The organism is Tolumonas lignilytica (assembly GCF_000527035.1).
Lineage (GTDB): Bacteria > Pseudomonadota > Gammaproteobacteria > Enterobacterales > Aeromonadaceae > Tolumonas > Tolumonas lignilytica.
The window spans coordinates 922,742-1,384,114 of sequence record NZ_AZUK01000001.1; the positions used below are offsets into that span (position 1 = coordinate 922,742).

Annotated in this window: 394 protein-coding genes, 27 tRNA genes, 6 rRNA genes, 1 pseudogene and 2 riboswitches (1 of these 430 running past the window's edge); of the genes and pseudogenes, 163 read left to right on the plus strand and 265 right to left on the minus strand. The window is 47.8% G+C overall.

Features of this window, described 5'->3' with window-relative positions; genetic code table 11:
* Window positions 1-50: 50 nt before the first annotated feature.
* The 6 genes from nusB to nrdR form a co-directional block, all read right to left on the minus strand.
* Entirely contained in the window at window positions 51-467 is a 417-nt protein-coding gene (gene nusB, locus H027_RS0104350) for a transcription antitermination factor NusB (RefSeq protein ID WP_024871305.1), read from the minus strand.
* A 13-nt stretch (window positions 468-480) separates the two neighbouring features.
* Entirely contained in the window at window positions 481-951 is a 471-nt protein-coding gene (gene ribH, locus H027_RS0104355) for a 6,7-dimethyl-8-ribityllumazine synthase (RefSeq protein WP_015879565.1), read from the minus strand.
* Window positions 952-1,042: 91 nt separating this feature from the next.
* Window positions 1,043-2,149: a bifunctional 3,4-dihydroxy-2-butanone-4-phosphate synthase/GTP cyclohydrolase II gene (gene ribBA, locus H027_RS0104360; RefSeq protein WP_024871306.1), complete on the minus strand. Its 1,107-nt coding sequence runs from the start codon at window positions 2,147-2,149 to the stop codon at window positions 1,043-1,045.
* Between the two features lie 17 nt (window positions 2,150-2,166).
* Window positions 2,167-2,826, minus strand: coding sequence for a riboflavin synthase (locus H027_RS0104365; RefSeq protein ID WP_024871307.1), 660 nt, complete (start codon window positions 2,824-2,826; stop codon window positions 2,167-2,169).
* Window positions 2,827-2,828: 2 nt separating this feature from the next.
* Window positions 2,829-3,947, minus strand: coding sequence for a bifunctional diaminohydroxyphosphoribosylaminopyrimidine deaminase/5-amino-6-(5-phosphoribosylamino)uracil reductase RibD (ribD, locus tag H027_RS0104370; protein ID WP_024871308.1), 1,119 nt, complete (start codon window positions 3,945-3,947; stop codon window positions 2,829-2,831).
* The gene (nrdR, locus tag H027_RS0104375) at window positions 3,948-4,397 is read right to left on the minus strand and encodes a transcriptional regulator NrdR (protein WP_015879569.1); all 450 of its coding nucleotides are present in this window, start codon (window positions 4,395-4,397) and stop codon (window positions 3,948-3,950) included.
* A gap of 166 nt (window positions 4,398-4,563) precedes the next feature.
* Here nrdR and H027_RS0104380 point away from each other — a divergent pair, with 166 nt between their 5' ends.
* Entirely contained in the window at window positions 4,564-5,157 is a 594-nt protein-coding gene (locus tag H027_RS0104380) for a PilZ domain-containing protein (protein ID WP_024871309.1), read from the plus strand.
* Between the two features lie 56 nt (window positions 5,158-5,213).
* Here H027_RS0104380 and glyA read toward each other — a convergent pair whose 3' ends face one another.
* Entirely contained in the window at window positions 5,214-6,467 is a 1,254-nt protein-coding gene (glyA, locus tag H027_RS0104385) for a serine hydroxymethyltransferase (protein WP_024871310.1), read from the minus strand.
* Window positions 6,468-6,780: 313 nt separating this feature from the next.
* Between glyA and aroQ the strand changes: the two genes are divergently transcribed.
* From aroQ to H027_RS0104425, 8 genes are all read left to right on the plus strand, one after another.
* Entirely contained in the window at window positions 6,781-7,239 is a 459-nt protein-coding gene (gene aroQ / locus H027_RS0104390; protein ID WP_024871311.1) for a type II 3-dehydroquinate dehydratase, read from the plus strand.
* A 31-nt stretch (window positions 7,240-7,270) separates the two neighbouring features.
* Window positions 7,271-7,732 carry an acetyl-CoA carboxylase biotin carboxyl carrier protein gene (gene accB, locus H027_RS0104395; protein WP_024871312.1) on the plus strand — a complete coding sequence of 154 codons (462 nt, stop codon included), beginning with the start codon at window positions 7,271-7,273 and terminating at the stop codon, window positions 7,730-7,732.
* Between the two features lie 11 nt (window positions 7,733-7,743).
* Window positions 7,744-9,084: an acetyl-CoA carboxylase biotin carboxylase subunit gene (gene accC / locus H027_RS0104400; protein WP_024871313.1), complete on the plus strand. Its 1,341-nt coding sequence runs from the start codon at window positions 7,744-7,746 to the stop codon at window positions 9,082-9,084.
* 125 nt (window positions 9,085-9,209) lie between these two features.
* Entirely contained in the window at window positions 9,210-10,526 is a 1,317-nt protein-coding gene (locus H027_RS0104405) for a PTS sugar transporter subunit IIB (protein ID WP_024871314.1), read from the plus strand.
* Window positions 10,527-10,611: 85 nt separating this feature from the next.
* The gene (prmA, locus tag H027_RS0104410; protein ID WP_024871315.1) at window positions 10,612-11,490 is read left to right on the plus strand and encodes a 50S ribosomal protein L11 methyltransferase; all 879 of its coding nucleotides are present in this window, start codon (window positions 10,612-10,614) and stop codon (window positions 11,488-11,490) included.
* Between the two features lie 169 nt (window positions 11,491-11,659).
* Entirely contained in the window at window positions 11,660-12,628 is a 969-nt protein-coding gene (gene dusB / locus H027_RS0104415) for a tRNA dihydrouridine synthase DusB (RefSeq protein WP_024871316.1), read from the plus strand.
* An 18-nt stretch (window positions 12,629-12,646) separates the two neighbouring features.
* A complete protein-coding gene (gene fis, locus H027_RS0104420; RefSeq protein ID WP_024871317.1) occupies window positions 12,647-12,946 on the plus strand; it encodes a DNA-binding transcriptional regulator Fis in 300 nt (99 codons plus the stop codon).
* Window positions 12,947-13,192: 246 nt separating this feature from the next.
* Window positions 13,193-14,119 (plus strand): GGDEF domain-containing protein, encoded by a 927-nt coding sequence (locus tag H027_RS0104425; protein ID WP_024871318.1) that lies wholly within the window; start codon window positions 13,193-13,195, stop codon window positions 14,117-14,119.
* A gap of 5 nt (window positions 14,120-14,124) precedes the next feature.
* Here H027_RS0104425 and H027_RS0104430 read toward each other — a convergent pair whose 3' ends face one another.
* From H027_RS0104430 to H027_RS0104440, 3 genes are all read right to left on the minus strand, one after another.
* Window positions 14,125-14,736, minus strand: coding sequence for a TetR/AcrR family transcriptional regulator (locus tag H027_RS0104430; RefSeq protein WP_024871319.1), 612 nt, complete (start codon window positions 14,734-14,736; stop codon window positions 14,125-14,127).
* 192 nt (window positions 14,737-14,928) lie between these two features.
* Window positions 14,929-15,375: a hypothetical protein gene (locus H027_RS17455; protein ID WP_024871320.1), complete on the minus strand. Its 447-nt coding sequence runs from the start codon at window positions 15,373-15,375 to the stop codon at window positions 14,929-14,931.
* 158 nt (window positions 15,376-15,533) lie between these two features.
* On the minus strand, window positions 15,534-16,151 hold the full coding sequence (locus H027_RS0104440; RefSeq protein WP_024871321.1) for a TetR/AcrR family transcriptional regulator: 618 nt from the start codon (window positions 16,149-16,151) through the stop codon (window positions 15,534-15,536).
* A gap of 105 nt (window positions 16,152-16,256) precedes the next feature.
* Here H027_RS0104440 and H027_RS0104445 point away from each other — a divergent pair, with 105 nt between their 5' ends.
* The 6 genes from H027_RS0104445 to H027_RS0104470 all read left to right on the plus strand — a co-directional run bounded on the left by H027_RS0104445 (window position 16,257) and on the right by H027_RS0104470 (window position 23,976).
* On the plus strand, window positions 16,257-17,738 hold the full coding sequence (locus tag H027_RS0104445) for an efflux transporter outer membrane subunit (protein WP_024871322.1): 1,482 nt from the start codon (window positions 16,257-16,259) through the stop codon (window positions 17,736-17,738).
* 25 nt (window positions 17,739-17,763) lie between these two features.
* Window positions 17,764-18,921 (plus strand): HlyD/EmrA/EmrK family protein, encoded by a 1,158-nt coding sequence (locus tag H027_RS0104450; RefSeq protein ID WP_202593433.1) that lies wholly within the window; start codon window positions 17,764-17,766, stop codon window positions 18,919-18,921.
* A 15-nt stretch (window positions 18,922-18,936) separates the two neighbouring features.
* Window positions 18,937-20,484 carry a DHA2 family efflux MFS transporter permease subunit gene (locus tag H027_RS0104455; RefSeq protein ID WP_024871324.1) on the plus strand — a complete coding sequence of 516 codons (1,548 nt, stop codon included), beginning with the start codon at window positions 18,937-18,939 and terminating at the stop codon, window positions 20,482-20,484.
* A gap of 194 nt (window positions 20,485-20,678) precedes the next feature.
* The gene (locus H027_RS17460; protein ID WP_237657923.1) at window positions 20,679-21,503 is read left to right on the plus strand and encodes an HD-GYP domain-containing protein; all 825 of its coding nucleotides are present in this window, start codon (window positions 20,679-20,681) and stop codon (window positions 21,501-21,503) included.
* Between the two features lie 57 nt (window positions 21,504-21,560).
* Window positions 21,561-23,252 carry a methyl-accepting chemotaxis protein gene (locus H027_RS18260; protein ID WP_024871326.1) on the plus strand — a complete coding sequence of 564 codons (1,692 nt, stop codon included), beginning with the start codon at window positions 21,561-21,563 and terminating at the stop codon, window positions 23,250-23,252.
* A 160-nt stretch (window positions 23,253-23,412) separates the two neighbouring features.
* Window positions 23,413-23,976, plus strand: a complete 564-nt coding sequence (locus tag H027_RS0104470) for a TetR/AcrR family transcriptional regulator (RefSeq protein WP_024871327.1) — start codon at window positions 23,413-23,415, stop codon at window positions 23,974-23,976.
* A gap of 132 nt (window positions 23,977-24,108) precedes the next feature.
* Here the strand turns inward: H027_RS0104470 and H027_RS0104475 are convergent, their stop codons facing one another.
* Both H027_RS0104475 and H027_RS18640 read right to left on the minus strand, forming a co-directional pair.
* Window positions 24,109-24,777 (minus strand): NAD(P)H-dependent oxidoreductase, encoded by a 669-nt coding sequence (locus H027_RS0104475; protein ID WP_024871328.1) that lies wholly within the window; start codon window positions 24,775-24,777, stop codon window positions 24,109-24,111.
* Window positions 24,778-24,796: 19 nt separating this feature from the next.
* The gene (locus H027_RS18640) at window positions 24,797-24,934 is read right to left on the minus strand and encodes an SDR family NAD(P)-dependent oxidoreductase (protein ID WP_081741380.1); all 138 of its coding nucleotides are present in this window, start codon (window positions 24,932-24,934) and stop codon (window positions 24,797-24,799) included.
* 121 nt (window positions 24,935-25,055) lie between these two features.
* Between H027_RS18640 and H027_RS0104485 the strand changes: the two genes are divergently transcribed.
* Window positions 25,056-25,961 (plus strand): LysR family transcriptional regulator, encoded by a 906-nt coding sequence (locus H027_RS0104485; RefSeq protein ID WP_024871329.1) that lies wholly within the window; start codon window positions 25,056-25,058, stop codon window positions 25,959-25,961.
* 92 nt (window positions 25,962-26,053) lie between these two features.
* Here H027_RS0104485 and H027_RS0104490 read toward each other — a convergent pair whose 3' ends face one another.
* The 3 genes from H027_RS0104490 to H027_RS18265 form a co-directional block, all read right to left on the minus strand.
* The gene (locus H027_RS0104490; RefSeq protein WP_024871330.1) at window positions 26,054-27,778 is read right to left on the minus strand and encodes a GGDEF domain-containing protein; all 1,725 of its coding nucleotides are present in this window, start codon (window positions 27,776-27,778) and stop codon (window positions 26,054-26,056) included.
* Complete coding sequence (locus tag H027_RS0104495) at window positions 27,775-28,809, minus strand: extracellular solute-binding protein (RefSeq protein ID WP_051448951.1); 1,035 nt, start codon at window positions 28,807-28,809, stop codon at window positions 27,775-27,777. Before H027_RS0104495 ends, H027_RS0104490 begins: the two co-directional genes overlap by 4 nt.
* A gap of 309 nt (window positions 28,810-29,118) precedes the next feature.
* Window positions 29,119-32,922 (minus strand): response regulator, encoded by a 3,804-nt coding sequence (locus H027_RS18265; protein WP_161632443.1) that lies wholly within the window; start codon window positions 32,920-32,922, stop codon window positions 29,119-29,121.
* A 116-nt stretch (window positions 32,923-33,038) separates the two neighbouring features.
* On the opposite strand from H027_RS18265, the gene modF reads away from it, so the two are divergent.
* A complete protein-coding gene (modF, locus tag H027_RS0104505; protein ID WP_024871333.1) occupies window positions 33,039-34,490 on the plus strand; it encodes a molybdate ABC transporter ATP-binding protein ModF in 1,452 nt (483 codons plus the stop codon).
* 1 nt (window position 34,491) lies between these two features.
* Here the strand turns inward: modF and H027_RS0104510 are convergent, their stop codons facing one another.
* Complete coding sequence (locus tag H027_RS0104510; protein WP_038149162.1) at window positions 34,492-34,974, minus strand: GNAT family N-acetyltransferase; 483 nt, start codon at window positions 34,972-34,974, stop codon at window positions 34,492-34,494.
* 136 nt (window positions 34,975-35,110) lie between these two features.
* Between H027_RS0104510 and H027_RS0104515 the strand changes: the two genes are divergently transcribed.
* A complete protein-coding gene (locus tag H027_RS0104515; protein ID WP_024871335.1) occupies window positions 35,111-35,605 on the plus strand; it encodes a hypothetical protein in 495 nt (164 codons plus the stop codon).
* A 17-nt stretch (window positions 35,606-35,622) separates the two neighbouring features.
* Here the strand turns inward: H027_RS0104515 and H027_RS0104520 are convergent, their stop codons facing one another.
* From H027_RS0104520 to mpl, 3 genes are all read right to left on the minus strand, one after another.
* Entirely contained in the window at window positions 35,623-37,257 is a 1,635-nt protein-coding gene (locus tag H027_RS0104520; RefSeq protein ID WP_024871336.1) for a methyl-accepting chemotaxis protein, read from the minus strand.
* Between the two features lie 82 nt (window positions 37,258-37,339).
* Window positions 37,340-37,939: a flavin prenyltransferase UbiX gene (locus H027_RS0104525; RefSeq protein WP_024871337.1), complete on the minus strand. Its 600-nt coding sequence runs from the start codon at window positions 37,937-37,939 to the stop codon at window positions 37,340-37,342.
* A 6-nt stretch (window positions 37,940-37,945) separates the two neighbouring features.
* Window positions 37,946-39,316: a UDP-N-acetylmuramate:L-alanyl-gamma-D-glutamyl-meso-diaminopimelate ligase gene (gene mpl, locus H027_RS0104530; RefSeq protein ID WP_024871338.1), complete on the minus strand. Its 1,371-nt coding sequence runs from the start codon at window positions 39,314-39,316 to the stop codon at window positions 37,946-37,948.
* Window positions 39,317-39,472: 156 nt separating this feature from the next.
* Between mpl and ppa the strand changes: the two genes are divergently transcribed.
* Window positions 39,473-40,006 (plus strand): inorganic diphosphatase, encoded by a 534-nt coding sequence (ppa, locus tag H027_RS0104535; protein WP_024871339.1) that lies wholly within the window; start codon window positions 39,473-39,475, stop codon window positions 40,004-40,006.
* 331 nt (window positions 40,007-40,337) lie between these two features.
* Here ppa and cysC read toward each other — a convergent pair whose 3' ends face one another.
* The 5 genes from cysC to H027_RS0104565 form a co-directional block, all read right to left on the minus strand.
* Window positions 40,338-40,934, minus strand: coding sequence for an adenylyl-sulfate kinase (gene cysC, locus H027_RS0104545; protein ID WP_024871340.1), 597 nt, complete (start codon window positions 40,932-40,934; stop codon window positions 40,338-40,340).
* Between the two features lie 57 nt (window positions 40,935-40,991).
* Window positions 40,992-42,407: a sulfate adenylyltransferase subunit CysN gene (gene cysN, locus H027_RS0104550; RefSeq protein WP_024871341.1), complete on the minus strand. Its 1,416-nt coding sequence runs from the start codon at window positions 42,405-42,407 to the stop codon at window positions 40,992-40,994.
* Window positions 42,408-42,445: 38 nt separating this feature from the next.
* The gene (gene cysD / locus H027_RS0104555; RefSeq protein WP_024871342.1) at window positions 42,446-43,354 is read right to left on the minus strand and encodes a sulfate adenylyltransferase subunit CysD; all 909 of its coding nucleotides are present in this window, start codon (window positions 43,352-43,354) and stop codon (window positions 42,446-42,448) included.
* A gap of 54 nt (window positions 43,355-43,408) precedes the next feature.
* Complete coding sequence (gene cysG, locus H027_RS0104560) at window positions 43,409-44,815, minus strand: siroheme synthase CysG (protein WP_024871343.1); 1,407 nt, start codon at window positions 44,813-44,815, stop codon at window positions 43,409-43,411.
* Window positions 44,816-44,965: 150 nt separating this feature from the next.
* Window positions 44,966-45,301 carry a DUF1289 domain-containing protein gene (locus H027_RS0104565; protein WP_024871344.1) on the minus strand — a complete coding sequence of 112 codons (336 nt, stop codon included), beginning with the start codon at window positions 45,299-45,301 and terminating at the stop codon, window positions 44,966-44,968.
* 106 nt (window positions 45,302-45,407) lie between these two features.
* On the opposite strand from H027_RS0104565, the gene H027_RS0104570 reads away from it, so the two are divergent.
* Window positions 45,408-46,331, plus strand: a complete 924-nt coding sequence (locus H027_RS0104570; RefSeq protein WP_024871345.1) for an SPFH domain-containing protein — start codon at window positions 45,408-45,410, stop codon at window positions 46,329-46,331.
* A 2-nt stretch (window positions 46,332-46,333) separates the two neighbouring features.
* Window positions 46,334-46,807, plus strand: coding sequence for an NfeD family protein (locus tag H027_RS0104575; protein WP_024871346.1), 474 nt, complete (start codon window positions 46,334-46,336; stop codon window positions 46,805-46,807).
* Window positions 46,808-46,877: 70 nt separating this feature from the next.
* Here the strand turns inward: H027_RS0104575 and mdh are convergent, their stop codons facing one another.
* Window positions 46,878-47,858, minus strand: a complete 981-nt coding sequence (gene mdh, locus H027_RS0104580; protein WP_024871347.1) for a malate dehydrogenase — start codon at window positions 47,856-47,858, stop codon at window positions 46,878-46,880.
* Window positions 47,859-48,153: 295 nt separating this feature from the next.
* Here mdh and argR point away from each other — a divergent pair, with 295 nt between their 5' ends.
* Complete coding sequence (gene argR, locus H027_RS0104590; protein WP_024871348.1) at window positions 48,154-48,624, plus strand: transcriptional regulator ArgR; 471 nt, start codon at window positions 48,154-48,156, stop codon at window positions 48,622-48,624.
* A gap of 67 nt (window positions 48,625-48,691) precedes the next feature.
* On the opposite strand, the gene glnK is transcribed toward argR, so the two are convergent.
* The 4 genes from glnK to H027_RS0104610 form a co-directional block, all read right to left on the minus strand.
* Window positions 48,692-49,030, minus strand: a complete 339-nt coding sequence (glnK, locus tag H027_RS0104595) for a P-II family nitrogen regulator (protein ID WP_015879603.1) — start codon at window positions 49,028-49,030, stop codon at window positions 48,692-48,694.
* Between the two features lie 202 nt (window positions 49,031-49,232).
* Window positions 49,233-49,601 (minus strand): YacL family protein, encoded by a 369-nt coding sequence (locus H027_RS0104600; RefSeq protein WP_024871349.1) that lies wholly within the window; start codon window positions 49,599-49,601, stop codon window positions 49,233-49,235.
* A 174-nt stretch (window positions 49,602-49,775) separates the two neighbouring features.
* Window positions 49,776-52,373 carry a bifunctional aconitate hydratase 2/2-methylisocitrate dehydratase gene (gene acnB / locus H027_RS0104605; protein WP_024871350.1) on the minus strand — a complete coding sequence of 866 codons (2,598 nt, stop codon included), beginning with the start codon at window positions 52,371-52,373 and terminating at the stop codon, window positions 49,776-49,778.
* Between the two features lie 133 nt (window positions 52,374-52,506).
* A complete protein-coding gene (locus tag H027_RS0104610; protein ID WP_237657924.1) occupies window positions 52,507-52,704 on the minus strand; it encodes a hypothetical protein in 198 nt (65 codons plus the stop codon).
* Window positions 52,705-52,960: 256 nt separating this feature from the next.
* On the opposite strand from H027_RS0104610, the gene crcB reads away from it, so the two are divergent.
* Together crcB and H027_RS0104620 are read left to right on the plus strand one after the other, a co-directional pair.
* On the plus strand, window positions 52,961-53,344 hold the full coding sequence (gene crcB / locus H027_RS0104615; protein ID WP_024871352.1) for a fluoride efflux transporter CrcB: 384 nt from the start codon (window positions 52,961-52,963) through the stop codon (window positions 53,342-53,344).
* A 36-nt stretch (window positions 53,345-53,380) separates the two neighbouring features.
* The gene (locus H027_RS0104620; protein ID WP_024871353.1) at window positions 53,381-53,698 is read left to right on the plus strand and encodes a DUF190 domain-containing protein; all 318 of its coding nucleotides are present in this window, start codon (window positions 53,381-53,383) and stop codon (window positions 53,696-53,698) included.
* Window positions 53,699-53,735: 37 nt separating this feature from the next.
* Here the strand turns inward: H027_RS0104620 and H027_RS0104625 are convergent, their stop codons facing one another.
* Window positions 53,736-53,921 carry a YgaP family membrane protein gene (locus tag H027_RS0104625; protein ID WP_024871354.1) on the minus strand — a complete coding sequence of 62 codons (186 nt, stop codon included), beginning with the start codon at window positions 53,919-53,921 and terminating at the stop codon, window positions 53,736-53,738.
* A gap of 196 nt (window positions 53,922-54,117) precedes the next feature.
* Between H027_RS0104625 and H027_RS0104630 the strand changes: the two genes are divergently transcribed.
* The 3 genes from H027_RS0104630 to H027_RS17475 all read left to right on the plus strand — a co-directional run bounded on the left by H027_RS0104630 (window position 54,118) and on the right by H027_RS17475 (window position 58,817).
* Window positions 54,118-55,146 (plus strand): efflux RND transporter periplasmic adaptor subunit, encoded by a 1,029-nt coding sequence (locus H027_RS0104630; RefSeq protein ID WP_024871355.1) that lies wholly within the window; start codon window positions 54,118-54,120, stop codon window positions 55,144-55,146.
* Window positions 55,136-58,294, plus strand: coding sequence for an efflux RND transporter permease subunit (locus H027_RS0104635; protein WP_038149164.1), 3,159 nt, complete (start codon window positions 55,136-55,138; stop codon window positions 58,292-58,294). Before H027_RS0104630 ends, H027_RS0104635 begins: the two co-directional genes overlap by 11 nt.
* Window positions 58,295-58,421: 127 nt before the next feature.
* On the plus strand, window positions 58,422-58,817 hold the full coding sequence (locus H027_RS17475) for a hypothetical protein (RefSeq protein WP_051448952.1): 396 nt from the start codon (window positions 58,422-58,424) through the stop codon (window positions 58,815-58,817).
* Between the two features lie 10 nt (window positions 58,818-58,827).
* Here the strand turns inward: H027_RS17475 and H027_RS0104645 are convergent, their stop codons facing one another.
* The gene (locus tag H027_RS0104645; protein WP_024871358.1) at window positions 58,828-60,183 is read right to left on the minus strand and encodes an aminotransferase-like domain-containing protein; all 1,356 of its coding nucleotides are present in this window, start codon (window positions 60,181-60,183) and stop codon (window positions 58,828-58,830) included.
* 182 nt (window positions 60,184-60,365) lie between these two features.
* Here H027_RS0104645 and H027_RS0104650 point away from each other — a divergent pair, with 182 nt between their 5' ends.
* Complete coding sequence (locus H027_RS0104650; RefSeq protein ID WP_024871359.1) at window positions 60,366-61,244, plus strand: NAD(P)-dependent oxidoreductase; 879 nt, start codon at window positions 60,366-60,368, stop codon at window positions 61,242-61,244.
* A gap of 39 nt (window positions 61,245-61,283) precedes the next feature.
* Here the strand turns inward: H027_RS0104650 and H027_RS0104655 are convergent, their stop codons facing one another.
* The 7 genes from H027_RS0104655 to ampD all read right to left on the minus strand — a co-directional run bounded on the left by H027_RS0104655 (window position 61,284) and on the right by ampD (window position 71,438).
* Complete coding sequence (locus H027_RS0104655) at window positions 61,284-62,246, minus strand: pseudouridine synthase (RefSeq protein ID WP_024871360.1); 963 nt, start codon at window positions 62,244-62,246, stop codon at window positions 61,284-61,286.
* Between the two features lie 163 nt (window positions 62,247-62,409).
* Window positions 62,410-63,837, minus strand: a complete 1,428-nt coding sequence (lpdA, locus tag H027_RS0104660; protein ID WP_038149166.1) for a dihydrolipoyl dehydrogenase — start codon at window positions 63,835-63,837, stop codon at window positions 62,410-62,412.
* 76 nt (window positions 63,838-63,913) lie between these two features.
* A complete protein-coding gene (aceF, locus tag H027_RS0104665) occupies window positions 63,914-65,791 on the minus strand; it encodes a pyruvate dehydrogenase complex dihydrolipoyllysine-residue acetyltransferase (protein ID WP_024871362.1) in 1,878 nt (625 codons plus the stop codon).
* An 11-nt stretch (window positions 65,792-65,802) separates the two neighbouring features.
* On the minus strand, window positions 65,803-68,475 hold the full coding sequence (aceE, locus tag H027_RS0104670; protein WP_024871363.1) for a pyruvate dehydrogenase (acetyl-transferring), homodimeric type: 2,673 nt from the start codon (window positions 68,473-68,475) through the stop codon (window positions 65,803-65,805).
* 42 nt (window positions 68,476-68,517) lie between these two features.
* A complete protein-coding gene (gene pdhR, locus H027_RS0104675; protein ID WP_024871364.1) occupies window positions 68,518-69,276 on the minus strand; it encodes a pyruvate dehydrogenase complex transcriptional repressor PdhR in 759 nt (252 codons plus the stop codon).
* A gap of 388 nt (window positions 69,277-69,664) precedes the next feature.
* Window positions 69,665-70,798, minus strand: coding sequence for a glycerate kinase (locus H027_RS0104680; RefSeq protein WP_024871365.1), 1,134 nt, complete (start codon window positions 70,796-70,798; stop codon window positions 69,665-69,667).
* Between the two features lie 79 nt (window positions 70,799-70,877).
* On the minus strand, window positions 70,878-71,438 hold the full coding sequence (gene ampD / locus H027_RS0104685; RefSeq protein WP_038149168.1) for a 1,6-anhydro-N-acetylmuramyl-L-alanine amidase AmpD: 561 nt from the start codon (window positions 71,436-71,438) through the stop codon (window positions 70,878-70,880).
* 108 nt (window positions 71,439-71,546) lie between these two features.
* On the opposite strand from ampD, the gene nadC reads away from it, so the two are divergent.
* A complete protein-coding gene (gene nadC / locus H027_RS0104690) occupies window positions 71,547-72,386 on the plus strand; it encodes a carboxylating nicotinate-nucleotide diphosphorylase (RefSeq protein ID WP_024871367.1) in 840 nt (279 codons plus the stop codon).
* A gap of 95 nt (window positions 72,387-72,481) precedes the next feature.
* On the opposite strand, the gene yidA is transcribed toward nadC, so the two are convergent.
* Window positions 72,482-73,288: a sugar-phosphatase gene (yidA, locus tag H027_RS0104695; protein ID WP_024871368.1), complete on the minus strand. Its 807-nt coding sequence runs from the start codon at window positions 73,286-73,288 to the stop codon at window positions 72,482-72,484.
* Between the two features lie 371 nt (window positions 73,289-73,659).
* Window positions 73,660-73,751, plus strand: a riboswitch (glycine riboswitch).
* Window positions 73,752-73,841: 90 nt separating this feature from the next.
* Here yidA and H027_RS0104700 point away from each other — a divergent pair.
* Window positions 73,842-75,212 carry an alanine/glycine:cation symporter family protein gene (locus tag H027_RS0104700; protein WP_024871369.1) on the plus strand — a complete coding sequence of 457 codons (1,371 nt, stop codon included), beginning with the start codon at window positions 73,842-73,844 and terminating at the stop codon, window positions 75,210-75,212.
* 96 nt (window positions 75,213-75,308) lie between these two features.
* Here H027_RS0104700 and H027_RS0104705 read toward each other — a convergent pair whose 3' ends face one another.
* Both H027_RS0104705 and H027_RS0104710 read right to left on the minus strand, forming a co-directional pair.
* A complete protein-coding gene (locus H027_RS0104705; protein ID WP_024871370.1) occupies window positions 75,309-75,584 on the minus strand; it encodes an HU family DNA-binding protein in 276 nt (91 codons plus the stop codon).
* Window positions 75,585-75,779: 195 nt separating this feature from the next.
* Window positions 75,780-76,358, minus strand: a complete 579-nt coding sequence (locus H027_RS0104710) for a YjaG family protein (RefSeq protein ID WP_024871371.1) — start codon at window positions 76,356-76,358, stop codon at window positions 75,780-75,782.
* Between the two features lie 273 nt (window positions 76,359-76,631).
* Between H027_RS0104710 and H027_RS0104715 the strand changes: the two genes are divergently transcribed.
* Window positions 76,632-78,197, plus strand: coding sequence for a peptidoglycan DD-metalloendopeptidase family protein (locus H027_RS0104715; protein ID WP_024871372.1), 1,566 nt, complete (start codon window positions 76,632-76,634; stop codon window positions 78,195-78,197).
* Between the two features lie 70 nt (window positions 78,198-78,267).
* On the opposite strand, the gene hemE is transcribed toward H027_RS0104715, so the two are convergent.
* Window positions 78,268-79,332: a uroporphyrinogen decarboxylase gene (gene hemE / locus H027_RS0104720; RefSeq protein WP_024871373.1), complete on the minus strand. Its 1,065-nt coding sequence runs from the start codon at window positions 79,330-79,332 to the stop codon at window positions 78,268-78,270.
* 216 nt (window positions 79,333-79,548) lie between these two features.
* On the opposite strand from hemE, the gene H027_RS0104725 reads away from it, so the two are divergent.
* Both H027_RS0104725 and H027_RS0104730 read left to right on the plus strand, forming a co-directional pair.
* Window positions 79,549-80,049, plus strand: coding sequence for an Rsd/AlgQ family anti-sigma factor (locus tag H027_RS0104725; RefSeq protein ID WP_024871374.1), 501 nt, complete (start codon window positions 79,549-79,551; stop codon window positions 80,047-80,049).
* Between the two features lie 64 nt (window positions 80,050-80,113).
* Entirely contained in the window at window positions 80,114-80,506 is a 393-nt protein-coding gene (locus H027_RS0104730; protein ID WP_024871375.1) for a PilZ domain-containing protein, read from the plus strand.
* On the opposite strand, the gene radA is transcribed toward H027_RS0104730, so the two are convergent.
* Window positions 80,503-81,870: a DNA repair protein RadA gene (radA, locus tag H027_RS0104735; protein ID WP_024871376.1), complete on the minus strand. Its 1,368-nt coding sequence runs from the start codon at window positions 81,868-81,870 to the stop codon at window positions 80,503-80,505. The two genes, H027_RS0104730 and radA, sit on opposite strands and share 4 nt — an antisense overlap.
* A gap of 83 nt (window positions 81,871-81,953) precedes the next feature.
* On the opposite strand from radA, the gene H027_RS0104740 reads away from it, so the two are divergent.
* A complete protein-coding gene (locus tag H027_RS0104740) occupies window positions 81,954-84,305 on the plus strand; it encodes a PilZ domain-containing protein (protein WP_024871377.1) in 2,352 nt (783 codons plus the stop codon).
* A gap of 41 nt (window positions 84,306-84,346) precedes the next feature.
* Here H027_RS0104740 and serB read toward each other — a convergent pair whose 3' ends face one another.
* From serB to rnr, 12 genes are all read right to left on the minus strand, one after another.
* A complete protein-coding gene (gene serB, locus H027_RS0104745) occupies window positions 84,347-85,345 on the minus strand; it encodes a phosphoserine phosphatase SerB (RefSeq protein WP_024871378.1) in 999 nt (332 codons plus the stop codon).
* Window positions 85,346-85,428: 83 nt separating this feature from the next.
* On the minus strand, window positions 85,429-86,142 hold the full coding sequence (gene deoD, locus H027_RS0104755; RefSeq protein ID WP_024871379.1) for a purine-nucleoside phosphorylase: 714 nt from the start codon (window positions 86,140-86,142) through the stop codon (window positions 85,429-85,431).
* Window positions 86,143-86,156: 14 nt separating this feature from the next.
* Window positions 86,157-87,383: a phosphopentomutase gene (locus H027_RS0104760; RefSeq protein WP_024871380.1), complete on the minus strand. Its 1,227-nt coding sequence runs from the start codon at window positions 87,381-87,383 to the stop codon at window positions 86,157-86,159.
* 7 nt (window positions 87,384-87,390) lie between these two features.
* Window positions 87,391-88,722, minus strand: a complete 1,332-nt coding sequence (deoA, locus tag H027_RS0104765) for a thymidine phosphorylase (RefSeq protein WP_024871381.1) — start codon at window positions 88,720-88,722, stop codon at window positions 87,391-87,393.
* A gap of 24 nt (window positions 88,723-88,746) precedes the next feature.
* Window positions 88,747-89,517, minus strand: a complete 771-nt coding sequence (gene deoC / locus H027_RS0104770) for a deoxyribose-phosphate aldolase (protein WP_024871382.1) — start codon at window positions 89,515-89,517, stop codon at window positions 88,747-88,749.
* Window positions 89,518-89,768: 251 nt separating this feature from the next.
* Window positions 89,769-90,533, minus strand: a complete 765-nt coding sequence (locus H027_RS0104775; RefSeq protein ID WP_024871383.1) for a TatD family hydrolase — start codon at window positions 90,531-90,533, stop codon at window positions 89,769-89,771.
* Between the two features lie 28 nt (window positions 90,534-90,561).
* On the minus strand, window positions 90,562-91,356 hold the full coding sequence (locus H027_RS0104780) for a hypothetical protein (RefSeq protein WP_024871384.1): 795 nt from the start codon (window positions 91,354-91,356) through the stop codon (window positions 90,562-90,564).
* 152 nt (window positions 91,357-91,508) lie between these two features.
* Window positions 91,509-93,101 carry a peptide chain release factor 3 gene (gene prfC, locus H027_RS0104785; protein ID WP_024871385.1) on the minus strand — a complete coding sequence of 531 codons (1,593 nt, stop codon included), beginning with the start codon at window positions 93,099-93,101 and terminating at the stop codon, window positions 91,509-91,511.
* Between the two features lie 161 nt (window positions 93,102-93,262).
* Entirely contained in the window at window positions 93,263-95,590 is a 2,328-nt protein-coding gene (locus H027_RS0104790; protein WP_024871386.1) for a methyl-accepting chemotaxis protein, read from the minus strand.
* 184 nt (window positions 95,591-95,774) lie between these two features.
* Window positions 95,775-96,377: a YitT family protein gene (locus tag H027_RS0104795; RefSeq protein WP_024871387.1), complete on the minus strand. Its 603-nt coding sequence runs from the start codon at window positions 96,375-96,377 to the stop codon at window positions 95,775-95,777.
* Between the two features lie 304 nt (window positions 96,378-96,681).
* Entirely contained in the window at window positions 96,682-97,419 is a 738-nt protein-coding gene (gene rlmB / locus H027_RS0104800) for a 23S rRNA (guanosine(2251)-2'-O)-methyltransferase RlmB (protein WP_024871388.1), read from the minus strand.
* Entirely contained in the window at window positions 97,416-99,836 is a 2,421-nt protein-coding gene (gene rnr / locus H027_RS0104805) for a ribonuclease R (protein WP_024871389.1), read from the minus strand. Before rnr ends, rlmB begins: the two co-directional genes overlap by 4 nt.
* 133 nt (window positions 99,837-99,969) lie before the next feature.
* On the opposite strand from rnr, the gene H027_RS0104810 reads away from it, so the two are divergent.
* The gene (locus H027_RS0104810) at window positions 99,970-100,992 is read left to right on the plus strand and encodes a GGDEF domain-containing protein (RefSeq protein ID WP_024871390.1); all 1,023 of its coding nucleotides are present in this window, start codon (window positions 99,970-99,972) and stop codon (window positions 100,990-100,992) included.
* Here the strand turns inward: H027_RS0104810 and oxyR are convergent.
* On the minus strand, window positions 100,987-101,898 hold the full coding sequence (oxyR, locus tag H027_RS0104815) for a DNA-binding transcriptional regulator OxyR (protein ID WP_024871391.1): 912 nt from the start codon (window positions 101,896-101,898) through the stop codon (window positions 100,987-100,989). The two genes, H027_RS0104810 and oxyR, sit on opposite strands and share 6 nt — an antisense overlap.
* Window positions 101,899-102,079: 181 nt before the next feature.
* Between oxyR and H027_RS0104820 the strand changes: the two genes are divergently transcribed.
* Window positions 102,080-102,478: a cytochrome b562 gene (locus tag H027_RS0104820; RefSeq protein ID WP_024871392.1), complete on the plus strand. Its 399-nt coding sequence runs from the start codon at window positions 102,080-102,082 to the stop codon at window positions 102,476-102,478.
* Window positions 102,479-102,551: 73 nt separating this feature from the next.
* On the opposite strand, the gene H027_RS0104825 is transcribed toward H027_RS0104820, so the two are convergent.
* From H027_RS0104825 to aroK, 9 genes are all read right to left on the minus strand, one after another.
* Window positions 102,552-103,052, minus strand: a complete 501-nt coding sequence (locus tag H027_RS0104825) for a hypothetical protein (protein ID WP_024871393.1) — start codon at window positions 103,050-103,052, stop codon at window positions 102,552-102,554.
* A 99-nt stretch (window positions 103,053-103,151) separates the two neighbouring features.
* Window positions 103,152-103,379, minus strand: a complete 228-nt coding sequence (locus H027_RS0104830) for a hypothetical protein (RefSeq protein ID WP_024871394.1) — start codon at window positions 103,377-103,379, stop codon at window positions 103,152-103,154.
* A gap of 72 nt (window positions 103,380-103,451) precedes the next feature.
* The gene (gene trpS / locus H027_RS0104835) at window positions 103,452-104,456 is read right to left on the minus strand and encodes a tryptophan--tRNA ligase (protein ID WP_024871395.1); all 1,005 of its coding nucleotides are present in this window, start codon (window positions 104,454-104,456) and stop codon (window positions 103,452-103,454) included.
* A gap of 1 nt (window position 104,457) precedes the next feature.
* Window positions 104,458-105,150, minus strand: a complete 693-nt coding sequence (locus tag H027_RS0104840) for a phosphoglycolate phosphatase (RefSeq protein WP_024871396.1) — start codon at window positions 105,148-105,150, stop codon at window positions 104,458-104,460.
* Entirely contained in the window at window positions 105,143-105,817 is a 675-nt protein-coding gene (gene rpe, locus H027_RS0104845; protein WP_024871397.1) for a ribulose-phosphate 3-epimerase, read from the minus strand. Before rpe ends, H027_RS0104840 begins: the two co-directional genes overlap by 8 nt.
* A gap of 17 nt (window positions 105,818-105,834) precedes the next feature.
* Window positions 105,835-106,674 (minus strand): Dam family site-specific DNA-(adenine-N6)-methyltransferase, encoded by an 840-nt coding sequence (locus H027_RS0104850; protein ID WP_024871398.1) that lies wholly within the window; start codon window positions 106,672-106,674, stop codon window positions 105,835-105,837.
* 96 nt (window positions 106,675-106,770) lie between these two features.
* The gene (locus tag H027_RS0104855) at window positions 106,771-108,345 is read right to left on the minus strand and encodes an SPOR domain-containing protein (RefSeq protein ID WP_024871399.1); all 1,575 of its coding nucleotides are present in this window, start codon (window positions 108,343-108,345) and stop codon (window positions 106,771-106,773) included.
* Between the two features lie 2 nt (window positions 108,346-108,347).
* Window positions 108,348-109,424 carry a 3-dehydroquinate synthase gene (gene aroB / locus H027_RS0104860; protein WP_024871400.1) on the minus strand — a complete coding sequence of 359 codons (1,077 nt, stop codon included), beginning with the start codon at window positions 109,422-109,424 and terminating at the stop codon, window positions 108,348-108,350.
* 25 nt (window positions 109,425-109,449) lie between these two features.
* Entirely contained in the window at window positions 109,450-109,968 is a 519-nt protein-coding gene (gene aroK, locus H027_RS0104865; protein ID WP_024871401.1) for a shikimate kinase AroK, read from the minus strand.
* Between the two features lie 526 nt (window positions 109,969-110,494).
* On the opposite strand from aroK, the gene dapA reads away from it, so the two are divergent.
* Both dapA and H027_RS0104875 read left to right on the plus strand, forming a co-directional pair.
* Entirely contained in the window at window positions 110,495-111,367 is an 873-nt protein-coding gene (gene dapA / locus H027_RS0104870) for a 4-hydroxy-tetrahydrodipicolinate synthase (protein WP_024871402.1), read from the plus strand.
* Between the two features lie 22 nt (window positions 111,368-111,389).
* Window positions 111,390-112,037, plus strand: a complete 648-nt coding sequence (locus H027_RS0104875) for an HAD family hydrolase (RefSeq protein ID WP_024871403.1) — start codon at window positions 111,390-111,392, stop codon at window positions 112,035-112,037.
* Between the two features lie 65 nt (window positions 112,038-112,102).
* On the opposite strand, the gene hfq is transcribed toward H027_RS0104875, so the two are convergent.
* The 3 genes from hfq to H027_RS0104890 all read right to left on the minus strand — a co-directional run bounded on the left by hfq (window position 112,103) and on the right by H027_RS0104890 (window position 117,533).
* Window positions 112,103-112,450 (minus strand): RNA chaperone Hfq, encoded by a 348-nt coding sequence (gene hfq / locus H027_RS0104880; RefSeq protein WP_024871404.1) that lies wholly within the window; start codon window positions 112,448-112,450, stop codon window positions 112,103-112,105.
* A gap of 109 nt (window positions 112,451-112,559) precedes the next feature.
* Window positions 112,560-114,836, minus strand: a complete 2,277-nt coding sequence (locus tag H027_RS0104885) for an Ig-like domain-containing protein (RefSeq protein ID WP_024871405.1) — start codon at window positions 114,834-114,836, stop codon at window positions 112,560-112,562.
* A gap of 132 nt (window positions 114,837-114,968) precedes the next feature.
* Window positions 114,969-117,533 (minus strand): penicillin-binding protein 1A, encoded by a 2,565-nt coding sequence (locus tag H027_RS0104890; protein WP_024871406.1) that lies wholly within the window; start codon window positions 117,531-117,533, stop codon window positions 114,969-114,971.
* A gap of 211 nt (window positions 117,534-117,744) precedes the next feature.
* On the opposite strand from H027_RS0104890, the gene pilM reads away from it, so the two are divergent.
* The 12 genes from pilM (at window position 117,745) to H027_RS0104955 (ending at window position 127,598) form a co-directional block, all read left to right on the plus strand.
* On the plus strand, window positions 117,745-118,776 hold the full coding sequence (gene pilM, locus H027_RS0104895) for a type IV pilus assembly protein PilM (protein WP_051449017.1): 1,032 nt from the start codon (window positions 117,745-117,747) through the stop codon (window positions 118,774-118,776).
* Window positions 118,764-119,333 carry a PilN domain-containing protein gene (locus tag H027_RS0104900; RefSeq protein ID WP_024871408.1) on the plus strand — a complete coding sequence of 190 codons (570 nt, stop codon included), beginning with the start codon at window positions 118,764-118,766 and terminating at the stop codon, window positions 119,331-119,333. The genes pilM and H027_RS0104900 overlap by 13 nt, the downstream gene beginning before the upstream one ends.
* A 16-nt stretch (window positions 119,334-119,349) precedes the next feature.
* Window positions 119,350-119,973, plus strand: coding sequence for a type IV pilus inner membrane component PilO (locus H027_RS0104905; RefSeq protein ID WP_024871409.1), 624 nt, complete (start codon window positions 119,350-119,352; stop codon window positions 119,971-119,973).
* Window positions 119,970-120,515, plus strand: a complete 546-nt coding sequence (locus tag H027_RS0104910; RefSeq protein WP_024871410.1) for a pilus assembly protein PilP — start codon at window positions 119,970-119,972, stop codon at window positions 120,513-120,515. The genes H027_RS0104905 and H027_RS0104910 overlap by 4 nt, the downstream gene beginning before the upstream one ends.
* Window positions 120,516-120,518: 3 nt before the next feature.
* Window positions 120,519-122,627 (plus strand): type IV pilus secretin PilQ, encoded by a 2,109-nt coding sequence (locus H027_RS0104915; RefSeq protein WP_024871411.1) that lies wholly within the window; start codon window positions 120,519-120,521, stop codon window positions 122,625-122,627.
* Between the two features lie 95 nt (window positions 122,628-122,722).
* Window positions 122,723-123,763 carry a 16S rRNA (guanine(1207)-N(2))-methyltransferase RsmC gene (gene rsmC, locus H027_RS0104920; RefSeq protein ID WP_024871412.1) on the plus strand — a complete coding sequence of 347 codons (1,041 nt, stop codon included), beginning with the start codon at window positions 122,723-122,725 and terminating at the stop codon, window positions 123,761-123,763.
* 350 nt (window positions 123,764-124,113) lie between these two features.
* Window positions 124,114-125,328: a glucose-1-phosphate adenylyltransferase gene (glgC, locus tag H027_RS0104930; RefSeq protein ID WP_024871413.1), complete on the plus strand. Its 1,215-nt coding sequence runs from the start codon at window positions 124,114-124,116 to the stop codon at window positions 125,326-125,328.
* 3 nt (window positions 125,329-125,331) lie between these two features.
* Window positions 125,332-126,780: a glycogen synthase GlgA gene (glgA, locus tag H027_RS0104935; RefSeq protein WP_024871414.1), complete on the plus strand. Its 1,449-nt coding sequence runs from the start codon at window positions 125,332-125,334 to the stop codon at window positions 126,778-126,780.
* A 98-nt stretch (window positions 126,781-126,878) separates the two neighbouring features.
* Window positions 126,879-126,963, plus strand: a tRNA-Leu gene (locus H027_RS0104940).
* Between the two features lie 40 nt (window positions 126,964-127,003).
* Window positions 127,004-127,088, plus strand: a tRNA-Leu gene (locus H027_RS0104945).
* Between the two features lie 46 nt (window positions 127,089-127,134).
* Window positions 127,135-127,219: transfer RNA gene (locus H027_RS0104950), tRNA-Leu, on the plus strand.
* 88 nt (window positions 127,220-127,307) lie between these two features.
* Complete coding sequence (locus H027_RS0104955) at window positions 127,308-127,598, plus strand: late competence development ComFB family protein (RefSeq protein WP_024871415.1); 291 nt, start codon at window positions 127,308-127,310, stop codon at window positions 127,596-127,598.
* A gap of 41 nt (window positions 127,599-127,639) precedes the next feature.
* Here H027_RS0104955 and rlmD (H027_RS0104960) read toward each other — a convergent pair whose 3' ends face one another.
* The 5 genes from rlmD (H027_RS0104960) to galE all read right to left on the minus strand — a co-directional run bounded on the left by rlmD (H027_RS0104960) (window position 127,640) and on the right by galE (window position 133,305).
* A complete protein-coding gene (gene rlmD / locus H027_RS0104960; RefSeq protein WP_024871416.1) occupies window positions 127,640-128,983 on the minus strand; it encodes a 23S rRNA (uracil(1939)-C(5))-methyltransferase RlmD in 1,344 nt (447 codons plus the stop codon).
* A 106-nt stretch (window positions 128,984-129,089) separates the two neighbouring features.
* Window positions 129,090-130,091, minus strand: a complete 1,002-nt coding sequence (locus H027_RS0104965; RefSeq protein WP_272912561.1) for a galactose-1-epimerase — start codon at window positions 130,089-130,091, stop codon at window positions 129,090-129,092.
* The gene (gene galK, locus H027_RS0104970; protein WP_024871418.1) at window positions 130,085-131,239 is read right to left on the minus strand and encodes a galactokinase; all 1,155 of its coding nucleotides are present in this window, start codon (window positions 131,237-131,239) and stop codon (window positions 130,085-130,087) included. Before galK ends, H027_RS0104965 begins: the two co-directional genes overlap by 7 nt.
* Window positions 131,240-131,249: 10 nt before the next feature.
* Window positions 131,250-132,287, minus strand: coding sequence for a galactose-1-phosphate uridylyltransferase (galT, locus tag H027_RS0104975; RefSeq protein WP_024871419.1), 1,038 nt, complete (start codon window positions 132,285-132,287; stop codon window positions 131,250-131,252).
* Window positions 132,280-133,305, minus strand: coding sequence for a UDP-glucose 4-epimerase GalE (galE, locus tag H027_RS0104980; protein WP_024871420.1), 1,026 nt, complete (start codon window positions 133,303-133,305; stop codon window positions 132,280-132,282). Before galE ends, galT begins: the two co-directional genes overlap by 8 nt.
* Before the next feature lie 236 nt (window positions 133,306-133,541).
* On the opposite strand from galE, the gene H027_RS0104985 reads away from it, so the two are divergent.
* Window positions 133,542-134,558: a substrate-binding domain-containing protein gene (locus tag H027_RS0104985; protein WP_024871421.1), complete on the plus strand. Its 1,017-nt coding sequence runs from the start codon at window positions 133,542-133,544 to the stop codon at window positions 134,556-134,558.
* Between the two features lie 137 nt (window positions 134,559-134,695).
* Here the strand turns inward: H027_RS0104985 and mglC are convergent, their stop codons facing one another.
* The 3 genes from mglC to mglB all read right to left on the minus strand — a co-directional run bounded on the left by mglC (window position 134,696) and on the right by mglB (window position 138,305).
* Window positions 134,696-135,697 carry a galactose/methyl galactoside ABC transporter permease MglC gene (gene mglC / locus H027_RS0104990; protein WP_038149173.1) on the minus strand — a complete coding sequence of 334 codons (1,002 nt, stop codon included), beginning with the start codon at window positions 135,695-135,697 and terminating at the stop codon, window positions 134,696-134,698.
* A 17-nt stretch (window positions 135,698-135,714) separates the two neighbouring features.
* Complete coding sequence (gene mglA, locus H027_RS0104995) at window positions 135,715-137,235, minus strand: galactose/methyl galactoside ABC transporter ATP-binding protein MglA (protein ID WP_024871423.1); 1,521 nt, start codon at window positions 137,233-137,235, stop codon at window positions 135,715-135,717.
* A 77-nt stretch (window positions 137,236-137,312) separates the two neighbouring features.
* Window positions 137,313-138,305, minus strand: coding sequence for a galactose/glucose ABC transporter substrate-binding protein MglB (gene mglB, locus H027_RS0105000; RefSeq protein WP_024871424.1), 993 nt, complete (start codon window positions 138,303-138,305; stop codon window positions 137,313-137,315).
* Between the two features lie 831 nt (window positions 138,306-139,136).
* Between mglB and H027_RS0105010 the strand changes: the two genes are divergently transcribed.
* From H027_RS0105010 to H027_RS0105080, 15 genes are all read left to right on the plus strand, one after another.
* Window positions 139,137-139,544: an NADH-quinone oxidoreductase subunit A gene (locus H027_RS0105010; RefSeq protein ID WP_024871426.1), complete on the plus strand. Its 408-nt coding sequence runs from the start codon at window positions 139,137-139,139 to the stop codon at window positions 139,542-139,544.
* Between the two features lie 14 nt (window positions 139,545-139,558).
* Entirely contained in the window at window positions 139,559-140,230 is a 672-nt protein-coding gene (locus tag H027_RS0105015; RefSeq protein WP_024871427.1) for a NuoB/complex I 20 kDa subunit family protein, read from the plus strand.
* A 13-nt stretch (window positions 140,231-140,243) separates the two neighbouring features.
* Window positions 140,244-142,049 carry an NADH-quinone oxidoreductase subunit C/D gene (gene nuoC, locus H027_RS0105020; protein WP_152536748.1) on the plus strand — a complete coding sequence of 602 codons (1,806 nt, stop codon included), beginning with the start codon at window positions 140,244-140,246 and terminating at the stop codon, window positions 142,047-142,049.
* A 2-nt stretch (window positions 142,050-142,051) separates the two neighbouring features.
* Window positions 142,052-142,552 carry an NADH-quinone oxidoreductase subunit NuoE gene (nuoE, locus tag H027_RS0105025; RefSeq protein ID WP_024871429.1) on the plus strand — a complete coding sequence of 167 codons (501 nt, stop codon included), beginning with the start codon at window positions 142,052-142,054 and terminating at the stop codon, window positions 142,550-142,552.
* Window positions 142,549-143,883 (plus strand): NADH-quinone oxidoreductase subunit NuoF, encoded by a 1,335-nt coding sequence (nuoF, locus tag H027_RS0105030; RefSeq protein ID WP_024871430.1) that lies wholly within the window; start codon window positions 142,549-142,551, stop codon window positions 143,881-143,883. Before nuoE ends, nuoF begins: the two co-directional genes overlap by 4 nt.
* Window positions 143,884-143,937: 54 nt before the next feature.
* Window positions 143,938-146,664, plus strand: coding sequence for an NADH-quinone oxidoreductase subunit NuoG (gene nuoG, locus H027_RS0105035; protein ID WP_024871431.1), 2,727 nt, complete (start codon window positions 143,938-143,940; stop codon window positions 146,662-146,664).
* Window positions 146,665-146,666: 2 nt separating this feature from the next.
* Complete coding sequence (nuoH, locus tag H027_RS0105040; protein ID WP_024871432.1) at window positions 146,667-147,632, plus strand: NADH-quinone oxidoreductase subunit NuoH; 966 nt, start codon at window positions 146,667-146,669, stop codon at window positions 147,630-147,632.
* A gap of 10 nt (window positions 147,633-147,642) precedes the next feature.
* Window positions 147,643-148,185 (plus strand): NADH-quinone oxidoreductase subunit NuoI, encoded by a 543-nt coding sequence (gene nuoI, locus H027_RS0105045; RefSeq protein ID WP_024871433.1) that lies wholly within the window; start codon window positions 147,643-147,645, stop codon window positions 148,183-148,185.
* Between the two features lie 13 nt (window positions 148,186-148,198).
* The gene (nuoJ, locus tag H027_RS0105050; RefSeq protein ID WP_024871434.1) at window positions 148,199-148,726 is read left to right on the plus strand and encodes an NADH-quinone oxidoreductase subunit J; all 528 of its coding nucleotides are present in this window, start codon (window positions 148,199-148,201) and stop codon (window positions 148,724-148,726) included.
* Window positions 148,723-149,031, plus strand: a complete 309-nt coding sequence (nuoK, locus tag H027_RS0105055) for an NADH-quinone oxidoreductase subunit NuoK (protein WP_024871435.1) — start codon at window positions 148,723-148,725, stop codon at window positions 149,029-149,031. The genes nuoJ and nuoK overlap by 4 nt, the downstream gene beginning before the upstream one ends.
* The gene (nuoL, locus tag H027_RS0105060; protein WP_024871436.1) at window positions 149,028-150,866 is read left to right on the plus strand and encodes an NADH-quinone oxidoreductase subunit L; all 1,839 of its coding nucleotides are present in this window, start codon (window positions 149,028-149,030) and stop codon (window positions 150,864-150,866) included. The genes nuoK and nuoL overlap by 4 nt, the downstream gene beginning before the upstream one ends.
* Before the next feature lie 10 nt (window positions 150,867-150,876).
* Entirely contained in the window at window positions 150,877-152,397 is a 1,521-nt protein-coding gene (nuoM, locus tag H027_RS0105065) for an NADH-quinone oxidoreductase subunit M (protein WP_024871437.1), read from the plus strand.
* 9 nt (window positions 152,398-152,406) lie between these two features.
* Window positions 152,407-153,876, plus strand: a complete 1,470-nt coding sequence (gene nuoN / locus H027_RS0105070; RefSeq protein ID WP_024871438.1) for an NADH-quinone oxidoreductase subunit NuoN — start codon at window positions 152,407-152,409, stop codon at window positions 153,874-153,876.
* 145 nt (window positions 153,877-154,021) lie between these two features.
* Window positions 154,022-154,756 carry a GntR family transcriptional regulator gene (locus H027_RS0105075; protein ID WP_024871439.1) on the plus strand — a complete coding sequence of 245 codons (735 nt, stop codon included), beginning with the start codon at window positions 154,022-154,024 and terminating at the stop codon, window positions 154,754-154,756.
* A 12-nt stretch (window positions 154,757-154,768) separates the two neighbouring features.
* Window positions 154,769-155,926 carry an iron-containing alcohol dehydrogenase gene (locus H027_RS0105080; protein WP_024871440.1) on the plus strand — a complete coding sequence of 386 codons (1,158 nt, stop codon included), beginning with the start codon at window positions 154,769-154,771 and terminating at the stop codon, window positions 155,924-155,926.
* 101 nt (window positions 155,927-156,027) lie between these two features.
* Here H027_RS0105080 and H027_RS0105085 read toward each other — a convergent pair whose 3' ends face one another.
* The gene (locus tag H027_RS0105085; RefSeq protein ID WP_024871441.1) at window positions 156,028-157,356 is read right to left on the minus strand and encodes a 6-phospho-alpha-glucosidase; all 1,329 of its coding nucleotides are present in this window, start codon (window positions 157,354-157,356) and stop codon (window positions 156,028-156,030) included.
* A gap of 53 nt (window positions 157,357-157,409) precedes the next feature.
* Window positions 157,410-158,993 (minus strand): alpha-glucoside-specific PTS transporter subunit IIBC, encoded by a 1,584-nt coding sequence (locus tag H027_RS0105090; protein ID WP_024871442.1) that lies wholly within the window; start codon window positions 158,991-158,993, stop codon window positions 157,410-157,412.
* A 456-nt stretch (window positions 158,994-159,449) separates the two neighbouring features.
* On the opposite strand from H027_RS0105090, the gene H027_RS17480 reads away from it, so the two are divergent.
* A complete protein-coding gene (locus H027_RS17480) occupies window positions 159,450-161,054 on the plus strand; it encodes a methyl-accepting chemotaxis protein (protein WP_024871443.1) in 1,605 nt (534 codons plus the stop codon).
* Between the two features lie 45 nt (window positions 161,055-161,099).
* On the opposite strand, the gene gppA is transcribed toward H027_RS17480, so the two are convergent.
* Complete coding sequence (gene gppA / locus H027_RS0105100) at window positions 161,100-162,596, minus strand: guanosine-5'-triphosphate,3'-diphosphate diphosphatase (protein WP_024871444.1); 1,497 nt, start codon at window positions 162,594-162,596, stop codon at window positions 161,100-161,102.
* Between the two features lie 16 nt (window positions 162,597-162,612).
* On the minus strand, window positions 162,613-163,890 hold the full coding sequence (gene rhlB, locus H027_RS0105105; RefSeq protein WP_024871445.1) for an ATP-dependent RNA helicase RhlB: 1,278 nt from the start codon (window positions 163,888-163,890) through the stop codon (window positions 162,613-162,615).
* A 150-nt stretch (window positions 163,891-164,040) separates the two neighbouring features.
* Here rhlB and trxA point away from each other — a divergent pair, with 150 nt between their 5' ends.
* A complete protein-coding gene (trxA, locus tag H027_RS0105110) occupies window positions 164,041-164,367 on the plus strand; it encodes a thioredoxin TrxA (protein ID WP_024871446.1) in 327 nt (108 codons plus the stop codon).
* Between the two features lie 217 nt (window positions 164,368-164,584).
* A complete protein-coding gene (gene rho, locus H027_RS0105115; RefSeq protein WP_024871447.1) occupies window positions 164,585-165,850 on the plus strand; it encodes a transcription termination factor Rho in 1,266 nt (421 codons plus the stop codon).
* A gap of 62 nt (window positions 165,851-165,912) precedes the next feature.
* Here the strand turns inward: rho and H027_RS0105120 are convergent, their stop codons facing one another.
* The 3 genes from H027_RS0105120 to H027_RS0105130 all read right to left on the minus strand — a co-directional run bounded on the left by H027_RS0105120 (window position 165,913) and on the right by H027_RS0105130 (window position 169,863).
* Window positions 165,913-167,412, minus strand: coding sequence for a CYTH and CHAD domain-containing protein (locus tag H027_RS0105120; protein WP_024871448.1), 1,500 nt, complete (start codon window positions 167,410-167,412; stop codon window positions 165,913-165,915).
* A gap of 94 nt (window positions 167,413-167,506) precedes the next feature.
* Entirely contained in the window at window positions 167,507-168,235 is a 729-nt protein-coding gene (locus tag H027_RS0105125; RefSeq protein ID WP_024871449.1) for a general secretion pathway protein GspB, read from the minus strand.
* Window positions 168,235-169,863, minus strand: coding sequence for an ExeA family protein (locus tag H027_RS0105130; RefSeq protein ID WP_024871450.1), 1,629 nt, complete (start codon window positions 169,861-169,863; stop codon window positions 168,235-168,237). The genes H027_RS0105125 and H027_RS0105130 overlap by 1 nt, the downstream gene beginning before the upstream one ends.
* 100 nt (window positions 169,864-169,963) lie before the next feature.
* On the opposite strand from H027_RS0105130, the gene H027_RS0105135 reads away from it, so the two are divergent.
* Window positions 169,964-171,196 (plus strand): multifunctional CCA addition/repair protein, encoded by a 1,233-nt coding sequence (locus H027_RS0105135; RefSeq protein ID WP_024871451.1) that lies wholly within the window; start codon window positions 169,964-169,966, stop codon window positions 171,194-171,196.
* Window positions 171,197-171,199: 3 nt separating this feature from the next.
* On the opposite strand, the gene folK is transcribed toward H027_RS0105135, so the two are convergent.
* Together folK and folB are read right to left on the minus strand one after the other, a co-directional pair.
* Window positions 171,200-171,688 (minus strand): 2-amino-4-hydroxy-6-hydroxymethyldihydropteridine diphosphokinase, encoded by a 489-nt coding sequence (gene folK, locus H027_RS0105140; RefSeq protein ID WP_024871452.1) that lies wholly within the window; start codon window positions 171,686-171,688, stop codon window positions 171,200-171,202.
* Window positions 171,688-172,038 (minus strand): dihydroneopterin aldolase, encoded by a 351-nt coding sequence (folB, locus tag H027_RS0105145; protein ID WP_024871453.1) that lies wholly within the window; start codon window positions 172,036-172,038, stop codon window positions 171,688-171,690. Before folB ends, folK begins: the two co-directional genes overlap by 1 nt.
* A gap of 104 nt (window positions 172,039-172,142) precedes the next feature.
* On the opposite strand from folB, the gene plsY reads away from it, so the two are divergent.
* Complete coding sequence (plsY, locus tag H027_RS0105150) at window positions 172,143-172,754, plus strand: glycerol-3-phosphate 1-O-acyltransferase PlsY (protein WP_024871454.1); 612 nt, start codon at window positions 172,143-172,145, stop codon at window positions 172,752-172,754.
* Here the strand turns inward: plsY and tsaD are convergent.
* Window positions 172,734-173,753, minus strand: a complete 1,020-nt coding sequence (gene tsaD / locus H027_RS0105155; RefSeq protein WP_024871455.1) for a tRNA (adenosine(37)-N6)-threonylcarbamoyltransferase complex transferase subunit TsaD — start codon at window positions 173,751-173,753, stop codon at window positions 172,734-172,736. The genes plsY and tsaD overlap by 21 nt on opposite strands.
* 185 nt (window positions 173,754-173,938) lie before the next feature.
* On the opposite strand from tsaD, the gene rpsU reads away from it, so the two are divergent.
* The 4 genes from rpsU (at window position 173,939) to H027_RS0105180 (ending at window position 178,259) form a co-directional block, all read left to right on the plus strand.
* Window positions 173,939-174,154, plus strand: a complete 216-nt coding sequence (rpsU, locus tag H027_RS0105160; RefSeq protein WP_015879712.1) for a 30S ribosomal protein S21 — start codon at window positions 173,939-173,941, stop codon at window positions 174,152-174,154.
* Window positions 174,155-174,235: 81 nt separating this feature from the next.
* Entirely contained in the window at window positions 174,236-175,987 is a 1,752-nt protein-coding gene (gene dnaG / locus H027_RS0105165) for a DNA primase (protein ID WP_024871456.1), read from the plus strand.
* Window positions 175,988-176,179: 192 nt separating this feature from the next.
* Window positions 176,180-178,090, plus strand: coding sequence for an RNA polymerase sigma factor RpoD (gene rpoD, locus H027_RS0105175; protein ID WP_272912562.1), 1,911 nt, complete (start codon window positions 176,180-176,182; stop codon window positions 178,088-178,090).
* Window positions 178,091-178,183: 93 nt separating this feature from the next.
* Window positions 178,184-178,259: transfer RNA gene (locus tag H027_RS0105180), tRNA-Ile, on the plus strand.
* 115 nt (window positions 178,260-178,374) lie between these two features.
* Here H027_RS0105180 and H027_RS0105185 read toward each other — a convergent pair.
* Both H027_RS0105185 and fabV read right to left on the minus strand, forming a co-directional pair.
* On the minus strand, window positions 178,375-178,995 hold the full coding sequence (locus tag H027_RS0105185) for a hypothetical protein (protein WP_024871458.1): 621 nt from the start codon (window positions 178,993-178,995) through the stop codon (window positions 178,375-178,377).
* A 158-nt stretch (window positions 178,996-179,153) separates the two neighbouring features.
* Window positions 179,154-180,347 carry an enoyl-ACP reductase FabV gene (gene fabV / locus H027_RS0105195; protein ID WP_024871459.1) on the minus strand — a complete coding sequence of 398 codons (1,194 nt, stop codon included), beginning with the start codon at window positions 180,345-180,347 and terminating at the stop codon, window positions 179,154-179,156.
* Window positions 180,348-180,522: 175 nt separating this feature from the next.
* On the opposite strand from fabV, the gene dacB reads away from it, so the two are divergent.
* From dacB to yfbR, 3 genes are all read left to right on the plus strand, one after another.
* Window positions 180,523-181,980, plus strand: a complete 1,458-nt coding sequence (dacB, locus tag H027_RS0105200; RefSeq protein ID WP_051448954.1) for a D-alanyl-D-alanine carboxypeptidase/D-alanyl-D-alanine endopeptidase — start codon at window positions 180,523-180,525, stop codon at window positions 181,978-181,980.
* A gap of 172 nt (window positions 181,981-182,152) precedes the next feature.
* Window positions 182,153-183,367 (plus strand): pyridoxal phosphate-dependent aminotransferase, encoded by a 1,215-nt coding sequence (locus tag H027_RS0105205; protein WP_024871461.1) that lies wholly within the window; start codon window positions 182,153-182,155, stop codon window positions 183,365-183,367.
* A gap of 102 nt (window positions 183,368-183,469) precedes the next feature.
* Window positions 183,470-184,063: a 5'-deoxynucleotidase gene (yfbR, locus tag H027_RS0105210; protein WP_024871462.1), complete on the plus strand. Its 594-nt coding sequence runs from the start codon at window positions 183,470-183,472 to the stop codon at window positions 184,061-184,063.
* A gap of 1 nt (window position 184,064) precedes the next feature.
* On the opposite strand, the gene H027_RS0105215 is transcribed toward yfbR, so the two are convergent.
* On the minus strand, window positions 184,065-184,619 hold the full coding sequence (locus H027_RS0105215) for an NAD(P)H nitroreductase (protein WP_024871463.1): 555 nt from the start codon (window positions 184,617-184,619) through the stop codon (window positions 184,065-184,067).
* A gap of 155 nt (window positions 184,620-184,774) precedes the next feature.
* Between H027_RS0105215 and sppA the strand changes: the two genes are divergently transcribed.
* Window positions 184,775-186,625, plus strand: coding sequence for a signal peptide peptidase SppA (gene sppA / locus H027_RS0105220; RefSeq protein ID WP_024871464.1), 1,851 nt, complete (start codon window positions 184,775-184,777; stop codon window positions 186,623-186,625).
* A 38-nt stretch (window positions 186,626-186,663) separates the two neighbouring features.
* Window positions 186,664-187,671, plus strand: a complete 1,008-nt coding sequence (gene ansA / locus H027_RS0105225; RefSeq protein WP_024871465.1) for an asparaginase — start codon at window positions 186,664-186,666, stop codon at window positions 187,669-187,671.
* A 35-nt stretch (window positions 187,672-187,706) separates the two neighbouring features.
* Here ansA and msrB read toward each other — a convergent pair whose 3' ends face one another.
* From msrB to malQ, 4 genes are all read right to left on the minus strand, one after another.
* The gene (gene msrB, locus H027_RS0105230; protein WP_237657925.1) at window positions 187,707-188,087 is read right to left on the minus strand and encodes a peptide-methionine (R)-S-oxide reductase MsrB; all 381 of its coding nucleotides are present in this window, start codon (window positions 188,085-188,087) and stop codon (window positions 187,707-187,709) included.
* 99 nt (window positions 188,088-188,186) lie between these two features.
* Window positions 188,187-190,268 (minus strand): glycogen debranching protein GlgX, encoded by a 2,082-nt coding sequence (gene glgX / locus H027_RS0105235; RefSeq protein WP_024871467.1) that lies wholly within the window; start codon window positions 190,266-190,268, stop codon window positions 188,187-188,189.
* A gap of 54 nt (window positions 190,269-190,322) precedes the next feature.
* A complete protein-coding gene (glgB, locus tag H027_RS0105240) occupies window positions 190,323-192,506 on the minus strand; it encodes a 1,4-alpha-glucan branching protein GlgB (protein WP_024871468.1) in 2,184 nt (727 codons plus the stop codon).
* A gap of 58 nt (window positions 192,507-192,564) precedes the next feature.
* Window positions 192,565-194,757 carry a 4-alpha-glucanotransferase gene (gene malQ, locus H027_RS0105245; protein WP_024871469.1) on the minus strand — a complete coding sequence of 731 codons (2,193 nt, stop codon included), beginning with the start codon at window positions 194,755-194,757 and terminating at the stop codon, window positions 192,565-192,567.
* Between the two features lie 318 nt (window positions 194,758-195,075).
* On the opposite strand from malQ, the gene gapA reads away from it, so the two are divergent.
* Complete coding sequence (gapA, locus tag H027_RS0105250; protein ID WP_024871470.1) at window positions 195,076-196,071, plus strand: glyceraldehyde-3-phosphate dehydrogenase; 996 nt, start codon at window positions 195,076-195,078, stop codon at window positions 196,069-196,071.
* Window positions 196,072-196,147: 76 nt separating this feature from the next.
* The gene (locus tag H027_RS0105255; protein WP_038149176.1) at window positions 196,148-197,038 is read left to right on the plus strand and encodes a D-hexose-6-phosphate mutarotase; all 891 of its coding nucleotides are present in this window, start codon (window positions 196,148-196,150) and stop codon (window positions 197,036-197,038) included.
* 52 nt (window positions 197,039-197,090) lie between these two features.
* Here H027_RS0105255 and nadA read toward each other — a convergent pair whose 3' ends face one another.
* From nadA to H027_RS0105385, 25 genes are all read right to left on the minus strand, one after another.
* A complete protein-coding gene (nadA, locus tag H027_RS0105260) occupies window positions 197,091-198,152 on the minus strand; it encodes a quinolinate synthase NadA (protein WP_024871472.1) in 1,062 nt (353 codons plus the stop codon).
* A 135-nt stretch (window positions 198,153-198,287) separates the two neighbouring features.
* A tRNA-Lys gene (locus H027_RS0105270) sits at window positions 198,288-198,363 on the minus strand.
* A 12-nt stretch (window positions 198,364-198,375) separates the two neighbouring features.
* Window positions 198,376-198,451: transfer RNA gene (locus tag H027_RS0105275), tRNA-Val, on the minus strand.
* A 7-nt stretch (window positions 198,452-198,458) separates the two neighbouring features.
* Window positions 198,459-198,534, minus strand: a tRNA-Lys gene (locus H027_RS0105280).
* Window positions 198,535-198,556: 22 nt separating this feature from the next.
* Window positions 198,557-198,632, minus strand: a tRNA-Val gene (locus tag H027_RS0105285).
* Window positions 198,633-198,674: 42 nt separating this feature from the next.
* A tRNA-Val gene (locus H027_RS0105290) sits at window positions 198,675-198,750 on the minus strand.
* A gap of 10 nt (window positions 198,751-198,760) precedes the next feature.
* Window positions 198,761-198,836 (minus strand) — tRNA-Lys (locus H027_RS0105295).
* A 17-nt stretch (window positions 198,837-198,853) separates the two neighbouring features.
* A tRNA-Val gene (locus H027_RS0105300) sits at window positions 198,854-198,929 on the minus strand.
* A 10-nt stretch (window positions 198,930-198,939) separates the two neighbouring features.
* Window positions 198,940-199,015: transfer RNA gene (locus H027_RS0105305), tRNA-Lys, on the minus strand.
* Between the two features lie 147 nt (window positions 199,016-199,162).
* Window positions 199,163-199,987 carry a tol-pal system protein YbgF gene (gene ybgF, locus H027_RS0105310; RefSeq protein WP_024871473.1) on the minus strand — a complete coding sequence of 275 codons (825 nt, stop codon included), beginning with the start codon at window positions 199,985-199,987 and terminating at the stop codon, window positions 199,163-199,165.
* A 12-nt stretch (window positions 199,988-199,999) separates the two neighbouring features.
* Window positions 200,000-200,518 (minus strand): peptidoglycan-associated lipoprotein Pal, encoded by a 519-nt coding sequence (pal, locus tag H027_RS0105315; RefSeq protein ID WP_024871474.1) that lies wholly within the window; start codon window positions 200,516-200,518, stop codon window positions 200,000-200,002.
* 28 nt (window positions 200,519-200,546) lie between these two features.
* Window positions 200,547-201,842, minus strand: coding sequence for a Tol-Pal system beta propeller repeat protein TolB (tolB, locus tag H027_RS0105320; RefSeq protein WP_024871475.1), 1,296 nt, complete (start codon window positions 201,840-201,842; stop codon window positions 200,547-200,549).
* Window positions 201,843-201,886: 44 nt separating this feature from the next.
* Window positions 201,887-202,954, minus strand: a complete 1,068-nt coding sequence (gene tolA, locus H027_RS18270) for a cell envelope integrity protein TolA (RefSeq protein WP_024871476.1) — start codon at window positions 202,952-202,954, stop codon at window positions 201,887-201,889.
* A 33-nt stretch (window positions 202,955-202,987) separates the two neighbouring features.
* On the minus strand, window positions 202,988-203,425 hold the full coding sequence (gene tolR / locus H027_RS0105330; RefSeq protein ID WP_038149177.1) for a protein TolR: 438 nt from the start codon (window positions 203,423-203,425) through the stop codon (window positions 202,988-202,990).
* A gap of 2 nt (window positions 203,426-203,427) precedes the next feature.
* Entirely contained in the window at window positions 203,428-204,099 is a 672-nt protein-coding gene (gene tolQ / locus H027_RS0105335; protein ID WP_038149178.1) for a protein TolQ, read from the minus strand.
* Between the two features lies 1 nt (window position 204,100).
* On the minus strand, window positions 204,101-204,514 hold the full coding sequence (gene ybgC, locus H027_RS0105340; RefSeq protein WP_024871479.1) for a tol-pal system-associated acyl-CoA thioesterase: 414 nt from the start codon (window positions 204,512-204,514) through the stop codon (window positions 204,101-204,103).
* Between the two features lie 135 nt (window positions 204,515-204,649).
* A complete protein-coding gene (gene cydX, locus H027_RS18645) occupies window positions 204,650-204,760 on the minus strand; it encodes a cytochrome bd-I oxidase subunit CydX (protein ID WP_024871480.1) in 111 nt (36 codons plus the stop codon).
* A 10-nt stretch (window positions 204,761-204,770) separates the two neighbouring features.
* Window positions 204,771-205,910 carry a cytochrome d ubiquinol oxidase subunit II gene (gene cydB, locus H027_RS0105350; RefSeq protein ID WP_024871481.1) on the minus strand — a complete coding sequence of 380 codons (1,140 nt, stop codon included), beginning with the start codon at window positions 205,908-205,910 and terminating at the stop codon, window positions 204,771-204,773.
* Between the two features lie 12 nt (window positions 205,911-205,922).
* Window positions 205,923-207,479 (minus strand): cytochrome ubiquinol oxidase subunit I, encoded by a 1,557-nt coding sequence (locus tag H027_RS0105355; protein ID WP_024871482.1) that lies wholly within the window; start codon window positions 207,477-207,479, stop codon window positions 205,923-205,925.
* 449 nt (window positions 207,480-207,928) lie between these two features.
* Window positions 207,929-208,945: a Holliday junction branch migration DNA helicase RuvB gene (ruvB, locus tag H027_RS0105360; protein ID WP_024871483.1), complete on the minus strand. Its 1,017-nt coding sequence runs from the start codon at window positions 208,943-208,945 to the stop codon at window positions 207,929-207,931.
* 13 nt (window positions 208,946-208,958) lie between these two features.
* Window positions 208,959-209,579, minus strand: a complete 621-nt coding sequence (gene ruvA / locus H027_RS0105365; RefSeq protein ID WP_024871484.1) for a Holliday junction branch migration protein RuvA — start codon at window positions 209,577-209,579, stop codon at window positions 208,959-208,961.
* Between the two features lie 73 nt (window positions 209,580-209,652).
* Window positions 209,653-210,174: a crossover junction endodeoxyribonuclease RuvC gene (gene ruvC / locus H027_RS0105370; RefSeq protein ID WP_024871485.1), complete on the minus strand. Its 522-nt coding sequence runs from the start codon at window positions 210,172-210,174 to the stop codon at window positions 209,653-209,655.
* Between the two features lie 122 nt (window positions 210,175-210,296).
* Complete coding sequence (locus H027_RS0105375; protein WP_024871486.1) at window positions 210,297-211,040, minus strand: YebC/PmpR family DNA-binding transcriptional regulator; 744 nt, start codon at window positions 211,038-211,040, stop codon at window positions 210,297-210,299.
* Between the two features lie 108 nt (window positions 211,041-211,148).
* Window positions 211,149-212,927, minus strand: a complete 1,779-nt coding sequence (aspS, locus tag H027_RS0105380) for an aspartate--tRNA ligase (protein ID WP_024871487.1) — start codon at window positions 212,925-212,927, stop codon at window positions 211,149-211,151.
* A gap of 54 nt (window positions 212,928-212,981) precedes the next feature.
* On the minus strand, window positions 212,982-213,236 hold the full coding sequence (locus H027_RS0105385) for an FmdB family zinc ribbon protein (RefSeq protein ID WP_024871488.1): 255 nt from the start codon (window positions 213,234-213,236) through the stop codon (window positions 212,982-212,984).
* A gap of 206 nt (window positions 213,237-213,442) precedes the next feature.
* Here H027_RS0105385 and miaB point away from each other — a divergent pair, with 206 nt between their 5' ends.
* From miaB to lnt, 5 genes are read left to right on the plus strand one after another with little or no spacing between them, the layout of a single operon-like run.
* A complete protein-coding gene (gene miaB, locus H027_RS0105390) occupies window positions 213,443-214,873 on the plus strand; it encodes a tRNA (N6-isopentenyl adenosine(37)-C2)-methylthiotransferase MiaB (RefSeq protein WP_024871489.1) in 1,431 nt (476 codons plus the stop codon).
* A 51-nt stretch (window positions 214,874-214,924) separates the two neighbouring features.
* Window positions 214,925-215,974: a PhoH family protein gene (locus H027_RS0105395; RefSeq protein WP_024871490.1), complete on the plus strand. Its 1,050-nt coding sequence runs from the start codon at window positions 214,925-214,927 to the stop codon at window positions 215,972-215,974.
* Window positions 215,971-216,438: an rRNA maturation RNase YbeY gene (gene ybeY, locus H027_RS0105400; protein WP_024871491.1), complete on the plus strand. Its 468-nt coding sequence runs from the start codon at window positions 215,971-215,973 to the stop codon at window positions 216,436-216,438. The genes H027_RS0105395 and ybeY overlap by 4 nt, the downstream gene beginning before the upstream one ends.
* Before the next feature lie 14 nt (window positions 216,439-216,452).
* The gene (gene corC / locus H027_RS0105405; RefSeq protein ID WP_024871492.1) at window positions 216,453-217,331 is read left to right on the plus strand and encodes a CNNM family magnesium/cobalt transport protein CorC; all 879 of its coding nucleotides are present in this window, start codon (window positions 216,453-216,455) and stop codon (window positions 217,329-217,331) included.
* Complete coding sequence (lnt, locus tag H027_RS0105410; RefSeq protein ID WP_038149179.1) at window positions 217,318-218,871, plus strand: apolipoprotein N-acyltransferase; 1,554 nt, start codon at window positions 217,318-217,320, stop codon at window positions 218,869-218,871. The genes corC and lnt overlap by 14 nt, the downstream gene beginning before the upstream one ends.
* A gap of 44 nt (window positions 218,872-218,915) precedes the next feature.
* On the opposite strand, the gene H027_RS0105415 is transcribed toward lnt, so the two are convergent.
* The 3 genes from H027_RS0105415 to dusA all read right to left on the minus strand — a co-directional run bounded on the left by H027_RS0105415 (window position 218,916) and on the right by dusA (window position 220,989).
* Complete coding sequence (locus H027_RS0105415) at window positions 218,916-219,593, minus strand: HAD family hydrolase (RefSeq protein WP_024871494.1); 678 nt, start codon at window positions 219,591-219,593, stop codon at window positions 218,916-218,918.
* Between the two features lie 103 nt (window positions 219,594-219,696).
* Entirely contained in the window at window positions 219,697-219,921 is a 225-nt protein-coding gene (locus tag H027_RS0105420; protein WP_024871495.1) for an HP1242/YdcH family protein, read from the minus strand.
* Between the two features lie 51 nt (window positions 219,922-219,972).
* Window positions 219,973-220,989 carry a tRNA dihydrouridine(20/20a) synthase DusA gene (gene dusA, locus H027_RS0105425; protein WP_024871496.1) on the minus strand — a complete coding sequence of 339 codons (1,017 nt, stop codon included), beginning with the start codon at window positions 220,987-220,989 and terminating at the stop codon, window positions 219,973-219,975.
* Between the two features lie 196 nt (window positions 220,990-221,185).
* Here dusA and H027_RS0105430 point away from each other — a divergent pair, with 196 nt between their 5' ends.
* Together H027_RS0105430 and H027_RS17490 are read left to right on the plus strand one after the other, a co-directional pair.
* Window positions 221,186-221,647, plus strand: a complete 462-nt coding sequence (locus H027_RS0105430; RefSeq protein WP_024871497.1) for a chemotaxis protein CheX — start codon at window positions 221,186-221,188, stop codon at window positions 221,645-221,647.
* 29 nt (window positions 221,648-221,676) lie between these two features.
* Entirely contained in the window at window positions 221,677-221,907 is a 231-nt protein-coding gene (locus tag H027_RS17490) for a hypothetical protein (protein WP_024871498.1), read from the plus strand.
* Between the two features lie 46 nt (window positions 221,908-221,953).
* Here H027_RS17490 and alr read toward each other — a convergent pair whose 3' ends face one another.
* The 12 genes from alr to pncC form a co-directional block, all read right to left on the minus strand.
* Window positions 221,954-223,030: an alanine racemase gene (gene alr / locus H027_RS17495; protein WP_038149181.1), complete on the minus strand. Its 1,077-nt coding sequence runs from the start codon at window positions 223,028-223,030 to the stop codon at window positions 221,954-221,956.
* 9 nt (window positions 223,031-223,039) lie between these two features.
* Entirely contained in the window at window positions 223,040-224,437 is a 1,398-nt protein-coding gene (gene dnaB / locus H027_RS0105445) for a replicative DNA helicase (protein WP_024871499.1), read from the minus strand.
* A 94-nt stretch (window positions 224,438-224,531) separates the two neighbouring features.
* A tRNA-Arg gene (locus H027_RS0105450) sits at window positions 224,532-224,608 on the minus strand.
* A 28-nt stretch (window positions 224,609-224,636) separates the two neighbouring features.
* Window positions 224,637-224,713 (minus strand) — tRNA-Arg (locus H027_RS0105455).
* 29 nt (window positions 224,714-224,742) lie between these two features.
* Window positions 224,743-224,819 (minus strand) — tRNA-Arg (locus H027_RS0105460).
* A 29-nt stretch (window positions 224,820-224,848) separates the two neighbouring features.
* Window positions 224,849-224,925, minus strand: a tRNA-Arg gene (locus H027_RS0105465).
* A gap of 11 nt (window positions 224,926-224,936) precedes the next feature.
* Window positions 224,937-225,029 (minus strand) — tRNA-Ser (locus H027_RS0105470).
* A 164-nt stretch (window positions 225,030-225,193) separates the two neighbouring features.
* A complete protein-coding gene (gene csrA / locus H027_RS0105475; RefSeq protein WP_024871500.1) occupies window positions 225,194-225,388 on the minus strand; it encodes a carbon storage regulator CsrA in 195 nt (64 codons plus the stop codon).
* 199 nt (window positions 225,389-225,587) lie between these two features.
* Window positions 225,588-228,212, minus strand: a complete 2,625-nt coding sequence (alaS, locus tag H027_RS0105480; protein ID WP_024871501.1) for an alanine--tRNA ligase — start codon at window positions 228,210-228,212, stop codon at window positions 225,588-225,590.
* A gap of 154 nt (window positions 228,213-228,366) precedes the next feature.
* The gene (locus tag H027_RS0105485; protein WP_051448955.1) at window positions 228,367-228,822 is read right to left on the minus strand and encodes a regulatory protein RecX; all 456 of its coding nucleotides are present in this window, start codon (window positions 228,820-228,822) and stop codon (window positions 228,367-228,369) included.
* A 47-nt stretch (window positions 228,823-228,869) separates the two neighbouring features.
* Window positions 228,870-229,949, minus strand: a complete 1,080-nt coding sequence (gene recA / locus H027_RS0105490; RefSeq protein ID WP_024871503.1) for a recombinase RecA — start codon at window positions 229,947-229,949, stop codon at window positions 228,870-228,872.
* Between the two features lie 72 nt (window positions 229,950-230,021).
* Window positions 230,022-230,507, minus strand: a complete 486-nt coding sequence (gene pncC, locus H027_RS0105495) for a nicotinamide-nucleotide amidase (protein ID WP_024871504.1) — start codon at window positions 230,505-230,507, stop codon at window positions 230,022-230,024.
* 31 nt (window positions 230,508-230,538) lie between these two features.
* On the opposite strand from pncC, the gene mutS reads away from it, so the two are divergent.
* Window positions 230,539-233,136 carry a DNA mismatch repair protein MutS gene (mutS, locus tag H027_RS0105500; RefSeq protein WP_038149184.1) on the plus strand — a complete coding sequence of 866 codons (2,598 nt, stop codon included), beginning with the start codon at window positions 230,539-230,541 and terminating at the stop codon, window positions 233,134-233,136.
* A gap of 52 nt (window positions 233,137-233,188) precedes the next feature.
* Here the strand turns inward: mutS and rpoS are convergent, their stop codons facing one another.
* From rpoS to rlmD (H027_RS0105565), 13 genes are all read right to left on the minus strand, one after another.
* Window positions 233,189-234,166: an RNA polymerase sigma factor RpoS gene (gene rpoS, locus H027_RS0105505; RefSeq protein WP_024871506.1), complete on the minus strand. Its 978-nt coding sequence runs from the start codon at window positions 234,164-234,166 to the stop codon at window positions 233,189-233,191.
* A 53-nt stretch (window positions 234,167-234,219) separates the two neighbouring features.
* Window positions 234,220-235,344 carry a peptidoglycan DD-metalloendopeptidase family protein gene (locus H027_RS0105510; RefSeq protein ID WP_024871507.1) on the minus strand — a complete coding sequence of 375 codons (1,125 nt, stop codon included), beginning with the start codon at window positions 235,342-235,344 and terminating at the stop codon, window positions 234,220-234,222.
* Window positions 235,341-235,967: a protein-L-isoaspartate(D-aspartate) O-methyltransferase gene (locus H027_RS0105515; protein ID WP_024871508.1), complete on the minus strand. Its 627-nt coding sequence runs from the start codon at window positions 235,965-235,967 to the stop codon at window positions 235,341-235,343. The genes H027_RS0105510 and H027_RS0105515 overlap by 4 nt, the downstream gene beginning before the upstream one ends.
* A 1-nt stretch (window position 235,968) precedes the next feature.
* Window positions 235,969-236,715 carry a 5'/3'-nucleotidase SurE gene (gene surE / locus H027_RS0105520; protein WP_024871509.1) on the minus strand — a complete coding sequence of 249 codons (747 nt, stop codon included), beginning with the start codon at window positions 236,713-236,715 and terminating at the stop codon, window positions 235,969-235,971.
* Window positions 236,693-237,754 carry a tRNA pseudouridine(13) synthase TruD gene (gene truD / locus H027_RS0105525; RefSeq protein WP_024871510.1) on the minus strand — a complete coding sequence of 354 codons (1,062 nt, stop codon included), beginning with the start codon at window positions 237,752-237,754 and terminating at the stop codon, window positions 236,693-236,695. Before truD ends, surE begins: the two co-directional genes overlap by 23 nt.
* On the minus strand, window positions 237,747-238,229 hold the full coding sequence (gene ispF / locus H027_RS0105530; RefSeq protein WP_024871511.1) for a 2-C-methyl-D-erythritol 2,4-cyclodiphosphate synthase: 483 nt from the start codon (window positions 238,227-238,229) through the stop codon (window positions 237,747-237,749). Before ispF ends, truD begins: the two co-directional genes overlap by 8 nt.
* On the minus strand, window positions 238,226-238,909 hold the full coding sequence (gene ispD / locus H027_RS0105535) for a 2-C-methyl-D-erythritol 4-phosphate cytidylyltransferase (RefSeq protein WP_024871512.1): 684 nt from the start codon (window positions 238,907-238,909) through the stop codon (window positions 238,226-238,228). Before ispD ends, ispF begins: the two co-directional genes overlap by 4 nt.
* Window positions 238,910-238,912: 3 nt before the next feature.
* A complete protein-coding gene (gene ftsB, locus H027_RS0105540) occupies window positions 238,913-239,230 on the minus strand; it encodes a cell division protein FtsB (protein ID WP_024871513.1) in 318 nt (105 codons plus the stop codon).
* Window positions 239,231-239,328: 98 nt separating this feature from the next.
* The gene (eno, locus tag H027_RS0105545) at window positions 239,329-240,630 is read right to left on the minus strand and encodes a phosphopyruvate hydratase (protein ID WP_024871514.1); all 1,302 of its coding nucleotides are present in this window, start codon (window positions 240,628-240,630) and stop codon (window positions 239,329-239,331) included.
* Between the two features lie 91 nt (window positions 240,631-240,721).
* Window positions 240,722-242,359 carry a CTP synthase gene (locus H027_RS0105550; protein ID WP_024871515.1) on the minus strand — a complete coding sequence of 546 codons (1,638 nt, stop codon included), beginning with the start codon at window positions 242,357-242,359 and terminating at the stop codon, window positions 240,722-240,724.
* Between the two features lie 142 nt (window positions 242,360-242,501).
* Complete coding sequence (mazG, locus tag H027_RS17500; protein WP_038149186.1) at window positions 242,502-243,299, minus strand: nucleoside triphosphate pyrophosphohydrolase; 798 nt, start codon at window positions 243,297-243,299, stop codon at window positions 242,502-242,504.
* A gap of 64 nt (window positions 243,300-243,363) precedes the next feature.
* The gene (relA, locus tag H027_RS0105560) at window positions 243,364-245,595 is read right to left on the minus strand and encodes a GTP diphosphokinase (protein ID WP_024871516.1); all 2,232 of its coding nucleotides are present in this window, start codon (window positions 245,593-245,595) and stop codon (window positions 243,364-243,366) included.
* Window positions 245,596-245,611: 16 nt separating this feature from the next.
* Window positions 245,612-246,934, minus strand: coding sequence for a 23S rRNA (uracil(1939)-C(5))-methyltransferase RlmD (gene rlmD / locus H027_RS0105565; RefSeq protein WP_024871517.1), 1,323 nt, complete (start codon window positions 246,932-246,934; stop codon window positions 245,612-245,614).
* Between the two features lie 96 nt (window positions 246,935-247,030).
* Here rlmD (H027_RS0105565) and barA point away from each other — a divergent pair, with 96 nt between their 5' ends.
* Window positions 247,031-249,763: a two-component sensor histidine kinase BarA gene (barA, locus tag H027_RS0105570; RefSeq protein WP_024871518.1), complete on the plus strand. Its 2,733-nt coding sequence runs from the start codon at window positions 247,031-247,033 to the stop codon at window positions 249,761-249,763.
* A gap of 18 nt (window positions 249,764-249,781) precedes the next feature.
* Here barA and H027_RS0105575 read toward each other — a convergent pair whose 3' ends face one another.
* From H027_RS0105575 to H027_RS0105585, 3 genes are all read right to left on the minus strand, one after another.
* On the minus strand, window positions 249,782-250,900 hold the full coding sequence (locus H027_RS0105575; RefSeq protein WP_024871519.1) for a 1-acyl-sn-glycerol-3-phosphate acyltransferase: 1,119 nt from the start codon (window positions 250,898-250,900) through the stop codon (window positions 249,782-249,784).
* Window positions 250,901-250,988: 88 nt separating this feature from the next.
* Window positions 250,989-251,687, minus strand: coding sequence for an aspartate/glutamate racemase family protein (locus H027_RS0105580; RefSeq protein WP_024871520.1), 699 nt, complete (start codon window positions 251,685-251,687; stop codon window positions 250,989-250,991).
* 24 nt (window positions 251,688-251,711) lie between these two features.
* A complete protein-coding gene (locus H027_RS0105585; RefSeq protein WP_024871521.1) occupies window positions 251,712-252,323 on the minus strand; it encodes a LysE family translocator in 612 nt (203 codons plus the stop codon).
* 123 nt (window positions 252,324-252,446) lie between these two features.
* Between H027_RS0105585 and H027_RS0105590 the strand changes: the two genes are divergently transcribed.
* The 3 genes from H027_RS0105590 (at window position 252,447) to crp (ending at window position 254,980) form a co-directional block, all read left to right on the plus strand.
* Window positions 252,447-253,835 (plus strand): aminotransferase-like domain-containing protein, encoded by a 1,389-nt coding sequence (locus H027_RS0105590; RefSeq protein ID WP_024871522.1) that lies wholly within the window; start codon window positions 252,447-252,449, stop codon window positions 253,833-253,835.
* Between the two features lie 7 nt (window positions 253,836-253,842).
* Window positions 253,843-254,082: a YheU family protein gene (locus H027_RS0105595; protein WP_024871523.1), complete on the plus strand. Its 240-nt coding sequence runs from the start codon at window positions 253,843-253,845 to the stop codon at window positions 254,080-254,082.
* A 259-nt stretch (window positions 254,083-254,341) separates the two neighbouring features.
* Window positions 254,342-254,980, plus strand: coding sequence for a cAMP-activated global transcriptional regulator CRP (crp, locus tag H027_RS0105600; RefSeq protein WP_024871524.1), 639 nt, complete (start codon window positions 254,342-254,344; stop codon window positions 254,978-254,980).
* Window positions 254,981-255,043: 63 nt separating this feature from the next.
* Here crp and H027_RS0105605 read toward each other — a convergent pair whose 3' ends face one another.
* Both H027_RS0105605 and H027_RS0105610 read right to left on the minus strand, forming a co-directional pair.
* Window positions 255,044-256,261: an aspartate aminotransferase family protein gene (locus H027_RS0105605; RefSeq protein WP_024871525.1), complete on the minus strand. Its 1,218-nt coding sequence runs from the start codon at window positions 256,259-256,261 to the stop codon at window positions 255,044-255,046.
* Window positions 256,262-256,358: 97 nt separating this feature from the next.
* Entirely contained in the window at window positions 256,359-256,937 is a 579-nt protein-coding gene (locus H027_RS0105610) for an anthranilate synthase component II (protein WP_024871526.1), read from the minus strand.
* Window positions 256,938-257,040: 103 nt separating this feature from the next.
* Between H027_RS0105610 and H027_RS0105615 the strand changes: the two genes are divergently transcribed.
* Window positions 257,041-257,607, plus strand: coding sequence for a flavin reductase family protein (locus H027_RS0105615; protein ID WP_024871527.1), 567 nt, complete (start codon window positions 257,041-257,043; stop codon window positions 257,605-257,607).
* Here the strand turns inward: H027_RS0105615 and H027_RS0105620 are convergent, their stop codons facing one another.
* Window positions 257,608-258,087, minus strand: a complete 480-nt coding sequence (locus H027_RS0105620) for a YchJ family protein (protein WP_024871528.1) — start codon at window positions 258,085-258,087, stop codon at window positions 257,608-257,610. It abuts the gene before it with no gap.
* A 150-nt stretch (window positions 258,088-258,237) separates the two neighbouring features.
* On the opposite strand from H027_RS0105620, the gene H027_RS0105625 reads away from it, so the two are divergent.
* Window positions 258,238-258,978: a metallophosphoesterase gene (locus H027_RS0105625; RefSeq protein ID WP_024871529.1), complete on the plus strand. Its 741-nt coding sequence runs from the start codon at window positions 258,238-258,240 to the stop codon at window positions 258,976-258,978.
* Between the two features lie 19 nt (window positions 258,979-258,997).
* Here the strand turns inward: H027_RS0105625 and H027_RS0105630 are convergent, their stop codons facing one another.
* Entirely contained in the window at window positions 258,998-260,323 is a 1,326-nt protein-coding gene (locus H027_RS0105630; protein WP_038149189.1) for an MFS transporter, read from the minus strand.
* A gap of 276 nt (window positions 260,324-260,599) precedes the next feature.
* Between H027_RS0105630 and rraA the strand changes: the two genes are divergently transcribed.
* Entirely contained in the window at window positions 260,600-261,085 is a 486-nt protein-coding gene (gene rraA, locus H027_RS0105635) for a ribonuclease E activity regulator RraA (RefSeq protein ID WP_024871531.1), read from the plus strand.
* A 43-nt stretch (window positions 261,086-261,128) separates the two neighbouring features.
* Here rraA and H027_RS0105640 read toward each other — a convergent pair whose 3' ends face one another.
* The 9 genes from H027_RS0105640 to H027_RS0105680 form a co-directional block, all read right to left on the minus strand.
* Window positions 261,129-261,338 carry a cell division protein ZapB gene (locus tag H027_RS0105640; protein ID WP_024871532.1) on the minus strand — a complete coding sequence of 70 codons (210 nt, stop codon included), beginning with the start codon at window positions 261,336-261,338 and terminating at the stop codon, window positions 261,129-261,131.
* A gap of 111 nt (window positions 261,339-261,449) precedes the next feature.
* The gene (locus tag H027_RS0105645) at window positions 261,450-262,727 is read right to left on the minus strand and encodes a hypothetical protein (RefSeq protein WP_024871533.1); all 1,278 of its coding nucleotides are present in this window, start codon (window positions 262,725-262,727) and stop codon (window positions 261,450-261,452) included.
* Between the two features lie 37 nt (window positions 262,728-262,764).
* Entirely contained in the window at window positions 262,765-263,556 is a 792-nt protein-coding gene (cysE, locus tag H027_RS0105650; RefSeq protein WP_024871534.1) for a serine O-acetyltransferase, read from the minus strand.
* A gap of 28 nt (window positions 263,557-263,584) precedes the next feature.
* The gene (fieF, locus tag H027_RS0105655) at window positions 263,585-264,487 is read right to left on the minus strand and encodes a cation efflux pump FieF (RefSeq protein WP_024871535.1); all 903 of its coding nucleotides are present in this window, start codon (window positions 264,485-264,487) and stop codon (window positions 263,585-263,587) included.
* A gap of 98 nt (window positions 264,488-264,585) precedes the next feature.
* Window positions 264,586-264,662, minus strand: a tRNA-Pro gene (locus tag H027_RS0105660).
* Window positions 264,663-264,759: 97 nt separating this feature from the next.
* Window positions 264,760-265,608 carry an ABC transporter permease subunit gene (locus H027_RS0105665; protein WP_024871536.1) on the minus strand — a complete coding sequence of 283 codons (849 nt, stop codon included), beginning with the start codon at window positions 265,606-265,608 and terminating at the stop codon, window positions 264,760-264,762.
* A complete protein-coding gene (gene potH / locus H027_RS0105670) occupies window positions 265,605-266,525 on the minus strand; it encodes a putrescine ABC transporter permease PotH (RefSeq protein ID WP_024871537.1) in 921 nt (306 codons plus the stop codon). Before potH ends, H027_RS0105665 begins: the two co-directional genes overlap by 4 nt.
* 2 nt (window positions 266,526-266,527) lie before the next feature.
* On the minus strand, window positions 266,528-267,661 hold the full coding sequence (gene potG, locus H027_RS0105675; RefSeq protein WP_024871538.1) for a putrescine ABC transporter ATP-binding subunit PotG: 1,134 nt from the start codon (window positions 267,659-267,661) through the stop codon (window positions 266,528-266,530).
* A 62-nt stretch (window positions 267,662-267,723) separates the two neighbouring features.
* On the minus strand, window positions 267,724-268,824 hold the full coding sequence (locus tag H027_RS0105680; protein WP_038149192.1) for an extracellular solute-binding protein: 1,101 nt from the start codon (window positions 268,822-268,824) through the stop codon (window positions 267,724-267,726).
* Between the two features lie 378 nt (window positions 268,825-269,202).
* Here H027_RS0105680 and H027_RS0105685 point away from each other — a divergent pair, with 378 nt between their 5' ends.
* A complete protein-coding gene (locus H027_RS0105685) occupies window positions 269,203-270,033 on the plus strand; it encodes an HDOD domain-containing protein (RefSeq protein ID WP_024871540.1) in 831 nt (276 codons plus the stop codon).
* Between the two features lie 119 nt (window positions 270,034-270,152).
* The gene (locus H027_RS0105695; RefSeq protein ID WP_081741388.1) at window positions 270,153-270,683 is read left to right on the plus strand and encodes a DUF2799 domain-containing protein; all 531 of its coding nucleotides are present in this window, start codon (window positions 270,153-270,155) and stop codon (window positions 270,681-270,683) included.
* Window positions 270,684-270,807: 124 nt separating this feature from the next.
* Here the strand turns inward: H027_RS0105695 and H027_RS0105700 are convergent.
* From H027_RS0105700 to rluD, 8 genes are all read right to left on the minus strand, one after another.
* Window positions 270,808-270,883 (minus strand) — tRNA-Thr (locus tag H027_RS0105700).
* Window positions 270,884-270,917: 34 nt separating this feature from the next.
* Window positions 270,918-271,032 (minus strand): 5S ribosomal RNA (gene rrf / locus H027_RS0105705).
* 75 nt (window positions 271,033-271,107) lie between these two features.
* Window positions 271,108-273,994: ribosomal RNA gene (locus H027_RS0105710) — 23S ribosomal RNA — on the minus strand.
* A gap of 131 nt (window positions 273,995-274,125) precedes the next feature.
* Window positions 274,126-274,201: transfer RNA gene (locus H027_RS0105715), tRNA-Glu, on the minus strand.
* A 45-nt stretch (window positions 274,202-274,246) separates the two neighbouring features.
* Window positions 274,247-275,790: ribosomal RNA gene (locus H027_RS0105720) — 16S ribosomal RNA — on the minus strand.
* The 16S, 23S and 5S rRNA genes sit together here with 2 tRNA genes alongside, the layout of an rRNA operon.
* 384 nt (window positions 275,791-276,174) lie before the next feature.
* Window positions 276,175-278,751 (minus strand): ATP-dependent chaperone ClpB, encoded by a 2,577-nt coding sequence (gene clpB / locus H027_RS0105725; RefSeq protein ID WP_024871542.1) that lies wholly within the window; start codon window positions 278,749-278,751, stop codon window positions 276,175-276,177.
* A 94-nt stretch (window positions 278,752-278,845) separates the two neighbouring features.
* A complete protein-coding gene (gene pgeF / locus H027_RS0105730; protein ID WP_024871543.1) occupies window positions 278,846-279,583 on the minus strand; it encodes a peptidoglycan editing factor PgeF in 738 nt (245 codons plus the stop codon).
* Complete coding sequence (gene rluD / locus H027_RS0105735; RefSeq protein WP_024871544.1) at window positions 279,574-280,554, minus strand: 23S rRNA pseudouridine(1911/1915/1917) synthase RluD; 981 nt, start codon at window positions 280,552-280,554, stop codon at window positions 279,574-279,576. The genes pgeF and rluD overlap by 10 nt, the downstream gene beginning before the upstream one ends.
* Window positions 280,555-280,669: 115 nt before the next feature.
* Here rluD and H027_RS0105740 point away from each other — a divergent pair, with 115 nt between their 5' ends.
* The 3 genes from H027_RS0105740 to H027_RS0105750 all read left to right on the plus strand — a co-directional run bounded on the left by H027_RS0105740 (window position 280,670) and on the right by H027_RS0105750 (window position 284,154).
* Window positions 280,670-281,431 (plus strand): outer membrane protein assembly factor BamD, encoded by a 762-nt coding sequence (locus H027_RS0105740; RefSeq protein WP_024871545.1) that lies wholly within the window; start codon window positions 280,670-280,672, stop codon window positions 281,429-281,431.
* Between the two features lie 453 nt (window positions 281,432-281,884).
* A complete protein-coding gene (locus tag H027_RS0105745; protein WP_024871546.1) occupies window positions 281,885-283,453 on the plus strand; it encodes a methyl-accepting chemotaxis protein in 1,569 nt (522 codons plus the stop codon).
* 122 nt (window positions 283,454-283,575) lie between these two features.
* The gene (locus H027_RS0105750; protein ID WP_024871547.1) at window positions 283,576-284,154 is read left to right on the plus strand and encodes a superinfection exclusion B family protein; all 579 of its coding nucleotides are present in this window, start codon (window positions 283,576-283,578) and stop codon (window positions 284,152-284,154) included.
* A 67-nt stretch (window positions 284,155-284,221) separates the two neighbouring features.
* Here H027_RS0105750 and H027_RS0105755 read toward each other — a convergent pair whose 3' ends face one another.
* The 21 genes from H027_RS0105755 to H027_RS0105855 form a co-directional block, all read right to left on the minus strand.
* Window positions 284,222-284,683 carry a methylglyoxal synthase gene (locus tag H027_RS0105755; protein ID WP_024871548.1) on the minus strand — a complete coding sequence of 154 codons (462 nt, stop codon included), beginning with the start codon at window positions 284,681-284,683 and terminating at the stop codon, window positions 284,222-284,224.
* A gap of 121 nt (window positions 284,684-284,804) precedes the next feature.
* Window positions 284,805-285,989, minus strand: coding sequence for an elongation factor Tu (gene tuf / locus H027_RS0105760; protein ID WP_024871549.1), 1,185 nt, complete (start codon window positions 285,987-285,989; stop codon window positions 284,805-284,807).
* 64 nt (window positions 285,990-286,053) lie between these two features.
* On the minus strand, window positions 286,054-288,156 hold the full coding sequence (gene fusA, locus H027_RS0105765; protein WP_024871550.1) for an elongation factor G: 2,103 nt from the start codon (window positions 288,154-288,156) through the stop codon (window positions 286,054-286,056).
* A gap of 81 nt (window positions 288,157-288,237) precedes the next feature.
* A complete protein-coding gene (rpsG, locus tag H027_RS0105770) occupies window positions 288,238-288,708 on the minus strand; it encodes a 30S ribosomal protein S7 (RefSeq protein ID WP_024871551.1) in 471 nt (156 codons plus the stop codon).
* Window positions 288,709-288,791: 83 nt separating this feature from the next.
* Window positions 288,792-289,166, minus strand: coding sequence for a 30S ribosomal protein S12 (gene rpsL, locus H027_RS0105775; RefSeq protein WP_015879819.1), 375 nt, complete (start codon window positions 289,164-289,166; stop codon window positions 288,792-288,794).
* A gap of 180 nt (window positions 289,167-289,346) precedes the next feature.
* A complete protein-coding gene (gene tusB / locus H027_RS0105780) occupies window positions 289,347-289,619 on the minus strand; it encodes a sulfurtransferase complex subunit TusB (RefSeq protein WP_024871552.1) in 273 nt (90 codons plus the stop codon).
* Between the two features lie 7 nt (window positions 289,620-289,626).
* A complete protein-coding gene (gene tusC, locus H027_RS0105785; RefSeq protein ID WP_024871553.1) occupies window positions 289,627-289,983 on the minus strand; it encodes a sulfurtransferase complex subunit TusC in 357 nt (118 codons plus the stop codon).
* Window positions 289,984-289,990: 7 nt separating this feature from the next.
* Window positions 289,991-290,383: a sulfurtransferase complex subunit TusD gene (gene tusD, locus H027_RS0105790; RefSeq protein ID WP_202593465.1), complete on the minus strand. Its 393-nt coding sequence runs from the start codon at window positions 290,381-290,383 to the stop codon at window positions 289,991-289,993.
* Window positions 290,384-290,770 (minus strand): RidA family protein, encoded by a 387-nt coding sequence (locus H027_RS0105795; protein WP_024871555.1) that lies wholly within the window; start codon window positions 290,768-290,770, stop codon window positions 290,384-290,386.
* Between the two features lie 124 nt (window positions 290,771-290,894).
* The gene (gene rpoC / locus H027_RS0105800; RefSeq protein WP_024871556.1) at window positions 290,895-295,202 is read right to left on the minus strand and encodes a DNA-directed RNA polymerase subunit beta'; all 4,308 of its coding nucleotides are present in this window, start codon (window positions 295,200-295,202) and stop codon (window positions 290,895-290,897) included.
* An 88-nt stretch (window positions 295,203-295,290) separates the two neighbouring features.
* Window positions 295,291-299,319 carry a DNA-directed RNA polymerase subunit beta gene (rpoB, locus tag H027_RS0105805; RefSeq protein WP_024871557.1) on the minus strand — a complete coding sequence of 1,343 codons (4,029 nt, stop codon included), beginning with the start codon at window positions 299,317-299,319 and terminating at the stop codon, window positions 295,291-295,293.
* Window positions 299,320-299,526: 207 nt separating this feature from the next.
* Window positions 299,527-299,892 (minus strand): 50S ribosomal protein L7/L12, encoded by a 366-nt coding sequence (rplL, locus tag H027_RS0105810; protein WP_024871558.1) that lies wholly within the window; start codon window positions 299,890-299,892, stop codon window positions 299,527-299,529.
* Window positions 299,893-299,952: 60 nt separating this feature from the next.
* Entirely contained in the window at window positions 299,953-300,456 is a 504-nt protein-coding gene (gene rplJ, locus H027_RS0105815; RefSeq protein WP_015879827.1) for a 50S ribosomal protein L10, read from the minus strand.
* Between the two features lie 231 nt (window positions 300,457-300,687).
* A complete protein-coding gene (gene rplA, locus H027_RS0105820) occupies window positions 300,688-301,392 on the minus strand; it encodes a 50S ribosomal protein L1 (RefSeq protein WP_024871559.1) in 705 nt (234 codons plus the stop codon).
* Window positions 301,393-301,396: 4 nt separating this feature from the next.
* Window positions 301,397-301,825, minus strand: coding sequence for a 50S ribosomal protein L11 (rplK, locus tag H027_RS0105825; RefSeq protein WP_024871560.1), 429 nt, complete (start codon window positions 301,823-301,825; stop codon window positions 301,397-301,399).
* A 118-nt stretch (window positions 301,826-301,943) separates the two neighbouring features.
* Entirely contained in the window at window positions 301,944-302,486 is a 543-nt protein-coding gene (gene nusG / locus H027_RS0105830; protein ID WP_024871561.1) for a transcription termination/antitermination protein NusG, read from the minus strand.
* A gap of 3 nt (window positions 302,487-302,489) precedes the next feature.
* A complete protein-coding gene (gene secE / locus H027_RS0105835; protein ID WP_024871562.1) occupies window positions 302,490-302,867 on the minus strand; it encodes a preprotein translocase subunit SecE in 378 nt (125 codons plus the stop codon).
* A 61-nt stretch (window positions 302,868-302,928) separates the two neighbouring features.
* Window positions 302,929-303,005: transfer RNA gene (locus H027_RS0105840), tRNA-Trp, on the minus strand.
* Between the two features lie 54 nt (window positions 303,006-303,059).
* Window positions 303,060-304,244, minus strand: coding sequence for an elongation factor Tu (gene tuf / locus H027_RS0105845; RefSeq protein WP_024871549.1), 1,185 nt, complete (start codon window positions 304,242-304,244; stop codon window positions 303,060-303,062).
* Window positions 304,245-304,339: 95 nt separating this feature from the next.
* Window positions 304,340-304,414: transfer RNA gene (locus H027_RS0105850), tRNA-Gly, on the minus strand.
* Between the two features lie 24 nt (window positions 304,415-304,438).
* A tRNA-Tyr gene (locus H027_RS0105855) sits at window positions 304,439-304,523 on the minus strand.
* 222 nt (window positions 304,524-304,745) lie between these two features.
* Here H027_RS0105855 and coaA point away from each other — a divergent pair.
* Window positions 304,746-305,693: a type I pantothenate kinase gene (gene coaA, locus H027_RS0105860; RefSeq protein WP_024871563.1), complete on the plus strand. Its 948-nt coding sequence runs from the start codon at window positions 304,746-304,748 to the stop codon at window positions 305,691-305,693.
* Between the two features lie 6 nt (window positions 305,694-305,699).
* Here the strand turns inward: coaA and birA are convergent, their stop codons facing one another.
* From birA to ffh, 3 genes are all read right to left on the minus strand, one after another.
* Complete coding sequence (gene birA, locus H027_RS0105865; protein WP_024871564.1) at window positions 305,700-306,665, minus strand: bifunctional biotin--[acetyl-CoA-carboxylase] ligase/biotin operon repressor BirA; 966 nt, start codon at window positions 306,663-306,665, stop codon at window positions 305,700-305,702.
* On the minus strand, window positions 306,662-307,702 hold the full coding sequence (gene murB / locus H027_RS0105870) for a UDP-N-acetylmuramate dehydrogenase (RefSeq protein ID WP_024871565.1): 1,041 nt from the start codon (window positions 307,700-307,702) through the stop codon (window positions 306,662-306,664). The genes birA and murB overlap by 4 nt, the downstream gene beginning before the upstream one ends.
* A gap of 74 nt (window positions 307,703-307,776) precedes the next feature.
* The gene (gene ffh / locus H027_RS0105875; protein ID WP_024871566.1) at window positions 307,777-309,150 is read right to left on the minus strand and encodes a signal recognition particle protein; all 1,374 of its coding nucleotides are present in this window, start codon (window positions 309,148-309,150) and stop codon (window positions 307,777-307,779) included.
* Between the two features lie 201 nt (window positions 309,151-309,351).
* On the opposite strand from ffh, the gene H027_RS0105880 reads away from it, so the two are divergent.
* The gene (locus H027_RS0105880) at window positions 309,352-310,143 is read left to right on the plus strand and encodes a cytochrome C assembly family protein (protein WP_051448956.1); all 792 of its coding nucleotides are present in this window, start codon (window positions 309,352-309,354) and stop codon (window positions 310,141-310,143) included.
* Between the two features lie 4 nt (window positions 310,144-310,147).
* Here the strand turns inward: H027_RS0105880 and H027_RS19110 are convergent, their stop codons facing one another.
* The 6 genes from H027_RS19110 to H027_RS18795 form a co-directional block, all read right to left on the minus strand.
* The gene (locus H027_RS19110) at window positions 310,148-311,143 is read right to left on the minus strand and encodes a tetratricopeptide repeat protein (RefSeq protein WP_024871568.1); all 996 of its coding nucleotides are present in this window, start codon (window positions 311,141-311,143) and stop codon (window positions 310,148-310,150) included.
* 125 nt (window positions 311,144-311,268) lie between these two features.
* Window positions 311,269-312,765, minus strand: coding sequence for a Re/Si-specific NAD(P)(+) transhydrogenase subunit beta (gene pntB / locus H027_RS0105890; protein ID WP_024871210.1), 1,497 nt, complete (start codon window positions 312,763-312,765; stop codon window positions 311,269-311,271).
* A 13-nt stretch (window positions 312,766-312,778) separates the two neighbouring features.
* Window positions 312,779-314,311, minus strand: a complete 1,533-nt coding sequence (locus tag H027_RS0105895) for a Re/Si-specific NAD(P)(+) transhydrogenase subunit alpha (RefSeq protein ID WP_024871569.1) — start codon at window positions 314,309-314,311, stop codon at window positions 312,779-312,781.
* 339 nt (window positions 314,312-314,650) lie between these two features.
* Window positions 314,651-315,556, minus strand: coding sequence for a peptidoglycan DD-metalloendopeptidase family protein (locus H027_RS0105900; protein ID WP_024871570.1), 906 nt, complete (start codon window positions 315,554-315,556; stop codon window positions 314,651-314,653).
* A 19-nt stretch (window positions 315,557-315,575) separates the two neighbouring features.
* Complete coding sequence (rimI, locus tag H027_RS0105905; RefSeq protein ID WP_024871571.1) at window positions 315,576-316,022, minus strand: ribosomal protein S18-alanine N-acetyltransferase; 447 nt, start codon at window positions 316,020-316,022, stop codon at window positions 315,576-315,578.
* On the minus strand, window positions 316,012-316,368 hold the full coding sequence (locus tag H027_RS18795; protein ID WP_024871572.1) for a hypothetical protein: 357 nt from the start codon (window positions 316,366-316,368) through the stop codon (window positions 316,012-316,014). Before H027_RS18795 ends, rimI begins: the two co-directional genes overlap by 11 nt.
* Window positions 316,369-316,601: 233 nt before the next feature.
* On the opposite strand from H027_RS18795, the gene H027_RS0105915 reads away from it, so the two are divergent.
* Window positions 316,602-318,242 (plus strand): ATPase RavA domain-containing protein, encoded by a 1,641-nt coding sequence (locus tag H027_RS0105915; protein WP_024871573.1) that lies wholly within the window; start codon window positions 316,602-316,604, stop codon window positions 318,240-318,242.
* Window positions 318,243-318,245: 3 nt separating this feature from the next.
* Window positions 318,246-319,685: an ATPase RavA stimulator ViaA gene (gene viaA / locus H027_RS0105920; RefSeq protein WP_024871574.1), complete on the plus strand. Its 1,440-nt coding sequence runs from the start codon at window positions 318,246-318,248 to the stop codon at window positions 319,683-319,685.
* A gap of 52 nt (window positions 319,686-319,737) precedes the next feature.
* Here viaA and H027_RS0105925 read toward each other — a convergent pair.
* Window positions 319,738-319,814, minus strand: a tRNA-Trp gene (locus H027_RS0105925).
* Between the two features lie 218 nt (window positions 319,815-320,032).
* Between H027_RS0105925 and H027_RS18905 the strand changes: the two genes are divergently transcribed.
* The 4 genes from H027_RS18905 (at window position 320,033) to H027_RS0105945 (ending at window position 322,897) form a co-directional block, all read left to right on the plus strand.
* Window positions 320,033-320,197: a hypothetical protein gene (locus tag H027_RS18905; protein WP_161632444.1), complete on the plus strand. Its 165-nt coding sequence runs from the start codon at window positions 320,033-320,035 to the stop codon at window positions 320,195-320,197.
* Window positions 320,198-320,210: 13 nt separating this feature from the next.
* The gene (gene pyrB, locus H027_RS0105935) at window positions 320,211-321,134 is read left to right on the plus strand and encodes an aspartate carbamoyltransferase (RefSeq protein WP_024871575.1); all 924 of its coding nucleotides are present in this window, start codon (window positions 320,211-320,213) and stop codon (window positions 321,132-321,134) included.
* A 10-nt stretch (window positions 321,135-321,144) separates the two neighbouring features.
* Window positions 321,145-321,609 carry an aspartate carbamoyltransferase regulatory subunit gene (gene pyrI / locus H027_RS0105940; protein ID WP_024871576.1) on the plus strand — a complete coding sequence of 155 codons (465 nt, stop codon included), beginning with the start codon at window positions 321,145-321,147 and terminating at the stop codon, window positions 321,607-321,609.
* Between the two features lie 145 nt (window positions 321,610-321,754).
* The gene (locus H027_RS0105945; protein WP_024871577.1) at window positions 321,755-322,897 is read left to right on the plus strand and encodes a multidrug effflux MFS transporter; all 1,143 of its coding nucleotides are present in this window, start codon (window positions 321,755-321,757) and stop codon (window positions 322,895-322,897) included.
* A gap of 63 nt (window positions 322,898-322,960) precedes the next feature.
* Here H027_RS0105945 and H027_RS0105950 read toward each other — a convergent pair whose 3' ends face one another.
* From H027_RS0105950 to H027_RS0105960, 3 genes are all read right to left on the minus strand, one after another.
* Entirely contained in the window at window positions 322,961-323,419 is a 459-nt protein-coding gene (locus H027_RS0105950; protein WP_024871578.1) for a YaiI/YqxD family protein, read from the minus strand.
* 83 nt (window positions 323,420-323,502) lie between these two features.
* Complete coding sequence (locus tag H027_RS0105955; RefSeq protein ID WP_024871579.1) at window positions 323,503-325,359, minus strand: peptidase U32 family protein; 1,857 nt, start codon at window positions 325,357-325,359, stop codon at window positions 323,503-323,505.
* A gap of 69 nt (window positions 325,360-325,428) precedes the next feature.
* On the minus strand, window positions 325,429-328,020 hold the full coding sequence (locus tag H027_RS0105960; RefSeq protein WP_024871580.1) for a diguanylate cyclase: 2,592 nt from the start codon (window positions 328,018-328,020) through the stop codon (window positions 325,429-325,431).
* 303 nt (window positions 328,021-328,323) lie between these two features.
* On the opposite strand from H027_RS0105960, the gene H027_RS0105965 reads away from it, so the two are divergent.
* Window positions 328,324-328,515: a CCE_0567 family metalloprotein gene (locus H027_RS0105965; protein ID WP_024871581.1), complete on the plus strand. Its 192-nt coding sequence runs from the start codon at window positions 328,324-328,326 to the stop codon at window positions 328,513-328,515.
* Here H027_RS0105965 and H027_RS0105970 read toward each other — a convergent pair.
* From H027_RS0105970 to H027_RS0105985, 4 genes are all read right to left on the minus strand, one after another.
* Window positions 328,512-329,024: a DNA-deoxyinosine glycosylase gene (locus tag H027_RS0105970; protein ID WP_024871582.1), complete on the minus strand. Its 513-nt coding sequence runs from the start codon at window positions 329,022-329,024 to the stop codon at window positions 328,512-328,514. The two genes, H027_RS0105965 and H027_RS0105970, sit on opposite strands and share 4 nt — an antisense overlap.
* Before the next feature lie 85 nt (window positions 329,025-329,109).
* Window positions 329,110-330,747: a chaperonin GroEL gene (gene groL, locus H027_RS0105975; RefSeq protein ID WP_024871583.1), complete on the minus strand. Its 1,638-nt coding sequence runs from the start codon at window positions 330,745-330,747 to the stop codon at window positions 329,110-329,112.
* A gap of 43 nt (window positions 330,748-330,790) precedes the next feature.
* Entirely contained in the window at window positions 330,791-331,084 is a 294-nt protein-coding gene (locus H027_RS0105980; protein ID WP_024871584.1) for a co-chaperone GroES, read from the minus strand.
* A 144-nt stretch (window positions 331,085-331,228) separates the two neighbouring features.
* Window positions 331,229-331,738, minus strand: coding sequence for an FxsA family protein (locus H027_RS0105985; RefSeq protein ID WP_024871585.1), 510 nt, complete (start codon window positions 331,736-331,738; stop codon window positions 331,229-331,231).
* 174 nt (window positions 331,739-331,912) lie between these two features.
* Between H027_RS0105985 and cutA the strand changes: the two genes are divergently transcribed.
* From cutA to H027_RS0106015, 6 genes are all read left to right on the plus strand, one after another.
* Window positions 331,913-332,233: a divalent-cation tolerance protein CutA gene (cutA, locus tag H027_RS0105990; protein ID WP_024871586.1), complete on the plus strand. Its 321-nt coding sequence runs from the start codon at window positions 331,913-331,915 to the stop codon at window positions 332,231-332,233.
* Window positions 332,230-333,939, plus strand: coding sequence for a protein-disulfide reductase DsbD (dsbD, locus tag H027_RS0105995; protein ID WP_024871587.1), 1,710 nt, complete (start codon window positions 332,230-332,232; stop codon window positions 333,937-333,939). The genes cutA and dsbD overlap by 4 nt, the downstream gene beginning before the upstream one ends.
* A complete protein-coding gene (locus tag H027_RS0106000; protein WP_024871588.1) occupies window positions 333,933-334,214 on the plus strand; it encodes a GIY-YIG nuclease family protein in 282 nt (93 codons plus the stop codon). The genes dsbD and H027_RS0106000 overlap by 7 nt, the downstream gene beginning before the upstream one ends.
* A gap of 99 nt (window positions 334,215-334,313) precedes the next feature.
* Window positions 334,314-335,663, plus strand: a complete 1,350-nt coding sequence (locus tag H027_RS0106005) for a sodium-dependent transporter (RefSeq protein WP_024871589.1) — start codon at window positions 334,314-334,316, stop codon at window positions 335,661-335,663.
* 200 nt (window positions 335,664-335,863) lie between these two features.
* A complete protein-coding gene (locus tag H027_RS0106010) occupies window positions 335,864-336,247 on the plus strand; it encodes a hypothetical protein (RefSeq protein WP_024871590.1) in 384 nt (127 codons plus the stop codon).
* 103 nt (window positions 336,248-336,350) lie between these two features.
* Window positions 336,351-337,556, plus strand: a complete 1,206-nt coding sequence (locus H027_RS0106015) for a serine hydrolase (protein WP_237657927.1) — start codon at window positions 336,351-336,353, stop codon at window positions 337,554-337,556.
* 54 nt (window positions 337,557-337,610) lie between these two features.
* On the opposite strand, the gene H027_RS0106020 is transcribed toward H027_RS0106015, so the two are convergent.
* A complete protein-coding gene (locus tag H027_RS0106020; RefSeq protein WP_024871592.1) occupies window positions 337,611-338,111 on the minus strand; it encodes a zinc ribbon-containing protein in 501 nt (166 codons plus the stop codon).
* Between the two features lie 156 nt (window positions 338,112-338,267).
* Between H027_RS0106020 and leuS the strand changes: the two genes are divergently transcribed.
* From leuS to H027_RS0106105, 17 genes are all read left to right on the plus strand, one after another.
* Complete coding sequence (leuS, locus tag H027_RS0106025; RefSeq protein ID WP_024871593.1) at window positions 338,268-340,853, plus strand: leucine--tRNA ligase; 2,586 nt, start codon at window positions 338,268-338,270, stop codon at window positions 340,851-340,853.
* Between the two features lie 3 nt (window positions 340,854-340,856).
* A complete protein-coding gene (locus tag H027_RS0106030) occupies window positions 340,857-341,354 on the plus strand; it encodes an LPS-assembly lipoprotein LptE (RefSeq protein ID WP_024871594.1) in 498 nt (165 codons plus the stop codon).
* Complete coding sequence (gene holA / locus H027_RS0106035; protein ID WP_024871595.1) at window positions 341,354-342,391, plus strand: DNA polymerase III subunit delta; 1,038 nt, start codon at window positions 341,354-341,356, stop codon at window positions 342,389-342,391. Before H027_RS0106030 ends, holA begins: the two co-directional genes overlap by 1 nt.
* Before the next feature lie 69 nt (window positions 342,392-342,460).
* The gene (gene rsfS / locus H027_RS0106040; protein WP_024871596.1) at window positions 342,461-342,796 is read left to right on the plus strand and encodes a ribosome silencing factor; all 336 of its coding nucleotides are present in this window, start codon (window positions 342,461-342,463) and stop codon (window positions 342,794-342,796) included.
* Between the two features lie 3 nt (window positions 342,797-342,799).
* Window positions 342,800-343,270: a 23S rRNA (pseudouridine(1915)-N(3))-methyltransferase RlmH gene (rlmH, locus tag H027_RS0106045; RefSeq protein WP_024871597.1), complete on the plus strand. Its 471-nt coding sequence runs from the start codon at window positions 342,800-342,802 to the stop codon at window positions 343,268-343,270.
* A 3-nt stretch (window positions 343,271-343,273) separates the two neighbouring features.
* The gene (mrdA, locus tag H027_RS0106050) at window positions 343,274-345,163 is read left to right on the plus strand and encodes a penicillin-binding protein 2 (protein ID WP_024871598.1); all 1,890 of its coding nucleotides are present in this window, start codon (window positions 343,274-343,276) and stop codon (window positions 345,161-345,163) included.
* On the plus strand, window positions 345,160-346,263 hold the full coding sequence (gene rodA / locus H027_RS0106055; RefSeq protein WP_024871599.1) for a rod shape-determining protein RodA: 1,104 nt from the start codon (window positions 345,160-345,162) through the stop codon (window positions 346,261-346,263). Before mrdA ends, rodA begins: the two co-directional genes overlap by 4 nt.
* Before the next feature lie 13 nt (window positions 346,264-346,276).
* Window positions 346,277-347,248 carry a lytic murein transglycosylase B gene (gene mltB, locus H027_RS0106060; protein WP_051448957.1) on the plus strand — a complete coding sequence of 324 codons (972 nt, stop codon included), beginning with the start codon at window positions 346,277-346,279 and terminating at the stop codon, window positions 347,246-347,248.
* On the plus strand, window positions 347,238-348,008 hold the full coding sequence (locus H027_RS0106065) for a septal ring lytic transglycosylase RlpA family protein (protein ID WP_024871601.1): 771 nt from the start codon (window positions 347,238-347,240) through the stop codon (window positions 348,006-348,008). Before mltB ends, H027_RS0106065 begins: the two co-directional genes overlap by 11 nt.
* A 27-nt stretch (window positions 348,009-348,035) precedes the next feature.
* A complete protein-coding gene (locus tag H027_RS18275; protein ID WP_051448958.1) occupies window positions 348,036-348,692 on the plus strand; it encodes a septal ring lytic transglycosylase RlpA family protein in 657 nt (218 codons plus the stop codon).
* Window positions 348,693-348,851: 159 nt separating this feature from the next.
* Window positions 348,852-350,087 carry a serine hydrolase gene (locus tag H027_RS0106075; protein WP_024871602.1) on the plus strand — a complete coding sequence of 412 codons (1,236 nt, stop codon included), beginning with the start codon at window positions 348,852-348,854 and terminating at the stop codon, window positions 350,085-350,087.
* A gap of 85 nt (window positions 350,088-350,172) precedes the next feature.
* Window positions 350,173-350,436: a DUF493 family protein YbeD gene (gene ybeD, locus H027_RS0106080; protein WP_024871603.1), complete on the plus strand. Its 264-nt coding sequence runs from the start codon at window positions 350,173-350,175 to the stop codon at window positions 350,434-350,436.
* 96 nt (window positions 350,437-350,532) lie between these two features.
* Window positions 350,533-351,210, plus strand: coding sequence for a lipoyl(octanoyl) transferase LipB (lipB, locus tag H027_RS0106085; RefSeq protein ID WP_024871604.1), 678 nt, complete (start codon window positions 350,533-350,535; stop codon window positions 351,208-351,210).
* Window positions 351,203-352,168 (plus strand): lipoyl synthase, encoded by a 966-nt coding sequence (gene lipA / locus H027_RS0106090; protein ID WP_024871605.1) that lies wholly within the window; start codon window positions 351,203-351,205, stop codon window positions 352,166-352,168. Before lipB ends, lipA begins: the two co-directional genes overlap by 8 nt.
* Window positions 352,169-352,285: 117 nt before the next feature.
* Window positions 352,286-352,969 (plus strand): ElyC/SanA/YdcF family protein, encoded by a 684-nt coding sequence (locus H027_RS0106095; protein ID WP_024871606.1) that lies wholly within the window; start codon window positions 352,286-352,288, stop codon window positions 352,967-352,969.
* A gap of 58 nt (window positions 352,970-353,027) precedes the next feature.
* The gene (norR, locus tag H027_RS0106100) at window positions 353,028-354,596 is read left to right on the plus strand and encodes a nitric oxide reductase transcriptional regulator NorR (protein WP_024871607.1); all 1,569 of its coding nucleotides are present in this window, start codon (window positions 353,028-353,030) and stop codon (window positions 354,594-354,596) included.
* Window positions 354,597-354,681: 85 nt separating this feature from the next.
* Window positions 354,682-354,774, plus strand: a riboswitch (cyclic di-GMP riboswitch).
* A gap of 110 nt (window positions 354,775-354,884) precedes the next feature.
* Window positions 354,885-357,671 carry a bifunctional diguanylate cyclase/phosphodiesterase gene (locus H027_RS0106105; protein WP_152536696.1) on the plus strand — a complete coding sequence of 929 codons (2,787 nt, stop codon included), beginning with the start codon at window positions 354,885-354,887 and terminating at the stop codon, window positions 357,669-357,671.
* A 58-nt stretch (window positions 357,672-357,729) separates the two neighbouring features.
* On the opposite strand, the gene H027_RS0106110 is transcribed toward H027_RS0106105, so the two are convergent.
* The 4 genes from H027_RS0106110 to H027_RS0106125 all read right to left on the minus strand — a co-directional run bounded on the left by H027_RS0106110 (window position 357,730) and on the right by H027_RS0106125 (window position 362,470).
* On the minus strand, window positions 357,730-358,755 hold the full coding sequence (locus H027_RS0106110) for a LacI family DNA-binding transcriptional regulator (RefSeq protein ID WP_024871609.1): 1,026 nt from the start codon (window positions 358,753-358,755) through the stop codon (window positions 357,730-357,732).
* A gap of 137 nt (window positions 358,756-358,892) precedes the next feature.
* Window positions 358,893-359,774: a MalM family protein gene (locus tag H027_RS0106115; RefSeq protein ID WP_024871610.1), complete on the minus strand. Its 882-nt coding sequence runs from the start codon at window positions 359,772-359,774 to the stop codon at window positions 358,893-358,895.
* Window positions 359,775-359,843: 69 nt separating this feature from the next.
* Window positions 359,844-361,139, minus strand: a complete 1,296-nt coding sequence (locus H027_RS0106120; RefSeq protein WP_024871611.1) for a carbohydrate porin — start codon at window positions 361,137-361,139, stop codon at window positions 359,844-359,846.
* Window positions 361,140-361,204: 65 nt separating this feature from the next.
* A complete protein-coding gene (locus H027_RS0106125; protein WP_024871612.1) occupies window positions 361,205-362,470 on the minus strand; it encodes a putative glycoside hydrolase in 1,266 nt (421 codons plus the stop codon).
* Window positions 362,471-363,109: 639 nt separating this feature from the next.
* On the opposite strand from H027_RS0106125, the gene H027_RS0106130 reads away from it, so the two are divergent.
* Genes H027_RS0106130 through H027_RS0106140 form a run of 3 tightly spaced genes read left to right on the plus strand, consistent with a single transcriptional unit; the run spans window position 363,110 to window position 366,128 of the window.
* Window positions 363,110-364,351, plus strand: coding sequence for an ABC transporter substrate-binding protein (locus tag H027_RS0106130; protein ID WP_024871613.1), 1,242 nt, complete (start codon window positions 363,110-363,112; stop codon window positions 364,349-364,351).
* Window positions 364,351-365,307, plus strand: coding sequence for a carbohydrate ABC transporter permease (locus tag H027_RS0106135; protein ID WP_024871614.1), 957 nt, complete (start codon window positions 364,351-364,353; stop codon window positions 365,305-365,307). The genes H027_RS0106130 and H027_RS0106135 overlap by 1 nt, the downstream gene beginning before the upstream one ends.
* Window positions 365,304-366,128, plus strand: coding sequence for a carbohydrate ABC transporter permease (locus H027_RS0106140; protein ID WP_024871615.1), 825 nt, complete (start codon window positions 365,304-365,306; stop codon window positions 366,126-366,128). Before H027_RS0106135 ends, H027_RS0106140 begins: the two co-directional genes overlap by 4 nt.
* Before the next feature lie 59 nt (window positions 366,129-366,187).
* Here the strand turns inward: H027_RS0106140 and H027_RS18280 are convergent, their stop codons facing one another.
* From H027_RS18280 to H027_RS0106170, 6 genes are all read right to left on the minus strand, one after another.
* Window positions 366,188-366,886 (minus strand): family 16 glycosylhydrolase, encoded by a 699-nt coding sequence (locus tag H027_RS18280; RefSeq protein WP_024871616.1) that lies wholly within the window; start codon window positions 366,884-366,886, stop codon window positions 366,188-366,190.
* Window positions 366,887-367,228: 342 nt separating this feature from the next.
* Window positions 367,229-367,540, minus strand: a complete 312-nt coding sequence (locus H027_RS0106150) for a PTS lactose/cellobiose transporter subunit IIA (protein WP_024871617.1) — start codon at window positions 367,538-367,540, stop codon at window positions 367,229-367,231.
* Window positions 367,541-367,550: 10 nt separating this feature from the next.
* Window positions 367,551-368,930 (minus strand): glycoside hydrolase family 1 protein, encoded by a 1,380-nt coding sequence (locus tag H027_RS0106155; RefSeq protein WP_024871618.1) that lies wholly within the window; start codon window positions 368,928-368,930, stop codon window positions 367,551-367,553.
* A 57-nt stretch (window positions 368,931-368,987) separates the two neighbouring features.
* Window positions 368,988-370,319, minus strand: a complete 1,332-nt coding sequence (locus H027_RS0106160; protein ID WP_024871619.1) for a PTS sugar transporter subunit IIC — start codon at window positions 370,317-370,319, stop codon at window positions 368,988-368,990.
* 27 nt (window positions 370,320-370,346) lie between these two features.
* On the minus strand, window positions 370,347-370,652 hold the full coding sequence (locus H027_RS0106165) for a PTS sugar transporter subunit IIB (protein ID WP_024871620.1): 306 nt from the start codon (window positions 370,650-370,652) through the stop codon (window positions 370,347-370,349).
* Between the two features lie 413 nt (window positions 370,653-371,065).
* On the minus strand, window positions 371,066-373,828 hold the full coding sequence (locus H027_RS0106170; RefSeq protein ID WP_024871621.1) for a glycoside hydrolase family 3 protein: 2,763 nt from the start codon (window positions 373,826-373,828) through the stop codon (window positions 371,066-371,068).
* A 593-nt stretch (window positions 373,829-374,421) separates the two neighbouring features.
* Here H027_RS0106170 and H027_RS0106175 point away from each other — a divergent pair.
* The 4 genes from H027_RS0106175 to H027_RS0106190 all read left to right on the plus strand — a co-directional run bounded on the left by H027_RS0106175 (window position 374,422) and on the right by H027_RS0106190 (window position 378,892).
* Window positions 374,422-376,776 (plus strand): glycoside hydrolase family 9 protein, encoded by a 2,355-nt coding sequence (locus tag H027_RS0106175; RefSeq protein WP_024871622.1) that lies wholly within the window; start codon window positions 374,422-374,424, stop codon window positions 376,774-376,776.
* Window positions 376,777-376,851: 75 nt separating this feature from the next.
* Window positions 376,852-377,949: an endo-1,4-beta-xylanase gene (locus H027_RS17520; RefSeq protein WP_161632445.1), complete on the plus strand. Its 1,098-nt coding sequence runs from the start codon at window positions 376,852-376,854 to the stop codon at window positions 377,947-377,949.
* A gap of 70 nt (window positions 377,950-378,019) precedes the next feature.
* The gene (gspG, locus tag H027_RS0106185) at window positions 378,020-378,454 is read left to right on the plus strand and encodes a type II secretion system major pseudopilin GspG (protein WP_024871624.1); all 435 of its coding nucleotides are present in this window, start codon (window positions 378,020-378,022) and stop codon (window positions 378,452-378,454) included.
* Window positions 378,455-378,643: 189 nt separating this feature from the next.
* Window positions 378,644-378,892: a hypothetical protein gene (locus H027_RS0106190; RefSeq protein WP_024871625.1), complete on the plus strand. Its 249-nt coding sequence runs from the start codon at window positions 378,644-378,646 to the stop codon at window positions 378,890-378,892.
* A 133-nt stretch (window positions 378,893-379,025) separates the two neighbouring features.
* On the opposite strand, the pseudogene H027_RS19115 reads toward H027_RS0106190, so the two are convergent.
* The 8 genes and pseudogenes from H027_RS19115 to H027_RS0106230 form a co-directional block, all read right to left on the minus strand.
* Window positions 379,026-379,442, minus strand: a pseudogene (locus H027_RS19115) (DDE-type integrase/transposase/recombinase); the annotation flags it as partial.
* Between the two features lie 448 nt (window positions 379,443-379,890).
* Window positions 379,891-379,967, minus strand: a tRNA-Asp gene (locus H027_RS0106200).
* A gap of 63 nt (window positions 379,968-380,030) precedes the next feature.
* A 5S ribosomal RNA gene (rrf, locus tag H027_RS0106205) occupies window positions 380,031-380,145 on the minus strand.
* 75 nt (window positions 380,146-380,220) lie between these two features.
* A 23S ribosomal RNA gene (locus H027_RS0106210) occupies window positions 380,221-383,107 on the minus strand.
* Between the two features lie 201 nt (window positions 383,108-383,308).
* Window positions 383,309-383,384 (minus strand) — tRNA-Ala (locus H027_RS0106215).
* An 11-nt stretch (window positions 383,385-383,395) separates the two neighbouring features.
* Window positions 383,396-383,472: transfer RNA gene (locus H027_RS0106220), tRNA-Ile, on the minus strand.
* Between the two features lie 65 nt (window positions 383,473-383,537).
* A 16S ribosomal RNA gene (locus tag H027_RS0106225) occupies window positions 383,538-385,081 on the minus strand.
* A 383-nt stretch (window positions 385,082-385,464) separates the two neighbouring features.
* Window positions 385,465-386,274: an undecaprenyl-diphosphate phosphatase gene (locus tag H027_RS0106230; protein ID WP_024871626.1), complete on the minus strand. Its 810-nt coding sequence runs from the start codon at window positions 386,272-386,274 to the stop codon at window positions 385,465-385,467.
* 211 nt (window positions 386,275-386,485) lie between these two features.
* Between H027_RS0106230 and H027_RS0106235 the strand changes: the two genes are divergently transcribed.
* Complete coding sequence (locus H027_RS0106235; protein WP_024871627.1) at window positions 386,486-387,313, plus strand: Cof-type HAD-IIB family hydrolase; 828 nt, start codon at window positions 386,486-386,488, stop codon at window positions 387,311-387,313.
* Window positions 387,314-387,321: 8 nt separating this feature from the next.
* Here H027_RS0106235 and H027_RS0106240 read toward each other — a convergent pair whose 3' ends face one another.
* The gene (locus H027_RS0106240; protein ID WP_024871628.1) at window positions 387,322-389,067 is read right to left on the minus strand and encodes a putative bifunctional diguanylate cyclase/phosphodiesterase; all 1,746 of its coding nucleotides are present in this window, start codon (window positions 389,065-389,067) and stop codon (window positions 387,322-387,324) included.
* Window positions 389,068-389,564: 497 nt separating this feature from the next.
* Here H027_RS0106240 and H027_RS0106245 point away from each other — a divergent pair, with 497 nt between their 5' ends.
* Complete coding sequence (locus tag H027_RS0106245; protein ID WP_024871629.1) at window positions 389,565-391,934, plus strand: TOTE conflict system archaeo-eukaryotic primase domain-containing protein; 2,370 nt, start codon at window positions 389,565-389,567, stop codon at window positions 391,932-391,934.
* A 154-nt stretch (window positions 391,935-392,088) separates the two neighbouring features.
* On the opposite strand, the gene H027_RS0106250 is transcribed toward H027_RS0106245, so the two are convergent.
* The 18 genes from H027_RS0106250 to glmU all read right to left on the minus strand — a co-directional run bounded on the left by H027_RS0106250 (window position 392,089) and on the right by glmU (window position 416,857).
* A complete protein-coding gene (locus tag H027_RS0106250; protein ID WP_024871630.1) occupies window positions 392,089-392,781 on the minus strand; it encodes a hypothetical protein in 693 nt (230 codons plus the stop codon).
* Window positions 392,782-393,972 (minus strand): nucleotidyltransferase domain-containing protein, encoded by a 1,191-nt coding sequence (locus H027_RS0106255; RefSeq protein WP_024871631.1) that lies wholly within the window; start codon window positions 393,970-393,972, stop codon window positions 392,782-392,784. It abuts the gene before it with no gap.
* Entirely contained in the window at window positions 393,965-395,119 is a 1,155-nt protein-coding gene (locus H027_RS0106260) for an HNH endonuclease (RefSeq protein ID WP_024871632.1), read from the minus strand. The genes H027_RS0106255 and H027_RS0106260 overlap by 8 nt, the downstream gene beginning before the upstream one ends.
* 9 nt (window positions 395,120-395,128) lie before the next feature.
* The gene (locus H027_RS0106265) at window positions 395,129-395,476 is read right to left on the minus strand and encodes a metal-dependent hydrolase (protein WP_024871633.1); all 348 of its coding nucleotides are present in this window, start codon (window positions 395,474-395,476) and stop codon (window positions 395,129-395,131) included.
* Window positions 395,477-395,799: 323 nt separating this feature from the next.
* Window positions 395,800-396,351, minus strand: coding sequence for a MarR family transcriptional regulator (locus H027_RS0106275; protein WP_024871634.1), 552 nt, complete (start codon window positions 396,349-396,351; stop codon window positions 395,800-395,802).
* A gap of 22 nt (window positions 396,352-396,373) precedes the next feature.
* Entirely contained in the window at window positions 396,374-397,486 is a 1,113-nt protein-coding gene (locus H027_RS0106280; protein ID WP_237657929.1) for an ATP-binding protein, read from the minus strand.
* Window positions 397,487-397,495: 9 nt separating this feature from the next.
* Window positions 397,496-400,609 (minus strand): HsdR family type I site-specific deoxyribonuclease, encoded by a 3,114-nt coding sequence (locus H027_RS0106285; RefSeq protein ID WP_024871636.1) that lies wholly within the window; start codon window positions 400,607-400,609, stop codon window positions 397,496-397,498.
* Complete coding sequence (locus H027_RS0106290) at window positions 400,606-401,901, minus strand: AAA family ATPase (protein WP_024871637.1); 1,296 nt, start codon at window positions 401,899-401,901, stop codon at window positions 400,606-400,608. Before H027_RS0106290 ends, H027_RS0106285 begins: the two co-directional genes overlap by 4 nt.
* A gap of 1 nt (window position 401,902) precedes the next feature.
* On the minus strand, window positions 401,903-403,102 hold the full coding sequence (locus H027_RS0106295) for a restriction endonuclease subunit S (RefSeq protein WP_024871638.1): 1,200 nt from the start codon (window positions 403,100-403,102) through the stop codon (window positions 401,903-401,905).
* Window positions 403,099-404,658 (minus strand): type I restriction-modification system subunit M, encoded by a 1,560-nt coding sequence (locus H027_RS0106300; RefSeq protein WP_024871639.1) that lies wholly within the window; start codon window positions 404,656-404,658, stop codon window positions 403,099-403,101. The genes H027_RS0106295 and H027_RS0106300 overlap by 4 nt, the downstream gene beginning before the upstream one ends.
* A gap of 139 nt (window positions 404,659-404,797) precedes the next feature.
* Window positions 404,798-406,438: a hypothetical protein gene (locus H027_RS0106305; protein ID WP_024871640.1), complete on the minus strand. Its 1,641-nt coding sequence runs from the start codon at window positions 406,436-406,438 to the stop codon at window positions 404,798-404,800.
* A 17-nt stretch (window positions 406,439-406,455) separates the two neighbouring features.
* Window positions 406,456-407,988 (minus strand): TnsD family Tn7-like transposition protein, encoded by a 1,533-nt coding sequence (locus H027_RS0106310; protein WP_024871641.1) that lies wholly within the window; start codon window positions 407,986-407,988, stop codon window positions 406,456-406,458.
* 2 nt (window positions 407,989-407,990) lie between these two features.
* On the minus strand, window positions 407,991-409,640 hold the full coding sequence (locus H027_RS0106315; RefSeq protein ID WP_024871642.1) for an ATP-binding protein: 1,650 nt from the start codon (window positions 409,638-409,640) through the stop codon (window positions 407,991-407,993).
* Window positions 409,633-411,741 (minus strand): Mu transposase C-terminal domain-containing protein, encoded by a 2,109-nt coding sequence (locus tag H027_RS0106320; RefSeq protein ID WP_024871643.1) that lies wholly within the window; start codon window positions 411,739-411,741, stop codon window positions 409,633-409,635. Before H027_RS0106320 ends, H027_RS0106315 begins: the two co-directional genes overlap by 8 nt.
* Window positions 411,728-412,594, minus strand: a complete 867-nt coding sequence (locus H027_RS0106325) for a TnsA endonuclease N-terminal domain-containing protein (protein WP_024871644.1) — start codon at window positions 412,592-412,594, stop codon at window positions 411,728-411,730. The genes H027_RS0106320 and H027_RS0106325 overlap by 14 nt, the downstream gene beginning before the upstream one ends.
* Window positions 412,595-412,736: 142 nt before the next feature.
* Window positions 412,737-414,572, minus strand: a complete 1,836-nt coding sequence (glmS, locus tag H027_RS0106330; RefSeq protein WP_024871645.1) for a glutamine--fructose-6-phosphate transaminase (isomerizing) — start codon at window positions 414,570-414,572, stop codon at window positions 412,737-412,739.
* Window positions 414,573-414,590: 18 nt separating this feature from the next.
* A complete protein-coding gene (locus tag H027_RS0106335) occupies window positions 414,591-415,364 on the minus strand; it encodes a DeoR/GlpR family DNA-binding transcription regulator (RefSeq protein WP_024871646.1) in 774 nt (257 codons plus the stop codon).
* Between the two features lie 128 nt (window positions 415,365-415,492).
* Window positions 415,493-416,857 (minus strand): bifunctional UDP-N-acetylglucosamine diphosphorylase/glucosamine-1-phosphate N-acetyltransferase GlmU, encoded by a 1,365-nt coding sequence (gene glmU, locus H027_RS0106340; RefSeq protein ID WP_024871647.1) that lies wholly within the window; start codon window positions 416,855-416,857, stop codon window positions 415,493-415,495.
* 263 nt (window positions 416,858-417,120) lie between these two features.
* Between glmU and H027_RS17525 the strand changes: the two genes are divergently transcribed.
* From H027_RS17525 to H027_RS0106380, 8 genes are all read left to right on the plus strand, one after another.
* The gene (locus tag H027_RS17525) at window positions 417,121-417,885 is read left to right on the plus strand and encodes a helix-turn-helix transcriptional regulator (RefSeq protein ID WP_024871648.1); all 765 of its coding nucleotides are present in this window, start codon (window positions 417,121-417,123) and stop codon (window positions 417,883-417,885) included.
* Window positions 417,886-418,100: 215 nt separating this feature from the next.
* The gene (locus H027_RS0106350; RefSeq protein WP_024871649.1) at window positions 418,101-418,952 is read left to right on the plus strand and encodes a TOBE domain-containing protein; all 852 of its coding nucleotides are present in this window, start codon (window positions 418,101-418,103) and stop codon (window positions 418,950-418,952) included.
* A 12-nt stretch (window positions 418,953-418,964) separates the two neighbouring features.
* Entirely contained in the window at window positions 418,965-419,642 is a 678-nt protein-coding gene (gene modB / locus H027_RS0106355; protein ID WP_152536751.1) for a molybdate ABC transporter permease subunit, read from the plus strand.
* A complete protein-coding gene (gene modC, locus H027_RS0106360) occupies window positions 419,635-420,714 on the plus strand; it encodes a molybdenum ABC transporter ATP-binding protein (RefSeq protein ID WP_024871651.1) in 1,080 nt (359 codons plus the stop codon). The genes modB and modC overlap by 8 nt, the downstream gene beginning before the upstream one ends.
* A gap of 96 nt (window positions 420,715-420,810) precedes the next feature.
* A complete protein-coding gene (locus tag H027_RS0106365; RefSeq protein WP_024871652.1) occupies window positions 420,811-421,743 on the plus strand; it encodes an EamA family transporter in 933 nt (310 codons plus the stop codon).
* Window positions 421,744-421,812: 69 nt separating this feature from the next.
* A complete protein-coding gene (locus H027_RS0106370) occupies window positions 421,813-423,021 on the plus strand; it encodes an efflux RND transporter periplasmic adaptor subunit (protein WP_024871653.1) in 1,209 nt (402 codons plus the stop codon).
* A gap of 2 nt (window positions 423,022-423,023) precedes the next feature.
* A complete protein-coding gene (locus H027_RS0106375; RefSeq protein WP_024871654.1) occupies window positions 423,024-424,997 on the plus strand; it encodes a MacB family efflux pump subunit in 1,974 nt (657 codons plus the stop codon).
* Window positions 424,990-426,423 carry an efflux transporter outer membrane subunit gene (locus tag H027_RS0106380; RefSeq protein WP_024871655.1) on the plus strand — a complete coding sequence of 478 codons (1,434 nt, stop codon included), beginning with the start codon at window positions 424,990-424,992 and terminating at the stop codon, window positions 426,421-426,423. Before H027_RS0106375 ends, H027_RS0106380 begins: the two co-directional genes overlap by 8 nt.
* Before the next feature lie 25 nt (window positions 426,424-426,448).
* On the opposite strand, the gene H027_RS0106385 is transcribed toward H027_RS0106380, so the two are convergent.
* From H027_RS0106385 to cra, 3 genes are all read right to left on the minus strand, one after another.
* Window positions 426,449-427,819, minus strand: a complete 1,371-nt coding sequence (locus H027_RS0106385) for an MATE family efflux transporter (protein WP_024871656.1) — start codon at window positions 427,817-427,819, stop codon at window positions 426,449-426,451.
* A gap of 144 nt (window positions 427,820-427,963) precedes the next feature.
* The gene (locus tag H027_RS0106390; protein WP_024871657.1) at window positions 427,964-428,431 is read right to left on the minus strand and encodes an RpiB/LacA/LacB family sugar-phosphate isomerase; all 468 of its coding nucleotides are present in this window, start codon (window positions 428,429-428,431) and stop codon (window positions 427,964-427,966) included.
* Window positions 428,432-428,502: 71 nt separating this feature from the next.
* Window positions 428,503-429,498: a catabolite repressor/activator gene (cra, locus tag H027_RS0106395; protein ID WP_024871658.1), complete on the minus strand. Its 996-nt coding sequence runs from the start codon at window positions 429,496-429,498 to the stop codon at window positions 428,503-428,505.
* A 266-nt stretch (window positions 429,499-429,764) separates the two neighbouring features.
* Here cra and fruB point away from each other — a divergent pair, with 266 nt between their 5' ends.
* From fruB to H027_RS0106410, 3 genes are read left to right on the plus strand one after another with little or no spacing between them, the layout of a single operon-like run.
* A complete protein-coding gene (gene fruB, locus H027_RS0106400; RefSeq protein ID WP_024871659.1) occupies window positions 429,765-430,895 on the plus strand; it encodes a fused PTS fructose transporter subunit IIA/HPr protein in 1,131 nt (376 codons plus the stop codon).
* The gene (gene pfkB, locus H027_RS0106405) at window positions 430,888-431,826 is read left to right on the plus strand and encodes a 1-phosphofructokinase (RefSeq protein ID WP_024871660.1); all 939 of its coding nucleotides are present in this window, start codon (window positions 430,888-430,890) and stop codon (window positions 431,824-431,826) included. The genes fruB and pfkB overlap by 8 nt, the downstream gene beginning before the upstream one ends.
* An 11-nt stretch (window positions 431,827-431,837) precedes the next feature.
* A complete protein-coding gene (locus H027_RS0106410; RefSeq protein ID WP_024871661.1) occupies window positions 431,838-433,583 on the plus strand; it encodes a PTS fructose-like transporter subunit IIB in 1,746 nt (581 codons plus the stop codon).
* Window positions 433,584-434,182: 599 nt separating this feature from the next.
* On the opposite strand, the gene H027_RS0106415 is transcribed toward H027_RS0106410, so the two are convergent.
* The 3 genes from H027_RS0106415 to H027_RS0106425 all read right to left on the minus strand — a co-directional run bounded on the left by H027_RS0106415 (window position 434,183) and on the right by H027_RS0106425 (window position 437,977).
* Window positions 434,183-434,719 carry an MltR family transcriptional regulator gene (locus tag H027_RS0106415; RefSeq protein ID WP_152536697.1) on the minus strand — a complete coding sequence of 179 codons (537 nt, stop codon included), beginning with the start codon at window positions 434,717-434,719 and terminating at the stop codon, window positions 434,183-434,185.
* A gap of 128 nt (window positions 434,720-434,847) precedes the next feature.
* Window positions 434,848-435,999 carry a mannitol-1-phosphate 5-dehydrogenase gene (locus H027_RS0106420; RefSeq protein ID WP_024871663.1) on the minus strand — a complete coding sequence of 384 codons (1,152 nt, stop codon included), beginning with the start codon at window positions 435,997-435,999 and terminating at the stop codon, window positions 434,848-434,850.
* A 61-nt stretch (window positions 436,000-436,060) separates the two neighbouring features.
* The gene (locus tag H027_RS0106425; RefSeq protein WP_024871664.1) at window positions 436,061-437,977 is read right to left on the minus strand and encodes a PTS mannitol transporter subunit IICBA; all 1,917 of its coding nucleotides are present in this window, start codon (window positions 437,975-437,977) and stop codon (window positions 436,061-436,063) included.
* A gap of 478 nt (window positions 437,978-438,455) precedes the next feature.
* Here H027_RS0106425 and H027_RS0106435 point away from each other — a divergent pair, with 478 nt between their 5' ends.
* Window positions 438,456-440,105: a GGDEF domain-containing protein gene (locus H027_RS0106435; RefSeq protein WP_024871665.1), complete on the plus strand. Its 1,650-nt coding sequence runs from the start codon at window positions 438,456-438,458 to the stop codon at window positions 440,103-440,105.
* 83 nt (window positions 440,106-440,188) lie between these two features.
* On the opposite strand, the gene pgi is transcribed toward H027_RS0106435, so the two are convergent.
* A complete protein-coding gene (gene pgi / locus H027_RS0106440; protein WP_024871666.1) occupies window positions 440,189-441,838 on the minus strand; it encodes a glucose-6-phosphate isomerase in 1,650 nt (549 codons plus the stop codon).
* 145 nt (window positions 441,839-441,983) lie between these two features.
* The gene (gene ilvY, locus H027_RS0106445) at window positions 441,984-442,862 is read right to left on the minus strand and encodes an HTH-type transcriptional activator IlvY (RefSeq protein WP_024871667.1); all 879 of its coding nucleotides are present in this window, start codon (window positions 442,860-442,862) and stop codon (window positions 441,984-441,986) included.
* A 151-nt stretch (window positions 442,863-443,013) separates the two neighbouring features.
* On the opposite strand from ilvY, the gene ilvC reads away from it, so the two are divergent.
* On the plus strand, window positions 443,014-444,498 hold the full coding sequence (gene ilvC / locus H027_RS0106450) for a ketol-acid reductoisomerase (RefSeq protein WP_024871668.1): 1,485 nt from the start codon (window positions 443,014-443,016) through the stop codon (window positions 444,496-444,498).
* Window positions 444,499-444,560: 62 nt separating this feature from the next.
* Here the strand turns inward: ilvC and H027_RS0106455 are convergent, their stop codons facing one another.
* On the minus strand, window positions 444,561-445,013 hold the full coding sequence (locus H027_RS0106455) for a GyrI-like domain-containing protein (RefSeq protein WP_024871669.1): 453 nt from the start codon (window positions 445,011-445,013) through the stop codon (window positions 444,561-444,563).
* Between the two features lie 194 nt (window positions 445,014-445,207).
* On the opposite strand from H027_RS0106455, the gene H027_RS0106460 reads away from it, so the two are divergent.
* Genes H027_RS0106460 through H027_RS0106470 form a run of 3 tightly spaced genes read left to right on the plus strand, consistent with a single transcriptional unit; the run spans window position 445,208 to window position 448,735 of the window.
* Window positions 445,208-446,518, plus strand: coding sequence for a PqiA/YebS family transporter subunit (locus H027_RS0106460; protein ID WP_081741398.1), 1,311 nt, complete (start codon window positions 445,208-445,210; stop codon window positions 446,516-446,518).
* Entirely contained in the window at window positions 446,508-448,145 is a 1,638-nt protein-coding gene (gene pqiB / locus H027_RS0106465; protein WP_051448961.1) for an intermembrane transport protein PqiB, read from the plus strand. Before H027_RS0106460 ends, pqiB begins: the two co-directional genes overlap by 11 nt.
* Window positions 448,142-448,735, plus strand: a complete 594-nt coding sequence (locus H027_RS0106470) for a PqiC family protein (protein WP_024871672.1) — start codon at window positions 448,142-448,144, stop codon at window positions 448,733-448,735. The genes pqiB and H027_RS0106470 overlap by 4 nt, the downstream gene beginning before the upstream one ends.
* Here the strand turns inward: H027_RS0106470 and H027_RS0106475 are convergent.
* The 4 genes from H027_RS0106475 to H027_RS0106490 are packed head-to-tail and all read right to left on the minus strand — an operon-like array spanning window position 448,723 to window position 452,580.
* Entirely contained in the window at window positions 448,723-449,730 is a 1,008-nt protein-coding gene (locus tag H027_RS0106475; RefSeq protein ID WP_024871673.1) for an NAD-dependent epimerase, read from the minus strand. The two genes, H027_RS0106470 and H027_RS0106475, sit on opposite strands and share 13 nt — an antisense overlap.
* Window positions 449,731-449,732: 2 nt before the next feature.
* A complete protein-coding gene (locus tag H027_RS0106480; RefSeq protein WP_024871674.1) occupies window positions 449,733-451,448 on the minus strand; it encodes an ArnT family glycosyltransferase in 1,716 nt (571 codons plus the stop codon).
* Window positions 451,449-451,475: 27 nt separating this feature from the next.
* Window positions 451,476-451,817, minus strand: coding sequence for a lipid-A-disaccharide synthase N-terminal domain-containing protein (locus H027_RS0106485; RefSeq protein WP_024871675.1), 342 nt, complete (start codon window positions 451,815-451,817; stop codon window positions 451,476-451,478).
* Window positions 451,807-452,580 (minus strand): glycosyltransferase family 2 protein, encoded by a 774-nt coding sequence (locus H027_RS0106490; RefSeq protein ID WP_024871676.1) that lies wholly within the window; start codon window positions 452,578-452,580, stop codon window positions 451,807-451,809. The genes H027_RS0106485 and H027_RS0106490 overlap by 11 nt, the downstream gene beginning before the upstream one ends.
* A gap of 204 nt (window positions 452,581-452,784) precedes the next feature.
* Here H027_RS0106490 and tcdA point away from each other — a divergent pair, with 204 nt between their 5' ends.
* Window positions 452,785-453,564 carry a tRNA cyclic N6-threonylcarbamoyladenosine(37) synthase TcdA gene (gene tcdA / locus H027_RS0106495; RefSeq protein WP_024871677.1) on the plus strand — a complete coding sequence of 260 codons (780 nt, stop codon included), beginning with the start codon at window positions 452,785-452,787 and terminating at the stop codon, window positions 453,562-453,564.
* A 68-nt stretch (window positions 453,565-453,632) separates the two neighbouring features.
* Here the strand turns inward: tcdA and H027_RS0106500 are convergent, their stop codons facing one another.
* The 5 genes from H027_RS0106500 to H027_RS0106520 all read right to left on the minus strand — a co-directional run bounded on the left by H027_RS0106500 (window position 453,633) and on the right by H027_RS0106520 (window position 457,847).
* Window positions 453,633-454,304 carry an EAL domain-containing protein gene (locus H027_RS0106500; protein WP_024871678.1) on the minus strand — a complete coding sequence of 224 codons (672 nt, stop codon included), beginning with the start codon at window positions 454,302-454,304 and terminating at the stop codon, window positions 453,633-453,635.
* Window positions 454,305-454,382: 78 nt separating this feature from the next.
* The gene (locus H027_RS17530; protein WP_024871679.1) at window positions 454,383-454,841 is read right to left on the minus strand and encodes a SufE family protein; all 459 of its coding nucleotides are present in this window, start codon (window positions 454,839-454,841) and stop codon (window positions 454,383-454,385) included.
* A complete protein-coding gene (locus H027_RS0106510) occupies window positions 454,834-456,060 on the minus strand; it encodes an aminotransferase class V-fold PLP-dependent enzyme (protein ID WP_024871680.1) in 1,227 nt (408 codons plus the stop codon). The genes H027_RS17530 and H027_RS0106510 overlap by 8 nt, the downstream gene beginning before the upstream one ends.
* A gap of 154 nt (window positions 456,061-456,214) precedes the next feature.
* A complete protein-coding gene (locus H027_RS0106515; RefSeq protein WP_024871681.1) occupies window positions 456,215-457,333 on the minus strand; it encodes a TAXI family TRAP transporter solute-binding subunit in 1,119 nt (372 codons plus the stop codon).
* Window positions 457,334-457,373: 40 nt separating this feature from the next.
* A complete protein-coding gene (locus tag H027_RS0106520) occupies window positions 457,374-457,847 on the minus strand; it encodes a hypothetical protein (protein WP_024871682.1) in 474 nt (157 codons plus the stop codon).
* Window positions 457,848-457,928: 81 nt separating this feature from the next.
* Here H027_RS0106520 and rep point away from each other — a divergent pair, with 81 nt between their 5' ends.
* From rep to H027_RS0106535, 3 genes are all read left to right on the plus strand, one after another.
* A complete protein-coding gene (gene rep / locus H027_RS0106525) occupies window positions 457,929-459,953 on the plus strand; it encodes a DNA helicase Rep (protein ID WP_024871683.1) in 2,025 nt (674 codons plus the stop codon).
* Window positions 459,954-459,955: 2 nt separating this feature from the next.
* A complete protein-coding gene (locus H027_RS0106530; RefSeq protein WP_024871684.1) occupies window positions 459,956-460,258 on the plus strand; it encodes a hypothetical protein in 303 nt (100 codons plus the stop codon).
* A 107-nt stretch (window positions 460,259-460,365) separates the two neighbouring features.
* The gene (locus H027_RS0106535) at window positions 460,366-460,695 is read left to right on the plus strand and encodes a DUF496 family protein (protein WP_202593434.1); all 330 of its coding nucleotides are present in this window, start codon (window positions 460,366-460,368) and stop codon (window positions 460,693-460,695) included.
* Window positions 460,696-460,736: 41 nt separating this feature from the next.
* Here the strand turns inward: H027_RS0106535 and pmbA are convergent, their stop codons facing one another.
* On the minus strand, window positions 460,737-461,373 hold the end of the coding sequence (pmbA, locus tag H027_RS0106540) for a metalloprotease PmbA (protein WP_024871686.1). It continues 707 nt past the right edge of the window; the window shows 637 of its 1,344 coding nt (coding positions 708-1,344); the start codon falls outside the window, past its right edge; it ends in the stop codon at window positions 460,737-460,739.

Consider the following 461,373-nt stretch of genomic DNA (forward strand, 5'->3'; position numbering starts at 1 on the left):
ATTCAGAAAAAACGGGGATCCTTTACGTGTTCTTGGCTGAACAAACCAGACTACTGACGTAAGCCCATTTGTCTGACCACTTTATCCAGCACACCGTTAACAAACTTGTGGCTGTCATCGGCTGCAAACGATTTTGCCAGTTCAATCGCTTCGTTGATCACGACTTTATACGGCACATCTTTGCAATAAGTCAGTTCATAACACGCTAAACGCAATACGCCCTTATCTATCTGGTCCAGATCTTCCAGCTTACGTGATAAGAACTGGGAAAAACTGGCATCCAGGTTAGAAACGTTACCAGCGACACCGGTCAGCAACAGTTCAAAATAGGGTAAGTCAACGCCTTTGGTTGGCTGTTCCAGTTTAAATTGTTCAGCAATATCTGCCACGTTATCCTGAGTTAACTGCCACTGATAAATAGCTTGCAGTGCTAACTGGCGCGCCTTACGGCGTTCAGCAGGTTTCAATCTTTCTCTCCTATCATGCGCCCAAGGCGTTCATGACGTTAATCATTTCCAAAGTACTGAGTGCAGCTTCTACGCCTTTATTGCCAGCTTTTGTGCCAGCACGCTCAATGGCCTGTTCGATATTTTCTGTCGTCAGAACACCGAATGCCACCGGAATTTCTGCTTCCAGAGCAACCTGAGCCAAACCTTTGGCACACTCACCTGATACATATTCAAAATGGGCGGTTCCACCACGGATAACGCAACCCAGTGCAACGATGCCATCAAACTGTTTACTCTTGGCCAGACGTTTTGCAGCCAAAGGTAATTCAACGGCACCCGGCACTTTCACCAAAGTGATGTTTTCGTCAGCAATTTGTCCCTGACGTTTCAACGTATCCAGAGCACCTTCAACCAGACGGTCGTTGATGAAACTGTTAAAGCGAGACACTACGATCGCAATTTTGGCCTGTGGAGCCGGGATGACGCCTTCAATCACTTTCATGGAAAATCCTATAATTTGTTATGTCAGATAAACAAAACTCAATAATGCTACCACATTTGGCGCATGACCAAAACAGGCGCCGTCAGATCTGTTATTCGCTGATGTATTCCACCACTTCCAGACCAAACCCGGAAAGCACGTATCGTTTCGGCGAACTCAGCAAACGCATTTGTGTCACGCCCATCGCCTTGAGGATCTGCGAACCGACGCCCACCCGACGGGAAGCCGCTTTGGGTTTGCACGATTCCGTGGTCTGACCAGCATCCACCGCAGAATAGTGCTCAAGACGAGCCAACAATTCTTCCTGGGTATTTTCGTGACCAATAATCACAATGATACCGCCCTCGTCATTGATACGGCTCATGGCCTTATCAAGCGGCCAGCTACGTAAGTTACCCCGTTGGCAGTTGAGTACATCATTCAGGTAATCATGCAGATGTACGCGCACTAAAACCGGCTGAGAAGGATCTTTAGCGGGTTTACTCAAAGCAAAATGCAGTTGATTATCAATAGTATCACGGAATGTGGTCAGTTCGAATTCACCATATTCCGTTGGCATCTGACACTGAGAAATCTTCTGAACGGTGGTTTCATGCTGATTGCGGTATTCGATCAAATCTGCAATCGTACCGAGTTTTAAGCCATGTTCCGCCGCAAACTTCTCGAGATCCGGACGGCGCGCCATAGTGCCATCTTCATTCAAAATCTCAACGATCACGGCAGCAGGTTCCAGCCCGGCCAGACGCGCCAAATCACATCCGGCTTCGGTGTGGCCGTTACGAGTAAGTACGCCGCCATCCTGCGCCATCAGCGGAAAAATGTGGCCCGGCTGTACCACATCAGTTGGTTTCGCATCAGGAGCCACTGCCGCCTGTACGGTACGCGCGCGATCGGCTGCGGAAATACCGGTGGTGACCCCCTCAGCCGCTTCAATAGACACGGTAAAGTTAGTCGAGAACTGCGCTTCGTTTTTATCCACCATCAGCGGCAAGTTCAGTTGCTGACAACGGGCTTTCGATAACGTCAGACAGATCAAGCCTCGCCCATAACGTGCCATAAAGTTAATATCTTCCGGGCGCACCATCGAGGCCGCCATCAGAATATCGCCTTCATTTTCCCGATCTTCGTCATCCATCAGGATGACCATTTTCCCCTGACGAAAATCTTCAATAATTTCTTCAATCTTACTGATAGCCATGACTTCCCCTTAGTCTGTTATCGCAGAAAACCGTTTTGTGCCAGCATATCCATCGTGATGTTGCTCTGTGTGGATTGTGCTGCCTTATCACCGAGCAACAAACGTTCCAGATAGCGAGCGATAACATCCACTTCGAGATTGACTTTCACTCCTGGCTGCCAGCCGCTTACGGTTGTCTCTGCCGTGGTATGCGGCACGATCGTCAGTTTGAAACGAGCCCCGTCGATCGCATTCACGGTCAGGCTGATACCATCTACCGTAATAGAACCTTTTTCTGCAATATATTTCGCCAGCTCATCCGGCGCTTTGATCCAATATTCCTTAGCCCGGCCCAATGAAATGACCGAGGTGATTTCACCCACACCGTCCACGTGGCCAGACACCAGATGCCCACCCAAACGGGTATCAGGGGTCAAGGCACGTTCCAAGTTCACTTTTTGTCCGGCCTGATAATGGGCAAAACTACTACGTTGTAAGGTTTCCAACGATAGATCTGCCACATAACCATCACCGGTCAGTTCCACCACCGTCAGACAAACGCCGTTCGTCGCAATAGAATCGCCCAGTTTCACATCAGACAGATCCAGTTTGCCACTTTTGACCCGGACAGAAATATCTTCGCCCTTGGGCTGGAGCGCAGCCAGCGTACCGACTGCTTCAATAATTCCGGTAAACATCGTTACTCCTTATGCGGATGTAAGATCAAGCGTAGATCATTGCCGATCTTACGCACGTCCTGCCACTGCCACTCTGCTACTTCAGCCATATGCTGAAACTCTGGCAGATTCACTAAACCTCGCGCAGGATTTCCCATTAATTTCGGAGCCAGATAAAGGATCAGTTCATCGACCAAGCCGGCATCAACCAATGCGCCTGCCAGAGAAGCACCAGCTTCAACCCAAATATCATTGATATTGCGTTGTGCCAGTTGTTGCATCAACAGACGTAGATCCAACTTACCGCTTTCCGCCAGCGGAATTATTAATTGATGAACCTGTTCAGGCCATTGGTTTTGTTCTTTATGCCGCGCTAACCAAATCTCGCCGGGAAGAGAAAACAGATGAGCAGATGCCTGAATACGCTGTTGCGAATCGATAACGATCCGGATCGGTTGTCTGACATTGGCTGCGGGATATGTTGATTGCGCTGAAGCAGGGAGTTGCTCCCAACGGACATTCATTGACGGATCATCCGTCAGCACCGTATCAGCCCCCGTCAGAATGGCACTGCTCAATGCCCGCCAACGCTGGACATCCGCACGGGCTTCGGGGGATGTGATCCACTGGCTTGCGCCATTCGCTAACGCCGTCCGACCATCCAGACTGGCAGCCAATTTCAAACGCACATAGGGTAATCCGTGGCGCATTCGCTTAATAAATCCCGGATTCAGCGCTTCGGCTTGTTTTTGCAGTAATCCCGCCTGAATTTCAATGCCAGCAGCGGCTAAACGACGCATTCCCCTGCCCGACACCTGCGGATTGGGATCTTCCATCGCAGCGACGACACGGGCAACACCGGCATTGACCAGTGCATCGGCACAAGGTGGCGTGCGGCCAAAATGCGAACAGGGTTCCAGCGTGACATAGGCTGTCGCGCCCTGTGCGTTATGGCCAGCCATGCGTAATGCATGCACTTCGGCGTGCGGTTCACCTGCTTTATAATGAAATCCTTCACCTACAATCTGGCCGTTTTTGACAATAACACAACCCACATTCGGATTGGGTGACGTCGTAAAACGCCCCTGCGCCGCCAATTGCAACGCACGGCTCATATAAAAATGATCTTCGGCAGAAAACACTTATTTCTCCAGACGCGCAATCTCTTCGCCAAATTCACGGATATCTTCAAAACTGCGATAGACCGAAGCGAATCGGATATAGGCCACTTTATCCAATAATTTAAGCTCTTCCATCACCAGATTGCCGATGATTTTTGACATAATTTCCCGTTCACCAGTGGCACGTAAATTGGATTTGATCCGGTTGATACTCTGCTCGATCAGTTCAGTACTGACCGGCCGTTTTTCTAATGCCCGTTGAATGCCATTACGCAGCTTGTCTTCATTAAACGGTTCCCGCACCCCATTACTTTTTATAACACGAGGCATGACCAATTCGGCCATTTCAAAGGTAGTAAAACGTTCATGACAAACCAGACATTCCCGGCGACGACGAACCTGATGCCCGTCCGCTACCAGGCGCGAATCAATAACTTTCGTGTCATCGGCATTACAAAATGGACAATGCATCTGTGCTCAATCCTAAAATCTTTCGAGATCCTCAGTCTATCAGAGTTCCCACAAAGACCAATGTTTTCAGTAATAAACAACTGTCTATTCTAACGCGCGACAAATCAGTTAAATTGATTATTATTTAAACAAGAATTTCATATGACAGTGGTAAGAGGAATTAAAAATGAAAAGAAACAACCCTCTTTCTGAAGAAGAATTACAAATGTTACTGGAACTCTCTGAGCCGACAAACGAGACCAATTCCACCATTTCGTATCAAATCAATTTCAGTGATGAACGTTTGGTCACCTTATTTGGTAGAGCCGATAACTTATTTATTGAAGCGACGTTTAATCAATACAATCTTCGCGTTCCTATCAGCTTGCTACATCAGGACACAGATATGCTCATCTCCTGTGTGGGTACGCCAGAAATATTTGAACATGCGCTATCTGCACCACGTTCATGGCGTTTAGATTCTCCAGAAAATCTAGTTTTACGACACCTTGATGGCACGCTGCTTCCATTTGAAATCATCAATATATCTACCAGTGGTTTATTGATTCAGGATCATCAGACGATGTTAAAACTGGGGGAGCATTTTGACGCAGTGCTTTCAGGTATGGATGTTGCCATCCCGCTTATTGGCGTGGTGATCCGCAAGAAAAAGGGGAAAAACAAAAATCAGGAATGGGCGATTCATTTAACGCTAGATGCCAATACCCATGCCACGTTGCAAGAATATATTTATCAACAGCATCAGAAAAAATATCCGTGAGCGGATAAAAAAACAGCCGGCACATAGCCAGCTGTTTTTATACAGCATAAATCGAATTATGCGTACACAGGGAAACGTTTGCAGATATCCAGCACTTTCGCACGGGTAGCCGCAATCACAGCTTCGTCTGTGGTGTTATCCAGTACGTCACACATCCAGCCTGCCAGCTCTTTCGCTTCAGCTTCTTTGAAACCACGACGAGTGATAGATGGAGAACCGATACGGATACCTGAAGTTACAAATGGTGAACGTGGGTCGTTAGGCACTGCGTTTTTGTTTACAGTGATATTCGCCAGACCCAGTGCAGCATCGGCTTCTTTACCAGTCAGTTCACGGTCGGTGAAATCAACCAAGAACAGGTGGTTTTCTGTACCGCCAGACACGATCTTGTAACCGCGAGACAGGAATACTTCAACCATCGCTTTAGAGTTTTTCACAACCTGCTGCTGGTATGCCTTGAATTCTGGCTCCATCGCTTCTTTGAACGCAACCGCTTTACCAGCAATAACGTGCATCAGCGGGCCACCCTGAGAACCAGGGAATACGGCTGAGTTCAGTTTCTTATGCAGCTCTTCGTCGTTCACAGCAGACAGGATCAGACCACCACGTGGGCCGGCCAGCGTCTTGTGCGTGGTAGAAGTCACAACGTGAGCGTGCGGAACAGGGTTTGGATAAACACCTGCAGCCACCAGACCAGCAACATGCGCCATATCAACAAACAGGTAAGCACCCACTTTGTCAGCGATTTCACGCATTTTGGCCCAGTCAACCACACCTGAGTAGGCAGAGAAGCCGCCCAGAACCATTTTCGGTTTGTGTTCCAGAGCCAGACGTTCCAGTTCGGCATAGTTAATCTTGCCGTTAGCATCGATACCGTAAGGAATGATGTTATACAGCTTACCGGAGAAGTTAACTGGTGAACCGTGAGTCAAGTGACCACCGTGGGCCAAATTCATACCCAGCACGGTATCACCCGGTTTCAGCAGGGCCATATAAACCGCAGCGTTAGCCTGAGAGCCTGAATGTGGCTGCACGTTGGCATAAACCGCACCAAACAGGGCCTTAGCACGTTCGATCGCCAGTGTTTCAGTTTTATCAACGAACTCACAACCGCCGTAATAACGTTTGCCAGGATAACCTTCGGCATATTTATTAGTTAATTGTGATCCCTGAGCTTGCATTACACGCGGGCTAGTGTAGTTTTCAGAAGCAATCAGTTCGATATGCTCTTCCTGACGCTGTGTTTCCTCCACAATTGAAGCCCACAGCTCCGGATCATAATCGGCGATGTTCATATCACGCTTCAGCATTATTAAGTGTCTCCTGACTCATGGCGTCATGTTAGGGTATTGTTATATTCTACCCTGACTGGCTTGATGACGCATCAATAAAGCGATGCTTTTTACAAACTGACAATGAATCCCCCTGATATCCGCTTCAACCCCTCTTTGAATTCATTTTTTGCAGTTTTTCCAACGAAAATGCTGACAACGTACGAGAATCTACGGTAATCTTGCCAATTAATATGAAAAACGCCTCTGCGGTGATATTTTCCAACTCCAAAATAGGCAACGCAGAGAGAAAGCAACATATCGCTGCATGTTTGCTGAGGATAACGACTCAATGACTGCAAAGTTCCGCATTTTAGTGTTAAACGGCCCCAACCTGAATTTACTGGGTAAACGCGAGCCGGGAATCTATGGTGCTGCTACACTGGATGATATTGTTACTCACTTGCAGCAGCTTGCAGGCAACATGAATGTTGAACTGACACATAAGCAATCCAATGCGGAATATGAATTAGTTGATACTATTCATCAAGCGATGGGCCATGTTGATTTCATCCTGATCAATCCAGCCGCCTTCACCCATACCAGCGTTGCTCTCCGCGATGCCTTGTTGGGGGTTGCTATTCCTTTTATTGAAATTCACTTATCGAATGTTCATGCCCGCGAACCTTTCCGTCATCACTCCTATTTGTCTGATGTAGCCAAAGGGGTGATTTGCGGTTTGGGTGCTGATGGGTATGAATTCGCACTAACAGCGGCCGTCCGTTATCTGGAACGGTCATCTCGTAATTAAACAAGCAGAAGAAGTTGAACTGAGAATGCAAATGGATATCCGTAAAATCAAAAAACTGATCGAGCTGGTTGAAGAATCCGGCATTGCAGAACTGGAAATCTCCGAAGGGGAAGAATCCGTTCGCATCAGTCGCGCAATCAGCGGTCAGGTTGCACCTATGGTCAATTTCGCAGCACCTCAGATGGTAGCTGCCGCAGCACCAGCACCAATTGCTGCAACGGCAGCTCCGGCTGGCAATGCTGCACCCGAAGCAGTTAGCGGCTACACACTGCGTTCTCCAATGGTGGGAACTTTCTATCGCTCTTCCAGCCCTGATGCAAAATCATTTGTTGAAGTGGGCCAATCGGTGAAAGTGGGTGATCCGCTGTGTATTGTTGAAGCCATGAAAATGATGAACCAGATCCAGTCTGATAAAGCGGGTGTGGTGAAAAGCATTCTGGTTGAGAACGGTGACACCGTTGAATTTGATCAGCCTCTGTTTATCATCGAATAAGAGAGCTTGTTATGTTGGATAAAATTGTCATCGCTAACCGTGGTGAGATAGCTCTGCGCATCCTGCGGGCATGCAAAGAACTGGGCATCAAAACGGTAGCTGTGCATTCCACTGCTGACCGTGATTTAAAACACGTTAAGCTGGCCGACGAGACTATCTGTATTGGTAAAGCATCGGCTAAAGAATCCTATTTGAACGTACCGTCAATTATTGCGGCGGCAGAAGTCACGGGGGCGGTAGCCATTCACCCCGGTTATGGCTTTCTGTCTGAAAATGCAGATTTCGCCGAGCAGGTGGAAAAATCAGGTTTTATCTTCATCGGCCCACGCGCTGACACTATCCGCCTGATGGGCGACAAAGTTTCAGCGATTGAAGCGATGAAAAAAGCGGGTGTTCCTTGTGTACCTGGTTCTGGTGGCCCGATTGGCGATGATGCCAAACAGAATGCAGCGATTGCCAAACGTATCGGCTATCCGGTGATCATCAAAGCGGCTGGCGGTGGTGGTGGTCGTGGGATGCGCGTCGTTCGCCACGAAGAAGAGTTGCAAAACTCGATTGCACTGACCAAATCAGAAGCTGGCCAGTTCTTTGGCAATGACATGGTCTACATGGAAAAATATCTGGAAAATCCTCGTCATATCGAGATCCAGGTATTAGCTGATGGTCAAGGTAGTGCAATTTATCTCGGTGAACGTGACTGCTCAATGCAGCGCCGTCACCAGAAAGTGGTCGAAGAAGCACCTGCACCGGGTATTACTGAAGAAATGCGTCGCTACATCGGTGAGCGCTGCGTTCAGGCATGTATTGAAATCAACTATCGTGGTGCCGGTACTTTTGAGTTCCTGTATGAAAATGGCGAGTTCTATTTCATTGAAATGAACACTCGTATTCAGGTGGAACATCCGGTTACCGAGATGATCACCGGTGTGGATCTGATCAAAGAACAGCTGAAAATTGCTGCTGGTCAGCCGCTGTCGATCAAACAGGATGAAATCCGCATCCGTGGCCATGCCATTGAATGTCGTATCAACGCGGAAGATCCACAAACGTTCTTACCTGCACCGGGCAAGATCCAGTGGTTCCATGCACCAGGCGGTCTGGGCGTGCGCTGGGATTCCCATATTTATTCCGGCTATACCGTTCCGCCTCATTATGATTCGATGATTGGCAAACTGATCTGCTACGGTGAAAACCGTGACGTCGCTATTGCGCGTATGCGTCAGGCATTGGATGAACTTATTGTAGAGGGAATAAAAACCAATATTCCTCTGCATAAAGAAATTTTGCGTGATGAAAACTTCCATAATGGTGGCACTAATATCCACTATTTACACAAGAAGTTAGGTTTATAAATCGTCAATAAAATCAAGGCCGCTCTCATTTGCGGCCTTTTTTTTCTCTAAACCCTATAAATTACCCTGCCATTTTTTAAATCATGCGCTAAAATGTTACAACGCTCACAGATTTTTTAGATGTTATGGTGTCCATACAGTCAGATGACAATCAGCAACGCCTGCTGATTTTACCGATCCTGCTGCTTACCTTCGCGCATATGCCACAGGTAATGATTGCCAGTATCGACTATACCGGTCATCTCTGGCTGACCATCTTCAAAGGGTTACAACAATCTGCGCCATTATTACTGGCCATGTCTATCGCGATTAGCCGCAGTCGCTATCGGTATGACATGCAGCCATTAAACGCGTGTCTGAGTTATGTGCTGATCGCTAAATTATTGCATAACCTCGGTCCGGAGCACATTCCAACGGAAATCATCGCAGCATTGCTCAGTGGTTATGCGGTTGTCTTTTTTACACCCTATACACAAAAGATCCGTTTACCCGCCTGGCTGCGTGCGTTCCAGGGAGATGCCGTTGTACTGTTGTGTAATGGTTTTTTCTGCATGCTGCTGGCATTACCCGCCGCCGCGTTATTACATCTATTCAATCAATACCTATTACATAACCAAACTGTCGAATTCTTGCTCTGGCTAGAACCTTGGTTACTGCTGGCCGGCGGAACCATGTCACCGCTGCAGATAACACCCAGCGCATGGCACTCCTTTCTGGCTTCGCCTTATGTATGGCTGATCGTGTTATGTATTTCCTGGATTTTCCAGCGGGCATTACTGCACATTGCCGGGACTAAGACCCAAAAGCGGGTTCTTAATGCCGTATTGAGCATATTAATGATTGCTACCGGTCAACCTCAGCCAATGTTGTTGTTATTGTTACTCTGGGCGCCCCGGCACTGTATTTATACCATGATCGTACTCGGCTTTATCAATCATGGCTGCCATTGGTTACAACAAGAACAGATTACCTATGCAAAGATACCAAGCGTCTGGTTTGCCATTCCGATGTCGTTATTTGGCATCCTGCTGTATGAGTTTAGCCGACATATCATCCAGCATCCGATTCATTTTCCCAATGCAGAGGCTGTTGCAACGGCAGAAACACAATCCGCAACACACGAGTCTGAATTGCTATTGGATGTGGATTTCCTGACCATTAGTTATCTGAAAGCGATGGGTGGTTTAGGCAATATTACCGCCTTACGGGCAGATCTCACTCGGCTGATCGTGGACGTTGAGACCGTAGCTGATATGGATAAGAGCCGCCTGCATCACCTTGGCGTTATGTCGATCAAGGTCATTTCTACCCAACGGGCAGAGTTGGTTACAGGGCCGATAGCACTCACTTTGGAAAGTCGCATCCAGAATCTGGCACGACGCCAATCGTTGGATCTGACTCCACGGGAAATTCATCCGTTAATGCCATTTCGTCTGGACTGACACCGCGTCAATGGAAAAGATGATTCAATCCGTTCGCTCGTGAGTGTTACAATAACCCTCTTTTTTCGCAACCCGATGTATTGCCATGCCCTGGATCCAAATCAAAATCAATGCCACCGCTAAAACCGCCAACAAGGTCAGCAATATGCTGATGGGACTTGGTGCACAGGCTGTTACCTATATGGATGCACAAGATACGCCTGTGTATGAACCCCTACCGGGAGAGACCAAGTTATGGGGAGATACCCGCTGTATTGGACTGTTTGATGCGGAAGTGGATCCGGCCCCTATCGTCTCTTTTTTCCAACAGCATTTTGGTGAAGATGTACCTTATCAGGTTGAGCTGTTGGAAGATAAGGACTGGGTTCGCGAATGGATGGAACATTTCCAGCCAATGCAGTTTGGTGAGCGGTTGTGGATTTGCCCTAGCTGGCGTGATGTGCCCGACCCGACTGCTGTCAACGTATTGTTAGACCCCGGTCTGGCCTTTGGGACCGGCACACACCCCACCACCGCCCTGTGCTTGCAATGGCTGGACAGCTTAGATCTGACCGGCAAAACGCTGGTCGATTTTGGTTGTGGCTCCGGCATTCTGGCCATCGCGGCCTTGAAGTTGGGCGCCGCCCGTGTGATCGGTATTGATATTGATCCTCAAGCGATTGAAGCCAGCCGTGACAATGCTCAGCGCAATGGGGTCAGCGATCAGCTGGAACTCTACCTGCCGGAAGATCAACCGCAAAATCTGCAGGCAGATATCGTGGTAGCCAATATTCTGGCCGGGCCGCTGCGTGAACTCTCCGGGCTCATCAGTGGCTTAGTTAAACCGCATGGCCGCATGGCGATTTCCGGTATCCTGGAAAGCCAAGCGCCAGAGTTACTGGAGGTTTACAGCCAGTGGTTTGCGATGAATCCAGCAACAGAACGCGAAGAATGGTGCCGTCTCGACGGGATTAAAAAAGAATAAACAGGCGCGATGATGTTGGTATTTGCCTGATCTTGTTAACGAAACGATTTGGCAAGGATTTTCATCAGAAAATACAAGCATTTTTTTCACTCTACGCTCAATTTCTAACCTTTTCAGCGTGGTGAAAAAGCCGTAAGATACGCGCCCTCAAGCTTAGGGTGCGAACGTCATGCAAATTGGACCTTATTCGTTACCAGCCCCGGTAATTGTTGCACCGATGGCCGGTGTTTCAGACCAGCCCTTCCGGCAATTGTGTCTGCGAATGGGGGCCGGTATGGCGGTCTCTGAGATGATGTCGGCCAATCCGGATACCTGGGATACCGATAAATCACTTAAGCGAATGTATTTGGCTGATGAGCCGGGCATACGTGCTGTGCAAATTGTAGGAGCTGAACCGGATTGGATGGCTGAAGCCGCCCGCCATTCGGTAACTGCAGGTGCACAGATTGTTGATATCAATATGGGTTGTCCTGCCAAAAAGATTAACCGTCGTTTGGCTGGTTCAGCTCTGTTGCAAGACCCTGCGCTGGTGCGTGAGATCCTGCAAACTGTCGTTGCTGCAGTCGATGTTCCGGTTACCCTGAAAATCAGAACCGGATGGGATACGGAACATCGTAACGGAATAGAAATAGCAGAAATAGCCGAAGCGTGCGGTATTCAGGCACTGACTGTTCACGGGCGTACCCGTGCGTGTTTATTCAACGGTCAGGCTGAATATGAAACGATTAAAGCCATTAAACGGCATATATCTATACCTGTCGTTGCCAACGGCGATATTGATACTCCTCAGAAGGCGCAGGCTGTATTGGAATACACCGGTGCCGATGCCATCATGATTGGACGAGCCGCGCAAGGACAACCCTGGTTGTTTAATCGCATTCGTCATTTCCTGACGCACGGTTCAGATCTGGCATCGCCAACATGGGATGAGGTCCGATCCATAGTGCTAGAACATGTTGCTGCTTTGCATCAGTTCTATGGCGAATACAAGGGAGTTCGTTTTGCCAGAAAACATGTTGCCTGGTATTTGGAGAGATACGAGTCAGCAAAGAATTTCCGAAGAGGTTTCAATGCGCTAACAAGTGCTGAAGAGCAACTTGGCGCACTGGAGCTGTTTTTTAGTAACGCAATTGCATAATGAAGAGCAGAAAAAATTATGTTGGATCAAACCCTGACTTCTGAGGCACTGGTAACTACCGTCACTCACGCACAAACTCACCAACCTGTTCAGCGCCCACTGCGTGACTCCGTTCAGCAGGCTTTACGTAACTATCTGGCTCAATTAAACGGTCAAGATGTCACTGAACTGTATGACATGGTTCTGAGTGAAGTTGAAGCGCCAATGCTCGACATTATCATGCAGTACACCCGCGGTAATCAGACCCGAGCTGCAATCATGATGGGTATCAATCGCGGTACACTGCGCAAGAAACTGAAAAAATACGGCATGAACTAATCATTCATTGCTAATTCATTGAAATAAAAGGCGTTTACATTATTTGTTTACGCCTTTTTATTTTTTAGACCCACAAATGAACCCACTATCACACCGTTCGATCCAGCCATAAATTAACTATCTCAGCAGTATCATGTTTGATTGATGCAAGAGTTTATCCAACCACTACAATTAAGTGAGACATAACACTCTGATCAGATGCTTAGTCACTAATATCGCCAGCGCCTCCTAAGGAGGATGTCAGATATGAATATCGAAATTACAGAACAGCTACAACGTATATTAGTTGAGCATATAGAAACCAGCGGCAATGGTATTGCAGTGTTGGATGCAGAAGATCGATTCATATTTTTCAATAAGGCTTTTATCTCCTTGCTCGGTATTGAAGATCATCCAGTGCTAAATCACTCTTATGATGAATTATTAATCTGGATGCATACCAGAGGAGTAGGTACTGCTACTCATTCATCAACACTAGACGAATGGCTTGAGTTTGTGCACGAACAACATCGGTCGGTAGCATTTCGTCACTATGAGGTCGATCTCGTTGATGGGCGGTGGCTTTTGGTAACAGAACAGGTAAACGTGGGTGGTGAGGTTGTTCTTGTATGTAATGACATCTCTCATTCGAAAAAAACTGAACATGCGCTTCTGGATGCCCATAAGGAATTGGAAAGACTTTCGTTGACAGACGAGTTAACCGGGCTATCGAATCGTCGCCATTTCATGCAACAGCTAACAAATGAACATCAACGGGCATTACGTTATAGACATCCAAGCAGTTTAGCTATCTTAGACCTCGACCATTTTAAAAAAATAAATGATCAATTTGGCCATACTGCCGGCGACGACGTACTGCGCCATTTTTCCAGTGTCTTGCGGCAGAGCCTGCGTAAACAAGATGTCATTGGGCGGCTTGGTGGTGAGGAGTTCGCATTATTTCTACCTGAAACCACGCAACAGGAAGCCATGGTTCTTTTACAACGAATACGTCACATTTTATCATCTGCAACACTAGAAGAGATCGCCCCTGGATTTCTATACACATTTTCTGCCGGTTTAACCGAACTTAACCATGACACCCCTCTTAACTGTAAAGAGTGGATTCATGTCACAGATCAGGCTCTTTACCGGGCTAAACGGACAGGTAGAAATCAAGTGTGCACAGGATAATTACTTTAGGGCGCATAAGCTCTCAAAAATGCAGACACGGCTCGGTTTGCGACCATAGTAACTTCATGTTCATCGGGATAATCGGTTCTTACCTGCAGCAACAGTGGTTCAAGTAGTTCAGCTTGCAATAAACCACGGAGATGTTCGGCTGCAAGTTGGGGATCTTCTTGACGAAGAATTCCCGATTCCATCAGGTGAGATAACAAAGCGATGACATATCCCCGTAAACCTGCCAGTTTGGTATAAAACAACTTACCAATACCCAAACGGTGTGCTTCTGCAATCATTAGTCGTTGTACATCAACCATTTCAGGGGAACATACGAACCGCAAAAAACGAATACAATAATCTCGTAAAACAGATTCAGGGCTCTCTTCTGATGAATTCATTTGTGACGATGCCTGCGCTGTCACAGCTACAAAGAAATTTTCCGCAGTGGCCACCATGCATGCAACAAACAACTCTTCTTTAGAAGGAAAGTGGCTGTAAATGGTTGATTTGGAGCCTCCCACCTCAGCATTTATTTCAGAAATTGATGTTGCATCAAAGCCTTTAGACCGAAACAAGCGATAGGCAACCTCCAAAATAGCTTGCCGCTTTTCATCTCTCTTACTCATAGTTATCTCCCCCATAAAATCAATGCGTTGCAGTATACCCTTCCTTCCTATAAATGCGGTCAGCGCCGATGAAATTTATCAACAATTTGTTGGTCTCGTATCTGATTACGTTTTACACATTCCGCAGCATTATTACCTTCATTCCTGTTATGGCTGCTTCCCTAAAAATTAATAATATCCTCACTCTTTTACCTACAGTGGATATTGTAAATTTTTTAGCTCTTTCCTGCAGGCCTCACTAAATTCCCGGAGAAGATCTATTTGTTCAAATTCAAATTCAGCTCTTAATTGCTCAATAGTTATTTTGGGTTTGAAAGACTGTGAAATGATTTTTTTGATTGTGGTTTCTGTTGTTAGAACAACTTCTCGCGATGATGTGAGCCTTATTCTATTTTGTAGAGCATAAACCTGCATTAATGTCGTGGGGCTATCCAGAGAATGACTTAATGCATCAACCGAAAGTTTGGAGCATTCGACGATGAATTCGGTATAAATCTGTTCCCGACGCCGAAAATCTGAATTAAGCATTTCGAGTCTGCTATGTGCTCGATGAGTAAACCATGCAGTACAAATAGACGATGCCCCGCCGACTAAAGAACCCATTACAGCGGAAAGCGCTGTCACTATGGATTGTTCCATTTCCCCTCCAAATATTTTATTGATTCCTAATCACATGAATTTTTTTTACAAACATATAAAAAATAATGCGTTACGATATTTTTATATGTTTGGTTAGAATAAATTTGATTTATAAATAAATTTATAGACTTCGGAGCTTATAATTTTTTCTGCGTACATCATGCCTGTTTATCGGGAGAATAAGCTCTCAAAAAAACAGTGATGGCTCGCTCCGCTGCAATCAAAATTTCTTTTTCTTCTGGCAAATCGTCTCGTGCCTGAAATAACAAGGGCTCTACTATTTCGGCCTCTAACAATGCGCGGAGATGAATAGCCGCTAGTTGAGGATCATCACTGCGAATCATTCCTGAGGTCATAAGTTGAGACAAAAAGGCTTCTACATGCACACGTAACGCTTTGAGTTTGATAAAAAACAATTTACCAATATTGGAGCGACAGGCTTCGGCTATTAATAAACGTTGTACAGCCACATGATGCGAGGATGTCACAAAGCTCAAAAAGCTGGCGCCAAAATTTCGTAACATGGCATATTGATCAACATCAGGGCTATCTAACAAATTAATTATGCTAGTGATATGTCCCTCTGCTGCAGCCATCATACATTCGATAAAAAGCGTTTCTTTTGAACGAAAATGGTTGTAAAGCGTCGCTTTGGAACCTCCAACCATTCTTGCTATCGCTGACATTGATGTTGCATCAAACCCCTGTTCACGGAATAACTGATAAGCCGTATCCAGGATAGTTTGTCGTTTGTCATCTCGCAGTTGTCTGCTCATATTTCACTCTTTAAATCGTACTGTACGTTACGGTACGATTTTACTTGACAGAATATTTGAGTCAAGGCTATAAATCGTACTGTAACGTACATTACGGAGTGCGCCATGAATCAGCCCCACATTTTACCGGCTCGCAGAAGTCGAGTTTCTATTTGTATCGTGTTAGCCGCGAGCATGATCGGCGCGAGCGGTTGTGCCTATATGCCTAATTTAGGCACTGCACCTTCGGTGAAACCAGTCGAGCAATTAAGCAGTACAAAAACCTTTGCAGACTCATCTATCGCTTGGCCAGGAGATCACTGGTGGGAAAACTACGGCGATCCACAATTAAATTCACTGGTGGAAGAAGCACTGCGCGATTCGCCGGATCTGGAACTGGCGCGAGCTAGATTGCATCTGGCCGGTGCTGCCGTGCAAGGTGCCAACGCGGCAATGATGCCAGAAGTGAGCGGTAATGCCTCTTTCACCAAGGCCAAACAAAGTTACAACTATCTCATGCCGCAGGGCGCTGTACCGCAAAATTGGAATGACTACGGGCAGGCCACATTGAATCTGTCCTGGGAACTGGATTTCTGGGGCAAAAACCGTGCGGCGTTGGCATCAGCAATGTCAAATCAAAAGGCTGCTCAAGCCGAGGTCGCGGAAACCCGTTTGATCCTTTCTGCTTCCGTGGCGTCAGCCTATGCCGAGTTACTCCATCTGTTCACTGTACGTGATACAGCCGAAGAAACTTTCAAACTGCGCACTAAAACCACGGAACTGTTCCGTCAGCGGCATCAGTTTGGTCTTGAAAATGAAGCGAGTGTGAATCAAGTCGAAGCTCGACAGGCGGCTGCACAAACAGAACTTCGTTCAGTCGATGAACGTATTTCATTACAACGAAATGCAATAGCCGCGCTGTTGGGGGAAGGACCTGATCGCGGACTAGTCATATCCCGTCCGACGGTTCGTTCATTCGGTTCTATGGGATTACCAGCCAACCTAGCCTTAAATCTCATTGGACGGCGTCCAGATCTCGTCGCAGCACGTTTACGAGCTGAAGCTGCAGCAAAACGTATCGATCAACAAAAAGCGGCGTTTTATCCCAGTGTTAATCTTTTAGCATTCACCGGTTACCAATCTCTAGGTATCGATAATCTGACTAAATCGGGCTCTGACATTGGTAGTGTCGGTCCGGCGATCTCCTTGCCGATATTCAACACTGAACGGTTGCAGGGTCAGTTACGAGGGGCCCGGGCCGATTATGATGCCGCCGTTGCCAGCTATAACGGCACCCTCGCCAATGCGCTGCATGAAGTCGCCGATGCGGTTGTGAGTCGTAAAGCCTTAGTTGGAGAACTTGCATCCTCTCGCGCTTCCGTTAATGCCGCAGATAAAGCTTACAGCATTATGAAAAAGCGTTATGAAGGCCAGCTTGCCGGTTATCTCGATGTCTTGTCAGCAGAAGATGAACTCGTCGCCGCAAAGCGTTCCTTAGCCGATATTGAAACCCGCGCATTAGTGCTTGATGTCGCGTTGGTTCGTGCACTTGGCGGTGGTTTTCAGTCTACCGACCAGTTAATCACCAATTCAAAAACCTCCAAGTAAACAAGCCAGAAATTTAGGAGCAGAAATGAACATGCCTATTGAAACAACCACCTTAAATTCATCTCAGATAATGGAACCAACAAGAAATAAGCTTCTGCAACGGAAACGCTTATTTACATTACTCTCTATCTCCATCGCACTAGCTGGAGCGGGAGCAGGATCTTATTGGGAGTTAGTGGCTTCCAAATATGTTGAAACCGACAACGCGTATACCGCAGTAGAGTCTGCTCAGGTGATGTCATCCATCAGCGGAACGGTTGCCGAAGTAAAAGTGAAAGATTCTCAATTGGTTAAAAAAGGTGACATTTTAGTCATTATTGATCCTTCAGATGCCAAGTTAGCACTGGATCAAGCGGAAGCTGCGCTTGGCAGCGCAATTCGTCGTGTGAAGAGTTATCAAGGGAGTGACGTCGGTTTACGCGCTCAGATTATGGCTAGTGATGAAGCAGAAAAACGACTTCAAGCTCAATTAGCATCAGCAAAAGCTGATTTTGAAAGAGCCAGCATCGATCTTAAGCGCCGCAAGGCATTGCTCCCTTCAGGGGCGATTTCCGGTGATGAACTGACGCGGACCCAGAACATTTATGCTTCTGCTGAGGCCAATTTGAATGCTGCGAATGCCGCCGTAGCACAAGCACATGCAGCCAAGGAAGCCGCCAAGGGATCGAGACAAGCCAATGCTGCATTGATTGAAGGTGTTTCTTTAAATGACAACCCTGAAGTGATGTTGGCCAAAGCAAAACGAGATCAGGCACAGCTGGATCTGGAACGAACCATCATTCGTTCGCCAGTTGACGGTATTGTGGCTCGCCGACAAGTGGCATTAGGTCAACGAGTACAACCCTCAGCACCATTGCTGACCGTAGTTCCGGTTCAGGACATGTATGTCAACGCCAACTTCAAAGAAGTTCAACTCAAGGATGTACGTTCCGGACAAAAAGTAGAACTGACCAGCGACCTGTATGGGAAAGATGTTGTTTATCACGGTGTTGTTGAAGGATTCGATGGCGGTACAGGCGCAGCTTTCTCCTTGATCCCTGCACAAAACGCCACTGGCAACTGGATCAAAGTTGTACAACGTCTGCCCGTGCGCGTGAAACTCGATCCGACTGAGTTGAAAGCGCACCCGTTACGCGTTGGGCTATCCATGAACGCCACTGTTGATCTGAGCGACAAGTCCTGACATTAGGAGTGCATCATGTCAAACACCGCTATCACTCACAATGACACACCTGCGCTTCAGGGAAGTATGCTCTGGATTGCAGCTGTCGTTCTGGCGATGTCTAACTTTATCGCCGTGCTCAACATGACGATTGCCAACGTTACCCAACCGAATATGGCGGGAGCACTCGGTGCCAGCACCAGCCAGGGCACTTGGATCATCACCGCGTATGCGGTGGCTGAGGCCATCACAGTTCCTATGACCGGCTGGCTCACTTCACGCTTCGGTGGAGTGAAGGTGTTCACGGTTGCGGTGTTTATGTTCGGTGTCTCTTCTTTGCTGTGCGGCATGTCGAACTCATTGAATATGTTGCTGTTGATGCGCGTACTACAGGGTATGGCTGGCGGGCCGATCCTGGCACTCTCACAAACCCTGCTGCTGCGCATATTCCCCAAGGAAAAAGCCATGCTGGCAACTGGCATGTGGGCAATGACCAGCTTGTTGGCACCCGTCTGTGGCCCTGTTCTGGGTGGCTGGATCTGTGACAACTATAGCTGGCCGTGGGTTTACGCCGTCAATGTGCCAATGGCGATCCTTTTCAGTCTGATCGGTTGGAACCTGCTCAAACGGTATGAAGATCCGTTGGTCAAAAATCGGATGGATGTGATCGGCTTCCTCTTGCTGGTAGTCTGGGTCGGAGCTTTGCAGATCATGCTCGACGAAGGCAAAGATCTCGATTGGTTTTCATCTGACGAAATCATTATTCTAGCTATTGTTGCTGTGATCGGTTTCTTGAGTTTCATCATCTGGGAACTCACCGAAGAACATCCGATCGTCGACATCCGTGTTTTCCGTTATCGTGGTTTCAGTGCCAGTATGCTCGTGCTCGCACTCGCTTTCGGCTGTTTCTTTGGCCTCAATGTACTCACGCCGATGTGGTTACAATCCAATATGGGCTACACCACCACTTGGTCTGGCATCGTTGTAGCTTGGGGCGGGGTTCTTTCGGTTATTTTCTCACCAATTGCGGCTAACTTATCAAACCGGGTCGATCCACGCTGGCTGATCTTTATTGGTTGTGCCTGGCTGGGGGCCGACACATTCTGGCGAGCCTTTGCCACGTCAGATATGGATTTCTGGTCCATCTGTATCCCACTGTTTTTCATGGGTGTTGGTATGCCGATGTACTACGTACCGATCACAGGTTTGGCTATGGGCTCTGTCGAAGAACACGAGATGGCCTCGGCGGCCGGTCTGATGAACTTCGTGCGAACAATCGCCGGTGCTTTCGCCACGTCGTTGGTCACCACCTTCTGGCAGGATGGTCGCTACATTGTTCACGATCAACTCTCCAGCATTGTTGACCCCACAGGCCAATTAAATACTGTGATCAGTTCTGCACCTGCGCTGGCTGGACAATTCACTCGCGAGCTCTTCGACAGAATGGTGACGGGTCAAAGTCTGATGCTGTCCACCAATAACTTGATGATCACGATTGCAATTCTCTTTTTTATCTCAGCTTTTGCCATTGGGTTGGCCCCCAAAGCGACACGCAAAGTTGATGCAGCTTCGGTTGGTCACTGAGAAGCGGAGGAAACATGCTTGAGTTCTCGAATCAACAGTCGATATCACTGTTTACTCGGACGAAATCAAAGATCCGGCACTTAAGTCGATGGTTTCGTTTAACAGAAATATCTCGTATTCAATCAACAAATCAACGATCTAGGTTTGATCTTGTTTTTGTCACACTGATACTGATGTTGTTTTCTGGTCTCAGCATGTTTTTGTTTACATCACAGATGAAACCTTTGGGATTAATTGCCAACCAGAATAACGGTGAAGCGGTGGTTCTGCTCTCCCTCATATTAGGAAATGTTGTTATTTGGGTTTATTTGGTAAATAAACAACTGAATCATCTGCATTTCAATAAAAAGATAGCCATACAAAATAATGTTGAAATGTTTTCGTTGTTAGGAACACTAATTGAATTACGCGATCCTGACACGAACGGGCATAACCTGAGAGTCACCTTGTTGACTATGATGTTTTGTGAAGCATTAAACTTGCCTGCAAATATTTTGGTCCGGGCAGCAAAGGGAGCACTTTTGCATGATATCGGAAAAGTCGTCGTTCCTGATAATATTTTGAGTAAACCCGGGCCACTAACAAACAATGAACGGTTGATCATGCAACAGCATGTCAAACATGGCATCAGACTCATTGCAGAATCTGAAATCACCCGGGAGGCATTGCCTGTCGTTTCAGGACATCATGAATATTATGATGGTAATGGTTATCCAAACGGAATTAAAGGAAAAGATATTCCTATTGAGGCTCGGATATTTGCCATTATTGATGTATTCGACGCACTGACGTCTAAACGAGTTTATAAACCAGCTTATACTTGTCTCGATGCACTAACTATTATGCTGGAAAAACGTGGGTCGCATTTTGATCCCGAATTATTGGATAGCTTTATTGAACTAATCCCTAATTTTTTAAATCAAATACCGAATAGCTCTAACGAACTTAAAATTAAGATAAAAGAACATCTGATATTATATTTTAATGATTTTTGTTCTGTTTCAACATCTGTTTTTTGATAGACCATCTAAAAACAGATACACAGATACTTAAGGAATCAAGGAGCAATATCGCCAATGAACAGCAATGCAAATACTGATGTGCTGGATTATATATCTCCACCACCTAATAGTTTCAAACCGAATAAATTTGCTATATGGACAACTAATTTTAGTTTTAATGGAAAAATGCGGATATTGTTGGTTTGCATCGCATTATTAGCATTATTGGGTAATGTCCTGTCCGCCAAATTAGTTTATAAGGAAATCCGAACTGTTATTGAGAATGACCTGATCGTACATGTGGAAAGTGAGGCTCATCTCCTCGAAAGTTACTCACAACAAGATCCGAGAGCTTTCGTTAAACTGGCCACCGAACGACTTGAAAAAGTCCGTTGGGGAAAGGGACTTTCAGGCTATTTTTTCCTTACCGATAGACAGGCTACTTTGCTGGTCTATCCACCTGATCATAGCCGTCTTGGTACAGTTCTGGATCCGGTTCAAATAAACGACAGTAATGAAAACGTCAATCAGGCGCTGATCCGTATTGCTAAATCTGAACACCCAGCATTGATCTCCTATACCTATACAAAACCGAATAGTCAGAAGAAGGTGCTAAAAGTCGCTTACGCTTACCCGGTCGGTAACTATTTACTGGTCTCAGGAGTCTATTTAGATGCCGCAGATCAGGTATTTAGCAACTACTTGCAACATAGCAGCTTGATTTTATTTACAATTATTATTCTTTTGTTCGGACTGATCACTCTCTTTTCCCGGAACCTTTCAGTCCAGGTCAATAGTGCGTTACGAAGCTTGCAAGAGATAGCACAACGCACACTGATCAATCCTGTCGCTGTGTATGGCAGTGACGAACTGGCTTCCATTAATCGGGCTATCGAATCAAGTCGAGTACAACTTGCCAGTCTGCTGCATACCCAAAGGGACAATGCGCTCTCACTCTCTGCATCTTCGTCTCAGATCAACAATGGTGTGACTCAAGTCAGTAACGCAATCATAGAACAACGGCAACGGCTGGATAATTTAGCCACTGCGATGGAAGAAATGGTCTGCACTATCCGGGATGTGGCACAGAATGTTCAAAACTCTGCTGATAATGCCAAACAAACCGACCAACTGGCCAACGGAGGGGCCAGCAAGATCAACGACGCAATTAACGCTATTAACAGTTTGGTTAGTAATCTAAATGCCAGCTCTGATTCAGTGAATGAAGTCAAAGACAAGGTTTTGGTTATCGGTTCTGTGGTTGACACCATCAACAGCATTTCAGATCAAACTAACCTGTTAGCCCTGAATGCTGCTATTGAGGCAGCCCGGGCCGGTGAACAAGGGCGGGGTTTTGCAGTGGTCGCCGATGAAGTACGTACTTTGGCTAAACGCACTCAAGACGCCACCAGAGAAATCGCTGAAATGATTGCCGTTTTGCAACAAGGGACGTGCAGTGCCGTCGAACTCATGCAAGCCAGTGTGTTGGCAGCAGATCAGGCCCAGCAAGAGGCAACCGCTGCAACCGAATGTTTCATGGCTATTGTTAGCCACACAGGGGAACTATCCTTGCACAGTGAAATGATAGCCTCCGCATCAGAGGAACAAACTCTGGTTGCAAATGAAGTCTCTGAATCGTTGATCGTGATCAGAGATGCCGTGGAGGAGACTGAACATGTGGCAAAAGAGCTGGGGCAGACCAGTCAGAGCCTGCATCAGGCAGCTGAAGATATGGAAGCGACGGTAATGAGTTATCGTTTACCCTGATTTCAAAGCTGATGTCGATAAAGATACGAATATTTCGTGAATGCTATTTCATCGCTGTTTTCCTTAAAGTAGTACCTTTCGGCTTCAAGGATGAAGCTATTTTTTATCAATCTTAATTTAAATTGCCATACGTGATTTATATATTTTTTAGGGAGTTGATATGACGAACAATAAAGCTGAACGGATCCAAAAATGTGCTGAGAAACTGTATATTTCTTATGGTTTCCATGGGACATCGATGCAAATGATAGCGAAGGAAGCAGGAATCTCGGTCGCAACGATTTATACCCACTTTGAAAATAAAGAAGCACTTATTCGTACCATTTATCGTCAGATATTTACCGATATACTCAGTTGCACTTTAGACGGGTTTAACACAACCCTTATTCCCTTCGAGCAATTCCGTAAATTATGGCTAGGTACTTATCATGCTTTTAAAATGAGACCATCCAGGATCTATTTTAAAAACCTCTATGAAAATTCGCCATTTTATACCCAAGAAGACTGTTTATGGACGGCAGAACAATGCCTTCAGATTGATGAATATTATCAACGTGGCATCAACACCGGTTTATTCAGGAATATTCCGCCATATTTGTTATTGCAATTAAGCTTGGGTTTTCTTTTTAATATTTCTCAGACTCAGCAAATAATTAAGTTTGAAATGACCGAGGAATTAGAGAATGAGCTTATCCAGGCGAGTTGGCAAGCCATCTTGGCTTAACACACCAAGATTTAATTATTATAAAACAGCGTACGCCGTAAATAAAAGAACGCCAATAACAATATCAGCATTCTTATTTATAGCATCATTTAATATGAATTGGGTAATCAACCACACCACATAGACTGCGATTTAATAGCACCCCACCAAAATAGGCGTTTCTTGCTCTATCTGCTGTAAACGTTCCTGCCACGACTGCAGCCAAATTTCCCGCTGTTCGGTCGTCACCCGCACTGGCGCGTAATGGATCTGAGGTTCCAAGACAGAAAAACCAGTGAACTCCAATATTCCCCGCTGTATTGGCCGCAAGATCGCTGTCAGGTCACCGTTAAAACCTTCCGGCGTATAAGCCTCTTGCGGGCCACCGGTTGTCAGTGACAGGAGGGCGCGTTTGCCCTTGAATACACCGGTTTCATAGATGTGTCCGCCGCCATAAGTACGCCCCATAGCAAACACCCGATCCACCCAGCCTTTGAGAATGGCCGGCATACCGAACCACCACAGAGGGAATTGCCAGATCATCAAGTCTGCAGCTTCTATTTTGCGGATTTCAGTCTCAATATCCGAAGCAAAACCACCCATTTCGGTTGCATGCATTTCTTCAAGCTGGAGTTTCAGGAAATCAGGATCTTTCACTGTGGTGAAGTTATAGCGATCCGAAACCGGGTTGAACCCCATACGATAGAGATCACTGGTCTGGACCGTATGGCCTGCTGCCTGGAGGGTTTTTATGGTCAGGTCGAATAATGCGCCATTGAAACTTTTGGGTTCCGGGTGAGCAAGAACAATCAATATATTCATTTTCTGATTCCTTACAGTCTCATTCAGGCGCCGCAGTCAGTCGCTCTCTGTTCCGGCCAACAATAATGACTTCCGTGCCGTTTGCAGCCAACAGCTGAGCTGTTGCCAGTCCAATACCACTACTACCGCCAATGATGATCACTCTTTGCATTTGCATATCCACTCCGTTAATTCACTTCCCGGGTTTAACCCCGGTGGTATGGAACAACTATAAAGAGTAGATAAGTATCTAACTAATGGATTATAGTTATTTCTAGTATCAGTATTTTGGATAGCTCGTGGATTTTTCTCGTCTCGATCTCAATCTGTTACGCACACTTGATGTGTTGCTTGCTGAATTGAATGTCACCCGGGCAGCACAACGTTTATCCCTTTCGCAACCCGCGGTCTCAGCCCAGCTAAAACAACTCCGCGAGTGGTTTGGTGACCCGCTGTTGTTACCTGCGGCCCGCGGTATGACACCCACTGCGCTGGCACTGAGTCTGCAACAACCACTGCGTGATGTTTTGGCCTCGCTGGGTTCACTGGTCAGCAGTAGTCAAAGTTTTGAGCCAACAACCAGTCAGCAAACTTTCCATATCGTCGCCACGGACGCCGTGCATGCCACGATCAGTGCACCTTTAGCCGCTTACTTGCAGCATCAGGCACCGGGAGTGCGTCTTGCGCTATACACACCGCAAGCCGAACATCTGGTTGAACAGTTGGCCAGCGGCGAACGGGATCTGGCGCTTATCACACCACAAGCGATGCCACCCCTGCTGCGTGCTCAGACGCTGTATACCGAAACCTTTTTGTGTGTGATGCGACGCGATCATCCTGCTGCATTAAATGCCCTGACACTGAGTCAATATTGCCAACTGGAACATGCCATGGTGTCGCCTAGTGGAGGTGGATTTCAGGGGATTGTCGATGAAGCCTTAACAAGGCTCGGCTATCAGCGTCAGGTAAAAATATCTTTACCGAGTTTCATGGTCGTCCCAACATTGCTGGAACAAAGCGATTATGTCGCGACCGTTCCTGCTCGTCTGGCTCTCACCTGGCAACATACGCTGGCGGTATTACCACCACCCTGCGAATTGACCAGTTTCGAAATACAACTTGGTTGGCATCCCCGCCAACATGCCGATCCGGCCCAGCGGTGGTTACGAGACCAAATAAAACGGATAGCTCAACACAGCACATGACTGATTAAATGTCACACAACTCATATCACCGTCAGATAATGCAACAAGTTTGTGTCCGGTATTAGTTGACCGCTACATATGTAGACATTTTATTAATATGCATGGACTCTGGACCCACCACCAGATTTAGCCTGATACATTCGGGTATCAGCACAAGAGGCCAGCTTGTCAATATTGTCACCATCGGTGGGCGCACAGGCAATACCAATACTGGTACCAATCACCAATTCGACATCCCCCCAGTGAATGGGGCTCGATATGATATTAATCAGCTTGTTACTGATCATTTGCAAATAAACTTTATCGCTGAGATCTTCCAGCAAGATAATGAATTCGTCTCCCCCCATGCGTACCACGGTGTCTTCTTGGCGAACAGTTTCCCGCAGCCGTTTGGCCGTTTCTTTAAGCACAGTATCTCCGGCATCATGTCCATATCGATCATTGATCATCTTGAACTTGTCCAGATCGACGAAAAATACCGCCACAATCGACCCATGACGACAGGAACGAGACAACATTTGTTTAAATCGCTCTTCCAGCAATAAACGATTCGGTAATCCGGTCAGTGAGTCATGATGAGCCTGATGATGTAACGCTGCTCGCTGGCGATCCAGTTCACCGAGTTTTTGCTTGATATCCAACTGCATCGCAGCCAACCCTCTCGCCAGAACGCCCACCTCATCCGTACGCCCGACCGGCAAGCGAATATGGGCATGTGATTGTTCAGGAAATTGCCTGACTTCAGCAGCGATTTGCCTTAAGGGCCGAGTGAACATTCTGGCCAACCAAATGGCCAGCACCACCGCGATACAACCGAACCCTAGAATAACCGGAATGGTCGAGGTTGTGAGCGTTCGCGTGCTGGCTAAGACAAGATCGAGCGATTGAGCCAATCCAAGGACAAAAAAACGTGATGGATCAATATCAGCGCTGCTGACACGAACAAACGCGGCGGCAACGGGTCGTTCCTTGCCTGCAATAGAGCTTTGCGTAGCAAATACGGAGTTTTTCTTGTTGCCATTGAATAAGACGGCAGTTTCAGGAAACTGATCCTGCACGCGCGCACTACGACCTCGGTCGAACGCAAATGCCATGGCAGGGTTAGGATGTACGATGAATTCTCCTTCCTGGTTTGCTATATAGAGTTCATGATCTTTGGGCAGATCTTCTCCAAGTAAGGCAAAGATACCGTTCATGCTCACATTCACAACAATAACACCCACTGGTTGCTCGATATAATCAGCAAAGATAGGAACCGAAATACGTAGCGTGGGCATCTCGGTTCCAGCATGGGCACCAAGTTCATGGTTAATCAGCATAGGGGAACAATACACACCTCCTCGATGAAGTTTTAACGCTTCAAATACATAGGGGTAATGCCCTTTCTCCTGTAAATCTAGACCTTCGATACGGATAAACTGATTGGCGCTTTCTCTGTCAACCCGAACACGTTCCAAACCATGTGCAGAGGTGCTGATTAGCCGGATCTGGTAATACTCCGGGTTAAAACGCATCTGAGACGTAAACTGTGTGGCGAGCTCGTCCGCCATCGGCTTGGTTGCGGGAGAATCAGGCGCCAGCAGGAGGCCAATTGCATCAGGTGAATCAGCCAAGCGGCGTGCATCCTGCTCGACAGCACTAATCACATTGATGATGCGCCGTCCAAGCACCTGCGTCGTCGTTAGCAGGCGTTCCTGTGCCGCGTTTCTAAGTAACTCTCTGCTGGCATGATAAACATGTAATGCAGTCACGCCACTGATCAACAAGGCAAATACAGCCAACAATATGGCTAGTTTAGCTGCAATATTAAGCCTCAATTAGACATCACCTTTTCCAAGCGATCCTCCGAGATGATGTGATGCCACAACAGCGTGCGTTTATTGACATCTTCAGGAGGTTGCAGCCAATACAAAATATCTTTATTTCGGTCGGGGTTATCAACGAGCGTACTGGAGAGCCCTTGCCGCTCCACCAGATAATTGCTGACCACTGGATCAAGCATATGATTGATCCACGCTTCCGCAAGCCGTTTATGCGAAGAACGAGCCGTTATGGCCCAACAGTCTAACCATGCCAATGCGCCTTCCTTAGGAATGGTATAGCCCACATCAAGCCCCGCCGATTTAAATGTCTGCAGTTGTTGCGAACCATAGTTGGCAAACAGCACAACAACATGGTTGTCACGATATAAGCGCAATGCCTCTTCAGGTTGTGAGTAAAAGGCAAGTACATTACGCCTCAAATCAATTAAATCTGCAGCGAGCTTTTCCCATTCGTCACTGGCAATCTGAAATGGATTGTGACTACCGCGTCGGAGTGCGGCCAGAGAGAAATTATGGACACCACCATCGTAAGCCAACACCCGGCCACTGAAGCGGGGATCCCACATGACAGAAATGGATTCGGGCGGTTTGGGAAAGGTTTTCTTATCGTAAATCAGCCCCATATCAGCATAGGTGTAGGGGATCGCGTAGAGCTTATTATTCTTGACGATGCCTGGCACAGAATTGACATCTCGAAACCGGGAAACCTGTCGTTGCGTATTGGGCAAATGCGACCGATCCAGCGGCATGACCAGTCTGGCTGCGATATAACGCGATAATTCGGCGGTATTGACCGCAAACACATCGAAACCGGGATCTTTATTTGCGCTGATCTTATTCCAGAGTACATCATCGGAATCAATCTGTGTCACTTCCACCCGGGCACCAGTTTGTAACTCAAATTGCTTCACAGCATCAGGATCGGCATAGCCTGGCCAGGCCAGTACGCGTAATACCTCCGCAGCCAATGCAGACTGAGCACTGACTATCAGCAACAACAGAAACATTACGCATCCATTCTTCATTGCCATCTCCGAACTGCCTGCAGCAAGCACCTTTATCAGGAAAAGCCATTAAGCATAACTCATGAAGAATCGTTCACATTATCATTTTGCTGTACATGTGGAAAAATGAATAGCAACGCGATGAGCACTATGATTATAGAATAGTTCAACTGATGTATATTCAGTAATGCCAGTATTGGAACCGCCAACTTCGGGATCTGTCGTATTCATCCCGATAATTGTTTTCTTGCTTGATGAAATCCAGATTCAATGGCTATTGCGTTGAATCCTCAATTTCTACCAGATATCCTCATGCACGTTGACTGTTTATTATATTTTTGACTGCCAGCAAACCTGATTCCGGCCATTCTGTTTTGCCTGATACAGTAGTTGATCCGCTGATTCCATCGCGTCAGTCAGAGATGTATTTCCTTTCGGCACTAATGTCACCCCACCAATACTGACGGTAATTTTACCCACCGGAAGATCAATCCGTTCCATGGCTTGTCGGATTTGATCAGCCATCACGGCACTGGTGGAGGCATCTACCCCACTAAATACCAGCACAAATTCTTCCCCCCCTAACCGCGCAGTAAAATCGCCTGTGCGGCGTAACATGTTACGAATAGCACCCGCAACCGCTTGTAGCACATCATCACCTCTGGCATGACCATAGGTATCATTGAAACGTTTAAAGTGGTCGACATCCAGAATGGCCAATGATAGAGGTTGTTCGGTTTGTTCATGCCGCATCCATTCATTTTCAATGACTTGTTCAAATTTACGGCGATTGGGTATCCCCGTCAGGCCATCAAGGTGCGCGAGCTGATCTAAAAGACGACGCTGGTGAATCATTCGTAATACATTGCGAATACGCGCCTGTACGATCGTCGGATGAAATGGTTTCGATATGTAATCGGTGGCTCCCAGCAGGAAGCCTGTTTCTTCATCTTCCACATCATTGTGAGAACTGATGATGACAATATCGATCTCTCTGGTGAGAACATGACTACGCAACGCGCGCATGATTTCGTCTCCCCTCATATCCGGCATTACCATATCCAGCAAAATCAAATCAACAGCCTGTTTTGATACCAGCTCAAGCGCAGCAGAACCGCTGGACACCGTTATGATGTCACCATCGTGCTCAAGTAATGAACTCAACATTTGCCGGTGGATCAGTTCATCATCAATCACCAGGATCTTGGGGAGATGTTGTTTGTCTTGTATCTTTGTTTCTAATTCCGCAGGGTGTGATTCGTGATTGTTAATGGCTATCACCGGAATCGATTTTATGATGTCAAAAACGGCCATCAATAAAACATGAATATTGGCCACCAGTTTCTTGGCCAAAATAGCCCGTGAGGCCCTGGCTTCCTGTCGTCGGAATAACAGCTCCAACTCCTGGGCGGCGAGAGATAAGGCATCAGCACCGATATAGCGGGAAACAGATTTCAGATTGTGCGCGACCCGTTCTAATTCAGCCCATTTTTCCTGTTCGACCATGATGAGGAGCTGCCGCCCTTGATCGCTGTATTCATCACGGAATGAGCTTAAAATTTGCTGGTAAAGATAGGGATTATTGCCAACCCGTGAAAAACCCAGGATCACATCGAGCGCAATTTCTGACGGAGCATCATGTATTGTCAGACTCTCATGTTCGGCTAGGGGTTGTTTAAATGCCTCCCTTGATTCCGAATCGCCAATACTCCAGCGGTAGATCAGTGAATACAGGGTATCAGGCTCAAATGGCTTGATCATGAAATCGTTCATGCCCGCTTTCAGGCATCGTTCACGCTCTTTCGGATCATCGAAGGCCGTCATGGCGATAATCGGTATGACATAGCCCTTATCCCGCAACCAGTAAGTCGCGGTAATGCCGTCCACTTCAGGCAGATCCACATCCATCAGAACCAGATCAAATTTGCCCCGAGATGCCTGTTCAATACCGTCTTTACCATTTTCAGCGATTTGAACACTCACACCAACCCGCTGTAGGGTTTCCAGCGCCACCTGACGATTAATTACGTTGTCTTCCACCAGCAAGACTTTCAGATCATGTAGCATGTTGCGCCAGTCGTTTGCTGGTAATCGCGAGATCGAAGTGCGAGCACCTAAACCGATAACCGACATGATGGCATTACTCAGTAATGAACCATAGAACGGCAATGGCAGTAATTCTGTATTCGAGTCACCACCCAGCGATGCCCGGTATTTTTCTTCCTCCGATTGAGGATAGAGAAATAATACCGGTATCGTTTTCCATGCAGGCAGTGAGCGTAACTTACGTAATAACGTAATACCGTCAATTGCGCCAATGTGATGTGTGATTAACAACATATCTGGCGAGAGGATCTCGTCGCTCAATTGCCCACTGAGCCATTGCTGAATCAGAAGCTCATGACCCAACGCCTGAACAGACCCACCCAGCCGTAGCAAATGGTCGGATAGTATCGCTGCCACTTCAGGTTGATTATGTAAAATCAGCCATTGTTTATTACAAACAAAACCGAGCGTGCCCGATACACTGTCGGGGCGATAGCCAACGAGCAAAGAGAAGATAAGTTGAGTTCCGCCGCCCACAGCACTGGATACCTTCATCTCCCCGCCCATCAGACCTATCAATTGCTGACTGATGGCCATTCCCAAACTGTTGCGTCCGGTATGTTGAACACCGTTCTGATTAGCCCTTTGAAAAGGCTTAAACAGTAAAGGGATCTGTTCAGCAGAAACGCCCGCCCCGGTGTCGGTGATTTCAAACAGCAAGCAAAACTGAGACTCGGTAGGCTGACCGGCCTTGATCCGCAATAACACGTGGCCCTTATCGGTTGATTGGATTGCATGACTTAACAAGTTCATCAATATCTGTTCAATTCGTACCGGGTCACCCAGCAAAAAACGAGGAATATCAGGCGACAAATCAATAATCAGGGAGAGATGTTTTTCACTGCAACGCGGGCTTAATATGCTGCTCAGGCGATGAACCAATTCCTCTAACGCAAATGCGGTGAAGGTCAGTTCCAATTGATTGGCCTCAATCTTCAAATAATCCAGTAACTCATTTACCTGCGTATTCAGAAGCGCTGCGGATGCTCTGATCTTATTCATCTGTTCTCGCTGGGTTGATGTCAGGGAAGAGCCCAGCACCAGCCGGATCAACCCCGTCATAGCCTGTAACGGTGCACAAAATTCGTCGGTTACCAGCGATAAGATCTGAGATTTTGTTTCATGGCCTTGCGTGGCCTCTTGTGCACGGCGTAGCAAAACACCTGATTTAAATCGAAACAGAGCATAACTGATGCCAATCAGAGACATCATCATGAATACGGTGGCGAATAAAGAGTGCAACAAGGTATCAGACATGAATGTGAGCTTATTTTCGTCTGCAAGACCCACCCTGCCAATTTGCGTTAAAGCCAGCGAATGCGACAGTGACAAGTGCAACACCATGCCGGATATCAGCAACAGACTCGACAAAATAACCTGCCGTCGTGAATAAACGATCTCTTTCTGTTTAAGTAGTATGGGTTGCCGCCATTTTTGTATTGATACTGAACCAAATAGCAATGCAGGAATTAACATCCAACTCGTCATCCAATTGGATAACCACCACTGTTGCCATATCAGTGTAGACCCAACCGACAGCGTATTACTCAGCAGCAGTTCAGCCCCAGCACCAACCGAACAACCGATCAATGTCACAAACAAAAAAGGCAACCAGGCGTAAAGATTTCTTAAATTGAGCGAGAGAGGCAGGGAACGATATGTTTGAACTATCAGAAAAAAACAGAGGAGATGGCTGACGGTATAGGTTAGTACGGAAGCAATATCGCTGGATAAATCAAGCCGCAGCAGAATGCAGACAAAAAAGGGAATCAGCCCCCAGCGAACGCCGAACCATAACACACTCAACAAACTGACAGCGATAGCTGGATCAGCAGACAACGTTAAGCCATGATAATGCACAGAAAGCCAGTGCTGATATCCATGAAAAACAGAGGTAGCACTCGTCAGCACACCGGCAAGCAGCAGTGTCACCAGCCAGACAAACTTGCCACTTGGTTCCGTCTCAACGGTAAGCAGTGTGCGGTATGATAAATCCTGATAGAGAAAGTCTTTTGATGAATTTTCCATAGCATTCATTGCGCCTTCAATTTTTCAGACGAATCGCTTACATTGACTGCGTCTTTTGATTTTTGTCATTTCAAGCTTTCAACCGGGTGTCATCCGCTTTCCCGAGGAATTTCTTCATGCTCACCATCAAGGCCGCCACATTTCCTGTCAGCTCCCACAAAAAATTAGCTGTTTCATCTTTCGCTTTGAACGTTGGCGAATGTTGTACCGTGATCGGTAACAATGGAAGTGGTAAGACTTTAATGGCACGTATGCTCAATAAAGAGTTAGTGAATGACTCTGGAGAGTTTATACATAAATTAGACTCTGAAATGGTCTCTTTTGAGAAACAGATTAAACTCTATGATGAAGAATGGCAACGAACGAATACCGATATGCTGGGCGCGGAAGAGGAAATTGCCACCCGGGTTGAAAACATCATCCAGCGTGAACGACAGGACGCTGCCTATTGCCTGAAACTGGCACAACAGTTTGGTATTGCACATCTGCTCCAACAGCCTTTTACGGCATTATCCAGTGGCGAAGGACGCAAGGTTTTGCTGGCGCAGGCGCTGATGAATCAACCCCAATTATTGATATTGGATGAACCATTTGACGGGTTGGATGTTCATGCACGCAGCCAGCTGATGTCGATACTTGAGCAATTATTACAAACGGGCATGACGCTGGTTCTGATCGTCAATCGTTTAGATGAAATTCCTACTTTTGCACAACAGTTAGGCTGGATCCTGGACTGCCAGTTTTCTCAACTATACGACCGAGGCACCTTCTTTGCAGATCCCCTGACCACACAGCTCTTGTGCTGTACCGCCCACGATGCCATTTTACCACCGCCTCCCTTGAGTGCAGCCAAAGCGGAATGTATTTCAGAGACACTGGTGGAGCTGGAGCGGATAAAAGTCAGCTATGAAGAGCGAGTCATTCTGGATGAACTCAACTGGAAGCTAAATCGAGGAGAACACTGGCACATTGCTGGCCCCAACGGATGTGGTAAAACCACATTGTTGCATCTGATCACGGGGGATCACCCCCAGTGCTATAGCAATAAAATTACCCTGTTTGGACGCCGTCGGGGAACCGGTGAAAGTATCTGGGAAATAAAACAGCACATGGGAATTGTCAGCCCGGCGCTGCATTTGGCTTACCGCGTAGCCGGAACCCCACTGACCGTGATCTTGTCTGGCTTTTACGACTCCATCGGGCTTTATCAACAGCCAGGCGATCAGGAACTGACTCTCGCCCGACAATGGCTGAAATTACTGGGGATGGCATCGCTCGAGCAAGCCTCTTTTTTACAGTTATCTTACGGACAGCAACGTTTGCTGCTGATTGCGCGAGCCTTAGTCAAACACCCAGCCCTGCTGATTCTAGATGAACCGCTGCAAGGGCTGGACAGCTTGAACCGCCATCTGGTGCTGCAATTCATCGATCATCTGATCGTCAACAGCACCAGCCAGTTGCTCTATGTTTCGCATCATGCGGAAGATGTACCTCGCTGTATCACCCACCGATTACAGTTCATGCCTGAATCAAGCGGTGGCTATAGCTATCAGTTCAGCAAGCTGTAAATCAGTCGAGTTTTTTCTGCCAGAACAGGGCTTGCCCTTGTGCCGGATCAAGCTCATAAGCTGCAAAACCACTGCGCAGATAGGTATGCTGCGCGGTTTGATTCCCCGATAACACCTCCAGCGTTAACTTGCAGCAATCCTGTTCCCGGGCAATCTGCTCGATTTGCTGTAACAGAGCCCGAGCAATCCCCTGCCCACGAAAGGCTGGAGCAACGGCGAGATCATGGATGTTGATCAACGGCCGCCCGGCAAAGGTAGATACGGTTTTGAACGCATTCAGGAGTCCGACCGGTTTGCTGTTCTGATAAGCGATCAATGAAAGGGCTGCCGGACACTGCTGTAACGCAGCGGGTAATTGTAAACGACATGATTCAGAGAGTGGCTCTGCCCCGCCCTGAGGATCTTGTGCATACAGATCCAGCAGAAGCAGCAGATCCGCCATCTGCAGCGGGTTTTGATAATCCACCGTAATAATTTTCAGCATAATTTTTCCTTTATATTTTTTATCTCAAACAATCTATAGACTTACGACGCTGACACAATTTGCTACACATTTCACATAAATTTGTGACCAGTAATATTTAGGTTGAATCTGCCAGAAGGCGATTTGGAGAGTTTTTATGAAATACCGTCGGATCATATCGTTATTGATGGCCACTGCATTGTTACCTCTGGCGCAGGCACAAGCCAGACCCCATTTTGATGGCCCCGGCTGGGGTGGTGACCATTGGGAACATGAAGAGCATCACCACGACCATGATCGTGGTTTCTACCCAGGCCCGGTTCGGGTGTATGGCCCGAGATATTATGAAGCGCCTCGTTATACCATCATGCCGCCCGGTTATAAAACCGTGATTGCTGCAGGAGTAACCTATTTTGTCTTGAATGAACTGTGGTATCAGATGCATGGCGGAGTTTATGAACAAGTGCCAGCCCCAGCATCCAGCAATGTCACCATTATTAATAACGGCGCAACCACCACGACCATCGCCAATACCGGATCTGTCATGAATGTGGTTGATGTGAATGGTAGCCGCTATTACGTGCAGAATGGCCGTTATTACCGTCGAACCCCGGATGGCCAATATCTGGAAGTATCACCACCGAATTACTAAACCACAAAGCAGTTTCATCAGGTCTGAAACTGCATGGTCACGTGGCGCAATTGAGCCGTCAATTGCGCCAATGATTGACTGGACTCTGCGGTTTGATTCGCCCCTTGAGCAATTACGCTGACAGAGGCATGGATAGTATCGATGTTCCTGTTCAAATCTTCTGCCACACTGTTTTGTTGTTCGGTCGCACTGGCGATTTGATTCGTCATATCCGCAATTGCTTGCACGGCTTGGGCAATTACCGCAATCCGATCCCCGGCTCGATGAGCTTCCTCCACACTGGTTTGAACGCGATGACCACTGCGCTGCATAGCCTGCACCGCCTCTTCACTGCGGTTTTGTAAATTACCGATGATGTTGTGAATTTCCTGCGTGGATTGCTGTGTTCTTTGAGCCAGTGAACGTACCTCATCGGCCACTACCGCAAACCCGCGTCCTTGTTCACCGGCTCGTGCCGCTTCAATAGCCGCATTCAACGCGAGCAGGTTGGTCTGTTCTGCTATGCCGCGAATGACATCTAAGACCATGCTGATTTTGCTGCTATCTTCTGCCAGCGAGGTGATCAGTTGGGTGGTTTGCGCCACATCATCGGCGACCGACTGAATCGCGCTAATGGTACGCGTCACCACCTGCCCACCATCGAATGCTTCGGCTGCCGCATGTTGCGCCTCTTGCGCGGCATGCCCCGTACTGCGGGCCACTTCAGTGACCGTAGTGGTCATTTCATTCATGGCCGCCGCTAACGAGGTTAATTCCTGCTCCTGAGTGCCGATGCTGGACGCAGAAGTTCTAGCAACCTGTTTCCCCGTCTCAACCTGATCGCTCATGTGGTTCACCGTTTGGGCAACCTGAACAATCAACCGTTGCAAGTTGTTTTGCATATCGGCAAACGCTTGCGCGAGGGTCCCAATTTCATCCCGATTGAAATGAGACAGGGACATGGGATTAGACAGATCGCCCGAAGCAATACGTTTCGCTTGCTGTAACAGAGAATGCAGCGGTTTACGGATCTGCGCACCCACACCGAGCGCACTGAGCAGAACTAAAAATAAAGCCAGCGCAATCAGCACCGCAATTTGCCAGATCGAATGCTGAAATAGTGAAGTAGCAGCCTGCGAAGTCTCTACCGATTTCTGGTTGAGTGTTTGTTCCAGTACCGCTAAGGTCGCCTTTAGCTGCTGATACTGTGGTAACCCTTCTTCTGTGATCAAATCTTTGGCATCAGAGGTATTACCTTCATCCAGCATGGTCTGAAATTGCTGTTGCAATGCTTCATATTGGTGCCATTGGGCAAGGAGTTTCTGCTGCAATGCCTTTTCCTGAGGCAGCGTCAGCCATTGCGATGTCTCTTGGAATATCGCCGCAATTTGTGTTTTGTATTGTTTTAACGCAGCCAGAAACTGTTGCTTTTCTTCACTGGTGCTGAATCCAGCCTGACGTAGCTGAATTTGACGAAAATCAGAAACCGTGACGTCCATCCGCAGAATGCTGATAAGGCCCGGTTCGACATTGCCCGTAACGTATTCGATTTGCGTATTTAAACGCTGCAATAAATAGGTGCTGAAACTGCCAAGCCCCACCACCAGCAAACCAATGATGCCAAAGCTGACGCCCAACTTACGCCCAATCGATAAATGTCGAAATCCCCACATACTGACCCCATACTCCCTTTTGCGTTCTGAATGAATACGCAAAAAAAGTGCCAAACTGAGGTCAAGTTAGAAGATCCTGCTGTTATTGTGCCCAGCGAGGGGCGATTGTTTGCTGAATTTGTAAGTGATCCAGAATTCTGGCGACCATAAAATTCACCAGCTCATCGATCGTCGTCGGTTTATGATAAAACCCCGGCGAGGCCGGTAAGAGCGTTGCCCCCAGCTGCGTCAGTTTCAGCATATTTTCCAAATGGATGGCGGAATAAGGCGTTTCTCGCGGAACCAGAAGCAAATGTCCGCGCTCTTTCAATACCACATCGGCTGCCCGTTCAATCAGGTTGTCTGACATGCCATGAGCAATGGCTGCCAGAGTGCCCATGGAACAGGGGCAAATCACCATCTGTTTCGGCGCGGCTGACCCGGAAGCTACCGGAGAAAACCAATCTTCCTTCCCATACACCCGCAACTGCTGTTCATCGCAGCCATAATGTTGGATCAGGAACTGCTGACAAGCCTGCGGCTCTGCAGGCCACGTCAGCTCAAGTTCGGTTGCCAACACTACATTGGCCGCGGAAGAAAGCAGCAAATGCACCTGACAGCCAGCCTGAAGTAATTGTTCCAGCAGACGAACACCGTAAATGGCACCTGACGCACCCGTGATCGCCAATGTGATCGCCCGCATGGTGGATTACTCCTGTGTATGTTGTTGCGTTAGTTTAGCCAATAATTTGCCATGTATGCCTTCAAAGCCACCGTTACTCATCACCAGAATGTGATCGCCTGGTTTGGCCTCGGCGACCAACATGTCGACCAGATGATTGATATCATGCTGTACTGTTGTCGGGATCGGCGACTTCGTGGCCAGTTGGTGAATATCCCAACCCAGCCCGGTTGGGGCAAACAGATAGGCTTTATCTGCCTGCACCAGACTCTTGATCAGTTCGCTTTGATGCACGCCCATTTTCATGGTGTTGGATCGTGGCTCCAGCACGGCCAGAATGCGAGCCGTACCCACTTTGGCACGCAGACCTGCGATGGTCGTTGCAATCGCTGTCGGATGGTGCGCAAAGTCATCATAGACCTTGATATTGGCGATATCGCCACGCAGTTCCATACGACGTTTCGGCATCACAAACGCATTCAGGGCAGCAATACCATCCTGCACACGGACACCCGCATGCCGTGCGGCTGCGATTGCCATCAGACCATTGTGCACATTGTGACGACCGAGTCCGCTCCAGTGCACCTCACCCAGGCTCTCGCCATTGAGGATGACGTCAAATGCCGAACCATCTTCTTTCAGTAACTTCGCCTTCCAGTTCGCGCCGTCACCTTCCACCAGTTCGACTTCCGTCCAGCATCCCATGGTACGCACTTCAGCCAGCGCCGGATCATGTGCCGGCATCAGGATGCGACCATTACCCGGCACGGTACGTACCAGATGATGGAACTGGCGTTGAATCGCTGCCAGATCGGGGAAGATATCCGCATGATCGTATTCGAGGTTGTTCATGATCAACGTGCGCGGGCGGTAATGAACAAACTTGGAGCGTTTATCAAAAAAGGCACAGTCATATTCATCGGCTTCGATGACAAAGAACGGCGCCTTGCCGAGACGCGCAGAGAACGGGAAATTACCCGGAACCCCTCCGATCAGGAACCCCGGCTCCAGCCCGGCATGTTCCAGAATCCACGCCACCATGCTCGAAGTTGTGGTTTTACCATGTGTACCGGCCACACCGATAACCCAGCGCTGCTGCAATACATTATCGCGCAGCCATTCCGGACCCGAGGTATAAGGTAGGTTGCGGTCCAGCACATATTCCACACAAGGATTACCACGGCTCATGGCATTACCAATGATCACCATATCCGGTGCCGGATCGAGTTGTGCGGGATCATAGCCCTGAACCAGAGAGATCCCCTGCTCTTCCAATTGTGTACTCATCGGCGGATAAACATTGAGATCAGAGCCTGTTACTTCATGGCCCATCTGTTTTGCCAGCACTGCAATGCCACCCATAAAAGTGCCGCAGATGCCCAGAATGTGAATATGCATATCGGTTTACCCGAATTAATGAAAACTAAAACGCTGATTCTAATGAAGCAATGCACTTTGTGCCATCACTCTGCAGTGCTGGTTGGTAGCGATTTATTGCCGCATCGCTATAATAAGGGCTCTGCAACCTACTATTACTTTTAAAAGGGAAACGCCATGAGCTTGAATTTGGTTCCTGCTGGAAAAGAGCTGCCGGAAGATATTTATGTAGTTATTGAAATTCCGCAGAATGCTGATCCAATCAAATATGAAATCGACAAAGCATCAGGTGCTGTATTTGTAGACCGTTTCATGGCGACTCCAATGTTCTACCCATGCAACTACGGTTACATCAACAACACCCTGTCTCTGGATGGTGATCCAGTTGACGTGTTGGTTCCAACACCCTATCCGCTGGTTCCTGGTTCTGTGATCCGCTGCCGTCCGGTTGGCGTGCTGAAAATGAGCGACGAAGCCGGTCAGGATGCCAAACTGGTTGCGGTGCCACACACCAAACTGACTAAACTGTATGATCACATCACTGACGTGCATGAACTGCCTGAACTGCTGAAAGGCCAGATCAAACACTTCTTCGAGCGTTATAAAGAACTGGAACACGGTAAATGGGTTAAAGTGGAAGGCTGGGGCGACAAAGCTGAAGCTATCGCTGAAATCGAAGCGTCTCTTGTTCGTTACGAAGAAAGCAAATAATTGTTACAACAAAAAAGCCATGCAATGCATGGCTTTTTTGTCTCAGGATCTGCAGACCCTTTGTGATTATCGTGTGTTGTTACGAATACAGATAAACTGCCAACCCAATTACCAGTGCAATGTACACCAACAGTAAAACGAATAACTTGGTTCTCGGCATCTTATTGTCATTTTTCATTATGCTACATCCTCGCAGACCTCGCGTCTGGTCTACCGCTTAACAATAGCATAACAATTTTGTTAACTCTATCTGTACAACTAATAGACTATGGTTAATTCCTGATCTGATTCACAGCTTACTCACGTCGTTTCAGCAAGACATCGGCACTTGTTAATACAACAGGCTGCGTGATTGCAATTGTGCTAACAATTCAGCAACGACCTCATCCACTGTGCGACCATGATTATGAATATGTACTTCAGGGTTTTCCGGTGCTTCATACGGATCAGAGATCCCGGTGAAATTTTTGATTTCTCCGGCGCGGGCTTTTTTATACAAGCCTTTCGGATCGCGTTGTTCACACTCGGCCAGTGGTGTATCGACAAAGACTTCGACGAATTCACCCTGCGGGAATAATCCGCGGATCGCATCACGATCGGCCCGGTACGGCGAAACAAAGGCTGCCAGCACGACCAGACCTGCATCAACCATCAGCTTGGCAGCTTCACCGACACGACGCAGATTTTCCTGACGATCTTCCGTTGAAAAACCCAAACCTTTGCACAGCCCATGACGCACGTTGTCACCATCCAGCAGATAGGTATGCACCCCCCGACGGAAAAGTTCCTGCTCTAACGCCCCCGCAACGGTCGATTTACCGGAACCCGATAAGCCGGTAAACCACAGCAGAAAGGCCTTATGCCCTTTTTGTTCAGCCCGAGCGGCTTTATCAATGGCATGCTCATGCCAGACGATGTCTTTACTCATTTAAAATAGATCCTGAAAAGCAAAGAGGTAACCCGCCGGTTACCTCTGATAAACCAATTACAGTTTGCTGATATCCAGCGCCTGCCAGTGTGGAAAATGTTTACGCACCAGCGCATTCAATTCCACTTCAAATTCACTGAATTGCGTCTTGGTGGTCTTATCTGCCAGCGCTTCCACCACCATACCAGCCCCGATGGTCACGTTACTCAGACGGTCAATCACGATGAAACTGCCGGTGTCCCGCACTTTATCGTAAGGATCAACGCCGACCTGATTAGTCAGAGACAATTCCAGCAGACCAATTTCATTCAGTTTCAGCTCGGTCGCTTCATGCTGCTCCAGTGTATTCACATCAATCCGGTGACGAATGGCATCAACATGCCCACGCGTCTTGCGGGTCGCCAGTTTGATATCGTACTGACGATGTGGCTGTAACGGTTCTTCCGTCATCCACACCACATGAGCCAGCACACGCTGCGTGATCTGGGTATCCGCATCCGGTGCCACCAGCAGATCGCCGCGGCTGATATCAATTTCATCTTCCAGTGTCAGCGTTACCGCTTCGCCCGGCAGTGCATAATCAAGATCGCCATCAAAGGTCACAATGCGTTTGACCTTGCTCTCTTTACCTGACGGCAATACTTTGACCACATCACCGGGTTTGATCACGCCGGCTGCAACTGTGCCCATGTAACCACGGAAATCCAGATTTGGACGCGACACCAATTGAACTGGCATGCGGAACGGCAGATCGACGTTGCGGGTCCCGACTTCGGCATTTTCCAGCAAAGTCAGCAGCGGCTCGCCGTCATACCACGGTGTTTGCTCGCTCTTGCTGACCAGATTGTCACCGTCCAGCGCAGAAATCGGTACGACTTTGATGTCGATCTTCGGCAAACCGGCCGCAAATTCCAGATACTCTTTTTTGATATCGTTGAAGACCTTTTCATCGAAATTCAGCAGATCCATCTTGTTCACCGCAACGATGAACTGGCGGATCCCCAGCAGGCTGGCAATGAAGCTGTGACGACGGGTCTGTTCCAGCACGCCACGACGCGCATCGATCAGGATGATCGCCAGATCACAGGTAGACGCTCCGGTTGCCATATTGCGGGTGTACTGCTCATGGCCCGGTGTATCGGCGATGATGAACTTACGTTTGGCCGTCGAGAAATAGCGGTAAGCCACATCAATGGTGATGCCCTGTTCACGTTCGGCCTGCAGACCATCGACCAGCAGCGCGAAATCCAGTTTTTCACCGGTGGTGCCGATCTTCTGGCTTTCTGATTTCAGTGTGTTCAGGTGATCTTCATACACCTGACGAGAATCATGCAGCAGACGACCAATCAGCGTACTTTTACCATCGTCCACACTACCGCAAGTCAGAAAACGCAGCAGGCTCTTGTGTTGCTGCTTTTTCAGGTAGGCTTCGATACCTTCTTCTTTGATTTCGTCGGCAATCGTTGTATTCATTGTTCTGTTCCTTAATCCGTTTCTGTAACCCGCAAACCTTAGAAATAACCCTGACGCTTTTTCAGCTCCATCGAGCCGGCCTGATCGCTGTCAATCAAGCGTCCTTGCCGTTCACTGGTGGTCGACACCAGCATCTCTTCGATGATTTCCGGCAGGGTTGAGGCTTCTGAATCGATAGCCCCGGTCAGTGGGTAACAACCCAACGTGCGGAAACGCACGGATTCCAGTTGCGGCTCTTCACCCGGATTAAGCGGCATACGCTCATCATCCACCATGATCTTCACGCCATCACGCTCAACCACCGGCCGCTTGGCTGCGAAGTACAGTGGAACGATTTCAATGTTTTCCAGATAGATGTATTGCCAGATATCCAGTTCGGTCCAGTTAGACAGCGGGAACACGCGAATGCTTTCGCCTTTGTTCACCTGACCGTTATACAGACGCCACAGTTCCGGACGCTGGTTTTTCGGATCCCACGCATGGTTCTTGTCACGGAAGGAATAGACACGTTCTTTGGCACGCGATTTCTCTTCGTCGCGACGCGCACCACCGAAAGCCGCATCAAAACCGTATTGGTTCAGTGCCTGTTTCAGCCCTTCGGTTTTCCAGATGTCCGTGTGCTTGGAGCTACCATGTTCAAATGGGTTGATGTTCATCGCCAAGCCGTCTGGATTCTGATGTACCAGCAGTTCCAGACCGTATTTCTTCACGGTCTCATCACGAAACTTGATCATTTCGCGGAATTTCCAAGTGGTATCAACATGCAGCAACGGGAATGGCAGTGTGCCCGGATAGAAGGCTTTACGCGCCAGATGCAACATGACTGAAGAATCTTTACCAATGGAGTAGAGCATGACCGGATTCTGAAACTCGGCCGCCACTTCACGGATGATATGGATGCTTTCCGCTTCCAACTGCTTCAAATGGGTTAATCGTGCGGTGTCCAGTTGCATATGCTTACTACTCCTGTTTACGCCCTTGCCTGACTATGCAGACAGTGATCAGGCAAGATTGATCAAATGTTCTTTGCCGGAGGCGATATCACCACCAAACCAGCTTAATGTATCGGCCAGTGCAGCCACTTCGCCGATCACGATCAGTGACGGGCTTTGTGCGCCTTTAGCCAGCTCAGGTAATTCTTGTAACGTGCCGCGTAACACCCGTTGTTTCACGGTAGTACCACGCTCAATCAGTGCCACCGGTGTTTCCGGCCGACGGCCATGCGCAATCAGGCGTTCCGTGATAGTTGGTGATCCAATCAGCCCCATATAAATCACCAGCGTTTGGTTACTGGCGGCCAGTGCTGCCCAATCCGGCTCTTCACCATCTTGTTTGCAATGCCCGGTGATAAAGACCGCACTCTGCGCACTGTCACGGTGTGTTAGCGGAATACCGGCATACGCCGTTGCCCCTGCTGCCGCAGTGATGCCCGGTACCACTGAATACGGGATACCTTCGGCACGCGCTGCCTGCAGCTCTTCGGCACCACGCCCGAACATAAACGGATCGCCACCTTTGAGACGCACGACACGTTTGCCCGCACGGGCATGGCTTAATAACAATTCATTGATTTCATGCTGTGGAACACTGTGTGCGCCGGCTTTCTTACCGACACTGATGCGCTCGGCATCACGGCGTACCAGATTCATCACTTCCGGCGAAACCAGTTGGTCATACAGCACCACTTCCGCCTGCTGGATCTGCTGTAACCCCTTCAGCGTCAGCAAACCGGCATCACCGGGGCCGGCACCGACCAGTACAATTTCACCACCGGCATAATCTTCGGCATCCAGTTGCTGTGCCATCCACTGTTCCGCCGCTTCGTGCTGCTCAGTTTCCAGCAGGGTGGCCAGTTGTGGTGAGGCGAAGGCCTTTTCCCAGAAACGACGACGTGAGGTGATGTCGTTCAGTTTCTGTTTGATCTTGTTCCGCCATTCACCGGAAAGCTCAGCCAGGGCGCCCAAATGTTTTGGTAATAACGCCTCTAACCGCTCACGCAGCATACGCACCAGCACCGGCGCCTTACCGCCACTGGATACCGCCACCATGATTGGCGAGCGATCAATAATCGATGGGAAGATGAAGCTGGAACGCGCCGGATCATCCACCACATTAACCCAGATGTTGGCCGCATCCGCTGCTGCCGCAACTTCCGCATTGACCTCTTCATCATCGGTTGCCGCCACTACCAGCATCTGGTTATGCAAATACTCAGGATTGAATCGAGCCGGAACATAAGTGTGTCCGACCAGTAATTCGGTCAGTTCTTCGTGTAAAGAAGGTGCCACCACCGTCAGTCTCGCACCGGCATCCAGCAGCAAACGCGCTTTCCGCAGTGCAATATCACCACCACCGACCAGTAATACGGCGCGATGATTTAATCTGGCAAACAGCGGTAGATAATCCATGATGGCTCCTTCTATTTCTGGAATACGAATATAGAGATGTAATTGATAGATGTAAAATACTAAAAATGCACTTTCTATAGCTAAAAAGTAATATGCTTATCCGGTTTTTAGATAAAGAGTGCGAGGTGATATTTTGAATGATGATTTTGCTTACTCAACCTTCTTCGCCAGCGCGTTGGCAAGGCATTCAGGGCACATGCAATCCCCGGAATCAAACGTCAATGGCATCAGATTGGGCAGATCCTGACACCAGCAACCACCCTGCTGACCGCCGCTGCCACACTCAAATGTCGTGCCGCATGCGGAACAGCATTTATCTTTAACCAACGGAGACAGGCTCAGTAGCCGCGTCCAGACCTGCTTTTTATCGGTGTCACTGAATGTCCGCCACCCGGCAATCTCCTCTAGGGTTCGCTTGCATCCGGTACAATATTGCTTGCTTTCATCCAGACGACAAACACCCCGACAGGGTGAACTGATGGTCATTTATAACTCCCTACATGGATATCCATACGACTCAAGACGCTTATGTTCTATACTGTTGATTGTAAGCGAAAAAATATAATCAGAAAGTCACTTTAAGGAGATCGTTATGGATTTAAGCTTACCGCTGCTTTTCATCATCGTGGTATTGGTTTTGGTGACACTCAGTTCAGTGATCAAAGTGGTGCCACAAGGCTATAACTGGACGGTAGAACGGTTTGGTCGTTACACCGGCACATTATCACCCGGCCTGAACCTGATCATGCCCTTTGTTGATCGCATCGGCCGCAAAATCAACATGATGGAACAGGTCATGGACATTCCGCCGCAGGAAATCATCTCCCGCGACAATGCCAACGTCACCATCGATGCCGTGACCTTTATTCAAGTGGTGGAAGCCCATAAAGCCGCTTATGAAGTGAATGATCTGATGTCGGCGATCCGTAATCTGACCATGACTAACATCCGTACCGTGTTAGGTGCCATGGAATTGGACCACATGCTGTCACAACGCGACACCATCAACGAGAAGCTGCTGATCACCGTGGATGCGGCCACCAGCCCTTGGGGTGTCAAAGTAACCCGTATTGAAATCAAGGACGTGCGTCCACCGCAGGATCTGATCGAATCAATGAACGCCCAGATGAAAGCCGAGCGGCAAAAACGGGCAGAAATTCTGGAAGCTGAGGGCGTTCGGCAGTCGAAAATTTTGAAAGCGGAAGGTGAAAAGCAGTCGCAGATCCTTAAAGCAGAAGGTGAACGTCAGGCGGCCTTTCTGGCCTCAGAAGCGCGTGAACGTCAGGCCGAAGCGGAAGCCAAAGCCACAAAATTGGTTTCTGATGCGATTGCCAATGGTAATACTCAGGCCATCAACTATTTCGTGGCTCAGAAATATACCGAAGCACTGGCCAAAATTGGAGACGGCCAGAACAGCAAACTGGTATTGATGCCGCTTGAATCATCTCAGTTGATCGGTTCCATCGCTGGGATCAGTCAGTTATTGAACGATGTTTCCACGACGAAGAAAGGTTGATTATGCAAATCGCAGCATGGTTGTCTGATTGGAATTACTGGCACTGGATGATTCTTGGCACAGCATTACTGTTACTTGAACTATTCGGCACGGCCGGTTTATTGCTCTGGACGGGTATTGCCGCATGGCTCACCGCCATGTGCGTTTTTGTGCTTATCCCCAGTGTATATACGCAATGGAACCTGTTTGCTGTTTTTAGCATTATCACGACTTGGTGTTGGTTTCGATTCACTAAAGGAAAGAAAAAGACCACTGAAGGCGCATCTTTAAATCAACGCACACAACGTTGTATCGGTGCGCAAACCACGTTGTTGGAAGACGTTAGGCTCGGTAAGAGTCGTGTCAGACTGGATGATACATTCTGGGTCGTGCTATCGACTGAACCACTAAAAGCGGGTGATAGCGTCAAGATCATTGCCGTAGATGGCACCCATCTGATTGTGAAGTCGCTGCAACCTCCCGCCTCCCAAAAATAAAAATGGGCAGAAATAATCAAGGGGGCCTAAAGCCCCCTTGTCACCCAGATAAAAGCCATACCTATTCAGGTTATTTCTCTGCTTTTTTCTCTGATGCGGTCTGGAATTGCTCCGGTTTCAGCACAAAATCTTCCCCCAGACGAATTTCATCACGCAACGTTGGCAGCATCGCTTCCAGCGTATCGCGTTCCGCCTGAGTTAATGGCCCGTAGGGTAAGACCTTATACCAGCCCTCTTTACCCAAACGCATCGGCTGCGAGAAGAAGCGGCTATGCTGGCTACCACCTTCCACATAGGCACACTCCACCACGTTATCCTCACCCATCAAACCGCGCACCACCGCATTGACGAAACGATAGGCGGCGGCCGCCATCGCCAAGGTGGCAGAACCGTTACCCGCTTTTGCTTCCACCACTTCCGTACCGGCATCTTGAATATGACGCACCAACTGCGCAGCCTCTTCATCGGTAAATTCAAAACCACCGACCTGAGACATCACCGGTAAAATGGTCTTGCCACTGTGACCACCAATCACATTGACACGAATAGTGCCGGCGGCACGGCCCTGAGAATTGGCGACAAACGTTTCCGCCCGGATCACATCGAGCATAGTGACACCAAACAATTTTTGCGGATTATAAACACCCGCCTTTTTCAGCACTTCAGCGGCTACCGGCACCATGCTATTAACCGGATTGGTAATAATGCAGAAACAAGCATTCGGGCAAATAGCGGCACCAGCAGAAACCAGATTCTGGATCACAGTAGCGTTGAATTTAAACAGATCACTGCGATCCATGCCTGGCTTACGCGCAATACCGGCACAGATGACGACCACGTTACTCCCATCCAATGCTTTCGGCAGATCATCACCTGCATAGCCTTTTACGACGACATCGGTAGGAATATGACTCAAATCAACCGCAATACCCGGTGTGACTGGCGCAACATCGTATAAAGCCAGTTTAAAGCCTGCAGGTAATTTCATTTTCAATAAGAGAGACAGTGCTTGCCCTATACCACCAGCAGCACCGAGAACAGTTATTTTCATAGCAAGCTCCAAATTTTGTTGTTGTGATGGCCATTGTCAGATATCGCTCATCTGAAAATAGTAGAAAGTTACGCACCCACCAAACGCTCACGTATGAAGTGTGAGCTGCGTTTCACTCTTTCTTTTTTCCGATTGAATCGTTTAACCGATTTCTTATTTCATTTATGCAAGTCGGCGAATGCAAACTGCCGCACAGATCCTGGAGTTGAATATCAGTTTTTATGCAGCAATCGTTGAAATATATGCAGCCAGACTGCAAAATTGTTGTTTATGAACGATTCATAGCGGATTTTACATGAAACCCGGCGAAAAACAGGAACAACTTGTTAAGGCTTTCAAAGCTTTATTGCGAGAAGAGCGATTCGGATCACAAGCCGAAATCGTTACTGCACTCAATGAAATTGGTTTTGAAAACATCAATCAATCCAAAGTCTCCCGCATGCTGAGCCGGTTCGGCGCCGTGCGCACCCGCAATGCCAAGATGGAGATGGTCTACTGCCTGCCAGTAGAACTGGGGATCCCAACCATCAACAGCCCCCTGAAAAATCTGGTGCTGGATGTCGACCATAACGGCATTATTCTGGTCATTCATACCACACCGGGTGCGGCACAACTGATCGCGCGCATGCTCGATTCGTTGGGTAAAGCAGAGGGCATTCTCGGCACCATTGCTGGCGATGACACGATCTTCATTACACCAACGGCGGAATCAGATATCGATGAATTGTATGATTCGGTATTGGAGCTGTTTGAACAGACGGGTTAGTCAAACCCGTGAATAAAAAAGGGACCGTGATGGTCCCAACATGTCTGGATAAACGATCAGACCTCAGTTAGATAGCTTCGCCATCCACTTCACCGGTACGAATACGCACAACGTGTGCCAGGTCATACACGAAAATTTTACCGTCACCAATTTTACCGGTGTAAGCCGCTTTGCTGATCGCTTCAATGATGCTTTCAACGTTATCGTCGGAAGTTGCGATATCCAGTTTTACTTTCGGTAGAAAGTCGACTTGATATTCCGCACCACGATACAGTTCGGTGTGACCTTTTTGACGACCAAAACCTTTCACTTCGGATACGGTCATACCGTCAACACCTAGTGCAGCAACAGCTTCACGTACGTCATCCAGTTTGAACGGTTTAATGATTGCACTGATAAGTTTCATAGTTAAACTCCCACTCCCTGGTTAATTGGGCTTAACTGAAACAATTCAATGTCTGTGCCATTTATTAAATATCTTTAATATTCAACATGTTAAAATAAAGCACTTAAGTTCATCCAAAATTGGCATACTTAATTATGCACTTAGCCTCAGCATGCAAACCAAAAAGCACCAAAACGGGGCATCATTGTAGAGCGTTTGCCTGTTATTTCTCAGTGATGAAGTCGCGCCAGGCTAACAGTAATTGTTCGAAATCGTCCAAGCCACAGGCAGCAAACAATTCATCGTCGTAATAGCTTAATCCCAGTTCGTTATCTTCGATTTCAGTTTCAAATTGCAACTCAAGCGCACTCACGGTGGCCGAATCCTGATCCAGATAAAGACAGAATGTTTTGCCGGATAATTTGAAATCATCACCACCATGTAGCAGACGGGCGGTGGTTTTCAGCAATTCATTACACTGAGAGATGTCTACCCCTAATTCATCCGTTAACCAGAAACCAAACGCTTCATGTCCCATAGACAGGCGCGCCAGACAGCGTCCCTCTATATCACGGACAAACTCATGATCCATATTTCGTGCTCCTGAATAGCGGCAATACGGGCTATTCCTTTTACCATTCAGTCTCTCTACCGACTGCGTTTGCCTGATTATTCTTACTTACTAACAATAGTTGAAACTTATGCTAAATAACCAAAAAAAGAAGGGCAAGTCCGTGACTTGCCCTCCATAACAACTAAATGCTGTTTAGGCTGGAACTTGCAGGATCACCTTGTCAGCCTTTTCGGTGTAGCTGGCGATCTGATCAAAATTCAGATAGCGGTACACATCGGCTGCCATGGCATCCAGTTCTTTCGCATACGCCAGATATTCAGCCACTGTCGGAATGCGACCGAGGATCGCGGCAACAGAAGCCAGTTCTGCCGAAGCCAGATACACGTTAGCGCCCTGACCCAGACGGTTCGGGAAGTTACGGGTCGAGGTAGATACCACGGTGGTGCCGTCACCAACACGCGCCTGGTTACCCATACACAGTGAACAGCCCGGAATTTCGATACGTGCACCGACACGACCGAAAATGCCGTAGTAGCCTTCTTCCGTCAGTTGATCGCGATCCATCTTAGTCGGTGGCGCAATCCACAGGCGTGTATGCAACTGGCCTTTGAACTGATTCAGCAGTTTACCGGCTGCACGGAAGTGACCAATATTGGTCATACAAGAACCGATAAACACTTCGTCAATCTTGTCACCGGCAACGGTAGACAGCAGACGTGCATCATCAGGATCATTCGGCGCGCACAGGATTGGCTCTTTGATCGCGTTCAGATCGATTTCGATCACAGCCGCATATTCTGCGTCAGCATCCGCTTCCATCAGTTTTGGATCTGCCAGCCATTCCTGCATACCCGCGATACGACGCTCGATGGTACGTTTGTCGCCGTAACCTTCCGCCAGCATCCATTTCAGCATCACGATGTTGGAATTCAGGTATTCAGCAATTGGCTCTTTGTCCAACTTGATGGTACAGCCGGCAGCAGAACGCTCAGCACTGGCATCAGCCAGTTCAAATGCCTGTTCCACTTTCAGTTGTGGCAGACCTTCGATTTCCAGAATACGACCGGAGAAGATGTTTTTCTTACCGGCTTTCTCAACAGTCAGCAGGCCCATCTGAATGGCTTGGTAAGGGATCGCATGTACCAGATCACGCAAGGTGATACCTGGCTGTAATTCGCCTTTAAAGCGCACCAGCACTGACTCTGGCATATCCAATGGCATCACACCGGTAGCAGCAGCAAACGCCACCAGACCAGAGCCCGCAGGGAAAGAAACGCCGATTGGGAAACGGGTGTGTGAGTCACCACCAGTACCGACAGTATCCGGCAGCAGCATACGGTTCAGCCAGCTGTGGATAACCCCGTCGCCCGGACGCAGTGAGACACCGCCACGGTTCATGATGAAATCTGGCAGCGTGTGGTGCGTCTGCACGTCGACTGGTTTTGGATAAGCTGCGGTGTGACAGAAAGACTGCATCACCAGATCCGCCGAGAAGCCTAAGCATGCTAAGTCTTTCAGCTCGTCACGGGTCATCGGGCCGGTGGTATCTTGTGAGCCCACGGTGGTCATCTTCGGCTCGCAGTAAGTGCCAGGACGAATGCCGGCAACACCGCACGCTTTACCCACCATTTTCTGCGCCAGCGTGTAACCTTTGCCGGTATCAGCCACTGGTTTCGGACGGTTGAATACGTCGGAATGACCCAGACCCAGCGCTTCACGTGCTTTGTCAGTCAGACCACGACCCACAATCAGTGGAATACGGCCACCGGCACGCACTTCGTCGAGCAGCACTTCGGTTTTCAGCTCGAAGGTGGCAATGACCTCATCACTGTCATGACGAGTTACTTTGCCGGCATAAGGGTAGATATCAATGATATCGCCAGTTTCCATCTTGCTGACATCCAGCTCGATTGGCAACGCGCCCGCATCTTCCATGGTGTTGAAGAAAATCGGTGCAATTTTGCCTCCCAGCACGAAACCACCTGCGCGTTTGTTCGGTACGTGCGGAATATCGTCGCCCATGAACCACAGCACGGAGTTGGTTGCGGATTTACGGGAAGAACCGGTACCCACGACGTCACCGACATACACCAGTGGGAAACCTTTCTGTTTCAGCGCTTCCAGAGCTTTGATCGGGCCAACCACGCCTTCCTGATCGGCGGTAATGCCAGGACGGCTGTTTTTCAGCATCGCCAGCGCATGCAATGGGATGTCAGGACGTGACCAGGCATCTTGTGCCGGAGACAGATCATCGGTGTTGGTTTCACCGGTGACTTTAAATACGGTCAGGGTCACTTTGTCAGCCAGTTTCGGACGGTTCAGGTACCACTCGGCATTCGCCCAAGATTCCATCACCTGCTTCGCATATGCGTTGCCCGCTTTGGCTTTTTCCTGCACATCATGGAATGAATCGAACAGCAGCAGAGTGTGAGACAGTGCTTTCGCCGCAATCGGTGCCAGTTTGGCATCATCCAGCAGATCAATCAGTGGCTGAATATTGTAGCCACCTTGCATGGTGCCTAGCAGTTCAGTCGCTTTTTCAGCACTTACCACAGGTGAAACAACTTCACCTTTGGCGACCGCAGCCAGAAAACCGGCTTTCACATAAGCGGCTTCATCGACTCCTGGCGGTACACGATCCGCCAGCAGTTCCAACAGGAATGCTTCTTCACCTGCCGGTGGGTTTTTCAGTAATTCAACCAGTGCAGCAACCTGTTCGGCTGATAATGGTTTTGGCGCAACACCCTGCGCAGCACGTTCAGCGACGTGTTGACGATAGTTTTCCAGCACAATGCACTCCTCTTTCGAAAATCAGCCCCGTCGCTCTTCCCTGAACTGACGTCAGTCGCTCAACTTGGCCATTAATAAGCAAACGGGGGACAATATAGTGAATTTATATGCAAATTAGAAACATATCTGCTAATCAGCAGCGACCTTTTTTCGCCTGACCCGGTGGGCAGAAACCACCGTTCCCGGCAGGATACTGATCACCCTGATTCAGAATCACGCGGGTGCCGCCCACGTCTACATCTGCACGACGTACCCGGACAGGCCCCGGCTCCACGCAGCCAACAAGCACCGTTACCGCAACTGCCAACACCAAATACGACACGTTTTTCACTGTGCGTTCCTCTGTAGTTTTTATAATGACATCCTGGCTAAGCATAATCGTTAGCGACACAAAAAACATCCGCGAGCAATTAGCGAAGAAAAAATTTCGTATATTTCATATCTATTTTTTATCCCGAAAGATCATTCCGGCAACCAGGTGGTTAGCAATTGACGCTAAAGCTATAATTCATACAGACATAGAAATAGTTGGGCAGTCAGGCGATAGCTGATAATCTTTGCCCGGATTTCAGAGAAAGGACCGTGTCATGTTGTATTCGATCTTAGCGATCAGTCTTGGAGCCTCTTTTGGTGCCCTCAGCCGATGGCTATTGGGGCTCGGCTTCAACGCGTTATTTCCGACCATTCCGCCCGGTACGCTGCTGGCTAATCTGATCGGGGGTTATCTGATCGGTATTGCCGTCACTTTTTTTGCAGCAAATCCACAATTACCACCGGAATGGCGTTTACTGGTGATCACCGGTTTTCTGGGCGGCTTAACCACGTTTTCGACTTTTTCCGCTGAAGTTACCACCTTATTACAACAAGGCCGGTTACTGTGGGCCGGCGGTGCAATTGCGGTGCATGTGTTGGGATCGTTGATGATGACATTATTGGGTATGGCAACAATGAATCTGCTACAACGCAGCTGAACATGAGCCGACTCCAAGGTGTCGCAGGAGGTATTTATGCAAGGTTTCAAACTCACCTTTTTTACCCAGCAAGACCGTTCCGTTCATGGTCAATCACTGGCGTTATGGTTGATTCAGCAAGCCAAAGAAATAGGTATTCGCGGTGCCACGCTGACCGCTGCGACCGAAGGTTTCGGGCATGATAAAAAACTGCACTCTACCCATTTTTTTGAGTTAACCGAACAACCGTTGCAGATCACCATGGCCGTGACGGCGGAAGAAGCCGAACAGATGTTTGCCCTGTTGAACAAGGAAAACATCAACATTTTTTATACTCAGGCGGCCATTGAATTTGGTATGTCAGGCGAGCGCTGATACCGTCTGGTATCAGCTTCCCGATGAGATTAGTCGATTACTTCAACCCCATTTTTCTGAAAAACATTTCCGCCGGACAGAAACCGGTAAAGGCACTTTGTAGAAGATTGGCGCCCACAAACAAGGTCAGCAAGACAAACCACGGGCTAACCCAGTATGTCAATGCCACCGACAGCAACACCATCAGCCCTGCAAACGCCCGTACAGCTTTATCAGCAGTCATAACCTCTCCCAAATTAATTAGAAATATCTAATTTAATATTAATCTCTTTTTTCAAAAGTGCTAGCAGACTCAATTTGTTCTATCTCGGTTGACACATTTACCTGCTGTAACGCTCGAATGGAACTAGACTTTTATTAGTTGCAGGATGTGTGTAAAAGATTATATTAGATATATCTAATTTAAAGGAAGCCAGACCATGCGATATCTTTGGGGTCTTATCATTTTCTGTACCGGGCTGGTCAATGCCGCAGAGACATCAATGACAAACCAAACGATAACCATTCAGCCAAGTAATATCCCTGACTGGTTTATCATGGACGGCAGGCTGGAGCCTATCGATCAGGGAACTGTCTCCGCACAAACCAGCGGCCGGATCAGCGCCATTACAGTCGATGTCAACGATGTGGTTCCCGCCGGACAATTACTGATTGAAATCACCAATACTTCTCAATCTGCCGGACAGGATCAGGCCAAGGCGGCAGTCAAAGCCGCAGAAGCACGTTATACCGATGCCGAACGACAACGCCTGCGTCTGGTGGAACTGGTAAAAAAAGGTTCTATTTCCAAACGGGAATATGATGCTGCGGCCACAGAAGCCGAAGCTGCTGCCAGTGTCTTAAAACAGGCAAAGGCAGAATTAGTCCAAGCCAGTGAGAATCTGGGTTATACCCGCATTGTTGCACCTTATGCAGGGGTGGTTTCTGCCCGTCATGTCTCGCTGGGGGAGACCGTAAGCCCCGGCCAACCACTACTCAGTGGATATGCATTTGAGAATATGCGTGTCGTCGCGTCATTACCGGCCCGCTATGTCTCACAACTGAAAGAAGATACCCCCTTGCAACTGACCTTCCCCGATGGCCAGGAATTGACGTTAAAACAGCATCAGTTATTTCAATTTGCAGATCCAGCCAGTCACAGTTTTACCCTGAGAGCCAACTTGCCGAAACAAAATACCCCCGTCTGGCGAAATGGTATTTGGGTCAAACTGGCCATGCCATTGGCAACCAAGCCCAAACTGCTGATCCCAGAAAGTGCCGTGTTGCGTCAGAACGAATTATCAGCCGTGTATCTGGTTACGAAGAATGGATATGTCTTGCAACAAGTACGCCTAGGCCGTAATTACGATGGTCAGGTCGAAATCCTCTCCGGCCTGCAAAGCGGAGAAACCGTCGCCAAAGATGCCTATGCAGTGATTGCGACACAGGGAGGTCATTATGCGCCCTGAACTCGGCCTTTCCGGTCGGATTGCCCGCAAGTTCCTGCATTCCCCGATCACGCCATTGCTGGCATTACTGGGGTTATTGCTCGGCATCGCGGCTATTCTGATCACACCGAAGGAAGAAGAACCGCAGATCGAAGTGACTTTTGCCGATATCTATATTCCATTCCCCGGCGCCAGCCCCAAGGAGGTGGAACAACTGGTGACGCTGCCTGCCGAGCAGGTACTGTCTGAAATGAAAGATATCGACACCATGTACTCTTTTTCACAGCCCGGCGGCGCCATGCTCATTGTGGCGTTCAAAGTGGGCAAACCCCGTCAGCAGGCGCTGGTCGATCTGTATAACCAGCTTGCATCCAACCGAGACTGGCTCCCGGCTGGGTTAGGTGTTGGTGAGCCGTTAGTCAAACCCCGCGCCATTGATGATGTTCCGATCCTCAATCTGACGCTATGGAGTAAACGCGCTGATATCACCGCAGAGCAATTAACTCAGGTAGCTCATGGGCTGGAAACCGAACTAAAACGCCTCCCCGGCACCCGGCAAATCCAAACGGTGGGACGTCATGATCGTGTCGTACAAGTGACGGTTGATCCGGTCAAAATGAATGCGTTTGGCTTAAACTGGCCCCAAGTCACACAGGTGTTGCAGACAGCCAATCAGCAACAAACCAATCTCTCGCTGACGCAGGATAATCATCAGGTCAGCTTGCAGGTTGGCTCATTTTTGACCTCGGCAGACGAAGTGCGTCAACTCATCATCAGCACACAAAACAACCATCCAATTTATCTGGCGGATATCGCCGATGTCAAAGATGGGGCGGATGTCCCGACCGCGAATGTCTGGATGAATCAGGCCGGGCAAATTTATCCGGCCGTCACACTGGCCATCGCCAAACAACCGGGCGTCAATGCGGTCGATCTCAGCCGGGCGATCACGGATCGCTTGGCGCAAGTGCATCACATTCTGATACCGGATGGGGTAGAAGTGAATGTGACCCGCGATTACGGTCAGACCGCCAATGAAAAAGCCAATAAACTGATCAGCAAGTTGATTTTTGCCACCACGGCTGTGGTGCTCTTGGTCTGGTTAAGCATGGGCTGGCGCGAATCGGTCGTGGTAGGCGGTGCCATTCTGCTGACTCTGTCCATCACGTTATTTGCCTCTTGGGCCTGGGGATTTACGTTAAACCGCATTTCGTTGTTCGCTCTCATCTTCTCTATCGGGATCCTGGTCGATGATGCCATTGTGGTGGTAGAGAACATCCATCGACATCAGAAAGATGGGGGTAACTGGAAAGAGGCGATCCCACAAGCCGTCGATGAAGTGGGTGGCCCGACGATTCTGGCAACCCTTACCGTGATTGCGGCCTTGCTGCCTATGGCTTTCGTCAGCGGCATGATGGGCCCCTACATGAGCCCCATTCCCATCAATGCCAGTACTGGCATGCTTATTTCGCTGGCGGTTGCCTTTATTGTAACCCCATGGTTAGCGTTGCATTTGCTGCGTCCCCATGTTGGCAATCATGTCGAGCACGAGGAACACAAAGCTATTCAGGCATTCCGTGGATTCCTGAGCCGGTTTCTCGGTGGCGAGAAAGCAAAATCGGCCCGGCGCAAGTTAACCTTAGTCGTCGGTTTATTGCTGGTCTGTTCACTGGCCTTACCTGTCTTGCAACTGGTGGTATTGAAAATGCTGCCTTTTGATAACAAATCTGAATTTCAGGTCATGGTTGATATGCCAGAGGGGACTTCGCTGGAACAAACCCAAACGGTATTACGGCAGTTGGCCAGTGACGCCGAAACCATACCGGAGGTGACCTCTGTCCAGATCTATGCCGGTACATCAGCGCCCATCAATTTTAATGGATTGGTACGTCATTACTTCATGCGCCAATCGGCAGAATTGGGCGATTTACAAATCAACCTGAAAGGGAAACATGAACGTGACCGGGCCAGCCATCAGATCGCCCGTGAAGCTCGGGAACGTCTGACCCCTATCGCCAACAAAGCTGGCGCCACGATTAAGGTCGTTGAAATTCCACCAGGGCCGCCGGTATGGTCCCCTATCCTGGCTGAGGTTTATGGCCCGACACAGGCCATGCGTGAACAGGCCGCACAACAAGTCATGAATACCTTCAAAAGCACGCCGGATATTGTCGATATTGATGTCGATATTCCCGCCGCACAGCAACACTGGCAACTGAGCATTAACCGGGCTCGCGCCTCTCGGCTGGGTATATCCGAAGCCTTGATTCGACAGACATTGGTCGGCGCGTTGGGCGGGCAAGATGTCAGCTACTTACATTCCCCGGATCAAAAATATGCCAAACCCATCCGCTTGCGTCTGGCCGAAGGTGAAAAAGCCGATCTGCTGGGCGTATTAAGTCTGACCTTGCCTTCCGCTGCCGGGAAAGCCATTGCCCTGAGCGAACTCGTGGATGTCCTCCAAAATGAGAAACCGCACAGCATCATGCATAAAAATATGCAGCCGATGGTCATGGTGACCGCCGATATGGCCGGTAAACTCGACAGCCCCTTATATGGCATGGCGGAAATTGCCAGTAAACTCAGCACGCAACATCCACAATGGAAACAGTCGTTGATCGGACAACCGGACGGTCTGTCCGGTGTTGCCATCAAATGGGATGGGGAATGGAAAATAACCTATGAAACCTTCCGGGATATGGGTATTGCCTACTCCGTCGGCATACTACTGATTTATTTTCTGGTGGTGGCTCATTTTAATTCCTACAGCGTCCCCCTGATCATCATGGCCCCTATCCCATTGACACTGGTGGGCGTAATGCCAGGACATGCCCTGCTGGGAGCGCCGTTCACCGCCACATCGATGATAGGCATGATCGCACTGGCGGGGATCATCGTCAGAAATTCAATTCTGCTGGTCGACTTTGTCAATCAACAACGCGCCGCAGGCGTTGAATTAGCCGAAGCGGTCATTAATAGTGGTGCGGTACGAGCAAAACCCATTATTTTAACCGCGCTGGCGGCGATGATTGGTGCTACCTTTATCTTAGATGATCCTATTTTTAATGGATTAGCCATCAGCTTGGTATTTGGCCTGTTTGCCTCAACCATGTTGACGTTGGTGGTGATCCCTGTGCTCTATTTTCTCTATCTGAAACATAAAGGGTAAAAAGCCTCTTTGCTGCCAGTTTTCACTGGCGGCTTTTTTGCCTGCCCCAAATTAATGCGGTGTCATACGAAGTTCAAAAAATAGACTATTGTTAATAGATAAACTTTTAATAACTGAGTACGGCAGCATGTTTATATTACCAAGCATGATCTATGAATCATTACCCCGCCTATATACCCTCGGCGGCATCGCCATGATCTTTAGCAGTGACCGCCTGCTCATCATTATTTCCGGCATTTTGTTCTATTGTGCCGGCGCCAGCGTCTGGGTCATGCGTTCCCGAAATCGTCGCACCGATGAGCCTGCCGACTTATCACACAAGCGGCTGGTTTTACCGGAACCGATATATGAATTTCTGCCTTTTGCCTATTTCCTGCTCGGTGTGCTGCTGTTACGAAGTTCAGGTGAAATGATCCTGCTGGCGGCAGGTTTTCTGTTGGTGTCATGGGCGCTGATCCGCGAATATCAGCGCTTACATCATCGCCATCACAGACAGCCAAGGTTCAGAAGTAGCAGTTTCTAATGTCCATGATTCAAAAATAGGTGTAGTCAAAGCGAATGTCTCGTTTGAGCAGTTCAGCAAGCTGCCTGAGTGCAACAATCAGGCTCGATTCATCATTGATCGCCATCAGCGATAAACGGATCGCATTGGGTGTCGGTGCTCGCGGATCGGCCTTAAAATAGGAAGCACTGCTGACCAGAATGCCTCGGTTTTTCGCAGCCAGCGTAAAGGCATCCGCCTGCCACTCTTCCGGCAGAATCAGCCACAAATGATAACTGTCAGGCTGACTGAGCAGTTGATAGTCGGCTAACCATTCTCGGGCTAGACACTGGCGGCGGATTGCGATTTCACGTTGTTGTTCTGCTATCCGAAATGCCTCGCCCGATTGAATCAGCGTTGCCGCTACCGCAAATGGCAAGGGGGATGGCAACCAGATCGTCGCACGAATAAAGGCCGATAACCGTTCACTTTCCTGCACCGGAGTTTTGATGAAGGCACAGCGCATCCCTGGGCTGATGGCTTTCGACAAACTGGTGATATGAAAACCAAAATCGGGAGCCAGATTTGTGATGGCCGGAATCGGCTGCGGATTCAGAAAGCCGTAGATATCATCTTCAACCAGCCAGAGCTGATGCTCATTCACAACGGCCGCAATTTGCTGTCGTCGTTCCATCGGCATCGTCGCAGCCGTTGGATTTTGATACGACGGCACGATGATGACCATAGCAATGCGCATAGATTGACATAGTTCATTTAACGATTGTGGTAGCATCCCCTGCTGATCCATCGGGATACCGACCACATTGCGGCCTAGCATATTCGCAATAGACAAAATCCCTGGGTAGGTCAGATCTTCAACGGCAATGGTGTCACCTGGCTGGGTATAACACTGAATCAGCACAGAAAGTGCGTGCTGGGCACCACAGGCCAGAACGATCTGTTCATGCCCCGAGACATCCAGACCATAATGATGCGCCCAGACCGCTCCCAGAGCGCGATGTCGGGTTAGCCCGGTATGTTCCACATAGCCATAAAGCGCATCATTGCCGCGATTTAATATTTGTGAAAAAGCCTGATTCAACTGCTCCGTATGTTGATAAATGCAAGGCTGCAAAATTGAGAGATTGTATTCCTGCTCAAGGCTTTCTGCCCTGATCACATCAGAAAGCTGGCTATGATTGCAGACAAAACTACCCCGTCCGACAAATGATTCGATGAGTTTTTTTTCGGCCAAGGCTTTATAGGCTTTCGCCACTGTGATGGCAGTCGTTCCCATCTGCTGCGCCAGTTCCCGATGAGTTGGCAATTGGCTGCCTTCTGCAAACTGGCCGGATCGGATGAATTCTTCTATCTTTTTTACAATGGCTAAATATTTAGGCGCACTCATTTTATCAGACCGGGAGCATGTTGATTGACCAAGGATAACATATATCAATAAGGAGATAAATTAAGCCATAAAGTACGCCTGACCGTCTATTTACGGGATTTTTGAGAAAACAAAGATGATTAATTGACATATGTCATTTGTCGATCAATTATCTTCTCAGACATCAATCAGGAGAATTCATCATGCGCATTCAGAACATCGCATTCATTGGTCTCGGTGTCATGGGTTTCCCCATGGCCGGACATTTACAACAGAAAGGCTTTAATACTACTGTTTATAATCGCACTCACAGCAAAGCTGAAGCATGGCAAGCCAAATACCACGGTCATATAGCGGAAACACCGCGTGAAGCCGCGGAAACCGCCGATATCGTCTTTATCTGCATCGGTAATGATAACGATGTCCGCAGCGTCTGTTATGGCGAAAATGGGATCCTGGCTGGATTAAAACCGGGGGCGATCCTCATCGATCATACGACAGCCTCTGCCGTGCTGGCCCATGAGCTCGAAAATGCCTGTCATAAACAAGGTGTCCATTTCATGGACTGTCCCGTCTCCGGCGGGCAGAGCGGTGCGGAAAAAGGCTGCCTAACCATCATGTGTGGTGGTGATGAACAGACCTTTGCCAGCGTGAAACCAGTTATGGAATCCTATGCCCGCCAGATCCAACTGGTCGGTCGCTGTGGTGCCGGACAACGTTGCAAGATGGTCAATCAAATCTGTATCGCCGGTGTATTACAAGGTTTGAGCGAAGGCCTGTTGCTGGCAGAAACCGTGGGGCTGGACATTCATCAAGTGGTCGAAACCCTGAAATTCGGCGCTGCGGGTTCGTGGCAGATGGAAAACCGAGCCGAAACCATGGCACAAAACAAATTCAGTTTTGGTTTTGCCATCGACTGGATGCGCAAAGATTTAGGCATCTGTCTGGAGGAAGCTGCACGCCAGCACATTGAACTGCCACTAACCAAGCAGGTGGATGAACGCTATGCCCAATTACAGGAAGAAGGTTGTGGCAAACTAGACACCTCCGCGCTGATCCTGTCACTGAAAAAAGAGGCGTGAGCGTGAGCATGATGAGCCTCTGACCGGGAGGCTCATGTTTTATGCAACATGCCAGCTTAACCGCTGTTGACTTTCAAAATGTCGCACGATGCCAGTCAGCGGATCTTCAAAGCTCAGCTCTTTTGCCAGCAGTTGTAACGGTCTTGCATAATCTTTCGCCAGTTCATCATTGACCTGCGGATAAAATGGATCATGACGGATGGGTGCGCCCAAGCCGGCCATATGCAACCGAAGCTGATGTTTCTTGCCCGTCACCGGATTAAGCCGGTAGCGACACCAATCGCCCTGTTGTTCCAGCACTTCGATAATGGTGTGTGAATTTGGTTCACCCAAGGTTTCCTGTGACAGGAAAAACGGCTCACCACGCACAATTCGGCTCTGACGCTGATGCGGAAACTGCAAATGCGGTAACGCGGGAGCAATGGCTTCATAGTATTTATCAATTTTGCGGTCACGAAACAGTGCCTGATAGATTGCACGCGTTTGCTTCTGTACCGAAAACAACACCAGACCCGCCGTATGCCGATCCAGCCGATGCAGTGGCTGCAATTCAGCATTATTGAGGCGCCCCATCAGACGGGCCAACAGCGTCTGTTCCACGTAATCCCCACCCGGGATCACCGGCAGAAAATGCGGTTTATCGGCCACCAGAATATGTTCATCCAGATATAAAATCGATTCCTCAAACGGGATGATTTTTTCATCGGTGATTTCGCGATAGTAATAGATCCGCACACCGGCCCGATAAGGTAAATCATGCGTAATCGGTGCGTGATGACTATCCAGCACCCGTTGTCGTTCAAAACGGCTGAGCCAATTCGTGCGGCTGATAGCAGGAAAACTGTCGCATAAACAGTCGAGCACCGTTTGCCATTCCCCCTGATACGGCAGCACAAATGTACTGGGCGTAATCAGCGGCTTCACCGTTAGCGGATGGGAAAAGCCTGCTTCTGACGGCTGGAAGGGGTCAACGTGTGCTGGGGTTTGCGCTTTGATGTACATAATCTCAAATCGGACAGTGAAGCCTAAGCCAGTTTCCGCTCTGCGGGTGGCCTGATCCGAGATATTTTACAATGAACCAAGGAATAGCAGAAAAAAATTAGCCCCTGAATTTCTAGGGGCCTAGAGTTCAGGGGCTAAAAATTACCTCAGGAAAAGAGATAACTCAGCGTTTTTTCGCCTTCGCATTCGGCAGGTCAGTAATAGAACCTTCATACACTTCCGCAGCCAGACCAACTGATTCGTGCAGCGTTGGGTGAGCATGAATGGTCAATGCGATATCTTCCGCATCAGCACCCATCTCAATCGCCAGACCGATTTCGCCCAACAGTTCACCGCCGTTGGTACCAACAATCGCACCACCGATCACACGGTGAGTTGCCTTGTCGAAAATCAGTTTAGTCATACCATCCGCGCAGTCAGATGCAATCGCACGACCTGATGCCGCCCATGGGAACACCGCTGTTTCGTAGTTGATGCCCTTGGCTTTCGCTTCTTTCTCGGTCAAACCAACCCATGCAATTTCAGGTTCGGTATAGGCGATAGAAGGAATAACTTTCGGATCGAAGTAATGTTTCTTGCCGGCAATAACTTCGGCAGCCACATGACCTTCGTGCACACCTTTGTGTGCCAGCATTGGCTGACCCACGATGTCACCGATCGCGAAAATGTGCGGCACATTAGTGCGCAGCTGTTTATCAACTTCAATGAAGCCACGATCAGTCACTGTGATACCGGCTTTTTCGGCATCCAGGTTTTTACCATTCGGTACACGACCGACGGCCACGAGCACGTTGTCATAACGAACTGGTTCAACCGGTGCTTGTTTGCCTTCAAAAGAGACATACAGACCGTCTTTTTTCGCTTCAACCGCAGTTACTTTGGTTTCCAGCATCAGGTTGAATTTCTGCTCAACGCGTTTGGTGTAAACCTTCACCACATCTTTGTCAGCGGCAGGAACCAGCTGATCAGCAAATTCAACCACGTCGATTTCAGCACCCAGAGCAGAGTACACAGTACCCATTTCCAGACCGATAATACCGCCACCCAATACCAGCAATTTGCCCGGTACTTCTTTCAGTTCCAGCGCATCGGTAGAGTCCCAAACACGTGGATCGTTGTGTGGAATAAATGGCAGTTTAACTGGGCGAGAACCCGCCGCGATGATCGCGTTATCAAATTTGATGGTAGTTACAGAGCCATCTGCTGCCGTTACGTCGATGCTGTTCGGGCCAGTAAATTTAGCCAGACCGTTCACCACCGGCACTTTACGCTGTTTGGCCATACCAGCCAGACCGCCAGTCAGTTTGGTAACAACTTTTTCTTTCCACAGACGGATCTTGTTAATGTCAGTTTGTGGTTCACCGAAAACGATACCGTGCTCAGCCAGTGCTTTTGCTTCTTCGATCACTTTTGCTACGTGCAGCAGTGCTTTTGATGGGATACAACCCACGTTCAAACACACGCCACCCAGGGTACCGAAACGTTCAATCAGAACAGTGTCTAATCCCAGATCAGAAGAACGGAATGCAGCAGAATAACCAGCTGGGCCCGCACCAATCACCACAACCTGAGTTTTGATTTCATTACTCATTATGACCTCGATTTTCTATCTCAGTTGCTACCGGAAACCCACTAAAGCTAGCACGTTTCCGGTGAGGCAGACAAAATTACAGCACTAAACGACGAATGTCGGACAGCACACCAGTCAGCGTCGTAATGAAACGCGCACCATCAGCACCGTCAATGACACGGTGGTCATAAGACAACGCCAGCGGCAACGTCAGTTGTGGTACGAATTCTTTACCGTTCCATTTTGGTTTCATATCTGACTTAGAGACACCCAGGATCGCCACTTCTGGCGCGTTCACGATTGGCGTGAACTGCGTGCCACCGATACCACCCAAGCTGGAGATGGTGAAGCAGCCGCCCTGCATGTCAGCGCCAGTCAGTTTACCGGCACGAGCTTTCTTCGAGATTTCAGCCAGATCTTTCGACAGTTCATAGATGCCTTTCTTGTTAACATCACGAACTACCGGTACAACCAGACCGTTTGGCGTATCAACCGCCACACCGATGTGGATGTATTTTTTCATGATCAGTGTAGAACCGTCTTCTGACAGTGAGCTGCAGAAACGTGGGTGTGCTTCCAGTGCTTTGGCAGCCGCTTTCAGGATAAACACCAGCGGAGTGATCTTGAAGCCCAGTTGCTGTTTGTCAGCAATGATATTTTGTTCTTTACGGAACGCTTCCAGCTCACCGATATCGGCTTCGTCGAACTGAGTAACATGCGGGATCATCACCCAGTTACGGTGCAGGTTCGGGCCAGAGATCTTCTGGATACGCGTCAATGGCACTTCTTCGACATCGCCAAATTTCGCGAAGTCCACTTTCGGCCATGGCAGCACGCCCAGACCCGCACCTGAACCACCAGCTGCAGGAGCAGAAGCCGCACGTTTCAGCGCTTCTTTCACATAGTTCTGCACGTCTTCTTTCTGGATACGACCTTTACGGCCAGATCCTTTAACGTTTGCCAGATTCACACCAAATTCACGCGCCAGACGACGGATCGCCGGCGTCGCATGCACATAGGCTTCGCTGGCAACAAACTCGCCTTTTTCTTCCGCTTTCGCCGCCGCAACAGGTGCAGCAGGAGCCGCTTTTGCAGGAGCTGGAGCGGCGGCAGGTGCAGCGGCAACCGGAGCTGCAGGGGCAGCGCCTGCCACTTCAAATTCCATGATCAGTGAACCGGTTTTCACCTTGTCACCGACAGCAATTTTCAGTGCTTTAACAACACCCGCAAACGGTGCTGGTACTTCCATAGAGGCCTTGTCGCCTTCCACGGTGATCAGTGATTGATCAGCATCAACGCTGTCACCCACTTTGACCAGAATTTCGGTTACAGCAACTTCGTCACCGCCGATGTCTGGTACGTTCACTTCTTTCACCGAAGCAACTGCTGGTGCCGCCGCAACAGGCGCTGGAGCCGCGGCAACTGGCGCAGCAGGTGCTGCACCCGCGACTTCAAACACCATGATCAGTGAGCCGGTAGACACTTTGTCACCCAGCGCCACTTTGATCTCTTTCACCACACCCGCAAACGGGGCCGGTACTTCCATAGAGGCTTTGTCGCCTTCTACAGTCAGCAGCGATTGGTCAGCGTCAACGGTGTCGCCAACTTTAACCAAAATCTCAGTCACAGCCACTTCGTCACCGCCGATATCCGGCACGTTGACTTCCAGCTGTGCGGCTGCCGCAGGGGCTGCTGCAACAGGCGCTGCAGCGACCGGAGCTGGTGCAGCAGCAACTGCTGCACCTTCCGCTTCGAATACCATGATCAGGGAACCAGTAGAAACCTTGTCACCTAATGCAATTTTGATCTCTTTAACAATACCCGCTTCTGGTGCAGGTACTTCCATAGAGGCTTTATCGCCTTCTACCGTCAGCAGGGATTGGTCAGCTTCAACCTTGTCACCTACTTTGACCAGAATTTCGGTCACGGCAACTTCATCACCACCGATATCCGGCACAAAAATGTCTTTAGACATGAAATTTCCCCTTACGCGTACAGCGGATTCATCTTGTCAGCATCGATACCGAATTTCGCAATGGCTTCTGCCACTACTTTCTTCTCAACGGTACCTTGCTTAGCCAATTCAGTCAGTGCAGCTACAACGATGTAGGCTTCGTTCACTTCGAAGTGACGACGCAGGTTTTCGCGGCTGTCTGAACGACCGAAACCATCTGTACCCAGAACACGATAGCTGCTGGCAGGAACAAAACTACGCACCTGATCAGCGTAAGACTTCATGTAGTCGGTAGCAGCGATAGCTGGCGCAGAGCCCATAACCTGAGCAATGTAAGGCACTTGCTGTTCGCCTTCAGGGTGCAGCATGTTGTAACGATCAGCATTCTGACCATCACGCGCCAGTTCGTTGAAGCTGGTTACGCTGTACACATCAGAACCGATACCGTATTCGTCAGCCAAAATCTTACCGGCACGACGCACGTAGTTCAGAATTGAACCACAACCCATCAGCTGAACCTGACCTTTCGCACCGGCGTTAGATTCCAGTTTGTAGATACCTTTACGGATACCTTCTTCAGCGCCAGCAGGCATAGCCGGGTGCTGATAGTTTTCGTTCAGGGTAGTGATGTAGTAGTAGATATTCTCTGGTTTATCGCCGTACATACGACGCATACCGTCTTGAATGATCACCGCCACTTCATACACGAATGATGGGTCATAGCTGACGCAATTCGGGATGGTGCCAGCCAGAATATGGCTATGGCCGTCTTCGTGCTGCAGACCTTCACCGTTCAGTGTGGTACGGCCAGAGGTCGCACCCAACAGGAAGCCACGTGCTTGCTGGTCGCCAGCAGCCCATGCCATATCGCCGATACGTTGGAAACCGAACATCGAATAGTAGATGTAGAACGGAATCATCGGGCAATCGTTCGTGCTGTAAGAAGTCGCCGCCGCTAACCAAGACGACATTGCACCCAGCTCGTTGATACCGTCTTGCAGGATCTGACCTTTCTGGTCTTCCTTGTAATAAGAGACGATCTCTTTGTCTTGCGGGGTGTATTGCTGACCGTGCGGGCTGTAGATACCGATTTGACGGAACAGACCTTCCATACCGAAAGTACGCGCTTCGTCAGCCAGAATTGGCACGATACGTTGACCGACAGATTTGTCTTTCAGCAGCACGTTCAAGCTACGTACAAATGCCATAGTGGTTGACACTTCACGCGCCTGTTCGCCAAGCAATGCATCAAATGCTGACAGCTCAGGAATATCGAGTTTCACTGTTGTCTGTGGCAAACGAGTTGGCACATAACCTTTCAATGCCTGACGACGTTCGTGCAGGTATTTGTACTCTTCAGAGCCTTCTTCCAAAGTCAGATAAGGCAGCTCGTCGATTTGATCATCGGAAACCGGAACAAAGAAACGATCACGCATATGACGAACTGAATCCAGTTCCATCTTCTTAACTTGGTGCGCAATGTTTTTACCTTCCGCAGCTTCACCCATGCCATAACCTTTTACGGTTTTCGCCAGGATCACAGTCGGCTTGCCGGTAGTCTGAGTCGCTTTCTGGAACGCAGCGAACAGTTTGACCGGATCATGACCACCACGTTTCAGTGAGAAGATCTGCTCATCAGTCCAGTCAGCCACCAGCGCAGCGGTTTCTGGGTATTTGCCAAAGAAGTGTTTACGGACATAAGCGCCATCTTTGGATTTGAAAGTCTGGTAATCACCATCCAGTGTTTCGTTCATCAGCTGGATCAGCTTGCCAGAGGTATCCTTCTGCAGCAGCTCATCCCACTTAGAACCCCACAGGGTTTTGATCACGTTCCAGCCAGCACCGCCGAAGATACCTTCCAGCTCGTTGATCACTTTACCGTTACCGACAACTGGGCCATCCAGACGCTGCAGGTTGCAGTTGATTACGAAGATCAGGTTGTCCAGTTTCTCACGTACAGCAACGGTGATAGCGCCTTTAGATTCAGGCTCATCCATCTCACCATCGCCCAGGAAAGCGTACACTTTCTGCTCAGAGCAATCTTTGATGCCACGGTTGGTCAGATATTTCAGGAAACGCGCCTGATAGATCGCACCGATTGGGCCTAAACCCATAGATACGGTCGGGAACTGCCAGAATTCAGGCATCAGTTTTGGATGCGGATAAGAAGGAATACCTTTGCCATCCACTTCCTGACGGAAGTTGTCCAGCTGATCAGCAGTCAGACGGCCTTCAACAAATGCACGGGCATACACGCCAGGAGAGATATGGCCTTGGAAGTAAACTAAATCGCCACCGTCTTTCTCGTTACGCGCACGGAAGAAATGGTTGAAGCACACATCGTAAATTGTGGCAGAAGAGGCAAAAGAGGACATATGTCCGCCCAGATCCAAGCCTTTCTTCGATGCACGCAAAACGATCATCACTGCGTTCCAGCGAATAATCGCACGGATACGCTGTTCCAGATCCAGTTTACCCGGATACGCCGGTTGATCGCTGGTCGCGATGGTATTGATATAATCAGTCAGCAGCTTACCACCAGTACCAGTGCCTGCAGCTAAACCTGCTTTGCTGGCGGCTGATGATAATTGATCCAGAATGTATTGAGCTCGTTCCGGACCTTCTTCCCGAAGCAGTGATTCCAGAGCGTTTAACCACTCTTGAGTTTCTACTGGGTCCACATCATGTTTAAGGAGTTCAGACATGGCTGTTTCCTGTGTTTGTTGACGGCAATGTTGGTTGTAAGGTTATCCCTGATGGATCTGCCGCGAGGGGCGCTGTGCACGCTCATCTTCTCGCTGTATATCCAGCAGGGTATCCTCGATAAAAGCCAGATGCTCATGGCAAGCATCTCTGGCCTGTTCTGGGTGGCCCGCCAGGATCGCCGCGATCAAATCTGATCGGTGACGGCGGATCCGGTTAACCACCCCCGGACGCTGATTCAGTACTTCCAGATTTCCGAGAATGTTACGTTCCAGTAACTCCCGGATGGCACGCATCAGATGCAGCAGCACCACGTTGTGCGATGCTTCGGTCATGGCGAGATAAAAAGCAGAAACGGCTTTGGCTTCTGCAGCGACATTACCGCTGGTCTGTGCGGCCTCGATATCACTTTGTATCTCGCGCATTTGCGCAAAATCATTTTCATCACCACGAAGTGCCGCGTAATAAGCCGCGACCCCTTCGAGAACATGACGGAATTCCAGCAGATCGAATTGTGAACCTGGGTGATTAGCTAATAACTCGAAGAAAGGGTCAGACAACCCACGGTTCAATTCGCTTTTAACGTAGGTACCACCACCCTGACGGCGATAGAGCAAACCACGCGCTTCCAGACGTTGGATTGCTTCGCGCAGAGAAGGGCGGGAAACACCGAACTGCACCGCCAATTCACGTTCTGGCAGCAGTTTCTGTCCTGGCTGCAACGTGCCGTCGACAATCATCTGTTCCAATTCGGCAACGATGCTGTCGGAGAGTTTTGGTGTAGTTGGTTTGTATTCTGTCATGTGAAATTTGTTAATTTGGTATTACCAATACATGAATTGTTAAACAAATTAGCAAAATCATTAACAACTGTCCACGAATTATCTGATTAAAATCAAAAAATGTGGGAATTTTTACGCATTCCGCCTTACAGCAATTACAACGCATTAACAAATGAAACAGAGATGGGATGGTTTTAGATTTTCATGAGGAATTACAGTCTACTTAGCGAGAATGCGGGTGCGATAAAACCGATGGGAACGAGGTTTAAGATAGTTCATTAAAAACAATGAATTAACTTTGAAGATAACCGCAGTAAGGCTGTAGACGTTCTTCAGCCTCACGGGCCGATAAATGTAACTGGTTTGTAAAATCAGTTTAAAAAACGAACCGGTCTGACCATTAATACCGTTAGCGGCAATGGATATGCAATGTGGCAGCCACATTCCGGGCGGTGATACGGATGTTTTCAGCCGCCTGCGTCAGTGCCTCTTCCAGCGTACAGACATGATTTAACACACTGAATACGCTATCGATGCCCTGCGCATAGACCAGTGAAAAATCCGCCCCCAGACTCCCGGCAATCGCAATGACGGGTTTGTTATAGCGTTTTGCGATCCGGGCAATACCAACCGGGACTTTCCCGTTCACACTCTGACTGTCTAACCGCCCTTCGCCGGTGATCACGAGATCCGCTTCTGCAATCGCCTGCTCCAGCCCCACCGCCGACGTGACCATATCAATCCCAGAGCGTAATTCCGCTTTCATAAAAGCCAGTAGTGCAGCGCCCGTTCCGCCGGCCGCTCCCGCCCCTGGCGCAAACTCCACATCCACTCCTGATTCTTGCGCCACGATACGGGCGTAATGTTTCAGGTTGTCATCCAATAACGCGACCATCGCCGGATCCGCCCCCTTCTGTGGGCCAAACACATGAGACGCGCCCGACGGCCCGGTGAGTGGATTGGTCACATCGCAGGCCACAATAAACTGGCAATGCGATAACCGAGCATCCACCTGCGCACAATCAATGCTGGCTAACGCCGCAAGCCCCACCCCGCCACGAGGAATATCAACGCCATACTGATCCAGCAACCGATAGCCCAGTGCCTGCAACATCCCCGCACCACCGTCATTGGTTGCACTGCCGCCCAGCCCGAGAATAATCTGAGTCACGCCCCGATCCAGTGCCGCCCGAATCAATTCACCCGTACCATAGGTGCTCGTGACTAACGGATTGCGGACAGATACAGGAATTCGCTCCAGTCCACTCGCCGCCGCCATTTCAACCACTGCACAATGCGGATTGATCAGGCCCAGTTCCGCATCAATCGGATTTCCTAGCGGATCACTGACCGTAACGCTGATCTTCGTCCCTCCGGTCGCCGTCACCATGGCATCCACGGTGCCTTCTCCGCCGTCCGCCATCGGGAAAAGCCGATACTCCGCATCAGGAAAAACAGCACGAAAGCCGGCCTCGATGGCAGTTGCAACACCCAGCGCACTCAGGCTTTCTTTATAGGAATCGGGGGCAATGACAATTTTCATCAATGACAACTCGCGTTATGACTGAAAACTTATGACTGAAGACGAGCACCTTCGCACGAATACGCACGACCATCTCAGTTTACTTGATTAAAGTGCGATACTGCTCCCAGTCAAATGACGCGCCGGGGTCAGTTTTTCTGCCAGGGGCAACGTCGGCATGTCCGGTGATCCGGGCAGGCGTGATGGCCGGAAAAGCGTCTTGGATCGCGGTCGTGAGCATCGCCAGCTGTTGATATTGCGCCTCGGTATAACCGCTGTCATCGGTGCCTTCCAGCTCAATACCAATCGAAAAGTCATTGCAGTTTTCACGGCCTTCAAACTGCGAACGCCCGGCATGCCAGGCGCGATCAAGAAAACTGACGTATTGCACCACTTCTCCATCTCGGCGGATCAGACAATGTGCCGAAACCTCCAAATGTGCGATCGCTGCAAAATAAGGATGAAAATCAGGATCGAGGTGGCCCGTAAACAAGGCATCAATATAGGGGCCGCCAAATTGCCCCGGCGGTAAACTAATACCATGCACCACCAACAAAGAGATCGGCTCATTTTCTGGCCGCTGATTATAAAACGGAGAAGGACAATGCCGAGCCTCGGTGAGCCATCCCTGTTCATTTATCAACCATTTTTTTTGCAACATGGTAGTTTACCTCTCTGTTTTTAGCGCCCAAGCATGCTACATGGTATGCTTATCTCCAGCATCTTTTTGTTTCGACCGGGAAAACCGGCTAATTCAACAGGACTTGTCATGTTGCAAACTGATATTCAGCGCACAGTACGTGCCGCTCTGGAAGAAGATTTAGGTGGCGTACTCGATGCGCATGCCGATATTACCGCACAATTGATCCCCGCAGACAGACAGGCCGAAGCCTATGTTATCACGCGCGAACAAGGGGTATTTTGTGGCAAAGCCTGGGCCGAAGAAGTGTTCACCCAACTCGGCGGCAATGTCCGCATCGAATGGAAAGTGAAAGATGGCGACCCAGTACAACCGAATCAGGAACTGCTTCGTATGTATGGTCCGGCACGCATTCTGTTAACCGGTGAACGTTCCGTACTGAACTTTATCCAGACGCTGTCCGGGGTCGCCAGCAATGTTGCACTCTACGTTCAGCAACTCGCCGGCACTCACTGCAAATTGCTGGATACCCGCAAAACAATTCCAGGCCTGCGCACGGCGCTGAAATATGCGGTCACCTGTGGCGGCGGCGCAAATCATCGCATGGGGTTGTTCGATGCTTACCTCATCAAGGAAAACCACATCATGGCCTGTGGTGGCATTGCACAAGCAATTGAAACCGCACGTGCGTTGAACCCGGGTAAAAAGGTCGAAGTTGAAGTCGAAAATCTGGATGAGCTACAGCAAGCGCTGGACGCAAATGCCGATATCATCATGCTGGATAATTTTGAAGTTCCGATGATGTATGAAGCCGTCAAGATCAATGCAGGAAAGGCCAAACTGGAAGTTTCCGGCAACGTCACACTGCAAACCATCGCTACTTATGCCCAAACGGGTGTTGATTATATTTCCGTTGGTGCGCTGACCAAACATACACATGCCATGGATCTCTCCATGCGTTTTGTATAAACCACTGTAAATCCGCTTCGGTTGCCGAAGCGGATTTATCCTTGCTGACGCAGGCCGGTCATTCCAAAAACCTGACAACCCATTGCACAGGGGAATCAGGTCAGGATGAATTTCTCAATGACGTGCGCCACACCATCTTCTTCGTTGGAATGTGTCACGTAATCAGCGATCGCTTTGATATCGTCAAACGCATTGCCCATCGCAACCGATAATCCGGCATACTCCAGCATATGCACATCGTTGCCCGCATCACCGACACAAATGACCTCTTCAGGTTTGATCCCCAGGTAATCAGCCAGCATCGCGACACCATTGCCTTTATTACTGTTTTTATTCAGAATTTCTAAAAAGAATGGCGCACTTCTGACTACCGTAAACCGCTCGTAATAATCTGCTGGAATTTGCTCAACTCCCGGAGACAAAATCTCCGGTTCATCCACCAACATCACTTTGATAATAGGGTGATCTTCGGATAATTCATTGAAATCAATCAGTGTCAGCGCAATGCCGTTCATATCACGCTCATGGGCGGTGTAATGGCTGAGTTTTGGCGAAATCAGCCCCAGCTCAGTAGAGAACGCGTGTGTATTTACGCCGATTTTCTGGCTGATAGAATAGACATCATGAACATCTTTGCCACTGATCAACTGGCTACAGATGGTTTCCCGTGTTCCCACATTTTTGATCAGCGCACCGTTATAACTCAGCGCATAATCATCATTGCTAGTCAGTTCCAATTCGGTCAGGTAACGTTCTAACCCCTCAATCGGACGCCCTGATGCCAACACCACCTTCACCCCTTTCTGCCGGGCTTGTTGAATAGCACTTTTCGTTCGCTGAGAAATCGTACCGTCACCACGCAACAGCGTGCCATCCATATCAAGAGCAATCAGCTTATACATCGTCATCACCGGAATAGAAAACCTGCCACCATTTTATCGGATAAACCGGTTTCATTCAGCGGATTTAGCGCTTCCTTTCATCAGGAATGAATTAACGGAATTAATGCACCGTTTTTAATTTTCCTCAAATTCCATCGAATCAATAACACCCACCACACCGTATTGCACTTAATAATAGGCATAAACACAGTATAAAAAACCAACATTTTTATTTGTTGTAAATTTTTAAACCACAATAAAGACAAACGCCAAAATTTTATTTAGGATCTACAGCCACCTTCCAATGTTCGGATGAAGGTAGCAGGAGAGGATGGTTCTACATCCACCGAAGAAGTGAATCTTTCAGGTGCCGCAAGGCGAGGACTGCTACTGGACGAGACTCTGAAGAGACCCGTTAAATCGGGCGCCGAAGGAGCAAAACCGCACGGTTGAAACTCTCAGGCAAAAGGACAGAGGGGATGGAACGATATATCTGGTGATCCTCACCGGGTAGGTGTTCCCGTCTCCTCCTTTCACGAATGAACAACTTCGTTTCAGGAGGATCTAAACAACTATGCTTCATTCATTTCTCACCGCCGTTGATGACTTTATCTGGGGGCCGCCACTACTGGCATTATTGATGGGAACAGGCTTGTACCTCACCATCCGCCTGGGTCTGCTTCAGGTGATCCGTCTGCCATTAGCGTTAAAATTGGTCTTTTTCCCGCCGAAACACGATGACAAAGAAGGCGATGTCTCCAGCTTCGCGGCATTGTGTACTGCCTTATCAGCCACGATCGGTACAGGGAATATCGTCGGGGTCGCCACTGCCGTCAAACTGGGTGGTCCGGGTGCTATATTCTGGATGTGGATTGCCGCTTTTCTGGGGATGGCCACCAAATATTCCGAAGGCTTGCTTGCCGTGCGTTACCGCCAGAAAGATGCCAATGGTCAGATGAGCGGTGGCCCGATGTACTATCTGGAGAAAGGTCTGGGCAGTAAATTTCTGGCCTGCGCCTTTGCCTTATTTGGTATCGGCGTCGCATTGTTCGGTATTGGTACTTTTCCTCAGGTAAATGCCATTGCAGATGCGGCACAGTTTGCTTTCGAAGTGCCGAAATGGATCACAGGGCTGACGCTGGCCGTTCTGGTTGCACTCATTACCGTGGGTGGCATTGAGTCTATCTCTCGTGTCTCCACCAAAGTCGTGCCCTTTATGGCCGCGCTGTATGTCATAAGCTGTTTGGCGGTCATATATCTCCATGTTGACCAAATGCCTGCAGTCATTGATCAGATTTTGAGTGCAGCCTTCACGACAACTGCTGCCACGGGTGGTTTTGCCGGTGCCACTATGATGCTTGCATTGCAGGCTGGGGTTGCGCGCGGTGTATTTTCTAATGAATCAGGATTAGGATCAGCACCTATTGCAGCCGCCGCCGCAAAAACAGACTCTTGTGTTGAACAAGGGTTAGTCTGTATGACCGGAACCTTCTTCGACACCATTATCATCTGCACCATGACCGGGATCACCTTGGTTTTAACCGGTGCTTGGCAGTCTGAGGTCGCAGGCACTGCGATGACGAATATGGCCTTTACGCAAGGCATAGGTAGTCAATTAGGCTTTTATCTGGTCAATATTGGTTTATTGTTCTTTGCCTTCACCACCATCATTGGCTGGAACTACTATGGTGAACGCTGTACAGAATATTTGTTAGGTGTTAAGGCCATTAAACCTTATCGTTGGCTCTTCGTCATTCTGGTTGCCGTAGGTGCCTTACTGCATCTGGATTTGATTTGGGTCATTGCGGATATAGTGAACGGGCTGATGGCGATTCCTAACCTGATCGGGTTGATTGGTTTACGTCATATCATCACAACAGAAACGTTTGCTTACTTTGGTGCGCCAAATACAGCAACAACTGAAGCTGATACAGAAATCGGCTGATAACGCATACCATTCTGTCTATCGCATTGATATTCAGATACACATAAAAAAACCGGCTTCAAGCCGGTTTTTTTGTAAATCGAGTAAACAGTTAACTTAGTTGTTTACTGTATCTTTCAATGCCTTCCCTGCAACAAACGTAGGCACGTTAGAAGCGGCAATGGTGATTTCCTGACCTGTCTGTGGGTTACGACCAGTACGACTTGCACGGTGATTTACTTTGAAAGTACCGAATCCAACCAACTGAACAGGATCACCTTCTTTCAGGCTTTGAGTAATGGTATCGAGAATCTGCTCCAGTGCCGCTTTAGCCTGGGCTTTGCTCATGTCAGCCTTGGCTGCAATCGCATCAACAAGCTCAGTTTTGTTCATACGCAATCCTTATTATGTAAGCCGATCAAAAAAGCTGCCTCAATCTAGTCAAAATTAATCTGACTGGCAAAAACTTTCTGCCATGACGCCATGAAAAACAGCACATTTTCACTGAGAACTACATTGCTGTCACAAAATATCCTGTCCATTGATTCAACTTTATACTGACTGATGATATTTCATGCAGCCTGGCTGCTAGTCCAACGCGATCCCCAGATTTGAAATACCATTCCCGGTAGCCAGCGTTTTTATATTCCAAATGACTTCAGCATCTCGGGGCCGTGAGACCTGCGCCAGTAATTCGACCTGAAACGCCATTTCGTCTTCAATTAATGGCTCAGCGTAAAGTTCTTCGGCGGAAAGTTCCTTTTCTTGCTGCATTTCAATGAAACCAACAACGCTGCCTAACGATGTCTGACTCACATCATAGGCTTCATCGCCCAGACGAAACACCACCGAATTATAGGCTGTCGCCAACGCCACACAGGCATCTAACGCAGGCCATGCACCATAGCATTCTTCACTTTGCGGTTCCGGCATGTTGGATTCTATTTGTTCCAATATCGCGGATAAATCGATCCGCATGCTTTTTTCGGTCAGATACTGCCACATGGTATCGAGCGCATGACGGATCAGTTTGGTGTCACCACGCCCCGTGCTTTCAGCATACAGACAATAATTGGGATACATTCTTTCACTTAAAGCCAATGCAAAGACGGTTTGCTGCCATGGCATCAGCTTATGCAGTTTCTTATAGAATTTGTCACCAAACACAGGATTCTCCTTTATACAAGAGCTGAATTGTATGCCACTCAACCGAGAATGAAAAACGAACTCACACCAAAAACATGAACAAACCCCATCCGACATCGCACAAAAAACAAACAATTGCACTGCGTAACCAGATTTCCGGGCTCATTTTATTGTCATAGCCCTACTCTACGTGATACAAATCTAACTTTGTGCCATCTAGGGAAAAACTAATTTTTACCCTGCATTTAGTGATGGTATAACAGTCTAATTTTTCAACAGAGCGAAGACAAAACAATGAAACGGATTTTGACACCGTTTACAGGTTTGGCGAATCGTGAATTACCCATTCCCCGACAGCACCTGTACGCTATCATTATGCTGGCATGTTTCTCTGTAGCCAGTATTACTCTGTTGCCCCCACCCGGGGAATTATTGACCAATAAACCGATCCCTGTTGCCAGCGATGATGTTTCTGTCGATGCTGAATTAAGTAAACAAGCAGCAGACACTGAATTTGTAAACGTACCAAGTGATTCGCTACTTGACGATGACGGCATTACCGATGACATGACTGCGTCAACCGGTGAACTCCAGTTAATGGACTATGTGGTCAAAGATGATGACAATTTGTCGTACATTTTTAACACGTTAAACTTGTCGCCAGCCACCTTGCAAAAATTACTGGAAGTCGACATCCAGAATTCTTTAGTCCGCTTGAAGCCTGGGCAAAAAATCTCTTTTTACCTTGATGACGCAAACGTTGTTCAAAAGTTATATATCCCTTTAGATCTTGATAAGCATGTTGTCTTTGAACGTAAAGGCGATGGTTATCAGTCTCACGTTGAAAAAAATGGCGATGTAACTGACAACACCACACAAGACAGTGTCGCGACAACCGATGAAGATACCCAATCTGCTGCTGATACACAGACTGTTTCGACTGAAAACACGAAAGTCAGTAAGAAAGAAGCTGCGCGTATCGCTGCCGATGAAAAAGCCAACAAAAAAGCAGCAGAAAAATCAAAAGCAGCCGAGAAAAAAGAAACAGTTCGCCCAGCTGTTCGCCCAACACGGGTTTTACGCGGTACAATTTCAGGCTCTTTTGGTAACAGCGCTCGTAACGCAGGTTTAAGCGCCGGACATATTCACCAAGTTGCACGTCTGTTTCAGGGGCGAATTGATTTTCGTCGCGACTTGAAAAGTGGTGACAAATTCAAAGTCTTGTTTGATCGCAATACTGTGGCTGGGAAAGCTGAAAGTGATGCTCGTGTTTTAGCTGTCATACTCACCGCCAAAGGCAAAACCTATTCAGCCTTCCGTAGTGCCAGCGACAACCAGTTTTATGATGATGATGGCAGCAGCCTCAGCATGACCAAAAGTGGTAAGTTCATGCGTTATCCCATCCCATCGTCTACTAAAGTCAGCTCTGGATTTAACCCTCATCGTCTTAACCCTGTTACAGGCCGTGTCATGGCCCATAACGGCACCGACTTCTCCGTACATGTCGGAACTCCTATTGAAGCCACTGGTGATGGCGTAGTGGTTAAGGCTACACGTCATCCAGACATGGGGATCTACATAGTTCTTCGTCATACTGGTCGCTACAGTACTGTTTATATGCATCTCAGTAAATCACTGGTAAAACCAGGACAGAAGATTAAGATGGGACAAGTGATTGCTCTTTCAGGCAATACCGGTCGTTCAACCGGGCCACACTTACACTACGAATTCCATGTCAACAATCGTCCTGTAGATGCAATGCGTGTCGATTTGCCAATGAATGAACCGATGCAAAATACCGCGAAGAAATCGTTGTTGGCGAAAATTAATGAATATAAACGTATGATGAATGCCGGATAATCGTTTTTCATCCATACTTAGCAATAAAAAAACGGCCTAAAGCCGTTTTTTTATTGCCTGTAATCCGCTGTTATTGGTGATATGGCGCAGAAAAATGGTGCACCGCATCAACAAAGGTTTTCACGCGTTCAGGTTCAATATCTGGAGTAATACCGTGCCCCAGATTAAACACATGACCGGAACCATGACCATATGCCTGTAAAATTTGCTGAACCTTGTGAGTTACCAGCGCATCATCACCAAGCAATACCGCAGGATCCATATTCCCTTGTAAAGCAACTCTATTTCCAACTTGCTGTCTGGCCATCGAAATATTCGTCGTCCAGTCTAAACCAATGGCATCACATCCCGATGCAGCAATTGCGTCGAGCCACTGGCCGCCACCTTTGGTAAATAAGGTGATAGGGATGGTTCTGCCTTCATGCTGACGCTGAATGCCCTGAACAATTTGAGTCATATATTGCAGTGAAAAGGTCTGATAATCGTCATGAGACAGCACCCCACCCCATGTATCAAAAATCATCACAGCATCAGCACCAGCAGCAATCTGAGCATTCAAATACTGGATCACACTCTCAGCCAATTTAGCCAGTAAACCATGTAACAACTGCGGTTCGCGATACAACATTTGTTTAATGCGGCTAAATTGTTTACTGCTGCCACCTTCCACCATGTAGGTTGCTAATGTCCAAGGACTACCGGAAAAACCAATTAATGGAACTTTTTGTTTTAGTTCCTTTTTTATAGTGCGTACTGCATCCATGACATAACGCAATTCACTTTCCGGATCAGGAATTGGCAATGTATCCACATCACGTTGGTGCTGAATGACCTTGGCAAATCTAGGGCCTTCACCCGCCCCAAAACTGAGCCCTAATCCCATTGCATCAGGAATCGTCAGGATATCGGAAAATAAAATGGCCGCGTCCAGCTCAAAACGACGCAGTGGTTGTAATGTCACTTCACATGCCAATTCAGGTGACTGACACAACGTCATAAAATCACCGACTTCGGCACGTAGTTGTCGGTACTCAGGAAGATAACGCCCTGCCTGACGCATTAACCAAACGGGCGTTCTATCAACAGGCTGACGCAATAAAGCGCGTAAATAACGATCATTTTCTATTTGTGTCATTTTATTGTTCTGATTGCTTCATATTGGTTAATTCTAACATTCTGCCACTTAACATGCTGCTAACAATCTGCAAACTGACTAAAGCATAATCGAGATAGCGACCGAAAAGAGACTTGCTTAACAGTTGTAATATTCAATGGTGTGTCATTTTTACCAAAAGCCGCACAATGTGTTCAAAAGGAATTAAATTTCCGACTCGCGAACAAAGGAGGCAACATGCTGGTTAATCTTGATAAAATACGCCAACAAGTCGCAGGTAAACATCCCGCAATTGATGCCTGGTTGAATGTTCGCCGAAATTTGTTAGTTGAATATATGCAATTGGCCGGATTGATGCCGCCTTATCGCAAAACTTTACCCGATAACGAAGCGCTCTCTGATTTCTGTGGTCGTTTGGTTGACTATGTTTCAGCCGGACATTTTGAAATTTATGAGATCCTGATCGATGCTTATGAAAAGATAGACGGTCGCCATTTATCTTTAACTAATCGTTTGATTGATCGCATTCAGGATACCACGGAGGCGATTCTGGACTTTAATGAAAGATACAGCGACATTAAAGACGATGAGTTACCAGAACTGGAAACCGACCTCAGTCAGTTGGGGCTGACACTGGAAGAACGCTTTAAACTTGAAGATAAATTAGTGCTGGTTTTGGATGTACTGAATAATGGTGAGCTGTTAGAACAAACCCCAAAATCAGCAACCACAGCCTGATTTCTGGTTTCTGAGTGTGTTACATTCACTCAAAACCAGTTGGCATAAGGGAGAACGACAGATCATGATTGAACGACGACGCTTTTTTCGAGCGGTATATCGCACACCAGCTCAACTGCAGCAAGGAGATCAGCACTGGTCAACTACGTTGTTAGATCTGTCATTACAAGGCGCTTTACTCAAGCGCCCGGAAAACTGGGACGAAAAACTATCCGGTCGCTTTACACTTACATTTACATTGGCGGACTCGAATATTCAGATCACGATGGAAGTTGAGCCGACCCATTTAGATATGCAGCGACTCGGTGTGTATTGTCATAATATTGATATTGATAGTGCCTCGCATCTACGTCGACTCATCGAATTAAACGCCGGAGACACTGAACTCTTGCTGCGCGAGCTGGCTCATTTGATCGAAGATCATGTAGAGCACGAACAACAACCACCCCAGGTTTAACAAAGCAACTCGATAGCTTCTTGCAAGCTGATCACGGGGGTTATCTTTATGCCGGCAATTTCATGTTTCGGCATATTGGCTTTCGGGATAATGGCTTGGCGAAAGCCGTGTTTCGCCGCTTCTTGCAATCGTTCCTGACCTGAAGGAACAGGTCGGATCTCACCGGATAAACCCACCTCACCAAAAATAATCAGATCTTTAGGGATCGGTTTATCGCGAAAGCTGGAGACCATCGCGGCAATTAGCGCCAGATCAGCACTGGTTTCTTCCACTTTGACACCACCCACCACATTGATAAACACATCCTGATCCGCCATCTGTATCCCGCCATGTCGATGCATAACAGCCAGCAGCATGGCCAGTCGGTTATGTTCGGCTCCCACGGCCAATCGTCGGGGATTTGCCAATTGCGAGTAGTCCACCAAGGCCTGGAGCTCCACCAGCAAAGGACGAGTTCCTTCCCAAGTCACCATTACTACTGAACCAGCACTTTCTGCCTCTCCCCGGTTCAGGAAAATAGCAGAAGGATTGCTGACTTCCTTCATCCCCTGCGAAGTCATTGCAAATACACCTAATTCATTAATGGCGCCAAAGCGATTTTTTTGGCAACGCAGGGTGCGATACCGTGAATCTGCATCACCTTCCAACAGGACGGAACAATCAACGCAGTGCTCCAGCACTTTCGGGCCGGCTAAAGTACCGTCTTTGGTAACATGACCCACCATAAAGATGGCAACCTGATGTTGTTTGGCGAAACGCGTGAGTTGTGCGGCACTTTCTCTGACCTGAGAAACAGAGCCTGGTGCAGAACTGACATCGGCAACATGCATCACCTGTATCGAGTCGATCACCATAACAGCCGGTTTCTCCTGCAGTGCCAAATGACAGATTTGTTCGACACTGGTTTCAGCCAGCATCCGTAATTTATCGTTGGGCAACCCCAGCCGATGTGCCCGCATGGCCACTTGCTGTAAGGATTCCTCCCCGGTCACGTAAAGCACTGGCATGCGTTCTGCTAATGAACACATGGTTTGCAGCAACAGTGTACTTTTCCCGGCGCCTGGGTGCCCACCGATCAACATGGCTGAACCCGGCACAATGCCGCCGCCCAGCACACGATCCAATTCTTTGTAGCCGGAACTGATCCGAGGTAATTCAGCCAAAGACACATCGGCAAGCGTTTGGACCTTACTGCTTAATGCACCTGCATACCCTGTTCTTAACCCTTTCTGCGTGATAGCCGACGTTCCGACACGGATCTCTGTGATCGTATTCCACGCTTTACACTCTGCACACTGACCTTGCCAGCGTGAGAATTCTGCTCCACACTCATTGCAGACATAAGCGACTTTACTTTTTGCCATCACAGTTCCTCATTAAGAAATTGGCTATCATGCCGATAACAGATAGTGATGATAACAATAATCAGCTCAGGAGTGAGCAGTTCATGGAATCGCCGCTGGCATCGGATCTGTTGGAACAATTACAACCGCTTTTTAAAGAACCCGATTTCGATATCTTATTTAATCGCCTGACCGAAGGTGAAAGTAAAAGCGCCCGTTTCTTGCTCAAAATGGAGCTGAATCGCCTCTGGTCGCCCTGTATTCGCATTTTGGATATGCGCAGTAAAGGTTATCCCTGTGAAGTCGTACAACATCAAGGAATGATGCATTATCTGGGCGAGCACGATAAAAAGATTTTTCAGGAAGCCCTACTTCGTTATCAGCAACATTATACGACAGGGGTCTATGAAACCGTTGTTGCCAATGCCAAACCACAATATAACCAGAGCAATGAATTAAATCGCACCAACACCAACAATCGTCTGCAGATCCGCACCTTAGAATTCGGTAGTTATCACCAAGGGCGTGAAGAGCGCATCCATTATTCATCGCCGGTCACATTACTGCTGGAAGATGGTCAAGTCATTAAAACCAAAACATCAAATCTGTCAGTCAATGGCCTGCGCCTGTTTTTACTCGAACCCTGCACGTATCAGTTGGGCGATGCTTGTCAGTTAATATTTTCCGGTTTGCAAAAAGAGGATCCGCAAGATGTGATCTTCTCACCCGCACACTATCAGATCCGGGGGGACGAGCAGGAAGAAGGTCAAACGTGGTTACGTTTAAGCTGTGAAGATCAACGACCTGAATTTAAAGAATACTTACGAAAATTTATCCAGAATAATAAAACCCGTCATCGGGTCAGTATTGATTTTGCATTTACGACAACGGAAATCAAAGGTTTTGAACAGTTCTATCTACCTCGGCTGACGGGGTTACCTTTATTTTTTTCCCATGAAAAAAATATTAAATTGGAATATGCACTCAAAACAGAAAATAACCAGCATGAACTGGAATACTGGCGTAACGAACGAAATACCGATCTTCTGGCCGGCTTATTTAATCCGGAACGGATGCAAGCACTGCTGCAACAACCGACGGAACAGAAAAGCACAATTATCTACTGTTTTACACATACCCTGCGTAGCCATATTTATTTTTTCTCGGCAACAGAACAAGAACTGGAAGCTTCCGGCCTCAAAGCACTCTTTTTCTCTGTCGGCAGTAAACGCTCCAGCTGGCGGGTTTACCTATTTACGCTGGAAGTAATCGACCCGCATCTTAAACTGGAAAAGCTGATCGACAGCAATATCAGCATGGAACAATACCGTTTGGGATTGGTTCATCAGTTACAACAACTGAAATATGTGGCCCAGCTTACGGCCGTGAATCTGGATTCTCATCTGGAGGAATATCAGCAGTGGTCCCCTACAGAAAGTGATGCCAATTTGCTCAGAGATTTCGGACATCCCATTGATGCACCGACCTTTCAGATTGAACTGCTGCATTATGCACAATTACGACGCGAACCGCGTTATATGCATAAAACCCCCGTTGTGGTAAAGCTCAACGGGCATGCGTTGATTGGCTGGACCCGTGATATTTCCGTCTTCGGATTACAGGTTGAATTAGAAGCGTCATTGCCATGTCAGAATGGAGATGTCGTTCTGCTCAGTTTGCCTAAAATGCAGGATCTTATCAAAAACATGAAGTTGGCCGATCTGAGATACCGGATCGTGAACAGCAACAATACGCGTACCATTTTACATCTCACCGTGGATGGCGCCCCGGATACGCATGTGGGTCGTGAGTTTTTTGAAATGCTGATTGAGCAAAATCAGAAAAAATTGACCATGACTAAAGAGCAACGCCACTATCGCGGCATGGCTGATAGCTTACGTAACCTGTTTGTTAATCATCAATTTAATTATGCTCTGTATGTGGATCGTCATTACGCCAGCAAGCTGGGTATTCTAGGTATCAGCCAACACGAACATTCTCTCGACAAACTGTTGCTCAGTGCCGATCGCAAAGAGGCGGATTTACAGCCTTTATTTAAAGGGCCGTTATTAAAACAGGCGTTGATGATCCCGCTCCATCAGGCTCGACGTGAAGATCGGCCTCAGGTGACCGAGCTGTTCGTTCAATACCGAGCGTTACCGCAAGGCAAAGTGCAAAATGACATTCGGTTGGGCAATGAGTTTGGCTCGATAGCAGAGAAAAAAGAGTTTATCAGCCGGGCTTTAGCGCTGGGCGAGTTTTATTCCGTTCAGATACGTATATCCCGAACTGGCCGCCCAGACATGGAGTATTTAGCCAAAGAACTACACTACATTGCCAAATATGCCATCCATAAAGCCAAACAACTGGAAGAGGCATTATGGAGTGTGGTGGGCGTGTGTGATGTGATTGATACAACCGAGGCCACATTACAACGGTTGGACATAAAACGCTGAATATCTGACCGGCAGCTCACCGGTCAGACGAATCGGCTTGCTTACGCACGGGCGATGATATCGCCCGCTTGCAGCAGACAGATGATCGCTTCCAGATTCATATGTCGAATGGCCACCTGTGCCTGTTCGCGGACAACCGGTTTAGCATGGATGGCAACACCGAGCGCAGCGGCTTTCAACATCGGCAGATCGTTGGCGCCGTCGCCAATCGCCACGGTCTGTTTCTCTGAAATCTGATAACGGGCTTTCAGCTCTGCCAGCGTTTCTGCTTTCACTTTGGCATCAACAATGCGGCCATTGACTTTGCCGGTCAAATGGTCGCCTTCAATATCCAGCACGTTTGACTCGATATGATCCAGCCCCAGCTTACGCTGCAATACCCCCGCAAAATGGGTAAAACCACCAGAAGCAATCGCCACTTTCCAACCTGCGGCTTTGGCCGTGCTGACCAGATCGGTTAAACCCGGCATCAGCGGAATATTCGCGGCCACCTGATCCAGAATCGTCACCGGGGCATCTTTTAACAGGGCAACCCGGTTACGCAGACTTTCAGCAAACTCCAGCTTGCCGTGCATGGCGGCGGCTGTCACCGCAGCCACTTGTTCACCGACACCGGCCAGACGTGCAATTTCGTCGATGCATTCGATTTGGATCGCGGTGGAATCCATATCCATCAGAATCAATCCACCAGCCTGCAAACGCGGTAATTCGGCAATATGGGCGCCATCGATCGTCCAATCCTGTACTTTGAGCCATTGCATCAAATCGGAAGAGTGTGCCGAGGTACCGAGCGTCACCGTCCAGACATCGCCGACGGCAAACGGCATAAAACAGCAGACAGCCATGCCCATTTCACGAATTTGTTTCACGGTGACTGCGACATGCTCCGGCGCCAGAGTGGCCCCCATCAGCACCACATAACCGTCACATTCGGGTTTATCGACCGCCTCAGTTCCACGATCTGTAAATTGAAGTACCCTAGATTGGGGGAAGTGAACAAGCCAGTCAGCAATCTGCTCTGGCAACGCGGAAATCGGCATGGTGATAAACTCCCTGTCAGAAAAAGCGGTCGACAGCGTAGCCGATCGCTTTTCCTTCAGGCAAGCGTTATCTGCAGGAGAGATTATTTAAGCAGCAACACAGAATCGAGCGCAATCTTCATCATATCGTTGAAGGTATTTTGCCGCTCTTCTGCTGTGGTTTGTTCACCGCTCTTGATGTGATCGGAAACCGTACAGATGGCCAGTGCTTTCGCACCATATTCTGCAGCGACGCCATAGATGCCTGCGGCTTCCATTTCGACGCCCAGAATGCCGTATTTATCCATAACATCAAACATCTGCGGATCCGGCGTATAAAACAGATCAGCAGAGAACAGGTTGCCGACCTTCACCGCAATCCCTAAATTTTCCGCTGCCGTGACGGCGTTTCGCAGCAAACCGAAATCGGCAATCGCTGCGAAATCGTGATCTTTAAAACGCATACGGTTTACTTTGGAATCGGTACTCGCCCCCATGCCAATAATGACATCACGCACTTTGACATCGGCACGTACCGCACCACAAGAGCCAATTCGGATGATGTTTTTCACGCCGTATTCGGTGATCAGTTCCTTGGTATAAATAGAACAGGATGGGATACCCATACCATGCCCCATGACAGAGATACGCTGCCCTTTATAAAAGCCGGTATAACCGAACATGTTTCGCACGTCAGTCACCAGTTCAGCGTTTTCCAGATAGGTTTCAGCAATATATTTTGCACGTAGCGGATCACCCGGCATCAATACAGTTTCAGCAAAAGCGCCCTCTTTGGCATTAATATGTGGAGTTGGCATTGTTATTCCTTCTGTTAATGATGTTCAGGCAGGCAGTTGCTGCCATATTCAAGTGCAGGTAAGCCATGGTACACGGCGATGGTCTGTCCGATATCCGCAAAGGTATCTCGCTTGCCAAGGGCCTGTGGAGGCACCGTCGCGCCATAAAAAATGACCGGAACGTGCTCCCGGGTATGGTCAGAACCGGTCCAAATCGGGTCGCAGCCATGATCGGCTGTCAGCACCACCCGATCACCCGGTTGCAGCAGAGCAAACAGTTCCGGCAGACGCGAATCAAAATATTCCAGTGCCGCAGCATACCCTGCTACATCCCGACGATGACCATAGGATGAATCAAAATCAACAAAGTTGGTAAAAATGATGGACTGACCCGGCGCGGTTTTAACCTGCTCTAGCGTTTTATGCCACAACTCTTCCAGCCCTGTTGCCTTGTGTTGTTGCGTGATGCCACAACCAGCATAGATATCGGAAATCTTACCGATCGAGATCACTTCCCCGCCCGCCGTTTTCATGCGATCCAATAAGGTTGGCATCGGCGGTTCGACCGCATAATCATGCCGGTTGCCGGTACGTTTGAATTCACCCGCTTTGCCACCGATAAACGGACGCGCAATCACCCGACCGATGTTATACGGTTCCAAAAGCTGACGGGCCAGTTTGCATAATTCATACAGTTTTTCTAACCCGTATGTTTCTTCATGACAGGCAATCTGGAACACCGAATCTGCCGACGTATAGAAAATCGGTTTTCCTGTTTGCATATGTTCTTCACCGAGACGATCTAGAATCTCAGTACCCGAGGCGTGACAGTTCCCCAGATAACCGGGCAGATGTCCCTGTTCCACCAGCGCATCCAGTAATTCCGGCGGGAAGCTGTTTTCTTTCGCCGTGAAATAGCCCCAGTTAAACAACACCGGCGCCCCGGCCATTTCCCAATGACCTGACGGGGTGTCTTTTCCGGAAGATAACTCCTGTGCGTAGCCATAGGCGGCAACCGGGATCACGGATTCATCTAATCCTGCCGGAAAAGTTCCGCAGGACGCCGCACACGCATGAGCCAAACCAAGTCGGGTCAGATTCGGCAGTTTCAGGACACCTTGCCGACCAGTATCCGCTTCGCCATTGGCACAAGCCTGAGCAATATGGCCGAGGGTATTGGCACCTTCATCCCCAAATCGTGCAGCGTCACTGCTGGCACCAATTCCGAGTGAATCCAGCATTAAAATAATGGTACGTTTCATGTCAACCTCAAACATCCGCCAGACTAATCCGGCGATACACTGACGGCGGTAATGTCACGGCAGCATCACTAACTTGCATAGCCTGACGAACTATCGCTGCGGTTTGTTCATATTGCGCTTCGGTACGGGCATGTACCCAGGCCAGCGGACGTTCGTGATCCGCCAATTCACCCAATGACATGACATCGGTCAGGCCTACCGCATAATCGATCGGATCAGCAGCGCGCAGGCGTCCGCCGCCCAAGGCTACAACCGCCATGCCTAACGCACGAGTATCAATTTGCTGAATCCGTCCGGTAGATTGAGCATAAACCGGACGGATAATTTCGGCTTTTTCAAGATGCTGATCGTAGTTTTCGACAAAATCCGTCGGTCCGCCCAACGCCGCCACCATCCGGGCAAATGTCTCTGCCGCTTTGCCGTTATCCAGCACCTGTTGCAACTTGGCGCGCGCTTCCTGTTCCGTTGTGGCCAGCCCGCCTGACAACAACATTTCGGCGCACAACGCCATGGTCACCTCGTGTAAGCGTGGATGACGATAAGCCCCCGTGAGATAACGAACCGCTTCTCTTACTTCCACCGCATTCCCGGCACTGGTAGCTAATACCTGATTCATATCGGTCAGCAGAGCTGTTGTCCGACAACCGGCACCATTGGCTACCGCGACGATACTCTTCGCCAATTCTTCCGATTGCGTATAGGTTGGCATAAAGGCACCGGAACCGACCTTAACATCCATGACTAGTGCTTCCAGCCCGGCGGCCAGCTTCTTCGACAGAATGGAGGCCGTAATCAGTGGAATTGATTCTACAGTAGCAGTCACATCCCGGGTCGCATAAAAGCGTTTATCGGCCGGCGCCAGATCCGAGGTCTGCCCGATAATGGCCACGCCGACTTCCTTCACCACTTTCTTGAAGATCGCATTTAGCGGGCTGGTCTGATAACCGGGGATCGCATCAAATTTATCCAGCGTACCGCCAGTATGACCCAAACCACGTCCCGAAATCATCGGCACATAACCACCACAGGCAGCCACCATCGGGCCGAGCATCAGCGAGACGACATCACCGACACCACCAGTCGAATGTTTATCCAGCACCGGCCCCGGCAGCGCTAATTCTGACCAGTCCAGCACCGAGCCGGAATCACGCATGGCGCAGGTCAGTGCAATTCGTTCCGGCATGGTCATGCCGTTAAAAAACACCGCCATGGCCAGTGCAGCGATCTGCCCCTCCGTCACGGTGTTATGCGTGATACCCTGAACAAATGCCTGGATTTCACCGTCGCTGAGTGCGTAACCATCCCGTTTTTTACGAATAATTTCTTGTGGCAGGAACATGGAGCCCCCTTACTGGCTAACGAATTAATATCCTGATGATGCCGCTTGTACTTGCTGACCCAGTGTTGCCAACAGGCTGTTAAGCAAACTGGACGCGCCGAAACGAAATGTCGCGGCTGAAATCCACTCTTCACCCAGAATGGATGCAGCCAATGTCAGATATTCCGCTGCCTGCTCGGCATTTTTAACTCCACCGGCTGCTTTAAATCCTACTGATGTTTTCTTATCTTTAATGACCTGTAACATCACTGTGGCCGCATCAAGCGTCGCGTTCACCGGCACTTTACCGGTTGATGTTTTAATAAAATCAGCACCTGCTGCAATTGCGATTTCAGAGGCAGCACGGATCAGTTCGGGGGTTTTCAGCTCACCACTTTCAATGATGACCTTCAACAACACCTGTTCACCACAAGCCGCCTTGCAAGCGTGTACCAGTTCAAAACCGATATCACGGTTACCGGCAATCAAGGCACGGTAAGGAAAAACGACATCCACCTCATCAGCACCATAAGCGACCGCGGCTTTTGTCTCTGCGACGGCAATGGCAATATCATCATTGCCATGTGGGAAATTCGTCACCGTGGCGATCTTGATATCTTCGGCACCGATTTCACGTAATGTCTTTCTTGCGATCGGAACAAAGCGCGGATAAACACAAACAGCCGCAGTTTGGCCTACCGCTGTTTTTGCCTGCCGACACAACGCGATCACCACGTCGTCGGTATCGTTATCGTTCAGGGTGGTCAAATCCATCAATTGCAATGCACGTTGAGCTGCTTTTTGTAAGTCAGGCATCCGTCTCTCCATATCAAATACGCCGGATATTTCCGGTTAAAGAATTAAGATCGTGTCTTTAAATGATAGCGGCTTTGCCGCCAGGCATCGTGCCTGAAGGTGATGGGAATTATCCCAGCCCTGAGCTTCCATTCCTGGAGTCTGATGCTAATTTGCCCGACTCTTAGATAACGCAAAAGGGCGCAATAACGATGTATTGTGCGAGAGCTAAAGAATATCGTGAAAAAAAGTGCAAGTCTCTGTTATGGCGATCAAAACCGGAACATTTTTTCGGCATTTAATTCAATCTGCTGATTTAATTCTTCTGGCGACACATTTCGTAAATCAGCCAAGACTTGCAATATCTCCGGCAGGTAGGCCGGTTCATTGCGTGCACCTTGTCGGCCGGATAACGGCATCGTAGGCCCGTCGGTTTCAAGCAGAAAGCTTTCCACCGGCAGTTTAGTCAGCGCTTTACGTGTTTTCTCGGCACGCTCGTAGGTGATCACACCGCCAATACCCAGCATGAAACCCAATGCAATAAATTGTTCCGCCTGTTGCCTGGAACCGGAAAAGGCATGCCAGACACCACCACGCGGTAAATCAAATCGTTTCACGGTTTGCAGTAGCTCGTTATAAGCCTTCCGGCAGTGCAGAATCACCGGAAGCTGATATTGACTCGCCAAGGCGAGCTGCTTTTCCAGGTAGGTGATCTGCAACGTCATCGGCACATCAACTGCACCATCCAGTCCACATTCACCAATCGCCACCAGCCCGGCGGGACGCTGCTGTATATGCGCTTCCAGCTCCGCAAGAACAGACTCCGTCTCCTGAGCGAGAAACCAAGGATGCAGCCCCAACGCATAATAGAGTTGCGGATACTGCTGATGTAACAGCGGCAACCCCGACCAATACGAGGAACCAATGGCAGGTACCAGCCAGCGCGTAACGCCCACCGCACGACTGCGGGCCAATACCTGCGGTAAATCAGCCGCATATTCGCTGAGATCAAGATGAATGTGCGTATCGGTCAGCATGTCTCACTCGTTACGAAGGCACTCTTGCTCAGAAACGCATGGAGGCCTTGATCCCAAATTCAAACGTCGTGTTCTGAGGCTCAAATCCGGAATAGATCGTATTGCCAGACACCGCGGTAGAAACTTCCGAATCATTGATATTCCAGTAATCAATATAAGGGCCTATCGCTAATCCATGTGCCCGATACATACTGGAAAACTTGATGCCATAACCACTGTTTTGCCGGTTATCGGCATCCGGATAACTCGGAGAGACATCAGACAATCTCGATTTTTGCTGACCCCGGATCAGGTAATCGAACTCCACCATCGACTCCAGAATGGAGCGACTATCCAGAGAAAAACGGTGTGTCACCCCAACCGGAACATAATAATAACGGCTTTCCCGCTGATAGCCCCAATAGCCGGTGCTGGTCATACCTCGGCTGTCGTTATACAAGTAACGGAAACCAAACCCGGCGTAAGGTGCAAGCACACTGTTACCGAGCCAACGGTCGTTACCGATCAAAGGTCGGAGTTCATAATAGTAATCGGGATTATTTTTCGCCGTCCCCGAACCGGTGTAATCCACCGTACCGTAGGCAATACGGCCATTTAATTTTAAAAACCACTCGTTTTGAAATGACAAAGCCGTTGTATAGTCTGCGCCGATCTTAATGCCATCATTTTTCACATCGACATTGGGCTCTTCATACTTGTAGCTGGAAACACTGAGCCCCAGTTCCTGCCCTGAGTTTGTACTAAGCGACTGATCAGCCGCAAACGCGGAAGGCAGACTCAAAATGGCAAATAAAGTAACAGCTGGTGCGATCATTTTCTTCATGATGCGTCCCTTACCAAAATAGGGTGATGCAGGATAAGTTATTCAAATGGAATTGGTACTGATAGCAATAAGAATAGCAGAATGGAAAAAAGCCCCCTGGCGTTCAGGAGGCTTTTTTTCAATAAACAGACTGGTGTCTTGAACTGAAAGGATCAATGTTCCCGCGTCTTGTGGAACTTCACATCCGGGTAACGTTCCATCGTCAGATTCAGGTTCACCATGGTGGGTGCGATATAGGCCAGATTATCACCGCCATCCAGCGCCAGATTCAGTGCGCATTTACGCTGGAATTCATCGAATTTCTTCGCATCATCACAGGTTACCCAACGCGCCGTGGAAACGTTGATGGTCTCGTAAATCGCTTCGACGTTGTATTCTGATTTCAGACGGGAAACCACCACGTCGAACTGCAGCACACCGACCGCGCCCACGATCAGATCGTTGTTTTCGATCGGACGGAATACCTGTACCGCCCCTTCTTCCGACAACTGCACCAGCCCTTTCAGCAGTTGTTTCTGCTTGAGCGGATCTTTCAGACGGATACGGCGGAACAGTTCCGGCGCAAAGTTCGGGATACCGCTGAAATGCAGATCTTCGCCCTGCGTGAAGGTATCACCGATCTGGATGGTACCGTGGTTGTGCAGACCGATAATATCGCCCGGATAAGCCTCTTCAGCCTGCTCACGATCCCCAGCCATGAAGGTCACCGCATCGGAGATGTTCACATCCTTACCGATCCGCACGTGACGCATCTTCATGCCTTTTTCGTACTTACCAGAAACCACGCGCATGAACGCAATACGGTCACGGTGTTTTGGATCCATGTTCGCCTGAATTTTGAACACGAAACCGGCAAATTTCTCTTCGCTGGCTTCCACCAGACGGGTATCGGTTTTACGCGCCATTGGTGCCGGCGCCCATTCCGTCAGGCCATCCAACATATGATCGACGCCGAAGTTACCCAGTGCGGTACCAAAAAAGACCGGTGTCATTTCCCCTTTCAGGAATTCATCCAGATCAAATTCATGCGATGCCCCCTGCACCAGCTCCAGTTCGTCACGCAACTGGCCGGCCAGATCGTCACCGACTGCGGCATCCAGTTCCGGGCTGTTCAAACCCTTAATGATGCGCACTTCCTGAATGGTGTGACCCTGACCAGACTGATACAGATAGGTTTCATCTTTCGCCAGATGATAAACCCCTTTGAACAGCTTGCCACAGCCAATTGGCCAGGTGATCGGGGCACATTTGATCTTCAGCTCACGCTCAACCTCATCCAGCAGATCCATGGGGTCGCGGATGTCACGGTCAAGTTTGTTCATGAACGTCAGGATCGGCGTATCGCGCAGACGCGTGACTTCCATCAGCTTACGGGTACGATCTTCAACCCCTTTCGCTGCATCGATGACCATCAGACAGCAGTCCACTGCCGTCAATGTACGGTAGGTATCTTCCGAGAAGTCTTCGTGACCCGGTGTATCCAGCAGATTCACCAGCGCATCTTTATAAGGGAACTGCATCACCGAGGTCGTGATCGAGATACCACGCTGCTTTTCCATCTCCATCCAGTCAGATTTGGCATGCTGGCCTGAGCCACCACGGCCTTTGACCGTACCGGCCGTCTGGATCGCACGTCCGAACAACAAGACTTTTTCGGTGATCGTGGTTTTACCCGCATCCGGGTGAGAAATAATAGCGAAAGTACGGCGTTTACCCACTTCCTGCAGGAATGGAGAGTTAGACATCAATTCAAATCTTCTATGGATATACAGACGACACTATCCGGCTAGAAAGGGAGCCTTCCAGCCGGATATATGAATCACGCTGTATGCGTTAAACGGAGTTGATGACTATTTTCGCTGATCCTACCTGTTTAAACAATCAATGCTTTTATATGCAGCCCGGCTTATTCAGTATGAAAACGTTTGACCAGCTCACTGAGACGATCCGACAAAACCTGCAATTGCTGAGCCTGATTCGCCGTTTGCGTCGTGTGAGCCGCCGTGGATTCAGACAACTCGTGAATATCCGTCACATTACTTTCCATTTCCTTGACGGTACTTTGCTGTTCACTTAATGCTGACGTAATTTGGGCATGCATCGATTGCACATCGCTGACCAACTGCCGGATCTGCTGAATTTCAGCCGACGTCTGGCGAACCAGTTCGATGCTGGCACCGGCATTATTCATCGCCGAATTGACCCTATTGACCGACTCGTCAGCCGCACTGCGCAACAATTCAATTTTCCGCTGAATATCCACGGTGGCATTTTGGGTACGCGATGAGAGCGAACGCACCTCATCCGCCACCACGGCAAAACCACGGCCGAGTTCACCGGCACGCGCCGCCTCAATCGCCGCATTGAGCGCCAGCAAACTGGTCTGCGAAGCGATCCCATTGATGACATCCAACACGCCGCTGATTTCGTCGATTTGCTGACTCAGATAGCTCATCGCCTGGGCTGACTCTTTGGTTTCCTCTGATAAATGTTCGATCTCTTTTGCTGAACGCTGCGCATTATCAGCACCGGATAGCGTCACCTGATCCGCAACGCTCATTGCGTTGAACGTCTCATGACTGCTGCGGGCCACCTCATCGATCGAGGCCGCAAATTCCGTCATCGCACTGGCTATGGTTTGTGTCATACCCCGCTGTCCTGAAATGCCATGCAAGACATCATGCGTCTGCTTTTGCAATTCATGCGAAACCGAAGCCAGCTGTGTGGCAGCCCCTGACACCTCGATCACAACGCCACGAATGTTGGAAATAAACGAATTAAAGGCGGTAGACAGCTCCCCGATTTCATCCGAACGCTGGGCACTGGCCAGACGGACGTTCAGATCCCCTTCTCCCTTCGCCAACTCCTGGAAGGAATCCACCAGCTCACGTAACGGATTAATTAAACGCCGGGACATCGTAAGACCAAACAGAATGGCGATGATTAATACTATCAGCGCAATCACGACACTGTGCTCAGCAATGGAACTCAGAATTTTCTGTTTTTCGGTAAATGCTTCGTCGTTTGAAATCTCAGAAATGATCCCCCAGTGCTGTCCCATGACATTTATCGGTGCGTAAGCGGCAATAACATCCTGCCCCAGATAGCCCACCATGGTGACCACACCCGATTGACCCGCTAATGCCCGTTCTCCCGCCAGTGAATTTTCTCGTTGTAACGCGACTGCACTTTTGCGTAACCGAATTTGTTCTAAGTGATCCTGTCCGCCTGCGGCAGTTATTTGTTTAAAATAGCTGCCCGGTTCTTCCAACACACCACGGCTTTCTGATCGCAAGCGGCTATCACTACCCAACAGATAGGCTTCGCCGGTTTTACCCAGCCCAACCTTATTCCATTGCTGATTACTGGTCATGACTCTGGTGATTTGAGCCTGAGAAACCTGGATGATCAGCGACCCCACTCGCACGTCACCATCAAAAATAGGCAATGCCATAAAAGCTGCCGGTGTACCTGAAGAGGGGAAATAAGGTGCAAAATCCGTCAAAAAGACAGTTCCGGCTTTTGCGGAGCGCACCGAATTCCATGCCTGAGCCAGCCCTGAATTCTTTAACTGGCTATCCGCCAGTGACACCGCATAATCCGGCTCTTTGAAAACGGAATAGACCACCCGCCCATCGTTATTCACCAGAAACAGGTCGTAAAAACCAAACTCCTGCTGTATCCGTCTCAATTCAGGGTGATAGGTCATATGATAGACATCATAGCGCGCGGCAAATTTCCCTTTCTTCTCTGCCTGATCCAAAAGCTGTTTTGAACCCAGCGGATTAGGATTCTGGCTGATATACCGCGCCTGATAAAAGAGAGAGGCTTTGTCGAGGCTGGCTAAATAGCTATTGATGGTTTCGGCTTTAACTGAGGGGTCAATCTGCTGATTCTGCTTTAAGAAAACGTCCCGATAATAGGTGCTGATGCTTTGCTTTTCCTGCTCATCCGGCTCCACATACAAATCAAAACCATTAGCCAGATCGCGCATGGCTGTCACCGTATGTGAATTCATGGCAATACTCTGGGTAATGGTTTTCAAATTCTCAAAATAACTATTCAGTTGGTCGCGTTTCATTTCTCGCACCGCCACCAATTTAGCGGTGACCTGATCATAAAGCGCATGATTAATTTGATCGGAAATGGAATAACTGATCACACCTGTTGCACTAATAAGAGGCAAAACGCCGATACCAATAATAGCCAACAAAATTCGCGTTTTTATTTTCATGGATGAACTCTCTGCTGAACGTGCTATTCGCTCCATAAAACCCTAGTTTCATGGCACTTTTATGTTCATCAACAAAGCAATATATGAGCCAAGCCAGATAAATAACTACTAAACAGGCACAGAGGTTTCAAATTCGCGCACCACCCAGCAGGCTGGTTGCCTGCTGAGGTGGAAAAGAAAGGATTTATACAGCGGCAGTATTGTAACGACCGGGTTTATGGTTGGTTGCCAAAACCACATTGACGATGACAGCAGCAAATACTGAAAGCAGCAGGACAGACCAAGAGGTAATAAACGCAGATGAAAGCACAATGGTGCAATCCAACCCCATCTGCACTTTACCGGCGCTCAGGCCATAATGTTCCTGTAACCACAAGCAGAGAATATTAAACCCACCCAAACTGGCGCGATGCCGAAACAGGATCAACAAGCCCACACCAATTAACGCACTTCCCATCAGTGCCGCATAAATCGGCCGGACCGTGTGAAATTGCATCCATTGATGTAAATGATCCCCCAGAAAAGAAACGGCAGAGACTGAAAGCAGGGTTTTGAGAACAAAAAGCCCACCCAAGCGTTTCCAGGCCAACCAGTAAAAAGGAATATTCAGTGTAAAAAATAGTTGTCCAAAACTAAATGGCAGCAATTTATGTAATAACAGGGCTAAACCGGCAGTTCCGCCGACGACCAATCCGGGTTGGTTAAAGAAAACAATTCCCAGCGAAATCAAACCGGTTGCGGTCAGCATCGCCAGCATATCTTCCAACCAACTGTGTTGTACGGGCATCTCTTTCATCCATAAAACATAACCGCCGCCATGCTAACAAGAGATACGGATTAACCCACTATGACGACCGGAGAATAGAAAGAGAGACGTGTAAACATTTTATGCCAGCCAACTCACCAGCAAGGTGCAATCAAGCAGACAGGAAGCAGTAAATAAAATTTGAGAATAATTATCATTAGCGTTATATTTATAAGTATGAAATGTTGAGCAGAGCTCTGTAGACCCGCCCTTTTTCCTCCTCTGAAGGGTGACATGTTCGAGGCTGGTGTATACCAGCCTCTTTTTTTATCGCTTAACGCTATTTTTACTGGCTACGTTGTCTGACCGCTTCAAACAGACAAACCCCTGTCGCTACCGACACATTCAGACTGGAAACAGCGCCCGCCATTGGAATGCTGATCAATTCATCGCAATGTTCGCGCGTCAGTCGGCGCATGCCATCACCTTCGGCCCCCATCACCAATGCCAGCGGCCCGGTTAATTTGGCGGCAAAAACATCATGGGTAGCCTCGCCAGCCGTACCGACAACCCAGACACCGCGCTCTTTTAATTCACGCAACGTACGGGCCAGATTGGTGACCTGGATAAACGGAACGCTTTCCGCCGCACCGCATGCCACTTTCCTGGCCGTCCCGGTGAGACTCACTGATTTATCCCGCGGGACGATCAGCGCATGTACGCCAGCCGCATCCGCAGTTCGCAGACAGGCCCCCAAATTATGCGGGTCTGTTACTCCATCCAGTACCAGAAAAAAGGGTGTCTGTTCTTTCTCCAGAATGCTATCCAGATCAGACTCATCCAATTTTCGCCCTTCGCGCACCCGCGCGATGATGCCCTGATGAATAGCACCTTCTGCCTTGTCATCTAACGTTTTACGCTGCACATACTGAATGCTGACACCGTATTGCTGTAACGTGGCTAACAAGGGTTGCAGACGATCATCATCACGCCCTTTCAGTACCCATGCCTCAAGAAAACGCTCCGGAGCCACCTCCAGCATCGCTTTCACCGCATGGATCCCGTAAATCAATTCGCTACTCATTTCTTCGGTTTTCCCTGACGTTTTTTACGATCGTTTTTCTTGGCCGACCGTGAACGCTCAATTTTATCACTGGCTCCGGCACGATGTTTGTCTTTTTGTTTACGATCCTTACCGGCTGGTTTTTCCTGCTCGCTCGTCGCTTTCCGCTGTTTGCTGCGTTCCCGTTTCCCTTGGATATCACTGAGTAATTTCTGCTTTTTCTTGGCATCCTTACCCGTAAAGACCAACGGATCTTCCACCAGCATCAGGTCAATCTTCCGATCATCCAGATTCACGCCTACCACTCTGACCCGAACCTTATCGCCAAGGCGATAAACCCGGCGGAAGTTCTCGCCGATCAGCGTCTGACGAGCTGCATCAAACTGATAGTAATCATTGGTCAGTGATGAGACATGCACCAGACCATCAATATTCAGTTCAGCCAGGCGAATGAAACAGCCAAATGAGGTCACATTGGCGATGACGCCATCAAACTCAGACCCCACATGATCCTGCATGTATTCACATTTCAGCCAGTCCGCGACATCGCGGGTCGCATCATCTGCCCGGCGTTCCGTCATTGAACATTGCAACCCCATCGGTGCAATTTCATCGTAGGAATAATGATAACCGCCTGTCGGCGTCCATTTGTTTTTGGGATTCCCCTCCTGACGCGCCAGCTCATATTTGATCGCACGGTGCAGCAACAGATCCGGGTAACGACGGATTGGCGACGTGAAGTGCGCATATGATTTCAATGCCAGACCAAAATGGCCGATGTTATCAGCGCTATATTGCGCCTGCTGCATTGAACGCAGCAGCATCGTATTAATCAATTCCACATCCGGACGATCCTGCACCTGCGCCGCTAATTCCGCATAATCCATCGGCTCAGGTTCATCGCCACCTTTCAGCTCCAGCCCTAATTCCGCCAGGAACTGACGGAAGGTCTCCAATTTCAGCTCACCCGGTTTGTCATGGATACGGAACAGCGTTTCCGCTTCCTGTTTTTCAATAAACTTCGCCGCAGCCACGTTTGCCTGAATCATGCATTCTTCAATCAGCTTATGGGCATCGTTGCGGATCAGTGGCACGATCCGTTCGATTTTACGCTGCGCATTGAAGATGAACCGGGTTTCATCACTTTCAAATTCCACCGCGCCGCGCTGATGGCGGGCAGTTCTTAACGCTAAATAGAGTTTGTGCAACTCTTCAAGATGAGGCACCTGTGCCGCATATTGTTCCCGAAGCTTGATATCACCGTCGAGAATAGCCGCCACCTTGGTGTAGGTCAGTCGGGCATGAGAATTCATCACAGCTTCAAAGAATTTGAATCCGGACAAACGCCCCGCTTCTGAAATGGTCATTTCACAAACCATACACAGACGATCAACCTGTGGGTTCAGCGAACACAGCCCGTTCGACAATACCTCTGGCAGCATCGGTACAACAAATTCCGGGAAATAAACCGAATTACCACGATTATGTGCTTCATGGTCCAGCGCCGTTCCCGGACGCACATAATAAGAGACATCGGCAATCGCCACCCACAGTCGCCAGCCGCCACTGCGTTTGCGTTCACAAAATACTGCGTCATCGAAATCACGGGCATCTTCGCCATCGATCGTCACCAGCGGTAATTCCCGCAAATCAACACGATTCGCTTTGGCTTCCTCCGGCACCTGTTCGGTCAGGTTTTTAATCTGGGTCAGCACTTCCTGAGGCCATTCATGGGGAATGCCGAATTTGCGGATGGCAATATCAATCTCCATCCCTGGGTCCATGTTATCCCCCAGCACCTCCAGGATCTGTCCGACCGCATTTAGACGCCCAGTAGGACGTTGTGTCACTCTCACCACCACGATCTGACTTTGACGAGCACCTAACGTCGCATCGGGCGGAATCAATATGTCTTGAATAATGCGGTTATCATCCGGCACAACAAAACCGACGCCGTTTTCAACAAAATAGCGTCCCACCAGATCCATATCGCGTGACTGAAGCAGACGCACCAGTCGGGCTTCTTGGCGTCCTTTGGCATCGGTTTTGGTTGGTTGCACCAACACATAGTCACCGTGCATCAGGCTGGCCATATCCCATTGATTCAGGAATAAATCGGCACCACCGGTATCAGGTCGCAGGAAACCATACCCATCTTTATGACCGATGACATACCCCTTCACCAGATTTAGTTTATCGGGCAAGGCATAAGTACGGCCTCGCGTGAAAACCAACTGTCCGTCGCGTTCCATCGCACGCAAACGACGGCGAAGCCCTTCCAGCAGTTCCTCATCTTCCAGCATCAGTGTTTTTTCGATCTCATCCCGTGACATCGGGCGACCATTTTTTTCAATCAATGCCAGAATGAGTTCACGACTTGCTATTGGTTTTTCATATTTTTCAGCTTCGCGTGCGGCGAAAGGATCCTTGGGGGACATAGAGTGGCCTGCCATTGGCAAATAAATAAAGTCATGATGAGTATAGCGAAATCAGCTCGTTTTTGTCAGGAATACAGCTCGCTCGAGCGGTAACTATGCTATGTTAGTCGTGATTAGTAATTAGTACGAGCAGATGCCTATGGATGAGTTTGCACAATCGACAGCCAACCTGAAACAGGCTGTGCCATTGATGATTAAGTACCAAATCCCGACGACACCAACCAATTATGCGCTTTGGTACACCTATGTTGCACAAACGAATCCCCAGTTAAATCAGGCTATTGATCGCTCCATTTCCGAAACCGGGATCTGCTCCGCTGTCACCAGTGAACGGCTGTACCAACAGCATCTGGCACAAGATACCGAACGCAACAGTGAACAAGTTAAACACAGTTTGGAAGCCATAGCGACTGAGCTACAAGTCACGATGCAAGATACGCGAATCGATGCCGAAGCCTTCCATCAGGTTCTTGAAAAAGGATTCGCCAAGCTTTCTGCGATAGACAATGATGGTCTGTCGTTGGATGAAATGATTTCTCTTGTCAGAGAGTTAGTCAAAAACTCACAGCAAATTGGACAAAGTACGCGTTTTTTCCGAGACCAATTAACCGATGCGGAAAAAGAAATCGGTGAATTAAAAGATCGTATTGAGCAAATTCGTAAAGAAGCTTATGAAGATGCCATGACTGGCACGTTAAATCGCCGCGCCTTTGACAAAGAAATCAATACCTGGATTGCGTTAGATAAATCATTCTGTCTCGTCATGCTCGATATCGACTTTTTCAAGAACATCAACGATAACTTCGGGCACATGTTTGGTGATCAGGTTCTTAAAGCCATTTCCCGTCGACTGGACGAGAGCTGTAAGAATGGCGAACATTTTTATCGTATTGGTGGTGAAGAGTTTGCACTGATTGTTCCCAACCGCAAACTGATGGTGGCACGCCAATTTGCCGAATCACTGCGACGCGCCATCGAACGCTTAAGCATTATGGATAAAAATACCAATCAGCGGCTCAACAGTGTCACCGCCTCTTTTGGTGTCGCTGAATATACGCCCGGAGATAACTATCAATCGCTACTGCATCGGGCCGATATGCAACTCTATAAAGCCAAACAACTGGGGCGTAATCGCGTTATGCCCATGTCACTATGATTTGATTGAGGCCATCAGCGGCGTCTGTAATTGCTGCTGACATAACTGAGCCAGACGTTGATAACGCGCCTTCAATGGCGAACCCGGTCGGTAAATCAATCCGACCGTGCGTTTCGGCTCAGGATCTTGACAAGCCAGATAACAAACCCCATCCCGTATCTTTTCCTGCGGCACAGCCAGTTTCGGAATTAACGTGATCCCCGCCCCCGCAGCGACCATGTTGCGTAATGTTTCGAGGCTGGTTGCACGAAAATGCGTATCCTCTCTGGCCCCGGCAGCGAAACAAAAACCTAACGCTTGCTCACGCAGACAGTGACCATCCTCCAGCATAAGCAATTGCTGCCCGGCAAGCTCATTCATGCCGATGTGTGTACGCTGTGCCCACGGATGATCCGCAGTGATGGCGAGATACATACTTTCATCAAAAACCGGCACTTCAATGAACGAAGCTGTTTCTTTCACTAATGCCAATAACGCACAATCCAGTTCACCATTATCCAACTGAGCCACGATTTGATGAGTCTGTGCCTCATGCAGATAAATTTCTAACTCCGGAAACTCATGACGGATAGCCGGGATAATGTGAGGTAATAAATAAGGCCCCACGGTTGGAATCAAACCAATATGTAAAGGCCCCGCCATCTCTTCCAGATGCTGCTGCGCCATCTCCTTTAATAACCGCGCCTCTTCCAGCACTTTCCGGGCTTGTGCCACTAATTGGAGTCCGGATGCAGTAAATAACACCTTACGACTGGTACGCTCCAGCAAAACCACGCCCAACTCATCCTCGAGTTTACGGATTTGCCCGCTCAGTGTAGGTTGACTGACATAACAAGCTTCTGCTGCCAGACGAAAATGTTGATGTTCCGCCAGTGCCACCAGATATTCCAGATCCCGTAAATTCATACTGCATCCTGATAGATTTAAACTATCAAAAGAATAACAAGCAATGGCAATAACTATCAATAAATTGTAAATAATATTGCTTTCACGAATTCTCTAACCCGCTACAAATTGTTAACGAATAATTAATCTTTATCATGTAATCTAAATTTGTATTTAAGCATCCCTTTCCAAGGAGTATTGAATGAACAAGTGTGTAACCATGATTTCCTCTGTATTACTTTCATATGCTGTCTTAATCGCTCCTGCATTTGCTGGTGCCGATGTAGGTGAAGCCATGAAGGAAATGGGGAAAAGCTTCCGCATGGTGATGAAAGATACCGATGCTGCCAGCTTGAAAAATGACTTAGCCACATTGCGTGCTGCAGCCGTGAAAGCACAATCCGGTGTACCTGGCGGGATGGCCAAACAGCCAGCTGATAGCGAAGCCCGCAAAACCTTTTCAGCAGGAATGAAAGCCTTTATTGATGAAGTGGATGTGGTTAGCAAATTAGCTGATGAAGGTAAAGTACCAGAAGCGAAAGCTGAAGCCGCTAAACTGAAAGATCTGATGAAAGAATATCACTCTAAACTTGGTGTTTAATGAAATTAAAAAGCCGTTGCTGAATAAGACAACGGCTTTTTCTTTTTTGTTCAGGGATTATCTGCAATAAAGATTAGTGATTGATATATTTCAAGAAATCCGCTTCCAATTGGCCATTAGAAACACAAACCGGAGTCACTGAAGGCGCGGCAATTTTCTCGTTATTATCTTCAATATAAGAGACGGTTGTTGTTCCTTTCAAACTAATAGAAGCAACTGCTTTATCCGCATTCTGCGTGATCATAATATTCAGCTTGACCGCTGGTTGCTCAATACTGACACGCGAGCCACCTTTACCACAGTCTAAATAACGCAGCCCATCGGCATAACTTTCTTGTGATGCAGAGAGAACACCACCCGTTACCTCACCTTGGCCCTCAAAACCTTTTTCAGCCAGCCAACGCTGCGCTCGACCCCATAGTAAATCATAAGGCACATTGACTTCAGTATTCGTTTGAACAGGGATGGCGGTCGGCGGGGTATAACGATATTGCTCAGAGACACCACTGGATCCGGAACAGCCAGCTAACAGGAGAACGAGTGATACACCGATACAACTAAGCGTTTTATTCATAAATATACCCTAGAAAATCATCATCTGTTGAAAGCAGAAATGAGTAATATTGTCTAACAAGGTACATTATTTAGCTAGTATTATTTAAGATACCGACTATTAACGATTTAATAATATGCCCGATTCTAATTCACGTTCTCTTTGACATTCAGCCAAATATATCGCACCCAATACCGATGGTTTTTGATGGTATTGATCAATCGCTCGTTCAACCATGAGTGTTAATGTTTGTGGTGTTTTGGCCATTCGAAATTTACGCAGCCATAGATCTTTTGATTCTAAATCATCTTGGGGCTCTGATATGTCATCTTGCTTTTTAGAAACCATAATTTTCAATATCACTATTTAAAGAAGAATTACACCGGATTAATTGTTATAACTAATCCGGCACGATAATAATTAACGCTTACTCACAAAACCAATTGCATCAAATACTTTACGCATTGTTTCATCAGCACGGATCTGCGCTTTCTCGGCACCTTGTTGCAAAATAGCTAACAATGCCGACTCGTCCGCACGCAATGCCTGATAACGCTGCTGAATTGGCTCCAGTAAAGCCACTACAGCCTCCGCAGCTTCTGTTTTCAGATGGCCATACATTTTACCTTCAAAATGAGCTTCCAACTCAGCGATTGAACGCCCTGTGGCACCATGCATCAAACTTAATAAGTTGCTCACTCCGGCTTTGTTTTCAATATCAAAGCGAACAACCGGAGGATCTTCAGAATCAGTCACCGCTTTTTTCAGTTTTTTGGTAATGGATTTAGGATCTTCCAATAAACCGATGACATTATTCTGATTATCATCTGATTTAGACATTTTCTTGGTCGGATCCTGCAGGCTCATTACTTTCGCACCTTGTGGCGGAATAAATGGCTCAGGTGTCGTAAATACATTGCCATAGAGTGAATTAAAGCGATATGCAATATCACGCGTTAACTCTAAATGTTGTTTTTGATCCTGTCCTACAGGCACCTGATTTGCCTGATATAACAGAATATCAGCAGCCATTAATACCGGATAATCAAATAATCCAACACTGACATTATTTTCATAGCGCTGAGATTTATCTTTAAATTGCGTCATCCGGGATAACTCGCCCATTTGTGTATAGCAATTTAATATCCAACCTAATTCGGCATGCTGTGGTACATGCGATTGCATGAATACCGTGCTTTTCGCAGGATCAATACCAACAGCCAAATATAAAGCAGCTGTATCCAGACAGGCTTTACGTAAAGCCAGCGGATCTTGACGTACCGTAATTGCATGTAAATCGACAATACAATACAGACAGTCATAGTCATCCTGCATTTGAACCCATTGGCGTAAGGCACCCATATAATTGCCAATGGTTAATTGTCCTGAAGGCTGAGCTCCGCTCAATACAATTGGTTTTGCCATTTCAATTCCTTATTTCAGCGTTAAGTAACGCTGTTAATTCATCAAAGCGATGCAGTACCCAGTCTGGCTGACTATTTTCAATCGGCTCACCATGGTTATAACCATAACTGAGACCCACCACTGGAATACCTGCCGCTTTTGCAGCCTGAATATCGTTTTTAGAATCACCAACCATTAATGTTTCGGTCGGTTTTACACTGAATTGCTCACAGACATAATACAACGGCATGGGATCTGGTTTTTTCTGTGATAAACGACCACCGCCTAATGTATATGCAAAAAACTGAGCTATTCCTGCAGATTTTAATAATGGCTGAACAAATTCATCTGGTTTATTCGTTACCACTGCCATGGTATAACCCGCTTTTGCCAATGCAGATAAAGTCTCCGGAACAGCCGGATACAGTGAATAATTTTTATCAATACCGGCATGATAGTGGTTATTAAAATCCGTTTTTACCTTCTGGAACAACGCCTCATCAATATCATTAAAATGATATTGGCGACTCATGGCGCGTTTCAGCAATACATCCGCACCATTACCAATCCACTCACGAACCTGTTCCAATGAAACAGACGATAATTGATTGACGTCTAACGCTGACTGAACAGCCATATATAACTGAGGAACACTATCAATAAGTGTCCCATCAAGATCAAATAGAATAACTTTGACTTCATTCAGCTCAGGCATGCGCAGCATCCAGTTCCTGACGCATTTTGGCAATGACAGCAGCATAATCCGGCTGATCAAATATCGCCGAACCGGCAACAAACATATCAGCACCCGCTTCGGCAATTTCACGGATGTTATCGACTTTTACACCACCATCCACTTCGAGACGAATATCGCGGCCACTGGCATTAATCAGCTGGCGAACCTGGCGTAATTTATCCAATGTTGCTGGAATGAAACTCTGACCGCCAAAGCCCGGATTAACTGACATCAGAAGAATCACGTCCAGTTTATCCATGACATGATCCAGATAATGTAATGAGGTAGCCGGATTCAATACTAGACCAGCCTGGCAACCGTGCTCTTTAATCAACTGCAAGGTACGATCAATGTGCTCTGATGCTTCCGGATGAAAAGTAATGATCGATGCACCGGCTTTAGCAAAATCAGGAATGATACGATCTACGGGTTTCACCATCAGATGCACATCAATTGGAGCTGTGATGCCGTAATTACGCAGTGCCTTACAAACCATCGGACCAATCGTCAGATTAGGTACATAGTGATTATCCATTACATCAAAATGGACAACGTCTGCCCCAGCCGTCAAGACATTAGCAACGTCTTCACCCAGACGAGCAAAATCGGCAGAAAGAATTGAAGGTGCAATCAAATACGGTTTCATATTCATCAGTCTTTAAGTTATCCGGCCTTTTTGGCCAGTCGGTGTGGTTCATAACGGGCAATCAATTCTGCAACCCGCTGGCGGGTATGCCCGGCACGGCTAATTGTTCTTTTAACTTGTAACTCATGCAATGAAGCGTGTTTATAGAGATCGTAAGTCAAATCAGTTGCATGATTACTAATTAATACTGGCACTCGTTTTTCTGCTGCAGCCTGCCAAGCCAACTCGGCCAGATGACGCTGCTCATTTTCACTGAAACCTTTAGCTGCATAACTGGTAAAGCTCGCACTGGCAGATAAGGGAACATACGGTGGATCACAATACACCACATGATCCTGTTCCAGCATGGCAAAGGTATCCATAAACGACTGGCAGACGAAAGTCGCTTTTTGTGCTTTTTCAGCAAAAAACCATAATTCTGCCTCTGGGAAATACGGTTTTTTATAACGACCGAAGGGTACATTAAAGCCACCCTTTCGGTTATAACGACACAATCCGTTATAACCATGTCGATTCAAATACAAAAATAAAGCAGCTCGCCATTGCGCATCAACGGTCATGTTAAATTCGTCACGTAACTGAAAATAACGGTCTCGTTGATTGTTTTGTTCATTGAACAGGCTGTTAGCAATACGAATAAATGAGTCAGGCTCTGATTTCAATAAATTATACAGTGCAATTAAATCTGGATTAATATCAGCCAGTAAATATGCATCATAGTCAGTGTTAAGAAAGACAGAGCCGGCCCCCACAAAGGGTTCAACCAATACCTTACCTGTAGGTAAGTATTGTTTAATCGATTCAATTAAACTGTATTTACCACCAGCCCATTTTAAAAATGCTCGTTGTTTTTTCATGACGCAGGATAGCTCTGAGTATGAGTCGACTGCGTCTGAATTAAATTAAAGCAGAATAAAGGGATATCTCTTGGGGTCATTCAACTTCAACTCTGCTTATTTGCCCTGCTCTTTATGGATCTGAGCATAGGATTTAGGCCACGGTTTCATATTTTTTAATGCAGCAGGTAATCCGGCAATAGCCGCTTTTGCAGCCTTTGCAGAGCTGTACTCACCATAAATAAGTACATACATACCACTCGATTGATTTTTATACACTTGAGTTTTGGTTTGTAACCCATTACTCATAGCCAACTTCTTCAGTGCCGCCGGATTACTGCTAGCAACAAGCTGTAATGCAAATCCATTACCCGCAGCCGCTACACTAGTATGTTCAGCTTTATGCACCTTAACGGCTGGTTCGACTAATTTCTTTGTAACCGGAGGCGTTGTTTTTTGTACTTTGTGTTTAATAACCGGCTTAGTTGTATGTGAAACCGCTTTTTTCTTCGGTTTAGGTTCGACTTTGGGCGAAGAGACCGCTGAGGAATCTTCAGTTTTAATCTCATTTACAATGGGCTTGAGCTGATTTAACGATGTCACCGCAGACCCACTGGCCGAACTTGTCGCGACGACATTACCCGTCACAGGTTGATTGGCAGACATTTGTTGAATAGCCTGGTCGCTAATAACAACTCGATGCTTGTTATTATCATCTGCAGGCTGTTCGGCATCTAAACCGACCGTATCAGCCCCAGACACAATGCCCTCTTGTTGAATGGCAACAGGCGATGAAACGGCAGCACTTGAAACGACAGAAGTAGACACGGCAGCACTTGATGTATTTGGCGCGAGAGCAATGGCCTGACGTTCAGGCAAAGCCCCGGTTACAGGAGTCGCATCCTTTTTAGATAAAGAAGGAATGATCCAACTGAGCAATAAGACGACACCAGCCACAACAGCCACACCAGCCACAATTTTATTGACCGGTAAATCGAACTTCCCTGATGACAATAATGATTTTTTATCCATACAAGCCTCCGCAATTGCTACCACCTCACCAGGCTTACCCTGACTATTAGCCAGGAGAGCCAGAGCTTGTTCGCCCTGAGCTGCGGAGACATCTCCGTCCTGCAGGCAGTACACCAACAGTTTCTTTTGTTCTTTGAGAGTCAGGGGTTCAATATCAATTTCTAACGCAGCCTGAGCTCTACCTTTTAAATGTTGCGCCAGATGTTCAGAAAATTCACTGGCTCCGATCAGTAAAATACTAATTTTGTGGTTTGGATGTTGCTGATCAACATGAATAAGCCACTTCCACAGCTCAAATATCCATTCAGGGTTATGGCAATCAGCATTATCCACAATCAATACACGCGGAACGCTCAGGTCGGAAACCAGTCTGTCTAATGTTTCACCTAATAAATCAGCAGAATCAAATACGGCACCAGGAGCAAATTGCAAAACGATCTGTTCTCTGATGCGCAGCAGATCTACGCCTTCATTCAGAGTAACGTAACCTACTCGAAAATTAGCATCCAGCTCGTTTAATAATAACTGAGCAACAGATGTCTTTCCGGTACCTTTTGAACCAGATAAAAAGATGAATGATGAAGAAAACCCAACCAGTTGTCTTAAACGTGAAACGAGTTGGGTTTGGGTAGGTAATAATAAATATTCAGTTGATGTCACATTCAGTGTGTCGCATCAATAACTGCACGAAGCACAGATTGCTCCACGTCAGTAAATAAATCGGCACGACCAATAGCCAATGGCAATACCAGTCGCAGTTTTCCTGCTTTTGCTTTCTTATCACGTAACATATGATGGATATAATTATCATATGTCATATTCATAGGTGCTGTAGCAGGCAAATTGGCTGCTTTTATCACGGTTCGGATTCGTGAGACATCATCACTTGATAATAAACCTAGTCGTAATGATGTCTCTGCAGCTTGAATGATACCAACCGCTACGGCTTCACCATGCAGCCAGTTGCCATACCCTTGCTCAGCTTCAATGGCATGTCCAAAAGTATGGCCAAGATTCAGTAATGCTCTTACCCCTGTTTCAGTTTCATCTTGAGCAACAACATCAGCCTTGATCGTACAGCAGCGAAGGATGACTCGGGACAATGCTTCAGGCGATAACGCTTGAATATCCGGCATATGCTGTTCTAACCAATCGAAGAAATCAGCATCCCAAATAATGCCATATTTGATAACTTCAGCCATCCCTGCTGCAAGTTCGCGAACAGGTAATGTACGAAGACAATCAATATCAATAATAACGGCTTTGGGCTGATAAAATGCACCGATCATATTCTTGCCAAGAGGATGATTAACTGCCGTTTTTCCACCGACAGAGGAGTCAACCTGTGACAACAGGGTCGTTGGTACTTGAATAAAAGGAATTCCACGCTGATAACATGCAGCTGCAAAACCAACTAAATCACCAACAACGCCCCCACCCAAGGCAATCAACGTCGTATCCCGACCGTGAGTACCCTCGAGTAAAGCGGACATAATCAAGTCAAATGAGGCAAGCGTCTTATGTGCCTCGCCATCAGGCAAAATCAGCGTATCAACTTGATAACCAGACAGGGTCTGACAAAGTTTATCAAGATATAATGGAGCGACTGTATCATTCGTCACTATCATGACGCGTTGCCCAGCAATATGCGGAGCAAACAACGCAGAAGATGTCAGCAATCCGGCGCCAACATATATAGGATAACTACGTTCGGCCAAATTAACTGTTAACGTCTCCACTACAGCCTCCATATATCTTTTATAGTTAAAGCCCTAATAACTCAACAATTTGAGTCGCGACTTGTTTAGCTGTTAACTCGTCAGTCCGAACTACATAATCAGCAATTTCACGATACATAGGTTCGCGTTCTTCTGCTAAACGAGTTAATACATCCCGAGGCGGTTCTTCCGTACGAAGTAATGGGCGACGCTTATCTCGTTGAGTTCTGGCAATTTGCTTTTCAATTGGCGTTTCCAGATAAACAACGATTCCGCGAGCTGATAAGCGGTTTCTGGTCAAAGGACTTTTTATGGCACCACCACCGGTTGCAAGCACAATACCTTGCAATTCACTCAGGTCACTGATCACCTGCTCTTCCCGTTTGCGGAAGCCCTCTTCCCCTTCAACATCAAAAACCCAGGCGATATCTGCTCCGGTGCGACGTTCTATCTCTTGATCTGAGTCATAGAGATCCATATGCAACATTTCCGACAAATACTTGCCGATGGTGCTTTTACCTGCCCCCATAGGGCCAATCAGAAAAATATTGCGTTTTTCAGCCATTTTGTCTGTCTATTTTTTCACTAAAATAACGAATGCCCGTTGACACAACGGGAACCAAGAGAACAGTACCTTACGTTAGAAACTGGACGGGGAATTATGCAGCACACCTCGCTTTATAGCAACCAAACTGCTGAGGGTGGCATATTGTTCAAGTTGTATTTTACTTGAATAAATATAAAACCGTTAACATTTCGTACAAGAAGCTTGTAAAACCAGAAAATGCCACCCGTCACAAATGCATTATTTACCATAATTAAAACATAATTATGCATTAATTATGATTCAGATCAGCAGGAATGCTTGACTTTTAGCTTCTGATACAGAACTATGTTCTTCATAGTATTGTCATCCTGATGATTAGTGTTATGACCAAGTGGTTTATCGTCCGAAAACAATTGAAACATGCCTCCAAACTGGGTGTGTTCGTTTCCGCGTAACCAACTTGTTAATGCCCTGTTTATAAACCCCGGTTACGCTCAGCGGATCGGGGTTTTTTTGTTGAATTTTAAGATTAAAAGGAGTTTGTATGATCCACGGTTCTATTGTGGCCTTGATTACACCGTTTCGGGATGGCCAACTGGACGAAGCAGCATTACGCCAAATGGTTGATTGGCATATTGAACAAGGCACACATGGCATTGTGCCTGTTGGTACCACTGGCGAAAGCCCAACATTAACGCATGATGAGCATTGTCGCGTTATTGAAATTGTCGTACAACAAGCCGCAGGAAGAGTGCCTGTTATTGCTGGCGCTGGCTCAAACAATCCAATTGAAGCTATTGAATATACTAAAGTTGCTGAGCTTGCAGGGGCTGATGCCACGTTACATGTAGCGGGATATTACAACCGACCCAATCAGGAAGGTTTATATCAGCACTTTAAGTTATTGCACGATCAGACAGCTATTCCCGTTATTCTGTACAACATTCCGGCGCGAGCTATTGTTGATATTCAACCAGCAACAATGGCCCGTTTAGCAGAACTGCCGCGGATCATTGGCGTTAAAGATGCCACTGGCGACCTGGCCCGCCCTTGGGCTGAACGTCAGTTAATTAAGAAACCTTTTATCTGGTTATCCGGTGAAGATGCTACTGCTGTTGCTTATAACATCAGTGGTGGTACAGGTTGCATCTCAGTGACAGCCAATGTTGCACCCAAATTGGTTGCGGAAGTTCAAAATTTGACTGCAGCAGGTAAATGGGAAGAAGCACGCGATTTGCAGGATAAATTAATTCCACTACATCAAGCCATGTTTGCAGAACCAAGCCCAGCAGGAGCAAAGTATGCTGCTTCACTGTTAGGCTTGTGCACTGAAGAATGTCGCCTACCAATCATGCCGCTCAGTGATACAACTAAGCAGCGTATTCGTCAGGTAATGGAACAATTAGAGCTGATTTAATCCACTATAAAGGTATTTAGCCATGCAAATCGAAGATTTACTAGCAAGATATGACGGGTTTGTCTTCGATCTGGATGGCACCTTAGTTGATTCGATGCCTCTACATCTTGCCGGCTGGAAACATGCTTCAACTTTATATGGTTTTGAGTATGATCCTGATTGGTTTTACAATCTGGGCGGCGTTCCAAGTCGGAAAATAGCTAAATTAGTTGCAGAAACCCAAAATATTCAGCTCGATCTGGATGCTGTGACAAAAATCAAAGCTGATTATTATCAACGCGTGATCGCCCAGTCTGTCGTATTTCCTGCGATGAAAGAGCTTGTTGTTCAACTATTTCGCCAACGCCCTCTGGCGATTGGCACTGGGTCTACGCGCACAAGTGCCAATATTGTTCTCGCCAATAACGAGCTACATCCCTATTTTCAAATAATTACAACCGCTGACGACGTGGTGCACCATAAACCACATCCAGATACGTTCTTATTATCTGCAGCTAAACTCAACGTGAAACCATCACAATGTCTCGTCTTTGAAGATACCAATATTGGTCTTCAAGCCGCTCATGAGGCACAAATGGATTGTGTGCTAATTCGGGAAGGCAAACCAGACTGGAACACTTATACCTTATTTGATGCAAACAAATTTCATTCATCAAATAAGTATGACTGAGTAACCATAAAGCGTTGGGATATCTGAATCAACGAATCAGACTCAAATATCCCTCATATTCCTAATTATATTGAATCACTATTACCACCAGAAGAACCCGATGCATCCGAATTTTCATTCTGATAACGAGGAGGCCGTCTGCGTTGGAAGGTATTGCTGCTCACTCTGCTACCCAAAGGCGCAATAGTTGAGATTTTCGCTTTATAGATCATTTGTTGATTATTGTGTGCATCAGTAAGCAATACGCTATATTGGTCAAAACCACTGATCACACCTTCCAGCTTAATACCACTGACTAAGAAAATTGCCACCGTGGTGTGACTTTTTCGCAACCAATTCAAGGCAGAATCTTGACCATTACCAAGCGAAAACGCTTGTTCAAGACTGGTATAATTTTGATTTTCGCTTGTCATTCTTATCTCTCTTCAAGCTCTGGTTATATATCTCTAGCTTATACTGTACTGTCAGCCTGTAAACAAAAAAGCGAGCGGAAGGCTCGCTTTTTTTGTTTACAGTTAATCACTAACTCTTGTCATTCGCAGTAAACGGCTGACTGATGGAACCACCTGCGCCTGTCGAACTACCCGCTGCAGTAGTAGCACTAATAGTCAATGTACCTGTTGTTTTGTTATTGGGTGTAGTCTCTGGCTTGACACTAAAATAGATATAATAAGGTCTGGTAGCACTACTATCTATCTTGCCTTTAAGATCGGACAATGGCGATACATTAATATCTTGTGAATGATTTATATATCGAGTACTTTCCTGAGACAGCAATCCTGCATATGCAGCAGGAATTTCGCCAGCAATTTCACCCCCATTAGTTGTCGTCACACTAATTTGAGCACCGCTTGGTAAGGGGTTGTATGTTGTATTGTCCGCAGCAATATTGACTGGGAGAAAACGATAATAACCCGTTACTGATACATCCAACGGACCCGTGGTTGAAACCCATTTATTATTATTCGCATCCCATTGTTCCAAATAAATATGAGAACCATCAGCAATAGAACTAAAAATAAACTCCGCATTATGATACAGCTGTACGGTTTGCCGCACACAAGCACCAGTGCTAACCAGCGTATCATCACAAGCTAATCCATGATATATGCCATCAGCATCATCCCATGTCGAATTCGTATTCAGGTTAACAAATGGCTCACCAGCATCATATTTACCGTTATAGTTAACATCTAGATAAGGTTCACTGTCTCCATGGCTAACCCCCGAATTATTTACATAATAAATGGTATTGATATAACCAGGGCTCTTCGAGTCATCAAATAGCAAAACGCCGTTCACATAATCGTCCGCATCAAGAATGCCATTCCCATTCTGATCTTCAAAGGATTCTTCCCCCTCCGTGTATGCCAGAACAGTCACTCGTCCATCGCTAGGACGAGGATTCATTGATGTCAACGTAGCCGTACAACTGCTGTTCACGGTAATACAGTCAGGTGTTGAACCAATTGCCGCGTCCGTCAAATCCCCCTGGATAGAACCACCTTCCGTAGTAAAGTATACTTTTGTGCCATCAGGGATCGGGTTATTAAAGCGATCTGCTAACCGCATAGTAATTTTAGCGGTTGCACCATCGTAGCTACGCCCTTCAATAGAATAAACATCCGCTGAAAAGCTGAAGCTATCAGAATCTGGGTAGCCAGTACCGACTGCAATTGGCAAGGAAACTGTTTGAATATTTGTATTTGGGAGAGATGCTTTCACTGCTACAGGAACAGGAATCGAACCTGCATTTACAGTTACGGTAACTTGGCCATTGCTATCTGTCTGCGCCGTTGTGGGCGACAGACTATATCCATTGGATGTTATATTGGGTAAAGCAAATGACAAATTCACCGTCTGTGCAGGTACTGCTGTGCCTTCGCTATTTTTGACAGTAAATGTTATTCGTGAACTGGCACCATTATATCCATGTAAGGTAATAAATTCGGGCGAAGGTGTAGCCGCTATGATCGTACTACTCGGTGCTAATTGGTTTGTTATTGTCAATTGATGCTGGTTGGTATTATCAGAAGCCAGAGTGGCTTCAATAACATCTGCACCAGAGCAAGCCAACGAACCATCCGCACTCACACCTTTATATGTGGCAGAAGCTATTCCATTGCTATCCGTCGTTACAGAGGTAGGCATTACAGCTTTACCTGCTGATAAGCACGCAGAAGTCAAATTAATAGTAACAGGCGTTTTATAGGGCTGGTTATTTAAGGTCGCAGTAAAACTCAGGGCAGCGGTCGCACCTTGAGCCAAGGTCGAAACATCAGATGAAAATGTAAATGCTAAATTGGCATTACTTCCATACGGAATAGAATCAGTTATTGAAGTTGCACTGGTATTGCTGGCTATTATGTTGCTGAGTTCCCCTGCATCACTCAGACTTGTTGAAGTCAGAGAAAATACAGCATACCCATTAGTATCTGTGATTTTTCCAGATGAGGGTTTGATTGTGCCTCTGTCTGTAGTCAGTGTGACCACTTTTCCAGACACAGGCTGACCACTTGAATTAACCAGTCGAGCCACTACATAGTTTGTATTTTGTAATGACAGCTCTGTAATTCCATTACACGCTGTCGCCGTTGAATTGCTACATGTTTCAACAGATAAAACATATGCAGTGGTAGCGGTCGTCGTGCTACCAGAAGACCCAGAACTGCTACTAGAACCAGATGATCCGGTTGAACTCCCCGAACTGCCTCCACTGATATCCGTTCCACCACCGCCACATGCCGTTAATAGCGACCCGGCAACCAATAGTGCAAACACATTCTTACAATAATTCATATTTATTTCCCTGACTGACGTCTTTGCCCGAGCTCTTTACATACTAAAACATTATTATTCAAATTCAGGGAAAAGCAATTGAGACCTGCTTTCCATATGAAAGAGGTCTCAATTTATGAATTAAGCTATCAATTAAAAAATATCATCGGTTCCTGTTTTACCAGCTGCTGATACAGGAGCAGGCGATACTACTGATGGTTCTTGAGATTGTGGTTGCGTAGGTAATTTGGTATTACCATCATCAAAGAGCACGCTTTCCTGCTGATTGGAACTAGCAGGCTCAGTTCCTTTTTCAAAAAACTCTTCACGACTGCCTGCTGTGCCATTCGTAGCCAATCCAGAATAATTATTCACTCGCATGGACACAACATCATCGGGAGTTGTACCAATCCGGTCTGGAATACCGTTTAAAGCCGTTTTCATATATTCAATCCAGATTGGTTGGGCTGCACTTGCACCGAATTCATTCCCGGAAATACTCCGGCCTAACGCACGACGGTGGTCATCAAATCCAACCCAAGCTGTCGCAACGATATTGGGAGTAAAACCACTAAACCAAGCGTCTTTTGCCTCATTGGTTGTACCAGTTTTCCCATGTAAATCATTGCGTTTCAGCTCTTTAGCTGCTCGCCACCCCGTCCCCATCCAATGACCCAGTCCTCTGTCTGCTCCACCATAGATAGCAGAATGTAATGCCTCTGAAATTAGAAACGCATTAGCACTGCTGATAATTCTAGGTGCTTGTTGGTTAGGAGTTACCGGATCTATCGGACATTGACTATGCCAATCACCTAATTCATCTTTATATGCAGCAACACTATCCAAGCCTGTTTCAGCTAACTTACCACATCCAGCACAAGCCATTTTCGGCGTTGCTTCATAAACCACATGTCCTGACGCATCTTCAATACGATCTATAAAATAAGGAGTAACTTTAAAACCGCCATTTGCAAAAGTCGCGTACCCTGTCACCAGTTCTAATGGAGTAAATTCTGCAGTCCCTAAAGAAATGGATTCATTTCGTTGCAAGCTGCTATCGGGGAAACCAAATAAGCGCAAATGATCTAATACCTTATCTATACCAACACCGCGCAATAAACGAACAGTTACAACGTTTTTTGAACGAGCTAGAGCTTCTCGTAATGTAATTGGGCCGTCATATTGTGGTGGTGAGTTTTTAGGACTCCATCCAGACGTCCCTCCATCCCATTGAGTAATAGGAGCATCATCAATAATTGAAGCTAAAGTAAATCCATTTGCTAACGCGGATGAATAGATAAAAGGTTTAATATTTGAACCCACCTGTCTCCGAGCCTGTTCAACACGATTAAATTTACTTATTTCAAAATTAAAACCACCAACCAGCGCCTGTATGGCACCATTTTTAGGATTCAGAGCTACAAATGCAGCATTAGCATCCGGAATTTGAGCAAGCCTAAGCTGATCACTACCTTCATCTTGCCAAACCCAGATCAAATCTCCCGTCGAAAGAATATCAGCAGCCTTACGAGGTGCTGTACCTTGTCGTTCATCACTGATAAATGGACGAGCCCACTTCAAACCATCCCAAGATATTGACGCATCAAGCCCACCTTTAATCACCACTGTCACATCTTTATTGTTTACTGCAGTTACAATTGCAGGTTCAAAAGGCTCATAACTTGGTAAGTCGGAAAGATAATTATTAATTTGTTCACTATTCCAAGCTGCGGCCCCTTTCGTCCACAGATGTTTTTCAACACCTCTATATCCATGCCGGATATCATAATCAAGCAAACCTTTAAACACAGCATTGTGGGCCGCTTTCTGCTGGACAGAGCTAATCGTAGTGTAAACTTGATATCCCTTGCTGTATGACTCTTCGCCATAAGTATCCAGCATGAATTTTCTAACCATTTCTGCTAAGTAGGGTGCGTCTAAACCTACATCGGTGCCATGATAATGAGTAACTATTGGTTCTTTAATTGCAGCTTGATACTCATCATCTTTGATCATTCCGAGCTGTAACATTCTCGACAAAACCAAATTCCGACGTGCTAGCGCTCTTTGCGGTGACCGGATTGGATTGAGCATAGACGGAGCCTTAGGTAAGCCGGCAATAACAGCCATTTCACCTAAAGTTAATTGATCCACCGTTTTACCATAATAGACTTGTGCTGCAGCACCGACACCATAAGCACGGTAACCAAGAGGAATCTTATTTAAATAAAGCTCCAGTATTTCACCTTTAGTTAATTCTTGTTCTATGCGCCAAGCCAGAAATACCTCTTTAATTTTTCGAGAAAGTGTTTTTTCTCTACTCAGGAAAAAATTACGGGCAACCTGTTGAGTGATAGTACTCGCACCCTGACGCATTTGACCTGACACAGCCCAAATCAAGCCAGCTCGTGCAATACCTATAAAATCAATGCCCGGGTGTTCGTAAAAACGCGAATCTTCAATAGCTAAGAAAGCTTGTTGCATACGGAGAGGGATCTGATCCAACCTTAATGGTATACGTTTGACATCGCCAAATTCCGACATCAACTCTCCATCGGCACTATAAACCCGCAGAGGTGTTTCCCAATTTGTATCTTTCAAAGACGATACATCAGGCAGCCCTTTTTCGAGATGAAAATAAAGAGCAGCGACAGCAGCGATCCCAATTGAGGATAATAATAGAATTAACCATAACAATCGCTTTAACCATTTAAACATAACCTGAGTATCCACAATCAAAGACCTATGGGCGTGCAGTATATAGTGTTATCTGCTTCAAATTCGAGAAAATTGAAGGACACATTCGTATCGCCAAAATCCCGCCTTCCGTCTATAGTTAAAACACTGTTTGGCGCTTAGCGCCTATTTTAACAATATCTGCATGGACGCCTCTATGGTCAGGTTTCTAAAAAAGAGCACAAATGTTCCTATGTTAGGGGTTGATTTTGGCAGCAGCACCATCAAAGCAGTTGCCGTTTCCGGTAATCCCGAAAGTTTGTCTATTGACGCTTGGGCCGAGATTGCAACCCCCAAAGGCTCTATACGAGACTTTCAACTACAAGACATTGATAGAATTTCTCAGGCAGTTAAGCAATTATTACGCATGCTTCCTAATAAATATAAGTATGCAGCAACTGCGGTAAATGGTTCTAGCGTGATCACAAAGATTACACAGGTAGCCGGGAATATAAACCAGACTGACTTTGAAAACATTGTAATGATGGAAGCAGAACAATTGATTCCATTCCCATTAGATGAAGTAAGTTTGGATTTTGAAGTTTTAGGCCCAAACATCACAGATACCTCACGAAACGATGTCCTTATCTGTGCTGCACGATCTCAATCAATTGCTAGTGCAACAAGTGTTTTTAATGATTGTGATCTTTCAGTCAAAGTCGTTGATGTTGGTATGCACGCCTTAACCCGAGCATTTGTGACACTTGAAAAATCACTTCAGACTACCGATGCCAATAAGTTTTGTGCGATAGTAGATATTGGAGAGTTATCACTCAGCTTTGGAATTATATTCCAGGGTGAATTAATCTATTCCCGCTTACAAGATTTTGGAGGTTCAAGCCTCACTCGTTCATTAGCAACCTTTTATAATTTACCTCAGGAAGAAGCTGAAAATGTAAAATTAAAAGGTGCTCTTTCTTCTTATACTGACATTGATGTTGTCAACTCCTATATCAATCAGCTCACTCAACATATAAAACGAAACATACAATTATTTTGTAGTTCATCAGGAAATCGAACCGTCGATATTTTAATGTTGTCAGGTGGTGGCAGTTTAATTCCAGGGTTACGTCAACAGTTAGCACTACAACTAGAAATAGATGTCAGACACCCAGATCCTGCAGTGTTATATCAGCACAAACAGGTAGAAAACTTTGGTCATGGCGCTAAATACATGACCGCACTGGGATTAGCATTAAGGAGCTTTACACCATGTCAAATATAAACCTACTGCCATGGCGTGAATCTGCTAAAGAACGCCAAAAACAAAGCTTTTTCATTCTGATTGGTGTGAGCTGCGCCATAGCTGCGGTTGGCGTATTTGCGGTTAACCAGTACTTCAATCATCAAATCAGTGCTCAAGATCAACGAAATCAATACCTACAACATGAAATAGCCATTCTTGATACTGAGATTGGACAAATAAATGTAATAAAAGCCCAGAAACAATCCTTAGTGAATCGTATGAAGCTTATTGATACATTACAGCAAAGCCGTAATGTATCAGTAAGGCTATTTAATGACCTTCCTCTGGTTATTGCTAATGGTGTTTACTTACAATCACTAAACTTTACTCAACCACAAATAAACGTAGTCGGTAAAGCTGAAGCATATAATCGTGTCGCAAGTACTATGCGCTTGATTGATGGTAGCGGTTGGTTAGGTCAGACAGCGATTAGTTCGATTTTTGCTAACGATAGTGCACTAATGAAGTTAAGCGAGTTCTCAATGCGATTTTCCGTGCTAAACAATAATAAGCCTAACTCGGCAGTCAAGCAGTAAAGCATAGGAGGCATCGATGAATATTCAAGAATTAAATGAATTAGATATTAATGACATAGCATCCTGGCCTGTATTTGCTAAAAGCATTTTAATCGCGTTTGTATGTATATTAATAGGCGCTGTTGGCTATTATGCTCTCATTTCTGATTCCATAAAAAAACTAGATCAGACCCGCCAGCAAGAAATTGATTTAAAAAGCCAATTTGAAATCCGAGCCGCTCAAGCCAGTAGCTTAAATGCATACCGCCAACAAATGGTTCAACTAGAAGACATGCTTAAAAGTCAGTTGAAGCAGTTGCCAGATAAAACCGAGGTTGCCGGACTTCTGGATGATATCAGCTACATAGCCACCAATAATGGTCTCAAACTGTTACGCATTAATTGGGAACCCGAAGTTAAAAAAGAATTTTATACAGAACTACCAATGCGTATAGATATAGAGGGTCAATATGATCAATTGGGGCAATTTTCAGCAGATATTGCAGCTTTGCCACGAATTGTGTTACTTGGTAGTTTCACAATAAATAAAGAAACCAAACAGGGAAATACAAACGATATTATTATGTCTGTGCAGGCTAAAACCTACCGTTATGACCCAGATCAAAAACAAACTAAGACTAAGGGAACGGTGCAGAAATGAAATATAAATTACTGATCCTTTTTCTAAGTACCATTATAGTCTCGGGGTGTGAACAAAACTCCGATCTGCAGACTTATATTGCCCAAGTCAAAGCTCGCCCTGCACAGCCCATAGATCCTTTGCCAACTATAACACCTTATGTACCAATGGCATTTACAGCTCAAAAAGCAAGAAATCCGTTTATTGATCCAAAACCAGAACAAGGGCAAATGGTCGCTAAAGCTAAATTGAAATGCATTCAGCCCGATCTGACCCGGAAAAAAGAAGATCTGGAACAATACTCTCTCGATAATCTGGTAATGAAAGGAACCCTTGCAAATGACCGTGGTTTATGGGGACTGGTAATGGCACCTGGAGGCATGGTGTATCGAGTATCTTCCGGTCAATACATGGGCTTAAACCATGGGAAAATAACAAAAGTCACCCAAAATGATATTGAGGTAGTCGAAATGATACCGGATGGTAGTGGTTGCTGGAATAACAGAACAACTACACTGACACTTAATACGTCCACTACTAACGCTAACAAAAAACAGGGATGAGTCATGCGTACTAACAGACTATTTAAATCAGGATTATATACGGCGGCTGTGCTTTCTTTCGCTGCGTACTCCACAACTGTATTCGCCCTGACTGAATTGCAGAACATTCGGGTTAGTCCTGTGAGTGGTGATCAGCTTGAATTGCAGTTTGATTTCAATGAACCAATGACAAATTTTACTGATAAGTTGAAATATCAGCCTAATCAGTTGTTTTTAAATTTCCCATCGACAAACTCATCATTAAAGCAAAATACTATTCCTATCGAGCGATTAGGTATTCAACAAATACAAGTAAAACCTAAGAATGCAGGATTAGATGTCTCAGTGAGTCTGGAAAAGCTAATGCCTTACCGTATCAAGCAGGAAGGCAATCATGTTTCAGTCACTTTAGGACAAACACTACCGAATGAATCCACGCCAAAACTCGTTAGCAGCCAATATTCAACGTCTAAATTGCCGTTAACTGCTGCCGATAATACGAAAACAAATAATGCTGCTGGTACAATCAACACCATTGAGCATATCGATTTTCGCAGAGGAAAAAGCGGACAAAGCCAATTGTTAGTAAACTTGCAAAATAGTGCGGCTGCGGTGGAAGTAACATCGCGTGGTAATCATGTGTTGGCAACGTTTAATGCTACATCGATAAAACCAGAGCTGGTCGCATTATTGAATGTCAATGATTTTAATACTCCGGTATCCAGTATTGATGTTCAAAAGAATAAAAACAATGTGACTTTAGATCTCAATATCAAAGGGAAGTATGACTACAAATATGATCAATCAGGAAGTCTCTTCATAATTGAAGTAAGCCCTCCATTAAAAACAGCAAAAAATGATCCTCAAAAACAATATAAAGGCAAACCAATTTCATTGAATTTTCAGGATGTTCCTGTCCGAACTGTTCTTCAGTTGATTGCTGATTTTAATAAACTGAATTTGGTTACAACTGATTCGGTTAATGGGAATATTACTTTACGTTTGGATGGCGTGCCTTGGGAACAAGCTTTGGACACAGTTCTAAAAGTTAAAGGACTGGATAAGCGATTAGACAATAATATCTTGTTAGTTGCACCTGCCACTGAAATAGCAACGCAGGAAAAACAACAACTGGAAAATAAGCAAAAAGTGGCTGATTTGGCGCCACTTGTTACAGAATATATTCAAATCAACTACGCTAAAGCACCTGATGTTGCTAAGTTGCTGGCCGATGATAAAACCCGACTGCTTTCACCTCGGGGAGCAGTCAGTGTCGATGAGCGCACAAATACCTTGTTAGTTAAAGATACAGCTGATGTTATCGACCACATCAAAGACATGATTAAAGTATTAGATGTGGCCGTTAAACAAGTTGTCATTGAGGCAAGAATGGTAACGGTCACCGATGGAGTCGATGACTCATTAGGTATTCGTTGGGGAGTAACTGATGTAAATAAAAATGGTAGTACATCAGGAACACTGGAAGGCTTGGATACTGCTGCGACAGGTTCGACTCCAAGTTTGGATAGCAGATTAAATGTTAACTTGGCCGCCAATCCTTCAACAGGAACTGCAGCAAGCATCGCGTTCCAAGTTGCTAAGCTCACAGACGGATCTTTATTGGATTTGGAGCTCAGCGCACTGGAAAATGAAAATAAGGCTGAAATTATTTCAAGCCCTAGAGTAACGACTGCAAACCAGAAAGAAGCCTTAATAGAACAAGGTTATGAAATTCCTTACAATGAAAGTGCATCCAGTGGAGCAACTACCATTGCTTTCAAAAAGGCTGTTTTAAGCCTAAAAGTAACACCGCAAATTACACCAGATAACAATGTCATACTTGATTTGCATGTTACTCAGGATGACATCTATAAAGATGTTAGTACCGGTAATGGTGGAACAGCTGTTGCGTTATCAACACAAGCAATTAACACTCAAGTACTTGTTAAAAATGGAGAAACGCTTGTGTTAGGTGGAATATATAACCGTTCCATCAAAAAGACAGTAAGCAAAGTTCCTGTATTAGGTGATATTCCTGGCGTTGGATTCTTATTCCGAAACACCACCAACTCCAATACAAAGAAAGAATTGCTTATCTTTGTAACACCCAAAATTGTAACTGGTAGCTTGTAATATTTTGCAATTAATTATTGATATCAAAGACCTCAGCCATGTGCAGAGGTCTTTTTTTATAGGATAATTACTTTTTTATACTCTTCATGACCGACATGCATTTTTCTGAACATAATAATCTTTCTGCGTTTTTGCAGCGACATCAAGACTTATTTCAAGATAAAAATCTGTTGATTTGTGGCCAATTACAAGCCCTATCGCTTGAGCCGTTATTACAAAATCCAAACTCCACATATTTAGTATCGGATTATTGTGTTTTCAATAAATTAAAAACACAAAACCTTGAAAAATCACGTCTTCATTTTGGATTCAAACTTGATGACTCCACACAAAAGTATGATGCACTTTTGGTTTTTATGCCGAAAGCAAAACAGGAAGCTGCATTGTGGTTCAACTGGACACTACCGTTATTAAAATCTAACGCTGAAATTTTTGTTATCGGAGAAAATCGTGGTGGCATTAATGCCACACCTAAATTGCTACAAACTTATACGTCAGGTACAAAAAAAATAGACAGCGCAAGACATTGCTCTCTTTTTTATGCGTCATTGCTCACACCAGTGCCAACACCATCCTTGCACTCACAACTGCATCAGTACACCCTGCAACATACAGCCAATATCAATCCATTAACCATATCCGCATTATCTGGCGTATTTAGTGCTGATGAGTTAGATGAAGGAACTCAACTTTTGCTAGACAACTTGCCGTCACTGCATGGAGAGGTGTTAGATGTGGGATGTGGAGCTGGTATTATTGGAGCATCTATATGCCAACGTATGCCAGATGTAAAAATGACAATGACTGACGTTAATGCGTTAGCTTTGTTTTCGGCGACAGAGACATTAAACAAAAATCATCTATCTGCCAATGTTATAGCCTCTGATATGTTTTCTGATGTGATTGGAAAATTTGATTTTATTATTTCAAATCCACCTTTTCATTCTGGATTAAATACAAATTATGAGGCTACAGAGCGTTTACTTCGCCAAGCCCCTGCTTATTTGAAACATCATGGACAATTATTTTTAGTAGCGAATAAATTTCTACGTTACGAACCCATCCTAAATGAAGTTTTCCATTCTGTATCTGTGATAAAAGAAAATGCACGATTTAAAATCATTCGGGCAATGTAAAGTTAATATTACATTAACAAACCCCCGAAGGATCTGTTAGATTAAAACGGTGGTATATGCCACCGTTGTTCTTTGTCATACTTGCAGTGCGAAACCATCTGACTTTGCTCCCATTTTCCCACCTTGTTTACTAACTCTTGATATATGCCACAGGCTTTTTATCGTAAGACCGCTACACTTAATCTCTATGTGGTTATGCTTACCAGCCTTGTCATCGATCATCAGGCTCGTTGGTAAAATAACTTTTTAGTCAGATGAAGAACCACTCTGATACAACGATTTTTATTAGCTCTGACCAGATCAGCGCTTTGCCTTAATGGATTTTTGATTTAATTGAGATAGGAGAATATATGTCTGGCGTATTAGCGATGATTTTAGCCGGTGGTGAAGGTACTCGTTTACAACCTTTAACCGTCTCGCGAAGCAAACCTTCGGTGCCATTTGGAGGGAGTTATCGTCTAGTTGACTTTGTACTGAATAATTTCATCAATTCAGACATGTTGCGGATCTATGTATTGACACAATTCAAATCTCAATCTCTTTATCTACATTTAAAAAAAGGATGGAATCTAACAGGTATTAGCGGCCGTTTTATAGACCCTATTCCAGCACAAATGAGAATGGGAAAACGTTGGTATGATGGTACAGCTGACGCTATCTACCAAAATATAGGTTTCATTGAGTTAAGCAGTCCGGAACATGTCTGTATTTTTGGCAGTGACCATATTTATAAAATGGATATTCGTCAGATGCTTGATTTTCACAAAGAAAAACAAGCCGTACTGACCGTTGCTGCAATCCGAGTTCCTATCGCTGAAGCCTCAGCATTTGGTGTCATCGAAGTTGATGCAGATGGCCGAATGATCGGTTTTGAAGAAAAGCCCAAAAAACCAAAATCTATTCCTGGTGACCCAGAATTTGCGTTAGCTTCTATGGGCAACTACATTTTTGAAACAAATACCTTATTAAGTGAATTAACTTCTGATGCAGAAAAGGAAGATTCCAGCCATGATTTCGGCCGAGATATCATTCCAGGTCTGTATCCTAATGCACCCGTTTATGTATACGACTTCAGTATTAACCAAATTGAAGGGGAAAAAGGGGCTTATTGGCGTGATGTGGGTACAATTGATGCCTACTGGCAATCACACATGGATTTAGTTAGTGATAATCCACCCTTTTCTTTGTATAACCGTAAATGGCCATTACATACTTTCTATCCACCATTGCCGCCAGCAACGTTTATCGACACTGCGGCATATAAAACTAACGTGTCACAGTCTTTGATTTCCGCAGGATGTTATATTCAAGGCAGTCGGATAAACCGCAGTATCTTAGGATTTCGCTGCAATATTGCATCCGGCTCCGAAATTAGTGAATCGATCTTCCTAGGAGACGTGAAAATTGGTGAAGGTTGTAAAATTCGTCGAGCGATCATTGATAAACAGGTAGAAATCGCACCTGGTACTGTGATCGGTGAAAATCTTGCCTATGATCGCCAGCGTTTCACTGTGTCAGAAGGCGGTATTGTTGTGATCCCGAAAGGGGCTAGAGTTGGTTTCTGATAAATGAATATATTATTTATAGCTTCTGAAGTTGAAAGCTTTGTAAAAACGGGTGGTTTGGCCGACGTAGCCAAAGCTTTACCACTGGAATTAAAACGGGCCGGACATGATGTGAGGATCGCAATCCCTGGATACAGCGCCATTGCACAGCGTGAGCATGGCTCGATTATCAGTTCTGGTCAGTTATCAACAGAACCACAGTATGTGGACATCCCGTATGATGTCAGACAACTATATCTTGCTGATATTCCATTATATTTAATTGAAAATAAGCATTATTTTGAACGCCCGAGTTTGTATGGCGAAAACAATAATGCTTATGCAGATAACGGAGAGCGGTTTGCGTTTTTTTCCGCAGCAGTTCTGCAGGCTACCGAACAAGTAGGATTTAGACCGGATATTGTGCACTGTAATGACTGGCACACGGCGCTGGTGCCGATGTTACTCAAAACACGCTTCGGTCAAAATCCATTTTTCTCCCAAACGAAAAGTATCATCACTATTCATAATGGTGCCTTTCAAGGGATTTGTGAAAGAGGCCAATTATGGGCATTACCGGAAATCAGGAATGCGCATAATGAAGCCATTTATCAGGGTCCGTATTACATTAACTTCTTGAAGTGTGGTGTTTTGTATGCCGACAAAATAAATGCCGTCAGCCCTACTTATGCCAAGGAACTGATGTCTTACCTTGGTGGGCATGGTATGGCGAAGCATTTCCAGGATCGTGCAGCAGATATTTGCGGAATAATTAACGGCTGTGATTATAACGATTGGGATCCTGCTACTGATGCATTACTCCCAGCAAGATATTATGTAGATGACTTACAAGGTAAAGCTGAATGTAAGCGGCAATTGCAACAGCGGGCCAATCTACCAGTCAGTGATCTTCCTGTATTTGGCATGGTGTGCCGACTCACGGAACAAAAAGGTATTCATTATTTACTACCGATTTTAGCCAAATTTTTGGTACATCATGTTCAAGTGGCCATTGTAGGTTCGGGCGATCCTGTCTTAGCCCAAAGACTAGAAATTATTGCACAGCAATTTCCACATAAATTTGTCTTTATCAATGCGCATAGCAATGAGTTGGCACATTTAGTCGAAGCTGGTAGCGATTTCTTCATGATGCCATCGCAGTTTGAGCCATGCGGTTTAAACCAGATGTATAGTCTGGCATATGGCACATTGCCTATCGTTCGAGCTGTTGGCGGCTTAAAAGATACCGTAACGGATTATGACCAGGATCCAGAGCATGCGACAGGTTTCGTGTTTGAAGAACCTGAACCTTATGATCTGTTGAATGTGTTACGTCGCGCGTTGTTACTGTACGTACAGGATCAACACGAGTTTAAACGAGTTCAACGTAATGCAATGTTAACACGATATCACTGGTCTGATTCTGTGCATGGTTATGAGGATATGTATAAAAAAGCACTCAATTGGCAGTAGTTAGTTGATGAAAAACAGAGCAATCTCGTGGGATTCTCTGTTTTTCTTCTTCCTGACAGTTGACGTGTATTCAAGAATAGGTAGAATGCCGGCCAGATGCGAAGGTGGCGGAATTGGTAGACGCGCTAGCTTCAGGTGTTAGTGCCTTCGGGTGTGAGGGTTCGAGTCCCTCCTTTCGCACCAATCATGCTGCTGACAGCATGTTAAAATAGTCAGACACTGTGCGAGGGTGGCGGAATTGGTAGACGCGCTAGCTTCAGGTGTTAGTGCCTTCGGGTGTGAGGGTTCGAGTCCCTCCTCTCGCACCATCATGCTGCTGACAGCATGTAAATATAGTCAGAGACAATAAGTAGTGCGAAGGTGGCGGAATTGGTAGACGCGCTAGCTTCAGGTGTTAGTGCCTTCGGGTGTGAGGGTTCGAGTCCCTCCTTTCGCACCAAATTTTTCGAAAAAAGCACATCGCTCATAAAGCAATGTGCTTTTTTGTTATATGCTATATATCAGTTGGTTAACTGAGGAATGTAGCCATGTCGTTGGTCTCTGATGAAGTTCATAATTATTACGAAGATCTGTTACAGCAACATATTCAGGCTTTAGAGTTACATCTGACGCGTGATGATGATTATATTGCCGATCTCTCATGTCTCGTACTCAATCAATTACCTGCTCACTATATCCGCCACACGGTTGATATGTGCTATTTCACCACGCCTGCGCAACGCGATGAAATGGAGTTACGCGTACAGGATGCCGTAAGCAAATCGGTTGCCTGGCTTGATAAAAAAGAACACCAGCGCAAAGCTCGCGAAGAGAACTAAATGTCGTTGGCTTGTTTCATAAAATGATCCAAGCCAATACACTAAATTTTCTGGAGTTGGACAATGGTTTCAACATGCATGGAATGGGGAAACATGTCGACCGGTTGAATCTTGGTGACATAATATCCAGATTGCTGAAGTATAGCTAAATCTCTAGCCAGTGATGCTGGCTCACAAGAAACATACACGATCCGTTCTGGTTTCATTGAAACCATCGTTTGCAATACGATGGGATCGCACCCTTTCCGTGGGGGATCAACTACGATCACATCAGCGTGTTGTTTTTGATCATACAGTAACGGCACCACCTCTTCTGCTTTACCAACATAAAACTCTGTATTCGTTATCTCATTTCTAGCGGCATTGTCGCGGGCATCGTCGATAGCCTGTGCAACAATTTCAATACCAATGACTTTTTTGGCTTTTTGCGCCAGATATAAAGAGATAGTGCCTATTCCACAATAGATATCAAAAACAGTTTCGTTACCCGTTAATTCCGCGAAATTCAATGCCGTTTCATACAGCACATCCGTTTGCTGCGGATTCACCTGATAAAAAGAGTGTGCAGAGATATTGAATGTCAGCGCATGCAACTCATCAGTGATTACATCGTTGCCATAACATATTTGCTGTTTATCACCTAAGATCCGGTTCACTGGTGCTGGATTAATGTTTTGGATAATACTTTCAATATTTTCTATCTTAGTCAGCAGATTTAACAGTTCTGCTTTATGCGGTAATTCATCGGTTAAGGTGACCAAAACAACCATACAGGCTTTTGTTTTAAAACCGTGTCTGATCATGACGTACCGCAGACAGCCTGAGTGTTTTTCCTCATCATAACCTGCAATATTAAATTCCTTCATCCAATGACGGATAGCGGCAATGATTTCTGTTGTCTGTGCATGCTGTACAGGACAAGAAACGATATCAATGACTTGATGGCTATTTTTCCGATAAAACCCTATTTGCGGTTCACCATTTTCACTACGCACTGCATAAATGGCCTTGTTGCGAAAAGCCAACGGACTTTGCATACCAAGACAAGGCGATACTGGTTGTGAGATCTGTTTACTTAGCAACGCATCAATAACGAGTTGTTGTTTAAGTTTTAATTGCTCGACATAGGCCAAATGAGCTAGCTGGCAACCACCACATTCGCTGTATGGACAATGGGGTTCAACCCGCTGAGGGTGCACATTAACGATATCTAGTAACTGGGCTTGAGCATATTTGGGTTTAATGCCATACGGCGAAACAGTGACCACCTCACCAGGTAGCGTCGCGGGTATGAATACCTTTCGTCCTTGCCAATCGGCAATACCATCCCCTTTATCGGAAAGTTCGTTGACAGAAAGCGTAATAGGCTGCCCGTGCTGCCGCATGGTGACTCCAAAGATATATCTGAATGAGGTTGGCTATTTTAACTAAAGGGATGGGCAGGAAGAAGAAAAAAGCCGGAACATTTTCCGGCTAAAAAATTGTACACACTTACTCAGAAATAAAACGATAGCGGGTCTGATGATGGTAGGTTTGACCGGGCAGCAGCCATGGGTCGCCTAACTCGGGCCGGTTCGGGCTGTCCGGCAGCTGCTGCGCTTCCAGCGCGATCCCTTCATAGTCATGATAGGGTTCATTCTCACGGCTGGGCTCCCCCGCCAGATAGTTGCCGGTGTATATCTGCAGCCCCGGTTGATTGGTCAGTACCTCCATCACCAGTTGCCCATCGGACGAGGTCAGCCGGGCCGCCACCGGGTCAGCCTCGCTGACATCCGGCAGATAACAGTGGTCCAGCCCCTTGGCACAAATCAGTTGTGGATGGGCCAGCCACTGCGCCTGCAAGCACCGTTCCTCCCGAAAATCCAGCGCCCCTTCCACCGGCTGTGCGGCCGACAGCGGAATACCCGCCGCATCAATCGGCAGATAATGGCTGGCGTTCACCTGCAGACGGTGATGTCGAATATCACTGCGTTTGCCATCGAGATTGAAGTACGCGTGACTGGTCAGATTCACTGGACAAGGCTGGTTTACAGTCGCCTGGATATCAATCACAAGCTCACGCTGCTCCAGCGCATAGGTCAGTGTCACGTCACAATCACCCGGAAAACCCTGGTCGCCGTCCACCGAATGCAGCTGCAGCGTGACCCGGTCGGCCTGCTGGTCTACAACCTGCAACTCGCGACGGTCAAACCCCTCCACCCCGCCATGCAGGCAGTTTGTTCCCTGATTGGCCGTCAGTGGATAGGTCGTCCCCTGACGCGTCAACTGGGCATCGGCGATCCGGTTGGCGAAACGCCCGACCATCGCATTGAGATAGCAGTGCTGGCGGGCATAATCCTCCGGCCGACAACCCAGCAGGACGTTACGCTGACCGTTTCCCACCGGCACCTGCAATGACAACAGGGCCGCCCCCGTGGTCATCAGTTCCAGCGTCATCCCTTGCGGATTATGTAACCTGATGTGTTGCATCTTCGCCTCCTGTGGCGTTAGCAGATCCCAGCGCCGGCCCGCGCTTTGCACACATAGCAAGTCGGTTTCAGCCCGGTTTTCGCCGGATATTCTTCCGCCACCGCCGCAATGACCGCGTCTACCTGTGCCGGACGCAGCAGCGCCACCACACAACCACCAAAACCACCGCCGGTCATACGGGCACCGCCCTCGCGACCAATTGCCTGCTGTAAAATCTCAACCAGCGTATCAATGGCCGGCACGGTGATGGCAAAATCATCGCGCATCGACTGGTGCGATTCAGCCATCAGCACGCCCATCTTCTCCAAATCGCCCACTGCCAGCGCATCCGCCGCCGCCAGCGTCCGCGCATTTTCGGTAATGACATGCCGGGCCCGTTGATACACCACCGGTTCCAGCTTGCCCTGCTCCGCCGCACTTTGCAGTTGCGCCAGATTCACATCCCGCAGGGCTTTCACCCCAAAATGCCGGGCCGCCGCTTCGCATTGTTCCCGCCGGGTGTTGTATTCACTGTCAACCAGTCCGCGTTTCACATTCGAGTGCACAATCAGCACCGCCAGATCTTCCGGCATTTTCACCAGCCGGGTTTCCAGGGAACGGCAATCCAGCAGCAGCGCGTGGTCTTTCTCACCACTGGCGGAGATCATCTGATCCATGATGCCGCAGTTACAGCCGACAAATTTGTTCTCGGCTTCCTGACCGTTCAGGGCAATCGCCGCCGGGGTTAAACCCAGCTGATACGCCTGATTGAACGCTTCGCCAATGGCGACTTCGAGTGACGCCGATGAGCTTAATCCGGCGCCCTGTGGCACGTTACCGGAGACCACTAAGTTCAGCCCCTTCAGTGCCAGCCCTTTCTCCAGCAGGTACTTCACCACACCGCGGATGTAGTTGCTCCACAACTGGTCGGCATGTACCGTGATGGGCTGCGTCAGCGAAAACTCATCGCGCTGGTTGGCGTAATCGGCCGCCACCACGACCACCTGGTCATCATCGCGGCGCTGGACGGCCACCACGGTCTCGTAATCGATGGCACAGGGCAACACAAAGCCGTCGTTGTAGTCGGTGTGTTCCCCAATCAGATTCACCCGCCCTGGTGCCCGGACAAACAAATCGGGCTCACCACCAAAGCTGCGTTGAAAGACAGCCAGTACTTTCTCTTTTAATGACATCGCGCGTTCCTCAAGCCTGTTCTTTGTAATGAATATCGCTCACGGCACGCAGACGTTCTGCGGCCTGTTCCGGGGTCAGATCACGCTGGGTTTCCGCCAGCATTTCATACCCCACCATGAATTTACGGACCGTCGCTGAACGCAGCAGCGGCGGATAGAAATGGGCATGCAACTGCCAGTGACTGGCATCGTCTGCGGTGTGCGGTGCGCCATGCCAGCCCATTGAATACGGGAACGAACACTGGAACAGGTTGTCGTAACGGCTGGTCAGTTGCTTCAGCGCCAGCGCCAGATCCTGCTTTTGGGCCTCGTTCAGTTCGGTCAGACGGGTGACGTGGGCCTTGGGCAGTAACAGGGTTTCAAACGGCCAGGCCGCCCAGTACGGCACCACGGCAATCCAGTGCTCGGTTTCCACCACGGTCCGCTCACCGGACTGCGACTCCTGCCGCGCATATTGCAGCAGCATCGGCGTGCCTTTTTCCGCCAGCCACTGCTGCTGGGTCTGCGCTTCACGGGCCAGTTCATTCGGCAGGAAGCTGTTGGCCCAGATCTGGCCGTGCGGATGCGGATTGGAGCAACCCATTGCCGCGCCCTTGTTCTCGAAAACCTGAACCCACGGGTAGGTTTGCGACAGCTCGGCCACCTGTTCACACCAGGTATCAATCACCCGGCGGATCGCCGCAACCGGCAGCTCCGGCAGGGTTTTGCTATGATCCGGGGAGAAACAGATCACCCGGCTGGTGCCGCGGGCCGATTCACACTGGAACAGCGGGTCGGCTGACGGCGGCGAAGCCGGGGTATCGGTCATCAGCGCCGCAAAATCGTTGGTGAAGACGAAGGTGCCCTGATAATCCGGGTTCTGCTCGCCGTTGACGCGGGTATTGCCAGCACACAGGAAGCATTCCGGATCATGCGCCGGACGATCGTCCGGGGCGGCTTTCTCAACCTGTCCCTGCCACGGCCGTTTAGCACGGTGCGGCGAAACCAGCACCCACTGGCCGGTCAGCGGATTAAAACGACGATGGGGATGATCAATCGGATCAAACATGGGCTTCTTCCTCGTAACCATTCGGGTTTGCCTGCTGCCAGCACCAGCTATCGCGGGTCATGTCATCCAGGGTGCGGGTCGCTTTCCAACCAAGTTCGCGTTGCGCCTTGCTTGGGTCAGCCCAGCATTCGGCAACATCGCCCGGGCGGCGCGCCACGATTTTGTAATTGATTTCCAGACCGCTGGCGCGGGCAAAGGCATGCACCATCTCGAGCACGCTCACGCCCTGTCCGGTGCCAAGATTGTAGATGTGCAATCCGGCCTGTTCGCCACAGACCTGCCAGGCTTTGACATGCCCTTCGGCCAAATCCATGACATGGATGTAATCGCGCACACAGGTGCCATCTTTCGTCGGGTAGTCATTGCCGAAGATATTCAGGCAATCGCGGCGGCCAATCGCCACCTGCGTGATATACGGCATCAGGTTATTCGGGATCCCCTGCGGATCTTCGCCCATCTGGCCGGAAGCATGTGCCCCGATCGGGTTGAAATAGCGCAGCAGCGTAATACTCCAGCGTGGATCGGCCTGCTGCATATCTTCCAGCATCTGCTCGATCATCAGCTTGGTACGGCCATACGGACTTAAGCTGGCACGCGGTGAATCTTCGCGCAGCGGCACGGTCTGCGGGTCACCATAGACGGTGGCGGACGAGCTGAAAATGAAGCGGAAACAACCGGCACGGCGCATGGCACCAAGCAGAGTCAGCGTACCGGCGATATTGTTCTCGAAATACTCGAACGGTTTTTGGGTGGATTCGCCGACCGCTTTCAGGGCGGCGAAATGAATGACACCCGCGATGGGCTGTTCCTGAAAGATACGATCCAACAGGGCCGCATCGCGGATATCCCCCTGATAAAACAGCGGGCGCTGGCCGGAGACGGCTTCGATCCGGTTTAAGACGGCCAACTTGCTGTTGGAGAGGTTATCGAGGATCACCGGTTCGATCCCTGCCGCAATCAGGGCCAGGCAGGTATGACTGCCGATATACCCTGTTCCGCCGGTCACTAGAATCTTCATGCAGTCTCCTTGCTGAAAATAACAACTTGGTAATAAGTTTGCTGATGTTGTTAGTCTAGAAGAGAGTATTGCAGCAGACTGTGATCTAATAAACAAAAAATGTAAACGTTTACATTTTTTGTTTATTTTATATCTTCCTCCTAATGAAGTTTTATCTAGTGATGAGTGACTTATCCCTGATATATTGGGCGGCAGCAAGCATGTAAATCACACGCCCCCGATGAGAATAATGCACTATGGCAACAATTAAAGATGTCGCAAGACTAGCTGGAGTCTCAATCGCGACAGTTTCTAGGGTTATAAACAATTCAACCAAGACTGGCGAAGCCGCAAGAGAAGCGGTTAAACGTGCCATGGAAGAATTGAACTATTTGCCCGATGCCAATGCCAGAGCATTAGTTAGCAGAGTAAACGATACCATCGGCTGTATGGTTTTTGATGTCGCAGATCCCTTTTTTGGCGATATGGTTAAAGCCATTGAAATCGAATGTAGAGCGCATCATAAACACTTATTAATAGGTAATGGTGCACATGATATTGCTCAGGAACGGGAAACGATCGAGCTTTTGATCAGTAAACGCTGTGAAGCACTAATCATTCACAGTAAAGCACTCAGTGACGAAGAGCTAATTGCTTACGCAAATAAAGTCCCTGGGATGGTTTTTGTTAACCGGTTTATACCCGCTATGCCCTCGCGTTGCATCTGGCTGGATAATCATTACGGCAGCTATACCATTACTCAACATCTCATTGAATTAGGTCATAAACACATCGCCTGCATTGCATCGAAATATGACATTGAGGATGCCACAGATCGTATCCGCGGTTATCAGGATGCAATGAAAGATCATGGGTTAAATCCAAATGAAATCGCCATAGAACGCGCGGAGCCAAATCAGGAAGGCGGAGAGCAAGCCATTCAAGATATGCTCGGCAGAGGCATGCCATTTACAGCCGTAGTCGCTTATAACGATATGATGGCCACAGGTATTATTTCCGTATTAATTGATAATGGCTTCAAAGTACCAGAAGATGTTTCTGTGGTTGGTTTTGATGATGTTATTGTTGCTCGTTTTTGCCGACCCAAATTAACAACGATGCGCTATCCCATTTCACTGATGGCAGCCCGGGCAACACAAATGGCAATGCAACTTGCAACTGGTGATACTCCTGATGAAACTAGTTCACAGATTTTCCGACCAGTATTGATCAGACGTCAGTCATCAGCCTCGGCACCTATAGGCGTTCGTTAATACTAGTCCATTTACACTGCTAATAAATAAAAGGCCAGGATAACTATGACTCCTGGCCTTTTTATTTGCATGATGAGTAACTTTAAATAATTCGGCCTACCAAATCTTGGTAGGCCGTTTCATATTTTGGGGATACTTTATTTTTTCTTAGCGTATTTGAGAGAGTCCAGTGCAACTGCCATGATGATGATTGCACCTTTGATAATGAACTGCCAGTAAGGGTTCACACCGATATAGGTCATACCATAGTTGATAACGGTGAAAATGATCACCCCGGTAATAACACCTAATACTGTACCAACACCACCACTGAAAGAAACACCACCGACTACACACGCAGCAATTGCATCCAACTCATACATAAAGCCTAAGTTGTTTGTCGCACTACCGATACGTCCTGCTTCTAACATACCGCCGAAGGCATAAAACACACCGGACAGCATATAAATCAGCACTAAGTTCAGAGTGACATTCACACCAGATACTTTGGCAGCTTCAGGGTTACCGCCGATTGCAAAAATGTTTTTACCAAATTTGGTTTTATTCCAAAGCACCCAAATAATGGCCGTCGCTATCGCAGCATAAATAACCAAGTAGGAAAGCTTGAACGAACCAATTTTAAAGAAGCCTTGCGTGAAATTAGAGAATCGAGGATCAAAACCAGCAATAGGTGAAGCACCAGCCAGATCGTAATACAGTGAGTTAATACCATATACGATGATCATCGTACCCAAAGTGGTTATAAATGGGGTTACATTTAATTTGGCAATAATAAGACCATTGACCAAACCAATGATTGCACCAATTACGCATACCACTAAAATAACAACTGGAATTGGTATTTCACCGATTGATGGGAACACCTTATTCACATTAGTCATTGACTGCAATAATGTAGCCGCAACAATCGCCGCTAAACCAACCTGACGACCGGCTGAAAGGTCAGTGCCTTGAGTAACAATCAAACCTGCTACGCCTAACGCAATAATAACGCGTACAGCTGATTGGGTGAGGATATTACTAAAGTTATTCATACTTAAAAATGTAGGTTCCTTAATGATGATAATCATCAACAAAATAAACAGAACCACATAAATACCACCATTTTTCAGGTAGTTTAGAATTTTTGATACATTCATAATGTATATCCCCAATCTTACAAATATAAAGCAGCCAAACGCATAATTTCTTGCTGATCAGTTTTTTCTGTATCAACAATGCCTGCAACACGACCATTACTCATAACAAGAATACGGTCAGTGATACCTAATAATTCCGGCATTTCAGATGAAATCATGATAATGCCTTTATCTTTTTTGGCTAATTCAAGCATCAGTTGATAAATTTCAAATTTTGCACCGACATCAATACCTCGGGTTGGTTCATCCAACATTAATATTTCAGGCTGGGTTAATAACCAGCGCCCAATAATAACTTTTTGTTGATTCCCACCGGATAATGAACCAATTGATGTTTTCTGACTTGGCGTTTTTACACGCATTGAATCGATAACCCATTGGGTATCACTTTTCATGCGTTTATTATCCAACAGACCGGCAGTGCCTTTATAATGATCTATATTGGCGATCAACGAGTTAAATTCGATATCTAACTGGCTGTAAATACCTGTCGAACGACGTTCTTCTGTTACCAGAGCAAAGCCATTTCGAATGGATTCATGTGCATCAGCATTTTGTACTTCTTTGCCATGTAGCTTGATGGTACCAGACAATTTTTCACGGATACCAAAGATAGTTTCGACAATTTCCGTACGTTTAGCACCCACCAAGCCCGCGATGCCAAGAATTTCACCTTTTCTCAGTTGAAAAGTGACATCTTTAATAGAGGGTTGATTTAATGCAGTCAGGCCGGTTACTTCCAAAATAACTTCTTTAGGTCTGTTCACTTTGGGAGGGAAACGTTGCGTTAATTCACGCCCTACCATCATACCGATGATTTTATCCATATCGAGACCTTCGAGTGGACGGGTGTCAACCCACTGCCCATCACGAAGAATTGTTATTTCATCACATAACTGGAATATTTCTTCCATTTTATGCGAGATATAAACAATACCGCAGCCTCGATCCTTTAATTTTCGGATGATAGTAAAAAGATGATTAACTTCCTTCTCTGTTAGAGAAGAAGTTGGTTCATCCATAATGACGATTTTGGCGTTATATGAGAAAGCTTTAGCTATCTCAATCATTTGCATTTGTGAAACAGAAAGGTTCGCAACCTTTTCTTTTGGATCGATATCAATCCCTAATTCTTCAAAGATAGCTTTCGTATCTTTATACATTTTATTGTGATCAATAAACATGCCTTTAGTTGGATATCGACCCAACCACATGTTATCCATCACTGAACGCTGCCGCACCTGATTTAATTCTTGGTGCACCATTGAAACACCATTGTCCAGTGCTTCTTTGGCCGAGTGAAAATTAATTTCTTTTCCCTGAAATATTATTGTTCCGGCATCTTTTTCATAAATACCAAACAAGCATTTTAATAATGTGGATTTTCCAGCACCATTTTCACCCATCAATGCGTGAACTGAATGAGCACGAATTTTCAGATTCACATTATCCAAGGCTTTGACACCTGGAAATTCTTTACAAATACCTACCATTTCCAGTAGATATTCCTGAGATGAATTCACTGTGAGATCAGCCATAATATTGCCACAACCATAAAGAAATAAGAGGAGGAGGTTCCTCCTCTTATTAGGTCTATTTTGAAGGGTTTATTTTATTACTTGATGAACTGGCTCAGATTTGATTTATCAACGCCTACGTATGGTACACGAACCACTTTGTTGACGATGTTCCAGTGAGTACCTTCACCCGCTGGTTTGCCTTCTGCCAGGTTTTTAGCCAGTTCAAATGTTGCTTTAGCCTGGTTATTCGCATCATTCAACACGGTACCAGCCATTTGACCGCTCTTGATCATAGCTAATGCTTCAGGCAGCGCGTCTACACCGAACACAGGCACTTTAGTTTTGCCGTGTGCTTTCAACGCTTCTACTGCACCCATCGCCATTGCATCATTGTTTGCAATCACGACTTCAATTTTGTCGCCATGAGGGCCAGACAACCATGCATCTGTTTTGTCTTTTGCTTGTGCGGTATCCCACATCGCAGTATCCATGTTCAGAGCATTAGTTTTGATTTTATGGCTTTCGTTCAGAGTCTTAGTTACGTAGGTGGTACGTGCTTCAGCATCAGGATGACCTGGCTCACCTTTCAGCAATACATAGTCAATCACGCCATCTTTGTTCAAATCCCACTCTGGGTGTGCTTTCCACTGTTTGGCAATGATGTCACCCTGAATGATGCCTGACTCTTTAGAATCAGTACCTACATAATAAGCTTTGTCATAACTGGCCAGCGCTTCTTTGCTTGGCTCTTTGTTGTAGAACACAACTGGAATGTTGTTTTCTTTTGCTTTCTCAATAACAACCGGAGCTGCAGCAGGGTCAACCAGGTTGATAGCAAGTGCTTTTACACCTTTTGAAATCAATACGTCGATCTGGTCGTTCTGCTTGGATTGGTCATTTTGGGAATCGTTCATCAGCAATTTGACGTCTTTGTACTGCGCCCCTTCTTTTTCAATTGCCTTACGAACAGCAGACATGAAGTTATCATCGTATTTATAAACGGTGAAGCCTAACAGAGTTTCAGCCTGAGCTGCGGCGCCAATTGTCAGACCAGCTAAGATTACAGCTATTTTAGAGAACTTATTCATTCGGTTTTTCTCCACTTTTTCTTTTTTGCTGCAAAGCACTTTATGGAATTCCCAACAACAAACGTTATTGAGCGTGTTCGTAAATTACATTACCCAGTTTCTTGTTAATCTTTTGTGATCTCTCTTGCAATAAGAAATCGTTTACACTGTTTTTGTTAAATTTCGGGAATCCTGTAACAGTTTTTGCCCAATAACACTAAATCAGAAGTAATTACGAATAAATCACCTACAAAAAATGATGGTATCGTTTACATGAATGTAAATTAATACGGCGAATTGTTACAAAATAGTGAGTTTATCGGCAGGGATTCGGGATGTTACATTGCGTTACAATTGATAACGATAGGAAATAATTAATCAAATGAATCTCTTTGGATTATCACTTTATTTTTAACTATTTGATTTTACTTGATGTAAACGTAACCATAAATTTGATGGTAATTCTGTATAAAAAAATATGCCGTTTTTGTTTGTTATAAATATGTTGTCCAAAATCACACAAACGACCATTGGGAATACACCTTTTATCAACCAAAACGTAACATAGGGACAAAATAAGTGTATGCTGAATAAGGCTTAATTGTTTTTCTTCACGATTCTGACATTCTGTCTGGCAGTACTTCCTGTGATTAGCTAGTCTGAGATGGAACTCGTGGATAACAGCACCTGCCGCAGTATCTGGGATGCGCAGAGCCAGCAACCCCGCCATTGTCATAATGACCAGGCTGCCCGACTCCGTTAAATATTTCCTTTCTGCAGACGGGAAGCCTTCTCACTACCCATTAATATAGATAATTAAAACAACAGAGTATTTGCTAGCAGAGGTGGCATATGGCTGATTTGGCCCATAATGGCTCTTTTTTATTTTATGTACTGGCTGCAGTTGGTCTATGTAGCATCATGATTGGTCTGGCTGCCTTCCTCGGTGGCAAAGCACAAGGCCGAAGTAAGAACAAACCCTTTGAATCAGGTGTCGACTCTGTCGGTACGGCTCGTCTACGTTTCTCCGCAAAGTTTTACCTGATCGCGATGTTTTTCGTTATTTTCGATGTTGAGGCGCTATTCCTGTTTGCCTGGTCTGTATCCGTTCGTGAGAGCGGTTGGATTGGCTTTATCGAGGCGGCGACCTTTATCGTTCTTCTGCTGGTCGGTCTGGTCTATCTCTGGCGCATTGGTGCGCTTGACTGGGCACCGAAAAGCCAGCCTTCTTCCTCTCACAATATTGAGCAATCCAAGTAATTGCGAGGCTTGTCATGAAGTACACCCTGACCAGAATCGATCCGAATGCACCGATCGAACGATATCCGGCTGAAAAAAAACAGACGGTGGATGATCCCTTGCAGGAAGTTGGCCGAGGTATTCTGCTCGGTAAATTAGAAAATGTGCTGAATTCAACAGTGAACTGGGGCCGGAAAAACTCTCTCTGGCCCTATAATTTTGGTATCTCTTGCTGTTATGTCGAGATGACAACGGCATTTACTGCCGTACACGATGTGGCCCGTTTCGGTGCAGAAGTTATTCGAGCCTCGCCTCGTCAGGCTGACTTCATGGTGATTGCGGGTACCCCGTTTATCAAGATGGCGCCCGTGATTCAACGTCTGTATGAACAACTGCTGGAACCTAAATGGGTGATCAGTATGGGTGCCTGTGCAAATTCAGGCGGCATGTATGATATTTATTCGGTTGTTCAGGGCGTAGATAAGTTCCTGCCTGTCGATGTTTACATTCCTGGCTGCCCTCCCCGTCCGGAAGCGTTCCTGCAAGCCTTATTGTTACTACAAAAATCCATCGGTGAAGAGCGTCGCCCATTGTCATGGGTTGTTGGTGATCAGGGCGTTTATCGCGCACAGATGCCTTGTGAAAAAGATCTTTCCCGCGAGGAACGTATTGCCGTGACCAATCTTCCGACTCCGGATAAGTTGTAAGGGCCCAAACATGATCAAGCTGACACAACAATTTCCGACCAATCCTGATATGCAGTTATGGCAGACCCGCGATCTGCAGGATGCCCCCGTCGTACAAGAACTCTTGCACCGCTTCCCGCATGATATTCTGCATGTGCAAAATACACGAATGGGCATTCCGGTCGTCTGGATCAAGCGTGAGGTATTGCTGAATGCCATTCGCTATCTGCGCCATGCACCCAAACCTTTTGTCATGTTATATGACCTGCATGCGACCGATGAACGCCTGCGTACCCATCGACAAGGCTTACCGGCTTCTGAATTCACCATGTTCTACCATCTGCTGTCGATTGAAAGAAACAGTGATGTGATCCTGAAAGTACCGCTGATGGAAAGCGACCTGAAAATGCCTTCCCTCACAGGCGAATTCCCGAATGCCAACTGGTATGAACGTGAAGTATGGGACATGCTGGGTATCCATTTTGATGGTCATCCGCATCTGATCCGTATTCTGATGCCGAGAAACTGGAAAGGGCACCCGCTGCGTAAGGATTACCCGGCACGCGCGACCGAGTTTGAACCCTTCATGCTGGATGAAATGCGTCAGGATGAAGCGCAGGAACAACTGTTGTTCAAGCCGGAAGAATGGGGCATGAAACGCGGCACCAGCAGCGAAGATTACATGTTCCTGAACTTAGGGCCGAACCACCCGTCTGCACACGGGGCCTTCCGTATTGTCCTACAGCTGGATGGGGAAGAGATCCTCGATTGCGTACCGGATATTGGTTACCACCATCGCGGCGCAGAAAAGATGGGCGAGCGCCAATCCTGGCACAGTTATATTCCATATACCGATCGTGTCGAATATCTTGGCGGAGTGATGAACAACCTGCCGTATGTGCTGTCGGTAGAAAAACTGGCCGGGATTGAAGTGCCGGATCGTGTGAAATACATCCGCATCATGATGTCGGAATTGTTCCGCATCAACAGCCATCTGCTGTTTTTAGGAACCTATATTCAAGACGTCGGCGCTATGACGCCGGTGTTCTATGCGTTCACCGATCGGCAAAAAATTTACAACATCATCGAAGCCGTCACGGGTGCACGTATGCATCCATCCTGGTTCCGTATTGGTGGTGTGGCGCACGATTTGCCGCAAGGCTGGCAGCGTCTGGTCAAGGACAACCTCTTGGACTGGCTGCCAAACCGCTTGAATGATTATGTGAAGGCCGCACTGAAAAACAGTGTCCTGATGGGGCGTACGGTCGGTGTGTCCGCTTATAACACGCAACAAGCACTGAGCTGGGGTGTTACGGGAGCAGGCTTGCGTGCCACCGGTCTGAACTTCGATTTGCGGAAATGGCGACCTTATTCCGGCTATGAAATGTTTGATTTCGATGTGCCGGTAGGTCAAAACGGCGATGCCTATGATCGTGCGATGGTGCGTGTCGAAGAGATCCGCCAGAGTATGCGTATCATCGAACAGTGTATGCATAACATGCCGGAAGGTCCGTTCAAGGCGGATCATCCGCTGACTACGCCGCCGCCGAAAGAACGCACACTGCAACACATTGAAACCCTGATCAATCACTTCCTGCAAGTCTCCTGGGGGCCGATTATGCCGGCACAGGAATCGTTCCAGATGATTGAAGCCACCAAGGGTGCTAACAGTTACTACCTGACCAGTGATGGCAGCACGATGAGCTACCGCACTCGCATCAGAACACCAAGTTTTGCCCATCTGCAGCAGATCCCTTCCGTGATCCGTGGTCAGCTGGTGTCTGACTTGATCGTGTATCTGGGTAGTATTGATTTCGTTATGTCAGACGTGGATCGCTAATTATGAGTCATCAATGCCAATGTCAAAATGAGCCCTTCGCGCTTACAGAGTTGGAACGATCAGCCATTCAGCACGAAATGCATCACTATGAAGATCCGCGTGCGGCCAGCATCGAAGCGCTGAAAATTGTGCAAAAAGAGCGTGGCTGGGTACCTGATGGTGCCATCTATCAGATCGCAGAGATCTTAGGTATTCCTGCTTCGGATGTTGAAGGGGTTGCCACTTTCTACAGTCAGATTTTCCGACAACCCGTAGGTCGCCATATCATTCGTTATTGCGACAGTGTGGTTTGTTTCATCAACGGCTACCAGACTGTGCAACAGGCTCTGGAAAATAAGCTGGGGATCAAACCGGGCCAGACAACGACAGATAACCGTTTCACGTTGTTGCCTGTTTGCTGCCTCGGTAATTGTGATAAAGGGCCAAGCATGATGATTGATGATGATACACACAGTCATCTGAGTGCTGACAAAATCGACGACCTGCTGGAGCAATATCCATGATTCGAACCGCTGATTCTCATCCCCTCACCTGGCGGCTGCGAGTCGATCAGCAGCCCGTCTGGTTTGAGGAGTACCGAGCGAAACAAGGTTATGTTGGTGCAGAAAAAGCACTGACAATGGCACCCACAGCCGTCACCGATCAGGTGAAAGCGGCTGGTTTACGTGGTCGCGGGGGCGCAGGCTTCCCGACAGGCGTGAAGTGGAGCCTGGTGCCGATGGACCCGAAATTCGATAAGAAATATATTCTTTGCAATGCCGACGAAATGGAGCCGGGTACTTATAAAGATCGTCTGTTGATGGAGCAACTCCCCCATCAGCTGATCGAAGGCATGCTGATTGGCGCTTACGCCCTGCAAGCCTATCGCGGTTATATCTTCCTGCGCGGCGAATACATTGAAGCAGCACAGCGGCTACGTCAGGCAATCGATGAAGCTACGAAGGCCGGTTTTCTCGGTAAAAATATTCTCGGTACGGGCTTTAATTTTGAATTGTTCGTACATACCGGTGCAGGTCGTTATATCTGCGGTGAAGAAACCGCACTAATTAACTCACTGGAAGGCCGCCGAGCCAATCCGCGCGCCAAACCGCCCTTCCCTGCGCTGGCTGGTGCCTGGGGTAAACCCACCTGTGTCAACAACGTTGAAACATTGAATAACATCCCTTCGATCATGCAGAACGGAGTGGACTGGTATCGAGGGCTCTCCGCCGGGAAAAGTAACGATACCGGCACCAAGCTAATGGGTTTTTCCGGCAAAGTGAAAAATCCTGGCTTATGGGAATTACCATTCGGTACCACGGCCCGTGAGGTGTTGGAAAATTACGCCGGTGGCATGCGCGACGGTTATACGCTGAAAGCCTGGCAACCCGGTGGAGCGGGGACCGATTTTCTAACGGAACAACATCTCGATCTGCCGATGGATTTTGACTCTATTGGTAAAGCTGGCAGCCGTCTGGGAACAGCGCTGGCAATGGCGGTCGACAATGAAATCAACATGGTTTCGCTGACGCTGAACCTTGAAAAATTCTTTGCCCGTGAATCTTGTGGCTGGTGTACCCCTTGTCGCGAAGGTTTGCCCTGGAGCGTCAAGATCTTACAAGCCCTCGAAAAAGGGGAAGGACAGCATGGCGATATCGAAACACTGGAACAGTTATGCCGGGATCTTGGTCCGGGTAAAACGTTCTGCGCCCATGCTCCGGGGGCCGTTGAGCCTCTGCAAAGCGCAATCAAATATTTCAGATCTGAGTTTGAAGCAGGTATTACGGGCGAACCACTCTTGGCTTCACCGATCCCGACGGGTATTCAACCCAACCTGCTAAATGAGCGCTGGTAATTGCCTGTCCGGTGAGCCAATCGCCGGACATACAGAAAAGGAAGTTATGTTGCTATGGCCACAATTCATGTAGACGGCAAAGAATATGAAGTAAATGGTGCAGATAACCTGCTGGAGGCCTGTTTGTCTCTGGGGTTGGACGTACCGTATTTTTGCTGGCATCCGGCACTGGGCAGTGTGGGCGCCTGCCGACAATGTGCAGTAAAACAATATTCCGGCCCCGATGATAAACGCGGACGACTGGTGATGTCATGTATGGCACCAGCCACTGATGGCACTTATATCTCTGTGGAAGATGAAGAAGCCGTTGCCTTTCGTAAAAGCGTCAATGAGTGGATGATGCTGAATCATCCGCACGACTGCCCGGTTTGTGAAGAAGGTGGCGCCTGCCATCTGCAGGATATGACGGTAATGACCGGTCATAACACCCGTAAATACCGCTTCACTAAACGAACTCATGAAAACCAGGATCTCGGCCCTTTCATTTCCCATGAAATGAATCGCTGCATTGCCTGCTATCGCTGTGTCCGTTACTACAAAGATTATGCCGATGGTGCCGATTTGGGAGTTTATGGTGCCCATGACAACGTCTATTTCGGTCGTGTCGAGTCTGGCACGCTGGAAAACGAATTCTCCGGCAATTTAGTCGATGTGTGCCCGACAGGTGTGTTCACAGACAAAACGCAATCCGCCCATTTCAACCGGAAATGGGACATGCAGTATGCCCCGAGTATCTGCCACGGTTGCAGCTTAGGTTGTAACATCAGCCCGGCAGAACGTTATGGTGAACTGCGTCGTATTGAGAACCGCTATCACGGTGGTATCAACCACTATTTCCTCTGCGATCGCGGCCGTTTTGGTTACGGTTATGTCAACCTGCCTGAGCGTCCATACAAAGCCTATCACCGCCATGAAAGCCAACTGTTTGAATTAAGCGCAGTTGAGGCTGTAGAAAAGGTTGCCGACGTATTGCGCCGGACAAAACGCGTAGCCGGCATTGGCTCCCCGCGTGCCAGTGTGGAAAGTAACTTCATGCTGCGTGAGTTGGTCGGAGAGGAACATTACTCCAGCGGGATTGCTGACCGTGAATGGCAAACACTGCAAAAAATGACCGAACTCTTACGTCAAAGCGGTGCCAGAACCCCGACTCTGCGTGAAATTGAAAATTGCGATGCCATTTTTGTGTTAGGTGAAGATTTAACACAAACCGCCGCCCGCATGGCACTGGCCGTTCGTCAGGCGGTCAAAGGTAAAGCACGCCAGAAAGCCACAGAACTCAAAGTCGATGTCTGGCAGATCGCCGCCATTCAAAACATTGGACAGAATGATCGCTTTCCGCTTTATCTGACCAGCGTTGATAGTACACGTCTGGATGATGTGGCCTGTCTGCATTATCACGGCGCGTATGTGGATCAAGCCCGACTCGGCTTTGCCGTTGCTCATCTGCTGGATCGCAATGCCCCTGCTGTACCTTATGCAGATGATAATCTGATGTCTTTGGCACAGAAAATTGCTGACGGCCTGTCTCACGCGAAAAACCCGCTGATCATCACCGGTACAACGGCTGAGACTCCTGCATTGCTGGATGCCGCAGCTAACGTTGTCCGGGCACTGAAACAGCAAAATGCCAATGTCAGTTTGTCTCTGGTAGCCGCGGAAGCCAACAGTGTCGGCAGTGCCTTGATTGGTGGCAAGACCTTAGATCAAATGCTGACAAATTTGGAACAAGGTCATATTGATACTCTGATTGTCATGGAAAATGATCTGTTCCGCCGGGCCCCCGCATCTCGAGTGAAAGCCGCACTAGCCAAAGTACAACAGTTGATCGTGCTCGACCACCAGCCAACTGAGTTAGTCTCTCACGCGGATTGGGTCTTACCGGCAGCCACCTTTGCAGAAGCCGATGGCACCCTGATCAATAACGAAGGTCGTGCGCAACGTTTCTTCCAGGTATTTGAACCTTCTTTCTATGACACATCCCGTTCAGTGAAAGAAAGCTGGCACTGGCTGCATGTACTTGCAAGTCTGCAAATCCATCGCCGTATGGATTGGGGCGATCTGGATGACATCGTTACCCGCTGTGCTGACACCCTGCCCGCCCTACGCGGTATGGTCGATGCCGCACCAAATGCAAAATTCCGGATCAAGGGGCTGAAACTCGCGCGTTCACCACATCGTTATAGTGGCCGTACCTCAATGCGTGCCGATATCGATGTCAGCGAACCACGCACCGCACAAGACAGTGACTCGGCATTCACTTTCTCGATGGAAGGTTACAGCGGCAGTCGCGAAGCATTCCAGCAAGTCCCGTTTGCCTGGGCTCCTGGCTGGAACTCCCCTTCCGCATGGAACAAGTTTCAGGATGAAGTCGGTGGTCATCTGCGAGCAGGTGACCCCGGAACCCATCTCTTTGACAGCACATCGGCAGAGATAGAAGAGTACCGCACAACGATCCCGGCCACTTATAGTCCGAATGGTGCATTGCAGATCGTTGCTTACTGGCAATTGTTTGGCAGTGAGGAGTTGACTCAGCGTTCTGAAGTCATGCAACAGCGGATGGCAAAACCAGCCCTGTATCTGAGTGAAGATGATGTGGCACGACTGGATCTGAAAGATGGCATGACAGTCCGGTTTACATGGGATGGTCAGGCGTTTGAATTGCCGCTCAAAGTCAGTCATCACTTAGCTGACGGACTGGTTGGTTTACCGTTGGGGATCACGCCTTTTGTTCCAGCCATGCTGGCTGATAGCATTGATGCATTGCAGGAGGTCAGAACATGACAATGTCTGCAGAAATTATTGATCTGCTGATTGCAGTTGGAAAAGCACTGATTATTCTGGTCGTCGTGGTCGGGATCGGGGCTTTCATGAGCTTTATCGAGCGCCGTCTGCTCGGCCTATGGCAAGATCGTTATGGCCCGAACCGTGTTGGTCCGGGCGGGATCTTCCAGCTGGTTGCCGACATGATCAAAATGTTCTTCAAAGAAGACTGGATCCCGCCGTTTGCTGATCGCCTGATATTTGTATTGGCCCCCATGATCGCATTCAGCTCCTTCCTGATTGCCTTTGCGATCGTGCCGGTCACCCCTACCTGGGGTGTGGCCGACCTCAACATTGGTATTCTGTTTTTCTTTGCCATTGCGGGCTTGGCCGTTTATGCCGTGCTGTTCGCGGGCTGGTCGAGCAACAATAAATACTCTTTACTGGGTAGTCTGCGTGCGTCAGCCCAGACCCTGAGCTATGAAGTATTTCTCGGACTGTCGTTGATGGGGATCGTGATTCAGACCGGCTCCTTCAACATGCGTGACATTGTGGAAGCTCAAAGTCATGTCTGGAACATCATCCCTCAGTTTTTTGGGTTCCTGACCTTTGCTTTTGCGGGTGTTGCCGTGACACACCGTCATCCCTTTGACCAGCCGGAGGCAGAACAGGAATTGGCCGATGGTTACCACATTGAATATTCCGGTATGAAATGGGGTTTGTTTTTCGTTGGTGAATACATTGGCATCGTTCTTATTTCAGCCTTGCTGGTAACCTTGTTTTTTGGTGGCTGGCACGGCCCCTGGTTACCTCCTATTGTCTGGTTTGCGCTGAAAACCGGCTTCTTCATGATGTTATTTATTCTGTTAAGAGCGTCGTTACCGCGCCCGCGTTATGACCAGGTGATGTCTTTTGGCTGGAAAGTTTGCCTGCCACTGACCCTGCTCAATTTGCTGGTCACTGGTGCTCTGGTGTTGTTGGCGCAATGAGGTTAAGACCATGAAAATAATAAACATAGTAAAAGGCGTCGGCACCCAGATCCGCAGTCTCGCGATGGTGTTTTCGCATGCCTTCCGTCCGCGGGATACGCTTTGTTATCCAGAAGAAAAAGTGCCGTTGGCGCCCCGTTATCGCGGGCGCATCGTGTTAACCCGCGATCCCGATGGTGATGAACGCTGTGTGGCCTGCAACCTGTGTGCAGTTGCCTGCCCGGTGAGTTGCATCTCCTTACAGAAAGCAGAAAGAGAAGATGGTCGCTGGTATCCGGAGTTTTTCCGTATCAATTTCTCCCGTTGCATCTTCTGTGGTCTGTGTGAAGAAGCGTGTCCAACGACCGCCATTCAGCTCACACCCGATTTTGAAATGGGTGAATACCGCCGACAGGATTTGGTATATGAAAAAGAAGATCTGCTGATCAGCGGTCCGGGAAAATATCCGGACTACAACTTCTACCGCGTCAGTGGTATGGCAATTGATGGCAAGCCAAAAGGTAGCGCCCAGAAAGAAGCCGCACCGATTGATGTGAAAAGCATTCTGCCGTAAGGAGTCAGCAGACATGGAACTCGCGTTTTATGGATCATCGGTAGTCGCCATTCTGGCTACCCTCGGGGTCATCACCGGAACAAATCCGATGCATGCCCTGCTTTATCTGATTGTGTCACTGATTGCCGTGGGCATGATCTTCTTCAGTCTTGGTGCCAGTTTTGTCGGTGCCATGCAAGTCATCGTCTATGCCGGTGCCATCATGGTGCTGTTTGTGTTCGTGGTCATGATGCTGAATCTGGGTTCGGCACAGGAACAGGAACGACAATGGCTAAAACCGATCACCTGGATTGGCCCGTTATTGTTAAGTGTTGGCCAGATGGCCGTGTTTTATGTCGCACTGCACGGCATCTCCGGCACAATCACCGGTGAACCGATGACAGCCAAACAAGTCGGTATCGGCTTATATGGCCCCTATGTCTTAGCCGTAGAGCTGGCCTCGCTGTTACTGCTGGCCGGTCTTGTCGCTGCTTACCATCTGGGACGAGAAACCCGTCGTGGCGACATTATCTCGACTCGTAACGAGGAGGATGACGCATGAATGGCATTCCATTTGAACATGGGCTGATCGTAGCCTCTATTCTGTTCTCGCTCGGGTTATGCGGTCTGCTCATGCGCCGTAACCTGCTATTCATTCTGATGAGCATCGAAGTACTGATGAACGCCTCTGCAGTCGCATTTGTCGTTGCCGGTAGTCGTTATGGTCAGGTCGATGGACAAATCATGTACATTTTAGTGATCAGTCTGGCGGCAGCAGAGGCCAGTATTGGTCTGGCGCTGCTGATGCGGATGTACCGTCGCCACCATACTCTGAATGTCGACTCAGTTAAGGAGATGCGCGGATGAGCCTGTTATTCTTAACTTGTCTGTTTCCATTTATCGGATTTCTGGTCCTCGCTTTTTCTGCGGGTAAATTCAGTGAAAACCGATCAGCCCTGATCGGGGTAGGCAGCATTGGTTTATCGGCACTGACCACGCTCTATGTCGGGATGCATTTCCTGCAACAAGGCGCAGCTACCGTGTTTAGCCAGACGCTGTGGCAATGGATTAATACCGTTGATTTAAAAGTCGGGCTGGTTCTGCATCTGGATGGCTTGTCGCTCACCATGTTGGGCGTGGTAACCGGTGTCGGTTTCCTGATCCATCTGTTTGCCTCTTGGTATATGCGTGGTGAAGAGGGTTATTCCCGTTTCTTTGCTTACACCAATCTCTTCATCACCAGCATGTTGTTTCTGGTGCTGGCTGATAACCTGATGTTTGTCTATCTCGGCTGGGAAGGGGTCGGTCTGTGCAGTTATCTGTTGATCGGGTTCTACTATAAAGATCGCAATAATATTGCGGCGGCCATGAAGGCATTTATCGTAACCCGTGTCGGTGACGTGTTCCTCGCGATTGGTTTGTTTGTGCTCTATCGCGAGTTAGGCACACTGAACATTGCTGACATTCTGACTTTGGCACCTCAGAAACTGGCAACAGGCAGCCCGGTGATTGAATTCGCCACGCTGATGTTGCTCGGTGGCGCAGTCGGTAAATCAGCTCAATTACCGTTACAAACCTGGCTGGCTGATGCCATGGCAGGCCCAACCCCGGTTTCCGCACTGATCCATGCGGCAACCATGGTTACCGCCGGTGTCTACCTGATTGCACGTATGCATGGCTTGTTCCTGATGGCACCAGACGTATTGCACCTAGTGGGAATCGTGGGCGCAGTGACGCTCTTGCTGTCCGGTTTTGCAGCGCTGGTTCAGACTGATATCAAACGTATTCTGGCTTACTCAACGATGAGTCAGATCGGGTATATGTTTCTGGCTCTGGGTGTTGGTGCCTGGGGTGGCGCGATTTTCCACCTGATGACACATGCCTTCTTCAAAGCATTGCTGTTCCTTTCAGCAGGTTCCGTCATTCTGGCCTGCCATCATGAACAGAACATTTTCAAAATGGGTGGATTGCGTCGTTCCATTCCGCTGGTATATGCCGCATTTCTGATTGGTGGCTCGGCACTGGCCGCGCTCCCCATAGTGACAGCGGGCTTCTTCAGTAAAGATGAAATCCTGTTTGCGGCTTATCAGGGAGGTTATAGCGGCTTACTGTTGTCTGGTCTGGCAGGAGCACTCCTGACGTCACTCTATACGTTCCGTTTAATTTTCATTGTGTTCCATGGTGAAAGTAAACTGAATGTCCATCCCGGTCATGGCATCAGCCACCATCTGCCTTTGCTGGTGTTGATGTTGCTCTCTACTTTTGTCGGCGCCTTGATTACGCCTCCGCTGGCACATGTGTTCCCAGCAGTTAATGAGTCACATGATGGCAAAACCATGATTGAGTTACTGTCAGCCACCATTGCCATTGCAGGGATTGCACTTGCCGCATACCTCTTTCTGGGCAAACGGCAGCTCGTTACCCGATTGGCCGCTTCAGGGTTGGGTCGTCCGCTGAGTAAACTCTGGTTTAATGCATGGGGTTTTGATTGGTTATACCACCATCTATTGGTTTTACCTTATCAAGTGATTGCACGGCTGTTACAGCGCGATCCACTGGATCGCATGATTGCACTCAGTGCATTACTGGTCGGCGCATTGAATCGGGTCAGTGTGCAAATGGTCACTGGCAACCTGCGCTGGTATGCCGCCAGCATGAGTCTGGGTGCGCTGGTTGTGTTGACCCTGTTGTTGGTGTATTAGGAGGCCTGTCGTGAGTTTACTCTGGTTAATATTATTACCATTTATCGGCGGCTTCCTTTGCTGGCTGGTGGAATTTACCTACAAGGGAACCAACATTCCGCGTTGGATTGCACTGGTCAGTATGTCACTGCAGTTACTCCTGTCGCTGAGTCTGTGGCACTCCCACGATTTCTCTCTGGCATTGCCAGGGCAAGGTAATTGGACGCTAGATTATCAACTGGCATGGATCCCGCATTTTGGCATTTCAATCCACTTGGCGATGGATGGCATTTCGCTGCTGATGGTCGCTCTGACCGGTCTGCTCGGCGTGCTGGCCGTGTTGTGCTCCTGGCGTGAAATTCAGGATCGCGTCGGCTTCTTCCATCTGAACTTATTGTGGATCTTAGGCGGTGTGATCGGGGTGTTCCTGTCACTGGATCTGTTCCTGTTCTTCTTCTTCTGGGAGATGATGCTGGTTCCGATGTACTTCCTGATCGCGCTGTGGGGACACAGTGGCTCAGACGGTCGTACCCGTATTTATGCCGCCACCAAATTTTTCCTGTACACCCAGGTCAGTGGTCTGCTGATGTTGCTGTCAATTCTGGCACTGGTGTTTATGCACTATCAGTCCACGGGCGTGATCAGTTTTGACTATACAGCCCTGTTAAACACCAAAATGGCGCCAGAAATCGAATTTATGCTGATGCTGGGTTTCTTTGTCGCATTTGCCGTGAAGATGCCACTGGTGCCATTGCATGGCTGGTTGCCGGATGCCCACTCGCAGGCTCCGACTGCCGGTTCGGTCGATTTAGCCGGGATTTTGCTGAAAACAGCCGCTTACGGTTTATTGCGTTTCGGTATTCCTCTCTTTCCGAATGCATCGGCTGATTTTGCTCCGATTGCAATGGGGCTGGGGATCATCGGGATCATTTACGGTGCAGTTCTGGCGTTCAGTCAGACTGACATCAAACGTCTGGTTGCCTACACCAGTATTTCGCACATGGGTTTCGTAGTGATTGCCCTGTATGCCGGAACATCCACCGCCATTCAGGGCGCCATCGTTCAAATGGTGGCTCATGGCTTGTCGGCGGCCGCCCTGTTTATCATGTGTGGCCAACTTTATGAACGTCTGCATACCCGTGACCTGCGCGAAATGGGTGGGCTCTGGCACCGCTTACGTTATCTGCCCGGTGTCATGCTGTTCTTTTCAGTCGCGTCGTTGGGCTTACCCGGAACCGGAAACTTTGTTGGTGAATTCATGATCCTGCTAGGCAGTTTCCCGTCAGTTCCTGTCATGGTCATTATTGCTACCGTTGGTTTGGTGCTCGCATCAGTCTATTCACTGGCCATGCTGCAACGAGCCTGTTTTGGACAAGGCAAAGTGAATACACCACTGAAAGGGTTAAGTGCCCGTGAATTCGGTATTTTACTGTTACTGATAGCCTTACTGGTTGGTCTTGGTGTTTTCCCGCAACCCGTACTGGATGTCAGTGGTATGACAGGAACTTTGCTGCAACCCAGCAGTGCTTCTGTCATGACGGGTCAGCTCTAGGAGGAAGGTATGTTGTTTAATTCTGTACTATTTGTTGCAGAGCTGCCGCTACTACTGACTACATTGACGGCAATCGCCGTCATGCTTTCTATCGCTTGGCAGCGAAATCACAAGCAAGTCTTTTTCATTACCGCATGCGGATTGAATGCGGCACTCCTCAGCCTGTTCTGGTCAGGGAGTGTGGCCCCAACGCCCGTGACGATGTTGCTGGTGGTTGATCATTATGCAAATTTCTATACCGCATTGATCTTGATTGGCTCGCTGGCTACCGTGACATTGGCCCGCGCCTGGCTCAAAAAATTCCCAGATAACCGGGAAGAGTTTTATCTGCTATTGCTGCTGGCTTCCACCGGTGCCATCGTCATGGCTCAATCTCACCATCTGGCGGCGTTGTTTATCGGTATCGAACTGATGTCACTGCCCTTATTCGGTCTGGTTGGCTATGCCTTCAAACAGCGCCGTTCACTCGAAGCTGCGGTGAAATATATGGTGTTATCCGCCAGCGCAACGGCCTTTTTGTTGTTTGGTATTGCCCTGATTTACGCACAAGTCGGCAGTCTGGATATTGAAACCATTGGGGCACAACTATCCCATCTGCCACAAGTTGAAAGTGCCCACATCACTCTGTTGATTGTCGGCCTTGGCATGATGGTGATCGGTTTTGGCTTCAAATTATCACTGGTCCCTTTCCATCTCTGGACACCAGATGTGTATCAGGGCGCGCCAGCACCGGTTACCACCTATCTGGCGACAGTCAGTAAAATTGCGGTGTTTGCCGTGCTGCTGCGGTTGTTCTACACCATTCCGGCAACCGATTCATTTTTTTATAAACTCCTGGGTGGGATCGCCTTTATCTCGATCATTGTCGGTAACTTGCTTGCTTTGCTGCAAAGCAACCTGAAACGTCTGCTGGGCTTCTCGTCTACCGCACATTTTGGTTATTTGTTGGTAGCACTGATTGCCTGTCGACTGGGTTCCTTGTCTTTGGAAGCTGTGGCACTCTATCTGGTGATGTATCTGTTAACATCCGTAGGCAGTTTCGGCGTGATCAGCCTGATGTCCAGCCCCTATCAGGAACGCGATGCCGATGAATTACCAGCCTATCGTGGTCTGTTCTGGCGTCGTCCGGTACTGACATCTGCAATGACTGTTATGTTCCTGTCACTGGCCGGTATTCCAATGACATTAGGCTTCATTGGTAAATTCTACATACTGGCTGTTGGCATCAAATTCCACTTCTGGTGGTTAACCGGAGCCATTGTCTTCGGCAGTGCTGTTGGTCTTTATTACTACCTGCGCGTGATCAGCATTCTCTATCTGCGTACACCGGGAATGCCATCGCGGGATGCCACAAATGACTGGGCGCTCACTACCGGCGGTCTCATGGTGCTGCTCTCCGCCATTTTGGTGGTCGCGCTGGGTATCTATCCGCAACCCTTGTTAGATTTACTGCCGCTGGCGCAACTCGCCACCCATTAATCTCGTCTCAAACGGCACATTTCCTGTGAAGTGTGCCGTTTTTTTATTTCTCCTCGATACCTGATTGATCTTATATTGGTATTATTAAAATTTCTCAAACGCACATTTTCCCGAAACACCCTCTTTTCTATGCGAGGAAGTAACCGTGTTATATAAAGATATTGCCAAAAAATTACGGTTTCGCATCAATTCTGATGAATTTGCCATCGGTGATGTCTTACCCACTGAACGTCAGCTCATGGAAGAATATCAGGCCAGCCGGGTTTCGATCCGTAAAGCGATTGATGAACTGGTGACTTTAGATCTCATAGAAAAAAAGCAGGGTAGCGGAACCTACATCAAGCAAAAAGAAATCGTACATCTGATGAATCCACTGCAGAGTGGTCTGGAAAGTTCCAAGGAAAGAGGACAAACCATAAGCAGTGATGTTCTGGAATTTGCCATCATCTATCCTGACGATGAAATTGCCAATCGGCTAAAACTGACTACCGCAGACCGCGTCTATCACACCAAACGGTTACGGAAAATAAATGGGCGACCCCAGATCATCGAAGAAAGTTTTATGCCTGTCCATCTATTCCCTGAGCTGACAATTCGTACGCTGGAACGTTCAAAATTTGAATATATTGAAAAAGGTCTTAGATTGATTATTGAAGGCAGTTATCAGGAGTTTTCTCCCGTGCTACCCAATAAAGAAGAAGAAAAACTATTAAATTTGCAGGGTCGTGAACCCATTTTGCAAATCACGTCATTATCAAACTTTCAAGACGGTACCATTTTCGATTACAGCATCATGAAATTTAAAGCCAGTGAGTATTTGCACGCGATGTATGTGAACCGTAGTACTCAAGGCCCCCTGCTATCAGAAAAGAAAAGCTGAGGAACAGAGAAAATGAATAATTTCACGTTTCGCAATCCTACCCGCATCCACTTTGGTAAAGGGCAAATCGCTAAGATCCAAGAGGAAATTCCAGCTGATGCCCGTGTCCTGATCACTTATGGTGGTGGCAGTATCAAAAAAAATGGTGTTTTAGACCAGGTACATGCGGCCTTAGCAAACATTACTTTTTTTGAGTTTGGCGGGATTGAACCCAACCCGCACTTTGAAACATTGATGAAAGCGGTAGAGCTGGTCAGACGGGAAAATATCACCTATCTGCTGGCCGTCGGCGGTGGTTCTGTTGTAGATGGCACCAAGTTTATCGCCGGAGCCGCTTTTTATGATGGCGATCCGGTCGAGATACTTTACACACGCGCGGCTAAAGTGAGCAAAGCATTACCGATTGGCTGCGTGCTGACCTTGCCTGCAACCGGTTCTGAAATGAACGGCAATGCCGTGGTCACCCGTTGGGAAACCAAAGACAAGATGGGGATGTTTTCAGAGCTGATGCGGCCAACATTCTCCATTCTTGACCCGGAAACAACCTATACCCTCCCCGTCCGGCAAATTGGTAATGGTGTGGTCGATGCTATTGTTCATATCGTGGAACAATATATGACCTATCCGGTGAATGGAAAAGTACAGGACTACTATGCCGAAAGCCTGTTAAAAGTCCTGATGGAAGAAGGCCCGAAAGCACTGACCGATCCCACCAACTATGATGTCCGGGCCAATATCATGTGGGCGGCAACTCAGGCGCTGAATGGGACACTCAGCCTAGGCGTACCCGGTGACTGGTCCATTCATGCCATTGGTCATCAGATCACCGCCATTTACGGGCTGGATCATGCGCAAACATTGGCAATCGTGTTACCTGCTGTCTGGTCTTATAAGAAAAACCAGAAAAAACAAAAACTGGTGCAATATGCCAATCATGTGCTCGGATTAACAGAGCGTGATGACGATCTGTGCGCGACACAAGCCATTGAGAAAACCCGTGAATTTTTTGAACAGATGGGAGTCGCAACACGTTTCTCAGCCTATGGCCTCGGAGCAGAAGCTATCCCTGTCATCGTCGAAAAACTCAGACAACATGGCCGCCTGAAACTGGGCGAGCATGGTGATATTACGCCCGATGATGTGGCCGAACTGTTGAAACTCTCCTTGTAATCAAACAAAAAATGCCACTAAAAGTGGCATTACCTAACCCCAAGAACAACGATCTCAATGGATAAGTCAGGCTTTGCCTCTTGGGCAAAGCCTACTCTCGCTTAATGCAGTTCTGGCCAGTAATCTTTATTGGCAGCAATCAAGTCGTCCAAGATTGCTTTAGCAACCGTAGCACTTGGTACTGTCTTAGACAGCGTAATTGCCTGCCACAGCTTGGTATAAGATTTCTCAACCCACGCTTCAACGACCAGTTTTTCGACCGCAACCTGCTGATTCATCATGCCAAGCTGGAACTGAGGAATTGAGCCGATCTGTACCGGTTCAGGGCCGGTGCTTCCAACCAGACATGGGATCTCAACCATCGCGGTTGGATCAAAATTACTGATCGAGCCCTGATTAGGCACAATCATCAGCATACGTTCTTTGGTGTTGTAGGCAATCGCTCGCGCCAGATCCACGATGTAAGAAGCATGTTCGTCGATATGCAATGCACAGCCAGAAGAGGCACCTTGTGCGGCAATCTTGCGGCACTCGCCGAACACCAACTTCTCACGACCATCCATCACCTCGTTCGCACGGGTGTACTCTTTATTGGAGTGCTCCACCACATAATCTGGAAACAGGTAATACTTCAGGTAGGTATTTGGTAATGTATTGGTATCTAATGCATAGACATCTTTTGCCTTGGCAAAGGTATCATTCCAGCTTGGCTCTACATGCTGAGAATCAATGTCTTTATGTACCACGTAACCGTGTTTCGCGACATGCTCTTTCAGCTTAGGCATCAGGTCATTACCCGCCTTGTCACGGATATCGCTGTACCAACCGAAGTGGTTCAGGCCGTAGTATTTCACAATCATTTCTTTGCGTGATGCCAGCCCCAGAATTTCCGCCATGCGCACTTCAATACCGACTGGCATGTCGCAGATATTCAGGATCTTAGAATTTGGACGCAAACGACGAGTTGCTTCCGCCACGATCGCAGCAGGGTTGGAATAGTTCAGCATCCAGGCATTCGGTGAATATTTCTCCATATAATCGACCAGCTCCAGCACGCCACCGATAGAACGCATACCATACGCAATACCACCTGGGCCACAGGTTTCCTGACCCACTACCCCATGTTTCAGCGGGATTTTTTCATCCAGCTCACGCATCGGATATTTACCGACACGGATATGCGCCATCACAAAATCGACACCACTGAATGCTTCGCGTGGATCAGTGGTATAAGAGAACACCACTTCTGGTGCCCGTTCTTTAATTAATATGGCACACGCTTTACCGATGGTTTCCTGACGAGCTGCATCATTATCATAAAATTTCAGTTCTTTAATCGGGAATTTATCCAGATTATCCAGCAGCATTAATACGATACCAGGTGTAAAAGTACTACCACCACCAGCGACCAATACAGAATATTTTTTCATTTTAATCTCCAACTACGATTAATTATCTATTCACTATTACGACATGTATTTAATTAAGCATTTAACTTCATCAGATTTTCCATGCTGTCGCGCACTTGCGGCACAGATAAACCGATAATCACCTGAATCGCATCTTTATTTCTGACCACACCATGTGCACCTATTTGACGGAAAGCAGCATCACTCATCACACGATGTTCATCTTTAACACTGATACGTAACCGAGTAGCACAATTATTAACTTCAGCAATATTTCCACTACCACCTAATGCTTCCAATAATTGCAGAGCCTGCCCTTCATACGGATTATTATTTTCTGAAGCTGATCCTTGCTGACGATTTTTATAATCCGCTTTGGTGAATAATTTAATTTCATCAACATCATCTTCCCGACCTGGCGTTTTAACATCAAACTTTAAGATCAGATATTTAAAGGTGAAGAAATAGATAACGGTAAATATGCTGCCAATCATGATTTGCATAACGACATTCATGGCATGGTTATGAAGCATTGGTAACCAGTTGGTGACTGCGATTTCCAGTAAACCTGCCCCCATATTCCCGACAATGCCATTCATAAACATCACAGCCGCCATGGTTGCCGCCAATACCGCATGGATAGCAAACAGGAACGGCGCAACAAACAGGAAGGTAAATTCAAGCGGCTCAGTGATCCCCACCAGCACGGCAGTCAACACCGCCGGAATCAACAGACCAGCTACTTTTTTCTTATTCTCTGGCTTAGCCGTCACATACATTGCACTGGCAATGCCGATTGCACCAAAGATTTTGGAATTACCATGCAGAGCAAAACCGCCCTGAGGGAATAACTCAATCAATGGACGAGTAGAATTAGCAAATTCAGCAACATGTTGCAGCCAGTATGCCTGAATACCGCCTTCGACAACGGCAGGGCCTAAAATGAATGGACCATAAATAAAGTGGTGTAACCCGGTTGGAATCAAAATACGTTCCAGAAAGGTATAAATCCAGACACCTAATGCACCCGCATGACTTAAAAATACCTGTAATGACGCAATTCCACCCTGAACTTTTGGCCAGACTAACGCAGTCAGAAATGCCAGAGGTAACATCACAATAAAACCAATGATAGTGACAAACGCAGTGCCCTGAAAAATACCTAAATAATCTGGTAGTTTTTTCTCAAAAAAGCGATTGTGGATATAAGTCATTAATGCGGCAATTAATATTGACCCGACAATACTGGTATCTAATGTTTTAATACCGGCAATATTAGTCAGCCCACTCACTCCACCGATTGGCTGATTAAAATTAACACCGAAATCAGCTCCCCAGGTCGTTAATATGGCGCCGATAAAATAATTAAATGTCAGATAAGACACAATTACGGCTAAACAGGCTCGGGCATGTGCTGTTTTAGCCAAACCAATGGGTAAACCAATGGCAAAAATAACCGGCATATTCCGAAATACAGTCCAACTGCCTTCCTGAATAATCATCCATAATTTAAACCAAACCGTATCTGAATTAGCAATTGAGCCAATCAATTGCGGATTAGTTAATAAAATAGATAAACCAGCAACGATTCCCGCAAAGGGAAATAACAAAACGGGGGTAAACATGGCACCACCGAATCGTTGTAATAACTTTAACATGGGTTCTCTCTCCTCAATTTTCAGCATCCATGATGGAACATGTCATCTCATCGCCTGTTTGTTCATGTACTGCTGAAGTTTGTTCTCACTCGTGATGTTGTACAGGATAAATATAGAACCAATTTAGATACAAAAAAGAGATAACGATCACAAAGGTATTTTATTGGTATTATTTTTAATATGGATACATCGAGTGAACATAGGGGCTCTGTATTTTCAATAGCAAAGTGAAACGGCATGTCACAGTTCATCAATGAAATCACGCTTCTCGCTGATAATTGACGCACTCATGGGCTCTGTCTGGGGAGGTATTACGAGGAAATTCAGATAAATGACAGAATTGTTTCACTATTTCTTACTTTCTCCGCATTGCGTCATATAACTGCAACACAGATATATTAGTTTTTCCAAAGCCCCCGATGTCACATTCCATTTGAACATGCGGTAGATACCAACATGCCCAACACAATAGATGCCATTGGATTCAATGATGAACTTAATGATGCCGACGTCCGTCAGAGCTCGGTTCAATCATCAAAAATCACGACCTCGACTCAGACGCGTCAGAAAAATATGAAGAAAACTCACTCGTTAAATTTCAAATTACTCCTGATTTTTATCTTTACTGGTCTCGTCGGATTAGTAGCCGGCAGTGTCGTATCGAACATCATGATCAATAAATATCTGGAGCAAAGCTTCGATACAGATTCAGAACGATTGATGCAATTGGTCAGCGTTGTCGCGAAAGACCCCGTTTTTTCTTTCGATTTTTCACAGATAAAACAGCTCTCTACGGCAATGATAGCGTTGCCGACCGTCAGCCACATAGTGATCGCCGATCAAGCGGATAAAATGTTGGCCGAAGAAAAGCGCCAGCCAGCGGGAGAAACCATCACCAAGAAAATTCCGTTAAAGCAAAATAGTGCGGTGGTCGGGTTTGTGCATCTCACGTTTGATAAGGGTGCAATGACAGAGCAGAAAAAACATCTGTTAGTGTTAATTGCGGCCATTACCGTGAGCATTCTGTTATTTGTATTCACCACGCTGTTCTTTACCATTAAAAAACGTGTCATTTCCCCGATTAATCAAGTCGCACATTCTTTATCAGAAATTTCAAATGGTGCGGGCGATCTGACCCGCCGCTTACCGGATCATCGTAAGGATGAAATCGGGATCTTGTCGGTCGCATTTAACCAAACCATGTCCACGTTGGCGAAATTGGTCAATGAACTGGTGACCATCAGTCATACTGTGCAAAATGCGGCCACTCAACTCTCGGCAACGGCGCAACAAAGCAAAGACAATATCAACAATCAGCTCATGGAAGTGGATCAGATCGCCACCGCTCTGCAGGAAATGTCAGCCTCTGCAAATGAAGTTGCTGGTAGTGCCGAACAAACCGCCGCCACCAGCCAGCAGGCACAAAGTGAAGCCGATAACGGACGACGCTCAGTGGTAGACAACACGGATGCCATTCATCAGTTAGGGCGCGAAATCGATTCCACTGCTGAACAAATCATGACGTTGCACGATAACAGCAAGAATATCAGCACTGTGGTCACCGTAATTCGGAATATTGCCGAACAAACCAATCTGCTAGCACTGAATGCCGCCATTGAAGCCGCTCGGGCTGGCGAACAAGGTCGCGGATTTGCCGTGGTTGCCGATGAAGTCCGTAATCTGGCACATAAAACGCAGCAATCTACTCGAGAAATTGAACGGATTGTGGATGAATTACAACACTCTGCCGAGTCAGCCCATGTGGCCATGAATGAGAATAAACAGATCGCACTGACGGCTAATCAGGCCACCAATACGATTCAAGTCATACTCAACTCTCTGGCAGATCGAATCCAATCGATCAATGACATGAATGCCCATGTTGCTTCGGCGTCTTATCAACAGAGCGAAGTCACCACCCAAATCAGCCGCCATGTCACCTCAATGCAGGATATTTCTCATGAAGTGGCGGCACTCAGTCAGCAGGTTGCATCAATGTCTGAGCAAGTGCAAGAACAAAGCCAGACGTTGATCCGTAAACTCAACCAGTTCAAAACATAGAACAGCACTTAAAAAAACGGGCTTATCGCCCGTTTTTTATTTTCGTCAGATATCCGATTCACGGATTTCCGTTGCCCACCCCATGCCTCGCTGACGTTCAGCTTCAATCTGCAATTCAGATGCCCGTAGATAGTGTTCATTCAACCAGCCTCGGGGCAGAGAAAGCACCAACTGATCTTCGGTTGCAGCCATAGTGAAACGGGGGACTGAACCTTCCGTACGGCGCATGCATAAGATAATGGCAAAACGCAACAAACGTGCAAGCCGGGTCGCCTGACGTAAAGAAACCGCATTTTGCTTTTCCAGTACATCCAGTTTAAAACTATCCCGCTGATTAAAAACCAGTGCTGACAGCAACTGTTTCTGTGCCGGTGTAAATCCGGGCATATCAATATTATCAATGATATAAGCTGCGTGTTGCGGGGCTTTCTTATATTCGATACACAGCCCCAGTTCGTGCAGCATCGCTGCCCAGCGCAGCATAGGCCGTCCGTACTGCTCACTCAATTGCCATTCTTTTTGCACTTGCTGAAAGGCATGCAAAGCCGCATCGCGCACGCGTTCAGCCTGAATACGATCCATCTGATAACGGGTGATCAGGCTGTCAGCGGTACGCTCACGCACATCACAATTACGTCGCTTGCCGATCATGCCGTAAATCAAACCTTCACGCAGAGCGCCGCCCGCCAAGGTCATATTATCAATCAACAAGATTTCAAAGATGGCAATCAGAATGGCTAGCCCAGAAGGAAACACACTGAGTCGTTCCGGCATCAATCCTTGCAGAACCAGCATATCCAGATGGCCACAAGAGATTGTCTGTGCTTTCAGCTCATACAGCTTTTCCAGGGTGACGCGTTCACTTCGTCCCTGGGCAATCATGATTTCCTGCAACGCCTGCACCGTGCCGGACGCACCGACACAGCTTTCCCAACCCAGCGTGATATATTCCTGCGCGACGCCTTGCAACACGGCTTTGGCGGCATCAATCGCCGCATTAAAATTGGCTTCATTCAGCAAGCCATCGGGAAAATAGCGTTTTATCCAGGTTACACAGCCCATATGCAGGCTATTCAGCAACTTGGCATCATCACTTTCCCCGATCACCAGCTCGGTGCTCGCACCACCAATATCGATAACCAGCCGATTACCTTCCCCACTTGAGGTCCAGGATACGCCCTGGTAGATAGTCCGGGCCTCATCTTCACCAGTAATGATCTCGATGGGATGCCCTAACACCTGTTCCGCAATTCGCAGAAATGAATCAACATTACGAGCCAGACGCAACGTGGCCGTACCAACAACCCGCACATTCTCTTTGGGCACATCCTGCAACTGTTCTGCAAACAAGCGCAGACAATCCCATCCCCGAGCCATGGCCTCATGGCTCAGGTTATGTTCAGTGTCCAGTCCGGCAGCCAGACGCACTTTACGTTTGACCTTGGCAACGGTACGGATGGCACCCGCCACTTCCCGCACCATCAGCATGTGAAAGCTATTTGAGCCAAGATCAATGGCAGCATATAACGGTGATTGATCCACGAATGACATCCTGTCGTTAAGATTTATTCATCGGACGACGTCGGCCCGTCGACTGACGGTCACGCATGTTGCGATTGACCGGCTGACGATGGCGTACGACACGTTTCGGTGCAACGACATCCTCCAGCAAGGCAGAAGGATCATATTTACTCACAGGTATTGCGTGATGGATATACTCTTCAATAGCCGGCAGATTAAATGCGTAATCTTCACAGGCAAAACTGATGGAATGACCACTACGCCCCGCTCGTCCGGTACGACCGATCCGGTGCACATAGTCTTCGGCATCATCCGGTAAATCATAGTTAAAGACATGCGTTACATCAGGAATATGTAATCCGCGAGCTGCAACATCGGTGGCAACCAGAATATCCAGATGACCTGATGTAAAATCATCCAGGATCTTCAACCGTTTTTTCTGCGGAACATCACCTGTCAATAACCCAACCCGATGACCGTCAGCCTGCAGCCAGGCATGCACATCTTCACAGCCATGTTTGGTATTCGAGAACACAATGGCTTTTTCCGGCCAGTCCTCTTCCATCAACGTCAGCAACAACAGCATCTTGTCTTCATTGGAAGGATAAAACAGTTCTTCCTTGATGCGTTGCCCGGTCATTTGTTCCGGTTCAACCTGTACATGCTGTGGCTCATTCATGTGTTCATAGGCCAACTCCTGCACACGCAATGACAAGGTGGCTGAAAACAGCATATTCAAGCGCTGTACTGGTGGCGGCATCCGACGGAACAGATAACGAATATCTTTGATGAACCCCAGATCGAACATACGATCGGCTTCATCCAATACCACAACCTGAATGGCACCCAGATCAATGACACCCTGTTTCAGATAATCAATGATACGGCCAGTGGTACCAATCAGCAGATCAACACCTTCCTGCAATACGGCCAGCTGTTTATCATAGCCGTCACCACCATACCCCAACCCCATTTTAAACCCACAGCTTGCTGCCATCGGTACGGCGTCGTTATAAATCTGAACTGCCAATTCACGGGTTGGGGCCATGATCAACACGCGTGGTTGATTCTGGCGACGTTCACTACTGGCAGGATGGGTCAGCAAATAGTTAAAGGTCCCAGCAAGAAATGCGATAGTTTTCCCTGTCCCGGTTTGCGCCTGACCCGCAATATTCTTCCCGGCTAACAATAGCGGCAAAGTTTCCGCCTGAATGGGCGTACAATTATGAAAGCCTTTAGCTTCCAATCCGGCCAGAACTTGTGGTTGCAGACCGAGTTCTGCGAATTTGATCTCTGTAAGATGTGTTTTGCTCATGGGCAATATGCTTATTGAATTAGACTTGCAATAATAAACAGTATCCGTTAATTAAGGTAACTGTTTGGCTTTTATTTCTTGATCCCTTTAATTTGCATCTTCGTACCCCTATATTGTTAGAGTAAACGAATTGCAACAGTGGAGTAAAAAATGAGTGACAAAATTGTACACGTGACCGATGCCAGCTTCGAGAGTGACGTACTGAATGCTTCTGCCCCGGTTCTGGTTGATTTCTGGGCTGAATGGTGCGGTCCTTGTAAAATGATCGCCCCTATTCTGGATGAAGTAGCAGGTGAATATGCCGGTAAAGTGACCGTCGCCAAGCTGAACATCGACCAAAATTCGGGTACTCCTCCCAAATTTGGTATCCGTGGCATTCCGACTCTGCTGTTATTCAAAAACGGCGCCGTCGCAGCAACGAAAGTGGGCGCATTATCTAAAACTCAGCTGAAAGAGTTTCTTGATTCACATCTGTAATTCAGACGTACCCCAGAGGGAGGAACCCACCTCCCTTATTTTCATAAGGAAAGTCTGATTATTATCCGTTTCCTCCCTCAGATAGCTAGACGCATTACGAAATTGATGCTAATTTGGTTAAATGATGCTGTTCATACCCGCTTGATGCGCTCTCTCCAGCAGCTTTATCCAGCAGTCAATCCAACCCTTAATGTTATTCCTATAACTACTCACTGTTATGAATCTAACTGAACTAAAGAATACCGCCGTCTCCGAACTGGTACACCTCGGTGAATCCATGGGCCTGGAAAACCTCGCCCGTTTGCATAAAAAAGATATCATTTTTGCCATTCTGAAAGCTCACGCGAAAAGCGGAGAAGATATTTTTGGAGATGGTGTACTGGAAATACTGCAGGATGGTTTTGGTTTCCTGCGTTCAGCGGACAGTTCTTATCTGGCTGGCCCAGATGATATCTATGTATCACCAAGTCAGGTACGCCGTTTCAACTTGCGTACTGGCGATACCATTTCCGGTAAAATCCGCCCGCCGAAAGAAGGCGAACGTTATTTTGCTTTGTTGAAAGTTGATACCGTCAACTATGACCGTCCGGAAAATGCCCGTAACAAGATCCTGTTTGAAAACTTAACACCGCTGCATCCGACCAAACGTCTGCGTTTGGAGCGTGGTAATGGTTCAACAGAAGATATCACAGCACGTGTATTGGATCTGGCCTCCCCTATCGGTAAAGGTCAGCGTGGCTTGATTGTGGCGCCACCGAAAGCCGGTAAAACGATTCTGCTGCAAAACATCGCGCAAAGTATCACCAGCAATCATCCGGAATGTGAACTGATCGTTCTGCTGATCGACGAACGTCCAGAAGAAGTGACCGAAATGCAGCGCATGGTCAAAGGTGAAGTCGTCGCTTCAACCTTCGACGAACCAGCCACCCGCCATGTTCAGGTTGCCGAAATGGTAATCGAAAAAGCTAAACGTCTGGTTGAACACAAGAAAGACGTGGTGATCCTGCTCGATTCTATCACTCGTCTGGCACGTGCTTATAACACCGTGATCCCATCATCAGGCAAAGTACTGACCGGGGGGGTGGATGCCAACGCCCTGCATCGTCCAAAACGTTTCTTCGGTGCAGCCCGTAACGTGGAAGAAGGTGGCTCGTTGACCATCATCGCGACGGCGTTGATTGATACCGGCTCGAAGATGGATGAAGTGATTTACGAGGAATTCAAAGGTACAGGTAACATGGAACTGCATCTGTCTCGTAAGATTGCCGAAAAACGAGTTTACCCGGCGATTGATATTACTCGTTCTGGTACACGTCGCGAAGAATTGCTGACAGCGCCGGATGAACTGCAGAAGATGTGGATCCTGCGGAAGATCGTTCACCCGATGGGTGAAATCGATGCTATGGAATTCATGATCGACAAGTTATCACTGACCAAAACCAATGATGAATTCTTTGATGCGATGAAGCGTCAGCAGAAATAATCTGGGATGTTAAGTAACAAGAAGGGACAGCATTAGCTGTCCCTTCTTGTTTGGTATTTTTATCATTCCCAATAGGGTTGCATGCCAATGCCTTGTTGACGGATCTGATCCAGTTCAGTGAGTCGTGGTTTCAACTCCTTTTGTAACCAGAGATTCAATTCATCCTGATGCGGACATGCCATACAATTTGCCGCATCAAAAATCCATTCAATATGCTCCAGATCAGATAAGCGTCCCAGCATATTTAACCAGGGTAAGCGAAAACCCTGTTGTCGTTCGATATCAAATAATGCAGCAAAGCAGACGCCGACTTGCAGATTATGTCGCAACAACTCCCGTAACCGCTGGTAACTGGCGTGATCCAGTGCACTGCCCATTTTTGAGAGCGACAATAACTCCTGCCAGCTTTTATCTAAGGACATGATAGCCAATGTCTGAATCGGTTGTGTCAGAGATGGGCTATTCGGGTCAGTTGCTTCATGCAATACCATCCAGGCTGAGAGTTTTAATAATGTCTGACAGTAGCGCACGGATAACAATAAGTCTTGTGTCTGTTCGATGGTCGGCAACTGTTGTTCATGCCGTTGGATTTCGCTGGTCAACTCATGCTGACACGGTGCATCTTTCAACATCTGCCGATATTCAAATTGCATGCGCTGTAATACCAATGCTTCATCCAGCCAGGCAAATTGCTCAACCAGCCATTGCAAATCGTCATCCCAATCAACCGGCGTTAATTCGGCAAACACATCAGCAAACAAGGTTCGGGTATGCTGAATCAGTGTGATTGCACTGCGCAACTGTAACAATGCCCCAATGGAAGGTTGTTGCATGTAAAGTTGCTCATGGAATTGCCAATGCCGCAGGGCAAACTGTAATGCCGTCATCAAGCCTTCACAGGCAGTCTGATCCTGTGTCATAGGGGCAAAGCCCATTCGCCGGACATCAGGTTCTGCTGTCAGTCCGGCCAGACGATAGCCACGTTGCGCCTTGGATATTCCGCCTAATTGCCAACCCGGTTTGACCGCTAACAGTCTGGCTATTTTGAACAACGATGCGATTGGCCCGGAAATCAGTTCCAGTTCAACTTCGTTAATCGGCTCTTGTTGCCCGTTGGCTTCGATAAAGCCAATGTCATAGGCAATTTCTACGACGGCATCGTCAAAAGAGACCTGCCAGGTTCGGCGATGGAAATCAGTTCTGAATAATGCGGTGAGAGATTGTTGCAAGCTACCGACATTGACACCATCAGGCCATATTTCTGTCGGGAATAGCCGTAAATCAGGCCATGGCACACTCATGGGTAGTGTATATTCTGGCCGTTGATGCAGGCCAGCAATTACCTGACCTGCCAATTTGATCGTTTGTTCATGTTTTCCGTTGTAAGTACGAATACGCAGGCCACAATCAAGCTCTCGCAGTTCCTGATCGGCTGTATCAAAGTAGATATTTTCCAGTCGAAAATCCTGTTTTTCTTTGATCTCCAAAGAAGCCAGAATGCGTTCCAGGTGCAAAAATACATCGTCAGTGACCAGAAACTTCAATTCGACTTCATTACTCATGAAAATCTCTCCGATACAGTTTGTCAGCTATGATGGCATAGCTTTATTTATCTTTTAACTCAATCGGTTATAGTGCACTCGCGTGCTTATGCTTTCAATAGCCCTTCCAGTCTGTCAGCGCATTTAAACTAAAACTTTGCGAGCCGACACGAAAAATACTGACTTCAGGTTCAATTTTGAGTAGTACCACGCCTTTAACCACTTCATCGCCCTCATGATAATCATGACCATTGATATTGATGACGCGGTTAGCGGAAATAGTCGAATACACATGTGCACCGTATTTCATCGTGGGTACTTGCTGGCTGATTCTCGGCGGCAGCATGCTCAGTGGTGTCGCATCCGGTGTTTTTGTTTTCACCGTGGCGGCTGTCTCCGTCGTAGCCTGACGTGAGTCGTTAACCGCCTGCATAAAACGTTTTTCCAATGAACTCCGAGAATCGGTTTGCAGTTCCACCACCGGGTCGGGATCTGTGGCCTTATCGTTAAGTGTAGGTGTTGTTTGCGCTGACGTCATGGCCGGATCCGGTGCGATCTCAGGCTCTGGCAGCGGTTCCGTGACAAACTCATAATTTTGAGACAACAGTTTATAGGGCAGTTCTGTCGGGTGGGGAACTTCAATACGACGGATGACCGGCTGATTGTGCAGTTTGTGCCATCCGTAGTTTGTGGCCGCCCCTAGAACAATGCAAAGCGGCAGCCCCAACAACCATGCCAGCACTCGAGCCTTGGAGCCTTGTTCTCCTGATAACTGTTCCGGCATGAAAAAATGGGTCTGTTCGACCCGTTTTGCCTGGCGTGAAGCCGATGTTAGTAGAGACATTAGCTGGCACCTCCGGTGTCATTGGCTGCATCATTGCTGTTGACCGTTTGTTGTGCGGGTATACGACCCGTTAACCGCGGTACGGCTTCTTTACTATGCATCACTAAGCGCAATAATGTCTGCTCACCTGCCACACCGTCGGCCTGTAGCCCTTCCTCTTGCTGGAACTGACGCACTTTTGATTCCAGCTGTGTATCAAATCGTTTTACTTTCGGGCGCACGGGTTGATGCAACGCCTGACTAACGACCGTTTCCAGCCATTGGATATCCCCCATGCCGCTGCGTTTTGATATGAGGGTATTGCCACTATCCGGTAAATGCCAAAGCAGGGTGTAATCCCGCCCCCACACCTTTTTCAGCCAATCAACAGAAACTTGCCAGCGTTCACTTCCCAGCAGGATATCAGCCTGACCATCCGCTATGTGCAGCAGAACCGCATAGAGTTCCTTACCGTCCTCTTCGGTCAGTCGGATCACGGCCGGATAGTTCAACTGCAACAGTTCGTCAAAGGAAGCCTGTGACTGCAGACACCGCAATTTTACGCGTTGAGCACTGTCACAATGAGCCTGATCGATTGCCGTTTCCACCCCCCATACCCGATAGAGCTGCTGCATCGCCTGATCTTCATAGGCGGCGTCACCTGCGGCACGCTCAAAGCGCTTCACTAGCTTGGCATCCGGCGGTAATGCCACAGGGACCATGACTTTTTTCACTGGCGGCTGTGGCAAGATGCCCCATTGCTGCCAGCCAAACCAGCCAGCCACCAGCATGATCAACCCAGCCAGTGCAAATGACAGCACCGACAACGTACTGCCTTCATCCCTTATCCCGGTTGCCTCATAAGCAGCCTGAGCCAGCAACTTATGGTTGATGCGTTCACAGCCAGCCGCATATGCCCCCAATAATGCACGCTCGCAAATCAGGTTAACCACGCGGGGGATACCGCCACTTAAGCGGTGTAATGTTCGGATGGCAGACGGTGTAAACAAAGGTTGCAAACAACCGGCAACCTGCAAACGAAAACGGACATACGCATCCAGATCATTCAGATCCAGCGGTAACAGGTGATAGCGGGCCGTGATCCGTTGCGCTAACTGGCGTAACAGCGGCTGACGCAGTAGCTGCTGCAGCTCTGGCTGACCAATCAAGACGATCTGTAACAGTTTTGCTTCATCGGTTTCGAGATTGGTCAGTAAACGCAATTGTTCTAAGACATCAGGCATCAGATGCTGGGCTTCATCAATAACCAGCAATGTGCGGCGTCCTGCCTGATGATTTTGTATTAAAAACTGATGCAGGGTATCAAACAGCGTTTTCAGACTGGCAGGTTGCGGTGTCGTCAGTTTGAATGCATCGCAGATGGAAGCTAGCAGGTCTTCCGTTGACAAAGCCGGATTCAGAATAAAGGCCAAATCTGTGTTTTCCGGTAATTGCTGGCGCAAACAGCGGGACACGGTGGTTTTTCCAGTCCCAACTTCGCCAGTAAGCAAGACAAATCCGCCCCCATCGCGTAAACCATATAAAAGATGGGTAAGGGCTTCGGTATGGCGTTCACTCATATAGAGATATTTAGGATTCGGCGATATAGAAAACGGTGTATCCGTTAGGCTAAAAAAGGCTTTATACATAATCAGCTGATCCCATGGGTAGTCGTCGCAGAGTAATCCGCAGCACGAATGAAGTCAAAAGCAGGCTATAATCTTGCTGAGAAAATTGAGGATTAAACCAGTGCAAATATATTTGGTAGGCGGCGCCGTACGGGACTCACTATTGGGCTTACCGGTGACCGAGCGGGATTATGTCGTGGTCGGCAGTGAAGCCCAGACGTTATTAGATCAAGGTTTCATTCCTGTCGGACGCGACTTCCCGGTTTTTCTGCATCCCCAGACAAAAGAAGAATACGCCCTCGCTCGCATTGAACGCAAAGAAGGTCGTGGTTATACCGGTTTTGCCTGTTATGCGGCCCCCGATGTGACATTGGAACAAGATCTGTTGCGTCGGGATCTGACTATCAACGCGATCGCCCAAGATCAAGCAGGACAACTGCATGATCCTTATGGCGGTATGCGCGATCTGCAGGATCGCGTATTGCGCCATATCTCCCCGGCGTTCAGCGAAGATCCGTTGCGTGTGTTGCGTGTTGCCCGTTTTGCAGCTCGTTTCCATCATTTAGGTTTTTACATTGCCCCGGAAACGCTGGAGTTGATGCGAAAACTCAGTCGCAGCGGTGAGCTGAATCACCTGACACCGGAACGTGTCTGGAAAGAGTTGGAAAAAGTGCTCTCAGGGCGTAATCCACAGATCTTTTTTGAGGTGCTCCACGATTGCGAAGCTCTGCCAATACTGTTACCGGAAGTGGAAGCCTTGTTCGGGGTTCCCGCGCGTCCGGATTGGCATCCGGAAGTCGATACCGGTGTGCATGTGATGATGGCATTGCATGAAGCCAGTCAGCGCAGTGAACAACTGGCTGTACGTTTTGCCACGCTCTGTCATGACTTGGGTAAAGCACAAACGCCAGCACATATCCTGCCCAGCCATCACGGACATGGGGATCGTGGATTGCCCTTGATTCAGTCATTGTGTAAGCGATTGAAAGTACCTAATGAGTGTCGCGATCTGGCCTTACTGGTGAGTGAATTGCATTCTCTGGTGCACACGGCATTACAGTTGCGTCCGGCCACTCTGTTAAGACTGTTTGATCGACTGGACGTCTGGCGCAAACCGGAACGATTATCCCAACTGCTGCTGTGCTGTCAGGCCGATTTTTATGGCCGTCTCGGATTTGCAGAACGAGAATATCCGGAACCCGAATATGTACAGCAAGCCTATGATGCGGCAGCAGCCGTCGCCGTCAGACCCATTCTGGAAGCCGGTTATACAGGGGAAGCAATACGGCTGCAGTTAAGCCGCCGCCGTATCTTTGCCATTCGAGAAATCCACTGTCGCTGGAATGATAAATAGACCCTACACCCAGTCGAAGGCCACCGCACGCAATGGCTGACGACTGGCGTCATATTCAGACCAGAGTTCCCCAAGGGTCATGTTAGCCAAGGGGTGCCGCCACTCCGGAGCTAGCTCCGCAAAGGGCCGCAAAACAAACGCATTCAGCAGAATTTCACTGCGCGGTAATTCGACTGGCGCACTCATCACTTCTTCGCCATAAGCCAACAGATCCAGATCCAAGGTACGGCCTGAAAACTTCCGGGCATTCGCTGGTCGCCCATGGGCAAACTCAATGGCCCGCAGCTGTGCCGCTACTTCAGCGACACTCACCGTGGTTTCGGCTGCAATCACCAGATTGTAAAAGGGAGCGCCATCAAACCCGACCGCATCACTTTCATATACCGTTGAACAACGGCAATCCGCAAAGACCTGTTGCAATGCCTGCCAACCCGCCCGCAGATAACGCTCCCGTTCGATGTTAGAACCAACACCGATATAAATACGGGCCATTATGCCTCCCGCACAATCTCAACCCCGACACCACGGGCATTCACGACCGCACCCGGTTTCGTCACCCGCACCCGTACCCGCAACACAGGAAATTCACTCAGCAACAACTGCGCAGTCTGTTCCGCCACCGCCTCGACCAACCCGATAGGACGAGTGCTGATCATATCCGTGACCCGCTTTGATACAGCGGCATAATCCAACGCCAGCGACATGTCATCCTGCTCACCCGCCGCCTGCGTATCAAAATCCATTTCCAGATCCACCACCAATTTCTGGGTGATCTGCTTTTCCCACTCATACACGCCAATCGTACAGTAGACTTCAAGATGATCGATAAAGACTTTATCCATGTTTTATCCTAATTCTGCTAATCTGGAACGTGGGTATCGGGGATGGATCATACTCCAGCCAGCGCCGATAGAAAAATAGTGCCGCGAACAACGTCAGGAGACTTATGCTCGCACTCACTTTTGCCATGACAGGCATGGCTTATCTACTGGGATCTATCAGTAATGCGGTCTTGATCAGCCGTTTTTGTCATCTACCCGATCCTCGCGAATATGGTTCCCATAACCCCGGTGCCACCAACGTGCTGCGTTCTGGCAACCGATTCGCCGCCTTCATCGTGTTTTTACTGGATATGCTGAAAGGCACCGTTCCGGTTTATCTCGCCTGGTATTTAGGCATCTCGCCGCTTTATCTTGGCTTCATCGGTATTGCCGCCTGTCTGGGGCATATGTACCCGCTTTACTTCCATTTCCGCGGCGGTAAGGGAGTTGCTACCGCGCTCGGTGCTTTGATGCCTTTAGGGTTGGATATGGGCAGTTTCATGATTATCACCTGGCTGATCGTGCTGCTGTTCAGTGGCTACTCATCACTCGCCGCCATCAGTGCCGCATTACTGGCGCCTGTTTATACCTATTGCCTGAAACCCGAATACACCCTGCCCGTGGCCATGCTGTGCTGTCTGATCATTTTGCGTCATCACGAAAACATCAGTCGGCTGCTGCAAGGCCTCGAGCCCAAGGTTTGGTCGCGCCACCCGCTAAAGCGTCACCGCCGCTAACGTCTCCAGATTCCAGCGTGGCTGTACCACAATCTCCAACCCGGTAGTATGGCCCGCCTTCAAACGTTGCATACCCGCAAACGCAATCATTGCCCCATTGTCTGTACAAAACTCCGGACGTGGATAGAAGACTTCGCCTCCCAATTTGTGCATCAGCTCTGCCAACTGACTGCGTAACTGTTGGTTAGCGCTCACACCGCCCGCAATCACCAGACGCTTGAGCCCCGTCTCCTGCAACGCCCGTTTGCATTTGATGGCCAAGGTATCCACAACCGCTGACTGAAAAGCATGGGCAATATCAGCACGAGTCTGATCATCTGATCCCTGACTATGGATCGTGTTCGCCGCAAAGGTTTTCAGGCCGGAAAAACTGAAATCCAAGCCAGGACGATCCGTCATCGGACGCGGAAACACGAATCGACCAGCCACACCCTGTTCCGCCAGCCGGGATAACGCAGCGCCGCCCGGATAATCCAATCCCAGCAATTTGGCAGTCTTGTCAAAGGCTTCCCCTGCCGCATCATCAATCGATTCGCCGAGGATCTGATACTGGCCGATACCATCCACCCGCACCAACAACGTGTGTCCGCCGGAAACTAACAGCGCAATAAAAGGAAATTCCGGTACTCGATCTTCCAGCATCGGCGCCAGCAGATGACCTTCCATATGATGCACCGGAATGGCTGGCTTATTCCAGGCCATGGCCAGTGAGCGAGCAATGGTCGCGCCAACCAGCAACGCACCGACCAGGCCCGGCCCGGCGGTATAGGCGATCCCATCCAGATCCTCGGATCGACAACCTGCCTGCTGCATGGCAGCCTCGATCAAGGGTAATGTCTTGCGGATATGATCCCGGCTGGCCAGTTCCGGCACAACACCGCCATAATCGGCATGCAATTTAATCTGGCTATATAATTGATGAGCGAGGATCCCTTGTTGATCGTCAAAGATCGCGATCCCGGTTTCATCACACGATGTTTCGATACCTAATACCCGCATTTTTCGGTTACTCCGGTAAAATTTCGACCGATTAATGGGGCGCTATGGTACATTTCAGCGGTTTTTTACTCCAGCTTGTTCTGATCGGGGTTTACAGACCCCCATCCATAGGATTAAAATTCGGCACCATTTTTAGTAAGGCTGACTTTCAGCCAGAAAAACATTCACACCGAGGTGAAAGGCACATGCCAGTTATTAAAGTCCGTGAAAACGAGCCATTCGACGTAGCTCTGCGTCGCTTCAAACGTTCCTGCGAAAAAGCAGGTGTTCTGTCAGACGTTCGCAGCCGCGAATTCTACGAAAAGCCAACTACTATTCGTAAGCGTGCTAAAGCATCTGCTGTTAAACGTCACATGAAGAAACTGGCTCGCGAAAACGCACGTCGTAACCGTCTGTACTAATTTTACAGACCGTTAAGTTTTCTCGATAAGCCGCGCACTCTGCTGATTGCGCGGCTTGTTTTATTGGCAGACGGAATTCAGATGGCAGGCAAAATCCCGCAATCCTTCATTGATGATCTGCTGAATCGCACCGACATTGTCGAGCTGATCGATAGTCGCGTTCATCTGAAAAAAGCCGGTAAAAACTATCAGGCTTGTTGCCCGTTCCATAACGAAAAATCCCCTTCTTTTTCTGTCAGTCCGGAAAAACAGTTTTATCACTGCTTTGGCTGTGGTGCGCACGGCAATGCGATTGGCTTTTTAATGGAATACGACGGGTTAAACTTTCCTGATGCAATTGGTGAATTAGCCAATTTGCATGGTTTAACCGTACCGAACGATCAGCCATTGCACAGCCAAGGCCCTGCGCCTTCCGCCGACCATTATCAATTGATGGAATGGGCTGCTCGTTATTTCCAAAACCAGTTAAAAAACGCACCGCAAGCGATCGAATATTTGAAAGGTCGCGGGCTGACTGGCGAGATCGTGAAACAGTTTGCGATTGGTTATGCCCCCGGTGGCTGGGATGGTTTGCGTCAGACACTGGTCCGTTCCGCCGCAACCGAAACCCAATTGATTGAACTCGGCATGTTGATTGGTCGTGATGGTGGCGGTAGTTATGATCGCTTCCGTGATCGGATCATGTTTCCGATCCGCGATCGCCGTGGTCGGGTGATCGGTTTTGGTGGCCGGGTGTTAGGCGATGGGACTCCCAAATACCTCAACTCGCCGGAAACGCCGATCTTCCACAAAGGCAAAGAACTGTTTGGTTTGTATCAGGTTAAAGAGCGTCACCGTTCTCCGACCCGGATCCTGATCGTCGAAGGCTATATGGATGTCGTTGCGCTGGCACAGTTTGGCGTGGATTACGCAGTGGCGTCGCTGGGAACTTCCACTACCGCCGATCATATGCATTTGCTGTTTCGTACCACGTCGGAAGTCGTCTGTTGCTATGACGGTGATAACGCCGGTCGTGAGGCCGCATGGCGAGCGCTGGAAAATGCCCTGCCAAGCCTGCAAGACGGCAAAAACCTGCGGTTTGTCTTTTTACCGACAGAACACGATCCGGATAGTTTCATCCGTGAATATGGCCGGGAAACCTTTGAACATCAGCTGGATAACGCACAGTCATATGCCGATTTCCTGTTTGAACGCCTGACGCGAGATCTGAATTTAAGTGGTGAAGCCGGACAAAATGAACTGGCTAACAAAGCGATAGCCCTGATCCGACGGGTGCCGGAAGGCTTTAACCGTGAAAGTCTGCTGACAAAGCTGTCGGCGCAGTTGCGCTGGGGCGAAAATGAAAAACGTCTGCGTGATATTTTCCGCCGTCAGGAACTGGAAGCGCAGCAACCGACGCAAGCGACACCTAAAACTGCAGGCAAAATAAAACTGACTTTGATCCGGCGCGCCATTGCCCTCGTCGTGCAGCATCCGCAGCAAGCCGCATTACTGCCTTCCCTGCCGGATGTGCTAAGATCATTAAATGAACCAGGCATTGACGTGTTGTTATCGCTGTTAACGCAATTGCATAACAACCCCATGTCGACCGGTCAGTTATTAGAACACTGGCGTAACACCCGAGAAGGTCGCGCGCTGGCGCAACTGGCCATGCTGGAAGAGGTCGCCGTGGGCGACAATATTCAGCAAGAGCTGGAAGATATCTGTGATCGTCTGCTGGATCTTTATTTACAGCAACGATTAGATAATCTGCTTAATCAGCATCAACTGAATCTTGACGAAAAACAGGAACTTCAGTTTTTACTGACGGAGTACAAACGTTCCACGAAATAAATAGCAGCCGGCTTGAATTTCATGCTTGGCGGCACTATATGATTAACACAGCCCGGTTTTCGGGATTATAGCTACTTGAATGTTGCAACACAGCACTGAACAAACCGTTTACCCTGTTATGAAATATAACGGGGCGGATTTTTACTTTGTCGTTAACGTGCAAAACGGCCGTCGTTTCATTATAATCGGCGGATTTTACGCCACCGGGCAAGTTCATCTGCCCTAGTAAGTACCAACCGGATGAGTTCTATGGAGCAAACCCCTCAGTCGCAACTAAAACTCCTCGTTGCCAAAGGTAAAGAGCAGGGCTATCTGACATATGCTGAAGTTAACGATCATCTGCCACAGGATATCGTCGACTCGGATCAGATAGAAGACATTATTCAGATGATCAATGACATGGGGATCCAGGTCGTTGAAAGCGTACCTGATGCCGATGATCTGTTGCTGACCGAAAGCAGTGCCGCTGATGAAGATGCAGCCGAAGCTGCCGCACAGGTGCTCGCGTCTGTTGAATCTGAAATTGGCCGTACTACTGACCCGGTTCGCATGTATATGCGCGAGATGGGTACAGTAGAACTGTTGACCCGTGAAGGCGAAATCGACATCGCCAAACGCATTGAAGACGGTATTAACCAGGTACAAAGCTCCGTTGCGGAATATCCGGAAGCGATCACTTATCTGCTGGATCAGTTTGATCGTTTTGAAGCTGGCCATATTCGCCTTGGCGACATTATCTCTGGCTTCGTCAGTGAAGATGACGATTTGCCACCGACTGCAACTAACATTGGCTCAGGTCTGGACGAAGAAGATCTGACTGATGATGACAGCAGTGATGACGATGACGAAGATGAAGACGGCGACAGCAGCGATGATGCGGATGAAGATACTGGTCCGGATCCGGAAGTGGCCCGTGAAAAATTTGCCGCATTGCGTGTGCAATATGAGAAAACACGTGATGCCATCAAAGACAGTGGTCGTGAAAGCGAGCTAGCTAAAGTTCAGATCTTTGAATTAGCTAACGTATTCAAAGAATTCCGTCTGGTGCCGAAGCAGTTTGACCGTCTGGTTAACAGCATGCGCGACATGATGGAACGTGTACGCGTTCAGGAACGTCTGATCATGCGTTACTGCGTTGAATACGCCAAAATGCCGAAGAAAAACTTCGTTGCCGCATTCACTAACAATGAATCCAGCAATGGTTGGTTCGAATTTGCAAAAGGCAGTGGCAAGCCTTGGTCTGCCGCGCTGGAAAGTATGGATGAAGACGTACAGCGTTCTATCCAGAAATTACAGCAAGTTGAACAGGAAACCGGTCTGTCGATTGCCCAGATCAAAGACATCAACCGTCGTATGAGCATCGGTGAAGCGAAAGCCCGCCGTGCGAAAAAAGAGATGGTTGAAGCTAACTTGCGTTTGGTTATCTCCATCGCGAAGAAATACACCAACCGTGGTTTACAATTCCTTGATTTGATTCAGGAAGGTAACATCGGTCTGATGAAAGCGGTAGATAAGTTCGAATATCGCCGTGGCTACAAGTTCTCAACTTATGCCACTTGGTGGATCCGACAAGCCATCACCCGCTCTATTGCCGACCAAGCACGCACGATCCGTATTCCGGTTCACATGATCGAAACGATCAACAAACTGAACCGTATCTCTCGCCAGATGCTGCAGGAAATGGGTCGCGAGCCTAGCCCTGAAGAGCTGGCAGAACGGATGGGCATGCCGGAAGACAAGATCCGTAAAGTGCTGAAGATCGCCAAAGAGCCTATCTCCATGGAAACACCGATTGGTGATGATGAAGATTCGCACTTAGGTGATTTTATTGAAGACACCACACTGGCTCTGCCAGCGGATGCAGCAACTTCAGAAAGTTTGAAAGCGGCAACCCGTGATGTCCTCTCCGGCCTGACCGCGCGTGAAGCGAAGGTTCTGCGTATGCGTTTTGGTATCGACATGAACACTGACCACACTCTGGAAGAGGTGGGTAAACAGTTCGACGTTACCCGTGAGCGTATTCGTCAGATCGAAGCCAAAGCGTTGCGTAAACTGCGTCACCCTAGTCGTTCTGAAGTGCTCCGCAGCTTCCTCGACGAGTAGTCTATTCAAATCACAGGTTGACGCTTTTGTGAGCGTCTAACCTGTTGAAATATAGACACCCGATAGCGCTATCCGTATAATACGCACCAATTCGGCCCCTTAGCTCAGTGGTTAGAGCAGGCGACTCATAATCGCTTGGTCCCCCGTTCAAACCGGGGAGGGGCCACCAAATAAAAGAAGGACTTACAGCAGATTGTTGTAAGTCCTTTTTTGTTGGACAAATGCAGACCAGAACAGGTCTGTCTCGGTTTTATGGCAATATTGCTTTATCTCTCACGATAAAATTAATTTTTGCGGCTCAAGTGCCATTGATTGCCTTTTCGCTTCAGGCGAACAGCTTTGCCACCGATCAGCAGGAAAATGCTATTGGCATGCGCAGGCACATCGAATAGTCGCGGACCATGTTCGGGAGAGAACCAGACCAAACCCGGCTCATTCGTGAATTGGTCATCTACCTCGTAATACCCGATAAACTTTCTGGAACGCAGGCAGTTAATCGACGTACAAGTCGCGGCAGAGGACGACTGAACTGGGGCACCAACAACAATCGCCGGGTTAATGGATACCACTGTAAAATGATACGGAAATTCACGGCGGCAATGATCTATTTTGCTGAACGGCCAAGCTTGAATGGCTTTTGTTCTGGCGAGCGTATCGTCAAGCTGTGCCACCAAATCCGTCTTGGAAATGTGAGTGTCAGAATGAGTTTCCGACGTGTTCTGACATTCACATTGATATTTCGATGCACACGCGTTCTGCAGATTTGCAGAAGGCTTGGCATTATGTGCCGCACTCTGGTTCTGGCCCGATTCAAAACGACTACAGCCACTGAGTAACAAACCGCCGAGTAATATAGATAGAATAACCCGACCATAAATGAAATGTTTAATCCACACTGTGTTCATCAAAATCTACATCAAAACAGAAAAGAGCACGCATCATAAAACAGATTGGTCGCATCTCATAACCAACGGTGAAATCAACCGCGCGGTGAGCGAATTTTTCGTCAGCTACAAACAACAACGCCCCATCACTGGGGCGTTAGCATTTTAATGCGGAGCTGTTATAACGAAATCACATCAAAATTGACGTCCGGATTAACATCCGCATCGTAATCGACACCATCCCAACCAAAACCGAACAGCTTCAGGAATTCATCTTTATAACCCTGGTAGTCGGTCAGTTGTGACAGGTTTTCAGTGGTCACTTGTGGCCACAAATCACGGCAAGCCTGTTGGACTGATTCACGCAATTCCCAGTCATCCATACGGATACGCTGTGCATCATCAGTGACAAATTCGCCATCAAACAGACGGGTATAGAACAGACGCTGGATCTGCTCGATACAGCCTTCGTGAATGCCCTGCTCTTTCATCAGTTTGAAAGACATAGCAATATACAATGGCATCACCGGGATCGCCGCAGAAGCCTGCGTAACAACGGATTTCAATACCGCCACATTCGCGGTGCCATGTTTACTATTCAGCTGTGCGCGAATAGCGGCACCTGCACGGTCCAGATCTTCCTTCGCGCGACCCAACGTACCATGCCAGTAGATTGGCCAGGTAATATCGGTGCCGATATAACTGTAAGCGACGGTTTTCACGCCATCAGCCAGTACGCCCGCTTGATCCAGCGCGTTCAGCCACAGCTCCCAATCTTCACCGCCCATCACTTTGATGGTGTTGGCGATTTCTTCATCATTCGCTGGCTCAACCTGCGCTTCGATGATTTCATCTTTATTGGTATCAACTGCCGTTGCCTTATACACTTCGCCGATTGGTTTCAGTGCAGAGCGAACCAGTTCACCGGTAGTCGGCAGTTTACGCACTGGCGATGCCAGAGAATAAACCACCATATCAACCTGACCTAGGTCAGCTTTGATCAGTTCAATGGCCTTGGCACGGCATTCATCAGAAAATGCATCGCCGTTGATACTCTTAGAGTAGAGACCCGCTTCCTTTGCTGCCTTATCAAATGCAGCAGAGTTATACCAACCGGCACTGCCTGGTTTCTTTTCGGTTCCGGCTTTTTCCAGAAACACACCTATCGTCGCTGCGCCTGAACCAAAGGCAGCAGTAATACGGGATGCCAGACCATAACCGGTAGAAGCGCCAATCACCAGAACCCGTTTCGGGCCATTCGCCAGCGGGCCTTTGCTTTTGACATAAGCAATCTGTTGACGGACATTGGCTTCACAGCCAGCAGGATGGGTGGTGGTACAGATAAAGCCACGGACTTTCGGCGCAATAATCATTGGTTGTTCTCACCAGGTTAAGGGTTTTATGCATAAAATCGCGGTATAAGATACATGATCTTACCGCGTTTGTGTTGTGAATGTTGCACCAACACGATAGGGCTCTATAATCGGCCAGCACAAATCCTGTTTCAGCGGCGTTTTGCACCCTCCACGCCCTCTTTGAGATTGTTTTATGATGTCACAATATATGCGCTCTGCACTTCTGTTCGTTTTTACTTTATTGACGCTGTGCAGTGCCGAGGCAGCAATATCAGTCCCGGAAGGAAGCCGGATCGCACTCGCCTTTAATGAACCCGGTTCCAACGCAATCGCCTCTTATCATGGCGATACCTTCATGACACCAGCTTCAACCCAGAAATTATTGACAGCATTAGCCGCCACTCTCTATTTCGGGCCTGAATGGCAATTTAAAACCCGAATGCTGGCACCACAAGGGGCCATCCAAAATGGTGTGTTAAACGGTGATTTAGTGCTGCAATTTGATGGGGCCCCCGATTTAACCCGTGAAGCACTGGTTAATTTACTCGCCTATCTGAAACAACAGAAAGTGACCCAGATCCGTGGCGACATCCTGCTGGATGTCAGTGGCTATGGTGGTTACGACCATGGTGATGGCTGGTCATGGAACGATTTACCTGTGTGCTTCACCGCACCGGCTTCTGCCGTGATCATTGATCGTAACTGTGTTTATGCACAACTAAAAGCCGATCAACTGGGGGCTATCGCACAACCGATCATTCCGGCCGGACAGCCCATTACCATCACCAGCGAAGCACGTATCGTGACTCAGCAAGAGTATTATTTCGGCTGCGATTTGCGGGTAGATATGAATTCAGACAATAACTACCACCTGACCGGCTGTATTCCTCAACAAACCGGATCGCCCTGGCCTTTGAGTTTTGCGATCACCGATCCGACGGCTTGGGGGGTTGAACTGGTTGGCTGGGCCGCGAAACATGCCGGGCTCACGATCAGCGGACAGATCAAGGCCGTACGTCATATTCCCGATAATATGGTCGAACTGGCACATATTCCTTCCGCACCGCTGAAAAAACTCTTGGATAGAATGCTGAAGCATTCTGATAACCTGATTGCAGATAGCTTGTCGCGGGCGTTAGGTCATTATTATCTGCATCGGGCAGCCAGTTATGCCGCCGGAGCTGATGCGGTACGGAATATACTGAAAACCAAAGCCGGCATCGATTTGGGATCTGCTCTATTAGCCGATGGTTCCGGCCTTTCCGCACACAACCTGATCACCGCAAAACAAATGCTGGAAGTGCTGGATTACATGGCGCTGCATGACAACGAATTGCACATCATTGGACTCTTACCGGTTGCCGGTGTCAGCGGTACCTTGGGTTCACGGGGTAGTGTGCAGAATCCGCCACTCGTCAAAAATGTCACCGCCAAAACCGGTACCTTACAAAACGTTTCCAATCTGGCTGGATTTATCACTACCGCATCGGGTAAACGTAAGGCGTTCGTGCTGATGGCAAATGGCCTGACTTTCCCGCCGCGTATTCGTCAGGAATTAAAAGCGCACCGGATTGCATCTCCTCATTATAAGTTCGAGCGACAGATTTTAGAACAGATTTATCATGAAACACCGATACAAATAACTGAATAGAGATTTATTATCAGAATAAAAAACTATTGACTCTGGCCTTGTGGCTTAGTCATCAGTAGAAAAAACCGACAAATGCCATTGTTTTAGAGTCGCAGATGGAGAACAATAGGCGTCCAGGGAGCCAGCCCGCCTGTCGGTTCTCCCGCAAGTATTGCAGAGGCACGTTGTAGTCATGTCATTTATTGAGAAATCCCATAAGCTGGACAACGTCTGTTATGACATTCGTGGTCCGGTCCATAAAGAAGCACGTCGTCTGGAAGACGAAGGCCATCGCATTCTGAAACTGAATATTGGTAACCCCGCCCCTTTTGGTTTTGATGCCCCGGAAGAGGTGATCAAAGACGTTATCGTCAATATGCACCAGGGTCAGGGATACTGTGATTCCAAAGGGTTGTTTGCCCCGCGTAAAGCGATTGCCCAGTATTATCAGCAGAAAGGGCTGCGCAAAGCCGATGTCGATGATATCTATATCGGCAACGGTGCCAGTGAACTGATTGTGATGTCGATGCAGGCACTGCTGAACAACGGCGATGAACTGCTGGTTCCTGCGCCGGATTATCCGCTGTGGACTGCGGCTGTTACCCTGTCCGGAGGCCGCCCGGTACATTATATCTGCGACGAACAAGCGGATTGGTACCCAGATCTGGATGATATCAAATCCAAAATCACCCCTCGCACCCGCGGTATTGTGCTGATCAACCCGAATAATCCGACAGGCGCGGTGTACAGCACCGAGTTCCTGCTGGAAGTGATCGAAATTGCCCGCCAGAACAAACTGATCATTTTTGCTGATGAAATTTACGACAAGATCATTTACGACGATATTGCCCATCACAGCATCTGTACGTTGTGTGATGACGTGCTGGTCGTCACCTTCAATGGTCTATCCAAAGCCTATCGTGCCTGTGGCTTCCGCCAAGGCTGGATGATGGTCAGCGGCCCGAAACAGAATGCCCGCGGTTATATTGAGGGGCTGGAAATGCTGGCCTCGATGCGTCTGTGTGCCAACGTGCCGATGCAGTTTGCCATTCAGACTGCGCTCGGCGGTTATCAGAGTATCAACGAACTGATTTTACCCGGTGGTCGTCTGCGCAAACAGCGCGATCTGGCGTGGGAACTGCTTAACAACATCCCGGGCGTTTCTTGTGTGAAACCGAAAGGCTCGTTGTATATGTTCCCAAAACTCGATCCGAAGGTTTACCCGATCAAAGATGACCAGAAAATGGTGTTTGATCTGCTGCAACAGGAAAAAATGCTGATCGTGCAGGGAACCGGTTTTAACTGGCCGGCACCGGATCACTTCCGCATTGTGTTCCTGCCCGCAGAAGAACAGCTGCAGGATGCCATGACACGTCTGGCCCGGTTCCTGAAAACCTATAAACAGTGATCGGATGAAATGGCGACTTGAAAGTCGCCATTTTTTTGTTATCAATATTAGTAATATCTCTCTCAGCTTTGTGGGTCGGCCATGTCAGCCAATGAATCAACCATCCTCTCCAGCCATTTTTTCGCGCAGTTATCCCGCATGAAACTGATTTATCGCTGGCCTCTGATGCGCAATATCCAAAAAGAGAATATCAGCGAACACAGCTTGCAGGTGGCCATGGTGGCGCATGCTCTGGCACTGATCAGCAATCGGAAATTCGACACCCAACTTGATGCTGCCCATATTGCACTGATGGCCATGTTCCACGATGCCACTGAAATCATCACCGGTGATTTGCCAACCCCCGTTAAGTATCAAAATAATGCCATTGCGACGGAATATAAAAAGATCGAAAAACTGGCAGAAAAACAGTTGTTATCGCTGTTGCCGGATGAATTTATTGAAGATTATCGGGCATTACTTGATTCTGAATATCAGGATGAGCAGGCCGCCAAGGTGGTCAAAGCGGCCGACACGCTCTGCGCTTATATCAAATGTCTTGAAGAGATCGCTGCAGGGAACAAGGAATTTGTACTAGCCAAACGTCGGCTGGAAATCATGTTGGAACAACGCATGACGCCCGCCGTGCAATATTTCATCGATGTGTTTATCCCCAGTTTTTCACTGACACTGGATGAAATGAGTACTTCACCATAACTCAGACCCAGCGAACAAACTCCGCGCTGTTGACAAAAGATGGCTCTCGCAACGTCGTTGCTGGCGTGCCCAGATAAAGAAAGCCGACGATCTGGTCCTGTTCTGCCAACCCCAGTAATTCATGCAGCTTGCGGGAATACATCAAAGGCCCGGAACGCCAGATACCACCAAAACCTTGGGCTTGCGCCGCCATTTGCATGGCCATCACCGCACAGCCGGCCGCCAGATGCTGTTCAAAATCAGGCACTTTATTATGCGGTGTCACTTTAGCGACGACCGTAATGACCAATGGTGCCCGCAGCGGCATTTGGGTGGCGCGTTCTACCACATCCTCACCCGCACCATCGGCCCGAGCACTGTCCGCCAATAGCGTCCCCAACCGATTGAGCCCACTCCCTTCGGCCAGTAAAAACCGAAAAGGTTGTAAGTGACCATGATCCGGTGCCCGCAACCCTGCCTGTAAAATATGTTCCAGCACTTCACCACTCGGTGCTGGCATTTGCAGTAAACCGCACGATGCGCGATTCAATAACAGAGATAATCCGGCTTGATTCATGCTGTTCCTCATTATTGATTACCATTATCCTTACCAACATATCACAGGATCTACGAAGATAACTGCATCACAGATCGCTCTCATAGCGAGAGGCGTAGTAATCTATGCCAACTATTTAGATAATGTCGTTATTAAACTCTTGCGGGAATTATTCAATGCGTTTTCTTTTCCGAAGTATTAAATGGTTTTTCCGTTCCATGTGGCGGGCAGTCAATTTTACCCGGCTGCTACTGCTGAATCTGATCTTTGTCGCGATTGTATTAAGTATCCTGATCGGCCTGCGGCAGGAAAAACCGGATGTCACCATTCATGATGGAGCATTAGTCCTTGATCTGGCTGGTAAATTGGTTGAACAGAGCACAACACCGAATCCAGCCGATCAGTTGATGCAAAAATGGTTATCCGACAGTGATAAGCCCCGTGAAATTGCCGTCGGCGATGTGGTGTATGCCATTCAGAAAGCGAAAACAGATCCCCACGTAAAAGGGATTGTCTTAAAGACGGCTGATTTAGAGTCCACCAGCATCGGTAAACTGTTGAGCATTGCACACGCACTGGACGATTTCAGACAGAGCAAAAAACCGGTGGTCGCCGTCGGTAATTTTTATCAGCAACATCAGTATCTGCTCGCCGCGCATGCCGATACTATTTTGCTGAACCCCGCCGGGGCCGTCACCATTCAGGGCTTAGGCCTATATAACCTCTACTTCAAATCTGCATTGGATAAGTTCAATCTGACCCCACATGTATTTCGTGTCGGCACCTATAAGTCGTTTGTGGAACCCTACATCCGCGACGATATGTCGCCTGAGGCTCGGGAAGCAAACCAGCGTTGGTTAGGTAGCGTCTGGCAGCAATATGTCACCGATGTCAGCACCGCCCGACACATTCCCGCCGATGCCATCGCCCCTACCAAAGAACAGGTGTTAAGCCGTTTGGCAAAAGCAGAAGGCAATGCAGCCCAGTATGCTCTGGATCAAGGGCTGGTGGATCAACTGGCCACCCATGATGAAATGGTGGACACCATCCGCGATTTTGCCGGCAGCGATAAACATGATTTTCGGCGCATTGATATGGATGACTATTTACAGTCACTCCCTCCCCGCTATCAAAACACCGCAGGAAAACCACAAATTGGTCTTTTGATCGCCGCCGGAACCATTGTTGACAGCAGCAAACAGGCGAACAATATCAATGGTGAGGAACTGGCCAAACAGATCCGCGGAGCCATGTACAACGATAAGATCAAGGCTCTGGTACTGCGTATCGACAGCCCTGGCGGCAGTGCCTTTGCCGCAGAACAGATCCGGACCGCCCTTCTCGCCTTCAAGGCAACAGGAAAACCGCTAGTTGTTTCGATGGGGAGTGTCGCCGCATCCGGTGGCTACTGGATCGCCGCCGATGCCGATAAGATCTATGCCGAACCCGCCACCATCACCGGTTCTATCGGGGTGTTCGGTATGTTCTTAACCGCCGATAAAGCCTTAAACGCATTGGGTGTGCACACCGATGGCTTAGGAACCACTGATTTCACCGGGATCAGCCCAACCCAACCCCTGCCGGAGCACATCAAGCAAATCGTACAGATGAACGTGGAAAATACCTATCAACGTTTCCTGGATCTGGTTGCTGAAGGTCGCGGAATGACACCTGAACAGGTCGATAGTATTGCTCAGGGTCGGGTATGGGTTGGCACGGATGCGAAAAAATTAGGGCTGGTCGATGAACTGGGTGGTTTGGATCAGGCCTTTGCAGCCGCTGGAAAGCTCGCGAAATTGACCGATTATCAGATCACGCCAATTGAACCTGAGCTATCCACTACCGATAAATTACTACGTGAACTGTTTGATCAGAGTGCGGAATATCTGCCGTCCACCTTCACCCACTCCGCATTGGGGCAACTCGCCTTGCAATGGTGGTCGCTGAGTAATAAGGCCTTGGCGCCGTTAAACGCATTACAAGATCCACAGGGAATTTACAGTTATTGTCCGGTTTGTCAGCAGTAGAGAGGCATTGCCTCTCTGTTTTACGCAAGGTTATTTCAATGAAAAAACGTATTTATATTGCTTATACCGGTGGCACGATCGGTATGCAACGCTCCAGTAACGGCTACATCCCCCAGGCTGGCTTCATGGAGAACTGTCTGGCAGACATGCCTGAATTCCATCGTCCAGAGATGCCGGATTATGTCATTCATGAATACAGCCCGCTGATTGACTCTTCAGATATGACTCCCGCAGACTGGCAACGTATTGCGGAGGATATCCGGGATCATTACGACGATTTTGATGGTTTTGTCGTCCTACACGGGACTGACACCATGTCCTATACCGCCTCGGCCCTCTCCTTCATGCTGGAAGATCTGAATAAACCCGTGATCATCACTGGCTCCCAGATCCCGCTGGCGGAACTCCGTTCCGACGGACAGCAAAATCTGCTGAACGCGCTCTATATTGCGGCCAATTATCCGGTGCATGAGGTCACGCTTTATTTCAACAACCAGCTATTCCGTGGTAATCGCAGCACCAAGGTACATGCCGATGGTTTTCATGCTTTCGATTCGCCCGATTTCTCTCCGTTGCTGGATGTGGGGATCCACATTGAATGGAACGCTGGGAAACCGGCCGAAACTACGAATAAACCGCTGAAAATGCACTCGATTCAACCGCAGCCCATCGGCGTCGTTACGTTATATCCGGGGATTTCAGTCGATGTTATTGCCAATATCCTGCAACAGCCGGTTAAGGCTTTAATTCTGCTGACCTACGGCGTCGGCAATGCGCCGCAGAATTCAGCCATGCTGCAACTGCTGCGCGAGGCCTCTGCGCGTGGGGTGATCATCGTGAATCTGAGTCAGTGTCTGCGTGGTAAAGTCAATATGGGTGGGTATGCCACCGGTAACGCACTAGCCGATGCCGGGGTGTTGTCCGGTTACGATATGACGACCGAAGCTGCATTGGCCAAATTGCATTTTCTGCTCAGTCAGAATTTGTCACCGGAACAAATCCGGACACTGATGCAGCAAGACCTTCGGGGAGAGCTATCACACTAAACTCGGCGAATTCATCCGAGACCCCCCTTACTACGTTAGGGGGTTTTATCCGCTTCACTAAACTCCAGCGCCAAACTGTTTACACAATAGCGCTGTCCGGTTTCTGTTGGTCCATCCGGAAAAACATGTCCCAAATGCGAGCCACAATTTGCACAGAGGATTTCAACCCGACGCATACCGTGCCGGAGATCCTCTTCATACCGAATCGCATCCGGTACCGCACGATCAAAGCTGGGCCAGCCACATCCGGAATCAAATTTGGCACTGGATTCAAATAATGGCGCATCACAGCAGACACAGTGGTAAATTCCGGTTTTTCGGTTATGTAATAACCCACCGGAAAATGGCCGTTCAGTGCCTTTTTCCCAACAAATATGAAATTGTTCCGGAGTTAATTTCAACCGCCAGTCAGTCATCTGCTTCCTACTCATCGTAATTTTGTTACTCAATTGTTAACAGACTAGATGAGTGAGGAAACAGATTCAAACTACAAACAATAAGGTTAATCAGAAACTTTAATTGATATCACATCCCTGCGGTGGACATGCTCGTAATAGCTTCATTGCATGGGCACTGCATACGGCCACCAGCTGCGGCAAATCATCTAATAACAAACGTTTACCGTCATGTGCTGCCGTATCTGCTGCCAACGTCCAGCTATAACTGTCTGCTGGCTCCGGCAAGCGGAAATGAATGTCATAGGCACTGGAATTAAATAAGACAAGCCAATGTTCCCGGCTCTCTTTTGCAACAATTTCCATGACCAACGCTTGCGCAGACGGCGCATTCCAGTCACCTTCGGTTAATTCACTGCCATCCGGATGATACCAATGCACCGTATCCGGCGTAGTGCGTATGCCAAAATAGTGATCATCGCCAAGGTGTAATTCCGTAAATGCACTGGCTGCCCGGCGGATGCGGATCATCTGTTTCACAAAGGTCAGTAACCCTTCATCTTCCTCGTTAAGTTGCCAGTTCACCCAGCTGATCCGGTTATCCTGACAATAGGCATTGTTATTTCCCATCTGGGTACGACCAATTTCATCGCCAGCCAACAAATGAGGAATACCTTGCGATAGCAATAGCGTTGCCAGCATGTTCCGTTTCTGTTGTAACCGGATCCGGCTAATACGTGATTCCCGTGTTGGCCCTTCCACACCATAATTTTTCGACAAATTATGGCCGTGTCCATCGCGGTTTTCTTCTGAATTGGGCTGATTATGGCGTTGCTCATAACTGACCGTATCTTCCAGTGTGAAGCCATCGTGATAACACACGAAATTCACACTCGAATGGATGACACGCAATGATTTCGGGAAGATATCGCGCGACCCAAGCAAGCGAGTGGCAAACTCGGCCATCTTACCCATATCACCACGCCAAAATGAACGGATCGTATCCCGATAACGATCATTTAATTCACGCCACTGCGTCGGGAACTGCCCTAACCGATAACCAAACGGACCAATATCCCAAGGTTCAGAAATCAATTTAACATTGCGTAAAACCGGGTCTTGCATCAGAGCCTTACAAAAACCACCATAAGGATCAAATTCTCCCCCTTCGCGGGCCAACGTCACCGCCAGATCGAAACGGAAACCATCGACATGCATCTCGGTCACCCAATACCGCAGGCTATCCATCACCAGACGCAGCGCATTCGGGTGATCCACATTAAACGTATTGCCACAGCCGGTGACATTACTGTAATGGGTATAATCCGGGCCAAATGCCCCATTATCAAAACAGTAATAACTGCGATTATCTAAACCTTTATAGCTTAAGATCGGCCCGCCATTGCCCCCTTCCGCGGTATGGTTAAACACCACATCAAGAATGACTTCAATGCCGGCACGGTGCAGCTCTCGCACCATAGTTTTGAATTCAGTGATGGCATGTTTCACCGCATAACGCGGTTCCGGCGCCATGAAACAGAGCGAGTTATAGCCCCAGTAATTCTTCAATCCCAGCTGAATTAATCGCGGTTCGCTCATAAAACTGGCGACAGGCATCAGTTGAACTGCCGTGATCCCCAGTTCTTTCAAATAACGAATTACCGTAGGGTGGCACAATCCGAGATAGGTTCCACGTAATTGTTCCGGTAATTCCGGGTGCAATTTTGTGAAACCCTTAACGTGCACTTCATACAAAATCGTCTGTGCATCGTTATGATGTGGTGACACGATGCCCTGCCAATCGAACTCATCATCCCACACGACGGCCTTAGGCATCATGCGCTGGCTATCGCCCTGATATTGTTCTTCATTCCATTCCAAAGCACGAGACAGTTCCTTTGCGTAAGGATCTAGCAGTAGTTTTTGTGGGTCAAAGAGAAGACCATGTTCCGGTTGATGCGGGCCATAAACCCGATAACCATAGAGCGTGCCGGATGTGACACCCTGCACATAACCATACCAGAGATGACCTCGGCGCTCACGAAAACGGATCCGGGCAACCTCTTGTTCTTTTGCATCAAATAGACATAGTTCAACACGCTCCGCCTCTGGAGCCCATAAGACAAAATTGCATCCTTTCACATCTAACATTGCCCCCAAAGGGGCATCTCTGCCAGATAACAATGTGTATTGATCCGTCATCGTCTTAACTCCATTCGGCACCCGCAAAACCGCAACGGGTGCCTCTACGCTGTTTTACTCAGCCATTTTTTTGATAAATACGGTAGCCAATGGCGGCAGGTTCAACACAATGGAGTGACTTTTCCCGTGTGATTCCACGTTTTCAGAATGGAATACCTCAGCACCGACGAAATAGTCTCCACCCCAATATTCACTGTTGTCCGTATTCAGCACAATGTGATAGCGGCCTTCTTCTGGAACTCCAATACGGAAACCATCTCGAGGTACAGGTGTAAAGTTACATGCCGCAATAATAAAGCTATCCTGCTCTTTATTCCGACGCAACATCAGCAATGAGCTGTTTTCCCAATCAGCATGATCCAGCCATTCAAAACCGGTTTGTAAATAATCGGCATCATATAATGCGGGTTCAGAGCGATAGAGTTTATTCAAATCGCGGATCAGGTTTTTCTGACCACGATGCTTGTCAAAACCAAGCAGCCACCAGTCCAACTGCCCATCATGGTCCCATTCACTCGCCTGCGCGATTTCCGTTCCCATGAAATTCAGTTTTTTCCCGGGGTGCGCATACATATATCCCATATAGGTGCGCAGATTCGCCGCCTGCTGCCATTCATCACCCGGCATTTTATAAAGCAGTGACTGTTTACCATGCACTACTTCATCGTGAGACAACGACAGAACAAAGTTTTCGTTATAGTGATACACCATCGAGAAGGTCAAATCATTGTGATGGTATTTACGGTGAATGGGTTCTTTTGCCATATAGCGCAATGAATCATTCATCCATCCCATATTCCACTTAAAGGTGAAACCCAATCCGCCGGTATAGGTAGGACGAGAGACCCCAGCAAATGCGGTCGACTCCTCGGCAATGGTCATCGCATGCGGATAACGCTCATAGACCTCACGGTTAAACCATTGCAGCAGCGAAATTGCTTCGTAGTTGTGATTACCACCATCAACATTTGGCACCCACTGCCCGTCATCGCGGGAATAATCCCAGTACAACATGGAAGCAACGGCATCAACGCGTAAACCGTCGATATGGAAGTGATCCAACCAATACAGGGCACTGGCAATCAAAAACTGACGAACGGTGTCACGCCCGAAATCATAGATATAAGAGTTCCAATCCGGATGCCAGCCACGACGGGGATCTTCGTATTCATACAACGGCGTACCATCAAAACGCGCCAATCCATGTGAATCTGATGGGAAGTGCGCAGGCACCCAGTCAAGGATCACGCCGATACCGGCCTGGTGGCAGCAATCGACAAAGTATTTGAAATCATCCGCTGAACCGAAACGACTGGTAGGCGCAAACAAGCCGAGAGGCTGATAACCCCAGGAACCCGAAAATGGATGTTCCATAATCGGCATCAGCTCGATGTGGGTATAATTCATTTCCTGCAGATAAGGGATCAGTTGATCCGCCATTTCACGATAGCTCAGAGAACTGCCATCTTCATGCCGTTTCCACGAGGCAAAATGCATTTCATAAACAGACAGCGGCTGTTCCAGCTTATTATTGCGCTGGGATTGTTGCCAATCAGCATCATGCCACGCATATTGCTTGTGGTCATACACAACAGAGGCAAACGATGGATACTGATCTGCATAAAACCCCACCGGGTCAGCTTTATGCGGTAAGCAGTGGCCGTATAAATCTTTCAATTCAAACTTATAACGAGTTCCGACCTCAAGCCCCGGAACAAACAAGACCCAGTGACCGCACAAACTGCGTTGCATAGGATGACGGCGTCCATCCCAGTAGTTAAAGTCACCAATCAGACTGACCGCCATGGCACTTGGGGCATACACGGCAAAACGAACCCCTTTCACAGAAACGCCATTGATTTCCGTTTCCATCAACTGAGCACCCAGCGTGCGATATAGATTATCGGCACTGTGTTTCAACTCAGCCAAACCACGAAACGCTTCATCATGGAACTGATACGGATCAACGATTTCCGTTTTCGCGTCTGGGTAGTTCACCTGCAAAACATATGTAAAAGGATCGCTTAAACCAGGAAATGCCGCCTCAAATAAGCCTTCAGGATTCAAACAATCCAGATTACATTCCACCGCCTTGCTTTCTATCCGACGAACTGCAACCGCAGTGGCATGTGGTAACCAAACGCGCAGAGACCACAGAGATTGTTCTTTATTGTAAACCCAACCCAGTTTTTCAAAAGGCTGCCCGCAACGCGCCTCATTCAGCTCTCTTAACAGCATATAAAACCCCTAATACTCACGAAAGATCATCAGCTACTGAAACAATAACTCGCTGATATTAATTTTTTTGCAGTTGTTTTCTTGCATTGGTCAGCCGGCTAGCCAACGCCGCCAATGTGGGATCATTCAAAAAGCTCTCAAGATCCCGACTTAATTTTCTGCGCCAATTCGGATATTCCGTACTGGTTCCCGGCACATTCACCGGTTTATCCATCTCCAGCCAGTCTTCGAGTTGAGTACTGAACAGAGCACTATTTCCTCGGCACATATGCTCCTGTAGCGCGTGCGATAATACTGAACTCATCCCGACCCAACTGACATCATGTCCAATACTATCTGGCAACATCTTGTGCCAGTGTAAGGAATCCAAGACTGCCTGCTTGGCACTGTGTCGTTCCCGATACAGATCCTGCAGCTTCTCTTCATCTGGATAGAGTCCCAATTCACGACCTAATGAGAGATCATCACAATGCCAGAATCCTCTCAGTGTGGGCATATCATGAGTGGTCAATGCGGACATCGCCTGAGCCGGGTAATGAGCTGGAGAAAAATAGCCGCCATCCAACGCACGCTCGAAGAAGAAAACCTTGTAGGAATAGATACCATTCTCGTGCAACAACGTTTTCATTTCGGGAGGCAGAGTACCAAGATCTTCGCCAATGACCATACAACGCTGCCGATGAGACTCCAACGCCAGAATAGCCAGCAAATCCTCTACGGGATAATAGACATATGCCCCCATACTAGACGGCGCACCCGGCGGCACCCACCACAAACGACGTAAACCCATAACGTGATCAATACGCAAAGCACCACAACCTCGCATATTGGCCCGAAGCAATTCGATAAATGGCTGATAAGCCGAGTGATAGAGCCGCATCGGATCTATGGGTGGTAACCCCCAATTTTGTCCCTGAGGACCAAGCGGATCAGGCGGAGCCCCAATGCTGGCTTTAGGGCAATACAAATCTTTATTGGCCCATATCTCACATGATCCTTCCGAAACACCCACGGCCAGATCACGATACAAACCAATTTTCATACCCAGCACTTTTGCCAATTGCTCCGCTTCTGTCATCTGTTGTTCAGCAACCCACTGCAAGAACAGATAGAAACGGATATCGAGCTGATGTGAAGCAATCCAGGTTTTCACCGCGGGTGATTCATAATCCCGATACGCATCCGGCCAGACTGGTGGTCCCCATGCCTCTAAGCCACCGGCATACAAGGTATTCTGCAGTGCATCGAAAGTAGCAAGCTGCAATAAACTTTCGCCACCGACTGTAATATATTCAGCAAACGCACGTCCCCGCTCAGTACGAGCTGAAAGGTCAGCATTCTCAAATAATTGCCGTAACCAGCGGAGTTTGAATGCAAACACCGCCTTATAATCGATCCATGACACAGCGCGTAATTGTCGCAACTGCTCCTGTTCTTCTTCTGCCGATAGCATTTTTTGTATTTCAGGATTGGCCTGAAATTCGGGAATGGCCTCAACATCAATGTAAATAATATTGAGCCAGCGCCGAGACGAAGGACTATAAGGACTGCACGCGTCTGGATTAGCCGGATATAAAGCATGAATGGGGTTCAGGCCAACAAAATCAGCGCCCCATGCGACAACACCACGAATCAACGTTTTCAGGTCAGTAAAATCGCCCACGCCCCAGTTTCGCTGACTGCGCAAACTATATAACTGCACACTGGGGCCCCAGCATTTTTGATTTTGCTGAATAAATTCGGCCTGGAAACAGTGATGAGGTGTAATTATTAAAGAAGATGTCGCTAATATTTCCGCATTATTGCCAGATAAAAGAACAAACTTATGATAACCATAAGGAATATTATGCTGAATATTAATTAAGTATTCTGAAAATAAGAATTCATTATATTGAAAGGATTTTATTTTTTGATTTTCAGCAATATCAAGCAAACCTTGTATTTGATCGCCAGATTCAAGCTCAATCCGCCACCCCGTTGGAAACACCGCCTCGGCAGGCAACCGGCAAACAAGTTGAAATTCAGCCTGCTGTCTGCGTACATAAACCGGATCTAAAATTTGCTGCCAATGCGTCATATCATCATCAGCAATCTGGCCTGCCAATACTTCCGGATCAGAGGGAACATATCCCATCGCTGTTAATATCGCCCGCTTATTTTCCGGTGAAGTCTGCGTCGTCTTACCCCAGATATCGGTATATTCCTGCCCTATCCCACGTTTTTTTGCCAGTAACTCAAGGAGATCGTCCATCATATCCTCCCGTTGAATAATTCAGGCTACTAATTATCAGTGCCACTTGGTAAACCCTGATTTTCACATATTGAAGGTAATACTGAATGTGACCTGACCACCAGCAATTATTTTTGTTTAGTTCAATCGACCATAATTTATCCAAAAAAAAATAATAATCGCGACTTGACTTAGCATAAATCAGGCTATGTGCAGTAAACAAATTGACTATTTCATGATATATCGCAATTAAAAGTCGCTTGGTAGTTGCTCACTCCCCCTTAATTCTTGTAAATTCATACTCGAATTTTTTCCCTTGAACACATGTTGGGTACAACTATGACTATCAAAGTAGGTATTAACGGTTTTGGCCGTATCGGTCGCTTCGTATTCCGCGCTTCTTTCGAACGTTCAGACATCGAAGTTGTTGGTATCAATGACCTGATCGACGTTGATTACATGGCTTACATGCTGAAATACGACTCAACTCACGGTCGTTTCAAAGGCACTGTAGAAGTTAAAGACGGCAACCTGGTTGTTAACGGCAAAACTATCCGTGTAACTGCAGAACGTGACCCAGCGAACCTGAAATGGGACGCTATCGGCGCTGACGTAGTTGCAGAAGCAACTGGTCTGTTCCTGACTGACGAAACCGCTCGTAAACACATCGCTGCTGGTGCTAAGAAAGTTGTTCTGACTGGCCCATCTAAAGATGCAACTCCAATGTTCGTAATGGGTGTTAACCACACTTCTTACGCTGGTCAAGACATCGTTTCTAACGCATCTTGCACCACCAACTGCCTGGCTCCACTGGCTAAAGTTATCAACGACAAATTCGGCATCGTTGAAGGTCTGATGACTACTGTTCACGCTACTACCGCTACTCAGAAAACTGTTGACGGCCCATCTGCTAAAGATTGGCGCGGTGGCCGTGGCGCGGCTCAGAACATCATCCCATCTTCAACTGGCGCAGCTAAAGCAGTTGGCGTGGTAATCCCAGAACTGAAAGGCAAACTGACTGGTATGGCTTTCCGTGTTCCAACTCCAGACGTATCTGTAGTTGACCTGACTTGCCGCCTGGCTAAACCAGCTACTTACGCTGAAATCTGTGCAGCTCTGAAAGCAGCATCTGAAGGCGAAATGAAAGGCGTTCTGGGTTACACTGAAGATGAAGTTGTATCAACTGACTTCGTTGGTGAAAAACAGACTTCAGTATTCGATGCCAAAGCTGGTATCGCTCTGAACGACAACTTCGTGAAACTGGTTTCTTGGTATGACAACGAAATCGGTTACTCAAACAAAGTTCTGGACCTGATCGCTCACATCTCTAAATAATTGAGCGCTCATCCTGAATGAGTTTAAGAGGCAGCCTTAGGGCTGCCTTTTTTGTTTTTGTACGAGGAAAATGATCATGCTTGAAAATTTTAACCTGACAATACAAAAAGCACTGACAGCACATGTATCTCTGGCCAGCGGTGATAAAGGGCTCTCTTATCTGGTCATTCAGAATGAACACGCTGAAGCCGCCATATCCCTGTTTGGTGCACACCTGATGCATTACCAGGCAAAGGGTAAGCACCCTCTACTATGGATGAGCCATACCACTGCACAGGATGGCTCTAAACCGTTTCGTGGCGGCGTTCCTATCTGTTGGCCATGGTTTGGCCCATCTCCCGATGACGTAGGCTTAGGCAAACAGGCTCATGGTTTTGCCCGCAACATGAATTGGCAAATCGAAGGCGTGAGTGAACTGGCTGAAGGGACCTTAGTCCATCTGCTATTAGAAAGTTCGCCCGAATCACTTGCATTATGGCCACATGCGTTCCGACTGGAGTTTGAAGTATTAATCGGCGCTGAACTCACCATGTCTCTGACCACTACCAACACAGGTGACAGCGAGCTTCGTTATCGGGCTGCTTTGCACAGCTACTTTGACACCCGAGATACAGCATCAGTTAAAGTTTCCGGTTTAGGTGCTCACTTCCTTGATAAACTGACCAAGAGCGAAGGCACACAACAAGGCGATTTTGTACTGACTGCAGCCGTTGACCGTGTATATACCGCTCCTGAAACCACAGTCACCTTCACGAATGGCTATGAAACCATTCAGATGGATAATGGCAACGCCAATTCTGTCGTGGTCTGGAATCCTTGGGAGCAGGGTGCTGCAGGTATGGCAGACTTTGATAGCGATCGCTGGCAATCAATGGTTTGCGTTGAAACAGCACTGACTGGCGAAGGTGAAAGTGTTACGTCGGGTGACGAACACACTCTGAGTGCCACACTGCGTTATATTGCGTGAGGCCAGTGGGCAGACCTATTCGGCCTGCCCATTATCATTAATATTCCTAGCGTTAAATATTACTGGTTACTTTCTGCTGTAAACCTGTCGCAAAATCCAACATGCGATTTAGCGGCACCAATGCCTTCAAGCGTACCGCTTCTTCCACCTGAATTTCATGTTTCTGGGCTTGTTCTGATAAGGCGGCATAAATCGCTTCCAAACCGTTCATCGCCATCCAAGGACAATGCGCACAACTACGGCAAGTTGCCCCATCGCCTCCGGTTGGCGCTTCAATCATGACTTTATTTGGGCACGCCTGCTGCATCTTATAAAAGATGCCGCGGTCAGTCGCTACAATCAATGTTTGGTGTGGCAACTGCTGCGCGGCTTTAATCAATTGTGTGGTTGACCCTACTGCATCGGCCATATCAATTACTGCAGCAGGTGATTCAGGATGCACCAAGATTGCAGCATCAGGATGCTCAGCTTTCAAACGCGCCAAGGCTTTTGCTTTAAATTCATCATGAACAATACATGCCCCCTGCCAGCGCAACATTTCAGCACCCGTTTTCTTTTCAATATAAGCGCCTAAATGACGATCCGGTGCCCAGATAATTTTTTTACCTTCAGCATCGAGATGTTCTACTACTTCTAAGGCAATACTCGACGTCACGACCCAATCAGCGCGGGCTTTCACCGCTGCCGAGGTATTGGCATAGACAACCACGGTATGGTCAGGGTGTGCATCACAGAATGCAGAGAACTCGTCGACAGGACAAGAAAGATCCAAGGAGCATTCAGCCTGTAATGTTGGCATCAGCACCTGTTTTTCAGGACTCAGAATTTTCGCTGTTTCACCCATAAAACGCACGCCAGCCACAATCAGGGTTTGTGCGGGATGCTGCTTGCCAAACTTTGCCATCTCCAGCGAATCACCTATAAACCCACCGGTTGCTTCTGCCAAAGCCTGAATGTCGTGATCAGTATAATAATGCGCAATTAATACCGCATTTTTCGCTTTCAGTAATTCAGAAATACGCGCAGTCAATTCCTGTTTACGTTCAACAGACAAGGGGGCTGGAATTTGTGGGAAAGGATAATCAATTTCAACCACATTGACTGAGCTATTCATAGCTGACTCCGAATTACATTAATGCTTTGGCCGATTATAACTGAGATGGAAGGCTTGCTAAATGCCATTGTTAAAATGCTTAATAAAATGAATGCTTATGCAAAACAGAAGAGGAATTTAGTGAATTAGGAGAGATGGTGGGTCGTGAAGGATTTGAACCTTCGACCAACGGATTAAAAGTCCGCTGCTCTACCGACTGAGCTAACGACCCATCGTTTGAAGCTGGTGGTCGCTACTGGGATCGAACCAGTGACCCCCTCCTTGTAAGGGAGGTGCTCTCCCAGCTGAGCTAAGCGACCTGGGAACTGGTGGGTTGTGAAGGGATCGAACCTTCGACCTACGGATTAAGAGTCCGCTGCTCTACCGACTGAGCTAACAACCCACACTTTTTTATAACTAAACTTTGGTGGTCGCTACTGGGATCGAACCAGTGACCCCCTCCTTGTAAGGGAGGTGCTCTCCCAGCTGAGCTAAGCGACCTAATTCCACCATGCTACATATGGGAATGTAATCATGTAAATCTGGTGGTCGCTACTGGGATCGAACCAGTGACCCCCTCCTTGTAAGGGAGGTGCTCTCCCAGCTGAGCTAAGCGACCTGGGAATTAGTGGTGGGTCGTGAAGGATTTGAACCTTCGACCAACGGATTAAAAGTCCGCTGCTCTACCGACTGAGCTAACGACCCACTGAAAATCTTAAATCTGGTGGTCGCTACTGGGATCGAACCAGTGACCCCCTCCTTGTAAGGGAGGTGCTCTCCCAGCTGAGCTAAGCGACCTGGGAATTAGTGGTGGGTCGTGAAGGATTTGAACCTTCGACCAACGGATTAAAAGTCCGCTGCTCTACCGACTGAGCTAACGACCCACTCTTTGCTGGCTTTGCTTTGTGCCCTGCCAACGGCGGCCTATAATACGGATTTACGTTTCCGACGCAACAGAAAAGTAATGATTTTTTCCTGTTTGCTCATCGTTCAACCAATTTTCCTTATTTTAGACCAATTTTAACTTATTATTAACCACCAGATGCTTTCTGCGCCAACTGAGCGGCGGAAGTATTAGGGTATTGTTTTATGACCAGTTGGAAGAATTTATTCGCTTTTTCTGTATCACCTTCTGCTTTTGAGATAACACCCAGCTTATAAATTGCTTCCGGACGTTTTGGTGAATCTTTGTATTTCTGCGCAACTGTCAGGAAGTGAACCTTCGCTTTTTCACGATCGCCCTGATTCAACAATAACTGCCCCAGCCAGTAATGAGCCCCTGGTTGCAATGATGAATTCGGATAATTGGTAATAAACGTATCAAATGCCGGGATCGCCTTGGCATAATTTTTATCTTTTATGACCAGATTAACCGCTGCTTCATATTCTTTGTTCTCAGACCCACTGGCAGGTGCTGCTTTGGCTGGAGAGGCGTCACTCTGCTGTTTTGTTACAGCCTCTTTTGCTACGGCTGCTGCCTGTGCCGGCTGGGATGCAGGCGATTGTTCCGTTGTAGGTTGTGGCTGCGTAGCTGACGCTGCAGAACTATTCGCCTGAGGGGCTGAGCTCTGCTGTGCCTGCTGCATCTTATCTAATTCGTCATACAGCGATTTCTGACGATCTGTCACTTGCTGTAGCTTATGATTCGATTCCTCAAGCTGTCCTCTTAATGTCCGGACATCATTGGTTAAAGAATCAATCTGCTGTTGCATTTCAACCTGAGATAAACCTCTGGAATTGACCATGCGCTCCAGTTTCACAACGCGATCTTCCAGATCATCCGCACGTACTGCCAGAGAGACAGAAAAAAGAGCGGCCATCAAGGTGGCCGCTTTTACATAATTGAGGTTGCCCATCAATATCAAACCTTAGTAAACCAAGACCGCACGACGGTTGTGGCTGAAAGCCTCTTCGGTATGACCAGGATCAGCTGGTTTTTCTTCACCGTAGCTCACAACTGACAACTGAGAAACATCTACACCCAGGTTTTGCATATATTTCGCGACGGCTTTTGCACGACGTTCACCCAATGCGATGTTGTACTCTGGTGTACCACGCTCATCTGTATGGCCTTCAATCAACACTTTGACTGTGTTGTGGCTTTTCAGGAAATCGGCATGCGTTTGTAGCAACTGAGCGTACTGCCCCTCGATTGCATCTGAATCGTAGTTAAAATAAACAATGTTGTCTTGTTTCAATGACTCAAACTGCTGTTTTGCCTGTGCGTCAGCTGACAAACCTGAATCCAGACCAGAGGTTTCTACACCTTGACCAGCACCCATACCATTTACATCAGCAGAGCTAGAGCCTTTTTTATGGCTACAAGCAGCCAGCGTAACCAGTGGAATTGCAATCAGCAGCGTTTTCAGCAGCGGGTTAATTTTCATTTTCATATCCTTGATACATTTGCTCGGATTAATTCATAAACGGTGACCAGGCTGGAGAGCGAACTTCTCCCTTCGCGGAAGGTAAGTTAGCTTTGAAACGCCCGTCTGCCGATACCAGCGCCAGCCCCTGGCGACCTTGATATACAGTGCTATAGATGATCATACTGCCATTTGGTGCAACACTTGGTGATTTATCAAGTGAAGACGTTGTCAGTACATACACACCACCGCCATTTAGATCCTGACGTGCAATTCGATATGCACCCTGAACCTTACTGACCATCACCAGTGCTTTGCCATCAGGCGTAGCGCACGCTTCGAGATTTGAATCACCTTGCCATGTTACACGGCTGGTGCTGTGTGATGCTACATCTACTTTATAAATTTGCGGTCTGCCGCCTCGCTCGGATGTGAAGAAGACCGAGCGGCCATCAGCACTCCACGTTGGTTCAGTATCAATAGACGGATCAGTCGTCAATCTGTTCAGACGACGAGTTGCGATATCAACTGTATAAATATCTGGCTGACCATCTTTAGATAATACCACCGCCATCGAACGACCATCCGGTGACCATTCAGGTGCTCCGTTAATACCGGGGAATGACATCAACATGGTACGCGCCTGAGAATAGAGATCCTGAATAAAAATGGCCGGAGTGCGTTTTTCAAAACTCACATACGCAACTCTACGTCCATCCGGTGCCCATGAAGGTGACATGATCGGCTCACGAGAGCGAAGTAGCATGCGTTCATTGTAACCGTCATAATCAGCCAACATTAAGTGATATGGCATTGGTTGAGAACGATCCACGGTCACATACAAAATACTGGTCATGAAAGCACCGCGTTCACCAGTCAATTTTTCATAAACGATGTCTGAGATGCGATGGGCATATTTGCGCAGTTGCTTGGCTGTCACAGTAGCAACACTACTAGCTAATACCGCGTTGCCGCCTGATTTACCTTTAGCAACATCAACCAGTTCAAAGGTCACACGGTACTGACCAGCACCAGCTGCTTCGACATGCCCGACCACCACAGCTTCTGTTCCCAAAGCAGACCAGGTTGCATAATTAACTTGACCACTTTGTGCAGGTTGTTCCGGCATGGAACTACGGCTCAGCGGATTAAATTTACCGCTACGCATCAAATCAGAGCTAATAACATTAGCCACATCTTCTGGCAATGCGCTATCTGATTTAAAAGGCACAACTGCGACAGGACGACCGCTATCCATACCACCGGTTACCAGAATATCCAGTTCTGCCATGGCAGACTGACTAAACCACAACCATCCTATCAATGCTATCAAGAGTTTCTTCATCTTTATTCATTTCCCGGTTGTTACAAAATTAATAATAACCATCATTACTCAGGCTGTATTGTTGCGTTAATAGTGCGTTCCTTCTCCGATGGAGGTGCCGGGAACGTACCGATCATATTAATCGCGGTAATACCTGCACGACAAATTGCAGGGTCGCCACTACCCGCTGTTGCACTCAGAACAAGACCATCAGGTGCCAATCTTATTTTGACAATACAACTCTTACCTTTCATGTTTTGATCAATCAACATTCGTTGCTCGATCATATTGGCGATCTTATCACCATATCCCGGATCACCACCGCCAGAACCGCCAGGACCGGCAGATGTTGAAGGTTTCGAACTATTACCTGATGGTCCGGCCGCTGCGCCACCGCTATCATCTTTCAATAATTCATCTTCCAGCTTACTCGCATCAGCCGCATCACGTTTGGCCTTTTCTTTAGCCTCTTTCGCTGCTTTTGCTTTGGCGGCTTTTTCTTCCTTCAATTTCTCGGCTTTTTCTTTTGCTGCTTGTTCCGCTTTTTTCTTCTCGTCGAGTTTCTTCTGTTCCTCTAATTTCTTTTGCTCTTCGAGTTTTTTCTGTTCTTCGAGTTTCTTTTTCTCTTCTTCTTTTTTCTTGGCGTCCTGTTCGGCTTTCAGCTTTTCTGCTTTCGCTTCTGCTGCTTTTTGATCCGCCAGCTTCTTCTCTTCGTCCTGTTTTTTCTTCAGTTCTTCTTTTTTCTTGTTCTCAAGCGCGATCTTTTTCTCAGCCTCGACTTTTTGCTTTTCGATTTCCAGCTTACGCGCTTTTTCTTTCGCGTCTTTTTGTTGCTGTTTCTCTTGTTTCAGCCGGATCGCATTCTTAAGTTGTTCCTGGCGAACAGCTTCTGCAGCGGCTTCTTTGGCTGCTGCCTGTTCTTTTGCTGCTTCAGCTTTTTTAGCTTTTTGCTGCTTCACAAATTGTTTGTGCTGATCAAATTTCAACTGATCAATCACCACTGCATTCACAATGCCGCCACCGCCACCGCCGCCGCCAGCGGGTCGTTTGGGCTTATCCAGATTCCATTTTAAAATGAACATCAGGATCAACAGTGCATGCAGTATGATAGAGATAACTATCGGACCGCTCATGCCTCGTTTCACGACGCCACTACTCCGTTTCTGTTATTTTTTCTTGTCTAGTGAATCGGTCATTAAGCCGACGTTTTCCACTCCCGCCTCTTTCAGTGCAGCCATCAATTGAACGACAGCGTCGTATTGCACTTCTTTGGCACCAGCGACAACAACGGGGCTATTGGGATGTGTTTTATGATATTCAGAAACAGCACCAGCTAACTGAATCAAGTCCGCCATATCTTTTTCATCTTCCTCACCCAGCCGTAACGAGTAGTGAGTATCTTTATCAACCTGCGCGATGACGGGGGGATCGGAATCTTCTGACAGAGGCTGAGAATCTGTTTGTGGTAAATCCACTTTTACACTCTGCATAACGACGGGTGCTGTTGCCATAAAAATAATCAGCAATACCAACATGACGTCGATATAAGGCACCACGTTAATCTCGGCAACTGCGCGTCTTTTGCTACGTTTGTTGACGTGCATGATTACTCACCTTTGCTGCCAAGCTGGCGATTTAGAATCGTAGAAAACTCATCCATGAAGTTGACATAAGCATTGTCCAGACGCTCAAGCTTAGTACTGAAACGGTTGTAGGCCACAACAGCCGGAATAGCAGCAAACAGACCCATTGCCGTTGCAATCAGTGCTTCTGCAATCGGTGGTGCGACCATTGCTAAGGACGCATTTTTTACGGCAGAGAGTGCGATGAAGGCATGCATGATCCCCCATACGGTACCAAACAAACCGATATAAGGGCTGATAGAACCGATCGTTGCCAATACCGGCAGATGCGTTTCTAACTCATCCATTTCACGGGAAAGAGAAACACGCATCGCACGATAAGTGCCATCCATGATCATTTCCTGATTTTTAAGCCCACTGTTGTGCAAGCGAGCAAACTCTTTAAATCCGGAATAGAAAATCTGTTCCAATCCGCTTAATTCATCACGGCGGTTGGCACATTCCTGATAGAGGCGATTCAGATCGATTCCTGACCAGAAACGCTCTTCAAATTGATCCGAAATGAATCGGGCGGCTTTTAAAATTTTGGTGCGTTGTACAATAATTGCCCATGATGCAATCGACATGGACAACAGGATCAACATAACAATCTGAACCAACGGACTGGCTTGCAAAATCAAGTTGGTAAACGACATTTCAGCTGGTTGCACGAGCAATCACTCCACTTACATCTTCAGGAATAGCAATAGGTTTCATTGCAGATAATCTGACGCAGGCAATAGTGACCTTGGCAGCCACTATTTCCCGGCCAGATTCGTCTACAATCTCTTGGGAAAATATCATCGAGGCCCGTTTTAACTGCGCAACCCGGCAAGACACTGCCAGTAGCTGGTTAAAACAAGCTGCATTACGGAATTCAATATCGATATGACGCACGACAAAGGCAACATCCTGCTGTAAAAGCCAATCCTGTTCGATTCCTAGCAATCGCAGCCATTCTGTTCGCGCACGTTCCAGAAATTTCAGATAGTTTGCGTTGTATACTATGCCACCAGCATCGGTATCTTCGTAATAGATCCGTACTGGCCAGCTAAACTCTGTGTTGACCATCGAGCTCATCCCGCAGTCGTAAGACGGGCGTATGATACCGCAGCAAGATTAAGGAAAGAAGGTGATCTTGCTCACTTTATTTATCCAATAAAAAAGCCACCGGATGAGGGTGGCTTTTTTGTACGACAGACTGAGTTATTTATCAGTACGACGATCCAGATTTTCGGTATGTTCCAGCCACAGCGCATTGATAATGCCAAATGCACAGGCCAGCAACAGCCCCAGAATCCATGTGAAATACCACATATAATGCCTCCTAGTAGACTGAATGTTTGTTCTTTTCAACAAACTGATTGCTGACACGGCCAAACATCTTCACGTAAGTCCAGATGGTATAACCCAGTACGATCGGTACAAAAATGGCTGCCGCAAAAGTCATGACGGTCAGTGTATTCTGAGATGACGTAGCATCCCACATGGTCAGACTTTGTGCCGGATTCAAACTGGATGGCATCACAAATGGGAACATTGAGAAACCAGCAGTCAGGATCACGCCCGCAATCATCAATGATGAAAACAGGAATGCAAAACCCGCTTTGTCAAACCGAGCAGCCAGAATGGTAAACAGCGCCATGACTAAACCGACAACCGGAGCTGCAATCATCCAAGGGTACAGGCTGTAGTTCTGCATCCACGCCCCAGCCGAAACCGCCACTTCTTTATTTAACGGGTTAGAAGCGGCTTCTGTACCTGCGAATTTCACAATGGTATAGCCATTGATGCCATGAGCGACCCAGAAACCGGCGACTGCGAACAACACCATAGTCAGCAGTGCGGTCAGCATAGCGGTTTTACGGGCACGATCCTGTAATTCGCCTTCTGTTTTCATCATCAACCAGGTAGCACCTTGAGTGACAAACATCATCAGGCTCACCACCCCGGCCAATAATCCAAAAGGATTCAGTAATTGCAGGAATGTGCCTTCATAGGTGGTACGCATCAGCGTATCAACACTGAACGGAACGCCTTGCAGTAAGTTACCAAAAGCAACACCAATGACAGTAGGTGGCACAAAACCGCCGAGGAACAGACACCAGTCCCAGCTATTCCGCCAGCGTGAATTTTCCAGTTTAGAGCGATAATCAAAACCGACAGGGCGGAAATATAACGCCATCAGGGTCAGGATCATTGCAATGTAGAACCCGGAAAAAGCTGTAGCGTACACCATCGGCCAGGCAGCAAATAACGCGCCGCCTGCGGTAATTAACCAAACCTGATTGCCATCCCAATGCGGTGCAATGGTATTGATCATGACACGACGTTCGGTGTCTGTTTTTCCTAAAATAGGCAGTAAAGCGCCAACGCCCATATCAAAACCGTCCGTGACGGCGAATCCAATCAGTAACACCCCGATCAGAACCCACCAAATCAGACGCAGTATTTCGTAATCAAACATGATGGATCCCTCTTATGCCTGTTCTGCTTCATAGAAATATTTACCGGTCTTCAAGCTGCTCGGACCTTTACGGGCAAACTTGAACATCAGGTACATTTCCACGATCAATAACACGGTATAGAACGCACAGATGCCAATCATGGAAAACAGCACATCACCTGTCGTTAAGGTTGAAGACGACAAGTAGGTCGGTAGTACTTCCCCGATAGTCCATGGCTGACGACCAATCTCTGCAACCACCCAGCCAGATTCAATGGCGATCCAAGGTAAAGGAATGCCCCACAATAATGCTTTCAATAACCAGGTACGATCGCCAATACGATGACGGCAGCTATCCAGGAATGCTGTACCAATCAGCAGCAGCATCAGTATCCCAGCCCCCACCATGATACGGAAGGAGAAGAAGACTGGTGCAACCGGCGGGATGGAATCATCCGCAGCCTGTTTGATTTGCGCATCCGTTGCATCGACAATATTCGGCGCATATGGGCTCAGCAACAGACCGTAGCCAAGATCCGATTTCAATGTTTTGAATTTAGCCAGATTTTCAGGTGTCTTTTCCCCTGCCTGCAGTTTCTTCATCAATGCAAATGCCTGCATACCATTACGGATACGCTGTTCATTCTGCGTGATCAAATCTTTCAGGCCAGTGATCTCTTCTGTAATAGAACGAGTTGCAATGATCCCGGCGACGTAGGGAATTTCGATGGCATATTTGGTTGAATGTGTTTTCTGGTCAGGAATACCAAATGCAGTGAATGGTGCAGGAGCGGCGTGCGTTTCCCACTGTGATTCAATCGCTGCCAGTTTAGCCTTCTGGACTTCACCGGTACGGTAGCCTGATTCATCACCCAGCACTAATACTGACAAAATAGATGCCATACCAAACGCGGCTGCAATGGCAAACGAGCGGCGGGCAAAAGGAATATCACGTTTTCTGAGCAGGTAATAGGATGAGATACCCAGTACAAACATAGAACCACAGGTGTAACCTGCCGCCACGGTATGCACGAATTTAACCTGAGCCACCGGGTTGAAAATCAGATCGGCAAAGCTCGCCATTTCCATACGCATGGTTTCAAAATTAAATTCAGAACCTGCAGGAAATTGCATCCAGCCATTGGCAACCAGAATCCACAATGCTGACAAGTTGGTACCAATAGCCATCAACCAGGTAGCAACCAGATGTTCACGTTTGCTTAGACGATCCCAGCCGAAGAAGAACATACCGACGAAAGTGGATTCCAGGAAGAATGCCATCAAACCTTCAATGGCCAATGGCGCACCGAAAATGTCACCCACATAATGTGAGTAATATGACCAGTTAGTACCAAACTGAAACTCCATGGTCAGACCAGTTGTCACACCCAGAGCAAAGTTGATACCAAATAACTTACCCCAGAACTTGGTCATATCCTTATAGATCGGGTTGTTGGTCATCACATACACTGACTCCATTATTGCCAGGATAAAAGTCATCCCCAGTGTTAATGGAACGAACAGGAAGTGATAGAGAGCTGTGGCGGCAAATTGCATCCGCGACAGATCAACCACAAGTTCATTGATCATGATTATTCCTCATCATTTAAGTGACATTGTTGGCAGACTCCGTCGGTAAAAACGACATCGCTACGTTAATGTAGTATTTCCAGTAAATGTTATACCATTTAACACAAATTTGGATCATTTTTGCTATAAATGTAGCTAAAACTTAGCATTTTGGCGAAAACAGAAATTAGAAAAAACGCTGATATTTAACAATTTATTAAAATAATTTAACGCGTGATATTGTAAACAAGAACGGTCACTTAAGATAATCTTAAACTCTTTTCATTGATTTAACTCAATAAACAAAGTAATTATTCCCAGATGAATTGAGAGCTAATTCGCAATATTCTTTTTACGAGAAATAATTCAATTAAAATATTATTAACAACATTTTAACAAAAAAGAAAATCTTAATTTTGTGATATCGATGGAAGTATCAAACTCAATGTAACAGGAGTTGAACGTCAGAATTAACTCTGACGCTCTGGAGTGGTAAGACCAAAATGAAGGTAAGCTCTGGGGGTTGCGATACGGCCTCGCGGTGTACGCTGCAGAAAGCCTTGCTGGATCAGATAAGGCTCTAACACATCCTCAATCGTTTCTTTCTCTTCCCCGATGGCGGCTGCGAGGTTTTCCACGCCGACCGGGCCGCCCATAAATTTATCGATGATCGCCAGCAGCAGTTTTCTGTCCATGTAATCAAAACCGGCATTATCCACGTCCAGCATATCCAACGCCTGTGCTGCGATCTGGTCGGAAATATGGCCGTCGGAGCGGATTTCCGCAAAATCTCGCACTCGACGTAGCAGACGATTGGCGATACGGGGCGTACCGCGAGCTCGCTTGGCAATTTCAAAGGCACCTTGCGTATCGAGTGATAAGCCGAGGCAACTGGCACTGCGCGCGACAATATGTGCCAGATCCTCAATCTTGTAGAATTCCAGACGCTGTACGATGCCGAAACGATCACGCAGCGGCGATGTCAGCGAGCCCGCCCGCGTGGTGGCGCCAATCAGCGTAAACGGCGGCAGTTCGAGCTTGATGGAACGCGCTGCCGGTCCTTCACCAATCATGATATCGAGCTGGTAATCCTCCATCGCCGGATAGAGCACCTCTTCCACCACTGGGCTCAGTCGATGGATCTCATCGATAAACAGCACATCATGCGGCTCAAGATTGGTCAGTAACGCCGCCAGATCACCGGCTTTTTCCAAGACCGGGCCGGAGGTGGTTTTAATATTGACCCCCATTTCATTGGCGACGATATTTGCCAATGTTGTTTTACCCAAACCTGGCGGCCCAAAAATCAATACATGATCCAAGGCTTCGCTGCGACGACGCGCCGCCTCAATGAAAATTTCCATCTGCGTGCGCACCTGATCCTGCCCCTGATAATCAGCAAGCATTTTCGGGCGAATGGCACGATCGAGTTGTTCTTCTTCTGTTGTCACTGTGGCCGGAGCTATCAGTCGATCCGCTTCAATCATGATTCAGTTTCCGTTACAGCATGGCACGCAGTGCTTCGCGGATGACATTTTCCACCGTCATCTCCGGTTTGATTACCTTGCTGACCACTAAGCTGGCCTGCTGTGGTTTGTAGCCTAACACCAGTAATGCCGCAACAGCCTCACTCTCAATCGTATCCGCAGGTTCCGCCGCACTGATGTTATCGGCAGGGGCCGCATCGGTATAAGGCGTGAACAGATCATGCGTCGTCCAGCCTTTGAGGCGATCTTTCATCTCAACAATCAGACGTTCAGCGGTTTTCTTACCCACTCCTGGCAATTTCACCAGTGAAGAAACATCTTCGCGTTCAACACAGGCAACAAACTGATTGGCTGACATGCCGGACATGATCGCCAGCGCCAGTTTCGGGCCAACACCATTGGCTTTCAGCAATTCACGGAACAGGGTGCGTTCCTGTTTGGTATTAAAGCCGTATAGCAACTGAGCATCTTCGCGTACCACAAAATGCGTGATGAGAGTGGCTTCCTGCCCGACAGCAGGTAACTCATAGAAACAGGTCATCGGTAGCTGCAGTTCATAGCCAACACCACCGACGTCGAGCAGAATTTCTGGAGGGGATTTTTCAATGATGATGCCATGCAGTCTGCCAATCACGAGCCTTGCTCCTATGCCAAAAGTTCTGCTGTAGCATAATAAATAACTGGATGAACATCCAGTTATTCAGCGTTTATCTGAGACGTCCGCGCACCGTGCCATGCACCTTACCCGCCATGCGGATCAGGCTTTGCTGGGTATGGGTATGACAGAGTGCCACCGCCAACGCATCGGCGGCATCCGCCTGCGGGCAAGCCGGCAGTTTCAATAACTGTTTGACCATATGCTGCACCTGTTCTTTATCAGCCGCCCCCGTCCCGACGACCGACTGCTTGACCTGACGGGCGGCATATTCCGCCACCGGCAAACCGGCATTGACGGCAGCGACAATGGCGCAGCCACGCGCCTGCCCCAGTTTCAGTGCCGAATCGGGGTTTTTCGCCATGAACACCTGTTCGATGGCAAATAATTCCGGCTTAAACTGCAGAATGATTTCGCTGATGCCATCATAGATCTGCTTCAGTTTTTCAGACAAATGATCGCCGCTGGTCCGGATACATCCCGATCCCAGATATTCCACCTTGCCGGCCTGCTGGCGGATCACGCCATAGCCGGTAATACGGGAACCAGGGTCAATTCCAAGAATAATGGGCATAACAACAATAAACCGAGAAAAGTCACTGACAGCAGGGTAACACGTCAGAAATAAACCCAGAAACAAACGTAGGAAATAAAAAAAGGAGCCGCAGCTCCTTTTTCTCAGCAAAACAGGAAGGATTATTCCAGTGTTGCTGCCACTTCATCAGACATAGTGCCGTTGTGGTAAACTTCCTGCACATCGTCCAGATCTTCCAGCATATCGATCAGCTTCATCAGCTTCGGTGCATCGTCTGCATTCAGATCGACTTCAGTGCTTGGGATCATGCTGACGGCTGCGTTATCTGGTTTGAAACCAGCGGCTTCTAAGCCATCCAGCACTGAACCGAAATCTGTTGGTGAGGTGTAAACGTCGATAGAACCATCTTCATTGGTTTCAACATCGTCCGCACCCGCTTCCAACGCAGCTTCCATGATCGCATCTTCATCGCCTTCCGCGAATGAAATCACGCCTTTTTTGGTGAACAGATAAGCCACTGAGCCGTCAGTCCCCAAAGCACCACCGCTCTTGGTGAAGGCATGACGCACACCGGATACGGTACGGTTACGGTTGTCAGTCATACATTCAACCATCACCGCCGTACCAGCCGGACCGTAACCTTCATATACCAATGTTTCCAGCTCAACGCCATCATCGCCACCCGCACCACGCTTGATTGCGCGATCAACGGTATCACGGGTCATGTTCTGTGACAGCGCCGCAGCAACCGCCGCACGCAGACGCGGATTAGAGCCGGCATCCGGACCACCCAGACGAGCAGAAGTGGTGATTTCACGGATCAGCTTAGTGAAAATTTTACCGCGTTTCGCGTCCTGAGCCGCTTTACGGTGTTTAATGTTGGCCCACTTACTGTGACCTGCCATAACTCTCTCCTGATAAAAATTAGCGCTGAATCTATCAGCTAAAATCAGTGGGTAACGTGGTGACGGTAGCATTCCCGCCACAAAAGCCGCGTTACCCGGAAAACAAAATTATTGTTCGTCAACGTTGCGGGCAATCACCGTAGTCTTGATAGCCAGTTCGCTTAACTGTTGATCGTTAGCAAAGCTTGGAGCATCCGTCATCAGACACGCGGCAGCGGTGGTTTTCGGGAACGCAATCACATCACGAATGTTGTCAGTGCCCGTCAGCAGCATGGTCAGACGATCCAGACCGAAGGCCAGACCGGCATGTGGTGGCGTACCAAATTTCAGCGCATCCAGCAGGAAGCCGAACTTCTCTTTCTGTTCAGTTTCGTTGATACCGATAGTACGGAAAACCGCCTGCTGCATATCGCCACGGTGAATACGCACCGAACCACCACCCACTTCGTAGCCGTTGATCACCATGTCATAGGCATTGGCATACGCCGCCAGCGGATCGGCTTCCAGCTGTGCTGGCGTGAAATCTTTCGGTGCGGTAAACGGATGGTGCATCGCAGTGACACCGCCTTCGCCGTCTTCTTCAAACATCGGGAAGTCGATGACCCACAGCGGTTTCCAGCAGTTTTCCACCAGATTCAGATCGCGGCCCACTTTCAGACGCAGAGCACCAATGGCATCACACACGACTTTCTTGCTGTCAGCACCGAAGAAAATGATGTCGCCATCCTGAGCCCCCGTCCGTGCCAGAATTTCACGCACGATTTCATCGTTCAGGAATTTGGCTACCGGAGACTGGACACCCTCCAGACCGTTAGCGGCCTGATTGACCTTCATCCAGGCCAGACCTTTCGCGCCGTAGATCGCAACGAACTGGGTGTATTCGTCAATCTGTTTACGCGACAGCTGGGCACCACCCGGTACACGCAGCGCCGCCACACGACCTTTCGGATCGTTCGCCGGGCCGGCAAATACAGCAAAAGCCACTTCTTTCAACAGATCGGCGACATCCACCATTTCCATTGGGTTACGCAGATCCGGTTTGTCAGAACCGTAACGGCGCATCGCTTCATCGAAAGTCATGATCGGGAATTGGCCCAGATCCACACCAATGGTGTTTTGCCACAGGCCCCGGATCAGATTTTCCATCAGCTCACGCACCCGTTCGGCGTTCAGGAACGAGGTTTCCACGTCGATCTGGGTAAATTCTGGCTGACGGTCTGCACGCAGATCTTCATCACGGAAGCATTTAACGATCTGATAGTAGCGATCGAAACCAGACATCATCAGCAGTTGTTTGAACAACTGTGGTGACTGTGGCAGAGCATAGAATTTGCCTTTGTGCACACGGCTTGGCACCAGATAGTCACGCGCACCTTCCGGTGTGGCTTTGGTCAGCATCGGCGTTTCGATATCGAGGAAACCATGTTCATCCATATAACGGCGCACAAAGCTGGTAATACGGGCACGGGTTTTCAGGGAAGCCGCCATTTCCGGGCGACGCAGATCCAGATAACGGTATTTCAGACGCTGTTCTTCGGTGTTGGTCTGGTTGAAATCCAGCGGCAGCGGCTCGGCGCGATTGATGATTTCCAGACCATGCGCGAATACCTCGATTTCACCGGTCGCCATGTCCTTATTGATCTGGCTCTCTGGACGGGCACGTACTACACCGGTCACACGGATACAGAATTCATTACGCAGTTCTGAAGCCAGCGCGAACGCTTCCGGTTTATCCGGATCAAAGAACACCTGAACAATGCCTTCTCGGTCACGCATGTCGATGAAAATCAGACCGCCCAGATCACGACGGCGATGCACCCAACCACACAGGGTGACGGTCTGTTCGACATGGCTACTTGTCACCTGACCACAGTAAATGCTACGCATGATTAATTCCTTTACTGAATTTTTAGCTCCGGTTTTACCAGAGGTATTATGTAATTATTCGCCAGCAGCCGGACAACCTTTGCATCCGCCCTGTGCTGAATCGCATGTTGCCAGATTTTTCTTTGTTCCGGTTTTAAAGTCGGTTTCATACCAGCCACCGCCTTTTAAGCGAAAGCCCGGAGCAGAAAGTAATTTTTTCAATGCAGCCTGAGAGCAGGCTGGACAGTCCACCAGCGGCGCATCAGACATTTTCTGCAGTTTCGCAAGCTGATGGCCACAATGCGTACATTCGTACTGATACATCGGCATAGTGTTAACCCACGATTGTTCCACAAAAGACCGCGTATTATAGAGGAAAGTCGACGCGCTGATAACTAGCACATTCAGGGAATAACAGCGCTGTTTTGACGGAAAGATGTGAATTTCGGTCAGCTTAATGCCGCAAATATAGTCAGTACCTGACTAACCAAGTAGAATACTGCGTCTTTGTTAATAGTGAGTCAGCCAAGCAATCCATGAGCAAGAAACTGCATATCAAAACCTGGGGCTGCCAGATGAACGAGTATGACTCGGCCAAAATGGTAGATTTGTTGACCAGTTCACTGGGTTATGAAACCACCGAGCTTCCGGAAGAAGCTGACCTGCTGGTATTGAATACCTGTTCTATCCGCGAAAAAGCGCAGGAAAAACTGTTCCACCAGCTAGGACGCTGGAAAGAACTGAAAAAGAAAAATCCGGAGCTGGTGATCGCAGTTGGCGGTTGCGTGGCTTCGCAGGAAGGCAAAGCCATCCGTTCTCGCGCGCCGAATGTTGACGTGGTGTTTGGTCCGCAAACGCTGCACCGTCTGCCTAATATGATCAAACAGGTCAAAGCAGGCCACGGTGCACAGGTCGATGTCTCCTTCCCGGAAATCGAGAAATTCGACAACCTGCCAGAACCGCGTGCTGAAGGCCCGACGGCGTATGTTTCCATTATGGAAGGTTGTTCCAAATATTGTACTTACTGTGTGGTGCCTTATACCCGTGGTGAAGAGGTCAGCCGCCCGCTGGATGACGTGCTGTATGAGATCGCACAACTGGCGGAACAGGGCGTGCGCGAAGTCAACCTGCTGGGTCAGAACGTGAATGCCTATCGTGGCGAAACGCACGATGGTGGCATTTGCTCGTTTGCGCAATTACTACGTCTGGTTGCCGCCATCGATGGTATCGATCGTCTGCGCTACACCACCAGCCACCCGATTGAATTTACCGATGACATCATCGATGTGTATAAAGACACACCGGAACTGGTAAATTTCCTGCATCTGCCGGTGCAGAGCGGTTCCGACAAGATCTTATCGATGATGAAACGCCCGCACACGGCGTTGGAATACAAATCGAAGATCCGCAAGCTGAAAGCCGTACGCCCAGACATTCTGATCAGCTCCGATTTCATTGTCGGCTTCCCTGGCGAAAGCGATGACGACTTTGCGAAAACAATGAAACTGATTGAAGACATTCAGTTTGATACCAGCTACAGCTTCATCTTCAGTGCCCGTCCCGGCACACCGGCTGCCGATATGCCCGATGACACCCCGCTTGAGGTGAAAAAAGAGCGTCTGGCTCATCTGCAACAAACTATCAATAATCAGGCAATGCAATACAGCCGCCAGATGCATGGCACCGTCCAGCGTATTCTGGTGGAAGGGCCATCCCGTCAAGACATCATGGAACTGCGTGGTCGTACCGAAAATAACCGCGTGGTGAATTTTGCCGGCGATGCCCGTCTGATTGGTCAGTTTGTTGATGTGGAAATCACCGAAGCACTGCCTCATTCATTACGTGGTAAAATTATCCGTACTGAATCTGAAATGGGGCTGCGTCAGGACGTCAGTCCGGCTGAGATCCTGAATCGCCGTCCTGATGGGGTGGCAGATGAATTGGGTGTAGCCCAGTTCCGTCCTTAAGTGTTGATTCCGGCCGTCATCTGACGGCCTGTTTTATTAAAGAGGAATACTTTGAGCCGACATATCGCCACTCTCGACATCCATATTGAACCGGCTGACAGCCAGCGGCTCGCCAGCCTTTGCGGCCCTTTCGATGACAATATCAAACAGATTGAACGTCGGATGGGCGTCGAAATTATTTATCGCAATAACCATTTTCAAGTGGTTGGCAAAGGCAATGTGGCCCAGGTGGTTGTCGATCTGCTGAAACAGCTTTACGTGGAAACCCAGCCAGTGCGCGGCCAGAAGATTGTTGATCTGACACCGGATCAGGTGCATCTGGCGATCCAGCAGTGCCATATGCTGGAACAAGGTGACGATGAAGAAAGCCCAACGACGATCCCCTACGGTAAAGAGGTCAACATCAAAACCAAACGCGGCATGGTAAAACCGCGTTCACCGAATCAGGCACAGTACCTCAACAATATCGTCGTGCATGATATTACGTTCGGGATTGGCCCAGCCGGTACCGGCAAAACCTATCTCGCCGTGGCGGCCGCTGTGGATGCCTTAGAGCGTCAGGAGATCCGTCGTATTCTGCTGACGCGTCCTGCCGTTGAAGCCGGTGAAAAACTCGGGTTCCTGCCAGGCGATCTGAGCCAGAAGGTCGATCCGTATCTGCGTCCGCTCTACGATGCTCTGTTTGAAATGCTGGGTTTTGAACGGGTCGAGAAACTGATCGAACGTAATGTCATCGAAATCGCGCCGCTTGCTTACATGCGTGGCCGCACGCTGAACGATGCCTTTATCATTCTCGACGAAGGGCAGAATACCACCGTCGAGCAGATGAAGATGTTCCTGACCCGTATCGGTTTTAACTCCAAAGCCGTGATCACCGGTGATATTACCCAGATCGACCTGCCCCGCAATGTGAAATCCGGTCTGCGTCATTCCATCGAAGTGCTGAATGGAGTGGATGGTCTTTCATTTAACTTTTTCCAGGCAACCGATGTGGTTCGTCATCCGGTTGTCGCACGCATCGTGCAGGCTTACGAAAAATTTGAACAACAAAAAGCGGCTGCGGAAAGCAAATCCGCAAACCGTGAGGAATCCTCGTCATGAGCGTTACGCTTGATTTGCAAATCGCCTGTGCAGATACCACAGGCTTACCTTCAGAAACACAGTTCCAACAATGGCTGGATACCGCTATTTTACCGTTTCAACAGGAAGCCGAAGTCACCATTCGCCTGGTCGATGAAGCGGAAAGCAACGAACTTAATCTGACCTACCGCGGTAAAGACAAACCCACAAACGTGTTGTCCTTTCCGTTTGAATGTCCGCCGGGAGTGGAAGATTTCCCCTTGTTGGGCGATCTGATCATTTGCCGTCAGGTGGTTGAAAAAGAGGCCGATGAACAAGAAAAAACGCTGGAATCCCACTGGGCGCACATGGTCATTCATGGTAGCTTGCATTTATTGGGCTATGACCATATAGAAGAGGAAGAAGCCGAAGAGATGGAAGCTCTGGAAAAGGAGTTTATGCAGGCTCTCGGTTATCCTGACCCTTATAAAGATGATGAAATTTAAGGATTAATGACATCATGAGTGATGAGCACCCTCATACTAGTCACGGTTCATCCCGACGAAAATGGTTGGAACGTTTAAGCCATTTGTTTCAGGGTGAACCGAAAGATCGTAACGATCTGGTTGAAGTTATTCAGGATGCCGAAGAACGCGACGTCATCGATGAAGACACCAAAGAGATGATCGAAGGCGTTCTGGAAGTTTCAGAACTCAGGGTACGGGATATCATGATCCCCCGCACCCAAATGATTACCATTCGTCGCGACCAGCCCGTCTCGTCATTTCTGCCGCAGATCATCCGCTCTGCACACTCGCGGTTCCCGGTGATCAGCGATGATAAGGATCATGTCGATGGGATCTTGTTGGCCAAAGATCTGTTGCCGTATGGCTTCGGGCTAACCAATGAACCTTTTGATTTTGAAAAGGTGCTGCGCCCTGCGGTGGTGGTGCCGGAAAGTAAGCGTGTTGACCGACTACTGAAGGAATTCCAGCAACAGCGCTATCATATGGCCATAGTAGTCGATGAATTCGGTAGTGTGTCCGGTCTAGTGACAATTGAAGATATTCTGGAATTAATCGTCGGTGAAATCGAAGATGAATATGACGAACAAACTCACGATCAACCGACGATCAGAGCACTGGATGAACATCGTTTTACCCTCAATGCATTAACACCGATTGAGGATTTTAACGAATATTTCTCCAGCCATTTCAGCGATGATGATGTCGACACCATTGGTGGTCTGGTGATGCATGGTTTTGGTCACCTACCCAAGCGAGGCGAAAGTATTGAACTGTCAGGATTTGAGTTCAAAATTCTGCAAGTCGATCGTCGCCGTCTTATCCAATTACAAGTAACACCTCCTGAACAGCGAACTGATAATGAATTGGAATGATTCTGACGGTTTCAGCCGTCCTGTTTCACAACGCGCTCTCTGGGGCGCGTTGTTGTCTGGCTTACTCTGCGGATTCGCATTTGCTCCCTTCAAGCTCTGGCCATTGGCATTTGTTGCCATGCTGGGTTTATTGGCTTCCTTACATCAGCAAACCGGCAAACGCGCATTTCGTCTGACCTGGTTGTTTGCGATGGCGATGAATTTACCCAGTTTATGGTGGATCCATGTCAGCATGACGCAATTCGGTGGCATCTCCCTGCCCGTTGCTTTTATTCTGGTCGCCGTCTTATGCGCCTATCTTTCCCTTTACCCCGCTCTGGCTGCAGCCATATTGAACCGCTTCTTCCCGCGCAGCGGAGCAACCCGCCTGTTATTGGCATTTCCGGCTTTGTGGCTGATCAGTGATTGGGCTATGGGGCATGTCTTAACCGGCTTTCCCTGGATGTGGCTGGGTTACTCGCAGACGGATACCTGGTTAACCGGGTTCGCACCATTATTTGGCGTGCAGAGCATCACCCTCGCCGTATTATGGTCTGCTGCGGCCTGCCTGCTGTGCTGGCAACAGCGTCAGATCTTATGGTTGCTGCTACCGGCCCTTCTGTTCTTTACCGGCTACGGACTACAGCAAAAGGTTTGGACAACGTCCGGTGATCCCGTGAAATTTGCCTTGGCGCAAGGCAACATTCCTCAGTCATCAAAATGGGATCCAAATTTCATCAAGCCAACACTCGTTCGCTACATTGCGCTCACACGTGAAAGCAAAGGCGCTGACATCATCATCTGGCCAGAGTCCGCTGTGCCGGCTCTGGAAAACGACATGCGTGAATTCATGACAAACATGGATGATGCCATGCGCAGTCAGAAAACAGGATTCATCACCGGCATTCAATATTACGATCAATCGCTGGATCGTTATTACAACGGCGTCGTGGCGACCGGGTTGATTGATAAAGCAGGCACACGAAGTTATCAGTATGGTCAGGGCAACCGATGGTATAAACACCATCTGCTACCGATTGGTGAGTTTGTACCATTCGGGGATCTGCTGCGACCCATCGCCCCCTTCTTTGATCTGCCGATGTCCTCTTTTTCCCGTGGGGATTTGCAACAGGAAAACTTGCTCTCTGCCGGGTATAAATTCGCCACCTCGATTTGCTATGAAATGGAGTATTCCGATGAATTACGTCATAACATTCATGACGATACACAATTCATTGTGAATGTATCCAACGACAGTTGGTTTGGCACCTCTGGCGGCCCATGGCAACACATGGAAATTGCCCGTATGCGCGCGATGGAGTTTGGTAAGGCCGTGCTCAGAGCCACGAACAGTGGTGTCACGCTGGCAATTGATCAAAAAGGGAAAATCATCGACATGCTGCCGCAATTCCAGCAAAAAGTGTTACGCGTCGAAGCCCGCCCAACTACCGGTGTTACCCCCTACACCCGTTGGGGCTCCCTTCCTTTAATTGCATTTTGTATTGCGGCATTACTGATTGCCCTGATACAGCAAAATCGCCGGCGTTCACGCTATCTGTAAGTGCTCAATCAGAGCAGGTCAACACGGGACCTGCTCTGTGCTGTTTACGCAAAAAGCGCCGCAACATCAAGTTCATCCAGTTGCGAAATAACCTGATCTACCCCGGCGACTTGTTGTAGCTGTGCCTGTTTTTCTTTTGGCCCTAACGCCACGATATAACCAGCTCCACCACGACGAGCCGCCTCCAACCCCGATAACGAATCCTCAATCAACAAACAATGATCAAACGGAACATGGATCTTGTCCGCCGCAGCAAGGAACAGTGCCGGATCTGGTTTTCCCGGACGGGAACCATCATCAAAAACCAGCTTGTCTCTTGCAAACCAACGGGCCAAATCGAGCTGTTGATAATAGAAATCCACATTCAAAGCAGGTGATGCGGTTGCAATGGTAAACGGAATTTGCCGTTGCTGTAATTGTTCCAATAATGCGATTGCCCCCGGAGAGAAACAGTATTGCTCACCAGCAGCAATCGCCAGCTCATGGTAGGTATGTTCTTTTTGCTCGATCAAGCGATTGAGTTCAAGCAATGAGAGCACTTTGCCCGTCAAATAGGTCAGGGTATGTTGATTGTTGCGCCCATGTACATGCTGATCCATCTCTTCAACAGTGAATGCCTTACCGCGCAAGCGTTTGGAAAACAACTGCCATGCAGCTTCATGCAGGTGAGTATCCCACAGCAAAACACCATTAAAATCAAATACCACGCCACGTAGTTTCATTTCATAACCTTCATATGAAAAATAAACGTAGTGTGAACTTGATTTTAAGGTTGCAGGTAATAGCGCACCGCCAAACAGTGATGTTCAGCACAATTCAATATGGTTATTTACAGAGTAATTGACGGTAAAGCGACTCTTTCAAACGGAGTCGTTGCGAGGCCAGCGTCGGTAATTGCGCCAGTGCATCAGAGCCCGATAAAGCCGTGATCTGTGCATCAACCGCATAATATGATGCTAGCAGGGCAGAAAACTCAGGGTCATCATGACTGAGTCGTTCAAAGCGTGCAGCCATATCAGGAAACTCATCTGACAGAGAGTAAGACATCATGAGACCTCCTCATATAACGGTCTCATGACTATAGATGATTTCGGTTAAAATTTAGTCGAAAAGATCACATTCCTGCACATGTTTTAGTGCCGCCATCACGACATCAATCCCCGCCCCTTTACGTGGCGCATGCTCACTAAGATGTCGCCGCCAGGCGCGTGCGCCGGGTATGCCCTGAAACAGCCCCAGCATATGGCGGGTTATATGTGACAAATATCCCCCCGCTTGTAGGTGCGCCTCGATGTAAGGCAACATCTGCATCACTACCTCATGGCGCGACGGGACAGGGTGATTATTTGCAAATAATGCGCTATCAACCTGCGCTAACAAATACGGATTCTGATAAGCCTCTCGTCCAACCATGACACCATCCACATTCTGTAAATGATGTTGGATCTGAGCCAGATCAGTGATCCCGCCATTAATTGCAATCGTCAGATGAGGATAATCCCGTTTGAGCTGATATACCCGTTCATAATCCAGAGGGGGTATATCTCGATTTTCCTTCGGGCTCAAACCACTCAACCAAGCTTTACGGGCATGCACAATGAAGGTATCACAGCCAGATTGTTGTACCGTTTCAATGAAATCACACAAAAATGGGTACGAATCGAGTTCATCAATCCCGATCCGCGTCTTCACGGTCACCGGAATATCCACCTTCGCGCGCATCGCAGCCACACAATCCGCAACCAGTTGTGCCGAAGCCATTAGACAGGCTCCAAATCGTCCGTTTTGTACCCGGTCGGAAGGACAACCTACGTTGAGATTAATTTCGTCATAACCGTGTTCCGCCGCAATTTTGGCACATTTCGCCAAATCAGCTGGGTCAGAACCTCCCAGTTGTAATGCAATCGGGTGCTCTTCTTTGCTATATTGCAAATAATCGCCTTTACCGAACAATATCGCCCCTGTCGTTACCATCTCTGTGTAAAGTAAGGTATTTTTTGTCATTAAGCGATGAAAGTAGCGGCAATGCCGATCCGTCCAATCCAGCATTGGCGCAATAGAAAAGCGGTTTAATGGATAACAAGCTACGTTATCAGTAGCGAAAGCTGGATTAGACATGTCAGAAACCTGTGATAACTCGAAGGGCGGATATGTTACGTGAGATTCAAGGTATTGCAATCATCAGCAATGGATGTGAAAAAGGTAAAAATGCATCATTCATCTAACATCCATCAGAAATAATTAGCACATAAATTACCACTTAGCAGCGGGTATGTTAGAGTTTAAATATAGTAATAAGAGGAATATCCAGAAAATGCGCGCAGAGTTTGTTAATCCGTTTCTGTTATCGTTAATGAATGTAATGAGCACCATGGCTCAGCTTGAGCTCAAACCGGGTGCACCTCGCAAAAAGAATGATGATGTGGCCCGTGGTGATGTCTCTGGTTTAATCGGCATGGTTGGCCCGCAAACAAAAGGATCTTTCTCCATCACATTTGATCGTTCTCTTGCTCTCGAAGTCATGCGCCGTATGTTAGGCGAAGCCCCAACCAGTATTAATGAAGAAGTCACAGACATGGTGGGTGAAATAACCAACATGGTGACAGGTGGCGCCAAAAGAATTCTTGGTGAAAAGGGCTATGACTTCGATATGGCTACACCAATTGTTGTATCAGGAGCCAATCACACCATCAGTCATAAAGGAAATGCGCCTAAAATTCTGATGCCGTTTGAATGCGAGTTTGGCAGCGCCACTATTGAGATCTGTTTTGAATAAGGGATGATAAACAGAACAGGAGCAATCGTATGTTTAGTAAACTTTTCTTATGGGCTTTTATTGCTTTCGTTGCTGTGCTGGCTTGCTCCAAAATTAATCTGCAAACATCTATCTATAAAGAAAACGAAAATAGTCTGGAGATTATTTTCCCCCAATGGCACACCGAGCAGCCGTGGTTATATTTTTACTGGACTCCCGGTATCGTGAAATGGCAGAAAGATCCGTCTGCTGATGATAGCGGTAACACTCCAACACCCTGAGCCATCATAAAAAACGCCAACATTAGTTGGCGCTTTTTATTCTTGTTTATTTATATTCCATAATGACGCGCGGTGTTAGCTTGGTGATCAATTCATAAGGAATTGTACCAATCGCTTCTGCCACCGTTTCGACCGGAAGCCCCTCGCCCCACAACGTCACATCATCACCAACCTGATCCGTGGCATCTGGGCCTAAATCAACCGTCAGCATATCCATCGATACACGTCCGACCAGCGGAACAATCCGGCCATTGACCCGAACCGGAACACCGCTGGGCGCCATGCGGGGATAACCATCTCCATAGCCAATAGCAACCACACCGATTTTAGTATCACGGGATGAAACCCATTTCGCACCATAGCCTACAGGTTCACCTTGCTTGACCAAGCGCACAGCGATCAGATTCGTTTTTAGCGTCATGACTGGCTGTAAGCCATGGTCTGCTCCCGTTTTTCCTTCAAACGGGGAAGCCCCATACAACATGATCCCCGGGCGGATCCAGTCAGCATGAGCGTCCTGCCACGCCATAATGCCAGCAGAGCTTGCCAGAGAGCGTTCGCCCGGATAGCCCTGGGTTAACTGATTAAACAGCTCGATTTGTTTCGCCGTCGCCAGATTATCCAACTCATCGGCACAGCTAAAATGAGTAATGAAATTAAACGGCTGTACCACGTTCTGACATTTTGACAACCGAGCACAAAATGTCTCAACATCCTCCGGACGTACACCTAGACGATGCATTCCCGTATCCAGTTTCACCCAAACCTTCACCGGGTTGGGTAAGGTCATCTGTTCCAATGCGTCCAGTTGTTCTGTGGTATGTACGGCCGTTTGTAAATTATTAGCAGCCAGCACAGGTAAGTCATCCGCACTGAAAAAACCTTCCAACATGATGATTGGTTTCACAATGCCATTGGAGCGCAGGATCAACGCCTCTTCCAAGCGAGCGACCGCATAGGCATCGGCAGAAGACAATGTTTTAGCCACTTGAACCAAGCCATGCCCATAAGCATTGGCTTTTACGACAGCAACCACTTTCGTGTTCGCCGGGATTTGTGATCGGACTACCGCAAGATTGTGTTGTAATGCCTGAGCATCAATCTGCGCCGTTGCACCTTTCATGAATAATCCTTAGTAATCGTCGTTAAATGCAGGACCAGCATAATTATCGAATCGGGAATATTGCCCCTGAAACGTCAGACGCACCTTACCGATCGGACCATTACGCTGCTTTCCGATAATGATCTCTGCAATGCCCTTATCTGCACTATCATCGTGATAGACTTCATCCCGATAGATGAACATGATCAAATCCGCATCCTGCTCGATAGAGCCCGATTCACGCAAGTCAGAATTCACCGGACGTTTATCTGCACGCTGCTCCAAACTACGATTCAACTGAGATAGTGCAACTACCGGAATTTGCAGCTCTTTGGCCAGCGCTTTCAGTGAACGGGAGATCTCTGCAATTTCCAATGTCCGGTTTTCGCTGAGTGACGGCACTCGCATCAACTGCAAATAATCCACCATGATCATGCTGAGCCCACCGTGTTCGCGGGCAATACGGCGCGCACGTGAACGTAACTCTGTCGGCGTCAATGCCGAGGCATCGTCGATATAAAGCTGACCTTTTTCCAGCAGCAAGCCCATGGTGGAAGAGAGTCGGCCCCAATCATCGTCATCCAATTGGCCAGTACGAACACGGTTTTGTTCGATACGACCCAGCGACGCCAACATCCTCATGATGATTTGTTCTGAGGGCATTTCCAGCGAAAAGATCAATACCGGTTTATCCCGGGTCAATGCGGCGTGCTCACATAAATTCATTGCAAAGGTGGTTTTACCCATTGATGGACGCGCAGCAACAATGATCAAATCAGAAGCCTGAAAACCGGCCGTCATCTTGTCCAGATCAGCATAACCACTGGAAACACCCGTCACCCCATTGTGTGGTTTATGAAATAACTCTTCGATTTTATCAACCGTCTTTTCCAGCAAGACCTTCAGCGGCTGAGGCCCCTCGGTACTGCTGGTGCGCTGTTCCGCAATCTTGAAGACCTTGGTTTCAGCCAGATCAAGTAAGTCAGCCGCATCACGCCCCTGGGGATCAAAACCTGCTTCCGCAATTTCATTCGCCACTGAGATCATTTCACGCACGACCGCACGTTCACGAACAATTTCAGCATAGGCACTGATGTTTGCAGCGCTCGGCGTAATTCGAGCGATTTCCACCAAATAGGCAAAACCGCCAATCGTCTCTAGTTGCTCACGTTGCTCTAACTCTTCCTGCAACGTGATCAGATCAATCGGGCTACCCTTCTCGACTAGTTTAGCCATTGCCTGGAAAATGAGCCGATGTGGACGGCTGTAAAAATCCTGTTCGACAACACGTTCACTGACTCTATCCCAAGCCTGATTATCTAGCAGTAAACCGCCCAATACAGATTGCTCTGCTTCAAATGAATGAGGAGGCAGTTTGAGTTGTTCGACGTTCTGATCTTTTTTACTGGATGACGTGATGGCGGGCATAACTCGATACCAAACAGAATAACGGCATTATTATCTGACTTTTTGACTGGCAGGGAAACACTGATGTCAAATTCTGAAGCAGAAATGAGTGAAATGGCGCATCCGAGAGGATTCGAACCTCTGACCGCTCGGTTCGTAGCCGAGTACTCTATCCAGCTGAGCTACGGATGCAAGAGTAAGGTAAAACACTTAAATAAGATGGCGCATCCGAGAGGATTCGAACCTCTGACCGCTCGGTTCGTAGCCGAGTACTCTATCCAGCTGAGCTACGGATGCAAGAGTAAGGTAAAACACTTTAAATAAGATGGCGCATCCGAGAGGATTCGAACCTCTGACCGCTCGGTTCGTAGCCGAGTACTCTATCCAGCTGAGCTACGGATGCACAGAGTAAAGTCTAACACAAAATCAAAATGGCGCATCCGAGAGGATTCGAACCTCTGACCGCTCGGTTCGTAGCCGAGTACTCTATCCAGCTGAGCTACGGATGCGCAGGGTGCAATGGCGGTGAGGGAGGGATTCGAACCCTCGATGCGGCTTTTGACCGCATGCTCCCTTAGCAGGGGAGTGCCTTCAGCCTCTCGGCCACCTCACCGTTGCGGGGGCAGATAATACTGTGCACGAAAAATAAGTCAAACAATTTTTCCGTGAGATGTGCTCATCCGTACAGGGAGTGAGCAACTTTACTCTTTTTACATCAAACAACTACAACAAAGGCGGTGATTAGCCGCCTCTATTGAATAATCTTTGCATTAACACTTAGTAAGATTGCGGTTCATTATCATTGTCTTTTTCAGACTGAATTCGCATGTAAATTTCTTCACGATGAACAGAAACATCTTTCGGTGCATTCACACCAATCCGGACCTGATTACCTTTAACACCTAGTACGGTTACTGTTACTTCATCACCGATCATTAAGGTTTCGCCTACACGGCGAGTCAGAATCAGCATTAATTAGCTCCTTTTTTAGTCAATCAGGAAAAAATCCTGACGGTTTAATCAATGTGCGGTTTTATTAGTCATATTTCAAGTCTAGTTCAGGAAATCAAAGCATTGAAATTTAACTAAACCAGTAAATTTATTTTTTATCATAAAAGACAAGCGGCATTCATTGAATGCCGCTTGTTGAGTTAACACCGAAAAAATGTAATTACAGGCGATCTTCTAACCAGGTATGAACTGATTTCAGTGCGCCGGGTAAAGCAGCTACATCCGTACCACCCGCTTGGGCCATATCTGGACGACCACCGCCTTTGCCACCCACTTGTTGTGCAACCACATTGACCAGTTCTCCAGCTTTCACTTTGCTGGTCAAATCTGCCGTTACACCTGCAATTAAACTGACCTTATCATCGTTCACTGTCGCCAACAGCAATACGGCAGACTGCAAACGGTTCTTTAGATCATCCATTGTCGTGCGCAATGATTTCGCATCCACATCATCCAACTGTGCAACAAGAACTTGCTCACCATTAATCCGGACAATTTGGGACAATAGATCGTTACCTGCCTGGGCAGCTAATTTCGCCTTCAGCATTTCGATTTCCCGTTCCAGTAAACGGCTACGTTCTTGCATTTGGCGGATTTTGCTCACCACAGACAGCGCATCAGATTTAACGATCGCCGCCGCTTCATCTAACTGTTCGCCCAGTTGATGAATATGAGCCAGTGCGGCTTCACCTGCTACCGCTTCAATACGACGAACGCCTGCGGCAATGCCGCCTTCGCTGATGATCTTGAAGAACCCGATATCACCGGTGTGCGTGGCATGGGTACCACCACACAATTCTGTTGAAAAGCCCCCCATTTTGACAACGCGGACTTCATCACCATACTTTTCACCAAACAGTGCCATCGCACCACTGGTTTTAGCTTCATCCAATGACATCAATTGTGTGTCGATCAGTGCATTTTTGCGGATCTCTGCATTCACGCTCTGTTCAATTTGGCGCAACACAGCCGAATTGATGGCTTCAAAATGGGAGAAGTCAAACCGCAGGCGATCTGGCCCCACTTGTGACCCTTTCTGAGCCACATGCTCACCAAGAACATTACGCAGTGCCGCATGCAGTAAATGCGTGGCCGAGTGATGCAGTGCCGTTGCATTACGGCGGCTATTATCCACAACCGCTTCAACCGCAGCATTAAGCTGGAAAACACCCTGTTCAACAAAGCCCTTATGAACAATCGCCTGTCCGACTTTTTGTGTGTCTGTCACTGCAAACAATGCTTCACCGGAACGCAGCAAGCCGACATCGCCCATCTGACCACCGGATTCTGCATAAAATGGGGTGTGATCCAGAACTATAAGCGCCTGCTCACCCACATTCAGTGAAGAGACAGCTTCGTCACCCAGGTAAATACCGGTAATCACTGCGTTGTCGATTGTTTTTTCATAACCACAAAACGCACTGGATTGTTCAATTTTCAGCTGTTTATTGTAGTCAACAGCAAAATTAGAGGCTTCTTTCGCGCGCTCGCGCTGTTTTTCCATTTCTTGCTGAAAGGCTGTTTCGTCAATGGTATAACCACGATCACGGACAACATCAGCCGTCAAATCAGCCGGGAAACCGTAGGTGTCATACAATTTAAAGACAACCGCACCTGGAATTTCACGAACATCCCCCAACCGAGACAATTCATCTTCCAGCAGGGACAAACCACGATCCAGTGTGCGAACAAACTGTTCTTCTTCCAACTTCAGCACACGTTCAACAACCGGTTGTTGGCTCTTCAGCTCGGGGTAGGCATCCCCCATCAACGTCACCAGTGTCGCCACCAACTGATAGAAGAAGGTATCTTTAGCGCCCAGTTTACGACCATGGCGAACCGCACGACGGATAATACGGCGCAGTACATAACCACGGCCTTCATTCGATGGCATCACACCATCAGCGATGAGGAAGGCACAAGAACGGATGTGGTCAGCAATAACGCGAAGTGACTTGTTTTCTAAGTCGGTCACACCAACAATTTTGGCGGCATCCTGAATCAGTGCTTTGAAAATGTCGATTTCGTAGTTGGAATGCACACCTTGCATGATCGCAGAAATACGTTCAATACCCATGCCGGTGTCCACCGATGGCTTTGGTAACGGCTCCAGCGAACCATCAACCTGACGGTTGAACTGCATAAACACGACGTTCCAGATTTCAATGAAACGATCGCCATCTTCCTCTGGTGAGCCAGGACGGCCACCCCAGATATGCTCGCCGTGATCATAGAAAATCTCAGTGCAAGGACCGCAAGGACCGGTATCCCCCATCTGCCAGAAATTGTCAGAAGCATACGGAGCACCTTTGTTGTCCCCAATACGCACGATGCGATCAGCCGGGACACCCATTTCGTTGGCCCAAATATTATAGGCTTCGTCATCGGTCTCGTAGACGGTGACCAGCAGCTTTTCCTGTGGTAACTGCAATACCTTGGTCAGAAATGTCCAGGCAAATTTGATTGCATCTTGCTTGAAATAATCCCCAAAGCTGAAGTTCCCCAGCATTTCAAAGAAAGTGTGGTGACGAGCGGTATAACCAACGTTATCCAGATCGTTATGTTTACCACCCGCGCGCACACAACGCTGTGCTGTGGTGGCTCTGGAGTAAGGACGAACATCTCCGCCAAGGAATACATCCTTGAACTGGTTCATACCCGCGTTAGTAAACAACAATGTCGGGTCGTTATGCGGCACCAGAGAACTGGAATCAACAACCTGATGTCCCTGCGAACGGAAGTACTCGAGAAACGCGGTGCGGATCTCTGATGTGGTCATGTGCATGAAAAACCTGCTTGCTACAAAATGATAAACTTCAACTGGGTCTGAATACCTAATTATATTGATCTAATTAAACAGACAGACTTATGGTGGGCATACTGTAAAAGTTATCGTCAGTAAAGTAAAACGCTGACGATAAGAATAAAGGCAAACAGAATCAGATTTCTGGGGGAGAAAAACAACGCTGGATCAGATCAGGGGAAAAACCACGACGCAGCAACATATGCTGTAACTTCATACGCTCTGCTGGTTCACGAGGGATAGGCTGTCGACGTTCAACGATTCGCTGTAACAATACTAACCAATCGATATCCGCATCTTTTAGTGACTTGTTAATTATTCCTGCTGCAACGCCCTTCTGTTGCAGCTCCATTGCGATACGTCGAGGCCCGTAGCCGCTACTACTGCGACTACAAATGTAGCTTGTTGCAAACCGCGCATCATTTAACCAGTTTTCTTGTAGACAGCGTTCAATCACCTCTTTTATTTCATGCTCAGAATAAAAAGACGACAGTTTCAACGCTAATTCATTGACACTGTGATCTCGTCTGGCAAGCAATTTCATCGCTTTTGCCAAAGGTGTGACCATTTTTTTATTGGCAGATAAACTCATCACAAGACATTACGCAAAAAAAGAGCTGCCGAAGCAGCCCGATAACATTAAATATCATCACTCAATGACAAGCTGTCCAACTCATCATCTGATGGCGTAAACTCTTCAATCACGGGAGTTGCCGTCGTTTCTGAAGTGTTATGACTTAGCAGTAATTCGCGGAGTTTCAGCTCGATCTCTTCTGCTGCAGCCAAATTCTCTTTCAGATATTTCATGGCATTCGCTTTGCCCTGACCAATTTTGTCACCGTTATAGGCATACCACGCCCCTGATTTATCGATCAGTTTGCATTTTACGCCTAAATCGATCAGCTCACTTTCCTTGGAAATACCTTCACCATACAGGATTTGGAAATCGGCTTGCTTAAATGGCGGTGCGACTTTGTTTTTCACCACTTTAACGCGCGTTTCGTTACCGACGATCTCTTCGCCATCTTTAATCGCACCAGTACGACGAATATCCAGACGAACAGAAGCATAGAATTTTAAGGCATTACCACCGGTTGTAGTTTCCGGATTACCGAACATCACACCAATCTTCATTCGAATTTGGTTAATGAAGATACACAAACAATTTGCATTCTTAATGTTACCGGTGAGTTTACGCAGCGCCTGAGACATCAGACGTGCTTGCAAGCCGACATGAGAATCGCCCATCTCACCTTCAATTTCAGCCTTAGGAGTCAATGCCGCCACGGAGTCAACAATGATGACATCAACAGCACCTGAACGAACCAGCATATCGCAAATTTCCAATGCCTGTTCACCGGTGTCAGGTTGAGAAACCAACAGGTCGTCCACCTTTACACCCAGTTTGGCTGCATAGATTGGATCTAAAGCATGTTCAGCATCGATAAAAGCACAGGTCTTTCCTGCTTTTTGCGCTTGCGCGATAACTTCCAGCGTTAATGTTGTTTTACCTGATGATTCCGGGCCAAATATTTCAACAATACGCCCCATCGGTAAACCGCCAATACCCAACGCAATATCCAATGACAGCGAGCCGGTGGGGATTGATTCAACATCTAACGCTTGGGTATCACCAAGCCGCATGATGGAACCTTTACCAAATTGCTTTTCAATTTGGCCTAATGCTGCGGCCAGTGCTTTTTCTTTATTTGAATCCATCATCGTCCCCACGAAACGAGTAACTTAGCTGATATGATCATCATACTGTTTATTCATACAGTATCAAGTATTTTATTTACTGTATAATAACAAACCCTGGAGTGCTTCACGGATTGCCTGTAACCGAACCTGCTCCCTATCTCCGGAAAACAGATAATGTTGTGAATAGGTTTGTCCATTGGTTGTTTGCCACGCGATCCAAACCGTCCCGACGGGTTTTTCGTCTGAGCCGCCTGTAGGCCCGGCAATACCGCTGATTGCCACAGCGATATTGGCTTGTGAATGCGCCAGTACACCAGCTGTCATTTCCTTCACCACCGCTTCACTGACCGCACCGTATCTTTGCAAGGTATCCGATTGGACACCAAGCATCTGCTGTTTCGCTTCATTGGTATAAGTAACAAAACTGCGATCAAACCATGCTGAACTTCCCGAAATAGTAGTGATGGCGTATGCTACACCTCCACCGGTACAGGATTCTGCTGTCGCGGCCAGCCAATGCCTGGCATGCAATGCTTGTCCTACCTGTTGAGCTAATTCAATAATATCCTTCTGCATGTCGACTCTCTCAACTGAACCTGAATCCATTATGCTACCAGCCTCTTCTGCACCGCAATCACTGACGCCGCATACGCCCATGATGCAACAATATCTTGGGTTGAAAGCCCAACATCCAAACATATTGTTGTTTTATCGGATGGGTGACTTCTATGAGTTATTTTATGATGATGCACGCAAAGCGGCAGAGTTATTAGACATATCGCTGACAAAGCGAGGGCAGTCAGCCGGTCAACCCATTCCTATGGCAGGCGTGCCCTATCATGCCGTTGAAGGTTATCTGAGTCGATTGGTGCAATTGGGTGAGTCCGTCGCAATTTGTGAACAAATCGGTGATCCTGCAACCAGCAAAGGGCCGGTAGAACGAAAAGTCGTTCGCATTATCACTCCTGGCACACTGACCGATGAGGCATTGCTGAACGAGCGACAGGATAACCTGATTGTAGCCGTGGATTTTTTCGCCCCCCATTATGGTCTGGCCGCTATGGACGTAGCATCAGGACGTTTTGTGATCAATCAATTCACTCGGCAGGAAACTCTGGCGGCGGAACTGCAGCGCCTTAATCCGGCGGAGTTACTCTATTCTGAAAATTTTCCCGATGTAGACTTACTCGGTCATTGCCGCGGATTGCGGCGCCGTCCAGCCTGGGAATTTGAGTTCAGCACCGCATATCACTTGCTGTGTCAGCAATTCACTACTCAAGACCTACGTGGGTTTGGCGTCGAAGACGAAAAAATTGCCTTACAGTCTGCTGGTGCACTGCTGCAATATGTTCGCGACACGCAACGGACGACGCTCCCCCATATTCAAGGTATTCGCCTAGAAAAAAGCGAACAAATGGTGGTCATGGATGCGGCGACCCGCCGTAACCTTGAGTTAACCAGTAACTTAGCCGGTGGCTTGGAAAACACTCTCGCGGCAGTGCTGGATAACACCGCCACTCCGATGGGAAGTCGGTTACTGAAGCGTTGGTTGCATCAACCAATCCGGAACAAAAGTCAGTTATTGCAACGCCAAGATGTGATTAGTGCGTTGTTAAGCCAGCAAGCAATGGATCAACTGACACCCCTATTAAAGCAAATTGGTGATGTGGAACGTATTCTTGCCCGTCTGGCTTTACGCTCTGCCCGTCCACGCGATTTGAGCCGGTTGCGTACTGCGTTTCAGCAACTGCCCGTTTTACAATCGACGCTGAAAGAAAACCAGACACTGGCACCATTGGCTCAGTCGATCAGCACTTTTCCTGAATTACAGGATTTATTAGAGCAGGCTATCGTTGAAAATCCCCCGGTAATATTAAGAGATGGGGGTGTGATCGCATCCGGTTATCATGCTGAACTGGATGAACTGCGGGATTTGGAAACCGGTGCGACGCACTATCTGGAAGAACTGGAAATCCGTGAGCGCCAGCGAACAGGGATTTCGACCCTGAAGGTGAGTTACAACAAAGTTCATGGTTTTTACATTGATGTCACCAAAGCCAACGCCCACCTAGTACCAGTGGACTATGTCCGTCGTCAAACATTAAAAAACAATGAACGTTACTTGATTCCGGAACTCAAAGAATACGAAGAAAAAGTGCTGACCGCGCAAAGCCGAGCGTTAGCACTGGAAAAACAGTTGTATGAAGAGTTGCTCGATCAATTACTTCCGCACCTGTCGGCATTACAGGTGAGCGCAGCCGCAGTGGCTGAATTGGATGTATTAAATAATCTGGCGGAACGCGCTCAAACACTGAATTATCATCGTCCTGAACTCACCGACGAACCCGGCATTCAGTTCAGAGCCGGGCGCCATCCTGTGGTTGAGCAAAGCCTGCAAGCCCCCTTTATTGCCAACGACCTGCATTTGCATGAACAGCGTCGCATGTTGATCATTACCGGGCCCAACATGGGAGGAAAATCCACCTATATGAGACAAACAGCCCTGATTGTGCTGTTAGCTTATATTGGTGCGTATGTGCCTGCCGAATCAGCACAGATTGGCCCCATTGACCGCATTTTTACGCGTATTGGTGCATCCGATGATCTTGCCTCCGGCCGTTCCACCTTTATGGTTGAAATGACCGAAACCGCCAATATTTTGCATAATGCCACGCATCAAAGTCTGGTACTGATGGATGAGATTGGCCGGGGAACCAGTACCTACGATGGTTTATCGCTCGCTTGGGCTTGTGCTGAACATTTAGCTCAACAGATCAATGCATACACCCTGTTTGCGACCCATTATTTTGAATTGACGCAATTAGCTGAGCAGCAAGACAGAATCGTTAATGTTCATTTTGATGCCATCGAACACGGTGAAACCGTCGCATTCATGCATACGGTACAGGAAGGAGCAGCCAATCGATCTTATGGCATTCAGGTTGCCGCACTTGCCGGTGTACCTCGACATGTATTGCAGCAGGCAAGAACTAAATTACATGAGCTGGAAAATCGCGACCATGTCCGTAGCAATGAACGTCCACAAAATATAATCGCTGCGGAAACGCTCACCCTCCCCTCAGTCAAAGATACGCAATTATATCGGACCTTAAACCAACTGGAGCCCGACACGCTATCGCCGAGAGAAGCATTGGACTGGCTGTATAAAATTAAAGAGCTGGCCAGAACAGAACTTCTAGACTAAGAAAACAAAATCGCCGGATTAAATCCGGCGATAGTTTTTACGAATAAGATAATCAGTCTAGCTGGAATAAGGTTTCTACCGATAACCCTTGTTGCGTTAGCATATCCTTCATTCTGCGAAGCCCTTCAACCTGAATCTGGCGTACGCGTTCGCGGGTTAACCCTATTTCTTCACCCACCTCTTCCAAGGTTGCAGGCTCATACCCCAATAAACCAAACCGACGAGCCAATACCTCACGTTGTTTAGGATTCAACTGTTCCAGCCACACAATGATACTGTGTTGCATATCATCATCTTGTGTTTGATCTTCCGGACAATTAATCCGGTCATCAGTCAGAATATCTATCAGTGACTTATCACCATCGCCTGCAATTGGCGTATCTACTGAACAAATTTTCTCATTCAGCTTCAACATCCGGGAAACTTCTTCTACCGGCTTATCTAACAGGCTGGCGATATCTTCTGCGGTCGGTTCGTGATCTAGCCGTTGTGCCAGTTCACGGGCAGTGCGCAAATAGACATTGAGTTCTTTGACAACATGAATAGGTAAACGAATGGTACGGGTCTGATTCATGATGGCCCGTTCCACTGTCTGACGGATCCACCAGGTTGCATAGGTGGAAAAACGGAAGCCTCGTTCAGGATCAAACTTTTCAACAGCACGAATCAGCCCTAGGTTACCTTCCTCAACCAAGTCCAATAATGCCAGACCCCGGTTGTTATAACGGCGGGCTATTTTGACAACTAAACGTAAATTAGACTCTATCATACGGTTACGGGCGGCTTCATCACCCCGCAATGCCCGACGGGCAAAATAGACCTCTTCTTCCGCAGTCAGCAAAGGAGAGAAACCAATTTCGCCGAGATAAAGTTGAGTCGCATCCATAATGCGGTTAAGTGTGGGTGAGACTGGGATTTCATCTGCAGCGTCTGTTATATCAACATCAAGCTCGGCAATTTCATCCATTTCTACCGGATCTTGCAGATCTAACAGTTCCAAATCACTATCAGCACGTTCAGTTACACTCATGGCTCCCTCCTTGAGCTCCACAACGTATCTGACTGCGACATTGTGTTGTGAAGCTATCGTTTTGGCAAATATCTCAATGGATTTACTGATTGGCCGTGATAACGGATCTCAAAATGCAATCTTACATCTGATGATTCGCTACTACCCATATCGGCAATCTTTTGCCCAGCTTTAACCACTTGTTGCTCTGTCACCCGCAACGTATCGTTGTGTGCATACGCTGAGAGGTAATCCTCGTTATGTTTGATAATGATCAGATTTCCATATCCGCGAAGTGCATTACCAGCATATACGACCCGTCCGCTTGCTGCTGCGACTACCGGTTGACCACGTTTTCCTGATATATCAATCCCTTTATTACTCTGATCCCCAGCATTGAAGCCACCAACCACTTTACCTTTCGTGGGCCATCGCCACGTTAATAATTTGTTAGGGATTTGTTTCGTAGAACCAGCATAGGCAGTTTCATTTTCAGCAACAACCGATTTTTTATTGCTTTTTACAGATTTCTGATCTACTGCACGCTCCTCATGAAAGGAGTCTTTTGGACCAAAAGATGGACTGTTTGTTGCATCATTTTCTGGTTTAAGCTGGGGTTGCGCGGGAAAATGAATTATTTGCCCCGGGTGGATCACAAAAGGTGGCTTTATGTGATTAAACGCCCCAAGTTCTGCCAAACGAAAACCATTTTTCTCTGCCAGTATCGATAAACTATCGCCGACTTTAACGCGATGATCCGGCAGCGCTGTCGACTCAGTTGAATTATTTTTAGCTAAATCAGCATTAGGTAATGAATAGTGCAATACTTGCCCGGTATAGACGTTGTACGGCGCCTTGATCGCATTCTGCTCAGCCAATACACGTACATCAGCCCCATACATCCAAGCAATGGCATATAACGTATCACCCGGTTTCGCGGTATACGCGGTACCAGGAGTCAGTTTCGGACGTTCGGTGCCTGTTATATTGGACACTGAAGGCGCATGTTGGTTCTCTGAATTATTTTTATGTGTAAATTTCTTCTGGTGACGATTACCCGCATCGCTAACCGGTGCAGGAACTGAAGAAGAAGTGCATGCGGTGATTGCCAGTGAACACAAGCACAACAGCAAACTGAAATCGATCTTTTTTATATTTAATCTGCGCATGAATACCCACGTTGAATTAATAAACTTCACATTAACTCACCATGCACCAGAGGCACGAAGCGTACAGCTTCCAACACTTCTGTTCTGGTTCTTTTTCCATATTTTTCAATGAGTAGTAATTCTTGCTTATATTCCCCGACCGGAATAACCATCCGACCACCGTCAGCTAACTGAGACAGCAATGCCTCCGGTACTTTTTCAGCCGCCGCCGTGACGATAATTGCATCAAAAGGTGCCTTGCTTGCCCATCCAGCCCAGCCATCACCATGTCGCATAGCTATGTTGTGAAAATCAAGCCGCTGCAATCTTCTACGTGCTTGATATTGCAACGCTTTGATTCGTTCAACGGTATAAACATGCGGGATCAGTTGGGAGAGCACTGCTGTTTGATAACCAGACCCCGTTCCAACCTCAAGAACATTCTGGGGGTTATTCTCGATCAGTTGCTCCGTCATTCTGGCCACGATATAAGGTTGAGAGATAGTCTGACCGAAGCCAATGGGTAACGCCGTATTTTCCCATGCCTGATGAGATATTGCTTCATCGACAAAATAATTGCGGGGTACGTTAGCCATAGCCGTCAGCACTCGCTCATCTTTAATGCCGAGTTCTTGCAATTGTCTGATTAAAAGATAAGCGACCGTGCCTCGCACGTTACTTAAACTCCTCAACCCATGCTGTTAATTCAGAAACGCTACCGTAGGCCGTCATATCGACCTGCAATGGCGTGATAGATACATACCCCAATTCAACCGCCTGAAAATCCGTGCCTTCTCCCGCATCTTGTTTCTCACCAGGAGGTCCAATCCAGTAAACCGGTTTTCCTCGTGGATCTTGCATCACGATCATTTTTTCACCGCGATGGCGATTACCAAGGCGCGTCACTTTAATCCCACGGATCTGCTCCAAAGGCAAATCAGGCACATTAACATTCAAAATCTGATCTGACGGAAGAGGATGAGTCCGTAAACGAGACACCAGTAAACATGCGTAATGTGCAGCCGAAGCAAAATGCATTTCACCGACCAACGATACAGCGATTGCAGGTAACCCCATGTGACGGCCTTCTGTTGCTGCCGCCACAGTACCTGAATAAATTACATCATCCCCTAGGTTTGCACCATGGTTGATCCCAGATACGACAATATCAGGCCAGGGATCAAGGAGCTTATTCACCGCAAAATGTACACAATCAGTCGGTGTCCCTTTCACAGAATAACGCTTACCGGTTTCCAGCGTATCCACTCTGATCGGGTTTTCTAATGTCAGCGAATTACTGGCACCACTGCGATTACGATCTGGCGCAACAACAACAACATCCCCCAGAGCACACAATGCCTCACTCAGACACTGCAAACCCTGTGCATTTATTCCATCATCATTGCTGACCAAAATTTTCATCGTAACTATTTTCTCGTGTTATAACCAATTCGCGGATCAGGCTAGTTGCATAGCTACCGGCAGACAAAGAAAAATGGAGTTCTAACCCATTATCCAGCCAGCGCCAGCGTAAATCCTGGCTACGTAACACAGCCTTACGCCGTTCCTGTTGCATTCCCGACAGCTCTAATGCCCGTAACCAATCAGAATGAGCGGCTAATACGGCCGACTCCCAAGTCAATGCATCTCGCTGGCTCAGATTTTCACCCACCCCCCATAAAGGCGCACTGGTCACCAGTTCGCCAAACTCAATGCGTTGCGCAATCGACTGTTTATCCATTTTCTTATCAAAAATCAGATAATCGTCGCTATTGTTAAACAACAAACAGTCGCCCAGCATGGGTTCATGCAAGCAATTATCGCGAACACGGGCGGCGACCACCTGATTGAAAATATAACTCCGCGCTGCCGATAAATAGATCGATCTTTTCTGACGATCATGGACTCGTCGTCCGGCAAACATCTCTTCCGCGGCTAATAAATTGTTACCATTATGACCAAAGCGTTGCGGACCAAAGTAATTAGGCACACCCAATTGTGATATCTGCTGTAGTCGCATATCTAAATCACGGCTTTGGCTCAGTTCCCGCAAACGCAGACAGAAGAAATTACCACGTAATGCGCCAGGTCTCAGCTTTTTATCATGCCTAATTGTTTGTAAAACTTGAATAGTATCAGATTGTAACCCACTCAAGTCAGGATCTGACTTCCCCGGCAGATGCAAACCAAACCACTGTTCAGTGACGGCATGTCGATCTTTCAACCCCGCCCAACTGACCGCAGAAAGGGGGATACCAATATGTTCAGCCAACAGTTTCGCTACCCATGCGGTGTTTTCGCTGGTTTTCCGAATCCGGACAAACAGATGTTCACCCTGGCCTGACAGGGTAAACCCCAAATCTTCGATCACCTGAAAATCTGCGGGTTCAGCCTTCAGTAAAGCCGTTTTTTCAGGTTTTCCGAAACGGTAAGGCCAATCAAGATCGAACGTTTTACTCATCAGAAGAGACCAACAATACAACCGCTTCGACAGCAATACCCTCTTTACGACCGGTAAACCCAAGTTTTTCCGTGGTCGTCGCCTTTACATTGACTTGCGAGATTTGTGCGTCTAAATCTACCGCCAGATTATCGCACATTGCCGGAATATGCGGCGCCATTCTGGGCGCCTGCGCCAGAATAGTCACATCGAGATTACCTAGTTTAAAACCGTTTTGTTTTACCCGGGCAAATACATCGCGCAGCAGGATACGACTATCAATGCCTTTGAATTGTGGATCGGTATCTGGAAAATGCCGGCCAATATCGCCAGCCGCAATAGCCCCAAGGAGAGCATCGGCCACAGCATGTAACACAACATCACCATCGGAGTGCGCGATGAGACCCTGTTCATATGGTACTTTTACACCGCCTAGGGTACAGGGGCCTTCACCACCAAAACGATGGACATCAAAGCCGTGACCAATCCGGATCATGACAACTCCTGTTGTTGCAGAATAAAGGCCGCCAGCGCCAGATCTTCTGGTTGGGTGACTTTGATGTTGTCCGCTCGCCCGGTCACCAGACGCGGTTTGAAACCGGCCAACTCCATTGCTGAGGCATCATCTGTCAATACAATCGACTGGGATAATCCCGCATCAATCGCATCAGCCAAGGGTTGAGTTGGAAACATTTGAGGTGTCAGGGCATGCCACAGATGACCACGTTCGACGGTCTGCTCAATGCAATTTTGCGCATCGGCGCGTTTCATTGTGTCTTTCACCGGAACGGCCAGAATGGCACCGTCATCACTGTCTGTCGCAACCGAAAATAAGGCATCCAGATCTGCTGTAGTGATACACGGACGCGCTGCATCATGTACCAATACCCAATCCGTTTCGACGCATGCCAGACCATTTAATACCGATATAGCCCGCTCTGGCCCGCCGATGGTGACTTCAATTTGGGGATGGCTGGCGATGGGCAGAGATGAAAAATAGTGATCATCTTCGGAAATGACCACCACCACTTTGCCAATTTGTGGATGTGCCAACAAACGGCTCAGTGTATGCTCAATGATCGTTTTATCACCTAATGATAAATATTGCTTTGGCTTATTAGCCTGCATCCGGCTTCCACGGCCTGCGGCGGGCACTACGGCGGTAAATGTCTGCATGACTTAATCACTCTTCGGTAGTGAACTTTGTTTATTTTGTCCGGCACTGTCACGAGGTAGCACCCGATAAAAGGTTTCTCCGGGTTTAATAAACCCCAGATCATTACGGGCTAATTCTTCGATCGCTTCCAGACCGCCTTTCAAATCTTCAATATCTTCTTTAAGAAGCATATTCCGTTCTTGCAGCTTTTGGTTATCAGCTTGCCGACGTAATAAGTTTTCTGAGACTTGTCGATATTCAACAAGTCCGTTTTTCCCGAACCAGAGCTGACGCTGAACCAACGCCAACAAAACTATCAGGATAAGGGTAAACAGGCGCATGTCGTCTCCTCCTGGAGACATAGTTTCCCATATTGGCATATAAAAGAAAGCCCCGCATGAGCGGGGCTTTCAGAAGCAAGATAAAGGAGGCTAAATAATTAAGCCTGACCTTTCACTTCTTTCAGACCGTTGAAAGGAGCTTTGGCACCCAGAGCTTCTTCGATACGGATCAGTTGGTTGTATTTAGCAACACGGTCAGAACGGCTCATAGAACCAGTTTTGATCTGGCCAGCAGCGGTACCAACAGCCAGGTCAGCGATGGTAGCATCTTCAGTTTCGCCTGAACGGTGAGAGATAACTGCAGTGTAACCAGCGTCTTTCGCCATTTTGATCGCAGCCAGAGTTTCGGTCAGAGAACCGATCTGGTTGAATTTGATCAGGATAGAGTTAGCGATGTTTTCTTTGATACCACGAGCCAGGATTTTGGTGTTAGTTACGAACAGGTCGTCACCAACCAGCTGGATTTTGCCACCCAGTTTCTTGGTCTGGTAATCCCAGCCAGCCCAGTCAGATTCGTCCTGACCGTCTTCGATAGAAACAATTGGGTATTGTTCAGTCAGGTCATACAGGTAGTCAGAGAACTGTTCTTTAGTGAAGGTTTTGCCTTCGCCTTTCAGTTCGTAGTTACCAGTTTCTTTGTTGTAGAACTCAGAAGAAGCACAGTCCATAGCCAGAGTTACGTCTTTACCCAGAACGTAGCCAGCTTTTTCTACTGCTTCTTTGATTGCAGCCAGTGCAGCAGCGTTAGATTCCAGGTTAGGAGCGAAACCACCTTCGTCACCAACTGCAGTGCTCAGGCCTTTTGCTTTCAGAACTTTAGCCAGGTTGTGGAATACTTCAGCGCCGATACGCAGAGCTTCTTTGATAGTTTTCGCGCCAACTGGTTGAATCATGAATTCTTGGATATCAACGTTGTTGTCAGCGTGCTCACCACCGTTGATGATGTTCATCATTGGCAGAGGCATAGAGTAAACACCTGGAGTGCCGTTCAGTTCAGCGATCCAAGCGTACAGTGGCATGCCTTTAGAAGCAGCAGCTGCTTTAGCGTTCGCCAGAGAAACAGCCAGGATAGCGTTCGCACCCAGGTTAGTTTTGTTTTCAGTAGCGTCCAGGTCCAGCATGATCTGGTCAACAGCAGCCTGAGCGGTAGCATCTTTGCCAATCAGAGCAGGAGCGATGATGTCAGTGATGTTAGCAACAGCCTTCAGAACACCTTTACCCAGGAAACGAGCTTTGTCACCGTCACGCAGTTCCAGTGCTTCGCGAGAGCCGGTAGATGCACCAGACGGAGCAGCAGCCATACCAACGAAACCACCTTCCAGGTGAACTTCAGCTTCTACAGTTGGGTTGCCGCGTGAGTCGATGATTTCACGACCGATCACTTTGACGATTTTAGCCATATTGTCAATCCTCGTTATTTAGATATGAACTACAAACAAAGTTATAAATTGCAGTTGCGGCAATATATGCCACAACCACGGATTTTGTCGATTAGTTTAGGTGTCTCTTCATGTACTCCCCTGCGGCTTTAATAAAACCTTCAAACAGCGGATGCCCATCACGTGGAGTGGAAGTAAATTCCGGATGGAATTGCACTGCCACAAACCATGGGTGATCAGGATTTTCAACAATCTCAACCAATTTCTTATCTGCCGACAAACCAGTTACTTTCAAACCTGCGGCTTCAATTTTTGGCAGCAAGGTATTATTTACTTCGTAACGGTGACGGTGACGTTCCTGAATGGTGTCATGGCCATACAACGCACGAACTTTTGAACCTTCTGCCAGATGACACAATTGCGACCCAAGACGCATCGTACCACCCAGATCAGAACCTTCAGAGCGCACCTCAACTTTCCCTTCTTCGTCGATCCACTCAGTGATCAGACCCACGACCGGGTAAGGTGTATCACGTTTAAATTCGGTAGAGTGGGCTCCGTCCATACCGGCTACATGGCGCGCATATTCGATCAACGCAACCTGCATCCCCAGACAGATACCCAGATAAGGGATTTTGTTTTCGCGGGCATATTGCGCCGCCAGAATCTTGCCTTCGACGCCACGTTCACCGAAACCACCCGGAACCAGAATGGCATCTAAGCCTTCCAGTACCTCCAGACCTTTGGTTTCCAGATCTTGCGAATCAATATACTTGATGTTGACACTCAGGCGATTTTTCAGACCGCCGTGTTTCAGTGCTTCGTTGACTGACTTGTAGGCATCAGGCAAGGACACATATTTACCGACCATACCAATGGTGACTTCACCCGTTGGATTAGCTTCCTGATAAATAACCTGTTCCCACTCAGCCAGATTGGCTTCGTCACATTGCAAGCCAAAGCGATCAACGACCAGCTGATCCAGCCCTTGCGACTTCAGCAATGCCGGAATTTTGTAAATAGAATCAACGTCTTTTAATGATACGACGGCACGCTCCGGTACGTTACAGAACAACGCAATCTTCGCGCGTTCATTAGCCGGAATAGAGCGATCGGAGCGGCAGATCAGAATATCGGGCTGAATACCGATTGACAGCAGCTCTTTCACTGAATGTTGTGTTGGTTTGGTTTTCACTTCACCGGAAGCAGCCAGATATGGCACCAGTGTCAGATGCATAAACAGGGCGTTGTTACGGCCGATGTCGACGGCTAACTGACGGATTGCTTCCAGAAATGGCAGTGATTCGATATCACCGACGGTGCCGCCAACTTCAACGACCGCGACATCATGACCATCAGCGCCGGCAATAACCCGCTCTTTAATGGCATTAGTGATATGAGGAATAACCTGAATGGTTGCACCTAAGTAGTCGCCACGGCGCTCTTTCCGTAATACATCGGAATAGACGCGGCCAGTAGTAAAGTTGTTACGACGGGACATTTTGGTGCGGATAAAACGCTCGTAATGACCTAAATCCAGATCGGTTTCGGCGCCATCTTCCGTGACAAATACTTCACCATGCTGAATTGGACTCATGGTGCCCGGATCAACGTTGATGTACGGATCGAGTTTCAGCATGGTTACTTTTAAACCACGCGCTTCCAGCACCGCCGCCAGTGAGGCTGCCGCGATACCTTTACCCAAGGATGAAACCACCCCGCCTGTCACGAAAATATATTTAGTCGTCATGCTGAACCTGAAGAAGTTTAGGAATCACGCAGATGCGTGCGGGAGAAACAGACGGGATGAAATTATACCGCAAGCCCGGGCTCCTAACAACGGGCAACAGGATACTCATTTGCATTGAACCGAGTCTTGCGTTACGTCAACTTCACTCCATTTGTTTGACTTGTTGCCAAACGGTCTCTAATTCATCCAGCGAACAGGCTTGCACCGTCCGCCCCTGGGCATGAATTGTCTGCTCCAAAGCCCGGAAACGACGTTCAAATTTATGATTACCGGCACGCAGTATTTTTTCCGGGTCAAATCCGAGATGGCGAACCAGATTAACATTAGCAAATAATAGATCACCCAGCTCTTCAGCCAGCGCATTTTTATCAACCTCTGGTCGATTCACTTCTGCGAGCACTTCATCCAATTCCTCGTGGATCTTTTCAATCACCGGAGGTAATTCCTGCCAGTCAAACCCTACGGTTGCGCACCGTTTCTGAATTTTTGCTGCGCGCATCAGGGCCGGTAAACTCTGAGGAATGTCATCCAGAACGCTGGTCGATGCGGCATCTTTCTCCTGACGTTCTTTGGCTTTTTCTGCTTCCCAGTTGGCATTCACTGCAGCCGTATCAGCAAACTCTTTATCGGCAAACACATGCGGATGACGACGCACCAGCTTTTCACTGATGGTATGCACCACATCCTGAAAATTGAATAGCCCTTGTTCTTGTGCCAGTTGTGAATAAAACACTACTTGAAAGAGCAGATCACCCAGCTCTGATTTCAGTCCGGTCAGATCGTTCTGTTCGATGCTTTCTACGACTTCATAGGCCTCTTCGATGGTATACGCCGTCAGACTCTGCAAGGTCTGTTTTTTATCCCACGGGCAGCCTTTTTCGGGATCGCGTAATTGTTGCATCAATGCCAGAAGTTCTTGCATGGGATAAGTCGGTGACATAAGCGTTCCTGCTGATAAATAGAAAACCGCCGCAGGAGGCTGCGGCGGTTTCGATGGTCATGAATTAAAGACGTTTGGCGCTGACGACATCGTTCATCTGGTTGATCTTCGCCAGCATGCGGTTCAGGGTTTCGATATTGTAAATTTCCATATCAATATCGATATCGGCCGTTTGCTGTTTGACGTTGGAACGGCTGCGCATGCCCAGTACATTGATTTTTTCGTTGGCAATAATGGTGGTGATGTCTCGCAGTAACCCTGAGCGATCGTTGGCGGTGATACGCACCGTCAGCTCATAACCACCGGAATAGTTTTCACCCCAGATGGCATCAATGATCCGCTCCGGATTCCGGCGGCTCAGTTCTTTGAACTGCTCGCAATCATCCCGGTGGATGGAAATCCCCCGGCCTTGCGTGATAAAACCAATAATACTGTCACCGGGGATCGGCTGGCAGCAGCGGGCAACGTGCGTCATCAGATTGCCCACCCCCTGCACAACGATATGTCCCTTACCCGGTTTGGTGTTTTTCATCCGGTGCTGGGTTTTATTTTCCAGCTGTTCCAGCAGACGACGATCTTCTTCTTCTGCAGTCGGTTTATTCAGCTTCTGTTCCAGGAAGTTCATCAACTGATTGATGCGAACTTCACCAGAACCCAAACCCGCCAGCAGATCATCAAATTCCATCAGGCTGAGACGGGTATAGAACTCTTTCACCGCCGAGGCTAATTCATCACGGGAAAGATTAAAGCCATGCCGTTCCACCTCTTTATCGAGTAGTTCCCGACCGGCCAGAATGTTCTTATCGCGATCCAGTTTACGGAACCAGGCAGCGACCTTGGCACGCGCCCGACTGGTGCGCAGGAAAGTCAGGTTCGGGTTCATCCAGTCGCGGCTGGGGTTCGGCTCTTTCTGCGTGATGATCTCAATTTGATCACCGGTTTGCAGTTGATAGGTGAACGGGACAATGCGCCCGTCAATCTTGGCACCGATACAACGGTGGCCGATCATGCTGTGCACCTGATACGCGAAATCCAGCGGCGTAGCACCGGCTGGCAAGTCAACCACGTCGCCTTTCGGGGTAAAGACGTAGACACGATCTTCAAACACCTGAGTACGCAGCTCATCAACCAATGAGCCGGATTCAACCATGTCTTCCTGCCAGGCCAGCAGTTTACGCAACCAGGCAATGCGGTCTTCATAGGCGGCATTTTTACCGGCCTGCATCCCCTCTTTATATTTCCAGTGTGCGGCAACGCCGAGTTCGGATTCCTGATGCATCTGTTCGGTGCGGATCTGGATCTCGACGGTTTTCCCTTCCGGCCCCAGTACGACGGTATGAATCGACTGATAACCATTCGGTTTCGGGTTGGCCACATAGTCGTCGAACTCACGCGGAATATGATGCCAGTGGGTATGAATGATACCGAGTGCGGCATAACAATCCTGCAGGCGTTTCGTGACCACACGCACCGCCCGCACATCATACAAATCGGAGAAATTCAGGTTTTTCTTCTGCATCTTACGCCAGATGCTGTAGATGTGTTTCGGACGGCCATACACCTCGGCTTCAATACCGGCATCCCGTAATGCCTGTTTGGTGTCGGCCACGAATTGCTGGATATAGCGCTCCCGATCAAGCCGCTTTTCATCCAGCAATTTGGCAATCTGCTTATAGATATCCGGATGCAGATAGCGGAACGAGAGATCTTCCAGCTCCCATTTCAACTGACCGATACCTAAACGGTTGGCCAACGGCGCATAGATATTGGAGATCTCTTTGGCCACCAGCACCCGGGTTTCTTCCGTGGCGTTTTTCACTTCCCGCAGACAGGCGATACGCTCTGCAAGTTTGATCACCACCGCCCGCACATCTTCCACCATGGCCAGCAACATGCGACGCACATTATCGACCTGTGTGTCTGATACGGTGGCACTGTTGATATGTTGCAGGAAGCGGATCGCGTCAATATCCACCACCCCCAGCAATAAGCGGCTGATCACATCACCAAAATCTGCCGTGGCTTGCTCCACCGTCAGATAACCGGGTTCGATCAACGGGAATAGGGTAGCCGCCTTGAGCGTATCCATATCCATATGCAGCGTCAGCAGAATGCCGATCATTTCCGCGCTGCGTTTGGACAGGCGTTGCTGTTCGCTCTCATCTTCAATTCGGTGATGACAATATTCAAAGACCGATAACAGAGCTGTTTTATCCGCTGCGGGCAGCTCCAGTGTTGTCATCCAGTTATTGAAGTCAAAACCCGTTTTCAGGTGAGTATCACGCACTGCAACCATGAGACGCTCGTCCTTATTATTTTTGTTCAAACAAGAAGAGAGATTCGACATGCCCGGTATGCGGGAACATGTCCAGTAATCCCCATTGTTTTAATGTATAACCCGACTGTAACAGTGCACAGTCACGTGCCGCCGTTACCGGATTGCAAGAAACATACACGATCCGGCGGGCTTTACTTTTTGCCAACCATGGCATGACCTCTTCGGCTCCGGTCCGCCCCGGATCCAACAGTATCAGATCATAACATTGTTGTTGCCAGGCTGCGTTGGCATATTCCGCCATTTTTGTCAGATCGGCGCGATGAAATTCGGTATTGACCAATTGATTCTGGTTGGCATTGTGAGTGGCCCGCTGCACCATTTCGTCAACCCCTTCAATGCCAGTCACCGAAGCCGCATAGCGTGCCAGTGGCAAGGTGAAATTCCCTACCCCGCAAAACAGATCCAGTACACGATCAGTTGTCTGAGGGGCCAGCCAGTCGCAGACATGCTGCACCAGACGTTGATTGACTGCCGCGTTGACCTGCAGGAAATCGCCGGGTTGGAAATAAAATCGCTGGTCATTCAACTCATAGAAACTCGGTGGCACGTCGGTTAACGCTTCCGGATAACCGGTTGTTTGCAGATACAGCACACTCTCATGCTGTTGTGCAAAAGCCAGCAGGATCTCTTTATCTTTCGTCGAAGGTTTGCCGTTATGCCGAACCAGCATGGCGAGCCCGCTTTCGGTGTCATACAGCTCAATATGACCGATATCACGATACGAACTGAGTGTGTTCAGCATGCTACGTAGTGGGCTGATGAGTACGGACAAGGCTGGCGTCAACACCGGACAACCTTCGATTTCCACCAATGCCTGACTCTGTTTTTGCCGGAAACCGACTTGTACGGCACGCTGGCTCTTTTCATATTTTACCGCCAAGCGACAAACACGACGGTAGGCCTGCGGTGGGCTATTTGCGATCCAGAGTGGTGCAGGCAGTTCAATTTTGGCCAATTGCCGGAACAAACGTTGTACGCCGTCTTGTTTGGCTTGACATTGCACTTGCTGCGGCATCATTTGGGCGTTACAGCCACCACATTGATGAAAGGCCGGGCAAAAAGGTTCCAGACGCGCTGCCGATGGCGTCAACACCTGACGTAGCCGGCCATGCGCATACTGTTTTTTCTGTTCGGTGATTTGCACTCTGACCTTTTCGCCAGGCAACACTCCTTCGACAAAACAGGCTTTGCCTTGATAACGACCCACACCAGTCAGGTGGTGATCCAGATTATCGATGGTTATCTCTACCGCCTGAGAAGGCAGTGCTTTAGGTTGGGGTTTGAAAAACTGAACCATATCTCTTGGTGGCTTATCGTTAGGTAGGTATGATGCTGGAAGAAAAGCACCGGAAAACACTATTGTCCCACAAGAACGGGTCAACAAAAACAGACTATGACGAAATATGGCCTGCGCGCCCGCGTTCTGGCGTTTACTATTATACCCACTCTGCTTATCGGTACATTGTTAGCCGGTTATTTTATTTTTCACCGGCATCAGCAGATTGAAAATTTTATGATTGAACAGGGTACCAGTGTCATTGAACCTCTGGCGATAGCCAGTGAGTATGGCCTGACCCGTTCCAGTCGCGAAGATTTACGCCGGCTGATCAGCACCAGCCACCGACGAAATTCGCCGCTCATCAAATCCATTGCCATCTTCACGAAAGACAACAATCTGTTTGTCACCTCCAATTTTCATCGTGATTTTATGCAAATGCGTCTGCCGGATGGACACAGCATTCCTGAGCTCACCAGCGTTCAGCACGTCGATGACTATATCATTCTGCGCACGCCTATTTTTGCCGAAAACAGTTTGAGTGAAACCTCATTACAAACCAGCAGTACGCCAGAAATCATCGGCTACATGGCCATCCAATTGAATATCGATCGCTCGGTCATTGCGCAATACCGCGATACCGCCACCGCGATTTTTATTGTTCTGCTTGGCCTGATCATGAGTCTGTTCTTTGGCCTGAATCTGGTACATGTGGTGATCGAGCCGATCAATCGCATGGTGCGGGCGGTATATCACATTCGTGAAGGCCGTCTGGATACCCGCGTACGCGGCAAGATGGATGGCGAACTGGATATGCTGAAAAACGGTATCAACGCGATGGCAAAAGCGATCAGCGAATACCACAACGAAATGCAGCAGAGTATCGATCAGGCCACCTCCGATTTACGTGAAACGCTTGAGCAAATCGAGATCCAGAACGTTGAACTGGACATGGCGAAAAAGCGAGCTCAAGAAGCGGCACGCATCAAATCAGAATTTCTGGCCAACATGTCGCATGAGCTGCGCACACCACTCAACGGGGTCATCGGTTTTACCCGCCAGTTGTTTAAAACCCAGCTCAGCCTGCATCAGCATGACTATCTGAACACCATTGAACATTCAGCAAAGAATTTACTCAGCATCATCAACGATATTCTCGATTTCTCTAAATTAGAGGCGGGAAAACTGACACTGGAAAATATTCCCTTCAATATCCGGGAAATGGTCAATGACACCGTCACCCTGCTTGCACCTTCCGCGCACGATAAAAAACTGGAATTGTCGTTGCTGGTTAACCAGCCGCTTCCGGATCTGGTGGCTGGCGATCCGCTGCGGCTGCAGCAAATCGTAACCAATATCGTCGGCAATGCGATCAAGTTTACCGAACAGGGGATGGTCAATCTTCAGGTCAGCACACTGCGCCTGGCAGAGCCGCACAAGGTCTTGTTGCAATTTCGCATTCGGGATACCGGGATAGGCATGGACAATGAACAGCTCATGCGGCTATTCCAGCCTTTTATTCAAGGCGACAGCTCCATTTCCCGCCGTTACGGTGGCACCGGGCTGGGCTTGGTCATCAGCCAGAAACTGATTGAACAGATGAATGGCGCCATGCAGGTTCACTCAGAACCTAATCAAGGTTCTGAATTCACCATCAGTATCCCGTTGGAGCTGGTATCTGAAGAGCAGAATATTCCTGCGGAACAGATGACATTGGCCGGCAAAAAAGTGCTGTTGTCTGAAAAGGCACTCTGGAGCCGGGAAGCCTGCTTAAGCCTGTTGCATGAATGGCAGATGGAGGTTGTACAGACGATCGACGAGCAGCCACAGGATGACGGCGAGTATTACGCCATGGTGGTGGGCTTTCCGCCTGATACGGCCATCGAGCAGATACAATCGACGGTGACGCGCTGCCTGCAACAATATCGTCTGGAAAAGCTGATTGTCCTAATCAACTCCAGCGATCCGACGCTGCATGAACATTTAATGCAGAATAATAAAATTTATTCGCTCAGCAAACCGGTGATCCACAGCAAGCTGTTACAGTCTTTATTACAACCGCTTCCCCCTGCTCAGACATTGACGGTACCGGTCGAAGTACAAAAAGCCCGATTGCCGCTGCGGATCTTGGCTGTCGATGATAATCCGGCGAACCTCAAGCTAATTATGGCGTTGCTCAATGACTTAGTGGAAGAGGTGCATTCGTGTCAGGATGGGCATCAGGCGGTTTCGCTGGCAGAAAAGGATCGCTTCGACATCATCTTCATGGACGTCCAGATGCCGCTCATGGATGGTATCCAGGCCAGTCAGATCATTCATCGCAATCCATTGAATAAACGTACGCCCATCATTGCCGTCACTGCGCATGCCTCGCCCGGTGAACGCGAGCGTTTAATGAGTAGCGGCATGGACGAATACCTGTCCAAACCGATTGATGAAATCCAGTTGAAACGGCTGCTGCTGCAATTCAGCCATCTCCAGCCAGTCGTGACTCTCGGGCCGAAATTCATTGATTGGGATCTGGCACTGGAGAAAACGAAAGGCAATGCCAAACTGGCCGAAGAGATGTTGCAGATGTTAGTCGCCAGTTTTGATGAGATCAGGCCGTTACTGGAAGCCTCCGCCGCGGGCACTGAATGTGCCGAATTACTGGATGCTATTCATAAACTTCGTGGCGGAGCGGCTTACTGCGGAGTACCACAATTGCAGCGCAGTTGTGCTGAACTGGAACAAGGCTTGCGCTCCGGGATCAGTTGCAGTGCCTTTGAACCGGAATTGCTGGAGTTGCTGGATATTATTGACGCAATAAAAACAGAGTCAGCCCAATGGCTGGCACAGGCAGGTCACTAGCCCTGCCTGTGCCAGAACTCAAGCCTGCTGATTGACCGCAGGCTGGGCATACATAGCCTTGGCAAGATCACGCCATTTGCTATCCATGGCCGCCATCCGTTGCTCAAACTGGGCCTGCTGCTCGGCGGTGATGTCCGTCGAGTGGATCCCGGCCGCCAGAAGATTCGAGGAAAACAAGCGATACTGGCTGTGAATTGCCCGATCAATGACCTGAGCCAGCTCTTCCGGTGTTTCGAATCCATCATGCACGGGTTTGCCGATAGTCACATGCACGCGACCTTTATAGCCCACAATGCCTGAGACAATGCTTTCGATATCTTCAAACTCGCTCTTCTGATAAGAACCGTTGGTTGACGTTTCATACAGCTCACGCGCTTTGGCTTCATCCCCCGGATCATATTCGTAAGAGATCGCCACCGGCACGATATTCAGTTGCTGCATATATTCCACAAAACCCAGCTTCTTCTGCTTACCGGCCATGTGGAACATTTTCAGAATGGCCGGATCGGTACGATCATCACCATCTTTGGCGCGGCCTTCTTTCTGCGCGATCCAGATCGAGTGGCCTTCCTGCAATGAATCTGCAATATAAGAAGAGAGTTCGTTGAACGTCTTTGCCATTTCACGCGGCCCTTTGGCCGAACGTTTGACAATAAAACTTTTGTTCAGACGCATCAGCTCGGTAGCACAAGGTTTACGCAGCAGGTTGTCGCCGATCGCAATACGTACCGTGTCCAGCCCGCACTGGTATAGACCCCAGTTTACAAAGGCAGGATCCATCGCAATATCACGGTGATTCGAAATAAACAGATAACTTTTATCGGATTGCAAATTTTCCAGACCGGAATAGGTCACTCCATCGGTGGTCTTCGCAATCATCTGTTCCATAAAATGCGCGATCTGCCGCTGTACATCATCGACCGTACGCACATTGGCTACACGTTTATGCAAGGCGCGACGGATCAACGGTTTCAGCAACCAGCCGAAATAGTTAACGGCATGCGGAAAACGAAAACGGGCCACAGCGCTGATCAGCTCTTCATCACTGATCAGGCGCTCAATGGCCGCCGGAACTTCACTATCATTATATGGGCGGATCTCTTTATAACGATCCTGTTCATCAAGCACTGTTGTCATGCCAATATCTTTCTATACCGCGATTAAAAACGGCGCAATTCTACACGGATTTGGCATAAACACTATTCATTGACAGGAATTAACCTCGCTAGATTGATGCCAATGCCCATTTCGCCGCATAAGTCGCATGCAATGTCGTGGTATCAAAGACAGGCACCGCGGCGTCAGACTGATCCACCAGCAGCGGGATCTCGGTACAACCGAAGATGATCCCTTCTGCACCTTGTTGCACCAGCGCCGCCATGATTTCACGGTATTGCGCCCGGGAGCTTTCTTTTTCCACCCCGACACACAGTTCGTTAAAAATCACATCATGCACAATCTGTCGGGCCGCGGCATCAGGCACGATCACCTCAAGACCATAGTGCTCTCGCAAATGAGAAACATAAAAACTGTCTTCCATGGTAAATCGAGTTCCTAATAAGGCGACTTTACGCAATCCTGCCTGCTGAATGGCCATTGCCGTTGCATCCGCGATGTGCAGGATCGGGATCTGCAACTCAGGTAACATATCCGGCACCAGTTTGTGCATGGTGTTGGTACAGATCACGATTGCGTCCGCACCAGCCTGCTGTAATTTCACGGCCGCCGCCGCCATCACCGCACCGGCCTCCTGCCAGCGGTTCTGCCGTTGCAGACTGGCGATCTCCTCAAAATCCATGTTCCAAAGCAGCAGTTTTGCAGAATGTAACCCGCCTAACTGCTCTGCGGCAGATTCATTCAGGATCTGATAGTAGGGAATGGTTGACTGCCAGCTCATACCACCAATTAGACCAATTGTTTTCATTCTCTTTTCTTTTCCTTTATATGTTTATTCAAACCAGATCAACGCCACACACAGTGCCGTTAACATCCCCATGCTTCGATTCCAGTAATGCCAGGCGCGAGGGGTTTTCAGCCACTGCCCGACCTTCACGCCAAACAGCGTCCACATTGAGCTGGTTTTTAATCCCACCAGTGCAAACACCGCCAAGACCCAAATCACCGAAGACCAATACTGTTCGCCCAACAGGGTAAAGCTGCCGATGGCCGATAGGCTCATCAGCCAGGCTTTCGGATTCATAAACTGGAACAACACCGCCTGATGAAAACGCCACGGTTTGATGCCAGACTGACAAGAAGAGGCATTCAGTTCAGGCACCCCTGCCTGCGCGATCTGCCAGGCCAAATAGAGCAGATACGCGGATCCACCGATCTTTAGCAGCAACTGCAACACCGGCCATTGTTGGAAGAGTGCGCCCACCCCCAATGCCATGAGCAACAACATGCAGACCAAGCCACCACTGATCCCGGCAATATGTTGCATTGAGTGCCAGAAACCAAAACGGGCACCAGAACCGGTCAGCATGACGTTATTCGGGCCGGGCGTGACACAGGTGATCCAGGCAAAAGCGATCAGCGACAATAACAGGCTTTGTTCCATCGGTTTGCTCCTTGCAAAATTGTCTCGATACAATTCATCAAAAACAGCGAAATCAGACTACATTCATCGCTCAATTAACGTTATATTGAAGCTATTCAGAGGATCAACAGGTTTATTGTCACCATGACAATTTGGAATCCACAGCTTTCAGGTCAGGGACCGTTGTATCGCCAACTCGCACAGGCCATTGGTCAGGCCATCGAGCAAGGTGAATTACAACCCGGTCAACGTTTACCCACACACCGTGCGCTTGCCGATCAACTCGGCGTCACCGTCGGCACCATCACCCGCGCCTATAGCGAGGCGGAACATCAGGGATGGGTGAACGCACGCGTCGGTGCGGGAACCTACGTGCGAGAGGCGGCTGAGGAGCCCGCGTTGAGCTGGCATATCCGGCAGCCGGATCCGGCGCGGATCGAATTGTGGCAGAACCTGCCGATCCTGCAGGATCGAGAGAACTCGTTCCGCGATGCAATGGAATCCATACTGGCGACATCCGGCCGGATCAACGCCCTGATGGAATACAGCTCGGTCAATGGCGAATTGTCACAGCGCGAAATTGTCTGTCAGTGGTTGCATCAATACGGATTCGATACCGCTCAGCCGGAGCGGTTATTTTTCAGTTTTGGTGCCCAGAATGGCCTGTTGTTGAGTTTGATGGCGTGTGGCGCAGTCGGTGAAACCGTGTTGTGTGAGGGGCTGACGTATCCAGGCCTCAGCACCTTGTCTCACTCCCTGCGCATTCAGCTCAAAGGGTTGGCGATGGATGACGAAGGCATGCTGCCTCAGGCGTTGGAAAAAGCCTGCCAGAGTGGGAATTACCGCACCCTCTATCTAACGCCCACCATCCAGAACCCGACAGCCGTTACGATGAGTCTCGCTCGACGTCAAGAAATCTTGGCCCTGTGTGAACGCTATCAATTGACCATCATTGAAGATGATGTGCATGGCATCCTGCCCGAGATCCGCCCTCCCGCCATGGTCGAATTGGCGCCGGAACGGGTCATTCATCTGGGCAGTTTTGCCAAAAATACCAGCGCCGGATTACGTCTGGGTTATATGCTGGTTCCTCAGCATCTGCATACGGCCATGTCGATTGCCGTACGCGGTTCCAGTTGGATGATCACACCACTGATGATTGAACTGACCTGCCGCTGGCTGCAGTCCGGACAGGCGGATCGCATGTTGCTGCAACAACGGAAAACATTGCGGGAACGGGGAGAACTCCTGCGTCACCATTTAAGTGCCTATCAGGTGCAATATCAGGAGGGAGGCATGCACGCCTGGCTACCCTTGCCTGCATACTGGCGTTGTCAGGCCTTTGTACAGGCCGCTAATCAGCAAGGTGTCGGCGTTGCCGGTGCCGAATTATTTGCAGCAGCCCACTATCCGTCACCACAGGCCGTCCGTTTGTCGATTAGTCATCCGGCAGATAATATTTCGCTGGATAAAGCACTGCGGGTACTGCGAGAATTATTGGAAACGGAACCAACCCCACAATGGGTCATATGAGGTTGTTATGATCATTCCTTGGCAGCAGCTTCCCAATGCTACTTTAGATAACCTGATCGAATCTTTCGTGCTGCGTGAAGGCACCGATTACGGGGAACAAACCTTTTCACTGTCTGAAAAGGTCACTCAAGTGCGACAGCAGTTGGAACGCGGCGATGTGGTGATTTTATACAGCGAATTACATGAATCTGTCACAATCGTGCCTAAAAACACGATTCCGCCGATCGATGATGTAACAGAAAATTAAAAATTTTGCTTATGATTGTAACAAGCGGCTTATTTCCATAAGCATCTCTTGTCATTACTTTTTCCGCACCTTATGCTAGGTCTTTATTGCGAGCTTACGCATACACGCTGCTTGTCTGTGTGGAAGCGTACTCGCCACTGAGTTTGTGTCATTTTCGCCACAGATCCTGTTGTGATGTTTCGATTGACTCAAAATAGCAATAAATAAAAAAGCTGTATCACTGATAATGGTGGTACACCGGCGCTCAAGAGGACAGATAATGGTAATCGGCAAACCGCAAAGCGATCCAACACAGGAATGGTTTCTTTCTCACTGCCATATTCATAAATATCCGGCAAAAAGCACACTGATTCACGCGGGTGAAAAAGCAGAAACTTTGTATTTCATTATCAAAGGTTCTGTGGCTGTGCTGATCAAAGACGAAGAAGGCAAGGAAATGATTCTGTCTTACCTGAATCAGGGAGACTTTATCGGCGAACTGGGTCTGTTTGATGAAAGCGAGAACCCGATTCGTTCAGCCTGGATCCGTGCAAAAACCTCTTGTGAAGTTGCTGAAATCTCTTACAAAAAATTCCGTCAGTTAATTCAGGTCAACCCTGAGATCCTGATGCGTCTTTCTGCACAGATGGCTCGTCGTCTGCAAACCACCAGCCAGAAAGTGGGCAATCTGGCCTTCCTGGATGTAACCGGTCGGATCGCACAGACCCTGCTGAATTTGGCCAAACAGCCTGATGCCATGACTCATCCAGACGGTATGCAGATCAAAATCACCCGCCAGGAAATCGGTCAGATCGTGGGTTGCTCCCGCGAAACAGTGGGTCGTATTCTGAAGATGCTGGAAGATCAGGAACTGATCACGGCTCATGGCAAAACGATCGTGGTGTTTGGCACGCGCTAAGCGTTTTTGCTGCTCCATAAAAAAAGGCTGCCTGCGCAGCCTTTTTTGTTTTTACCGAACAGATCAGGCTTTAACCACCTGAGCCACAGCCTGAGTAAAGCGGCTCATCCCTTCTGCAAACTCTTCGGCGGTTAAATTCAGTGCCGGTGTGAAACGGACCACATTCGGGCCAGCAACCAGAAACAGCACGCCCTGCTCAATACCCGCATCAACAAATGCCTTGGCCTTACCCGCAAATTGCTCGGTCAAGACCGCACCAATCAGCAGACCCTGTCCACGCACTTCGCTGAAGCAGTGATATTCGGCATTGATCTTCTCCAGTGCGGCACGGAACCAAACTTCACGCTCTTTCACACCAGCCAGCAATGTCGGGTCATTGATCAGATCAAACGCTGTTTCAGCGACAGCACACGCCAGCGGGTTACCACCGAACGTGGTGCCGTGTACACCTGGCTGGAACACCTGCGCAATCGCTTCGCGAGTTAACATGGCAGCAATCGGGAAACCGCCGCCCAACGCTTTGGCGGTGGTCAGGATGTCTGGCTCAACCCCAAGCTGCATGTAGGCAAACAGGCTGCCGGTACGCCCCATGCCGGTCTGAACTTCGTCCAGAATCAACAGCGCGTTGTGCTGGGTACACAACTCCCGCACTGCCTTGGCAAATTCTTTATCGGCAGGTAAGACACCGCCTTCGCCTTGCAGCGGTTCCATGACCACGGCACAGGTGTTATCAGAAATCAGCTCTTTCAGGGCCGCGATATCATTGTAAGGAATATGCTGGATGGCACCGGGACGTGGGCCAAAACCATCCGAATAATGCGACTGACCGCCGACACTCACCGTAAAGAAAGTGCGACCGTGGAAGCCTTGCAAAAACGCAATGATCTGGTTTTTCTGCTCACCAAATTTTTCCTTGGCATAACGACGGGCCAGTTTAAATGCCGCTTCATTGGCTTCCGCCCCTGAGTTACAGAAGAAAGCCCGATCCGCGAAAGTGGCATCAACCATCTTGCGAGCCAGACGCAGTGTCGGCTCGTTGGTCATCCAGTTGCTGACATGCCACAGACGCTGACCCTGCTCGGTCAGGGTTTTGACTAAAGCCGGGTGGCAGTGACCCAACGCATTAACCGCAATACCACCCGCCAGATCGATATATTCGCGATCTTGCTGATCCCATAAGCGGGAACCCTGACCACGAACCGGAATGAAAGCTGCAGGAGCATAAGTCGGGACAATGACTTCATCAAACCAACCACGCGTCACCTGCGTCTGTTCTGCCATACAAACTCCTTAGCACTGTAAACCAGGAAAATGAAATTTTAATCAATTAGAGTGCATAATATATCACTATGCGCCGTAGCACCCAACACTGGAAATGTTATTGCCGCAAGAAATTTGCTAATAATTCGAGTCCTTGCTCACTCAGAATACTTTCCGGGTGAAATTGCACCCCTTCCAAAGGCAACGTTCGATGGCGTAGCCCCATAATCTCCCGAGCCTCGCCCTCTGGCGGCAATGTCCAGGCAGATACCTCAAATACCGGTGGCAAGGTGGCTTCATCCACCAGCAAAGAATGATAACGCGTCACCGACAGCGGATTGTTTAGATCACGGAAAACGCCCCTGCCATCATGCCCAATCAGGCTGGTTTTGCCATGCATGACCTGCGTTGCCCGGATCACCCGGCCACCAAAAGCCTGAGCCATGGCCTGATGCCCCAAGCAGACGCCCAGAATGGGAATTTCACCGGCAAATTGCCGGATCGCCGCCAAGGAAATTCCAGCCTCGTTGGGGGTGCACGGGCCCGGTGATATCACCAGATGTGAAGGCCGGTAAGCGGCGATATCCTCAAGGGTTACCGCGTCATTACGACGCACCTCGACCTGCGCGCCCAGTTGCCCAAAGTATTGCACCAGGTTATAGGTAAAAGAGTCATAGTTATCGATCAGCAGGATCATCATTGTTCCCCATAGGCCACACGTCCCCTATCTGGGCGCACATCATAGCCGCTGCCATCAATTTTGGTTAAGCTGAATCAACTTTTTCTTCAAAGGAAACATCATGCGCCAGATTGTAGAACTGGAGAAAGCCTATCGTCTGCTGAACCATGGCCCGACCGTGTTGATCTCGTCAGCCTGTGCAGGCAAAGAAAATGTAATGGCTGCTGCCTGGACCATGCCGTTGGACTTTTCTCCACCCAAAGTAGCAATTGTGGTGGATCGTAATACCTATACCCGACAATTAATCGAGGCTTCGGGTGAATTTGTCATCAATATTCCCCCGGTCGCCATGGCCCAACTCACGGTGGCTGTTGGTGACTGCAGTGGCCGCGAATGTGACAAGTTCAGTCATTTTCACCTCGGTAAACTCGATGCCAGCCAGCTTCAGGTGCCGTTGGTCGACGGCTGTATCGGCTGGTTGGAATGTCGTTTGTTGCGCGAACCCCATACCCAGCAGACCTATGATCTGTTGCTCGGTGAAGTGGTGGCAGCGTGGGCGGATGATCGTGTCTTCAGTCATGGCCACTGGCATTTTCCTTCCGATGATTTACGCACCATCCATCATGTTGCCGGCGGTCATTTCTTCCAGATCGGTGATGAAGTCAGCACTGAACACACGGCCGATTAATCAGCCGCAACAGCGCTTATATTTTTTCCCACTCCCGCACGGACAAGGATCATTCGGCTTGATCTTAGGCGTGCGGGTGTAGGGCAAAAATTCACCAGTGGTATACACCCAGTTACCCTCATAACGGACAAACTGGGAGCGCTCGATATGTGGGTGCAATCCGGTTTGATCGCGATACCAGGCACAGAAGGTCACCTCTCCGGTTTCCCCATTCACTTTGGTATCTCGGATTTCCAGTTTTTCCCACTTCGCCAAGCGGCTTTCTTCTGCCAGATCCGCTTCACTCACGGCAGGACAATGATCCGGATGCCAGGTTTTCAGAATGTAGCCCCATGCATCGGCCCGATAAAAAGCGCTAAATCGGGAACGCATTAATTGTTCTGGTGTGTCCGCCGTTTTCTCTCCATTCAATAATGGCTGGCAACAAGCTGAAAATGGTCTTTTACTGCCGCATGGGCATAATTCAGTACCGAATGACATGCAATTTCCTGAATTTTGGGGAAAGGTGGTACTGTAACACAGCCCATCCAGCCCCCCTCGCCACCGAGCAGGATTTTTCCACCTAAACACGCGAAAACAACAAAAAATAAACTACGCTTGGATCAAGGAACAGATGTCCGGAGCATCATCATGCCGTCTTATCAGACATTGCAGGTTCGGGGCAGAACATTTGTGGTCGGCGACTTACACGGTTGTCTGCCACAGTTGCAATCCATTCTCGGTCAGGTGCAGTTTTCGGCCGCCAACGGTGATGTTTGTATCCTGCTCGGCGACCTGACTGATCGGGGACCTGACAGTCTGGGATGCCTTAACCTGCTTGACCAAGCCGGTTTTTATGCCATTCAGGGCAACCATGAGCAAATGTGCTGCTCCGCCTGGCGACATGAATCGCTCGCAGAATATTGCTGGGTCCGCAATGGTGGGAATTGGTTCTACGAACTTTCACCAGAACAGCAGCAAACAACTAAAGCCTATTGGTTACCCCGACTGGAACAATTACCGCTGGTCATCGATCTCTGGACTGCAGATCACATCCATATCGGGATCTGCCATGCCGATCCGGTCTTTAACGACTGGGCACAGTTACTCACCGCCTTGGATGAATATACGGCCAAGAAACGTGACGGGCTGATTGAAAAACTGATTTGGTCACGCGAGCGGATCTCGCTCGCAAATAAGACCGATTTACTTTCCGATGCCTACCGGATTAAGGGGGTCGACTGGTGTATTATGGGCCACACCCCGATCCGCCCTACCCCTTTTCGCAAAGGCAACTGTATTTGGCTGGATAGTGGCGCGGTCTTCTCGGGTGGGTATCTTAGTGTCTTAGAGGTGGGTGCGGAGTTGCATTGTCATCAGGCCAGCCAATAGCGGCTGACCTGAGCAAAGTTTAATTGGTCTGCGTCACAACGTCTGAGGCTTGCTGTTCCTGCAACAGTAACCAGCCACCGATCAGCACACCGACACCGCATAAGGCTATTACATAGTAGCAAGGTGCCATCGGTTCATTTTTCAACCACAAGGCTACCAGCATAGGGGTCAATCCGCCAAAAATGGCATAGGCCAGATTATAAGAGAACGACAAGCCGGTAAAACGAATTGCCGGAGGAAACGCATTGACCATCACATAGGGGACTGCCCCCACGATCCCGACAAAGAAACCAGCCAGCGGATACAGCATGGGCAACAGGGTAGGATCGGCCGTCACACCATGATAGAACGCATATACAGACAACCCCAGCCCGATACTTCCCAGGATAAAAATCAGACCGCTGTTAAAACGATCATTCAGCCAGCCAAAGAAAATGCAGCCTATCGTCAGCGCAACGATGGCGAGGGAATTGGCCTGCAAAGCCGCAGCAGGAGCAATGGCCAGTTGTTTCTGCAGATAGGTCGGCGTCATCAGGATCACAACCACAATGGCGGCCGACAACAGCCAGGTCAGCAACATCGACACCACCACTTCTGTTTTGCTGTTGCCCAATACCAGTTTGAGCGGGAGCCCTTCCACCAGCTGTTTCTTAGCCTTCATTTCCGCAAAAATAGGCGTTTCTTCCAACCAGCGGCGTAACATCATGGCACAGAGCCCAAACACGCCCCCCAGCAGGAAGGGCAAGCGCCAGCCCCAACTGAAGATCTGCGCCTGACTCAGTGAGGTATTTAACAGGGTGGCGATCAGCGAACCCAACAAAATACCCGCAGTTAAACCGGCCGTCAGTGTGCCGCAGGCATATCCAATACGACGGGAAGGAACATGCTCGGACACAAAAACCCACGCGCCCGGCACTTCACCGCCGATGGCTGCGCCCTGCAAAATACGTAAAACCAGTAAACCGACCGGAGCCACGATCCCCACCGACTCATAGGTGGGTAATAAGCCCATCAGCAAAGTTGGCAACGCCATGAGTAAGATACTCAGGTTAAACATTTTCTTGCGGCCAACCAGATCGCCAAAATGGGCCATCACGATGCCGCCTAACGGACGGGCCAAATAACCGGCGGCAAAGATGCCATATGTCTGGAATTGACGTAACCAGTCCGGAATATCTGCCGGGAAAAAATGCCGACTCACCACCGCAGCTAAAAAAACAAAAATAATGAAGTCATAAAATTCCAATGCTCCCCCTAACGCAGCCAGTGAGAGTGTTTTGTAATCATGACGATTCAAGGACCGATGAATTAATCCGGCAGGCGTTGATGATATATCGTGTGACATGGCTTCCTCGCAGCATAAAGATGCAAATTTCCTTTTATGTGGGCTACAACTTCACAAGAAAAACGCAAAACAGACATTTTTAATGCACCGTAACCTCATCCGTGATTAAACACCTATGCTCGGGTGATGACAATCACATTTCCCTCTCTCATGCGGCGACGTTCTCCTCACTTCGTTCGTTTTTCTGTCATATAAGTCAATAATATCTCGTTCGGCTTTGCATTCCCCGGTTGCATCCTTATACTGCTCTTAACGTCAACACGTTGGACCCATCACATGGAATACAATACCTCCCAGCTTTGTGACATTTACCAAGATCAGGTCGATGTTGTAGAACCAATGTTCAGCACTTTTGGTGGCCGCTCTTCATTCGGCGGACAAATCACCACGATTAAATGTTTTGAAGCGAATGGCATTATTCGTCAAATCGTGAAAGAAAGTGGCATCGGCCGAGTATTGTTAATTGATGGTGGCGGCTCATTACGTCGGGCACTCATTGATGCCGATATTGCCGCGACCGCCGCAGACAATGGCTGGGAAGGCATTATCTGCTACGGTTCAGTGCGTGAAGTGGATGCTCTGGCCGATCTGGAAATCGGCATTCAGGCGCTGGCTTCTATTCCGGTCGGTGCCGACGACGAAGAAAGTGGCGACAGTGAACTACCGGTCAACTTCGGTGGGGTGACTTTCCTGCCAGAAGATCATATCTATGCGGATACGACAGGCATTATTCTGTCGCCAGAGCCTCTAGATATCGAATAAACACACATCATAAAAAACGCCGGAGAAATCCGGCGTTTTTATTTCAGTTATCACTGTTCATTTGATCCATCTTACCTAACAGAGAACGTAAACGTTCCTGCCATGCCTGATGTTCATTCCGTAAATGCTGGTTTTCTTCTTTCAATTGTTGATTTTGTGAACGTAACTCATCCAGTTCCATTTTCAATAAACTAATGCCATCCACTGCGGATTGGACTTTCGCTTCCAGCTGTTCTAATACTTCAAAAGACATAACACACCTATATAACTATTCTGTTCATGACAGACAATCTCATTTAAGCGGCTAGGATAGTCTGCTAACGTCGATGGCACAACTCAACTGCACAAAAAGCTGCATATCCGATTACAAATAACACCGAACATACAGTGCATACAACGCCATCAGCCAAACCCATTCTTTGATGGCATAGCCCAGATTCCAGATCAGCATGTTCCAGGCCCGCACCCTGAAGCAGGCGATCAATGCCAGATTGGCACCTGACAACGGCGTGGCTCCTGTCGACAGCCCCCAGGAAAAAAGAAACGTCATCCCCAACAGGGAAGGATCCGGGTGCAAATGCCAGAGTAACGGGGCCAGACTGGAGGTCATGATGATCGGGTGCACCCCGAGATAGGCAATGACTAAAATCACCAGCGTCACCACCGATGCCTCAAACACGCCATAATGAGTCACATGCGCAAACAGTATTTCCGGTGACCAGATTTGCGTCAGACCGTGAATACCGGCGGCCAACAGACCCGCACCCAGAAATAAGACCACCTGACTGCCCATGGATGGAAATCGCTCCGTCACCTGACGTTTCAAGGCGTTTCCCATTTGTTGTTTCGGCATTAACAGCACGGAAATCAGGGGAGCCATCAGCGCAATCACACCGGTAATGGATAAATCCGGCCACCACCATTTTCCCAGCAATACGGCCAGTGATAACAGGATCGGTAATTTGAGGGTTTGTAAGCGTAATGGGTAGCCTTCAAAATCATGGATGCCAATTCGCCAGACATCCCAAATGGTGATGGCCATGGCCCCCAATGCCGCCAGCAGGCCAAACGGTAAAATGCGTGAAAACTGCATGCCGGGTGCGTACGCCAATGCCACTGCCATGGCGATGAAAAAAGGAGACCAATAGGCCGCAGCACAATAAATACGGTTAAGAATGATCACTTGCCGTCGTTCTAACGTGCCGTTGACCGCCAGTCGATCACCGACAACGAACAACACCGACATATTGATGACTGCACCCAGAAAACTGACGCCAAATAAGGAACTGAATAAGCCGCGCCATCCTTTCCAGTTGGATTGTTCATTCTCAGCCAACGCGCTGGTGGCCAGATTCAGCGTACTCACCGCCGTAAATAATGCCACCATATCCATGTTAGGTTGCAGCAACTGTGCTGCCGTAAACTGAACGCCCTGCATCCAGCAAAAAAGCAGCAACAAACCGGCAGCACTATATAAAATCAAACATTGCCGACGCGCCGCTTTATCCAGACGAGGCCCTAACAATAGTGCCGCCCCCCACGCCAGAACGACTGCTGGCCAGGGTGTCATCCCCAAAAACAGATGGCCAAGATATCCCACCCACATGCCGAACAACAAAATACCGGCGATTGGCTTTAACATGTTTCCTCCGGTGAAGAAAACGGGGCTTAAGCCCCGTTCAGATATCTTGTTCCATGCTGAGTGATGGTTTTAAGGTAGATGGTCGTCCAACCTCTCGGGCCGGAACCCCCGCTACCGTCGTATGTGGTGGCACTGGTGCCAGCACCACACTCCCCGCACCAATCTTGGCACCTTCACCGATTTCAATGTTGCCGAGAACTTTCGCTCCGGCACCAATCATCACCCCTTCACGAATTTTAGGGTGACGATCGCCGTGCTCCTTGCCGGTTCCACCCAAGGTGACATTTTGCAGGATAGAAACATCATTACCGACTACCGCCGTTTCACCGATGACGATACCGGTAGCATGATCCAGCATGATACCAAAGCCGATCTGTGCAGCCGGATGGATATCAACACCATAGACTACCGAGATCTGATGTTGCAGAAATAACGCCAGTGATTGCCGTCCCTGCAGCCACAGCCAATGCGCAATACGGTAAGCCTGTAATGCCTGGAATCCCTTCAGATACAGCAAGGGGGTTGAGAGAAAATTCACCGCCGGATCACGCTCTGTGACCGCGCAGATATCACAAGCAACCGCATCCAGAATATCGGGATCTGCACGCAAGGCCTGCTCAATAACCTCACGTAAGACAATCGGCGGCATCGTCACGCTGCCCAGTTTATTGGCCAATTGAAAACTCAACGCCGCACCCAGACTGTCGTGATTGATGATCGTGGAATGAAAGAAACTGGCCAGCATGGGCTCTTCTGATGCCATCCGAACCGCTTCATCGCGAATGGTTTGCCAGGCTTTTTCTTTCTTAACACATTTCTTGCAGGCCATATGACTCCCTAGTCACCGTGTTTCATGGCTAATGATGTACATGTTCTTTGGATAAAACAGAAATCGGATCCATATGAATGAGAATATCAGAAACCGGAAATTCCTCTTTTAACCGCATTTCGACTATATCAGCCAATTCATGTGCCTTTATCAGTGGCAAATCATCATCCAATTCCAGGTGCAACTGAATAAAACGCACAGGACCAGAAAAACGGGTTTTCAAATCGTGGATCCCTCGAACACCAGCCACAGCACAACATATTTCACTGATTTTTTGACATTCGTCTTCAGGTAGCTGACGATCCAACAAGGTTTGTGCTGCCTCGTAACCTATCTGCAGCGCGCTCCACAGAATATACCCACCTAATAAAATAGCAAAGATGGCATCCGCATTAGGGTATCCCTGCGACGATAAAACCAGAGCTAATAATACGGCAGCATTCAGTAACACATCAGAACGATAGTGGAGCGAATCGGCCTTGACCGCCTGACTGCCAGTCAAACGGATCACATAGCTTTGAAAGGTGATCAGCACTACCGTTAATATCAGTGACGCAATACTGATCCAGATCCCGACAGTGACATGCAGCAAAGGTTTCGGATCCACCAAAGCATCCACACCATGCATCAATAACACAATGGCGGAACCTGTGATAAAGGCCGCCTGAGCCAGACTGGCCAATGATTCAGCTTTGCCATGACCAAATTGATGATTATTGTCAGCAGGAATCAAGGCATAGCGAACTGCCATCAGACTGATCAATGACGCACTGATATCCATCATCGAATCGGTTAGTGAGGCCAACAAGCTGGATGACCCGGTCATCAGCCAGGCCGTCAGCTTACCGACGATCAATAACCCTGCTGTTGTTGAAGAGGCAATGCCCGCAAACGTGACCCAACGATAATAATGTCCCTGTTCTACTGCCATCCGGAATATTCCATATAACCGTAATGAGTCAGAGTATAGCTGACTCTGTTTCACCAAAAAAACAAAAAGGGCCAGCCTGAGCTGACCCTTTCCATGCGTGGTCGGCGTAAGAGGATTTGAACCTCCGACCCCTTCGTCCCGAACGAAGTGCGCTACCAGACTGCGCTATACGCCGCTACTTGATAATCATGAATCTAATAAACTGATCCCTTCATTGCAAGCACTTTTCCATACCATAAGATCATCATTATTCTCTGGTTTTACCCTGTGAATCATCCATTTTGCATGGCGGCGGATATTTCCGCCTTCCGGCGTTTCTCTGCCGATGCCATCATTGACCAAGCAACAAACGTCGCCACGGATACTACCAAAATGATCAAGGTGGCCAGCGCGTTAATTTTCGGACTGACACCTAAACGGACACTGGAAAATACCACCATTGGCAGTGTTGTCGCATTGGGGCCAGACACGAAACTGGTGATCACCAGATCATCTACCGAGAGTGTAAACCCTAATAACCACCCCGCCGCAATGGCCGGTGCGATTGATGGCAAGGTGATCAGAAAGAACACCTTAAACGGCGTGGCCCCCAGATCCTGTGCCGCCTCTTCAATCGATAGATCCAGCTCCTGTAATCGCGAACGCACAATGACCGTGACATAAGCCGCTGTAAACGTCACATGGGCAATCCATATCGTCATGGCACCGCGCTGTGCTGGCCAGCCAAATGATTTCGACATGGCAACAAACAATAACAGTAATGCCAGCCCAGTAATGACCTCTGGCATCACCATCGGGGCGGTGATCAGAAACGCAAACCCGGTTTGTCCTCTGAAATTACCAATACGCGTCAGGACAAACGCAGCCAGTGTCCCGATGATGACAGCCATGCTGGCACTCAGAACACCAATAGTCAGACTGAGCACCACACCATTCATCATCAGTTTATCAGCGAACAGCTCTCCATACCATTTTACGGAGAATCCCGACCACACCGTCACCAGTCGCGATTCATTAAATGAATAGACTATCAGCAACAAAATTGGCACATATAAAAAGCCAAATCCGGCTAACAGGATGAAAGTGCGAAACTTTGATTTTACCTGTGGGATCGGAGTCATGCGCCATTCTCCTGCATTTCGCGACGTTGATACCGATAAAACCAGATAATCGGCACCATCAAAATAGCCAGCATCACGACCGCCACCGCAGAGGCTACCGGCCAGTCGCGGTTGTTAAAAAATTCCTGCCATAATACCCGGCCAATCAGTAAAGAATCAGGCCCACCTAATAACTCAGGGATCACAAACTCACCGACCGCCGGAATGAACACCAACATCGAGCCCGCAATGATGCCACTTTTGGTTAACGGTAAAGTGATCGACAGAAACGCCCGGAAAGGACGCGCCCCCAAATCCGATGCCGCTTCAATCAGCGAATAATCCACCCGCATCAATGCGGTATAAATCGGCAGGATCATGAACGGCAGATAGGCATACACAATGCCGATATACACCGCCGTATTGGTATGTAACAGCGTCAACGGCTCTTTGATAACACCCAGCCATATCAATACATTATTCAGCAAACCGTTATTCTTCAAGATACCGATCCAGGCATATACCCGGATCAGAAACGACGTCCAGCTTGGCAAAACCACCAACATGAGTAATGCATTACGCATCGCGGGCGTCGAATGCACGATGGCCCACGCAATCGGATAACCAATCAACAGACAGAGTACTGTCGATGTCACCGCAATCTGAAGCGATTGCAGGTACGAATCCAGGTACATCTCATCATCCAGAAGATAAAGATAATTCCCCAGATTGAAGACAAAGTTCAGTTTTTCCTCCGCATACGACACTAAATCCGTGTACGGTGGGATCGCGACCTGTACCTCGGCAAAACTGATTTTCAGAATGATCAGGAACGGGATCAGGAAAAACAGCACCATCCATAAATATGGCAGAGAAATAACCAGATGGCGCCCTTTCGGTAACCATCCCATTAATGGCAGTTGTCGTAATTGCGTCATGTTCATATTGTCAGCACCACGCAAGAGTCCGGATCCCAACAGAGATAAACCTGATCATCCCACGTCGGCTGACCTGTTCTGAAACGGTTCACATTAGGTAACGTGGCGGTGACCAGCTTGCCACTGCCTAACCGGACGTGATAGATGGAGATATCCCCCATGTACGCAATATTTTCAACCACACCACGTTCATAATTAGCGTGATCAGAAGGAATATCACTTCGGAAATGAATTTTTTCCGGCCGTAACGCCACCATGAGCGGCACCCCTTCCGCCATAGAACCGCCATGGTTCACATGGATCGGATGCGTCAGTGATTCCGATTGGATGATCATATAATCATGCCCGTCTTCGACCAGCGTCCCCTCGAAGATATTGACCGAGCCGATAAACTCCGCACTCAAGCGACAATTCGGATGTTCATAGATCTCTTCCGGGCTACCAATCTGGACAAATTCCCCTCTATCCATGATCGCAATCCGACCTGCCATTGTCATGGCTTCTTCCTGATCGTGCGTCACCATGACACAGGTAACCCCTACACGTTCAATGATATCAACTACTTCCAACTGCATTTTTTCACGCAGTTTTTTATCCAAGGCGCCCATCGGTTCATCAAGGAGCAATAATTTAGGACGCTTAGCCAACGAACGCGCTAACGCAACCCGCTGACGCTGACCACCGGATAACTGATGCGGTTTACGCTTGGCATACTGTTGCATATGCACCAGTTCCAGCATTTCGTGCACTCGCTGGTTGATTTCATCCTTCGGCAAACCATCCTGTTTCAAACCGAACGCAATGTTTTGTTCAACCGTCATATGGGGAAACAAGGCATAAGACTGAAACATCATGTTGATCGGCCGTTTATAGGGCGGCATATCAGCCAGATCTTGACCGTCCAGAATGATGTGTCCTTTCGTTGGCGTTTCAAAACCAGCCAAAAGACGTAGCAATGTCGATTTCCCGCAACCAGATGCCCCTAATAACGCAAAAATCTCACCCTTATTGATAGTAAGACTGACATTATCCACAGCAGGAATGCCGTCGAACAATTTAGTCAGATTGCGTATTTCCAGTAGTGGTCGAGCAGAATGCTCGGTAGACGCTAAGGCAGGTTTATCGACCACAGACATATTTTTCTCCCAAAAACAACCAAGGGGCGTGCAAGACGCCCCTGTTCTTATACGAATAGTGCTTATTTACCGGTTTTGACCTTGGTCCATTCGCGAGTGACTTCACGATTAATCTTGGCAGGTAAGACATGCAGAGCAAACATTTTGGCTTTCAACTCTGTAGGCGGGTAGATGTTCGGATTATTGCGGATCGCTGCATCCACCATCGGCAACGATGCTTTATTACCGTTTGCGTAAGAAACATAATTTGAGATCTTGGCAATCACTTCCGGACGCATCAGATAATTGATGAACGCATGCGCATTCTCCGGATGTTTAGCATCTGCCGGAATAGCCAGCATATCCGAGAACATCAATGCGCCTTCCTTCGGGATCACATAACTAACTTCGACCCCATTTTTTGCTTCAGCCGCACGTTTGGCCGCCTGCATCACATCGCCAGACCAGCCGATTGCCACGCAGATGTCGCCATTAGCTAAGTCATTGATATATTGAGATGAGTGGAAGTAAGAAATATACGGACGCAGCGTCGACAGCAGTTTTCCCGCCGCTTTATAATCTTCTGGATTGGTGCTGTTAGGATCTTTCCCCATGTAATGCAGCACAGTCGCCATGATCTCCGTTGGCGCATTGAGGAATGACACACCACATTGTTTCAGCTTAGACAGGTTTTCTGGCTTCAGTACCGCATCCCAGCTATCCATCTTGAAATCAGGGCCCATCACTGCAGCCACTTTCTTGGGATTAAAACCAATCCCGGTCGTGCCACCTAAGTAAGGCACTGAATGCGCATTATCCGGATCCTTCTCGGCTAACAGCTTCATGGTATCGGGATCCATGTTTTTCAAATTCGGTAATTTGCTTTTATCCAGCTTCTGGAAAACCCCAGCCTGGATCTGACGAGCTAAAAAGTCTGAGCTAGGAACGACGACATCGAAGCCCGTGTTACCAGCAAGCAATTTTGCTTCCAACACTTCATTGCTATCAAATACGTCATAAACAACCTTGATACCTGTTTCTTTTTCAAAATTTGCAACGGTATCTTCGGCGATATAATCGCTCCAGTTATACACATGCAAAACTTTTTCTTCCTGAGCTGCTGCACTACCCATAGTCACAGCAACTGCAAGAGAAGCAGCCACTAATCCTTTAATGTATGACATCAAGCGTCTCCTGAATCTCAAATAATGACCAGCATACGAAAATAAAACCTTCGTACAACTTCCACAAGTTTATCTGTGTTACTTCACCGGTGATCTTCTTTAGAAAATGCCAATTATTGGCATTTCTTCAGGGTAAACATATTTTGATGATATTTCCAATAAATGTGATTGTATGCAGAAAAACTGCGTGCTTATTGAAGCGCTTAGACTCCTGATTCAATATGAGTCCTGTTAAACTTAGTCTGTCATTTATCCAGCAAGCACACAGCATCAAACACAGAACAAGTGATACAGTGCTATTATTAATAAAGAAAATTTTCATACAGATGTGAAAATCTGTATTTAGATATAAATCAGATCGTCCACGAGGATGCACAGATGTCGATGGAACTTCTATTTAGTAAAATCAAGCAATTACCCGTAATCCCAAAGCTACTCCATGAATTGATGCAAGATTTTTCTAATGATAATTCTCAAATCCAGGATATTGCACAGAAAATTTCCATGGACCAAGTGATCAGTGCAAAAGTACTAAAACTAGCAAATTCAGCCGCCTATCGAAGAGGTGCAGAGATTACCTCCATCGAGCAGGCCGTGATCCGTTTAGGCTTCAATGCACTGCGCTCACTGGTTGTTGCATCAGGCATCATGACCAGCTTCAAAACCCCAGCTAATTTCAACACCAACAAATTTTGGGTAGAAACTTTTCAGACAGCCTCGATTGCTAAAGCTCTAGCCAAAGAATGTCATGTGATAGACCCTGAAACCGCCTTCACCTGTACGCTATTGCATAACATTGGCGAACTGCTCATCCAGTCAGCGCTACCAGAAGAAGCCTCGCTGATTAATATGGCAATTAATCAGGGAACAAGTCGAATCGATGCACAGCGAGAAATGCTGGGTTACGATTTTAGTTTAGTGGGTGCGGAACTTGCGAGACGCTGGAATTTATCTGATCGTTTTGTCGCCGCCATATCCCAGCAGCTCGATCCTCTATCCTATCATCCAGTCAGCCCGGAAGCAGTTCTCATCCGACTTGCGATGTTTGTCTCGTTCGCTTGGAATGCAGGCGTTCCAGCTCATGTCATTGTATCGAGATTCCCGTCCCCCTTAGCATTGCATTTGGGGATCGAACCAAGCCATCTGGAAAATAGATTAGAAGAACTGCATGAACAAGGAAACGCATTAGCTAATATTCTTACCGGTTAAATCATAATATATGCAGCCAATACACTTTGTATGGCTGCATGTTCTTCCCAAGCAATATCGCCCCATCCCCCATTACCTGCTAAGATCGCCTCCACTTCGTCCATATATTGATTCATGTTATGAAATATCTTATTTGTGCAAGCTTAATGCTTGTTGGTTGCAGCAGTTCCATGACCGAACAACAATGCACAGACACTAACTGGTATACACGCGGCGTAACGGATGCGTGGGAAGGTAAAACACTGAATTATGCAAGTAACTATGAAGATCAGTGTGCGGAACACGACATTCATCCCGACTTGAAAGCATGGCGAAAGGGATATTTAACCGCATTGCATCAACAATGCCCTGAGAGTAAAGCCATGGAAATTGCCGCAACCCAGCAGAATTATACCGGCCCTTGCCTTGCTGATGCCGATTTTCAGAAGACACTCAAGATGGGAGCGGTGGCTGCTTCACAAAAAATAGAATTGGAACACATAGAAAAACGCTTGCAAGAAATTCAAACCGCAAAGCAAGCAGCTAAAACTAGCCAAAAGCAAGATTTAGAGTGGGAAGAGTATCAACTGCAACAAGAATTATTAGATATCAAAGGAACCCTTCAAATTGCGGATCCAGAACCCATTAATAAATCCTTATTCAAGAAATAAGCAGATCATTAATCTTCACTCAATTACATAAAACGGGAGATCCCGTTTTATGTAACACAAGATAAATTAAAATGCGAGATAAGCAAAAAGCCCTGCAGATATCTGCAGGGCTTTATTCTTTTCATGGTGCTGATACCCAGAGTCGAACTGGGGACCTCACCCTTACCAAGGGTGCGCTCTACCAACTGAGCCATATCAGCACTTTTTTTCGGCTGACTTTCGTCTAATTTAGAAGCCTGGCAGTGTCCTACTCTCACATGGCGAATGCCACACTACCATCGGCGCTACAACGTTTCACTTCTGTGTTCGGAATGGGTACAGGTGGTTCCATCGCGCTATCGCCGCCAGGCATATTCGGTTCATTGGAAAGCTGTCATTCAATCAGTCAAACAAGCATTTGGCTTTAAAACCACTTGGGTGTTGTATGGTTAAGCCTCTCGGGTCATTAGTATGAGTTAGCTCAACGTATCACTACGCTTACACACCTCACCTATCAACGTCGTCGTCTCCAACGGCCCTTCAGAGGACTTAAAGTCCTAGGGATGACTCATCTCGTGGCAAGTTTCCCGCTTAGATGCTTTCAGCGGTTATCTTTTCCGAACTTAGCTACCGGGCAGTGCCATTGGCATGACAACCCGAACACCAGCGGTTCGTTCACTCCGGTCCTCTCGTACTAGGAGCAACCCCACTCAATCATCCAACGCCCACGGCAGATAGGGACCGAACTGTCTCACGACGTTCTGAACCCAGCTCGCGTACCACTTTAAATGGCGAACAGCCATACCCTTGGGACCAACTTCAGCCCCAGGATGTGATGAGCCGACATCGAGGTGCCAAACACCGCCGTCGATATGAACTCTTGGGCGGTATCAGCCTGTTATCCCCGGAGTACCTTTTATCCGTTGAGCGATGGCCCTTCCATTCAGAACCACCGGATCACTAAGACCTGCTTTCGCACCTGCTCGACCTGTCCGTCTCGCAGTTAAGCGGGCTTATGCCTTTGCACTAACCTCACGATGTCCGACCGTGATTAGCCCACCTTCGTGCTCCTCCGTTACTCTTTGGGAGGAGACCGCCCCAGTCAAACTACCCACCAGACACTGTCCCTGGCCCGGATAACGGGCTAAGGTTAGAACATCAAACATACCAGGGTGGTATTTCAAGGACGGCTCCAACACAACTAGCGTCATGTCTTCAAAGCCTCCCACCTATCCTACACAGGTAGGTTCAATGTTCAGTGTCAAGCTGTAGTAAAGGTTCACGGGGTCTTTCCGTCTAGCCGCGGGTACACCGCATCTTCACGGCGAATTCGATTTCACTGAGTCTCGGGTGGAGACAGCGTGGCCATGGTTACACCATTCGTGCAGGTCGGAACTTACCCGACAAGGAATTTCGCTACCTTAGGACCGTTATAGTTACGGCCGCCGTTTACCGGGGCTTCGATCAAGAGCTTCGCTTGCGCTAACCCCATCAATTAACCTTCCGGCACCGGGCAGGTGTCACACCCTATACGTCCACTTTCGTGTTTGCAGAGTGCTGTGTTTTTGTTAAACAGTCCCAGCCACCTGGTCACTGCGGCTGACATTCGCTCCAAGAGTAAATCTCTTCACCAACATCAGCGTACCTTCTCCCGAAGTTACGGTACTATTTTGCCTAGTTCCTTCACCCGAGTTCTCTCAAGCGCCTTGGTATTCTCTACCTGACCACCAGTGTTGGTTTCGGGTACGGTTCTTTGTAACCTGAAGCTTAGAGGCTTTTCCTGGAAGCGTGGCATCAGTAACTTCATGACCGTAGTCACTTCGTCTCGGCTCTCGGAATATAGTACAGCGGATTTGCCTACCGTACTTCCCTACCACCTTTCACCAGCTCTACCAACCGCTGGCCTACTTAGCCTTCTCCGTCCCCTCATCGCAGTTACAAAAAGTGCAGGAATATTAACCCGCTTCCCATCGACTACGCCTTTCAGCCTCGCCTTAGGGGCCGACTCACCCTGCCCCGATTAACGTTGGACAGGAACCCTTGGTCTTCCGGCGAGGGAGTCTTTCACTCCCTTTAACGTTACTCACGTCAGCATTCGCACTTCTGATACCTCCAGCATGCGTTACCACACACCTTCACAGGCTTACAGAACGCTCCCCTACCACTTGCCTTTCGGCAAATCCGCAGCTTCGGTGACTAGTTTAGCCCCGTTACATCTTCCGCGCAGGCCGACTCGACTAGTGAGCTATTACGCTTTCTTTAAATGATGGCTGCTTCTAAGCCAACATCCTAGCTGTCTAAGCCTTCCCACATCGTTTCCCACTTAACTAGTACTTTGGGACCTTAGCTGGCGGTCTGGGTTGTTTCCCTCTTCACGACGGACGTTAGCACCCGCCGTGTGTCTCCCGGATAGTACTTACTGGTATTCGGAGTTTGCATCGAGTTGGTAAGTCGGGATGACCCCCTAGTCGAAACAGTGCTCTACCCCCAGTAGTATTCGTCCGAGGCGCTACCTAAATAGCTTTCGGGGAGAACCAGATATCTCCGAGTTTGATTGGCCTTTCACCCCTAGCCACAGGTCATCCCCTAATTTTGCAACATTAGTGGGTTCGGTCCTCCAGTACCTGTTACGGCACCTTCAACCTGCCCATGGCTAGATCACCCGGTTTCGGGTCTACACCCTGCAACTAGTCGCCCAGTTAAGACTCGGTTTCCCTACGGCTCCCCTATTCGGTTAACCTTGCTACAGAATGTAAGTCGCTGACCCATTATACAAAAGGTACGCAGTCACACCACGAAGGTGCTCCCACTGCTTGTACGTACACGGTTTCAGGTTCTATTTCACTCCCCTCACAGGGGTTCTTTTCGCCTTTCCCTCACGGTACTGGTTCACTATCGGTCAGTCAGGAGTATTTAGCCTTGGAGGATGGTCCCCCCATATTCAGACAGGATACCACGTGTCCCGCCTTACTCGTTTTCATTCCAAGGTCGCTTTCATGTACGGGGCTATCACCCTGTATCGCCAGCCTTTCCAGACTGTTCCACTAACTTCCAAGAAACTTAAGGGCTAATTCCCGTTCGCTCGCCGCTACTAAGGAAATCTCGGTTGATTTCTTTTCCTCGGGGTACTTAGATGTTTCAGTTCTCCCGGTTCGCCTCGTATGACTATGTATTCATCATACGATACTGAGTAAACTCAGTGGGTTTCCCCATTCGGACATCTGTGGATAATAATGTCTCTTACCGACTCTCCACAGCTTAACGCAGGTTAGCACGTCCTTCTTCGCCTCTGACTGCCTAGGCATCCACCGTGTACGCTTAGTCACTTAACCATACAACCCCAAATGGTTTCCCATTCAGCGCTGTTGTTATGACCAGTTTACTGGTTTAACACCAAGTTTTTCCAAGACGCTTGTTTGTCTTGATTGAACTTTATCAGCTTTCCAATTTTTTAAAGAACTTCTGGCGTCCCCTAGGGGATTCGAACCCCTGTTACCGCCGTGAAAGGGCGATGTCCTGGGCCTCTAGACGAAGGGGACACAAGCAATCTGTGTGAACACTCACATAGAGTCAATTAGTTAAGGTAAGGAGGTGATCCAACCGCAGGTTCCCCTACGGTTACCTTGTTACGACTTCACCCCAGTCATGAATCACACCGTGGTAATCGTCCTCCCGAAGGTTAGACTAACTACTTCTGGTGCAACCCACTCCCATGGTGTGACGGGCGGTGTGTACAAGGCCCGGGAACGTATTCACCGCAACATTCTGATTTGCGATTACTAGCGATTCCGACTTCACGGAGTCGAGTTGCAGACTCCGATCCGGACTACGACGTACTTTTTGGGTTCCGCTTGCTCTCGCGAGGTCGCTTCCCTCTGTATACGCCATTGTAGCACGTGTGTAGCCCTGGCCGTAAGGGCCATGATGACTTGACGTCATCCCCACCTTCCTCCGGTTTATCACCGGCAGTCTCCCTTGAGTTCCCGGCATGACCCGCTGGCAACAAAGGATAGGGGTTGCGCTCGTTGCGGGACTTAACCCAACATCTCACGACACGAGCTGACGACAGCCATGCAGCACCTGTGTCTGAGTTCCCGAAGGCACATTCGTATCTCTACAAACTTCTCAGCATGTCAAGGCCAGGTAAGGTTCTTCGCGTTGCATCGAATTAAACCACATGCTCCACCGCTTGTGCGGGCCCCCGTCAATTCATTTGAGTTTTAACCTTGCGGCCGTACTCCCCAGGCGGTCGATTTATCGCGTTAGCTTCGGAACCCACGCTCATAATGGCACAAACTCCAAATCGACATCGTTTACAGCGTGGACTACCAGGGTATCTAATCCTGTTTGCTCCCCACGCTTTCGCACCTGAGCGTCAGTCTTTGTCCAGGGGGCCGCCTTCGCCACCGGTATTCCTCCAGATCTCTACGCATTTCACCGCTACACCTGGAATTCTACCCCCCTCTACAAGACTCTAGTCGGACAGTTCGAAATGCAGTTCCCAGGTTGAGCCCGGGGCTTTCACATCTCGCTTATCCAACCGCCTGCGTGCGCTTTACGCCCAGTTATTCCGATTAACGCTTGCACCCTCCGTATTACCGCGGCTGCTGGCACGGAGTTAGCCGGTGCTTCTTCTGTGGGTAACGTCAATGCTGATGAGTATTAGTCATCAACCCTTCCTCCCCACTGAAAGTGCTTTACAACCCGAAGGCCTTCTTCACACACGCGGCATGGCTGCATCAGGGTTTCCCCCATTGTGCAATATTCCCCACTGCTGCCTCCCGTAGGAGTCTGGACCGTGTCTCAGTTCCAGTGTGGCTGGTCATCCTCTCAGACCAGCTAGAGATCGTCGCCTTGGTGAGCCGTTACCTCACCAACTAGCTAATCCCACATGGGTGCATCCAATCGCGGTAGGCCCGAAGGTCCCCACCTTTCCCCCGCAGGGCGTATGCGGTATTAGCAACCGTTTCCAGTTGTTATCCCCCTCGATTGGGCAGCTCCCCATGCATTACTCACCCGTCCGCCACTCGCCGGCAGGATAGCAAGCTATCCCCCGCTGCCGTTCGACTTGCATGTGTTAGGCCTGCCGCCAGCGTTCAATCTGAGCCATGATCAAACTCTTCAATTAAAGTTTTGGCTCAATGAATGACTTGTCTTTACAGACACTTCGTATCATTGATTAAATTTTTTCAATCTAATCAATCTACGCAAGTGCCCACACAGATTGCTTGATATGTTGTTAAAGAGCGTGGCTGTTAGGCCAGGGACGCGAATCTTACGCTTTCCCTCTTCGTTGTCAAGCGGCGTTTATCACAAACGGCTTGGCAACTTGAATCTTGACTGAGTGCCGAGGTCATTTCTGAACTCGTTGCGGCGTCTGCCGTCTCAGTGGGGCCGCATTATAGGGGCCCGTTCTTTTTAGGCAACTCTATTTTTCAATTTTTCATTCGTTTGGGGTTATTTTGAGCAAATTGACTAATTAACCAGCCAATTTGCTCATCTTGATGAGGTTTTAGTGTTGTTCTACGACCAATTGCTCATTCTGGATATCTAGTATTAGTGCTTTATTAGGCAATATTCTTCCAGACAGCAGATCCTGAGCCAGTGGATTTTCTACTTGCTGCTGTATCGCTCGCTTCAGGGGGCGTGCGCCATATACCGGATCAAATCCGGCTTCAGCCAGATGGGCCAGCAGTGTATTGCGTAATTCCACTTTATACCCCATCGCCTCAAGACGTTTTACCAGTGTACCCAGTTGGATTTGTGCAATGGATTGAATATGTTCAAGTCCCAGTGGATGGAACACAACCGTCTCATCGATCCGATTCAAAAATTCGGGACGGAAGCTACGTGCCAGCACATCCATCAACATGGCTTTCATTTCCTGATAAGCCATTATCTGGTGATGTTCCTGTATCAGATCTGACCCTAGATTGGAGGTCATGATGATCACAGTATTGCGAAAATCGACTGTGCGCCCCTGACCATCCGTCAGACGGCCATCATCTAAAACCTGCAATAAGATGTTGAATACATCAGGATGTGCTTTTTCCACTTCATCCAACAGGATCACCGAATATGGCTTACGCCGCACCGCTTCGGTGAGATATCCCCCCTCCTCATAACCCACATATCCTGGAGGTGCTCCGACCAAGCGGGCTACAGAGTGTTTTTCCATGAACTCAGACATATCGATACGGATCATGGCATCTTGTGTATCAAACAAGAACTCAGCCAGTGTTTTGCATAGTTCGGTCTTCCCAACCCCGGTTGGACCGAGGAATAAAAACGATCCGATTGGACGCATTGGATCTGATAGACCAGCACGACTCCGGCGTATCGCATTCGCCACGGAGGTCACCGCTTCATCCTGACCGATCACGCGCTGATGCAGTTTTTCTTCCATCTGCAACAGTTTTTCTCGTTCACCTTCCAGCATGCGGGATACCGGAATTCCGGTCCAGCGGGACAACACTTCCGCAATTTCGGCATCAGTAACCCGGTTACGCAGTAATTTTTGTTCCTGCATTTCCGCTTGTGAGGCTAAATCGAGTTGTTTTTCCAGATCTGGGATCCGACCATAATGCAGTTCTGACATTTTGGCCAAATCGCCAGCGCGTCGGGCAACATCCAGCTCCTGACGGGCATGTTCCAATTCAGCCTTGATATGCTGTGTGCCGGCCAATGCGGCCTTTTCTGCCTTCCAGATCTCTTCCAGCTCGTTATATTCTCGGTCTTTTTCCGTAATTTCCTGATTAATAATCGCCAGTCGCTGCACACTGGCAACGTCGTGTTCTTTGATGAGAGCCTGCTGCTCCATCTTTAATTGCATAATGCGGCGTTCCAGACGATCCAATTGTTCTGGTTTTGAATCCATCTGCAGACGGATGCTGGAAGCGGCTTCATCAATCAGGTCAATCGCTTTATCAGGTAACTGACGATCAGAGATATAACGGTGTGAGAGCAATGCGGCTGCCACAATAGCAGGATCGGTGATCTGTACATGATGATGCAGTTCATAGCGCTCTTTCAGGCCACGCAAGATCGCGATGGTGTCTTCAACGGAAGGCTCTTCAATCAAGACCTTCTGGAAACGACGCTCTAATGCCGCATCTTTTTCTATATATTGACGATATTCATCCAGCGTGGTGGCACCAACACAATGCAACTCGCCACGAGCCAAAGCAGGTTTCAGCATATTACCCGCATCCATTGCGCCTTCGGCTTTGCCGGCACCGACCATAGTATGCAACTCATCAATAAACAGAATGACGTTGCCTTCTTGTTTTGCCAGTTCATTCAATAATGCTTTCAGACGCTCTTCAAATTCACCTCGATATTTAGCGCCGGCCAACAAGGAACCCATATCCAGTGATAAAACACGCTTATGTTTTAAGCCTTCCGGTACTTCGCCATTGATAATGCGTTGCGCCAACCCTTCAGCAATTGCCGTTTTACCCACGCCCGGCTCACCAATCAGGACGGGATTATTTTTGGTTCGGCGCTGTAATACCTGAATGGTGCGTCGGATTTCATCATCACGACCAATGACCGGATCCAGCTTGCCTTGTTCAGCTCGTTCGGTCAGATCAATCGTATATTTGCTGAGAGCCTGACGATTTTCTTCGGCACCAGCATCAGTCACCTTTTCGCCGCCGCGCACCTTTTCAATCGCTTTTTCCAGTTTGTCTTTAGTGAGGCCATTTTGACGCAGAATATCACCCAGTGTGCCGCGATCATCCAGTGCAGCCAGAACAAACATTTCAGAGGAGATAAATTGATCCTGCCGCTGCTGTGACAGTTTGTCGCACATATTCAGAACACGCCCCAGCTGCGGGGAGATCTGAATATCACCATCAACGCCACTGACTTTGGGTAATCGGTCCAGCTCTTGGGTCACTCGGGCCTGTAGCGGATCAACATTACATCCAGCCAGTGTTAATAAAGGACGAATAGACCCCCCCTGCTGCTCCAGCAAAGCAAGCATGATATGAAGAGGTTCAATAAACTGATGATCTCTGCCCAGCGCTAATGACTGAGCATCGGAAATCGCAACCTGAAATTTGCTGGTGAGACGATCTAAACGCATCCCGCTACCTCTTATCTCTATGTTTAATCGCTTATCGATCAATTACTGTTGAGTATAAGATGGGGGTGCCGGGATTGCTTTCAAGAGGCAGTGCTTAAGATTTAATCGTGAGCCAGATCAAGCCCGCCATGCGACCCGTTTGGCCGTCACGTCGATAAGAATAGAACCGCTTTGCATCGCTGAAGGTGCACTGGTTGCCGCCATAAATGGCGGTGACACCAGCTACACTGATACGCTGGCGCGCCAGCATGAACAGATCAGCGAACCATTTGTCATTTTTGGCCACAAAGGCGGCATTGGCATGCGGATCGTGAGCCACAAACGCGGCTTTGACTTCATCGCCTACCTCAAATGCAGACGGTCCGATCGCCGGGCCAATCCAGGCCAAGAGATCGCTCGGTGCCACATGCATAGCCTGGATAGTTTTTTCCAGCACCCCCGCACAAAGCCCACGCCAGCCTGCATGAGCGGTCGCAACAACCGTGCCGGACTTATCACAAAACAATACAGGTAAACAATCCGCCGTCATCACAGTCAATGGTAACCCGATTTGGGTTGTAGTTGCCGCATCCGCTTGCGGCGGCGTGATAACCGGTGCTTCAGCCCGCAGTACTTCGGTACCATGTACCTGATCCAGCCAGATCGGTGCCGCTGGTAATGCCAACTGCTGTGCCAATAGCTGACGATTTTGCATGACTAAGGCAGGATCATCACCGACATGTATGCCAAGATTCAGCCCTTGGTAAATCCCCTGGCTGACACCACCGCTCCTTGTGGTAAAAAACGCCTGCACATTGGCAGGCGCTGGCCATTCCGGTTGGATTAAATCCATACGATGTCATCCGGATGTTCTGCCGAATCGATTCGTAACACATCGATTAGCTCAACCATATCGGCCGGAAGCGGTGAATGCCATTCCATCTCTTCGCCTGTGATGGGATGAGTAAGACGTAGCATAGTTGCGTGCAACGCCTGGCGACGGAATGTCCGCAGAAAGTCACTCAACTCCACAGATGCATTACGGATCGGACGTAAACGGCCACCATAAACCGGATCGCCCACAAGTGCGTGGTTGATATGGGCCATATGAACGCGGATTTGGTGCGTACGGCCTGTTTCCAACCGGCAACGTAACCGGGTATGAGCGCGGAACCGCTCGGCAACCCGATAGTGAGTAATCGCAGGTTTACCCATTGGATTCACGGCCATCATGGTTCGTTGGGTCGGATGACGGCTGATCGGTTCATCAACCGTGCCACCTGCCGTCATATGCCCCACCACAATTGCCTCATATTCACGAGTAATACGACGTTTTTGTAAGGCGTACACCAGACGGATCTGTGCAGGAATCGTTTTCGCGACAACCATCAGACCCGTCGTTTCTTTATCCAGACGATGCACAATACCTGCACGCGGTACTTCAGCAATTTCAGGATAGCGATGCAATAAGGCATTAAGTACTGTGCCATCCGGTGTTCCGGCGCCTGGATGTACAACTAATCCGGCGGGCTTATCGATCACCAGAAGATGCTCATCTTCATAGACAATATTCAATGGAATATCTTGTGCCTGCCAGCGGGTATCCTCCGCCAGTTCGGTGACGATAGACACTTGCTGGCCACCCATCACCTTTTCTTTAGGCAATAAACAGACCTTTCCATCAAGCTGCACTTTACCTTCCAGTATCCATTCTTTGATTCTGGTTCGTGAATAATCAGTAAACAATTCAGCCAACACCTGATCCAGGCGTTTACCTTCATGCTGTAGCTCAATAGTGCCATTGAGTTGTATAGGTTGACTCATGTCAGATCTCAGTTAGTGAAACGAGGCTTAACGCCAAGAATGCTGCATTCTATCTTTTCTTTTCTTTAAGCATAACGGATACTTCACACACCAAGGCAATATGAAGCTAATTTCGATGCAAAAAGTAGTGCGTATTTTTCCGGTAATGCTGTTATCTCTATCGCTATTGGCCGGTTGCTCTTCGTCTTCAAACAAACCGAAAGTACCCGATGAACCACTAGAGGTTTTATATAAACAGGCACAAACCAAATTACATAGCGGTGACTATGATAAAGCCGTAGATATATTAGAGGCATTGGACTCCAGATATCCTTTCGGGCCTTATGCCAGTCAAGTGCAGTTACAGTTGATTTACGCCTATTACAAGAAAGATGATACGGCTCAGGCAATCGCCAATATCGATCGTTTTTTACGATTGAATCCTACACATAAAGATGTAGATTACGCTTATTACATGCGTGGATTGTCCAACATGCAGGAAGATTATAACTTCTTCCATGATAAATTTGGTATTGACCGTTCCGATCGTGATCCACAATATGCCCGTCAGGCATTTAAAGATTTCCAACTTCTGTTAAAAAACTATCCTGACAGCCTATATGCAAGTGATGCCCGAGCGCGAGCCGTGTTTTTAAAAAATCGACTGGCAAAGTTTGATTTAGCCATCGCTGATTTTTATATGCGCCGCCACGCTTGGTTGTCTGCCGCTAACAGAGCGAAATATCTGATAGAGAATTATCCCGACACTGAGATGACTCAACAGGCATTAGAAATCATGGTGCAAGCATATGATAAGATGGAGCTGACTGACCTTGCCAAACATGCCAGACAAATGCTGGCAGCCAATTTTCCTGATAGCGCTTACATTCAACAATAACGCTTACGATAAAGGCACCGAATGGTGCCTTTATTCATTTTACTCAATATTACGTATATAAAACTAATACATTCAATATATACGTCGACATATATTAAACATACCTGAATAAGTTAATTAGATATTACATATATAATCATTATCTAAATAACGCTTATTTCCTAATGTTGAAGCATCCCTCTCTTTTGCACCAATTCATTACAAAAATATTTATGCCTCACTTTGATACATCATTGAAATGTTAAACAAATAACTTTATGCAACAATGCATTTACATAAATAAATGAATTTATTGATTTAAAAAAATGATCTCTATTTTTCTAGTTATTATCAGTAATAATCATATTATTTACATATTTATATATTATAGAATCAATACGCGATTATGAATTATTTAATGAATCATTGAACAACCACTGTCACCATTCGTTAGCAGTACAGGATGTTACCTCTATGAACCATTTTTCTTCACAAGCCAGCAGAGAAAGAGAGTTCTCCGCTCAGCATAACCTGATATCTACCACTGACACAAAAAGTAGAATAACCTACGCTAACGAGCACTTCTGCGACATCGCCGGATACCACGCCGAAGAACTAGACAATCAATACCACAACATAGTGCGCCATGCAGACATGCCCAAAGCTGCATTTAAAGACATGTGGGACCATTTGAAAGATAAAAAAAGCTGGATGGGCGTAGTTAAAAATCGCTGTAAAAATGGCGATCATTATTGGGTGAATGCCTATGTCACACCGATCCTCGATAACAATGGTAATATTACCGAATACCAATCCGTCAGAACAAAACCATCAAGAGAAGATATAGCCAGAGCCAGTGGTTATTATCAGCAAATAAATCAGGGCAAGATGCCTAAGGCGTTACGTTTACCATCTATAAATACATCATTGATATCTAAACTCATCTCTGTCGGCACACTTATCCCGATTATTGTAAATATCGCCCTATCAGGCATAAATTCCTTATCAACCACTGCCCTTACTTTCGTATTAATGCAATTAACCTATGCTTTCTGGTGGGGAAACAAACTGAAAAATATGGCTAATATAGCCAGGGACAACTTCAATACTGATATAACCCAAGTCCTATACACAGGTCGCCGTGACGAACTGGCCGCCATTGAATTAGCTCTGCGAATGAAAAAAGCAGAATTGAGAGCTATCGTCGGGCGTACCGGCGATACCTGTAATACGATCCTTCAGGCTGCCGAAGATGACGCAGGAAATATTCAATCAATTACTAATAACATTGATCAACAACGCGCAGAAACGGAACAGCTCGCTACTGCCATTAATGAAATGAGCAGCTCGATAAGGGAGGTCGCTAATAGCGCAAGCTCTACATCAGAATTAACAACAGAGGCACGTCAAACCGCGGCCCAAGGGCAAAACAGTATCAAAGCAACGGTATCCGCCGTTAATGCGTTGCATGATGAATTGGAACACACCACGCTTGTGATCAATGAATTGGCATCCAACACCAAGCAAATTGGCAGTATCCTTGATGTCATCACCAATATTGCAGATCAAACCAATCTTCTGGCACTGAACGCTGCAATCGAAGCAGCAAGAGCCGGAGAGCAAGGTCGGGGGTTCGCTGTCGTTGCTGATGAAATTCGTTCATTAGCGTTAAAAACCCGCACTTCGACAGACGAAATACAGCAAATGATCGCTAAATTACAAAATAGCGCAAGCAGTGCCGTGCAAACGATGGAGCATGGTGCTGATTTATCTGAAACCTGTCGAACACAAGCAAATTCCGCGGGTGAAGTATTTAACCAGATACATGCGATGCTGAACCATGTCACGGATGCGAGCCATCAAATTGCTACGGCAGTGGAAGAACAGGCATACGTGACTGAAGATATTAATCGCAGCATTCACAATATTCGTGAACTGGCTGATACCAGCACCGTCAATAGCCATAATGCCGTTGATCGCATAGGATTATTAGTGGAGCGGCTCCAGGGCTTATGTCGTCTAATCACCCAATTCCAGCGTTAAAATAAGGGGCGGATGATTCCGCCTCTCCTTTCGATCCGATTCCGCGTCAAAAATACAACTCCAAATACTGGCACGTCACTTGCTCACTACAGATATGTCCGAGTTTATGGTGGGATTTATTTATGAAACGGTGGAATAGACATTTTAGCCAATACCACACACTCAACTGGCTTATGATGTGGTTACTATTGTGCTGCTGCGCCATATTGTTATTTCCTGTTGAACGCATACAGATCGCAGGCGAATGGCTGATACAGTTTAGAGTTTTCTTTAGCCTTGGCTTATTGATAGCCTGTTCGTACTTTTTCAGCCAACTCTTATTAATTGTATGGGATCATGCAATTGCTCACTGGAGTGAACGGCAAAAGCATCAATATCTGCAGCGAATGATTGAAAGATTAGACTTCACGGAGAAAGCCATCTTACGTGAATTTGTGATTCAACGTAAAAGCGTCATAAACTTGCCGCTAACTGAACCAGCCGTCAAAAATCTGCTGGATGCAGGAGTACTTGATTTCGCTTACGGACAGCCATTGAATGATGATTTGAGTCAGATAAAAGCACTGATGATCTCCCTTGAAGCTCGGCCATTACTAACTTACAAAGCATTAGGTCTAAGTAATGGTAAAATGACCGAAGAGCAAGTCGAAATGATCATGAGTGCACGACCTAAATACGTCAGTAAAAGCTCATTACGCTAGTGATTGAAAATAAAAAAGTACCTATCGAGGTACTTTTTTTATTGTCTTGAAAAACATGTTTAAAGAATTATTCCGTTCTCGACTTGATGTAACCGTCATAGTCTGGAATTTCAATTTTGAACTTTGTCTTCATATGGGGTGAATCCATCAGAAAATCAGCTGTTGCCTGATTAGTTGCCATTGGAATGTTCCAAACCGCAGCTAAACGCAATAAGGCCTTTACATCTGGATCATGAGGAACTGCATTTAGCGGATCCCAAAAGAAAATTAAAACGTCAATTTTACCTTCAGCAATCAATGCACCTAACTGCTGATCTCCCCCCATTGGCCCAGACAACAAACATGTGATTGGCAGACCAGCCTCTTTGCTTAAGCGTGTTCCAGTAGTACCTGTTGCATATAAATGATGCAACTTTAATTCTTCAGATCGGATTTTGACCCATTCCAGCAGTGCTTGCTTCATGTTGTCATGTGCAACCAAAGCCACACGCTTATGCCCAGCCATTTCACGTTGAATCGTTAACGCCATACCAATCCCTCGGGGAAATCATTCATGAATATATAACATACGATGAGCAGTGGATTTTTTCACTAAAAATAAAGGGCGACCGAAGTCGCCCTTTATTCTTTTGCATAAGTGTCGAATAAGATTATTCGATTACTTTAGCAACAACACCCGCGCCTACGGTACGACCGCCTTCACGGATTGCAAAACGTAAACCTTCATCCATCGCGATTGGGTGGATCAGGGTGACTACCATCTTGATGTTGTCGCCTGGCATTACCATCTCTACGCCTTCTGGCAGTTCGATAGTTCCGGTCACGTCAGTTGTACGGAAGTAGAACTGTGGACGGTAGCCTTTGAAGAATGGAGTGTGACGACCACCTTCTTCTTTTGACAGTACGTATACTTCTGATTCGAATTTGGTGTGCGGAGTGATAGTACCTGGTTTAGCCAGTACTTGACCACGCTCTACGTCGTCACGTTTAGTACCACGCAGCAGGATACCTACGTTCTCACCGGCACGACCTTCGTCCAGCAGTTTACGGAACATTTCAACACCGGTACAAGTGGTTTTGGTGGTCGCTTTCAGACCAACGATTTCCACTTCTTCACCCACTTTGATGATACCGCGCTCAACACGACCAGTGACTACGGTACCACGGCCTGCGATTGAGAATACGTCTTCGATTGGCAGCAGGAATGGCTTGTCGATCGCACGTTCTGGTTGTGGAATGTAAGAGTCTAGCGCTGCTGCCAGCTCCAGAATTTTCTCTTCCCATGCCGCATCGCCTTCCAGTGCTTTCAGCGCTGAACCACGGATAACTGGTGTGTCATCACCTGGGAAATCGTATTCAGACAGCAGTTCACGAACTTCCATCTCTACCAGATCCAGCAGCTCTTCGTCGTCTACCATGTCACATTTGTTCAGGAAAACGATGATGTATGGTACGCCTACCTGGCGACCCAGCAGGATGTGTTCACGAGTCTGTGGCATTGGGCCGTCAGTTGCCGCTACTACCAGGATCGCGCCGTCCATCTGTGCAGCACCAGTGATCATGTTTTTAACATAGTCAGCGTGGCCTGGGCAGTCTACGTGTGCGTAGTGACGTGATTCGGTATCGTATTCAACGTGAGAAGTGTTGATGGTGATACCACGTGCTTTTTCTTCTGGTGCGTTATCGATCTGATCGAATGCACGAGCCTGACCACCGAATTTCTTTGCCAGAACGTTGGTGATGGCTGCAGTCAGCGTGGTTTTACCATGGTCAACGTGGCCGATAGTACCAACGTTAACGTGGGGTTTTGTACGTTCAAATTTTTCTTTAGACACGACGTTGTCCTTCCTATTTGATTATTTCCGCCTGTCAAAACAGGCGGAAAATATTACATGTAAATTACTTAGATTTACGCGCTTCAATTACCGCCTGAGCGATATTGTTAGGCGTTTCAGCGTACTTACCAAACTCCATGGAGTAAGAAGCACGACCCTGAGTAGCAGAACGCAGGTCTGTTGCATAACCGAACATTTCAGACAGTGGAACCAGAGCACGAACGATCTTGCCTGATGGACCATCTTCCATACCTTCGATAATGCCACGACGACGGTTCAAGTCGCCGATTACATCACCCATGTAATCTTCTGGAGTTTCAACTTCAACCTTCATGATAGGCTCAAGCAGAACTGGGCTGGCTTTCATGAAGCCTTCTTTGAACGCCATAGAAGCAGCGATTTTGAACGCCAGTTCAGAAGAGTCAACGTCATGGTAAGAACCGAAGTGCAGACGAACACCTAAGTCCACAACTGGGTAACCAGCCAGAGGACCTGATTTCAACTGTTCACGGATACCTTTATCAACACCAGGGATGAATTCACCAGGAATTACACCGCCCTTAATGTCGTTAGTGAAGGTATAGCCAGCGCCTTCGTCCAGAGGGAACATGTCGATCACTACGTGACCGTATTGACCACGACCACCAGACTGTTTAGCGTGTTTACCCTGAATGTCTTTCGCATCTGTACGGATTGTTTCGCGGTAAGCTACCTGTGGTTTACCCACGTTCGCTTCAACCTTGAACTCACGACGCATACGGTCAACGATGATTTCCAGGTGCAATTCACCCATACCAGCGATGATTGTCTGACCTGACTCTTCATCAGTCCATACACGGAATGATGGATCTTCCTGAGCCAGACGGCCCAGAGCCAGACCCATTTTTTCCTGGTCAGCTTTGGTTTTTGGTTCAACGGCAACAGAAATAACTGGCTCTGGGAATTCCATACGCTCCAGAATAATTGGTGCGTTTTCGACACACAGAGTATCACCAGTTGTTACGTCTTTCAGACCAATTGCCGCCGCGATATCACCAGCGCGAACTTCTTTGATCTCTTCACGTTTGTTAGCGTGCATCTGTACGATACGACCAATACGATCTCTCTTACCTTTAACAGAGTTCAGTACGGTGTCGCCAGAGTTAACAACGCCAGAATAGCAACGGAAGAATGTCAGGTTACCAACGAATGGGTCAGTTGCAATTTTGAACGCCAGTGCAGAGAAAGGTTCATCATCGCTTGGATGACGTTCTGCTGGTGTACCATCTTCTAACTGACCAGCGATAGCTGGTACGTCGATTGGTGCTGGCAAGTATTCAATAACCGCATCCAACATTGCCTGAACACCCTTGTTCTTGAATGCAGAACCGCAGGTAACCAGGATGATTTCGTTGTTCAGAACGCGCTGACGCAGAGCAGTTTTCATTTCTTCTTCAGAAATTTCTTCACCGCCCAGATATTTTTCCATCAGGTCTTCAGATGCTTCCGCAGCAGCTTCAACCAGATTTTGGTGCCATTCTGCAGCCAGTTCCTGCAATTCAGCTGGGATATCTTCATAAGTGAAGGTTGTACCCTGGTCAGCTTCGTTCCAGTTAATAGCTTTCATTTTGATCAGGTCGATAACCCCTTTGAAGTTATCTTCCGCGCCGATTGGCAATTGCAGAGGAACTGCATTACCTTTCAGACGGGTTTTGATCTGTTCAACAGCACGCAGGAAGTTAGCACCGGTACGGTCCATTTTGTTGATGAACGCGATACGTGGAACTTTGTATTTGTTAGCCTGACGCCATACAGTTTCAGACTGCGGCTGAACACCACCTACTGCACAGTAAACCATTACTGCGCCGTCCAGAACACGCATTGAACGCTCTACTTCGATAGTAAAGTCAACGTGACCTGGGGTGTCGATGATGTTGATGCGGTGTGGTTGGAATTGTTTACCCATACCACTCCAGAAACAGGTAGTAGCAGCAGAGGTAATGGTAATACCACGCTCTTGTTCCTGTTCCATCCAGTCCATGGTAGCAGCGCCATCATGAACTTCACCAATCTTGTGGTTTACACCGGTGTAAAACAGGATACGTTCAGTAGTCGTTGTTTTACCGGCGTCGATGTGTGCGCTGATACCGATGTTACGGTAACGCTCAATGGGTGTTGCACGAGCCACGATAGATATCCTCTTACTAAGGTTGTGCCTTAGATGACGAAACCGAATACAGGCCATCCAAAGATGGCCTGTACAACCGGATTACCAGCGGTAATGAGCGAATGCTTTATTCGCTTCAGCCATACGGTGCACGTCTTCACGTTTCTTAACCGCAGAGCCTTTGTTATCAGCCGCATCCAGCAATTCACCTGCCAGACGCTGAGCCATGGATTTTTCACCACGTTTGCGAGCTGCTTCAACCAACCAGCGCATAGCCAGGGCATTACGACGCACTGGACGAACTTCTACCGGAACCTGGTAAGTAGAACCACCAACACGGCGGGATTTAACTTCCACGTTCGGACGAATATTGTCCAAAGCACCTTCGAAAGTAGCTAAGTGATCTTTACCACTCTTCTGAGCAATAATGTCCAGAGCACCGTAAACGATGCTTTCTGAGACGGATTTTTTACCGTCAACCATTACTACGTTGATAAATTTAGCCAGCAATTCAGAACCGAACTTAGGATCTGGCAGAATCTTACGCTGACCAACAACGCGACGTCTTGGCATTTTAAATTCTCCGAAACTTCAGGTTTAACCCAAAACAAAAAAAGTTTACTAAAAAATGTTTGGCCTTACTTAACGGAAAACCATTAAGCCTTAGGCTTCTTCACGCCGTACTTAGAGCGAGATTGTTTACGGTCTTTAACACCAGAACAATCTAACGCACCACGAACGGTGTGGTAACGAACACCCGGAAGGTCTTTAACACGACCGCCACGGATCAGAACCACGGAGTGTTCTTGCAGGTTGTGGCCTTCACCACCGATGTAAGAAGTAACTTCGAATCCGTTAGTTAAACGAACACGACATACCTTACGCAGTGCTGAGTTAGGCTTTTTAGGGGTAGTAGTATATACACGAGTACATACACCACGTTTTTGTGGGCAAGCATTCAAGGCAGGAACGCTGCTTTTTACAACTTGCTTAACGCGTGGCTTGCGGACAAGCTGGTTAATAGTTGCCATTAAAAAAGCTCCTGGATAATAGCAATAGCTTTACAAACATGTGAAAAATCCTCCCCGCAGATACGGGGACGCAAAATTTTATGCCTGTATGTATTTTGAGTCAAGATTTATACAGTCTTTCATGACTGATTCGGGATTAAGAAGAAGTATAGATGACAAAAGTGACTTTACAGTGAAATTTTACCAACACAACGGACTGCCATGAGTCACAACAAGCTCTACATATTCCGCCATATCAATACATTTACCCACTTTAGCGACAAGGCCTCGCGCGGTCAGATCTTCTTGCATGACATAGATATTCTTATTCCGAAGCTTTTCTTCCCATATATCAGCTGAAGCTGCAATGACGCCATCTTGCATTAATATCAATTGATCGTCAGCTTTCATAAAGCTCAGGCAATTATTCAGCGCAGTATGTGAAAAGGGAGATAATGCAACAACATTCAGCATAATGGCCTCAAAACATCAGCTTAATAGGATATGCAGCGAGCACCTCGTAAAACTCACTCGAATCCAATATTTCCACTGGAATTAATAGCTGCGTAGGATCGATGTTACGTTCAATCATTGATGCTTTTAATACATAAAGGGAGTCAATATCGTAGAGTTCACACAGCTTAAACATGGATGAATGATCTTTCGCCAATATCGATTCTGGCTGCTGAAACCGGAGCAACTGATAAATACCATCGTCCATAAAAAATGCAGCCAGTTGGTCAGAATATGCCGAAGTTGCCAACAAGGCATCCAGGCCTTCTCTGCCACTGTCACTACCATAAGGTGCTTGTCTGAATATGAATGCGATTTGATTCATGGGCATATTAAAATTGAACCACTCGATCGGCAGTCAACAACATTTCAGCCAGCTGGCCTAGTCCTGACAACAAAAACGGGGGCGCAACATTAAAACTCTGCTTTTCGCCTTCTGTCGCAGTGATGGAATCCAGTATTCCTCGGCGTTGAGCCGCTGCAACGCAAGTATGCAGAGTAATATTGTGTGTGTCCGCAAATTTACCCCACATTTCATGCATGTTGTATTCATCGGTAGCTGCAGAAGTTAACATGTTCGCATTAGTTACACCGGCCTGATAAAAGAACACACCGATAATTGTGTGCCCTTTTGCCAACACAGCTTGTGCAAACTGATAAGCTGATGCCGATTGTTGCGTCCCATAAACAGGCCCAGTGACCAAGAGAGCAAAATTCATTGTTATTTACTTAGCTATATAAGCAATAGCTTCCACTTCAACCAATACGTCTTTAGGTAATCTGGCCACCTCAACACAAGAACGAGCGGGTGCGTTGGTTGGAAAAAATTTCGCATAAACTTCATTAAAAGCCACAAAGTCATTGATATCTTTCAGAAAGCAAGTTGTTTTTACAACGGTATCCATGGAGGCACCAGCCGCTTCCAGAATGGCAGACAAATTACGTAAAACCTGTTCAGCCTGAACTTTGATATCACCATCAACTAACTGCATTGTTTCCGGGATCAACGGGATTTGACCTGATGTGAAAACCAGATCACCGAGTTTCGTTGCCTGAACATATGGACCAATAGCTGCTGGGGCTTTGTCGGTAGCAATAATTGATTTAGACATTATTCTCTCACTACAAGTTATCAAAGTTTGCTGATAGTAATACCAGTGATTGGTGTGGTGCAACTTTAAGCACAAAAAACAAGAGGCCCCTAAGGGCCTCTTTCAAACATTATTTTAGTAATGCTTATTCCGCATTCAGGTTACCGGCTGCATTTAATAAATCAGCCAGATTCTGTTCAGCCTCATCGGCTGTTACCTGTTGTGTTGGCGCAACGACAGCCTGAGCTGCATTTCTGCGCTTCTGCAAGCGGTTGTGATGATAGGCAAAACCAGTACCAGCAGGGATCAAACGACCCACGATCACGTTTTCTTTCAGACCACGCAGATCATCAACCTTGCCTGATACCGCAGCTTCTGTCAGTACTCGGGTTGTCTCTTGGAACGACGCAGCAGAGATGAAAGACTCTGTATTCAGCGACGCCTTCGTAATCCCCATCAGTACACGACGGAATGTAGCGGGTTGTTTACCTTCAGCAACCAGTTTACGGTTTGCAATCTTCACACGCACAACGTCAGCTTGTTCACCTTCCAGCAGATCGGAATCGCCTGGATTGATGATTTCACACTTACGCAGCATCTGACGAACGATCACTTCGATGTGCTTATCGTTAATTTTTACGCCTTGCAGACGATAAACGTCCTGCACTTCGTTAACGATATAGTTCGCCACAGGGCTGATACCACGCAGACGCAGAATATCATGCGCAGATTCTGGGCCATCGGCCAGAACTTCACCTTGCTGAACCTTTTCACCTTCGAACACGTTCAGGTTACGCCACTTAGGAATCATTTCCTCATAGGCTTCACCACCGTCAGTTGGTGTAATGACCAGACGACGTTTCCCTTTGGTTTCTTTACCGAAGGAAATGGTACCTGAAATTTCAGCCAGAATAGCTGGTTCTTTCGGTTGACGAGCTTCAAACAAGTCAGCAACACGCGGCAAACCACCGGTGATATCTTTAGTACCACTGGACGCTTGTGGAATACGAGCAACTGCGTCACCCACATTCACCAACGCACCATCTTCCAGCTGAACAATTGCCTGACCAGGTAAGAAGTATTGCGCTGAAACATCAGTACCAGGGATCAATACATCTTTACCATTGGCATCAACCAGTTTCACTGTCGGACGCAATTCTTTACCGGTAGAGGTACGTTCGTTGACATCCAGAACCACGATGCTAGACAAACCAGTCAACTCATCAGTCTGACGAGTAATAGTAATGCCTTCGATCATGTTTTCGAACTGGATACGGCCCGCTACTTCAGTAATGATTGGGTGAGTATGTGGATCCCAGTTTGCGACGATTTCGCCTGCTTTTACGGCTTGGCCATCTTTCACTTCCAATACCGAACCGTATGGCAGTTTGTGACTTTCTTTCGTCCGTCCCAATTCATCCATAATGGTCAGTTCTGATGAACGTGAAGTGATAACCAATTTGCCTGCGCTATTCTCAACTGATTTCGCATTCTGCAGTTTCACCACACCCGTGTTTTTCACTGATGCACTGCTTTCTGCAGCTGCTCGAGATGCCGCACCACCGATGTGGAATGTACGCATCGTCAGCTGAGTACCTGGTTCACCGATAGACTGCGCGGCGATAACACCGGTAGCTTCACCGTTGTTAACCAGATGACCACGAGCCAAATCACGACCATAGCAATGAGCACAGATACCAAAATCAGATTCACACGCGATTGCAGAGCGAACCTTGATGCGGTCGACCGAATTACGCTCCAATGTATTACACCATTGTTCATCCAACAGCGTATTGCGTGGAATTAACAACTCGTCACTACCTGGTTTCAGCACATCTTCAGCAACAACACGACCCAGTACGCGTTCACGCAACGGTTCAACAACATCACCACCTTCGATCAATGGAGTCATCCACAGACCTTCGGATGTGCCGCAGTCCAGTTCAGTGATCACAACGTCTTGAGCAACGTCAACCAAACGACGAGTCAGATAACCGGAGTTCGCTGTTTTCAGTGCGGTATCCGCCAGACCTTTACGCGCACCGTGTGTAGAGATGAAGTACTGCAGTACGTTCAGACCTTCACGGAAGTTCGCAACGATTGGGGTTTCGATGATCGAGCCATCTGGCTTAGCCATCAGACCACGCATACCCGCCAACTGACGGATCTGAGCGGCCGAACCACGTGCACCGGAGTCCGCCATCATGAATACGCTGTTGAACGAGGCTTGAACTTCATCTTCACCGAGGGTGTTCTGTCTTGTCTCTTTAGACAAGTTTTCCATCATCGCTTTAGATACACGTTCGTTCGCACTTGCCCAGATATCGATAACTTTGTTGTAGCGTTCACCCGCAGTAACCAGACCAGATTGGAACTGTTCCTGAATTTCAGCAACTTCAGCTTCTGCAGAGGCGATGATCTCTTTCTTCGCTTCCGGGATGACCATGTCATCAATACCAACTGATGAACCAGACAACGCCGCATAATGGAAACCGGTATACATCAACTGGTCAGCAAAGATAACCGTATCTTTCAGACCTTGCTTGCGATAACAGGTATTCAATACTTTAGAGATCTGTTTCTTACCCATGGCTTGGTTAGAAACATATTTGATCCAACGCTCTGGATGTGCAGCCAGCTCAGCTTTACCTGCTTCGGTCATTGGCAGAGGCGGATCGATCAGCGCATATTCCATGCCTTTTGGCAGGATCAACGACAGGATCGCACGACCAACAGTAGTGTTTTTCAGCTCAGTTTTAGCAACCAGTTCACCCGCATCATTCTTCACATATTCAGTGATGCGGCATTTCACACGCGCATGTAACGAAGCCAGGCCAGCACGATAGACTTTTTCAGCCTCTTTCGCACCAGACAGCACCATACCTTCACCTTTAGCGCCAACACATGAACGCGTCATGTAGTACAGACCCAATACCACGTCCTGTGAAGGAACAATGATTGGTTCGCCAGAAGCTGGAGACAGGATGTTGTTGGTTGACATCATCAGTGCACGGGCTTCTAACTGCGCTTCCAGTGTTAACGGCACGTGCACCGCCATCTGGTCACCGTCGAAGTCCGCGTTGAACGCAGAACAGACGAGCGGGTGCAGCTGAATAGCTTTACCTTCGATCAGAATTGGTTCGAATGCCTGAATACCCAGACGGTGCAGCGTTGGCGCACGGTTCAGCATGACAGGATGTTCACGGATCACTTCATCCAGAATATCCCATACCACTGCTTCTTCACGTTCAACCATCTTCTTCGCAGCTTTGATGGTTGTCGCCAGACCACGGGTTTCCAACTTGCCATAGATGAACGGCTTGAACAGTTCCAGAGCCATTTTCTTAGGCAGGCCACACTGATGCAGACGCAGAGTAGGACCTACAGTGATAACGGAACGACCAGAGTAGTCAACACGTTTACCCAGCAAGTTCTGACGGAAACGACCTTGCTTACCTTTGATCATGTCAGCCAAAGATTTCAGAGGACGCTTGTTAGAACCGGTAATAGCACGACCGCGACGACCGTTGTCCAGCAACGCATCAACCGCTTCCTGTAACATACGTTTTTCGTTACGGACGATGATATCTGGTGCAGCCAGATCCAACAGGCGTTTCAAACGGTTGTTACGGTTAATGACACGGCGATAAAGATCATTCAGATCAGAAGTCGCGAAACGGCCACCATCCAGAGGAACCAGCGGACGCAGATCCGGTGGTAAAACTGGCAGGACAGTCATGATCATCCACTCTGGCTTGTTACCAGATTGCAGGAATGATTCCATCAACTTCAGACGCTTAGTGGTCTTTTTACGCTTGGTTTCAGAGTTTGTCTGGCTCAATTCTTCGCGCATAGTCGCGATTTCATGTTCCAGATCTTGCGCACGCAACAGAGCCAAAATCGCTTCGGCACCCATTTTTGCGTCGAATTCATCGCCGTACTCTTCCAGTGCGTCCAGATATTGCTCTTCGGTCAACATCTGACTGCGTTCCAGGCTGGTCATGCCTGCATCCACAACGACAAATGATTCAAAATAAAGCACACGCTCGATATCACGCAGAGTCATGTCAAGTAACAGACCAATACGAGATGGCAGTGATTTCAAGAACCAAATATGTGCCACTGGAGAAGCCAGCTCAATGTGACCCATCCGCTCACGGCGAACTTTGGTCTGAGTAACTTCTACGCCGCATTTTTCACAAATAACACCGCGGTGTTTCAAACGCTTATACTTACCGCACAAGCATTCATAATCTTTTACTGGTCCGAAGATGCGAGCACAAAACAGACCATCACGCTCAGGCTTGAACGTACGGTAGTTGATGGTTTCAGGCTTTTTAACTTCACCGAATGACCATGAACGGATCATGTCAGGCGATGCCAAACCGATCTTGATTCCGTCAAACTCTTCAGTTTTGCTCTGCGCTTTCAAAAACTTGAGTAAGTCTTTCACCTGTATCTCCCGTCAGGAGTTTAACTTCGGTATGCCGTAATACGGCATACCGTTACTATTTTGAGTCCAGTGAATAAGAATTTTGTTCTTATTCTTCTTCCAGCTCGATGTTAATACCCAACGAGCGGATCTCTTTCAACAGAACGTTGAAAGACTCTGGCATACCAGGTTCCATGCGGTGATCGCCATCTACGATGTTTTTGTACATCTTAGTACGGCCATTCACATCGTCCGACTTAACTGTCAACATTTCCTGCAGAGTATAAGCAGCACCGTATGCTTCCAGTGCCCATACTTCCATCTCCCCGAAACGCTGACCACCGAACTGAGCTTTACCACCCAGAGGCTGTTGAGTAACCAGACTGTAAGAACCGGTAGAACGCGCATGCATCTTGTCATCAACCAAGTGGTTCAGTTTCAGCATATACATGTAACCGACGGTTACAGCACGCTCAAACGGCATACCGGTACGACCATCAAACAGCGTGATCTGACCAGACTCAGGTTTGTCTGCCAATTTCAACAGGTCTTTGATTTCGCGTTCTTTCGCGCCATCAAACACAGGTGTTGCAACAGGTAAGCCTTTGCGCAGATTTTGAACCAGTGTACGAACATCATCGTCACTCAGTTCAGCAACATTAACTTGCTGCTGGTCACTACCGCCCAAGTCATAAACGCGCTGCAAGAACTCACGCAGTTCGGCTAACTCACGCTGCTCTTTGACCATACGATCAATTTTTTCACCGATGCCTTTCGCTGCCAGACCAAGGTGAACTTCCAGGATCTGACCGATGTTCATACGTGATGGAACCCCCAACGGGTTCAGTACGATATCTACCGGATTGCCGCTTTCATCGTATGGCATGTCTTCAATCGGACAAATTTTGGAGATAACCCCTTTGTTACCGTGACGACCCGCCATTTTGTCACCAGGCTGGATACGACGTTTTACTGCCAGATAGACTTTAACGATCTTCAGCACGCCTGGAGCTAAATCATCGCCTTGAATAATTTTCTGGCGTTTAGCTTCAAACTTATGATCGAATTCTTCTTTCAGTGCAACATGCTGCTCAGCGATCTGTTCCAGTTCGACTTGTTTACCTTCATCGTCTAATGACTGTTCCAGCCATTTTTTGCGATCCAGTTTGGACAAACGATCTTCACTGAAACCAGCCGCTACCAGCAATGACCGGGCACGACCAAAGATACCATCCTCGAGGATCTTGAATTCTTCAGTCAGATCTTTCTTCGCATCACGCAACTGCATGTCTTCAACTTCTTTGGCGCGTTTATCTTTTTCTACGCCATCACGAGTAAAGACCTGAACATCAATAACAGTTCCGTAAACACCATTAGGTACACGCAAAGAGGAATCTTTTACATCAGACGCTTTTTCGCCGAAGATTGCGCGCAACAGTTTTTCTTCTGGTGTCAGTTGAGTTTCACCTTTTGGTGTTACCTTACCAACCAGAATGTCACCGCCCTTCACTTCTGCGCCGACATAGACAATGCCAGACTCATCCAGTTTGGACAGTGCAGCTTCACCAACGTTTGGAATATCAGCAGTGATCTCTTCCGGGCCTAATTTAGTGTCGCGAGCAATACAGGAAAGCTCCTGAATATGAATCGTCGTCAGACGATCTTCCTGCACAACACGTTCAGAAACCAGAATCGAGTCTTCGAAGTTGTAACCGTTCCAAGGCATGAACGCGACGCGCATATTCTGACCCAGCGCCAGTTCACCCAGATCGGTAGACGGACCATCAGCCAGTACGTCACCCAGCATCACCGGCTCACCCACCGACACACAAGGACGCTGGTTGATACAGGTATTCTGGTTAGAACGGGTATATTTGGTCAGGTTGTAGATGTCGATACCGGCTTCACCAGGTAACAACTCATCTTCGTTAACCTTGACCACAATACGGGACGCATCAACGTAATCGATGAAACCACCACGACGAGCAACCACCGTTACACCGGAGTCAACTGCCACCGCACGTTCCATGCCTGTACCAACCAACGGCTTGTCAGCACGCAGTGTTGGAACAGCCTGACGTTGCATGTTCGAACCCATCAATGCACGGTTCGCGTCATCGTGTTCCAGGAACGGAATCAGCGATGCAGCAACAGAAACCACTTGCTGTGGACTTACGTCCATGTACTGGATCTGCTCTGCATTCATAAAGGTTGATTCACCTTTATGACGACATGGAACCAGTTCGTCTTTCAGTCGGCCATTTTCATCGACGTTAGCATTTGCCTGTGCAATCACGAAGTTACCTTCTTCAATTGCAGACAAATAATCTACTTCGTCGGTGATCACACCATCAATAACCTTGCGGTAAGGGGTTTCCAAGAAACCATATTCGTTGGTCCGTGAATAAACTGCCAGCGAGTTAATCAGACCGATGTTCGGACCTTCAGGGGTTTCGATCGGGCATAAACGACCATAGTGGGTCGGATGTACGTCTCGAACCTCAAAGCCAGCACGTTCACGAGTCAAACCACCAGGGCCCAATGCAGAAATACGACGCTTGTGCGTAATTTCAGACAGCGGGTTGTTCTGATCCATAAACTGCGACAGCTGACTGGAGCCGAAGAATTCTTTAACAGCAGCAGAGATTGGCTTCGCATTGATCAGATCTTGTGGCTGAACAGCATCCAGATCACCTAATGACAAGCGTTCTTTAACTGCGCGTTCAACACGAACCAGGCCAACGCGGAACTGATTCTCAGCCATTTCACCGACAGAACGGATACGACGGTTACCCAGGTGATCGATATCATCGACATCGTCTTTACCGTTACGGATGGCAATCAATTGCTTCATCACGTCAACGATATCATCTTCCGATAAAATACCCGTACCAATATGTTCTGGACGTGCCAGACGGCTGTTGAACTTCATACGACCAACAGTCGACAGATCGTAACGATCAGCAGAGAAGAACAGATTTTCAAACAACTGTTCTGCCGCATCCTTTGTTGGCGGTTCACCAGGACGCATCATACGGTAGATTTCTACCAGTGCTTCCAGACGATTTGTACTTGGATCGATACGCAGCGTTTCAGAGATATACGGACCATGGTCCAGTTCATTAGTGAACAGGACTTCAAACTGTTTAAACCCAGCCTGTGACAAGTTTGCGACCGCTTCCAGACTCAATGCAGTATTGGCATTGATCATCACCTCGCCGGTCTGTGGGTTTACATAGTCTTTAGCTGAAATTTTACCGACAACATAGTCAACAGGGACTTCAATTTGAGTCGTTCCCGTTTTTTCCAGTTGGCGGATATGACGTGCAGTAATACGACGGCCTTTCTCAACCACCACATCACCACCGGCAACGATATCGAAGGTTGCGGTTTCGCCACGCAAACGCTCCGGTACCAAATCCATCAGCACCTTACCATCTTTGATCTCAAATTTAATGGTTTCAAAGAAGGTGGTCAGGATTTCTTCCGTTGTAAATTCTAATGCACGTAAAATGATCGTCGCTGGTAATTTACGGCGGCGGTCAATACGCACAAACAGGTTGTCTTTGGCATCAAACTCAAAATCCAACCAGGAACCACGGTAAGGAATAACGCGTGCGTTATACAACACCTTACCTGAAGAGTGTGTTTTACCCTTATCGTGATCAAAGAACACGCCTGGGCTACGATGCAGCTGGGAAACGATAACACGCTCTGTACCATTGATAACAAAAGTACCGTTATCGGTCATCAGCGGGATTTCACCCATGTACACTTCTTGTTCTTTAATTTCTTTGACCGTGCCTGCCGCAGCTTCTTTATCAAACAGCACTAAGCGCAACTTCACGCGCAATGGAGCTGAATAAGTGACGCCACGGATCTGACACTCTTTTACGTCAAAGACCGGTTCTCCCAAGCGATAGCTGACATATTGCAGCTCCGCAGTACCAGAATAACTGGTAATGGGGAATACGCTGCGGAACGCAGCCTCAAGCCCGTATGCCCCTTCTGGGTCGGCATCAAGGAATTGTTTGAAGGAGTCCAGCTGAATGGACAAGAGATAAGGCGTTTCCAGTACCTGATCACGCTTACCGAAGTCCTTACGAATGCGTTTTTTTTCGGTATAAGAGTTAACCATAGGGTTCCTCAGCTCGCTGATAAGTGACCCAAGCTGCTCTGGCCAGAGCAGTTCTGTAATACATTGCTACAATCGTACATTTCGTACTCAATTATAAGCCCAGGTGAGCAATGTGAAATCCTGTGGCTTACAGCGCAAAAGGGCCGGTGAATTTTCTTCACCAGCCCTAGCCTGTTTTATCAGGCCGCTAACCTACTGTTTAGTAGATTATTTGATCTCAACAGAAGCACCTGCAGCTTCCAGCTCTTTCTTCAGAGCTTCAGCTTCATCTTTAGAGATGGCTTCTTTAACTGGAGTTGGAGCAGCTTCTACCAGGTCTTTAGCTTCTTTCAGACCCAGAGAGGTAGCAGCACGAACTGCTTTGATTACTGCTACTTTGTTAGCACCAGCTGCAGTCAGAATTACGTCGAATTCAGTTTTTTCTTCTACAGCTTCAGCAGCAGCAGGAGCAGCAGCTACAGCAGCAGCAGCAGAAACACCGAACTTCTCTTCCATAGCGGTGATCAGTTCTACAACTTCCATTACGGACATAGAAGCAACTGCTTCGATGATTTGATCTTTAGTGATAGACATGAGAAAAAATTCCTGTCGTTGAAGTATTAAAAATAAAAATAATCTGTTCTGTTACAAGAATTAAGCCGCTTCGGCTTCTTTCTTGTCGCGCAGAGCTGCCAGAGTACGAACCAGCTTGCCAGCTGAAGCTTCTTTCATAGTCGCCATCAGTTTCGCAATTGCTTCTTCGTAAGTCGGCAGAGTTGCCAGACGATCAATTTGAGCTGCAGGGATGAATTCACCCTGGAACGCACCACCCTTGATAGAGAACTTATCGTTCCCTTTTGCAAACTCTTTGAACAGACGAGCAGCTGCGCCCGGATGTTCATTAGAGAACGCGATCAGGGTTGGACCAACAAATACGTCTTTCATGCATTCGAAGTCGGAACCTTCCACTGCACGAGTCAGCAGAGTGTTACGAACAACACGCATGTAAACGCCTGCTTCGCGAGCAGACTGACGCAGAGCGGTCATCTTGGCTACGGTTACGCCGCGTGAATCGGCAGCAACAGCAGACAGTGCGCCTTTGGCAGCTTCGCTGACTTCAGCGACAATCGCTTTTTTGTCTTCGAGTCCTAACGCCATTGGCTTACTCCTGGAATTAATCTGGGCGAACCCAGAACTGTCAACACCTCTCTTTTCAGAGAGAACTCGGCGGCAGAGTCCAGAAGAAAGAAATCTTTCTCGCTGGGTTCCGGCACCGTCTACGCAGGTTAATTAAGGCTTACACCACCTGCGGTCTTGGACGGGAGTCGAGACCCCCAACCAAACTAAGGGGCAAGATTATAGACTATAATCTTGCCCCTAGTAAATGCTTTATGCAGCGTTGGCGTCCAGAGAAGCCTGATCAACAGCCATACCTGCACCCATAGTGGTAGACAGGCTAACTTTCTTGATGAATTGGCCTTTAGAAGTTGATGGTTTGCCTTTTTTCAGCGCAACCAGCAATGCTTCCAAGTTCTCTTTCAGTTGAGCTTCAGAGAAGTCAACTTTGCCGATGGTAGAATGGATAATACCATTCTTGTCGTTACGGTAGCGAACCTGACCTGCTTTAGCATTTTTAACTGCTTCAGCAACGTTAGGTGTTACAGTACCAACTTTAGGGTTTGGCATCAGACCACGTGGGCCCAGGATTTGACCCAGCTGACCTACAACGCGCATTGCATCTGGAGAAGCAATAACTACGTCGAAGTTCATTTCGCCACGTTTAACCTGTTCAGCCAGATCGTCCATACCTACCAGGTCAGCGCCAGCTGCAGTTGCAGCTTCAGCGTTAGCGCCCTGAGTAAATACAGCTACGCGAACAGTACGACCAGTACCATGTGGCAACACAGTTGCACCACGGACGTTTTGGTCAGATTTACGAGCGTCGATACCCAGATTAACTGCTACGTCAACGCTTTCAACGAACTTAGCAGTAGCCAGTTCTTTCAGTAAGGCAACAGCTTCGGTGATGTTGTACTCTTTGGTACCATCAACCTTTTCACGAATTACGCGCATGCGTTTAGTCAGTTTAGCCATTGTCTTATTCCTCCACTACCAGACCCATTGAACGGGCAGAGCCAGCGATGCAGCGGGCTTTCGCTTCCAGATCAGCACCAGTCATATCTGGTTCTTTAGTCTTAGCGATTTCCAGCAGTTGAGCATGAGTCACTTTACCCACTTTGTCTTTGTGTGGTTTAGAAGAACCAGACGTGATACCAGCCGCTTTTTTCAGCAGGAAAGAAGCGGGTGGAGTCTTAGTTTCGAAAGTGAAAGAACGGTCACTGTATACAGTGATTACAACTGGAGTAGGCGCGCCTTTTTCCAGTTTTTCTGTACGTGCGTTGAACGCTTTACAGAATTCCATGATGTTAACACCGTGCTGACCCAGTGCCGGACCTACTGGTGGGCTAGGGTTCGCGCTGCCGGCTTTAACTTGCAGCTTGATATAGGCTGAAACTTTCTTTGCCATTTTAAAATTACCTCAAATGTGGGTTCTAGCGCCTCGGAGAAAAACTCGTCATAGGCTCCCCAATAGAAAAGGGGCAGCGAATTATAGAGATAACCGCTGCCCCACACAACCGATAATATTAAACTTTTTCGACTTGACTAAAATCGAGCTCAACAGGTGTGGCACGACCAAAAATCAACACTGAAACTTTCAGACGGCTCTTATCGTAATCTACTTCTTCAACAGTACCATTGAAGTCGGCAAATGGACCATCAGATACACGAATAACTTCACCTGGTTCAAAGAGCGTTTTATGTTTTGGCTTATCAACAGACTCTTGCAGACGATTCAGAATCGCATCCGCCTCTTTGTCAGTGATAGGCGCCGGACGGTCAGATGTGCCGCCAATAAAGCCCATGACACGAGGTACATTACGCACCAAATGCCATGTAGCATCATTCATAATCATTTGCACCAGGACATAACCTGGAAAAAATTTACGTTCGCTTTTACGCTTTTGCCCTGCACGCATTTCAACGACTTCTTCGGTAGGAACTAAAACCTCACCGAACAGATCTTCCATACCGTGCATTTTGATATGTTCTTTAAGCGATTTGGCAACACGACCTTCAAAACCGGAAAAGGCCTGCACAACATACCAACGCATACGTTGTTCTGACATTGCTTACCCCTTCATTCCGGTAATAGATTGAACCAACCAAATTAGGGCGCCATCGATTAAGAATAAGAATAAGCCCATAACGGCGGTAAATGCAAAAATGATCAGGGTTGTCTGAATAGTTTCCTGGCGAGTAGGCCACACCACTTTACGGACTTCCTTGATGGATTCACGACTAAAAGTCAGCAGTGCTTTACCCTGTATCGTCTGCAATGAAGTCACCGCTGCTGCTGCAAAAGCAATTACAACTGCGACAATACGGATCACTAATGATTTATCAGCAAAAACTGAATTACCAACCACCGCAGCCGCCAGAAGAATGAAAACCAGCCCCCACAATGCGACGTTTTTACTTTTGTTGCGGTTCTGGCTCTCAACATTCACACTCATACAATCTACCTGTATTCGTTTTCAGTGCATTAAACCCGCGAGCTCGCGCGGTATTTGGCAGGGGCGGAGGGATTCGAACCCCCAACCATCGGTTTTGGAGACCGCTGTTCTACCAATTGGAACTACGCCCCTAAGATAACAAAGCCCCGATTATAGGGGCTTTGTTTATATTTGTAACCGAAAGAATTACTCGATTACTTTAGCAACAACACCCGCGCCTACGGTACGACCGCCTTCACGGATTGCAAAACGCAAACCTTCATCCATCGCGATTGGGTGGATCAGGGTGACTACCATCTTGATGTTGTCGCCTGGCATTACCATCTCTACGCCTTCTGGCAGTTCGATAGTTCCGGTCACGTCAGTTGTACGGAAGTAGAACTGTGGACGATAGCCTTTGAAGAATGGAGTGTGACGACCACCTTCTTCTTTTGACAGTACGTATACTTCTGATTCAAATTTGGTGTGCGGAGTGATAGTACCTGGTTTAGCCAGCACCTGACCACGCTCTACGTCGTCACGTTTAGTACCACGCAGCAGGATACCTACGTTCTCACCGGCACGACCTTCGTCCAGCAGCTTACGGAACATTTCCACACCGGTACAAGTGGTCTTGGTAGTCGCTTTCAGACCAACGATTTCCACTTCTTCACCCACTTTGATGATACCGCGCTCAACACGACCAGTGACTACGGTACCACGACCAGCGATTGAGAATACGTCTTCGATTGGCAGCAGGAATGGCTTGTCGATCGCACGTTCTGGTTGTGGAATGTAAGAGTCCAGCGCTGCTGCCAGCTCCAGAATTTTCTCTTCCCATGCCGCGTCGCCTTCCAGCGCTTTCAGCGCTGAACCACGGATAACTGGTGTGTCATCGCCTGGGAAATCGTATTCAGACAGCAGTTCACGTACTTCCATCTCAACCAGATCCAGCAGCTCTTCGTCGTCTACCATGTCACATTTGTTCAAGAAAACGATGATGTATGGTACGCCTACCTGTCGACCCAGCAGGATGTGTTCACGAGTCTGTGGCATTGGGCCGTCAGTTGCCGCTACTACCAGGATCGCGCCGTCCATCTGTGCAGCACCAGTGATCATGTTTTTAACATAGTCAGCGTGGCCTGGGCAGTCTACGTGTGCGTAGTGGCGTGATTCGGTATCGTATTCAACGTGAGAAGTGTTGATGGTGATACCACGTGCTTTTTCTTCTGGTGCGTTATCGATCTGATCGAATGCACGAGCCTGACCACCGAATTTCTTTGCCAGAACGTTGGTGATGGCTGCAGTCAGCGTGGTTTTACCGTGGTCAACGTGGCCGATGGTACCAACGTTAACGTGGGGTTTTGTACGTTCAAATTTTTCTTTAGACATGCTCGTCCCTCTAAGCTAACACTGTTATATGGTAAGAAACTCACCACGGTACACACCGTCCGACGAGTATCAACAATAGCTCTTTGAATAAAAATTGGAGCGGGCAGCGGGAATCGAACCCGCATCATCAGCTTGGAAGGCTGAGGTAATAGCCATTATACGATGCCCGCATAACTGCAGTTCCATGGTCAGGATGGTGGAGGGAGAAGGATTCGAACCTTCGAAGGCAGAGCCGTCAGATTTACAGTCTGATCCCTTTGGCCGCTCGGGAATCCCTCCATCAGTGCATGAAAGATCATGGCTACCTGCAAAGAGCGTTGCGAATTCTAGTGCAAGCGTGGCGGTGGAGCAACTACTCTGAGATGAGTTTTCGTGAGTTTTCTATCCCGTTTTCATGAATTTGTTCTGTTTTCTGCTTTTTGGCCTCGCAAATACGCTTTCGGTTGTCGAATTACAGGTGCTTGGTGTAATGTCTGGCGACTTGCTGAAAGGACTTCAAGAATGACTGCAGATCCACAACATCTCTCGCCTTATTTACATTTTTTCCGCGAACAGTGGGCTCATCTGCGAGACTCAGTCCCTCTTTCCTTGACCGAACAAGACTTGATTGATTTGCGCGGTATTCATGATGAATTATCGTTGGATGAAGTCCGTGATATCTATCTGCCTTTATCCCGTTTACTGAATTTATATGTCAAAGCCCGTCAGCATCGCAGTAAAGTCATTGAGCAATTTCTTGGCACTAACAGCGAACGTGTGCCTTATGTGATCAGTATTGCCGGTAGCGTTGCTGTCGGTAAAAGTACCACTGCGCGCATTTTGCAGGCATTGCTGGAGCACTGGCCTGAGCATCCAAAAGTCGAGTTAATTACCACCGACGGTTTTCTTTATCCTAACCGCGTTTTGGAAGAACGGGGCTTGATGAAGAAAAAAGGATTTCCACAATCCTATGATATGCGTCGGTTAGTTAATTTTGTTGCGGATATTAAAGCGGGCAAACAGCGTGTTGAAGCGCCTATTTATTCGCATCATATCTATGACATCATTCCTGATCAGGTCAAGGTTGTTGAACAACCCGATATTCTGATCATTGAAGGATTGAATGTATTGCAGAGCGGAATGGATTATCCTCATGATCCACATCGGGTTTTTGTCTCTGATTTTGTCGATTTTTCTATTTATGTAGATGCCGATAAGCAACTGTTGAAAGAGTGGTATATTCAGCGTTTTCTGCGTTTCCGTAAGAGTGCTTTTTCTGATCCATCCAGTTACTTCCATCATTATTCCCATTTTGATGAAACTGATGCCGCTGCAACTGCCAGCCGTATCTGGGATGAGATCAATTATCCGAATTTGATTGCAAATATTTTACCCACCCGCGAGCGGGCTAATCTGATCCTGACCAAAGGAAGTCAGCACGCCATTGAACAGGTCAGACTGCGAAAATAATCATGTTCAGATGTCGGCGCGTAGTGATATTTCACCGCCGACAAACTGACGTATGCCCTCTTTATCCTGCAACAACATATTGCCCTGCGTATCGATGCCGCAGTAAATCCCCTGTATCACCTGATCAGCCAATAACAACTTAACCGGTTGTTGCATAAACATGTCCAGACGATTCCAGTCCATCAAGAAAGGCGTCAAGCCATGTTGCTCGAACAACGTTAATGCTTCGCGCAATGCATCGATAATAGCCGCACTTAAGTAATTACGTTCAACCGTCACTGGCTGTTCAGCCAGATGGGCACAGGGTTGATCCAGACGAAGTATCACTTCTTCCGGTAAGTTGAGATTAATGCCAACTCCAATGACCAGATGACACAAGCCACCAACGGCAGCCGACATCTCAACCAAGATACCCGCCAGCTTTCGGCGCGCCATGTAAATATCATTTGGCCACTTTAAACTGAGCCCCTGATAGCCTAATGCTTCCAGTGTTCGCACGACCGCAACACCAATGGCCAGACTTAATCCCATTGCCGCGACGGGCCCAGCATCAAGCCGCCAGTACATACTCATGATAAATTGGCTGCCGAAAGGGGAATGCCATTGCCGGCCTCGACGGCCTCGCCCTGCTGTTTGCATTTCTGCCAGCAGACATTCGCCTTTCTGCCAGCGAGCCAGATGGCCCATCATGTATTGATTGGTGGAATCAATCACCGCGCAGGTATGTATAGGTGCTCCGTGCAGGTGCTGGCGTAGCAGTTCGGGATTCAGCAATTGCAGCGGTGAATTCAAGCGATAGCCTTTACCCGTGATGCTGAAGATCTCCAGCCCTAACTGGCGCAAATTTTTTATTTGCTGACTAATGGCCGCCCGGCTGATGCCAAGGCGAGAGCCGATCTGTTCTCCGGAGTGAAAAGCACCATCTGCCAGCATATTTAGCAATAATTGCTGCCGCGACGTCAGTTGCTTCATTGGATAGCCCGCAGACTATTAATTTCACCGGAGGCGCCCATAAAACGCACTTCAGGCTCCAGTTGTATTGCAAATTTTTGCCGGACAACATCAGCCACATATTTGGCCAGTGCCAATATCTCCGCCGCGCTGGCTTGCCCCAAGTTCACCAAGACCAAGGCCTGTTCGCGATGAACCCCTGCGGCTCCCAGACTAAACCCTTTCAGACCAGCCTGCTCAATGAGCCAGCCAGCAGCCAGCTTTCGCTGTCCGTCTGGTGCTTCAAAACAAGGCATCATGGGATAAGTATTTTTCAGCTCATTTGCCTGAATAGCACTAACTACTGGATTTTTAAAGAAACTACCGGCATTCCCCAAAACCGAAGGCTCGGGTAATTTGCTTTGGCGGAGCGTGCACACCGTATCGAAAATTTGCTCGGCTGATCCGTTATCGCCCAGCACCTTAAGCGGGCCATACGCCACGACCGGTTTCCATTGCTTAGGGATCTGCAACCCCACCGCAGTGATGATGACCTGATCATGCAGTGCATGTTTAAACACACTGTCCCGATAACCAAATTGGCATTGTTCTGCACTGTAGCGCTCCCTATGCCCATCGGCAAAATGCCAGGTATCGACATAAGTGCAGAACTGACAGAACTCGACACCATAGGCACCAATATTCTGGACCGGTGCCGCCCCCACAGTACCGGGAATTAACGCTAAATTCTCCATGCCAGGCATCTGGTGTTGCAGTGTCCACTGAATCAGCTGATGCCAATTTTCTCCGGCCGCAACATGCAATAACCAGCTATCTTCTGTTTCCTGAACGGTTATGCCTTTCAGCCGATTAATGATGACTAAGCCATCAAAATCAGTCGTAAATAAAATATTACTGCCTTCGCCAATCAACAACCGCGGCATCGAATCAGACCACCACGCGTTCTGTCGCAATGCATCCAATTCGTGTTCGCTACTGAGGATCACACCGCTTCGGGCATGAACATCCAGACCGAAGGTATTAAACGGTTTCAGCGGGAATGGCGTCGTTGGTTGCATAGCGAAAGCCTTATTTGAATCGGAAGAAAAACAAAGCGGCACCCATTAGTGCCGCCTGAATGCTGTTTCAGGAATTAAAAACCACCGCGGCCAAAACCACCTGGCGGTAACATATTCCGCATGCTACCCATCATTTTGCGCAGGCCACCTTTACCAGCCACCTTTTTCATCATTTTTTGCATCTGGTCGAATTGTTTCAGCATGCGGTTAACATCTTGAATTTCGGTACCAGAGCCCATTGCGATGCGGCGTTTACGGGAACCTTTGATAATATCCGGGTTCCGACGCTCTGCTGGCGTCATAGAGTTGATGATAGCTTCCATGCGGACAGTCAATTTATCATCCAATTGCCCTTTCACATTATCAGGCAGTCCCGCAACACCCGGTAACTTATCCAGCATGCTCATCATGCCACCCATGTTACGCATCTGAACTAATTGTTCGCGGAAATCTTCCAGATCGAAACCTTTCCCTTTCTGTACTTTCTGCGCGAGCTTTGTGGCTTTTTCTTTATCAACGTTACGTTCCATCTCTTCGATCAGAGACAGTACGTCACCCATGCCAAGAATGCGCGATGCAATACGATCCGGATGGAATGGTTCCAGCGCATCGGTTTTTTCACCCATACCGATGAACTTGATCGGTTTGCCCGTGATGTGCCGTACAGAGAGTGCCGCACCGCCACGGGCATCACCATCCGCCTTGGTCAGGATCACGCCGGTCAGAGGCAGTGCTTCACTGAAAGCTTTGGCCGTATTGGCAGCATCTTGCCCGGTCATGGCATCAACCACAAACAGCGTTTCGATAGGATTCAGTTGTTTGTGCAACTGTTGGATCTCTTCCATCATCTCGCTATCGACGTGTAAACGGCCTGCCGTATCGACAATCAACACATCAAAATAACGTTTACGAGCACTATCCAGCGCCGCTGCCGCGATTTCAGCAGGGGTCTGGGCTGTTGAACTCGGGAAGAATTCCACGCCAATATCATTGGCCAGTGTTTCCAACTGCTTGATCGCCGCTGGACGATAGACGTCGGCAGATACAACCAGCACCTTTTTCTTTTGACGTTCCGTCAAGAATCTCGCCAGTTTTGCCACAGAGGTGGTTTTACCAGCCCCCTGCAAACCCGCCATCAATAAGATAGCCGGTGGCTGTGTGGCGAGATCCAAATCCTGGTTGGCCTCCCCCATGACCGCGATCAGCTCGCCATGGACGATCTTTATAAAGGCCTGTCCTGGACTGAGGCTCTTGCTGACCTCCTGCCCTACTGCACGCTCTTTGACGCGATTCACAAACTCTTTCACTACTGGCAGTGCAACATCGGCCTCCAGCAGAGCCATACGCACTTCGCGCAGTGTATCTTTAATATTTTCGTCAGTAAGACGCCCACGCCCGCTAATGTTGCGCAACGTGGCGGATAGACGCTCGGTTAAATTCTCAAACATGACTGGCTCCGCAGCTTATGGCCAAATTGTTGCCGATTATAGCCAAGTCACTGCGGATACTAAAGAAAGGGATCACGTGAACATGACTTGTCCGCTGAATTGATTCAATTTCGTCAAAATTTGGCATTTGGTATTTGCGTCTGGCCGCTCATTGAAGAGACAGCTATACTGCACTTTCACTTGTTTCGATGGTTATGATGAATGATGCTAATTGTGGCGTTACTGAGCATTAGCTTTTATCTGCTCGCAGCCAGCCTGACACTGCGGCAATTTCTCAATACCCGACAGCATGCGGGAAAACGCATTCTGGCTATTGCATGGTCAGCCATGTGTTTTCATCTGTTGGTTCTCGGCGTGACGATTGTTCAGGCGGCCCCCGTACAAAACATGAGTGTGCTGAATGTAGCTTCACTGATCGCCTTGTTAATCAATATCTTGCTTACAATTATCAGCCAGAAACAAAATAGCTGGATTTTACTGCCATTTGCCTATGCCTTTACGGTCGTTCTGCTGTTTAGCAGTCTGTTCATTCCTGACCACTATCTGACCAGTCTGAATAACCGTCCGGGACTGGTGATCCATATTGCACTGGCGCTGCTGTCTTATGCCATGATGAGCATTGCCAGCTTGTTTGCGCTATTACAGGTTTATTTAAACCATCAGCTCAAACACCGCCGCAAATTGAATTTACAGAATGTTCCACCGCTATTAAGCATTGAAAAACAACTGGTTCGCTTATTACAGATCGGCGGCGTATTGCTGACATTATCCATCAGCAGTGGTTTCTTATTTCTTGATAACATGCTGGCACCGAGCAATATCGATAAAGTCGGCGTCTCTGTCGTCGCCTGGTGTCTTTATGCCACCTTGCTCTGGGGACATTATCAGCGGGGATGGCGCGGTCAGCGTCTGGTCGTGCTGACGCTCACCGGTAATGTCTTGCTGGCGGTTGCTTATTTTGGCAGTCGCCTGCTGCATCAACTGCTTTCATGAAGCGTTATTGCCAGCGAAAATTCTTTGCCCTGCTCACTACGTTGGGCGGCATTTTTTGAGCCAATCGGGTCAATAATAATGCGGCTTGCTTGTATTGCTTATCATCACTGATCACAGAATGGTGCAACCAACTGTAAGCTTCTTCGTAGTCCAGCGGACTACCTAAACCAGACACCAGCATCTGCACCCAACCGATCTGCGCCTTGAGATAGCCTTGCCCTGCTGCTTCATGCATCAGTATTGCCGCTTGCTGCGGATCGCGTTGTACATAGCGCCCTTTGGCATAATAACGCGCCAAATGCTCCAGTGCCGCAGGCATCCCCTGATTGGCAGCCTTCCAAAGATATTCAAGACCAGATTCCACATTGAGAGCCGTACAGGTTCCGGTCAGCTGCATATCGCCCCATAAATATTCATAGGCAGGTAACATAACTACCTTGGCCCTGGCCTCGATATCTGTCACTAACTGGCACTCATCAATTTTTTCAACCCGTTCCAAATGCTTGCCTTCGTTGATCAATTTGATCAACTCCTCCTGGGAGTATATCTGGATCACTGGCAAATCAGATGTTGGCGTGTTGACCGAAAGCTTTAACACTTCATCCGGTATATTTTCCTTTTTAGGTGCATGACCTGAGGCGGCTGACGCTTCTTGTTTATCAGGCGATTCGGGAACCGCCAAAGGAGCCACATCCAATGGTTTTGGCCCGGTATTATTACTATTATCGGAAGCCGTCCCTTCTTTCGGTGCAATATTGAGTGCTTTATTTACGGATTGAGAAAACTGTTGTCCGGAAGAGTTGCCTGGCGTTACCGTCGGAGGGCTTTCAATACCACTGAAAATTGCGGTACTCGGCGGAATAAAATCCGGATTAGAGGTTGTTGCATCTGTGGTTGTTCCGGTCGGCGCAGTGGTCCCTGTCGGCGCGGCAGAACCATTCCCTGCGGCATACACGGCAGTGCTGGCAAACAAACTAAATAATATCCAAATACTGCGCATATTCGATTCCCCCTGTATTCAGTATATCGACAGATCCCGCATCCTCTTGAGCTGTTAAATAGAAAAATAAAAAGGAGACCCTAAGGTCTCCTTTTTCAGTCTGACTCAATCGTCCTGTTTAACGATTACAGCGCCTTCAGGATCGCTTCCACCGTGGCTTTCGCATCGCCGAAGCACATGTGTGAGTTTTCTTTGAAGAACAGCGGGTTCTGCACACCAGCGTAACCAGTATTCATTGAACGTTTGAACACCACCACATTCTGCGCTTTCCAGACTTCCAGCACCGGCATGCCGGCAATCGGGCTGCCCGGATCTTCCATCGCCGCCGGGTTCACGGTGTCATTCGCACCAATGACCAGTACGGTGTCGGTTTGCGGGAAGTCTTCGTTGATTTCGTCCATTTCCAGCACGATGTCGTAAGGCACTTTTGCTTCCGCCAGCAGCACGTTCATGTGGCCTGGCAGACGACCTGCCACTGGGTGAATACCGAAGCGAACCTCGATCCCCTTCTCGCGCAGTTTCTGCGTGATTTCTGCCACCGGATATTGCGCTTGGGCCACCGCCATACCATAGCCCGGGGTGATGATCACGGAGCTGGAGTTCTTCAGCAGATCCGCCACATCTTCCGGTGACATTTCACGGTATTCGCCCACTTCTTCAGAAGATGAAGAGGAAGAAGAGCCGTCAGTACCGAAACCACCGGCGATAACGGAGATGAACGAACGGTTCATCGCCTTACACATGATGTAAGACAGGATGGCACCTGAAGAACCGACCAGCGCACCGGTCACAATCAGCAGGTCATTCGAGAGCATGAAGCCCGCCGCAGCGGCTGCCCAGCCAGAGTAGGAGTTCAGCATGGAAACCACCACCGGCATATCTGCACCACCGATAGAGGCCACCAGATGCCAGCCAAACGCCAGCGCAATCAGCGTCATCAGAAGGATGGCGAAGGTAGAACCATTCACATGGATGAAGAACAGCATCAGCGCGAAAGAAACCATGGCCGCCAGCAGATTCAGCTTGTGCTTGTGCGGAATGTTCAGCGGTTTGGAGCTGATGATGCCACGCAGTTTACCGAACGCCACGATAGAACCCGTGAAGGTCACCGCACCGATGAACACCCCTAAGAAGATTTCAGTCAGGTGGATGTTCAGCATGGCGCCGCTCAGATGGCTCGGGCCATTAGTGGTTTGCTGTGCCAGCTGATTGATGGCAGCCTGAGCGGCGGCCATGATTTCTGCCGGTGAACCGTTCAGTGGCAGCACCAGTTGTTGTGCCGCATTGGCAGGCAACAGTTCGATGAAGCTGTTATAGCCCACCAGAACCGCCGCCAAGCCCACGAAGCTGTGCAGAATAGCAACCAGCTCTGGCATCTGGGTCATCTCGACCTTCAGTGCCAGACGAGCACCAATCGTTCCCCCGATAACCATCGCTACCAGAATAAAAATCACACCATGTACGCTTGGGCTGGCGATGGTTGCAATCAGCGCAATCGCCATCCCAGTCATACCAAACAGGTTACCGTATTTGGCGGTCTCCTGTTTTGACAACCCGGCGAGACTGGCAATAAACAGAACTGCCGCCACAATGTAGGATGCAGTAACTAAACCTTGAGACATGTCAGAGCTCCCCTTAACCTTTACGGAACATCTTCAGCATACGCTGGGTGACGGTGAAACCACCGACGATGTTGATAGTGGCAATCAGTACGGCAAAGAACGCCAGCCCTTTGACCAGACCGGAATCACTGCCAATCTGCAACAGCGCCCCTACCACGATGATGCCGGAAATCGCATTGGTTACGGACATCAGTGGCGTATGCAGTGAGTGCGTCACATTCCACACCACGTAGTAACCGACCACACAGGCCAGCACAAACACGGTAAAGTGTGACAGGAACTCCGGCGGCGCCGCATGACCCGCCATACCAAACAGCACCAAACCCAGCGCACCCAGCCAGTATTTCAGCTTGGACGGTTTCTTCTCTTCGGCTTTCTTCGCCGCCGGTTTCGCGGCTTCCTGTTTCGGCGCCGCAGAGACACTGATCGCCGGTGGCGGGAAGGTCACTTCACCTTGATGCACCACAGTCATGTTGCGCAGGACGACATCGTCAAAGTCGAGGTTGATATTGCCGTCTTTCTCTTTGCACAACAGTTTCGACAGGTTCACCAGGTTAGTCGCATACAGTTGCGAAGATTGGGTTGGCAGACGACCCGGCAGGTCGGTGTAACCAATCACTTTCACCCCGGAGGCGGTCACGGACAGTTCGCCCGGTACGGTATATTCGCAGTTACCACCGGTCGCAGCAGCCAAGTCTACAATCACCGAGCCGGCTTTCATCGAATCGACCATCTCTTTGGTGATGAGTTTCGGTGCGGGTTTGCCCGGAATGAGGGCCGTGGTAATGATGATATCCACGTCTTTGGCCTGCTCGGCAAATAACGCCATTTCCGCTTTGATGAATTCATCGGACATGACTTTGGCGTAACCGTCAGAAGAAGAACCGTCTTCGCCACCGAAGTCGAGTTTCAGGAACTCGCCACCCATGGACTCGATTTGTTCAGCCACTTCCAGACGGGTATCAAACGCACGCACAATCGCGCCCAGCGAACCGGCGGCACCAATCGCGGCGAGACCAGCCACCCCGGCACCGATAACCAGTACTTTCGCCGGCGGCACTTTACCCGCGGCTGTGATTTGACCGGTGAAGAAGCGACCAAAGGCGTGAGCCGCTTCCACGACAGCGCGGTAACCACCGATGTTGGCCATGGAGGAGAGCGCATCCAGTGACTGAGCACGGGAAATACGTGGCACCATATCCATGGCCAGCACATTGATTTTTTTGGTGGACAGTTTGGCCACCAGCTCAGGATTTTGCGCCGGCCACAGGAAGCTGACCAGAGTCGCCCCTTCTTTGATCAAAGCGATTTCGGCATCAGACGGCGCGTTGACCTTGTAAATGATATCGGATTGCCAAATGTCGGCCGCTTTTGCCATTGTGGCGCCCGCGGCCAGATAAACGGCATCATCAAAGCTGGCCAGAGCGCCAGCGCCAGACTCGACAACCACGTCGAAGCCGAGTTTTTTTAGTTGCTCAACGGTGTTCGGGGTTGCGGCAACCCGTGTCTCACCGGCAAGGCTTTCTCTCGGTATTCCAATCTGCATGATTTTTCCCTGATAGTGAAAAATGACGCTGCATTATTGCCCACAGCGACCGGTTTATAATATGCACAGGCAACAGTGTAGACGTTTCGACACAAAAACGTACCTGCATCTTCAGTTCATTTTACGGAAATTGTGGACTCAGTTTACCGGTCAAGTTCTGAGAGCTCTCGCACAATCTCGAAAATAAATGGGGGTGCTACTCTACCTGCTCTGCACCTGAAAAAAAATCCAAAAAAATGGAATACAGAAAATTATTTCTTGAACTAATCACGATATTTTTCTTGAAATAACTACGACCAATTATGTTTATCGGTTTTGGTAATAGATGAATCCTCGAAGTTAACGCGTAGATGCCGTCTGTCCAGCCAACCAAACGCCTTTTTGCGGTATAATACCCTGTAAACTAAAAGGAATTGAGACTAATTGCGAACCGTCATTGCGTTGTACGGCAAAATGCAGATGCGGGCCTGTGCTGTAACCGGTATTACCCGATAAGGCCAGCAGTTGTCCTGTTTTCACCTGTTGTCCGGGCTTGACCACACAGCTGTGCGTTTTTAAATGGGCATACAATGTCATCGTGCCATCGGCATGCAATAACCGGATGTAATTGGTTTTGGCTCTTTCCTGCGGATCGATACTGTGTCCGGCATAGCTATCCCGCATATCCAGTACGGTGCCTGATTTAGCAGCCAGTATCGGTGTCCCTTCCGGCATGGCGATATCCATGGCATAGCGGTTGCCCGGCAGATGATGGCTGTATCCGCCATTAAACCCCTGAGAAATCTGAAAACTACCGGTAAAAGGAGGCTGCAGCCGGGAATGATCTTCCTGAATATCCGTTGGCGTCCCCACCGAAAAGTGATAACTAAACTCCAGTGTTCCCTGCCCGAGATAGTGCACCTGATCCACAAACACTTCTGTTCTGGCCGCAATCACAATCGGCTTGGATAAATCCTTATGAGCAATCACGTTATCCCGTTGATTCAGTTTTAACATCACGGTGACTGGGCCATACAGGCTATTGTACAAATAGAGATTGCCCATCTTGGTATAACGCAATGTCACCGCATCCTGATCCGGCTCCCACACATCCACTTCAACCGGATTGTAGGGTGCCGCTCGGGCATATTGATCGGTAAAACTGACCACACCGTTATCATCAACATATCGATACACTGAGCCTGCATGAGCAAGGCATGGCGCTGCCGATACGGCGATCAACAGGAAGGTCAGCTTACTTGGCATGGTCGAAAATCTCAGATGATCAGTCCAGACAACGTTGCAGCACGAGCGCATCTTCGCTGGCTGCCCCATTTTGATAATAGTTCCTGCGTACACCGACCTCATGATAGTTCAGCTTCCGATACAAATTTTGTGCAGTCGTATTGGAAACCCGAACCTCTAACCACCACTGAGTGCAACCTTTCGCCGCCGTCTGCTGCAGATAATTCGTCATCAACTGTTGGCCCAACCCTCGCCCTTGCCAAGCCGGATCAATACAAATATTCAGCAACGTGCTTTCATCCAACAAAAGATCGGCAATATAAAACCCGATCAGTTTTTGCTGATACAGCATGGCACCATTGCAGTAACGATCGCCGAAGTTAGAACCCAGCAAATGGTAACTCCAGGGATAGGGGTGCGCCCGACATTCAATGTCATACAGCGCTTGCAGATGTGTCTTGTTCGGAACGAGAAATTCAATATTCATGTTGACAGAGTTGGTGCCATAGCTGTTGTTTTGCATCTACCGTGGATGCGTTAAAGACAAGCTGTCGGGGATGCGATGCATACGAAGGCGCCGGTGACGCGTCGCACCATAAGATCCAATCATGCGCAGCGACGGATTCCGGTAACTCATCCGACAAGGCAACTTGTCGATACTCCGTCAGTTGTAACACCTGACACAGATCTTCCATCCACAGCGGTAGTTCTCCCACTACCCAACAGCGGGGCGTCACGGTATTTTTTTCCGGCGTTAACGCATAGGGCAGCCTATCAGGCGAACGCAATGCCCAGTCTGTAATATGCATATGACGCAAAATTGATGTGACCACGAAAGCCTCTCTCTGTTTTCAGAGCGCATTCATACCAGAGTGAGCCGAGAAAAAATAGTCAATAGCGCATATAGTCATATACATAGCAGATAAAAATGAGGCAATAATGCCGCAGCATCTAATTCAGGCAGTTCATGATGTAAAACAAGCCTGAAAAATAATTGTTCCGGCAAACTATAACTATATAAACACAGGTCGCTCAGTAGTCATGTCCAGCGACGGAGAACGGTTACATGCAGAATAACAAACAGCTTCAAGAACGCATCGGGCGGTTGATTGATGCCCTGTCTCAAGGCTTATTTGAACGAAAAGACGTGATCCGGCTTTGTTTGCTGGCTGCGTTATCGGGTGAAAGTGTCTTCATGCTGGGCCCGCCGGGGATAGCCAAGAGTCTGATTGCCCGTCGTCTCATTCACGCATTCCGCGACAATCATGCCTTTGAATATCTGATGACCCGCTTCTCCACCCCGGAGGAGGTCTTTGGCCCGTTATCGATTCAGGCACTCAAAGATGACGGCCGCTATTTACGCCTGACAGAAGGTTATTTGCCGGATGCCGAAGTGGTCTTTCTGGATGAGATCTGGAAGGCGGGCCCTGCAATATTGAATACCCTGCTGACGGTCATTAATGAACACCGTTTTCGTAACGGCGAACGCGAAGTCTCGGTTCCGATGCGATTGCTGGTGACTGCCTCGAATGAATTACCGCAGAAAGACAGCGGGCTGGAAGCCTTGTATGACCGTATGCTCATGCGGATCTGGATGGACCGGATACAAGACAAGCAAAATTTCCGGGCCATGCTGGTCAGCCGACAGGATCCGATGCATGATCCCGTACAACCCGCGCTGAAGATCGGTGATGACGAATATAACGAATGGCAACAGGCCTTAACGCAAGTTGCTTTGCCGGATGCCATTTTTGAGCAGCTATATGCGTTACGCGAGCAAATCTACCAACTCAGCCAGCAAAACAGCGAACAGCAAGATTCGATGTATGTCTCGGATCGCCGCTGGAAAAAAGCCTTGCGCCTATTACAATCCAGCGCCTTTTTTAACGGTCGGCAGAAGATCAACAGTCTGGATCTGCTGTTGCTGAAAGACTGTTTATGGCATGACCTTTATGCCCGGCAGCAAATTGAAACCATGTTGCATGACTTTGCCTGCAAATCAGCCTTTGGTCAGGAGCAGCTGCACATCTCGTTGAAACGCCTGCTGGCAGAATTACAGCAATATCAACGGGAACAGACCAAGATCCTCGGTTGTCGCCTTTCCCCGACCAAAAACCTGCTGCGCCCACAAAGTAAAAGCTGGGAACTGGATTTTAAAACCGCAGAGCTGAGCCCGGTAGCGGAACATTACCGGCTGATTTTTTTACAGACCGCCTATCTGGATCCTAAACATCCGGAACGAGAGATCCATTACGCTACATTACGACGTAAAGAGTTAATGCTCTGGTTGCATAAACAAGAGCCTGTTCCGGTTCGTTTGCATGAAGATCAAAGTATGGTTACATTGCGTTTTGACGCTGATGTACAAGGTACGGATGGTCAGGCCGTCCTGATCGCCAGAGACAGTGCTAACCGCCCGATAGCATTAACCATATCAGGTAAGAAAGGCTTACCGGAATGGCAAACCAAAACCTGGCATGACCAACTGGATACCATTCAAAAAGAGTGGCGTCGATTGCGCGATGACGTAAAAAAACAATATCTGTTATTTACTGCTGAGTGTCCGCATCTGTTTCTGGCACAAGACTCACTGACCGCCATTGAAGACAGTTTCATGCGCTTAGACAGTGAGATACAAAACCTGCAATACCAAGTGGAAATGAACCAGCAAAGTCTCGCGTCATTGATCCAATTAGCCGGACACTAGCTTATGGTTGATTTAGAAACACTGTCACAGTTGCTGGCGATTAATGAAACACAGATGGTGCAGGATCTGGTGTCTACAGTGATGTCGTCACCGCAGATCTCGCAATTTATGCATGAGCATCCGCTGTTTTTCAAAAACATTCAGGAACATGTACAGCAATGGAGCCAGGCCATGCCGGCCCAGATGAAAAGTATTCCGGTTCCGGATGATTTACAGCAGGAATATATTCTCTTTCTTGAAACGCAGGGCTTAAGCCCGGAGCAGTTTTCAAAACAGAGCACTCGTCTGCTGGTGCAGCTACAACACAGCGACTTTCATACTGATGCGCAAAACCTGCTGCTGAGTCTCGGCCAGTCAAATCTGCTGAACCGAAAACAGCTCTTTATCCAGAAATGGCGCGAACATCTGGTTTCCCGTGTGTTGTCGCTGGAAATTGATTTTGCGGAGCAGGAGCGCGAACGCATGTTGCAGGAACTGGAGTTGCGCATGCAGATTGCCGGTGAACTGGATGAAACCCTCGCCCCGCAGCATCCCGGTAAATTGTGGGATCTCACCGCCACGCACATGTTACAGGGCAACAGTGCGCTGTTTCGCCATTACGCCAGCTTTCTGGTCAATAATCCTGAACTCAAGAAAATCGCGGATGCACTGGGGCGCGCCGCAACACAGGATAGTAGTGCCGAAGAACAGATCACCCAGGTCGAAACACCGGAATGGAAATATGTACAGCAGGAACAAGTTCCGGATGATTTAGTCGGTGTGCATCAGAGCAACGAGCTTAATCGCCTGATCAGTTCAGAAACCGTCTTATTAACGGAACCTGAGCTGGAAACGGTGTTCTATAAACAGCTCGCGGAACGACGCCTGCTGAACTATCAGTTTATGGGTCAAAGCAAGAGTCTGGAAACCACCCTCAGTGAACGCCGGGTTTTCGGGGAAACGGAAGATACCAAAGGGCCATTTATTGTCTGTATTGATACCTCCGGTTCGATGAGCGGCTACCCGGAAGATTGCGCCAAAGGCTTCTGCTTTGCGTTGTTACAGATTGCGCTCTCCGAACAACGTCATTGTGTGATCCTGCTCTTTTCCACCGATGTGGTGACCTATGAATTGACCGGACCGGACGGATTACAGGAAGCGCTGAATTTTCTCAGTTGTTCGTTTAAAGGCGGTACCGATCTCGAGCCCTGTATGCATCAGGTGATGAACTATATGCAACAGGCCCAGTTCCGTAATGCCGATGCGGTGGTGCTTTCCGATTTTATAGCCCAACGACTCAGCCCGGAAACGGAGCAACAGGCGTATCGAATCAAACAAAACGGCAATCGCTTCAATGCCGTCAGCCTGTCACGACATGGCAAGCCCGCGCTGATGAAGATTTTTGATAACGTCTGGAAATTTGACACCAGCCTCTCAGGGCGGATGCTGCGAAAAGTGCGCTGAGAACAATTTGCGGAATACAGAAACTAAAAAACCAGCTTCCGCTGGTTTTAGTTGGCAGGGGCGGAGGGACTCGAACCCCCAACCATCGGTTTTGGAGACCGCTGTTCTACCAATTCGAACTACGCCCCTGCAAATTTCGTCAGCGATTATACAAACTGACCTTGAAAGGTAAAGCGATTTTTATGCCGCTTGGTTCTTTTGCTCGTTTTTTAACTAATTGCTTTTGATTTCAGTAAAAAAAGCGATCTTTCTGCCCTGCCTGACCTCAGATCTTTGTTGCTGGTCGCTTAACAGCACTCCCCCCATCAACTATAATCAGCGCGCACTGATAGAATGGACGCGTGACTATGCAGCAAGATATTGATCTGACCGTTTGCGGTTTGCCACAACAAATTGTTGGCAATGCGTTGCCCATTCTGCTGAATTCATACCAAAAGCCCCTGCAAATGGGGCTTTTTTCTGTGCCTTTACACCCAGCGCTGTGTTTAACCATCCGCTCTTATCCTGTCTGAGGACACTACCGCCATGGCCAACCCCCTGTATAAAAAACATATTCTGTCGATCGCTGATCTGACCCGCACCGATCTGGAACTGGTTGTTCGTACGGCAAGCCAGCTAAAACAAACACCACGACATGACTTGTTACAGCATAAAGTGGTCGCCAGCTGCTTTTTTGAGGCATCAACCCGAACCCGTCTGTCATTTGAAACAGCCGTGCATCGTTTAGGCGGTTCCGTGATCGGTTTTGCCGATGCCGGAAATACCTCTTTGGCCAAAAAAGGGGAAACGCTGGCCGACTCGGTACGTGTCATCACCTCCTACACCGATGCCTTCGTGATCCGTCATCCACAGGAAGGCGCGGCCCGTTTGTCGGCGGAATTCTCCTCTGTACCCGTGATCAACGCTGGCGATGGTTCAAATCAGCATCCAACCCAAACCTTGCTGGATCTGTTCAGTATTTATGAAACTCAGGGCACCTTGGACGGTCTGAAACTGGCCTTCGTCGGTGATTTGAAATATGGCCGTACGGTGCATTCACTGGCACAGGCATTAAGTCTGTTCGGTGCCCGCTTCTATTTCATTGCACCGGAAGCATTGGCAATGCCCGACTATATCTGTGAGGAATTAACGGAAAAAGGCATTGAATTCAGCTTCCACGATTCACTGGAAGAGGTGATGCCGGAACTGGATATTCTCTATATGACACGGGTGCAGAAAGAGCGTTTTGAAGAATCCGAATATCGTCATATTGCGGCCAAATTTGTGTTATCGGCCGAGCAACTGGAAACCGCAAAACCGAATATGAAAATTCTGCATCCGCTGCCACGAGTGGATGAAATCCATACCGATGTGGATGCCACACCTCATGCCTATTACTTTCAGCAAGCCGGCAACGGCGTGTACGCACGTCAGGCACTGCTGGCTTTAGTTTTGAACGAAACCGTATAAGGAGCCGATCATGCCAGAGAAAAAACAGCTACAAGTTGAAGCGATCTGTAACGGTTCGGTGATCGACCATATTCCTGCCGGTCAGGGGATCAAAATCCTGAAATTGTTTCATCTGTTGGATACCCGTCAGCGGATCACCGTTGGTTTGAATTTACCCTCTGCCGCGCTGGGTGCCAAAGATCTGATCAAAGTGGAAAATACCCAACTGACGGCCGACCAGGCCAACCAACTGGCGTTATTTGCGCCACAGGCCACCGTCAACATCATTGAAGACTTTAAAGTGGTCACCAAACATCAGTTACAGTTGCCGGAAGTCATCGTTGGCGTGTTTGCCTGCCCGAACTCTAATTGCATCAGCCATCGGGAACCGGTGCGCAGCCGTTTTGGCGTTCGCTCCGCACAAGGTGAAATTCGTTTGAAATGCCACTACTGTGAAAAATCGTTCACGAAAGAAATCGTGAGTGATGCCTTCTGATGCACCACTGATTACGCCTGTCCCACAGGCGTAATCACCATTGGCACAACGTTCCCTTACGCACCATCAAGACTGGCATTGCTGCCGCGAAACTGTTACTTTTTTGTTATCACACGCATACATCTTTTCCCGCAAAGGTTCTTTCATGCCACCGTTTGTCCTCATCATTCTCCTAGCTGGTTTTCCGGCATTGGCAACCGATATGTATCTGCCGGCGTTGCCGATGCTGCAACATCTGTGGCAACTCTCGCTGGCGCAGGCTAATTTTTCCCTGGTCATTTTCTTTATCACCTTCAGCCTGTTTTTATTGGTGTATGGGCCATTGGCGGATCGCTTTGGTCGCCGCCCGGTCTTGTTGGTCGGCATTGTGATCTTCATTGTGGGCAGCCTGTTTTGTGCCATGGCGCAATCCATCACCCAACTGGTCATCGCCCGTTTTCTGCAGGGTTGCGGCGCTGCGGCAGCCTCTTCACTGTCACTGACCCTGTCGAAAGATCTCTACACCGGCCAGCAGCAGAAAAAAGTCATGGCCTACATTGGTGTGATTGTGCCACTGGTTCCGATGCTGGCCCCGATGCTGGGAAGCTGGGTCATCGCGCATCTCTCATGGCGGATCATCTTTATCACCCACGCCGTGCTGGCCGTCGTATCGCTGTTTGGCGCTTGGTTTTTCAAAGAGCCAAACATCCATCGTACGAAAGGCGGGGTGTGTGCCGTATTACGCCGTTATCTGGTATTGTTTCAAAATAAACCCTACCGTTCACTGACCTTAGTCTTTTCGATCACTCCGCTGTTTTTTTATTCGTTTCTGGCGGCATCCAGCAGTATCTACATGCTTGATTTTCATTTGTCAGCGCAACAATTCGGGCTGTTATTTGGCTTCAATGCGATCGGTTTGATGAGCGGCTCATTTTGTTGTACCAAATTGGGTAGCCGTTTTTCTTCCATGCAGATCCTGAACTGGTCATTGGCCGGTATCTTTCTCGCTGGCATGGTGATGCTGTTGTGGCATCCGACCAGCGCCAGTTTTGCCGGCGCCATGTTTGCGGTTTCGTTCTGTATGGGGATCAGTCGCCCATTGTGTAACCACATGGTCTTGGAACAAGTCCATCATGATGTGGGGGCGGCTTCATCCCTCCTGACGTTTTCCTCTTTTATTCTCGGCGCCATCGGGATGCAGGTTGTCTCGCTCGTGCCGGATGCCAAGATCGTGCTGATTGCCATCATGGCGGTGATCGGCAGTGCGATTCCCTGGCTGACGTTGCGCCGCATGGCGAAGTCACACTAAGTGACTGGCAAGGATGTTGTGCATGCCCTGTGAGCTTGGTATCACAGGGTATGGCAAGTGTGTTTAGGCTGACTGCGTACGTGTTCGGGCCAGATAACGATCCAACGCATTGGCAAAAGCGCGTTTTTCGGTTTCACTGAATGCGGCAGGGCCACCACTTTGTATGCCGCTGGCCCGCATGGTATCCATAAAATCACGAATATTCAGGCGGCCACGGATATTGTCCCGCGTGTACTCCTCGCCACGGGAAGAGAGGGCAAACGCGCCTTTTGCAATGACATCGGCGGCCAGCGGAATGTCACTGGTGATCACTAAATCCCCTGCATCCACGCGTTTCACAATCTCATTGTCCGCGACGTCAAACCCGGATTCGACCCGCAGTGTCTTGATATAACGGCTGGGCGGCACGCTGATCGACTGGTTTGCGACCAGAATCAATGATGTGGCCGTTCTCTCTGCGGCACGAAACAGAATAGTTTTTACTGCATTCGGACAAGCGTCCGCATCCACCCAGATGGTCATATGTTTCCTGAAGGTAATGAATCAACCGATATCATAACCACCCAGCTCACGGCGTCTATGGCTGTGTGCGTCACCATGCGCTGTTATTTTGCTGAACGCGGCTGTTTCAGTTTACCCAAGACATGCATTTCACAACGCTTACAGTCAAATTTCAGGCGAAAGCTCTCTTTCCCCATCTTCAGTACCAGATGATCCGGCTTAAATCCCGGTTCCCGCTCTTTCGGGCACTGATTAAAACTGTAACGTAAGCAATGCTTGGTGATCATCAGCGAAACTTCGTTCGCTTCCTGATTCTGTTCATAGGCCGGCGCGATCTCGTCAACCCCGTGCTGCTGGTAAAATGCGGCTGCCTCGGCGTTATAGACATTGCCCAGATAGGTGAGTTTCGACTGCGGAAATACGGCCAGTGGCGAACGGGACAGATTGGCTTCCGGACGCTGATAGGCCGCAGCCCTTGCCTGTTCCAGTTTGTCGACAACCTCGCGCCGCAACGCATTGAGACTGCTGACCGGGATAAACCACGGCTGAGATAGCTTAAGCTCCACCGCTGCCGCTTCAAAGATGGTGTTGCCCAGCTTCGCCAGTTGATCTTTTAAGGAAGAGGTGGCCCGCTCTGGATTACTGGCCGCCTCTTTGCTCTGCGTCAGTTCCGCCTGGGCGGTGATCCCCTGTTCGTCGGTGATCTGCAGTAAAAAGCCATCGGCAGTTTCACTGAGTTGCAATACCACGCTCAGACGCCGTTCTGCCGATTTTTTTTCCAGCAGTTTTTCAAATTCCTGATCGTGATTGCGATACAGGTGTGTGCCGACACTCAAGCCCCGGATCGCTTCAGCCGGGAACAAACGGTTACCCTCTGCCCGGTTAGCCCGTAAGCCGACCAGCTCATTTTTCTGATTGAAATAACTGAACCCATCGCCGTTATGGAACTCGTCATCACTCTGCACCTCCAGCCATTTATCAGCAATCCGGCTGATGGTGCCGACCGGCTCACCCGCATATTTCGGTGTCTGAAACGAAGTGATCGGGATCTGGCGACCATGCAGAAAGTAATCGGTACTGCCCCGGTTAAAACTTTTTTCCGGTTTCGGTGTGAAGGTGTATCGGCTTTTACCCGCTGAAGCACGTTGCCATTGCGGTTTCCCCTCCATGATGGCATCCAGTTTCTGCCGATACCAGGCAGTGACATTCTTCACGTAGGAAAAATCTTTCAGCCGGCCTTCAATCTTGAATGAGCTGATCCCCGCTTCAGCCAGCAGTTGCAGGTTAGCCGTCTGGTTCATATCCTTCAGCGACAGCAGATGCTGATCGCGGGCCAGCGCGACACCGTCTCTGTTTTCCAGCGTGCAGGGCACCCGGCAGAGCTGGGCACACTCGCCCCGGTTGGCACTGCGGCCGGTAACGGCATGACTGATATAACATTGCCCGCTGTAACTGACACACAATGCACCGTGGACGAAGAACTCTAGTTCAACGTCGGTTTGCTGTGCAATCGATCGGATCTGTTCCAACGAGAGTTCACGCGCCAAAACCACACGGGAAAAACCCACTTCCTGCAGAAAGCGAACTTTTTCCGGCGTCCGGTTATCCAGCTGGGTGCTGGCATGTAAGGCTATTGGCGGCAGATCCAGCCGCAGCAATCCCAGATCCTGCACAATCAGTGCATCGGCACCCGCCTCGTAAAGCTGATGAATCAAGCGTTCTGCTTCAACCAGTTCGTGATCACGCAAAATGGTATTCAGGGCCACCAGCACTTTGGCATCATAGCGATGAGCATACGCCGCCAGTGTTTCAATGTCGGCAATCGAATTCCCTGCGGCCGCTCTGGCACCAAAAGAAGGGCCCCCGATATACAGGGCGTCAGCACCATGATTAATGGCCTCAATACCAAACTCAAGATTTTTGGCCGGAGCCAGCAGTTCTAATTTTTGACGATGATTCATGCACGCGGGTGTTTTAACAGAGTGAACATCAATTATAGCAACCCATGACAAGACGAGACTTATTCTGTATCAAGAAGCATCATGGACGACCTTGACCTGTCCCCGACCAGATCGTTTCGCGTCATAACAGGCTTTATCCGCCAACGCCAGCAGGGCACTGGCAGAAGAGATAGATCCATTAACAGCCACCAGCCCAGCACTAGCCCCGACATGAAAACTTCGGTCATGCCAGCGAAACTCGAACTGACAAATTAACTGAATGACTTCCCGCATGAATTCCTCAGCATAGGCGACAGAACAGTTTCGCAGAACCAACCCGAATTCATCGCCGCCTAACCGGGCGACCAAATCAGAGGCACGCATTTGTTCGCTCATCAGGGTGGCCAGTTGTTTCAATAACTTATCCCCAGCTGCATGACCCGCGGTATCGTTAACCTGTTTGAAATGATCCAGATCGAGGAAGACCAGCGCACTTCGCCCTGCCGTCATGACCGATTCTTTCACGACATCCTGCAAAATCGCTTCAAACGCGGAACGGTTTACCAACCCGGTCAACGGATCATGGCTGGCCTGATAACCCAGTTGCTTTTGCAGGCCGCGCATTTCGGTCACATCAGAAAAGACCAGTACGCCACCTAACAATTCATGGTTATCCCGTAATATTGGTGCAGCGGAATCCTGTATCGCCAACAGTGAACCATCCCGACGCTTTAAATACGCATCGTGACCGAGATGCATAAGCTGGCGTTGCGTTAAGGCGAGGTGCAGTGGGTTATCCAAGGCATGTCCTTCGCTGTCGACGATCCGCATGATACTGTCGATGGGTTTATACGCCGCTTTGATATTAGGGCATTGCAGGATCTGCTCTGCCGCCGGATTCATAAACACAACCCGGACATGCGGATCCGTCATGACAACGGCTTCCCCGATCGATAGCAGCGTGGTACGCAACAATTCCCGTTCGTGGGATAAATCATTCATCAATACCCGAATTTCCGTGATATCCCAGTTAGTCCCCACCATTCGCCAGGGATTTCCCGCCGCATCACGTTCTACCATTGCATGAGTCCGCAAATAATGAATGCTGTTGTCTTTATGTATGACTCTGAATTCGCTGTCCAACACATTGGTCTCTTTCAGTGCACTATCCAGCTCTTTCAGCAACGTCGGTAAATCGTCGGGGTGCACGCAGCTTTTCCAGATCGTAAAAGAAGGCACAATATAGCGTCGGTCGATGGCATACAGATCGAACATTCGTTCGTCCCAATTTAGCAACTGCTCCAGCGGTCGCCATTCCCAAACCCCCACCTGCCCGGCTTCGGCGGCCAGTAAATAACGGTTGAACAACTCACGTTCGCGCTCTTCACTGTTACGCCGGCTATCAATGTCTTCGACCTGTAATACAAAATAATGTGGCAACCCAGATGCATCCCGCACCATGGAGACCACTTGGCGTACCCAGAAACTTTGTCCATTTTTCCGTTGATAACGAACTTCCAACCGATACGAGTTTTTCTGACTGGTTAATAATTGTTGCTGACTCTGTTGTTCTGCGGCCAGATCGTCGGGATAAATAACCTGATCCCATGATAAATCCCCCAATTCTGTCTCGCTGTAATCCAGCATGCGGCACAACGCGGGGTTCGTCTTGAATAACTGGCCATCCGTCGAGATAAGTGCGATGCCGATGGCAGAGGCCTCCATGGCATCGCGAAACATAGATTCACGCGTCAACAGTTGTTGCTCACGGATATGCAAGGCATCAACAAAAATCGCCAGTAATAGGGGCGGGATCAGCGACACCATAATGGGCAAATAGACATACAGCATCAGCAGGTGCGGATCATATTGCTGCCAGCTCAGCCACCCCATGCGGATAAACAGTGCAATAGAGAAAGAAACCAGAAATCCGGCCAATGCGGCACCAAAGATCCCGTATCGAATCGCAATCAATGCCAAACCGAATCCCAGATAGACAAACGGAAATGGGAAGTACAACAACACAATGGCAGTGTAAGTCAGCAAAAGGAGCAGTGTGACGGCAAATAAACTCCGATGCGCGGAATTCCAGTGATGTTGCCTGATCAGGAGCAGTAGTGGCATCACAGAGACACTGCTAATCACCGAATTGATATACCAAGGCAAACCGATCAACGACCAGGATACCGACGATATCGAACTGAACCCGGCAACCATAATCGTCGCACTCAGTAATGGCGGTAAGAGAATGCCATAAACACCCAGTTGAATAGCGGCCTGAACACTACAATAAAAATCACGGGCCAATTGATTCCGTTGCAACCCATAAACAGCCACCAAGATCTCGGCTAAATTGGCCAGCATCAGCGTGAAATGTGGAATTCCCGAAACATGATGAGCCCAATAACCTGCACTGAGACCGATCGCATATCCAGACAACAGTATGGCTCGACAACATGCCGGATGATAAAGCAAGGTGACTATCGTCAAGGCATTCACATACCAGAGAGATGCAATCACTCCGGGCTGCTGTGGCGCAGCCATGACATTCAGATAAGCCACCAAACCTAACCCAATGGCAACGATAATGCGCTTCCACCATGAGTCGGGCACTGTATTTTCGGCAAACGCTTCTGGCATGACGACCTGCCTGATCGGTAAAAACTGTCTGCGTCGACACATCAACGAGACTCATTTAAACCCTTATATTGCATTGAAATACTTATCTTTATTGCTATAAGCGTAGCAGATGACTGAATGAGCAAATGCCAATTCGTGACCTAAGCACAAAAGAGAAATCGCTCATTATTTGAACGACCAAAACTTCCAGCCATCGCGGATGTAAAGATGCTTTCATTTGTCATCTTTGCCCCACTAATCGTCAGACAAAAACAAAATCATCACTCGTAACATAATGATAAAAATGAAAAATAATTAGGTATGAAACCTGCTGAGCAATGATTTTCTATATGCTTGGAGTTGCTTATGACAGAACAGCTGGATCCACAGAAATTGCTCGCCAAGAAAAAACGAATCATTATGGAAGTAGCCGGACAGATCCATGATGTTGTTGAAGATACGCTATGGACTGACTATTCACGTCTGCCGGAACTAAGCCAGACGCTGCAGGCGTTAATGGCCGATTTACAGGCATTTCGCAAGGAACAAGGTATTTAAACCGGTGATGAACAAGTCATGACCTGACGCCATGCCTGCAATTTAAACAGCAAGGATTGTGAGGCATTGGCCGGGCTAGTCGACGGTAATCGCTGGAAGAGCAGATTTTCTGGTAAACCCTTTTTATCCACATAACGATGAAAACAGGCCGATGCCTTCTCTCCGTTAAAAAAGACATGTTGGATCTGCGGATGCTGCCGGAAAAACGCCGCGAAATCATTCACCGTTAGCGTATCAGGCCGGATCTTTGCGTCCAGACTCCCTTCACGATGACAGGACTGCAATACATCCCACAAGGCAATACCGGCGGTTTGTAATGCGCCGGTTCGGTCTTCATAGCGACTTAGCGGATCAAACGCTAACAGTTCCCCCATGATCGGCCAGAACAGATTACGCTTATGGGCATAATATTGCCCGGCGTCCAGTGAGGCCTGCCCCGGCATACTGCCCAAGATCAGCACACGCGCATTGTCACTGGCAATCGGAGCAAAACTGTAAAGTAAGTCCATACCATTCCTTGAATACAAATATGCAGAAAAAGAAAAAGGCCGGAGATAACTCCAGCCTTTTCAGATGGTTATGAGTGATTAAAAATCACATCATGCCGCCCATGCCACCCATGCTGCCCATGTCAGGCATTGCTGGTGCATCTTTCTTCGGTGCGTCGGTGATCATACATTCGGTGGTGATCATCAGACCAGCCACAGAAGCCGCAAACTGCAGTGCAGAACGGGTTACTTTGGTTGGATCCAGAATACCCATTTCCAGCATGTCGCCGTACACTTCGGTCGCGGCGTTGTAACCGAAGTTACCGCTGCCTTCGCGAACGCGGTTAGCAACTACTGATGGTTCTTCGCCAGCATTTTCAACGATCTGACGCAGTGGTGATTCCATCGCACGCAGTGCAACACGGATACCAACGGTCTGATCTTCGTTGTCGCCTTTCAGCTCGGTCAGTTTAGAAGCTACGCGAACCAGTGCCACACCACCACCAGCAACCACGCCTTCTTCAACCGCAGCACGGGTTGCGTGCAGCGCGTCTTCTACACGGGCTTTCTTCTCTTTCATTTCAACTTCGGTGGTCGCACCGACTTTGATCACAGCAACACCGCCAGCCAGTTTAGCTACGCGTTCCTGCAGTTTTTCTTTGTCGTAATCAGAAGAAGACTCTTCGATCTGCTGACGGATCTGAGCGATACGCGCTTCGATAGTGGTCGCTTCACCGATACCATCGATGATGGTGGTGTTTTCTTTGGTGATCACTACGCGTTTTGCACGACCCAGTTCTTCCAGTGTCGCTTTTTCCAGTTCCATACCGATTTCTTCAGAAATCACGGTACCGGCAGTCAGGATCGCGATGTCTTGCAGCATCGCTTTACGACGGTCGCCGAAACCAGGTGCTTTAACCGCAGCCACTTTCACAATACCACGCATGGTGTTAACCACCAGTGTTGCCAGCGCTTCGCCTTCAACGTCTTCAGCGATGATAACCAGTGGTTTGCCTGCTTTCGCAACGCCTTCCAGTACTGGCAGCATTTCGCGGATGTTAGATACTTTCTTGTCAACCAGCAGGATGAACGGATCGTCCAGTTCCACAGAAGCGGTATCTGGTTTGTTCACGAAGTAGGGAGACAGGTAACCGCGGTCGAACTGCATACCTTCTACCACGTCCAGTTCGTCATGCAGACCCTGACCATCTTCAACGGTGATCACGCCATCACGACCCACTTTTTCCATCGCTTCTGCAATCAGCTTACCGACGTTTTCGTCAGAGTTGGCAGAAATGGTACCAACCTGCGCAATCGCTTTGGTATCAGCACATGGCACAGACAGTTTTTTCAGCTCTTCAACCGCAGCAACGACGGCTTTGTCGATACCACGCTTCAGATCCATCGGGTTCATGCCCGCAGCAACGGCTTTCAGACCTTCGTTGACAATAGACTGCGCCAGTACAGTTGCAGTGGTAGTTCCGTCACCAGCAGCGTCATTCGCCTGAGACGCTACTTCTTTCACCATCTGGGCGCCCATGTTCTGGAATTTGTCTTCCAGTTCGATTTCTTTGGCTACAGACACACCGTCTTTGGTGATGGTAGGCGCACCGAATGATTTATCCAGCACCACATTGCGGCCTTTCGGGCCCAGTGTCACTTTTACTGCGTTCGCCAGAACGTTCACACCTTCCAGCATTTTGATACGGGCGTCGTTGCCAAATTTAACGTCTTTAGCTGCCATTTTTTATAATTCCTTTAAAACTCAAATTGGGGGATGACGAGAATTATTCTTCAACAATTGCCAGAATGTCGGTTTCAGACAGGATCAATACTTCCTGACCATCCAGCTTCTCGGTTTTTACGCCGTAACCTTCGTTGAAAATCACTTTATCGCCTACTTTGACAGCCAGCGCTTTCACTTCGCCGTTATCCAGGATTCGACCCGCGCCGACGGCCAGAACTTCACCACGAGTGGATTTCTGGGCAGCAGAACCAGTCAGCACGATCCCGCCTGCGGACTTAGCTTCAACTTCGGTACGTTTGATGATCACACGATCATGCAATGGACGAATTTTCATCGATAACTCTCCTACTGAGTGTTGTTTCTATCACTACGGCCTTCAGTGGCCGAAAATTGAATTCAAATACATTCCCCGATCTGGGGGCTGATTCCTGTGCTTCAAGGGCGCACGAGAAAAATTTTTTAACAAAAAATTCGATTTTTACTGTTTGTCGCCATCTTGATCTTTACGTTCATACTCCCCGTCCACCGTGGTGCCGGCGTGAGGTGTTGGTTTGATCTTGTCGCGAAACACTTCGGTAGTGTCTGGTTCCACATGCTGGGCTTCGCCCTCGACCGTGGTATGCACACTATAGATCTGCCAACGAGAGGAGCTGGTGAGCTTGCGAATCAACCACTGCCGAATCATCGGCTGAAGCAGCATTAACGCCATGATATCGGTCAGAAAACCGGGGAAAATGAATAATGCTCCGGCCAGAAGTAACATCACCCCTTCCAGTGCCGTCGTCGTCGGCGCAACCCCTTGTGCCAATTGCTGCTGAATGGTCATCATGGTGCGCAATCCTTGGGAGCGAACCAATGAGACACCGTATCCTGCAGCCAGCACCATCAACAGGATCACCATAAATGCTCCCAATACGGAACCGACTTTAATGATCACCCACAGTTCCAGAAAGAACAGCAGGAAAAATCCAAATACAATTTTTGCCACAGGCACCTCTCAGGCCAACAAATGTGACGTCGATGAACTGACGCATTATTCATCAAATGGGGATGCACACAGGCTGATTCAAGGTCAAATTGAAGTTCGGTCTGTTCTTTAGTGGTCGATTGCTGTGACTCGTTGCATAATTAAAGGATGAACAGTGCTTCGTGGAACACGCCAATGACAGATACGATTGTGGTCTTATGCACCTGTCCTGATGAACACTGTGCCCGTACGCTGGCACACGCGTTATTGAGTGAAAAACTGGCCGCCTGTGTCAATCTCATTCCGGCTGTCACCTCGCTGTATTATTGGCAAGGCCAATTGGAAGAGAGCGCAGAAGTCCAAATAATCATCAAGAGTCGGCGCACCTTATTTGGTATCTTGCAGCAACGGATCCAGGCCTTACATCCCTACGATATTCCGGAAATACTGGCCCTGCCGGTGTTGAGCGGCAATGCCGCCTATTTGCAATGGTTACAGGAACAAACAACGCCATGAGACGTTTTTTATCTCTTCTTTTTCTGGTGCTGTTCTTTGGCACGATGTCGCCGGTGAAGGCGGATGATGCACTATTGCAACAACTTATTCCTGTCTCCAAGCCCCAATTCCTGCCGGTGCAACAAGCATTCGTGCTCTCTACACAACAAACCGGCAATCAGCTACAGATCAGACTACAACCCGCAGAAGGTTATTATCTCTATAAAGACAAAATTCGTATCGATGTAGCCGGTGCCGATTTCACACCGCTCAGCCTCCCCTCGGGCGAAATACATCAGGATGAATTTCTGGGGCAGACCGAAATCTATTCGCAAATGGTGACATTTGCTGTTTCTTTTAAACAGATCCCGCCCGGAACGACAGCAGTGATCCACTATCAGGGCTGTACACCGGGGCTGTGTTACCCACCACAGCAAAAAAACATTTCGCTACAGGCGTATTCCCCCCCGGCCACACCAACCATTCCTTTCGGTCATAGTGGGTTTTCACTACAGCCGGGTTGGCTGACATTACTCAGCTTTTTTGCCATGGGGATCGGTTTGTCACTGACCCCGTGTGTCTATCCGATGTATCCGGTGCTGAGTGCGATGTTGACGCAGCAAAGCCATCTCCTGAACTGGCGACGCGGATTTATGCTATCGCTGGCTTATGTGGTAGGGATGGCACTCACTTATAGTCTTATCGGGATTGCGATTGCCTCTGCGGGCGCCGGAATTCAGGGGTGGTTACAAAATCCTTGGGTGCTCGGCATCATGTCTGTGTTTTACCTGTGTCTGGCGTTGAGTCTGTTGTGGGGACAAGGTCTGCAGTTGCCACGCAGTTGGCAGGATAAACTGCAATATCTGGCGAATCGACAATCGTTGCATTCATTACACGGCGTGGCCTTTCTGGGCGCGCTGTCTGGGCTGATCGGTTCCCCCTGCACCAGTGCCCCACTGTCAGGCGTACTGTTGTTTATTGCCCAAAGTGGTCAGCCGTTCTATGGGGCACTAACCCTGTTCCTGCTGAGTTTAGGGATGGGCGTGCCATTATTAGTGATAGGGTTGTTCGGCGGTAAATTATTACCCAAAGCCGGTGCCTGGATGGTATTTGTGAAGCAGTTGTTTGCCATTTTACTGCTGGCCATGCCGCTATTCTTACTGGAACGTCTGCTGCCTGAGCATATCGCCACCTTGCTTTGGTCCGGTTTTAGCTTGGCCGTGTTGCTATGGCTGTGTTGGCGTTTATGGCCCGATACCGTATCCCCTCGTTTCAAACCACTCATTTTAGTCAGTTTGCTGGTTGCAGGCGGCTTCGCCATCGCGCAGTTGGCGTGGCAAAAAACAGACACGCTGGCGTTCACACCAATTACCAATACCAGCGAGTTGCACCAACAACTCTCCGTCGCCAAAGCACAGGGCAAGCCTGTCATGCTGGATCTGTATGCCAATTGGTGTACGGCCTGCCGTGAACTGGATGCCAAGACCTTCAGCAATCCGAAAATCAGGGAAAGTCTGCGTGATTATCAGCTATTACGGGCCGATGTATCCGCGAATAGCGGTGAAGACCAGGCTTTGCTGCAGCATTTGAAGGTGCTGGGGCTACCTAATGTGCTGTTTTTTGATAAACAGAGCACCCCTAATCCGCAGTTACACATTGAGGGATTTGTTTCCGCCGACGAATTACAACATAAACTCGATCAATGTCAGCGCAGTCAACTTTGTTAACCGTCTGGTCACTTTATCTGATCCGCGACAAAGACAACCGCCTCTATGCCGGGATCACCACCGATGTCGCCCGGCGCCTGGTACAACATCAGGCCGGAACGGGCGCACGCAATCTGCGCGGTCGTGCCCCGCTCGCCCTGCACTGGCATGCGGAGATTGGCAACCGCAGTCAGGCACTCAAAGCTGAATATCGCCTGAAACAATGGCCTAAATCCCGTAAGGAATTGTTACCACTGCATCCTGAATGGATAACCTCATTATTTCGCGACGAATAGTCGACGAAATCACTACAAGATTGCAGATCTTACTGTGTAATCCATATAAAATATGGGAAAATTCGTTTTTTGCAGAAGCAAACCAATTTAGGGTGATTCATGACCAAACGCGATGGATTTACGTCCAGTTTCGGTGTGCTGGCGGCGACCTTGGGTTCAGCCGTCGGCCTTGGCAATATCTGGAAATTTCCGTATATGACCGGTGCCAACGGCGGGGCCGGCTTTTTATTGATTTATTTACTGGCGACGCTGCTGGTCGGCCTGCCAGTAATGATTGCTGAAATAACCATGGGGCGCAGCACTAAAACCAATCCCATCACCACCCTGCAAAAACTGGCACCGAAAGGCCAGCCCTGGTGGTTGATTGGTGCGTTTGGTGTGCTGGCCGCCTTCCTGATCATGGCTTTTTATTCTGAGGTCGTCGCTTGGGTGTTTGCTTATGTGCCCAAAGCCATTAGTGGTGACATTCTGTCGAGCGATCCAAAAGTGACGGGAGCAGCCTTTGGGGCCTTGATCAGCGATCCCATGCAATCATTGATATGGCAATGGGGTGTACTGCTGTTTATTGGTGGCATCTTGCTGTTAGGTGTGGCCAAAGGCATTGAAGCTGTCACTAAGCGTCTGATGCCATTACTGTTTATATTGTTATTGATTCTCTGTGCGTTCAGTTTGTCATTGGATAAAGCCGGCGAAGCACTGAAATTTTTGTTTCAGCCCGATTTCAGCAAACTCAATGGCACGGTGTTATTGGCTGCTATGGGATTGGCTTTCTTTAAACTGTCGGTCGGCATGGGTACGATGATGACCTACGGCAGTTACTTCCGCGACGATCAGAATATCCCCGTCACGGCATTTCGTGTGATGTGTGCGGATCTGTTCGTCTCCATGTTGGCAGGCATCGCCATCTTCCCGGCGGTCTTCACCTTTGGCTTTCAACCGGAAGCCGGCCCACCGCTGGTCTTCATCACGATCCCTGCCGTCTTTGCCCAGATGCCGTTTGGTCATCTCCTGATGGTCATGTTCTTTGTCCTGACCTCAGTTGCTGCCATTGGTGCCATGCTGTCGCTGTTGGAAGTGCCGGTTGCGGTCATCAACGAACGTTTCGGCGTAAGTCGTAAAACTGCCACCTTAATTACCTTGGTCTTGGTGGCCTTGCTCGGTTCTACCTGCGCCCTCACGAACAGCACTCTAGCCACCTTTAAGCTGTTTGGCATGAGCATGTTCGATCTCTTCGATTATCTGAGTTCAAACATCCTGTTGCCGCTCGGTGGCATCCTGATTGCTGTCTTTGTCGGCTGGTTCTGGGGCTATCCCGCTCTGCAGCAGGCATTAAGCAACCAGCAACAGTTGCATAACCAGCACCTGAGTCGGATCTTGTTTGTTTTACTGCGCTTCATCACCCCATTGTTGATCCTGACGGTGATGCTGCATGCGCTGAACATACTGTGATCGGGCGCGAAGTCTGAAGGAAAGAAACCGGAAAAAAGAAGCCTGAAAACCTGAAAAAGTGCAGCATTTTGCACATTTTTCGCCACAGGTTACGAGATCTGGAGGAGCAAGACTGGCTCCTCCATTTTTTTTAACCTAATCTAACGTTATCGGCGAGAACATCAGCCCCTAATATAACAGTCAGACTGGAAACTCACGGAATGAAACATTTTCTGATCCCGTTATCATTGATCATGTTTATTGCCGTTGCCGTCTGGGTAGATATCCAGTTATTCAATGTTCCGATGATCAGAGCATCTCCCGCTCATCCGGTCTATACCATCAGTTCACCGGATGATGCTGCTGCGCTGGCATCGGGTCACCCGGTCATCAAACTAGGCCCTTGTCTGTTTGGTCTCTATCCGGGGGCCATTGCATTTCAGAGCGTGCAACAGGCAAAAGACTTTATGGGGTTAAAAGGATACGGCGCGGAAAAATGGAAAATCTTTCAACTCTCGGGGGATTACCAGCTTGATGTAACAGACGGTGTGTTAAATAAAACGCTGCAACTTTCGAGAGAAGTGACCACCAGCGACAATCAGTAACAATTTTCTTTTATTCAGATGGCCGGAATTCTCAGGTTTGGCGCTATAATCCGCCTCCGATTTCTGGCTGATTGATGTAGTTTGACTGTTTCAGGATATAGCGATGAACAAGGTAGTAGCTTTCATATTTGGATTTGTCTGTTTTTCTTCGCAAAGTATGGCTGCGACAGCCCCCAAGCCATATGTTCCAGATGAACCAGCGGCTGCCGTCAAACATAAACCCGTGACGAAATTAGCGGTAAAAAAAGTGGTGGCGGTGAAAGCATCGGCGAAAAAACATGTAGCCGTGGTGGCCAAAACGAAAGCCACCGAAAAAGCCGCCGTCAAACCGGTCAAGACTGTCTCGTCTAAAGCGAAAAGACCAGCGGCTAGCCAGATCGCGTTAAATTCCACACAACGGATGAGTAAATACAGCCGGACGGTAAAATCGGCTAAGAGTCGCCAGCTGGCACAAAATGTCAGTCAGCCTGTATCACGAGCCCGCCACTCGGCAAAAGCTAATGTAGCCGCACTGTCAGCAGCATCTAACGAAGCCATTCCGCAACCCAGCCATAGCCCCTATCTGGCTTCAGGCTCCGCACTGGTCATGAATGCCTCTACCGGCCGCATGGTGTACGGTAAAAATGCGGCCCGCCGCACGCCGATTGCCTCGATTACTAAACTGATGACCGCCATGGTCGTACTCGATGCTCATCTGCCCATGGATCAGGCCATCACCATTAGTGATGCCGATGTCGATCGCGTCAAAAAATCTACTTCCCGTCTGGAGCTCGGCACGACCTTATCGCGGCATGACACCATGTGGCTGGCGCTGATGTCATCCGAGAATCGTGCAGCCCACTCACTGGCCAGGACCTATCCCGGTGGTACTGCCGCCTTTGTTAAAGCGATGAACCGTAAAGCCCGCTCATTGGGCATGATGCACACCATTTTCTATGATCCAACCGGTCTGAATAAAGACAATACCTCTACCGCAGCCGATTTAGCCCTGATGGTGCAGGCGGCTTACCGTTATCCGCAGATCCGTGAATTTACGACTTCAACCGAGCATGACATTATCAGTGCCTCTGGTCGCCAATTGCATTATCAGAACAGCAATGCACTGGTTCGGGAAGGTGTATGGGATATTGAGCTATCCAAAACAGGCTACATCAAAGAGGCGGGGCGTTGTCTGGTCATGGTGGCCGATGTACAGAGCAAACCGATGGTCATGGTCTTTCTGGATGCAGGCGCACCTTCAGGCCGGTTAAATGATGCCCGTAACCTGAAGAGCTGGCTGGAACATCAACCCGCCAATCAGTTAGGTTGATTCGATATCAAAACAGCGCCTTTATGGCGCTGTTTGATTTTTAACGTTCGGCTCTTATGGCACCAGCGGTTTACGCTGGAAATGCTCACCACCGCAATGGAGACAGGGCGTCAGCTTGACCGCATGCGCCAGCGTTTCCTGATAACCACACAGCTTACAGATTTTCTCACCGGGAGCCATCCACTCCCCGGCCTTGTAACCATGGGCATGATGTAAATCATTTTCCACCGCTACCTGCTCTATCTGAGTACGATCACTCAACGCCAGCAACCATTCCCATGCCGTGTGTTGTAACGCATTAAAAAACGCCGAATCCCGATAGCCCCCCGGGGCATCTAAAAACTCGCTGAGTTCTTCGTTAACATAAGCACGGGTCAACGCTAACTCGTCTTTGGTCATATCTTCGGCGGCACTCACAAACTCTTCCACTTCTTGCAGCCAATGCGACAAATTCTCCCGCGTCGGCGCACCTTTTTCACTCCAGAAGGCACGAACATGACTCATAAACAGTTCATACCCCTTCGGTTTTTTGTCCGGGCTGTTTTGTTCTGACATGATGCTATCCTTCTGATATTCACTGTTTTAAGCATAGCGTGTGTTACAGAAAAAGCCTGTGAGTCTGCTCAGCTATTGTTGCGATCAGCCAATACAAGTATCCTATGGGGATTTTCTAACGGATCACCCTCCACATCTGTCGAATCGGATATACCCATGTCAGTTTTAGAAGAACAATACAATCCCCAGTCCCTGGAGCCGGAAGTTCAACGGCATTGGGATAAACAGCAGACATTCAAAGCCTTCGAGAAAGTAGATAAAGAAAAATTCTACTGCCTGTCTATGTTCCCTTATCCATCAGGCCGTCTGCACATGGGTCATGTGCGTAACTACACCATCGGTGACGTTATTTCCCGTTACCAGCGCCTGAATGGCAAAAACGTCATGCAGCCAATTGGTTGGGACGCGTTCGGTCTGCCTGCTGAAAACGCGGCGATCAAAAATAACTCAGCCCCAGCGAAATGGACTTACGAGAATATCGAATACATGAAAGGCCAGCTGAAAATGCTGGGTCTGTCTTACGACTGGGATCGTGAAGTCGCCACCTGCACCCCCGAGTATTATCGCTGGGAACAGTGGTTCTTCACTGAACTGTATAAAAAAGGTCTGGTTTACAAGAAAACCTCTTCCGTGAACTGGTGTCCGAATGACCAGACCGTACTGGCCAACGAACAGGTGCAGGACGGCTGCTGCTGGCGTTGTGATACGCCGGTGGAACAGAAAGAAATTCCACAGTGGTTTGTCAAAATCACGGCCTATGCTGAAGAACTGCTGAGCGACCTGGACAAGCTGGATGGCTGGCCAGAAATGGTGAAAACCATGCAACGGAACTGGATCGGCCGTTCTGAAGGTCTGACCATGACGTTCAGCGTGGAAAACAGCGAACAGACTTTCGATATCTACACCACCCGTCCGGATACCCTGATGGGTGTGACGTATGTAGCCGTTGCGGCTGCTCATCCGCTGGCAAAACAGGCGGCAGAAAATAATGCGGCACTGGCTGATTTCCTCGAAGAGTGCAAAAACACCAAGGTTGCTGAAGCGGAACTGGCAACGATGGAGAAAAAAGGCATGGCGACTGGCCTGTATGCCTTACATCCCATCGATGGTCGTCGCGTACCCATCATGGTCGCCAATTTCGTACTGATGGACTACGGTACCGGTGCGGTGATGGCTGTGCCGGCACATGACCAACGCGATTATGAATTTGCTACCAAATATGGTCTGGAAATCCGAGCAGTGATTGCTGCAGAGGATGGTTCTGCACCCGATATTTCTGAAGTTGCATATACCGAGAAAGGCGCGCTGTTTAACTCTGGTGAGTTTGATGGCATGAACTTCCAGCAGGCATTCGACGCCATCTGCGCAAAACTGGAAGCAAAAGGTTTAGGTCACCGCACGGTGAACTACCGCTTGCGTGACTGGGGTGTGTCTCGTCAGCGTTACTGGGGTGCACCAATTCCAATGCTGACACTGGAAGATGGCACCGTGGTTCCGACGCCAGCCGATCAGCTGCCCGTGATCCTGCCAGAAGATGTGGTGATGGACGGCGTGCAAAGCCCGATTAAAGCCGATCCGGAGTGGGCAAAAACCACATATAACGGTCAATCTGCACTGCGTGAGACCGATACCTTCGATACCTTCATGGAGTCGTCATGGTATTTCGCCCGTTACTGCAGCCCGGATTATCAACAAGGCATGCTGGATACCGACAAAGCCAACTACTGGCTGCCAGTTGACCAGTATATCGGCGGGATCGAACACGCGTGTATGCACCTGCTGTATGCCCGTTTCTTCCACAAACTGCTGCGTGACGCCGGCATGGTGAAAAGCGATGAGCCATTCACACGTCTGCTGTGTCAGGGCATGGTACTGGCTGATGCCTTCTACTACACCGAAAATGGTGCCCGCGTTTGGGTGAGTCCGGTCGATGTTAAAGTAGAACGTGATGAAAAAGGTCGTATCGTCAAAGCAGTGGATAATGACGGCCGTGAAGTGATTCATGCCGGCATGACCAAAATGTCGAAATCGAAAAACAACGGTATTGACCCACAACTGATGGTCGAACGTTATGGTGCGGATACCGTTCGTCTGTTCATGATGTTTGCATCCCCTGCGGATATGACGCTGGAATGGCAAGAATCAGGTGTCGATGGCGCTCAACGCTTCCTGAAACGTCTGTGGAAAGCCGTGGCCGATCATACCGCGAAAGGTGCTGCACCTGCGTTAGATGTTGCCAGCTTGAGTAACGAGCAGAAAACACTGCGCCGTGAACTGCACAAGACCATTGCCAAGTTCAGTGATGACATCGGTCGCCGCCAGACGTTCAATACGGCTATCGCCGCTATCATGGAACTGATGAACCGGGTTGCGAAAGCACCGCAGGAAGCCGAGCAGGATCGTGCACTGGTACAGGAAGTGTTGACCAACGTGGTACTGATGCTCTACCCAATCACACCACATGTCTGTTTCCATCTGTGGCAGGCCTTGGGTCATGCCGATATCGATCAGGCAGTCTGGCCGGTTGCCGATGCGGCCGCCATGGTCGAAGACGAAAAACTGGTGGTGGTACAGGTGAACGGAAAAGTCCGCGGCAAACTGACCGTAGCTGCTGACGCGACTCAAGAGCAGGTGCAGGCACTGGCGATGCAGGATCATACCGTCGTGAAATTCGTGGGCGATCTGAGCATCCGTAAAGTGATCTATGTTCCGGGCAAACTGCTCAATATCGTGGTTGGTTAATCGATGAAACGACAGGTCTGGAGTTTGATAATACTGGTGAGCTTCCTGCTCACCGGTTGTGGCTTTCAAATGCGCGGCAGTGACAAGGCGAATACCAAATTACTGCCGGAGCAGTTAAAAGCCATCCATATCGAGGGTGATGACCGTAGCGATATTTATCGGATGGTCAGCGCACGTCTGCGTCATTATGGTGTCCGACTCGTTGACCGCAGCGATGATGTAATGGAGCTGGATCTGGGCAATATCACGGTCAGTAACAGTGCCGCATCGCTCGATAACCGCAGTCAGGTCGTCGAATACGTCATGCTGTTTAATACCAACTACAGCATCACGATGCCACATAAACCTTTGCAGAAATTCAGTGCCCGTTTTAGCCGTGTATTCTTGAATAAATCGGCGCAGGCATTGGCTTCTTCCCGTGAACAGGCCCAGTTACGCCATGAGATGGAAATTCAGACCGCTGATCTCATTCTGGTGCAACTCGGTCGCGTTGTTTACTGATGCGCGTCTTCAGTGAACAGTTAGCGGAACAATTAAAAGCAGGCCTTCGTGCCTGCTATCTTATTTTTGGTGATGAACCCTTACAGAAAATGGAAGCGTTGCAACAGATTCGCCAGGTTGCACGCACGCAAGGGTTTGCCGATGTCTGGCGTTTTAGTGCGATTGAAGAGCCGCTCGCCTGGGACGATATCCACGCTTGCAGTCAAAGTCTCAGCCTTTTTTCCAACCGACAGATCATTGAGCTGGAATTAGGCGATAAATTCCCCAAAGAGTGGGCCGAACGGATTAGTGAACTTCAACAGCAGCTTCATCCTGACCTGCTACTGATTATTCTCGGCCCCAAACTAAACAGCACGCAAACAAAAAGTAACTGGTTCACCGCGCTGGATAAACAAGGCGTTTATATTCCGGTTGCCCTGCCGGATGCCCGCTATTTCCCTCGCTGGATGAAGCAACGTTGCCAACAGCAAAACCTGCGACCGGATAACGATGCAGTTACGTTCTTATGTCATGCTTATGAAGGCAACTTGCTTGCCGCCGCACAAGAGCTGGAAAAACTATCGTTGCTCAATCTGCCGCAGCCGCTGACCGTGAGTGTGCTGCAGCAAAATATCACCCGTCATAATACTTTCGACCCCTTTAAATGGCTGGACACCTTACTGGAAGGTAAAAGTCAGCGGGCACTGCGCATCTTGATGCAACTGCGCGATGAAGGGGTGGAACCGGGGATGCTGACCTGGGCGCTGGCGAAAGAGCTGGAACTGCTCTGGGCATTACGTCTGGCACAGGACGCCCATCAGCCACTGCCGCCGCTGATGCAGGCCGCCAAAGTCTGGCCCAGCCGGCAAGCCTTGGTACAACAAGCCATGCAGCGTCTCTCCGCCCGGCAGTTACGCGACATGTTGCATATGATCAGCGAACTCGACCGCAGTAACCGCACGTTTGATAACGCCTCCGCGTGGCAATGGCTGCAAACATTATCATTGGCATTTCGCGGTAATGCATCATTGCGTTTTACGCTGCCGCAACAACTCTGAAAAAGCGAATGCCGATCCCTCATCACTGCATGCTATAATCGCGCGCTCATTATTCGGAGGAACATCTTCTTGCAAGGTAAAGAACTACAGAATTTCATCGTTGATAAACTCGACGATATCAAAGCAAAAGAGATCGTGGTCTTGGATGTACGCGGTAAATCAGATATTACCGATTGCATGATCATCTGCTCAGGCAATTCAAACCGCCATGTCCGTTCTATTGCGGATAAAGTGGCCGAAGAAGCACGCCATGCGGGGGTAATACCATTTGGTATCGACGGCGACAAAGAATCTGAATGGGTGCTGGTCGATCTGGGTGAAGTGATGATCCATGTAATGCAAGATGAAATCCGTGATCGCTACCAGCTCGAAAAGCTGTGGAGCAGTAACATCAAGGCCGCCTGATCGATGAAGATCCAGCTTATCGCGGTGGGAACCAAAATGCCTGACTGGGTTACCACTGGCTTTAACGAATACCAACGCCGCTTTCCCAAAGATATGCCTCTGGAATTGATTGAAATTCCAGCAGGAAAACGGGGGAAAAATGCCGATATTGCCCGCATTCTGGAAAAAGAAGGGGAATTGACGCTCGCTGCGGTTGGCAAATCCAGCCGGATCGTCACGCTTGATCTGCCGGGTAAAAACTGGACCACGCCGCAACTGGCACAGCATTTGGAAAGCTGGAAGCAAGATGGCCGCGATGTCGCCTTGTTGATCGGCGGGCCTGAAGGATTGGCGCCTGCCTGCAAACAGGCTGCCGAGCAAAGCTGGTGCTTGTCTGCACTGACCATGCCACATCCTCTGGTTAGGATTGTGGTTGCAGAAAGTCTCTATCGTGCATGGAGCCTGACCACTAACCACCCTTATCATCGCGAATAACTCATGTCCCGGATCGCCTTCAAAAATCAAGTTCTGGAAAGTGCGCTGTTTGCTCGGCGGATGTGGTTTTCCGTCTTTGTCATCGTGCTGATGATTGCCATGTTGTTTGCGAATCTCTATTACCTGCAGATCGTGCAATACCAGGATTATCAAACCCGCTCAAATGACAATCGCATCAAGGTAATCCCCAATGCACCACCCCGTGGTTTGATTTTTGATCGTAATGGTGTCTTGCTGGCAGAAAATCAGCCTGAATTCAGTTTGGAAATCATTCCCGAACAAACCACCAACCTGAAACAAACCATTCAGGAATTAACCGATCTACTGGGGTTAGATCCGGAAAATATTCCCCGCATTCTGACCGAGGCCCGGCACAACCGGAAATTTAATCCGCTGACGCTGGCGGAACAGCTTAACGAAGAACAGGTGGCCAAATTCTCGGTCAATCAGTACCGCTTCCCCGGTTGCAGCATCGAAGCCTATCTGAAACGTCATTACCCTTATGCCGATGAGTTAACCCATGCGCTGGGTTATGTAGCCCGCATTAACGTCAAGGATCTGCAGCGTCTTGATAAAGAAGGCAAACTCGCCAATTACGCCGCCACGCATGATATCGGTAAACAGGGTGTTGAAAAGTATTACGAAGATGAGCTGCATGGTCAGGCCGGCTATCAGGAAGTGGAAGTCAACAATAAAGGACGCGTATTACGGACACTGAAATACCAGCCGCCACAAGCCGGGCAGGATCTGTATCTCAGTATCGATAGTAAGCTGCAAAAACGCGGTTATGAGCTGATGCAAGGCCGCAAGGGCGGGATCATCATGATGGATCCGCGGGATGGCTCAATACTGGCCTTTGTTTCGGCCCCCAGCTATGACCCGAACATTTTCGTTCGTGGCGTCACGGGGAAAGAATATTCAGCCCTGTTGAATGATCCGGCTCGACCGCTGATCAACCGTATCTCACAAGGCGGTTATGCACCGGCTTCAACCGTGAAACCCTTGTTGGCCGTCATGGGTCTCAACGAGGGGGCTATCACACCGACATCCCGTTACTTTGGTGGTCCTACCTTCCAGATCCCCGGTACCGCACGTAAATTCCGTGACTGGCGCCGAGGAGGGCATGGCTGGCTGGACGTATACCGGGCGATCGAAGTTTCAGCAGATACCTTCTTTTATGATCTCGCTTACCGGGTCGGTATCGATAAAATCAATGAATACATGACGCGCTTCGGCTTTGGCAATTATTCCGGTCTCGATATTTACGAAGAAAGCACCGGGGTGTTGCCATCCCGTGACTGGAAACTGAAACGCCACCGCCAGCCTTGGTTCCAGGGTGATACTATTTCGGTTGGTATCGGCCAAGGTTATTGGACGGCAACGCTGATCCAGTTGGCCCGTGCGCACAGTATTCTGACGCAACATGGTCGGATCATCACACCGCATCTGGGCTTGGCGTTTGGTCATGGTGATAAAAGACAACCTATCGTGCCGCCGGAACAAGAACCGATCAAAGTAAAAGACGATAGTTACTGGGGCGTCTCCCTGCAGGGGATGTATCTGGTTATTAATGGGCCAGAAGGTTCAGGACGTCACGCCTTTGCCGGAGCCCCCTACAAAGCAGCGGGTAAGTCGGGAACGGCGCAGATCGTTGGCATGAAAGAAAACCAGCGCTACGATGCCAGCAAAATCAAGGCTGAACATCGTGATAATGCGTTGTTTGTTAGTTTTGCTCCTTTTGACAACCCGCGCGTTGTTTGTGCCGTCATTCTTGAAAATGCGGGTGGCGGTGGTAAGAATGCAGCACCTATCGCCAGAGCGATGCTCGATGCGTATCTGCTTGGCAAATATGATGCTGATGTGAAAGATGATGATGAGGCGGCGGCACATTGAACGAAGAAAATAGTAAATCGCAGCTTTGGCAGAAAATTCATATCGATTTGCCACTGTTGTTCGCCATCATAGCACTGCTGTCATTCAGTATGGTGATCCTGTATTCCGCAACGGGTCAACATATGGATATGCTGCTAAATAAGCTAATCCATATGAGCATCGCTTTTACTGTCATGCTGATCATGGCGCAGTTTTCACCTGGGTTCTATGCTCGTTGGGCACCCCCAGCCTATCTCGTCTGTATTTTGTTGCTGCTATGCGTCATGGTATTTGGTCATATCGGTAAAGGTGCACAACGCTGGTTGGATCTGGGTTTCATTAAGTTCCAGCCATCCGAGTTCCTGAAGATTGTTATGCCAATGACCATTGCCGCTTTCATGGATCGGCATCCCTTACCCCCCCGTCTGGCTCATGTGGCAATCGCTCTGACGCTGGTGCTAATACCAACCATACTGATCGCCAAGCAACCTGATTTGGGTACGGCTATTCTGGTGGCGGTTTCTGGGGTTTTTGTTATTTTCCTGGCTGGGATTAACTGGTGGCTGATCATTGCTGCCGTAGCGTTGCTCTGTGCTTTTATGCCCGTCATCTGGTTCTTCCTCATGCACGACTATCAGCGCCAACGGGTGCTGACGTTTCTGAATCCGGAAAATGATCCGCTGGGTACGGGATATCATATTATCCAATCAAAAATAGCCATTGGTTCCGGTGGGTTATTTGGTAAAGGCTGGTTAAACGGCACTCAATCACAACTCGATTTTATTCCCGAGCGTCATACCGATTTTATTTTCGCCGTGATCGGGGAAGAATTTGGCCTGATCGGGTTTATTGTCCTGATGCTGTTATATCTGCTGATCCTATATCGCTGCATTCATATCAGTCTGCAGGCCCAGAACTGTTTCGATCGTTTATTGGGCGGTGCATTATCGCTGACCTTTTTCTTTTATGTGTTTATCAATATCGGCATGGTCAGCGGGATCCTGCCGGTGGTTGGTGTGCCACTGCCCATGGTCAGTTATGGTGGCACCGCGATGATCACGTTGTGTGCCGGTTTCGGTATTTTAATGTCGATCCATACTCACCGTCGGCTTTTGGCTTAATACAGGTATTTTTATGAAACGAATCATGGCGCTGGCCTTTTCTTTGTTCTTAACCGGAACAGTCACTGCTGCAACCTTAAGCCCGCAAGATAATCAGCGATTGGTCGCCCTCAGCCAGGAAATCAATGTGCCGATGACAGAGCTGACACAGGCAGTTCAGGAAGCCAACTTTCGCCAATCCGTGCTGGATGCTTTCACCCACACCGCGGAAAGCAAACCCTGGTATGAATACAAAGCGCTGTTTTTGACTGACAAACGGATTAATGAAGGCGTTGAATTCTGGCGCGCTCATGCAACCGCACTGGCTCGTGCTGAAAAGACCTTCCATGTTCCCGCCAGTGTGATTGTGGCCATCCTCGGTGTTGAAACCTTTTACGGCAACAAAATGGGAGAACACCCGATCCTCGACTCTTTATTTACGCTGGCATTTTATCACCCCACCCGTACGCCTTTTTTCAGTAAAGAATTTGCCAACTTCGTCAAACTGGCTAATCAGCAAGGGTGGAACATGAAAACCCGCATGGGGTCTTATGCCGGCGCGATGGGGATGGGCCAGTTCATGCCATCCAGTTATCTGACTTATGCTATTGATTTTGATGGTGATGGACACAAAGATCTGTTCTCTGATCCCGATGATGCCATCGGCAGTGTGGCCAACTACTTTCATCTGCACGGCTGGCGCATGGGTGAGCCGGTTGTAGAGGCAGCACAGGTCACCAAACCATCGGCGTTGACCTATGTTCAGGATCGCGTGGAATTGAAGCAGCAATGGGGACAGCTAAAACAAGCCGGTATCAACACCGCTGTCGTCTTACCCGCCACAACGCCTGTCAGTCTGATCCAACTGGCTCAGCCAAGCTATTCTGAATATTGGGTAGCTCGTCAGAATTTTTATGTGATCACCCGCTATAATAAAAGTCCGTTATACGCCATGGTTGTATATGATTTGAGTCAGCAGCTTGCGAAACAATATTATGGTCATTAATCCCTATTGCCTTGTTTACAGCTTTCTCGCACTGACCCTGCTGGCTGCTTGCAGTAGCCAGCAAAACACCACCTCGTCGCCGCCAGTTACACCGCAAAAACCTTTGATTGATGTCAATGGGGCGATTCCGCGGTTTGAACCGCCCAGCCGAATTGGCAACACCGATTACAACGTCATGGGGCAGCAATACAAAGTCTGGAATGGCATCCAGCAATACAATATTGACGGGACGGCATCTTGGTATGGCCCCGGTTTCCATGGCAAATACACCTCCAACGGCGAACTCTATAATCAGGAAGATATTTCCGCCGCACATAAAAATCTGCCGTTACCCAGCTACTTACGTGTTACCAATTTAGATAATGGTCGCCGTCTGATTGTTCGTGTCAACGACCGAGGCCCTTTTCATGGCGATCGGATCCTGGATCTGTCACATGGCGCCGCCTCGCGTTTGGGCATTATCGGTGCTGGCACCGCCCATGTGCATGTTGAACTGCTCCATCCAGCCCGCCCGGCAAATGCCGATGAAATCATTGCGAAACATGAATCACGCACCATTCAACTGCTGGCGACTAACAACCTCAGCAAAGCCAAACAGGTTGCCTCGGATGTCGAACGCCGTTATGGTGTCCCGCCCAGAGTCGTGGCCATGAATAGCATGTATAAGCTGCATCTTGGCCCGCTGGAGAAACCGCAGGCAGAACGACTATTATCTAAGTTAAGAGGATCTGGATTCGGGAATGCCTTCTTTCTCAACTGACCTGAAACCAACCGAGCAAGGATGAGTATGCGTTTTTCAGTAACCACATCTACATACTATCGCCACAGCCTGATCCTGTTGCTGGTCTTGTTTTCCGCCTGCACCTCACAGGAGATCAGCTATCGCATCCGTCCTATGACCACTACGGTACATACCGAAGACTTAAACAGCGGCTCCCGTTTCCAGTTTAAAGTTTATGCGGGCCCGATTGTCACCGATGATGAATATGCCCGCATGACCCCTCGGCAACGACGTAAGATGGGTTTACTTTCCCCAGTATATGAAGTTCCCAGTCAGCGTGGTAATGATGGCTATGAAGTCGATGGCAAGTACTACCCCATCTGGAAAGATATCAAAGAATATACTGCAGAAGGGCTGGCTTCCTGGTATGGGCCGGGCTTTCACGGGCGCCTGACCGCCAATGGTGAAGTGTATGATCAATATGCCATTTCGGCGGCACATAAGAGTCTGCCGCTGCCTTGTTATATCCATGTCACCAATCTGGAAAATGGCCGGACCCTGGTGGTCAGAGTCAATGATCGCGGACCCTTTGTCGGCGACCGCATTCTCGATCTCTCCTACGGCGCCGCCGCACGTCTGGGCATCGTAGAAAATGGTGTGGTCAGAGTCAAAATTGAACTGATCAATACCAATTCGCCCTTATTACTCTCGTCACGCAATTAATCCTGCGTCTTGACAGTTGTTGCACAAAAAAACAGCGCATCTGTGTTTTGTTCACAGTTTTGAGTGCCCCCTACGGTTGTGTTTTGTTATAGTGGGCGTGATTTTAAACTGGCTAGGTTTGATCACAGAAATCAAACTACCTTCGGATAAATAAGGATCATGACGTTGAAACTGGCGAAACTTGTTCTGTTGACAGCCGTATTCAGTTTTAGTGCTGCCACCTTCGCAGAAACCGCAACCCCAACTCCCAACCCGATGCCAACGCCTGATCCGAAACCGATGCCGGCTGCCGCACCGATAGCATTGCCCAGCCCACCTCAGATCGCAGCTAAAGCCTATTTGCTGATGGACTACAACAGTGGCCAAGTTCTGATCGGTGAAAACACTGAAGAACGCCTGCCGCCAGCCAGCCTGACCAAAATGATGACTTCCTATGTGATCGGGCAAGAGCTGAAATCAGGCCGGATCAAACCGACTGACATGGTCACCATCAGCCGGAATGCCTGGGCAAAAAATTACGACGATTCATCCAAAATGTTTATCGAGGTCGGTAAACAGGTCAGTGTCGACAACCTGAATAAAGGGATCATCATTCAATCAGGTAATGACGCTTGTATCGCAATGGCCGAGTTTATTGCCGGTTCCGAAGACTCCTTTGCCAGCCTGATGAATCAATGGGCAGCGAAACTGGGCATGAAAGATAGCCACTTCGTTAATGCACACGGGTTGTACAATCCGGATCACTATTCAACCGCACACGATATGGCCCGTTTAGGTCAGGCCTTGATTCGTGACCTGCCTAACGAATATCAGGTTTATTCGCAAAAAGACTTTACCTTCAACGGCATTACCCAGCATAACCGTAACCGCCTGTTATGGGACAAAACCCTGGTTGTCGACGGGATCAAAACCGGGCATGTCAGTGAAGTGGGTTACAATCTGGTGGCCTCAGCGACCGGCCCTGAAGGGATGCGCCTCATCTCCGTCATTATTGGTGCCAATACCGAACAACAACGGGCCGATGAAAGTAAAAAACTGCTGACATACGGTTTCCGTTTTTATCAAAACGTCCAACCTTACAAGCAAGGTGCCGAATTAACCAAACAACGGATTTGGATGGGTAATAAGAGCGAAATCAGTCTCGGCACTGACCATGATATCAACCTGCTAGCACCACGCGGTGCCGCATCGAAACTGAAAGCCGATTTCCAACTCACACGTGAACTGCGTGCACCGATCAAGAAAGGGGAAACCGTCGGCACTATTTTCCTGCGAGTTGATGGTAAAGATATGGCACAGTATCCACTGGTCGCACTGGATACTGTTGAAGAAGGTGGTATCTTTAGTCGTCTGTGGGATTATCTGGTACTGTTGATCCATCAGTTAATTGGCTAACGGGTTAATTACCAAATCCCAGAAGGCCCGCAATCAACGGGCCTTTTTTTGTTTTAACTACAAGCTTGAGGTAATGAAGATGGGCTTGAATACCAAATTTGATGAACTGCTGGATTTCCCCTGCCAATTTCCGTTTAAAGTATTAGGCGTGGCAGATGAAACGCTGGCTGATCAAGTGGTTGCTGTTTTACAAAAACATGCTCCCGGTGATTATGTACCCAGCATCAAACCCAGCAGCAAGGGCAACTATCTGTCCGTGACGGTCACCGTCACCGCGCACAGTAAAGAGCATCTGGAAACCATGTATTCCGCACTGGGCGAAATAGAGCTGGTCCGGGTTGTGCTTTAACACTATAAATACTGTGTCTTTCTACGCGATAAGTCGCTGGTAATTGCCAGCGACCTCATTATAATTAAGCAAAATTGCAACAAAGCGGAAACAATTTTGCAGCATTCCTCACTGATTGTCCGGCGGTTAGGTATCCAGCCCTACGAAACAATCTGGCATGCCATGCAGGCCTTCACCAATCAACGTACACCTGAAACTGCTGATGAAATCTGGCTGGTCGAACACGATCCGGTCTACACGCAGGGTCAAGCAGGAAAACCCGAACACCTGCTGCACACCACCTCGATTCCGGTAGTCCAAAGCGATCGTGGTGGCCAAGTCACCTATCATGGCCCCGGCCAACTGGTGTTTTATCCGTTACTGGATGTGCGTCGTCTCGGCGTTGGTGTTCGCGAACTGGTGACCATTCTGGAACAATCCGTGATCCGCTTGTTAGCAAACTACCACATTGATGCCGTTTCCCGGGCTGATGCGCCGGGTGTTTATGTCAACAATGCCAAGATCGCATCTTTAGGTTTACGAATTCGCCATGGCCGTTCTTTTCATGGTCTGGCGCTTAATGTGGCGATGGATTTAACGCCATTTCAGCACATTAACCCATGCGGCTATGCCGGTTTGGCAATGACGCAGTGCTGTAGTCTGGGTGGCCCCATGAATGTGGCCGAAGCAGCAGAGGGTTTGTTGCACGCTTTTACCCAGCAGTTAGGGATCACCCAGTGGCAGGACGGCGATGCTGTCATTTATGCCCCCGCTTGCGAGGAAACTCATGACTAAACCAATTACTGTTCAACCCGGCGTGCAATTGCGCGATGCAGACAAAATGGCACTGATCCCGGTAAAGTTTTTACCGGAACAGGAAGGGGAACAGCTAAAAAAACCGGACTGGATGCGTATTCGTCTACCGAAGACCGATGAAAAAATACAGCATGTCAAAAACATCATGCGGAAAAATAATCTGCATTCGGTCTGTGAAGAAGCCTCCTGCCCTAACCTGTCAGAATGTTTCAATCATGGCACTGCGACCTTTATGATCCTGGGTGCAATCTGCACTCGCCGCTGCCCATTTTGCGATGTTGCCCACGGTAAACCACTGGCTCCCGATGCAGATGAACCCAAGAAACTGGCCAATACCATTCGCGAAATGGCATTGAAATATGTCGTGATCACCTCGGTCGACCGCGATGACTTGCGTGATGGTGGCGCTCAGCATTTCGCAGATTGTATCCGTGAAATTCGTCAGGCTTCACCCAATACCCGCATTGAAACGCTGACGCCGGATTTCCGTGGCCGCATGGATAAAGCCTTGGCTATTTTCCGCGACACGCCGCCAGATGTGTTTAACCACAATCTGGAAACCGCACCTCACCTCTATAGCATGGCGCGTCCTGGTGCCGATTACGCCTGGTCGTTGAAACTGCTGCAGAAAATGAAAGAGCTGCATCCGGATCTTCCTACCAAATCTGGTCTGATGATGGGGCTCGGTGAAACCAACGAAGATATTGTACAGGTGCTGAAAGATCTGCGGGCACATGGCGTCACGATGCTGACGCTGGGCCAGTATCTGCAGCCTAGCCGTCACCATTTACCGGTGAAACGTTATGTGCCGCCACATGAATTTGACGAGCTGAAAGAGATCGCACTGGATCTCGGTTTCACTCACGCAGCTTGTGGCCCATTTGTCCGTTCTTCCTACCATGCAGACCTGCAAGCGCAGGGTAAAGAAGTAAAATAGCCTTGTGGGTCAGTATCTTCCTGTCGATACTGACCCAATTATCCTATCCGTGTATTTCCGGCGTTGATCCAGTATTATACAGAGGTTCCACTTTCGTTTTTCAGGAATGCCGCTGTTTTGCTGACTCGTGTGATTCAACTTGTCACGACAATTTTTACGCCTCGTTTGCGTCGCAATCTTCGTCGCACAATCATGACGCTGTCGGTGACACTCTTTCTTCTGTTATGGCTCGCCAATCAGGTGATCAGTCATGGGCGTCAATATACCTATGATGATGTCGCATCTGTGCCTTATAACAAGGTCGCCGTCGTTCTGGGAACATCAAAATACTTGGTCGGTGGCGGCCTGAATCAATATTTCGAAAATCGGATCGATGCCACCGTACGACTCTGGTTCAGTGGCAAAATCACGCAAATTATTGTCTCTGGTGACAATGCGACAATGAGCTATAACGAGCCACGGGAAATGCGACGAGAGTTATTAAAACGAGGGATCCCGGCCCACGCTATCTACAGTGATTATGCCGGATTCAGAACGCTGGATTCCATTCTCCGAGCACATGGCGTGTTCGGACAAACACAGTTCACCGTGGTATCGCAACGCTTCCAGAATGAACGGGCCATTTTCCTTGCCCGTCATCATCACTTAGATGTCATCGGTTTTAATGCTAAAGATGTCGATGTCTATACCGGTTTTAAAACCCGTGTCAGAGAGTTTTTTGCTCGGTTGTGGTGTTTGTTTGACGTCTATATCTGGGAACGGGAACCACGCTTCATGGGAGAACAAATTGAAGTGGAATAAAATGCGAAAACAGGGTATTGATACTCGCCATTCAAAAAATGTATTTTGAGTATTACTAATGTCGCAACCCACTCTTGATCACGCATGGTTACAAATTGCGGTGGGTCTTTCCACATCCATGCCCGGCGAATTACAGTTTCAGCGTCTGGTTCAAGCCATCTGTGATGTTTTACCCTGCGATGCCGTCGCCTTGATGCAATTAAACGAAGGGGAGCTCGTTCCGGTCGCAGCAATGGGTCTGGCTCCCGAGCTGATTGGTCAACGCTTTTTGCCCGCAGAGCACCCTCGCCTGCAAGCCATCTTACAAGAGCGGGATCCTATTCGTTTTCCGGCCGATGCCGAATTACCCGATCCCTTTGATGGCTGGCTGGCCATTGATCGTGAGCGTAATGCCGATGTCCATTCCTGCATGGGCTGCAGTCTATATGTCGATCGACAATTGGTCGGCGTCTTAACCTTAGATGCACTGGCCCCCGGACGGTTTGACGATGTCGATGACATGACTGTGGCCGCTTTCGCTGCTCTCGCCGCCGCCACCTTGCGGAATGTCGCGCTGATACGTGCATTGGAGCACAGCCGTGCCCAGCAACAAGAGTTGGCGCAGGAACTCGTTCGTGATGCCCGCCGCCGAGAAGGAGAACTGATCGGTAACAGTGCACAGATCCGGAAATTGCGCGAAGAGATCGATATGGTCGCCAATACCGATCTGGCCGTCCTCATTACCGGTGAAACAGGCACCGGAAAAGAATTAGTCGCCCGGACATTACACGCCCATTCTCGCCGTAGTGAACAGGCGCTGGTGCATGTCAATTGCGCGGCATTGCCCGAGCAGATCGCAGAAAGTGAACTGTTCGGACACGTCAAAGGGGCATTCACCGGCGCCACCAGCCATCGGGCCGGTAAATTTGAACTGGCAGATGGCGGCACGCTGTTTCTGGATGAAATCGGTGAATTACCGCTCAGTCTGCAGGCAAAATTATTACGCGCCTTACAGCAAGGGGAAATTCAGCGGGTCGGCTCCGATAAACTACTGCGAGTTAATGTCCGGTTAATCGCAGCAACCAACCGAGATCTGGAATTGGAAGTGGCCGCAGGCCGATTCCGTAGTGACTTGTATCATCGCCTCAAAGTCTACCCGATCGCTGTGCCACCTCTGCGTGACCATAAAACGGATCTCGATACACTGAGCAGCTATTTTCTGGATCAAGCCAGAAGCCGCCTGGGGTTACAACAAATAGGGATACATCCACAAGCATTACAAGCGATGCAATCTTATGACTGGCCTGGAAATGTACGCGAACTTGAACATATGCTGATGCGGGCCAGTCTCAAGGCCACCCGGCATAAAGCAGGTCGCCCCTTGATTCTGGCCGATCATTTGGACCTGCCAGTCTCAACTATCTCAGTTCAAGCGGAACAAGATATTAAGGCAACCGACATACTCACGTTGCCTTCCGAACAGGGGCTGCGTGAAAGCATTGATCGCTTCCAGAAAGCATTAATTATTAAGGCACTAGAGGCCAATGATGGCAATTGGTCAGCGACGGCTCGAGAATTGAAAACGGATCGAGCCAATCTCAACCGACTCGCACTTCGACTTGGAATAAAACAGGGATCTTCTTCATAAAAAAATGAAGCAGAAAATGCCAGTCTCGTTTTAGTCTTATTGTTGCATTGGATAATCGGGCTGAGGCTGTTACACTCTGTTAAAAATATGAAAAAGGCAAACTGTACCGAAAGGGCAGGACGCAAAGCTTCCGGTCTAACATCAGTCTCGTACTGATCACGATAGCGGAGTTGCCAGATCCTCATGTGTATAAATTGAATTTATACACCTTGACCCGCTAGTTTCGGAGTCAAATGGCAACATTTGTGTGACTGTTCATGGGTATTCTTATCTGAATGGAGTCTCGTGTTGCTGTCGATTAAACATATCAAGCTTTCCACCCGAACAGCACTGCTATTTGGCGGCGGTCTTTTGATGATCCTCGGACTAAGCATCTCGCTGACTTGGTATTTTTTCCTGCGTGAAATCAATTCGTTAGAACTACAAGAAACTATTCAGACCAATCAACAGGCCCAGCAGACCATTCAGATTAAACTGAACGAGCTGGCAAAGCGCAGTTGTGATTGGGCTTTTTGGGATGAAACATTCAACCTCCTGACTCGTGGCGATCCCGGTTATCACGCCCGAAATCTCAATCCGGATTCCCTCAATAATAACGATGTTACCTTGATGGCCTTTTTCAATTTAAAAGGCGAGTATATTGATGGCGCGCAACTCAACGCTAAACACGATAAGAGCGAACCGCTTTCCGCACAAATTCTCCAGCAACTCTTATCCCCTCAAGGGATCGGGCAGCAATTTAATCAGTTACGCAGCCAACTTCATCCGGCACTAAAACCTTATGCGGGGATCATTTCACTCCAGGGCGCTCCTTTCCTGATTTCACTGGCTCCTGTTACTGCGGGCAATATGGAGACCGAAGTGGGTGGCTGGATGATTTGGGCACAACATATCCGTGAATTTTTCCCGGAACGTTACAAGTCGGTGCTGATGAATGATACGGCCTTGTTAGATATCAATCCAAACCAGCTTCCCCACCCTGTTTATGCAGATTTAATTACTGAGAAGCAGTCGTTTAGCCATCTGTTAACTGACGATACCATCTCGGTATTCAGCGTATTAAAAGATATCAATCAGCAACCTTCTGCAGTCATCAAGATCACCGCACCACGCGATTTTTATCAAAGCAGCAAAGAAGCATTACTGATACTGGCTTTTTCATGCCTTCTGGGCGGTGCGTTGATCAGCATGCTGTTTTTCAGCGAGTTGCGCCGCAGTCTGGGCACTCGCTTACATTTACTGGAAGACGGGCTAAAACGCTTACTACAAAATGATTTTTCCCAACCTCTCAATGTCGATGATAACCAAGATGAAATCGCTTTAGTGGGCAAAGTAGTCAATAAATTACTGGCAACCAAATTACAAACCAATGATGCATTGGAAGAGGTAGAGAATAAGTTCTATGCCGTCTACGAAAATGCTAATCAACCAATGCTGATCATTCATGACAAGCGCGTGTTAAGTGCTAATCAGGCTGCGGCTAATATGCTGGGTTATGACAGCATGGGGGATTTAATTGGTCGCCCACTCGAACAGTTATTGCATGACTCAGATAAGTCAGGTTCAGGCGATACGCTTTTTTATAAACGCCTCGCAGACAAAGAATACAATTTTGAATGGGATATCGTCGGACATCTAGGTTGGCTCGTGCCCTGTGAACTCGACATTACACCGATTGAGCATCGCCAACATCAAGCACTGCTGGTGTGTATGAATGATATCTCCGAACGCCGCCTGCACGAGAACAAGATCCGACGACTGGTCTTTAATGATAGCCTGACCGGTTTGTATAACCGCTATGCGCTGATACAACGGATGCAACCGACATTAAAACAGCTCAACGATCAACAACGGTTTGCCTTGTTATATATTAATTTGGATCGCTTCCGCGCAATCAACGATACCTTTGGACATGATATCGGGGACGGCGTCATTAAAGCCGTTGCGTTGCGCTTGGGTATGGAGAGTGATCCGCTCGGTACAAATACCTTAGCCCGGATTGCAGGCGATGAGTTTGTATTGTTCATACCGCAGATCAGCTCCGCCTACCAACCCGTTCGGTTAAGCCATGAGATTCAACGGCTATTGTTACACCCGCTGATCATTGATGGCGTGTCATTAGAGGTTTCCACCACGATCAGCGTTATCATCGGTGGCAAAGAATACGGCTCGGTTGAAGATGTTTTACGCTGTGCTGACTTTGCAATGAGCAAAGCCAAAAAACAAAACAAACGACTGCAAGTCTTCAGTCATCGAATGTATGAGGAAGCACTTGAGACACTGGCTATTCAACGAGACCTGCCATCGGCTATTCGCAATGCTCAGATTACGGCGGTTTTTCAACCCATCGTATCTTGTGTGAGTGGAGATATCGTCGGTTTTGAGGCACTGGCCCGTTGGCAGCATGATGAATTAGGCTCCATTTCACCCGCTCGCTTCATTCCTATGGCAGAAGAAAGCAATTTAATCGTGGAATTGGGCGAGCAAATATTGACCCAAGCCTGCCGATTTATCCGACATTTTAATTTAATGCGTAAAGAACAGGGACAACCCTTACTATCCGTTCATGTCAATTTCTCGGCACATCACTTTTCCAGTTCAACATTATTGAGCCATCTGGTCAGTACACTGGAAGCGACCAAACTCCACCCCCGGCATTTAGTCATTGAAATCACAGAAAGTATGTTGATTGAACGCCCGGCTCAATCAGTTAAACAAATGGAGCAGATCAAACAGCTTGGTGTCAATTTGGCCTTAGATGATTTTGGTACCGGTTATTCAGCACTCAATACACTCTGCCAATATCCTCTGGATATGGTCAAACTGGATCGTAGCTTTGTGCTACGCCTGATGGATGGAAAACAAGGTGAAATATTGGTACGAGCCATTATTAATATGGCCAAAGATTTAAACCTCGCCATGGTCGCCGAAGGTGTAGAAACACAAGAACAAATGCTAAAAATCAGGGAATTGGGCGTCACTGAAATCCAAGGTTTCTACTATTATCATCCAATGTCTGCCTCAGAGATATATTCATTATTGGCAACAAAAATGGAAATAGAGCCTTGTATATAAATTATCGGGATCTGGATTTATCTCTATTGGGTGTTAACTCATATCGCCAATAGACCCTTTAATTACTGCTATATGGCATTGTCGTTTCACGAACGACAATGCTCAACTCAGGTAGTTCCTCTATGTTTTTTTCTTCATGCTCTATCAACCCAATCAACGTATTAACCATTGCAATACCTGTTTCATAGATAGGTTGTCGCACAGTAGTCAGTGGTGGATTCGAGAAAGTTGAAAAAGGAAGATCATCGAAGCCAATCAATGAAACATCTTCAGGAACACGTAAGCCACACTGTTTTAACCCTAGAATAGCGCCATAACAGGTTTGATCATTTGCACAGAAGATTGCAGTAAACTTTTTACCGCTAGCAACCAACTGTTTAACCGCATTAAAGCCGCCGGCTTCAGCAAAATCACCCTGAACAACCAGCTCCGGATCATATCCAACACCTGAACTAACAAGAGCTTGTCTGTAGCCATTCAAACGTTCTATCGCATCATTCTGATCAGGCAACCCAATAATATGCGCAATTTGGCGGTGTCCCAGATCGAGCAGGTGGCGAGTTGCCATGTACCCACCCAACCGATTATTAATACTAAAGGTACGAACTCTTTCTGTATTAATAGTATGACCTGTAGCAACAATCGGTACCTGTTGCGAAAAATCAATTAACGCCTGCTGATTTACATGTCCAGTTAAAATAATAATACCGTCGACCCGTCGATCGATAAGTAGTTTTAATCGCTCAATTTCTTCATCTACATTCCAATGGCCGCTAGCGATAAGAGGAGCATACTTTGAGCCTTGCAAGGCATGCTCAATGCCTCTCAGCATCTCGTTGGAATATGGGCTATCCACATATTGAGTAATAACCCCCAACGTCATGGATTGTCCAGTTTTCAGATACTGCGCCATCAAATTAGGACGATAATTCAATTCGCGGATGGCTTCTTCAACCGCAAGACGTTTGCTTTCAGCAACTCTTGCCGAGCCATTCAATATTCTTGAAACAGTACTGGCTGATACTCCTGCCACGCGAGCGATATCATAGACAGTCGCTTGTTTATCCTGAACTGGCTTGGACATATCCCCCCCATGTGGACATCAAAAGGCTAGTGCTGACTAACCTTCCATCGAAAAATTGTTAAGAAATCGGCCCGTTAACATACACTTTTCCATTTGAAGCAACAAGTAAGGATACGTTATTACGGTAGCGCCTTAATCTATTGCTGCGCAGCAAAAAAAACATCTTGAGCGTGCGTGAATCCTGCTTTTTTTGCAGCCTGAACCAGCGCCAGTGCTTTTTCATATTCTTTTTTAGCGACGGCATCACGAATACGTTGATAATACCCCTGCTCACTCATCGGATTAACTGAACCTAAATTTGTTGCTACGGGGGATAAATATTGTTTGCTCGGCGCTGCAGTCGAATCAGTTTGATAATCAAAAGTTAAATGCAAACGCCCGGTTGCGGCATGAGGCACTTCCGAATTCAGGAATCGAGCGACATCGGTTGTCCGGTCATGCTGCATGGCTCTTTGTAAGACGTCAGGATTAATCTTGGTACTGCTTTGCATATCCTGAGTTGTTGTATATATCAGCATATATGCTGGACGCGATGAGCCGATAGTAACGGGAATGGTAAACTCACCTTGTAAATTCTGCCCTGCCATCAGCCCCTCACCTGTATTTGCAAATTTGGAGCTGGGCACGACCTGCAACGTCGCGAAGTTTTCATCCAATATCATGACACTCGGCAGAAACAGAGAAAAATCAATTGGCACCGTTAATTTGATATGTATCGCCTGCGACAGCGTCGGTAATGAGAAAGCAGTTACATAGCTTTTCCCTGTTTCAAATGAAAAAACCTGATTATTGGAACCAATTTGTATCCATTTATTTTCTTCGTTTAATGGCTGATACGTTAACTTGTTCAAGCTAGGAACTGCAGGGGTTTGCATCAATTGCTGCCTACCAACGATAGCCTGCTGTTGGAAGGAGCTGATCGGTTCTCTCGCTCCCAAAGAATGTCCCGACTCTAGGCCAGTACAACCGGTAGTCAGTAAACCAGCCAACAACAACCAACTCTGTTTGCTTTGTGTCATATCTGGATCCTTTAAAAATACGGGCCCCTTGGGGCCCGATATTATATTTACATTGGTTCCCTATTAACTCTACCACCACATATCCGCTTGAATACCAACCAGGAAGTCATCTCGACTATTGGCTTGTTCCCATGGCGTCTTGAAATTACGATGTACATATGTAGTTAAGAAACGAATTTCCGGTGAAGGCCCTGTACCGGTATTAACAGTGAAGGTTGGAACTATGCTTATCTTCCTAGAATCACTGCCTCGATCAACATTATCTACAATCAGGTTATTTTTCGTATACCCAACTTCAGTCTGTACTGAGAAGAACTGATTAATCGGGAACACAGGGCGCAGTGATGCAGAATACCAATAGTCATGGCCACCAAACTCATAGTCATTGTACTGATAAGATAAAGTTGGCAGCATTTGCACCTTAGCACCATACCACCCACCCCACGCGAACAAACGATAGGACTGGTCGCCTTCCTTTACCTTTGACTGATAAGGCTTATAGCCGTCAGCTTGATCCTGAACAGTTTTCTGATACAAAGAGCCCTTGCGATACATAGACGTATTCGTCAACGTCGCTCCCAGTAAATCACCAGAGCCTAATCCGCGACCCGTTTGGGCAATAAATTTGGAAAAACCGCCAGGCATAAAGAAGAAATCATCACGCGAATAAATGGCGGTCCCTTCTATACCTTTAGTGGCGTACTGATTGCTATCACCCGTGAAAGTATTATCTGGCATTTGCTTTAATGCGACTTCCAGATCCCAATTACCGTATTTAGCACTCGAATGCAGAGTATGCATAATGGCTGAAGTACCATCGGTACGATCACTGTGGTCGGTATCATTACTGCTGATATATGCGAAATCCCATTTACCACCTGCGATTTCCTGATTTTCCAGACCGACCCCGGTACCAGAGTAATCGGTATAAAAATAATCGGTGGTGAAAATATAGTTTTCGCGATCGTAGTAGCGCATACCGCCCCACATCGTACCCGTTGGTGTGATCCCGCCTAATTCAACATAAGTTTGAGAAACGCCAGACCCTCTTGGCGCTGCTCGGGTCTGTAATCCATCTGTATCAGACTCAAGCTCAAAGTGAATATTCGCTGACTTACCACCATCGAGATCCCACTTTTTACTCAGTTCGCCGTTCCAACTATTATCGACTTCAGCGCCAAGGCGCCCCATCGTCTTATCCATCTCACCCGCATAACCCACTTTAGAGTAATTGTCTTTGGCATCAAACATCGATCCGGCACGGATATAACCATTAAAAATAGTGTCTTCTGATGCCATAGACAGTGTTGGTAATGCTAATCCACAGCAGGCACCAACGATTAATGCTACATATTTCAATTTCATTTAATCCCCCTAGGAATAAAAATGTTATACACAGCCACCACGATGGACAGTGGCAGCCGCATTAATTAAGGAACGATCTGAGTGCAAGGTGAATTAGCGTCGAAGCCGCTAGGTAAGGCTGATTTCAGCGCCACATTAGTAAACGCAAACTGAAGCCCAGACATGGAATCCCATGCTCCAGCCATATACAGAGCTTTCTGCACAGAGCTTGTATTGGCGGCAGGGATTAAAGAAGCAACAGGCAGAGTACAGCGATACCAGTTACCGTCTGCTGGCACTTTTCCGCTATCCATCGTAAAAAATGTGCCGTAGTCAGGACCAGCGGTACCATCCATCCGGATCTGGATATTAGGCGAAGCCCCATAACTAGATACTTTCAGATCGAGCGTCATGGCACCGTTTTGATATGCGGAAAGATCTGAATTGGCGGTATCAGATCCTAGGAACACACCACCATTCCCAGGGAAATCAGCAGTAACAATCTGTCCAGCATCGGTTACCGTCCCACCAAAACTATTAAGCGGGTAGGTACTGGATAGATCGGTGGCTAGGCTTTTATCGCCGGAGTAATAAATCGCTGCATCGCCTGCTGCAAGCGCAGGTGCTTGATTAACGCCTGAGCCGCTGCTGGTACTGGCTGATTTACATGTCACAGGATCAACGACAGGCGTGTTGGTAGAGCTCAATGTGTATTTCACATTGGTAATTTCGTAATTAAATGCTTGGTTAGTATCTAAAAAGAACGGGGTGTGAACAGAAGCCAGATTTACAGCGGTTGCACCTGGATACGGCGACATACAACTGATTGGTACCGTCAGCGTTTCCCAATTTCCTGTGCCTTTCACTGCAGTAGCTATAGGCAAACTGCTTCGATTGGGATATTCGTTATCGATAGAAACCGAAAGTTGCTGAGGAACAGAGCTCTTCGCCCGTAATTGAAACTCAATGAAACCAGACGCATATTTACTAAGATCAATGGGGGTATCTGATTTCAACATGAAAGTACCCGTACCATTGCCGGTTACTTGAACGTCAGCCGCATCACTGGTGCCAGCATTATTGATGAGCACCGCACCAATACTGGCTAAAGATAGTTGTGTCGTTGTTACAGGCTTAACATCCCAATTATCCATTTCAGACTGAATTCTGGGGGTTGTGATTGTCGATGCGCCAACACCAAACAACTGCAGTGAACCATCGCCGCCATTAGGAGGCGTTACCCCTCCACCATTGCTGGTACTAGGCGAATTTATATTCGAGCCACCACCACAAGCACTGAGCAAGATGGCTGCAAACGACCATGCCAAAAGTCCTTTTTTTGTTTCGTTCATATTGACCTCCTAAAATCAATGGGAAAATTATCTCATCGTGGTGGCAATACATCTCAAACAGCACCATGAAATCGATATCAAAGAAAAAGCAATTAAGCCGATTTTCATGAAATCGATTTCTAGAGCAAGTTTTTTCAATTTTAAAGTGTGTAATTCGTGCTAACAATCACAAAATCATTTGATATAAATTTTGAAAAAAACTTAATTTGACGAATGATGACAACGGTGACAGAACAAACCACTAAAATAAAAAACATTATTTTTCATGCTGTTATATTTATTGTTAAATTCGATATTCTTTTGAAACCCTAAAGTTCGGTTCTAAATTTTTTAATGGAAAATACAGCTCACAATCCCCAAATGACGATGGAAATACGTTTATTAAAAACAATTCAAGCTGAAGGATTGCTGCAAATTTGATATCGATTTCAATTTCATTCGAGATGTGACTTTTAGACGGTCAAATGAAGTCTTTTGGATGGAAAAATGAGGAAAAGAAATGGCAGATCAGCATCACAGTTCGTTAGCAAAAACAGCAAAACGACCGCAGCTTCTATATGTCAGGCTTGTCTATTAATACATTTGATTTATAAGATATTGAGAGAAGGCTTCAATATAAACGTACCATCAGGGGGAAGCATGAAATCAACATCATCTTTTTTTAAGCTGTTATTCATGATGTTGATTTTTATCACTGAAGTACAAGCGACAACATTGACTATTGCGTCATATCCTAATTTTGATGAGGCTATTCGAGCAGCGATTCCTCGCTACGAAAAGTTACATCCTGAAATTAATATTCGCTTGGTCTCTCTATCATTTTATGACCATCACAATGCGATGACTTCGGCCTTAGCTACCGGAGCTGGTCTACCTGATGTTATGGGGCTAGAACAAGGCTTTATTGGTCGTTTTGTAAATTCCGGTGGACTTGAAGAACTGAGTGCACCACCTTATAACGCTCTTCAATATCAGCATCTTTTTGTTCCTTACACTATAGTGCAAGCTCAAAATGACCGAGGTAAATTGTTTGCGATGCCGGCAGATATTGGTCCTGGCTCTCTATTTTATCGGCAAGACCTATTAGCCAAGGCCGGTATTTCGATTGCTGATATGACAAAATCCTGGAATGGATTTATCAATGCAGGCACCAAATTAAAACAACAATCTATCTATTTAGTCGCGAATGCCAGTGATTTGAAAGATATATATATTCGAATCGGACTGAAACCAGGAGAAGGAATATATTTCAATCAAGCAGGAGAATGCTTAGTACGCAGTGAACGTTTCGTTCGTGCGTTTACCTTAGCTAAGCAGGTTCGTGATCTTGGTCTCGATGGTCGTTTGCAAATATGGAGTAATGAGTGGGCAGAAGCTATTCGACGAGGACGAGTAGCGACTCAGATGATGGGCGCTTGGTTTGCAGGTCATTTATCCAGCTGGATTGCACCTGAAAGCTCGGGCTTGTGGAGAGTCAGCCAGCTACCTGAACACTCTTATGCCAGTTGGGGCGGCTCTTTTTACGCAATCCCCAAAGCTGCTGCACATAAATCTGAAGCATGGGATTTTATTCAATTTATGACATTGGATCAGTCTATGCAGCAAGAGGCGTTCAAGAAACTTGATGCTTTCCCCGCACTATTGAGTGCACAACAAACCCCGCATTTAGATGAACCGATTAGCTATCTTGGTCAACAAAAAGCACGCTTAGTCTGGAAAGATGCCGCAGATCATATGCCCGTAATTATGACCCACAAATATGACGCACTTGCCGCAGAAGTCATCCGAAAGCAAATGGATCTTGTGCTTGATGACAACAAAAATATCGCAGAAGCACTCGCTGATGCCGAGCAGCAAATTGTTCATAAGGTCAAACGCTAATGCAAGAAGGTACAACGCCACAACGATGCCTCATCGCTAAGCAAGTCAAATGGATTCCATATATTTATTTGTCCCCATTTATAATTTTATTTTCCATTTTTGGTCTCTATCCAATGCTATTTTCTGCATGGATTTCACTGCACAGCTGGGTATTAGGTTCGTCCTTGGATCAAATGAAATGGGTGGGATTACATAATTTTAAGTATGTATTAACTGATGAATGGTTTTATCACGCTTTATATAATACGGTATGGTTAAGCTTGATAGCCGGAATACCTCAGCATGCCATCGCACTCCCCCTGGCGACCCGACTCTTTCAAATGACGCCTCAGAAACGCCATATTTTACTTTGTTTTTATTTTCTTCCATTTATTACCTCCTCTGTTGCTATTTCTCTAGTATTCAATTCTATTTTTTCGCGCGATTTTGGTCTGTTAAACCAATTATTAGCAATGCTACATGATTGGAAATTCATAGGGTTCAAGCCTCTAAACTGGTTATTTCCTGCATCGGCTATAGATTGGCAAGATTCTTCACATATCCGCTGGGTCATTGCATTTGTCGTTTTCTGGCGTTATGTCGGTTGGAATACCCTTCTGTATCTTTCTGCTATGAAAACCATTCCAAAGGAATTATTTGATGCTGCAGAACTAGATGGAGCCGGATTCTGGCAGCAACTGCGACACGTTATTTTACCAACACTCAAGCCAATGATTTTATTAGCATTAACATTAAGCCTGATTGGGAATTTTCAACTATTTGAAGAACCATTTATTCTAACGTCTGGAACGGGTGGCTCAGGGCAAGCAGGGCAAACACTCGCGATGTATTTATACACAACAGCTTTTGCAGAAGGTGATTTTACTGCCGCATCTGCAACAGCCTGGTTGTTATTTATAATTCTATTTTCGCTATGCAACCTAACCCGTCGCATTAGCATCAAAAATGACTTATGAACTATATAAAGAAAATAAAATTATCTGTATTGCTGATCAATTTTATTATTTGGTTGAGTGCGATATTAATGGTCTTACCATTCTGGTTTATGTTGGTGTTTTCGACACATAATGAACACAGCATTTTTTCCGTTCCACCACCATTTTGGTTCGGTGATGCGCTTGGTGAAAATCTGCAACAGTTATTAAACCGCATTCCTTATTTATGGCATAATATATCTAATAGCCTTTATATCGCCTTAGTAACGACCATATTAAATCTTGTATTCTGTTCGTTGGCTGGCAGCGCCTTCGCTTTGTATTCTTTTAAAGGGAAAAATTTTTTATTTAGCCTAGTTATCAGCACTATGCTTTTACCCGCCTTCTTAAATATAATTCCAAATGCATTAATTATAGCCATGTTCGGATGGTTTAACGAACCGAAGGCATTATATATCCCTGCCGCTTGCAGTGCTTTTGGCATATTTTTGATGCGACAATATATTGAGCAGGCCATACCCAATGAAGTCATTGAAGCAGCTCGACTTGATGGTTGTAGTGAGTGGGGGCTTTATCGTCACATAATTTTGCCGTTAATAAAACCCGCTCTATTTACTCTCGCCTTGCTAACTTTTATCGCATCTTGGAATAATTTTATGGCACCGTTAGTGGTATTGCATGATATGGAAAGTTATACACTGCCATTGGCTTTACGAGCACTACAAGGTGTAGGGGTTGTTCCTTGGGGAGCGATTTGTGCGGGATCAGCTATTGCAATTATACCTTTAATTTTATTGTTTATATTCACTTCCCACCATCTGATTGATCGACTATATAAATAAAAAGCATCTAATTAAAAATGAGGAGTAAAATACTCCTCGTTGTTTATTCATTAAATGTTTTACTCCCATGGAGTGACAACGACAGAAGCATATTTAGCATATGCAGGGAGCCCATTGTAATTGCTCGGAGGAAATGTTGGGTTAGCACTAATCCAGTTATTAACAAATAACTGCATATAGCTGGTGACAGGTTTATCTGCCCGACGAACCGTAACCCACTTATTCGCAGTACGACTGAAAACTTGCCAGGTCACTCCTGCCTCATCAATATTGAAAGCGTAGCGTTCCATATTCCAGATAGCCATTCCATATTGCCCTAAGTTAATATCTTGAGGGTACTGTTGTCCCTGGATCCAGACATTGGTATGCAGTAGGTTTGTTCCACCCATCAACTCAATATCAACTTCATAGTGGGTACTCGTGCCAGCTTCACCTGTATAGGTAAAGAAAGAACTAATCGTTCCGGGAACCGCACCAGCCTGCATTTGGACTTCATAACGACCTCTGCGCGTGTAGTTGTAAGTTCTCATCTCAGCGCAACTTTTGTTACCATTTTCAGACTTTGCATTCAGGATCGCGAGATTAGATTCCATCCAAACATTCGCTGCTCGCCACGTACAATCAAATTCAGAACCTCCATTACGCCACCCATCAGAAAGTTGCCAATCAATATTACTCCACTCCCATGCAGCAGCCTGATTCGTATATAAGCTGCCAGTTAGCAAAATCGCTGATACAACTCCTGTAATTCGACTCATTCCTACACTCCACAGTTTCAATTAGTTATTTACCAGAGAGAATGGAACTATAGTTGGGTATTTCTATGAAAACCTGTATTGAAATCGAATCATTTAAATTTCATGAAAATGAATTCTCATGAAAAACAATTTCAAAAACAAACATCATCATCATCAAAAAATGAAAGCGATAAAAATTACATTACTTGCACCATCAAAAACAAACATATAATTAATAAGGTTAGCCATGTGATGGCTTAAAATTAATTTATTGAATTGCAATTATTGGATATGAAATATAAATAAAAAACCACCGCACAGGGCGGTGGAAATGACGACGTTCAAACTGGACAACACTAATAACTACTGAGCCTGACGACGATAAAGCTCGACCAGTTCAGTAACTAATTCTCGACATAAAATAGATGTCATTAAATGATCTTGAGCATGAACCATGACCAAGGTCATTTTGGTTTTACCTTCACCCTCGTCATCCTCGATTAATTTTGTTTGCACTGCGTGTGCAGCCTTGCCGGCTTCTATCGCTTCAGCCAGTAAACCATCCGCTTCAGTAAACATTCCGGCTCGGGCCTGACGTAAAGCTTCAAAACAGAGACTGCGGGATTGTCCTGCGTTAACAATAATTCCCATTACTGCTTCTTCAAGATCTAACATTGACGACTCCTTAAAAACCGTTATTTCGTGAAACATCAGCAAACCATTCGCCGCTTTTTTTAACTGTCCTTTTCTGTGTTTCAAGATCCAGACTAATGAAGCCATAGCGGTTTTTATAAGCATTCATCCAAGACCAATTATCAATAAACGTCCACAGATGATAACCGCGGCAATGACAGCCTTCGGAAATGGCAGTGTGGATCCATTGAAGATGTCCTTTAATGAAATCAATCCGATAGTCATCTTTCACCTGACCATCTTCTGCAATGAAACGACATTCACCTTCAACACCCATACCATTTTCAGATATATAGCTGGGGATATTTCCATAATTGTCACGCAGATTAATTAATATGTCGTAAATACCACGTTCATATATTTCCCATCCCCGATAAGGATTCATTTTTCGGCCCGGCATTTCATAATTTTCAAAGAAGAAATCCGGCATAAATGGTGCGCAGGGATTAATCGCATTCATCCGCGCTTGAACTCGGCGAGGTTGGTAATAATTAATCCCCAGCAAATCAATTTTCCCTGCAGCTAACAGCTCTTTATCACCGCTGCGATACTCGGGTATCTGGTTATATTCGCGCAGAATTTCAATGAGTTCTTCTGGATAACAACCTTTCACCGCTGGATCAAGGAATGCGCGATTGAAGAACAAATCAGCGACAAACGAAGCTTTCAAGTCTGCCGGATTCGAAGATCGCGGATAGGATGGCGTCAGATTCAATACAATCCCGATCTTGCCAGACAATGCGAGCGAGCGATAACATTTCACGGCTGAACTGTGCGCCAGCATCATGTGATAAGCCACTTGAGCTGCGCGTCGGAAATCGACCTGATTCGGGTAATGGAAGTCATATAAATACCCCCCTTCCACAACCACGACGGGTTCATTGAATGTCATCCAGCAAGCAACACGATCGCCAAACAGGTTAAAACAGATTTCCGCGTATTCCGCGTAAGCATCGACGATATCGCGATTTTCCCATCCACCCAGCTCTTGCCAATACATCGGCATATCAAAATGAAAGAGCCCAATAAATGGTTGGATATTTTTAGCCAATAACTCATCAATCACATTGTTATAGAAGGCAACAGCTTCTTGGTTAATGTTTTTACCATCCGGCATCAAACGAGCCCAAGAAATGGAGGTTCGGAAACTGTTGTGTCCTATTTGCTCCATAAGCGCGATATCGTCTTTATATCGCTCATAGAACGTTGAGGTATCAGCAGGGCCAATCTGATTGTGAAAACGATTTGGTTCCGTTTTAAACCAGTGATCCCAAATTGTTGGTGCTTTACCACCCTGTGTGGCGGCGCCTTCCGATTGAGCTGCTGATGACGCACTTCCCCACCAAAACCCCTCAGGGAATTTATATTGCATTAACCTTTCCTCATTAAATCCGGCTGCAAGCCGCATATTGCCCGCAGCCAGTAATACTTAAGCCTGACTTGGTGTAGCGCTCATGTCTTCATCTTCTACTTGAGCGTTATCGGTATCCTGTTGCAGCAGCGTTTTTTCATAAGCGCGTACGAACGGGTAATACATCAATGCAGCAACGGCCATACAGATGAAGCACATGATGACTGGACTTAGTGCCCAATTGGTAGACCATGCAGCGCCAATCGGAGCTGGCGTCGTCCACGCCGTCAACATGACAACTTTAGCCACTAAATCAAATTTCACCGCAAACCAAGCCAGAACCGCATTGACCATTGGAACCAGGATAAATGGCAGGAAAAAGATAGGATTCATGATGATTGGGGCGCCAAATAAGATTGGTTCATTGATATTGAACAAACCCGGTACCACACCCATGCGTGCAATAGTCCGCAGATGTACAGCCCGGCTGCGCATCAGCAGAAATGCCAGTGGTAAAGTGGAACCAACACCACCGATAAACAGAAAATGATCCCAGAAAGCAGGCAAGAAAGTATGAGGAATTGGTTGGCCGGCAGCCAATGCTGCTTGGTTTGCAGCTAAATTTGCCAACCAGAATGGATTCATGATGCCTGTTACAATCATGGTGCCATGAATACCCGCAAACCAAAGCACCTGACAAACCAGAAGCGCCAGTAACACAGCAGGCAGACTATCAGACGCGGCAACCAGTGGTTTAAGCATATGCATGATCGCTTCTGGCAGAATCATACCCGTCGTATGCTGCAGCCACAGATTCAATGGATGCAAAGTTAAGATAATCGCCAGAACAGGGATCAGTACTTCAAACGAACGCGCGACACCCGTTGGCACCTGAGACGGTAAACGGATAGTAATGTTGTTGCGCTTTAGCCAGGCATAAACTTCCGTTGAATAGATAGAGCAAATCAACGCCGTAAAAATACCTTGGCCTGAGAAATATTGTGTCGATATGGCGCCATCTTTATAGGGTGCAGCGACCAACATAAACGACATCAGTGAGAGTAGCCCAGTCGTGATGGGGTCTAATGAATACTGACGACCTAAACTTGATGCAACGCCGACAGAAATGAAGATCGTCATCAACCCCATGCTCATGTTGAATGGCAACATCAGCTCATTACGATAGGTATTTGAAAAATCAAGCCAAGCCCGAGCAAATCCCCACGTGGTTTCGTTCGAGATCGGCGGAAAAATAAATACCAACATGAAACTGCCTACGATCAAGAATGGTAAAGCAGCAACGAAACCATCACGGATAGACAGAACATAACGCTGTTGACCCAGTTTTCCTGCAAATGGGCCAATTCGTTGTTCAATCAGACCGACTAGCATGTTATAGAGTGAATTCATCGTTTTTCCTATTCCTTGCTAACCTAATTAACCAATCAGAGATAAGGCAAAATCCAGTACCTTATCGCCCCGTTGCATGCCGTAATCCATCATGCCGATCGGTTCAACCTTGATGCCATGCGTAGATGCTTTGGCTTGTAATTCTGGTTGCATGTACTTAATTTGAGGCCCCAGTAATACCACCTGATACTTGGGCATTTGTTCATCAAATTCCGCCGCACCAAACGCTTTTATCTCTGCTGCTAAACCTCGCTTTTCGGCTTCAACAACCATTTTTTTCACGAGCAGACTGGTCGACATGCCAGCAGAGCAACACAACATAATTTTCTTCATGAACACACCTCCTTACGAAATTGAATGCAATATAGAACGCCTCCCCATTTCATGAAATCGATTTCACATTTTCAAGATGTGAATTGTGACACCGATCACCCCATATAAATTAGCCGATATTAGATAAAAACATAACATTATGAAAATAACGGATTTATTTTAAATAAACATGGACAGCTCATTTATAAAATAAGGATGAACCAAATGAGACACACAAGATATCGATTTCAATAATTGTGATAAATAGTCTTCGTGCATGCAGATTTAAAGAAATAGTTAATTAGAGAAGTGGATTCTTGCGGTATGAAAGAAAAACAGAAGGCAGCTACATCCAAATTGCCGTAAAGAAAACCAATACGTCGTTTTTATAAAAAAGGCATCCAAAGATGCCCTTTTAATACGAGGAGGAATAGTTACGGCTTCAATTGTCCCTGACAATCAAGTTGCATCAGATCCTTACTCGGTTGCACTAACGTTGCTGGCACCCAGCGGATGGTGGCCAAATCAAGACGGGCCTTGCCACTGGTAGCAAAAATGAACGGCGTATTAACCTTTGTAAAATCCATATCGTCTTGCAGACAACGCAAAGGTAAACTCAGAGTAACCCACTTACCGATCGGCAATTGACGCAAAGCGGGGGCAACCTCGATAGACTTGCCACAAGGCCAGCCACACTGTAACCCTAAAGTCATATTACTATCGGGTGCTTCTTGCATGCGAAGGGTTACCTGCAATTCACTATTCGCTTTCAGATAGCTTCTGCGATCGGCACCTTTAACTTGAGTAGTCTGGATCTGAATAGTAGCGCCCGAATCTACACCCGGTTTGTTTTCCCCCATAAATGTAACCGCACGCGCATCTTGTTGACGAAGATAGTCAATCGGCTGCACCTTGATGAACTTCATTTCAGTCTTGCTATTACCTGATACTTCCGTTCCGGTCCAGTTGCTGGCATCGCCCATTCGCATACGATGTTCTTCGCTTGCTTTTGGTCCAAACAACTCCATAGCTTGACTTGCCGCAGCCAATTTAGCTGGATCCGATTCGTTACAGCCAAACTTGCGTTGATCCAAAGGAAGAGCGTCTAAATCTTTTACTCTGGCTGCCACAGACGATGCCTGGTTGTAACTCAACCCATACCCATAAGGAAATAATGGAGCCATCGGACCATTAGGATCTTGTTCAAAGGCTGGTCGCTTCCAATTTGGAATATTGGTTGGTGTACGATTGATCGTGGTGGCACATTTCAGGAATGGCCAAGAAAAAGACAAGCGCCCTTGGAAATTATATGCAATCTGGTTTTTATCATTCTTGAACAATACATCGGTGATGCCTTCTCCTTCTGTCCCGGGCAACCAAGCCGCTACAAACGCAGAAGATAGGTTGATTTCTTCATTAACATAGAGAGGACGCCCAGAAAACAGCACAGTGACAACGGGAATCCCAGCCGCTTTCAATCGTTTTAACGTTAGCAAGTCATCATGATAGCTGCTTTTTAATTCATCATATGCGAGTGTTTTATTGTCGGGAATATCGCCAAACCATTCGGCATAAGGATCTTCACCCATAACCATGATAGCTACATCAGGTTTTGCTGATTTAAGATCAAGAGACTTAGCATCTTCAATCACGTTATCAGCACCAACAGTCGTTTTAATAGCATCAAGCAGCGTTTCAGCGCCAGGAAAATCAGAACGTTTGTTCTCTGTTCCTTGCCAAGTCAGGCTCCACCCACCTACTTGCTTACTCAAATCATTGGCTGCACTTCCAGCCACTAATACGCGGCTATGACGGTTCAATGGCAAAATATTTTTCTGATTTTTTAATAAGACAAGAGATTTTCTTACCGCCTCTCTCGCCAGTGCCTTATGCTCCACAGCACCTAATTCGTCTTGCTTACCCGCCAATTCACGCGCAGAAGGCTGAGGTTTTTCCCATAATCCAGCCCGCATCTTCACTCTTAAAATACGAGTGACAGCATCATCAATCCGGCTCATCGGTATCTGATGATTCGCTACACCATCAAGCAAGCTTTGTCGGAATGCCATCCAATCTTTTCGGGCTGTCACCATAAAGATATCAATTCCAGCCAGAACAGCAGGTAGACAGCTACCCATACTGCATCCAGCAATCTCACTATGACCATTCCAATCAGAAACAATCAGACCATCAAACCCCATTTTTCCTTTGAGCACATCAGTGAGTAAATATTTGCTACCGTGGATTTTTCCATTGTATTCAACGCTATCGTTCGCTAAAACGTCGCGATTCAGCTTATTGTGCCAGCTATTGAACGAGGCCATAACAACCTGAGCTCCGGCATCAAGCCCTGAGAAATATCCAACGGCGTGCAAGTTGCGTAGTGCTTCTTCAGAATAAAAGTTCTGTCCTCGATCGACCCCATTTAGAGTGCCGCCATCACCCACAAAATGTTTAACCGTAGAAATTACATGGTGCTGACTGCGCAGATCGGCGGCGGAACCTTGTAATCCACGAACCATTTCCCCCGCATAGTGATAAACAATGGCAGGATCTTCGGAATATCCCTCATAAGTACGCCCCCAGCGATCATCTCTTGGCACTGCCACTGTCGGAGCAAATGTCCAATCCAGCCCTGTTGCAGCAACCTCGCGTGCCGTGATTTGACCGATACGGAAGATAAGATCAGGGTCATGCGCGGCACCTAAACCAATGTTGTGCGGAAACAACGTTGCTGAATAAACATTGTTATCACCATGCACAGCATCGGTTGCCCACATGAATGGAATACGAAAACCTCGGCCCTTAAAACCCGCCTCAGCAGCCAGCCAATATTGGTCTGCTTGATGAGCCCAATCCGCCGCAGAAGCATGCTTGTTATTGTTTGGCCAGCCGCCACCGCCATTAAGCACGGAGCCAATCTTGTACTTACTAACTTCCTCCGGAGTAACTTCACGGAAATCAGGCTGAATCATCTGCCCAACCTTTTCTTCCAACGTCATCTGGTGTAGCAGTGTTTGGATTTTTTTCTCCATTGCTTGATCTTGGGGTATAGCACTATGGATCTTTGGCCACTGGGCAAAGTATGGGGCATCAGTCAGCACATCCGCCGATGCGGAATTCAATATCCCACTCGCTAAACCACAACCAACCAATAGATAGGCCGCAGACCTAACTAGCACGACTCTCTTTCTCATTTGGCATCAACTCCTAATATTCGCATCCATAACATGACTTATCGGAATCCCAAGCCAGGTCATGGAAAAGAACAACCCAGCATGAAATCGATTGCAAATTAACTATCATGGTAAGCGGAAGTCGTTCTAATATTCCAGCGAATAAGCAATAAAAAAGGACAAATACCGTTACTAATTAGTAAATAGAGAGAAAGATCACAAATAAGGGAAGGATAAAGAAATCGACATCAAATAAAACAAGAATAGACAAACTAATAGATGCGTATAAATCCATTAAATCGACAAAAAACAAGATAAAACATCGAAAACGCAAGACATAAGACACAAAAATCGAACTCATATCACGACACAACAAAAGTTAGAAATCGATATCTTTTTTCATAATTTCAAAATTTGGACTCCTCAATAATAAAATTTTTGCCACGTTCTTCACATTTCACTGATGCAAACTTGATTTACAGATCTAAGTGTTGTTACTTACATCTTGAAATCGATTTCTAGCGTTGATGTCAACGCATCACGATGCCGAGCAAATTGAGCGGAAGACAGAAATCGACCCGACAATTTCCTGTCTGCTATCAAAGAGGAAAAAAATGAAAATACATCGACTAAGCACCTTGGCGGTGGTCATGTCTTGCTTCATCGGTTTGTACGGCTGTGCACCGGAGAGCACCAACATTAGTGCGGGCGCAAGTTCTGGCGTATCGGCAGGCCCTAGCCAGGAATTGCTTAACAACGGCAAATTTACTCAAGGCACAGACGGTTGGTGGACAGCCGGCGCGACTCTCGCTGTCGATAACCAGATGGGATGCGCAACATTTGCCAACGCAGGCGCGAACCCTTGGGATGTCATTCTCGGTCAATCAGGCATATCGCTAGTTAAAGGACAAACCTACACGTTGCACTTCAACGCGAAAGCTAAAAAGAATGTCCATATAAAAGCGCTCGTGCAGCATGATGGCGCACCATATACCAGCTATATAGTGCAAGACATCACGCTGAATGATACGGTCAAGCCTTTCGATATTAAATTCACCCCTTCTGCCAGCGATGAAAAAACGCAGCTTCAATTCCAAATGGGCACGCAAGCACCAACGACAGTTTGTGTAGGCGACGTATCTTTGGTTGGCCCGAGTTTTCATAAAAAATCAGACTTAGCTACCGTTCGGGTCAATCAGGTTGGTTATCTGACCAAGGCTGAAAAAAGAGCAACCATTGCCAGCGATTCCAAAACCCCCCTCGTCTGGCACTTGCTAAATGCCCAAGGTGAAATCGTAGCTGAAGGCAAAACCAAACCATTTGGTATAAATGAAGCCTCTGGTGAATTCGTACATATTGCAGACTTCAGCCAAGATGAAACACCGGCAACAGGGCTAGTGTTGGAAGTAGCAGGGCAAAAAAGTCATCCATTCAACATCGGTGATGACATTTATCACACCATGAAATATGACGCACTATCCTTCTTCTATCAGCAACGTAGCGGCATAGATATTGAAGCAAAATACGTTCAACGACCAAACCTCGCACGACCTGCAGGGCATAAACCAGAGAAAGTAACCTGCTTTAACGCACAAGATGCCAAAGGTAACAAATGGCCGGGCTGTGACTTCTCATTAGATGTCACCGGTGGTTGGTATGACGCAGGAGACCAAGGTAAGTACGTCGTAAATGGGGGCATCTCCGTTTGGACCTTAATGAATCTTTATGAGCATGAGCAATTAGCGAAGAGCGGTGATAAAAATGCCTTTGCCGACGGCAAAGTCAAAATTCCTGAACAAGGAAATCAACACAATGGTTTGCTCAATGAATCACGCTGGATGATGGATTTTTTCCTGGCTATGCAAGTGCCTGACGGGAAAAAAGTTTCTGTGCCAGTTGGCGATCAATCGAAACACTTAGATAATCTGCAACTAACCGAAATTGATGCATCGGGGATGGTATTCCATAAGGTGGCCGACAAAGCCTGGACCGGGATGCCACTACCGCCTCACAAAGATCCGCAACCACGTTTTCTTAGCTATCCAAGCACGGCAGCCACACTCAATATGGCAGCAACCGCAGCCCAGTCGGCCCGTGTATGGAAAGATCAAGATCCGGCCTATGCTGAACGTTGCCTAAAAGCAGCAGAAAAAGCATGGAAGGCCGCAAATCGCCATCCGAATGTGTATGCCTACGATAATTTTGTTGGCTCAGGCCCGTATGATGATACTGACTTGAAAGACGAATTTTACTGGGCAGCCGCCGAGTTATTCACAACAACCGGAAAAGCCGAATACAAAAAGGCCATCCAAAATTCACCACTGTATCTTGTAGCACCGAAAGGAGATAAAGCCGGCACTGGTGATTTATATTGGCAGGGCGTTGGCAGTGCGGGCACCATTACTCTCGCGATGGTCCCCAATAAATTAGATAAAAAAGATGTCGAAAAAGCACGTGCAGCGATCATAGCTGCGGCTGATGGTTATCAGCAAGCCGTCGACAAAGAAGGGTATTTGATCCCGTATCAGGCAAAAGAATATCCATGGGGATCAAACTCTAACCTGACGAATCGCAGCATTTTCCTCGGCCTAGCTTATGATTTCACCGGCAAGCGTAAATACCTGCAAGCAATGGCAGATGCGATGGATTACATACTGGGACGTAACCCAATGGATCAATCCTACGTATCTGGCTACGGTTTCCGCCCACTGAAAAATCCACATCATCGGTTCTGGGCTCATTCCCTTGATCCAGCTTCACCACTCGTTCCACCTGGTGTTATCTCCGGTGGCCCGAACTCTATCAACTTCAGCGATCCCGTTGCGGCAACCTTGAAAGGCAAATGCATAGGCCAAACTTGCTGGAAAGATGAAATCGGTGCATGGACATTGAATGAAGTGACAGTGAACTGGAATGCCCCTTTCCTGTGGACAACCAGTGTTCTTGATGAAGGCGGCCTAACTCACTAGCCGTAACAAGATGGAGTTCAGTTATCTTTCTGGACTCCATCATTCATGGTTTTCTTGCAACAGGTTATGTTTTCCATGCCAAAAACTATAAAAAATCTTGTATTTACCGCATGTATAGGGCTGGCAGCCTGTGGTGGCGGGCAAAGCGATAGATCCGCAGTGACCACACCAACCATACCAACCGCGCCAATGCTTCGAGATCAAACGACCATTCCTATCGGTGTCGCTCTCGCCGTAGGAAGTTTCGAACGCGCATCTAGCATCCGTTACAGCCCTCAAGCCAGCCAACTGCGTAATCTGGCAGCACATGAATTCAGTTCAGTGGTCGCAGAGAACGTCATGAAACCAGAGTTTATTCATCCCCAAGAAGATCAATACAATTGGAGCGATGGTGATTATCTGGTCAAATTTGCGAAAGATAATGGAATGCAAATTCATGGCCATACACTAGTGTGGCATAACGCCATACCAGACTGGATGAACAATTACACCGGTGATTGGGAAGCCATGCTCACTGATCACATCACCACAGTGGTTAGTCATTACAGCAGCGATATTAGCAGTTGGGATGTGGTTAATGAGGCATTCCTGGATGATGGCAGTGTTCGTTCCACTATTTGGTCCACTCATATCAGTGATTATATTGCCAAGGCCTATTTAGCGGCACATGCGGCAGACCCTGACGCAGAGTTGTATTACAACGATTACAACATCGAAGCAATGCCAAAAAAACTGGATGCAGTTCTAAATATGGTCAGTGATTTCCGTAACCGGAATATTCCTATTGATGGAATTGGCTTTCAATTACATATTGATCGTTACTGGCCCAGCACAACACAAATCCGTCAGGCCTTCAGCCGTTGTGTAGCCATGGGATTAAAAGTTCGCATATCCGAACTAGACATACGCATGAACCCGAATAATACCGCCACCACATTAACTCCCGAATTAGCAGAGCTACAACGACAGCGTTATCGTGATGTGATCACCGCCTATCTAGAAACAGTGCCATATGATCTACGTGGTGGCATTACTGTATGGGGATTAACCGATGCAACAAGTTGGGTTACCGGTTACTACCATATGCCTGACTGGCCATTATTGTTTGATGCAAATTTTCAACGTAAACCCGCATGGACAGGAATGAGTGAAGCATTAATTGCCACACCTTAAGTGATTGAACTGTTCATTTAAATGGAACAGTTCAATCACTTTCAATGGTCATTTTTTGATGAGAGTAAAAATGCAATATAAACAACAACGCGGATTTACACTGCTGGAAATAATGGTGGTGATTGTGATTTTGGGCATTTTGGCGAGTTTGGTAGTACCGAATTTAATGGGAAATAAAGACCAGGCTGATCACCAAAAAGCCGTCAGCGATATTGTCGCATTGGAAAATGCTCTAGACATGTACAAGCTGGACAACAGCCGCTATCCAACCACCGACCAAGGGTTAAATGCCCTCATCACCAAACCGGATAGTGAACCTGTGCCGAGGAATTACAAAGCAGGCGGCTATATCAAACGGTTGCCAGCAGATCCGTGGCAAAACGAATATCAACTGTTAAGCCCAGGCGAACACGGCAATATTGATGTGTTCTCTGTAGGGCCTGATGGTCAAGCTGGTACGGATGACGATATCGGTAACTGGGCACTAAACTCACAGAAAAATTAATTACTCGCTAAAGAGATATAACGACTATTCGCAATAAATATATGCAAGGGAAAATGGAGCTGAAAATAATATTTTTCAAGCACAAGACTTAAACTAACGCCCATTAACAACCCATAAATCACGTTATAGGTTACATAATATATTAAACAATACAAATGACCTTAAATTAACAATAGATAAAGGTTCTATATGATTTTTGTTGTATCAAAAGGATGGTTGCTAAATAAAATCAAAGTTGGAATAGAAAACCACGGAGAATATGTATTGGAAACATTGGAAGCAGCTCGCTTTCTTCAAATTACAACCATAGAGCTTAAACAAGCAATTTTAAACAAAGAATTATTAAATGGATATATACCACCTGATACATACAAAGTGGGAAATAAATATTATTTCTTATTTAATGATTTACTTTCATTTAAGAACAAAAATTCTTAGACAAATTGTGTGACTATAGAGATCGTTTCAACTGATCTGCCCCAGCAAGATTGGACACTCGATTAAGTTATTTTCTATCATTCACAATCAGTTGGGCTTCTGTGAAGCCAGGTAACTGTGCAATCGCTGTCGATTCAATATATTCGAATACGGCTTCTCTCATCTGAGTTCGTTTCAAATCTTTCACCATGGATTGCTTCTACCTTCAGACTATGGAAAATAGTTTTCCGAACAGCATTATCGTAACAACAGCCTTTTGCACTTATGCTGCATATTAATTGGGTGATCATGTGATGACCCATTTCGGGTGGTTACGACGGAATAAAGCCATCGGTAATGCATCACAGACTAAGTTCGCCGTCATTCTTTCCGATATCGACCAACCAATGACTTTATATAAGTACAAATCAATCACTACTGCCAAATAGAGCCAGCCTTCTTCAGTCCACAAGTACGTAATATCACCAACCCATTTTTGATTCGGCTGATAGGCATGGAAGTTCTATTGCAACAGGTTCTCTGTAACCGGTAAGCTGTGGTTACTCTGTGTTAGACAAACATCTGACTAACCTAGTTGCGCCACTTCGGCTTGAAATGCGAGTACAACTTGTTGATCCCGTCTTAGTTGCTGTTGCTGCCGCAAATGACGCTTGTTGCATCCGTTTAACCAGTGATAAAAGCTGCTCAGAGAAACATTCAGGACACAGCACATGGTCGATAAGTAAAATTCGCGTTTATGAGTCAGCATAAAAGCGTACTTCACTATGAATAACATCTACACCAGCGACTTGTCAGAACGACATAAGTTATTCATCTGCTTTTTGAATATACATGGGTTATTGCTGTTTTAATTTCAGGAAAACAAAATGAGTAAACCCCACACCTAAAATAACCACGGTTTAGGCACACCATCGTATCGCAAGTATATTATGGGGCTAGTATTTTTGCAGGCAAAATAAAAAGGCCTTAAGCTTCATCAGCTTAAGGCCTCTGTTTGTTGGCGGAGTGGACGGGACTCGAACCCGCGACCCCCGGCGTGACAGGCCGGTATTCTAACCGACTGAACTACCACTCCGCGTTTTCTCTCTATGCTCGCTCAACCGTTGTCACCCAGTCAAGGTCTTCGCATTAATTCGGTGCCTGGCAGTGTCCTACTCTCACATGGCGAATGCCACACTACCATCGGCGCTACAACGTTTCACTTCTGTGTTCGGAATGGGTACAGGTGGTTCCATCGCGCTATCGCCGCCAGGCATATTCGGTTCATTGGAAAGCTGTCATTCAATCAATCAAACAAGCATTTTGCTTTAAAACCACTTGGGTGTTGTATGGTTAAGCCTCTCGGGTCATTAGTATGAGTTAGCTCAACGTATCACTACGCTTACACACCTCACCTATCAACGTCGTCGTCTCCAACGGCCCTTCAGAGGACTCAAAGTCCTAGGGATGACTCATCTCGTGGCAAGTTTCCCGCTTAGATGCTTTCAGCGGTTATCTTTTCCGAACTTAGCTACCGGGCAGTGCCATTGGCATGACAACCCGAACACCAGCGGTTCGTTCACTCCGGTCCTCTCGTACTAGGAGCAACCCCACTCAATCATCCAACGCCCACGGCAGATAGGGACCGAACTGTCTCACGACGTTCTGAACCCAGCTCGCGTACCACTTTAAATGGCGAACAGCCATACCCTTGGGACCAACTTCAGCCCCAGGATGTGATGAGCCGACATCGAGGTGCCAAACACCGCCGTCGATATGAACTCTTGGGCGGTATCAGCCTGTTATCCCCGGAGTACCTTTTATCCGTTGAGCGATGGCCCTTCCATTCAGAACCACCGGATCACTAAGACCTGCTTTCGCACCTGCTCGACCTGTCCGTCTCGCAGTTAAGCGGGCTTATGCCTTTGCACTAACCTCACGATGTCCGACCGTGATTAGCCCACCTTCGTGCTCCTCCGTTACTCTTTGGGAGGAGACCGCCCCAGTCAAACTACCCACCAGACACTGTCCCTGGCCCGGATAACGGGCTAAGGTTAGAACATCAAACATACCAGGGTGGTATTTCAAGGACGGCTCCAACACAACTAGCGTCATGTCTTCAAAGCCTCCCACCTATCCTACACAGGTAGGTTCAATGTTCAGTGTCAAGCTGTAGTAAAGGTTCACGGGGTCTTTCCGTCTAGCCGCGGGTACACCGCATCTTCACGGCGAATTCGATTTCACTGAGTCTCGGGTGGAGACAGCGTGGCCATGGTTACACCATTCGTGCAGGTCGGAACTTACCCGACAAGGAATTTCGCTACCTTAGGACCGTTATAGTTACGGCCGCCGTTTACCGGGGCTTCGATCAAGAGCTTCGCTTGCGCTAACCCCATCAATTAACCTTCCGGCACCGGGCAGGTGTCACACCCTATACGTCCACTTTCGTGTTTGCAGAGTGCTGTGTTTTTGTTAAACAGTCCCAGCCACCTGGTCACTGCGGCTGACATTCGCTCCAAGAGTAAATCTCTTCACCAACATCAGCGTACCTTCTCCCGAAGTTACGGTACTATTTTGCCTAGTTCCTTCACCCGAGTTCTCTCAAGCGCCTTGGTATTCTCTACCTGACCACCAGTGTTGGTTTCGGGTACGGTTCTTTGTAACCTGAAGCTTAGAGGCTTTTCCTGGAAGCGTGGCATCAGTAACTTCATGACCGTAGTCACTTCGTCTCGGCTCTCGGAATATAGTACAGCGGATTTGCCTACCGTACTTCCCTACCACCTTTCACCAGCTCTACCAACCGCTGGCCTACTTAGCCTTCTCCGTCCCCTCATCGCAGTTACAAAAAGTGCAGGAATATTAACCCGCTTCCCATCGACTACGCCTTTCAGCCTCGCCTTAGGGGCCGACTCACCCTGCCCCGATTAACGTTGGACAGGAACCCTTGGTCTTCCGGCGAGGGAGTCTTTCACTCCCTTTAACGTTACTCACGTCAGCATTCGCACTTCTGATACCTCCAGCATGCGTTACCACACACCTTCACAGGCTTACAGAACGCTCCCCTACCACTTGCCTTTCGGCAAATCCGCAGCTTCGGTGACTAGTTTAGCCCCGTTACATCTTCCGCGCAGGCCGACTCGACTAGTGAGCTATTACGCTTTCTTTAAATGATGGCTGCTTCTAAGCCAACATCCTAGCTGTCTAAGCCTTCCCACATCGTTTCCCACTTAACTAGTACTTTGGGACCTTAGCTGGCGGTCTGGGTTGTTTCCCTCTTCACGACGGACGTTAGCACCCGCCGTGTGTCTCCCGGATAGTACTTACTGGTATTCGGAGTTTGCATCGAGTTGGTAAGTCGGGATGACCCCCTAGTCGAAACAGTGCTCTACCCCCAGTAGTATTCGTCCGAGGCGCTACCTAAATAGCTTTCGGGGAGAACCAGATATCTCCGAGTTTGATTGGCCTTTCACCCCTAGCCACAGGTCATCCCCTAATTTTGCAACATTAGTGGGTTCGGTCCTCCAGTACCTGTTACGGCACCTTCAACCTGCCCATGGCTAGATCACCCGGTTTCGGGTCTACACCCTGCAACTAGTCGCCCAGTTAAGACTCGGTTTCCCTACGGCTCCCCTATTCGGTTAACCTTGCTACAGAATGTAAGTCGCTGACCCATTATACAAAAGGTACGCAGTCACACCACGAAGGTGCTCCCACTGCTTGTACGTACACGGTTTCAGGTTCTATTTCACTCCCCTCACAGGGGTTCTTTTCGCCTTTCCCTCACGGTACTGGTTCACTATCGGTCAGTCAGGAGTATTTAGCCTTGGAGGATGGTCCCCCCATATTCAGACAGGATACCACGTGTCCCGCCTTACTCGTTTTCATTCCAAGGTCGCTTTCATGTACGGGGCTATCACCCTGTATCGCCAGCCTTTCCAGACTGTTCCACTAACTTCCAAGAAACTTAAGGGCTAATTCCCGTTCGCTCGCCGCTACTAAGGAAATCTCGGTTGATTTCTTTTCCTCGGGGTACTTAGATGTTTCAGTTCTCCCGGTTCGCCTCGTATGACTATGTATTCATCATACGATACTGAGTAAACTCAGTGGGTTTCCCCATTCGGACATCTGTGGATAATAATGTCTCTTACCGACTCTCCACAGCTTAACGCAGGTTAGCACGTCCTTCTTCGCCTCTGACTGCCTAGGCATCCACCGTGTACGCTTAGTCACTTAACCATACAACCCCAAATGGTTTCCCATTCAGCGCTGTTGTTATGACCAGTTTACTGGTTTAACACCAAGTTTTTCCAAGACGCTTGTTTGTCTTGATTGAACTTTATCAGCTTTCCAATTTTTTAAAGAACAGTCTTCCAGTTAAGAAGACACAGTGATAACGCAGTAGTCTCTACCTGCATCATTACTCTGGCTTCTTTAGAGTGGTGGAGCCATGCGGGATCGAACCGCAGACCTCCTGCGTGCAAAGCAGGCGCTCTCCCAGCTGAGCTATGGCCCCTCCGTCGGAAGTGGTGGGTCTGAGTAGACTCGAACTACCGACCTCACCCTTATCAGGGGTGCGCTCTAACCACCTGAGCTACAGACCCACTTCAAGGTACTCTTCATCTCAAGCAATCTGTGTGAACACTCACATAGAGTCAATTAGTTAAGGTAAGGAGGTGATCCAACCGCAGGTTCCCCTACGGTTACCTTGTTACGACTTCACCCCAGTCATGAATCACACCGTGGTAATCGTCCTCCCGAAGGTTAGACTAACTACTTCTGGTGCAACCCACTCCCATGGTGTGACGGGCGGTGTGTACAAGGCCCGGGAACGTATTCACCGCAACATTCTGATTTGCGATTACTAGCGATTCCGACTTCACGGAGTCGAGTTGCAGACTCCGATCCGGACTACGACGTACTTTTTGGGTTCCGCTTGCTCTCGCGAGGTCGCTTCCCTCTGTATACGCCATTGTAGCACGTGTGTAGCCCTGGCCGTAAGGGCCATGATGACTTGACGTCATCCCCACCTTCCTCCGGTTTATCACCGGCAGTCTCCCTTGAGTTCCCGGCATGACCCGCTGGCAACAAAGGATAGGGGTTGCGCTCGTTGCGGGACTTAACCCAACATCTCACGACACGAGCTGACGACAGCCATGCAGCACCTGTGTCTGAGTTCCCGAAGGCACATTCGTATCTCTACAAACTTCTCAGCATGTCAAGGCCAGGTAAGGTTCTTCGCGTTGCATCGAATTAAACCACATGCTCCACCGCTTGTGCGGGCCCCCGTCAATTCATTTGAGTTTTAACCTTGCGGCCGTACTCCCCAGGCGGTCGATTTATCGCGTTAGCTTCGGAACCCACGCTCATAATGGCACAAACTCCAAATCGACATCGTTTACAGCGTGGACTACCAGGGTATCTAATCCTGTTTGCTCCCCACGCTTTCGCACCTGAGCGTCAGTCTTTGTCCAGGGGGCCGCCTTCGCCACCGGTATTCCTCCAGATCTCTACGCATTTCACCGCTACACCTGGAATTCTACCCCCCTCTACAAGACTCTAGTCGGACAGTTCGAAATGCAGTTCCCAGGTTGAGCCCGGGGCTTTCACATCTCGCTTATCCAACCGCCTGCGTGCGCTTTACGCCCAGTTATTCCGATTAACGCTTGCACCCTCCGTATTACCGCGGCTGCTGGCACGGAGTTAGCCGGTGCTTCTTCTGTGGGTAACGTCAATGCTGATGAGTATTAGTCATCAACCCTTCCTCCCCACTGAAAGTGCTTTACAACCCGAAGGCCTTCTTCACACACGCGGCATGGCTGCATCAGGGTTTCCCCCATTGTGCAATATTCCCCACTGCTGCCTCCCGTAGGAGTCTGGACCGTGTCTCAGTTCCAGTGTGGCTGGTCATCCTCTCAGACCAGCTAGAGATCGTCGCCTTGGTGAGCCGTTACCTCACCAACTAGCTAATCCCACATGGGTGCATCCAATCGCGGTAGGCCCGAAGGTCCCCACCTTTCCCCCGCAGGGCGTATGCGGTATTAGCAACCGTTTCCAGTTGTTATCCCCCTCGATTGGGCAGCTCCCCATGCATTACTCACCCGTCCGCCACTCGCCGGCAGGATAGCAAGCTATCCCCCGCTGCCGTTCGACTTGCATGTGTTAGGCCTGCCGCCAGCGTTCAATCTGAGCCATGATCAAACTCTTCAATTAAAGTTTTGGCTCAATGAATGACTTGTCTTTACAGACACTTCGTATCATTGATTAAATTTTTTCAATCTAATCAATCTACGCAAGTGCCCACACAGATTGCTTGATATGTTGTTAAAGAGCGTGGCTGTTAGGCCAGGGACGCGAATCTTACGCTTTCCCTCTTCGTTGTCAAGCGGCGTTTATCACAAACGGCTTGGCAACTTGAATCTTGACTGAGTGCCGAGGTCATTTCTGAACTCGTTGCGGCGTCTGCCGTCTCAGTGGGGCCGCATTATAGGGGCCGATCTTTTTTGATCAAGTGCTTTTTATGAAGTTTTTTCTGAGTGCTGTTTTTTACAGCAAATAGCCGAATAAATCGGCTATTTGCTATCGTGAAGCCGCATTTATACGCTGGAAGAGAAGAACCCCAGATACGATAACGTCAGAATGATCAACCCCGTAACAATTCGATAAACCGCAAATCCGCGAAAACTATGATGGCTGATGTAACGCAACAGCCAGCCGATTGACAGTAAACTCACAATAAAAGAGGTAGCTAAACCAATGCTGATATTTACCACTCCGTGTTCACTCACGCCGTGTAAATCTTTTAGCAAAGAATAAATACTCGCTGCACCGAGCGTGGGGATGGATAAAAAGAAGCTAAATCCTGTTGCGGTTGAACGATCAAGCCCGGTCAACATGCCTCCCATGATTGTTGACGCACTCCGGCTTACGCCTGGGATCAATGCACACAGTTGTGCACATCCGATGGCAAAACCCTGTTTCATAGTCATTTGCTCAAAGGCTAAGGTTCTTGGTCGGAAATCTGCCCCTTCAATCCACCACATGACGATACCACCAACGATCAAGCTAATCGCTACCGTGACGCTGTTAAATAGGTATTCCGTAATGTAGTTCTGTAGCGCTAATCCGACAAAGGCCGCCGGTAAAAAGGCAATAATGACCGTTATCCAGAAACGTTGTACTGCTTTATCCGTTGTAACCGTTTTTACCTGTTGCCAGATCGTACTGAAATAAAACCACAGTACCGCCAACACTCCACCCAGCTGAATGACAATTTCAAACGTGTCACTTCCCTGAAATTTCAGAAGCTCTTTAGTCACAATTAAATGGCCGGTGCTGGATACCGGTAAAAACTCAGTAATCCCCTCCACAATACCCATGATTAAACTATTCAGAATATCTGACATGCTGCAAATCCTATTGCTTATTACGTACACAAAAGAATTGTAAGTTTAAGTAAAGCCATAGAGGAGAGCCAGCCTCATCTATTACTTGGTATTTTTCTTGTGCTTTATTTCAGCTAATGGATACGTGATTTTTTTTCTTATATCTGTCACTTGTAAAAGAAAAGCCAAAGTTTCACTCTGTTATCAATGAATTGAATTGAGATGTAATAGCATGGCAAAGTTCGCAGTCATTGCCTTAGACATGGATGGCACCTTATTAACCAGTGATCATCAGGTTACCCAGCAAACGATAGATGCGTTGCAACAGGCTCGCCATCAGGGCATAGAAGTCATTCTGGTCACGGGACGACATCATATGATGGCCTATCCGATCCATCATCAGTTAGCCTTAGATACTCCATTGATTTGTGCGAATGGCGCTTACATATTTGATGCCCAATCGCAACGCATTCTGGGTGGTGATCCGTTACGGGATTGGCAATGGGATCGGTTATTGCCTCTCATTGAATCGAGCAAATTGGATGCTATTTGTCATTTCAGTGAGGGTATTGGCTACCTTCCCGATAATGAACATTTTTTGAAAATAAGAAATCATACCCGTCGCTTCTTACCTGAATTAGCCATTTATCCCAATTTTATTGAACACACTTCACTGGCAACCTTGTGTGCCCTACATAGACCATTGTGGAAAATTGAGCTATCACATGCCACAACGGAGCAGATTGATGCGTTCATCGCTGTCTTGCCGGATGACTTAGAGATTACCTGTGACCGAACCGCGCCTAATGGACTCGAAATTGTGAATGCCGGAAACAGTAAAGGTAATCGTTTGGCTGAATGGGTCTCAACCAAAGGTATTGCCCTGGAACAGGTGATTGCTTTTGGTGACAATCACAATGACGTCAGTATGTTTAAACAGGTTGGCTTTGGGGTGGCGATGGGCAATGCCACTGCAGAAATTCAGCAACATGCCGACTTTGTAACCTGCAGCAATGATGAAAGCGGTATTGCCTCCGCTTTACACCGCTGGGTGTTATAGATCTGCGATTATTCGCCGCAGGCTCGGCGGCGAGGTGTCAGTTGTTCTATATAGTGAAGCAGTTCATTGACCGATAATGGCTTGCTGAAAAAATAGCCCTGGCTGAATTCACACTGATGTTCCAGCAAAAATTGTTGCAACACCTCGTCTTCGATACCTTCGACGACAACTTCACAACCCAGATTCTGTACGATCCTGAGGATACCCAGCAACATTTGGGTATCCTTATGTTCATGGGGAACATTCAGGACAAAACTGCGATCGATCTTGACTATGTCAATCGGGAATTTACGTAAATAGTTAAAGGATGAGTATCCTGTACCAAAATCATCAATGGCGATCCGACATCCGGCCTCTCTCAGTGCATTCAGACGCAGCATAGGCTGACTCTGAGCATCCATCAATAATGATTCCGTGACCTCAAAGATCACTTTTTCTGGCGTTATATTGTGCTGGCGGATCACATCCAGCCATGAGCTTGCCTGCTCGTCCAATTGTAAAAATTCGATCGTGGAGCGATTAATACTAATGTCGAGCCATTCAAATCCGGCTTGATGTAATGCAGCGAGATCAGCACACGCCCGTGCGAGTACTTTCTCACCGAGTAAACCAATCAGCCCGGTTTCTTCTGCCAACGGAATAAACTGATCGGGCGGGATCTCACCCAATTCAGGATGGGTCCAGCGGACCAATGCTTCCACTTTGCCGACACGTTGCAACTGGTTATCCCAAATAGGCTGGTAGGCGACCCACAGCCTATTGGTGTTGAGAGCTTCCTGCAGATCCTGCTGTAGTCGTTGCCGATAAGAGAGCTCTTTACGCACCCCAGCCGAAAAAGCCAGCATCGGCAGATGGCGATTGCGCGCTATAAATAATGCCTGTTCCGCTCGACGCCACAATGCACCAGGGCTACGGGCATCCAACGGCCATAATGCCCCGCCCAGCGTACCCGAGATAGTGATCTCGCCACTGCCATTCACGAAAGGGCGTGATACTTCAGCAAACACCGCTTCTGCCAAACGCTGAGCCGCTTCGGGCTGATCCATGCCCGGGATCAAGAGCGCAAAATCATCACCACCTACGCGAGCAACCAGCCCTTTGGGCCCCAGTAAGCGTTGTAATCTTAATGCCAGACGCTGCAGCATCCGGTCACCGGTTTGATGGTCGTATTGATTATTGATCTGGCGAAAATAATCCAAATCGAGTGTCAGTAAGGTAAAGGGTTTGCTGCCTCGGCAAAGCTGACGCAACTGATTATCGAAAGAAACGCGATGCAATAAACCGGTTAAGGGATCGATTTGTTCATCATCTTGCGAGGTTGTGGTTTGTACGGAGAACACTCCCAGGATCTGCGTATCCCCATTCTGGGTGACCGACTGACGCAACAGGAGTTGATAAGGAAGCCAGCCTTGGGTTTTATGTTGTAACCACAAAGCCCCCTGCCAACGCCCTGTTTTTATTAATGCAGGTAACACCCAATCCCAGTTGACCTGCAACATGGCTCGCAATTGCGTGCGACGTAACTGCAGCAATTCGGTGTGGCTGAAACCACTTTGACGGCAAAAAGCAGGATTCGCCTGCAATAGAAATCCATGTCGATTCAGCAAAACCACACCATCGTCCAGTTCTTGGAATAGGAGTTGACCGATGTGAGAAAGCTGGCGTTCGTCACTGCGGGATCTTAGGGCGACGCACAATGCATGCTGTAATTCGCGATATCCATTCACCAGCATACGCAATCCACTGCGTAACATTATTTGACCTTTTCAGTAGCGACGTTTAGAAAATGGCTCATACAAATTCAAATTCCGAGCCAGTTTATGCAGGTATGCGCGCCAAAATAATATTCATATTGCTGGAAAACAATATAAATAGAACAGGGAGATTGAATCTCCCTGTTTTTACTGTAAGCCTACAAAAAACTATCATACTTTGGCTACCATAACTTATTGATTTTCATACAGTGGCCTTATTGTATGTAGAGCAAAAGTATCACACTTTTATCTATACGCATCCCAATCAGCGCAGATCAGCAGACAAAAAAGAATCATACTTTATTTTTTTATATAATACTTTCAATTAGTTGCGCAGCAAGCAATTCATTTCTAAATACAAATTCATACCTATCAATCCATCTAAGTACAATTTGATTATTTTGATATCATGACAGTGATAATTCGTGAGTAGAACCAATCTTCACTTGTATCACTAACTATGACCTCAAGTTTATCAATTCATTCGGAGTTTTCTGATGGTCAGTAATGAAGAATTACTTGCTTTGAAGGCAGAAAATCAACGTTTGATTGATTTATTAGAATTGCACGGTATCGAATGGAGATTATCTAATTCACAACAATCTCTCGAACAACCTAGCTTTCAGCCTACTACCCAATTATCCCCTTCACAAAAAGTAGCATTATTTCGTTCTTTATTCCGTGGCCGAATCGATGTTTATCCGATTCGATGGGAAAGTCATTCTACCGGTAAATCTGGTTATACACCTGCATGTAAAAATGAATGGAGAGCGGGTGTCTGTGAAAAACCAAAAGTAAAATGTTCCGAATGCAGTAATAGACAGCTATCGCCAGTAACCGATGAAGTTATCTACGATCATTTAGCCGGTAAACATACAGTGGGGATATACCCATTATTAACCAATGATTGCTGTTATTTTTTAGCTGTAGATTTTGATGACGAACAGTGGTCTGAAGATGCCACAGCTTTTCTAGTTTCCTGTGATGATTTAGGGGTTAGCGCTTACCTTGAAATTTCAAGATCAGGGAGTGGTGCTCATATATGGATATTCTTCGACAAAGCTGTAACAGCAAGAGATGCACGCAGGTTAGGCTCTGCAATAATTTCATACACTTGTAATCGTACTCGGCAATTAACTCTCACATCTTATGATCGGTTATTTCCAAATCAGGATTCGATGCCTAAAGGTGGATTTGGTAATCTGATAGCTTTACCTCTACAGAAAAAGCCAAGAGAAAGTGGTTTTAGTCTGTTCGTCAATAAAGAACTACAACCTTATGAAGATCAGTGGGCATTTCTCGCAACTGTTTCCAAAATGCAGATTGAAGATATAGAACCAGTCATTTTGAGGGCGACGGGAGGTTCACATCCATTGGATGTCACCTTTATTGAGGAAGAAGATCTAAATACACCTTGGCAAAGTCCAACAACCATTCAGGGCAAACTGACAGAGACAATGCCCGCTTTTTTATCGGTTACATTGGCTAATCAACTGTATATTGAAAAAGTGGAATTGCCTCAATCATTATCCAATCGTTTAATTCGCTTAGCCGCATTTCAAAATCCAGAATTCTATAAAGCACAAGCAATGAGATTCCCTGTATGGGATAAGCCTCGCATCATTGGCTGTGCTGAAAATTTTCCGAAGTATTTGGCTTTACCAAGGGGATGTTTAGATGCCGTGCAATCGTTGTTTCAAGAAAATGGTATTCATTACGAGCTTGTTGATAAACGGGAGAATGGCAAAAAGATCTCTGCTCAATTTATTGGTCAATTACGATTGGATCAAGAAATAGCACTCGCGGAGCTGCTTCACCATGAAACCGGAGTTTTGTGTGCGCCTACCGCGTTTGGTAAAACAGTATTAGCTGCAAGTCTAATAGCTCAGAGATGTGTCAATACTCTGATTTTGGTACATAGAACGGAACTATTACAACAATGGAGACAACGACTAGAAACATTTCTGCAAACTGAGAAAGGCGATATTGGTATTCTTGGTGCTGGAAAAAAGAAATTGAGTGGCAAAATCGATATTGCTGTCGTGCAGTCTTTGTCTCGTGGTGGTGATGTAAATCCTGTTGTTGAAAATTACGGACAAATAATCGTTGATGAATGTCATCATCTTGGCGCTAGTTCATTTGAGTTGTTACTCAAGCGAGTAAAAGCGAAATATGTTCTGGGATTAACAGCAACGCCATTTCGACGAGATGGGTTGCAGCCGATAATTTTCATGCAATGTGGGCCAATTCGATATAAAGCAAGCGCACCACAGGGCGCTCCTCGTGATCTATCAGTCAATGTTTATACCCTTGAAACAAAGTTTGATTTACCAGCGGAAGCAGGAATACAGGATGTGCTTGGTCATTTGGCTAATGATCAAACTCGCATAGCCTTTATTGTTGATAAAATACGTTCTGCATATTCAAATGGGCGAAAACTTCTTGTGTTAACAGAAAGAACCGAACACCTGATGCAGATCCATAACGCTTTGGTTAACAATGTAAATGTACCGGAGTTATTTTTACTGCATGGTCGTATGTCAAAAAAACAGCGAGCAGAATTAGTTTCTTCCTTAAATGCTTTGAGTGATGAAAAGCCTAGAATTCTGCTTTCGACTGGGAAATTAGTTGGTGAAGGTTTTGACCATCCGGTACTAGATACCTTGGTATTAGCAATGCCCATTTCATGGCGTGGAAATCTCCAGCAATATGCAGGTCGTTTACACCGAGAACACGCTTTAAAAACTAACGTCCAGATAATCGACTTTGTTGATGCAACACATCCCATATTGCTAAAAATGTGGAATAAAAGAAGAATTGGTTATAAAGCAATGGGATATGAGCTAGTAAGTGATGAAGCTATCTGATGACAATGGCTTCAGTCGTGAATGGTCTTGGTATGATACTTACACGTCTACACGCCAGTGTCGGCTCAGCTCAGATAAAAAGATATCATTTAACCGCACAAATGGGTCATAGAACGTTGTTGTTAGTATTGATATTGATGTTGCAATATCTAGCTTATAACGCATAATTTATTCCTCTTTTTATCTTTTTTTCTATCGGCGAAAAAGATCCTGCCAGATGAGAACGAAACCAACGGCGGCGTTCTACACATCGAAACTCATTCAAAAAAAATCGATAAGAACATAAACCGAGGCGATGACCACAGCCACATGGACAGAGTAACTTGTTTGCAGATCTCTTACGAAGACCCAGTGCTTTCAGCACTAATAGTACTGATGCTTTACTCTTAACCCTGAACATCTCGGAATAGTCATCAATCAAGCCCTTTTCACCATGATCAAGTTCACCGTAGGGAAAGCTACCGAATTCGATTCTATGAGATACTGCGTATAGGAATCTAACAACTACCATCTCGAAAAAAGCAGTCAGCGATGAATTATCTTTTAGAACTGACTTAATTTTCAGGTCTGAGCCAAGACAAAATGATCCATCATAATAAATGTGAAAGTCCTGATTACGAGGAAAGTAACCAGCAATGTCATACACTACAGGTAAAGTCTTCGGATAATCACTTGGGCATACGATCCTCAGAGAAAAGGTTCGTTCAATAAACTGACTTCCAGCAAGTTGTGCTTTTAACTGATGCTCTCCTTGCAACTCAACCTTATCTGCATGGACATCTACTAATCTAATATTTGGATAGGCCGAGAGAAACGCCTCTAGGCCCATAGCCTTCCAGTGCTTCATCTATTTCTTTAACCATGGCTTTGGATCAGATGATTGAATTGCGAACGTCGGTTTAGCTGTCACAGCTGGAATACCTAAAATTCGCGCCACCGAATTTGAATCAAGCTTCAGACCCAAACCATTTTGTGCCGCATTTACAATTCGCTGTGTATCATCGTTTGAGCAAAGAGCACTAAAATCAGCTCTTGCTTGATACAGCCACTTATAAAAGTTTTCTTGTAATCGGTATTGAGCAGATTTTTCGTCATACCACTTGTCTGCGAAGTCTTCGGCTGGATTGACGGGATTCGGTATCAGTGGAACTTGAGCAGAAATGTGATCATCCATCTCGGAAAGCACCCTATTCAATGCTGAAGCCAAATCACTTTCACCTTTATATGATTTCGCAGCTAATGTGGTGATGATTACCGATATTGGCTTACTATCCTCATTATTCTTAAACATGGTGTCACGATGACGCTTCAGTAATTGAATAACCTGCTGCAATGGTGTCTTCCATTGATAATATGGCAGACTATCTATACTCGCTTTAAATCGCATTTCACGTTCATTTATTATTAAACGCGCCGTCTTCATGCGTGTTTCAAACCATCGCGCATATCCTTCAGGATTACTAATACGCCAGTTTTCATTTACAGCTGCATAAGTTGGATCTGTGTTGTCGGTAATCGAAACTGCAAGCTGAGACACGTTTTGAGCCAAGATTTCATCAAACTTAGAGTTCTCGACCATCCGCCTTTTCAAAAGGCCTCTTCCTGTATCACTTTCTGGCAAACAAGGGACTATATCCATATGAAAGCTCAGCCCATCAGCATACTCTAAGCGCCAACAACGTTTTTTCTCCGCCAGCTCTTCCTTAATGCCTCTGGCGTTTCGATAGAGAGCTAACTCATGACCGACTAGGTGCTTTAATTGCTTTTGAGTGATGGAACTTTTATCCAGGCCACGCCGAAGGTTGCACCCCATGTCTAGATCATACTGTTCTTCTGAATCGGGTCTAATCGCTGTACCTAGACGAAAGGAACCTTGAGAAAACACGTGGGGATCAAAATTCCCGCATGTTGATTCAGGGCGATGTAACCAATCACCTAGATCCTTATAGCGTTTTTCAGCCTTTTCATAAGCACTGTCTGGCAGCTCAATTTTTTCCAGAATAGTGTTTAGAACATCGTTACTGTTGGTATTACTCATGAAGATCCCCTTGAAGCTCGATTGCCATTACAAACTGTTGTGTTTTTATGTCGTGGTCATAAATAAGCCATGGCATATCAGCCTTAGGCATTCTCGCCCGTCCTAATTCGACGGCACACGATACTGGCATCACAGGAAAAATTTGCAGTGGCGTCACATCGCCGTGCGTATTTTTGATTTCAATAATCAGCTTTCTTATGCACTTTCTGAACAATGAGAGCTGCTGCTTTGACTGTATAAAATCATTGTGAGGCTGCTTGATAGTCACTTCCCAAATCGATATATCTGGCCCTATAACCTGGGTAATTCGCTCATGCGACACATTGTCACTCAAAGAAAGAACCAGGGCTGGTTTGCCATCCATATTTTGAGGTCTGTTGATGATGTACTCAAAATCATCTGAACAGTCTTGCCAAAACCAACCTTTAGGCTCTCGATGCAGCTGATAAGTCTCGACCTCAATTTTGTCGGTAAGCAAAGCGCCAAGTTTTATTAACAATGGTTGAGGGGCTAACGCGAACAACGAGAAATGCTTGCAAGATTCCTCTTCGATGATCGATGAGATTTTGCTTTGAAAACGTTTCGTTAGGTGTTGCGACTCTGCTTGCCAATATTGCTCAGAGTGATCTTTCAGCTCTGATACCATGGATAGGGTCACAGGCTTTTCAGTTGCCGGATACCAATTCGGAAACATTGCCTCGACACACCCGTGATAATTTATCGGTGATTTCTCGGCTCCTATATTGGCACCATACAGAACAACATTTGATTTACGATCAGGAGCAATGCCTGTGAGGATTTCTATGCGTTGCTCATGCTGCATTTTCCAACTAATTAAGAGATCGGCTGGATACCTATCTTCGCTGCCTTTCTGGTCAATTTTTTTGTGACAGTCATAGCACAGCAACATGAGGTTGCTGACGTCATTTAAACTGGTTGGCTTAGTTTTAAAGAGTCCCCAACCACGAGGCCCATTCTCCGAAAATGCGTAAATATGAGCATTTTGAGAGACATTGACCGATTCCTGCGTTACCGCTGATTTGTATAGCAATTTATTACACCCGCTAAACTGGCAACGAGCAGCGGCACGAGCCCAAAGTTCTCGCTCAACTTTACGGTCTATGGGTCTTGTGACTTTAGCGACCATTCAAAACTCCTATAGTTTGCCAATTAAAGGGAGTGAGCGAGGTGTTGTCGCATCACAGAGCAAATGGCTGACATAAGCACATCCAGCGATTAGTACCAGACTCCGAAGACACTTATCAATTGCCTCTTCCGGTTGCCACTCATACAAATGTTTGAGTCCAACACCTAATGCAGTTAGCACCAAGTGACTGTGGCAAAACTGGCGATGGTAAGGGTCACCCAGAGAGGATTCCAAAATATCTGGAAGCTTGCCAAAAAGAGATCCAACCGCAATGGCAGTTCCAGAATGATGACTGACAGCTTGTTTTTTGTTGTCCGCCAGGGCAACGGTTAAACCAACCGCTGCCCCGACGGCCAAATGGGTTTTACCATTAGCTAAACTATTTCTCCTTCCTGACGCCTTTAAAAGGCGTCTTATCGGATGTCTTTACATCCATGAATCGACCAGTTTCATCATCTCGCTTCACCCAATGTCCGCTTGGCGTTTGAGTCTGAGATCTGCCTTTAACAGCACCGTTTCTGTGTCCGTCACCGGATGGGGGATTTGTAGCCATAAGGCCTCCAATTCTGATTAAGTTAATCGCATTTACCAGATGTTAATAAAAAAGATCCGAAGGATCTGATCAAATAATAATCTTTAATTCTGATTAAAGCAAGCAGATTAACCAGAAACAAAAAAAACTACAGAATTGATCGGTAGACAAACTCTAACCCGCCTGACTCTGCCACTTCTTTTTGACCGAGAACAAGACCTGTAGCATGAAGCTTCTTCAATCGACCACTGGCATTCTGTGCTGAAATGTCAAAGTGCTTAGATACATGTGAAGAAGTCACTGTTTTTTTCGCAATAACAAAATCTAGAAGCTCTTTGACAGTCGCACTTAGCTTCACACCAAGCACTTCGTAACCGCTATCGCTCTTGACTAGAAGAGGCTGATCTTTAGCTGTAGCGCCATAAGACCAGTTATCCAGAAGATCCCGACTAGGAACATTAGAAATGTAAAAACCTTTTTCACCTTTCAATGCTTTAGCTAACGAGATTACACTTTCACGAGGAAATGAAGCATCAGTGAACCGAATCCCTTCCAAGCTAATAGCAAAAATATCGCATGATGGATGGCCATCAACGATCTTTTTAATCTTCACATAGGCTTCGCTACCTTCGTCGTTACCAAAGGCATGATCAGACCCTACGACTTCTGAAAGAAGAATTTTATGAGTTAACTGTTTCATCCGCTTAAGATGACACTATTTATCAGAAATTGTCAACATAGAAGTCAAAACAGATATGGGTTCCTGTTATAGGAACCAACCCTCTCTCCTCAGATACATTGATTAGTTGTCCTTTCGAGTACTCCAAAACCAATGAGAAGGTTAACTGCCTAATAATAATGATAACTTTCTCTTTGCTAGCATGTTCACGGCTACTCTTAAACCCGAGCCCCCGGCCTTTACCAAAGCGACTAACCTCACCAGATGTAAAAGCTTTTTGAACTAGCGCGATATCATTCTCGACAGTTTCCTCTGAAAACTGTGCGTACAACTTTGGATATTCGTTTTGTAACGTCGTCCTCAAGGTTGTGGCAATGCCTAAGCCAGAGTCAGATATAACAGTTTGAATATGCTTAGGTTTATTATACGGTCGATAAACTTGCAGACCAGCTAGTCCAGGTATTTTGGATTCACTGTGATCAGTTACGTTGCCTACAAGCTCTGAAAAAACAGTCTTAGCGGCTAAGGTATAGTTAGCTGAAGAATGCTCTACAAACCTGTCGCCCAAACGAATTATGAGTTCTTTGTTTTTAGATGGCAGGGCAATTTCCCCGAGTTCGACGAGCGTATCGCTGTTATCCCGATAGGTTTTAGCTGCTGACAAGAGCGGTCTATCAGGAAGGCACGTAGCACTTTGACTAAGATAGTCAAAAAAGCCATTTCTGCTGAAGAAACTGTGTGTGTTAGGACATGCTGTAGTATCTATCACCACATCCTTACCACTCACGATAAGCTGATTCGAGAGCGCGAGGAAACGTGCTAATGCTATCAGCAGAAATTTGCATTCAGCACCAAATCTGAATGTTACCTTGTTTATATCTTTCTGATAAGCAAGCTTACCGATAGCGACCTCAAAGGCTTTAGCATCAATCCAACCGGTAGCGAAGTCGATATTTACATGCTGAGTCCGAATCAGACACCATTCATGATTTGAGTTTTTGACAAACGTATCCTGATTTTTGTGAAGAAACGAGTTCACTTGAGACTTATCCAGCCCAAGTTCTTTTGCAATTTGACGTCCTTTCATTCCCGGAGAATGGTGCAACAAATCTGAGATAGCTCTTAGCAAACCGTTTCCTCCATTGATACCTAACAAAAAGACCTTCTATAACTGCCCACCAACACCTTTGAATTTTTCAACAAAAGCTGCAATTTTCTGGAAGACTATTTGTTTTAGTGTTCGATATTTTGGGTTAAGCGGACTAAGTTTTGGCAAAGCCTCATTCAGTGCAGTCCCATTTTCAGATGCATACTCTCGCTTTAATGATGAAGCAATATAACGCTTAGCTGCTTCTTCATTCAGTTTTTCAGAAGCAATGATGGCATCCGCTTCGCGCCTTTGCTCAGCCTGTGCGAATTTAAAAAATGCGTCAATAATGCTGGCTTTATCGTCGATTTCATCAAGGTTAGTTTGATTGATGAAATCAACAACTAGGCTCTCTTTAGCTCTATTACCAAGACTACCGCGTATCATGCGGCGTACTTCCTCGATCAACCCTTCTTTACTCTTGTTTTTCTTATTGTGATCAAAAATCAGCTCTAAAATGTAGTCGAGGTTAATTTCTTGTGATTTAAGCAAATCGACTTCAAAAACAATATCATCCCAGTCGACCGTTGTTTTATCTTTGTCTTTGCCTTCTTTTTCGCGACGAAGCCAATCACGGGTGTCGTTATAAGTTGAGCGATAATCTTGAATTGCGCGTTCGCTTGGCATATCAAGGGTTTTCATTTTAGCTATATCATCATCGCTCAGATAATACTTCGCTTTAAATTCTTCAACCGCTTGCTCATCACTGAGATCTAAGCTTTGTAATGCTTTTAACCCAGCAAACTCATCGTAGTTTTGCAGGATATTTTCTGCTTTTAAGTATTCACCAAAGAGCTTTGCAAATTCTTTTTTATCTTGTTCTTTTTCAATATTCTCTGGATTGGGGAAACGTTCTTGTAATTCTTTTACGATATCGACAAAACCTCTACGAGCTTGTCCTGTAACGATATCGGTAAAGCCTTCCATGTATTCTTTGTAGCTCTTTTCGAGCACGACATTTTTGGTGTTTTTATCACCGAACAAGGTGATGGCATCAATGGTCGCTTGTTCCAAATCACGGAAGGTAACAATGTTGCCAAAGGTTTTAGTCGCATCATAAATACGATTAGTACGAGAAAAAGCCTGCATCAAACCGTGATAGCGTAGGTTCTTATCAACAAACAAAGTATTTAACGTTGGTGCATCAAAGCCAGTTAAAAACATCCCGACAACAATTAGCAGATCTATTTCCTGATTTTTAACCCGTTGGGCTAGATCACGGTAATAGTTCTGAAAACCATTGCTGTCTACACCGTAATTTGATTTAAACATAGCGTTATAGTCAGCAATTGCTGCGCCCAGAAACTCTTTAGCGCTGCTATTCATTGCGCTTACTTCAAAACTCTCATCTAAAATATCACCAATAGCATCCTGTTCTTCGTTGGCAGCAAACGAAAATATGGTCGCTACGCGGGGGGGCTTACTTGTAGCGCCCTTTTCAGCTTCAGCCTGCAAGGTTTTGAAGGTTTCATAATAGGCTTTAGCTGCATCAACACTACTGACAGCAAGCATTGCGTTAAACCCTTTTGCGCCAGAATAGGCTCTATGGGTTTTCTGGTTGAAATTATTCAAGATGTACTGCGAGATTTCGCGAATACGCATCGGGTGTAAAAATGCTTGCTTGTTCTCAGCCGCGCTTAACTTTTTATCATCTTGTTCTGTTTCAATGCTCTTAAATTGAGGGCGAACATCGTTATAGTCCACTTTGAATTTAAGAACTTTTTCATCGCGGATGGCATCCGTAATAACATAGGTATGTAGTTGCTGACCAAACACGCTCCCTGTTGTTTCAGCACCGAGTGCATTCTCAGGGAAAATAGGCGTACCAGTGAAACCAAACTGATAGTACTTTTTAAATTTCTTTTTCAGGTTTTTCTGAGCCTCACCAAACTGACTACGGTGACACTCATCAAAAATAAATACGACTTGCTTGTTGTAGATAGGCAAATCGCTTTCACTTTTAATCAAGTTGTTGAGTTTTTGAATCGTGGTAACAACGATCTTGTTATCGTCTTTATCAAGATTACTTTTAAGGCCTGCGGTACTGTCTGAACCATTCACACTATCAGGAGAGAATCGCTGATACTCTTTCATGGTCTGATAGTCGAGATCTTTTCGGTCTACCACAAAGAAGACTTTATCAATACAGTCTAAATCGGTTGCTAAACGAGCGGCTTTGAAACTGGTAAGCGTTTTACCAGAACCCGTAGTATGCCAAATGTAACCACCACTTTCGGTATTGCTCCAGCTCTTGCTGTTAAAAGAACTTTTTATTTTCCATAAAATGCGTTCTGTAGCAGCGATCTGATAAGGACGCATCACCAACAAGGTATTGCTTACATCAAATACCGAATAACGCAAGATCACTTCAAGCAGGGTTTCTTTTTGAAAAAACGTCGCCGTAAAGTCTTTTAAATCTTTAATCAGCGTATTATCTGACTTTGCCCAGTTCATGGTGAAGTCAAAACTGTTTTTGTCACGTTTCGTGGTATTTGCAAAATAACGAGTATCTGTACCGTTCGATATCACGAAAAGCTGCAAGAACTTGTACAAAGAGTTTTCAGCGTTAAAACTTTCTTTACTGTAGCGATGGATTTGGTTGAATGCTTCGCGAATTGCAACACCACGTTTTTTCAGCTCAATTTGAACCAAAGGTAAGCCATTGACCAATATCGTCACATCGTAACGGTTTGCATGGCTGCCCGTTTGTTCGAATTGCTTAATGACCTGCACTTTATTACGAGCAATGATTTTCTTATCAAATAAATAAATATTTTCAATATGACCGTCATCAAAAACAAAGTCGTATATGTAGTCGCTATGAACTTTACGTGTTTTATCAACAGCATTATCGCTTGGCGTATTTAAATACTGCTCCTGAAAACGCAGCCACTCAGTATCAGTAAACTCGATCTTATTAAGAGCTTGTAGCTGTTTACGCACATTCACTATCATCGCATCAGGTGTCGTTAGCGCGGGTAAATACTCATAGCCCTGGTTGCTTAGATCCTGAATCAGCTCACGTTCAAGGTCAGCTTCGCTTTGGTAGCCGTCAGTTATTTGGTCTTGCCGTGTATATTTATCTAAAACAATAAAGTTATTCGACTCTGCAATACTTTTATAGTTGGTCATTGTAACTCCTGTTTCTTGAAGCCATAAGTTCTAAACAAGTGATTTACTAAAGCGTCAAGATTTTCCTTATCTTTTTCTTCAATATCTGTAATTTCTTCCCCTGCATGAGCAGAGTGGCTGGCCAAGTTAAGAATTCTATTTGAAAAGGGGTCAGGAGAGCCATCAGTAGTCTTTTCCAGAAGTTCTTCCCAACGCTGATGACCAAGGAATGTAGCGGTTTTTTCTAAGATATTTCTCATGAATGAAAAGTGATACTTTCTAACTTGCTTATTTTTAATAGCTTCGCGTATTTCAGACAATAAGAATAAGTGGTAAGAAAAAGGGTGATCATTTGAACTGAACAGTTCGAAAGTGTCGGCAGTATTTTTTACAAGCCTATGCTTTTCTGATTGATCTCGTTTATACAGCCAAGTTGGGCTTTTACCTTCTACTGGATTTTTAAGGTCGTTATTTAACTCATTATGCAAAACATTATAAAACAATGGACTATGAGTCGTGATGACGAATCTTAGACCTCGCCCATCAAAGTAATAGCTTCTTTTGATTAAGTCAGCTAAATCAACAGCCAAATCAATAAGGTGGGTATCATCCAATGAACTCACTGGATCATCTATAAATACGTATTCTAATGCATCAAACTTATCTGTAATTCTATTTGTGGCATCTGGCTCATTAAGGGTCGAAATGACTTGTTGTAAAAGAGTGTACATAACACTCCAAACAAAGTTGCTTTCTTCACCTTTTGAAATTTTTATTACTTCGTATTTACCCTGAACTACATTTTCAACACCGTCAGTCGCGTCAATAGCAGCCTCATAATTAACTGGCTCATTTGAGGCCACTTGGAAAGTAATCTCAGAAAACGCAGGTATAGTTACTTCATTTCCATCAATTTTAGTTATGTATTTTTCATTAAATATTGGGGTGGCTTTGCTGCGCGTATAACGTTGAAAGTTTGTAGCGATGTTGCCATCTTCGCCTAACTCTTTTAACAAATCTATCAACCAACCCGTAAAAGTATTTGGTTGTATTTTTAACTTTGGCCTTGAATCTTCTTTTAAATCGTTATCCCAATAAAACAGGTCTTCCGTAAACGCGTTGTAGTATAGAAACTTATCGCGTGATTTCTCAACGTCCCCGTCAGTTTCATCGTCTTGTGTAGAAGGAACTATTTCCTCCTTAAAGGCTCGTGACAAACGCGTTTTGCCTGTGCCATTAAAGGCATAAATCAAATGTACCTTTTTATTCTTGCTCTTTAAGTATTTAGCAATGTCCTTTAGTTTCTTGCCCATATTAAGCTGCCGCCTCTTCAGGTTTAGGGAAGCCTAATAACAGGTCACGATAATACTCGTATTGCTTTTGACGAAGCTCAATTTCTCGTGGAAAACCCTCTTTAATTGAACAGGTCAAAGCATCAAACTTATCTAATATAGCCACGATGCGTTTTTTTTCTTTTGAAGATGGATTTGGAATTTTGATACTTTCCAAGTTCTTTTTATTCAACTTCGGTTGGGCTGCGCCGGAAATATAAGGAGTTAAATCGATACCATTCAGATAGTATTCAACGTACTTTCTCTCTGCGTAAGTTTCAAACTTAAGCACATGAGCATGATTGTTTACCCATGTTTTACCACTGATACTAAACGCTATAGGCGTATTACGGGCTAATAAATTTGCACCATCTTCAGAGATCAATAAGTAATCACCGTCAAAAATGTAATCCTTAACATAATCGACAATACCAGATGCTCCATAGTATGGAATATCGCCTGCTTCTCTCAGCCCACTTGTTATAGGTTTACGCTTCGAGTCCAGATTTTCTGCAATCTTTCCCAACGTTTTCCACTCAACTTCACTTTTTTCAAAATTCAACAACTGCTCGCGGTAGTAGTTGTACTGTTTCTTCCGCATGTTAAGCTCGGCGGTCAGCTCGGCGGTCAGCTCGGTAAATGCGTCCAGAATGCGCACGATTTCTGCTTGTATTGCCAGTGATTTTTCTGGGTTATTTGGGCATGGGATGGGGATTTTGAACTCTTTAACCTTTGCATCAGAAATAGCAGGATATGCGGAACCACTCTGATTCTCTTCAAGGTATTTTTTAAATTCACCAGAAGAAATCAAATGCAAAATCCATTTAGGTAGAACCACTTCTTTATTTACTCGCAATACACAATATCCAGTACTTGCTACTGCTCCGTTGTATTCTTCATCAATTAGGCAATACCGCATTTGTGTAGGACGAGTGGTTGCAAATAGCACATCATCTTTCTTTACGAGTTTTTGTGCACGACTTGGCGCATTGCTAGATGTTACTTCTGATGTTTCCATTATAGTTTTTGTGTCAATGCTTACAGAAGTTAGATCAATATATTGATAACCCCTTGTTGCTTCCTGCCACTTTATATTATTAGTGTTTTTAGTAACGTCACTGATTGGCCACCAAACCACCTCAACCCCATCGAGCAATTTCTCCAAAAAATTCAAATTACTCATACTCCTAACTCCTCACCTTCAATCTCCGCCACAATGGCATCAATATCCCTGCGAAGCAGGTCGATTTTAGCAACGGTAGTTTTAATCTCGGCATTGAGTTCAGCAATATCTACTAATTCACGGTTGTCTTTGGCTTCAATATAACTGCTCACCGATAGGTTGTAATCATTAGCGGCAACCATATCCAATTCAACGGACTTGGCAAAATGAACTACGTTCTCTTTGCTGGCAAACACGTTCATGATGTTTTCGATGTGTTGGTCAGTCAGCACGTTATTATTGGTTTCTTTTTTAAACAGGCCGCTGGCATCAATAAACTGAGTGGTCGTATCAGTTTTATGTTTAGATAGCACTAAAATATTGACGGAAATGGTCGTACCGAAAAAAAGATTCGGTGCAAGTGAAATCACAGTTTCTACATAGTTGTTATCAACGAGGTACTGCCGAATTTTTTGCTCTGCGCCACCACGATAGAAAATGCCTGGGAAGCAAACAATCGCCGCTCGGCCTTTGCTTGATAAGTAACTAAGTGCATGGAGAACAAACGCAAAATCGGCTTTTGATTTAGGGGCTAGTACGCCCGCAGGAGCAAAGCGATCATCGTTGATCAGCGTTGGATCATCGCTACCAATCCATTTCACGGAATATGGCGGATTAGAGACAATCGCATCAAACGGTTTGTCATCCAGAAAATGAGGTTCGGTTAAGGTATCACCCAACTGAATATTAAACTTGTCGTAGTTAATGTTGTGCAAAAACATGTTCATACGCGCCAAGTTATAAGTGGTGTGGTTTAGCTCTTGACCATAGAAGCCATCATCAATGATGTGCGCATCGAAGTGTTTTTTTGCTTGCAAAAGCAATGACCCAGAGCCGCAAGCTGGATCATATATTTTATTCACACTGGTTTGACCATGCATGGCGAGCTGAGCAATCAGCTTTGAGACGTGCTGAGGGGTGAAAAACTCACCACCAGATTTACCCGCATTCGCTGCGTAGTTTGAAATTAAGAACTCGTAGGCATCACCAAATAAATCGATTTGGTTATCTTCAAAATTGCCAAAAGATAACCCTGCGACACCTTTTAATACGGCTGCAAGACGCTTGTTTTTTGCTTCTACCGTATTACCAAGGCGGTTACTGGTTGTGTCAAAATCGGCGAACAAGCCTTTGATGTCTTTTTCTGAATCATAACCATTGGCCGAATTTTCAATTGCTGCAAAAATGGCAGCCAGATCGGTGTTTAAATTTTCGTTCTTATGCGCATTTGCAGCCACATTGCTAAACAGTTGGCTTGGATAGATAAAATAGCCTTTCGTTCTAATGGCATCTTCTTTAGCTAATGCGATGTCTTCATTGTTGTCATCCATAGCTGCATAGTTAATGCTTTCGTCACCACCGCTGATGTAATTGATAAAGTTTTCACTGATAAAGCGGTAGAACAAAGTGCCGAGAACATATTGTTTGAAATCCCAGCCATCGACTGAGCCTCGTACATCGTTCGCGATTGCCCATATTTGACGCTGAAGCTCGGCACGTTGTTGTAAACTTGTCATTTGTTAATCCCTGATTTTAATCCGTTGATACGTCTTAATTCGTTAATATTGTACCGATTGAAGTGCTTGGGCCAAGCGGAGCCGTCATCATTCTTGCGGTTCTAAGCTTCAAACGTTCATAAAAACTTCAACCACACATTTAAAGACTCTTGATTAGAGTAGCCGCACGAGATACCCAAGATTCCAAAGCATCGTTCTCATTTTCGACATTACTATCTGGATGACCAAGATAAGCACATTTAATCGTATGTTTTGAGTTGTATTTCCTTTTCCAGCTCATCGCATTTAGTCCATCATCAAGATAGCAAGTCATTAGCTCATCTAGAATATTTTGATATGTGGCTGTCTCATCATTTGCTCGGAAAAAAAATGTAGAAAGGCTTTCATACTCTTGCTGCTCTTTTTTGGTCTTTCGTATTGTAAGTTCAATTTCAAGAATCTGTATTGTTGTAGAGTCGTCTCGCTCAAGAACAACATGGCAATACCGTCTAGGACGCCCATCGATCAAATGTAAACTCCGACATTGTTTTTGTGGCACATCACCAAGTTGAAATTGAATGCTCCAACCTTTATCTGCTTCAAGCTTCTGAAGCATTTTTTGAAAAAATAGTATTTTTTCGGGAGCACTGATTAAATCTGGGGGATCGAAATTATCGACATCCGCACGAACACCGACACCGTGGTCAGATCTCTCTAGTAGGCTAGCCAGCTCTTCTGCTGGTTGTTCTTCAAGTTCATCTAAATTAGGTTGTATTCCTGACGGTAATCCTTTGATATGACGAGGACTTCTTCTCATGTCAGGATCAATGTCAAAATTAAAGCCAGTGCTATTAACTTTGATGAAATGTCTTCTTTTATGCGATGCAGAACTTCCAGAACTTGTAAGTGCTTTAATATGAACAGGTGATTGCTGAAGACCTGAATTATTCTTACCTTCAACATCATTTTGTAGAGAAATATCATCATCTGGATGTGAAAAGTAGACAGTTTCAAGCGCAGGCGCACATACACCAGAAATAGAACGGATTTCACGGACAAAAATCTGATTTTTCTCTAAATCAGTTCCAGTAAAACCAGCATAGTTGATGATGCAACTACTAATATCAGGCGGTAGAAAATCGAAAGACCATCTTTTCGTACCATCAATAGCGATTGAGGGACGATTGAGTAGAGAAAAAATAGAATTAAAACTTTGTTCAGCGTCAGGAACAAAAAACAACCAAGTAAAAAACTTTCTGAATTGAAGACTGTTTAAATATCGTGCAGGCAGGTTCTCTGATAATTCAATTTCTCCGATCCAATCTGTGTGGGTTGCCTTACCTAATTGCAGAATATTTCCCTGGTAAACAGCAGCTCTCGTCACTTCTGACGAATGGAAAAATAATATACGAGCAAGTTCACTAGATGGAATCCAATAAGTCTTACCTCCATCTTTAATTTTATAAATGACACAGTTTTCTAATTGGTCATAAAACTTGTTAGCCCTATGCAATGTTTTTGGCAGATCGCGGAAGTGACATTTTTCCCATTCAGAAAGTTTAGGCAACTGGAATGAACCTGTGTATCCTTGAACTTTGTTATCTAGTAATTTTCTTGGAAAATGATTTCCTGCTACAAGAGTCGGCAAAAAATCGATAGGAAGAGCTTTCCGAAAATTACCCTGTTGATTATTGAAAAAATAGCAAACAACTTGCCAATCCTCACCCGGTTTTCTAAACCAGTCACCAAGCATGAGTAATTTGGAATCTTCTGGTATATTTTGAATTCCTATCTCATCCATTTCCTATGTCCGTTCCATTATTTCCCTTTGTTTTCTAATAGTTGTATCTCATTTTCAATTCTATTTGTGATTAATTCCTCACGAATATTGGCAATTCTGATCAATCGCCAACGCTTTACCTCTACATTTTTCTCGATGATAATTCTGTATGCGGTATTCAAACGAAGAATGATGTAATCATCTAGACACTCCGCATGTGAATCTAACCATTGTTTCGTTTGGGGAAGGTCAATGAGATGCTTTTGTATTGAATTGGCTCTTGGTAATTGCTTGACCAAATAACTCTGAGTTAATCGAGGACGCTCTTTTGATTGAACTAGTTCAGCATATATAGCTTCTAAATTGATTACATTTTTTGAATCCCAATCTTGATAATCTACCACTTTTCTTCGCATGGTAGATTTATCTTCCTTTGGGGAATTGAACATAAGCCAGTCACCATCGTTTCGATATAACCACGCATATACTCGACTTCCAGAAGACAAGGTGCGGATTTTTTTTACTCCCCAAGCTGGGTTATCTTCTATTAATTTATTCCATTCATCTCTGTGTGACTTAATTTGAACAGCAGGCATGTCTGTCGGTACAGTGATTTTGACCGGTTCAATACGTTCCGTTGGTAGTTTTGCCACCAGATCGAGAACCTCAGATAAAGTACGTTCCGGCATCAATACTGATGTGACCATTAAATGTCGGATAGGATGAAATGACTTTCTGTGCTTTCGGAATAAATTAGTTATCCAATCATTGCTATTATCTTCGTCTAAATAGACGTTAAATCGAGAATTGCCCCATTTTTTCCTTAAAAACAAATTGATATCGTGATGCTGCACCCTGTTTTTATGCACAAAGCCGAGATCTTTGGCAAGACTTTGATAAAACAATGACCAACGATTAGGCCCAAACCCTTGAAGAATAGGGTTCATTAATAATTGCTCGTGAAACTCAATTAATCTGCGTTCATCTTTATTCACTTCGATGGCTTGAGCTGTACATGGCTGACATTCCTTTATCGCAGAATGAAAATGATGTTTTTGCTTTGGATGAAAGTAAACGTTTGAATTTTCTAGCTTACAGTTGTGTTTAATACAAACATCAATACTCGGTAACTGATGTTTACGAAGCCAGTAACATTCACCTAGTATTCTTTTTTGTTCCTCCAAACATTTGGGGCAAAAACGAAAATAAGTCGGAGGCTGGATACTGCTTGCAACAAGCCCCATTCTTGTATGTATTTTGCCACCCTCTTTTGAAGCCATAGAGGATATTGTTTGCCTCACTTGCATTTCTGATAAAAACGGAAAATACAAAGGCGCTAAAGTAAATTCAGCAATCAGTTGATTGACGTTAGTCTTCCACACACGGCTAACATTCCGAGATAGATCCTGCAAATGACTGGGAATATCGGGTATAGCAACGGCGGTTCCAATACCAAAAATATCTCTAATAACAGCTTTTTGATTATCTGCTTGACCAGTATGCAAAGCATAGCGAGCTACACAACTATAGAGAAGTTCATCTTCATAAGGCACAGGAAAATAAGTCAGCATATTTAGCCTGCCAATAATTCCGCTACTGGATAAATTAATTGCCTTTCAAGTAACGCTTCATACTGCGAGCCTGTTTTTTCGGAATATATTTTTCTCAAATCCCCACCTGCTAGCTGCGACCAACTACTACGGTTGGTATAAACAACATTGTCACTATTTTTTGTGGCAACTTTATCTTTTGTGGCAACTTGAGTAAGAGATGTTGTTACAAGCTGAATCAGGTGTATTAGTTGAAGGTGGGGGTCTCTAGCTAATGCATCAATAACCAGTGGTTGAGCTATATCTTCAGCAATCCCCATAGAAACCATTGTGCTGATTGCTGAGTTTGCAATACTCGTTTCGACTGGTTCTCCCAGCTCAATTGATTTTGGTTGTTTGAGTGGTTTAGAAACCAGTTGATTGAATGCATTAATCACACTTTTTTCTAATGCGGGGAAAATAAGATCGTTGCACGTCTCTACTTGCGCTTTATCGCCATTTTTTAACGCTATCAGCATTGGCTGCACAATTGAAAATTCGTCATCAAAAACATCATCTAACAGTTCCACAGATAACATTTCATCTTCCGGGGATTCAGCAAGCAAAATTGCTCTTGCTTGTGCCAAACAAAACAACTTCACGACGATGTCAGGTATCCCTTGACTCAGTTCGTACAGTTTATGAGTTAACTTTTCATCTCTATCAACTTTATTATTAAGCCATTGATAAGGCCAAAGTTCTGTTAGAAAATCCTCCCAACTTTCGTCAAATGGCAGGCGATCCCAAACGATACTGCCATCGCCACTAGCACGACGAGCTTGCCGGAATTCACTCGTGAAAAGCCTTAACGCTTTTGGTGTTCCAATCAAGACAATGGAAACTTCAACAACATTTACCAATGTGACAAGAAAATTGATCATTTTCTTTTCACCGCCACTTTTTGCAAGATTCATGTGTTGAAACTCATCGATGACGATGAGTCCCACAGCATGAATAAGGCAGAGATCTGCGACATCAGCCATCATTTTACCAATAGTGGGCCGACCAGAAGCATATTTTGCTCTGTAATCAATATTTAAACGTCGTCCTAAAGCGATGAAAAAACTAAGGCAAAAATCTGATAGTGATCCGTCATGAGGGCAATCTACTTTCAACCACGGGACTTGAAGCAAATGATATTCAGGGTGATAAATTACTCTAGGATAAGAATTCAGCACTAGATTTATTGTTGTCGATTTTCCTGCACCGGATATACCCGCTATCGTCATGGATGATGCAGGAGAGTCAACTTCATCATGAATATAAGCAGTTAGATCTTCCTTTTGGACTAATCCCCTGATTGCATTCAATTTACGTTTAAATGTGGCCGTTTTTGGATTTCGGTTGAGATAACCAGCACGAATAAGTTTTGAAATTTTTTGTTCAACAACAATATGATTTGTTTGAGGCACAAAAAAATCTCTCGTTAGTCGATTGATTGCATGTGTTCGTATATGACTTGGCAGATTTAATTCAGCCGGATGATAGGTAGGTCTCTTTGTCAAAGCTTTCGCAACAACGACAGGCTCCATAATGATCGGTAATGCAGCGATCAGTGGATTGTCATTGTATTCGGGCAATCCCTGATCTTTATAATCAGCTTCAGGATAATGAGTATCAGCATTGTCATTCATCTGAGCCATCCTCTTTAAGAAGATCTTTTAATCTTGTCGGTAACTTAAAGCTTTTCTGGGTAAGCTTTGCCCCATGAATAGGAATTACAGTGATTTCATCATCAGGCCGAGCTTCATCACTACTTCCCGTCTTTTTGCCCCTCTCATACTGCCGCTCCTTCCGCTTATTATCAGCAATACCTTTTACTCTTTGTGCTTTTTCAGCTTTGGTATACTTAGGCTGTTGATTTTTCGCTTCACTCGCAATCTTGTCCAATTCACTTACGAGGTTGACTGAACCTGCTCTGGCTTTTAATTTTGACGTTGCAGCAGTTGTATTTTTAATATCACGAGCAAGCCACAATTCCCAAACAGTTATATTTGCAAAAGCCCGACTTCGAGAGGTGATATTTGCAGGTATAAAATCGGCGTAAGAGTCTGATGGTCTTAAGAATATCGTATTAGTAGAATACATATCATATGCAACCGTTACGGATTTTGGCCCCCGATAATTACCTTCAAACCAGCCCCAATCTAGCGCTTCTTTGCAACTGTAGTAACATCCAAACAACTTCAATCCGTATTCAGTAATTGTAGCTGTTGTATGAGGTAATAAATTTACTCTCACTAATTGAGAATCTGGTCGTCTAAGTAGACCAGTTCGATATTCGATACCCCAATTCCAGAGTGTAAGAGGATTTGCTGGAAGCCCTTTAGGAATATCAGTATCAATGTCATAGGTCTTATTTATATGGTCGTTGTTATAAAAAAGAACAATTCGAATCATCATCTGAGTGAATTCTTTTAATGTTAATATTCCATCCTTACGATAATCATTCCCATGACGTTTTTTCCCTATAGCAGCTTTAGTTACATATCCTTCAACAAAGGGTTTCATTTTTGTTTGAACTGTACGGAAATAGCGTTCTACAACACCTTTCCAATCAGCTCTATAAGATGGGGTATTTTGAATATCAACATGAAATGCTTTACTTAGCACTTCAACATGACGACCAAGCATTTCACCTTTATCACCTATAATATTTTCTGGTAATCCCTGCATAGGCCACATATCCGAAGTGATCTCAATACCATATGCAGCGCAATACTCCACCTTGTCAGCCATTGCGTTACTTAAAGCTTCCATCGCACTAACCCAAGATGGATTCTCTAAGCCAATGTACATTCCGACGATAGAACGGCTAAAAACATCAACAACAAAATAAATAGTTGGGCGACCAATAATATCCTCTCGGTTTTGTTCCGAAACTAAGTAGACATCAGCAATCGTGGCGTCAATTTGATATAAATATCCAGGGCCAGGAACTTCTGCTGTTGATGTACCAAGATTAGGTCTAAAGTCTTTCAAATAATTAATTTCACCTTCTCTTTTTTTGGTAATTTCGATAGATGAATATTCCTTTTTGTAGAAATAACCAAATTGCCGTTCAGTAGGTACATCAATTAAATCTTCTTCTCTACATGGAAGCGCCACACCATAGGCAATAAGCAATTGGTTATAGGCATAATCAAATTCATATTTGCCTTCATTCAGAAGACTTTTTTCAATCACAACACGAAAAAGAGATTTAATTTGTTCAGTAACTGGGACACCTTGCCCAGCAGTTAGATAAGTACGAGGACGACCATTACGTTTATCTTCAAACTTTTTAGCTTTCCCTGCACCACCGCACAGATCATACCGAGCACTGAGAGCATTTTTGCACATGCCAAACTGCCAATAGCGTCTAAGCCATCGATATACAGTCTGCTTGGTTACTCCAGATTGAGACAATGCTCGATTAAATAGCTCACCTCGTGTTCTTCGTTGATAAATATCTGGCTCAACTTTAACTATAGCGCCTATTGCATCCCAAGCTTTCTCTTGTACTTCTTCCGCTTTTGAACCAATCTTGGGCGATGCCATACTAAAATTTATACATGGATCAGATATTCGTTTTAAGTCATACCGAGCGACTAAGTGTTCGAAATCAGATTTTTTGGCAAGCTGAGGTAATGCGCGATCATCGTCAATATCAATCCAAAAAATGGCTTGCTGATTAACCCATAAAATGCGGATTCGTTTCTCACCCCATGAAAAAACATCATTAGGCATGAACATATTCAACATCCTTTTTGAGCCAATAAACTGATGGTGTTACATCCTTTGCTTTCAAACTCGAATGTAAGTAGCTTTGCATATCCCACTGAAAAGCACTTTGTGCAGCTAGATGTCTGAAATACTGTAAATTGGAGCCAAGTTCTAGACCTTGCTGCCGATCCAACTGACTAAGTAAAACTGAGATTTTTTCTTCTGGCGCTGCATCCAAAACATGAAGGATATTTTCAAATACTCGTGTTCTTTCAGACTCATCAAGATCGTAACTATGTATATGGGGGGCTAACCAACGTATGTTTTTTACGCAAATAACTGGAACCTCGTGCTCTGTGAAAACAAACCATTCGATATCTTCTTTCTCCCAAAATCGCCGTTCTAACTCCAATTTTTCAATTGTTCGTTCATCTTCTAAATCTTGAGAATATTTAACTGAAACGGCTTGTGTTGAATGCTGACCATTAAGATTAAAATCAACAAGTAAATCCGTTGTCATTACTTGAATTACCCCGTTATAAGCAGGATGTTTAATTCCCAATCGCTTGGCTATGTCTATCGTAATTTCAGGATTAAGAGGAAATTGTTCCCTGATATCTATAACTGACTTTTGCCAATCAAAAAGTAAAAAAGCTGCCAGCTCAAGATCTGAAAGTAGATGAACGATACGATTATGGGTAAGTGAAGGTCGGCGATGAATTCGCCCTTTGCTTGGAACATCCTGAACTGTCAAGAATGGCTTGTAATGCTTACCAATTCCTTGACCTCTTTTCTCATTTTGAAGGCGTTTGACGATGGCAGGTTCAAGCAGCTCAAGTATTTGTCTTGGCTGTGGACTAAGAAACGCAGGTGATTGCTTCATTTTCAATATCCAAGCTATGCCTATTTATTCAGCATAGCTTGGATAATTAAAAGTATGATACTTTTTTGCTTAGTATGATACTTTTTTGTAAGTGTGATACTTTTTTGTCACCTTACATTTACTTATGTTTTTATTTACGTCATCATTCGACAGTGACGGACTTCGCCAAATTGCGCGGCTGATCCACATCAGTGCCCTTGATTAGCGCAACGTGATACGCCAGTAATTGCATCGGAATGGTGTACACAATTGGTGCAATGATGTCCGCTACGCTGTCCATCGGCATGACGCGCATGGTTTCATCACTGGAAAAACCGGCGGCACGGTCAGCAAACACGTATAACAAGCCACCGCGTGCACGAACTTCTTCCACATTTGACTTCAATTTTTCCAACAGTTCATTATTTGGTGCAACAACGATGATCGGCATTTCACTGTCGATCAATGCCAATGGGCCATGCTTCAACTCACCAGCCGCATACGCTTCGGCATGAATATAGCTGATCTCTTTGAGTTTCAGTGCACCTTCCATCGCGATAGGGTACTGATCACCGCGCCCCAAAAACAGGCTGTGTTGTTTGTTGGCAAACTGCTCCGCCAAAGGCTCAATTTGCTTATCCAGCTTAAGTGCCTGTTCTATCTGGGAAGGCAATGCCTGCAACGCACTGACGACACAATGTTCGTCTGTTTCGCTGATCTGACCATTACAACGACCAATAGCCGTCACCAACATCAACAGACCTGTTAATTGGGTTGTAAAGGCTTTCGTCGAGGCAACGCCAATTTCTGCACCAGCACGGGTCATGAACGCCAGATCAGACTCACGAACCAGAGAGGAACCGGGAACGTTACATAGCGTCAGACTCGCCATGTAACCCATCTCTTTGGCTAACCGCAAGGCGGCCAATGTGTCTGCAGTTTCACCGGACTGAGACAGAGTAATGATCAGGCTGTTCGGATGGACAACCGATTTGCGGTAACGGAACTCGGAAGCAATCTCGATGTTGCAGGAGACACCCGCCAGAGATTCAAACCAGTAACGGGCAACCATACCGGAATGATATGAAGTACCGCAGGCCACGATTTGTACATGCTTGACCTTTTCAAAAATCTCACGGGCATGAGTACCGAAAGATTCGGGCATAATATGATTGCCGACCAGACGGCCTTCTAACGTATTCAGAATGGCTTGAGGTTGCTCATAAATTTCTTTCTGCATGTAATGGCGATAATGCCCTTTATCACCGGCATCGTGCGACAATTCCGATTCAATTTCCGCGCGTTCGACCCTCTGACCAGCATGGTTGAAAATTGTCACTCCCCGACGTGTGACTTCAGCAACATCACCTTCTTCCAGAAACATAAAACGACGGGTCACAGGTAACAGCGCCAGCTGGTCAGAGGCGATAAAGTTTTCACCCAGTCCACGGCCAATCACCAGCGGAGAACCGGAGCGGGCCACCACCAGCCGTGAAGGATCACGACGATCCATGATCACGGTGCCGTAGGCACCGCGCAGTTCTTTCACCGCAGTTTGCAATGCCTGCAATAAACTGTCTGATGTTTTCAGGTAATGATGGACCAGATGAACAATTACTTCTGTGTCGGTCTGTGATACGAACTCATAACCCAGCCCTTGTAGCTTCACGCGTAATTCTTCATGGTTTTCAATGATGCCATTGTGTACCACCGCCAGATCACCATGCGATACATGCGGATGCGCATTAATTTCTGAGGGTTCACCGTGCGTCGCCCAGCGCGTGTGGGCAATACCGATCCCCCCGGCTAAAGGTTTCTCTTCCAACGCACAGGCCAACTCCTGCACTTTGCCTAAGCGACGAACACGTTGCAGCTCTCCGCTTGGGCTAATGATCGCCACCCCCGCGGAGTCATAACCGCGATATTCCAAGCGACGTAAACCTTCTACCAGAATTTCTGCAATATCACGCTGTGCTACGGCACCAACAATCCCACACATATCTATTCTTCTCCAGAATTAGCCCGCGACTGACGCACAAATCACCTGTACGCCATGCTGTTCAATTTGTTGTTTCAATTCATCTCCGATCCCATCGTCGGTGATCAGGGTATCTATCGCACTCCATGGCAACTCCAGGTTAGGAATACGACGACCGAATTTTTCTGAATCCACTAATACGATGACTTCTCGGGCGACCTCTGCCATCACCCGCGACAAGCCTACCAGTTCATTAAAAGTAGTCGTTCCGCGGGCAGGATCAACACCGTCTGCCCCTACAAATAACTGATCAAAATCATAAGAACGCAGCACCTGTTCCGCGACTTGCCCCTGAAAAGCTTCAGAGTGCGGATCCCAGGTGCCGCCGGTCATTAATAACGTCGGTTCGTTTTCTAATTCACGCAGCGATTGGGCAACACTCAACGAATTCGTCATCACTACCAATCCCCGTTTCGTTGCCAGCAACGGGATCATCGCCCCCGTGGTACTGCCGCTATCAATAATGATGCGATTATGATCGCGGATATGCTGTACGGCAGCTTGTGCAATCGCACTCTTTCGATTAGAAACTTTTTCGGGTACCTCTTCCGCCAAAATCTCAGAGGGCAGCGGGATCGCCCCGCCATAGCGGCGCAATAACACCCCACTGCGTTCCAGTTCGGCCAGATCCTTGCGGATGGTGACCTCGGATGTTTCAAAACGCTGAGATAAATCTTCAACACTGACCTCTCCCTGCTCATTTAGCAGCGAAATAATGGCATGTCGGCGTTGTTGTGTGTTTCGCTTAATCATTATTAAGTTTCGATTCGAAATTTAATGTGCAGTATATTCTTACAAAAAGAAAGTTCAAGTCATCTATCGCGTTTTTTAAACACAAAAAAGCCCGCAACATGGCGGGCTTGGTTCAGCATCATTCGCTTCTATTTTTTCTTTTTAACCGGACGTTGCCAGCCAGTCACATGGTGCTGACGAACGCGCGTCAACACCAGTTCGGCTTCGCCGACATCCTGAGTAATAGTGGAACCTGCAGCTAACGTCGCGCCTTTGGCGATACGTACCGGCGCAACCAGTTGTGTGTCAGAACCGACAAAAACATCATCTTCGATAATGGTTTTGTGTTTGTTCGCCCCGTCATAATTACAGGTGATAGTGCCTGCACCAATGTTTACATTCGCGCCAATTTCGCTATCGCCCAGATATGAGAGATGACCGGCTTTGGAGCCTAAGCCCAATTTGGCATTTTTCAGCTCCACAAAGTTGCCGACGTGCGCTTGGGCTGCCAATTCGGCGCCAGGACGCAGGCGGGCAAATGGACCGACCGTACAACCTTCCGCCAAGGTAGAACTTTCGATCACAGAATAGGGACTGATGATGCTGTCATCGGCAATCTGGCAGTCTTTCAGCACGCAACCGGCACCGATCTGCACACGGTGCCCTAAGGTCACCTGACCTTCAATAATGACATTGACATCCAGCACCACATCCTCGCCACACACCAACGTGCCCCGAAGATCAAAACGCGCGGGATCAAGGAAGGTAACGCCGTCCAGCATCAACTGCTCTGCGGCCCGTTTCTGGTAGAAACGTTCCAGTTGCGCCAGTTGTACACGGTTATTCGCCCCTTCAACCTCTTGCGCACATACCGGTTGTGCCGTTTGGATCAGACTGCCTGACCGATGCGCTGCAGCAATGATGTCGGTCAGATAATATTCCGCCTGTGCATTTTGATTGGTTAAACCACCCAGCCATTGCTTTAACTGCTTCGCCGGAGCGACCAGCACGCCGGTGTTCACTTCTTGAATAGCTAACTGTTCTGGTGTGGCATCTTTTTGTTCTACGATCCCTACCACCTGCTCATTGGTACGCAGGATGCGGCCATATCCGGTGGGATTTGCCAGTGTCACGGTCAGAAGGCCAATGCCATTCGCCGGCTGGATGCTCAGTAATGCCTGCAAGGTTGCGACATGAATCAGGGGCGTGTCGCCATATAACACCAGCACATTTGCATCATCAGGAATAGATGGCATGGCCTGTGCCACTGCATGACCGGTGCCTAATTGTTCGGCTTGCAACACCCACTCAACCGATGCGTCGCTCAAGCGTGCCTGCATGACCTCGCCACCGTGGCCGTAAACCAGATGTATTTTTTCCGCATTCAGGGCGTGCGCCGTCTCAATGACATGACTGACCATGGGACGTCCGGCAATCGGATGCAGCACCTTGGGTAACGAAGAACGCATACGGGTGCCTTTACCCGCGGCCAGAACAACAACATGCAGAGACATAACGAACCTCAATTAGAACAGATGCCCGCTATTCTAGAAGAAAACGAAAGATTTCGGACAAAATATTCACCCTCATCATTCCGATAGAACGCAATCAATCAAAAGCTGTGCCACGCAAACAATATTAACCCTGTCATATTTTATCTGTGCGCTGGTCCGGAATTGACGGGGAAACATTTTGCGCAATAGAGGAGACATCCGGTATCTTATTTGACGTTGTCAACTGACAACTAATTACTCTAAATAATAAAACGGGATAAATAATGATTAACTATTCTTTTCCACTGGAAGAGCGGCATTTCCGTATTCAAAATTGCCAAACTCCTGAGATCCTCGCCGATCAACTGTCAAAACTCTGTGCGGCTAACAATTTTGAATATTACCAACTCTGCCTGACTCTGCGTCGGGGCCTGCAACAAACTGATCTGACGTTACTGATGCAAACCCCTGATCACTGGGCGGAGCATTATGCCCAGAACACCACGATCCAGAACGACCAGCTCTACCTTCGCGCCCAGTCACAAAGCAGACCCCTGTTCTGGCAAGCTGAAGCCCGCCCCGAACATGAAGCGTTTCTGCCCATGGCAAGCTGGCGGCAATTTGGTATGGAAGAAGGGATCGCACTGCCCTTGCATGGCCCAACCGGGTTTTATGGCTATTTTGCGCTGAGCCGCCATCAGCGCGAACCGATCCGGCTGCAGGATTATTTTCATCTCAGCTATCTGGGACATATCATTCAGGAGCAGGCCATTCCCCTGTTCTCTCCGGAGCAATCCTATTTGTCATCACGGGAAAAAGAGTGCCTCTTCTGGGTCAGTGAAGGCAAGACTTCTTGGGAGATAGCCCAGATCTTGGGGATCACCGAGCGTACCGTGAACTTTCATTTGAACAATGCCATCCGCAAAAGCGGGTGCAAGAACCGTTATCAGACTGTTGCCAAAAACATTATTACCGGTGAACTGGCACACTCGATGAACCGAATCAGTTTGGCCAATCTGATCCAGTATCCACACTCATTATCAGCTTAACCGCGTCATCACGGTAGCCGGCATCAACCCGGCTACCGCTTCCTGTCACTGTCTCATCGCTGCAAATATCACTGAACGCAGAGCTTTTATGTCGTTGCGGTACAGTTGTTGCACCTACCTTGACATCACTCATTGCGTTTATACCATGCAGAAGCACGGGTGTTTCTGCGCTATATGCTAAAACGCATAACATCTATGGATTTGGAGAGTCAGTGATGTCGAGGCAACTTGTGAGCAGCCAACCGGTTTTGTTGGGCGAATTGAAATTATGCACCGAAGTGGGGCCTTCTTTGGGGGATACCCGGATCCTTTTACTGGAAGCCATTGAACGACTGGGTTCGCTGTCGCAAGCAGCCAAATCCATCCCTATGTCGTATCGGGCCGCCTGGGATGCCTTGGATGAAATGAACAATCTCGCGGAACAACCGCTGGTGATCCGTACCGCAGGCGGGAAAAACGGGGGCGGTACCCAGCTCACCGCTTATGGTAGACAGACGGTGGCACTGTATCGGGCCTTGCAAACGGAATATCAACAGGTGCTTTCCCGCATTCAGCAGCAACTGCATGCGAAGCCTTGTCAGCAAGATGACAATTATTACGATATTGCACAATTTCGTCGTTTATTACGGCGCATATCGATGCGCAGCAGTGCCCGAAATCAGTTTATCGGCACCGTCGTGGCGCTGCGTACAGCACCCGTCGATTTCGAAGTCACGCTACAGCTGGATGACAATGTGCAGCTGATTGCCGTGATCACCCGTGAGTCGGCCGAGAGTTTGGGGATCAATCTGGGACATGAGTTATATGCCTTAGTGAAATCCTCGTCCGTCATGTTGGTCACCGATCGCAAACTGAAACTGTCACCGCGCAACCAGTTATGGGGAACCATCAGCAAGATCCACCGCGGCCCGGTCAATAGTGAGGTCGTGATCAATTTGTCAGATGACAAAACGGTGTGTGCCGTCGTGACCACGGAAAGCGTCGATAAGATGCAGTTAATGGAAGGACAGGATGCCTGTGCCGCATTTAAGGCATCGTCAGTGTTGTTGTGCAGCTACCCCGGCTAAAGAGTAAAAATGATGATGACGCAGGACTGGGACACCGTATGGCTGTCATTGAAACTGGCAGGCTTAGTGACCGTGATTTTACTCTTGGTCGCCACGCCGATTGCCTGGTGGCTAGCGCAAACCCATAGTCGTTATAAGCCGCTGTATAACGCCATTCTTAGCTTGCCGATGGTGCTGCCACCCACGGTGCTGGGGTTTTATTTGCTACTGCTGCTCGGCCCGCACGGTGCTGTCGGTAAACTGTTGCAGACTTTGGACTGGCAGGCCCTCCCCTTCAGTTTTAAGGGGATTGTATTGGGCGCGGTCATTCACAGTTTACCGTTTGCGATTCAACCCATTCAAAACGCGTTTGAAGCCATAGGACGTCGACCGCTGGAAGTGGCTGCGACCTTACGAGCCTCACCGCTTGATCGCTTTTTCTCTGTCGCCCTGCCGCTGGCACGTCCCGGGATCATTACGGCTGCGGTGATGGCATTTTGCCACAGTATCGGTGAATTCGGCGTCGTGCTGATGATTGGTGGCAGCATCCCCGGTGAAACCAAAGTGCTGTCGATTTTGCTCTACGAGCATGTGGAAAATCAGGAATATCAGCAAGCTCACTGGCTGGCTGGCGGTCTGGTGCTCTTTGCGATGTTGTCATTGCTGCTGATTTACTGGTTTGGCAACAGCCGGAGAACGCAGCATGTCTGAACTGAATATCCGACTGAATTGGCAACGGGGCGACTTTACACTGGATGTCGCATTACAACTGCCCGCACAGGGCGTCAGCGCCTTGTTTGGGCCATCCGGCTGCGGAAAAACGACCTGTCTGCGGGCCATTGCCGGGCTGGAAAAACTGCCTGATGCCTATATTGCTATCGGCGATGAGGTCTGGCAGGACTCGGCAAACGATATTTTTATTCCGCCACACCGGCGGGCGCTCGGTTATGTCTTTCAGGAAGCCAGTTTGTTTCCCCATTTATCGGTGGAAAAAAATCTGCTGTTTGGGGTCAAGCGTTTGCCGGCGCAACATCCTAAAGTGGATCTGGGTTATATCAGTCAGTTGCTGGGTATTCAGCCGCTTCTACAGCGCCATCCACATCAGCTTTCCGGCGGAGAACGCCAGCGCGTCGCCATAGCCAGAGCCTTATTGCTGGCTCCCAAGATTCTGTTGATGGATGAACCCCTTTCTGCGCTGGATCAGGCACGAAAACAGGAAATATTACCCTATCTGGAACGCCTGCATCGTCAGTTGTCGATTCCGATCCTCTATGTCAGTCATGCCGCCGATGAAGTGTCCCGTCTGGCCGATCATCTCGTTTTGCTACAACACGGTCAGGTAGTTGCCAGCGGTGCCTTGAATGACACATTATCCCGGCTGGATCTGCCCGCGAGTTTTACTGAAAACGCGGGCGTGGTATGGGAGATGACACTGCATGAATTAGAGGATGACGGGTTAGCAGTGCTGACAACCGAGGATCAAATTCCGTTACTGGTCGCACAAACGGAACAGGCTCTCGGTAGTCGGGTGCGCTGCCGTATTGATGCCCGCGATGTGAGCCTTAGCCTGCATAAGGCCGTCGACTCCAGTATCCTGAATCTGCTACCAGCGATCCTGATGAATATGGCCCCGGCGGATACCCCCGGTCATTTGCTGGTCCAGTTAAAAGTGGGGCAACAACCCATTCTGGCGAGGATCACTCAGCGTTCTGCGCAGGCACTTAAGTTACAACCGGCCATGTTGCTGTGGGTTCAAATCAAAGCCGTCGCCCTGTTGGAATAAGGGATAAATGGAAGCAAAAAAGGAACACAGCAGAGAGTATCCGACTGAACCAGTCAGGATTATACTGACCCTCTGTCTTCGGAAGGATCGAGTCTCATGTTACTCAAAGATTGGGGTTTTGCGCTGCTCATTGTCTTCGCCTGGGGGTTTAATTTCGTCGTGATCCACTGGGGGTTGAATGGTCTGCCCCCTTTACTGCTCGGGGCCTTGCGTTTCAGCTTGGTGGCGATTCCGGCGGTCTTTTTTATTCCACGCCCCAAAATAGCCTGGTATTGGTTATTCGCTTACGGACTCACCATCAGTTTCGGGCAATTCGCCTTCCTGTTTACGGCCATGAAAATTGGCATGCCCGCCGGTATTGCCTCCCTGGTCTTGCAGTCACAGGTTCTGTTTACACTCCTGTTTGCAGCACTGTTCCTGCGTGAACATTGGTTGCCGCATCAACCACTGACGCTGGGCATTGCCGCATTCGGCTTGTGTGTGCTGGCAAGCCAACAGGGGCAAGGCGGTATGACGCTGGCTGGTTTCTTGTTAACGATTGGTGCGGCGGGCTGCTGGGGGATCGGCAATATCATCAACCGGCATATTTCACGGCAAGGTTCGCTGAATTTGTTAAGTCTGGTGGTCTGGAGCGGTTTGATCCCGCCGATTCCATTTTTGCTCGCCTCTTGCTGGATTGATGGCCCCGGCGTCGTCGCCCACAGTTTACTTCAGATCAAACTGCCCTCCATGCTGGCTGTCGGTTATCTGGCTTTTATTGCAACGCTCTATGGTTATGTGGCTTGGGGGCGATTATTACGCAGCTATCCGGTGGCACAAGTTGCACCGTTAACCTTGCTGGTGCCGCTGGTCGGATTATTGTGTGCCCGTTTATTTCTCAATGAACAACTGAATCTCTGGCAGTGGTCTGGGATTTTGCTGGTTTTATTGGGTTTGCTACTCAACATTTTTTGGCCACGCTTGATTCAGGCGCGCCGTTTAACGGCTTCGAAAATGAGTCCGAGCGAATCCAACTCGGAAATAAAATAATGTAAATCTTCGCCTATCCCTGACTTGCAGCCGATATGATGTTGACGAGAAAAAGCGCGGAGCTCACTCGTGACATTATTAAAAAAACGATGGATCTATTTTCTGATACCTGTGGTGGTTCTGGTGGTTGCGGTTGGCATGCTACACCGACCACCGCCGGTGCAATACCTCACCGCCCCCGTTCGCTATGGAGATATTGAACAAACCGTATTGGCCAGCGGCACATTGAACGCGGTCAATCAGGTCAATGTCGGCGCACAGGTGTCAGGGCAGCTCAAATCCCTCAAGGTGGCCTTGGGCGATGAAGTCACCAAAGGTCAGTTGATTGCCGAAATTGATCCTGTGCTGCAGCAATATACGCTCCGTCAGGCACAAGCCAATCTGGACAGCGCCAAGGCACAGAAACAGGCCAAACAAGCCTTGCTACGCCAATATGAACTGGCCTATCACCGCCAGCAACAGATGTGGCAACAGGATGCGACGTCAAAAGCCAGTCTGGAAGAGGCGGCCGCAACCCTGGACACCACCCGGGCGGCCATCCAGCAGCTGGATGCCGAAATTCAAGCGGCGCAGGTCTCTGTCGATACCGCCAAAGCCAATTTGGGTTATACCCGGATCACCGCCCCCATCAGCGGAACCGTGGTCTCTATTGTGACCAAGCAAGGGCAGACCGTGGCGGCATCACAATCGGTACCGACGATCATCAAGCTGGCCAATCTTGATACCATGACGGTCAAGGCCGAAATTTCTGAGGCGGATGTGATCCATGTTCAGCCTGGATTGAAAGTGTGGTTTACGACGCTGGGCGAACCGGAAAAACGCTACTATGCTACGCTGCGGGCCATTGAACCGGCCTCCACCAGCGATAGCAGTGACAGCAGCACTTCGAGTAGCTCCAGCTCGTCGTCTTCCTCTTCCTCCTCATCGTCCTCCAGTGCCATTTATTACAATGGGCTTTTTGATATTCCGAATCCGGACCATCGACTGCGGATATCCATGACAGCTCAGGTCACGATGATCACCGGCGAAGCCAAGCATGTGCTGACTATTCCGCTGGCGGCGGTGGAAAAAACCCCGCAACAGCAATCTACCGTTCGGGTGTTGGAACAAGGTCACGCCAAAACCCGGCTGGTGACACTGGGGTTGAAGGATGGGTTAAATGTCGAAGTGCTCCACGGCTTGCAGGAAGGGGAAGAAATTATCCTCGGGGATAGCGTGAGCAGTGGTGATGCCACGGCAAAATCCGACCACATGATGCCACCGCCGCCCGGACCATAACGATGACAGCGATGCAGCCTATTATGGAACTCCAGCGAGTCAGCCGTCGTTTTCAAAGCGGTGATGAAACGCTGACTGTCTTACATGAGGTCAGTCTCCGGATTTATCCGGGAGAAATGGTCGCGATCATGGGGGCGTCCGGCTCGGGGAAATCGACCCTGATGAATATTCTGGGTTGTCTCGATCGACCCAGCCTGGGTGACTATTGCGTCAAGGGACAACCGACCACCACATTAAACAGCGATCAATTAGCGGATCTGCGGCGGGATTGCTTTGGTTTTATTTTCCAGCGCTATCACTTGCTCTCGCATCTGAAAGCGGAAAGCAATGTTGAAATGCCGGCGATCTATGCCGCTCAGCACAAACAGCCACGGATCCAGCGAGCACGGACATTACTGCATCGCTTGGGATTGCTCGATAAAAAGGATAACCGCCCGGGGCAACTCTCCGGTGGCCAACAGCAACGCGTCAGTATTGCCCGCGCCCTGATGAATGGCGGCGAAGTGATCTTAGCCGATGAACCCACCGGGGCCCTGGACAGCCAGAGCGGCAAAGAGGTCATGCAGATCTTGCGACAGCTCCATCAGCAGGGTCATACCGTGGTGCTGGTTACGCATGATCCGAATGTGGCCGCGCATGCGCAACGTGTCATTGAGATCAGCGATGGCAAGATCATGCACGATCGCCCGCAAACCGCCGTGCCGCTGGTCTTACCAGCTCACGCAACCGAGCTTACACCGCCGGAACCGCGTTCTTTACATGCGCAGTGGTGGCTCCGACAATGGAGCCGTTTTGCCGAAGCGTTCCATATGGCCTGGATCGCCATGCTGACGCATCGGATGCGGACTCTGCTCACCATGCTGGGCATCATTATCGGCATTACGGCCGTGGTCAGTGTCGTGGCCGTTGGTCAGGGTGCCCGTAACAAAGTGATCAGCGATATCAGCTCGATGGGCACCAATACCATTGATGTTTATCCGGGAAAGGATTGGGGCGACCGGAATGCCAGCGCCATCCAAACACTCACGCCTCAGGATCTGCCGCTGTTGAGTGGACAGGTGTACACCGACAGTGTGACACCCAGTGTCAGTACCAATGCGTTACTGCGTACCGGCGGACAAGCGTTGAAAGCTATGGTCTATGGCGTCGCGGGACAATATTTTCAGGTCAAAGATCTGCAGATCGCCTACGGAAAGGTCTTTGACCAAACCGCCGTTGAGACGCTGCAACCCGTGGTGGTCATCGATCATAACACCCTGCTCAAACTCTATGGAGCGCACACCAATCCCGTTGGTAACGTCATATTGCTGAATAATCTGCCCTGTCGGATCATCGGGGTGACGGCCGAGAAAAAAAGTGCATTTGATTCCCAGAATCTGAATGTCTGGCTGCCTTACACCTCGGTGATGTATCGTCTGATGGGACAACATTATTTCAGTTCGGTCTCCGTCCGGATCAAGGATGGCGTCTCCACCAGCATCGCCGAACAGCAGATCATCAAGCTGCTGACCCGCACCCACGGTCGTAAAGATTTTTACACCCGCAATAGCGACAGCATTCTGCAAACCATTGAAAAAACGACCGCCACGCTGACCTTATTGATTTCGTCAATCGCCGTGATCTCACTGATTGTCGGCGGAATTGGCGTGATGAATATCATGCTGGTTTCGGTCACAGAGCGAACCCGTGAAATTGGTATCCGGATGGCTGTCGGTGCACGGCAGCAAGACATTCTGCAACAATTCCTGATTGAAGCCGTGATGGTCTGCCTGCTGGGCGGCACCTTAGGCATTTTATTTTCCTTTGGGGTCAGTGCCATTTTTTCGCTGTTCGTCAGCAGCATGCAGATGGCCTTTTCCATTTGGTCATTAATTGCCGCGTTTCTCTGTTCCTCATTAATCGGCGTACTGTTCGGTTATTTGCCAGCCCGTAACGCCGCCAGACTTGATCCGATAGAGGCACTGGCCCGTGAATAAACCGCTCCTCTCTTTTTGCCTTTGTTTATTAACAGCCTGCAGCCAGCAGGGGGCAACCCCCGCCGCTTCTGACGTGACGCCACAAACACCGGTTCATTGGCAGCAGCAAAGCTATTCGGCCCAATCCGTGCTACGTCAGCCGCACTGGTGGCAAGCCTTTCAGGATCCGAAACTGAATCACCTCATTGAACAGGTGTTGACCAAGAATAATGATTTGGCGGTTGCCGCACTGAAGGTTAAACAGGCTCGCCTGAATGCCGGTCTGACAGCAACCAATCTCACCCCCGATGTCTCTACCTCTATCAGTGCCATCAAGCAAAAAAGCTGGCAGCCAAACACCGCCGCCGAGCCGCAAGGCAACACACCGCCTACCATGAATAATATGCAGAATAATAATAGCGCGATGAGATATAACTCATCGTTAACCTTGAGCTATGAGATTGATTTATGGGGGAAACTGGCAGATGAACGCGCAGCATCCAATTTTGAGGCTCAGGCGACCGAGCAAGACCGGCAAGCGGCAGCATTGGCAATGATTGGCACCACGGCCACCTTATACTGGAAGCAAAACTATCTGCACGATTTACTCAACCTGAATCAACAAAGCCTGGCTTACACGCAGCAATCATTACGAATCGCACGCGCGCATTATCAAGCAGGTTCAGTAGGTAAATTGGATGTGTTACAGGCTGAACAGAGTGTCGCCAGTCAGCAGGCCACACTGGAATCATTACGCCAGCAACAGGAAGAAACACACAATTCGCTGGCGATTTTATTGGATCAACCGCCAGAAGCCGAGATCCTACCGCCATCCGCACTGCCCAGCACAGCATTACCCGGCATTCCTGCTGGTTTACCGGCTGATGTATTGGCACATCGCCCTGATGTTCAAGCCGCAGAACTACGGGTTCGCTCGGAATATGCCAGCCGCCAATATACCCGCAAAAGCTATTACCCGACATTTAGCCTGACCGGTGCACTCAGTACCAGCAGCGAGGCGTTAAAATCGGTTTTGAAAAATCCGACAGGTAGTGCCGGGGCCGGATTGACTCTGCCTTTTCTCGAATGGCAAACTGCCCGCCTGAATACCGCCAAACAACAAGTGATCTATGAGCAATCCGTTCGTAATTTCCGGCAAACGTTTTACAGCGCGCTATCTGAAGTCGAAAACCAGTTATCTGCACGACAACATTATCTGAACTCCGCCCAGCAACTCCAGCAGGCGCTTGCACTCGCACAGCAAACAGAAAAAATTACAGCGGTACGCTATCACGCCGGTGATATTGAGATGCAAAGTTGGCTGGAGCAACAAGAGAATCGCCGTACGGCTGAGAAAAACCTGCTGGAAAATCATTACCAGCAACTCACCACCCAATTAGCGCTGTATCAAGCATTGGGTGGTGATATCACGCCAACTTCAAATTGAATGTTTTATCCCGTGTAAACCGACACTAAGGTGTCTGCTTGGCTGGTACAGTTCGCTGTACCAGCACTTTTTTTTCCCAACGCCGACTGCGCCAGCGCCAGAACATAGTCAAACCACGCACCCATTCATCCACCACAAAACCACACCAGATCCCGAGCAATCCCCAGCTCCAGTGGATGCCACACAGATAGGCAACTGGGATCGCAATTCCCCACATGGAAAACAGCGCCATGCGGAATGGAAAACGCGCATCGCCCGTCGCACGCAGCGAGCTGATCACAATGATGTTAAAGGTGCGCCCCGGTTCCAGGATCAGACTCAATAAAAACAGGTGTCCGGCCGTTGCCAAAATCACAGCATCGGAGGTAAATAAGCCCATGATGTGTGGCCCGGCGACGACCACCATGGCAACCGACACGATAGTCACAACCAACCCGATTTTCAGGCTACGCAGTAAACGATGATAGGCCTGATCTAACTCACCGGCCCCAACCAGATGGCCAATCATGATCTCGGTGCCTAACCCAATCGCAATACCAAACAGCATCACGAACAGGCTGATCTGGAAGAAATACGATTGCGTGGCCAGCATTTTGTCACCCAGTAAGGCCACAAACGACGTGATCACCATCATTTGCAGCATCCAAGACAGGTTTTCACCCGCCGCTGGCAGGCCAATCTTCATAATTTTGCTGATGATTTCTGTGGAAAAACGACTGCATTCCCGCCAGTGCAGGTGTAATCCGATACGACGGCGGATCAGCCAAACCAACAGCGACACGCCCAGTAAACGCCCCATCACCGTCGAACAGGCGACCCCCGCGACCGACATCTGGGGCAGGCCAAACCAGCCATACAGCAACAAGGCATTCCCCACCAGTGTCACCAGATTCACGATCACCGTGACATACATGGCTTCCCGTGTATAACCATAAGCCCGCAGACTGGCCGCCAAACACAACGCGATCGCTTCCGGCAACAGACACAAGGCAATGATCTGCAGATAGATTTGTCCCATTGATTGCAAATGTGCCGGCATATTCATTAACTGCAGGATCGGCGTCGCACCAAAGATCACTCCCAGCACTACCACTAATCCCACCAGTGCATTGAAGCCAATCGCCTGTTGGACGACCCGCCTAGCAATATCCCGCTGGCCAGCCCCCAGATATTGCGTGATCACAACACTCGACCCGATACCTACGAAGTTAAATAACGTGATACTGACATCGAATAATTGATTACCGACGGATAATGCCGCAACGGCCTGATAAGACACATGGCTGACCATGAAGGTATTCAGCGCTGCCGTCAGAAAATGCAGAGCTAAATCAATAAATAATGGCCAGGTTATCTGAAACAGTGATTGCGAACGAACCACAGAAGTCGAAGTCATAAATGAGATAAACCGGGAAAAAGAATGAGTTGATTAGACGCTGTTTGAATAATGAAAACAATCCGCCGTCTGCAGAGATGATTCCCGTTTCCTAAGATCTGGCAAAAGAGGGGAAAACCAAAATGATTTTCCCCATGAGATGCGTTATGCCAGTTTTTGCAGGTGTTTTTCCGCAATAGCCTGAACTTTACCGACGCGACGACGGTATTTTTCTTCGGTCGTTCCCAGATATTCAGTTGTCATCCAGGTTTTGACAATTTCCATAGCAATGGCAGAACCAATGATTTTGCCTCCGATACACAGCACATTGGTATCAGAATGGGAACGAGCCAGATTGGCGCAGAAAGGATCCTGACAGACTGCCGCATAAACGCCGTAAATTTTGTTGGCGATCATGGCACTGCCATAGCCCACGCCATCGACAAAAATACCGCGATCCGCCTTACCTTCACCGACCGCCAAGGAAGCCGGATAAACCGTATCAGGTAAGTCACAGGCTTCTTCACTGTGGGCTCCGAAGTCCAGGACTTCATGACCCTGGCTTTGCAGATAAGCTTTGATTTCTTCTTTCAAAGAGAAACCGGCATGATCACTGGCCATTGCTATTTTCATGTTACGCTCCATACCTGTACTAGTCACAATAAGATCGCTGCACTCGCTTCTTGCACACTGAGAATCAGTGATTATTCGTCACGACTGCGTACTTTCAGGCGACGAGGGATGACCTCGATACCTGCTGTATAATTATGTTCGGTGGCAGCCAGTGCCAATGCCAGTGCCCGCGCCGCTATCATTGATAATTGCTGCGGCAGGGCATTCACTTTAACTGGCAGAAAATCAAGCAACTGGTTATCACCAAATGTCGCCAGATGTAATTTCTGCATGAGTTCCGGATGCTCTCGCAAGGTATCCAACACCCCTTCCAGCAACACATACGATGTGGTCACCAATGCCTCCGGCATGATCCCGCGCGCTATCCAGTCTGCACAGATACGTGCACCTTCGCTGCGGCTGAAATGTTCGCCATAGCCAACCAGCGGTTCAAAATCGACCTCAGCAGCGCGCAAGGCCGCGCGAAAACCGCGCTCACGCTCATGAGAAATACCTAAATCCGGCACCGCGCCCAGTAAACCAATGCTGGCGGGTAACGGTGATAACAGCGAATTCGTCAGCTTGATGGCACCATCCAGATCTTCACTGATGACTGACGCAAACTTCTCATCATCCAGTGCACGGTCAATGGCAATGATGGGTAACCCTTTTTGCTGTAACCGGGGATAAAAATCGTTATACGGATCTAAGACCGTTGAAACCAGTAACGCATCAATGCGACGGGAGGCCAGCATTTCCGCCAAGGCCTTCTCGGTTTCCGGATTATCGTCAGAACAGGTAATGATCAGCTGAAAGCCGTGTTCACGAGCCCCGGCTTCCAGCAGCTTCGCTAAGCGGGCATAACTCGTGTTCTCCAGATCAGGCAGGATAAAACCAAACAGCCGGCTACTGCCCAGCCGCAGTGCGGTTGCAGCCTGATCAGGCTTATAGTTGTATTCATTAACCACCGCCATCACCCGCTCACGGGTTTTTTCACTGATACGGTGTTGTTCAGCCTTGCCATTCACCACATAGCTTGCTGTTGTGCGGGATACGCCCGCCAGACGCGCGATCTCTTCAAGCTTCATTGGGCACCCATTTCGTGTTTCTATAGCTGTATATTGTGCACTACTTCAAATTACTGGTGATTATACATTAAGCAGTACTTGAATATCTAGCTGAAACGATACAGCATATGAACTGAAACGATTAATCTACTTTTTGGCAAACGAGAGTTGCAATCTTATTACCCAAAATTGCAACAAATAGATCAGAATATGAAAGGTGAATCGTTTGAGTTCTACGAATTATTCGATTTCATATATCTGACACAACTATAAGAGAGGTACACGCCATGCTGACACTGGCGGAACAAGATATCCAATTGGGGGCTAAAGCCGACGACAAACAAAGTGCCATTCGCATGGTGGCACAGAAGATGGTCGAGGCTGGGCTGATCGAAGCACCTTACGTTGATGGTATGCTGCGTCGTGAGACTCAGAATTCCACTTATCTGGGTAACGGCATTGCCATTCCTCATGGCACCACCGACACCCGTGAACAAGTTAAACAGACCGGTGTTCGTGTCTTACATTTTGCTGACGGTGTTAACTGGGGTGATGGACAAATCGCTCACGTCGTTATCGGTATCGCCGCTCGCTCTGACGAACATTTAGGTATCTTACGTCAGCTGACTCGTGTTCTGGCTGACGACTCTGTTGCTGAATACTTAAAGCGCTGCAACAGCACTTCTGACCTGGCCAAGTTGCTCAGCGGTCAAAAACCAACACCAACCCTGTTGTTAGATAACAGCACAGTTCAATTACAAGCTTCTGCACAAGACATTCTCGGCCTGCAATCTGCCGCCTGTGTTCTGCTGCAATCCAATGGTGCTATCGACGCTGAAGGCGCGAGCACAATTCAGGCTTCCACACCTGTATGGATGGGTCAAGGCTTATGGCTGGCCCGTACCAATGTTGGCGTAAAACGCACTGCCGTCTCTCTGGTTCGTCCGGCAGTCCCATTCCAACACGCAGGTCAGCCCGTACAAGGTCTTTTGCTGATTGCAGCACAAGACGCTCTGCACAAACCGGTACTGGAACGTCTGGTTGACATGATCAGCGAACAGAATATCGCGCAGTTATGGTCAGCAGACAGCATGAAAGCCATCAAACTGCTGACTGAAAAACCAATCGAAGGTCTGGAAGGTGTGTTCACCATTACCAACCCGCATGGTCTGCACGCGCGTCCAAGCGCGACGCTAGTGAAAGTTGCCAAAGAATTCCAAAGTGAAATCTGGGTTGCCAACCTAGATGGTGATGGCAAATCTGTCAATGCGAAGAGCCTGATGAAACTGGTCAGTCTGGGTGTTAAAAGTGGTCACCGCCTGCAGTTCATTGCAAAGGGTGACGATGCACAACAGGCCATCAGCAAGATTGGCCAATCCATTGCCGAAGGTTTAGGTGAAGGAGCTGGTCATGAGTAAGCCTTTGCTGACTGTAACTCTTAACCCTGCGCTTGATCTGACAGGTCACATCGGCCAGATCCAGGTAGGCAGCGTTAACGTGGTTAAATCAGGCAGTCTGCATCCGGCTGGAAAAGGTATTAACGTTGCCCGTGTATTGCGTGATTTGGGGGCTGAAGTCGCCGTCACCGGTATTCTGGGCGCCGGAAACCAGCAGGCTTTTCGTGATCTGTTCCAGCATTGTGGCCTGACAGATCATTTCATGGCAGTGCCGGGTGATACCCGCATTAACGTCAAAATGGTGGAAGACAACGGTGATGTGACCGATTTGAACTTCCCTGGTGTGGCGGTGGCTGACGACGAGCTAAAAGAATTTGAAGCGCGTTTATTACGTCAGGCTGACCAATACGAATATGTCGTATTTGCCGGTAGTTTACCGCGTGGCATCAGTGCAGAGGCAAGTCGGGACCTGATCGCGAAACTGCAACAAAAAGGTGCGAAAGTACTGTTTGATAGCAGCAAGAATGCGTTGGTCAAAGGTTTGGAAGCAAAACCGTTCCTCATTAAGCCAAATGAAGATGAATTGGCTGAATGGGCTGGTCGACCACTGGAAACAGAAGCTGAATTACGTCAGGAAGCAGAAAAACTCCGTGCAGAAGGTATCGCGAATGTTGTGATTTCCCGTGGTGCAGACGGTGTTCTCTGGTGTGCTGATGGTGAATGCTGGGCGGCAAAACCGCCACGGATGGAAGTGGTCAGCACAGTGGGTGCTGGTGACTCAATGGTAGCAGGTTTTGCCTGGGGCCTGAGTCAGGGAATGGATAAAGAAGCCATCCTCCGCCTTGCATCTGCTGTATCAGCACTGGCTGTCACCCAAATTGGTGTGGGTGTTCCTAATAAACAGCAACTGGCCGACATGATGGCCCGTATTGACGTGAAAAGATTAGGTTAAGGAATAAGACTATGAATATTTTGATTGTCACCACTTGTCCAAGTGGCATTGCCAACAGTGTTATCGCCGCAGGTCTTCTGGAAAAAGCGGCTGCCTCCCTGGGTTGGAATGCTATCGTTGAATGCCATAACACGCTGGAACCAGCAAAACTGCTGACTGTGGATGAAATCAGCACAGCAGATTTAGTTGTTGTTGCAGGCAACAATATTGATATCGCCCGTTTCACCGGCAAACGCGTTTACCAAGCCGATGTAATGGAAGCGATCCCCGACGCAAAAGCTTTCTTACAAACGGCAGCCGCGGCAGCGACAGTGACGTCCGCTGAAGCGGTTGCTTCTCAGCAAACCCAAGAGAAAACCAAGGTGTCCCCCATGAGCAAACGTATCGTTGCTATAACCGCCTGTCCAACAGGGGTTGCCCATACCTTTATGGCTGCCGAAGCACTGGAAGAAGAGGCAAAAAAACGTGGTTACTGGATCAAAGTCGAAACTCGCGGCTCAGTTGGTGCTAAAAATGCACTGACCGCTGACGAAATCGCGCAGGCAGATGTAGTTATCATCGCTGCTGATATCGAACTGGATCTGTCTCGTTTCGCAGGTAAAAAACTGTACAAAACCAGTACTGGTGCAGCACTGAAGAAAACGGCTCAGGAAGTTGATAACGCGTTTGCCTCAGCAACTGTATATCAAGCTTCTTCTTCAGGTGCAGCGGCTAAAACTGGCAAGGCAGAGCTGCCAGGCGTGTATAAACACCTGATGACCGGTGTTTCTCACATGCTGCCAATCGTGGTTGCCGGTGGTCTGTGTATCGCACTGTCATTCGTGTTCGGTATCACTGCATTTAAAGAACAAGGCACCATGGCTGCAGCCCTGATGCAAATCGGTGGTGCATCTGCGTTTGCACTGATGGTTCCAGTAATGGCTGGTTTCATCGCTTACTCTATCGCTGACCGTCCTGGTCTGGCACCAGGTTTGATCGGCGGTATGCTGGCAAGCTCTATTGGTTCTGGTTTCCTCGGTGGTATCGCAGCTGGTTTCATCGCAGGTTACAGCGCCAAATTTGTTGCGGACAAAGTTAAACTGCCACAAACCATGGAAGCACTGAAACCAATCCTGATCATCCCATTGCTGGCGAGCTTGTTCACCGGTCTGGTTATGATCTACATCGTTGGTACTCCAATTGCCTCTATCATGAAAGGCCTGACCAGCTTCCTGTCTGGCATGTCTGGCGCTAACGCAATCCTGCTCGGTATTATTCTGGGCTGCATGATGTGCTTCGACTTAGGTGGTCCAGTTAACAAAGTAGCGTATGTATTCGGTACTGGTCTGCTGGCTTCCAACCCTAACGTTCCTAGCCTGCCAATGGCTGCTGTTATGGCTGCTGGTATGGTGCCTGCTATCGGTATGGGTATCGCAACTTTCGTGGCCCGCAATAAATTTACTGATGCAGAACATGAAGCCGGTAAAGCATCTTTCGTTCTGGGTCTGTGCTTCATCTCTGAAGGTGCAATCCCATTCGCTGCTCGTGACCCAATGCGTGTTATTCCTTCAACCATGGCGGGTGGTGCACTGGCTGGCGCGCTGTCAATGCTGTTCGGTTGTGGTCTGATGGCACCTCACGGTGGTCTGTTCGTACTGTTGATTCCTGGTGCAATCAGCAACGCCCTGATGTACATCGTTGCTATCGCTGCAGGTTCTGCGCTGACTGGTCTGATGTACGCAACCATCAAACCATCTCAGGAAGTACAAACTGCTTAATTGTTTCATCACAAATGGAAATAGCTCCCTCCATTTTTGTGTGCCCCCCTCCCCGGCTGAATAAGCCGGGGCTTTTTGCTTTCTGAGTAACAGGTGAAAGAAACTGGGGACAAGGAAAAACATCGAACACAGTGCATACTGTGTTTTGTCGTTAATGTCGTAATGGTTTGCTGAGCTTTCACCTTAAATCAGCAAGTATCAAGAGAGGATCAATCGAGAGATCGGTCCTCTTTTTTTATCCCTATTTAAATAAAATCCTGCCCGGCATTTATTTATCAGAAAGTGGTACTAGCATACAGTTCATTCAGTTCGCCTGAGAATGAATGAAAATGTCGAGCTATCCACATGTACATTGGGAACCACCAGCAATAACCCCAACTGAATAATTTGATCCCGGTGGTTTTGTCTGGTCGTGTCATTAAATAGAAAAAGAAATTAGAAAGGATATGGTGTTGTCTGCTATAACCGGCACGAAGATGGTTATAGCAGCCTCATGCTTTACGTGTTGATGCTTTACCTTTTGTTCGCTTTTTGAACAAACCTAAACATTTTGACTTTTCAACAATCCCCGCCAGTGAATAACGACGGCGGTTACCCTTTCAGATCGGACTGTCCTTATTCAGCTCAGATAACACACTGGAAACCGCCAGCAATAATGCCGACCGAATAACCTGATCTCGCCGGTTTAACTGAAGTTGATATAACATCGCATCCGTACTGTCACTCGGTTCATCAATCTGCATCATGCTGATGTTTTGTAAGCTATGCAGACGATTGAGCTGTTCCGTAACACAAGATTCCCCGAAACGGTGATCATGAATATCTGCGACCAGAAAATCACGCAGACGGATAAAACGTTCGATATCTTGTGAAACTTCGTAAGAGATCAAGCCCAATGCAAAAATCAGTTTTAATCGGATATGCAAGTCTGCCAGTGGGCCTTTGCCATTTAACAGCGGTTCAATGGCATATTTCACCGCATACTCTTCCTGACGGAATGCACGCCGCATCAATTGATCGACCGCATCTTCCAGCATATCGACCACTTCAATAAAAAAACCTCGAGGGTTTTCCGGCTCGGCCAGACGCTCAAAAACCGCGTCTTCCTGATGTGTTAATATTTTTACTTTATTCATACTTTATAATCTTATGTGGAAATCCAGAAATCTGATCCGTTGCCCTTTTTATCTTTATTGTTATAAATTTGTTGTTTATTCAAAACTAAAAAAGCGAAGAGAGAGGACATGCCTCTCTCTTTATTACATCAAGGAGCTAAACGTTCATACTCAGCGACAATGGCTGCCACACAAGGTTCGTCGGCATTTAAACCCGTTGCGCGTAACAACGCCGCCTTCACGCCATCTTGCATAATCCAGCCCTGCAATTCCACCGCCTGAGGGTCATCTGCATTTTGATAACGCAATGCTGCGGCTATCCCTTTCAGCAACGCATCATTCGGCAAACCGTATTCCAGCGTGCCCAGCAATGGCTTGATCAATCGATCTTCAGCACCCAACTTACGTAATGGCTGGCGACCCACACGATCGATTTCATCGACCAGATACGGGTTAGCAAAACGGGTCAGGATCTTTTCAATATAAGCGTGATGCAACTGACGATCGAAACCATATCGTTTAACCAGCACTTCACCACTTTGCTGCATGGCCTGACGAACCGTGTTCTGAATCGCCTCGTCTGCAATGGCTTCCCGAATGGTTTTGTAACCAGCCAGTTTACCTAAATACGCAGTCACAATATGACCTGTATTCAATGTAAACAATTTTCGCTCTACATAAGCGAGTAGATTGTCGGTCAGTTCCATTCCCTCTACCGGCGGAATGTCACCCCTGAACTGATTTTTATCGACAATCCACTCGCTGAAACTCTCTACGGTGACAGCTAACGGATCTTCATCGTTAGCGGCGGCTGGCGGCACGATGCGATCGACAGCCGAGTCAACAAACCCGACGCGTTCTTCCAATAATGCATGATATTGTGCCGGCAGTACTTCCAACACCGCCTGTTTTAGCTGACTGGTGCCACGTACCATATTCTCACAGGCAATGATGTTCACAGGGGCATGATTGCCCTGTTCAAACCGTAACTGCAGACCTTTCGCAATGGTCGCTGCAATTTTCGCCAATACCTGAGGGCCAACCGCAGTCGTAATAATATCTGCCTTGATGATCTGATTGATGACATCATCGCTGTTTGCTTGTACCGCAGCAATATGACGGATCACATCAGTATGTTGGGTATCACCCACTACCCGCACATGATATTCCTGAGAATGGTTGAGCTGATCAACCAATTGCGTGTTGGCATCAGCAAAGGTTACCTCTGCATCTGATTCTGCCAACAATTTACCAATGAAACCGCGACCTATATTTCCAGCGCCAAAATGTAATGCTTTCATATTTTAATACTCCGTCGATCCGAGGAAAGAAGGCCAGTATGTCTGGCCTTCCTTGCTGTTGTTACGCTGCGCGTTGGCCGCTGAGCAGTTCCAGTACGAATTTAATATCCGTAGTGGTTGCCAGACGTTCGATCAGCGATGGATCATCCAGAGTGCGGGTCAGATTATTGATAACTTGCAGATGTTCGTCATTACGCGCTGCAATACCAATCACCAAACGGGCTACATCATCTTTATCCGGACCAAACTGCACACCCGCTGGGTATTGGCAGATCACGATACCGGTTTTTTTCACTTTATCTTTTGACTCTATCGTGCCATGAGGAACCGCAATAGACTCTCCCAGATAAGTCGATACCAATTTTTCACGCGCTAACATGGCATCAATGTACTCAGGTTCAACACAGCCATTGGCTACCAGCATTTCACCTGCTTTACGAATTGCATCTTCCTTGTTGCTTGCTTTCAAACCCAGGCAGATATGTTCTTTACCTAAGGTAAACAGCGCTGGACTCAGGTTATCGCCACGATAAACGTCATCGTTAGCGGTTACCGCCTTTGGGCGGCGGCCTTCGCCAGCCTCCTGTAAACGAGCAACCAGATTGTCATACAGCTGATTATCCAAGAAGTTGTTCAGCGAAATATGCTGTGCATTAGGTGCATGACGTTTTGCACGATCTGTCAGGTCGCGATGTGTGATCACGATGTCAGCTTTTTCGTCCAGGTTGTTGATAGCTTGGTTAACCACAGTGATAGGCAGACCTGCTTTCTCCACTTTTTTGCGCAGCATGCTGGCACCCATTGCACTTGAACCCATACCAGCATCACAAGCAACAACAATGTGTTTTGCAGTCAGGGGAGAATGACCATCATCATTTGCAGCAGTTGAAGCGTGAGCATGACCCTGCTTCATATGTTTCATTTTACGAGTAGCTTCATCCAGTTCATCTTTAGAGTTAACACCCTGAGCACGAACGAATACAGACGCTACCAGGAAAGATACTGTGGTGGCTGCAGCGACAGAGCACAACACACCGAAGATAGAATCTTTTGGTGTCATCAGCAGCACAGCGAAGATAGAACCTGGTGATGCAGGAGATACCAGACCAGCACCAAATACGGTCAGAGTGAATACACCAGTCATACCACCAGCGATAACAGCCAGAATCAGACGTGGGTTCATCAGCACGTATGGGAAGTAGATCTCATGGATACCGCCCAAGAAGTGAATGATAGAAGCACCGGCAGCAGATTGTTTCGCATTACCACGACCAAACATCATGTATGCCAGCAGAATACCGAAGCCAGGACCTGGGTTTGCTTCAATCAGGAAAAAGATTGACTTGCCGTGAGCAGCGGCTTGCTGAATACCCAGAGGCGAGAAAATGCCGTGGTTGATTGCGTTGTTCAGGAACAGAATTTTCGCTGGTTCAACAAAGATAGAAGTCAGTGGTAACAGACTGTGTGCAACCAAGAAACCAACACCGGCCGCCAGAACGGTTGATAACCCTTTTACAAATGGGCCAATCAGATAGAAAGCAACGATAGCCAACGTCATACCGATAATACCGGCAGAGAAGTTGTTGACCAGCATTTCAAAGCCGCTCTTCACTTTACCGTCGATAGCACGGTCAAAGTGTTTGATAGCCCAGCCACCTAACGGACCAGCCATCATGGCTCCCATGAACATGGGAATATCAGTACCAACGATAACACCCATCGTGGTCACAGCACCTACGACTGCACCACGCTCACCACCAACCAATTTACCGCCGGTATAACCGATCAGCAGAGGCAGCAGATAAGTAATCATTGGACCAACAAGTTTGGCTAACGTTGCATTCGGCAGCCAGCCAGTTGGAATAAATAACGCCGTAATAAACCCCCACGCGATAAATGCGCCAATATTGGGCATAACCATGTTGGAGAGAAAACGGCCAAAATTTTGTATCTTGACCTTAGTATCTGGTGATAGCATAAAACACCCCGTTCGATGCCTGATTAATGATGGATTGTGGTAACGGATTTGCCGATCCGTGATTTGTTGTCTCACTAATAAATCTACCACTTTCCCAAGAAATCGGTTTGAGAACGGGGATTTTTGTGAACAGGGTCAATGTTTGTCACCCATAAGCTCGATATGCATGTGACCAGCATCACACAAAACACCCCGATGGCTGATGGATATCTGCTCGTTCAACTGAAAACCGCCCCATTTATGTGACCAAGATCACCAACCATCTCGCAAACACCAATTTGGAAATGGTGACATTCATCACATAATAAACAAAAGTATTCAAATGATTCTTTATTGTCGAGCATTTATATTTTTCCCCCTTTATTTTTGTTCTCTCTTGCCGTTATCTGTTACAAATATCTAACTTCTTAGAAAAAAGATCAGGCATGCTTTTTCTATTTTTAAGATGTTCTCCATCTCATTCAGCAAGGAGCATCAGATGGTGGGTCTTCGATGGATAGCATTGTTGTTCGCATTCGTGTTTATCCACCCAACAGTGGCAGCAGAACGCGTCGTCGTGCAGTTGAAATGGGTCAATCAGTTCCAGTTTGCCGGTTATTATGCGGCTTTGGAAAAGGGCTATTATAAAGCCGCTGGACTGGACGTAGTGCTGCGTCCCAATGGATATAACGGGTCTTTCGTATCTCCCGTCGATGCCGTTGTCAGTGGCAATGCTCAGTATGGTATTTCCAACTCCGGACTGGTGTTGGATTATCTGAATGGGAAACCAGTGGTGGTTCTGGCCGCAACCTTACAGCATTCCGCCGTCACCTGGATTGTGTTGGAAAAATCAGGGATAAGAACCATCCACGATATGGTGAAAAAACGCCTGATGACGGTTTTTCCCCTGAGCGAAAGCCTCGAACTGTTGGAGCCTTTCCGGGCTGAAGGCATTTCACCGCAAAAACTGAATCTGGTTCAGACAGGCTTTGATCTGCAACCACTGATCGATGGCAAAGTCGACGCCTATGATGGCTATGTCACCAATGAACCTTTTTTGTTGGAACAAAAAGGGATCCCCTATCGTTTAATTGATCCTCGTACCTACGGCATTGATTTCTATGGTGATGTGCTGTTCACTTCCCAGAGTGAACTGCGAAAACATCCGGAAAGAGTCGCGGCATTCCGAAAAGCCAGTATGGACGGTTGGCGTTATGCCATGGCCCATCCAGAAGAGATCATCGATCTCATCATGCGAAAATATGCCCCACAGAAAACCCGAGAACATCTGCGCTTTGAAGCCAAGGCGATGTGGAGTCTCATGCAACCGGACATCATTGAAATCGGACACATGAATCCTGGACGCTGGTTGCGTATCGCTGAAGTAATGACAGAACATAACCGTCTGATTGATGACAAAATGCTGAGCCCGTTTATTTATAACGCCGAAGACTATCAGCCTGTTTTAGTACGTTATTTTCGTATAGCTACTCTGGCTTCGATCATTGCACTGCTGCTGGCAGCCATCGCAACTTGGGTCTATCGCATTAATCGCCGCCTGACGCGTGAAATCGAAGCCCGTCAGGCGGCGGAAGAGCAACTGCGTCATTTATCGGAAACAGACCCACTCACCGGGTTGGCTAACCGACGTGTTTTCGATCAATACCTCCAACAGGAGTTTCAGCGCTTCTTACGCTATCACCATCCATTCAGCGTTGTGATGGTCGATATCGACTGGTTTAAGCGGATCAATGACAGTTATGGGCATCCCGCCGGTGATCATGTGCTGAATGAATTTGCCTGGCGTTTACGTGATCACATCCGCCAGACCGATTTCTTGGCTCGTATCGGCGGCGAAGAATTTGCCATTCTGATGCCTGAAACTTATCCGCTGGAAGCCAAAAAAAGAACAGAACATCTGCAGAGAATTATTGCTGAACGTCCTTTTCAATTGCCTGAGGTACAAAACCCGCTTGGTATTACCGCGAGTTTTGGTATTTCCTGTGTAACCGAAAATGACTTGAACGCTGAAGCCTCGTTGGGCAGAGCCGACCATGCGTTGTATAAAGCCAAAAATAGTGGCAGAAATAAGGTTGAGCTTTTCAATGCCAGCGGAAAACTCACCCTTGTGACTGATTGCCCTGATTGATATAGGCAAAAAAATTGATATAGGCAAAAAAAAGCCTCTGCTTGCAGAGGCTTTGATTTTTACTCATTAGTGGAAAGAGCGTTTTACGCCTTCCACGCCTTCCATGTGTTGATCAGGCCATTGGTAGAGCTGTCATGGCTGGTAACAGCAGCATCACTACCCAGTTCCGGCAGGATCTTGTTCGCCAATTGTTTGCCCAGCTCAACACCCCATTGGTCAAAGCTGAAAATGTTCCAAATCACGCCCTGTACGAAAATCTTGTGTTCGTACATGGCGATCAGAGCACCCAGTGTTTTTGGCGTCATCTGTTTGAACAGAATTGAGTTGGTTGGACGGTTACCTTCAAATACCTTGAATGGCACCAGATCTTTAACCTGTTCCAGCGTTTTACCAGCCGCCAGGAATTCAGCTTCCACCACCTCTTTAGACTTACCAAACGCCAACGCTTCAGTCTGAGCGAAGAAGTTCGCCAGCAGTTTTGGATGGTGATCACCGATAGGATTGTGGCTGATAGCCGGTGCCAGGAAATCGCAAGGGATCAGTTTAGTTCCCTGATGGATCAACTGATAAAACGCATGCTGACCGTTAGTACCTGGCTCACCCCAAATAATCGGGCCAGTCTGGTAATCAACAGCCTGACCATTACGATCAACATATTTACCATTTGATTCCATGTTGCCTTGCTGGAAGTAAGCAGCAAAACGATGCATGTACTGGTCATATGGCAGAATAGCTTCTGACTCAGCTTCGTAGAAGTTGTTGTACCACAGACCAATCAGCGCCAGTAGTACAGGGATGTTCTGTTCGAACGTGGTGGTCGCGAAATGGGTATCCATTTCAAACGCACCTTCCAGCAGTTCTTCAAATTTCTCAAAGCCCAGCGACAGTGCGATAGGCATGCCGATGGCAGACCATGAAGAGTAACGACCGCCTACCCAGTCCCAGAATTCGAACATGTTGGCTGTATCAATACCAAACTCGGCAACTGCTTTGCCATTGGTAGACAGCGCGGCGAAATGTTTCGCTACGTGCGCCTGATCGCCAGCATGTTTCAGGAACCAGTCACGAGCAGACAGGGCATTGGTCATGGTTTCCTGCGTGGTGAAGGTTTTGGAGGCCACCAGGAACAATGTGGTTTCTGGATCTACTTTCTTCAGTGTTTCGGCGATGTGCGTACCGTCGACGTTGGAAACAAAGTGCATTTCCAGATGGTTTTTGAATGGACGCAGCGCTTCGGTGATCATCACCGGACCCAGGTCAGAACCACCGATACCGATGTTAACTACGTGCTGGATTGCTTTACCGGTATAACCTTTCCACTCACCAGAAATCACGCTGGCGCAGAAGGTTTTGATTTTAGCCAGCACCGCATTGACCTCAGGCATGACGTCTTTACCATCGACCATCACTGGACGGTTAGAACGGTTACGCAGTGCGGTATGCAGAACGGCACGACCTTCTGTCTGGTTAATTTTCTCGCCATTGAACATGGCATCAATACCAGCACGCAGATCCACTTCGTGGGCCAGATCGATCAACAGATCCAGTGTTTCTTCTGTGATCAGGTTTTTGGAGTAGTCCACCAGGACATTGTCTTTAAACGTGGTGGAAAACTTGTCAAAACGCGCTGGATCAGCTGCAAACAAGTCACTCAGCTTACGATCTTTATTCGCAGCAAAATGGGCTTCCAGCGCTTTCCACGCTTTGGTCTGGGTTGGATTGATGTTTTTCATCGTGTTACTTTTCCTGAGAGTCGGTTAATAAACTTTTTTTGTTGTCTGCACATACGCCTCATAGAGCCCCCACAAACGCATGTACAGTGCCGATGATTTCGTTCGCAGTTTACACCTTTTTGAGTGAATTTGCTGCAGGTGCTGACTATTGCTGTACCATTTGCCAGAAAGCCTGAATCAGCGGCTCTTCAAGTCGTCGTTTGAGAACACAAAATCCCACCTCAAAGGGTTTCAGCGCCGGAACTGGCTGGATCACCCTCACCTGTGACCCCAAGGTGCTGTGTTCAATCACCGCCTCCGGCACCAGACCGATGCCACAATCGAGCGTCACCATGCTGACAATGGCTTCATTACCCGCCACCTCCGCATAGATGTTCGGGCTTAAACCTTTGTTGCGAAACCATTGGTCGCAACGCTTACGCGCCAATCCTTGTTGCGAAACAATTAAAGGCACTTGTGACCAATCGGGCTCTCCTTCTTTCAGCCACTGGTTTACATTGGTGCTGGTGCGCGGCGCAATAAAGACCAGCGGCACCTGCTGCAACAAACAATACTGCAAGCGTGCAGGTAGCGCATCCGGACGGGCGGCAATCGCAATATCCGTTTCTTCTTGCAATACCTTATCCACCGCCAGCGCAGCATCACCGGTTTCCAGTTTAAGTTCCAATTGTGGATAGCGATGACGAAACCGTCCGAGTACCTCTGGCAATAGGAAATAACTGGCCGTCACCGAGCAGAATACGCGGATCCGCCCCTGTAAGGCTTCTCGCGGATGGCGTAAATCATCACGGAGTTCGTGCCATTCCTGTAGCCACCGTTCGGCGGAGGTTAATAAACGTTTACCTTCTGCCGTAAGTACAACACTGCGATTATCTCGTTCAAATAAGGCGCAGCCTGTTTCCTGCTCCAGTCGTTGCATCGTCCGGCTTAAGGTCGAGGGGCTGACCGCCATCTGGTTGGCTGTATTTGCGAAATGCAGCGTGCGCGCCAGATGAGTAAATAAAGACAAGGTTCGGAAATCCATCAACCACCTCACGTTGCAAAAAACGCAATATTTCGTTCCGAATATATCATTTCCAGCAATGTAATACCTCGTTTATAGTAATGCTGTTTTCGGACTCTGACCGTTATCAGATAACACACAGCAAATTAATTTATAGATGGAGCTATTCTCAATGGCTAACTACTTCAACACCCTGAATCTGCGCCAGCAGTTAGAACAATTAGGCAAATGCCGTTTCATGGCGCGCGACGAATTCGCAAGCGGTTGTGATTTCCTGAAAGGTAAAAAAGTCGTTATCGTTGGTTGTGGTGCTCAAGGCCTGAACCAAGGTCTGAACATGCGCGATTCTGGTTTGGATGTTTCTTACGCTCTGCGTGCTGAAGCAATTGCTGAAAAACGTAAATCATTCAAACAAGCTTCTGAGAATGGCTTCAAAGTGGGTACTTATGAAGAGCTGATCCCATCTGCGGATCTGGTGGTGAACCTGACTCCAGACAAACAACATACCAGCGTTGTTAAAGCTGTAATGCCTCTGATGAAAGAAGGCGCTGCACTGGGTTACTCTCACGGCTTCAACATCGTTGAAGAAGGCACTCAGGTTCGTAAAGATCTGACTGTGGTGATGGTTGCACCAAAATGCCCAGGTACTGAAGTTCGTGAAGAATACAAACGTGGTTTCGGTGTGCCAACACTGATCGCGGTTCACCCAGAAAACGATCCAAAAGGTGAAGGTCAGGCGATCGCGAAAGCTTGGGCTGCTGCTACCGGTGGTCATCGTGCAGGCGTTCTGGAGTCCTCTTTCGTTGCAGAAGTGAAATCTGACCTGATGGGTGAACAGACAATTCTGTGTGGCATGCTGCAGGCAGGTTCTATCCTGTGCTACGAAAAAATGGTTGCTGATGGCATCGACGCGGGTTACGCAGGCAAACTGCTGCAATTCGGTTGGGAAACTGTGACTGAAGCGCTGAAACAAGGCGGTATCACTGCCATGATGGATCGTCTGTCAAACCCAGCAAAACTGCGTGCGTTTGAACTGGCTGAGGAAATGAAAGTGCTGATGCGTGCGCTGTTCCGTAAACACCAAGACGATATCATCAGCGGCGCATTCTCAACTGGCATGATGGCTGACTGGGCAAACAACGACGCTGACCTGTTCAGATGGCGTGAAGAAACAGGTGCTTCTGCATTCGAAAACGCACCAGCATTCGATGGCGTGATCGCTGAACAAGAATACTTCGACAACGGCATCCTGATGGTTGCGATGGTGAAAGCAGGCGTTGAATTGGCATTCGAAACCATGACTGAATCAGGCATCATTGCTGAATCAGCTTACTACGAATCACTGCACGAACTGCCACTGATCGCGAACACCATCGCGCGTAAACGTCTGTACGAGATGAACGTGGTTATCTCTGACACTGCTGAATACGGTAACTACCTGTTCGCAAACGCGGCAGTACCATTACTGAAAGAACACATCATGCCTAAAGTGGGTACTGATGTGATCGGTAAAGGTCTGTCAGTGAAAGACAACGGTGTTGATAACGTGGTGCTGGTTCAGGTGAACGAAGCCATTCGCAATCACCCAATCGAGCAGGTTGGTAAAACACTGCGCGGTTACATGAAAGACATGAAACGTATCGCTGTTGGCGGCTAAGCCCTCTTGATACGCTGATATACGAAGCCCGTCTTGACGACGGGCTTTTTATTTTCAACGCACTATTTCCGAATTACCGGAATCGCCATTTCGATGTCCCAATAACCATCCACTTTGCCATTATTGAAATAACGCTCGAAACAAGCCCCCTCTCCAAACTGATAATCACTTTGGGCAAGATCCGTAAAAAATCCACGCCAGGGTGTCTCAAAATCATCCTGTTCCACACGACAACGCCGTACGGCAAATTCACCCGCCGGAATGATCTGCAAATGCACGTCGCCCTCAACCTCAGTTCCTTCCGGCACGGTTAGTGCGACATCCGTTTTCAGTTCGGTGGGGGGCGTAAGGTCGGGATTATCCCAATACAACGCCAGCCACTCCCCTTGCAGCTGTCGGCGATTACTCCAGGCCATCAGTCGTTCAAAACCAGGGCCGATAACTTCGGCATAGGGACCAACCATCCGAATATATGCGATTTGTTGGGCCGCGCGCTGAATTATGGTGACATCCATCTTGTGCTCCTGTGCTGATTTTTTTGTCCACAAGCGAGTATAGTTTTCCATCCGAGCAATGACACATTCGAGGTCTCACAAATCGGAATATTTCCACCATTCATCTTTACTGTGAATTTCCCCGAATAACGATTCCAGCATCGCGCTGATACGGCTAAACTAAGCTGTATTCCATCTGCTTGATAATGCACCTGATGAAGCGCCGTCGTCGCAGCACTTATACACTGTCCGCCGTCCAATATACTGCCTGTCATGAGTGTGACTGGCTAATGGTGATCCCGCCTTTGCAAGCCGGTGAACAAGCCATGTGTCCACGTTGCGAGCATAAACTCAGAGCCTTGCCGGTCGAAGCCCGGCTGCAACCGCTGGTATATAGTATTGCTGCGCTGATCATGCTGCTGTGCAGCAACCTTTTTCCCTTTCTTGGCATGCTGGTAAAGGGGATCCATCAGGACATGACGCTGTACCAGACGGCCACCACCCTGCTGGAAGAAGAACACCCGGCATTGGCACTGACGGTTTATCTCTTCATTCAGGTGCTGCCAGCAACCTGTTTATTACTGATTTGTTTGATTTATTCCCGCCTGGGTCATTGGCGCGGCAAGCGTTTACGCAAACGTTATACCCTCTGGTTATTCCGACTGATCCCCTGGTGTATGGTGGAAGTCTTTCTGATTGGCGTTCTGGTCAGTCTCATTAAAATTGCTTCGCTGGCCGACATTGAACTGGGCTACAGTTTCTGGGCTTATGTGTTGTTTTCGCTGACGATGTTAAAGGCGTTCAGTGCCATTGATCGCGATTGGCTCTGGTGGCAACAAAGCGGTCCCATCCATTTACGAACGCCCCCAACACCGACAGGACGGGCCATTGATCAAAATCTGACCCTGTGCCATGCCTGTCATGGTTTGGTATCGCTTAGAACACATCATTGTCCTCGCTGTCACAGTGTTTTGCATGCACGCAAACCCAACAGCCTGCAATGGACACTGGCGTTACTTTTTACCTCCGTCATCCTGTATATCCCCGCGAATATTCTGCCAATCATGATCACGGAAAGTCTCGGCCAGCAAACCTACTCCACCATTCTGGGCGGGGTAGTGTTATTGTGGAACATGGGCTCTTATCCCGTTGCGTTGATCATCTTTATCGCCAGTATTTTAGTGCCCATCGTGAAAATGCTCGCCATTGGCTGGTTATGCTGGAGTGTCTATGCCAAGAGAGTGCACCACCGGCGTGGTCGAACCCGGCTTTATCGCTTAACGGAATTCATCGGACGCTGGTCCATGGTTGATGTCTTCGTGGTCGCCATTCTCGTCGCCTTGATCCGAATGGGTAAACTCATGTCTGTTTACCCAGGTTCTGCTGCGCTCGCATTTGCCGGCGTTGTCATCCTGACCATGCTGTCAGCCATGAGCTTTGATCCTCGATTGTTATGGGACAATGAACCCATTACACCGACTACCGATTTACAAGAAAAAGAGGTTGAAACCAATCGTGCCGAGTAATTTTGCCAAGATAAAGAAACTGCAGCGCATTTCGCCGATCTGGCTGATCCCGATTGTAGCCGCGACTATCGGATTATGGATGGTCGTCACGACGCTTCATAATCAAGGGCCATTGATCACACTGGAAATGGATAATGCTGAAGGCATTGAGCCGGGCAAAACCCCGATCAAAACCCGTAGTGTCGAAATTGGCAAAGTACAAACCGTGCGTCTGGGTGATGATTTAAAGCACGTCATCGTGACAGCCCGCATGAATGTCGAAGCAGAACCGCTGCTACGCGATGATACCCGTTTCTGGGTGGTAAAGCCTCGCGTGGGGAAAAGCGGTATTTCAGGTTTAAATACCTTACTCTCCGGCTCTTATCTCGAATTACAACCCGGGAAGAGCAAAGAGCGAAAACTGGAATTCACCGCCTTGGATACCCCGCCTGTCACCCCCACCAACGCACCGGGATTGCGTATAGAGTTGAGCAGTGAGCAAGACAGCGCGTTATCGGTTGGCGATCCGGTATTATATCGTGGCTTTACGGTAGGCCGGGTCGAGCAGGCAGAGTTCAAATCAGATACACGCCAGATGAACTATCAATTGTTCATTCAGGCTCCCTACGATGCGTTGGTCACCACCAATACCCGTTTCTGGCTCAATCGCGGCATTCAAGTGCAAGCGGCAACCGATGGCATCAAAGTCAAAACCGGTACGCTGGAAACAATTCTGTCGGGTGGTGTCAGTTTTAGCGTTCCCTCCGGCTGGGAGCTGGGACAACCGGTTAAAACCAACAAGACTTTTAATCTGTATGCCGATGAAGACAGCAGCGCCATCCGCCGTTATCAGGACAGAATCGATTATATCCTACTGTTCGATGACTCCGTGCGCGGTCTGAACCCCGGCGCACCCGTTGAATATCGCGGTATTCAGATCGGAAGCGTGCTGTCTGTTCCTTTCTTTGTTCCTGGCAACGACCTGCTCACCACGCATTCTCGTAAAATTCCCGTGTTGATCCGCATCGAACCGGGCCGTATTCGTGAAGACATGGATAAAGATCAATTACCAAATTGGGAAAATGAATTTACCGCCGCAGTTAAACAGGGGCTGCGTGCCTCATTACGTTCAGGCAATTTACTGACTGGCGCGCTGTATGTGGATCTCAATTTCTATCCTGATTTACCAAAATCAGATGGTCTGGGTGAATTGGCCAACTACCACACGCTTCCTACCGTACCGGGTGGACTGGCTCGTATTGAGCAGCAGGTCGTCCAATTATTAAATAAATTGAATCAGCTGGATATAAACGGGACGCTCACCAAAGCCCAAACCATGTTGACAGAAACTCAGGCGGCGATGGCCAATGTACGTAAAGTCAGTGCCAGCATGGATAAAATAGCGACGCAACAGAGCACTCAGCAATTACCTGCCGAACTGAAAAATACGCTGGCTGACATACAGAAAACCCTGCAGGGGTTATCAGCAAATTCTCCGGCCTATGGTGAACTGAACCGATCAATTCAATCGTTGAACCGGGTTTTACACGAAGTACAACCCATGGCCAGAACCTTGAACGAAAAACCAAATGCGCTGTTATTCCAGCCTGATACCCAGAATGATCCTGTACCGAGGAAAGCTAAATGACGATATTGCGCATATTACTCACCGGTTTATGGTTGTGTGTTGTTACCGCTTGCAGCAACAACACAAGTCCGCATTACTACGCTATTGCTCTGCCTGATGCAAAGAACAATACCGTCACACCTAACCATCAGCCAGTGGTGACGGTCAGTGATGTTGAACTGGCCGACTATCTGAACAGTATCGGTATTGTTTATCAGCAGGATGATGTGCAACTGACCACCGCCAATCAGCACCGTTGGGCCGAAGCCTTAGATAAACAACTGACGCGCGCCCTGCTGCAGGAATTACGGCAGCAGTTACCGGCCTATCAATGGCAAAATGGAGAGGTCTCCGAACAGCACATTGCTCAGTTGCAGGTAAAGGTTCGCGGTTTTCACGGCAGAGCGGACGGACATGCCGTCATCAGTGGCGAATGGACTCTGACGACGGCGACACAGCAATATAGCGGGCAATTCCAGCAGCTCTACCCGCTGGGGGCAGACGGTTATCCGGTGCTGGTCCGGACACTGCGCAGCGGTTGGCAAACCACCATCAACCAACTGGCTGCGCAGCTAAAACCGTTATTAGCGGCTCAGACTCAGCATGAATAGAACGATCTATACCAGCTGACAAAACGCTCCAAGCCCTGCGCCAACGGCGTTTGCGGCTTGAAACCGACCACGGCTTCCAGTGCTGACGTATCGGCACTGGTTTCCAGTACATCACCCGGCTGCAGCGGTAAGAAATTCATTTTTGCCGGAACCCCTAACGATTGCTCCAGTGCATGAATAAAGGCTTTGAGCTCGACGGGCTGACTGTTGCCAATGTTATAAATACGGTAGGGTGCAGAACTTTCCGCTGATGATCCGCTTTCAACACGCCAATCCGGGTTAGGTTGCGGGATCACGTCCGCTAAACGCACGATCGACTCGGTAATGTCGTCGATGAAAGTGAAGTCGCGTTTCATTTCACCAAAGTTATACACATCTATCGGCTGACCGGCCAGAATCGCCTTGGTGAATTTAAACAAGGCCATATCCGGACGCCCCCACGGACCATAAACTGTGAAGAAACGCAGCCCCGTACACGGCAAACCGTAAAGATGTGAATAGCTGTGACTCATCAGTTCATTGGCTTTTTTCGTCGCTGCATACAGCGAAACTGGATGGTCTACAGAATCCTCAGTGGAAAACGGAATTTTCCGGTTCAGTCCATACACAGAGCTGGAGGAGGCATATAACAAATGCTCAATCTTGTGTTGTCGGCAACCTTCCAGAATATTCAGATAACCAACTAAATTGGCATCGGCATAGGCATGAGGATTTTCCAGCGAATAACGAACGCCCGCCTGTGCGCCAAAATGAAGAACACGTCGAAACTGTCCTTCACTGAATAATTGCGCCATCAGGTGCCGATCCGCCAGATCACCCTGCACAAAACGGAAAGCAGCATGTGCTTTCAACAACGATAAACGACTGAGTTTTAAATTAACATCATAGTAGTCATTCAGATTATCCAAACCGGTTACCTGATGACCTGCAGCCAGTAAACGTTCGGCAACATGGAAACCGATAAAACCTGCGGCGCCAGTAACCAGATAATGCATGTTTACTCTCCTACTATTAATTTAGGTGCATAATAAAATATTTCAGCACCTGAACTTTGTGCCGACTGACAAGCAGGAAGCACTGCATCCGCCCGGAACAGATACCAGTTATCGCCATGACGAAAACCTAAGTTGACCCCTTTCTCGGCAGCAAAGCATTTATTTAAATTACTGATCGGCCCCAAAACCCAGCGATGCGATGAGCTCTGCAGCCAAGCTGCTGCGTCTTTCGGCTGTGGTTCATCAGGCTGTAAATAAGAAAAGTGATACAAAGGGCGGTTCGCAAACAGTAAAAACTGTTCACGGAAGTTAGTCAGCAACAACTCATCCTGCGGAGCTAAACGCTGGCCAACCTGCTGCATGATTTGTTGCGGTGTCCGTAAATTGTTCATTAACGGATATGACCAAAAACCATAATGTAACCACAACAGGATTAACGTCGCCAATATGGCTGTCAGCGGTTGCCGGCGAAGTAACCAATTCGCACCTAATCCCAGCAGCCCCAATGAAAACCCGAGCAGAACCGGGGATTCCATCTCACCCAGTTTTGCCAAGATCGCGGGTTTCAGCAGTAAAACAATACCTGCCAGTACAAACAAACCACTTAACAACCAGCCCAATCCAGCCAGTAAGCGGGCTGGCCAGCGGCGGTTCAGTTGTTCGGGCAACCAATAGGCCACCAGCAAAGCAAGTGCTGGTGTCGCCGGTGTAATATAAACACCGCGTTTGCCTGCTGATGCGGAAAAGAACAGCAAGATCAGTAATAAATATCCGACCAAGAGGATCACTGGACGCTGCCCGTTACGGACATCACGCTGACCTTGCCAGACCATCCACGGCAACAGCAATGACCAGGGTAACCAAAATGAAGGGATCACATTAACCAGATAAAACCAGAATGGCTGAATATGATGCCAAGCATTTGCATAGCGGGTTACCGTTTGTCGGAACAGAATGTTATTTCGATAGGCTAAAAACTCAGGGATAGGATGATGTTGTACCGCCAGCAACATCGGCACCAGCCACAACGAACAAGCCAGCAGCATCACTAATGGCCCCAGACATCCCTTCAACCACTGCGCCTTGGTGGCCTGTCGGATTTGAGTCCGGTGCGTCCAGAGTGCAGGCAACAGCATCAACGCTGCCACAATTCCCACACCCTTGGTGATGATCCCCAATCCAGCAGCAAACCACCCGAGGTAATACCAACGCCAACCGCCGCCTGCGAGTAAAAATCTCAGGAAACCATACGCACCCAAGGTAATGAAAAAAGTAACCAGTTCATCGATTTGCGCTTGTTTAGCCTGAACAGTGAATTGAGCAGTAAACAAGAGGAACAACCCGGCACGGAAAGCTGTTGAGCGATCCCACATACGACGAGCAATATCATAGACCAGAACAATACAACCCAAGCCGGACAGTAAGGACGGTAAGAGAAACGCGACCCGCAATGACCCCGTAATCAAATACCCTAATGCAATGCCCCACATAAACATCGGCGGTTTATCGGGATATATTTCACCGCCACGAAATGGAAACAACCACTGACCAGACTCCAACATCTGTTTGGCCACCAGCGCAAAGCGGGGTTCATCCGCTGGCCATGGATCGCGCAGCCCAATTCCTGCGCCCAGAATCAGCAATCCCAGCCCCAGAAGAAACAATAAATTGAGCCGGTCACTTTGCCAGCCCTGCAATACTTGACGATCAGTTATCATAACGGTTCCAGAAATGAGACCCGGCAATTAATGCGGAGCCCTGTCACGGCGCCACCCGCGGTGCTTAATGTCCAGTCGAAGACTATACAAGGCAGTAAACGCCGGAAAGATATTCTGCAATACCCCCACGGAATCCTGCTTGGCCGAAAAGAGGAAATAGCCCAGTGTCATCAGGCTGCCACCGACGCTCATATACCAGAAAAGTCGTGGGATCACAGGTTTGCCGGCACGTTTCGATGCCCAAAACTGCACTAGCCAACGACCGCCAAACATCAGGGCACCGGTGTAACCGATAATTTTCCACCCCGTCACATGAATACCAGTCCACTCCAGCCAAGTAATGGGCAGATCCAACCATTCAATCGCCATTCAGGATCTCCTGAATCACAATTCGTTTCGCGCGATGCTGTAACCAGCGAACACCAAATACATCGACCAGCCCAACCCACAGACGGTTCCATACACCATAATTGGAGACACCCGCCATGCGAGGGCGATGATTAACCGGATGGATCATCATTTCGCCACCCAGACTCTGAATCAGAGCCGGAACGTAACGGTGCATATGGTTAAATGCAGGTAACTGAACATACCAATCACGACGTGTAGCTTTTAAACCACAGCCGGTGTCAGGAATGCCATCTTTCAGCATCCAGTCTCTAAATCCATTGGCTAATTTGGATGACAGTCGCTTTACCCAGTCATCACGGCGAGTCACACGATGCCCAATGATCCCCACTTTTTTCGGATCTTTCACATATGCGGTCTGCAATGCCGTTAACATACCGGGAATGTCTGCCGGATCATTTTGTCCATCCGCATCCAATACCACCAGCCATTCGCCCTTGCCATGTCTGGCACCATTCAGTACGGAGAAACTCTGCCCCACCGATTGTTGATGACGGATCACTTTCAGTTTATTAAAACCTTCATCGCGAATGGCCTTCAAAACCGCAAACGTATCGTCGGTACTGCCGTCATCGACATAAATCAATTCATAATCAAAAGCGCCATCCATTGCAGTTCTGATTTCACTGATTAATGGGCGTATATTTTCTGACTCATTCTTTGCGGGGATAACAACGGTAACTGCTGGTTGGTGTAAAAACGCTTCAGCGTGCTCACAGGTCATGTTTTATTCCTGATACTTCCGATAATGCCCTAGCGACACAAGGGCCAAATTAGCTGTTATTTTGCCTGATCCGGCGCTATGACTAAATAGCCGATGCAGGTTGATGTGTAACAAAAAGCACAAATAGCCCCTATTCTGGAGAAACAGCTTAATCAGCAAAGCTGATATAATCCTTAAAATCTCATCTTGGTATTTATATTTTTTATGCAATCAGATTATTTTCAGCGCTTTGGTGGCATAGCTCGTTTATATGGTGAAGCCGCATTACTGCGTTTTCAGCAAAGTCATGTCTGTGTCATTGGCATTGGCGGTGTCGGTTCATGGGCAGCAGAGGCACTCGCACGCTCCGGTATTGGTCAACTGACGCTGATCGATATGGATGACGTATGTGTCACCAACACTAATCGTCAAGTGCATGCGTTGCAAGGTAACGTCGGCAAGCTGAAAACCGAAGTCATGGCTGAACGTATCCGCTTAATTAATCCGGAATGTCAGATCAATATCGTGGATGACTTTATTACCGAAGAAAATCTCACAGGACATCTCGACACCCATTTCGATTTTGTCGTTGATGCCATCGACAGCCTTAAAGCCAAAGTTTCTTTGCTGGCTTACTGTAAGCGCCAGAAAATTCCGCTAATCACTACCGGCGGTGCTGGCGGACAAAAAGATCCCACTCAGATCGCCATCATCGATCTGGCAAAAACCACTCAAGATCCTCTCGCCGCTAAAGTCCGCGCTGAGCTACGACGCAAATTCAACTTTCCCCGGGATCCCAAAAAGAAATTTGGCATTCCCTGCGTCTATTCTACCGAGCAGTTAACTTATCCGGATGGCGCCGGCGGGACATGCAGCGCTAAAGCCAGCAGTGACGGCAATATGAAGATGGATTGTGCTTCCGGATTTGGCGCTACTACCGTTGTAACCGCCACTTTCGGATTTGTCGCCGTCTCTTACGTGCTGCAAAAATTAAGCGGAAAATAAAAAACCACAAAGGTATTCTGTTGGCCTTTGTGGTTTTTCTAAATTCAAAAAGAAATAGATTCAGACGGTTAAGCCGTCTGATTCAATAACACCATATCTGCAAATAGCTTGCCCTGCAGAAAATCGATCCCTAACTGGCATAACGTTTCGCGATGTATTTCATCGTCAACACCCGCCGCCAACATAGGAACACAATTACTTTCGGCAAAAGAAATCCAACGCGCCCATTGATCTTCCGGCACTTGACGGATATCCATGCGCAACATATCGACAGGTAAAGACATTGCCGTGATCTGCATCAGTAATTTCACGTCAAAACAAAAACGCACGCCGCACTGCCGTAAATCAGCAATAATTTCAGACAGATTGGACTGCTTATTGTTTGAGTCTAATTGCATCACATTAACCATGACCCAACGGTTTGCACTTGGATCGGCCAACAGCAAGAGTGCCTCAATGACTTCCTCTTCCTGCAATGAATCGGCAAACAGATTAATACAACAGCAGCCAGTCAGATGATGAGTTCGCAGTACGGGCTCTGCCATACGACAAACTTCGAGATCAAGGTTCTGCCGTAAACCCATATGGTTTACGATCTTCATAAACATCGCCGGATCTTTGTGCTGCTTATGCAACAACATCATTTCGTGACCATATAATTCGCCTTTCTGGCGAAAGATTGGCTGAGCCACAAACCGCAACGATGCTTTATTCAGTACGGCAGGTAATCCGTCTAGCATGAGATTCCTCCACCTCGAATTCTCTGATAACCATTCTAAACTAATCGAAATTTCGATTAATGTGCTCTAGTAGTAATTTTATGCAGATAGTGCGCAAAAATCACTCATTTTTTTCCACACAGCCTGCAATCCATTGGTTCTGGATGGTGTTATATGCTGAGCTAACCCTAACTCGGCAAAGTAAGATGCTACTTGGATCTGTTGGATCTTGTCAGCAGGCTGATGATTAGCAACTGCTAAAAGTGTGATCAATAACGATTTTACGATGCGAGATTCACTGTCTGCGACGAAATGATAGATCCCGTTATTGTCCCGATAAGGCAACAGCCACACCCTACTCTCACAGCCACTCACTTCTAATTCCGTCTGACGCCACTCTAAAGGTAGCGCTGGCACCTTTCGTGTCAACTGTAACAACTGACGGTATCGCTCATCCCAACTGGTGCTTTGTCCTAATAATGTTCGGATAAAGTCGCCATCCAGTCCGGTTCCGGCGCCGATTGGGTAGTTTACTATAAAATCGACCCGATCAGTCATGCAATAACTCCAATGCCTGACGCAATGCCTGCAGGAAAATATCGATTTCCATTTCTTTATTATAGACGCCCAGCGAAATGCGCAAGGTACCAGCCAGCCCCAACGTATTTAGCAAGGGCATCGCACAATGATGTCCGCTTCGCACAGCAATGCCCTGCGCATCAAGCAACTGACACACATCGTGATGATGAGCATGCGTAAAGACGATCGAAACGAGCCCTTGGCGCTCTGTGGGTTGACCGACTAATTCGACGCCCTCTATCGGTTGTAAACCGTGGATCAAGCGCTGTAATAATGCTTGCTGATAGGCTTCCGCCCCGGCCGCCTGTTGTTCAGATAAAAAGTCCAATGCAGCCGATAAACCGATTGCTTCGGCAATGGCTGGGGTTCCGGCTTCAAAACGCAAGGGTGGTAAATTAAATTCGCTCTCGACAAATGTCACTGTCCGGATCATCTCGCCGCCAAATTGCCAAGGTGCTAACTGCGCCAGACATTCATAGCGACCATATAAGACACCAATGCCTGTCGGGCCATATGCTTTATGACCTGAAAAAGCATAAAAATCACAATCCAGTGCTTGCACATCAACAGGTGAATGCGCCACGGCCTGAGCACCGTCGATTAAGGTCATCGCACCGACTTGTTTAGCCAAACGAACAATTTCGGCAACCGGATTCACGGTTCCCAGTACGTTGGAAACATGAACAAGTGCAACAATCCGGGTTTTCGTTGATAACATCGCCCGAAAGGCCAATAAATCCAGTTCACCAGAGCTTAACAAAGGAATAATGCGGAGTTTAGCGCCGGTCTGCTGGGCGATCTGTTGCCAAGTCACCAGATTGGCGTGATGTTCCATCGCCGAAAGCAGGATTTCGTCACCAGCCTGCAGATGACTCTTCCCCCAAGTGTTGGCAACCAGATTGATCGCTTCGGTGGTACCTCGCGTCCAGATAATTTCATCGCTACTGCGAGCATTCAGGAATGAGGCCACACGCTGTCGAGCCTGTTCAAATCGTTGTGTTGCCCGGCCAGCCAATGAATGAGCGCTACGATGGACATTGGCATTGTCGGTACGATAGAAATCCAGCATGGCCTGTAACACGCATTCAGGCTTATGTGCGGTGGCAGCACTGTCGAGATAAACCAACGGATGGCCGTTGATCTGTTGCTGCAAGATCGGAAACTGATCGCGCACCTGCTGTATGTCAAAAAAGGTCATAGCGTGAAACCACCCACCAAGAGAGGGCCGCCATGATAACGTATTCTTATCGCTTCTGGAAAAAAACGCCGAATGGGGCGAATGTTCCATCACTGTCGTACAAGCAAGACAGTGACAGAACATATTCATGAGGAGAGGTTATACAAAGGCCCGATCACAAGCACAGACCGATGGATCGATCTTCCAGTGTACAGGTTAAAGCTTGTGTGGCAGCCGGATTGCTTACTACACGAGTCACGTCAGAGTGGCAGTTTTCAAGGATGGGTTTGGTGACATCCGAGTAGCGCCATCCTGACAACAACGATGGCAGATGCGGATGTTGCGGCGACCAGACCAATGCTTTCCATTTTTCATGGCCGTGTTCATAGAGCTTATCGTAGTTTTTACACAGCGAAGTGGCGAATTTCTTGACGAAATCTCTGCGCGGCTTATCCCGGAATTGTGCAGTGACCAGATATGACTGCACCATCATGACGGGCATGTGTCGCGCTAAAAATGGATAGTTTTTCTTGTCAGCAAAACCAATGCTGTAATCTTTCAACAGTGATTCCGTTGCATCATTTTTGATATTCGTCGCCAGTAATTTGTAATCCTTTCCCAATCGTTGCAGCAAGGGCAGCGGTTGGCCACCAATGATGACAACCACATCGACTTTGCGCTCTTCCGGACCCGCATCAGGATGGGCCAGATGCCACAATGCCGAACGAACATAACGGGTGCTGTCGTCCGAACCAAGTACGCCCGTTTCAATGAAGGGTTTAACGATGACTGGGGCCTTGCCAAACAATTTAAAATAGATATTTTTCGCGGTCAGATTCGTACCACTGCCTTCCGGGCCGATGGCCAGACGTTTTCCTTCGATGTCCTGCAACTCCTGCATCGGTGAGTCTTTATGGACGACAAAGTAGATCTCTTCACTGTAAAGTGGCGCGACAACCCGTAGTGAGTTTAATAATTCTGTTGCCCACTGCCGGATCGCGGGATCCGGATCATGTTGCTCTAAATTGACATAAGTCTGATAAACATCTGACTGCACAATCGCGAAGGAGACGCCCTTGGTTTTACTCAGCGCCTTGATGTTGTCGACATCACCTTTTGAAACCAGATTCTGTAATTCCGGGCTCACATATTCTTTCAGTTCATTACCGATCTGGTAATAGGTATCACTCTGACTGCCGGTGGTGATAGCATTAGCAATCGGGGCGGCAATACCATCGCTCTGCCACAGCATTAAAAGAAAAATAGCCTGCACACACTTCAATCGTAAACGCATCCTGTGTTCCTTACTGTTATATTGCTTATTGCTCATTCCGTTAATGACACAGCTCTGCCGCACGATCCTCCGCAGAGCACACCATTTGGGATTCTTTTACTGATTCAGGCGACACCGCAGGATGGTGTTGCGTTCCTACTGATGGCTCATTCGCCTGTTGTGGTGCATCATGGGGCATCGTCACGCTGGACACAGCACCGGAAGGGATTTTTTCTGCTTGAAGATGAACGGTCGTGTTCGATTTGGTCATGGCCGTCTTTTCTGACGGAATGACCGGTGAGGCAGAGCGAGACGCCTGTCTTTTGCCGGATGACGGGGTTGTAACGGGTTGTTCATTAACCGAGTGATATGCTGCGGACAAGCTAGATAACATCTTGTCTGGTGTAACGCCGGGATAAATAAATTTCATGACGACCAAGACCAGCGTGATGATAAAAACCGTGACTATGATGCCGATGATCCGCCAGTCATACTGGGTCGTTTTCATTTCAATCCCTGAATTCACATAAGCCATGATGTACACCTCCACAAGGTATCTTTTCTGCGTTTTGTTATACTGCCCGCCCGAGACGCTCTGTGGTGATGGTAACAAGGCATGAAACTCAATCCCCGACAACTTGACGCGATGCAGTTTGTATCCGGCCCTTGCCTGGTTCTTGCCGGTGCGGGTAGTGGTAAAACCCGAGTCATCACGGCAAAGATTGCCTACTTGATCCGTGAATGCGGCTATTCCGCACGCCATATCTTCGCGGTCACGTTTACCAATAAAGCCGCCCGAGAAATGAAAGAGCGTGTGGCCCATACGTTAGGCCGTAAAGAGGCTCGCGGGCTGACGGTTTCTACCTTCCACTCTCTGGGTCTGGATCTGATCCGGCGGGAACATCAGCACCTGAATCTGAAAGCCCATTTTTCCCTGTTTGATGACACCGATCAGATGAGTCTGCTCAAAGAGCTGACCGAGACGGAGATACAGGGTGACAAGGTTTTGTTACAGCAATTAGTACAAACCATTTCCCGCTATAAAAATGATCTGATTTTGCCCGCGCAGGCGCTCAAACGGGCGCAAACGCCCGATGAACAGCGCTTTGCTCGCTGGTATGAGCGTTATCAGAAACAAATGAGTGCTTATAACGCGCTGGATTTTGATGACCTGATCCTACTGCCGACGCTGTTGTTAAAAACCAATGAGCAGGTGCGAGAACAATGGCAAAACCGTATCCGTTATCTGCTCGTCGATGAATATCAGGACACCAATACCAGCCAGTATGAGTTAGTTAAACTGCTGGTGGGGGAACGGGCGCGCTTTACGGTGGTGGGCGATGATGACCAGTCGATCTATTCATGGCGCGGGGCTCAACCGCAGAATCTGGTGCGTTTACAACAAGATTTTCCGCGACTGAATGTGATCAAGCTGGAGCAAAACTATCGTTCCAAGGGTCGCATCCTCAAATGTGCCAATATTTTGATTGCCAATAACCCGCATGTCTTTGATAAACAACTGTTCTCCGAGCTGGACTACGGGATGCCGGTTCGGGTCTTGATGGCCAAAAACGAAGAGCATGAAGCAGAAAAAGTCGCGGCGGAAATCATGGGGCATCGTTTCATGAACCGTACCGGCTGGAAAGATTACGCCATCCTGTATCGCGGCAATCATCAGTCTCGGTTGCTGGAAAAGGTGCTGATGCAAAACCGCATTCCCTACAAGATCAGCGGCGGCACCTCGTTTTTCTCCCGTACCGAAATCAAAGACATCATGGCGTACCTGCGACTGCTGGTGAACCCGGATGACGATAATGCATTCTTGCGGGTGGTGAATCTGCCACGGCGTGAAATCGGTCCGTCTACGCTGGAAAAATTGGGGCACTATGCCAATCTGCGCGGCAAGAGTCTGTATGCGGCCAGCTTTGAACTGGGGCTGGAGCAGCATCTGCATGGCAAGGGATTAAACAGTCTGCGTCATTTTTGTGACTGGCTATGCCGCATGAGTGGCAATGCGGCACGCGGCAACAGTGAAGAAGTCGTGCGCGATCTGATCAAGGACATCCACTATGAAGAGTGGTTGTATGAAACGTCGCCCAGCCCGAAAGCCGCCGAAATGCGTATGCAAAACGTCTCGACCTTATATCGCTGGCTGACCGACATGCTGGCCGGTGATGTGCAAACCGATGAGCCCCCGCTCAGTCTCAGCGAAGCGGTGGCACGTTTTACCCTGCGCGATATGCTGGAGCGCAACGAAGGGGATGATGAGTTGGATCAGGTGCAACTGATGACATTGCACGCCTCCAAAGGGCTGGAATTCCCCTATGTATTCATGATCGGCATGGAAGAGGGATTGTTACCGCATCAGACCAGTATCGATGAAGACAACATCGATGAGGAACGTCGTCTGGCCTATGTCGGTATCACCCGGGCACAAACTGAACTCTGTTTTGTCTTATGTAAAGAGCGGCGACAGTTTGGTGAAGCGGTACGTCCGGAGCCAAGCCGTTTTCTGTTGGAACTGCCGCAGGATGACCTACAATGGGATGCCCGCAAAGAGCCCGCCAGTGCGGAGCAACGCCAGCAGAAGGCCAAGACCGGGATCGCCAATCTACGCGCCATGCTGAAAGATAAGGGGTAACCATGTCTTATTCTCGCTGGACAATGACACTGCAGCTGAAGATCCGCTTAAGTTCACTGGCACTGGGGATTGTACCGGCTTTGGTCGTCCTCGGCTGGCTGGGTATCTGGATGCCCGCCGCTTTACGTACCGCCATGCTCGCCTGTTTTGACCGGTTGGGCACGCTGGTGTATTACCCGCTGGCAGCGTTTGCGCTGGCGGCCGGCTTTTTTATGGCCGCCTTGTGGCGACGTGAATTCAACTGGCAATATTTGCTAGAAGGCATACTGTCTGTATGGATGTTACTGAATTGGCCGATATACTGATGGCGGATCTGGCTCTTATGTCATAAACATGGCAGGATGAGAATAAACCACAGCAAACAGACAGTGGTCAGAGAAGGAATCAACAAGCTGATATGGTGGATAACATAATGCAAAACAACGAAATGAATAACATTCTGGAATTCGTGCGCGTGGCCCGTCTGAAAAACAAACTGACCCGTGAAATCGAAGACAACGCCCGCAAAATCCGTGATAACCAGAAACGCGTGGCTCTGCTGGCCAACCTGACTGAATACCTGAAACCAGGTATGAGCTACGAAGACATTCTGGAAATCATTCACAACATGAAAGGCGATTACGAAGATCGCGTGGATGATTTAACCATTTTGGGTGCAGAGCTGTCTAAACAGCGTCGTGAAGCCAGCAAACAACTGCGTAACTTCCCTCGCACCTTCCGTAAAGACGGTACCCCAGAATAATGGGGCAGACAGACGGCATCACTGCCGTCTGTTACATGCTATCAATTCCCAGCGATTTTCATTCGTTCAATCAAGACTGAGCCACTTTGCAGACTGCAACGCGGATCGATATCACTGCCAACTGCCACGATCTGACGGAACATCTCCTTGAGATTCCCGGCAATGGTGATCTCTTCAACCGGATAGACAATTTGTCCGTTCTCAACCCAGTACCCTGTGGCACCGCGAGAGTAATCACCGGTAACAATATTGACCCCCTGGCCCATCAGTTCACTGACGACCAAACCGGTTCCCATCTGCTTGATGAGTTCATCCAGTGTTTGCCCCTGACCATTCACACGCCAGTTATGAATGCCGCCAGCATGACCTGTCGATTGCATGCCGAGCTTACGGGCAGAATACGCCGTCAGCAGATAGGTTTGTAAAATCCCGTTCTCAATGATCGCGCGATCCTGGGTATGTACCCCTTCCCCATCAAATGGCGAGCTGGCCAGCCCTTTGGTCAGATGCGGGTATTCGTTAATTTGCATCCATTCTGGAAACACCATCTGACCCAGACTGTCCAGCAGGAAGGAGGACTTGCGATACAGATTGCCTCCGCTGATTGCAGAAACCAGATGCCCAAACAGGCTGTTGGCCGCTTCCGGCAAGAACAGCACCGGAACTTCGGTCGTCGCA

Excerpts from the sequence above, each read along its gene's own strand:
- ribH (WP_015879565.1), bottom strand. The coding sequence starts at position 951 with ATGAAAGTGATTGAAGGCGTCATCCCGGCTCCACAGGCCAAAATTGCG.
- ribBA (WP_024871306.1), bottom strand. The coding sequence starts at position 2,149 with ATGGCTATCAGTAAGATTGAAGAAATTATTGAAGATTTTCGTCAGGGG.
- H027_RS0104365 (WP_024871307.1), bottom strand. The coding sequence starts at position 2,826 with ATGTTTACCGGAATTATTGAAGCAGTCGGTACGCTGGCTGCGCTCCAG.
- nrdR (WP_015879569.1), bottom strand. The coding sequence starts at position 4,397 with ATGCATTGTCCATTTTGTAATGCCGATGACACGAAAGTTATTGATTCG.
- H027_RS0104380 (WP_024871309.1), top strand. The coding sequence starts at position 4,564 with ATGAAAAGAAACAACCCTCTTTCTGAAGAAGAATTACAAATGTTACTG.
- glyA (WP_024871310.1), bottom strand. The coding sequence starts at position 6,467 with ATGCTGAAGCGTGATATGAACATCGCCGATTATGATCCGGAGCTGTGG.
- aroQ (WP_024871311.1), top strand. The coding sequence starts at position 6,781 with ATGACTGCAAAGTTCCGCATTTTAGTGTTAAACGGCCCCAACCTGAAT.
- accB (WP_024871312.1), top strand. The coding sequence starts at position 7,271 with ATGGATATCCGTAAAATCAAAAAACTGATCGAGCTGGTTGAAGAATCC.
- accC (WP_024871313.1), top strand. The coding sequence starts at position 7,744 with ATGTTGGATAAAATTGTCATCGCTAACCGTGGTGAGATAGCTCTGCGC.
- H027_RS0104405 (WP_024871314.1), top strand. The coding sequence starts at position 9,210 with ATGGTGTCCATACAGTCAGATGACAATCAGCAACGCCTGCTGATTTTA.
- prmA (WP_024871315.1), top strand. The coding sequence starts at position 10,612 with ATGCCCTGGATCCAAATCAAAATCAATGCCACCGCTAAAACCGCCAAC.
- dusB (WP_024871316.1), top strand. The coding sequence starts at position 11,660 with ATGCAAATTGGACCTTATTCGTTACCAGCCCCGGTAATTGTTGCACCG.
- fis (WP_024871317.1), top strand. The coding sequence starts at position 12,647 with ATGTTGGATCAAACCCTGACTTCTGAGGCACTGGTAACTACCGTCACT.
- H027_RS0104425 (WP_024871318.1), top strand. The coding sequence starts at position 13,193 with ATGAATATCGAAATTACAGAACAGCTACAACGTATATTAGTTGAGCAT.
- H027_RS0104430 (WP_024871319.1), bottom strand. The coding sequence starts at position 14,736 with ATGAGTAAGAGAGATGAAAAGCGGCAAGCTATTTTGGAGGTTGCCTAT.
- H027_RS17455 (WP_024871320.1), bottom strand. The coding sequence starts at position 15,375 with ATGGAACAATCCATAGTGACAGCGCTTTCCGCTGTAATGGGTTCTTTA.
- H027_RS0104440 (WP_024871321.1), bottom strand. The coding sequence starts at position 16,151 with ATGAGCAGACAACTGCGAGATGACAAACGACAAACTATCCTGGATACG.
- H027_RS0104445 (WP_024871322.1), top strand. The coding sequence starts at position 16,257 with ATGAATCAGCCCCACATTTTACCGGCTCGCAGAAGTCGAGTTTCTATT.
- H027_RS0104450 (WP_202593433.1), top strand. The coding sequence starts at position 17,764 with ATGAACATGCCTATTGAAACAACCACCTTAAATTCATCTCAGATAATG.
- H027_RS0104455 (WP_024871324.1), top strand. The coding sequence starts at position 18,937 with ATGTCAAACACCGCTATCACTCACAATGACACACCTGCGCTTCAGGGA.
- H027_RS17460 (WP_237657923.1), top strand. The coding sequence starts at position 20,679 with ATGTTTTTGTTTACATCACAGATGAAACCTTTGGGATTAATTGCCAAC.
- H027_RS18260 (WP_024871326.1), top strand. The coding sequence starts at position 21,561 with ATGAACAGCAATGCAAATACTGATGTGCTGGATTATATATCTCCACCA.
- H027_RS0104470 (WP_024871327.1), top strand. The coding sequence starts at position 23,413 with ATGACGAACAATAAAGCTGAACGGATCCAAAAATGTGCTGAGAAACTG.
- H027_RS0104475 (WP_024871328.1), bottom strand. The coding sequence starts at position 24,777 with ATGAATATATTGATTGTTCTTGCTCACCCGGAACCCAAAAGTTTCAAT.
- H027_RS18640 (WP_081741380.1), bottom strand. The coding sequence starts at position 24,934 with ATGCAAATGCAAAGAGTGATCATCATTGGCGGTAGTAGTGGTATTGGA.
- H027_RS0104495 (WP_051448951.1), bottom strand. The coding sequence starts at position 28,809 with ATGAAGAATGGATGCGTAATGTTTCTGTTGTTGCTGATAGTCAGTGCT.
- H027_RS18265 (WP_161632443.1), bottom strand. The coding sequence starts at position 32,922 with ATGGAAAATTCATCAAAAGACTTTCTCTATCAGGATTTATCATACCGC.
- modF (WP_024871333.1), top strand. The coding sequence starts at position 33,039 with ATGCTCACCATCAAGGCCGCCACATTTCCTGTCAGCTCCCACAAAAAA.
- H027_RS0104510 (WP_038149162.1), bottom strand. The coding sequence starts at position 34,974 with ATGCTGAAAATTATTACGGTGGATTATCAAAACCCGCTGCAGATGGCG.
- H027_RS0104515 (WP_024871335.1), top strand. The coding sequence starts at position 35,111 with ATGAAATACCGTCGGATCATATCGTTATTGATGGCCACTGCATTGTTA.
- H027_RS0104520 (WP_024871336.1), bottom strand. The coding sequence starts at position 37,257 with ATGTGGGGATTTCGACATTTATCGATTGGGCGTAAGTTGGGCGTCAGC.
- H027_RS0104525 (WP_024871337.1), bottom strand. The coding sequence starts at position 37,939 with ATGCGGGCGATCACATTGGCGATCACGGGTGCGTCAGGTGCCATTTAC.
- mpl (WP_024871338.1), bottom strand. The coding sequence starts at position 39,316 with ATGCATATTCACATTCTGGGCATCTGCGGCACTTTTATGGGTGGCATT.
- ppa (WP_024871339.1), top strand. The coding sequence starts at position 39,473 with ATGAGCTTGAATTTGGTTCCTGCTGGAAAAGAGCTGCCGGAAGATATT.
- cysC (WP_024871340.1), bottom strand. The coding sequence starts at position 40,934 with ATGAGTAAAGACATCGTCTGGCATGAGCATGCCATTGATAAAGCCGCT.
- cysN (WP_024871341.1), bottom strand. The coding sequence starts at position 42,407 with ATGAATACAACGATTGCCGACGAAATCAAAGAAGAAGGTATCGAAGCC.
- cysG (WP_024871343.1), bottom strand. The coding sequence starts at position 44,815 with ATGGATTATCTACCGCTGTTTGCCAGATTAAATCATCGCGCCGTATTA.
- H027_RS0104565 (WP_024871344.1), bottom strand. The coding sequence starts at position 45,301 with ATGACCATCAGTTCACCCTGTCGGGGTGTTTGTCGTCTGGATGAAAGC.
- H027_RS0104570 (WP_024871345.1), top strand. The coding sequence starts at position 45,408 with ATGGATTTAAGCTTACCGCTGCTTTTCATCATCGTGGTATTGGTTTTG.
- H027_RS0104575 (WP_024871346.1), top strand. The coding sequence starts at position 46,334 with ATGCAAATCGCAGCATGGTTGTCTGATTGGAATTACTGGCACTGGATG.
- mdh (WP_024871347.1), bottom strand. The coding sequence starts at position 47,858 with ATGAAAATAACTGTTCTCGGTGCTGCTGGTGGTATAGGGCAAGCACTG.
- argR (WP_024871348.1), top strand. The coding sequence starts at position 48,154 with ATGAAACCCGGCGAAAAACAGGAACAACTTGTTAAGGCTTTCAAAGCT.
- glnK (WP_015879603.1), bottom strand. The coding sequence starts at position 49,030 with ATGAAACTTATCAGTGCAATCATTAAACCGTTCAAACTGGATGACGTA.
- H027_RS0104600 (WP_024871349.1), bottom strand. The coding sequence starts at position 49,601 with ATGGATCATGAGTTTGTCCGTGATATAGAGGGACGCTGTCTGGCGCGC.
- crcB (WP_024871352.1), top strand. The coding sequence starts at position 52,961 with ATGTTGTATTCGATCTTAGCGATCAGTCTTGGAGCCTCTTTTGGTGCC.
- H027_RS0104620 (WP_024871353.1), top strand. The coding sequence starts at position 53,381 with ATGCAAGGTTTCAAACTCACCTTTTTTACCCAGCAAGACCGTTCCGTT.
- H027_RS0104625 (WP_024871354.1), bottom strand. The coding sequence starts at position 53,921 with ATGACTGCTGATAAAGCTGTACGGGCGTTTGCAGGGCTGATGGTGTTG.
- H027_RS0104630 (WP_024871355.1), top strand. The coding sequence starts at position 54,118 with ATGCGATATCTTTGGGGTCTTATCATTTTCTGTACCGGGCTGGTCAAT.
- H027_RS0104635 (WP_038149164.1), top strand. The coding sequence starts at position 55,136 with ATGCGCCCTGAACTCGGCCTTTCCGGTCGGATTGCCCGCAAGTTCCTG.
- H027_RS17475 (WP_051448952.1), top strand. The coding sequence starts at position 58,422 with ATGTTTATATTACCAAGCATGATCTATGAATCATTACCCCGCCTATAT.
- H027_RS0104645 (WP_024871358.1), bottom strand. The coding sequence starts at position 60,183 with ATGAGTGCGCCTAAATATTTAGCCATTGTAAAAAAGATAGAAGAATTC.
- H027_RS0104650 (WP_024871359.1), top strand. The coding sequence starts at position 60,366 with ATGCGCATTCAGAACATCGCATTCATTGGTCTCGGTGTCATGGGTTTC.
- H027_RS0104655 (WP_024871360.1), bottom strand. The coding sequence starts at position 62,246 with ATGTACATCAAAGCGCAAACCCCAGCACACGTTGACCCCTTCCAGCCG.
- lpdA (WP_038149166.1), bottom strand. The coding sequence starts at position 63,837 with ATGAGTAATGAAATCAAAACTCAGGTTGTGGTGATTGGTGCGGGCCCA.
- aceF (WP_024871362.1), bottom strand. The coding sequence starts at position 65,791 with ATGTCTAAAGACATTTTTGTGCCGGATATCGGTGGTGATGAAGTTGCC.
- aceE (WP_024871363.1), bottom strand. The coding sequence starts at position 68,475 with ATGTCTGAACTCCTTAAACATGATGTGGACCCAGTAGAAACTCAAGAG.
- pdhR (WP_024871364.1), bottom strand. The coding sequence starts at position 69,276 with ATGACAGAATACAAACCAACTACACCAAAACTCTCCGACAGCATCGTT.
- H027_RS0104680 (WP_024871365.1), bottom strand. The coding sequence starts at position 70,798 with ATGAAAATTGTCATTGCCCCCGATTCCTATAAAGAAAGCCTGAGTGCG.
- ampD (WP_038149168.1), bottom strand. The coding sequence starts at position 71,438 with ATGTTGCAAAAAAAATGGTTGATAAATGAACAGGGATGGCTCACCGAG.
- nadC (WP_024871367.1), top strand. The coding sequence starts at position 71,547 with ATGTTGCAAACTGATATTCAGCGCACAGTACGTGCCGCTCTGGAAGAA.
- yidA (WP_024871368.1), bottom strand. The coding sequence starts at position 73,288 with ATGTATAAGCTGATTGCTCTTGATATGGATGGCACGCTGTTGCGTGGT.
- H027_RS0104700 (WP_024871369.1), top strand. The coding sequence starts at position 73,842 with ATGCTTCATTCATTTCTCACCGCCGTTGATGACTTTATCTGGGGGCCG.
- H027_RS0104705 (WP_024871370.1), bottom strand. The coding sequence starts at position 75,584 with ATGAACAAAACTGAGCTTGTTGATGCGATTGCAGCCAAGGCTGACATG.
- H027_RS0104715 (WP_024871372.1), top strand. The coding sequence starts at position 76,632 with ATGAAACGGATTTTGACACCGTTTACAGGTTTGGCGAATCGTGAATTA.
- hemE (WP_024871373.1), bottom strand. The coding sequence starts at position 79,332 with ATGACACAAATAGAAAATGATCGTTATTTACGCGCTTTATTGCGTCAG.
- H027_RS0104725 (WP_024871374.1), top strand. The coding sequence starts at position 79,549 with ATGCTGGTTAATCTTGATAAAATACGCCAACAAGTCGCAGGTAAACAT.
- H027_RS0104730 (WP_024871375.1), top strand. The coding sequence starts at position 80,114 with ATGATTGAACGACGACGCTTTTTTCGAGCGGTATATCGCACACCAGCT.
- radA (WP_024871376.1), bottom strand. The coding sequence starts at position 81,870 with ATGGCAAAAAGTAAAGTCGCTTATGTCTGCAATGAGTGTGGAGCAGAA.
- H027_RS0104740 (WP_024871377.1), top strand. The coding sequence starts at position 81,954 with ATGGAATCGCCGCTGGCATCGGATCTGTTGGAACAATTACAACCGCTT.
- serB (WP_024871378.1), bottom strand. The coding sequence starts at position 85,345 with ATGCCGATTTCCGCGTTGCCAGAGCAGATTGCTGACTGGCTTGTTCAC.
- deoD (WP_024871379.1), bottom strand. The coding sequence starts at position 86,142 with ATGCCAACTCCACATATTAATGCCAAAGAGGGCGCTTTTGCTGAAACT.
- H027_RS0104760 (WP_024871380.1), bottom strand. The coding sequence starts at position 87,383 with ATGAAACGTACCATTATTTTAATGCTGGATTCACTCGGAATTGGTGCC.
- deoA (WP_024871381.1), bottom strand. The coding sequence starts at position 88,722 with ATGTTCCTGCCACAAGAAATTATTCGTAAAAAACGGGATGGTTACGCA.
- deoC (WP_024871382.1), bottom strand. The coding sequence starts at position 89,517 with ATGCCTGACTTACAAAAAGCAGCTCAACGTGCATTGCAATTGATGGAT.
- H027_RS0104775 (WP_024871383.1), bottom strand. The coding sequence starts at position 90,533 with ATGCTGACCGATACGCACATTCATCTTGATCTCAGCGAATATGCGGCT.
- H027_RS0104780 (WP_024871384.1), bottom strand. The coding sequence starts at position 91,356 with ATGAAGAAAATGATCGCACCAGCTGTTACTTTATTTGCCATTTTGAGT.
- prfC (WP_024871385.1), bottom strand. The coding sequence starts at position 93,101 with ATGTCTAACTCTCCATTCCTGCAGGAAGTGGGTAAACGCCGTACTTTC.
- H027_RS0104790 (WP_024871386.1), bottom strand. The coding sequence starts at position 95,590 with ATGAAAATAAAAACGCGAATTTTGTTGGCTATTATTGGTATCGGCGTT.
- H027_RS0104795 (WP_024871387.1), bottom strand. The coding sequence starts at position 96,377 with ATGCCCGTACAACACAGTTGGTTGGAAGATATGCTGGCGATGCTGACC.
- rlmB (WP_024871388.1), bottom strand. The coding sequence starts at position 97,419 with ATGAGTAGCGAATTGATTTACGGGATCCATGCGGTGAAAGCGATGCTG.
- rnr (WP_024871389.1), bottom strand. The coding sequence starts at position 99,836 with ATGTCCCCCAAGGATCCTTTCGCCGCACGCGAAGCTGAAAAATATGAA.
- H027_RS0104810 (WP_024871390.1), top strand. The coding sequence starts at position 99,970 with ATGCCTATGGATGAGTTTGCACAATCGACAGCCAACCTGAAACAGGCT.
- oxyR (WP_024871391.1), bottom strand. The coding sequence starts at position 101,898 with ATGAATTTACGGGATCTGGAATATCTGGTGGCACTGGCGGAACATCAA.
- H027_RS0104820 (WP_024871392.1), top strand. The coding sequence starts at position 102,080 with ATGAACAAGTGTGTAACCATGATTTCCTCTGTATTACTTTCATATGCT.
- H027_RS0104825 (WP_024871393.1), bottom strand. The coding sequence starts at position 103,052 with ATGAATAAAACGCTTAGTTGTATCGGTGTATCACTCGTTCTCCTGTTA.
- H027_RS0104830 (WP_024871394.1), bottom strand. The coding sequence starts at position 103,379 with ATGGTTTCTAAAAAGCAAGATGACATATCAGAGCCCCAAGATGATTTA.
- trpS (WP_024871395.1), bottom strand. The coding sequence starts at position 104,456 with ATGGCAAAACCAATTGTATTGAGCGGAGCTCAGCCTTCAGGACAATTA.
- H027_RS0104840 (WP_024871396.1), bottom strand. The coding sequence starts at position 105,150 with ATGCCTGAGCTGAATGAAGTCAAAGTTATTCTATTTGATCTTGATGGG.
- rpe (WP_024871397.1), bottom strand. The coding sequence starts at position 105,817 with ATGAAACCGTATTTGATTGCACCTTCAATTCTTTCTGCCGATTTTGCT.
- H027_RS0104850 (WP_024871398.1), bottom strand. The coding sequence starts at position 106,674 with ATGAAAAAACAACGAGCATTTTTAAAATGGGCTGGTGGTAAATACAGT.
- aroK (WP_024871401.1), bottom strand. The coding sequence starts at position 109,968 with ATGGCTGAAAAACGCAATATTTTTCTGATTGGCCCTATGGGGGCAGGT.
- dapA (WP_024871402.1), top strand. The coding sequence starts at position 110,495 with ATGATCCACGGTTCTATTGTGGCCTTGATTACACCGTTTCGGGATGGC.
- H027_RS0104875 (WP_024871403.1), top strand. The coding sequence starts at position 111,390 with ATGCAAATCGAAGATTTACTAGCAAGATATGACGGGTTTGTCTTCGAT.
- hfq (WP_024871404.1), bottom strand. The coding sequence starts at position 112,450 with ATGACAAGCGAAAATCAAAATTATACCAGTCTTGAACAAGCGTTTTCG.
- H027_RS0104885 (WP_024871405.1), bottom strand. The coding sequence starts at position 114,836 with ATGAATTATTGTAAGAATGTGTTTGCACTATTGGTTGCCGGGTCGCTA.
- H027_RS0104890 (WP_024871406.1), bottom strand. The coding sequence starts at position 117,533 with ATGTTTAAATGGTTAAAGCGATTGTTATGGTTAATTCTATTATTATCC.
- pilM (WP_051449017.1), top strand. The coding sequence starts at position 117,745 with ATGTTAGGGGTTGATTTTGGCAGCAGCACCATCAAAGCAGTTGCCGTT.
- H027_RS0104900 (WP_024871408.1), top strand. The coding sequence starts at position 118,764 with ATGTCAAATATAAACCTACTGCCATGGCGTGAATCTGCTAAAGAACGC.
- H027_RS0104905 (WP_024871409.1), top strand. The coding sequence starts at position 119,350 with ATGAATATTCAAGAATTAAATGAATTAGATATTAATGACATAGCATCC.
- H027_RS0104910 (WP_024871410.1), top strand. The coding sequence starts at position 119,970 with ATGAAATATAAATTACTGATCCTTTTTCTAAGTACCATTATAGTCTCG.
- H027_RS0104915 (WP_024871411.1), top strand. The coding sequence starts at position 120,519 with ATGCGTACTAACAGACTATTTAAATCAGGATTATATACGGCGGCTGTG.
- rsmC (WP_024871412.1), top strand. The coding sequence starts at position 122,723 with ATGCATTTTTCTGAACATAATAATCTTTCTGCGTTTTTGCAGCGACAT.
- glgC (WP_024871413.1), top strand. The coding sequence starts at position 124,114 with ATGTCTGGCGTATTAGCGATGATTTTAGCCGGTGGTGAAGGTACTCGT.
- glgA (WP_024871414.1), top strand. The coding sequence starts at position 125,332 with ATGAATATATTATTTATAGCTTCTGAAGTTGAAAGCTTTGTAAAAACG.
- H027_RS0104955 (WP_024871415.1), top strand. The coding sequence starts at position 127,308 with ATGTCGTTGGTCTCTGATGAAGTTCATAATTATTACGAAGATCTGTTA.
- rlmD (WP_024871416.1), bottom strand. The coding sequence starts at position 128,983 with ATGCGGCAGCACGGGCAGCCTATTACGCTTTCTGTCAACGAACTTTCC.
- galK (WP_024871418.1), bottom strand. The coding sequence starts at position 131,239 with ATGTCATTAAAAGAGAAAGTACTGGCTGTCTTTCAACGCAGCTTTGGT.
- galT (WP_024871419.1), bottom strand. The coding sequence starts at position 132,287 with ATGTTTGATCCGATTGATCATCCCCATCGTCGTTTTAATCCGCTGACC.
- galE (WP_024871420.1), bottom strand. The coding sequence starts at position 133,305 with ATGAAGATTCTAGTGACCGGCGGAACAGGGTATATCGGCAGTCATACC.
- H027_RS0104985 (WP_024871421.1), top strand. The coding sequence starts at position 133,542 with ATGGCAACAATTAAAGATGTCGCAAGACTAGCTGGAGTCTCAATCGCG.
- mglC (WP_038149173.1), bottom strand. The coding sequence starts at position 135,697 with ATGAATGTATCAAAAATTCTAAACTACCTGAAAAATGGTGGTATTTAT.
- mglA (WP_024871423.1), bottom strand. The coding sequence starts at position 137,235 with ATGGCTGATCTCACAGTGAATTCATCTCAGGAATATCTACTGGAAATG.
- mglB (WP_024871424.1), bottom strand. The coding sequence starts at position 138,305 with ATGAATAAGTTCTCTAAAATAGCTGTAATCTTAGCTGGTCTGACAATT.
- H027_RS0105010 (WP_024871426.1), top strand. The coding sequence starts at position 139,137 with ATGGCTGATTTGGCCCATAATGGCTCTTTTTTATTTTATGTACTGGCT.
- H027_RS0105015 (WP_024871427.1), top strand. The coding sequence starts at position 139,559 with ATGAAGTACACCCTGACCAGAATCGATCCGAATGCACCGATCGAACGA.
- nuoE (WP_024871429.1), top strand. The coding sequence starts at position 142,052 with ATGAGTCATCAATGCCAATGTCAAAATGAGCCCTTCGCGCTTACAGAG.
- nuoF (WP_024871430.1), top strand. The coding sequence starts at position 142,549 with ATGATTCGAACCGCTGATTCTCATCCCCTCACCTGGCGGCTGCGAGTC.
- nuoG (WP_024871431.1), top strand. The coding sequence starts at position 143,938 with ATGGCCACAATTCATGTAGACGGCAAAGAATATGAAGTAAATGGTGCA.
- nuoH (WP_024871432.1), top strand. The coding sequence starts at position 146,667 with ATGTCTGCAGAAATTATTGATCTGCTGATTGCAGTTGGAAAAGCACTG.
- nuoI (WP_024871433.1), top strand. The coding sequence starts at position 147,643 with ATGAAAATAATAAACATAGTAAAAGGCGTCGGCACCCAGATCCGCAGT.
- nuoJ (WP_024871434.1), top strand. The coding sequence starts at position 148,199 with ATGGAACTCGCGTTTTATGGATCATCGGTAGTCGCCATTCTGGCTACC.
- nuoK (WP_024871435.1), top strand. The coding sequence starts at position 148,723 with ATGAATGGCATTCCATTTGAACATGGGCTGATCGTAGCCTCTATTCTG.
- nuoL (WP_024871436.1), top strand. The coding sequence starts at position 149,028 with ATGAGCCTGTTATTCTTAACTTGTCTGTTTCCATTTATCGGATTTCTG.
- nuoN (WP_024871438.1), top strand. The coding sequence starts at position 152,407 with ATGTTGTTTAATTCTGTACTATTTGTTGCAGAGCTGCCGCTACTACTG.
- H027_RS0105080 (WP_024871440.1), top strand. The coding sequence starts at position 154,769 with ATGAATAATTTCACGTTTCGCAATCCTACCCGCATCCACTTTGGTAAA.
- H027_RS0105085 (WP_024871441.1), bottom strand. The coding sequence starts at position 157,356 with ATGAAAAAATATTCTGTATTGGTCGCTGGTGGTGGTAGTACTTTTACA.
- H027_RS0105090 (WP_024871442.1), bottom strand. The coding sequence starts at position 158,993 with ATGTTAAAGTTATTACAACGATTCGGTGGTGCCATGTTTACCCCCGTT.
- H027_RS17480 (WP_024871443.1), top strand. The coding sequence starts at position 159,450 with ATGCCCAACACAATAGATGCCATTGGATTCAATGATGAACTTAATGAT.
- rhlB (WP_024871445.1), bottom strand. The coding sequence starts at position 163,890 with ATGAGCAAAACACATCTTACAGAGATCAAATTCGCAGAACTCGGTCTG.
- trxA (WP_024871446.1), top strand. The coding sequence starts at position 164,041 with ATGAGTGACAAAATTGTACACGTGACCGATGCCAGCTTCGAGAGTGAC.
- rho (WP_024871447.1), top strand. The coding sequence starts at position 164,585 with ATGAATCTAACTGAACTAAAGAATACCGCCGTCTCCGAACTGGTACAC.
- H027_RS0105120 (WP_024871448.1), bottom strand. The coding sequence starts at position 167,412 with ATGAGTAATGAAGTCGAATTGAAGTTTCTGGTCACTGACGATGTATTT.
- H027_RS0105125 (WP_024871449.1), bottom strand. The coding sequence starts at position 168,235 with ATGTCTCTACTAACATCGGCTTCACGCCAGGCAAAACGGGTCGAACAG.
- H027_RS0105130 (WP_024871450.1), bottom strand. The coding sequence starts at position 169,863 with ATGTATAAAGCCTTTTTTAGCCTAACGGATACACCGTTTTCTATATCG.
- folK (WP_024871452.1), bottom strand. The coding sequence starts at position 171,688 with ATGGCCCGTATTTATATCGGTGTTGGTTCTAACATCGAACGGGAGCGT.
- folB (WP_024871453.1), bottom strand. The coding sequence starts at position 172,038 with ATGGATAAAGTCTTTATCGATCATCTTGAAGTCTACTGTACGATTGGC.
- plsY (WP_024871454.1), top strand. The coding sequence starts at position 172,143 with ATGCTCGCACTCACTTTTGCCATGACAGGCATGGCTTATCTACTGGGA.
- tsaD (WP_024871455.1), bottom strand. The coding sequence starts at position 173,753 with ATGCGGGTATTAGGTATCGAAACATCGTGTGATGAAACCGGGATCGCG.
- rpsU (WP_015879712.1), top strand. The coding sequence starts at position 173,939 with ATGCCAGTTATTAAAGTCCGTGAAAACGAGCCATTCGACGTAGCTCTG.
- dnaG (WP_024871456.1), top strand. The coding sequence starts at position 174,236 with ATGGCAGGCAAAATCCCGCAATCCTTCATTGATGATCTGCTGAATCGC.
- H027_RS0105185 (WP_024871458.1), bottom strand. The coding sequence starts at position 178,995 with ATGAACACAGTGTGGATTAAACATTTCATTTATGGTCGGGTTATTCTA.
- fabV (WP_024871459.1), bottom strand. The coding sequence starts at position 180,347 with ATGATTATTGCGCCGAAAGTCCGTGGCTTTATCTGTACCACCACCCAT.
- dacB (WP_051448954.1), top strand. The coding sequence starts at position 180,523 with ATGATGTCACAATATATGCGCTCTGCACTTCTGTTCGTTTTTACTTTA.
- H027_RS0105205 (WP_024871461.1), top strand. The coding sequence starts at position 182,153 with ATGTCATTTATTGAGAAATCCCATAAGCTGGACAACGTCTGTTATGAC.
- H027_RS0105215 (WP_024871463.1), bottom strand. The coding sequence starts at position 184,619 with ATGAATCAAGCCGGATTATCTCTGTTATTGAATCGCGCATCGTGCGGT.
- sppA (WP_024871464.1), top strand. The coding sequence starts at position 184,775 with ATGCGTTTTCTTTTCCGAAGTATTAAATGGTTTTTCCGTTCCATGTGG.
- ansA (WP_024871465.1), top strand. The coding sequence starts at position 186,664 with ATGAAAAAACGTATTTATATTGCTTATACCGGTGGCACGATCGGTATG.
- msrB (WP_237657925.1), bottom strand. The coding sequence starts at position 188,087 with ATGACTGACTGGCGGTTGAAATTAACTCCGGAACAATTTCATATTTGT.
- glgX (WP_024871467.1), bottom strand. The coding sequence starts at position 190,268 with ATGACGGATCAATACACATTGTTATCTGGCAGAGATGCCCCTTTGGGG.
- glgB (WP_024871468.1), bottom strand. The coding sequence starts at position 192,506 with ATGCTGTTAAGAGAGCTGAATGAGGCGCGTTGCGGGCAGCCTTTTGAA.
- malQ (WP_024871469.1), bottom strand. The coding sequence starts at position 194,757 with ATGGACGATCTCCTTGAGTTACTGGCAAAAAAACGTGGGATAGGGCAG.
- gapA (WP_024871470.1), top strand. The coding sequence starts at position 195,076 with ATGACTATCAAAGTAGGTATTAACGGTTTTGGCCGTATCGGTCGCTTC.
- H027_RS0105255 (WP_038149176.1), top strand. The coding sequence starts at position 196,148 with ATGCTTGAAAATTTTAACCTGACAATACAAAAAGCACTGACAGCACAT.
- nadA (WP_024871472.1), bottom strand. The coding sequence starts at position 198,152 with ATGAATAGCTCAGTCAATGTGGTTGAAATTGATTATCCTTTCCCACAA.
- ybgF (WP_024871473.1), bottom strand. The coding sequence starts at position 199,987 with ATGGGCAACCTCAATTATGTAAAAGCGGCCACCTTGATGGCCGCTCTT.
- pal (WP_024871474.1), bottom strand. The coding sequence starts at position 200,518 with ATGAAAATTAACCCGCTGCTGAAAACGCTGCTGATTGCAATTCCACTG.
- tolB (WP_024871475.1), bottom strand. The coding sequence starts at position 201,842 with ATGAAGAAACTCTTGATAGCATTGATAGGATGGTTGTGGTTTAGTCAG.
- tolA (WP_024871476.1), bottom strand. The coding sequence starts at position 202,954 with ATGAGCGGTCCGATAGTTATCTCTATCATACTGCATGCACTGTTGATC.
- tolR (WP_038149177.1), bottom strand. The coding sequence starts at position 203,425 with ATGCACGTCAACAAACGTAGCAAAAGACGCGCAGTTGCCGAGATTAAC.
- tolQ (WP_038149178.1), bottom strand. The coding sequence starts at position 204,099 with ATGTCGTTTACCAACTTGATTTTGCAAGCCAGTCCGTTGGTTCAGATT.
- ybgC (WP_024871479.1), bottom strand. The coding sequence starts at position 204,514 with ATGGTCAACACAGAGTTTAGCTGGCCAGTACGGATCTATTACGAAGAT.
- cydX (WP_024871480.1), bottom strand. The coding sequence starts at position 204,760 with ATGTGGTATTTCACATGGATTCTGGGGCTGTTGCTGGCCTGTGCATTT.
- cydB (WP_024871481.1), bottom strand. The coding sequence starts at position 205,910 with ATGTTTGATTACGAAATACTGCGTCTGATTTGGTGGGTTCTGATCGGG.
- H027_RS0105355 (WP_024871482.1), bottom strand. The coding sequence starts at position 207,479 with ATGATCAATGAACTTGTGGTTGATCTGTCGCGGATGCAATTTGCCGCC.
- ruvB (WP_024871483.1), bottom strand. The coding sequence starts at position 208,945 with ATGATTGAAGCGGATCGACTGATAGCTCCGGCCACAGTGACAACAGAA.
- ruvC (WP_024871485.1), bottom strand. The coding sequence starts at position 210,174 with ATGCCCATTATTCTTGGAATTGACCCTGGTTCCCGTATTACCGGCTAT.
- H027_RS0105375 (WP_024871486.1), bottom strand. The coding sequence starts at position 211,040 with ATGGCAGGTCACAGTAAGTGGGCCAACATTAAACACCGTAAAGCGGCT.
- aspS (WP_024871487.1), bottom strand. The coding sequence starts at position 212,927 with ATGCGTAGCATTTACTGTGGTCAGGTGACAAGTAGCCATGTCGAACAG.
- H027_RS0105385 (WP_024871488.1), bottom strand. The coding sequence starts at position 213,236 with ATGCCGATGTATCAGTACGAATGTACGCATTGTGGCCATCAGCTTGCG.
- miaB (WP_024871489.1), top strand. The coding sequence starts at position 213,443 with ATGAGCAAGAAACTGCATATCAAAACCTGGGGCTGCCAGATGAACGAG.
- ybeY (WP_024871491.1), top strand. The coding sequence starts at position 215,971 with ATGAGCGTTACGCTTGATTTGCAAATCGCCTGTGCAGATACCACAGGC.
- corC (WP_024871492.1), top strand. The coding sequence starts at position 216,453 with ATGAGTGATGAGCACCCTCATACTAGTCACGGTTCATCCCGACGAAAA.
- lnt (WP_038149179.1), top strand. The coding sequence starts at position 217,318 with ATGAATTGGAATGATTCTGACGGTTTCAGCCGTCCTGTTTCACAACGC.
- H027_RS0105415 (WP_024871494.1), bottom strand. The coding sequence starts at position 219,593 with ATGAAACTACGTGGCGTGGTATTTGATTTTAATGGTGTTTTGCTGTGG.
- H027_RS0105420 (WP_024871495.1), bottom strand. The coding sequence starts at position 219,921 with ATGATGTCTTACTCTCTGTCAGATGAGTTTCCTGATATGGCTGCACGC.
- dusA (WP_024871496.1), bottom strand. The coding sequence starts at position 220,989 with ATGTCTAATCCAGCTTTCGCTACTGATAACGTAGCTTGTTATCCATTA.
- H027_RS0105430 (WP_024871497.1), top strand. The coding sequence starts at position 221,186 with ATGCGCGCAGAGTTTGTTAATCCGTTTCTGTTATCGTTAATGAATGTA.
- H027_RS17490 (WP_024871498.1), top strand. The coding sequence starts at position 221,677 with ATGTTTAGTAAACTTTTCTTATGGGCTTTTATTGCTTTCGTTGCTGTG.
- alr (WP_038149181.1), bottom strand. The coding sequence starts at position 223,030 with ATGAAAGGTGCAACGGCGCAGATTGATGCTCAGGCATTACAACACAAT.
- dnaB (WP_024871499.1), bottom strand. The coding sequence starts at position 224,437 with ATGCCCGCCATCACGTCATCCAGTAAAAAAGATCAGAACGTCGAACAA.
- csrA (WP_024871500.1), bottom strand. The coding sequence starts at position 225,388 with ATGCTGATTCTGACTCGCCGTGTAGGCGAAACCTTAATGATCGGTGAT.
- alaS (WP_024871501.1), bottom strand. The coding sequence starts at position 228,212 with ATGCACATGACCACATCAGAGATCCGCACCGCGTTTCTCGAGTACTTC.
- H027_RS0105485 (WP_051448955.1), bottom strand. The coding sequence starts at position 228,822 with ATGAGTTTATCTGCCAATAAAAAAATGGTCACACCTTTGGCAAAAGCG.
- recA (WP_024871503.1), bottom strand. The coding sequence starts at position 229,949 with ATGGATTCAAATAAAGAAAAAGCACTGGCCGCAGCATTAGGCCAAATT.
- pncC (WP_024871504.1), bottom strand. The coding sequence starts at position 230,507 with ATGCAGAAGGATATTATTGAATTAGCTCAACAGGTAGGACAAGCATTG.
- mutS (WP_038149184.1), top strand. The coding sequence starts at position 230,539 with ATGCTACCAGCCTCTTCTGCACCGCAATCACTGACGCCGCATACGCCC.
- rpoS (WP_024871506.1), bottom strand. The coding sequence starts at position 234,166 with ATGAGTGTAACTGAACGTGCTGATAGTGATTTGGAACTGTTAGATCTG.
- surE (WP_024871509.1), bottom strand. The coding sequence starts at position 236,715 with ATGAAAATTTTGGTCAGCAATGATGATGGAATAAATGCACAGGGTTTG.
- truD (WP_024871510.1), bottom strand. The coding sequence starts at position 237,754 with ATGAGTAAAACGTTCGATCTTGATTGGCCTTACCGTTTCGGAAAACCT.
- ispF (WP_024871511.1), bottom strand. The coding sequence starts at position 238,229 with ATGATCCGGATTGGTCACGGCTTTGATGTCCATCGTTTTGGTGGTGAA.
- ispD (WP_024871512.1), bottom strand. The coding sequence starts at position 238,909 with ATGCAGACATTTACCGCCGTAGTGCCCGCCGCAGGCCGTGGAAGCCGG.
- ftsB (WP_024871513.1), bottom strand. The coding sequence starts at position 239,230 with ATGCGCCTGTTTACCCTTATCCTGATAGTTTTGTTGGCGTTGGTTCAG.
- eno (WP_024871514.1), bottom strand. The coding sequence starts at position 240,630 with ATGGCTAAAATCGTCAAAGTGATCGGTCGTGAAATCATCGACTCACGC.
- H027_RS0105550 (WP_024871515.1), bottom strand. The coding sequence starts at position 242,359 with ATGACGACTAAATATATTTTCGTGACAGGCGGGGTGGTTTCATCCTTG.
- mazG (WP_038149186.1), bottom strand. The coding sequence starts at position 243,299 with ATGTCACCGACTTATCCCATGCAAGAACTTCTGGCATTGATGCAACAA.
- relA (WP_024871516.1), bottom strand. The coding sequence starts at position 245,595 with ATGGTTGCAGTGCGTGATACTCACCTGAAAACGGGTTTTGACTTCAAT.
- rlmD (WP_024871517.1), bottom strand. The coding sequence starts at position 246,934 with ATGGTTCAGTTTTTCAAACCCCAACCTAAAGCACTGCCTTCTCAGGCG.
- barA (WP_024871518.1), top strand. The coding sequence starts at position 247,031 with ATGACGAAATATGGCCTGCGCGCCCGCGTTCTGGCGTTTACTATTATA.
- H027_RS0105575 (WP_024871519.1), bottom strand. The coding sequence starts at position 250,900 with ATGACAACAGTGCTTGATGAACAGGATCGTTATAAAGAGATCCGCCCA.
- H027_RS0105580 (WP_024871520.1), bottom strand. The coding sequence starts at position 251,687 with ATGAAAACAATTGGTCTAATTGGTGGTATGAGCTGGCAGTCAACCATT.
- H027_RS0105585 (WP_024871521.1), bottom strand. The coding sequence starts at position 252,323 with ATGGAACAAAGCCTGTTATTGTCGCTGATCGCTTTTGCCTGGATCACC.
- H027_RS0105590 (WP_024871522.1), top strand. The coding sequence starts at position 252,447 with ATGACAATTTGGAATCCACAGCTTTCAGGTCAGGGACCGTTGTATCGC.
- H027_RS0105595 (WP_024871523.1), top strand. The coding sequence starts at position 253,843 with ATGATCATTCCTTGGCAGCAGCTTCCCAATGCTACTTTAGATAACCTG.
- crp (WP_024871524.1), top strand. The coding sequence starts at position 254,342 with ATGGTAATCGGCAAACCGCAAAGCGATCCAACACAGGAATGGTTTCTT.
- H027_RS0105605 (WP_024871525.1), bottom strand. The coding sequence starts at position 256,261 with ATGGCAGAACAGACGCAGGTGACGCGTGGTTGGTTTGATGAAGTCATT.
- H027_RS0105610 (WP_024871526.1), bottom strand. The coding sequence starts at position 256,937 with ATGATCCTGCTGATCGATAACTATGACTCTTTTACCTATAACCTGGTG.
- H027_RS0105615 (WP_024871527.1), top strand. The coding sequence starts at position 257,041 with ATGCGCCAGATTGTAGAACTGGAGAAAGCCTATCGTCTGCTGAACCAT.
- H027_RS0105620 (WP_024871528.1), bottom strand. The coding sequence starts at position 258,087 with ATGTCATTCGGTACTGAATTATGCCCATGCGGCAGTAAAAGACCATTT.
- H027_RS0105625 (WP_024871529.1), top strand. The coding sequence starts at position 258,238 with ATGCCGTCTTATCAGACATTGCAGGTTCGGGGCAGAACATTTGTGGTC.
- H027_RS0105630 (WP_038149189.1), bottom strand. The coding sequence starts at position 260,323 with ATGTCACACGATATATCATCAACGCCTGCCGGATTAATTCATCGGTCC.
- rraA (WP_024871531.1), top strand. The coding sequence starts at position 260,600 with ATGGAATACAATACCTCCCAGCTTTGTGACATTTACCAAGATCAGGTC.
- H027_RS0105640 (WP_024871532.1), bottom strand. The coding sequence starts at position 261,338 with ATGTCTTTTGAAGTATTAGAACAGCTGGAAGCGAAAGTCCAATCCGCA.
- H027_RS0105645 (WP_024871533.1), bottom strand. The coding sequence starts at position 262,727 with ATGTTAAAGCCAATCGCCGGTATTTTGTTGTTCGGCATGTGGGTGGGA.
- cysE (WP_024871534.1), bottom strand. The coding sequence starts at position 263,556 with ATGGCCTGCAAGAAATGTGTTAAGAAAGAAAAAGCCTGGCAAACCATT.
- fieF (WP_024871535.1), bottom strand. The coding sequence starts at position 264,487 with ATGGCAGTAGAACAGGGACATTATTATCGTTGGGTCACGTTTGCGGGC.
- H027_RS0105665 (WP_024871536.1), bottom strand. The coding sequence starts at position 265,608 with ATGACTCCGATCCCACAGGTAAAATCAAAGTTTCGCACTTTCATCCTG.
- potH (WP_024871537.1), bottom strand. The coding sequence starts at position 266,525 with ATGACGCAATTACGACAACTGCCATTAATGGGATGGTTACCGAAAGGG.
- potG (WP_024871538.1), bottom strand. The coding sequence starts at position 267,661 with ATGTCTGTGGTCGATAAACCTGCCTTAGCGTCTACCGAGCATTCTGCT.
- H027_RS0105680 (WP_038149192.1), bottom strand. The coding sequence starts at position 268,824 with ATGTCATACATTAAAGGATTAGTGGCTGCTTCTCTTGCAGTTGCTGTG.
- H027_RS0105685 (WP_024871540.1), top strand. The coding sequence starts at position 269,203 with ATGTCGATGGAACTTCTATTTAGTAAAATCAAGCAATTACCCGTAATC.
- H027_RS0105695 (WP_081741388.1), top strand. The coding sequence starts at position 270,153 with ATGAAATATCTTATTTGTGCAAGCTTAATGCTTGTTGGTTGCAGCAGT.
- clpB (WP_024871542.1), bottom strand. The coding sequence starts at position 278,751 with ATGCGTTTAGATCGTCTCACCAGCAAATTTCAGGTTGCGATTTCCGAT.
- pgeF (WP_024871543.1), bottom strand. The coding sequence starts at position 279,583 with ATGGATTTAATCCAACCGGAATGGCCAGCGCCTGCCAATGTGCAGGCG.
- rluD (WP_024871544.1), bottom strand. The coding sequence starts at position 280,554 with ATGAGTCAACCTATACAACTCAATGGCACTATTGAGCTACAGCATGAA.
- H027_RS0105740 (WP_024871545.1), top strand. The coding sequence starts at position 280,670 with ATGCAAAAAGTAGTGCGTATTTTTCCGGTAATGCTGTTATCTCTATCG.
- H027_RS0105745 (WP_024871546.1), top strand. The coding sequence starts at position 281,885 with ATGAACCATTTTTCTTCACAAGCCAGCAGAGAAAGAGAGTTCTCCGCT.
- H027_RS0105750 (WP_024871547.1), top strand. The coding sequence starts at position 283,576 with ATGAAACGGTGGAATAGACATTTTAGCCAATACCACACACTCAACTGG.
- H027_RS0105755 (WP_024871548.1), bottom strand. The coding sequence starts at position 284,683 with ATGGCGTTAACGATTCAACGTGAAATGGCTGGGCATAAGCGTGTGGCT.
- rpsG (WP_024871551.1), bottom strand. The coding sequence starts at position 288,708 with ATGCCAAGACGTCGCGTTGTTGGTCAGCGTAAGATTCTGCCAGATCCT.
- rpsL (WP_015879819.1), bottom strand. The coding sequence starts at position 289,166 with ATGGCAACTATTAACCAGCTTGTCCGCAAGCCACGCGTTAAGCAAGTT.
- tusB (WP_024871552.1), bottom strand. The coding sequence starts at position 289,619 with ATGCTGAATGTTGTTGCATTATCTCCCTTTTCACATACTGCGCTGAAT.
- tusC (WP_024871553.1), bottom strand. The coding sequence starts at position 289,983 with ATGAATCAAATCGCATTCATATTCAGACAAGCACCTTATGGTAGTGAC.
- H027_RS0105795 (WP_024871555.1), bottom strand. The coding sequence starts at position 290,770 with ATGTCTAAATCAATTATTGCTACCGACAAAGCCCCAGCAGCTATTGGT.
- rpoB (WP_024871557.1), bottom strand. The coding sequence starts at position 299,319 with ATGGTTAACTCTTATACCGAAAAAAAACGCATTCGTAAGGACTTCGGT.
- rplL (WP_024871558.1), bottom strand. The coding sequence starts at position 299,892 with ATGTCTATCACTAAAGATCAAATCATCGAAGCAGTTGCTTCTATGTCC.
- rplJ (WP_015879827.1), bottom strand. The coding sequence starts at position 300,456 with ATGGCGTTAGGACTCGAAGACAAAAAAGCGATTGTCGCTGAAGTCAGC.
- rplA (WP_024871559.1), bottom strand. The coding sequence starts at position 301,392 with ATGGCTAAACTGACTAAACGCATGCGCGTAATTCGTGAAAAGGTTGAT.
- rplK (WP_024871560.1), bottom strand. The coding sequence starts at position 301,825 with ATGGCAAAGAAAGTTTCAGCCTATATCAAGCTGCAAGTTAAAGCCGGC.
- nusG (WP_024871561.1), bottom strand. The coding sequence starts at position 302,486 with ATGTCAGAACAACGTATGCGTTGGTATGTTGTGCAGGCCTTTTCCGGT.
- tuf (WP_024871549.1), bottom strand. The coding sequence starts at position 304,244 with ATGTCTAAAGAAAAATTTGAACGTACAAAACCCCACGTTAACGTTGGT.
- coaA (WP_024871563.1), top strand. The coding sequence starts at position 304,746 with ATGACTGCAGATCCACAACATCTCTCGCCTTATTTACATTTTTTCCGC.
- birA (WP_024871564.1), bottom strand. The coding sequence starts at position 306,665 with ATGAAGCAACTGACGTCGCGGCAGCAATTATTGCTAAATATGCTGGCA.
- murB (WP_024871565.1), bottom strand. The coding sequence starts at position 307,702 with ATGCAACCAACGACGCCATTCCCGCTGAAACCGTTTAATACCTTCGGT.
- ffh (WP_024871566.1), bottom strand. The coding sequence starts at position 309,150 with ATGTTTGAGAATTTAACCGAGCGTCTATCCGCCACGTTGCGCAACATT.
- H027_RS0105880 (WP_051448956.1), top strand. The coding sequence starts at position 309,352 with ATGATGCTAATTGTGGCGTTACTGAGCATTAGCTTTTATCTGCTCGCA.
- H027_RS19110 (WP_024871568.1), bottom strand. The coding sequence starts at position 311,143 with ATGCGCAGTATTTGGATATTATTTAGTTTGTTTGCCAGCACTGCCGTG.
- pntB (WP_024871210.1), bottom strand. The coding sequence starts at position 312,765 with ATGTCTCAAGGTTTAGTTACTGCATCCTACATTGTGGCGGCAGTTCTG.
- H027_RS0105895 (WP_024871569.1), bottom strand. The coding sequence starts at position 314,311 with ATGCAGATTGGAATACCGAGAGAAAGCCTTGCCGGTGAGACACGGGTT.
- H027_RS0105900 (WP_024871570.1), bottom strand. The coding sequence starts at position 315,556 with ATGCCAAGTAAGCTGACCTTCCTGTTGATCGCCGTATCGGCAGCGCCA.
- rimI (WP_024871571.1), bottom strand. The coding sequence starts at position 316,022 with ATGAATATTGAATTTCTCGTTCCGAACAAGACACATCTGCAAGCGCTG.
- H027_RS0105915 (WP_024871573.1), top strand. The coding sequence starts at position 316,602 with ATGCAGAATAACAAACAGCTTCAAGAACGCATCGGGCGGTTGATTGAT.
- viaA (WP_024871574.1), top strand. The coding sequence starts at position 318,246 with ATGGTTGATTTAGAAACACTGTCACAGTTGCTGGCGATTAATGAAACA.
- H027_RS18905 (WP_161632444.1), top strand. The coding sequence starts at position 320,033 with ATGCAGCAAGATATTGATCTGACCGTTTGCGGTTTGCCACAACAAATT.
- pyrB (WP_024871575.1), top strand. The coding sequence starts at position 320,211 with ATGGCCAACCCCCTGTATAAAAAACATATTCTGTCGATCGCTGATCTG.
- pyrI (WP_024871576.1), top strand. The coding sequence starts at position 321,145 with ATGCCAGAGAAAAAACAGCTACAAGTTGAAGCGATCTGTAACGGTTCG.
- H027_RS0105945 (WP_024871577.1), top strand. The coding sequence starts at position 321,755 with ATGCCACCGTTTGTCCTCATCATTCTCCTAGCTGGTTTTCCGGCATTG.
- H027_RS0105950 (WP_024871578.1), bottom strand. The coding sequence starts at position 323,419 with ATGACCATCTGGGTGGATGCGGACGCTTGTCCGAATGCAGTAAAAACT.
- H027_RS0105955 (WP_024871579.1), bottom strand. The coding sequence starts at position 325,359 with ATGAATCATCGTCAAAAATTAGAACTGCTGGCTCCGGCCAAAAATCTT.
- H027_RS0105960 (WP_024871580.1), bottom strand. The coding sequence starts at position 328,020 with ATGTGTCGACGCAGACAGTTTTTACCGATCAGGCAGGTCGTCATGCCA.
- H027_RS0105965 (WP_024871581.1), top strand. The coding sequence starts at position 328,324 with ATGACAGAACAGCTGGATCCACAGAAATTGCTCGCCAAGAAAAAACGA.
- H027_RS0105970 (WP_024871582.1), bottom strand. The coding sequence starts at position 329,024 with ATGGACTTACTTTACAGTTTTGCTCCGATTGCCAGTGACAATGCGCGT.
- groL (WP_024871583.1), bottom strand. The coding sequence starts at position 330,747 with ATGGCAGCTAAAGACGTTAAATTTGGCAACGACGCCCGTATCAAAATG.
- H027_RS0105980 (WP_024871584.1), bottom strand. The coding sequence starts at position 331,084 with ATGAAAATTCGTCCATTGCATGATCGTGTGATCATCAAACGTACCGAA.
- cutA (WP_024871586.1), top strand. The coding sequence starts at position 331,913 with ATGACAGATACGATTGTGGTCTTATGCACCTGTCCTGATGAACACTGT.
- dsbD (WP_024871587.1), top strand. The coding sequence starts at position 332,230 with ATGAGACGTTTTTTATCTCTTCTTTTTCTGGTGCTGTTCTTTGGCACG.
- H027_RS0106005 (WP_024871589.1), top strand. The coding sequence starts at position 334,314 with ATGACCAAACGCGATGGATTTACGTCCAGTTTCGGTGTGCTGGCGGCG.
- H027_RS0106010 (WP_024871590.1), top strand. The coding sequence starts at position 335,864 with ATGAAACATTTTCTGATCCCGTTATCATTGATCATGTTTATTGCCGTT.
- H027_RS0106015 (WP_237657927.1), top strand. The coding sequence starts at position 336,351 with ATGAACAAGGTAGTAGCTTTCATATTTGGATTTGTCTGTTTTTCTTCG.
- H027_RS0106020 (WP_024871592.1), bottom strand. The coding sequence starts at position 338,111 with ATGTCAGAACAAAACAGCCCGGACAAAAAACCGAAGGGGTATGAACTG.
- leuS (WP_024871593.1), top strand. The coding sequence starts at position 338,268 with ATGTCAGTTTTAGAAGAACAATACAATCCCCAGTCCCTGGAGCCGGAA.
- H027_RS0106030 (WP_024871594.1), top strand. The coding sequence starts at position 340,857 with ATGAAACGACAGGTCTGGAGTTTGATAATACTGGTGAGCTTCCTGCTC.
- holA (WP_024871595.1), top strand. The coding sequence starts at position 341,354 with ATGCGCGTCTTCAGTGAACAGTTAGCGGAACAATTAAAAGCAGGCCTT.
- rlmH (WP_024871597.1), top strand. The coding sequence starts at position 342,800 with ATGAAGATCCAGCTTATCGCGGTGGGAACCAAAATGCCTGACTGGGTT.
- mrdA (WP_024871598.1), top strand. The coding sequence starts at position 343,274 with ATGTCCCGGATCGCCTTCAAAAATCAAGTTCTGGAAAGTGCGCTGTTT.
- mltB (WP_051448957.1), top strand. The coding sequence starts at position 346,277 with ATGAAACGAATCATGGCGCTGGCCTTTTCTTTGTTCTTAACCGGAACA.
- H027_RS0106065 (WP_024871601.1), top strand. The coding sequence starts at position 347,238 with ATGGTCATTAATCCCTATTGCCTTGTTTACAGCTTTCTCGCACTGACC.
- H027_RS18275 (WP_051448958.1), top strand. The coding sequence starts at position 348,036 with ATGCGTTTTTCAGTAACCACATCTACATACTATCGCCACAGCCTGATC.
- H027_RS0106075 (WP_024871602.1), top strand. The coding sequence starts at position 348,852 with ATGACGTTGAAACTGGCGAAACTTGTTCTGTTGACAGCCGTATTCAGT.
- lipA (WP_024871605.1), top strand. The coding sequence starts at position 351,203 with ATGACTAAACCAATTACTGTTCAACCCGGCGTGCAATTGCGCGATGCA.
- norR (WP_024871607.1), top strand. The coding sequence starts at position 353,028 with ATGTCGCAACCCACTCTTGATCACGCATGGTTACAAATTGCGGTGGGT.
- H027_RS0106110 (WP_024871609.1), bottom strand. The coding sequence starts at position 358,755 with ATGTCCAAGCCAGTTCAGGATAAACAAGCGACTGTCTATGATATCGCT.
- H027_RS0106115 (WP_024871610.1), bottom strand. The coding sequence starts at position 359,774 with ATGACACAAAGCAAACAGAGTTGGTTGTTGTTGGCTGGTTTACTGACT.
- H027_RS0106120 (WP_024871611.1), bottom strand. The coding sequence starts at position 361,139 with ATGAAATTGAAATATGTAGCATTAATCGTTGGTGCCTGCTGTGGATTA.
- H027_RS0106125 (WP_024871612.1), bottom strand. The coding sequence starts at position 362,470 with ATGAACGAAACAAAAAAAGGACTTTTGGCATGGTCGTTTGCAGCCATC.
- H027_RS0106130 (WP_024871613.1), top strand. The coding sequence starts at position 363,110 with ATGAAATCAACATCATCTTTTTTTAAGCTGTTATTCATGATGTTGATT.
- H027_RS0106135 (WP_024871614.1), top strand. The coding sequence starts at position 364,351 with ATGCAAGAAGGTACAACGCCACAACGATGCCTCATCGCTAAGCAAGTC.
- H027_RS0106140 (WP_024871615.1), top strand. The coding sequence starts at position 365,304 with ATGAACTATATAAAGAAAATAAAATTATCTGTATTGCTGATCAATTTT.
- H027_RS18280 (WP_024871616.1), bottom strand. The coding sequence starts at position 366,886 with ATGAGTCGAATTACAGGAGTTGTATCAGCGATTTTGCTAACTGGCAGC.
- H027_RS0106150 (WP_024871617.1), bottom strand. The coding sequence starts at position 367,540 with ATGTTAGATCTTGAAGAAGCAGTAATGGGAATTATTGTTAACGCAGGA.
- H027_RS0106155 (WP_024871618.1), bottom strand. The coding sequence starts at position 368,930 with ATGCAATATAAATTCCCTGAGGGGTTTTGGTGGGGAAGTGCGTCATCA.
- H027_RS0106160 (WP_024871619.1), bottom strand. The coding sequence starts at position 370,319 with ATGAATTCACTCTATAACATGCTAGTCGGTCTGATTGAACAACGAATT.
- H027_RS0106165 (WP_024871620.1), bottom strand. The coding sequence starts at position 370,652 with ATGAAGAAAATTATGTTGTGTTGCTCTGCTGGCATGTCGACCAGTCTG.
- H027_RS0106170 (WP_024871621.1), bottom strand. The coding sequence starts at position 373,828 with ATGAGAAAGAGAGTCGTGCTAGTTAGGTCTGCGGCCTATCTATTGGTT.
- H027_RS0106175 (WP_024871622.1), top strand. The coding sequence starts at position 374,422 with ATGAAAATACATCGACTAAGCACCTTGGCGGTGGTCATGTCTTGCTTC.
- H027_RS17520 (WP_161632445.1), top strand. The coding sequence starts at position 376,852 with ATGCCAAAAACTATAAAAAATCTTGTATTTACCGCATGTATAGGGCTG.
- gspG (WP_024871624.1), top strand. The coding sequence starts at position 378,020 with ATGCAATATAAACAACAACGCGGATTTACACTGCTGGAAATAATGGTG.
- H027_RS0106190 (WP_024871625.1), top strand. The coding sequence starts at position 378,644 with ATGATTTTTGTTGTATCAAAAGGATGGTTGCTAAATAAAATCAAAGTT.
- H027_RS0106230 (WP_024871626.1), bottom strand. The coding sequence starts at position 386,274 with ATGTCAGATATTCTGAATAGTTTAATCATGGGTATTGTGGAGGGGATT.
- H027_RS0106235 (WP_024871627.1), top strand. The coding sequence starts at position 386,486 with ATGGCAAAGTTCGCAGTCATTGCCTTAGACATGGATGGCACCTTATTA.
- H027_RS0106240 (WP_024871628.1), bottom strand. The coding sequence starts at position 389,067 with ATGTTACGCAGTGGATTGCGTATGCTGGTGAATGGATATCGCGAATTA.
- H027_RS0106245 (WP_024871629.1), top strand. The coding sequence starts at position 389,565 with ATGGTCAGTAATGAAGAATTACTTGCTTTGAAGGCAGAAAATCAACGT.
- H027_RS0106250 (WP_024871630.1), bottom strand. The coding sequence starts at position 392,781 with ATGAAGCACTGGAAGGCTATGGGCCTAGAGGCGTTTCTCTCGGCCTAT.
- H027_RS0106255 (WP_024871631.1), bottom strand. The coding sequence starts at position 393,972 with ATGAGTAATACCAACAGTAACGATGTTCTAAACACTATTCTGGAAAAA.
- H027_RS0106260 (WP_024871632.1), bottom strand. The coding sequence starts at position 395,119 with ATGGTCGCTAAAGTCACAAGACCCATAGACCGTAAAGTTGAGCGAGAA.
- H027_RS0106275 (WP_024871634.1), bottom strand. The coding sequence starts at position 396,351 with ATGAAACAGTTAACTCATAAAATTCTTCTTTCAGAAGTCGTAGGGTCT.
- H027_RS0106285 (WP_024871636.1), bottom strand. The coding sequence starts at position 400,609 with ATGACCAACTATAAAAGTATTGCAGAGTCGAATAACTTTATTGTTTTA.
- H027_RS0106290 (WP_024871637.1), bottom strand. The coding sequence starts at position 401,901 with ATGGGCAAGAAACTAAAGGACATTGCTAAATACTTAAAGAGCAAGAAT.
- H027_RS0106295 (WP_024871638.1), bottom strand. The coding sequence starts at position 403,102 with ATGAGTAATTTGAATTTTTTGGAGAAATTGCTCGATGGGGTTGAGGTG.
- H027_RS0106300 (WP_024871639.1), bottom strand. The coding sequence starts at position 404,658 with ATGACAAGTTTACAACAACGTGCCGAGCTTCAGCGTCAAATATGGGCA.
- H027_RS0106305 (WP_024871640.1), bottom strand. The coding sequence starts at position 406,438 with ATGGATGAGATAGGAATTCAAAATATACCAGAAGATTCCAAATTACTC.
- H027_RS0106310 (WP_024871641.1), bottom strand. The coding sequence starts at position 407,988 with ATGCTGACTTATTTTCCTGTGCCTTATGAAGATGAACTTCTCTATAGT.
- H027_RS0106315 (WP_024871642.1), bottom strand. The coding sequence starts at position 409,640 with ATGAATGACAATGCTGATACTCATTATCCTGAAGCTGATTATAAAGAT.
- H027_RS0106320 (WP_024871643.1), bottom strand. The coding sequence starts at position 411,741 with ATGTTCATGCCTAATGATGTTTTTTCATGGGGTGAGAAACGAATCCGC.
- H027_RS0106325 (WP_024871644.1), bottom strand. The coding sequence starts at position 412,594 with ATGAAGCAATCACCTGCGTTTCTTAGTCCACAGCCAAGACAAATACTT.
- glmS (WP_024871645.1), bottom strand. The coding sequence starts at position 414,572 with ATGTGTGGGATTGTTGGTGCCGTAGCACAGCGTGATATTGCAGAAATT.
- H027_RS0106335 (WP_024871646.1), bottom strand. The coding sequence starts at position 415,364 with ATGATTAAGCGAAACACACAACAACGCCGACATGCCATTATTTCGCTG.
- glmU (WP_024871647.1), bottom strand. The coding sequence starts at position 416,857 with ATGTCTCTGCATGTTGTTGTTCTGGCCGCGGGTAAAGGCACCCGTATG.
- H027_RS17525 (WP_024871648.1), top strand. The coding sequence starts at position 417,121 with ATGATTAACTATTCTTTTCCACTGGAAGAGCGGCATTTCCGTATTCAA.
- H027_RS0106350 (WP_024871649.1), top strand. The coding sequence starts at position 418,101 with ATGTCGAGGCAACTTGTGAGCAGCCAACCGGTTTTGTTGGGCGAATTG.
- modB (WP_152536751.1), top strand. The coding sequence starts at position 418,965 with ATGATGACGCAGGACTGGGACACCGTATGGCTGTCATTGAAACTGGCA.
- modC (WP_024871651.1), top strand. The coding sequence starts at position 419,635 with ATGTCTGAACTGAATATCCGACTGAATTGGCAACGGGGCGACTTTACA.
- H027_RS0106365 (WP_024871652.1), top strand. The coding sequence starts at position 420,811 with ATGTTACTCAAAGATTGGGGTTTTGCGCTGCTCATTGTCTTCGCCTGG.
- H027_RS0106375 (WP_024871654.1), top strand. The coding sequence starts at position 423,024 with ATGACAGCGATGCAGCCTATTATGGAACTCCAGCGAGTCAGCCGTCGT.
- H027_RS0106385 (WP_024871656.1), bottom strand. The coding sequence starts at position 427,819 with ATGACTTCGACTTCTGTGGTTCGTTCGCAATCACTGTTTCAGATAACC.
- H027_RS0106390 (WP_024871657.1), bottom strand. The coding sequence starts at position 428,431 with ATGAAAATAGCAATGGCCAGTGATCATGCCGGTTTCTCTTTGAAAGAA.
- cra (WP_024871658.1), bottom strand. The coding sequence starts at position 429,498 with ATGAAGCTTGAAGAGATCGCGCGTCTGGCGGGCGTATCCCGCACAACA.
- fruB (WP_024871659.1), top strand. The coding sequence starts at position 429,765 with ATGCTGACACTGGCGGAACAAGATATCCAATTGGGGGCTAAAGCCGAC.
- pfkB (WP_024871660.1), top strand. The coding sequence starts at position 430,888 with ATGAGTAAGCCTTTGCTGACTGTAACTCTTAACCCTGCGCTTGATCTG.
- H027_RS0106410 (WP_024871661.1), top strand. The coding sequence starts at position 431,838 with ATGAATATTTTGATTGTCACCACTTGTCCAAGTGGCATTGCCAACAGT.
- H027_RS0106415 (WP_152536697.1), bottom strand. The coding sequence starts at position 434,719 with ATGAATAAAGTAAAAATATTAACACATCAGGAAGACGCGGTTTTTGAG.
- H027_RS0106420 (WP_024871663.1), bottom strand. The coding sequence starts at position 435,999 with ATGAAAGCATTACATTTTGGCGCTGGAAATATAGGTCGCGGTTTCATT.
- H027_RS0106425 (WP_024871664.1), bottom strand. The coding sequence starts at position 437,977 with ATGCTATCACCAGATACTAAGGTCAAGATACAAAATTTTGGCCGTTTT.
- H027_RS0106435 (WP_024871665.1), top strand. The coding sequence starts at position 438,456 with ATGGTGGGTCTTCGATGGATAGCATTGTTGTTCGCATTCGTGTTTATC.
- pgi (WP_024871666.1), bottom strand. The coding sequence starts at position 441,838 with ATGAAAAACATCAATCCAACCCAGACCAAAGCGTGGAAAGCGCTGGAA.
- ilvY (WP_024871667.1), bottom strand. The coding sequence starts at position 442,862 with ATGGATTTCCGAACCTTGTCTTTATTTACTCATCTGGCGCGCACGCTG.
- ilvC (WP_024871668.1), top strand. The coding sequence starts at position 443,014 with ATGGCTAACTACTTCAACACCCTGAATCTGCGCCAGCAGTTAGAACAA.
- H027_RS0106455 (WP_024871669.1), bottom strand. The coding sequence starts at position 445,013 with ATGGATGTCACCATAATTCAGCGCGCGGCCCAACAAATCGCATATATT.
- H027_RS0106460 (WP_081741398.1), top strand. The coding sequence starts at position 445,208 with ATGAAGCGCCGTCGTCGCAGCACTTATACACTGTCCGCCGTCCAATAT.
- H027_RS0106470 (WP_024871672.1), top strand. The coding sequence starts at position 448,142 with ATGACGATATTGCGCATATTACTCACCGGTTTATGGTTGTGTGTTGTT.
- H027_RS0106475 (WP_024871673.1), bottom strand. The coding sequence starts at position 449,730 with ATGCATTATCTGGTTACTGGCGCCGCAGGTTTTATCGGTTTCCATGTT.
- H027_RS0106480 (WP_024871674.1), bottom strand. The coding sequence starts at position 451,448 with ATGATAACTGATCGTCAAGTATTGCAGGGCTGGCAAAGTGACCGGCTC.
- H027_RS0106485 (WP_024871675.1), bottom strand. The coding sequence starts at position 451,817 with ATGGCGATTGAATGGTTGGATCTGCCCATTACTTGGCTGGAGTGGACT.
- H027_RS0106490 (WP_024871676.1), bottom strand. The coding sequence starts at position 452,580 with ATGACCTGTGAGCACGCTGAAGCGTTTTTACACCAACCAGCAGTTACC.
- tcdA (WP_024871677.1), top strand. The coding sequence starts at position 452,785 with ATGCAATCAGATTATTTTCAGCGCTTTGGTGGCATAGCTCGTTTATAT.
- H027_RS0106500 (WP_024871678.1), bottom strand. The coding sequence starts at position 454,304 with ATGCTAGACGGATTACCTGCCGTACTGAATAAAGCATCGTTGCGGTTT.
- H027_RS17530 (WP_024871679.1), bottom strand. The coding sequence starts at position 454,841 with ATGACTGATCGGGTCGATTTTATAGTAAACTACCCAATCGGCGCCGGA.
- H027_RS0106510 (WP_024871680.1), bottom strand. The coding sequence starts at position 456,060 with ATGACCTTTTTTGACATACAGCAGGTGCGCGATCAGTTTCCGATCTTG.
- H027_RS0106515 (WP_024871681.1), bottom strand. The coding sequence starts at position 457,333 with ATGCGTTTACGATTGAAGTGTGTGCAGGCTATTTTTCTTTTAATGCTG.
- H027_RS0106520 (WP_024871682.1), bottom strand. The coding sequence starts at position 457,847 with ATGGCTTATGTGAATTCAGGGATTGAAATGAAAACGACCCAGTATGAC.
- rep (WP_024871683.1), top strand. The coding sequence starts at position 457,929 with ATGAAACTCAATCCCCGACAACTTGACGCGATGCAGTTTGTATCCGGC.
- H027_RS0106530 (WP_024871684.1), top strand. The coding sequence starts at position 459,956 with ATGTCTTATTCTCGCTGGACAATGACACTGCAGCTGAAGATCCGCTTA.
- H027_RS0106535 (WP_202593434.1), top strand. The coding sequence starts at position 460,366 with ATGCAAAACAACGAAATGAATAACATTCTGGAATTCGTGCGCGTGGCC.